We start from the raw sequence: 354,203 nt of genomic DNA, 5'->3' as shown, positions 1-354,203 counted from the left end.
CGCTCCGGCAAGATCATGCGCCGCATCCTGCGCAAGATCGCCGAAAACGACTACGGCGCCCTCGGCGACACATCCACCCTCGCCGACCCCTCCGTCGTCGACACCCTCATCGAAAACCGCGCGAACAAGGGGTGAAACGCCCCCCGCTTGTCCCTGCCGCCGCGCCGGGGCAAGCGGGTCGCCCGCCGGCCAGGCCCCCGTTTCCTAGCAAAGCGGTAACCAAACCCCGAAGAAATAGCGGCATTTTTCCCGATCCGGATGCGCAGGCGACCGCATCGTGATACCCTCGTCAGGTGGGGGCGCGAAATGTAATGGAGCATTTCGATGCAGTTCACGGGCACCTTTCTTGGCGTGTCGCCCCTGGCCACCGGGCATCCTCTGGGCCTGCCCGCCGTTCAGCAGAAGACATTGGTCGACACCAAGGTTCAACCGGTCGCGCAGCAGTCGAAGACCGAGAACGACACCGGACGGGAGGGGCTCCCTCCCAAGGAATTCTGGCGCAGCCTCACCGGGTCCCCCGATCCGGCGACCCACACCGCGCCGCCCTCCATCATGCAGCTCAAGATTCTCGCCATTCTCGACGAGCAGGCCGAGCGGCTCGATCCCGCCACCGCGAAGGACGGCGATCCCGCCGCGGGGACCGAAGCACCCGATCCGGCGGAACCACCGGACCCCGACACGGCCGCGACCGCCGCCGCCCCCGGCACGACACCGGGCAAGGCGGACCCCGTGCCCGCCACCGGCCCCAAGGGGGCGGAGGGCTATCGCACGCTCGAACGGGTCTCGCCCCGGACCGGAGCGCAGGAGACCCCCTGACCGCCTCGCGGCCCCGGATCCGCGGCCGGCCCCGCCATTTCCCCCTCGCCGTCGCTTCCCATGCCTTGTTTCATGGCCTATAAGCGCCAAATCATGGGGCCACCGCACAACCGGCCCCTCAAAAGGATACCGGCGAGGACCGTATGAGCAAAGACACCCACGAGGCCGACGTCGCCTTCATCAAGGCGCTGGCAGAACTCCTGCGTGACAACGACCTGACCGAATTGCAGGTCAAACGGGATTATGGCGAAGACGACAGCCTGAATGTGCGCGTCAGCCGCCTGTCGCCCACCGCCCCGGCGATGCCCGCGGCCTATGCGGCGGCCCCGGCAGCCGCCCCGGCACCGGCCGCAGCCGCCGCCCCTGCCGCCGACATTCCAGAAGATCCCGCCGCACATCCCGGCGCCGTGGCCTCGCCCATGGTCGGCACGGTCTACATGCAGCCCGAACCGGGCGCGCCGTCCTTCATCACGGTCGGAGCCCAGGTCAAGGAAGGCGACACGCTGGTCATCGTCGAGGCGATGAAGACCATGAACCACATCCCGGCCCCGCGCGCCGGAACGGTCAAGCGCATCCTGGTCGAAGATGGCGCCCCCGTGGAATATGGCGCCCCGCTCGTCATCCTCGAATGAGGGTCGCATGATGTTTGACAAGATCCTGATCGCCAACCGGGGCGAGATCGCGCTGCGCGTCATCCGCGCCTGCCGCGAAATGGGCATCGCTTCGGTCGCGGTGCATTCGACCGCCGATTCCGACGCGATGCACGTGCGCATGGCCGACGAATCCATCTGCATCGGACCGCCGCCTTCGTCCGAGAGCTACCTGTCGCCGCTGGCCATCCTGTCGGCCTGCGAGATCACCGGCGCCCAGGCGATCCACCCCGGCTACGGCTTCATGTCGGAAAATGCCCGCTTCGTGCAGATGCTGGAAGATCACCAGATCACCTTCATCGGCCCCTCGGCCGAGCATATCCGCATCATGGGCGACAAGATCACCGCCAAGGACACGATGAAGGCGCTCGGCGTGCCCTGCGTGCCCGGGTCGGACGGCGGCGTGCCCGACGTCGAGACCGCCAAGAAGATCGGCCGGGATTTCGGCTATCCGGTCATCATCAAGGCCACCGCCGGCGGTGGCGGGCGCGGCATGAAGGTCGCCAATTCCGAAGCCGAGATGGAGCGCGCCTTCCAGACCGCGCGGGCCGAGGGCAAGGCCGCCTTCGGCAACGACGAGGTCTATATCGAGAAGTACCTCCAGAAGCCCCGCCACATCGAAATCCAGGTCTTCGGCGACGGCAAGGGCAAGGCGGTGCATCTGGGCGAACGCGACTGTTCGTTGCAGCGGCGCCACCAGAAGGTCTTCGAAGAGGCCCCCGGCCCCTCGATCACGCCCGAAGAGCGCGCCCGCATCGGCGCCACCTGTGCCAAGGCCATCGGCGATCTGAAATATTCCGGCGCCGGGACCATCGAATTCCTCTACGAGGATGGCGAGTTCTATTTCATCGAGATGAACACCCGACTTCAGGTCGAACACCCGGTGACCGAAGCCATTTTCGGCGTCGACCTCGTGCGCGAGCAGATCCGCGTGGCCGAGGGCCACAGCCTGTCCTTCGGGCAGGAGGACCTGGTCATCAACGGCCACGCGATCGAGGTGCGGATCAACGCCGAGAAGGTGCCGAACTTTTCGCCCTCGCCGGGCAGGATCACCCAGTATCACGCGCCGGGAGGCCTGGGCGTGCGCATGGACAGCGCGTTGTACCAGGGCTATTCGATCCCGCCCTATTACGACAGCCTCATCGGCAAGCTGATCGTGCACGGCCGGGACCGGACCGAGGCGCTGTCGCGTCTCAACCGCGCGCTCGGCGAGCTGATCGTCGACGGCGTGCACACCACGGTGCCGCTGTTCCACGAGTTGCTCCAGCAGCAGGACATCCTCGACGGCAACTACAACATCCACTGGCTCGAAAAGTGGCTGGCCACGGAGCCCTTCGCCAAGGAATGACGCGGCCGGGGCAGAGTCATCCGACATCGCCGCCCCTTTCCCCTGCGGGGGAGGGGCGATGACCGTCTCGCCCGAAGTGCTGTTGCAGGCCTATCGCTCGGGCATCTTCCCGATGGCCGAGCATCGCGACGACCCGGAGATGTTCTGGGTCGATCCCCGCCGCCGCGGCATCATTCCGATGGACGGCTTGCGGATCTCGCGCAGTCTCGCGCGTCGGTTGCGGCGCGACGACTACCTCGTCACCTTCGACCGGGATTTCGAAGCGGTGATCGACGCCTGCGCCGACCGGCGGGAAACCTGGATCAGCCACGACATCCGCAGCCTGTTCCTGGAGCTGCATCGCCTCGGCGTCGGCCATTCGATCGAGGTCTGGATGGACGGCGCGCTGGCCGGCGGGGTCTACGGGGTGGAAATCGGCGCCGCCTTCTGCGGGGAAAGCATGTTCTCGCGCCGCAGGGACGGCTCCAAGATCGCGCTCTGTTGGCTCATCGACCTGCTGTCACGGGCGGATTTCACCCTGTTCGACACGCAGTTCCTGACCGAACACCTGGCCTCGCTCGGCGGGATCGAGGTCGAGCGCGCGCAGTACCGCAGCCTGCTGGCCGAGGCGCTGGCTCGGTCGTCGAACCTGGCGGGAACCCTTCTGGCCGCGTCCGGTCAGGAGGTCGTGCAGCGCAACGCCCAGACGTCGTAGCGCTGGTGTTCCATCGCGTTGAGCGCCGGAGACGAGGCGATCATCCAGCCGCGGAACACCGGGTCGGGATTGCCTGCCTCGCGCACCGTGACAAAGGCAAAGGCATCGCCCGCCTCGTCGCCTTCGGGATAGCGGCATTCCTGCAGAGCGATCTCGATGCGCCCGAAACTCGCGGTTTCGCCGGACCGCAGTTCGAGGTCCGAGGCGCGCCCGGTCAGCTTGTCGAGACCGCGCATCACGGCGCCCGTGCCGTTGCTCGTCGCGACCGACTGCGCCGGGGCGGCGCCCGCCAGCAGGCACAGGGCCAGGCTCAGGGAACGAAGCATCATTGCGAGGACCCTCCCCCGACGTATTTCAGAAGCAGCGAGATCAGGCTGACCGATCCCTGGGTGTCCAGGATCTCGTCGCCGGCCTCGTAGAAGAAGGACGACCCACCGGGGCTGATTTCCACGAAATTGCCGCCCAGCAGCCCTTCGGAAGAGATGACGATGGCGCTGTCGTCCGGGATCTTCACCTGTTCCTGCAGGCTCAGCCCCATGTCGGCGCGGAAGGTGTCGGGGTTGAGCGATATGCCCGTCACCGTCCCCACCTTGACCCCCGCAAGCCGAACGTCGCTGCCCACGGTGATGCCTTCGAGCGACCGGAAGCTTGCCGTCAGGGGATAGCCGCCGCTGCTGAAGGTGGTGCCGGTCGCCGAGACCGCATAGGCGCCGAAGGCGATCGCCGCCGCCAGGACGGCGCCGCCCACGATCACCTCGGTTGCAGAGCTGGACATGGTTATTCCGGGCTCCAGGCCTCGTAATCCTGCCGCGGCGCGGGTTCCACGCGGCGGATCGACCCCGGAGGCGCATAGGCCAGCGCGGTGCCGGTCAGGTTCTCGACATGCGGCTTTTCCCAGACCTTGTGGACCATCGGCCTGTCGGTCGGCGGCTCGTCATAGGTGAAATGCAGCCAGCCGTGCCAGTCGGGGCTGACCCGGCTCGCTTCGATCTCGCCGTTGTACATCACCCAGCGGCGCTTGCCGTCCTTGGTCTGGAAGAAGGTGTTGCCCTGCTCATCCTCGCCCACGCGGGTGCCGTTGCGGCTGCTCCAGATCCGGGTGTTGAGCGTGGCGCCATCCCACCAGGTCACGGCGCTCAGCAGCGAGTTCAGAATGCCCATGGACGACTCCTCGGTATCTACCTGTTTTGCTTATGGCGAATTGCGCGGGCGAGGTCCAGTGCAGCCTGTCGCCGCATGGCCCCGTGGAGGGAGCCGCCCCGCCCTGCGCGCTCCCGGCCTCAGACCGGGGCAAGCGTCGTCAGCTCGATCTCGATCCTGTATTCGGGCGCGATCAGGTTGCATTCGATCATCGTGGCCGCCGGAGGGTTCGCCCCGAAGGTTTCCGACAGGATCGGCCAGCAGGCTTCGAATTCGGCCGCGTCGGGCAGGTAGTAGACCACACGCACCGCGTCGGCAAAGGTGGCGCCCGCTTCGGCAAGCGCCTTTTCGATGGTGGCCAGCGCCGATTTGCACTGGTCCACCACGGTATCGCCCTGCCCCACGGTGCCCGCCACGTGGACAAAGCCGCCCGCGACCACCGCGCGGCAATAGCCGAGCTTGGCCTCGAAGGCGCCGCCGGATGAAATTCTCTTGATCGTCATGTCGTCTGTCCCGCATGAAAAAGGCGGGGCACTCTGCCCCGCCCCGCATTCCGTTCCGCTTCGGCTCAGCCGGCCGAGGCAGGTTCCTTTTTCTGATCGGCGTAGATCATCAGAGGCTTGGCGTCGGAATTGACCGCCTCCTCGTTCACCACCACCTCGATCACGTCATCCATGCCCGGCAGCTCGAACATGGTGTCGAGCAGGATCCCCTCGAGGATCGACCGCAGGCCGCGTGCGCCGGTCTTGCGCGCGATGGCCCTCTTGGCGATGGCGCTCAGCGCATCGTCGGTGAAGGTGAGCTGGGTATCCTCCATCTCGAACAGGCGCTGGTACTGCTTGACCAGCGCGTTCTTGGGCTGGGTCAGGATGGTGACGAGCGCATCCTCGTCCAGGTCCTCCAGCGTCGCGATGACCGGCAGACGGCCGACGAATTCCGGGATCAGGCCGAACTTCAGCAGATCCTCGGGTTCGAGATCCTTGAACACCTCGCCGGTGCCGCGTTCGTCCGGGTCACGGACATCGGCGCCGAAGCCCATGGCCGACCCCTTGCCGCGCTGCGCGATGATCCGGTCGAGCCCGGCAAAGGCGCCGCCGCAGATGAACAGGATGTTCGTCGTGTCCACCTGCAGGAATTCCTGCTGCGGATGCTTGCGCCCGCCCTGCGGCGGAACTGACGCCACGGTGCCTTCCATCAGCTTGAGCAGCGCCTGCTGCACGCCCTCGCCCGACACGTCGCGGGTGATCGAGGGGTTCTCGGACTTGCGGGTGATCTTGTCGACCTCGTCGATGTAGACGATGCCGCGCTGCGCCCGCTCGACGTTGTATTCGCTGGACTGGAGCAGCTTGAGAATGATGTTCTCCACATCCTCGCCCACGTAGCCGGCTTCGGTCAGCGTGGTCGCGTCCGCCATGGTGAAGGGCACGTCGAGAATGCGCGCCAGCGTCTGCGCCAGCAGCGTCTTGCCGCAGCCGGTGGGGCCGATCAGCAGGATGTTGGATTTCGCCAGCTCGATGTCCGCGCTCTTCTGCGAGTGGTTCAACCGCTTGTAGTGGTTGTGAACCGCGACCGAGAGCACGCGCTTCGCCTTGATCTGGCCGATCACGTAGTCGTCGAGCACATCGCAGATCTCCCGCGGAGAGGGCACGCCGTCGGAGGATTTCAGGCCTGCGCCCTTCGTCTCCTCGCGGATGATGTCCATGCACAGCTCGACACATTCGTCGCAGATGAAAACGGTCGGGCCCGCGATCAGCTTGCGTACCTCGTGCTGGCTCTTTCCGCAGAAGCTGCAATAAAGGGTATTCTTGCTGTCGCCGCCAGAATTGGTCGCCATATCACACCTTTCCGGGCCTGTTCCTCAGATTGGCCGGGCACCTTCGCCCGACCTAGGCCATTCGTATCGTCAAAGCCCGTAAAGCTTAGGACAGGGCCTGACGCTCTACAATGTCAAAATTGCCCCGCCGCACCGCGGCCGCGGGGCAATCGCCTATCATTTGCTCTCGTCGCCGCCGCCGCGTTTCTCGACGATTTCGTCGATCAGGCCCCAGGCCTTCGCATCTTCGGGGGACATGAAGTTGTCGCGCTCCAGCGCCGCCTCGACCTTTTCGAGGGTCTGGCCGGTGTGCTTCACGTAGATTTCATTGAGCCGCTTCTTCAGTTTCAGCGTCTCCTCGGCGTGGATCATGATGTCCGTCGCCTGGCCCTGGTAGCCGCCGGAGGGCTGGTGCACCATGATGCGGCTGTTGGGCAGCGAGAAGCGCATGCCCGGCTCGCCCGCCTGGAGCAGCAGCGAGCCCATCGAGGCCGCCTGGCCGATCACCAGCGTGCTGACCTTGGGCTTGATGTACTGCATCGTGTCGTAGATCGACAGGCCGGAGGTCACGACACCGCCGGGGCTGTTGATGTACATCGAGATTTCCTTGCCCGGATTCTCTGCCTCGAGGTGCAGGAGCTGGGCGACGATCAGGCTCGACATGCCGTCATGCACCGGGCCGGACAGGAAGATGATCCGCTCCTTCAGCAGCCGCGAGAAGATGTCATAGGCCCGTTCCCCCCGGCTGGTCTGTTCGACGACCATGGGAACGAGGTTGTTCATATAGAATTCATAAGGGTCTTTCATGGTCCGCCTGCCTGCTGAAGTGCCTGATGGATGCCTATCGTCCGGGTGTTAAGCGAGTCTTAGTGTCGGGCCGGGGGGGCCGCAAGAGGCGGGGGGCATTTTGCCTGACGCGGGATCGCCGCGAACGGGGTGGTCGCCCCTGCCCGCGCGCCTGCCCTGCCGGGCCGCCGAATACGCGGTCAGGCGCCGCCGAAGGCCTCCGGCGCGGCGCAGGCGTGGCGCGCGCATTCCAGTTCCAGCACCACGTGGGTGATCCCGAAACGGCGGTCCAGTTCGGATTTCACCGCCGCCTTGATTCCGTCGGCCTGTGCCCAGGCGCCTTCGGCGACCACCAGATGCGCCTGCAGGGCCGAGCGCCGCTCGTCGATCTGCCAGAGGTGCGCCTTGTGCAGTCCCGCGACCCCGGCGATGCCGGTCGCCGCCTCCACCACCTCGCGCGGGGCGAGGGCCGGCGGGCTGCCGAGCATCAGGATGCGGATCACGCCACCGATCTCGGAAAAGGCCATCCACAGGATGTAGCCCGCGATCAGCAGCGTCACCGCCGGGTCCACCCAGGTCCAGCCCCAGAGCAGGATCACCGTGCCCGCCAGGATCACCGCGACCGATCCGAGCGCATCGGCCACGTTGTGCAGGAAGGCCGCGCGGATGTTCACGCTGTCCTTCGCCATGGAGTAGGTCAGCAGCGCCGTCACGAGATCCACCGCCAGCGCCAGTCCCGCGATGGCGACCACCATCCAGCCCGCGACCGGCTCGGGGGACAGAAAGCGCAGCACGGCCTCGTAGATCAGGTAGAGGCCGATCACGATGAGGGTCGTGTAGTTGATCAGCGCCGCGACCACCTCTGCCCGGCCGTAGCCGAAGGGCATCTCGGCATCGGCGGGACGGCGCGCGATGCGGCGCGCGACCACCGCGATGACGAGCGAGATCGCATCGGAAAAGTTGTGAAGCGCGTCGGCGATCATCGCGAGGCTGCCCGAGAAGATCCCGCCGAGCACCTGCGCCACCGTCAGCGCCATGTTCACGGCGATGGCACCCGCGATCCGCGCATCGCCCGCATCCGGGTCCACGTGATGATGATGGTGGCCATGATGCGCATGGTCGTGGGCGGTGCGGGGGGGATGATCGTGGGGCATGATCGCGCAAAGGTGGCACGGGCCCGGCAAAGGTCAAGGCGATCCGCGCCGGGACCGGATGTCGCAGGCCCGCCCCGCTCAGGGCGCCGGCGCGCCGCCCTGCCGCTTGAGCCATTTCTCGGCCAGGACCTCCATCCTCGGGCGCCATACGTAGTCGTCGCGCAGGACCGGCGACCAGAACAACCGCCCGCCCGCGCGCCAGGGATCGACGACGATTCCCCGCTGCATCGGGTCGCCCCGGCGGCTGATGACCGAGGTACTGTGTTCGAATCCGGGAAACGACTGGGCGATGGCGCGGTGCACGGTCAGGGTCCGGAAGCTTTCCTGCCTGAGGCGCAGTTCCATGTCCTCGGCCCAGTGCCAGCACAGCCCGCGCGCGCGCTGGCCGTTGTTCACCTTGACGTTATGGACATAGGGCGAGTCGGTGATGTTGTAGCTGCGCGCCAGCGCCAGCGGGTAGAGGAAGGAGACGCGCGCCGCGCGCTCCGCCTCCTCGGGATCGACCCCGGGCCCGAGGGCGCGGAGCGAGGCCGCGAGCGCGGCGATTTCGCCCGATGCGGGCGGTTGCGGCCCCCCCGGAGGCGGCGCGGTGCAGGCGCCCAGAAGGAGGCAGACGAGAAGGAGGAACGGGGTCAGAAAGCGTGTCATGCCCCCGCAGATAGCGGCCAAACCTCAACAGCACCTTCAGAGGCGTGAACAATCCCGCACGCGGCGCGGCATTTTCCGCCTCGCGGCATGATTGCACCGCGGGGCCGAAGAAGGCATGTGGCCGTGCGGCCTGACCGTCAGAGGCCTGCCAGCACCCCCGCCGGTCGGGAAGTGTCGCCCTGTGCGCCGGTCTCCGTCGCGGGCCCCGGAAGGAGCCCGAGGGATGCGGCGAGGGCCAGCAACCCGGCCATGAACAGGATACGCGAACGGAAAGTCATCGGTCTTGCTCCGTAATGTGAAGTGTTGCCCCGAAGGGCCGTAATCGAAATGGAAAAAGCGCCACGGGCCGAAACCTGCCCGCGCGCGGTGGACGGACCACCAGCCCCAGCATTGCCCGGCGCGCGGTCGCAGGCAATTCCGGATTTCCGGACCCCCGCGCGACGGCAAAAGGCCGCCGATAGGCGGCGGCCTTTCGGGATCGCGAGCCGGGCGATGCCTAGTCGAAGGTCCTGAGATATTCGACGACCGCGTCGATGTCCTCGGGCGCCTTCAACCCGGCAAAGGACATCCTGGTCCCCTTCACGTAGGATTTCGGCGCGGCGAGGAAGGCGTGCAGCCGGTCGCTGTCCCAGACGCCGTCCATCGCCTCCATCGGTTTCGAGTAGCGGAACCCCTCGACCGCGCCGATGTCGCGCCCGACGATGCCGTTCAGCGCCGGCCCGGTGCGGTTGCCTGCCCCTTCCCCGACCTGATGGCAGGCCTTGCACTTGCGAAAGACCTTCTCGCCCTCGGCGGCCAGCGCCGCATCCACCGCATCTGCGGCGGCGGGCGCGACGGGGTCCGGAGGGGCGGCCTCGGCCATCGCTGCCCCGCCATGGTCCGGCGTCACGTCCAGCACCGTGGCCTTCATCGTGATCCGCACCGCGTCCTTGCAGGCCTGCATGCACGGCTCGCCCCTCCACGCCGCGTATTCCGTTCGGGGCCGGTCATCGACGATGAAATTGTCGCGGTTCGGCATCTCGACCGTGCCGAAGGTCTCGTTCGACAGTTCGAAATCCTCGTCCACGAGGTCGTTGGAATGGAGAATGTAGGCGACGATGGCATAGACCTCGTCGTCCGAAAGCGTCTGCGCCTGGCCGAAGGGCATGGAGCGGTGAACGTAGTCGTAGAGGGTCGAGAGATAGGGCCAGTAGCTGCCCACCGTCTTCACCGGGTCGGCATCGGCCAGCGTGCCCTCGCCCCCGGCCAGCTTGGGCCAGTTGCCGACCCCCTCGGCAAAGGAGCCGTGGCAGGCGGCGCAATGGGCCTCGAACAGCGGTTCGCCGGTCGCGACGTCGCCCGCGCCGACCGGCAGTCCGGTGCCGTCGGGGCTGATGTCGTGATCCCAGGCGGCGACCTCCTCCGGCAGCGCCGCGCGGCCGAGGCCGAGCGGACCGGCCGCCGCCGCCGCGCCACCCGTCATCAGGACCGCGACAAGGGCAAGTTCAAGAAACTTCGACATTTTCCGCCTCCCCGGTCGGTTTGATCCACCAGGTCTGGATACCGTTGTTGTGATAGACGGAGTTCAGGCCACGCACCTCGCGAAGCTGCGCCTTGGTGGGCTGGACATAGCCCGTCTCGTCCATGGCGCGGGACTGGAGGAACATCTCCTCGCCCGCCCAGACCGTGTCGAGGTAGAAGCGGACCACCGCCTTGTTCCCGGGATCGGCGGCAAGGCGCGCGGTCTCCCAGCTTCTGCCGCCGTCTTTGGAAACGTCGACGCGGGTGATCCTGCCATGGCCCGACCAGGCCATGCCGGTGATGACCAGCGGGCCGTGTCCGTGGGTGACGGGGGCCTGCGGGCTCGGCGAGGTGACGACCGATTTCGCATCCATCACCCAAGTCCATTTGCGCGACATGCCGTCCGCAAGCGTGTCGGTGTATTTCGAGGTCTCCTCGCGGCTTTCCACGGGGCCGTCCATCACCTCGATGCGGCGGATCCACTTGACCCACAGGTTGCCTTCCCAGCCGGGCACGACGAGGCGGGCGGGATAGCCGTGTTCCTTGCGCAGCGCCTCGCCGTTGGCCCGGATCGCGATCAGACAGTCGTCGAGCGCCTTTTCCATCGGGATCGAGCGGCCGTTGGACGAGGCATCGGCGCCTTCCGCATAGACCCACTTGCCGGCGGGATCGCCGTCCCATCCGGCCTCCTTCAGCACCGCGCGCAGGGGGATGCCGGAATATTCCATGTTGTGGATCATGCCATGGGTGAACTGCGCGCCGTTCAGCTGCGCCCCGGCCCATTCCATGCCGGTATTTGCCGCACATTCGAGGAAATAGGTGTGGTTCTCGCGCGGGAAGCGTTCGAGATCGGCATAGGTGAAGACCGTCGGGCGCTCGACCCCGTTGACCATCAGGCGGTAATCCTCCCTGGCCAGTTCTATCGCGCCGGAATGGTGCCGCTCGAAGGCGCAGCCCGCCGGGGTGATCGTGCCGTCGAGCGCATGGATCGGCGTGAAGTTGATCGACGAGATCGTGTCGGCGGTCAGCCATTCGACGTTGCGGCGGATCACGTCGCCCTCGAACCGGATCGGCAGGCCGTAGGGCGTGGCATCCACCCCGTCCCCGAAGCCCGAAGCCCAGGGCTGCACCTGCGTGATGAGCGGATCGGGACCGGCAGCGCGCGCCGTCCCCGCCCCGAAAGCGGCGCCACCGGCGGCCACGCCCGCTTTCAGAAAGGCCCGGCGGCTCGTGCCCCGGCCGGTCGTGTCTGCCATGTCTGCCTCCCTTCGGATCATATTATTCGCCTATGTGCATGAGTTCGGCGAAAAAAATTCGGGCGGGCGCTCAGGCGCCCACCACCTGCACGGTATCGCGTTCGGTCGCGGTGACGGTGCCGAGCTTGCGGACATGGCTTTCCACCACGTCCCAGATCTCCGGCCCCTCGGTGCCCTCGTTGACGCTGGCCCAGCCCGCCACGACATAGGATGCGGCCGGATCGACGGCCTCGCCGGTGGCGAGCAGGGTCATCTCGGAGATCCGCGCGCCCTGCGGCTTGGTGATGTCGATGCGGTAGCCCATGCCGCCGACGCGGACCATGTCGCCGCCCTGCTGGTAGTAGGGATCGGGGTTGAAGATGTTGTCGGCCACGTCCTCGAGGATCACCTTGATGAATTCACCGGTCATTTCAGTGCGATAGGCCTTGCCGTAGCTCATCGAGGTGACGTTGTGGATGTCCTCGCGGGTGATGTCGGCGCCGGGGATCAGCGACGGACCCCAGCGCACGCCGGGCGACAGGGCGATGTCGGCCTCGCGCTCGGTCAGCAGGGCGTCGCAGATCAGGTCGTCCCAGGTGCCGTTGAAATTGCCCCGCCGGTAGAGCAGCGAGTCGGTCTGCCCGATCACCTCCCCGAGCTCGGCCACGAACGGCGCGCGCTGTTCGTCGATGAGCGCGCTCATCTCGGGATCGGGGGCGATCACATCCGAAAAGACCGGGATCAGCTTGTGACGGAACCCCATCATCCGCCCGTCGCGCACGTCGAGATCGACGCGGCTCACGAACTTGCCGTTCGAACCGGAGGCGACGATGATCGTCTCGCCCACCAGCACAGGTTCGGGCAGAGCGTCATGGGTGTGGCCGGACAGGATCACGTCGATGCCGCTGACGATGCCCGCCATCTTCTTGTCGACGTCGAAACCGTTGTGGGACAGGCAGACGACCAGCTCGGCCCCCTGCCCGCGCACCTCGTCCACCATTTCCTGCATGTGCTCGTCGCGGATGCCGAAGCTGTACTCCGGGAACATCCAGCCGGGGTTGGCGATCGGCATGTAGGGAAAGGCCTGGCCGATGACCGCGATTTTCACCCCGCCGCGTTCGTAGAATTCGTAGGGCCGGAACAGCTCCGCCGGTTCGTCCCACTCGGCGTCGAAGATGTTCTGGCCGAGCGCGGCAAAGGGCAGCCCCTCGACGATCTCCTGCACCCGCGCCGATCCGAGGGTGAATTCCCAGTGAAAGGTCATCGCGTCCGGCGCGAGCAGGTTCATCACGTTGACCATGTCCTGCCCCTGCGTGCGCTGGCAGGTCAGGGAGCCGTGCCAGGTGTCGCCGCCGTCGAGCAGCAGCGCATCGGGACGGGCGGCGCGGATCGCCTTGACCACGGTCGCCACCCGGTCCAGCCCCCCGACCCTGCCGTAGGCTGCCGCCAACGCCGAGAAATCGCCCGAACTCAGCGCGTAATGCGAGGGCGAGCCGTCGGCGATGCCGTAGAGCCTGCGGAAGTCGGCCCCGGTGAGATGCGGCACCTCGCCCCGGTTGGGACCGACGCCGATATTGACCGAGGGTTCGCGGAACCAGATCGGTTTCATCTGCGCATGGATGTCGGTCACATGGATCAGCGAGACATTCCCGAAGGTGTCGAACTCCAGAAGCCGATCCTGGGTCAGGGCCTGCTGCGCCGCCAGCCGCGACCAGGTGCCGAAGCCGCCGGCCCCCAGCAGCGCCGAAGCCGCCATCGAGACCTGAAGGAAATCGCGTCGTGAGATCATGGGAGGGATCTTTCCGTCATGCAGGCGTCACACATGCGCATGTGTGAATGGAATGAGGGGACCAAACCCCGCGCGGTCCACCGCGCGGGGCAGGGTTTCAGTTGCGGACCGACGGACCTTCGACCGACAGACCGTTGCCGCGCGAGGCGACATAGAGTTCGAGCGCCACGAATTCCGGCGACCCGGGCGAGAAGGTCTCGGCGCGGGTGTCGCGGATGCAGCCCTTGAAACGGTCGTGAATGCCGTTGAGCTTGGCGTTCTTCAGGCGATAGGCCGGGAAGCCGTTGATCTGGCCCTGCGACAGGTGGTCGGCGCGGATGTAGTTGCCGTAGTTCTGCTCGTGGCAATTCGAGCAGGCCAGTTCCAGCTGTCCGTAGCGGGTATAGTACATCTCCTTGCCCTTTTCCCAGGTCTCGGCGGCCGGTCCGTCGATGGCGACGTTCACCGGCGTCCCGCGCGAGACGTAGGACATGAGCGCGTCCATGTTGATCGCATCGCCGGAGTCGTACTTCCACGCCTCGGCGCCCATGCGGTTGGTGCGGCAGTCGTTGTACTGCATCTGCAGCGTGCGCACCTCGCCGGCCGCCTCGTTCCACTTGGGATAGACGGCGCGCAGGCCGGCCATGCTGTCGGGGTCGTTGTGGCACGAGGCGCAGGATTTGCCCTCGGTCCCGTCCGGCGTGTTCCAGGTGTCGCGCGCGGCATCGACGAAGAGCATGCCCGGGTTGTCGAAATCGTCCATTTCCATCGCCTGGGTGTCGTCGTCGCGGAAATGCCAGCCCGAGATCACCTCGTCCAGATGGCCGTCGAGATGCGGCGCGGCGGCGGCCTTGGTGATCATCTCGATCTCCCCGTCGATGACCAGTTCGTCATCGTCGGCGCCCCCGGCCGAAAGCATCGGCGCGGACAGGGCAAACGCGAAGGCGGCGATTGCCGTCATCGTCTTGATCTGCATTCTGTTTCCCTCCCTGAAGCGGCCCTGCCCCGGTACGGGACGGGACCTGGCCGTTGCTCAGCCGATCTCGATGCTCTTGCTGTCTTCGTAGACCGATCCGTCGTCGTCGTACCAGGTGAACTTGAACTCCCCGGCCTCGTCCACCCGGGCTTCGAATTCGAAGTAGGGGTTGGTCGAGATCGCCGGTTCCAGCGTGATGTCGATCACGTTCCGGCCGTTGAAATCACAGGTGAAGCGATTGATGATCGAGCGCGGGATCGCGTTGCCGCTGCTGTCCTTGCGCTGCCCCGACTCCATCGGGTGCGAGATCAGGGTCTTGATCGTGACCGCCTCGCCGGCGGAGGCGGATTTCGGAACCTTGACGCGGGGTTTGACGCCGTCTGCCATGATGAATGTCTCCTGATGATACCGTTGAGCCGATCAGCCGCCGCAGCCGCCGATGGTGACCTTGACCGTCTTGGACGCGCGGGCGAAGGAACCGTCGGCCAGCTTGGCTAGCGCGACCACCTCCTGCGTTCCGGCAAGACGGATCCGGGTGGAGGCGTATTGCGACGCGGCCAGCGGGCCGAAGGTGAAGGTGGCGACGGGCGGTGTCGGGTTGCCGGTGGCAAGCACCAGGATCGCGCTCGCGCCCTCGGCGCTGACCTCGATCGGCACGGTGTTGCCGTTTTCGGCGATCTCCGGCGCGGTCAGGGTGATGCCCGTATCCGCGATCTCCGCGCCGCCGGTAAACTCAGCGATCAATTCGTCGGTCGTGGCGGCCAGCGCACCGCCCGGCAGGGCGAACACCAGGGCGGCGGCACCGCCGGCGGCCAGGGTCTCGCGACGTGTGAAGTCCATGTCGTTGCTCCTCAGTTTGTCCGGTCGCGTGGCTCAGTCTTTCAGCGTCATGAGGAACGCGACCACGTCCTCGATATCCTGGGCGGCGAGAAGGGGAACGAGCGGCTCCGTCCCGGCCTTGCCGGTAAACCCGTCACCGGGCCGGATGAATCCGCTTGTCTTGTAGAAGGCCGGCATGACCGTGCCCTCGAAGGTGTGCTTGGCGTTGCTGACGATGCCGCGCAGTTCGGCTTCGCTGCGCACCCCGCCCACACCGTCGAGCATCGGCCCGACCTCGCCCTGGAAGGGCACGTCCGCGAGGGCGCTCACCTGGTGGCAGGACACGCAGTTCCCCTGCCCCTTGTCGCCGACGATGTCGGCGCCGCGCGCCGCATCGCCGGGCTGGCCGGTGAGCGATTGCTCGACCTCGCCGTATTCGGCATAGACCACGTCGTCCGGCGCGACCACCTCGGCAAAGGCCAGGCCCCCGGCACAGACGGCGACCAGCGTCATCCCAATAAGTTTCATGTTCCCTCCCTGGACTCAAGCCGACCCTGTTCCGGGCCTCTTCGTCTTCTGGCTCGAGGCATACGGTAGTCCACCGCCGCCCCGATACGCAACAACAAATTCACTAATGTGAATTATTGCTGCGCCTGCATCCGCATCAGTCCGTTCGGCCGTTGTCCCGCTCCTGGATGCGACGGGCATGGTAACGCTGGAAATCTTCCCCGTTGTCAAGCAGGTAGCGCTTTTCCGCGACCCATGTGAACATGTCGGTCGTGGTGCCGGCGGCAAAGGCGCCGGGCATCACGGCCACCGCGGCCTCGACGGCGGACTGACCCTCCGGAGCGTCTTCGGGCAGGAACACCACGGTCGGGGTGAACAGCACCCGCCATTTCCGCGCGGCCTCCTTTTCGGAGAGCGATTCCCCGTCGAGGTCGGTGATCTCCGTGTCGCCGTGCAGGTTGATCTGCACCACGTGGAAATTCTCGCCGATGAAGGCGCTGAGCCCGGGCTCGGAATAGACCTTCTCGTGCATCTCGTGGCAGTAGACGCAGCCGCGCTGCTCGACGAACAGCGCCAGCCGCTTGCCCTCGGCCGCGGCGTCGGCCAGATCCTCGCGCAGGTCCTTGAAGGTGTCCTGCATCCAGGGCTCCTTGTAGAGCCCGTCGTCGCCCATCTCCGCGGCCCATACGGGCAGCGCCAGAAGGGTTGCGGCCAGCGCCGATGCAATGCGTTTCATCCCAGTCCTCCCTTGAAGTCAGCCCAGCGACGTGATGCCGGGGAATGTCTCGATCATCCAGGTCGAAATCAGATTCACGGAATCCGTCGCGATCAGTATCGCAAAAACGATGAGCATCACGCCCATCACTTTCTCGGCATGGCCCAGGTACTTGCGGTTCCGCTGCAGCCAGCCCAGGAACGGCCGGGCAAAGAACGCCGCCAGCACGAAGGGCGCGGTCATGCCGAGCCCGAAGCAGGCCAGCAGCAGCGCGCCCTCGACGATGTCGCCCATGCCGCTGGCGATCATCAGGATCGACGCCAGGACCGGCCCGACGCAGGCGGTCCAGCCGAAACCGAAGGCCAGCCCCATGACATAGGCCCCCAGCACCGTGGTCGGGTCGGACTTCGCGTCGAGCCGCGCCTCGCGGTAGAGAAACCCGATGCGGATCACCCCGAGGAAGTGCAGCCCGAAGACGAAGATCACCGCCGCCGCGACCAGCGACAACGGCCGCTTCCAGTCGGCAAAGGCCTGTCCGATCGCCGTGGCCCCCATGCCCAGCAGCATGAAGATCGTCGTGACCCCCAGCGCGAACATCAGCGCCGAGATCACCAGCCGCTTCTGCGCACCGGGGGCGATGGCCCCGTCGCCGCGCAGTTCGGCCATGGATATCCCGGCCATGTAGGACAGGTAGAACGGCACCATCGGCAGGATGCAGGGGGTGAAGAACGCGCCGAAACCGGCGAGCAGCGCCCCGAGGTAGGTGATGTCGAACAAGCCTGCCTCCCCCGCCTTGAACAATTCACATATTCATATTATGTTGTCTGGAAGACGATCGTCAATCGGGGTCCGATGACCTTTTCAAGGCTTCTCTCCGGCATCTTCGGTGCCGTCATGATGCTCGCCTCGCCGCTTGCGGCCGAGGTGCGTCTCGTCATGGTCGAACAGGACGGCTGCGCCTGGTGCGCCCGCTGGGACGCAGAGATCGCCCCCGCCTATCCGAACACGCCCGAAGGCCGTTTTGCGCCTCTTTTGCGGGCAGATCTGCACGAAGATCCCCCCGAAGGTGTCCGGTTCAGCCGGAAAGTGGTCTTCACGCCGACCTTTGTCCTGATAGACAACGGCAAGGAGCTTGCCCGGATGGAGGGGTATCCGGGGGCGGATTTCTTCTGGCCCCTGCTGACACGGATGCTCGGGGAAAACACCGGTTTCGGAACCGACCCGGCGGCCGCGGCGCCGTCGGCACGCGTGGAGGGTGGATGAGACACATGGCGCTTCCCGTCATCCAGAAGGACATGTCCGACGAAGACCTCGACCGCATCGCCGAAAAGGCCGCGGCCGCGTCGGCCTTTCTCAAGGCCATCAGCCACGAAGGCCGCCTGATGATCCTGTGCCATCTGGTTTCGGGCGAGAAGTCCGTGACCGAACTCGAAGACCTGCTGGCCGCGCGCCAGGCGGCCGTCTCGCAACAGCTCTCACGGTTGCGCCTCGAAGGGCTGGTGGTGCCGCGCCGCGACGGCAAGGCGATCTACTACCGTCTCGCCGACGACCGGCCCAAGAAGATGCTGGAATGCGTCTACGAGTTGTTCTGCAAGGACGGGGACTGAGCTCTCCTCAGCCCGGGCGACGGGGCATCGCCGCGCGCGCCGCGCGTCCCGCCCCCGCCACGGCATGACCGGCGCACCCGGCCAAGGCCGCCGGCCCCCGCCCCGAACATATTCGAATTCCGTTGAGTATCCCCCGGCCCTGTCCCATACTCGGCCTCCCGAGATGGCCGCGGAAGAGGAGCCCCGTCATGCCGGACCTTCTGAGCGAACACGGCCTCGTCGCGCTGATCGGCCTCGGCAGCGGGCTGCTGTTGGGCCTTGCCGCGCGGCTCGGTCGGTTCTGCACCCTCGGCGCCATCGAGGATCTGCTCTACGGCGGGTCCGATCTGCGGATGCGCATGTGGGGCGTGGCCATCGGGACCGCGGTGCTTGGCAGTTTCTTCCTCATGGCGGCGGGACTGCTCGACGGCACCCAGACCCACTACCTCTCGATCCGCTGGATGCCGCTCGCCTCGATCCTGGGAGGGCTCGCCTTCGGCTACGGCATGGCGCTGGCCGGCACCTGCGGCTACGGCGCGATCGCGCGGCTGGGCGGGGGCGACCTGCGCAGTTTCGTCATCGTGCTGGTGATGGGCGTGTCAACCTACGTGGTGCTGTCGGGCCCCCTCGCCCCGCTGCGCGCGGCGCTGTTTCCGCAATCCGCCGTCACGGCGGCCAGCCCCCCGGGGATCGCGCATCAGCTCGGCGTGCTCACCGGGCTGCCGGTCAACGGCATCGGGATGATCCTCGGCGGACTGATCCTCGCGGCCTCGCTGGCCTCACGCCCGCTGCGGAGCAGGCCGAGACAGATCGCCTGGGCGGTGGCGGTCGGGCTCGCGGTGATCCTGGCCTGGGCGGGAACCTTCCACGTCGCGCAGACCGGGTTCGAAGGTCTGCCCGTCGTCTCCCACAGCTTCGCCGCCCCGCTGGGAGAGTCGATCCTGTGGTGGATGACCGGCTCGGCACGCCCGATCACCTTTGCCGTCGGTTCGGTCGCAGGGGTCTGGGCCGGCGCCTTCCTCGGCTCGCTCATCAAGGGGCATTTCCGCTGGGAGGCCTGCGAGGACCCGCGCGAGCTGCGCCGCCAGATCTTCGGCGCGGCGCTCATGGGAGCCGGAGCGGTCGTCGCCTCGGGCTGCACCATCGGCCAGGGGCTTTCGGCCTTTTCGGTGCTGGCGCTCTCGGCCCCGGTGACCATGGCCGCGATCCTCGCCGGAGCCGCCATCGGGCTGCGCCAGCTCATCGTCGGGTTCCAGCCCGCCGAATGACTCCTCCGGACGGCCCGCCCCCTTGCAGGCGCTTGTTCTTGTCCGAAAGACGCATGTTCCGCCCGCCCCGTCCCGCGTCGGACCCGGGCAGGGGCGCGGCTGGTCAGCTCATCTCGGCCAGGCGCGCGACGTAGCGCGCCAGGGTGTCGATCTCGAGATTGACCGCATCCCCCACCCGCGCGGCACCCCAGGTGGTGACCTCCTTGGTGTGGGGAATGACGTTGATGCCGAAATCGCAATCCGCGACCTCGTTCACCGTCAGCGACGTGCCGTTCAGCGTCACCGACCCCTTGGGCGCGATGAACCGCGCCAGCGGCCGCGGCGCGCGAAAGGTCAGCCGCGTGCTGTCGCCCTCGTCCACCATCGCGACCAGTTCGGCCACGCCGTCCACATGGCCCGACACGATGTGACCGCCCAGCTCGTCCCCGACCCGCAGCGCCCGTTCGAGGTTGATCCGCCGCCCCTCGGACCAGCCGCCCAGGTTGGTCTTGGACACGGTCTCGGCGCTGATCTGCACGTCGAACCAGTCCGGACCGAGGTCGACCACCGTCAGGCAGACCCCGTCGCAGGCGATCGAGGCGCCGATGTCGATGCCCGAGGTGTCATAGGCCGTGCCGATGCGCGCGGTCAGATCCCCCGCCTGGCGCAGGGTGCGGATTTCTCCCATGTCGGTGACGATGCCGGTGAACATGTGTGACTCTCTTGACCATTTGGCCGTATGAAGGACGTGGTATCGCAGCGGACTGCGCGGCGCACTATTCACGACCGGGACGGCATGAGCAAGACCACCACGGCACGACGCGTCTATCTCTTCCTGCAGGGGCCGCACGGGCCGTTCTTCCACCTGCTCGCCGGTCAGCTTCGCCGCACCGGGGCCGAGGTCCGGCGCGTCGGTTTCAACGCCGGGGACCGCGCCTTCTGGTTCCACCGGGAAAGCTACATCCCCTTCGCCGGAGAGGCGGCGGACTGGCCCGCGACCGTCCGGGCACTGATCGCCGACCACGGCGTGACCGACCTCGTGCTCTACGGCGACATCCGGTTCGTCCATGCCGCCGCCATCACCGAAGCCCGCGCCGCCGGCCTGGCCGTCCACGTGTTCGAGGAAGGCTACATGCGCCCCTACTGGGTGAGCTACGAGCGTGGCGGCGCCAACGGGCATTCCCGGCTGATGCAGATGTCGGTGACGGACATGCGCGCGCAGCTCGGCGTCACCGACCAGGAGGCGCCCCTGCCCCCGGCCCATTGGGGCGACATGCGCCAGCACATCTTCTACGGCGCGCTCTACCACTGGTTCGTGATGTTCCGGAACGGCGACTATCCCGGCTTCCGCCCGCATCGCGACCGGACCGTCGCGGGCGAATTCCGCCTCTATGCCAAGCGGCTGCTGTCGATGCCGCTCATCCGCGTGGCGCGCCACCTCGTCACCCGGCGCATCCGGCGCGGCGGCTTTCCCTATCACCTCGCGCTGCTCCAGCTCGAACATGACGCCTCGTTCCGGATGCATTCGCCCTTTGCCGCGATGACCGAATTTCTCGACCTCGTGATCGCGGGCTTTGCCGAGGGCGCGCCGGGGCATCATCACCTCGTCTTCAAGGCGCATCCGCTGGAGGATGGCCGCGCCCGGCTGCGCCGGTCCATCGCCGCGACCGCCCGGCGGCACGGCGTGGCGGACCGCGTGCATTACGTGCCGGGCGGCAAGCTTGCCGCGCTTCTCGACGATGCCCGCAGCGCGATCACGGTGAATTCCACCGCCGCGCAGCAGGCGCTCTGGAGGGGGCTGCCGCTCAAGGTCTTCGGCGAGGCGGTCTATGCAAAGCCGGAATTCGTCTCCGACCAGCCGCTTGCCGGTTTTTTCGCAGATCCGGTACGCCCGGACATGGGGGCCTATCGCGATTACCGGCGCTACCTGCTGGAAACCAGCCAGGTTCCGGGCGGCTATTATTCCGCGCGCGGCCGCCGCCAACTGCTGCGGCACGTGGTCGACATGATGCTCGCCCCCGAAGATCCCTACGACGCCCTGCGACGCGGAACCGCGGCACCTCGGCAACAGTTGCGGCTGGTCCGCTGACGCGGCGGGAACGGCAGGGTGGCTTCAGCGCCTTGATTCCGGTAGGTTACGCGGAAAAGCCGAGGCAGAAAAATAACAGGTCGAGGAGACCGAGCAGTGAAACACTCCCCCAACCGATGGGTGAAGTCCGTCGCCCTTCTGGCTGCGGTGTCGATTCTGGCATCCTGCGGCCTGCCCCGCGTCGGCCCGAACAAGCGCGAGATCTACGCAGGCTCCGTCATGCGCGAGGGCGACGCCTTCATCGTTGCGGTCAACGACCGCGTGACCCGCGCGACCGCCGTCGTTCCGGCGCTCGGCTTCTCGGACAGTTTCGTCAATGCGGGCCAGGTCGGCTCCGACACGATCAATCCCGGCGACACGCTGGGCCTGACCGTCTGGGAGAACGTCGACGACGGGCTTCTGGCAGGCTCGACTTCGAACGCGACCACGCTGGAAGAGGTGCAGGTCGACGGGTCGGGCTACATCTTCGTCCCCTATGCCGGTCGCATCAAGGCCGCGGGCAATTCCCCCGAAGCGATCCGCCGCATCATCACGACCAAGCTTCAGGACCAGACCCCCGACCCGCAGGTGCAGGTGCGCCGCGTCGCCGGTGACGGCTCGACCGTCAGCCTCGTCGGCGCGGTCGGCGGCCAAGGCGTCTATGCGATCGAGCGTCCGACGCGCACGCTCTCGGCCATGCTCGCCCGCGCCGGCGGCGTGACCATCGAACCCGAGATCGCCCAGGTCACCGTCCTGCGCGGCGGTCAGCAGGGCAAGATCTGGTTCCAGGATCTCTACAAGAACCCGCGCTTCGACATCGCACTGCGCGGCGGCGACCGCATCCTGGTGGAACAGGACACCCGCGCCTTCACCGCGCTCGGCGCGACCGGGACCCAGGCACGCGTGCCCTTCGAAAGCCAGTCGCTCTCCGCCGTCGAGGCGATCGCGCAGGTCGGCGGCCTGGTGGCCTCGGCCGCCGATCCCACCGGCGTCTTCGTGTTCCGCAACGAACCGGCGGAAATCGCCAACCAGGTGCTCGGCCGGTCCGACCTCGTCGGGGCGCAGCGCCTTGTCTACGTGCTCGACCTGACCCAGCCCAACGGCATGTTCATGGCGCGCGATTTCGTGGTGCGCGATCAGGATACCCTCTACGTGACCGAAGCGCCCTACGCGCAATGGAGCAAGACCATCTCCGCCCTGACCGGCTCGCTCGGTGCCGTGAGCACCGTCGCGACGGTCGCCGACGCGGTCCGCCCGTCCGGCAGCGGAGGCTGAAACTGACCCTGAAGAACCATAACGAGGGACAGGGTGGCGCCGGGGATCAGACTCCCCGGCGTCTTTATGTCTACAGCGCCGGTATCCTGCGCCAGCGGCGGCTGGGCCGCATCCTGGCCGGGGGCGGCTACCGGCTCGCGCTCGGCCTGCCGGGACCGGGGGACGAGGTGGCGGTCTGGGGGCAGTCGCCCTACGCCGCGCGCGGCGAGCGGGTGGCCGCACGGCGCGGCGTTCCGGTGGTGCGGATCGAGGACGCCTGGCTGCGCTCGCTCCACCCCGGGCGCGACGGGGAACCGCCGCTGGGTCTGCTGGTCGACCACACCGGCGTGCATTTCGACGGCCGCGCGCCCTCCGACCTCGAAACGCTGCTGGCGACGCATCCGCTCGACGATCACGCCCTTCTGGGGCGGGCGCGCGCCGGGATCGCGCGGCTGCAGGCCTCGGGCCTGTCCAAGTTCTCGGCCTTCGATCCCGACGCCCCCCTGCCCGAACCGGGTTACGTGCTGGTGATCGACCAGACCCGCGACGATGCCGCGGTGCGGGCCTCGGGCGCGGACCGCAACCGGTTTCTCGAAATGCTATACTGGGCGCAGGAGGAAAACCCCGGGCGGCGCATCCTGATCCGCAGCCATCCCGAAACCCGCACGGGCCACCGCGACGGGCATTTCACCGCCGCCGATGCCGGCGGGCGCATCGCGTTCTGCGACGGCGATGCCGCGCCCCGGTCGCTGCTCGACGGGGCGGTGGCGGTCTATACGGTCTCCTCGCAGATGGGGTTCGAGGCGATCCTCGCCGGGCACCGGCCGCGGGTGTTCGGGATGCCCTTCTACGCCGGCTGGGGGCTCAGCTCGGACGAGGCGCCGATCCCGCGCCGCGGCCGGTCGCTGACCCGCGTGCAGCTTTTCGCCGCCGCGATGCTGCTCTACCCGCTCTGGTACGATCCCTGCCGCGAACGGCCCTGCAGCTTCGAGGATGCCGTCGGCGCGCTCGAAGCCCGGGTGCGGGCCTGGCGCGAGGATCGCGCCGGCTGGGTGGCGGAAGGGATGCGGCTGTGGAAGCGGCGGCATGTGCAGCAGTTCTTCGGCGGGCAGAAACCCGTGATCTTTGCCGACGGCCACGCCGCGCGGACCCGAGCCGAGGCATCCGGCAGGCGCCGCATGGTCTGGGCGGGCAAGGCGCGGGACGAGGCGGCGGTCCGGGTCGAGGACGGTTTCCTGCGCTCGCGCGGCCTCGGCGCGGCGCTGGTGCCGCCGCTGTCGCTGGTGCTGGACGATCTCGGGATCTACTACGACCCGACCCGCCCCTCGCGGCTGGAACGGCTCATCGCGGCAAGCCCCGGACTGCGCCCGGACGAGCTTGACCGCGCGCGCCTCCTGATCGAGCGGCTGACCGCGTCGGGCGTGACCAAGTACACGCCCGGCGGCCCCCTGCCCGACCTGCCCGGGGGGCGGCGGATCCTCGTGCCCGGCCAGGTGGAGGACGATGCTTCGGTCCTGCTGGGCAGTCCGCAGATCGGGCGCAATGCCGAGCTTCTGGCGCGGGTGCGCGCGGAGGCCCCCGACGCCGTGCTGATCTGGAAGCCCCACCCGGACGTCGCCGCCGGGCTGCGGCCGGGGGCTGTCGAGGCGCCGGAACGCTGGGCCGACGTGGTGCTCGACCGGGTCGACACAGGGGCGCTGCTGCGTCAGGTCGACGAGGTCTGGACCATGACCTCGCTCACCGGGTTCGAGGCGCTGCTGCGCGGGGCCGCCGTCACCGTGCTGGGCGCGCCCTTCTATGCCGGCTGGGGCCTGACGCGCGACCTCGGGCCGGTGCCCGCCCGGCGTCTCGGCGGCGCGCGCCCGACGCTCGAAGGCCTGGTGCATGCCGCGCTGATCGCCTGTCCGCGCTACCGCGACCCGGTGAGCGGACTGCCCTGCCCGGTCGAGGTGGTGCTGGACAGGCTGGAAAGCGGCACGATCCCCGCGCCCGGTCCGGCGCGGCGCGGCCTCTCGAAGCTTCAGGGGCTTCTGGCCGGCCACGCGCATCTCTGGCGTCGGTAGCGCGCCTGCAACGGGCGGGATGTGCGTATTTGGAACAAGAAGAAACGCAGGGTCCTGCGCCGCTCAGGCGCGGCGCCAGCGATGCAGGATGTCGCCGCCGAGGTCGGCATGCTCCACGAGCCGGAAGCGGGGGGCATCGGCCAGGCTGTCGACCCCCAGCGCCCCGATCCCCGGCCGCCCCTCGGCCCCGAGCGCGATCCCTGCGGTGAAGCCGACCAGTTCGTCGACCAGATCCGCGCCGAGCAGCGAGGCCGCAAGCTGGCCGCCGCCTTCGCAGAAGACCCGCGTGAGCCCCGCCTCGCCCAGGGCCGCGAGCAGCGCTGCCGGGTCGAGCCGACCGCCGCGCACCGGGCAGGCCAGCAGCCGCGCGCCGCAGGCGGCCCAGGCCTTGCGCAGGGTGGCGGGCGCCTCGGCACCGTGAACCATCCAGACCGGCACCTCGCGCGCGGTGCTGGCGAGGGTGCTCATCAGCGGCACGTCGATCAGCCGCGAGGCGACGATGCGCACCGGCTGGGGCACCTCGCCCCAACCGCGCACGGTCAGCGAGGGGTTGTCGGCGCGCGCCGTGCCCGCACCCACCATCACCGCGTCATGGCTGGCGCGCAGGCCGTGGACCGCGGCGCGGGCCGCCTCCCCGGTGATCCAGCGGCTTTCCCCGGTCGCGGTGGCTATGCGGCCGTCGAAGCTCGACGCCAGTTTCAGGGTGACGAAGGGCCGGCCCTGGTCCACCCGCAGGAAGAACCCCGCGTGATCGCGCGCCGCCTCTTCCGCGAGGATGCCGGTGGTGACCTCGATCCCGGCCTTGAGCAGGGCGCGGAAGCCCCGCCCCGACACCCGCGGGTCGTTGTCCGCCAGCGGCGCGACCACCCGCGCCACCCCCGCGCGGATCAGCGCTCCGGTGCAGGGCGGTGTCCGGCCCTGGTGCGAACAGGGTTCCAGCGTCACGTAGGCGGTTGCGCCGCGCGCGGCCTCGCCCGCCTCGGCCAGCGCTTCGGTTTCGGCATGGGGGCGCCCGCCGGGCTGTGTCCAGCCGCGCCCGACCACCCGCCCGTCGCGGACGATGACGCAGCCGACCGCCGGATTGGGCCAGCAGAGTCCCATCCCCCTGCGCCCGAGGCGCAGGGCGTGGGCCATGTGGCGCTCGTCCATGCTCACTTGTCCGCCGAGCCGCCCGGCCGCAGCTCGCTCACGAACTTGTCGAAATCGTCCGCGGCCTGGAAGTTCTTGTAGACGCTGGCAAAACGCACGTAGGCGACGGTGTCGATCCGGGCCAGGGTCTCCATCACGATCTCGCCGATCTGCTTGGACTGGATGTCCGTCTCGCCCATGCTTTCCAGCCGCCGCACGATGCCCGAGATCATCTGGTCGACCCGTTCCGGATCGAGCGGACGCTTCTGGATCGCCATGCGGATCGAGCGTTCGAGCTTGTCGCGGTCGAAATCCTCGCGTCGGCCCGAGGTCTTGATGACCACGAGGTCGCGCAGCTGCACCCGTTCATAGGTGGTGAACCGGCCGCCGCAGGCCGGGCAGAAGCGCCGGCGCCGGATCGACACGTGATCCTCTGCCGGACGCGAATCCTTTACCTGCGTATCGATATTTCCGCAAAACGGGCAGCGCATCTGCCGTCCCCCTCAATCTGTTCCGATCTGCCTCTGATCGTGGGGTTGGCCCCCACTTATCCACAGCCACTATAGGCGCCTGGCCAGACGTTGGGTAGAGGGGAATTGCCGCCGCAACATCCTGTTGAAATCCATAGGGGGAAAACGCCGGATTTTTCCCCCGTCACACCGCCGAGAACAGCGCCGCAACCTCGCGCGAATGCGGGCGGCGGCGGTGCTCGACCACGTAGATCCCCTGCCAGGTTCCCAGCACCATGCGCCCGCCGATCACCGGGATCGACAGGCTGACCGGCATCACCGCCGCCTTGATATGGGCGGGCATGTCGTCCGGCCCCTCGTATGTGTGGGTCAGGTAGGACATGGCGGGGGTATCCGAGGGCGGCACCAGCCGGTCGAAATACGCGACGAGATCGCGCCGCACGTCGGGATCGGCGTTTTCCTGCACCAGCAGCGAGGCCGAGGTGTGGCGGATGAACAGCGTCACCAGCCCGTCCCCCGCGCCGCGCAGCCAGGCCGCGACCTCTGCGGTGATCTCGTGAAGGCCGGGGCCCGATGTCGTGATTTTGAATGTCTCGTGCATCTTTTTTACTTTCCGGGAATCGCCGCGTCACGGACCCTCGGGCATGGCCCGGCACGGGACCGGGCCGCCAACAGGAGAGACGCCATGAATGACCAGACGCCTCGACCCCGCATGACCGCGGCGGATTTCGATCAGGATCTGCTCGATCTCTACGACTTCTACGCGCATGGAAAGATCACCAAACGCGAATTTCTCGACCGGGCGGGGAAATTCGCCGTGGGAGGGCTGACCGCTGCGGCCCTTCTGTCCATGTTGTCGCCGGATTACGCCCTGGCGGAACAGGTCAGCTTCAACGACCCGGACATCGTCGCCGAATACATCACCTACCCCTCGCCCAACGGCCACGGCGAGGTGCGCGGATATTACGTCAAGCCCGTCGGCCCGGAAGGCAAGATGCCCGCCGTCGTGGTGGTTCACGAGAACCGCGGTCTCAACCCCTATATCGAGGACGTGGCGCGGCGGCTTGCCAAGGCCGGGTTCATCGCGTTGGCCCCGGACGGGCTGTCCTCGGTCGGGGGCTATCCGGGCAACGATGCGGAAGGCCGGGAATTGCAGCAGACCGTCGATTCCGAGAAGCTGATGAACGATTTCTTCGCCGCCTTCGAATTTCTCGCGGCGCATGACGACACCACCGGCAAGGTCGGCTGTGTCGGCTTCTGCTATGGCGGGGGGGTATGCAACGCGCTGGCCGTCGCCTATCCGGAGCTTTCGGCCTCGGTCCCGTTCTACGGTCGTCAGGCGGCCGCGGCGGACGTTCCGAAGATCGAGGCGCCGCTACTGCTGCAATACGCCGGGCTGGACGAGCGCATCAACGAGGGCTGGCCCGCCTACGAGGCCGCACTCAAGGAGCACGGCAAGACCTATACGGCGCATATCTACGAGGGGGTGAACCACGGGTTTCACAACGATTCCACCCCGCGTTACGACGAGGCCGCGGCGACCCTGGCTTGGGACCGGACGCTCGCCTTCTTCAAGGAGCATCTGGCCTGACGTCAGGGCTCAGATATCGGCAACGCAGACGACGCCCGGAAGGTCGTCGTTTGCACCGAACAGCATCGGCGTGCCCTCGTCGGTGACGACGGGCATCTGGCCGACCTGGCGAAGCGTGTCGCGGCAATCGGCCAGTTCGGAGGGGGCAACGCGGATCTCGATCACCTCGGGCTCGTCGCCCAGCAGTTCGGTCGCGGCAAAGGCAGCGGCGGCGGTGCAGACGGCGGCGGCGGATACGATGGCGAGGCGGATCATTCTGGTCTCCCTTGCGGTTCAGGGAGAGAACGCGCGCAACCCTCTGAAGTTCCGAAAAATTTCCGCAGGTCCGGCTAGACGGGCCGCAAGCCCGGCGTTTCGGCGGCTCAATTGCAGCCGTGCGCCCAGCTTTGCGTGTCGAGGCACCAGACCTGTCCCGCGGCCTCCTTTGCCAGATAGACCGGGTAGAAATCCCCCTCCGAGACCGAGCCCGCATCGCAGCCGATCGTCGCCAGCGCGGCCCCGTCCTTTGCGACCGTGACGCCGCCGTCGGTGACCGGAGAGGCGTCCATGCGGTCGGTGGCGTGATGCACCGTGTAGGAATAGCGGTCGTTGTCGAAGGTCACTTCCTCCCAGAACACGCGGCCGACGCCGGGCCAGGGGGTCATCCCGACCGCTGCCGCCGGTTGCACCAGCAGCATCTCGGCCACGCCGGTCGCCGGGCCGAAGCGATAGATCACCACCTCCCCCTGCCGGCAGATGTCGACGGCCTTCTTGCCGCCGTTGGTCGTGCAATGGAACAGCGCCTCTCCGGGGCCGAAACAGGCGGCCCGTGCCGTGGCGGGAAGCGCGAGAAGGGCAAGAAGCACGAGGCGTATCATGGGCGATCCGATCTGAAGCTGCCCCCCATCATCCCCCGCCCGGCCCCCTGCGGCAAGACCGGATGCCGCTCAGATCCGCGGCGGCAAGGTCCTGCAGTCGGGCGTGACATGGTGGACATGGGCGCTCAGCGCATGGCGCGACGGCAGTCCGAGCGCATAGTCGGCGGCCTGCAGCGCGATGTGCCAGGACTCCGCGGTCGCGGGACCCTTCATGTCGGCATCCCCGACCACGTTCACGAACAGAAGATGCGCCTCGATCCCCTGTTCGTGCAGCCACCACGGATGCGCCAGCCGGTTCGCGTACTGGTAGTAGCACGCCATCCGGTCCGACCGCTCCTCCGCCCCTAGCGCCGCCTTTGTCGCCCCCGGGGCCTGCGCGATGCGCGCGCGGGACGCGGGCGCCGTTGCGGCACGGGGGCTCGAGAGGAACTCGCGCATGTGGGCCTTGGCCTTCACCAGCACGGGGCCTTGCTCCTCCACCGCGAAGCGGTCCCAGATCGCGCCGCGCCCGGGCCAGAACGCCGCCAGGGCGGGTTCCAGGTGGCCGAGGTCGAGCGCCCGCAGGACGGCGCCGTCGCGCTATCCGGCGAACCCTGTCTGCCGTTACGGGAACAGCCAGCGCAGAACGGAAAGCCCCGCCTGCCGGAGGGCCGACGGGGCGTCTTCGACATAGCGCTGCAACCACATCGGGCTGCCGCGAAAGGCCAGCCCGGATGCGGGGTCCGTCCTCACTGATCGAGGAAGGACCGAAGTTTGCGCGACCGGCTCGGATGCTTGAGCTTGCGCAGGGCCTTTGCTTCGATCTGGCGGATGCGTTCGCGGGTCACGCTGAATTGCTGGCCGACTTCCTCGAGCGTGTGATCGGTGTTCATGCCGATGCCGAAGCGCATCCGCAGCACCCGTTCCTCGCGCGGGGTGAGCGAGGACAGCACCCGCGTCGTGGTTTCCTTCAGGTTCTCCTGAATGGCGGAATCCAGCGGCAGGATCGCGTTCTTGTCCTCGATGAAATCGCCGAGTTGGCTGTCTTCCTCGTCGCCGATGGGCGTTTCGAGGCTGATCGGCTCCTTGGCGATCTTCATCACCTTGCGGACCTTCTCGAGCGGCATCTGCAGCTTTTCGGCCAGCTCTTCCGGCGTCGGCTCGCGGCCGATCTCGTGCAGCATCTGGCGCCCCGTGCGGACCAGCTTGTTGATCGTCTCGATCATGTGGACCGGGATGCGGATGGTCCGCGCCTGATCCGCAATCGACCGCGTGATCGCCTGCCGGATCCACCACGTCGCGTAGGTCGAGAACTTGTAGCCGCGACGATACTCGAACTTGTCGACGGCCTTCATCAGGCCGATGTTGCCTTCCTGAATAAGATCAAGGAATTGCAGCCCGCGATTCGTGTACTTCTTGGCGATGGAGATCACGAGACGGAGGTTCGCCTCGACCATTTCCTTTTTCGCCTGACGGGCTTCCTTCTCGCCCTTCTGGACCTGGTTCACGATGCGGCGGAATTCGGAAATATCCAGACCGACATACTGGCCGACCTGCGCCATGTCCGAGCGCAGTTCCTCGACCTTGTCGCTGAAGCGCTCGATGAACATCTGCCAGCCGCGACCGGCCTTGTCGTTCATCCGCTCCATCCAGCTCGGGTCGAGCTCGTTGCCGCGGTATTCGTCGATGAATTCGCGACGGTTGATGCGCGCCTGGTCCGCCAGCTTCACCATGGCGCTGTCGATCGACATGATGCGCTTGTTGATGCCGTAGAGCTGGTCGATCAGCGCCTCGATCCGGTTGTTGTGCAGGTGCAGGCCGTTCACCATCTCGACGATCTCGGAGCGCAGCTTCTGGTAGCGCCCCTCGTCCGCATCCGAAAAGGTGCCGTCCTCGTTCAGCGTGGCGCTGATCCGGGCATCCTGCATCTCGGCCAGTTCTTCGTAATCGCGGGCGATGGTGTCGAGCGTTTCGAGAACGCGCGGCTTCAGCGCGGTCTCCATCGCGGCCAGCGACATGTTGGCCTGATCGTCGTCGTCCTCGTCGTCTTCCTTGACGATGGGATTGCCGTCGGCATCGAGTTCGGGCTCGTTGCCCCCGCCCGTGCGGGCGCCGTCGCCGGTGGCGGCAGCGTCGACCACCGGCTCCTCGAGGTCGCCATCCTCGCCCATCTGGTTGCCGAAGGTCGTCTCGAGGTCGATCACGTCGCGCAGCAGGATGTCTTCGCTCAGAAGTTCGTCGCGCCAGATGGTGATCGCCTGAAAGGTCAGCGGGCTTTCGCACAGGCCCGCGATCATCGTGTTGCGCCCGGCCTCGATCCGCTTGGCGATGGCGATCTCGCCCTCGCGGCTCAGCAGTTCGACGGAGCCCATCTCGCGCAGGTACATGCGCACCGGGTCATCGGTACGGTCGAGCTTTTCCGAAGCCCCGGAGGACAGCGTGACATCGCGCCCCTTGGACGCGTCGACAAGGTCGGTCGAGCCCTTCTTGTCGTCCTCTTCGCCCTCTTCGTCGTCCTCGGTGACCTGGATGCCCATTTCCGAGAGCATCGACATCACGTCCTCGATCTGGTCCGAGCTGACCTGGTCGGGGGGCAGAACCTCGTTGAGCTGGTCGTAGGTGATATAGCCACGCTCGCGCGCGTCGGCGATCATCTTCTTGACCGCCGCCTGGCTCATGTCGAGGCTATGTCCGTCGTCCTGGCTTTCAGGTTTGGCGTCGTCGTTGTCTTTGGCTGCCATGAAGTGCTCCGTTAAGGGAGAAGACCCGTCCGGGGCCTGTCGTCACGCGGTCTAGGTGATTCGGATCGACGAATCATGAAGTGATTCGAATGATTCGGCCACCCGTCCCCCTCTAGTTTCTTTGCATTGCCGTTCCAAGGAGCTAGTCCGCCCCCTTGGAAAAGCGAATCTGTTGCCGGATCGCCTCGGCACGTTCGATTTCCTCGCGATCCATCGCCACGCCGTTCGGCGCCACCTGCACTTCGGCGCGGTTTTCGACATTGCCGCGCTGCACCTTGTCGAAGGCCGCATTGGCCAGTTTCAGCCGCTCCGTCAGCACCTCGTCGGCCAGCGTGTGGATGTCCGACTCCGCCTCGCTCAGGTCCAGCCTGCGCCCCTCGGCAGCCTCGATGCGGTTCAGGTGGTCGTTCACGGTCAGCCGTGCGAATTCCGCATCCTCGCGCCTCAGGCAGGGGACCAAGCCCAAATGGCGCGCCGAGAGCAGGGTTTCAAGGCGCTGCCGGCCGATTTCCTCGCCGACGCAGTCGCCGACCGTCTCCGGGGCGCGTTCGGCATGGCGCAGCAGCGCGGCCCGCAACGCGCCGAGGTCCTCGTCCGCACAGCGCAGCGCCTCGATCCGGTGCTCGAATTCGAGGATCAGGCGCGGGTAGCGCAGCAGGACCGCCATCAGTTCGACCTCGCGAAGGCGCACCTGCACCGCCTCGTCGCCGGTGGCCAGAAGCGACCGCTTGGCGCTGCTGGTGGGCGGCTCGGGCGCATTCCACGCCTTGCGCCCGCCGCGCGCGCCGCCTGCCCCGCCACCGCCCCCCCGCTTCGGGCGGAACAGCTGCCAGCGCAGGTCCTTGATCTCGTCGCCGTAGTGCCGCCGCAGGCCGGGGTCGCGGATCAGCCGCAGCTTCTCGCGCAGCTCCGCATCCAGCGCCGCCTTGCGCTCTGGGCTGTCAAAGACCCGCCCCTCGGTCTGCTTGCGCCAGAGCAGCGACACCATCGGCAGCGCGCCGTCGAGCACCTTCTGCACCGCGCCGGCGCCCTCGGCGCGCAGCAGGTCGTCCGGGTCCTTGCCCTCGGGCATCAGGGCAAAGCGCAGGGACTTGCCTGCCTCCAGCAGGGGCAGCGCCAGGTCGACCACGCGATAAGCCGCCCGCAACCCGGCCTTGTCGCCATCGAGCGCCACCACCGGCTCCGGGGAAATCCGCCAGAGCAGCGCCAGCTGGTGCTCGGTCACCGCGGTGCCCAGCGGCGCGACCGCCGCGTCGAAACCGGCCTCGCAGAGCGCGATCACGTCCATGTAGCCCTCGGCCACGATCAGCGGCTTGCCCTTGCCCGCCGCCTCCCGCGCCGGGCCGTGGTTGTATAGGCTGCGCCCCTTGTCGAAAAGCTCGGTCTCGGGCGAATTCAGGTACTTGGCATTGTCGGCGGGATCCATCGCGCGCCCGCCGAAGGCGATGGCGCGCCCGCGCCCGTCGCGGATCGGAAACATGATCCGGTTGCGGAACACGTCATAGGGCTCCCGCCCCTTGTCCGAGGCCTTGGCCAGCCCGCAACCGAGGATCAGCTCCTCCGCCACCCCCTGCCCGCGCAGATGCGACCAGAGGTTCTGCCACCCGCCGGGCGCAAAGCCCAGTTCGAAGCGGTCCTGCACCGGCTCCTTCAGGCCGCGCCGTTCGAGATAGCCGCGCGCCTCCGCCGCCGCGCCGGTGCGCAGTTGCAGGCGGAACCAGCGCAGCGCCTGCTCCATCACCGCGGCCAGCCGGTCGCGGCGGTCCGTCCGGACCTGGGCCTGCGGATCTCGGGCGGGCATCGTCATCCCGGCTTCGCGCGCGAGGATCTCCACCGCCTCCATGAACTCGACGTTCTCCGTCTCCTTCACGAAGGAAATCGCATCCCCCTTCGCCTGGCAGCCGAAGCAGTAGTAGAACCCCTTGCGGTCATCGACATGAAACGAGGCGCTCTTTTCCTGGTGGAACGGACAGGGCGCCCACATGTCGCCCTTGCCCTGGTTCGACTTGCGGCTGTCCCACAGCACCTTGCGCCCCACGACCTGAACCAGGCTCGTGCGGGTGCGCAATTCGTCGAGAAATCCGGGAGGCAGACTCATGCGCCGAATATCCTCCCCCGACGCCCCCGAGTCCAGAGACCACCCATCACTCTTCTTCTTGTTTCAAATACGCCCCTGCCGGCCCGCGCCACGGCCTCCTCCGCCCGGCAGGGGCGTCACCCCGCCACGGCCGCCGAGGCGCAGGGCCCCGCCCGAAGCCGAGACACCCGGCGCGCGCAACGCGCGCTCCGCCCGATCAGCGCCCGGTCACTGTGCGAGGCACTGGGCCTTCCAGACCGTGCCGACCTCGTCGGTCAGCTGGTCCTCGGGCAGCGCGTAGATCCATTCGGCCAGCATGTCCCCGGCGGTGCGATCCAGCGCCTTGCGCATCGCCCGGCGGGTCTTGCCCATCGACGCGCCGTCCTTTCGCGCCTGGATGCCTGCCATGACGACGGCCACGGACTTGTCGCAGGCCGCGACCTTGTCCGCATCGGGGGCCGCCTGCGCGCCCCCGGCCACCAGAATCCCGATCCCGATCATCGCTGCAAACCGCATCTTGCCGACCCTCCTGCTCGTGTCCCCGACACTTATCGCGCGCGCGCAGGGTTGTCACGACGTGCCGCCGCGTCCGGCCCCGCCTCGGCAAGCTCCCGCAGGGGCCTCGCCGCGCAATGCGCAGGCTTCGGGTCGCGCGCGCACCGCCAGGCATGGCATTGCGGTCCCGACAACCGCAGGAGACACGGATGACCTTCCGCATCGGCGGGCTCGACCCGGCCCCGTTCCGCCCGCTATACGGGCTCGACGACGCCGCACTCGCCGCGCGCGGCGCGCAGCGCATGACCGTCGACGGCCGGCCCGGCTATCCGGACCGCATCACCCTGCGCGAGGCAGCGCCCGGCACGACGGTGCTGCTGCTCAACCACGAATCCCTCCCCGCCGGCTCGCCCTTCCATGCCCGCCACGCCATCTTCGTGCCGGAAGGGGCCGACACCGCCTGCACGGTCGAGGACGAGATCCCCGAGGTCATGCGCCACCGGAAGCTTTCCCTGCGCGGCTTCGACGGCGGCGGAATGATGCGCGACGCCGCTCTCTGCGACGGCAGCACGCTGCGCGGCCTGATCGCACGCCTGTTCCGCGATCCGGACATCGTCGAGATCCATGCCCACAACGCGGCGCGCGGCTGCTATTGCGCGCGCATCACCCGCGCCTGACGGGCGCGGGCGAGGCTCATTCGACCATGCGCACCACGCGTTCCCACAGCACCAGGTCCATGCCGCTTTCGGGACAGCCGTTCATCGCGATGTTCGAGGTGGTGTTCACGTCCTCGCCCGAGATCATCGACACCCCCTCGACGCCCTGCGCCTGCGCGGCAAAGTCGATGCTCTTGAGCGCGACCACCTGTGAGCCGTAGATCTGCAGGTTGGCCGCCACGTTGAAACCGCCCTGCGTCAGCAGCGCCGCCCCGCCGCCCGGCGCGCAGTGGTCGTTCCGCCCGAGCGTCAGCCCGTTGGGGGCATCGAAGCTGCGATCACCGGTGCTGGCGGTCGCGATGACCACGTCCTCGAGCACGACGCCGTTGCGGAACGAGATGTCGCAATCGGTGACCAGCACGAATTCCGAATAGAGCCCAGGCGCAAAGGTCATGCCCTGGTTGCCGGTGCAGCTGTAGCTGTGCACCCGGCCCGCCTCGAAATTCTCCGGATCGACCCGCCGGTCCGTCAGCAACACGGCCGCCGACCCGTGGACATACCCGGGCGCGACCTGCGGGTCGTTGGTTTCGAGCTTGGTGATCGTCTCCGGCACCGCGTCGAGCACCTTGAACAGGTAGAAGGCATTGCGCAGCGCCTCGGCGAGGCCGTCATTGCTCTCCCATCCGGCGGGCGGCACGACGATGTCGCCCTGATCCGGCATCGACACCACTGCTCCCGTGGCAAAGTAGTTGTGGTTGTTCAGCTCGACATGGTCGTTGCCGTGCATGCAGAATTCCGGCCCGAACTCGTTGTTGGACTGCACGTCGACGACGTTGCGCGCCACGAAACCGTTCTTGAAACAACCCGGCTCCCAGACCTGGAAGATCGCGGTGGTGTCGATCTCGAACCCGCGGTAGCCGATCACCTGAAGCAGCATGTTGGTGACGATGTTGTCGCGCGACGTGTCGCGGCGGGCGATGACGCGCACCGCGTCGTTCGACTGCGGGTCCGGCGCAAAGCTGCCCGCGTCGTGATCCCAGGTGCCGAATTCGATATCGGTGACGACGATGGCCTCGCCGTGCAGCGCCTCGGGCAGGTTGCCGGGCACCAGCGTCATCGCCGCACCGCGCGCGTCGTCCGCCGGCCGGGTCAGCCGCATCAGCATCGCGGCATGGGCGACGTTGTCGGTGGCCGCCTGAAGCTTCGTCTGCTCCGAGGTCCGGTGCAGGAAGTCGATCGCCAGCCCCCCGAGCATCAGCGAGATCACGAAGAAATAGAGCGCGAGCAGGGTGACGGAGCCGTCCTCCTCCCGCAGATAGCCCCCGGCCAGCCGAGCACGCATGATCAGAACTCCGCCAGCTGTTCGGTTTCCACCACCACCGAACGGTTGCGGAAGACCGGGATCGTGTTGATCGGCATGAGATCCGAGGTCGGCACGATAAGCCGGGTGCGCACGACGCCGTTCATGAAGGAGGTGCTGACCGTGGCGGTCGGCGCGAAGGCCGCGATCGCGGTCAGGATGAACTCCTCCGCCGCCTCCGAGGTCGAGATCCGCCCGACAGAATAGGCCCGGTTTGCGTCCTGGACGATGCGCATCATCTCGGACTGGCGATTGAAGACCATGCTCACGTCGATCATCATCGTCAGCAGCATCAGGAACATCGGCAGCCAGATGACGGATTCAACGGTAACCGAGCCGTCTTCGCGCTTGAAAAAACCGGTGAGGTTTCGCAGGAATTTATTCATTGTTCTTCTCCCTTGGCGTCGCAGGGCCCCTGTCTGCTTGGGTACGATGCCGAGATTGCCGTTAACGCCCGCCTTACCGATGGTGAAAATGTGGCGCGAAACCGGCATTCCGGTTCAATTGTTCTTAAGCAACCGCACCTAGGATGAGGCGACTCGGAAATTTGTCGGCAAATCATCTCCGGTATTTCCGGAAATGAGATCCGCTATTTCCGGAAATCCGGCGACAGATTGACTGGAATATGGAGAGAGATGTTCCGGCACCCTCCCGGACCGTCCCTAAGGCCGCCGGAACTGCGCTTTCTTCCGTTCCATCCACCCGAGTCGGGGACAACCCAGACTCGTTCCTGCACCAACGATCCTTGACCTGAATCAAGCTTCTCGGTTCTTGACCGCGCCCGGCGCGGCGCCGCGCCATCCGGGAAGCGGGCCGCGCGCCGGGCAGTCCGCTCAATCGGCCCGTTTCGCCAAAACATCCGGCGTCATGATTCCGGAAACCGCCTCACTCCCGGAAATCATTCGCGCAAAAGGAAGGAATTAAATCGCCCCTGACAATTCCCTTATCCGGCACTCAGTCCATTAAAATTCTATCGACCACCGCCCGCCCGTTGCCCGCCGAAACGCAAAAGGGCCGCCGGCAAATGCGGCGGCCCTTTCCGGATTCGCGGGTGGTCTTCCGCCCCGTCAGGAGGCGGCGACGGTGATCTGGCGCTGCTCGCCCAGCTTCTCGACCCGGATGACCATCTCGTCGCCCGGCTTCAGGAAACGCTGGGGCGACATGCCCATGCCCACGCCCGAGGGCGTTCCGGTAGCGATGATGTCGCCCGGCACCAGCTTCATGAACTGGCTCATGTAGCTGACGATCTCGCGCACCGAAAAGATCATGTCGGACGTGTCGCTGTCCTGGACCGTCTCGCCGTTCAGATCGAGCGAGACCTTGAGCGCCTGAGGATCGCCCACTTCGTCCGCCGTCACCAGCCAGGGACCGCAGGGGCCGAAGGTCGGGGCCGACTTGCCCTTGACCCACTGGCCGCCGCGCTCGGTCTGGAAGCCGCGCTCGGAGACATCGTTGATCGTGCAATAGCCCGCGACATAATCCAGCGCGTCCTCTTCGGAGACGTAGAGCGCCTCCTTGCCGATGATCACGCCCAGCTCGACCTCCCAATCGCCCTTGGTCGAGGCACGCGGGATGACCACGTCGTCGAAGGGACCGGAAAGCGCCGAGGTCGCCTTGTTGAAGATGATCGGCTCCTTGGGCGGCTCCGCGCCGGTTTCGGCGGCGTGCTTGGCGTAGTTGAGGCCGATGCAGAAGAAGTTCGGCACGGAGGCCAGGCAGCAGCCGATGCGCTCGTCCGCGGACAGTTCCGGCAGCGCGGACAGATCCAGCGCGCGGATCGCGTCGATCGCCTCGAGCGATACCCCTGCCCCGGCGAAATCAGGCACCTTGCCCGAGAGATCGCGGATCTTGCCCTCGGCGTCGATGACCGCGGGTTTTTCGGCGCCCTTCGGGCCAACTCTCAACAGTTTCATGAGTCTCCTTTCCTCTTCTCACCGGCTGCACCCGGCTCTTCGCCCTGGTGTCCGGCATTCTCGGCCTCGATCGCGGCGGCGATGTCTTCGGCCAGGTTCGACAGGTGCTGATCCAGCGCCGCGTCGACGGCGCGTGGATCGCGGGCACGCAGCGCCTCCATGATGGCGCCGTGATGGGTCACCACCCGCTCCCGGTTCCGCCGCATCGTCGCCGACAGATACCGCGCGCGCCACAGCCGGGCGAGGTAGTCGCCATGGGTAACGGCCAGCGCCTCGTTATGGGCGGCCAGCGCGATCTTGCGGTGGAATTCCATGTCCAGCTCGAACAGATCGAGCGAATCGACCCGGTCGTAGGCCTCGGCGATGCGCTCGTGGATGTCGGAGAGCGCGTCGAGATCGGCGGTCGTCGCGGCCTTGCAGGCGATCTGTCCGGACAGCTTTTCGAGCGTCAGCAGGACCACGACCTGATCGTAGACCTCCTTGACCGTGGGGCGGGCGACGATGGGACTGCGCGAGGGGCGCAGCAGGACCAGCCCCTCCTTGGCGAGGATGCGAATCGCCTCGCGCATGGGCGTGCGGCTGACCCCCATCTCGGAGGCGTTGTCGCGCTCCTTGATGGCGGTGTCCGGGGGCAGTTTCCCGCGAAGAATGTCGCGGCGCAATTGCGCTGCGATCTGTTCCGGCAATGTCGTGTCAGTCATCACAAAGGCTCCGTGTCCGGTCGGCGACCGGATCGTACTTGGTCCCCGCTGAGGGGAAGGAGACCTTTGGTCGGAATTTGGTATACCAGAAAAACGCCCATGTGAAGCCCCGACTGTGCGAATCGATTCGCCCCGATTCGCTTTCCGGCGGCGAATCGACGGCAAAGCGGCGCCGGAATCCATCCCCGAAGCTGCCGTCCGGGCCATCCCCCGCCCCGCGCAGGGTGCGGCGGGCGACTTCTATAATAGGGGCCCGTCGCGGCGCGGGGGGCCGGGTTGCCCGGCCTGCCTGACAAATTCCGCCCTTCCCGCCCCCGGCCGGGGAAGAAAACAGGATTTGGTATACCAAAAACTGTTGAAAACGCACGGCGGTCTGCGCTAGCGTTCCTCTCGATGGTATACCATCTGGCGCATTGAGGGAGCGCCACAGGACAAGGGGCATGACCCCACACAGGGAGGAACCATATGAAACTGACATCCGTACTCAAGGCGTCCGCGCTGGCCGCTGTCGTGGCTGCACCGGCCTTTGCCGATCCGATCACGCTGCGCATCCAGACGCACTACGCCACCGAGCACCCCACCGGAAAGATGATCGCGACCTGGGCTGACGACGTTCAGACCATGTCCGAAGGCGACATCACCATCGAGATGTTCTACTCGTCGTCGGTCGTCGCCACGACCGAGACCTTCGACGCCGCGATCAACGGCATCCTCGACTGCGACGCCACCGGCGGCGCCTACCAGACCGGCAAGAACGCCGCGTTCCAGTTCGTCGGCGACCTCATGGGCGGCTATGACACGCCCTGGCAGTACTACTCGTGGCTGTACTACGGCGACGGCCTTGCCGCTGCCCAGAAGCTCTACAATGCCAATGACATGCAGCTGATCGGCTGGTCGCTCTACGGCCAGGAATCGCTGTCCTCGTCCAAGCCGCTCGCCGGGTTCGCCGACCTCAAGGGCTGGAAGTTCCGTTCGCCCCCGGGCATGGAAACCGAGATCTTCGAAGAGCTCGGCGCATCGCCCATCGTGATGGACTTCACCGAGATCTTCACCGCGCTCGAAACCGGCATCATCGACGGCGCCGACGCTTCGGGCCTGGCCAACAACGTCGGTCTCGGTCTCTACGACATCGTGAAGCACGCCACCTACCCCGGCTTCCACTCGATGCCGGCCGACCACCTGGCCTGCAACAAGGCGGTCTGGGACGGCATGACCGAAGCCCAGCGTCGCATGATCGAAACCGCATGGCAGAAGCTGTCCTTCCACATCGCGCTCGCGAACGAGAAGAACAACGCCGAAGCCGCGGCCAAGCTGCAGACCGAGGGCGTGACCCTCTACGACTGGTCGGCAGAAGATCGCGCCGCCTTCCGCAAGGGCGCACAGGTTGCCTGGGAACGCTGGGGCGACAAGACCCCCGAGGCCCGCGACATCCTGGAAAGCCACAAGGCGTACCTCACGCAGCTCGGCCTGCTGAGCGAGTGATCGTCGGCCCCGCTTGACGCGGACCGGAACATGAATCGGCGGGTCCCTCCCGAGGGGGCTCGCCTTTTTTGAACCCCGTAACAACGACTTGGCAGGGGGAGGCCGAGCATGGAAACCCAAAAATCCGTCTGGCTGGGATCACTGCGCCAACCCGTCAAACTCGCGATGATCGGATTCGTCGCGCTGACGCTGGTGCTGTTTGTCTATCTCGCGGCGATGAAGATCATCGCCCCCGAAACCGCCATCGGCGTCCACGAAATGATCCGCCCCGCGGGTCGTCCGATGGTTCAGCTGATGCTCTTCGCGATGGGGGGTGCGCTGTTGTTCGCCTCCCTGTTCCTGTCGGACACCATCGGCGCGATCGAGCCCGAGCCGCACGGGTTCTTCGACATCCTGTCGCTGGTGACCTCGCGGCTGGCGATGATCGCCATCGCCTTCATCGTGATCGTGATGTTCTACGAGGTGGTCGCCCGCTACGTCTTCGAGGCCCCGACCCTCTGGGCGAACGAGCTGTCGCTCTGGATCGCGGCCTTCGTCTTCCTGTTCGCGGGTCAGTACGCGATGCAGCAGCGCAGCCACATCCGCATCTACGTCATCTATGACGTGATGCCCCGCTGGATGCAGAAGACCGCAGACGTCATCTCGGTGCTGCTCATCGTGGGCTTCACCTTCGCCCTGGTCTGGGGCGGCTATACCGACGCCAAGACCCGCTTCCTGCGGATGGAGACCTTCGGCACCGCCTGGGATCCGCCCATTCCCGGCATCATGAAGGCCGCGATCCTGTTCATCATCGTCCTCGTGACGGTGCAGGCCGTGTCCAACCTGATCGCCGACTGGAACAAGGAACCGGAAAGCCACACGGACGAGATCGACGAACACGAGATCGAGAACATCCGCCGCACTCTCGAGGAGCCCAAATAATGGTCGATATCGGCACCCTCAGTCTGATCCTGCTGCTGGGCATGTTCGCCCTGCTCGCAATCGGCATGCCGCTCGGCTTCGCTTCGGCGTTCCTCGCGGTGGTCACGCTCGTCCTCAAATTCGACGTGGACGTCCTTTTCGGAACCTTCGGACGGGGACCGCTGTCGGTCCTCGGCCAGGCCGTCTATCGCCAGATGACGAACTACGTCCTGATCTCGGTCCCGTTGTTCATCTTCATGGCAGCATTGCTCGAACGCTCGGGCATCGCGCGGGACATGTACGCCTCGCTCAACCGTTGGTTGTCGCGGGTGCGCGGCGGCATCGCCTTCGTGACCTCGATCATGGCCGTCATCATGGCCGCCATGTCGGGCATCATCGGTGGCGAGGTCGTGCTTCTGGGCCTGATCGCCCTGCCCCAGATGCTGCGGCTGAAGTACAACCAGAACCTCGCCATCGGCACGATCTGCGCAAGCGGCAGCCTCGGCACGATGATCCCGCCGTCCATCGTCCTGATCTTCTACGGCCTCGTCACCGAGACCTCGATCAAGGCGCTGTTCACGGCGTCCTTCCTGCCCGGCTTCATGCTGGCGACCTTCTTCATCCTCTACATCTGGTTCCGCACCCAGATGAACCCCGAGGAGGCCCCCCTGCCCCCCGAGGATCCCAACGATCCGAAGGGCGCGGAAAAGGGCCTGATGTTCCTCGGCTTCCTCTGCCGCATGGGGCTGTGGATCACCGGCGTCCTGGTGGCGCGGGCGCTGTTCTTCACCCTCACCGGCGCCAACGTGGTGACCGAAGGGGTCGATCCGATCCCGCTCGGCATGGTGTCGGACCTGCCCTGGCTGGTGGGTGAGTTCATCGTCTTCGGACTGCTGCTGTTCTTCGTCGTCGGCAAGGAACGCTCGGCAGCCGGTTGGGAGATGGGCAAGGGCCTCGTCGCGCCGACCGTGGTGATCGGCGTGGTGCTCGGCTCGATCTACGGCGGCATCACCGGGATCACCGAAGCGGCGGGCATGGGGGTCGTGGCGGTCTTCGTCATCAGCCTCCTGCGCGGCGAGATGACCTTCGACATCGTCTGGGACAGCCTCATCCGCACGCTGAAGTCGACGGGCACCATCATCTGGGTGACCATCGGTGCGGCGGCTCTCGCGGCGGCCTACACCCTCGCGGGCGGGCCGACCTATGTGGCCAACATGATCGTGGGCGCCGACATGCCGACCATGGGGATCATCCTGGTCATGATGTTCGTCTTCCTCATCATGGGGATGTTCATGGACTGGGTCGGCATCGTGCTGCTCATCATGCCGGTGTTCCTGCCGATCGTGGTGAAGCTGCCCGCCGAGGAGATCGGCTGGTTCGGCTCCGTCGAGGCACGCTACATCCCGATCTGGTTCGGCGTGGTGTTCTGCATGAACATGCAGGTCAGCTTCCTGTCGCCCCCCTTCGGGCCCGCGGCCTTCTACCTGAAGTCCGTCGCCCCGGCGCATATCTCGCTGACCGACATCTTCCGCGGCTTCCTGCCCTTCATCGCGCTCCAGCTCCTGGCACTCTCGGTGCTGCTGGCCTGGCCGCCGATCGTCACGCTCTTCCTCTGACCCGAGGCTCCGCCGGGGCGGTTCCGACCGCCCCGGCACAATCCTTTCCTCTGCCGACGAAAGGGCCACGGCCATGACTGCCCCGACGACCATCGACACCATCCGGACGGATCACTACCTCGTCCCCCTGCCCGTGCCTCTCGAAGATTCCATGCACGGCAAGATGACCCATTTCGAGGTCGTCACGGCGACCGTCACCGACAGCGACGGCGCTTCCGGCACCGGCTACACCTATACCTGCGGCATCAACGGCGGCGCGGTCGCCGACACGCTGCGCCGCGAAATGGCCCCCCACATCCTCGGCCGCGATCCCGGCCTGATCGAGGCGATCTGGAAGGACCTCTGGTGGCATTGCCACTACGGCGGCCGCGGCGGCCCGACGGTCCTCGCCCTCTCCGCCCTCGACATGGCGCTCTGGGATCTCAAGGCGATCCGCGCCGGGATGCCGCTCTGGCGCCTGCTCGGCGGCTACGACCCGCGCGTGCCCTGCTACATGGGCGGCGTCGATCTCCACCTCGCGCCGCAGGCCCTGGTCGAGCAGACCCACCGCAACTTCGAGGCGGGCCACCGCCACATCAAGATCAAGTGCGGCCGCGACCGCCTGCGCGAGGATGTCGCCCGCATGGACGCCATGCGCGAGGCCTTCGGCCCCGACATGCCGCTGATGACCGACGCCAACATGAAATACACCGTCGACGAGGCGATCCGCGCCGCCCGCGCCTTCCGCGACTTCGACCTCACCTGGTTCGAGGAACCGATCCCCCCGGATCATCCCGCCGGCCACGCCCGCATCCTGACCGAGGGCGGCATCCCCATCGCAACCGGCGAGAACCTCCGCTCGCCCTGGGAATTCAAGACCCTGATCGACAGCGGCGGCGTCAGCTTCCCGGAACCGGACGTGACCAACTGCGGCGGCGTCACCGCCTTCATGAAGATCGCCCGCCTGGCCGAAGCCCACCACCTGCCGGTCACCAGCCACGGCGCCCATGACATCACCGTGCACCTGCTCGCCGCCTGCCCCAACCGCTCCTACATGGAAACCCACAGCTTCGGCCTCGACCGCTACGTGGAAATCCCGCTCACCGTGACCGAAGGCCACGTGACCGCCCCGGAAACCCCGGGCCACGGCATCGTCTTCGACCGCGACAGGCTCGAACCGCTGAGGGTCTGACCGCCCCGCCCGACCACGACCCGCCGCCAGCGCGTTCTTCTGGCCACAAATATCCCGGGGAGTCGCCGCGCAGGCGGCGACGGGGCAGAGCCCCTCCCCCTCACCCGTCCGAGGACAGACATGAAGACCATCCGCCTTTCCGACGCCGACAACGTCGTCACCGCCGTCACCCCGCTCGAGATCGGCGACGACGGCGCAATCCAGCTCATTCCCCGCGGCCACAAGATGGCCACCCGCGACATCCGCTCGGGCGAGCCGGTGCTGAAATACGCCCAGCTCATCGGCTATGCCGCCGAGGACATCGCGAAGGGGGCCCATGTCCACACCCACAACCTCGCCTTCCGCAACGTCGACATGGCCTACGAATTCGGCACCAACCTGCGCCCCGTCGCCCCGGCGGCGAAACCGGACACCTTCATGGGCTACCGCCGCGCCACCGGCCGCGTCGGCACCCGGAACTACATCGCCCTGCTGACCTCGGTGAACTGCTCGGCCACGGCGGCGCGCAAGATCGCCGAACATTTCACCCCCGACCGGCTTGCCGCCTATCCCAACGTCGACGGCGTCGTCGCCTTCGTGCACGGCACCGGCTGCGCCATGGGCGGAGACGGCACCGGCTTCGAATTCCTCCAGCGCGTGCTCTGGGGCTACGCGCGCAACCCCAACGTCGGCGGCGTGATGATGGCCGGGCTCGGCTGCGAGGGCATGCAGATCGACTGGCTGCTCGAAGCCTACGGCCTCCAGCCCGGACCGCTGTTCCAGACCATGAACATCCAGGACGTGGGCGGGCTGCGCAAGACCGTGGAAAAGGGCATCGCCCAGGTCGAGGCGATGCTGCCCGAGGTCGACAAGGCCCGGCGCGAGGAATGCCCCGCCTCCGAACTCATGGTCGCCCTGCAATGCGGCGGCTCGGACGCCTGGTCCGGCATCACCGCCAACCCCGCCGTGGGCTACGCCTGCGACCTGCTGGTCGCCCAGGGCGGCACCGGCGTGCTGGCCGAAACCCCCGAGGTCTACGGCGCCGAACACCTGCTCACCGCCCGCTCGGCCAGCCGCGAAACCGGCGAGAAGCTGATCGGCCTCATCAAGTGGTGGGAAGACTACACCGCCCGCGCCGGCGGCTCGATGGACAACAACCCCTCGCCCGGCAACAAGAAGGGCGGGCTGACCACGATCCTCGAAAAGTCGCTCGGCGCGGCGGCCAAGGGCGGCACCACCCCGCTGATGGGCGTCTACAAATACGCCGAGCCGGTGACCGCCCGCGGCTTCTGCTTCATGGACAGCCCCGGCTACGACCCGGCCTCGGTCACCGGGCAGATCGCCTCCGGCTGCAACCTCGTCTGCTTCACCACCGGGCGCGGCTCGGCCTTCGGCGCCAAACCCTCGCCCTCGATGAAGGTCGCCTCGAACTCGGTGCTCTACGAGAAACAGACCGAGGACATGGACGTCAACGCCGGCCGCATCCTGACCGAGGGCGCCTCGGTCGAGGAGGTCGGCCGCGAGATCTACGAGATGTGGCTGCGCATGGCCTCGGGCGAGCAGAGCAAGTCCGAAGCGCAGGGGCTCGGCGACTACGAATTCGTGCCCTGGCAGGTGGGAGCGGTGATGTGATGAGCACCCCCTCCCCCCGCGCCCGCAAATCTTTTCCAAAAGATTTGCAAATTCCTTCCAAGGAATTTGCTCCCGCCCGGACCGGAGACCGCGCATGACCCCGCTCCCGCTCTGTGTCGTCGGTGGCGGCTCCATCGGCATGCGCCACATCGAGGTCACGCAGGCTTCCGATGCCACCCGGCTCACCGCCGTGGTCGAACCCTTCGCGCCGCGGCGCGAAGAACTGCGCGCCCTCGGCCTGCCCGTGGTCGCCGGTCTCGACGAGGTTCCCGCCGAGACCCGCGGCGCGATCATCGCCACCCCGACGCCCGACCACCTGCCGAGCGGCCTCGCCTGCCTCGCGCGCGGCTGGGCGGTGATCGTGGAAAAGCCGCTCACCGGCACGCTGGACGATGCCCGCACCCTGATCGCCGCGGCCGACGCGGCGGGCCTGCCGCTCTTCACCGGCCATCACCGGCGCTGCCACCCCTTCTCCATCGCCGCCCGCGACGCGCTGCAGGACATCGGCCGACTCGTCGGCATCCAGGGCTGCTGGTCGCTGCGCAAGCACGACAGCTATTACGATGTCGACTGGCGCCGCCAGCCGGGCGCCGGGCCGATGCTGACCAACCTCACCCACGAACTCGACCTGTTGCGCTTCTTCGTCGGCGAGATCACCGAGGCCACGGCCCTGCTCTCCTCGGCCACGCGCGGCTTCGTCATCGAGGACACCGCCGCCCTCGCCTTCCGTTTCGAGAACGGCGCCCTCGGCTCCTATCTCATCTCCGATGCCGGGGCCTCGCCCTGGTCCTTCGAGGCGGCGAGCGCCGAGAACCCGATCATCGCCGCTTCGCACCAGGATTACATCCGTATCCTCGGCACCGAGGGCGCGCTGGAATTCCCCTCGCTCACGCTCTGGGGCCGCTCCGCCCCCGGCGAGATCGAGTGGTCCAAGCCCATGAAGCGCCACGACCCCCGCAGTTTCGACAAGATCGACGCGCTGCAGGCCCAGGTCGAACGCTTTGCCGCGGTCGTCGCGGGCGGCGAGGACGACGTGCTCTGCACCGGGCCCGACGGCATGGCGGCGCTGGAGATGACGCTGGCCGCGGCGCTTTCGGGCCGCAGGGGTCACCCTGTCCGCGCCGGAGAGGTGCCGGGCGATTTCAACGGAACCTGACGGAAGGACCAACATGACCAAACCGACAATCGGCTTCATCGGCCTCGGACTCATGGGCCGCGCCATGGTCGGCTGCCTGCAGGACGCGGGCTACGCGCTGACCGTGCTCGGCAACCGCGACCGCACCGGCGTCGAAGAGGCGCTGTCGCGCGGCGGCAGCGAGGCCGCCTCGGCCCGGGCCCTGACCGGGGCCACGGACATCGTCATGCTCTGCATGGGCACCTCGGACCAGGTGGAAAGCCGCGTCTACGGCGAGGATGGCGTGCTGGCGGGCGCAAAGCCCGGCCAGATCGTCATCGACTTCGGCACCTCCCTGCCGGGCTCCACCCTCAAGATCGGTGCCGACCTCGCGGAACGGGGCGCGATCTATCTCGACGCGCCGCTCGGCCGCACCCCCTCCCATGGCCGCGAGGGCAAGCTCAACATCATGTGCGCGGGCGACGAAGCCGCCTATGCCAAGGTGAAGCCGGAACTCGACACCCTGGGCGAGAACGTCTTCCACCTCGGCGCGCTCGGCTCCGGCCACACGATCAAGCTCATCAACAACTTCTACGCCATGACCACCGCGCTCGCCATGTCCGAGGCCTTTGCCATGGCCGATCTCGCCGGCATCGACCGCGCGAAGCTGCACGCGGTGATGGCGGCGGGGCCGAACCACTCCGGCATGATGGATTTCATCAAGGCCTGGGCCACCGAAGGCCGGATCGACCTTGCCTTCGCCGTGGCCAATGGCAAGAAGGACGTGGGCTATTACCGCCGCATGGCCGAAGACCTCGGCGCGACCTCGCGCATGTCCGGCTGCGCCGACAGCGCGCTGGCCGAGGCGATCGGGCATGACTTCGGCGACCATATGGTGCCGGAGATGGTGGATTACTTCTCGAAACATCTGAAGGACTGAGACATGAGACTGCAAGGCAAGCGCGCCTTCATCACCGCGGCGGGACAAGGCATCGGCCGCGCCATCGCCGAGGCCTATATCCGCGAAGGCGCCACCGTCACCGCGACCGACCTCAGGGCCGACCTCCTCGAGGGGCTGCCCTGCGAGACCTTCGCCCTCGACGTGATGGACAAGGCCGCGCTGCAGGAGGCGATCCGGAAAGCCGCGCCCGACATCCTGGTGAACTGCGCCGGGTTCGTGCACGCCGGGGAGATCGCCGAGGCCACGGACGCGGATTTCGACATGGCCTTCAATCTCAACGTGCGCGCGCAGTTCCACTCCATGCAGGCGGCGCTGCCCGGCATGGTGGAGCGCGGCGGCGGCGCCATCGTCAACGTCGCCTCGGTGGCGGGCTCGATCCTCGCGGCGCCGGGCCGGTTCATCTACGGCGCGTCCAAGGCGGCGGTGATCGGCGCCACCAAGTCGGTGGCCAAGGACTACGTCCAGCGCGGCGTGCGGGTGAACTGCATCTGCCCCGGCACCGTGGAAAGCCCCTCGCTGAAGCAGCGCCTGGAAGCGACCGGAGACTACGCCGCCGCCCATGCCGCCTTCGTCGCCCGCCAGCCCATGGGGCGCATCGGCCAGCCGGAGGAAATCGCGGCCCTCGCGGTCTATCTCGGCTCGGACGAGTCGAGCTTCACCACGGGTGTCGCCCATGTCATCGACGGCGGCTGGGCGAACGGCTGATGTCCATCGCCCCCCGCGAGGAGAACACCGCGCGCGGCGTGCTGCTGATGGCGCTCGCCGTGCTGGGCTTCACCTGCATCGACACCTCGGCCAAGTGGCTGCTCGGGGCGGGCATTCCCGCCCTGCAGGTGGTCTGGTGCCGCTACGCCGGCCACCTCGTCGTGGCGCTGCTGGTGCTCGCCCCGGTCGAAGGTCGCGGCGTGTTCCGCACGGCCAATCCCGGCAAGCAGTTCCTGCGCTCGGCCTTCCTCATGGGCTCGACGATGCTGAACTTCCTGGCGCTGGCCTATCTTCCGATCACGGTCACGACGACGATCATGTTCGCCGGGCCCATCGCGGTAACGCTGCTCGCCATCCCGATCCTGGGTGAAAAGGTCGGCATCCACCGGATCATGGCGATCTGCGTGGGCTTTGTCGGCGTGCTGGTGGTCATGCAGCCATGGGGCGCGGAATTCCACCCCGCGATGCTGCTCTCGCTCGCGGCCCTGGTCTGTGCCTCGGGCTACTTCATCATGACGCGGCTGCTGGCGGGCCGGGAAAGCAATGCGACCTCGCAGATCTGGGGGGCGGCCCTGCCGACACTGGTGCTCGCGCCGGTGGTGCTGCCGGGCTGGCAGGGACCGGACAACCTCGGGGTGACCTTCATGCTCTGCCTGATCGGCGTCTTCGGCTCGAGCTCGCACATCGTCGCCACCACCGCCCACAGGCTGGCGGATGCCTCGATCCTCGCACCCGTGGTCTATATCCAGATCCTGACCGCCGCCCTCGCCGGGATCGTCGTCTTCTCGACCTGGCCGACGGTCTGGACCCTCGCGGGCGGAGCGATCATCATCCTTGCCGGACTCTACATCTGGCACCGGGAACGCCACCTCGGGCGGCCGACGACGACGCCCAATCCCAAGGTCCCGTCTTCGGACAAGTGACCGACATCCGGGGCTCCGCCCCGTCCGCTTCGCGGACTCCCCGGGATATTTTCAGCCAGAAGATGCCATGAGCGCCGGCGCTGCGGCTTCTTCTGGCCTGAAATATCCCCGCCGGAGGCCCGGCCCGCCGAGCGCCCCCGAAGGGGGTCCGAGGCGGGCCGACCCGGTCCGGGATCGTCAGCCGCGACCGATGTAGGGCATGGCCGAGGCCATCACCGTCACGAACTGAACGTTCACGTCCAGCGGCAGCGAGGCCATGTGCATGACGGTCGAGGCGACGTGCGCGGCATCCATCACCGGCTCCACCGCGACCGATCCGTCGGCCTGGGGCACGCCCTTGGTCATCTTGACCGCCATGTCGGTCAGCGCGTTGCCGATATCGACCTGGCCGCAGGCGATGTCGAACGCCCGCCCGTCCAGCGACAGCGACCGGGTCAGGCCGGTGACCGCGTGCTTGGTCATGGTGTAGCAGGACGAGCCCCAGCGCGGCACATGGGCCGACACCGAGCCGTTGTTGATGATCCTGCCGCCCTGCGGGTCCTGCCTGCGCATCTGTCCGAAGGCGGCGCGGGCCGCGAGGAACACACCGGTGATGTTGACCTGGTTGATGTAGAGCCAGTCCTCGACCGGGGTTTCGTCGATCATGCCGCCCTTGACGTTGACGCCGGCGTTGTTGAACAGCACGTCGATGCGGCCCCACTCGGACGCGGCCCGCGCGAACCCGGCCTCGACCGCCGCGGCGTCGGTCACGTCGAAGGGCAGCACCAGCGCGTTCGCCGCATCGCCCGCGGTTTCCTTCAGCGCCTCTTCGCGGCGCCCGACGAGGCCGACGTTCCAGCCCGCCTCGAGAAAGGCCTTTGCCGTGACCCGGCCGATGCCGGAGCCCGCGCCGGTGATGATGATGTTCTGAGTCATGGGTCTCTCCTCCCGTTGGTGCGGCCCATGCGAAAGGCCCGGGGGAATGCCCCGGGCCTTCGGGCCGGTCGGTGTCAATGGTTGTCGCGTGGCAGGTTGCGGGCGACCTTCTGATAGGCGGTCGCCAGTTCCAGGCAGCCCCCCTGCGCAAGCTGGCCGACATGGGTGCGGTAGATTTCCTCCCACGGCGTCTGGCTGACGATCTCGGGTGCGGTCCAGGCGGCCTTGCGGGCCTGCCATTCCTCGTCCGACACCAGCGCGTTCATCGTCGAGGCGTTGAGATCGAGCCGCACCCTGTCGCCGGTCCTGAGATAGGCGAGCCCGCCGCCCACCACGGATTCCGGCGAGGCGTTCAGGATCGACGGCGATTCCGAGGTGCCGGACTGGCGCCCGTCCCCGACCGTCGGCAGGTGGTTGATGCCCTGCTTGATCAGCGCATCGGGCGGCTGCATGTTCACCACCTCGGCCGAACCGGGATAGCCGACGCAGCCGACGTTGCGGATGAACAGGATGCAATGTTCGTCGATCTCGAGCGCCGGGTCGTTGATCCGGTCGTGGTAATCCTCGGGCCCCTCGAAGACGATGGCGCGCGCCTCGTGGACGCCTTCCTCGCCCGGCTTGGACAGGAAGCGCTTCTGGAAGTCCGGCGAGATCACCGAGGTCTTCATCAGCGCGGAGTCGAAGAGGTTCCCCGACAGCACCTTGAACCCGGCGTTCTGCCGCATCGGCGCGTCATAGGTCTTGATCACGTCGGTGTCCTGGCTTTCGACCCCGGCAAGGTTCGCGCCCATGGTCTGCCCGGTCGCGGTCATCGCGCCCGCGTGGATGCGCCCCGCCTTCATCAGCTCGCCCATCACGCCGGGCACCCCGCCCGCGCGGAAGAAGGATTCCCCGAGATATTCGCCCGCCGGCTGCATGTTGAGCAGCAGCGGCACGTCGAAGCCCACGGTCTCCCAGTCCTTCACGTCCAGATCGACCCCGGCGTGGCGGGCGATGGCCTGGAGGTGGGGCGGCGCGTTGGTCGAACCGCCGATCGCCGCGTTCACCACGATGGCGTTCTCGAAGGCCTCGCGGGTGAGGATGTCGGAGGGCTTCAGATCGTCAAGCACCATCTGCACGATGTGCTTGCCGGTCTGGTAGGCCATGGCCATGCGCTCGCGGAACGGGGCGGGAATCGCCGAGTTGCCGGTCAGCGACATGCCCAGGGCCTCGGCCATGGCGTTCATCGTGCTGGCGGTGCCCATCGTGTTGCAATGGCCCAGCGACGGCGCCGAGGAACAGACCCGGGACATGAATTCCTCGTAGTCGATCTTGCCTTCCGACAACAGGCGGCGCGATTCCCAGACGATGGTGCCCGAGCCCGCGCGCTTGCCCTTCCACCAACCGTCGAGCATCGGCCCGCCGTTCAGCGCGATGGCCGGAATGTCGACCGTGGCGGCGCCCATCAGCATGGCGGGCGTGGTCTTGTCGCATCCGGTGGTCAGCACCACGCCGTCGATCGGGTAGCCGTGCAGCACCTCGACCAGCGACAGGTAGGCCAGGTTGCGGTCCAGCGCGGCGGTCGGCCGCTTGCCGGTCTCCTGGATCGGGTGCACCGGGAATTCCATCGGAATCCCGCCCGCTTCGCGGATGCCTGCCTTGATCCGGTCCATCAGGAAGACGTGGATCTTGTTGCAGGGCGCGATGTCGGAGCCGGTGTTGGCGATGCCGATGATCGGCTTCTCGCCCTGCAGCTCGTCGCGGGTGTATTCCTGGTTCTGATAGCGCTCCACGTAGAGCGCCGTCATTCCGGGGTTGTTGGGGTTGTCGAACCACTCCTGAGAGCGGAACCGCTTGTTGGCGCGCGTGTCGGACACGTTGCTATTCCTTCTTGAACATCCTCCCGGCGGCGTGACGTCGCGCGTCGCGCCCCTCCTTGCCGCATCATCCAAATTTGGTATACCAAATGCAAGAGCAATCGCACGAAGGAGGAGCGGCGATGGCGCTGCGGATGGGGATTCCCCTGATTTCATTGGCTCTCTGGGCCTTTCCGGTCATGGCGGAGGAGGTCGTGATCGACCGCGAATCTGTCGGCACTTGCCTGCAGGAGGAGTCCTCGGCGGCCGATCCGGGCCGGTGCGTGACCGCGGCGCACGAGAGCTGCTTTCTCTATCCGCCGGACGAGGCGGCGGCCTCGGCCACGCTCTGCTTCCGCGAGGCGGCGCCGCAATGGGGGGCGCTGATCGCGGAGCGGATGCAGGCGCTGCAGGCCGCCCTGCCCGCCGACGGCTATGCCGCCGTGCAGATCAACGCGCGCTACGACCTGCTGGCCAACATGCTGCAATGCGAACGGATGACCGCGCTGAGCGAGGCCGGCGGCATGGAGGCGGATCTGCGCACCCTCCAGCAGGCCCGCTGCGAGGCGACGGCCTCGGGCCTCGTCTACGTGCGGCTGGCCCGGATCGACGCCGAGCCCGACGCCGGACCCGAGGAATGACGCGCAGCGCCTTTGCCGCGGGCGCAAGGGATTGCGCCCCGTTCATCGCGGTGGTCGTGCCGTTCTCGATGCTGTTCGGGGTGGTGGCGCGGGATGCCGGGCTGGACATCCTGCAGGTGGTGGCGATGTCGTCGCTGGTGATCGCCGGGGCCTCGCAATTCACCGCGCTGGCGCTGTTGCAGGACCAGGCGCCGGTCTTCGTGGCGCTGCTGGCGGCGCTGGCGGTAAACCTGCGCATGGCGCTCTACTCCGCCGCGCTGGTGCCCCATCTCGGGCATGCGCCGCTCTGGCAGCGGGCGCTGATGGCCTACCTGATGGTCGACCAGGCCTATGCGGTGGCGGTACGCACCTACGAAGAGCAGCCCCGCATGAGCCGCGCCGACAAGGTGGCCTACTACTTCGGCGTCATGGCGATGATCTGCCCGTTCTGGTACGGCTGCACCTTCCTCGGGGCGCTCATCGGGCAGGCGATCCCGCCCGCCCTGTCGCTGGATTTCGCCGCCCCCGTCTGCTTCATCGCGATCACCGCGCCGCTGCTGCGCTCGCTGCCGCACGTGGTGGCGGCGGGCGTGTCGGTGCTTTGCGCCATCCTCTTCGCGGGCTTCCCCTCCGGACTGGGTCTGATCGCCGCGGCAGTGGTCGCGATGCTGGTGGGGGCGCAGCTCGAACTGGCGCTGAAACGGCGGACGGAGCGGGTGGCATGATCGACGATGCCACCTTCTGGACCCTGACCGCGGGCCTCGGCATCGGCACCTTCCTGATCCGGTTTTCCTTTCTCGGCTTCCTCGGGCGCCGCAGGATGCCCGACTGGCTGGTCCTGCATCTGAAATATGTCGGCGTCGGAGTGCTGCCGGCCATGGTGACGCCGCTGGTGCTCTGGCCCGCCGCCACCGGGGGCGACACCGATCCGGCCCGCATCCTCGCCGCCCTCGTCACCTTCGTGGTGGCCTTCAAACTGTCCGTCACCGGCGCGCTGGTCGCCGGGATGGGCACGCTCTACCTCGCGCAGTTTCTCATGTCCTAGGAGTATCGTGATGATCGAAGAACCCCCTCTCCTGACGGTCACAAAAGACCGCCGCCGCCCGACCGAGGCGCAGATCGCGGCCTTTCGCGGCGTGCCCACCGGCTTTGTCTGCGACGCGATGGACGGGTCCGGCGCGCTGGACGCGGCGATCTCGCCCATCGGCGACGGGCGCGACATCGACTGCGTGGTCGCGGGACCTGCCCTGACCGCCGACAACCGCCCGTCGGATCTGCTCGCGACGCTGGCGGCGCTGCACTACATCACGCCGGGCGACGTGCTGGTCGGCGGCGCAAGCGGCCACCAGGGCTGCGCGGCGGCGGGTGACCGCGTGATGGGCATGCTCAAGAACCGCGGCGGCGCGGGCTTCGTCACCGACGGGCCGCTGCGCGACTACGCGGGCATCGTCAAGGTCGGCCTGCCCGCATGGTGCACCGGGCTCACGCCGAATTCGCCCTTTGCCAAGGGCCCCGGCTCGGTCGGGGGCGAGGTCACGCTCGGCGGCCGGCTGGTGCGCACCGGCGACATGATCGTCGCGGATCGCGACGGCGTGGTCGTCGTGCCGTTCGAGCGGATCGACGCGGTGATCGCGCGCCTCGCCCATGTGAGCGAGCTGGAACATGCGCTGGATGCGGATGTGGAAAAGGGCTTCTGCGACCCGCTCGAAATCACCGAGATGATCGCCGACAAGCGCCTGGTCGAGATCTGATCGCCCCCGCAGGGCGACGAACCCTCCCCCGCGTCGGGGGAGGGCCGGGAAGGGGGCGCAGGGTACCGAGGGGCAGGCGCACCCTGCCCCCGTCAGGCAAAGGCGCTCTTGGCCCCGCCCGATGACTGGGTCTTGAAGATCGAGGACGCGTCCGGCGCCGGCGGCAGCGGCATCCGCACCGGCACGTTCTCCAGGCGCGGCGTCAGGCAGGGCTCGCCGATGATGGTGCGGTCCTGCAGATCCGCCCAGAACTTCGCCTGCCCCAGCGCGTGGAAATAGCTGTTCGCCCCGAGGATCGGCCAGGCATCGCCCTTGGCCATCTCGTAGAACAGGATCAGCCGCGCCCGGTCGCTGCGGTTCGGCGCCGAGCCGTGCAGGATGCGCGCGTGGTGCACCGACATGCTCCCCGCCTTGCCGGTCAGCGTCACCGCCCGGTCGAGGTGGAAATCGGGGTCGTCCGGGTCCACCGCGCCGCAGAACACGCCGTTCTGGTGGTGGCTCAGGATCGGACCCTTGTGCGAGCCGGGAATGACCATCAGCGGGCCTTTGTCCTCCTCCACGTCCTCGAGCATGATGCCGAAGGCGAGCAGATCGTCGTTGGTATGCGGATAGAAGGCCCAGTCCTGGTGCCATTCCACCGCCGCCCCGCCGCCCGGCGCCTTGGTGTTGAGCTTGGCGGTCAGCAACGTCGCCTGGTTGCCGATCAGGTCGCGGATCACCTCGGTCACGCCGGAGTTGCGCAGGATGTCCCAAAAATACGGATCGACCTTGTGCGGCAGCTTGATCCGGGTGAGCTTCGGCGTCTCCGCGGAATGTCCCTTGTCGAGATCGTAGACCTCGTTGCTCTCGGTGATCGCACGGGACCGGTCGATGAGATCGTAGGTGATCTCCTGCATCCGCATCAGCTCTTCCGGCTTCAGCACGTCCTCCACCATGAGATACCCGTTGTCATCGTAGAACGTCTTCTGATCGTCGCTCAGCACACCCGTCTCCTCCGTGTTTGCGCCCGGCCGGGAAAACCTGATTCCCGGCCCGTATGGTATCGATACCATATTGAGCCTGCCGAGATCCAGTGATATCGATATCATCATGGGCAAAGCCGCCTGCGGAAGGATGGATCGACATGGCCGACGGGCGTAGATGGGTGACGATGGGCGACGTTGCGCGCCACGCCGGCGTGGGCACCATGACCGTCAGCCGCGCCCTGCGCAGCCCGTCCAAGGTCAGCGCCGCGACGCTTGAAAAGGTCCGCGCGGCGGTGGCCGACCTCGGCTACGTGCTCGACGAAACCGCGGGGGCCCTGTCCTCGCAACGCTCGCGCATCGTCGGCGCGCTGATCGAAACGCTCGAAGCCTCGGTCTTCGCATCGACCGTGCAGGGCCTGACCGAAGGCCTCGCCGAAGGCGGCCTGCAACTGCTGCTGAGCGCGACGCAATACGACCCGGAGACCGAGGCCGCGCTGATCCCCACCCACCTCGGCCGCCGCCCGGAGGCGCTGGTGCTGACCAGCGCGCTGCACACCGCCCGGGCCCGCGGCCTGCTGGAGCGCGCCGGCATCCCGGTGCTGGAACTCTGGGAACTGCCAGACAGGCCGGTGCACGCGGCGGTCGGCTTTTCCAACCGCGCGGCGGGGGCCGCCATCACCCGGCACCTGATCGACACCGGCCGCACCCGCGTCGGCTTCATCGGCACCACGCGCGACAGCGACCAGCGCGGGCAGTTGCGCCTCAAGGGCTACGAGGATCAGGCCGCCGCGCTGGACGGTCTGCGCGTCGTGCGCGTGCCGCCCCGCGCCGAGGCCACGGGCTTCGACTACGGCGCAGAAGGCCTGCGCGACCTGCTCCGCCGCTGGCCCGACACCCGCGCCGTGGTCTGCGTCAGCGACGCCCTCGCCGCCGGTGCCCTCTGCGAGGCGCGCCGCATGGGCCACGCCGTGCCCGAACGCCTCGCCATCACCGGTTTCGGAGACTTCGACCTCGCCGGAGAATCCGGCCTGGCGCTGACCACGATCCGCATCGACGGCGATGCCATCGGGCGCCGCGCCGCCCGGCTGATCCTCGACGGCAGCGCGCCGGGAACGCGGATCGACATGGGCTTCACCCTGATCCGCCGCGCGACCACCTGACCGCCTGTCCCCGCCCCTGCCCGTCCCGGACGGAAAAAGGGCAAAGGTCCGCCCCTTGCCCTTCTTCTTGTTCCAAATACGCAGCCTTCAACGGCCGCGAGGCCGGGATGTCAGCGCTTCGCCGCCTCCTCGGCCATGTCGATGCCGGAAAGCCGCGCCATGTGATCCCCGAGCATCGGTACATAGTCGTCGCCATGCCCGATCGCCTCCACATGCGCGAAATACTGGCGCGTGGCGGCGGCGATCAGCGACAGCGCCCCGGCATCCGCCGCCATGGCATTGGCATAGCGCACATCCTTCGAGGCATTGGCGATCGAGAACTTGTGCGCGTCCCGATCCCGGTCGACGGTGTACTTCATGAAGGTGTCGAAGAACCCGTTGCCGAGACGGGACGACCCGATCACCCGCCGCACGGTCTCGGGCGGCAGGCCGACCTTGGCGGCCAGGACCGTCGCCTCGCCGTACAGCGCCGCATAGCTCATCGAGATCAGGTTCATGATCAGCTTCATCTTGTGCCCCGACCCGGCGGGACCGACGCGGTTGATGTTGCCCGCCCAGCATTCCAGGATCGGACGCACCCGCTCGAAGGCCGCATCCGAACCGCCCACCATGGCGTCCAGCTGGCCCTCCTCGGCTTCCTTCGGCGTCCGCCCGAGCGGCGCATCGACGATCTCGCCGCCCTTCTCCACCAGCGCCGCGACCAGCTTCATGGTCGAGACCGGATCGGCCGTCGAGCAATCCACCACGATCAGGCCGGGCCGCGCCCCGGCGAGAATGCCGTCCTCGCCGTGATAGACCGCCTCGATCTGGGGCGAGTTCGACAGGCAGAGATGGATGACATCGCAGCGCTCGGCCATTTCGCGCGGGGTCGCCACCTCCTCGGCACCCTGCGCCAGCAGGTCCTCGACGGGCGCACGGTTGCGGTTGCCCTTCACCACCAGCGGATAGCCGCCCTTCAGGATGTTCTTCGCCATGCCGTGGCCCATCAGGCCCACGCCGATGAACCCGACAACAGGTTTGTCACTCATCTCTTTCCTCCCTTGAGATCTCTTGCCCGACGGGACGGTGGGCGGGGCGCCTTGCGAAGCAACAGCGCCGCGCACCGTCCTCAGAGGCTTGCGGTGATGCCGCCATCCACGAACAGCGTATGCCCGTTCACGAAGCTCGACGCGGCCGACGACAGGAAGACGCAGGCCCCCACCAGTTCCTCGACCCTGCCCCAGCGCCCGGCGGGCGTGCGCTTTTCGAGCCAGGCGGAAAACTCCGGGTCCGCCACCAGCGCCGCGTTCAGCGGCGTGTCGAAATAGCCCGGCGCGATGGCGTTGCAGTTCAGCCCGTGCTTGGCCCAGTCCGTCGCCATGCCCTTGGTCAGGTTGGTGATCGCCCCCTTGGTCGCCGTGTAGGGCGCGATTCCCGGACGTGCCAGCGCCGACTGCACCGAGGCGATGTTGACGATCCGTCCCGCACCGCGCCCGATCATGTGGCGCGCGCAGGCCTGGCCGACGTGGAAAGCGGAATAGACATTGGTCTGCATCAGCCGGTCGAAGGCCTCGGCGGGGAAATCCTCCAGCGGCGCGCGATGCTGCATCCCGGCGTTGTTCACCAGGATGTCGATCGCACCGTGCTCGGCCTCGTAGCCGTCCACCGCCGCGCGCACGCCGGCGTGGTCGGTCACGTCGAAGGCCAGCGTGTCCACGGTCAGCCCCTCGGCCCGCAGCGCCGCCGCCGCCTCGTCCAGGCGCGCCGCGTTGCGGGCGTTCAGCACCACCGACGCCCCCGCCTGCCCCAGCCCGCGCGCCAGCGCGAAACCGATTCCCATCGACGAGCCGGTGACGAGCGCCCTGCGCCCGCCAAGATCGAAAAGTTCCATGCGTCCTCCTATGACAGCCCCCGCATCGCGTCGCGGATGCTTGACATTCCGGGGCTGGACCGTTTCCCTGAAAATGGTATACCAAAACGGCGGCGATGCAAGCGGGGCCGGAACCCGCACGACGCGACCTGGGAGGGATCCGTGAAAAACACGCGCAACGGGCGGTCTTCGGCCCGCCGGAAGGGTCTGGCATGCTGACCTTCGCGGCGGCCGTGATCCTGCTCATCATCACCCCGGGCCCGGGCGTGCTGTCCATCGCGGGCGTCGGCGCGGCCTATGGCTGGCGCGGCGGCCTGCGCTACGGCGCGGGGCTGTTCCTCGGCACCAACTGCGTGCTGGTGGCGGTCGTCACCGGGCTTGCCGCGATCATCCTGTCGGTGCCCGCGGTGCGCACCGTGCTGATGGTCGCCTCGGTCGCCTACCTCGTCTACCTCGCCGCGCGCATCGCCTTTGCCGGCAGCCGCATCGCCTTCATCGAGGCCAGGACCGCCCCCGGCGTCCGCTCCGGCCTGCTGCTCCAGGCGATCAACCCCAAGGCCTATGCGGTCAACACCGCCCTGCTCACCGGGTTTTCCTATGCCGCCGGATCTCCCGCCTTCGAGCTGACGACCAAGATCCTCATCATGAACGCGATCTGGCTGCCGATCCATCTCGGCTGGCTCTGGGCCGGGGTCACGCTGAACCGGCTGAACCTCAGCTACCGCACGCAGCGGCTGATCAACTACGGCATGGCCACGGCAATGCTCGCCGTCGTCGCCATGGCGCTGGTATCGACCTTCGGGGGGGCGCAATGAGGATCACCGCGCTGGAAACCGTCCGCATCCGCGAACGCGCCAACCTGCTCTGGCTGCTCGTGCATACCGACGAGGGCATCACCGGGCTGGGCGAGACCTTCTTCGGCGTGCAGGCGGTCGAGGCCCATGTCCACGAAACCCTCGCCCCGCTGATGCTGGGGCAGGACCCGCGGCGCATCGAACACCTCGCGCGGCGCGCCGAAGGCTATCTCGGCTGGCGCTCCACCGGCGCCGAGATGCGCGCCGGTTCGGCCTTCGACATCGCGCTTCATGACCTCTGGGGCAAGGCCACCGGGCAGCCCGTGGCGCAGCTTCTGGGCGGCTTCACCCGCGACAGCATCCGCACCTACAACACCTGCGCCGGCCTCGACTACATGAAGGAGGACGCAGGCCAGCAGACCGGCAATTACGGGCTGGGCGCGGGCGGACCCTTCGACGATCTGAACGGCTTCCTGCACCGCGCCGACGAACTGGCGGAATCGCTGCTCTCCGAAGGCATCACGGCGATGAAGATCTGGCCCTTCGATGCCGCCGCCGAGGCGAACGCGGGCCAGCACATCAGCGCGGCGGAGCTCAAGACCGCGCTGGAACCCTTTGAAAGGATACGCAAGGCGGTCGGGGACCGGATCGACATCATGGTCGAATTCCACTCCATGTGGCAGCTCACCCCGGCCAAGCGGATCGCGCAGGCGCTCGCCCCCTACAAGACCTACTGGCACGAGGACCCGATCCGCATGGACAGCCTCGACCTGCTGCGCGACTACGCCGCCGTGTCGCCCGCGCCGGTCTGTGCCTCCGAGACGCTGGGCGGGATCGGCGCCTTCCGCGACCTGATGGAGACCCGCGCGGCCGGCATCGTCATGCTGGACCTGTCGTGGTGCGGCGGGCTGACCGCCGCCCGCAAGGCCGCCGCGATGGCCGAGGCGCACAAGCTGCCGATCGCGCCGCACGACTGCACCGGTCCGGTGGTGCTTGCCGCCTCCACCCACCTCAGCCTCGCCATGCCGAACGCGCTGATCCAGGAAAGCGTGCGCGCCTACCTGCGCAGCTGGTACGGCGAGGTCGTGACCGCGCTGCCGACCGTCACCAACGGCTGCATCACCGTGCCGCCCGGCCCCGGTCTGGGCCTGGATCTGCACCCCGACCTCGACAAGAAATTCCAGACATACCGTAAAGTTACGAAGGAAAGCTGAGATGAAGTATACCGGCTGCTGGCCCGTTGTTCCGACCCCGTTCCACGATGACGGCTCCGTCGATCTCGAAGGCATGAAGCGCGTGCTCGACTGCACGATCGACATGGGCGTGGACGGCATCTGCATCCTCGCCAACTTCTCGGAACAGTTCCTGATCTCGGACGAGGAACGCGCCACCCTGACCAGACTCTGCCTCGAACACGTGGCGGGCCGGGTGCCGGTGATCGTCACCATCTCGCACTACGCCACGCCCATCGTGGTGGAGCGCGCCAGATACGCCAGGTCGCTGGGCGCCGACATCGTGATGATGATGCCGCCCTACCACGGCGCCCTGCTCAAGGGCACGGCCGAACAGACCTTCGAGCAGTTCCGCCAGGTGGGCGAGGTCGGCATTCCGATCATGCTGCAGGACGCGCCGCTGTCGGGCGTCGACCTTCCGGTGCCGCTGCTGGTCAGGATGGCCAACGAGATCGAGATGTTGAAGCTGTTCAAGATCGAATGCCCGCAGGCCGCGGCCAAGCTGCGCAGCCTGATCGCCGAGGGCGGCGCCTCCATCGAGGCGCCCTTCGACGGCGAGGAGGCGATCACCCTTCTGGCCGATCTCGACGCGGGGGCCACGGGCTGCATGACCTCGGCCATGATCCCCGACCAGATCCGGCCCATCGTGGTCGATTTCCTTGCCGGCGAGCGCAAGAAGGCCATCGACGGCTATGCCCGCGTCCTGCCCGCGATCAACCACGAGAACCGCCAGTGCGGCTTCCGCTCGGCCAAGCACGCGATGATGGTCGGCGGCGTGATCAAGTCGGCCTTCTGCCGCCACCCCATCGCGCCGCTGCATCCCGACACCGCGTCGATGCTCATCGAACTCATCACACCGCTCGATCCGGTGGTTCTCAACTGGGGCAAATGATGGATGCTTTGAAGGAGCTGGCGGAGGTCTTCGGCCCCCGCTTCACCACCTCGGACAGTGCGCTGCGGCAGAATTCCCGCAACGAATCCCACTTTCCCGAGGCCGCGCCCGATGCGGTGATCTGGCCCGAGACGACCGAGGACGTGGTGCGCGTGGTCAAGGCCTGCGCCGCCGGGGGCATTCCGGTGACGGCGATCGGCGTCGGTTCGTCGCTCGAAGGTCAGCACCTGCCGGTCAAGGGCGGGGTCAGCCTCGATTTCTCTCGGATGAACAAGGTGTTGCAGGTCAATGCCGAGGATCTGAACGCGGTCGTGCAACCCGGAGTCACCCGCACGCAGCTCAATGACGAACTGCGCGCGACCGGGCTGATGTTCCCGGTCGATCCGGGCGCCGACGCCTCGCTCGGGGGGATGGCGGCGACGCGCGCCTCGGGCACCACGGCGGTGCGCTACGGCACCATGCGCGAAAACGTTCTGGCGCTGGAAGCGGTGATGGCCGACGGCACGGTGATCCGCACCGGCAGCAAGGCGCGGAAATCCTCGTCCGGCTATGACCTGACCCACCTGCTCGTCGGCTCCGAAGGCACGCTGGGCATCATCACCGAACTCACCGTCAAGCTGCAGGGCGTGCCCGAGGCGATGGCCGCGGCCACCTGCCGTTTCGAGACGGTCGAGGATGCGGTGAACTGCGTGATCCTCGTCATCCAGACCGGCCTGCCGATGGCGCGGATCGAACTGGTGGACGAGATGATGGTGCGCGGCTTCAACCTTCACGCCGATGCCGGGCTTCCTGAAAAGCCGCATCTTTTCCTGGACTTCCACGGCACTCCTGAAGGAGTGAATGAACAGGTCGGCATGTTCCGCGAGATCGCCGCCGATTTCGGCGCCGAAGCCTGGGCCGAAGCCAAGACCACCGAGGCGCGCAATGCCCTCTGGAAGATGCGCCACAACGGCCATTACGCCACCGCCGCCATCGCGCCGGGCAAGCGCACGCTGGCGACCGATGTCTGCGTGCCGATCTCGCGGCTGGCCGAAGCGGTGACCACCGCACAGACCCTGTCGCGCGAGATGGGCATTACCTGCACCATCGTCGGCCACGTCGGGGACGGCAATTTCCATTGCGGCGTCCGTTTCGACCCCGAGGATGCCGAAGACCTCGCCCGCACCCATGCCTTCGCCGGCCGGCTGAACGAGCTTGCACTCGCGCTCGGCGGCACGGTATCGGGCGAGCACGGCATCGGCCTCGGCAAGCAGAAATACATGGCTGCCGAACATGGCCCCGCCCTGGGATACATGCGGGCGATCAAGGCCGCGCTGGACCCGCAGGGCATTCTCAATCCGGGCAAGCTTCTGCCCCCCGGCAACTGACGGAGACGCGACATGCTCCCCCATTCCAATCCCACCCCCGAGGCGCTGCTGGTCGGCCGCGTCTGGCGACCCGGCATCGGCCCCGCCCTCGTCGCGCTGCGCGGCGAGACGCTGGTCGACATCACCTGCCCCGCCTTCCCGACGATGCGCGATCTGCTGGAACAGGACGATCCCGCGGCGGCCCTGCGCGGCGCATCCGGCGAGGAGATCGGCACGCTGGCCGACCTGCTGCCCGGTTCCGGCGAAGGCGCCGGCGAGGAGGTGCTGCACCTGCTCGCACCCTGCGACCTCCAGGCGGTCAAGGCCAGCGGCGTGACTTTCGCGCAGTCCATGGTCGAGCGCGTGATCGAGGAACAGGCCGCCGGCGATCCCGACAAGGCCGAGGCGATCCGCGCCAAGGTGCAATCGGTGATCGGCGACAGTCTCTCGGGCATCGAACCCGGTTCGCCCAAGGCGATGGAGGTCAAGCGCGTCCTGCAGGCCGAGGGCATGTGGTCCCAGTATCTCGAGGTCGGCATCGGCCCCGACGCCGAGGTCTTCACCAAGTCCCAGCCCATGGCCGCCGTCGGCTGGGGTGCGACCGTGGGCCTGCACCCGATCTCGCGCTGGAACAACCCCGAGCCCGAGATCGTGCTGGCGGTCAATTCGCGCGGCGAGATCCTCGGCGCGACGCTCGGCAACGACGTGAACCTGCGCGATGTCGAGGGGCGGTCGGCGCTGCTTCTGGGCAAGGCCAAGGACAACAACGCCTCCTGCGCCATCGGGCCGTTCCTGCGCCTGTTCGACGCGAGCTATTCGCTCGACGACGTGCGCCGGGCCGAACTGACCATGACCGTGACGGGCACCGACGGCTTCACGCTGAACGGTGCCTCCTCCATGTCGAAGATCAGCCGCGACCCGGCGTCCATCGTCGGCCAGACCATCGGCCGGCACCACCAGTACCCGGACGGCTTCCTGCTGTTCCTCGGCACGCTCTTCGCCCCGACCGAGGACCGCGACGCGCCCGGCCAGGGCTTTACCCATCACATGGGCGACGTGGTGACGATCTCGGAACCGGCGCTCGGCGCGCTGTCCAACACCGTGCGGCTGTCGACCGAAGCGCCGGAATGGACCTTCGGCACCTCGGCCCTGATGCGCAACCTTGCCGGGAGGGGGCTTCTGTGAGCAGCTTCATCGCGCTCGGGGAGATCATGGTGGAGCTCGCCCAGACCGGCGAGGCCAGCTATCGCCGCGGCTTCGCGGGCGACACCTTCAACACCGCCTGGTACGCGCGCCGTCTGCTGCCCGAGGACTGGTCGGTGAGCTACGGCACCTGCGTCGGCGAAGATGCGGTCAGCGACGAGATGCTGGCCTTCATCGCCGCCCAGCGGGTCGACATCACCACGATCCGGCGGCTGCAGGACCGGACAGTCGGCCTCTACATGATCTCGCTGAAGGACGGAGAGCGCAGCTTTTCCTACTGGCGCGGTCAGTCGGCGGCCAAGACGCTGGCCGACGATCTCGGCTGGCTCGACGGCATCCTGAAGGGCCGCGAGATGATCCATTTCTCGGCGATCACCCTGGCCATCCTGCCGCCCGAGAAGCGGGAGTATTTCTGCGGCGCGCTGACCCGCGCCCGCCAGAAGGGCGCGATCGTGGCCTTCGACACCAACCTGCGCCCGCGCCTCTGGGAAGGTCCCGAAGCGATGCGCAAGGGTCTGATGCTGGGCGCGCGCACGGCGGACATCGTGCTGCCCTCCTTCGACGAGGAAGAGGCGCTGTTCGGCGACACCTCCCCGCAGCAGACCCTCGCCCGCTACCGCGAGGCGGGGGCCGAACTGGTGGCGGTGAAACAGGGCGGCGGCGACCTGGTGCTGTGGCAACGCGACTCCGGCGACGCGGTGATCCCGCCGGTCCGGGTCGATACCGTGGTCGACACCACGGCGGCGGGCGACAGCTTTGCCGCCGGGCTGCTGGCGGGGCTCGCAACGGGAAAACCGGCGGGGGACGCGGCGCAGGACGCCATGGCCCTTGCCGCAAAGGTCATCCAGTCGACCGGGGCGCTGGTCCCGGCGATTTTCGAAAACGGAGGAGAGCAATGAATATTCTCATCATCGGCGGCGGCGGTGTCGTCGGCCAGAAACTCGGCGCCAAGCTGCTGGAACGCGGCACGCTGGACGGCAAGGCGATCTCGAAGCTGGTGCTGGCCGACATCGTCGACCCGGCGCCCATGGACGGGGCCGAAACCACCACCTGCGACATCGCCGACCCGGCCTCGGTCGCGGCCTGCATCACGCCCGAAACCGACGTGATCTTCCTGCTCGCCGCCATCGTCTCGGCCCATGCCGAGCAGGATTTCGACCTCGGCTACAAGATCAACCTCATGGGCACCTGGAACGTGCTGGAACGCGCGCGCGCGCTCGGCACGGTGCCGAAGGTGGTCTTCACCTCCTCCATCGCGGTCTACGGTGGCGAGGCGAAGGATCCGCTGGGCGATTGGTCGCAGATGAACTCGCAGGGCTCCTACGGCGTGCAGAAGGCGATGGGCGAACTGCTGGTCAACGACTTCTCCCGCAAGGGCTTCGTCGACGGCCGCGGCTTCCGCCTGCCCACCATCTCGGTGCGCCCGGGCAAACCCAACCGCGCCGCCTCCAGCTTCATGTCCTCGATCCTGCGCGAGCCGCTGAACGGTCAGGAAGCGATCTGCCCCGTGGGCAAGGACTATCTGCACTACTACCTCTCGCCGCGCAAGTGCGTCGAGAACCTGATCAAGGGTGCGGAAATCGCCAAGGCCGACCTCGGGCACAACGTCTGCATGCAGATGCCCGGCAAGATGTGGTCGATCGGCCAGCTCGTCGACGCGATGGAAAAGGTCGCCGGCCCCGAGCCGCTGAAGCTCATCCGCTGGGAAAGCCAGCCGGAGATCGAGGCCATCGTCAAGGGCTGGCGCTACGACATCCACGCCGACAAGGCGCTGGCCCTCGGCCTCACCGCCGACGACAGCTTCGAGGACAACGTGCGCTACTACCTCGAAGACGACAAGCCGCAGGCCTGATCGCCAGCGAAGGGCCGGGACACCCCCGGCCCTTCTTCTTGTTGCAAATACGCAAAAGACGCGGCCACGAGCAAAAAGGCGCGGGTGGAGAGTACCCCTCTCCACCCGCGCAAATCTTTTCCAAAAGATTTGCAAATTCCTCGCAAGGAATTTGCGGCGCTCAGTTCACCGGTGTCACGAGGTCCCTGCCCTCGAGAAATGCCAGGATGTTGGAGCGCTGCAGCTTGCCCATCTCGGTCCGTGTCTCTCGCGTCGCCGAGGCCTGGTGCGGCTGAAGCACCGCGTTTTCGAGCTTGGCAAAGCGCGGATCCGGGTTCGGCTCGTTCAGGAACACGTCCAGCCCGGCGCCTTCGATGCCGCCGCTCTCGAGCAGATCCAGCATCGCGCCCTCGTCGATCGTCGTCCCGCGCGAGATGTTGATCAGCACGCCCTTCGGCCCCAGCGCCTCCAGAACCTCGCGGGTCACGTATCCCGCGGTTTCCGGCCCGCCCACCAGCGCGACAACGAGATAGTCCACCGATTTCGCCAGCGACACCGGATCGGCATGGAAGGTCCAGCCCGGCGTCTCCTTCTCGGAGCGCGAATGGTAGTGCATCTCCATCTTGAACGCCGCCAGCCGGTCGGCGATCTCGCGTCCGATCCGGCCCATCCCGAGTATCCCGGCCCGCTGTCCGCTCATCTTGCGCTGCAGCGGATGCGCGCCCTCCCGGCCCCAGGCACCCGAGCGCAGCCGCGCCTCGGCGCCGCGCATGTCGCGGCAGTAATCCAGCAGCATCGCCACGGCCAGGTCCGCCACGTCGTCGTTCAGCACATCCGGCGTGTTGGTCACCTTGATGCCCCGCGCGTCGGCCGCCGACACGTCGATGGCATCGTAGCCCACGCCGAAATTCGCGATCAGCCCGAGGTTCGGAAAGGCGTCCATCTCGGTCCCGCCGAACGGTGTGTGGCCGTAATAGGCCACCGCCGTCACCCCGGCGCGCTCGGCCTCGGGCAGGGCCAGCGCCTCGGGCATCGACCCCGCCTGCGCCCAGCCCAGTTCCGCCACCGCGTCGCGGCTCATCTGTTCGATTCCGTTGATCGTCAGAACCTTGCTCATGTCCCCATCCTTCTTCGGTTAGACAAATATCCCGGGGGTGAATTGGCCGCAGGCCAAGAGGGGGCAGCGCCCCCTGCCCCCGCCTCAGGCCAGCGCGGCCCGCATCGGACCGAGCCATCCCAGCCCCCCGGCGGTCGAACCGCCGCGCGGCTTGTATTCCGCCCCCACCGGCGCCGACCATCCGGCCTCGGCGAATCCGCCGAGAAGGCGCTCGAAACAGATCTCCCCGCCGTCCGGTTCACCCCGATCCGGCACGGCGGCGATCTGCACGTGGCCGATCACCTCCCGATGCGCAAGAAAGCGCAGGGACAGGTCGCCCTGCATGATCTGCGTATGATAGCAGTCGAACATGATCCTGAGATTGTCCCGCCCGAGCGCCTCGACGATCTCGGCCGCGTGTTCGACCCGGCTCAGGTGATAGCCCCAGGCGTCGCGCAGGTTGATCGGCTCGATCAGCACCGCCATGCCCTTCATCGCCGCAAGGTCGCAGGCATGGGCCAGGGTGGCGCGATAGGCCGCTTCGGCCGCCGCGCCGCCATCGGTGCGCCCGGCCATCACGTGCACGTTCGCCGCGCCGATCGCCGCGCCGTACTCGACCGCCTGCTCCACCGCCGCGCGGGCCTCGTCCTCGCGCCCCGCCAGTGCCGCCAGCCCGAAATCCCCGGCCGCAGTGTTGCCCGGCACGGTGTTCAGACCCAGCATGGCGAGGCCGGTCTCCTCCAGCGCCGCCTTCACCTCGGCCGCGGGCACGTCATAGGGAAAATGGCATTCCACCGCGTCGAACCCGTCGCGCTTGGCCGCGCGGATACGGTCCGGAATGGGCAGCTCGGTGTACAGGAACCCGATATTGGCCGAAAACAGCATCAATCCCACTCCACATCGAATTTGGTCACGACCTGGCGCACCTGATCGGGCGTCAGCATCTTCGGATGAGCGCCGCGCAGCAGCAGCGCCAGCTTCGCGGTCTCTTCCAGTTCTTCCATCGCGTAGACCGCGGCTTCGAGATCCTTCGCCGCCACCACGGGACCGTGGTTCGCCAGCACCACCGCCGAGCGCCGTCCAGCCAGCCCGCGCACCGCGTCGCCCATCGCCGGATCGCCCGGCACGAAGAACGGCAGAAGCTGCACCTTGCCCAGCCGCATCACCGAATAGGCGGTCAACGGCGGCAGGAGGTTATCGGCCTCGGCCTCGGGCATCATCGACCAGGCGACGGCATGGGAGGAATGCAGATGCACCACCGCCCCCGCCTTGCTGCGCGTCTCGTAAAAGGCCGCGTGCAGGTTCATTTCCTTGGTCGGCTTGTCGCCGGCGATATGATTGCCGCGCGGGTCGAACCGCGACAGCCGCGCCGGATCGAGCTTGCCGAAACTCGCCCCGGTCGGCGTCACCAGCAGGCCCCCGTCCTCGGTCCGGGCCGAGATGTTGCCCGAGGCACCCCCGGTCAGGCCGCGCGCGAACATCGAGGCGGCCTGCCAGCAGATCGCCTCGCGCAGATCGCTTTCGCTCATGCGTCGCGCTCCATCACGCGCGCCGCCTTGGCAAAGAAGTCCGGCGCGCCGAAATTGCCGGATTTCAGCGCCAGCACCAGCTCGCCCGAGGCCCGCATCACCGGCACGCCGGGGTCGATCTCCGGCCCGATCTCCAGCGCCTCGGGGGCCAGCGCCTCGACCACCGCGCCCGAGGTTTCGCCCCCGGCGGTGATCAGGCGCGTCACCCCGCCCGCGACCAGCGCCCGCGCGGTTTCGGCAAAGAAGCCCTCCAGCGCGGCGGCAACCCTTTCGCGGCCGTGCTGCGCCTGCGCGGCCTTCACCACCTCCGGCTCGGCCGAGGAATAGACCAGCGGCAAGCCGTCCTGCGCCAGCGCCCAGTCCGCCGCCTCGCGGGGCGACAGCCCGCCCAGCACCTCCTCGGCGGTGACCTCGCGTTTCGGCCCGTCGTGCCGCGCCACCTGCGCCCGCGTCGCGTTCGAGCACGAGCCCGAGACCGCGGCGACCCTGCCACCCTGCCCGGTCCAGTGCCCCGCCGCGCCCGACAGCGCGAAATTGCCCGGCAACCCCATGGCGATGCCCGACCCGCCGGTCAGCAGCGGCATGCCCTTCAGCGCCTTGCCCCAGGTCATCAGATCCTCGTCGCGGATCGCATCGGCGATGACGAGGCGCCGGCCCTCCGCCGCTTCCGCCGCCAGCGCGGCGCGGATCGCCTCCGGCCCCTGCCAGACGGTCGCCGCCTTCACCAGCCCCACCGGGCCCGAGGCCTGCGCCGCCAGCACCCGGCGCAGGTCCGGGTCGGTCATCGGCGTGAGCGGATGGTTCTCCATCCCGGAGTCCGACAGCAGGCGGTCGGCCACGAAGAGGTGGCCCATGTAGAGGGTGCGCCCCGCCGCGGGAAAGGCCGGGCAGAAGATCACCGATTCCGCGCCCAGCGCCTCGGCCAGCGCCTCGGCGACCGGGCCGATGTTGCCCTCGGCGGTGCTATCGAAGGTCGAGCAATACTTGAACAGGAATTGCGTGCAGCCCTGCGCCTTCAGCCAGTCCAGCGCGGCGAGCGACTGCGCCACGGCCTCGGCCGCCGGGATCGAGCGCGACTTCAGCGCCACCACCCCCGCCTCGACCCCCGGTTCCGCCGGGCCCGAGGGCACACCCACGTATTGCACCGTGCGCATGCCCTGCTTGACCAGCGTGTTGCCCAGATCCGACGACCCGGTGAAATCGTCTCCGATGCAGCCCAGCAGCATCAGGCGTCTCCCGGCAGTTTCAGCCCGGCGGCGCGGGCATAGACGCGCACCACGGCGGCATCGTCCACGAGGCCGTCCCCGGCTTCGGCCGCGGCGCGGAACTGCCCCAGCGCGGCGCCGGTCATCGGCACCGGCATCCCGGCGCTTTCGGCGATTTCCGACACGATCCCCAGATCCTTCGGCCAGATGTTCACCGCCGAGCGGGTCTCGTAATCGTTCTCCACGATATGCGGGCCGCGGTTCTCGAACATCCAGCTCGTTCCCGCCGAGACCGAGACCACGTCGAGGATGCGCTGCGCCTCCAGGCCCTGGCTGATGCCGAGGGCAAAGGCCTCGCCCATCGCCGCCAGGTGAACACCCGCGAGCAGCTGGTTCACCGCCTTCATCGCGCTGCCCGCCCCGGCCTCGTCGCCGAGCGCATGCACGGTCGAGGACATGGCGTCCAGCGCCGGCCGCGCCGCCGCAAAGGCCTCGGCCGGTCCGCTCGCCATGATCGACAGCTCGCCGCTGGCCGCGCGCCCTGTCCCGCCCGAGACCGGCGCGTCGAGATAGAGCAGGCCGCGCGCCGCCGCCTCGGCCGCCAGCGCGCGCGCAGCGGCGGGAGGGATCGTCGCGCAGGCGATGATGACCGCCCCGGGCTTCAGGTGGTCGGCCGCACCGCCCGCCCCGAACAGAACCTCGCGGGTCTGGGCGGCGTTCAGAACCACGCAGACCAGGATATCGCTCGCCCCGGCCGCCTCGGCGATGGTGCCCGACTTGCCGCCACCGGCGACAAAGGCCTCCATCCGCGCCTCGGAGATATCCAGCCCCCAGACCTCATGGCCCGCCCGCAGCACGGAATTGGCCATGCCAATGCCCATCGAGCCAAGCCCGATCACGGTCACAATCGCCACGGCACCCCCTCCCAATTTTGGTATACCAAAATCAGGATGGAGCTTCCGTCAGCGGGTGTCAATGCGGCGCGCTCATGGAATCGGCAACTTTTCGACCCGCACCAGCCCGTCGTCCGACCCGGCGCCCGGTCTTCTTCTGGCCTGAAATATCCCCGCCGGAGGCATCCTGCCCCCGCAACGCAAAACGGCGCCCGGTCAGGGGCGCCGCGCGGCAATCCGCTCCGGAACCGGGGCTCAGGTGTTGAACAGGAAATGCAGGACGTCGCCGTCCCTGACCGTGTAGGTCTTGCCCTCGGCGCGCATCTTGCCCGCTTCCTTGGCCCCTTGCTCGCCCTTGTTGGCGACGAAATCATCATAGGCGATGGTCTCGGCGCGGATGAAGCCGCGCTCGAAATCGCCGTGGATGACCCCGGCCGCCTGCGGTGCCAGCGTGCCCTTGCGGATCGTCCAGGCCCGCGCCTCCTTGGGTCCGACGGTGAAATAGGTCTCAAGGTGCAAGAGCTCGTAGCCGGCGCGGATCAGCCGGTCGAGCCCGGCCTCGTCGAGCCCGAGTTCGGTGAGGAACATCTCGGCCTCCTCCGGTTCGAGCTGGCTGATCTCCTCCTCGATCCGGGCGGAGATCACCACGTGGGAATTGCCCTGCGCCGCCGCCATCTCGGCCACCTGCGCGGAGAGCGCATTGCCCGTCGCCGCCTCGCTCTCGTCCACGTTGCAGACGTAGAGCACGGGCTTCGCGGTCAGCAGCTGCAGCATCCGCCAGGCCTTGGCATCCTCGGCATCGACCTCGACCGTACGGGCGGGCCTGCCCGCTTCCAGCGCCGCCATGGCAAGCTTCATCAGGCGCTCCTGCTGGACCGCCTCCTTGTCGCCGCCCCGCACCTTGCGGGTGATGTTCTGAAGCCGCTTCTCCAGCGATTCCATGTCGGCGATGATCAGCTCGGTCTCGATGGTCTCGGCATCCGAGACCGGGTCGACGCGGCCGTCGACATGGGTGACGTCGTCATCCTCGAAGCAGCGCAGCACATGGGCGATGGCATCGGTTTCGCGGATATTGGCGAGGAACTGGTTGCCGAGCCCCTCCCCCTTGGAGGCGCCCTTCACCAGCCCGGCGATGTCCACGAAGGTCATCCGCGTCGGGATGACGCTTTTCGACTGCGCGATCGCGGCCAGCGTGTCCAGCCGCGCATCCGGCACTGCCACCTCGCCCACGTTGGGTTCGATGGTGCAGAACGGGAAGTTCGCCGCCTGCGCGGCGGCGGTTCTGGTCAGCGCGTTGAACAGGGTCGACTTGCCCACGTTGGGCAGACCCACGATCCCCATGCGAAATCCCATGCTCGGCTCCTCTGGCAACGGTTTCGCGCCTTCTAGGCAGGGCGCGGCAAGAGCGCAAGACGCTTGACCTGCCCGCGAGTCCGGTTAAGTTGATATCAACCCAAAACGGAGGACTTCCGATGCAGATCATCCCCTATGTCAACTTCAGGGGCAGCTGCCGCGAGGCGATGACCGCCTACGCGGCGATCCTGGGCACGCAGCCGCCCGAGATCTTCCCGTTCAGCGCCCTGCCCGAGGCGGACAAGGCGATGCTGCCCCCCGGCGTGCCGGAGGATGCGGTGATGAACGCGGCGCTCAGGATCGGCGATGCGGTGGCGCTCTACGGCTCGGACGACGTGCGCCCCGATGCGCCGGTGGGCGCGGGCTTTGCCGTCAACGTCACGGTGCCCGCCCCCGAGGAGGCGCGCCGCATCTACGACGCGCTGGCGCAAGGCGGCACGATCACGATGCCGCTGTCCGAGACCTTCTGGTCCCCGGCCTTCGGCATGCTCGAGGACCGCTTCGGCGTGGCCTGGATGGTGATGGCCGAACCCGTGGAAGGCTGAGGGATCAGGCGGCGCGCCCGGCGTGCGCCGCCTGCGCCGCCTCCAGCGCGGGAACGGTGCGGAACCAGAACCGCCGCAGCAGCAACAGCGCCGCGACGCCCAGCCCGATCACCAGCCCGCCCCAGACGCCCGGCGCGCCGAGCCCGGCGGGAAAGCCGAGGACCCAGGCCGCCGGCAGCCCGAGGCACCAGTAGGCGATGCCCGCGATGACCATCGGCACCCGGGTGTCCTGCACGCCGCGCAGCAGGCCCAGCGTCACCACCTGCAGCGCGTCGACAAGCTGGAACAGCGCCGACACCAGCAGCAGCGCCGCGCCGGTCACCAGGATCGCCGCCCGGTCGGGGTCGTCCTGCGACAGGAACAGGCCGATCAGCGGCTCCGGCAGGGTCAGGAACAGCACCACCGTGCCGATCGCCGCGGCCAGCGACAGCCACAGCACGATGCCCGCCCCGCGCCTCAGCCCGCCGATGTCGCCGTGCCCCAGCGCCTGCCCGGCGCGCACCGTGGCGACATTGGCAAAGCCGAGATGCACCATGAAGATCATCGCCGAGATCTGCAGCGCGATGCCGTGCGCCGCCAGCGGCACGGTTCCGATCCAGCCGATCATGATCGCGGTGGCGGAAAACAGCCCGACCTCGGCCAGCGTGGTCAGCCCGATCGGCCAGCCGAGTTGGAAGACCTGGCGGAGCATCTCGGTATCGGGCCGCCAGAACCGCTGCCAGAGCGGGTATTGCGGCAGTTTCACCCGCGCATAGAGCGCCACCCCCGCCAGCGCGATCCCGTGCGCGCAGAGCGAGGCGATGGCCGCCCCGCGCAGCCCCAGTTCCGGCGCGCCCCAGTGGCCGAAGATCAGCGCGTAGTTGGCGAGGCCGTTGCCGACGGCCGAGGCCACGGTGATCCAGAACACCACGCGCGCATGTTCCAGCGCGGCCAGCGTGCTCTTGAACACCATCACGCCCAGCGCCGGGAGCAGCCCCCACCCGGCGATGCGCAGGTAGGTCTGCGCCCCCTCCGCCATCTCCGGCGCCTGCCCCAGCGCCGCCAGCACCGGCCCGGAAAACCACATCAGCGGCATGGTCAGGGCGAAGAAGCCGATGGACAGCCACAGCCCCATGCGCGTCGCGCGGCGGATCTGCACCTCGTCCCGGCGGGCGGCGTATTGCGCCACCATCGGCATCACCGCCCAGGCAAAGCCCGAACCGAACAGGAAGACGACCGAGAACAGCGTCGCCGCGAGCGTCAGCGCGGCCAGCTCGGGCACGCCGTAGCGGCCCATCATGACGGTGTCGGTCAGGCTGATGGCAAACTGCGCCACGTGTCCGCCGACAAGCGGCAGGCCGAGGATCAGGATCGCCCTGACATGGGCGCGGCGGGACTGGAACTGTGACATGACGCGGCATTAGGCCCGCGCGGCTGCCTCGGCAACCGATTCCGCACAAAATTGCATCACCGGCGGGATTGCCGTCGCGGCCGGAGCGGCGCAGAGTCGCCTTCAGCAAGCGTGTTTTCGCCAGCCATCTCCGACGACGATCCCCGCCCGGCGGAACTTCCGCCCCTCTCGCGGCATTAAGGACTCGGGTCCCTTGCCGATTTCGGGGCCGGTTTTTGCAGACACGAATTCAGCACAGTTTGGAGTGACGATGCCGACCCCGGTTGACCTTATCGACTTTGCCCCGACCGTCCGGGCCTTTCTCGACGAGCTTTCGCAGAACAACAACCGCGACTGGTTCCGGCGACAGAAGGGGCGCTACGACGCCGAGGTCAAGCGCCCCGCAGAGCGGCTGCTGGACACCATCGCCCCGCGGCTGGAGGCCGAGACCGGCAAGCCGGTGCGCACCAAGCTCTTCCGCCCGCACCGGGACGTGCGCTTTTCCGAGGACAAGACCCCCTACCACGTCCATCTGCATGCCGCCTGGACCGTTCCCGACGGGCGCGCGTGGTATTTCGGGCTCTCGCCCGAATACGCCACGCTCGGCGCCGGGATCATGTCCTTCGACGAGGAGCAGCTCGAGAACTGGCGCGAGGCGGTGGCGAGCGGCGCGGGAAACGATCTGACCGCCATGCTCGACGATCTCGACGCCCGCATCGGGGAGCCGGAGCTCGACGAGGTGCCCGACCCCTGGGAGGCCGATCACCCCAATGCCGACCTGCTGCGCCGCAAGAGCCTGGTGGTCTGGCTCGACGGGCTGTTCGATGCGCTCACCCCCGACCCGGCGCAGGGGCTCGACCCGGCGCTCGACCGGCTGAACGGCGTCCAGGACTGGCTGGCGCGGAACCTCTGAGCGCCGTCTTCAGCGCGCCGCAGGCCCCGGCATCGTGCCGAGGATGTGGTCCGAGCGGTGGATGACATGCGCCGCCCCGCCGACGATCAGCGGATCGAACGGGGTGGCGATCGCCGGGTCCTTGCCGGGGTAGTCCAGCGTCGACAGGAAATGCCGCATGCATTCCAGCCGCGCGCGCTTCTTGTCGTCGGATTTCACCACGGTCCAGGGCGCATCGGCGGTATCGGTGTAAAAGAACATCGCCTCCTTCGCCTCGGTGTAGTCGTCCCACTTGTCGAGGCTCGCCCGGTCGATCGGCGACAGCTTCCACTGTTTCAGCGGATCGCTGGCGCGGTTTGCGAACCGGCGGCGCTGCTCGTCGCGCGTGACCGAGAACCAGTACTTGTAGAGGTGGATGCCCGAGCGCACCAGCATCCGCTCGAGCTCGGGCGTCTGGCGCATGAATTCGAGATACTCGTGTGGCTCGCAGAAGTTCATCACCCGCTCGACACCGGCCCGGTTGTACCAGGACCGGTCGTAGAGCACGATTTCCCCGGCGGTCGGCAGGTGTTCGACATAGCGCTGGAAATACCACTGGCCGCGCTCCACCTCGGACGGCTTGTTCAGCGCGACGACCCGCGCGGCGCGGGGGTTGAGATGCTCGGTGAAGCGCTTGATCGTGCCGCCCTTGCCGGCCGCGTCGCGCCCCTCGAACAGCAGAACGAAGCGCTGCCCGGTCTCCTGCACCCAGAGCTGCACCTTCAGCAATTCGGCCTGAAGCCGCGCCTTCCGGCGTTCGTAGCTGCGGCGCGACAGGCGCGTCTCATAGGGATAGGCGCCGGATTCGAAGGCCAGCCGGATCTCCTCCGCTGTCGGCGCGGGACGGCGCGCGCGCCTGGCCGGGGCCGCGGGGACGGCGGCGGCCGCACCGTCGCCCGGCGCCGCGGTCGGATCGACGGGACCGGCAGGAATCCGGTCGGCGGATGTCAGGGCGTCGGGCATGCGGAACCTCTCGGAATGACTGTGGCGCGATCCTGCCACGCCAGCGTGACCGCCGCCTTGATCGGAGTCAAATGCCGAGCCGCCGCGCTCCGCCCGCCGCCGCGCCGCGCGCCCGCCGTTGCCCGTTTCGTGATCCCGGCCCCGCGCCCCGGACGCCGTCTACTGCCAGCCGTGATGGGGCGCGAAGCCGACAAGCTCCTTCGCCCTGGCGTTGGAATAGAAGCTCTCGCGCGGCCCCATCTCGCGCCGCACCGGCACTCCGGCATAGAACCGCTCCCGCACCTCGGCATTGTCGAGCGCGACCGACAGGTCGTCATTGGCCACGTTGAACACCTGGTAGCCGAGCCCGTCCGTGCGCAGGCAGCATTCGACCATCTGCCCGAGGTCGCGCACGTCGATATAGGCGAAGATGTTGCGCCGCCGCACCTCCGGCGTCGCCCGCCAGACCGGCGCCATCGCGGCATAATCCTCCGGCTCGGTCACGTTGTTGATGCGCAGCGCGTAGATGTCGCTGCCCGAACGCGCCTGGAAACTGCGCCCCGTCGCCTCGTTGCAGACCTTGGACATGGCATAGGCATCCTCCGGGACGGTGGGATGCTCCTCGTCCACCGGCAGATACTGCGGCTTGCGCTCGCCGTCGGCGAAGCAGATGCCGTAGGTGGTCTCGGAACTGGCGAAGATCACCTTGGGAATGCCCAGCTTCACCGCCGCCTCGAGCACATTGTAGGTCGACAGTGTGTTGACCCGGAAGGTCTCGCAATCCGGCTTGATCAGGATCCGCGCCAGTGCCGCGAAATGCACCACCGCATCGAAGCGCGGCACGCCGCCGCCCGGCTCCAGCTCGTCGAAGCCGGCGAGCGAGGTCATCGCCCCCCAGACCTGCCCCGGATCGGTGAGGTCGGTGATCAGATCCTGCACCCCCGCCGCCACCAGCGGCACGAGGTCGGCGTTCAGCACCCGGTGCCCCTGCGCCACCAGATAGGGCACCACGTGCCGCCCCGCCTTGCCCGAACCGCCGGTGAATAGAATACGCATGTCGTCCTCCTGTCTGCCTGCCCCCTAGATGGCGCCCCCGCCCGCCACGTCCAGACGCGCCATTGATTTTCCCGCGCGCTTCCGGCAGACCACGCCGGACGACAGGGAAAGGGACGCCATGACTCGCATCGACGCCAAGTTCGCCGCTCTGAAGGCGGAGGGGAAAAAGGCCTTTGTCGCCTATGTCATGGCGGGCGATCCCGATTTCGACACCTCGCTCTCGCTGGTCCGGGGCATGCCCGGCGCGGGGGTCGACATCATCGAACTCGGCCTGCCCTTCACCGATCCCATGGCGGACGGCGAAACCATCCAGCTCGCCGGTCAGCGCGCCCTCGAAGGCGGCATGACCCTCGACCGCACCCTGCAGCTCGTCCGCAGCTTCCGCGAGGGCGACGACACCACCCCGATCGTCATGATGGGCTATTACAACCCGATCTATTCCCGTGGCGTCGACACCTTCCTGCAGCAGGCGAAGGAGGCCGGCATCGACGGGCTGATCATCGTCGACCTGCCGCCCGAGGAAGACGACGAACTCTGTATCCCGGCGCAGAAGGCCGGGCTCGACTTCATCCGCCTCGCCACCCCCACCACCGACGACAAGCGCCTGCCCAAGGTGCTGCAGAACACCTCCGGCTTCGTCTATTACGTCTCGATCACCGGCATCACCGGCGCGGCCAATGCCAGCGCGGCCGATGTCGCCCCCGAAGTCGCGCGGATCAAGGCGGGGACCGACCTCCCGGTGATCGTCGGTTTCGGCATCAAGACCCCGGAGGCCGCCCGAGACATCGCCGCCGTGGCCGACGGCTCGGTGGTCGGCTCGGCCATCGTCGCCGAACTCGCCAAGGGCAAACCCGTCCCCGAGGTGCTCGCCTTCATCGCCAGCCTCGCGGACGGCGCCCACCGCGCCTGACCCGCGGCACCGGGCGGGCGCGGGCAAGATGACCCGCCCCCGCTCAGCCGCACGCTTTCTTCTGGCGGGAAATATCCCGGGGAGTCCGCAGCGCGGACGGGGCGGAGCCCCTATTCCGCCGCGGCGGCGGCGGCCCCCTCAAGGCCCGCCCCCTCGTCGCAGCCGAGCATGATGTTGAGGTTCTGCACCGCCGCGCCCGACGCCCCCTTGCCGAGGTTGTCGAGCACCGCGACCAGCGTCACCGACCCGGTCGCCGCATTGCCGTGCACCGACAACTCCAGCCGGTTCGTGCCGTTCAGACGCTCCGGCAGCACGCGCGGCTCGTGGGTCGCGGCGGGCACGACGGCCACGAACCGCTCGCCCGCATAGGCCGCCGACAGCGCCGCCTCGGCCGAGGCCATGCCCTCGGTACCGAGCCCCGGAAGCTGGATCGCCACCGCCATGCCCTGGGCGTAGTCCCCGACCGAGGGCACGAAGAGCGGCACCGCGCTCAGCAGCCCGTGCTTGAGGATCTCCGGCAGATGCTTGTGCGCCTGCGACGCGCCGTAGAGGAACGACCCGGACGAGGCGCCGGTCTCGAATTCCGCGATCATCGCCTTGCCGCCGCCGGTATAGCCCGACACGCCCGAAATCGCCGGCGCCGCATCCGGTGCCACCAGGCCCGCCGCCACCAGCGGACGGATCAGCGCGATCGCGCAGGTCGACCAGCAGCCGGGGTTGGAGACGTGGCGCGCCGAAGCGATCGCCGCACGCTGGCCCGGCGCCATCTCGGCAAAGCCGAAGGTCCAGTCCTCGGCCACCCGATGCGCCGTCGAGGCATCGATGATGCGCGTGCCGTGCGGTTCGGCCAGCACCACGGTTTCCCGCGCCGCATCGTCGGGCAGGCAGAGAATCGCCACATCGGCCTCGGCCAGCGCCTCGGAGCGCGCCCCGGCATCCTTTCGACGGGCGGGATCGACCTGCACCAGGTGGATGTCCGCGCGCGCCTCGAGACGCTCGCGGATCTGCAATCCCGTGGTTCCGGCTTCGCCGTCGATGAACACCTTGTAGGCCATGGCCCCGCTCCTCGTGAAAGTCCGCTTCCGGCTTAGCAGACCCCGGCGCCGGTGAAAACCGCCTCGCCACATGCCCCGCGCGCATTTCGCGCGTCACGCCGGCCACGGGCGGGGAGGCGGCGGCCGAAGGCCGGCGGCGACGGATCTGCGCGGGCGCCAGCCCGCTCCGCCGGATCGGCCCGTGCGCGGGGGCGGTGTCAGCCCAGCGTCACGTCGAGGAACATCATCAGGATCAGCCCGAAGATCAGCCCCACCGTCGCCCGCTCCTGGTGGCCGTTGCGATGGGTCTCGGGCACGATCTCGTGGCTGATGATGTAGAGCATCGCCCCCGCGGCAAAGGTCAGCCCGAAGGGCAGCAGCGCCGCCGAGACCGACACCGCCACCACGCCCAGCAGGGCGCCCACCGGCTCCACCACCCCGGTCAGCGCGGTATAGACCAGCGCCTTGCGCCGCGAATAGCCGAGCCCGACCAGCGCCACCGCCACCGCCAGCCCCTCGGGAATGTCCTGGAGCGAAATCCCCGTCATCACCGACAGCCCGTTCGACCGATCGACCCCGAAGGCCACGCCGATCGACAGCCCCTCGGGGAAGTTGTGGATCGCGATGGCCAGCACGAAGAGCCAGATCCGCGCCACCTTGGCCGCATCCGCGCCGCCCTCGGGGCCGGTCCTGAAATGCTCGTGCGGGATCGACCGGTTGAGCATCGCCACGAACCCCGCGCCGAGCGCGATGCCGGCGGCGGCGATCCCGGCGGCGATCCAGACCGACCGGTACTGCGCCTCGGCCACCTCGATCCCCGGCAGGATCAGCGAGAAATAGGCCGCCGAAAGCATCACCCCCGCCGCAAACCCCAGCATCGTGTCCGACGTCGCCTGCGACATCTTGCGGCCCACCAGCGCGGGCACCGCCCCCGCCGTGGTGGCGATGGCGGCCACGAGTCCGCCCGCCACGCCCCAGAGAATGTCGTTCATGTCGTCTCCTCGGTCCTGCGCGGCCACTATTTGCACCCGCAGCACGAAACACAAGCGTCGGAGATTGCAGCACCCCGGCAAAGGCGGTAAGGAAACCTGACCAGTTCGGCCTGTTCAGGAGTCCGCCATGCCCGTCATCACCGAAATCGAGGACCTGCGCCGCATCTACAAATGGCGCGTCCCCAAGATGTTCTATGACTATTGCGAAAGCGGGTCCTGGACCGAACAGACCTTCCGCGAGAACACCTCGGATTTCCGCAAGATCTATCTGCGCCAGCGCGTCGCCATCGACATGACCGGGCGCAGCACGAAATCGCGGATGATCGGACAGGATGTCTCGATGCCCGTCGCCCTGGCGCCGGTCGGCTCGACGGGCATGCAGAATGCCGACGGCGAGATCAAGGCCGCCCGCGCCGCCGGGAAGTTCGGCGTCCCCTACTGCCTTTCGACCATGTCGATCTGCTCGATCGAGGATGTGGCCGAGAACACCGACAAGCCGTTCTGGCTTCAGGTCTACACGCTCAAGGACGACGAGTTCATGCAGCGCCTGTTCGACCGCGCCCGCGCGGCGAAATGCTCGGCGGCGGTGATCACCGTCGATCTGCAATTGCTCGGGCAGCGCCACAAGGATCTCAAGAACGGCCTCTCCGCCCCGCCCAAGCTGACGCCGCGCACGCTGGCGGACATGTCCTGGCGCGCGGCCTGGGGGCTGGAGATGCTGCAGACCAAGCGGCGGACCTTCGGCAATATCGTCGGCCATGCCAAGGGCGTCGGCGACACGTCGAGCCTGATGGACTGGACGCATCACAATTTCGACCAGGCGCTGAACTGGGACCGCATCCGGCAGTTCCGCAAGATGTGGGACGGGCCGCTCATCATCAAGGGCATCATCGACCCGCGCGACGCGCTCGAAGCCTGCAATGTCGGCGCCGATGCCATCGTCGTGTCGAACCACGGCGGGCGGCAGCTCGACGGCGCGCTGAGCTCGATCCGGGCGCTGGGGCCGATCCTGGACGCGGTCGGCGACAGGATCGAGGTGCACCTGGATTCCGGCATCCGCACCGGGCAGGACATCCTCAAGGCCGTGGCGATGGGGGCCAAGGGCTGCTGGATCGGCCGGGCCTATGTCTACGGGCTGGGCGCGATGGGCGAGAAGGGCGTGACCAGGGCGCTGGAGGTGCTCCACAAGGAGATGGACATGTCCATGGCGCTTTGCGGGCGCACCGACATCACCAAGGTCGACCGCGATATCCTGATGATCCCGAAGGGTTTCTCGGGCGACTGGGAGGACTAGGGGGCGCTGCCCCCGTCGCCGCCTGCGCGGCGACTCCCCCGGGATATTTTTCGAACCGAAGAAGACGGGACGGCACGCAGGGCGGGCGCGATCAGGAGGTCGCGCCCGCTTTCATCCAGGGCACCAGGACCGCCGGGATGAGGAGGAGCAGCGCCGCGATGGCGACGAAGGCGCCGCCGAGGCCCACCGCTTCGGAGAGGAACCCCATCAGCGGCGGACCGGCGAAGAAGCCGGCATAGCCGATGAGCGACAGCCGCGAGATGGCGCGGGCGCGGCGGTTCGGCGGCACCTGGCGACCCGCCCGGGCAAAGGCCATCGGCACGACGACCGAGACCCCAGCGCCGAGGGTGGCGAAGCCGACATAGGCCAGGGCCGGGGTCGGCGAGGCGGCCGCGATCAGCGCGCCGATCGCGGAGACGATCGCGCCGCCGCGGATCAGCGTCGCCTCGGACAGCCGCCGCGCGAGGCTCTGGCCCCAGAGACGCCCTGCCCCCATCGTGAGCCCCAGCAGCGCCGGGCCGAGCGCCCCCGCCGCCGCCCCGGCGCCGAGGTTGCGCTCGAGGTGGAGCGCGGACCAGCCCTCGGTCGCCTGTTCGGCCATGAAACCGATGAGCACGATCAGCCCTGCGGGCAGGACCAACGCCAGGATGCGGCCCCCGGCGGCGGCATGGCCCGGTGCTGCGCCTTCGGCCTGCGGGAGGGGCGCGCGCACCGCCAGCGGGATCAGCGCCAGCCCCACAGCCGAGAGCGTGGCGAAGACCGCGAAGGGCCCTGCCCCGGCCTCGCGGGCGAGTCCGGTGCCGATGGCGGAGGCGGCGTAGGTCAGCGAGTAGAGCGCGTGGTTGAGGCTCATCAACGGGCGGCGCCCGGCGGCTTCGAGATCCGCGACCCGCGCGTTCATCACCACGTCGAGCAGCCCGCAGGCCGCCGCCGCCAGCGCCATGGTCAGCGCGAAGGCGGTGCCGGTCGTGCTCAGCCCCGGCAGCAGGAAGGCCAGCGCCATCGCCGCGACGAGCACCGGCAGCGCCCGCCCGCCGAGCCGGGCATCCACCGCCGGGGCGAGCCACATGGCCAGCACCGCGCCGCAGGTCGACACCAGCATGGCGAGGCCGAAGCCCGCGTCCGACAGCCCGGCCTGCGGTTTCAGCGCGGGCACGAGCGCCGCGAAGCCGCCCCAGAACAGGCCGAGCGCGGCGAAGGCGGCGGCCGGTCCCCGGCTTGCCGCAAGATCGGACAGAAACCTCATGCCGACGCTCTGGCACGCCCCGCCGGCGGCGTCCAGAAGGCGGAGACCGGGCCGCGGGCAATAAAGGCATTGATGAATCGGCGGGACTGGTCTAAGGGGGCGCTTCTTACGCGGGGTGACAGCCTTGGAGGCATCCCGCCCTCATATATGGAGAAATATCATGGCTGGAGAGATCCCAGATCTCGAAGTCCTGGAACGGCCGGGGACGGGCAAGGGCGCCGCTCGGCAGGCGCGCCGCGACGGCATGGTTCCGGGAGTTGTATTCGGTGGCGATGCGGACCCGCTCGCGATCCAGATTCCGTTCAACACCCTGCTGAAGCGCCTGAAGGCAGGCCGCTTCAAGTCGACCCTCTTCAACCTGAAGATGGAAGGCCAGGACGATGTGCGCGTGATCTGCCGCGACGTGCAGCGCGACGTGGTGAAGGATCTGCCGACCCACTTCGACCTGATGCGCCTGCGCCGCACCACCCGGATCAACCTGTTCATCCACGTGGACTTCATCAACGGCGAGACCTGCCCCGGCCTGAAGAAGGGCGGCGTGCTGACCATCGTGCGTCAGGAAGTCGAACTGAACGTGCTGGCGGGCGACATTCCGGACCACATCACCGTGGACCTGGCCGGCAAGCAGATCGGCGACGTCATCCACATTTCCGACGTCACCCTGCCGGAAGGCGCGAAGCCGTCGATCGACCGCGATTTCGTGATCGCCAACATCTCCGCACCGCGCGGCCTGCGCGCCGGTGACGACGATGCGGCCGAAGCCGAAGAGGGCGGCGAGGAATAAGTCCTCCCCCCGAGAGCAGTCCCGGACCGGCCCCGCCAGCGATGGTGGGGCCGGTTTGCGTTTGCGACCCTGCCGTGGCGGGGTTCGGGGCGCGCGGCATCGCCCTGCGGGTTGCCATCCCCCGGACCCGCGCCCTATCTATCGCCCGAGGGACGCGGCTTCGGAGAACGTGGTGCAGATATTCGTGGGGCTCGGCAATCCGGGCGGGAAATATGCCGGGAACCGGCACAACATCGGGTTCATGGCGCTTGACCGGATCGCCGGGGATCACGGCTTCGGTCCCTGGAAGGCGCGGTTCCAGGGCGAGATCAGCGAGGGCCGGCTCGGCGGCGACAAGGTGCTGCTGTTGAAACCCGCGACCTTCATGAACCTCTCGGGCCAGTCGGTCGGCGAGGCCATGCGCTTTTTCAAACTGGAGCCTGGCGACGTGACGGTGTTCCACGACGAGCTGGACCTCGCGCCCGGCAAGTGCCGGGTCAAGACGGGGGGCGGCCATGCGGGGCACAACGGGCTGCGCTCGATCCACCAGCATATCGGCGAGGCCTACCGCCGCGTGCGGCTCGGCATCGGGCATCCGGGCCGCAAGGAGGCGGTGGCGGGCTACGTGCTGCACGATTTCGCGAAGGCCGAGGAAGGCTGGCTGGACGACCTGATGCGCGGCATCTCGGACGGGGCGGCCGCGCTGGCCGATGGCGATGCGGGCGGCTTTCAGAACAAGGTCGCTCTGCGCATGACCCCTGCCCGCGCGCCCCGCGCCCGCCCCGAGGCCGCAGCCCCCGAAGCGCCCGGCCCGGCGGAACCGGCGCCCGAGGCGGACCGCCGCTCGCCGCTGCAGCGGCTGGCCGACAAGTTCCGCTGATCCCGCCGCCTTGCCGCGCGCGGTCCCGGCCCCTAAGGTGGCAGGACCACCGCGCGGGCCGGCGCCGTCGCGCCGCCCGCCCCCGGACCAGAGGCCCGCATGGAAAAAGACCCTTCCGTCAACGTATTGGGTGGCGCGCTCGACCCCTGTTCGACCGCGCCGCTGACCGGATTCTTCCGGGACGGCCATTGCAACACCTGCGTGCAGGACCAGGGCAGCCACACCGTCTGCGCGGTGATGACGGCGGAATTCCTGGCCTTCTCGAAATACGTGGGCAACGACCTGTCGACCCCGCGCCCCGAGATGCACTTTGCCGGGCTCGCGCCGGGGGATCGCTGGTGCCTCTGCGCGCTGCGCTTCATGCAGGCCCATGACGAGGGCTGCGCCCCGGACGTGCGCCTTGAATCGACCCATATCCGCGCGCTCGACGTGGTGCCGCTCGCGGTCCTGCGGGATCACGCGGTCTAGGGCCCCGGCCCGCCCGCGAGGCGGTTGACCACCTGATCGTCCATCAGCTCGTCGATGAACAGGCTCAGAAGCTGCGACCGCCCGGTGACCCCCGCCTTGCGGTAGATGGCGTTGGTCTGCGCCTTGACCGTGCCTTCCGAGGTCGACCGCAGCGCCGCGATCTCGGCCAGCGACAGCCCCTTGATCGCCATGAGCGCGACGTCGCGCTCGGCCGGGGTCAGGGCCCAGTCGGTCAGGCGTTCGTCCAGCACCTCCATGAAGGCGCCGGAGGCGAGGCGCAGCCGCTCCTCGGCCCGCTGCTGCGCGGTCAGCGAACGGTAGAGAAGCGTCGCCGTCACCGCGACTCCGAGGACGAGACCCAGCGCGGCGCCGATCTCGATCATCTCGTAGGCGGCCCAGGGGATCGGCGCGCGGCGCAGGCCCAGGACGCTCGACAGGATGTCGAACAGGAAGAAGGACGCGCAGCAGAGCTGCACGAGCAGAAGCAGGAAGAACGCGATGCGATCCTTCACGCGCCGCCCGCCCCGGTCGCGCGCACCGGCGCGCTCAGCACGGCCGCTTCTCCGGGCGCGCGGCACCGGCCCGCCGCCGCGTCATCCGCGCACCTGCTTGTCCGGCCGGCGATCGTCCGTGATGTCCGGCGGTCCGCTGGTGCCCTGGCCGTGACCCTCCGGCGGTGGCGGACGCGGCCCGCCTCCGGGTCGCGGCGGGCGGCGGCGTTCCTCGGCGGTGCCGGTGCGCGTCGGCAGCGCCCCGGACCGGGCGCTGGTGTAGTCGCGAAGGATTTCTCCGGTCGAGGGGCTGTACACGATTTCCCGTTGCTCTCCGGGGCTTTGCGCAAGGATCCTGATGCGCCCCAGCCAGGTCCGCCCGACCTGGAGGATCTCGAACCCGTCGGCGGCAATCCCGGCCAGAAGGTCGTCGAGCCCGGTGCGGGCGGCGGCAGGCGCACCGCTTCCCGCCAGCAACCCCGCGAGGCCGAGCAGGAGCAGGCGCCGCCGCATGGCCGCTCAGGCCCCCGGCGCGAAGGCACCGCCGACCACGGTCCGGGAAGACGCGGTATCGGCGGGAAAACGGGGGCGGCTGGTCTTGTACATGACTTTGGTTCTGGTCGTCGGAGTGTCGAGGATGACGGTCGTCATCGAAACGGTCGTGGTCGGCGTCATCGCCAGGACATGCCTCGTCCGGGAGATCCTGACGCGCAGTATGGCAGGCGCCCGCCGAAAGGCCAGCCCCGCCGGATCGGCAGGTTGCGAAAGATCGTTACCCGCCGGCGGCAGATCGGAATGCCCCGGCCCGTGAGTGGGGTGGTGGCTGCGCGAGCGGGTGTGCGCAGTTCCGGACGGACAGGGGGCGGCCTTGCCGCCGTCCTGTCCCGGTGCATCCTGATGTGGCATCCGGCCCCTCCTGCCGCCCGGCGGGTAACGCGCCGGAACCTGTCCGACTGCCCCCGGAGCTAACAGGCCACCATGCCCCGGCCAATCGGACCGGGGTTTATGCGCCCCCGCAAAGCATTGAAAAACGGCCATAAACCTGAGTTTATGGCCGTTTCTTGCTGACGATGCCGATATCGGCCCCGGATATCGGGGCCGCGCCTCAACCCATGTCGAAGCCGAGATGCCTGGCGACGGTGTAGATGTCCTTGTCGCCGCGGCCGCACATGTTCATCACGATCAGGTGGTCCGAGGGCAGCGTCGGCGCGATCTTCATCACGTGGCCGAGCGCGTGGCAGGGTTCCAGCGCGGGGATGATGCCTTCGGTCCGGCACGAGACCTGGAAGGCTTCCAGCGCCTCCTTGTCGGTGATCGACACGTATTCCGCGCGGCCCGTGTCATGCAGCCAGGAATGCTCCGGCCCGATGCCGGGATAGTCGAGACCCGCCGAGATCGAGAAGCCTTCGAGGATCTGCCCGTCGTCGTCCTGCAGCAGGTAGGTGCGGTTGCCGTGCAGCACCCCCGGCCGCCCGCCGGTGAGCGAAGCGCAATGCTCCATCTTCTCGTTGACGCCCTTGCCGCCGGCCTCGACACCGATGATCCTGACCGACGCCTCGTCGAGGAAGGGGTAGAACAGCCCCATGGCATTCGACCCGCCGCCGATGGCCGCGACCAGCGTGTCGGGCAGACGGCCCTCGGCCTCCATCATCTGCTCGCGGGTTTCCTTGCCGATGATGGCCTGGAAATCGCGCACCATCGCCGGATAGGGGTGCGGGCCGGCCACGGTGCCGATGCAGTAGAAGGTGTCGCGCACATTGGTGACCCAGTCGCGCAGCGCGTCGTTCATCGCATCCTTGAGCGTGCCGCGACCCGAGGTCACCGGCACCACCTCGGCGCCCAGCAGGCGCATGCGGAAGACGTTGGGTTGCTGACGCTCCACATCATGCGCGCCCATGTAGACCACGCATTTCAGGCCGAACTTGGCGCAGACGGTGGCGGTGGCCACACCGTGCTGCCCTGCCCCGGTTTCCGCGATGATCCGGGTCTTGCCCATGCGGCGGGCGAGGATGATCTGGCCGAGCACGTTGTTGATCTTGTGCGCGCCGGTGTGGTTCAGCTCGTCCCGCTTGAAATAGATCTTGGCGCCGCCGAGCTCTTCGGACAGCCGTTCGGCGTGATAGAGCGGCGAGGGCCGGCCGACGTAGTGCTTCCAGAGGAAATCCATCTCGGACCAGAAGCTCTCGTCGGTCTTGGCGCGCTCGTATTCCTCTTCGAGCGCCAGGATGAGGGGCATCAGCGTTTCGGACACGAAGCGTCCGCCGTAGATGCCGAACCGGCCCTTGTCATCGGGGCCGTTCATGAAGGAATTGAACAGATCGTCCGCCATTTGCGCCTCCGGTTTCGGTTTCCGACTTCATAGGAGCGCGGCGCGCAAAAGGCCATGCGAAAAGTGGCGCGGAGGTCAGGCGGCGTTGCCGTGCTGGATGATCCGCCAGAGCTCTGCCGCCTCCCGCCGGGCGGGCAGTTTTTCCCACTGGAAGGCGTGGCGGTCGAAGGACACGACGTATTGGTCGATGGCCGCGCGCCAGGCCGCGATCGGTTCGGAGCGGAAGAACCCTTCGAGGTCGGCGACCGTATCCCAGAGAGACATGGCGAACAGGTCGCGCCCGTCGCGGAAGGTGTCGGATTTCAGGAACCCCGGGCTGGGCCGGGCCGCGCGTTGGGCGACATAGGTCGGAACGATCAGATCCGCGACGTTGTACCACTTGCGTGGCCGCATTCCGCATACCGCGACGTAATACATCGCCTTCTCCATCCACACGGTCCCCACCCGCGCGCGGCAAGGTTACCGCCGGGTAAAGGCCGGATCAACGGCTTCGTCGCAGGCGGGCCCGCATCGGGCTTGAGCGTCGTGCCGCTGCAACACGTCCCCCCTGCCGGCGCGGATCAGACCGGGCGGGCCTCGGGGACGGAGCGTTCCAGCGCCGGGTAGCGCAGCCCGAGGGTGATCCCCCGCGCGAGGAAGGAGATGTGGAAGGCCAGCCAGAGCCCGTGATTGCCGAAGGGCCCGACGAGGATCAGCAGCGCGATCACGTAGACCACCGCCGAAACCGCCATCATGTTGCGCATGTCGGCAGAGCGGGTCGCGCCGATGAACACGCCGTCCATCATGAAGGGCAGCACCTGCACCACCGGCAGCAGCACCGCCCAGGGCAGGAAGTCGAGCGCGGCGGCGCGCACGCCGGCATCCTTGCTCATGATCTCGATGATGAGGGGGCCGACCAGCCAGTAGACCGCCGCCATCAGGCAGGCGATCACCGCCGCCCAGAGCGCGGCCACCCGCAGCGACTGGCGCAGCAGCCCGCGCCGCCGCGCGCCCCAGGCCTGCCCCACCAGCGTTTCCGCGGCAAAGGCAAAGCCGTCGAGCGCATAGGCGGCGATCATCATGAACTGCAGAAGGACCTGGTTGGCGGCCAGGGTGACGTCTCCGAAATGCGCGCCGATCAGCATGAAGGACACGAACATGCCCTCGAGCAGCAGCGAGCGGATCAGGATGTCGGTGTTGAGCAGCGCCATGCGGCGCAGGCGCATGCGGTCCAGCACCCGCGCCCAGTTGCGCCAGTCGGGCGAGCCGAAGACGTCGCGGCACAGCCACAGCCCCATGCCGAGCCCGGCCCATTCCGCGACGAAGGTGGCCGCCGCCACCCCGCCCACGCCCCAGCCGAGGCCGAGCACGAAGAGCAGGTCCAGCACCACGTTGATGCCGTTCATCCAGAGTTGCAGCACGAAGACCCCGCGCGTGCGCTCCTGCGCGATGAGCCAGCCGGTGACGCCGTAGATGGCGATGGCGGCCGGGGCGGACCAGATGCGGATCTGCATGTAGTGCCGGGCCAGCGTTTCGACCTCGGGCGAGGCCGGCGAGGCCGACAGCGCCAGCCCCAGCACCAGCGGTTGCAGCAGGATCAGCGCCAGCCCCCCGGCGAGGCCGATCATCAGGGCGCGGGTCAGCAGGGCGGCGACCTCGGAGCGGTCGCCCTCGCCCAGCGCCTGCGCGGCCAGGCCCACGGTGCCCATGCGCAGGAAGCCGAAGATCCAGTAGATCGCCGACAGCACCACGGCGCCGATGCCGACCGCCGCGATGGGTTCGGCCTGCGGGATCTGGCCGACCACGCCGGTGTCGACGGCGCCGAGAATCGGGATCGTCACGTTCGACAGCAGGATCGGCACGGCGATCGCGAGAACTCGACGGCTGGTGACGGATTTCGCTGCGCTGGTCATGGTCCGCTTCGGTTGGCTGGGAGTTTCGGGACCGGAGGCCGTCAGCCTTCGCTCTTCGGCATCAGGAAATGCGCCTGCGCCTGCGCGATGGGACGGTCGCGGTTGTCCTGCCAGGCCTCGGCCCGGACCGAGGCATAGCGCCGCCCGGAGCGGGTGACATGGGCGCGCGCATAGGCATCGCGCGGCAGGCCGGAGCGCAGGTAGTCCACGGTGAAGTCGATGGTCTTGGGCAGGCGCGGCAATTCTCCGCGGTCGAGCGCATCGGGCGGGATGGCGCCGGATTCGATGGAATCCCACAGCCCCTGCCAGCTCAGCGTGATGATCGCCGTCACTTCGAGAAAGGCCGCCGTCACGCCGCCGTGCAGCGCCGGAAGCAGCGGATTGCCGATCAGCTTCTCGTCGAAGTTCAGCACGCCGGTCAGCTCGTCCCCGCGCCGGTCGAACTGGATGTTCAGGAAACCGATGTAGGGCACGCGCTGCGCCAGCGCCCGCAGCGCGGCATCGCGGCGCTGCTTGACCACCTGGACGGGTTCCGGCTTGGCACGGGTCATGGCGCTGGCTCCACGGTGAAGGTTCCGGTGGCCGAGGCGACCGGGCGGGTCGGGTCGTCGTCATGGGCAAAGGCCCGCACGAAGGCCACCGACCGGGTGATGTGATAACATTCGGCTCGGCCGACGATGGCCTGCCCCGGCGTCGCCGCGCGCAGGTAGTCGATGCGCAGGCAGATCGTCGCCGTCGCGCCGGGGTTCGAGGGATGCGCCATGGTGGCCGCGCCGCCGCAGGTGTCCATCAGGGTCGACACCGCCCCGCCGTGGATCACGCCGGTTTCCGGGTCTCCGACGATGCGCTCGTGATAGGGCATGCGGATCGAGGCGGTGCCGTCGCCGATCTCCACGATCTCCATGTTCAGCGCCCGGGCATGCGGAATCAGTTCGATGAACTGCCGCGCGATCTCGGTCTTGTCGTCGCTCATGGTACTCACTTTCCAGGCTCCCGGCCTTTATGCGCAGGCAGGGCCCCCGCCGCAAGCGCCGCGATCCCGGGGGCCTCTCCGCCGTATTGCCCTTGCCGGTTCTCGGGTCTACCTTTCCGGCGGCAAGGGAGAAGTAGATGAACGAACCCCGTCTCGGCTTCAAGGAGATGTGCGAGAGGTTCGGCGTGACGCCGCGCACACTCCGGTACTACGAATACATCGAGTTGCTCTCGCCCGTGCGCGAGGGGCGCTCCCGATTCTACGGGCCGCGGGAAATCGCGCGGATGACGCTGATCCTGCGGGGGCGCAAGTTCGGCTTCCAGCTCGAGGACATCCGCCAGTGGCTGCAGATCCGCGAGCAGGACGGCGACCGCGCCCAGATGCGCGCCTGGGTCGGCCTGGCCGACCGGCAGCTTGCCGAGCTCGACGACCAGCGGCGCCAGCTCGACGAGGCGATCGCGGAGCTCAAAGCGCTTCGGGACGACATCGCGAATTCGCTCGAAACCTGAGACGAATCGTCGGCACACGGGAATTTGAACCGCTTTGGGAACTACGCAGTACTACGTAGGCGGGGTCGTTCGTGCACAAACGGCGATGTAATAAAGTTGTCATGTTTTCCGAGCCCGACGAAAGGAAGTTACGTCATCTTCCAAGTGACGTAGCGTCTGAGTTACGTCACCCGAATTTCCCATTGTAAGAATGCTCGGGAACCCGCACCTCCCCCGGCATGTTCCGCCAGGTAAGGTTCGGAGAGACAAATGAGCGAAGACAAATACATGACGATTCGCGAGATGTGCGACTTCTTCGAAGTCACCCCTCGCACCCTGCGCTTCTACGAACAGAAAGAGCTCCTGTTCCCGAAGCGCGAAGGCCAGAAGCGGCTCTTTGCCCGGCGTGACCGCGCCCGGCTCAAGCTGATCCTGCGCGGCAAGCGCTTCGGGTTCAGCCTGGAGGAGATCCGGCAGCTTCTGGACATGTACGACATGGGCGATCAGCAGCACACGCAGATCGCCAAGACCTACGAGATCGCCAAGCATCGCCTGGCGGACATGGAGCGCCAGCGCGAGGAGCTGGACGCGGCCATCGGAGAACTCAAGGACCAGCTCGCCTGGGGCGAGAAGATCCTGATGCAGAAGCAGCGCAAGGCCGGCTGACCCGCTGGCCGGACGGCCAGAGGGAGGAGACCCATGCCAAGCTATACCGCGCCCGTGAGGGACATGCAGTTCGTGCTTCACGATCTGCTGGACGTGAGTCAGGCGGGAATTCCCGGCTACGAAGACCTGGACCGCGACACCACCGCCGCGATCCTCGAAGAGGCGGCAAAGCTGGCCGAGAACGTGCTGGCGCCGCTGAACCCCGTGGGCGACGAGCAGGGATGCACGCTGGAAAACGGCGTGGTCCGCACCCCGGACGGCTTCAAGGAGGCCTTCGACCAGGTGCGCGAGGGCGGCTGGACCGCTCTCGACTGCGACCCCGAGTACGGCGGCCAGGGCCTGCCCTACCTCGTGTCCACCGCCGTTGGCGAGATGTTCACCTCGGCCAACATGGCCTTCAACATGTACCAGGGCCTGACCCACGGCGCCTACAACGCCATCCATGCGCACGGTTCGCCCGAGCAGAAGGCGATGTACCTGCCGAAGATGGTGAGCTGCGAATGGGGCGGCACCATGAACCTGACCGAACCGCATTGCGGGACGGATCTCGGGCTCATCAAGACCAGGGCCGTGCCGCAGGACGACGGCACCTACCGCATCACCGGCCAGAAGATCTGGATCTCGGCCGGCGAGCACGACATGGTCGACAACATCATTCACCTCGTGCTGGCGAAGATCCCCGGCGGGCCCGAGGGCGTGAAGGGCATCTCGCTGTTCATCGTGCCGAAGTTCCTGGTGAACGAGGACGGCTCGCTCGGCGATCGCAACGCGCTGTCCTGCGGCGGGCTGGAAAGAAAGATGGGCATTCACGGCAATGCCACCTGCGTGATGAACTACGACGGCGCGACCGGCTTCCTGATCGGCGAGGCGCACAAGGGCATGCGCGCCATGTTCACCATGATGAACGAGGCCCGCGTCGGCGTCGGCCTCCAGGGCTATGCCCAGGGCGCGGTCGCCTACCAGAACGCGCTGGCCTTTGCCAAGGACCGGGTGCAGGGCCGCGACGTGACCGGCGCCGCGAACCCGGACGATCCCGCCGATCCGATCATCGTGCACCCCGACGTGCGCCGCAACCTGATGGATCAGAAGGCGTTCGTCGAAGGCGCCCGCGCCTTCGCCTTCTGGGGCGCGTCGCTGATCGACCGTGCGCACCGCTCGCAGGATGCGGCGGCCGAGGGGCTGATCTCGCTCCTGACGCCGGTCATCAAGGGCTTCCTGACCGACAAGGGTTTCGAGACGACCGTGCTGGCGCAGCAGACGCTCGGCGGCTCGGGCTTTACCCGCGAATGGGGGCTGGAGCAGTTCGTCCGCGATGCCCGGATCACGATGATCTACGAAGGCACCAACGGCGTGCAGGCGCTGGACCTCGTGGGGCGCAAGCTCGGCGCGGACGGCGGCAAGCACGTCATGGCCTTCTTCGAGATGGTCAAGGAGTTCATCGCCGCGAACAAGGGCACGGATGCCGAGTTCGACGCGCAGTTCCTCGACCCGCTCAGGGCGGCGTCCAAGGATCTTCAGGCTGCGGGCATGTTCTTCATGCAGAACGGCATGAAGAACCCGAACGAGGCGCTGGCCGGATCCTATGACTTCATGCACCTGTTCGGGCATGTCTGCCTCGGGCTGATGTGGGCGCGAATGGCGCTGGCCGCACGGGCGGCGCTGGCGGCGGGCGGCGGCGACACCGCCTTCCACGAGACCAAGATCGCCACCGGGCGCTACTACATGGCGCGCCAGCTTCCGGCGACCCGCACCCACCTCGCCCGCATCGAAAGCGGCGCGGGCCCGGTGATGGCGCTTGACGCGGAGGCGTTCTGAGGCGGACCTTGCGCACGAGCCGCACCAAACGGAGATGACCATGCCGAAACGCTTCCGCCTCACCCGCCGCTTCCCCGTCGCCATGACCGAGGACGGCTACCGCGGGCTGAAGCGCTTCGCGCAGGAGGCCGGCCTCGACGAGGGCGAGGCGCTGTCCTTCCTGTTCGAGCATTTCGACAGCGTGACGGACCAGGAGATGCTGGGCCACCGGCTCCGGCTGTTCAACGCCGAACTCGATGCGCGCAAGCGATGAGGCAACGCATCACCCGGCCGGGAGAGGCCGGACCGGAAGGAGGGGCCGGATTGTGCGTATTTGAAACAAGAAGAAGCGCAGGAAGAACGGACCGCATATCGGACCCCGGGTGGCTGCGCGGGCTGCAATCGGTCCGTTCCCCGCTGATCGACACCGCCGCCGGACCGGACCGCCGTGCGGAACACCGGCAGGGCGGCGGCGCTTCTCCTTGTGCGGTCATCGGCTCGCCAGCCTGTACCGCGCGCCGATCCGACCACATCGGGGTTAACCCGACGTTACAAACCGGGACGAAAACCGGGCGTCTTCCGGCACCGACCGCGCATGGCGGCCCGACCGGACGCTCAATGAAAGGACCACTCGCATGACGGCGAAACTCACCTGCTTCGGAGAAAGCGGCAACGCGTACAAGGCTGCGCTGACGCTGGAACTGGCCGGCTACGACTGGGAACCGGTCTGGCTGGACTTCTTCAACGGCGCGGCGCGCACGGACGATTTCCGCGCCAGGAACGAAATGGCCGAGGCGCCGGTCTTCGAGGAGGGCGACCTCACCCTCACCCAGTCCTGCGTGATCCAGCTTCACGTCGCGAAGAAGACCGGCAAGTTCCTCGCGGCGGACGAGAACCAGATGCTGCGCTGGATGTTCTGGGACGGCCAGAAGGGCAGCGGCCAGCAGGGCGCGCTGCGCTTCCTGATGAACTTCCTGCCCGAGGACAAGCGCCCCGAGCAGGCCATCGGCTTCGTGTCGGGCCGCGTTCAGGCGGCGCTGGCGGTGCTGGAGCGCCACCTCGCGGGGCGCGACTGGATGGTGGGCGATGCCGCCAGCCTCGCCGATTTCGCCTGCTGCGGCTATCTCTACTACCCCGAGCCCTTCGGCTTCGACCGGGCCGCGATGCCGGCCATCGACGCCTGGCTGACGCGGATCTCGGAGCTTCCCGGCTGGAAGCACCCCTACGATTTGATGCCCGGCTCCCCCGCGGACCGGGCATAGGAGGAGGACCCATGACAGACGCCTATATCTACGACGCCGTGCGCACTCCGCGCGGCAAGGGCCGCAGCGACGGCGCCTTGCACGAGGTGACGAGCCTGCGGCTCTCGGCACTGACGCTCGACGCGCTGAAGGAGCGCAACGGGCTCGACGGCCACGCGGTCGAGGACGTGATCTGGGGCAATGTCACGCAGGTCGGCGAACAGGGCGGCTGCCTTGCGCGCTCGGCCGTGCTGGCCTCGGAGCTTGACGAGCGCATCCCCGGTCTCAGCATCAACCGGTTCTGCGCCAGCGGCATGGAGGCGGTGAACCTCGCCGCCAACCAGATCCGCGGCGGCGCCGGCGAGGCCTATATCGCCGGCGGGGTCGAGATGATGGGCCGCGTGCCCATGGGCAGCGACGGGGCGGCCATCGCCGTGGACCCGAGCCTTGCCATGAAGACCTATTTCGTGCCTCAGGGCATCAGCGCCGACATCATCGCGACCGAGTACGGCTTTTCCCGGGACGATGCCGACGCGCTTGCCATGGCGTCTCAGGAACGCGCCGCAACCGCCTGGAAAGAGGGGCGTTTCGACAAGTCCGTCCTGACGGTGCGCGACCGGAACGGGGTGCCGATCCTCGACCGGGACGAATACATGCGCCCCGGCACCGACATGCAGAGCCTCGGCGCGCTGAAGCCCGCCTTCAAGGACATGGGCGAGGTCATGCCCGGCTTCGACGCCGTCGCGCTGATGAAATATCCCCACCTGGAGCGGATCGAGCACATCCACCACGCCGGCAATTCCTCGGGGATCGTGGACGGCGCGGCGGGGGTGCTGATCGGCTCGAAGGCTTTCGGCGAAAAGCACGGGCTCAAGCCCCGCGCCCGCATCCGCGCCACCGCCAAGATCGGCACCGATCCCACCATCATGCTGACCGGCCCGGTGCCGGTGACGGAAAAGATCCTCGCCGACAGCGGCATGGCGATTTCCGACATCGACCTGTTCGAGGTCAACGAGGCCTTCGCCAGCGTCGTGCTGCGCTTCATGCAGGCCTTCGACGTCGACCACGGCCGGGTCAACGTCAACGGCGGGTCGATCGCCATGGGCCATCCGCTGGGTGCGACCGGGGCGATCATCATCGGCACCCTGCTGGACGAGCTCGAACGCTCGGACCGGGAGGTCGGGCTGGCCACGCTGTGCATCGCCTCCGGCATGGGGGCCGCCACCATCATCGAGCGCGTCTGATGATCGTGCGCAAGGCAGAGGCGCGCCGCGACCACGGCACGCCCGAAGCGCAGGCCGCGCTCGGACACTACGAGGCGCTGCTCTATTCCGACACCGGCGGGCTCGGCCAGTTCGGCGCCTTCGTCGAGGTGCTGGCGCCGGGGTCGCGCAGTTCGGACCGGCACTGGCACGAGCAGGAGGACGAATTCCTCTACATGCTCGAAGGCGAGGCCACGGTGATCGAGAACGACGGCGCGCATCTGCTGTCGCCGGGCGACGCCTGCTGCTGGCCGGCCGGAGTCGCCGACGGGCACCACGTGGTGAACCGCTCCGGCGCATCCTGTTCCTACCTGATCGTCGGAACGCGCAGGCAGACCGACACGGTGCACTATTCCGAGATCGACAAGATCCTGCACCGTGAAAACGGCACGCGCCGGCTGACCCGCCGGGACGGCACGCCGCTGGATGCGGCAGGGGGCGCGCGATGAAGGTCGATCCGCAAACCGTCGCCGTCCGCCGCCGCGAGGGGGCCGCGCTCGACCGTCTGGGCCCGGTCGCCACGCACCTGCTGTCGCAGGCGGGTGGGATCGGCCAGTTCGGCGCCTATCTCGAAGTGCTCGAGCCCGGCGCGGTGTCGGCGGAGCGGCACTGGCACGAGGTGGAGGACGAATTCCTCTACATGCTCGAAGGCGAGGCGGTGCTGATCGAGTCGGGCGGAGAGACCCCGCTGCGCCCCGGCGATGCCTGCTGCTGGCCGGGCGGCGTGGCCGACGGCCACCAGGTCGCGAACCGCGGCACCCTGCCCTGCCGCTATCTCATCATGGGCACGCGGCCCGCGGCGGACCGCTGCCATTACCCGGACCTGGGCCACACCCAGATCGACGACGAAGACGGCTGGCGCGTGGTCGAGGATGCGACGGGAAGGATTCTCCGCGGCGGCCCGCCGGGCCGCTACGACAGGCAGGTGCCTGAGAGCAAGGACACGGGAGAGAGAGAATGACCGATTTCACCATGACGACCGATGCCGAGGGCGTCGCGCTGATCACCTGGGACACGCCCGGGAAATCCATGAACGTCATGAGCCTCGACGGCTTCGCGCAGCTCGACGGCTTCATCGACGCGGCGCTGGCCGACGACGCGGTCCGCGGCATCGTCATCACCTCGGGCAAGCCGGGCAGCTTTGCCGGCGGCATGGATCTCAACATCATCGCCAAGATGCGCGAAGAGGGCGGCGACGATCCGGCCGGCGCGATCTTTGCCGGGATCATGCGGATCCACGCCATCCTGCGCAAGATCGAGCGCGCCGGCATGGATGCCAAGACCAACAAGGGGGGCAAGCCCGTCGCCTGCGCCCTGCCGGGAACCGCGCTCGGCATCGGCTTCGAGATCCCGCTCGCCTGCCACCGGATCTTTGCCGCCGACAATCCGAAGGCCAGCATCGGCCTGCCGGAGATCATGGTCGGGATCTTTCCCGGCGCGGGCGGCACGACGCGCCTGTCGCGCAAGCTCGGCGCCATGGCCGCCTCGCCCTTCCTGCTGGAGGGCAAGCTCAGCGACCCGAAACGGGCGAAAATGGCCGGGCTGATCGACGAGGTCTGCGACGACCCCGTGGCCGCCGCCAAGGCCTGGGTGCTGCAGGCCGGGGATGCCGACATCCTCAAGCCCTGGGATGCCAAGGGCTACAAGATGCCCGGCGGCGCCCCCTACCACCCGGCGGGCTTCATGACCTTCGTCGGCGCCTCGGCCATGGTGAACGGCAAGACCAAGGGCGTCTATCCGGCGGCCAAGGCGATGCTGAGCGCGGTCTACGAGGGCGCGTTGGTGCCCTTCGACACGGCGCTGAAGATCGAGGCGCGCTGGTTCACCTCGATCCTGCTGAACCCCTCCTCCTCCGCGATGATCCGCTCGCTCTTCCTCAACAAGGAGGCGCTGGAGAAGGGCGCGAACCGGCCGGACGTGCCGCCGATGCCGGTGAAAAAGGTCGGCATCCTCGGCGCGGGCATGATGGGCGCGGGCATCGCGCTGGTCTCGGCCCGGGCGGGGATCGAGGTGGTGCTGGTCGACCAGTCGCAGGAGTCCGCCGACAAGGGCAAGGCCTACAGCGCCGCATTCATGGACAAGGGCATCGCCCGCAAGAAGGCCACGCCCGAGAAGAAGGAGGCGCTGCTGGCCCTCATCACCGCAACCGACGACTATGCCGCGCTCGAGGGCTGCGACCTGGTGGTGGAGGCGGTGTTCGAGGACCCGAAGGTCAAGTTCGCCGCCACCCGCAAGGCCGAGGAGCACATCGCCCCCGACACCATCTTCGCCACCAACACCTCCACCCTGCCGATCACCGACCTGGCGGATGCGGTGGCCTTCCCGGAGGAATTCATCGGCATCCACTTCTTCTCGCCGGTGGAAAAGATGATGCTGGTCGAGATCATCAAGGGCAAACAGACCGGAGAGCGGGCCGTCGCCAAGGCGCTGGATTTCGTGCGCCAGATCCGCAAGACGCCGATCGTGGTGAACGACGCCCGCTTCTTCTACGCCAACCGCTGCATCATCCCCTACATCAACGAAGGCATCCGCATGGTGGCCGAAGGCGTCGCTCCGGCGCTGATCGAAAACGCCGCCAAGCTGGTGGGCATGCCGCTGGGTCCGCTGCAACTGGTGGACGAAACCTCGATCGACCTCGGCGTGAAGATCGCCAGGGCCACCCGCGCCGCCATGGGCGACGCCTATCCCGACGGCGCGGTGGACGAGGTGCTGTTCCGGATGGCCGACGACGGCCGCCTCGGGCGCAAGGCGAATGCCGGCTTCTATGCCTATGACGACAAGGGCAAGCGCACCGGCCTCTGGGAGGGTCTCGCGGTGCAATACCCGGTGGCCGACACCCAGCCCGAACTGATCGAGGTCCAGCACCGCCTGCTCTTCGCACAGGTGCTCGAAGCGGTGCGCGCGCTCGAGGACGGCGTGCTCGAAGACATCCGCGAAGGCGATGTCGGCGCCATCCTCGGCTGGGGCTTCGCGCCCTGGTCGGGCGGTCCGTTCAGCTGGCTCGACATGCTCGGCGCACCCTACGCGGCCGAACGCTGCGATGCGCTTGCCGAACGCCACGGCGACCGCTTCGCCTGCCCGGCCCTGTTGCGCGACATGGCGGACTCCGGCGAAGGCTTCTACGACCGCTTCGCCCCTTCCGCCGCCGCCTGACCCGCAGATCGGGGCGTCCGGAACACCGAACGCCCCGCGCCTTCTTCTGGCCGGAAATATCCCGGGGGAGCCGCCGAAGGCGGCGGGGGCAGCGCCCCCGATCTTCCGGCACGGACTCTGCGCGGCCCCTCCCCCGCCCCGATCCTGCGCGGGCGCTTCCCGTCCGGCGCCCGGCCGCCACCGCCCCCGCGACCGGTCCGCGGACGCCCGGCAAGGCTGTCTCATTTTCAGGACAGCTTGACGCGAGCCCCGAAAGAGGGTGACTGTCGCCCATCGGAGGGCCGCGCCATGAAGACATCCATTGCTACCGTTTCCATCTCGGGCAACCTCCGGGACAAGCTCGACGCCATCGTGGCGGCGGGATTCGACGGAATCGAGATCTTCGAACAGGATTTCATCGCCGACACCGGCTCGCCCCGCGACGTCGGCAACGCGATCCGCGACATGGGTCTCGACATCACCCTCTTCCAGCCCTTCCGCGATTTCGAGGGCCTGCCGGGCGCGCTGCGCCGCCGTGCCTTCGACCGGGCCGAGCGCAAGTTCGACCTGATGAACGAGATGGGCTGCGATCTCGTGTTGTTCTGCTCCTCGACCCATCCCGAGGCGCTCGGGGGAATCGACCGCGCCGCCGACGATTTCGCCGAACTGGGCGCGCGCGCCGCCAAGCGCGGCATCCGCGTCGGCTACGAGGCGCTGTGCTGGGGCAAGCACGTCAACGACCACCGCGATGCCTGGGAGATCGTGCGCCGCGCCGATCACCCCAATATCGGCCTGATTCTGGACAGCTTTCACACGCTGGGCCGGGGCGTCGATCCCGAAACCATCCGGCGGATCCCCGGCGACCGGATCTTTTTCGTCCAGCTTGCCGATGCCCCGGCGATTCCCATGGACCTGCTCTACTGGTCGCGCCACTTCCGCAACATGCCCGGAGAAGGCGACCTGCCGGTGACCGACTTCATGCGCGCGGTGATGGCGACGGGCTATTCCGGGCCGATCAGCCTCGAGATCTTCAACGACCAGTTCCGGGGCGGCGCGCCCAAGACCATCGCCAAGGACGGGCACCGGTCGCTGATCGCGCTCATGGACGACGTGCGCCGCGCCGAACCCGAGATCGCCGTGGACCTTCCGCCGATGCCCCCGCGCGTGCCGATCGCGCGCACCGAATTCGTCGAATTCGCCACCCGCGGCCAGAGTGCCGACGACCTGCGCGCCCTGCTGACCGCCATGGGCTTTGCCGAAACCGGACGGCACGTGTCCAAGAAGGTCGCGCTCTGGCAGCAGGGCGCGATCCGGGTGGTGCTGAACGAGGAGAGCGGCGATTTCGCCGGAACCGCCTTCAACGTGCACGGCACCTCGGTCTGCGACATCGGCATCGCCGTCGCCTCGGCCGCCGACACGGTCAGCCGCGCCACCGCGCTCGGCGCGCGCGCCTTCAGCCAGCCGCTCGGGCCGGGCCAGCGCGACATTCCCGCGATCCGCGGCCTCGGCGGCTCGGTGCTGCACTTCCTCGACGCCGGGCATGACGAGGTCTGGGAGACCGAGTTCTCGGCCACCTCGGGCGGGCCCGAGGGTGCCGGGCTGACCTCGGTCGATCACATCGCCCAGACCATGACCTACGACGAGATGCTGAGCTGGTCGCTGTTCTACACCACGCTGTTCGACATGGGAAAATCCGCCATGGTCGACGTCGTGGACCCGGACGGGCTGGTGCGCAGCCAGGCGCTCGAAACGCCGGACGGCGCCTTCCGCATCACGCTCAACGGGGCCGAGACCCATCGTACCATGGCGGGCAACTTCCTTGCCGAAAGCTTCGGCGCGCCGGTGCAGCACGTGGCCTTCACCTGCCACGACATCTTTGCCACGGCCGCGGCCATGGCCGCAAAGGGCTTTGCGCCGCTGCCGATCTCGCCCAACTACTACGACGACCTCGCCTCGCGCTTTCCGATCGACCCGCAGGAGCTTGCCCGGATGAAGACGGCGAACATCCTCTATGACGAGGATGCCAGGGGCGCCTTCTACCAGTTCTATTCGCAACCCTTCGCGGGGGGCATGTTCTTCGAGATCGTGCAGCGCCGCGAGGGCTATGCCGGATACGGCGCCCCGAACGCCCCGTTCCGCATCGCGGCGCAGAAACGCCTGCTGGGCCCGGCAGGAATGCCGCGCCGCTGACCGGCGGCTGCACAGAAAACAGTCACCCCGGGCGCGGATCGTCGGCACCGGCGGGAAAACCCGCCGCGCCGGGCGCATTCCCCTTGCCCGGAGCGGGCGATATGGGCCAAGGCTGAGGGCAGGACGGCAACGGCGCCTCCCTTCCCCGAACGACCGGGACCCAAGCACAGCTGCTTCGAGATGCCATGCCCCTTTCCGCATGACGTGTCGGCAGCCTTTTCGCGTTCGTCCAGGAGCCTTGCCCATGAAATCCGTCTCCCTTCCCGCCGCCTTCCCGCTGCTCGCCCGCGTCGTGGGCGGACTGCGCGCCACCGTGACCGCCCTGCCCCGCCCGCGCCGCGCACCCGCCCGCTGCGGCGACGGCGCGGGACATATCGCGCTGGTCGGCGCCGGGCCCGGCGCGCGCGACCTGCTGACCCTGCGCGCGGTCGCGCGGATCGGCGCCGCGGACGTGATCTTCTACGACCGTCTGGTCGATCCGGCGATCCTCGACCTGGCGCGGCCCGGCGCGCGCTGCGTCTACGTCGGCAAGGAGGTCGGCAACTGCGCCTGGCCGCAGGACCAGATCGACCGGATGATCGTCGACGAGGCCGGGCGCGGCCATCGCGTGGTGCGGCTGAAATCCGGCGATCCGTCGATCTTCGGACGTGCCTGCGAAGAGATCGCCGCCGCGCGGGCGGCCGGGATCGCCGTCGAACTGGTGCCCGGCATCACCGCCGCTTCGGCCGCCGCCGCATCGCTCTGCCGGCCGCTGACCGAGCGCGGCGAAACCGACACCTTCGTGATCTCCACCGGCACCTGCAAGCCGGGCGATGCCGCCCCCGACCGCGCGGCGCTGGCGCGGCCCGGCACCTCGGTCGCCTTCTACATGGCGGTCGAGCGGGCCGCCCGGGTGCAGGCCGACCTGCTGGCGGCCGGTGCGCCCGCGGCCTGCCCGGTCGATATCGTCGCCTCGGCCAGCACGCCCTCGGAACGCTTTGCCGCGACCACCCTCGGCGCGCTGACCGAGACCATCGCGCGCGAGGGGCTCAAGAGCCCGGCGATCCTGTTCGTGCGCTACCCGAAGTCGCTGGCCGCCGCCCGCGACCGCGCCGCCTGACCGGGCGCGGGCTTCGCCGTTGATTCCGGGCGGGAAACCCGCCGCCGCCCGGTGCGAAGCCGCCTTGAAGCCCGAAGGCGAAACCTGTCATGGTAAACGTCACGATCCTGTTGCAAAGCGTGGCGCATATGCCCTCCATGACCATAGCTGATTTCCTCAAGGCCCCGCTGCCTTCCCCCCGGGACCTGCCCGATGTCGATCTGACCGGGCCGGGCCGTTTCTTCAATCGCGAACTCAGCTGGCTGGGTTTCAACTGGCGCGTGCTGGAGGAGGCCGAGAACCCCCGGGCGCCGTTGCTGGAGCGGCTGCGCTTCCTGTCGATCTCGGCCGGCAACCTCGACGAATTCTATACCGTCCGCGTCGCGGGTCTGCGCGAGCTGGCCCATGCGGGCAACACAACCCCCGCCGCCGACGGGCTCAGCCCCGCCGAGCAGCTCGTGCTGATCGACGACGACGCCCGCCGCCTGATGGCGCATCAGCAGAAGGTGCTGCACACGCTCCTGCGCGAACTGGCCGGGGAGGACATCACCGTGGTGTCGCGCGACGCGCTGACCGACGGGGATCGCGAATTCCTGGAGGAGACCTTTCTCACGCAGGTGTTTCCGGTGCTGTCGCCGCTCGCCATCGACCCGGCGCACCCCTTCCCGTTCATTGCCAACATGGGTTACTGCCTCGCGCTCGAACTCGAGCGCAAGAAGGACCGCCGCACCCGGCAGGCCCTGCTGCCGATCCCGCACCAGATCGACCGCTTCATCGCCCTGCCCGCGCCCGAAGGCGGGCACCGCTTCATCCTGCTCGAAGACGTGCTGCTGCTGCATATCGACAGCCTCTTTCCCGGCTACCGGGTCAAGGATCACTTCGGCTTCCGGGTGTTGCGGGACAGCGATCTCGAAGTCGAGGAAGAGGCCGAGGATCTGGTCCGCGAATTCGAGGTCGCGCTGAAGCGCCGCCGACGCGGCGAGGTGGTGCGCCTGACCATCACCGCCGGCGCGCCGAAGGCGCTGCGCGGCATCGTGATGCGCGAACTGCACGTGCAGGCGGACGAGGTCATAGAACTCGACGGCATGATCGGCATGGCCGACCTGGGAGAGCTGGTGATCGACGCCCGGCCCGACCTGCTCTGGCCCAGCTTCACGCCCCGGGTCCCCGAGCGGGTCCAGGACCACGAAGGCAACATGTTCGCCGCCATCGCGCAGAAGGACATGCTGCTGCACCACCCCTACGAGACCTTCGACATGGTGGTGCGCTTTCTCAAGCAGGCCGCCGTCGATCCGGACGTGGTGGCGATCAAACAGACGCTCTACCGCACCTCGCGCAACTCCCCCATCGTGGAGGCGCTCTGCGAGGCGGCGGAGGACGGCAAGTCCGTCACCGCGCTGGTGGAACTCAAGGCGCGTTTCGACGAGGCCGCCAACATCCGCCAGTCCCGCCGGCTGGAACGCTCGGGCGCGCATGTGGTCTACGGTTTCGTCGACTGGAAGACCCATGCCAAGATCTCGACCGTGGTGCGCCGCGAGGGTGACAAGCTGGTGACCTACACCCACTGGGGCACCGGCAACTACCACCCGATCACCGCCAAGATCTACACCGACCTCAGCTTCTTCACCTGCAACGCCTCGCTCGGGCGGGATGCCTCGAAGATCTTCAACTACCTCTCCGGCTACGCCATGCCCGAGGGGATGGAGAACGTGGTGATCTCGCCCCACACGCTGAAGCCGACCATGCTGGAGCTGATCGCGGCCGAGGCCGAACATGCCCGCAAGGGACGTCCGGCGCAGATCTGGCTCAAGATGAATTCGCTGATCGAACCCGACATGATCGACGCGCTCTATGCCGCCAGCCAGGCCGGAGTGCGGATCGACTGCGTGATCCGCGGCATCTGCGGCCTGCGCCCCGGCATCAAGGGCCTGTCCGAGACGATCCGCGTGAAGTCGATCATCGGGCGCTTTCTCGAACATTCCCGCATCGCCTGCTTCGGCAACGGTCACGGCCTGCCGCATGACAAGTCGCGCGTGTTCATGTCCTCGGCCGACTGGATGGGGCGCAACCTCAACCGGCGGGTCGAGACCGGGGTGGAGATCCACAACCGCACCGTCAAGGCGCAGATCGTCAGCCAGATCATGGCCGCGAACCTCGCCGACACCGCGCAGAGCTGGGTGATGGAGCCCTCGGGCAAATTCCTCCGCCAGCCGGTGCCCGAAGGCACCTTCGCCTTCAACTGCCACCGGTTCTTCATGGAAAATCCGTCGCTGTCGGGCCGCGGATCGGCCGGCGCGGCGGATGTGCCCAAGCTGACGCACGGCGACTGAGCCGCCCCCCTCATGCCGCCCGCCCCGGTCGGGCGGCATGAAAATGGCGTCAAATGACCCTTTTCCCGACACATTTCCTTAAGGCCCCGGCAAGGTGTCGGGCCCAGAGTGGCAGATGCACTTGGGGGCAAGTGGCGCAGGCCGTGGATGACGAAAGGCCTGCAACCGTCGGAACGGACGGACCGGTGTCCCTTGGGACATGCCTCGCGCGAAAGGCGCGCACTCCCCGCGCAAAGGTCACATCATGTCCAGTATCCTTACCAACGAAGGGGCCAACATAGCCCTGCAAACGCTCCGCTCGATCAACGCCGGAATCGAAACCGCGAAGGTCGAGATCGCCACCGGGAAACGGGTCTCGGGCGCAAACGACAATGCCGCCGTCTGGGCAATCTCCAAGACGATGGAGGCCGATGTCCAGGGTTACAAGCGCGTCTCCGACAGCCTCGCCCTCGGGTCTTCCACGATCAACGTGGCGCGCGAGGCGGCCGAGACGATCACCGACCTGCTCACCGACATCAAGGGCAAGATCGTCGCCGCCCAGGGCGAGAACGTCGACCGTGCCAAGATCCAGTCCAGCATCGGCGCCCTGCGCGACCAGATCGGCGCCGTGGTCGAGATGGCGCAGTTCAACGGCATGAACCTGCTCAAGAACACCGACACGACCGCGGGCTCCGGGTCAGAGGCGGTCCTCGGCTTCCTGCAGCGCGATTCCTCCGGCGTGACCGGCGTCGACATCCTGGTCGGCAAGAACGACCTCTCGACCGCCACGAGCGCGGTCGCCGCCACCGGCGGCACCTTCACCGCGGGCGCGGCCGCCGCGACGCTGAACGCCACGCAGAGCGCCACCATCGACACCAGCGGCATCACGGTCTCGGCGGGCATGGCCTTCTCGCTGTCGCTCTACGGCACCGACGCCGACGATTCCTCCTTTGTCCAGGCCGACATGCGCACCAGCGCCGGGGCCTCGGAAACCCAGACCGAAATGGCCGCCTCCGAACTCGCCTACGTGGCCCGCGACGGCGATACCATGGCCGACGTCGCCGCCGCCCTGTCGCGCAAGTGGGACAGCTATGCCACGCGCAACGACATCGACGGCTCGCTCCTGTCGATCAGCGCGGCGGGCAGCAACATCGCCGTCTCCTCGGAGGTCACAACCGGCGCGGACGTCATCGCGGTCAACCTCAACACCCTCAGCGCCAGCGCGGGCAGCACCATCGGCGGCGGGCTCGAGATGCTCGCCGATCTCGATGTGTCGACGCAGAGCGGCGCCAACGATGCGCTGACCCGGATCGAAGGCCTGCTGGATGTCTCGATCAAGGCTTCTGCCGAATTCGGATCGGACCAGAACCGTCTGGAAACACAGTCGAACTTCAACGACAAGCTGTCCGATTCGATGAAGGCCGGGATCGGCCAACTGGTCGATGCCGACATGGAGGAAGTCTCGGCCCGGCTGCAGGCGCTCCAGGTGCAGCAACAGCTTGCCATCCAGGCACTTTCCATCGCCAACAGCTCTCCGCAGTCGCTTCTGGCGTTGTTCCGCTGACGCCGGCCCGGCCCGAAACCCGCGGCCCTGCCGCTGCGTTCCGGAACAGAATGGCTTTCACCCTGCCCGCCTTGCGTGGTACAGGGGGGCCGGACCAATGCCGGGGATGCACATGGACGGACAGACCGATTCCGCCCGGGGCGACTGGGGCCCGTTCGGGCGCCCGCTCTTCGAAGATCCGCAGGCGCGACGGCTGTCGCGCGTCGGCGTGGTCGATATCGGATCGAACTCGGTCCGGCTCGTGGTCTTCGACGGCGCGGCGCGCAGTCCGGCCTATTTCTACAACGAAAAGATCATGTGTGCGCTCGGCGCCGGGATGCCGGAAACCGGCCGCCTGAACCCCGAGGGCAAGGCGCGCGCGCTCTCCGCCCTGGCGCGGTTCCAGACGCTGGCGCGGGGGATGGAACTGCCGCCGCTCACCGCCGTCGCCACCGCCGCCATGCGCGAGGCCGAGGACGGCCCGGCCTTCCGCGCCGAGATCGAGGAAAAGACCGGCCTGCGGATCTGGGTCATCGACGGCGAGGAAGAGGCCCGGCTTTCCGCCCAGGGCGTGCTCCTTGGCTGGCCCGGTGCCGACGGTCTGGTCTGCGACATCGGCGGCTCCTCTATGGAGCTCGCGCAGGTCAAGGGCGGCCAGATCGGGCGCCGCGTGACCTCGGCCCTCGGTCCGCTGCGGTTCAAGGATCTCGACGGCGGTGCCAAGGCGCGGGAGAAATACATCCGCAAGGCGGTGAAGGCGCTGTCGGACAAGCTGGAAACCACCGGCGACCGGCTGTTCCTGGTCGGCGGGTCCTGGCGGGCCCTGGCGCGCATCGACATGGAGCGGCAGGGCTATCCGCTGCACGTTCTGCACGAATACCGGATGAGCGTGGATTCGGTCCTCGAAACCGTGAAATTCATCGAGAAATCCGACCCCGAGGAGCTGCGCGCGAAATGCTCGCTGTCATCCGCGCGGATGAGCCTCGTGCCCTATGCCAGCGAAGTGCTGCGCGAGGTGCTGTCGGCCTTCAAACCGTCCGAGATCGCGATTTCCTCCTACGGGATCCGCGAGGGGCTGCTCTACGAACAGATGCCCCAGCAGCTGCGCGACCGCGATCCGCTGATCGAGGCCTGCCGCTTTGCCGAGGCCAAGGATGCCCGCCTGCCCGGCTTCGGCAAGAAACTCTACCGCTTCGTGCTGCCGCTGTTCGAGGATGCGGGCGAGGCGCGGCTGCGCATCGTCAAGGCCGCCTGCCTGCTGCATGACGTGAGCTGGCGCGCCCACCCGGACTACCGCGCCGAAACCTGTTTCGACAATGCCACCCGCGCCAACCTCGGCGGGCTGGATCATTCCGAGCGCGTCTTTCTCGGGCTGGCGCTGCTGCACCGCTACAAGAACAAGCGCGAAGGCACCCGGTTCGAGGATTTCTACGGTCTGCTCGACCCCGCGGAACAGCAGAAGGCCGAGGTGCTGGGCAAGGCCATGCGCTTCGGCTCCATGCTGTGGATGTCGGACGCTTCGCAGGACGGCGCCAGCCTCGCCTGGGACGGCGAGGCGCGCAAGCTGACGCTGAGCCTGACCGACGCCGCCTCGCCGCTGTTCGGAGAGGTCGCGGATGCCAGGTTGAAATCGCTGGCCGCCGCGCTCGACGCGGCAGAGGTTCAGGTCGTCCTCGAAAACTGAGCCGCGCTAGAGCTCGATGTCGCCCGTGCCCGGGTAGGGGCGCGGCAGGGCCTCCTGCGGCGGCTTGCGGCGGATGATGATATCGCCGTTGTCCAGCATCTCGGGCGCCTCGTAGACCGACCAGTCCTCGACCTGTCCCATCAGGTCGCGCAGCGCGGGGCCCATTTCCTCGGCAAAGCTGCGCAGGGCTGGCTGCATCTCGCGGGCCATGCCCTCGAGTTCCTTCAGCGCGGGGTCGAGTTCGTCCATCAGCCCGCGAAAGAACAGCTCCGCGCCCCGCTCCATCAGGGACATGCCGCGATCCTGCTCCGCGTCCTGCGCAAGCGCGGGCGGAGCGAGCAGGCAGGCGGCGACGGCAAGGGGTGCGAGATGTCTCATCCCTCGAATATAGGGCGCGATGCCCCGCGCGTTAAGAGGTCAGAGGTCGATGTCCAGCGTCACCGGGAAGTGATCCGACGCATCCAGAAGCGCCGTCCGCAGGTCGTCGTCGCCCCAGCAGAGCGGATCGTCGAACGGGTGCCAGATGTGCCAGACCGGCGAGCGGTCGCGCAGATCCCGCGACACCATCATGTAATCCAGCATCGCCTGCATGTAGCGTTTCCTGTGGCCGAGGTAGAAGCGCGCGGTGGTGGGCTGGTGCCCGAATTTCGCCTGCAGCGCGGCGACGGCATTGGGATCGAACAGCGCGGTCTCCGCCTCGCCCAGCAGGATCTCGACCGAGCTGCGCCCGAAGAGGTGTTCGTATTCGTCCAGCCCCGGCCCGTCGTTGAGATCGCCCATCAGGATCAGGCTGTCGCCCTGCGCCAGCTGCGCGTCGATGCGGCGGCGCAGCCAGATCGCCTGGGCCAGTTGCTTGCGGCGGTTGGCGATGGACAGGCGCATCACCTGGTCGTGGCCCACCGCGCCGTGCGGCGCCTTGGATTTCAGATGCGCTCCGATCAGGCGCAGCACGTTGCCGCGGGCGGTGGTCGCCTCGACCTCCAGCGGCGGCTTGGAAAAGACCACCTTGTCCTCGGTCGCGTCGATGTCGAGGTCGATGCGGAACACCCCGTCGAAGCGCGGCGCCCCGGAGGCCCCGCCCGCCGGCGCCACCGCGCCCCCCGGCACATGGCGGCAGCTCAGCACTGCGGGGTCGTAGAGCAGCGCGATTTCCTGCTGGGTGTCGTTCAGGAAGCCGGTCAGCACCTCGCGCGTGCGCAGATCGAAGGCCTTGGCAAAGGCCTTGAGCGCGCGCTCGGTGCTGCGGCGGGAATTGGTGTCGGGCGCCTCGATCACCATGACCGCATCGGCATTCAGGGCGGTAAAGACGATTCCCAGCGCCTCGGTCTGGCGGGCGCGGGTGATGTCGTGGCGCGCCGACCAGCCGTCATCGGCGATCAGCGCGCCGGTGTCGTCGAACAGCGCGTCGAACCATTCGACATTGTAGGTCGCGATGCGCATGGCGCCTCCTCAGGCGCTCTCCCGCGCGGAAATTTCCTTCCAGGCCCGGTTGATGTCGATCAGCCGCTTCTCGGACATCTTCACCGCCTCCTCGGGCAGGCCGCGCGCCAGCATCACGTCGGGATGGCTTTCGCGCACCAGCTTGCGCCAGTGGCTGCGGATCTTCTCGATCGGCATGTCCGGCGTCACCCCGAGCACCGACCAGGGGTCCGGCGCGGCATCGGCGACGAAGCGGGCGCGCAGGGCACGGAAATCGGACTCCGGCAGGCCGAAGATCGTCGCCACCCGTTCGAGAAAGGCATCCTCGCCGGGGTGATAGTCGCCGTCCGCGATGGCGATGTGGAACAGCCCCTCCATCAGGTCGCAGAGCGGGCCCTTGTTGGCCTCGAACATGCGGCGGATGCGGCGGGCGTATTCCTCGAACCCGGCGACGTCCTGCCGGGCCAGATTGAACACCCGCGCCGCCGCCGACTCGTCCTCCGGCGCGATGTAGAACACCTCGCGGAAGGCGGCGACCTCGTTGCGCGTCACCTGCCCGTCGGCCTTGGCCATCTTGGCGGCCAGTGCGATCACCGCGATGGTGAAGGCGACCGACCGCTCCGGCGGCTGGCGCAGCTTCTCGAACACCGCCGCCAGCCCTTCGCCGTTGGCGAGGGCCGAAAGCGCTTCGGATATGCGGGTCCAGATCGACATGGGTCCGAGTTTACGCGGATGTGGGGCGACTGTCAGTGCGACATTCAGAGAAATTTCTGCATGAGCACAAGATCCAGCCAGCGGTCGAATTTCCGGCCGACCTCGGGCACGCGGGATACCTCGGCAAAGCCCACGGCCGCGTGAAAGGCGACGCCCGCGTCGTTTTCCGCAGACACCCCGGCAATCATCGAATGCATGCCCTGCCCGCGCGCCGTCTCGCAGAGCGCCGCCATCAGCGCCCGCCCCGCCCCCTTGCCCCGCGCCTCCGGGGCGAGGATGATCGTATGCTCGACCGTGCGCGCATAGCCCGGCCCGGAGCGGAAGGCGAAGAAGGTCGCGAAACCCAGCACGCTGCCGCCCTCCTCGGCCACCACGAAGGCATCGCCCCGCGCGGCGATATCGGCCCGCACCCCGGCTTCGATCTTCAGTTCGGTCGAGAAGGTCACGGTGGTCTGCTCGATCACCGGGTTCCAGAACGCCACGATCTGCGCCGCATCCCCCGCGACGGCCCGGCGCACGATCATTGCAGAAGCCTCGGCCCCGTCGGCGTGAGCAACTCCGCCCGCAGTGCCGGGCGCGGCTCCGTCACGAAGCGGACCTTCGGCGCATCGAGATGGGGGCCCAGCAGATCCTCCAGCGCCCCGGCTTCGGGATGGGCGACGGTCAGCCGTTCCAGCGTGGTGCCGGATTCCGGCAGCGAGATCCCCGGCGGCACCGGGCTCTGCCATTCGATCAGCGCCGGGAACAGCCCGTCGAAGGGCAGCATCCCGTCCCCCGGCACCGCCATCACCCAGCGCAGCGTGCCCCGGCTGAGCGCCACCGGCGCGCCCGCCATCGGCAGCGCCCTCAGCGCCGCCTCCATGTCGGGCACCCGGCAGATCCACTTGTCGAGCCGCGCCGCGCCCGCGAAGCGATCCAGCCCGAACCAGCGCGCCCCCTCCGGCGCCGCGGCCGAAGGGTCCACGGCGATCGCCTCGACATAGACGCCGTCGCCCAGCCCGAGAAGCTGGTTGTGGGTCCCGTAGCGCGGGTGGGACCCGCCGGGCAGCATCGGACAGCGCAGAGCCGCCTCGGCGTGGGCGACGGCCTCTTCGAGAGATTCGCCCAACACCGCGACATGATCCAGAAACAGCATCGCATATCGCCTGAAATTCGACTTTCACGCCACGATAGAGCGCGGAAATCCTTGTGCAAACCGGAAATCGCCCCGTCATGCGTTGAAATCGCGGCGAAGGTCTCCATGTGAAGACGACTGTATTTTATCTTTCCGGAGAGACACATGCTGCTGCGCGCCCTCGACAAGTTCTTCAGTCACGAAGCCTCGGGGGGCGTATTGCTGATGATGGCCGCCGTCGCGGCCATGCTGGTCGCGAACTCCTCGATCTCCGAGGGCTACCACGGCCTGCTGAACGGCTACTTTTCCGTCACCTATGCCGGTGAAGGGCTGGAGAAACCGCTGATCCTCTGGATCAACGACGGTCTCATGGCGATCTTCTTCTTCCTGATCGGCCTGGAGCTGAAGCGGGAACTGCTCGAGGGCAAGCTCAAGAACCCGTCCGACGTGCTTCTGCCGGGCATGGCTGCCGTCGGCGGCATGCTGGTGCCCGCGCTGATCTATGCCTCGCTGAACTGGGGCGATCCCGAAACGCTCAAGGGTTGGGCGATTCCGGCAGCGACCGACATCGCCTTCGCGCTCGGTGTGCTAGCGCTGGTGGGGTCCAAGGCCCCCTCCTCGCTCAAGGTCTTCCTGCTGACGCTGGCGATTCTCGACGACATGGGCGCGATCGTCATCATCGCGCTGTTCTACACGGCGGATCTGAAGCTCGACTACCTGTTCCTGTCGCTGATCCCGCTGGCGCTGATGCTCTACCTTCAGCACAAGAAGCTGCACCGCGTCGCGCCGACCCTGCTGCTGGGCACGATCCTCTGGGTGCTGGTGCTGAAATCCGGGGTCCATGCGACGCTGGCCGGCGTGATCACCGCCTTCTGCATCCCGATCAAGGACAAGTGGGGCAAGTCGCCGCTGCATTCCGTGGAACATGCGCTGTCGCCCTACGTGCTCTACGTGATCGTGCCGATCTTTGCCTTTGCCAACGCCGGCGTGGTGCTGACCGGGCTGGGCATGGAACAGCTTCTGGACACGGTGACGCTGGGCGTCGCGCTCGGCCTCGTCTTCGGCAAGCAGATCGGCGTCTTCGGCGTCACCTGGATCATGGTCAAGACCGGCATGGCGCGGATGCCGCACGGCGCAAGCTGGCTGCAGATCTACGGCATCGCCTGCCTCGCCGGGATCGGCTTTACCATGTCGCTGTTCATCGGCGGGCTCAGCTTCGGCGAGAGCCTCAACATGAACGAGGTCCGGCTGGGCGTGCTCATGGGGTCCGCCGTGTCGGGCATCCTCGGCTACACGGCGCTGATCCTCGCCGCGCCGCGGGCCGAGCAGGAGGCCACGGCCACCGTGGCCGAATGATCCCGCGATGATCCCTTGCCCCCCGCGGCGGGACCGGCCAGTCTGCGGACGGCGGCCGGTCCGCCACGGGGGGAGAGGTTCATGGTCTGCTGTCTCGAAGTCGCCCTGAACGGGCCCTGGTCGCGCAGCCGCCAGCCGGGCATGCCGGTGACGGTGTCCGAACTGGTGTCAGAGGGCATCGCCTGCGCCCGCGAAGGCGCCGCCGTCATCCATCTCCATGTCTACGATCCCGCCACGGGCCGTCAGCACGAGGATTTCGACGCCTATCGCGCGGTCATAGAAGGCATCCGCGAGGTCGAGGACGTCATCGTCTACCCGACCCTGCCGCTTGCCGGATCGCCGGACGCGCCCGAGCCGATGTCGCCGCAGCAGCGCTTTGCCGTGGTCGAGCGCCTGGCCCGGGCGGGATTGCTCGACTGGGCGGTGATCGACCCCGGCAGCGCCATGTTCGCGGGGTTCGACGATATCGCCGGGGATGTGCCGGGCTTTCTCTACCACAACCCCGAGGCCGACATCCGGCACGGGCTGGCGCTGGCCCGGGCGCACGGGTTCCACCCCAGCTATGCGATCTACGAACCGGGGTTCCTGCGGCTCGGCGCGGCGCTGGCCGCGCGCTATCCCGGCCTGCCGCAACCGGTCTACCGCTTCATGTTCTCGGACGGGTTCGCCTTCGGCCAACCGCCGCGCGACTGGGCGCTGCAGAGCTACCTCGCCCTGCTGGAAGAGACCGCCCCCGGCGCCATGTGGATGGTCGCGGGCCTGCGGGTCGACATCCGACCGCTCATCGCGCCCGCCGTCGCGGCGGGTGGCCATGTGCGGGTCGGGCTCGAGGATGCGCCCTTCGGCACCCCCCTGAGCAACGTCGAGTGGACCCGCGCGGCGGTAGACCGCATCCTCGCGGCGGGCGGCAGACTTGCCACGGCTGCCGACATGCGGGCAACGCCGAACGCTACCTGACCGCCCAGAGGTTCGGGCGCGGCTTGCCGTCCTTGTACATGCGGTACTTGCCCTTTCCGGCGTCTTCGACCTGCCAGCAGGCCTCTCCGTCGCCCCAGTTCTCGCACCACATGCCGTTCTGGACGAACCAGGTCGCCTTGTAGTCCTTGCCGTCGAACTTGCCGGCAATGGCGCCCTTCTTCTTGCCCTTGCCATAGGCCTGCGCCCAGGGCACGCCCTTGTCGGTCTTGCTGTTGACCGTGTGGCCCGGGAATGTGGCGAGCAATTGCTGCTCGGTAAGGAAGGTCGCCGCCGTGGCGGGAAGCGCGGTCAGCAGAAGTGTCGCCGCAAAAGCGGACAGGGTGTTGTGGAAAATTCGCATGTCGCACCTCGAAAAGCGCATGAAGTGGCCGGGCGGAAAAGGACTCGCCCGATGCCGAGTGTCCTGCCGCCGTGACCTTGCGTCAATGGGCATGACAGGGGCCGGATGCCGCCACCCGGCCCGCGGTGTCATGCGAACCTGACCGACGATCAGGCGGCGTCCTTGCGCGCCTCGCGGATCAGCTTGAGGATGTCCTGCGCCGCTTCGGGGATGTTCGTCCCCGGCCCGAAGATCGCCTTCACCCCCGCATCGTAGAGGTACTTGTAATCCTGCTGCGGGATCACCCCGCCGCAGATCACGATGATATCCCCCGCGCCCTGGTCGCGCAGCGCCTTCACCAGTTGGGGCGCCAGCGTCTTGTGCCCCGCCGCCTGGGACGAGATCCCGACGATGTGCACGTCGTTGTCGATGGCATCCTGCGCCGCCTCTTCCGGGGTCTGGAACAGCGGGCCCACGTCGACGTCGAAGCCGATGTCGGCAAAGGCCGTGGCGATCACCTTGGCGCCGCGGTCGTGCCCGTCCTGCCCCATCTTGACCACCAGCATGCGCGGGCGGCGGCCTTCGTCCTCGGCGAAATCCTCGACCGATTTCTGGATGGCCGCAAAGCCCTCGTCCCCCTCGTAGGCCGCGCCGTAGACCCCGGCGAGCGTCTTGACCTCGGCCCGGTGACGTCCGAACACCTTTTCCATCGCCATGCTGATCTCTCCGACAGAGGCCCGGGCGCGCGCGGCTTCGACCGCCGCCTCGAGCAGATTGCCCCCCTCCTTCGCGCGCCGCTCCAGTTCGGCCAGGCTCGCGTCGCAGGCGGCCTGATCGCGGGTCGCGCGGATCTTTTCCAGCCGCGCGACCTGACCGTCGCGCACCTTGGCGTTGTCGATGTCGAGAATGTCGAGATCGTCTTCCTTGGCGAGCCGGTACTTGTTCACGCCCACGATCACGTCGGTGCCGCGGTCGATCTCGGCCTGGCGGCGGGCCGCCGTTTCCTCGATCCGCAGCTTGGGCATGCCGGAGGCCACAGCCTTGGTCATGCCGCCCATCTCGTCGACTTCCTCGATCAGCTTCCACGCCGCCTCGGCGAGGTCGGCGGTCAGTTTCTCGACGTAATAGGAGCCCGCCATGGGATCGACGACCTTGGTCACGCCGGTTTCGTGCTGCAGGATCAGCTGGGTGTTGCGCGCGATCCGCGCCGAGAACTCGGTCGGCAGGGCGATCGCCTCGTCGAGCGCGTTGGTGTGCAGCGACTGGGTGCCGCCCAGAACCGCGCTCATCGCCTCGTAGGCGGTGCGGATGACGTTGTTGTAGGGGTCCTGCTCGGACAGGGAGACGCCCGAGGTCTGGCAATGGGTGCGCAGCATCTTGGAGCGGGAATTCTGCGCGCCGAGTTCGGTCATGATGCGCGACCAGAGCATCCGCGCCGCCCGCAGCTTGGCGATCTCCATGAAGAAGTTCTTGCCGATGGCAAAGAAGAACGACAGCCGCCCCGCGAACTTGTCGATGTCCATGCCCGCGCCCATGGCGGTCTTCACGTATTCCTTGCCGTCCGCCAGCGTATAGGCCAGCTCCTGCACCAGGTTCGCGCCCGCCTCCTGCATGTGGTAGCCGGAGATCGAGATCGAGTTGAATTTCGGCATCTCGTTGCTGGTGTATTCGATGATGTCCGAGATGATGCGAATCGAGGGTTCGGGCGGATAGATATAGGTGTTCCGCACCATGAATTCCTTGAGGATGTCGTTCTGGATCGTCCCCGAAAGCACGGCGCGATCATGGCCCTGCTCTTCGCCGGTGACGATGAAGCTTGCCAGCACCGGGATCACCGCGCCGTTCATCGTCATGGAGACGGAGACCTGATCGAGCGGAATGCCGTCGAGGAGGATCTTCATGTCCTCGACGGAATCGATGGCGACCCCGGCCTTGCCCACGTCGCCGACCACGCGCGGATGATCGCTGTCATAGCCCCGGTGCGTGGCGAGGTCGAAGGCCACCGACACCCCCTGCTGCCCCGCGTCCAGCGCCTTGCGGTAGAAGGCGTTGGATTCCTCGGCGGTGGAAAAGCCCGCATACTGGCGGATGGTCCAGGGGCGCCCGGCATACATCGTCGCCTTCACCCCGCGCGTGAAGGGCTCGAAGCCCGGAAGCTCGCCCATGTGGGGCAGGTCCGCCGTATCCTCGGCGGTATAGAGCGGCTTGACCGCGATCCCTTCCAGCGTGTCCCAGGTCAGCGCGTCGAGCGGTTTGCCCCGCAGTTCCTTTTCAGCGAGTTTGCGCCAGTCTTCCGTCTTGGCCGTCATCGTCCTGTCCTTTTTGTCGGGAAGCCGGCGGCCAGGTGAGCCTGTCCGCTGCGGGTTCCGGGTCCTCTGTCAGGGTTGCCATTCCGTCCGCCCCGGCCTTCAGCCAGAACAGATCGTCGGCATAGGTTTCCCGCAGCGCCGCTTCCTGTTCGGGCGTGAAGGGGCGCCAGCGCCCTTCTCCCTCCGGCAGCTTGTGCGGATCCTGGTTGCGTTCCTCCAGGGCGGAGCGGAGTTCGGGCAGCGCCGCCCCCCGGTTGGCCCAGATCCCGCCCGAAGGCAGGGCGGGCGTGAACAGCGCGCCGGTCATGCATTGCAGCAGCCGGTCGGGCCGCGTGGCGAAGCGTTCGAACGGCGTCACCACGAGCCGCGTGTCGGGCAGCGCGCAGGCAATGTCGCTGATCACGTCGCGCCAACCGCGCGCGCATCCCGCGATCTGCGCCAGCGCCGCCGCATCGGGCATCGGCGCGCCCCGCAGCAGCAGGTGCGACATGGCCGAGGACCACCAGTTCTCCGGCGAACGGATCTGCAGCAGCGCCAGGTCGATGCGGCCGAAGCCCTCGCGCACCCGCGCGATCCGCTTGCCCGCGTCGGGATAGAGCTTGCGCGCCCTGAGGCAGGCCCGCGGCGAGCCGAGCATGTTCTCGTCCGAGACGACAAGCTGCGCCATCCCGCGCCGGTCCGAGGCCGCCGCGGCCAGACGCACCCGTCCCGGCGCGCGCTTGGCCTCGCCCGGGCGCGGGGGCGGATCCATCAGCCCGTGGAACAGCCCGTTTCGGGTCCGCCACGGCCCCCAGAAGCCGATGCCCTGCCCGGCGAGCTGCGCATCGGCGCCCCGCAGGTAGGTCTGAAAGCTGGTCGAGCCCGTACGATGGGCCCCGAGATGCAGGATGACGTCCATCGCGCGCGGTCTCCGGTTCAGGGAATCTTCGCGACATCATGGCGTCCCCCGGGTGAGGATCGCGTTAAGGACGATATTTTCAGGGCGGACAGGCGCTTGGCCCTGTGCATCCGGGGGCGCAGCACATATATCTGGTGCAATGACCCGCCGCCTCACCCTTGTCCTGTCCGTGTTGCTGGCCGTTTCGGCCGGTCTCGGCGCGGCAGAAGGCGCCGAGCAGCCCGGCACGGTGGACACCGTGCGCGACGCGGGCGAGGCCACGCTGGAGGATTTCCGCTGGATCGCGCGCCCGCTCGTGGTCTTTGCCGACAATCCCGCCGATCCCCGGTACGTGCAGCAGATGCAGTTGATCCTGGAACGGCTCGACGCGCTGGAAGAGCGCGAGGTGGTGGTGCTGACCGACACCGATCCCTCGGCCCGCTCGCCGCTGCGGCGCGAGTTGCGCCCGCGCGGGTTCATGTTCGCGCTGATCGCCAAGGACGGCACCATCATCCAGCGCAAACCCTCGCCCTGGGACGTGCGGGAAATCTCGCGCGCCATCGACAAGCAGCCGCTGCGCCAGCAGGAAGTGCGCGACCGGCGCGACTCCCTGCGCTGAGCTAGAGCGCCGAGCGCAGCACCCAGACGCGCTTTTCGGACCATTCCACCAGCATCAGGACCCTGGCGACGGGATCGTAGACCGTCACCACCCCGGGATCGATCAGCGCGTGGTAAAGCGGCAGTTCCAGCCCGGGTTCGAGACAGTCCATCGCCCCCGCGATCCCCGCCGACAAAAGCCCGAGCCCGCGCCCGAGATCCTGCGAGATCACCGCGCGCGAGACGTCGTTCGGGCTGAGCCCAGCCTCGATCGCGACCACCCGTCCCCGGCGCATGAGCAGCAGCGCCTCGCGGATGCCGCCCGCCCGCAGCACCGCCGGTTTCGGATGGCGGGAATAGAGGCTGAACAGCGCCGCGCTGCAGCCGATGCGGCCGCGGAAATACAGCGTGTCGCGCAGCATCAGCGTGTCCGAAAGCTCCGCCCGCAGCGCCGGTTCGCGGTCGATCACGCAGGCCGACAGCAGCATCGCCGCGATCAGCGCGACGGCGCGAAGCCACTGTGCGATGCCCGTCTGCGCCATGCTTCCCCGCCCGTTGCCCCGCGCACAGCATGGCAGGGACAGGTTTCCGCTCCGTTTCGCAAATCGGGCGATCCTGTGTCATCGCGCAGGGCCCCGCCGGGCGGAGCCGGCGGCGGAGTCCCTGCGCGGGAACCGGGATGGAGAGCGGCGGCATCATGACATGGCGGCCTTATTCGAACTCCATGATGACATCGTCCACGGCCAGAGACTCGCCCGGGGCCGCGTTGATCTTCTTCACCACGCCCTTGCGCTCGGCGCGCAGTATGTTCTCCATCTTCATCGCCTCGACGGTGCAGAGCGCCTGGCCCTCCTGCACCTCGTCGCCCTCGGCCACGTTCATCTTCACGATGAGGCCGGGCATCGGGCAGAGCAGCAGGCGCGAGGTGTCGGGCGGCAGCTTTTCGGGCATGAGCCGCGCCAGTTCGGCCTGCCGAGGGGTGCGCACGTGGACCTTCAGATCCGCCCCGCGCGAGCGGATGCGGAACCCGCCCGAGATCTTGCCGACCTTCAGAACCAGCGGCTTGCCGTTCACCGTCATGTGCGCCAGCGACTGCCCCGGCGTCCAGTCGCCGTTCACCCGCACCTCGGTGCCGTCGGAAAAGGTCACCGTCGCGCCCTGCTTGTCGGCGGCGATGCGCATGTCGTGGCTCGCGCCCTGCAGCGCAACGTTCCACTCCACCCCGACCTTGCGTTCGTGATTGTCCAGCGTTCCGGAGATCCGCGCACGACGGATCTCGGCCACGCGGTTCATCGCGGCGCAGGCGGCGGCGATGTCGCGCAGCGTCTCATCGGACAGGGTCACGCCCTGGAAGCCCTCGGGATATTCCTCGGCGATGAAGGCCGTGGTGATGTTGCCCGACACGAAGCGCTCGTGATCCATCACCGCGGCGAGGAACGGCAGGTTGTGCCCGATGCCCTCGACCTCGAAACTGTCGAGCGCGTTGCGCATGACCTCGATCGCCTCGCCCCGGGTCGGGGCCCAGGTGCAGAGCTTGGCGATCATCGGGTCGTAGTACATCGAGATCTCGCCGCCCTCGAAGACGCCGGTATCGTTGCGCACGATGCCGCCGTGCAACGCGCCCTCGGCAGGCGGACGGTAGCGGGTCAGACGCCCGATCGAGGGCAGGAAACCGCGATAGGGATCTTCCGCGTAGAGCCGATTCTCGATGGCCCAGCCGTTGATCTTCACGTCGTCCTGGGTGATCGACAGCGGCTCGCCGTTCGCCACGCGGATCATCTGTTCCACGAGGTCGATGCCGGTGATCAGCTCGGTGACGGGGTGCTCCACCTGCAGGCGGGTGTTCATTTCGAGGAAGTAGAAATTCTTGTCGCCGTCGACGATGAATTCCACCGTCCCGGCGCTGGTGTAATCCACCGCCTTGGCCAGCGCGACGGCCTGCTCGCCCATCGCCCTGCGGGTCTCGGGGTCGAGGAACGGGCTCGGGGCCTCTTCGACGACCTTCTGATTGCGGCGCTGGATCGAGCATTCCCGCTCGTTCAGCCACACGCCGTTGCCGTGGGCGTCACACAGCACCTGGATCTCGATGTGGCGCGGCTGGGTGACGAATTTCTCGATGAAGATGCGGTCGTCGCCGAAGGAATTCGCCGCCTCGTTCTTGGAAGACTGGAAGCCCTCGCGCGCCTCCTCGTCGTTCCAGGCGATGCGCATGCCCTTGCCGCCGCCCCCGGCCGAGGCCTTGATCATCACCGGGTAGCCGACCTGGTTCGAGATCTTCACCGCCTCGTCGGCATCCTCGATCAGCCCCATGTAGCCCGGCACCGTGTTGACCCCGGCCTCCTGCGCGAGCTTCTTCGAGGTGATCTTGTCGCCCATCGCCTCGATCGCGCCCTTGGGCGGTCCGATGAAGGCCACGCCGGCAGCGTCCAGCGCATCGGCGAACTTCGGGTTCTCGGACAGGAAGCCGTAGCCCGGATGCACCGCCTGCGCGCCGGTCTGCCGGATCGCATCCATGATCTTGTCGATGACGATGTAGGACTGGTTGGCCGGCGGCGGGCCGATGTGCACCGCCTCGTCGGCCATCTCCACGTGCAGCGCGTGCCGGTCGGCATCGGAATAGACGGCAACCGTCTTGATGCCCATCTTGCGGGCCGTCTTGATGACCCGGCAGGCGATCTCGCCCCGGTTCGCGATCAGGATCTTGTCGAACATGTCTGTCCCTTCCGGTTATGGTCTTGGCCCGCGTTGGCTGCCGCGCCGGCATCGGCAAAGAAAAAGCCACCGGAGCCGAATGCTCCGATGGCCGAACGTGAACTGGATACGGTAACGGGTCGCGCGGGCGCGCCGGTCAGGCGTGCCTCAGCACCTCGAAGGATAGCGCTGGCAATAGGCGATGTTGCCCGCTGCACCGACGACCGCACCGGTCGCCATGTCCGCGTCGAGCGCCTTGGCCGTGACGGCGCCAGCGCCGGCCCCGATGAGGCCCTGCTCGGCCAGCGTGTCGCCGCAGGCCGAAAGCCCGAGCAGCGCAAGGCCGATGGTGAAAGTCCGGATCGTCCGCATGAGTGTTGTTCCCTTCCGGTGTCAGAGGATCGTGAAATGAATATCCTCTTAACCCATGAAGAGCCGTCCCGGTTCCAGCCGGAAATCGCGCGGACGGACCGGTCGGCAATCCCCTGCCGATGCGCGATCTGCCGGCCCTGCCCACGGTCGGCAAGACGCGATGCGCGCCCGCGCCGAGACCGGTTGTCCGGACCGGCGACGCGGCGGTGCAGGACCGCGCAAGGGGCTGCGGGCATTGCGTTTTCCCCATCCCGCGGGGCGGAGTCGAGAGCCCCCTCCGCGACGCGGCTGTGCCCCATCGCGGGAGCGGGCGCGTCAGCGCGTTTCCGCCATGGCCCGGAACGAAACGCCGGTCTCACGCCCAGTCCTCCCCGTCGTCGAAGGCGTCGGGAAAGGCGGCGCGCGCGGCCTGCTCGTCGATGACCAGCAGGGCCTCGTAACTCAGCGGATCGAAGGGCTCGTCAAGGGTCAGAACCTCGCGCCCGAGCAGCCAGGACAGCCGCCCGGCATCGAGATTGCCGCGCTCGAAGGGTTGGTCTCCGAAATGCGCCCAGAGCGCGCCCATGAAGGCAAGATCGGCCTTCTTGTCCACCGACTTGCGGTCGCGGTAGCGATCCCGGCGGATGAGCGGGCTGGCGCCCTTGGGATTGGCGCGACGGATGGTGAACTGGAAGTCGGTGCCGGGAAGCCGGCTTGGAAACCCGCGGTGCTTCAGCATGACGGACCCTCCACCGAAGGAGCCACGCCGGAGCGATGCGCGCAAATCTTTTTGAAAAGATTTGCAAATTCCTTTGAAGGAATTTGCCCCCGCCCCGACCCGGACGGGTCTGCGGGGCGGCAAAGCAGGGCGGGCCCGGAGGCCCGCCCCGAAGTCGAATTACTTGTACTTGCCCGTGTAGACCGGCTCCGTGCTGATCGGCTCGGGGTCGACCACCACGAATTCTTCTTCCTGCTGCCCGCCACAAGCGGTGAGGCTGAAGTAAAGGCCCAGCATGGCAAGAACCTTGATGCTCTTGGACATCTCTTTCTCCTGTCAGGTTCAACGAAACGGACAGAACCGCTCGGTCCTGCCTGATCCCGTTGTGAGGTATCGATTGCTTGGGTGCAATCGGTCCCGACCATAGCCGAATTGATTTCGGAAAGATATTGCGCCCGATGCATGTGCTGCCTCTGTGACTCCAAAGCCTCATTCTTCCGCACACCGGAGCGGCGGCCCGCAAGATATTGTGCAAGCATCAGAACGCCTCCCAGATGCAGGCCCCGTCGCGCAGCGAGTAGGACTCGAAATATTGTGGAATTTCCGGGTTCGGCTCGCCGAATTCCACAACATCGGCCATCAGCGAGATGACGATGCGGCCCGGCACAGGGCCGGTCTGCGCAAGGCGCGGCACGGCGTAGCCGTCGCACAGGAAATCCATGTCCGGCGCGACCTCCTCGTAGGGGCGCGGCGCATCTCCGCCGATCTCCGGAGCGACGAACCGGAAGCGGTAGATCAGCCCCTCGCCCGGCGCATCGCGGATCACGTCGTGGAAGGCCACCCGCATCCCGGACGGCACCGCCACCGGCTCGTCCCCGGCCATGGCCGCGGTCGGGCCGCACAGCAGGGCAAGTGCCGCGATCCTCGCGATCATGCCGCCCACCGCGTCCAGCGCGCCCGGTTGGCGCCGTCCTCGAGCACCGCGGCGATGCGCGCCGGAACGCCCGGCGCCACCGGATGCGCCGCCCGTCCGCCGGCGCGCAGGATCACTTCCCCGCCCTGCGGCGCGACGCTGACGCAGGGGCTGAACCCGCGCAGGTCGCGCAGCGCCCGCCACAGGTCCTGGCGCACCTGCTGCGCCAGCCGCAAGGGGCGCCGCACCGCCGGAAGGCGCGTCTGCGCGCTCACGTCGAAGCGCACCGGCACGGCGCGCGCCAGCACCAGCGTGTCGCCCTGCCACAGGATATGCCAGCCGTGCCGACGCATCAAAGCCCCCTTCGTTCCGCGTCACAGCGGGATATTGTCGTGCTTCTTCCACGGGTTGCTGAGCTTCTTGTTGCGCAGCATCGCAAAGGCCCGGCTCACCCTGCGGCGGGTCGAGCGCGGCTGGATCACCTCGTCGATGAAGCCGCGTTCCGCCGCCACGAAGGGATTCGCGAAGCGGTCCTCGTAATCCCGCGTATGGCGCGCGATCTTCTCGGCGTCCTTGAGGTCGGCGCGGTGGATGATCTCGGTCGCGCCCTTGGCCCCCATCACGGCGATTTCCGCCGTCGGCCAGGCATAGTTCACATCGCCCCGCAGGTGCTTGGAGGACATCACGTCATAGGCCCCGCCATAGGCCTTGCGGGTGATCACCGTGACCTTGGGCACCGTCGCCTCGCCATAGGCGAAGAGCAGCTTCGCGCCGTGCTTGATGACGCCGCCGTATTCCTGGCTGGTGCCCGGCAGGAAGCCCGGCACGTCGACGAAGGTGAGCAGCGGGATCTCGAAGGCATCGCAGAAGCGCACGAATCTGGCGGCCTTCTTCGACGAATCGATGTCGAGACAGCCGGCCAGCACCATGGGCTGATTCGCCACCACCCCGACCGTGCGGCCTTCGAGCCGGATGAAGCCGGTGATGATGTTCTTGGCGTGGTCTTCCTGGATCTCGTAGAAGTCGCCCTCGTCCGAGACCTTCAGGATGAGTTCCTTCATGTCGTAGGGCTGGTTGGCGTTCTCCGGGATGATGGTGTCGAGCGAGGTCTCGACCCGGTCCACATCGTCGAAGAACGGCCGCACCGGCAGGCTCTGGCGGTTGTTGAGCGGCAGGAAGTCCACCAGGCGGCGCACCTCGGCCAGCGCCTCCACGTCGTTCTCGAAGGCGCCGTCGGCGACCGAGCTCTTGCGCGTATGGGTCGAGGCGCCGCCCAGTTCCTCGGCGGTGACCACCTCGTTGGTGACGGTCTTCACCACGTCGGGGCCGGTCACGAACATGTAGGAGGTGTCCTTCACCATGAAGATGAAGTCGGTCATGGCGGGCGAATAGACCGCGCCGCCCGCGCAGGGCCCCATGATGACGGAGATCTGCGGGATCACCCCCGAAGCCATGACGTTGCGCTGGAAGATCTCGGCATAGCCGGCGAGCGAATCGACGCCCTCCTGGATCCGCGCGCCGCCGGAATCGTTCAGCCCGATCACCGGCGCGCCGTTCTGCATCGCCATGTCCATGATCTTGCAGATCTTCATGGCGTGGGTGGCGGAAACCGACCCGCCGAGAACGGTGAAGTCCTGCGAGAAGAGGTAGACCAGGCGGCCGTTGATCGTGCCCCAGCCGGTGACCACGCCGTCGCCCTGCGGGCGGTTCTTCTCCATCCCGAAATCGGTGCAGCGATGGGACACGAACATGTCGTATTCCTCGAAGCTGCCCTCGTCGAGAAGCAGCTCGATCCGCTCCCGCGCGGTGAGCTTGCCGCGGGCGTGCTGCGCGTCGATCCGCGCCTGGCCGCCACCGATGCGGGCGCCTGCGCGGCGGTCTTCCAACTCGTGGAGAATGTCTTTCATGGCCGTCCCTCTCGTTTCGCGTGACCATACAGAGGCGCAACGCCTGCTCAAGTCAATTTCGGCAAATTTGCAAAGTCGGAAAAGTGTCGGAAGAGCGAACTGCAATACTGCAAATCCTCCGGCTCCGGCCCGATCCGGATTTACTTTCGCATGCGCCGCCCCTACCCCTTCGGCATGGATCACGCCCCGACTGTCCGATTTCTGGACCGCTCCACACCGCCACATATTGTCACACTCATCCTGCTCGCGGGACTGTCCGCGCTCGCGATGAACGTGTTTCTGCCGTCGCTGCCCAAGATGACCGAGCATTTCGGCACGGAATACAGGCTGATGCAGCTTTCCGTGGCGATTTACCTCGGCGTCAATGCCGCGCTGCAGATCGCCATCGGGCCGGTGTCGGACAAGCTCGGGCGGCGGCCGGTGATTCTGTGGGGCGTCGGGCTGTTCCTCATCGCCACGCTCGGCTGCATCTTCGCGCCCAACGTGGCGATGTTTCTGGTCTTCCGCATGTGCCAGGCGGTGATCGTCGCCGCCATGGTGCTGAGCCGGGCGGTGGTGCGCGACATGGTTCCGGCCGACCAGGCGGCGTCGATGATCGGCTATGTCACCATGGGGGTCGCCGTGGTGCCGATGATCGGCCCGGTGATCGGCGGCGTGCTGGGCGAGATGTTCGGCTGGCAGGCGTCGTTCTGGATGCTCTTCGTGCTCGGCGTGGCGATCTTCTGGCTGAGTTGGCGCGACCTCGGCGAAACCTCGCGCGCGAGCGGCCTGTCGCTGGCACAGCAGTTCCGCGAATATCCCGAGCTTCTGCGCAGCCCGCGGTTCTGGGGCTACGCGCTGGCCTGCGCGTTCTCCTCCGGCGCCTTCTTCGCCTATCTCGGCGGCGCGCCCTTCGTGGGCTCCGAGGTCTTCGGCCTCTCGCCCTCCGCGCTCGGGCTGTTCTTCGGCGTGCCCGCCATCGGCTATTTCCTCGGCAACGGCATCTCGGGCAAGTTCTCGGCCAGGTTCGGCATCAACCGGATGATCCTCTGGGGCTGCCTCATCAACACCTTCGGGCTGCTGGCCGCGCTCGCGGTCTTTGCCGTCGGCTTCGACTCCGAATGGACCTTCTTCGGCTTCATGGCCTTCGTCGGCCTCGGCAACGGGCTCACCATCCCCAATGCGACCTCGGGCACGCTGTCGGTGCGTCCGCATCTCGCGGGGACGGCCTCCGGCCTCGGCGGCGCGATCATGATCGGGGGCGGCGCGGGCCTGTCGGCGCTCGCGGGGGCGCTGCTGCAGCCGGGAACCGGCGCCTGGCCGCTGCTCTGGCTCATGGCCGCGACCGGCGTGGCCTCCATCGCCGCGATCCTCGTGGTGATCCGGCGCGAACGTCAGCTCGGCGCGCTTCCCCTGTCCTGACCGTCTTCGTCCTGTCCGGAATGCGCAGAACGCGCACGGACCGCGGGCGCGGAGACTGGACGCAGGGCAGGAAGTTTGCAAACGTCCCCCTCGGAAAACGCAAATCCGTAAAGTCGCGGGCGGACGGGGGAGATTCACGGTGGCGATACGCAAACTCTACGCGGGCGCGAAACTGCGCGACCTGAGGGCGCGCCTCGGCCTGACCCAGAAGGATTTCGCCGCCAAGCTCGGGATTTCCCTGCCCTATCTCAACCAGATGGAAAACAACAACCGCCCGGTGTCGACCACGGTGGTGCTCGCCCTCGCGCAGGAATTCGGCTTCGACGTGACCGAGCTCGGACAGGGCGACGCCGAACGTCTCGTCACCGACATGCGCGAGGCGCTGGCCGATCCGATCTTTGCCGAGACCCCGCCGCTGGCCGACCTGCGGCTGACCGCCTCCAACGCCCCCGCCCTCGCCCGCGCCTTTCTCGAAGTGCACCGCGCCTACCGGCAGACCCACGAGCGCCTCGCGCGGCTGGACGAGGCGCTGGGACGCGAGGGCGCGCAGCTTCAGGCCTCTCCCTGGGAGGAGGTGCGGGATTTCTTCCACTACTGCGACAACTACATCGACGCGATGGACCGCGCGGCCGAGCATTACGCCAAGCTGCTGGCCGGCGAAGGCGACATCCGCGCCGCCGCCATCGCGCGGCTGCGCCTCAAGGGGGTGAAGGTGGAGGTGTCGCAGGACCCGGCGCTGCGCAGCTTCGATTCCGCGCGCCAGGTGCTCACGCTGTCCTCGCTCGCGCCGCCCGAAACGCAGACCTTCCAGCTTCTGGTGCAGGTCGCGCTGCTGCGCCAGAACGAGCTGCTCGAGGCGACGCTGGACCTTGCCCGGTTCCAGACCGACGCCGCGCGGGCGATCTGCAAGCTCGGCCTCGCCAACTATTTCGCCGGCGCGGCGATGATGCCCTATACCGCCTTCCTCGCCGCCGCGCAGGAAACCCGGCACGATCTGGAACTGCTGGCGGCGCGTTTCGGGGCCTCGATCGAACAGGTCGCGCACCGGCTCTCGACGCTGCAGCGCCCCGGCGCGAAGGGTATCCCGTTCTTCTTTGCCCGCGTCGATCAGGCGGGCACGATCACCAAGCGGCACTCGGCCACGCGGCTGCAATTCGCGCGCTACGGCGGGGCCTGCCCGCTCTGGAACGTGCACCGCGCCTTCGAGACGCCGGGCCATTTCCTGCGCCAGCTTGCCGAAACGCCGGACGGCGTGCGCTATGTCCTGCTGGCGCGCGACGTGACCAAGCGCGGCGGCCATTTCAACGCGCCGGTCCGGCGCTATGCCATGGCGCTCGGCTGCGAGGTGAAGCACGCCCGCGCGCTGGTCTATGCGGACGGGATGGACCTGGACCGCGACGGCGCCTTCGAGCCCATCGGCATCTCCTGCCGGATCTGCGAGCGCACCGACTGCCACCAGCGCTCGGTGCCGCCGCTGGAAAAGACCCTGTCCATAACCCCTCACCGGCGCGACATCCTGCCCTACGCGCTCGACTGACACCGGCGCCCGGATTTTCGTCGGAATAGTCCCCCCGATGGATCGCGGGGGCAGTCGCTTGCGGCAGGCGGCGGGGCAGAGTAAAGCGGGCTGGATTCAGTACGGACAGGGAGACCGCCCATGTCGATCGACACGGATACCGCCGCCAAGGTGGCCAAACTCGCCCGCATCAAGGTCGAGCCAGAACAGCTCCCGGCGCTGGCGCAGGAGTTTTCCAACATCCTCGACTTCATCGAACAGCTCAACGAGGTCGATGTGGACGGGGTCGAGCCGATGGTGTCGGTCACCCCGATGCGGCTCAAGCGGCGCGAGGACGGTGTGACCGACGGCGGCATTCAGGATCGCATCCTGGCCAATGCCCCCGACGCCCGCGAAGGCTTCTTCGCCGTTCCCAAAGTGGTGGAGTGACGCCCGTGACCGACCTGACCAAGATGAAAGTGGCCGAGGCCCGCGACGCCCTGCGCAAGGGCGAGGTGACCTCGGTTGCCCTGACCGAGGCCTGCCTCACCGCGATCGAGGGCGCCGGCGCGCTCAATGCCTTCGTCCACCACACCCCCGAGATCGCGCTCGACCAGGCGCGGGCCGCCGATGCGCGCATCGCCGCCGGCGATGCCCCGGCGATGTGCGGGATTCCCATGGGGATCAAGGATCTGTTCTGCACCAGGGGCGTCGCGAGCCAGGCGGCGAGCCGCATCCTCGAAGGTTTCCGCCCGGAATACGAATCCACCGTCACCGGCCAGTTGTTCGACGCGGGCGCGGTGATGCTGGGCAAGCTCAACATGGACGAGTTCGCGATGGGCTCCTCCAACGAAACCTCGGTCTACGGCAACGCCGTGAACCCCTGGCGCCGCGGCAACGACGACACCGCGCTCACGCCCGGCGGCTCCTCCGGCGGCTCGGCCTCGGCGGTGGCGGCGGATCTCTGCCTCGCGGCGACCGGCACCGATACCGGCGGCTCGATCCGCCAGCCCGCCGCCTTCACCGGCATCACCGGGATCAAGCCGACCTACGGGCGCTGCTCGCGCTGGGGGATCGTCGCCTTCGCCTCGTCGCTCGACCAGGCCGGGCCGATGACCAAGGACGTGCGCGACGCGGCCATCGTGCTCGGGTCGATGTGCGGTCACGACCCCAAGGACAGCACCTCGGCCGACCTCGCCGTGCCCGATTTCGAGGCGATGCTGACCGGCGACATCCGCGGCAAGACCATCGGCATTCCGCGCGAATACCGCATGGACGGCATGCCCGACGAGATCGAGGCGCTCTGGCAGAGCGGCCAGGAGATGCTGCGCGACGCGGGCGCGACGATCGTCGACATCTCGCTGCCGCACACGAAATACGCCCTGCCCGCCTATTACGTCATCGCCCCGGCCGAGGCGTCGTCCAACCTCGCGCGCTACGACGGCGTGCGCTTCGGCCACCGCGCGAAGCTCGCGCAGGGCGACGGCATCACCGAGATGTACGAAAAGACCCGCGCCGAAGGGTTCGGCCACGAGGTCCAGCGCCGCATCATGGTGGGAACCTATGTGCTCTCCGCCGGGTTCTACGACGCGTACTACAACCGGGCCCGCAGGGTGCGGACGCTGATCAAGCGGGATTTCGAAGACGCCTTCGCGGCCGGGGTCGATGCGATCCTGACCCCCGCGACTCCCTCGGCGGCCTTCGGACTGGGCGAGATGAAGGATGCCGATCCGGTGCAGATGTACCTCAACGACGTGTTCACCGTGACGGTGAACCTGGCCGGTCTTCCGGGCATTTCGGTGCCCGCGGGCATCGACCGTCAGGGGCTGCCGCTGGGTCTTCAACTGATCGGTCGTCCCTGGGAAGAAGGTGATCTGCTGAATACCGCTTACGCGCTGGAGCGCGCGGCGGGGTTTGTGGAAAAGCCTGCGAAATGGTGGTAGGGACGCGCGGACATCATGGGTGACGGGCAGAAAATGACACGGTTTCTACTTTGCGGCGCGGCTTTGCTGGCGCTCGCCAATTGCGCGGCGGGCCCGGTGCCCGACAGCGGCTCCGGCGTGGGCTTCGGCGATTACGACAGCTACAACGAGCGTCAGGCCGCCTATGCCCGCGGCGAGACGCCGGGCATCCAGTCGCCGACCGCCGTGGAAAGCACGACCCTCGACGCCAGGGATCAGGCCGCGGCCCGCGACGCGGTCGAGCGCAATTCCGGCGTCGCACCGGTCGTCGCCTCGCCGTCGAACGCCGCCCCCGCCGTCGTGACCAACGATGCGGGCCTGTCGGACGAAAACAGCTTCCAGGCCGTTTCCGCCGAGCGCGACATTCAGGCCGATGCGGCGCTGATCGCGCAGAACCGTTCGCAATACCAGGTGGTGGCGCCGACGGAACTGCCGAACCGGCCCGGCACCAATACGCCCAATATCGTGGAATACGCGATCCGCACCACCAACCCGGTCGGCCAGCCGCTCTACAAGCGCTCCGCCGGCGGTGCCGCGCGCGCGGCGCGGGCCTGCAACGCCTACGATTCCCCGGACCTCGCACAGGAAGACTTCCTGTCGATGGGCGGCCCCGAGAAGGACCGCAAGGGTCTCGACCCCGATGGCGACGGCTTTGCCTGCGCCTGGAACCCGGCGCCCTTCCGCGCGGTGCGCGGCTGACCCCGGCCTGGTTTCCGAGCGACAATTTCGGGCCGCGGCGTCTCGGCGCGCGGCCCGACATGATCCTGCTGCACTACACCGCGATGGCCAGTGCCGCCGAAGCGCGGGACTGGCTCTGCAACCCGGCCTCGGGCGTCTCGGCGCATTACGTTCTCGCCCGTGACGGCACCTGCTGGCAGCTCGTCTCCGAGGGGATGCGCGCCTGGCACGCCGGTCCGGGCGCCTGGGGCGCGACGACGGATGTCAATTCCCGCTCGATCGGAATCGAGATCGTCAACACCGGCTCCGAACCCTTTCCCGAACCGCAGATGGCGGCGCTCGAATCCCTGATGACCGGGATCGCCGCGCGCTGGTCGATCCCGCCGGAGCGGGTGGTCGGGCATTCCGACACGGCGCTCGGGCGCAAGATCGACCCCGGCCCGCGCTTCGACTGGGCGCGGCTGGCGCGGCGCGGTCTGTCGATCCGGCCCCGCCCCGCCGCGCCGGGCGATTTCGCCGCCGATGCGGAACGCTTCGGATACCGCGCCGCGCCGGGCCAGGACGAGATCCGCCTCGCCGCCTTCCGCGCCCGGTTCCGCCCCGGCGCCGAGGGCCCCGAGGACGAGACCGACCGCGCGCTCATGGCCGATCTCGCGGCGCGCTGGCCGGCGGACGGCGGGCGCACTTTACCTGCCGCGACCGCGTGCTAGGATCCGCCCGGACACCATTCCGGAGGACAGACCCTTGAAGATCATATGGCTCGGCCACGGCTCCTTCCGCATCGAGATCGAAGACCAGGTGCTGCTGATCGACCCCTGGCTGCACGCCAACCCGATGCTGGAAGACGCGCAACACGAAGCCGCCATCGCGGGGGCGACGCATATCCTCGTCACCCACGGCCATTTCGACCATACCGCCGATGTGGTCGAAGTCTCGGGCCGCACCGGGGCTCCGGTCTCGGCGATGGTCGAACTCGCCGCCTGGCTGGCGGAAAAGGGCGCGACCAAGGGCCACGGCTGGAACAAGGGCGGGACCATCACGCTCGGGGCGGTGACGGTGACGATGGTGCCGGCCTCGCATTCCTCGTCGGTGACCGTCGACGGGCGGCCGGTCTACCTCGGGATGGAAACCGGGTTCATCATCAAGGGCGAAGGCCGGACGATCTACTTCTCCGGCGATACCTCGATCATGGCCGACATGGACTGGATCGGGAAATACCACCAGCCGGACATCGGCATCCTCTGCGCCGGCGGGTACTACACCATGGACATGGAGCAGGCGGCCTGGGCCGCGCGCACCTATTTCGACTTTGCCACGGTGATCCCCTGCCACTACCGCACCTTCCCGGCGCTGGCACAATCCGCCGAACCGCTGATCGCGGGCCTGCCCGGCGTGCGGGTGATCGAACCGCAGGTGCTGGAGCCCATCGAGCCCTGACCGGGAGCGACGATCCGTCTCGGATCCGGGCATCCCGCCAAGGGGCGCCCGGGCGCTTCCGATCCCGCCGCCCGCCCCCTATACTGCGCCGAAAAGGCAGGATCCGAGCATATGGCAGCAAAGACCCGGGGCGCGCGCCCGATCAACGTGATGATCGTCGGTCAGGCCGGGCGGCTGCAATACGAAGCCGTCCTCTTCGCCGCATCCCTGCGCGCCACGACCCCGGCCGGTCACGCCCGGCTTTTCGTGGCCGAACCCCGGCCCGGACCGCTCTGGCCAGGCAATCCCGCCATGTCCGGCGAAGTCCGGGATCTCCTCCAGGATCTCGGCGCCACGCTCCTGCCCTTCACCAACCGCCACTTCGGCCAGTCCTATCCCTACGGCAACAAGATCGAGGCCCTGCTCGCCCTGCCGCCCGACGAGCCGTTCGTCTTCTTCGACACGGATACGCTGATCCTCGACGACCTGTCGCGGGTGCCGTTCGATTTCGACCGCCCCACCGCCTCCCTGCGCCGCGAGGACACCTGGCCGCGGATCGAGCTCTACGGCCCCGGCTACTCGCAGATCTGGAAGTCGCTCTACGACCGCTTCGGGCTCGATTTCGACAGCTCGCTCGACCGAAGCTGGCCCGACGAATACTGGCAGCGCTATCTCTATTTCAACGCCGGGGTCTTCTTCTACCGATGCCCGCGAATCTTCGGACAGCGCTTCCTCGACACCGCCCTTGCGATCCGCGACGATGCCCCCGCCGAACTGATCTGCCAGAGCCTCGACCCCTGGCTCGACCAGGTCGCCCTGCCGCTGGTCATCCATGCGCTCGGTGGCGGGCGTGGGACCCTGCCCGCCGGGTATCTCGACGGCCGCACGAGCTGCCACTACCGCAACCTGCCGCTGCTCTATGCCCGCGAGCCGGACGACGTGGTGCGACACCTCGAAGAAATCGCCGCACCGAACCGGATCAAGAAGATCCTGAAACAGCACGACCCTTTCAAGCGGATGATCTACCAGGAACGCGGCCACAAGGCCCGCGCCCTGTTCGACCGCGACGACCTGCCCCGCAGGGAACAGGCGATCCGCAACACCCTGAAACGCGAAGGTTTCTGGTTGCGCTGACCCACCCGGCCCGGCGGCCGGGACGCCCGTGTCACGGGCATGCCATGCCTCCGGCGGGGATATTTGCAGCCAGAAGAAGCACACTTGTCCGCGCACGGGCCTCTTCTGGCCGGAAATATCCCGGGGGAGTCCGCAAGGCGGACGGGGGCAGCGCCCCCTCTTCCTGCGCGGCCTCAGCCCGCCTTCCGGCTGTCCAGCTTGAGGCGGGTCACGAAGGCCACGGAGATATGCTCCCGAACCGCCCGGTCGGCCGCGTCCTCGTCGCGCCTGCCGATGGCCTCGACGATGGCGCGATGCTCTGCCAGCGCGACCTCGCCGCGTCCCTGTGCCGCCAGCGAGGTGGTCGCCATCAGCGCCATCGAGCGGTGCACGAGGTCGAGTTGCTGAACGAGGTAGCGGTTGTGCGAGGCAAGGTGGATCATCTTGTGAAACCGCCTGTTGGCCCGCGCAAGGGCTGAAGGATCGTCGAGCAGGGCGCGGTCGTCCTCGACCATGTCGCGCAGAACGGAGATTTCCTCCTCGGCGGCATGGCGCGCGGCCAGGCGGGCCGCGAGGCCTTCGAGTTCGGTCCGCACGACGTAGAGTTCCGCCATCTGGTTGTGGTCGAGCGAGGCCACGATGAGCGACCGCCCGTCCCGCGCCAGAAGCGACTGGGTTTCGAGCCGTTGCAGCGCTTCGCGGATCGGCGTGCGCGAGACACCGAATCGCTCGGCCAGCTCGCTTTCCACGAGGCGGTCGCCGGGGCGGTAGACGCCCTGATCTATGGCCTCCAGGATCAGGGCATAGGCATCCTTCTGCTGGCTGCGGATCTGGGACATTCGGGCTCCTCCGGGTGAACCGTGTCACGATAGCGCCCAGTGGGCGGCGCAATCAATGCACCCATTGCCGGATCTCGCTGCCGGGCGTAGGCTCGAGCCATGACAAGACGGCATTTTTCCCATGTGCGGACCTGGGTCTTCGACCTGGACAACACGCTCTACTCTCCCACCGTGCGCCTGTTCGACCAGATCGAGCGGAAGATGACGGATTTCGTCATGCGCGTGGTGGGCGTGGCCGAGCCCGAGGCGGACGCCCTGCGCAGGGACTACTGGCTGCGCCACGGCACGACGCTCGCCGGGCTGATGGCGCACCATGGCGTCGACCCCGAGGGCTATCTCGAGGAGGTGCACGACATCTCCTTCGACGCGCTGGAGCCGGACCCGCATCTCGCGGGGCTGATCGCGCAATTGCCGGGGCGGCGCATCGTCTACACCAACGGCAGTGCCCCCTATGCGGCACAGGTGCTGAAGGCGCGCGGCCTGAGCGAGGCCTTCGACGCGGTCTACGGCGTCGAACACGCGGGCTACCTGCCGAAGCCCGAGCGGCGGGCCTTCGATGCGGTCTTCGCGCGTGACGGGGTGGACCCCGGCCAGGCGGCGATGTTCGAGGACGATCCCCGCAACCTCACCGCGCCCCACGACATGGGGATGCGCACGGTCCATGTCGCGCCGGAACGCGGCGCCGGGGCGCATATCCACCATCACACCGACGATCTGGTCGCCTTCCTGGCCCGCCTGACCTGAGCGGCGGCGCGGGCCGGTCGCGGGAACGCGACAATTCGCAACTGTATCGGGGCGGCGGCGCGGTGTATCCCCGACCGGCAAGCCAATGGAGATCGCCATGTCCGCAGCAACAGCCCCCTCGACCGCGCCTCGCGGCACCCCCGCCGGGGTCGAAGCACGGATCTTCGCCGCCCTCGCGGTGTTCCTCGCCGTCGTTGCGCTGGCCGTCACGTTCTGGGGGCTGCCGGCCCTCGCGATGGTGGCGCTGGCGCTGGTGCCGCTCTGCTTCGCCACGATCCTGCTGATCACCGTCGGCCGCTAGGCGCCGGCCCGGCCGGCCCCCACGGGGCGCAGCGCAACAGGAGCCCGTTCCATGGACCACGACATCCTCGTCTCCGGCGGCGGCATCGCCGGTCTGACCGCCGCGGCAGCCTTCGGCAGCGCCGGGTTCCGGGTGCTATGCGTCGATCCCGCCCCGCCGGTGACCGAGCGCGAGGCGCCGGGAGCGGATCTGCGCACCACCGCCTTCCTTCAGCCGGCGCAGGCCTTTCTGGAGGAGATCGGCCTCTGGTCCCGGCTGGCGGATCATGCCACGCCGCTGCAGACCATGCGCATCGTCGATGCGGGGGGCGAGACGGCAACCCCGCGGGTCGTCAGGGATTTCGACGCAAGCGACATCTCCGACAGGCCCTTCGGCTGGAACCTGCCGAACTGGGTGTTGCGCCGGGAACTGACCGGGCATCTCGCGGCGCTGGAGACCGTGGATTTCCGCCCCGGCACCGCCACGACCTCTCTCTTCACCCGCAGCGCCACGGCGCGCGTCGGCCTGTCCGACGGCAGCCGGGCCGAGGTGCGTCTGGTGATCGCGGCGGACGGGCGTGCCTCGCCCATGCGGCAGGCGGCGGGCATCGGCGTGAAAACCACGCGCTTCGGGCAGAAGGCGCTGGCCTTTGCCGTGACCCATCCGATCCCGCACCAGAATGTCTCGACCGAAATCCACCGGACCGGCGGGCCGTTCACGCTGGTGCCGCTGCCGGACCGCGAGGGGCGGCCGTCCTCGGCGGTGGTCTGGATGGAGGAAGGCCCGAAGGCCGAAGCGCTGATGGCGCTGGATGCCGGGGCCTTCGAGGCGGCGATGTCGGAACGGTCCTGCCACCTGTTCGGCCCGCTCACCCTGGCGTCGCGCCGCACGATCTGGCCGATCATCGCGCAGCAGGCCGAGCGTCTGTGCGGCGAGCGCCTCGCCCTCGTGGCCGAGGCGGCGCATGTGGTGCCGCCGATCGGCGCGCAGGGGCTCAACATGTCCTTGGCCGACATGCGCCTGCTGCTGGAGCTCGCCAGCGCCCGCCCCGAGGGGCTGGGCGACTCGGAGATGCTCGACAGCTACCATCGCGGCAGGATCACCGACCTGCGGGCGCGGGTGGCCGGGATCACCCTGCTGAACCGCACCTCGATGCTCTCGACCCCGGCGCTGCGCGACGCGCGGGCCAAGGCGCTCGACGCGCTCTACGGCATGGCGCCGCTGCGCCGCACCCTGATGCAGCTGGGGCTGGGCGCGCGAAGCTGATCGCGGGCGCGATCCTGCGGGGAAACCTCGTCCCTAGAGAACGTCGCCGAGCGCCCGTTCCAGCCGTGCGACCGTGCCGTCCACATCCTTGAGCTTGTCGAGCCCGAACAGTCCCAGCCGGAAGGTCGAGAAGCCCGCCGGTTCGTCGCATTGCAGCGGCACGCCGGCCGCGATCTGGGCCCCACGCGCCAGAAAGGCGCGGCCCGACTGCACTTCGGGATCGGTGGTGTAGCTGACCACGACACCGGGCGCGCCGACGCCTTCGGCGGCCACGGATTTCACCCCGCGCGCCGCCAGCAGGGCGCGCACCTTGCGGCCGAGCTCCCACTGCGCTTCGCGCGCCGCCTCGAAGCCGAAGGCGCGGGTTTCCTCCATCGCCCGGAAGAAACCGCGCAGACCGTCCGTCGGCATGGTGGCGTGATAGGCATGGCCGCCCGCCTCGTAGGCCGCCATGATCTGCCGCCACTTCGCGAGGTCCAGCGCGAAGCTGTCGCTGCGGGTCTCGTCCATCCGCGCCACCGCGCGCCCGGACATCATCACCAGCCCGGCGCAGGGCGTGGCCGACCAGCCCTTCTGAGGGGCCGAGATCAGCACGTCGACGCCGGTCGCCTTCATGTCGACCCAGATGCAGCCCGAGGCGATGCAGTCGAGCACCATCAGCGCGCCCACGTCATGCGCCGCATCGGACAGCGCGCGGATGTAGTCGTCGGACAGGATGATCCCGGACGAGGTTTCCACGTGCGGCGCGAAGACGATCTTCGGCTGATGCTCGCGGATCGCCGCGACCACCTCCTCGATCGGGGCGGGGGCAAAGGGCGCATCCAGCGCGTTCCCGGCCTGGCGGGCCTTCATCACCGTCACCTCCCCGCCGAAGCCCCCGGCCTCGAAGATCTGCGACCAGCGGAAGGAGAACCAGCCGTTGCGGACCACCACAGCGCGCGCGCCCTGGCCGAACTGCCGCGCCACCGCCTCCATTCCGAAGCTGCCGCCACCGGGCACCAGCGCCACCGCGTCGGCGCCGTAGACCTCGCGCAGGCCCTCCGAGATGCCGCGCATCACCTCCTGAAAGGCGGCGGACATGTGGTTCAGCGACCGGTCGGTGAAGACCACCGAAAATTCCTCGAGCCCCCGGGGGTCGATATCGTCACGCAGTGCCATGGGAGCCCTCCTGTTCCTGGCCTCCATGGCTAGCGCCTCGGGAGACGAATGGCAAAGCCTCCGATGGTCGCGGTCTGTCGCCCGCGTGACACAACCGGAAGGTTTCCTGCCCCTGCCCGAGACCCGGCCTTTCCGATCCGGCGGATTTGACGCAAATTGAGGCGAAAAAGAGGCAGCACCAGCGGGTAAGAACCCGCGCATCAGGCGGACCGGGCAGTCATGCCGAACACGGAGCTACTGCTCTTCGGGAACAACCTTCTCGAGGGCGCCAACGTGAACACCCGCTCCAACGGCGGGGAGGACGGGGCGGGCATCGCGCGCATCCGCGGGGGAGATCTGCCCTTCGAAGCCGACGACATCGTGGTGATCCTGGTGGAGAACGCCAACGAGAACCTCGAAGTGACGGGCGACAGCCGGATCGTCGGCATCCGAGTCTACGACAATGCGGCGGATTACTACAACGACGTGGTGAAGTTCACCTACGCGCCGATGAACCCGAACCAGTTCGCCAACATCCAGTCCGATGTCAGCGGGCTGGGCGACATGTACCTGCGCTTCAACGCCAACGTGCTGCGCTCGACCGATCCCGACGCGCCGCGGCTCAACCAGCTTGTCGCCGTGGCCGGGCACGATCTGACCGATGTCGCCGAGAACGGCGAGACGCTGGTGCTCGACCGGCACATGGACAACGATTTCAACGGCAACTCCACCATCGACGGCGGCACGACCGAGGTCGGCAACGGCTGGTTCGCGAGCGACAACAACCTGTTCGTCCTGGGCGGGATCACGCCGCCGATCTGCTACGCGCGCGGCACCCTGATCGAGACCCCGGAGGGACCGCGCTTCATCGAGACCCTGCGCGAGGGCGATCTCGTCACCACGCTGGATTCCGGCCCCTGCCCGATCCGCTGGACCGGCGCGCACCGGATGGCGGGAACCGGCCCCGGGGCACCGGTCTTCATCCGTGCCGGGACGCTCGGAAACCTGCGCGATCTCTTCGTGTCGCAGAACCACCGGATGCTGCTGTCCGGCGCGCAGGCCGAGCTGCTGTTCGGCCAGTCCGAGGTGCTGGTCGCCGCAAAGCACCTGGTGAACGGCACGACCATCCGCATCGCGCCGCGCGGGGAGATCGAATATCACCACTTCCTGCTCGACCGGCACGAGATCGTCTTTGCCGAGGCCTGCCCGTCGGAATCGCTGTTTCCCGGCAACGAGACGCTGAAGTCCGTCGACGACGACGCCCGCGACGAGATCGTCGCGCTGTTTCCCGAACTCGACGGTCTGGACTGTCCGCACGGCCTGTCGCGCTACACCCTGCGCCGTCACGAGGCCGAGGCGCTGCGCCTTTCGGCCTGAGCCCGGTCAGCCCAGCGGGCCGGGGCGGCGCTCCTCGCTCAGCATCACGTTGGCCTCGACCTGCCCCACGCCGGGAAGGGTCATGATGCGCCGCCGCAGCACCCTTTCGAAATCCGACAGGTCGCGCGCGACCACCCGGAGCCGGTAGTCGAACAGCCCGAGCACGTGCTCGACGATCTGCACCTCGGGGATCGCGCTCACCGCGCGTTCGAAATCCTCGAGGCTGACCCGCCCCCGCGCCGCCAGCTTGATGCCGAGGAACACCGTCACCCCGAAGCCGAGCCGCGCGAGGTCGAGGTCCAGCCGCGCCCCCCGGAACAGCCCCGCCTCGCGCAGGCGCTGGATGCGCCGCCAGCAGGCGGGCTGGGACAGGCCGAGCTCGCGCCCGAGTGCCCCGGCGCTGGCCTGGCTGTCGGCCTCCAGCCGCCGCACCAGCGCGCGGTCGATCTCGTCCAGCGCGATCACAGCGGCACCGTTTCGTCGGATTTCACCATCGCCACGTGCATCAGCGCCGCGATGTCCGAGATATGCGGCAGCTCCAGCAGCTTTTCGCGGTAGAGCACCTGGTAATGCGCGAGATCGCGCGCCACCACCGCCAGCCGCACGTCGAGCGAGCCGAGGAAGGTCTGGATCTCGATCACCTCGGGCACCTGCCGCGCCGCGCCGATGAAATCGTCGAAGGCGCGCGGCGCGGTCTTGTCCAGCGTCACCCGCAGCGACACCTCCACCTCGTAGCCGAGCGAAGGCCAGTGGATGACCCCGCGCACCCCGCGCAGCACGCCCGACGCCCGCATCGCCGCCAGCCGCCGCGCCAGGGTCGAGGGCGTTACCCCCGCCCGCCCGGCCAGCACCGAGGAGGCCGCCTCCGGGTCGGCCTGGAACTGCCGGAGGATGCGCCGGTCCGTATCGTCGAGCATGAATTCCGCACCTTTTCCGGTTCTGACGAATGATCCTTCTTCTTGTTCTCAAATACGCATGAAAAACGCAACCAGCATCACCCCGGCGACAGTAAAGTGCGCCGCATAACAAGAACCAAGGAAGGACGAGAAAGATGCGCGTTTATTATGATCGTGATTGCGACATCAACCTCATCAAGGACAAGAAAGTGGCCATCCTCGGCTACGGCTCGCAGGGCCACGCCCACGCGCTGAACCTGCGCGATTCGGGTGCCAAGAACGTTGTCGTCGCCCTGCGCGAAGGCTCCCCCTCGGCCAAGAAGGCCGAAGGCGAAGGCCTCAAGGTCATGGGCATTGCCGAAGCGGCGGCCTGGTGCGACCTGATCATGTTCACCATGCCCGATGAACTGCAGGCGGAAACCTACAAGAAATACGTGCGCGACAACCTCAAGCCCGGCTCGGCCATCGCCTTTGCCCACGGCCTGAACGTGCACTTCGGCCTGATCGAGGCCTCCAAGGACATCGACGTCATCATGATGGCGCCCAAGGGTCCGGGCCACACCGTGCGCGGCGAATACGTCAAGGGCGGCGGCGTGCCCTGCCTCGTCGCCGTCGAGAACGACGCCTCCGGCAAGGCGCTGGAAATCGGCCTGTCCTATTGCTCCGCCATCGGCGGCGGCCGCTCCGGCATCATCGAGACCAACTTCCGCGAAGAGTGCGAAACCGACCTCTTCGGCGAGCAGGCGGTTCTCTGCGGCGGCCTCGTGGAACTGATCCGCATGGGCTTCGAGACCCTGGTCGAGGCGGGCTACGCCCCCGAGATGGCCTATTTCGAGTGCCTGCACGAGGTGAAGCTGATCGTGGACCTGATCTACGAAGGCGGCATCGCCAACATGAACTACTCGATCTCGAACACCGCCGAATACGGCGAATACGTCTCCGGCCCGCGCATCCTTCCCTACGAAGAGACCAAGGCGCGCATGAAGGCGGTTCTGACCGACATCCAGACCGGCAAGTTCGTGCGTGATTTCATGCTTGAAAACGCCGTGGGCCAGCCCTCGTTCAAGGCAACCCGCCGCATCAACGACGAGCACCAGATCGAAGCCACCGGCGAAAAGCTGCGCGGCATGATGCCCTGGATCTCGGCCGGCAAGATGGTCGACAAGTCGAAGAACTGACGACGGGGCGGAGCGATCCTCCGCCTTGCAGGACAGACGACGCGGGCCGGAAAACGGCCCGCGTCACCCTTCCGGGCCCGCGGGCCCGTTGCAGATTTGCGGAAACCATGCCGGCGCCCGGACCTCTCCGAACCCGCAGCGGCATGGCGCCCGGGATGTGCGCCCGTTCACCAATCCGCCTGCCTGCACGGAGAACGGCATATTTTTCACATCCATGCTGAACAAATGCTTGTCGGCGATGCATTTTGCCGCTCAATATGAGCCTCACTCATTCATTTGAAAAACATGAATACGGGGAGAGATGTTCATGACTTTGCGCAATGCCCTGTTGGCCGCGGGCCTGTCCGCACTTTCGTTGCCCGCATCGGCCGCAACATTCTATGACAACGGCGCGCCGAACATCGCGAACGGCTACAATTTCGGCAATCCGAGCGTTGCCGACGACTTCACGCTGAGCACGGCTCAGTATCTCGAAGAAGTCACTTTCTGGGCCTATTCGAACGACGCCGCGGGCAATCTGGGTCAGATCGGCTGGGGCGTCTATCTGGATGCTGCCAGCTTGCCCGGAGCCGAAGTCGCGACGGGTCTTGCCACATCGTCGAGCGTGACCGCCACCGGAGACTTCGTTTCCGGCTACTCCATCTACGAAGTCACCTTCTCGATCGGATCGCTTCTTCTGGATGCAGGCCAGCAGTACTGGCTCGCTCTGGATTCCGGGTCCTTGTTCACGAACACGACCCCCGGCTTCGCCGGATGGGTTTTCAACTCCGATGTCGACGGCGATACGGCAGTTTACGGCCAAGCAGGAAGCTGGAGTCGGGGGGCAGCCTATCCCTACGACAGTGCCTTCACGCTGAGCGGATCGCCCGCCTCGCCCGTTCCGCTTCCGGCCTCGGGGGTGTTGCTGCTGAGCCTGCTCGGCGGTGTCGTCGCCTGGCGGCGCAAATCCGGGCGCAGCTGACAGGACCGCGTATCCGGGCGCTTTCCGGCCCGAGGCGCCGCGCTGTCCCGCGTGCGGCGCCACCCCGGTTCAGAACAGCAATCCCCAGAGGATCGGCAGCAGCAGCGCCGTTGCCAGCGCGTTGAGCCCCATGGCAAGGCCGGCGAAGGCGCCGGCGGTTTCGTTGACCTGAAGCGCGCGGGCAGTGCCGATGCCGTGGCTGGCCGTCCCGATGGCCAGGCCGCGCGCGCGCCAGTCGCGCACCCCGACCAGGGTCAGAACGCGGGGTCCGATCATCGCGCCGAGGATGCCGGTGACGATCACCAGCACCGCGGTCAGCGACGGCACCCCGCCCAGCGTTTCGGCGATCGCCATGGCGACCGGCGCGGTGACCGATTTCGGCGCGATGGAGGCGAGGATTCCGGCGCTGCCCCCGGCAAGCCAGGCCACCCCGACCGCCGACAGGATCGCGGTGAGCGATCCGCAGAGCAGGCTCACGACCACGGCGAGGGCCGAGGATCTGACCCGGTCCCATTGCCGGTAGAGCGGGACCGCCAGCGACACCGTCGCCGGGCCGAGCAGGAAGTGGACGAATTGCGCGCCTTCGAAATAGGTGCCGTACCCCGTCCCCGTGACGAGCAGCACCGCGACCACGATCAACACCGCCCCGAGGACCGGGTTGAGCAGCGGATTGCGCCCGCCCCGTTCGAACAGCCACGAGGCGGCCTGGAAGGCGACCAGCGTCAGCGTCAGGTGGAACAGCGGAGAGGCACTGAGATAGACCCAGGTCTGGCGGAGGGTCTGCAGGTTATCCATCCGCCCGCCCCCGTCCCAGCCGCGCCATGACCAGCCCGGTCACCGCGATGGTCGCCACGGTGCTGACCACCAGCGCGAGGCCGAGCGGCAGCAGCGCCTCGCCCAGCAGGCGGAAATGCAGCATCACCCCCGCCCCGGCCGGAACGAAGAGCAGCGACATCGCCCCGAGCAGGGAGCCGGAGGTCCGCGCGAGCCCCTCGGGAACCCTGCCCCGGACCATGAGGAAGGCGAACAGCAGCACCATGCCCACCACCGGGCCGGGGACCGGCAGGGCCAGCGCGCCGACCACCATTTCCCCCGACAGTTGACAGACGAAGATGAGCGTGAGGTATCCGGGCATGTCCAACTCCTGTGCGATGCCGCGATCTTGGCCGGGCACGGCGCGCGATCAAGCCCCCTCGCGCCGGATTCGGTGCGTTCCGGCCCCGCCACTGTGCACAGGCGCGGATTGAGATGTTACACTATAACGCCCATCTTCGGCCCATGACCCACCATGACATCACCCTCCGCGAGGGCCTGCCGACAGAAATGCAGACCCTCCTTCGGGATCTCCCACGCGATGGCTGGGACGATCACCCGAACTTCGCCCGCGCCACCCGGCAATGGATGGGCGCGCATCAGGGCTTCCGCGAACTCGGCGCCGCGCTGCTCGGGGATGCCGAGGATTTCCTCGACGGCCGGATGCCGGCCGAACGCTACGCGCCCCGGCTGGCGCGGGGCGGACACGCGCTGATCCGCAACCTCCACGGTCATCACACCTGGGAGGACCGCAGTTTCTTTCCCGAGCTGGAGGCGGCCGATCCCCGCTTTGCGCGCGGGCTGGAGATGCTGGAGGGCGATCATGTGACGCTCGACGCGCTGCTGGACGACATCGCGCGGACCGGCAACCGGGCGGTGCAGCTTGCCACGCTGGCGCCGGATCAGATGGCCGAAGAGGTGAAGCCGCTGCGCGACATGACCGAGCGGCTGACCGGGTTTCTCACCCGGCACCTGACCGACGAGGAGGATCTGGTGGTGCCCATCGTGCTGCACCACAAGCTGCGCGGCTGACTTGGCCGCGCGCCGGGGGCCACGTGCCCCCGGTTCGTCGCGGGCAGGCTCAGTCCCAGCAGGAGACCTTGACCGTCATGCCGGTGGCGGTGGCGGTCAGATCCTCGGGCGCGAGCGCGCTTTCGCCGGGGGTCTGGCTGCCCTGAACGCCCGCTCCGCGCAGGAAGGCGAGGATGCGTTCGGAATCCGCGGCAAAGGCGACCTCGTCCGGGAGGGTGCGCCCGCCCGGCTGCTCGCGCGGCAGCAGCATCCCGAGCACCGCGCCGCCCGCGTCGAGCACCGGACCGCCCGCATCGCCGGGGGCCGAGGCCAGGGCCAGGCGCTTGAACTGCTCCTCGCCCGCCAGCCCTTTCAGATCCTCGATGGAACCGTAGGTCAGCGTCGGGGACGGCAGCACGCCGCCGAAGGGATAGCCCGCCACGGCCACTTCGGACTTGAGGCGGGGGGTGTCCGAGAGAAAGGCCGCGATGCCGCGGGGGGCCAGCGGCGACTGCGGCCTGAGCACCGCCACGCCGAGCGCCGCGTCCTGCGCCACGAGGCTTGCCTCGTAGACGCCTTCGAGCGTGATGCGCCCGCACCCCTCCAGCGCCGCCGCCGAGGTCAGCACCATGCCCGAGCGATCCACGAAGAACCCCGCGACGCTTTCGCGCGGCTTGCGGATCTGCAGGCCGGAGACGAGGTCGACCGCCTGCCCGGAGTCGGAGACCTGCGCCGGGTCGAGCACGCCGTCGGTGGTCCGGAAGCTGGCCTTCATCAGGTTGAGAATGCGGGTGCGGCGCTCTTCGTCGCCGGCGGGCCAGACCAGCGTAAAGCCCTTGATGCGGCCGTTGCTGAGGCGTGCCTCGGTGTGGCTGACGATGCGCGCATTCGCCCCGGTCAGCACGAAGCTGTCGCGATCCCGCGAGCGTTCGCCCTTGAGCGGGACGATTTCGAGCGTCTGCATGATCTCGTAGAGGCCCCAGAGCGTCTCGCGCTGGCCGGGCTGGCTGATGAGCAGCGCCCGCGCGCCGCTGTCGCCCTTGGGCCCGAAGATGGCAAAGGGCGCCTCGTAGCGGTCGAAGGTCACGGCGCCGAGCGGCAGTTCGATGTCGATCCCGGCGCGCATGTCGGACACGAGCGTCATGTCCATGCCTTCGAGAATGGCGTTGTAGCGGCCCAGAAGATCCGCGCGCTGGCGGGTGGTGAGAACGCCCGTCACCTCGTACCCGGCCGAGCGCTGCCATTCCGCCATGGCGTTGCGGGTGCCGCGCCCGAAGGCGCCGTCGATGGCGGAATTGTAGAACCCGGCCCATTCCAGCGCGATCTGGAGCTGCTTGCGCTCTTCGGCGTTGAGCAGGCCCTCGCTCTCGCGGGCTTCGCGGGGGGATTCGTCGATCACCGCGGGGGCGGCCGGTTCTTCGGCGGGGGCGGCGATCACCGGCGCGTCCGGGGTCGGCGCCGGGGCGGCCGGGGCGGCGGTCTCGGGGGCCGACTGCTGTGCGCCCACCGGCCAGAACTGGCGGCCGTATTCGCTCGCGGCGGCAAGGTAGGCGTCGCGCGGCACCAGCCCCTGACGGCGCAGGTCGCGCAGCGTTTCGGCCGCTTCGAGCGGGCTGTAGGGACCGAGCGCGATGCCGTACCAGCCGCCGCGCAGGGCAAAGCCGTTCACATCCCCGACCGTTCCGGTGTAGTCGCGCAGGCGCCGCTCTGCCGAGGTCAGGCTGGGTTGCGCCTCGATCTGGATGTAGACCACGTCGTCCGCGGATTGCGCCGCGACGCCCTGCGTCAGCAGGAGCGCCGTCGCGCCCGCCAGTACCATGCTTCGAAACATACTCGTCTTCGCCCCCGAGGCCTCGTGAATTCCGGGCTTGGCGCCCGCGTGTCCGGGCATGTTTACCAGACACCGCGCCACGGTCACGCCAAAATTGCCCCGCCCCGCAATTGACCGCACCGGCTGTGGCGCTTAAGCAGGCGCCGATGTCAGGATGGGGGCGCAGGGTGCCTCCGAGCAGCCGGAGGCGGTAGCGCGCAAGATGACCGAAGCCACCACGAAACCCCGCAGTTTCCAGGAAATCATCCTCCGGCTCCAGGCCTACTGGGCCGCGCGGGGCTGCGCCGTGCTGCAGCCCTACGACATGGAGGTCGGTGCCGGCACCTTCCACCCCGCCACGACGCTGCGCGCGCTCGGCTCGCGCGCCTGGGCGGCGGCCTACGTGCAGCCCTCGCGCCGTCCGACCGACGGGCGCTACGGCGAGAACCCGAACCGCCTGCAGCACTACTACCAGTTCCAGGTGCTCATCAAACCCTCGCCGCCCGACCTTCAGGAGCTCTACCTCGGCTCGCTGCGCGCCATCGGGATCGACATGGCCCTGCATGACGTGCGCTTTGTCGAGGACGACTGGGAAAGCCCGACCCTGGGCGCCTGGGGTCTCGGCTGGGAGGTCTGGTGCGACGGCATGGAAGTGTCGCAGTTCACCTATTTCCAGCAGGTCGGCGGCCACGACTGCGCCCCGGTCTCGGGCGAGCTGACCTACGGGCTCGAACGCCTGGCAATGTACGTGCTCGGCATCGACCACGTGATGGACATGCCGTTCAACGATCCGCAATCCCCCAGCCCCCTCACCTACGGCGACATCTTCCGCCAGACCGAGGAGGAATATTCCCGCTGGAATTTCGACGTCGCCGACACCGGGATGCTGCTGACGCATTTCGAGGATGCCGAGGCCGAATGCGCCCGGATCCTCGACACGCCCGAAGAGGACCCCAAGACCGGCAAGCGCATCGTCATGGCCCACCCGGCCTACGACCAGTGCATCAAGGCCAGCCACCTGTTCAACCTGCTCGACGCGCGGGGCGTGATCTCGGTCACCGAACGGCAGGCCTATATCGGGCGGGTGCGCGCGCTGGCCAAGCGCTGCGCCGATGCCTTCGTGATGACCGAAGCCGGTGGCCGGACCGCGGACAGCGCGGCATGACCGGAAAGATCATCGGCATCGGCATCATTGCCGCCGCGCTGATCTTCGGCGCGGTGGTCTGGTATGCCCAGACCTATTATTACTACGACGAGGTCGCGCTGCTCGATGCCGATGTGGTGCTGACCCCGCTCGACGGCGGCGCGCCGGTCGGGATCAGCTACGCCGACTTCCGCGGCATCGACGCCGACAGCTCTCCGATCCGCTACCGCGCCTGTTTCACCACCTCGGAAGCGCTCGCGGATCTCGACACGCGGTTCGAGCAATACGCCGACGCGGAGCCCCGCAACGCCCCGTTCTGGTTCGATTGTTTCGATGCCGACGCCATCGGCGAACAGATCGAGAGCGGCATGGCCCATGTCTATGCCGGCCAGCGCAACATCGAATTCGGCATCGACCGCGTCGTCGCCGTGACCGAGGACGGGCGCGGCTACGTCTGGGAAGAAATCAACGACTGCGGCGACAAGAGCTATGACGGCACGCCGCTGGGTGAGGATTGCCCCGTCCGCGACTGACCGCCGCCGCCTTCGTCACGTTTTCGGGAACCGAACCGGTCCCCGGGGCGCTTTACCTCCAACCTGGAGGTACCCCGATGTCCGACAAAGCCCCTGCCTGGGTCGTTCCCGTGATGCGCGCGGGATATGCCGCCCGCGGCGCCGTCTACCTGGTGGTCGGGGGCCTCGCGCTAACCGCCGCGATCTACGGGGGCGCGGCGCAGGGCACGACCGATGCGCTGGCCGACCTGCGCGGCCGGGCTTGGGGCGTGCCGCTGCTCTGGGCCATCGCCGCCGGTCTCGTCGCCTACATGGTCTGGCGCTTCGTCGACGCCTGGCTCGACCTCGAATGCCACGGCACCGACGCCAAGGGGCTTGTCGCGCGCGCCGGTCAGATCGTCACGGGAATCATCCACGGCGCCATCGGCGGCTCCGTCGCGCTGACCGCGATGCGGGGGAGCGGCGGCGGCGACGGCACGCAGAGCGTGACGCAGAAGCTCATGCAGATGCCCTGGGGCCCCTGGCTTGTCATGGCGGTCGGCCTGATCACCGTCGGCGCCGGAATCTACTACGCCCACAAGGGCATTTCGGAATCCTACAAGGACCACATCCGCGTCACCCCCCTCGCCCGCAGGCTCGACCCGGTGATGAAGGCCGGGCTGGTCGCCGAAGGCATCGTCATCGTCATCATCGGCCTGCTCGTCGCCTATGCCGGGCTGACCAACGATCCGGGCGAGGCCGGCGGCGTCGGTGCCGCGCTCGGCGAGATCCGCGCCGTGGCCTTCGGGCGCGTGCTGATGGGGGCGGTTGCCGCCGGGCTCGTGGCCTTCGGCATCGAGAACCTGGTCGAGGCGGTCTACCGCGTCGTTCCGCGCCGCTCGGGTCCGGACGTGATGACCCTGGCACGCCGTGCCCGGCTCAAGGCCGAGGGCAAGCTGCAACAGGCCGCGGCCTGACCGGGTAACGCCTTTACCCCGCGCCTCCTTGGGGCTATCCACCCACCCTGAGACACCGCCCGCGCGCTCCCGCGCGGGCCGACGCTTTTGGTGAGACGATGCCCGACCTTCTGATCGAACTCTTTTCCGAGGAAATCCCCGCCCGCATGCAGTCGCGTGCCGCCGAGGATCTGAAGAAGCTGATGACCGACGGCCTGGTCGAGGCCGGTCTCACCTATTCCGGCGCCGCCGCCCTTTCCACGCCGCGTCGCCTGACGCTGACCGTCGAGGGCCTGCTGGCCGCCTCGCCCGCCACCCGCGAGGAACGCCGCGGGCCGCGGTCCGACGCGCCGGAAAAGGCCATCGAGGGCTTCCTGCGCGGTGCGGGCGTCACCCGCGAGCAATGCGAGGTCCGCGAGGAGAAGAAGGGCGCCGTGCTTTACGCGGTGATCGAGCGGCCGGGCCGCCCGGCGGCGGAGATCGTGGCCGAGGTGCTCGAGCGCACGATCCGCAACTTCCCCTGGCCGAAGTCCATGCGCTGGGGCGCCGGATCGCTGCGCTGGGTGCGCCCGCTGCACCGCATCCTCTGCCTGATGACGACCGAGGCGGGGGCCGAGGTCGTCCCCCTCGACATCGACGGCATCGGCGCCGGCGACGTGACCGAGGGTCACCGCTTTCTCGGGAACGGGGCATTTTCCGTAACCTCCTTCGAGGATTACGAGGCAAAGCTGAAGCGCGCCAAGGTGGTTCTGAATCCCGTCGAACGGGCCGAGACCATCTGGCACGACGCCACCAACCGCGCCTTTGCCGCAGGGCTCGACGTGGTCGAGGATCGCGGGCTTCTGGACGAGGTCGCGGGGCTGGTGGAATGGCCGGTCGTGCTGATGGGCGACATCGGCGAGGCCTTTCTCGGGCTGCCGCCCGAGGTTCTGCAAACCTCGATGAAAGAGCATCAGAAGTTCTTTTCGGTCAAGAATACGACCTCCGGACGTATCGAAAAGTTCATTACGGTTGCAAATGTGGAAACCGCCGATGATGGCGCGACCATCCTGGCGGGCAATCAGAAGGTGCTTTCGGCCCGTCTGTCCGACGCGAAGTTCTTCTGGGAGAACGATCTGCGCGTCGCCCGGCAGGAGGGTCTGGAGGCCTGGACCGCCAAACTGTCCAACGTGACCTTCCACAACAAGCTCGGCAGCCAGAAGGACCGCATCGACCGCATCGCCGCGCTGGCCCGCGAGATCGCGCCGACGGTCGGGGCCGATGCCGCGCGGGCCGAACAGGCAGCGCGGGTCGCCAAGGCCGATCTCTCCTCCGAGATGGTCTATGAATTCCCGGAACTTCAGGGACTTATGGGCCGTTATTACGCCGATGCCGCGGGCCTGCCGAGCGAGGTCGCGGCGGCCTGTCAGGAACACTATTCGCCGCTCGGCCCCTCCGACGACGTGCCCTCCGCCCCGGTCTCCGTCGCCGTGTCGCTGGCCGACAAGCTCGACACGCTGACCGGCTTCTGGGCCATCGACGAGAAGCCGACCGGTTCGAAGGACCCCTATGCGCTGCGCCGCGCGGCATTGGGGGTGATCCGGCTGGTGCTGGCGAACGGATTGCGACTGCATCTCGACCGCCTGTTCGACGCGCAACTGCTGCGCCATCTCCTTGGCGAGACCGAGGACACCGGCACCCTCTTCGACATGCTCGCAGGTCACGGCTTCCATGCCGAGCTGGAGGCCGAAGTTGCGCGCCTCGGACCGACCGGCGCGGACTGGATGACGAAGGCCCGTGCCAGCGGTGCGAGCGCGTTGAGCGACGACCTCGTCGCGTTCCTCCACGACCGCCTCAAGGTTCACCTGCGCGACGAGGGCATCCGTCATGACGTGATCGACGCCGTGCTCGCCATGCCCAACCGCGACGACCTGCTGCTGGTGGTGAACCGTGCCAAGGCTCTGAGCGATTTCCTCGGGACCGAGGACGGCACCAACCTCGTTCAGGGCTTCAAGCGCGCCAACAACATCCTCACCCAGGCCGAGGAGAAGGACGGCGTCGAATACAGTTTCGGGGCCGACGTCAAATTCGCCGAGAACCCCGCGGAAAAGGCGCTCTTCAGCGCGCTGGATCGGGCCGAGTCCGCGATCAGCCCCGCCATGCAGGCCGAGGATTTCGCCGCCGCGATGGAGGCCATGGCCGCGCTGCGTGCGCCGATCGACGCCTTCTTCGAGGCGGTGCAGGTCAACACCGACAACCAGATCCTGCGCCGCAACCGCCTGAACCTGCTGTCGCGAATCCGCACGATCTGTCTTCAGGTGGCCGATCTCACCCGGTTGGACGGCTGACGTTCGCCGGATGCCCGATTGACCGGCGGCGCGGCCGCCGCCGGCGGATTTTCGCGTTTCCGAGAGGTGCCATAGTGCCATTAACCCGACCTTTGCACCAAAAGGGGATGTTGCCAGGTACCATACAACCGCTATGCTGCGCTGCGGAAGAACAGGTGGCATCATGCCCGATACCCACAGACACGACCTTTTGGGGGACGATCCGGACGTGACATTGATCACCCCCTCGGCACCGATCGCAACGCCCACCCACGGGGGTCGGGCGAAGTGTCTGCAACGGCTGGTGCGGCTGGACCTGCCGGTGCCGCGCACCGTCGCGCTGAGTTTCGCCACCGTGCACCGCATCGCCACCGGCGACATGCCCGATATCGGCGCCATCCTGTCCTGCTTCAATCCCGGCGCCCTGCTCTGCGTGCGCCCCTCCTCCGAGGATCCGGACTGGGGCGGGCCGGGCTCGTTCCTCAACATCGGCATGAACGATGCCTCCTATGTGGAGTGGTCCGACACGCTGGGCCGCGACGCCGCCGCCGCGCTCTACCTGCGCTTCGTGCAGGGGTATGCGGTGCATGTGGCGCGGCTCGATCCGGACGTGTTCGAGGATATCGAAAGCACCGGGCAGGAAGGGCTGTCGCAGGCCCTGCGCGCCTACGAGGAAGAGGCGGAGGAGCCCTTTCCCCAGGACCCGGCGGATCAGCTTGCCGAGGTGCTGCGCTCCATGGCCCGCGCCTGGGAGGGGACGACCGCCCGCCTGCTGCGCCAGGCCAAGGGCGCGCCGCTGGATGCCGGGCTCGGCCTCGTCGTGCAGGAGATGGCGCTGGGGCTCGGTCAGGGCGAATGCGGCTCGGGCGTGCTGCAGCTGGTCAATTCCGACACCGGCCTGCCCCAGATCACCGGCCGCTACCTGAGCCAGAGCCAGGGGCGCGAGGCGCTGGAACGCGGTCAGGCCTCCCTGTTCCTGGAGTGCGATCCGCGCGGGCCCTCGCTCGAGGAACTGGCACCGCAGGCCTTCGAGGCGCTCAAGACCTACGCCGGATTCATGCGCCGCAAGCTGCGCGCGGAAATGCAGATCGAGTTCACCATCGAGAACGGCCGCGTGCACATCCTCGACGGCGTGCGCGTGAAGCGCAGCCCGCGCGCGGCGCTGCGCATCGCCGTGCGGCTGGCCGAGGACGGCATCATTTCCCGTCAGGAGGCGGTGATGCGGGTCGAACCGCGCGGCCTGTCCGAACTGCTGCACCGGCAGATTTCGCCCGAGGCGCAGCGCGACGTGCTCGGCCGCGGGGTTGCGGCCTCGCCCGGGGCGGCGACGGGCCGGATCGTCTTTTCCTCCTCGGAGGCGCAGGCCAGCGCGGCGCGGGGCGAACCCTGCATCCTCGTGCGTCGCGAAACCTCGCCCGAGGACGTGCGCGGCATGCATGCGGCGGCGGCCGTTCTGACGGAGCGCGGCGGCGTCACCAGCCATGCGGCGGTGATCGGACGCGGGCTCGGCCTGCCCTGCGTGGTGGGCGCGGTGCGCATGGGCTTCCGCGTCCAGGACAAGCTGCTGGTGGCCGAGGACGGGCGCAAGTTCCGCGAGGGCGATGTCCTGACCGTCGACGGCACCTCGGGACAGGTTCTGGCCGGGGCTCCGGCGATGGTGGAGGCAGCGCTGGACGACGCCTTTCACATCTTCATGGCCTGGGCCGATGCGGAGCGCGACATCGGCGTGCGCGCCAATGCCGACACCCCGGCCGACGCCGCGACCGCTCGGAATTTCGCGGCGCAGGGCATCGGGCTGTGCCGGACGGAGCACATGTTCTTCGATTCCGAACGCATCACGCCAATGCGCGAGATGATCTTTGCCGATGCACCGGAGGACCGGAAGGCCGCGCTAGCCCGCCTCCTGCCCATGCAACGCGCGGATTTTACGGAGCTTTTCCGGATCATGGAGGGGATGCCCGTCTGCATCCGCCTGTTCGATCCGCCGCTGCACGAATTCCTGCCCAACGACCGTGCCGGCCTGCGCGACCTCGCCGAAGCGCTCGACCGCCCGGTCTCGGAGGTGACGCGCCGGGTCGAGAGCATGGGCGAATACAACCCGATGCTGGGGATGCGCGGCGTTCGTCTCGGCATCGCGGTGCCGGAGATCTATGACATGCAGGCCCGCGCGATCTTCGAGGCGACCCTGGAGGCCAGCCGCGATGGCGCGCCCGTGGTGCCCGAGATCATGCTGCCGCTCGTTTCGGCGTGCAAGGAAGTGGAACTGGTGCGCACCCGCATCGACGCCGTGGCAGCGGCCGTGCGCAACGAACGCGGCGCGGAATTCGACTATTCGCTCGGCGTCATGGTGGAGACGCCCCGCGCCTGCCTGCGGGCCGACGAAATCGCGCAGCACGCCCATTTCCTGTCCTTCGGAACCAACGACCTCACCCAGATGACCTACGGTCTGTCGCGCGACGATGCGGGGCGGTTCATGTCCCATTACGTGCAGCAGGGCGTCTTTGCCGAGGACCCGTTCCACCGGCTCGACGCCGAGGGAGTCGGCGAACTCATCGCCATCGGCGCCGAGCGCGCACGGCGCGGAAACGGGGGAATCATGCTCTCGATCTGCGGCGAACACGGCGGCGACCCCGATTCGATTGCCTTCTGCCGGGCCATGGGTCTGGACTATGTGAGCTGCTCTCCCTTCCGCGTTCCGGTTGCGCGACTCGCTGCCGCACAGCTGGCGATCAAGGACAAGATCGGGTAGGAAGACGTCCGCAAAGGCCGATATCTGCCAATTCTCGAAAGAGTCTGAGCCGCTATCCGCCTGCATATTTCCCCTGTGCTGGACGATGTGGCGCATTTTCCGTATGACGCCCGAGTTTTTGGCAGATCTTGTCTGCTGCCGTCCGCCATATGAGAGTTGAATGATCCGAGCTGCCATTGTTGCCCTGGCCGCGCTTAGCGCAGGCCTGCCCGCCCATGCCGAAATCAAACAGGACACCATCGGTCGTCTGGTCAAGCAGGAACAGCGCGCGCTGCGCAGCGCCGGTTCCTCGCACCTGAACAGCCTGATCGTCCCCGTCGCCGCGGGCACCGCGCGCGGGGTGACCTATGACAAGGGGTGGCTGTCGAGCCAGCCCAAGGCAACCGGCGGCGCACAGTGGCAATGCCTGGCAGAAGCGCTCTATTTCGAAGCCCGGGGCGAAACGCTCAAGGGGCAGTTCGCCGTCGCCGAAGTCATCATGAACCGCGTCGATTCCCCCCGCTTTCCGAACTCGGTCTGCGGTGTGATCAACCAGGGAACGGGCAAGAAGTTCCAATGCCAGTTCACCTACACCTGCGACGGCGTGCCCGAAGCGGTGCACGAACCCGCGGCCTGGGAACGGGTGGCCAAGGTCGCGAAGGCCGTGCTGTCGGGCGCGCCGCGCGAGCTGACCAGCGGCGCCACCTTCTACCACACCAACGCCGTCCGCCCCTCGTGGTCGCGGAAATTCACCCGCACGGCCTCGATCGGCGATCACTATTTCTACCGCGCAGGCTACCGCGTCAGCTCGAACTGATCCGCAAGGCCGGTTTCGGCGGCAGAATTGCCGCCCCCGGCCCTCGCCTGACCGCCCGCGCTGCGCTAGGAGAGCAGGAACCGGAGTCCCCGCCGCGCCCAAAAGTCTTTCAAGACTTTTGCAAATCTTTTCAAAAAAGATTTGGCCCGTGACGGGACCGGAGCTGACACATCGGGAGGGCCGCCCGTGGCCGACGAAATCCGCCTAGCCTTCGCGCATCCGTCCGAACGGGCCATCGCCACGCAAGGCGACGCGCCCCGCGACCGGATCTCGCTGCGCGATCACGTGCGCGACGTGGAAATCGGCGCCTTCCAGGCCGAGCGCGGCCACACCCAGCGCATACGCTTCGACGTCGTGGTCGAGGTCATGCCCTTCACGGCGCCGCTCGACGACGATGTCGACCGCATCCTGTCCTATGACCGCGTGAGCGAGGCGATTTCCACCGAACTGGCGGCCGAACGCGTCAATCTCCTGGAAACGCTGGCCGAACGGATCGCCGAGCGCATCCTGCTGGAACCGCAGGCCATGCGCGCCTTCGTACGGATCGAGAAGCTGGATCGCGGGCCCGGTGCGCTCGGGGTCGAGATCGTCCGCAGCCGCCGGGATTTCGGCGCGCATCTGAGCGAGGTCGCCCGGCCCCGCCCGCATCCCCGCGTCGTCTACCTGTCCAACGCCGCGATCGCCGCGCCGGACCTGGTGGCGCGCGTCGACGCGCTCGCCTCGCAGGACCGCCCGCTGATCCTGTGTGTCGGTCTGCCGGACATCGCCCGCCCGAATGCCGCCCATCCTCTGGCGCAGCGCCGCATAGATCTGCTCGCGATGGAGCAGAACGGCTGGATCCTGGCCGCGCGCGATCCGCGCGCTAAGGTGGTCGCCACCCGGACCGAGCTCGACTGGGCGATGCGGAACAGCCAGATCTGCATCTGGGCCCCGTCCAAGATCGTGCTCGACGCGACGCAGGGGCCCCGCTCCCACCCGCAGGATTCCGTGGCCCTGGCCGCATGGTTCGCCGGGTTGATGGAAGCCTGCGAGCTGGTCGTGGTGGGCGAAAACCTGCCCGCCGCCTCACCCGTTCCCGCCCGCGCTGTAACACTTGGAAACAGCTGAGACCGCACCGCTTGCCAAGCCGAAGCCGCAACGGCTACAGACGGGCATGCGTGACTATTATCGGCCGCTGGTGCGGCGTGACGATCCCCGGCCAGAAACGGCGCTGCCCCTTGCGGGCGGACGGGGGTGGTTCGCCCATTGCGCCCGCCACCGCCGCGACGGGTCGGTGACGCGCGTGCCTGCGCGCGACGTGCCGCAGGACATCCTCGCCCGGCTCACCGCGCCCCGCCTGCCGCTTGCCGGGCTTGCGCTGGACCGGACGCGGATCATGGGCATCCTCAACGTGACGCCCGACAGCTTTTCCGATGGCGGCCTCGACGACGGCCCGGCGGCAGCGGTCGCGCGTGCGGCACGCCTTGTCGCCAACGGTGCCGAGATCCTGGATGTCGGCGGCGAGAGCACCCGCCCGGGAGCCCTCGCGGTGAGCGAAGCGGACGAGATCGCGCGCACCGCGCCGGTCATCGCGGATCTCGGCGGTGTGCCGATCTCCATCGACACCCGCAAGCGCCGGGTCGCCGAGGCGGCCGTCGCGGCGGGTGCGGCCATCGTTAACGACGTGGCGGCGCTGACCTTCGACCCCGGCCTCGCGGACTTCGTGGCAGAGGCCGGGCTGCCGGTCTGCGTCATGCACTCCCGGGGGGATCCGGCGACGATGCAGGACGATCCCCGCTACGAAGATGTCCTGCTGGACGTCTACGATTTCCTCGAAGAGCGGGTGGAGATGCTGGAGTCCAAGGGGCTGCCGCGGGACAGGATCATCGTCGATCCGGGCATCGGCTTCGGCAAGACGCAGGCGCACAACCTGGCGCTTCTGAACGGGCTGGCGCTGTTCCACGGTCTCGGATGCGCGATCCTGCTCGGCGCCTCCCGCAAAGGCTTCATCGGGCGCATCGGCGCGGAGCCGGAGCCTGCGAAACGCGCATCCGGGTCTGTCGCCGTGGCCCTGGCCGGGCTGGCGCAGGGCATTCAGATCATACGGGTTCACGACGTGGCCGAGACGCGGCAGGCTTTCGCGCTATGGCACGCAATCGAAGACGGAGCAGGCAGATGACACGGAAACTTTTCGGCACCGACGGCGTGCGCGGCACCGCCAATACCTTTCCCATGACCGCCGAGATGGCGCTCATGATCGGCGCCGCGGCGGGGCGGTACTTCCGCCGCGATCAGGGCGGGGTGCACCGGGTGGTGATCGGCAAGGACACGCGCCTGTCCGGCTACATGTTCGAAAACGCACTGACGGCCGGCCTGACCTCGACGGGCATGAACGTGCTGCTGCTCGGGCCGGTGCCCACGCCCGCCGTGGGCCTGCTGACACCCTCGATGCGGGCGGATCTCGGCATCATGATTTCCGCCTCGCACAACCCGGCCAGCGACAACGGCATCAAGTTCTTCGGCCCCGACGGGTTCAAGCTTTCGGACGAGGCGGAGGCCGAGATCGAGGCGCTGGTCGAGGAAGGCGTCTCGCCCGCCCGCGCCGGCAATATCGGCCGCGCCAAGCGCATCGACGACGGCCGCTTCCGCTACCAGGAGCGGGTCAAGTCGACCTTCCCGCAGGGCATGCGGCTCGACGGGATGAAGGTGGTCGTGGACTGCGCCAACGGTGCCGCCTATCGCACCGCGCCGGAGGTGCTCTGGGAACTCGGGGCCGAAGTGATTCCGGTCGGAACCTCTCCGGACGGGCTCAACATCAACCTCGACTGCGGCTCGACCAAGCCGCGCACGGCGGCCGAGGCGGTGGTCGCCCATGGCGCCGACGTGGGCATCTGCCTCGACGGCGATGCGGACCGGGTGATCCTCATCGACGAAACCGGCACCGTGGCCGACGGCGACCAGATCATGGCGCTGATGGCCGCGCGCTGGGCCGAGGAAGACCGCCTGAGGGGCGGCACGCTTGTGGCCACGGTGATGTCGAACCTCGGGCTCGAACGCTTCCTGAACGGGCGCGGACTGCGCCTGGAACGGGCCAAGGTGGGCGACCGCTACGTCGTCGAAGCGATGCGGGCCGGCGGATGGAACCTCGGCGGAGAGCAATCCGGCCACATCGTCATGACCGATTACGCGACGACGGGCGACGGTCTCATGGCCGGCCTGCAGTTCCTCGGGGAAATGGTGCGCTCCGGCGCCCCGGCGTCGGTGCTCGCGCGCAGTTTCGAACCGGTGCCGCAGATGCTCAAGAACGTCCGCTTCGCGGCCGGGCAGAAACCGCTCGAAACCAGCGGCGTGCAGGGTGCCATCGCCGAAGCCGAAGCCGCCCTGTCCGGGCGCGGCCGCCTGCTGATCCGCAAGTCCGGGACCGAACCGCTGATCCGGGTCATGGCGGAATGCGAGGACGAGGCGCTGCTGACCCGCATCGTGGACGGCATCGTGGCCGAGGTGCGGGCGGCGGTCTGAGCCGCCCCTCGGCGGCGTTCCGCATCCGCCCCGCGCCGCGCGTACGGCAAGGGACCGATGCCTCCGGCGGGGATATTTCGGGCCAGAAGAAGCCCGGGGGACCCAAGGGATTTCTTCTGGCGTCAAATATCCCGGGGTAAGCGCGCCCCGGCGCGCGAAGGGGCGGAGCCCCTCGTGGCGCGGAGCGTCGGTTCGCGCCGTCCGCGGGACACCCGCTCGAAGGTCGGTTCCCGCCTTGCAGCCGCAGAGGACCTGCCGCCGCGCGCGAACGGCATGGCGAGGACCGACAGCAGCAGCGAGACCACGAACCAGCCCCCGACAAAGCCGGTTCCCGCAAAGGCCGCGCCTTCGGGGGTGACCGGCATGGCGGGCCTGTAGGATTGCCAGGTCCGTTGCACGAGGTCGGGATCGGTCAGGTGCGTGGCGAGGCGGACGCGTTCCAGCGCCCCTGCCCCGGTCAGCGCCGCGAGGTCCGCGGCGAGCCGGTCGTGACGGCGGATGGTATCGCCCATCGTGTCGGCGCGGGCGGCGCCGAAATCTCCGCCCGTGGCGAGCTGGCGCAGGGCCTCTGCCCGGTCGAGACCGAGGCCCGCGGCATCGCGGTCGAACTCGGCCAGGCTGCGGGCGAGTTCGTCCACCGTCCCGCCGAGACGCTGCACGTATTGCTGCGAGAATTCCGGGAACTGCGACAGCCCCGCCGCGCCGGTGAGGCCCGCGGCCAGGGCCAGGGTTTTTGCGAACATGACTGCCTCCTGAAGCCCTCTTGTCGGGGCTGCGGGCGGCAGTCTAACGCGAATCGGCGGCGCTGTCAGGCCGCCGCCACCGCCTTGCCGTAGATTTGCGCGATGCGTGCCACGGCCGCCTCAGGGGGGAGTTCCTCGCTCTCGCCGGTGCGGCGGGAGGTGAGTTCCACCACGCCGTTCTTGAGACCGCGCGGGCCCACGGTGATCCGCCACGGCAGGCCGATGAGGTCCATCGATGCGAACTTTGCCCCGGCCCGCTCTTCGGTATCGTCGTAGAGCGGTTCGAGCCCCAGGGCGGTGAGCGCGCCGTAAAGCGCCTCGCAGGCGGCGTCCGCCTCGGAATCGCCGACCTTGAGGTTGACGATGCCGCAATGGAAGGGGGTCACGCCTTCGGGCCAGATGATGCCCTTGTCGTCGTGGCTCGCCTCGATGATCGCGCCGAGCAGGCGCGACACGCCGATGCCGTGCGATCCCATGTGCACCGGCACGCGGTTGCCCTCCGCATCGGCGACCATCGCGCCCATCGGCTCGGAATACTTGGTGCCGAAGTAGAAGATCTGGCCGACCTCGATGCCCCGCGCCGAGCGGCGGCGCGCCTCGGGGATCTGGTCGAACAGCGCCGCGTCGTGAGTTTCGTCGGTGCGGGCGTAGCGCGAGGTGAATTCCTCGAGCACCGCCTGGCACTCGGCCACCGAATCGTAGTCGATGGCACGGTCGCCGAATTTCAGGTCGGTGATCTCGCTGTCATAGAAGACCTCGGATTCGCCCGTTTCGGCCAGCACGAGGAATTCATGGGTATAATCGCCGCCGATCGGCCCGCCGTCGGCGCGCATCGGGATCGCCTGGAGGCCCATCCGCTCGTAGCTGCGCAGATAGCTGACGAGGTGACGGTTGTAGGCGTGCAGCGCGTCTTCCTTGGTGAGGTCGAAGTTGTAGCCATCCTTCATGAGGAATTCACGGCCGCGCATGACACCGAAGCGCGGACGGACCTCGTCGCGGAATTTCCACTGGATGTGGTAGAGCGTCAGCGGCAGGTCCTTGTAGGAACCCACGTGGCTGCGGAAGATGTCGGTGATCAGCTCTTCGTTGGTCGGCCCGTAGAGCATGTCGCGCCCGTGGCGATCCTTGATGCGCAGCATCTCCTCGCCGTAGTCGTCGTAGCGTCCGGATTCGCGCCAGAGTTCGGCCGATTGCAGCGTGGGCATCAGCAGCGGAATATGGCCCGCGCGCTGCTGTTCCTCGTGCACGATGTTTTCGATGTTGCGCAGCACCTTGTAGCCGAGCGGGAGCCAGGAATAGATCCCGGCCTGCGCCTGCTTGATCATGCCCGCGCGCAGCATGTAGCGGTGCGAGACGATCTGGGCCTCGGAGGGCGTCTCCTTGAGGACAGGCAGAAAATAGCGGCTGAGACGCATGGGCTCGGACCTCCCGGGCTAGAAATTCGTCCGGGACGGGTTAGGCGAAGGCTGCTCCCGGCGCAAGGGCCATGCCGTATCGCGTACCGGATCGGCCGGTATCCCGGGGTGCCCGGCCGGGGCGCCCCGGGTTCAGTGCGGTGCCTTGTCCGGCGGCGGGGTCTTTTCCGGACGCGCGGGCCCGGGGCGGGTGCGGATCTTGATCATGCCCGGAACGGGTTTGCCGTCGGGTGTCTTCGGCGCGTGGGGCAATTGCGCCAGCGCGGCTTTCAGGGCTTCGTCCTTGTCCATTCGGACGCTCCTTTGCTGGGGAAACATATGGATCGGGGCATCATGACACATCCCCGCCGATCCGCAAAACCGGCGCCGCCTCAGAGGCAGGAGAGGATGTTGCGGAACTGCGTCGAGCGCGGGTCGGTCCAGGGGCACCCGGCGACGAAAAGCGCATACCCCCGGGCCGAGCGGCGGGGTGCCGGGCGGCGGAAGCTGCGGAGAAGGTCGGAGACTGTGCGGGCCATGATCTCGGCTCCCGAATGTGCGTTGGTAAAATCGTCTTCGGGATCAGCCTAGCAAGCGTGCGACGCCGTCCGAAGGCAGGGATTCCCGACCTTCGCCGCGAAGACGGGTATTCCCTACCCGGTGCGGCGGAACCGGCTGCGGTCCGTACCGCATGCGATCAGGGCCCGCGATCCCTGCCCCAGCCCGGCCCCGGCCCGGCCCGGACGGCCCGCAGCCCACTTGAATCGGACCCGGCAAAACGCGATGTAGAGGCAGAGGCCCGCGAAAGGACCGTCATGGCGCTGCCGGTGCAGACTCAATTCAAATACTGGGGCATCGCTGCGGTGGTGTTCGTCGTGGTGCTGTGGTTCCTCGGCAATGTCCTGCTGCCCTTCATCCTGGGCGGGGCGATCGCCTATTTCCTCGACCCGGTTGCGGACCGGCTCGAGCGCATGGGCCTGTCGCGCTCCGCCGCCACGGGGGCGATCACGGTGGCGGCCGTCCTGATCTTCGTCATCCTCGCGCTCGCCGTGGTGCCGGCGCTGGTGCGCCAGTCGGGCCAGCTGATCGAGACCGCACCGACCCTGTTCCGCAACCTGCAGACCTTTCTGGTCGAACACTTTCCCTCGCTCATGGACGAGAACAACCCGGTGCGCGAAACGCTCGTCTCGCTGGGCGACACCATCAAGCAGCGCGGCGGAGAGCTTCTGAACACCGCGCTCAGTTCTGCGCTTTCGGTCATCAACATCCTGATGTTGTTCGTGATCGTGCCGGTTGTGGCGGTGTACATGCTGCTCGACTGGGACAACATGGTCGCCCGCGTCGACGAGCTTCTGCCGCGCGATCATGCGCCGGTGATCCGCCGTCTTGCCGGGGATGTGGACCAGACCCTGGCCGGGTTCATCCGGGGCATGGGGTCGGTCTGCCTGATCCTCGGCACCTATTACGCGGTGGCGCTGGCGCTGGTCGGGCTGAATTTCGGCCTGGTGGTCGGGGTCGTTGCCGGACTCCTGACCTTCATCCCCTATGTCGGGGCCATCGTCGGCGGCGCGCTGGCGATCGGGTTGGCGCTGTTCCAGTTCTGGGGCGACTGGATCTGGATTGCCGCCGTGGCGGGGATCTTCTTTTTCGGGCAGTTCCTCGAGGGCAACTTCCTCACCCCCAAGCTGGTGGGGGAAAGCGTCGGGCTGCACCCGGTCTGGCTGATCCTGGCCCTGTCGGTCTTCGGATCGCTCTTCGGATTCGTGGGGATGCTGGTGGCGGTGCCGCTCGCGGCCTCCATCGGCGTTTTCGCCCGTTTCCTGATCGAACGCTACAAGCACAGCCGTCTTTACGGGGGCCTGTCGTCTGACGGTGGCGGAGTCGGGGAGCCCTGATGATGGCCGATCAGCTGCCCCTCCCCCTGCCCGCCCGCGCGGCGCTGGGGCGTGAGGACTATTTCATCGGCAAGGCCAATGCGCTGGCGGTGGCGCTGCTGGACAACTGGCCGCGCTGGCCCTCGGGAAAGATGATCCTCGTCGGACCGGCCGGGGCGGGCAAGACGCACCTGGCCCATGTCTGGGCGCAGGATTGCGGCGCGAGGATCGTCGCGGCGGCCGATCTTGCCGTGGCCGACATTCCGGCGCTGGCCGATGCGCCGGTCTGTGTCGAGGATGTGCCGCGCATCGCCGCGCAGGCCGGGGCCGAGGAGGCACTGTTCCACCTGCACAATCTCGCGCTTGCGCAGGGCCAGCCGCTGCTGATGACCGCCGCCATGCCGCCGCGCCTCTGGGGGCTGGCGCTGCCCGACCTGCGCAGCCGGATGGAGGGAACCCAGACCGCCACCCTGCCCCAGCCGGACGACGATCTGCTTGCCGCCGTGCTGGTCAAGCTCTTTGCCGACCGGCAGGCCGTGCCCGCGCCGGATGTCATTCCCTACCTCGTGCGCCATATGCCGCGCAGCTTTGCCACCGCGCGGCAGGTGGTGTCGGCGCTGGATGCCGAGGGGCTGGCCCGCAAGCGCCCGCTCAGCCGCGCCCTCGCGCGCGAGATCCTGACCGGCCTGCAGGGCGAGGACTGAGCCCGCTCAGCTCACCCGGCCCTGATACCATTCCAGAATGCAGCGGATGCCGATGCCCTCGTTGGCATAGTAGTGCGGCCCGTGGTCGATCCGGGTCCCGGCAAGGCTGCGCCCGGTGGCGGCGCGGTGCACGGCGACCAGGTGGCCTTCGGTCCCGAACACCGGACAGCCTGAGCTGCCGGGCCGGGTATTGGCCTTGTAATGCAGGCGCCGGACGCCGCGATTGCCGAGGTGGAGTTCGTGATCGACCAGTTCGTTCCCGGCAAGGCTCAGCGACAGAGGACCGCCGTCCGGATGGCCGATCGGATGCACCCGGCCCAGCGGCCCCGCCGCGGGCGACGGGCGCAGGAACCGCTCGGCCGGGGTCCGCAGGGTCGCGAAGGGGGCGTCTCCGGGCAGGGCTTCGAGCAGCGCGATGGTGATGTCGTACTCCTGCGGCGGCGATTCCATCAGCACCCGCCCGACCCGGAACCCCGCCTGCGGCGCGTGATCCCAACTGAGGAAATGCACCCGCGCGTTGCCGGGGTCCATCTGGCTCTGCAACACGGGATCGCTGGCGATGACATGATTGTTGGTGATGAAGACCGGCTGCCGCCCCGGCGTCCCGAAGGGCGCGCCATCCAGAAGAAAGCCGCTGCCCCGCGCCTTGCCGAAGGCATCCGACACCCGCGCCACCACGTCGCGGTTGCGGATCACGGCGCGCATTTCCTCGACCGTGACGATCTGGCCGGTCGCCACCATCGCCTGAAGCTCTTCCTCGGGATCGACGCCGGGCGCGTCGAGCGCGGCCAGAAGCCGTTCGGCATCGCCGTCGCTGCACCCCGGCAGCACGGTCCGCGCCATGGCCTGCCGCAGCGTGTCGATGATCTCGCGGGTTTCGGGAACGTCGCCCTTGTCGGCGAGCCAGATCTCGGACAATTGCCGCAGATCGCCGTAGATCATGAACGCCGCCGATTGCCCCTTGAGCGCGGCCAGCCGCCGGAAATATTCCTCGTAGCGGGACTGTCCGGAAATCCAGTCGCCCTGCGCCATGTAGCCCTGCGCCAGCCCGGCGACGGTAAAGGGATCGGGCGTCAGGCCCGCGAGATCCACAACCAGTCGCGCCCCCACATCCGCCGCCCGGATGTCGAGCGCGATGCCCTCGCGTTCGGCGCGCCAGGCGAGCGCGGCAAGGTTCGCGCCGTGCCAGGCCGGGTCCAGGTCGTAGACCTTGCGATAACACGCCACCGACTGCCGCAGCGCCCGCTCGGCCCCCGCCCGGTCCGCGGCGGCGGCGCAGGCGACGAATTCCTGCTTGAAGGCGCGGCCGAGCAGGCCCGTCACCTCGCTGATCCGGGCGGGGGTGCCGCCGTCTTCCAGCCGGTGACCGAGGCGGCGCAGCCCGTGGATGGCAAGACGGCAATCCCCGGTGTCGATCCGCGCCTGGGCCTGGAGCGTACGAATCTCGACGTCGTCCAGCCCGTCGAAGATCTCGGCCAGTTCCAGCATCTGGGCAAAGCCGCGCGCCGCCTTGCAGACCTCCATGAGGGCGACGACCTCGTGCGCGCCGGCCACCGCGCCGCCCTCGCGGGCCTCGGCGATGCGGTCCAGCAGCGTGTCGATGGAGGACGGCCCGAAGGATCGCACCGCCGCCCGTGCCGCCTGCAATTCGTCGTCCAGCGTCGCGCCGAAGCCGGGGCCGTCGCGGTCGTCGTATCTCATGGGCATCCTGTCCTCACCCGGTGGCTCCGGGCGCCAGCAGCAGGCTCTCCGGTCCGTCCAGTTCCCGGGCAACCTGGGTGAACGGCGCCTCGTTGTCGAGGGTCGCGCCCAGCGGGTCGCACCCGGTCAGCGCGCCGAAGGACAGGCCGGTCTCCGCCTCGATCCGGGCGATCTGCACCTGGTAGGTGCGGTAGGACCCGTAGACGAAGGGGCTTTCCACAAGTTCGCGGATGAAGGGGCCGTGCGACAGCACGTAGCCGGTGGCCGACAGCGTGCCGGTCGCGGCATCGACGATGACGGCGACCTTCCAGAACTCCTCGGGGATCGCCACGTCCGGCGCCCCCGTCTGCCTGAGCCGCTTGTCGGTGTCGCGAAAGATCGGGCCGGTGAAGACGCTGACCCGGAAGGCAAGGGTTTCGGCGGCCTCCATGATGTAATCCTCGAGGCCGACCCAGTCCTTCTGGTTCAGATCCTCGTGCTGGGGCGCGCAGTTGGTGTAGTGGAAAGTGTCGAGTTCGCCCTGCTGCGCCGCCTCGCCCCAACCGGGATCGCGCCTGCGCACCATGTGCCCCCGGTCGAGCGGGTTGTCGGCGTAGAGCGCGTTGCCCACCTGATGCGCCGCGTCCAGACGTCCGTCGAGCCGCCAGGCTCCCTGCCGCGTCAGCCGCCTGGACAGCCCGCCGTCGATATTGACCGCCGTCAGCAGCGGCAACCGGCGCGAGGCCGACTGCACCACCGAGAAATGCGTGTATCGCAGGATGTTGTCCGCCGTTCCTGCCACCGGCGCGGCATCCCCCGCCCAGGCCCCGAGGCGCGGCAGCGGCACCGCCAGATCGCCGTCCCCGAGGAAATCCGCCGCATACCCCTCGCGCCCCGCGAACACGTCGGCGGCCGAGATCGGCGCCTCCTCGGGCATCCGGGGCACCACCACCGGCCGAGAGACCTGGCGGCACGCCGCCTCGAGCACGTCGGATGTCACGGCATAGTTGTTCTCCATGAAGCGCCCGGCAAAGTGCAGGCCGACGATCTCGCCCGACTTGAGGCTGATGAGCGGAGAGCCGGAGTTCCCCCCGAGCGAGGTGTAGTCCGAGGTCAGCGTGATGAGGCTTTCATCGCGTTCGGTGATATAGCCCGGCGCAAAGCGTTTCACCTGGTAGATGCCGCCGAAATACTGCTCCATCAGGTCGCGTTCGTTGCGGTCCCCGTCTTCGGCCGGGTAGCCGACGACGGCGACCGGGTGGCCTTCGCTCATCACCTGCTTCGACAGGATCAGCGCGGGCACATCGTCGAGCTTGCGCACCTTGAGCAGGGCGAAATCCGGTTCGTTGTCCTGCGCGACATAGACGATGTCGGCCACCTCGGCACGGTTGCGGCGGTCGGATTCGTGGAAGTGGCAATAGTCCATCCGCGCTTCCATCAACTGCCCGAACCGCCCGCGCCGGAAGCGGTAGCCGTTCCACAATTGCTCGGCGAACAGCCGGGCGACGTGGCGGTTCGTCACCACGAGATCGTCGCCGACGAGAAAGCCGGTGCCGCCGTAGGGCAGCGACCAGTGGTTGATGAGATCCACCCGCCCGATGGACCGGGTGACCGTTTCGAGCCGCGCCTTCTGGTCGGTGATGCGTTCGACCAGATCCGGCTCCCCCGCCATGCGGTTGTCGAGGTCGATGCCGGTGTCGCGGACGAAATAGGCCGGGCGCAGTTCGGCGAGGATGATCGCCTCGGCCACCATCGTGGTGTCGAAGGCCTCGCCCCCCGCCCCCATGCTTTCCAGCGACTCTCCGTCGAGAATGGCGCGCCGAGCCTCCTCGGCTCCGGGGCGCCCTTCGCTGCGCCGCGCATCCAGGGTCTTTTCCGCGACCGCGTGAAAGGCCTTGCTGGTGCGCCGCACCTGTTCGATCTGCCGTTGATACATGCCGCCCTCCTCTCGGGTACCGGACCGCTAGCGTGAAATTGCCACCACGACGCGCTCTTCGAGCGGCCGGTCGCCCTCGAACCGCAGCTCGTAGAAGCCGGGGGAAAGCCTGGTCTTCAGCGTCATGGCCAGCGCATTGATGCCGGGGCCGCGATAAAGCACCTCTTCCGCGGCGGCGGCTTCGGCCTCCACCGCGTCGGCCTCGGTGATGCGGTCGAAGACCAGCCGTCCCTCGAGCGCCGTCATCAGCGTCTCGGAGGTCAGCACCAGTTCGATCGGCTCGTCCTCGCCGAACACCGGCTTCTGCAGCGAGATGCGCACCGGCTCCGGTTCCGTCCCTTCGAGCCCGGCAAAGACCGGTGCTTCGAGCGGCGCCCCCGCGTCGGCGCCGAACAGGCGGAAGAACACCCGCTTGAACGGGGTGCCGCGAAAGACGTTGGCGTGTTCGTTGATGACCACCTGCTTCTGCTCGGTCCGGGGCAGCGAGCTCCACATCGGAACGGTGCCGTCCCCGGCATCCGGGGTCTGCACCACGAAGGCGGTCTGGCCGTCCATGTTGACCCGGGTCACCGTCTTGTGCCCCGCCCCGCTGAAATAGAAATACCGGATGTGCGTGGGCGCGGCCCCTGCGTTCAGCGCGTCGTGCACGGCCCGCGCCCGCGCCACCAGCGCCGGTTTCATCCCCAGCCGGGCCGCGACCTGAGGGTCGTAGAAATCCAGCGGTTTCAGCTTCGATCCGTTGGTGGTGTCCCAGCAGGCATCCTCGCCCGGCGCCGGCAGAAGCTGATAGCCCGAGGGATAGGCCGGGTTGGCCGAGAGTTTCTTGAAATCCTCGCGGCTTATCCCCAGCGCCTTGTCCAGCCCCATCACCCGCGCCAGCGCCAGCGGCGCGCCGTTGTGCGGCGTGGCCAGGGCGAAAAAGCCCGAGATCCGGTGAAAGAACGGCCGCCCCGCATAGGTGCCGGTTTCCAGCATCAGCCGGGTGATGAGCCCCCCCATCGAATGCGCCACCAGCACGATCTCGTCCGCATCGACGGTGTCGAGCATGTCGGCCAGGTCGTCGGCCAGATCGAACAGGTCGCGCCGCCAGTCATAGGGGTGCTCGACCAGCCGCTTGGCCCCCTGCGCGGCGAAACCCATCTCGCGGAACAGCGCCAGGATCGGGCTGTAGAAGTCCACGCAGCTCACGTTGCGGATGACCTCGGTCGCGCGCAGATCGGGCGACTGGAGCTTGTCGATCCGGTTGTAGCCGAAGATCGTCTCGGTCACCTTCGGCGGCCAGACGACCTCGCCGCTCGGGAGTTTCAGTTCGGTGCCCATGATTCCGGGCACGAAGACGGCGGCAAGTGACATGACGAATATCCCGATGTGAAAAGGCGAAACGATACAACCAATCCGAGAGTGCCACAGCCCCCCGAGTCGGTCCAGTGCCCTTCAGGTCAGGTATTCCCGCCCGCGACGCCGGTCTCAGCCGCCGTGTTCGCTGGCGCGCTTCATATCCTCGTGGAACTGCTTGCGCAGCCGTTTGCGCGCCTCCGCGGCGCGATGCCGGCGACGCTCGACCTCGTCCAGCAGCTTGAGCGCGGGCACCGGCGCCGGGCGCCCCTCCTCATCGACGGCGACCATGGTGAAATAGCAGGAATTCGTGTGCCGCCGGGTGCCCTGGCGGATATCCTCGGCCTCGACCCGGATGCCGATCTCCATCGAGGTCCGCCCCGCGTGGTTGACGCTGGCCCGGAAGCTCACCAGTTCGCCGACATTGATCGGCTCCTTGAACATCACCTGGTCGACGGAGAGCGTGACCGCGTAGCTGCCCGAGAACCGCGAGGCACAGGAAAACGCCACCCGGTCGAGCAGGTTGAGCAGCGCACCCCCATGCACCTTTCCGCTGAAATTCGCCATGTCGGGCGTCATCAACACGGTCATCTCGAGCTTGCGGGGGTCCATCATGGCAACTCCTTGTGGGTCTGCGGCCCCGAACAGCCTCGGCACCGCGGCAGCCGTCTCCGGTGCGAACGCCGGAAAGGTGCCGCAAAACGCAACGCGATACCAGCAGCTCTCCCACCCCCGCGCCCGCCCCCCCCCCGACGCCACAGCAAAGGGCAGATATTTTCCGAACAGCCCGATTTCGCCTTGTGGTCCGCACACGGGCTTGGCTATACGCGACGGTGGAGACGTGGCCGAGTGGTCGAAGGCACACCCCTGCTAAGGGTCGCACGCATTTGGAATATCCTCTTGATATTACTATATAAACGCCGCATCGCTGCAATCTCCTGCACAGATTTTGCACGGGTTCGCAGATCATGCCATGGTTATTGCGGGTGCGCCGGTATCCGCACCCTTCCAATCTCCGGAACGACCTCAAGAAGATTATTGTAAGCCACTCGACAACTATATGAGTGTACGCTGCGCGGCGCCGGTTTATCTGCCCGCCGAGGGCGGCTGGGCGGGAAGCCGACCTTCCCTGCGCATCCAATGAATGACCAGGACGCGCAGGTGGCGGACGCTGCTCATCGTGCATCCGATTCCAGGCTGTCAGGCACTTCGACCCACAGCCGACCTTCGTGCCAGACGCAGCGGATGACCGGTCCTAGTCCATTGCGATCGTTCACACAGTGTGCAGAATGACGCGAACGTAGAGGGTAGAAGAGTCTCATGAAAAAGTCCGACTTTGATATTCACTTCGACAACGCTTTCGCAACGTTGAACCAGACCAGATTTCAAGACTGGTTTGCTCGTATGGCTTCTAGGGTCTACGGGACCGACTTTGAATTGATCAAAGCCGGGGGACGAAGCGGCGACAAGAAAAGCGATGGCAGGATAATATCAACCCAAACGGTTTTCCAGTGCTACGCACCAGAATCCCCTAAGACATTTGCCGAACAAGCAAAGGCCAAAATCGCCGATAGCTTTCCAGAAGTTCTAAGTTACTGGCCAAAGCTAAGCGAATGGGTCTTGGTTCACAACAATGTTGAAGGACTGCCGACGTCAGCCAGCGACAAACTGGAGGAACTTAGGAAGGAATACCCTGCGCTAAAAATTTCAACTGCCTGCCGCAGCTTCTTGAAAGACGAACTGCACGACAAATTGTCCATGCAGAAGATGATTGACGTATATCCATCAGCAAGCCTTAACTTCAATGAAGTTCAGATGGCTCATATACGACCACTCCTCAAGAAAATTGTGGAAGCCCGGAGTGTTGAACCTGATCCAACGAATTTTGGCGACATACCAGACGAGTCAAAGCTTGACTTCAATAGGCTCAGCCCAGATTCGAAGTATGACATTCGTCGCGCGCGACCCCACATTGATGTAGTGGATAGATATATTGCGGGGATGCCGAACCCTCAGAACGCCTCGATTATCCAAGCCGAAATGCGGGCTAAATACATCGAACTTAAGGAGTTTGGATACGACCCCGATGAAATATTGGGCAAGCTGCTTTTTTTCTGTGGCGGCGGTGAGACTGCCACAGTATCAGCCGCTGCATATGTGATTGTGGCGTACTACTTGGACGCCTGTGATATTTTCGAAAATGTGCCGCAGGTTGCTCCATGTTGATGCCCACCAAACACATCAAAACCGAAAATGCTCTCATAGGTGTTGGAGCAGAGATTCTTGCGCTACTGGATCGAGACAAGACCGTTTCACGCCTGTTTAGCGACATTCAAGAAGATCGGCGAGCGAACGAACTGTCAACGATTCACTTCGACTGGTTTCTGTTGGCTATGGATTTCTTGTTTTCTATTGGGGCGATCAGATTCGAGTCTGGCTTGATAAAGAAGATGAATCAATGATTGTAGAAATCACCAGCACACTCGCCACTTTCAAGCCACTCCGCTTCAAGAGCGGGCTTAACATACTTGTAGCTGAGCGCCATGAATCATCTGGTGCGAAGGAAACCCGAAACGGAACTGGCAAGACAAGCTTTATAGAGCTAGTCCATTACCTTGTGGCTGAAAAGAGAAATGCGGACGATGACTTCCACAAACCTGAAATAATTGGCGCTGAATTCTGCGGCAAGTTTTCTGATGGCAGCTCCGAATTTGTGATTTGCAAGAAGAGCAATCCAAAATCCGACTATCTCACAAAGGATGGAGCCGCTATTACGCCAAAGAACCTTCGCAAGGAGTTGGCGTTGAGGTGGTTTTCACTCTCAGAGGAAGACACCGCTCAAACCTACGGACCCAAGTTCGGGGCGCTGTTTGCCTATTTTGTGCGCAAAGAGCGCAACGGTGGCTTTGCTAGCCCAAAAATGAACAGTTCATCGCAACAGGACTGGGATAGCCAGGTCAGTCTTTCATACCTCTTAGGATTTGACTGGAGGCTGCCCCAGAAACTGCAGATTAAGAAAGATCAGAAGAAAGACGCCGATACATTGGCGAAAATGATCAAGAATGGCTACCTGACTGATGGCGCATTAGACGTTAATAAAATGCAGGCGCGATTGGACTTGCTTGATACTGAAATTGAATCGAAGCGCCAAGAAGTTACATCCGCATCGGTGGTGGACGGTTATCGCCAGCACGAAGTCACAGCGAATGAACTCACGGGCCGCATTCGTGACTTGAACGAGGCCAATCTTGAAGACTTGGACCTTGTGGAGAGTATTGATCTGGCGCTTAGAGAGGTTGAAGACGCCTCTGCATCCGATCTAAGGAGCGTCTATGAGCAAGTGGGGATTTTTTTCTCCGATCAAGTTAAGACGCGGTTTGAACAAGTTGAAGCGTTTCATGCGCAGGTAGCAAAGAACCGTGAATTGCACCTTCGCCGCGAAAAGAAGAATGCGCAGGAGCGGTTGGCTTCTCGCAAGACCGAAATCAATAGATTGCAGGACAGCCTAAAGGACAAGCTTGCATTGCTTCGTTCAGGGATGGCAATTGAGCGACTGACGCTTTTGCAGTCCGACTTGAACCGCCTAGAAGCTGAACAAGCTGACCTTCGAAAACAAATCCCACGGTTTAGGGACGTGGAAGAAGATCGCAAGCGGTTGGGTCGGGAAATCACCGACCTTGTAGATTTGATCGGCCAGGACATCATTGAAAGAGAGGCGGCCAGAAAGTTCGCAGTTCAGGCTTTTGGCGAAACATCAAAGTTCCTCTATGACGAACCGGGCCAGCTTATCTTAGGTAAGTCACGAGGAGTTGCGGGCCTTTCGATCGAGACTGACATTGTTGGAAAGAAGAGTGGAGGCAAGAATCACATGCAGGTATTCTGCTTTGATTGGTTGCTTGTCGAGACCGCGAAGAAGAGTGACCGATTTCCGGGGTTCTTGATCCATGACAGCCATATTTTCGATGGTGTCGACGGTCGACAAATTGGTCTTGCACTCAAGTTGGCTCAGTCGAAGTCCGAACAGCTTGGCGTTCAGTATATCGTCGCCATGAACTCGGATGACTTGCAGAAGATCAAGCACGAAGAAGAGATTAGCGGGGAAGCGATTTTTGACCCTACTGATTTCATCATGCCGACTCGACTGTCGGACGATGCAGGCGGCGGGCTCTTCGGTATTAGATTTTAGATGGTGCGCTAAGACAAATTTAGTTTAGGGATTGTGTGGTCCGTCGAGGGTCTTCTTTCTTCTACTTGACCGCGGCTTTCCAAGCATCAGTCAGGTTACAGGTGTATGGGCTGGCTTCCTGCACTGTAGGAACCATTCTGAATGCGTTGCGTCAGGCGGCCATTTTTCGCCCACCCTGTCGGTCGCCTTCGAGCGCATCGCGGTCACTCGTGCGATGCTCAGCGAACTTCCGCTTCCCGCCCTATCCTCCCGATGGTCGCGTGAACGTCGAACATTTCGACGCCGCCCGGATCCGTCCTGCCGGGCGGCATTGGGCAGCGCAAATTTTGGCGCCGAACTGCGCCAGATGGTGGTGACCCTGCATGTCGTCCAGAAGTCGCGGCACTAAACCATTGACTGCAGAGCCACCCGGCACCCCGGCTACGCCAAACCTCAGCAGCGCCGGAAAAAAATCTAGGAACCATTCGGCGGGCCAAAGGCGTCGGCGGCATGGCACTGAACATGTATCGCGACATTGAGCCCATGCGCGCCCGCTTCACGCTGACAATGCCGACCTGTAATCTAGCGAGTCTACCGAAACGGCTTGCAGCCTGACGAGGGAAGTCGCAGCCAGGACTGCGTGCCCATGCTCCAGCCCCACACAGAACCCACATAGAGGGGAACGGTTCCACACGTCAGGCTCTTTCAGCCCCCTGTTAGGCGCAAGTATTCGGAACGCCCTCACTGACTATTTTTTGCCAATCGCCCCCAAGAATTTCTCTTGCTGACAAAGCATTGTGCGCCTCTGAGGATCTTTCAGGAATCAACCTCACGACCATTCCCTGATCAAAATTCTGATACATTCCGTTGAAAATGTCGCCTTGCAGACCTGAGCCAGTCGTATCTTGCTCAATGATGAACTTGTCATACCCTTTCCGAATGACTTCGATAGCTGCAGCCTTAAACGCGAGAGTACGCGCTCCGGTTGGGCCGCAAGCAGGTGCCGCATGAGTCTGAACTTTGAAACGATCTTTCGACATCGGTTGAACGCTAGTTTCCGCACAGGCTGCCAGGAGCCCCGCCAATAGGAGAAAACAAACGGAATTTTTCATATTACCCTCGTTCACGTTGATTTTTACAATGATTGCTGTGTCTTGCGCGAAATTGCAACATTGGCGAAAGAACAAATTCGCAATCAACTTCGAAATAGGTCGGGAAGGCGCCGAAAAAATGATGCGTCGGCATGCGTTAGACGGTCGGCGGAGCAACGCAGACTGTCCAGCGGGGCGTCGATAGGGTGCTCGCGCCTCATCCTCACGCTGGCGGCGGTAAATCTTGCCCGGCTTCCGCGGCTGCTGGTCATCTGAAGACGGCAACGACCGCGCTATCTATGCCGCGCAGCAAGGAGATACACGAGTTGGAACGGCTCGCCGCCGAGATCCGTCAAGCGTCAGGACTGCCGCGTCGGATCACTTGATGACCTGGAGGACCGGCGCGGGGGCGGCGGCGGTTCCGTCTTGGCTTGGCGGGCGGATCCTTTCGCCGAGCGTGCGAAAATCCCAACCATGCGCAAGCAGTCGGCGGCCGAGGTCAGCCGGCGCAATCTTCCGATACCGTTGTGCCATGTCCGATTTTTGCCAGCCTCCGAGGTCGAGCAACCCGCCGAAATCCTTGGTTTGCGCGTAATACCAGGTTGCCCAAGTGTGGCGCAGCGTATGCGGCGTGACGTCGTGCCGGTCGAGCCCGGCGGCGATCACGGCCTCGGCGAAGGCGGCGGCGAGCTGGCCGCCGGATCCCGTATTGAGCTTGTACGCCTTCCCCTTGGGGGTCCGGCAGATCGCGCCGGTTTCCGGCAGGGGGCGCGCGAGTGCGAGGTCTCGCGCGCGCTCAGGCATGCGTATCATGCGCGCATGGCCGTTTTTCGTATCTGGTAGATGCGCCTCGCCGGTCGCCGGGTAGAACCGGGCCACGGTGACGGAAAGCGCCTCGCCTGCCCGACAGCCGGCGCCGAGCATGAAAGCTATCGCGGGCAGGATGTGGGGTTGCAGCTCGGCCGCCGCGGTGAGCAGCGCCTCGGCTTCCTCCGGGGTCAGCCAACGCGTTCGGATCCGGTCTCCCTTGCGGCGGCGAAATTTCCGGTAGTGGGTCAGGCCGGACTCGGCCGCAAGGTTTACCACGGCCGAAACCGGGACAATGAGCTGGCGATTTATCGTGGCGGGTGCGGCCGTCGGATAGATCGCTTCCGCCGCATCGTTCAGGGCCGGATTGTCAATCTCGGCGAGCAGCTTGTCGGGTCCGAAGTGTTGCAGGATCTTCGCGAGGTAGCGCGACTCGCCTCCGGCGCGCATGTAGTCGAGCGCGGCCTCGGCAAAGGTTAGCGTCGCGGCCTTGCCATATGCGCTGCGGTCGAGGATTTCGCTTTCGCGCCGGATGCGGATTGCCTCGGCGCGGGCCGCGTCGCTTGTTCCAGTGCTTTCATAAATAGAGACTCCCGCGACGGAGCCGCGCAAGTACCAGTTCCCGGCCTTTGTGCGGCGTGTTTTCTTGAGCGGCATGTCGCGGCCTCCCCTTCACTCAGAAACGCCGCGACCAGATCGGCGGGACGATAGAGAATGCGAACCCGGCCGCGCGCGCGAATCCATGTCAGGGCGTTTTCCGCGCGCATCTGGTCGAGCAGGCGGCGCGAGGTCTGCACGCCTCGGGACGCCAGGAACGCAACCGCCTCGGGGGTGGATAGCAACGGCTCGCCGGTCATCGCAGGAACAGGCCGGCAAGAGCTGCGGCAACCGCGACGGGGGCCAGGGCGAGCGCGGTTGCAAGGCACATATCGGCCATGAGCTGCGCGGCACGGTGGGCCGGGCTGGTCGGGATCTTTTGTTCTCGCATGCGAGCCTCCGATTTGTTCTCGGGGGCATGAATTGCACATTAAAATGTGCAAGGTCAACACAACAGCGCGGTTGCACAGCATACGTGTTTTGCGCGATAGGGTAGCGGCCCGAGAATCCGGGCGATAATTTTCTCGCAAGAATTGGGGGCAGAATGCCGGGGGTGAAACAGGATGAAGTCAGCATTTATACGGTCCATGAGGTAACGAAGGACTGGCGCGAAGCGGATCTCTTGCGCTTGGCTGAGAAGGTCGAGGCTTTATCGAAGACCGAAGCAACGCGGCAGTCGGCAGGGCGCGACGCGCGTTAGTCAGCCTCCCCTCGCGCCAGGTCGATAGCCTTTTCGAGCAGGTGCGGGGGGAGTTGCTCCAGGGCTGCATGTAGCCGCAAGCGACCTTCCGAGATCGCGTCGGGGCGATGCATAAGGCCGATGGGTATTTGCAACACCTCGCACACCAGCAGCATGTTTGCGTAGCTCAGTGAGGTTTTTCCCTTCACGAATTGCGACACCGTGTTTCGGCTCATGCCCGCTTTACGGGCTACTTCTGCAAAATTCGTCTCTCTCATTGCGACGGCAATCCGCAAGTTGCGGCGGGCTATGTCGAGACGCGGGTCCGGTAGATCCATCATAATATCAAGCATTCTCGCAATCCGTTTCAGTCGATAATCTCCATACCTTAGCACAGTAAACAGGGAAAAGGTCTAAAAAGTGACAACCTCGCGGCATGCGGGGCGGTGCATATTTTTATTTACATTGCACATTATAATGTGCAATGCGCTTAATAAGGGGCCGGACGATTGAGGTTCCGAAGTTTCTAAACTCAGCAAGCGGTGGGCATGATGAAAATTCAGTCAAAATGCGGCGAGGTATCCTCCGACCGTGTGGGGGTGATTCCGCCTCCCGAATCGTTCCGGGTCTGGCTCGCCGGATCACTGGTGCGGCTCGGCCTCAAGGCTGGCGGATACGGTCCCGAATTGGGCCTCGGAAAAAACACTCTGGGGCACTTCCTTGCCGGTCCCGACCGCGATCTGCGGCTCGGTACGGCGGCGATGATTTCCAATGATCTCATGGCGCGCGCGCAGGAGGCGGGAACCGCGCTCGACCCGATACCCTCGGCCGTTTCCGGGGGCGACGATGCCTGATCGGTTGCGGCGTGGCGTGGATCAGATGCAGCCGGGAATGTCCGAAAGCGATCTTGATTCGAGTGTGAGGCGGGACGTTCGCGCGTTGGCCGACAGGGCCGGTGTCCCGGTTGAGGCGCTTTTCCCGGAAATCATCGCCGCATACATCCGCTTGTTGCGGGACGCGCCGGGCGCCTTGCCTCGCAATCCCCTCGCGCCGGTGGTCGGCGGGGCGCATCGGCGGGCCGGGCGATGAGCGGCGGCTTCTATGATGGCCTTGTGCCGCCGAAGCCCCTCACGCGGCGGCCGTCCGATCAGATGCCGGGTTCTCGAAACTGCCCGTTTCACCTGCGCAGGTTGTGCGGATCCTGCGAGCAGTTCGCCGGGCGCTTGCGCCAGGCGCGGCCGGGGTTTTGCGTGGCCTATCAGGTCGAGGTATTGCCGAGCGCCTCGGCGGTGGATTGTGCGCGGTGGTCGCGCAAGGTGGCGCCATGAGGTCGGCAGCTCTTAGGGCCGAGGTCATGGCGCGCCCCGAGGCCGAGCGGGTCGGATACGCGCTTGATCTGCTCGCCTATTATCTCGACCCGCACGACGGCTTTTTTGAGCGGCTGGCCGATCTCGGCTTGCGCTTGCCGGCGGCCGAGGCGCGGATCCTGCACGCGCTCGACCGTCGGCGCGGCGAGTTCGTATCGCTGCGGGCCTTGAACGCGGCGGCGAACATTGATCGGCCGCACTCCGATTGGCCGGATGATCGCGTGATATATGCGCGGGTGGCTTGCCTGCGGGAACGGCTCGCACGGGCGAGGATCCCGGTCGAGATCACGGCATGGTCAAAGGTCGGATACCGTCTGACCGCCTCGGCAGATTTCGTCATTACCGGGGATCCCGATGCGTGATGATGGCCGGCGGGCCGAGGCGCAAATGATCCCGATTGAAGCCATTGCCGAAAGGCTCAATCTCAAGCTGACAAGCATTTCGCCAACGGAACGCGCCGGACCCTGCCCGGACTGCGGCGGAAATGATCGGTTCGCGATCAACACGCAAAAGCAGGTATTCAACTGCCGCAAATGCGGCGAGGGCGGCGACGGTCTCGCATTGGTCCGGCTCGCGCTCACATGCACCTTTCCCGAGGCGCTCGATTATCTTGTCGGCGCCTCCGATGTTGTCCCCGACCCTGCCGAGATCGCGCGCCGCGAAAAACAGCGCGCGGCCGACAAGAAAGAGCGTGAAGATTTCGCGGCGCGCGAGCGCGCGCGGGCGATCAGTCAGGCGGGCAAGATCTGGGACTCGGCCGAGGGTTGCGACCTTGCGCCGGTGCGGGCCTATCTCTCCGGTCGGGGGATCACGTTTGACCCGTGGCCGCCGACGATACGCTGCCTGCCGTCGCATGGATACTTCCGAAAGATCGCGGGCGAGGCGCGCGAGTGGCACAGGGGGCCGGCGATGATCTCGGCCGTATGGGGGCCTGATCGGTCCATGCGTGCGGTGCATCAAACTTGGATCGACCCGGCGCGGCCGGGACACAAGGCGGGGATCCTCGGGCCTGACGGAAAGGCGCAGCCTGCGAAGCTCACGCGCGGGTCGGTCAAGGGCGGCGCGATCCGCCTCTCGCCGTTGCCGCCCGAGGGCGGAACGCTTGTCGTCGGCGAGGGGATCGAGACGACGGCCTCGGTCATGATGGCAGGGGCATATCCCGGCGCGGCTTTCTGGTCGGGCGTGAGCCTCGGCAATATGGCCGGTGTCATGCTCAAGCGCGACGGCGTGCGTCACTCTGGCGAGCCGGATCTCGAAGACGCCGAGGCATTCCTTCCTCCGCCTTGGCTCGGGCGCCTGATCTTCCTTCAGGACGGCGACAGCGCGCCGAAAGAGACGCGGGCAAAACTGCTTTCCGGGTTGCGTCGCGCCATGAGCCGCAATCGGCGCCTCCTGGCCGAGATCGCGCCGGCGCCGGAGGGCAAGGATTTCAACGATCTTTTGAAAGGGGCCGACGATGCGACCGACGAATGAGGGCCGGCATGATCTGGAATTTTCCGACCTGGGCCGGGGTGATGATCTCGACCGATTGCTCGGGCTGATCGGGGCGGCCTGCCTCGGGCTCGCAATCTGGGGCGGTATCGCCCTCGCCGTCCGGCACGTCGCCGGGATCTGACGAACGGGAACCGGGCGCAAGATCCGGGCAAGGCAAGGAAATGCAAATGGATGGGCGACAGGAGATCCGCGACGCTTGCGCGCGGGCCGAGATCATTCCGCCGATGGATCCGCCGGCGGATTCCGGCGGCGGCGATGATCGCGAGATACCGCCAGGCGAGACGTACCAGGAACCGCCCGAGGCCGAGGGGGCGCAATTCCCTTTGAACGACTACGGGAACGGCCAGCGGCTTTTGACCTATTTCGGCCGGGATATTCTCTTTGTCCCGCGTCTCGGGTGGTTTCGGTGGCAGGGCGAGCGGTGGCTCGCGGATGAAGATGAATTGAAGGTGCGTGCCGATGCACAAAAGATCGCGGGCCGGATCCTCTCTGAAATCGAGTTCCTCGCGCTCGAAGATTGGGAGCGCGACGCGATCGAGCTTGGCCGGGAATTGACCGGCGAGCTGCGCGATCTCGAAAAGATGCCGCGCGACCAGGTGAGCGACGAAGATCGCAAGCGGCTGCGCGAGCTGCGGGAGATTGTCGGCCGCGCCGATGACATCAAAGAGCGTTTCGGCAAACGCAAGTCGGCGCATCGCTCGCATGCGCGCAACTCCGGCAACTCCGGGAAAATATCCAACATGATGGTAGAGGCACGCACGGCCGTCGCCTGCGGGATCAATGACCTCAATTCGGATCCGCTCGCGCTCAACGTCGCAAACGGCACGATCCGCTTTCAACTGGATCTGGACCCGCATTCCGAAGCTTGGGGCCGGCGCGATCCCGATTGGCGGTTGCAGCTCGACCCGCACGACCGCGCCGACATGATCTCGAAGCTTGTCCCGGTGGCCTATCACAAGGGCGCGAAATGCCGTCTCTGGCGCGAGTTTCTGGATCGCGTGCAGCCGGATCCGGCGATGCAGCGTTTCTTGCAAAGGTGGGCGGGCTATTGCCTGACCGGCAAGACGACTGAGCAAAAGCTCGTTTTTCATTTCGGCGGCGGCCGCAACGGAAAATCCACCTTTACCGATACGATTGCGAAGATCCTTTCTGACTACGGCACAACGGTTCCGATTGAGACGCTTACCGGGTCCGAGCAGCGCAAGGGGTCGGATGCAACGCCGGATCTCGTTCGTCTGCCGGGCGCGCGCTTTGTGCGGGCCTCCGAGCCCGAGCGCGGCACGCGGATGAAAGAGGCGATGATAAAGGCGCTTACCGGCGGCGAGGCAATCATGATCCGCCGCATGATGCAGGAATTTGTCGAGGTCGAGCCCGAGTTCAAACTCAATATCTCGGGCAATCACAAGCCGGAGATCCGGGGCGGCGACGATGGTATTTGGCGGCGCGTGTTGCTGGTGCCTTGGCAAGAGCAGATCGCGGAATGCGACGTTGACGCGGGCCTGCCCGAAAAGCTCTGGGCCGAGCGCGAGGGCATACTTGCATGGATGGTCGAGGGGTGTCTCGACTGGTTGCGGACGGGGTTGCAAATTCCGGCCTCTATCCGGGAAGCGACGGAAGAATATCGCGAGGCGAGCGATCCGATCCGGCTTTTCCTCAAGACCGAATGCGAGATCACCGGCGCAAGCGACGACTGGTTGCGGGCGCGGGATCTGACCGACGCTTTCCTCGGCTGGATGATCGAAACGGAGCAAGGCGCTTGGGGAACGCGCACGGTCGCGAACCATTTCAAGGAACGTGCAAACGGCGGTTTCAAGGGGCCGGACGGGCAACAGTTCACGCCGGCGAAACGATCCGACACCGGCTATATCGGGATACGCCTCAAAGAAGACGCTTGGGACCGCATCGCGAAATATGGCGAGCAGATCCGCGCCGCCGCGGCGCGCAAGGGGTGATGCGTACGGCCGCGCCGGTCGGCGCTCCCGTCGGGTATACGTTCTGTTCGGGGATCGGCGCGCCCGAGATCGCGGCGCCGTGGGTCGATTGGCGGCTCGCCTCCGAGATCGACCCTTTCCCGCGCGCCGTCCTGCAAGAGCGGTTCGCCTACAAGGTGCCGGAGCTGCATAATCAGGGCGAGCCGCTACTCTGGGGCGACATGACGGAAGTCGGCCCGGAGCTGCTCGCCCGGCGCGGCGTCCCTCTCCCTGATCTGATATTCGCCGGGACGCCGTGTCAGGCGTTTTCGCTCGCCGGCGCGCGGCAAGGCGCGGCCGATCCGCGCGGAAACCTTACCCTTAAATTTGTGGGGATCTGTCATGACATTGTCGCTGCTCGACCTGATGGAAAACTCGCCGTCGTCTGGGAAAACGTGCCCGGCGTCCTCTCCGATGAAAACAACGCTTTCGGATGTTTCTTGGCGGGACTTGTCGGGGCAGATGATCCCCTACTCGCGCCAGGCGGCGGAAGCTGGCCGGGTGTCGGTATGGTGTCCGGGCCACGGGCACGGGCGGCATGGCGGGTTTTCAACGCTCAATATTTCGGAGTCGCCCAACGACGCCGCCGAGTGTTTCTTGTCGTCGATTTTGGAGGGGCCTGCGATCCTGCCGCGGTATTATTTGAGCGCGAGGGCCTGCGCGGGGATCCTGCGCAGGGCGGAAAATCGGGGCAAGACGTTGCCGGAACCCTTAGCGCGCGCATTGGCGGCGGTGGCGGCCTCGGGACGGATTTCGAGCTAGACGGCGGGCTTGTCGCCGTAGCGACAGGACAGGCCGGCGCCGAGATCGCCGTCGGCCGTGCGCCGACGCTGACATGCAACCATGAGGCGCCTTTCATTGCCTACGGAGGCGCGCGGCCGCTTCCGTTCAATGAGGGGCAGATCACAAGCCCGACAAACCGCGCGGCGCCGAAAGCGGGCGATCCCTGTCACACGCTTTCGGCGCAGGACCGGCCGCCCGCGATAGCCTATCGGGTGACGGGGAACGACGGTGCTTTCGAGCAGGGCCAGACGGTCGGCGCATTGACGACGGGAACCGACAAGAGCGCGCATGTCGTGGTGAGCGCGACCGGCGCGAGATCTCACGCGCTCACGGCCGAAGGGTTCGACGCAAGCGAAGACGGGACCGGCCGAGGCGTGCCGACGGTTGCGGTCGGGGCCGAAGCATCATGGGAGGTGCGCCGATTGACGCCGGTCGAGTGTCATCGGCTGCAAGGGTTTCCCGACGATCATTGCCGGATCCCTTGGCGCGGCAAGGCGGCCGAGGATTGCCCGGATGGGCCGCAATACAAGGCTTTGGGAAATTCGATGGCGACGGCGAACGTCGCTTGGATCCTGCGGCGTCTGGCCGCCTCGGCGGGCTGGGTGGCAGCATGAGCGGGCGGCCGTGCGATCTCTGCGGGGCGCAGAATGCGCCTTTCGGGTTTGCCCGTCCCGGCGGGCGGCGCGCGCAGATACCGGGCCAGCGGTCGCTATGGGCGTGCGCGGCATGTCGCGACAAGGCCGAAGCGCGTTGGCGCCAGGCGACCGGATCCCGGTTGACCAGGGCGGCGGATCCCGTTCGCAAGGATACTCATAAACAGGGGCGGTTATTCTGATGCTACACAGATCATTCTTGACACATGGGGTCGGGCGCCCCCATGTTGCACGTTGCCGGTTGCGAAATGGTGGCCGGTCGGGATTGGCATCCTGTCCAACGTAGGGCGCTCGACAAGCCGCGCCATTGGTGCGGCTTTCTCTATGGTCGGGCGGCCGGAAGCCCCTTGGGGCGCCGCTTCCTACGGGCGGTAATGCCAATTCCGAGTCCGTCCGGCCGCCAGAGATTGGCATCTCTGCGGTCGGCTCATTCTGACCGTAGGAGGCCGCCATGAGCGCCGCCCAAATTTCCCAAATCGAAGACCTTCAAGCACAGCTTGAGCGCGCGCACGCGCTTGCGCTGGAAATTCAGCGCGTCGCGCTGGATACAAATACCGCCGATGCCGAAGAGGGTTTGAACCTGATCGACGCGCTCTCGGATGCTATGGGGCACAGGCTCGCCGGCATGATCGCGGACGCCGATGGGGTCGGCCGGTGGGTCGGTCGCGTCATGTTGCGTTGTGATGCGCTTTCGGACGAGCTGGCGTCAGACGCCGCGCAGTATGAGGGGACATGATCTAAAAACCTTACCAATGACCGCAATGACTTACTTTGCACATTAAAATGTGCAAAGTGTCTGTATCGGAACAAGGAAAGGATTCGATATGTCCGACATGACCTTCAACTTTCAGGATCACGACATGCGCGTCGTGTTCGATGAGGACGGCAACCCGTGGTGGGTCGGCAAGGATGTTTGCCGCGCGCTGGAAATCAACAATAATCGCGAGGCGATGGCGCGACTTTCGGATGACGAAAAGGGTGTCATTTCGATCGACACCCTTGGCGGGCCGCAGAAGATGACGATAGTCAATGAATTCGGTCTCTATCGTCTCGTATTCAGCAGCCGAAAGGACACGGCCGAGGCGTTCAAGCGGTGGCTGGCGCATGAGGTTCTGCCCGAGCTGCGGCGCACGGGACGCTACGACATGGGCGGCAGGCCGGAGGGCATCGGCTGCCGGGCCGAAGCAGATCCGCCGCTTTCGGCCGACTATTGGCTCGGGCTGGTGCGCGAGGCGCGGCGCACATACGGCCGTGCGGCGGCCGCGCGGATCTGGGCGCAAAGCCCGCTGCCGCAATGCGCGCCCGACCCTGCCCGGTTCGAGGGGGTGGATCTGCTCGTTTCGGAGTTCCTCGCATGCTGTTGTGTCGTGACCGGCGACAAGAGCGATTTCCTGAAATCGCGAAGCATTCTCAATGCCTTGGATGAGTATTGCCGTGATCTCGGGCGCGCGTGCCCCGGCGACCGGACGGCCGCCGGGGCGCTAAGGCGCGTTGCCGGTGTCTATCGGGATGCCGATACCGGCGCGAGGATGTGGCCGGTCAAGCGGTCGGATACGGGGTTCTCGGGCGTGAGGCTGCGCGCGGATTGACGCGCGGCGCATTTGTCTTGTCCGGCCTGACGGCCGTTGCATCGGGCGGCGTGGTTCCTGGGGGAGCTGCGCCGCCCTTTCCCTTTTCGACAGGTAGGGCCGGCCGATAGGCCGGCGCGTTCAGAAAACCGCGTGTCGGCCGACAGGCCGACACCGCATTCTCTACCCTCTCCGAAGGCGCGGCGGCCGGGTCCGGCGATCCCGTTCGCCGCGCCTCGCGCCTCCCTCCCCTCCCCTATCCCCTCTCTGAAATCCTCCGCTGATCCCTCTGATCCCGCCAAATGGGACCAGCGAAAGGTAACGGCTGCGGTGGAAAACTGCGGGAAATCAGGTGCTTGCCTGTCTCGACGGTGGCGCAGGGATCAGGGGGATCAAAAGTCGGGTGCATTTCCATACGTGCCAAGGGGGAAAGGGGGTGAGGGTTCCGGGTTCATGTGTGACGCAACAATATTGATCCCTCTGATCCCTATTTCCAGATTAATCCCGTAATAACAGTGCTTTACGAAATATGCGCTGATCCCTCACTGATCCCGTTCCTTTTCTCACTGATCCCTTTGATCCCGTTGATTTTCTAAATGTTGATTGAGGAAAAGGGATTATCCCTAAATGTAGAAAAGAGGTTCCAAAAATGAGCGACGCGGCGGTGATGTGTGGAAGGGTCAAAGCGCGGGATCTGGTCGGCCGGCTCAATCGGCTGGTGATGGCGACGGCGGCCGAGCGGCGGCAGGGTATCGGCTCGGGCAACGGGGCGCGGGGCCTGCCGGGCCTCGGCGCGGGGCGTGTCGAGCTGCACTCGCTTACGAAATGGACGCCGGACGGCGACGCGCCGGTGACTGCGCTCGGATACAAGACGGCGGTTCGGGCGCTGCCGCCTGCCTTGTCGGCGCTCGACGCAAAGGATCCGCGTCGGCTGGCGGCGGCCTATATCGCCGATGCATTCGAGCGGGTCGATTCGATCAAGGGTATGGATCTGGGCGGGGGTGACATTAAGGGCGGCTTGTCCGACGGCGGTGCAACCTCGCGCGTCAAGCATGCCGAGCGGCTTAGGGTGATCGAGCGCAAGGCGAACGGATGGGCGCTCGACCGGCGCACATGGCGGGCCCGGCGCGGTGCCGAGCGCGTGGTTCTGCCGGTTGTTCGGAGGCGCGGCGATGCTGATACCCGCAAGGAAATAACGGCTATGGGGCTGCTGCGGGCTGTTTGCGTCGAGGGTATGGATATGCGCCAGATCCTCGCCGCCTATGGTTGGTCAACTCATGGCAAGCACCGAAAGGAGCTGCTCGCCGCGCTGCTGGAATTGCTCGACCAGATCGCCGGGCCGATGCACGCCGGGCCGCGCGGCGCTTGACGGGTTGGTGTCAGCCGAGATACCGAATCAATCAACGGTGAATACCTGCGCCCGGTGAGAGGCGCGTCGCACGGCCGCCCCTGATCGGGGTGGCCGTTTCCATTTGGGGGCCGCCGATGCCACGTTTGACCACGCCGGCGCGGCGCCTGTCTGCGGCGCCTGCAAAGCTCGGGGCTACCGCGGGCGACAAGCGTGCGCAGGATCGCGCGCGGGATGCCGAAAAGCCTTGGCGCGCGTGGTATCACCTCAAGCGATGGAAGGTCTTGCGTCGCGAGATCCTCAAGCGCGACGGATACACATGCCAGGCGACGGGGGTCGCGCTGGTGGGTCGGATCGGCGAGCCGAACAGTCCGATTGTCGATCACATTCTTGAACACAAGGGCGATCCCGCTCTCTTTTGGGATCGCGAGAACCTGCGCGCGGTCTGCAAGAGCTGGCACGACAGCGAAAAGCAGCGCCAGGAGCGCGCGCGCGCCTGACCCGCGCAGGGGTGGGGGTGGGTCGAAAGTCGGAAAGTCCCGAACAGGGACACCAGCGTCCCCTCACTCGGAGATTTTTTTTCCCATGTCTGATGCAAAATCCGCCGGCGGCGGGGATCTCGACCTATTCGGCAATCCGGTATTGCCGCTGCGGGATCGGCGCGGGCGACCGTCATTTGCAAAAACGCCGGAAAATCAAGACTTTGTGGCTGTTCGCGCGGCGGATGGCTGGGCACATTCCGCGATTGCCGAGGAATTGGGGTGCGATGAAAAGACCCTGCGCAAACATTTTTCCCGCGAGCTGAAATGCGGCGCGTTGGTGATGCGCGGCCTTGCTCTCGACGTGCTGCTCAAGCGGTTGCGTGCGGGGCACGTTCCGAGCGTGCGGGCGTTGCAAGCGATGCTCGCCGAGGGCGTTGCGGCGCCGGCGCCGGGCCGCGGGAAGTCTGCGGCCGAGGGTGCCGAGGATGGCGAGGCCGACGACGAAACGCCGACGCCGCGCCTCGGAAAGAAGGAACAACGGCTCGCCGACGCCGACCAGCCGGCGCCGGGCTATGATGAGCTTTACAAGCGCCTGCAAGACGCGTCGGCGAAGGGCCGCGCGCAATGAGTGATTTGTCCTGGGCCGCCTGCCCTGATTGGTGGGAAAAGCTCAAGGCCGGCGCGACGCCGATCCCGGCGCTCTCGCTTGATGAGGTTCGCGCCGAGGTCGCGGTCGAGCTGTTCAACAAGCTTGTTGTCCCTGACATTCCGGGGCAGCCGAAAATGGGCGACGTTGCAGGGGAATGGGCGCGCGATCTTGTTCGCGCGGCGTTCGGATCGCAGGATCCCGAAACGCACTTGCCTCTGGTCGGTGAGCTGTTCGTTTTGGTTCCTAAGAAGAACACGAAAACGACCCTCGCCGCCTGCCTCGGCCTGATCGCGCTGCAAATGAACACGACGCCGAATATTCGCGGCGTCGTGGTCGGGCCGACGCAAGCGGTCGCCGAAACCTGTTTCGGCCAGATGGTCGGCATGATCGAGGCCGACGATTGGCTTTCTCGCCGGTTCAAGATCGACCACAACAAGAAAGAGATCACGGATCTTTTCAAGGATCCCGAGACGGGCCGACCGCTAAAGGCAAGGCTCAAGGTTATGAGTTTCGACCCGGCCGTGACAACGGGCGGGATCCCGGCTTTCGCGATACTTGATGAAATTCACGTCATGGCCGAGCGTCATTTCGCGGGCCGCGTTCTCGGCCAGGTGCGCGGCGGCATGATTACAAATCCGCATTCGCTGCTCGTGATGATTACGACGCAATCGGAGATCCCGCCGCAAGGGATCTTCAAGGATGAGCTCGAATATGCGCGCAAGGTGCGCGACGGTAAGATTTGCGAGGACGTGCGTATGCTGCCGATCCTCTACGAATTTCCCGAGCTGGTGCAGGCCGACAAAAAACAGATCTGGAAAGATCCGAAGATTTGGCCGGCGGTGCTGCCGAACCTGGGCGCCTCTATCACGATTGGGCGGCTCATTCCCGAGTTTCGCAAGGCGCTCGAAACCTCCGACCAGGAGCTTGCCCGATGGGCGTCGCAGCACCTGAATATTCAGATCGGTTTGGGTCATCATTTCGGCGGATGGATCGGGGCGAGCCTCTGGGGCGCGGCCGCCGATCCCGCGCTTGATCTCGACACGCTGCTCGCGACGTCCGAGGTTTGTGTCGTCGGGATCGACGGCGGGGGCATGGACGATCTTCTAGGGGTGACGATCCTCGGCCGCCAGACGGACACGAAGCGGTGGCAATCGTGGTCGGCCGCCTGGGCTCACAAGACCGTTCTCAAGAGCCGGCCGAAAATTGCGGTCATGTTGGAAGATCTCGCGAAAGAGGATGCACTCACGATCTGCGGGCATGCGACGCAGGATATTGAGGAATTGGTCGCGCTTGTGCTGCGGGTTTTCGAGGCCGGTCTATTGCCGGAAAAGGCCGGGATAGGGCTCGACCCGGAAGGCGTCGCGGCGATTATCGACGCTTTGCAGATCGCCGGGATTCCCGAGGAAACGCTCGCGTCGATTTCGCAGGGGTACAAGCTGAATGGTGCGATCAAGGGCACGGAGCGAAAGCTTTTCGACGGCACGCTCGCGCATGCCGATCAACCGCTCATGTCGTGGTGCGTGGGTAACGCGAAAAGCGAGCCAAAGGGGAATGCGGTGATTGTGACCAAAGCGGCGAGCGGCTCGGGGAAGATCGACCCGCTCATGAGCCTTTTCGATGCGGTGTATCTGATGAGCCTCAATCCCGAGGCGGCGCGCCGGGTGGATCTTTCCGCCTTCCTGTCCGAGCCCGTGGGGGTCTTCTGATGCTGGGTCGGGTTCTCATGGGGGCTTTTGCCGGGGCGCGTGCGGGCGTGCGGATGGCACTCGCCGACGGTTTCTCGGGATGGGAAAACCTCTCGGCCGGCGCGGATCCCCTTGCCGGGATCGGTCGGGCGTCAAAGGCCGGAAAAGACGTCTCGCAAAGCTCGGCTCTTACCTTGTCGTCGGCCTGGGCATGCACGCGGGCAAATTCGCAAATTGTCGGTTCTTTGCCGGTCGATCTCTACACGCGCGACCGCGACGGAAAGCGGGTAAAGGCCGAGACGCCGCTCGCCGAGATCCTGACCGATCAGCCTTGCCGCGGCCTGACCGCGTTCGAGTATTGGGAGGGCGCGGCCGCGCAGCTCTCGCTCAACGGCAACGCCTACTCGGAAAAGCTCTACCTCGGCCGACGGTTGGTCGGCCTGCGGCCGTTGTTCGGGGTGACGCCGAAGCGGCGCGACGACGGGCTTTTTGATTATCGCTTTCTCGACCGCGGCCGCATGCAGACTTTGCCGCCGGAAAAGGTCTTTCACGTTCGGGGGTTCGGCGCGGGTGACGGTCTCGGCCTCTCCGCGATCAGGTTCGGGGTGCAGTCGCTCGGCTCGGCATTGGCGGCGGATGAGACGGCCGGGCGTGTCTTTTCCAATGCGATGATGGCCGCCGGCATTCTCAAATCAGATCAGACGCTCACGCCGGAGCAACGCACGCAACTGCAAAGCCTGCTCGCGTCCTACGTTTCGAGCGACAAGGCCGGAAAGATCCTGACGCTTGAGGCCGGTCTTTCTTATGAGCAATTGCAGATGAATCCCGAAGACGCGCAATTGCTCGAAACTCGCCGGTTTCAGGTCGAGGATGTTTGCCGATGGTTCGGTGTCCCTCCCATTGTGATCGGACACGCGGCGCAGGGTCAGACGATGTGGGGCTCGGGGGTCGAGGCGATCATGCTCGCGTGGCTTGTCCTGGGCGTAAATCCGATGCTGCGGCGCCTTGAAACCCGCGCCGTCGGCGATCTGGTCAGGCCGACCGATGGCCGGTCTTTCTGGTTGGAATGGAACCGCGAGGCAATGCTTCAAATGGATAGCAAAGCCAAGGGTGATTTCCTCTCGAAGATGACGGCCTCGGGGATCATGTCGAGCGACGAAAGCCGGGACAAGCTCAACCTCACTCGGCGCGGCGGCGCGGCCGATGAGCTGCGCGCACAGATCGCAACCGCGCCGTTGGACCTTCTGGGAAAGGAAAAGGACGCATGAGCAAGCGCAACCTTCCGAAAGTCAATGTTTCGGCGCGGCCGGGCGTGCATTCCGACATTTCGCCGCGTGCATTGCAACGCTGGGCGCCGGACGTGCGGGCCGCCGAGGGCGACGCCGGGGCGTCGATCTCGGTTCTCGACCCTATCGGGGCGGATATGTGGGGCGATGGCGTGACCGCGCGCCGGATCTCGGCCGCCTTGCGCTCGATCGGCGACCGTCCGGTGACGGTGAATGTCAACTCGCCCGGCGGCGACTTTTTCGAGGGGCTCGCGATCTACAATATTCTGCGCGAGCATTCGCAGCCGGTGACGGTGAATGTCCTCGGGATTGCGGCCTCGGCGGCCTCGGTCATCGCCATGTCCGGCGATGAGGTCAGGATCGCGCGCGCTGGTTTCTTGATGATCCATAACACTTGGGTTCTGGCAGCCGGCGACCGCAACGCCTTTCGTGAGGTCGCCGATTGGCTGGAACCTTTCGACCGCGCGGCGGCCGACATTTACGCGGCTCGCTCGGGGATCTCCGCGGCGGAAGTCGCCGGCATGCTCGACCGCGAAACGTGGATCGGCGGGCAAGCGGCGGTCGATCAGGGTTTCGCCGACGGTCTGTTGCCGGCGGATCTGGTCGGGACGGCCGATGCCGACAGCGCCTCGGCCTCGATCCGCGCCGAAAAGAAATTCGATTTGCTCGCGCGCCGCGCGGGCCTCTCAAATTCGGCCTCGCGCGAGATCCTCGCCGAGCTGAAATCCGCGCGGACTGGTGCCGCGCCTGATGGCGCGCCGGGTGCCGCCGACGTGGCGCAAGGGCTGCAAAAGCTCTTGGCCGATCTCAAATCCTTCTGAAAGGGAAAATCATGAAAAACCTGATGATTTCGGCGGCCTCTCTGGCCGCTCTCTCGGGGCATGCCTCGGCGATGCCCTCGGCGGTGATCTCGGCGCCGCGCATGGACGCGGCCGGTTCGGTCGAAAAGCTGCTCGCCGATGTCAAATCCGAGCTTTCGCGCGTGACCGACGATGTTCGCAGGACGGCCGAGAACGCGCTCGCCGAAGCCCAAAAAACCGGCACGCTGACCGAAGAAACGAAAAACACGGCCGACAAGGCGCTCGTGCAATTCAACAGCCTTTCCGGCGCGCTCAACAAGCTGGAAGGCAAGCTCGAAGCACTCGAAAGCCGCTCGACCGACGTCGAGCAGGCGCTCGCCGAAGGGCGCCGCGGTGGCGGTGCGGCGGAAATGACCGTCGGCCAGGAGATCGCCGCAAGCGACAAGCTCAAGGCGTACATTGCGGGCGGCCTGTCCGGCAATCTCGTTCTGCAACCGCAGTCGGCAATCACCACGGCGGCGGGCTCGGCCGGCGGGGTGATCTGGCCGACCGAAGATCGCGACCCGGCGAACATGACGCGCCAGAAACTCGCGATCCGCTCCCTTCTCACACAGGCGACCAGTGAAAGCGATGTGGTTCACTATTCGCGCCAGACCACGCGCACCAATGCGGCGGCGCCGACGGCCGAGGGCGGCGCGATGCCGGAATCGTCCTATGGCTGGACGAAAGAGACGTCGAACGTCAAGAAAATCGCGCACGTCACGCATGCGAGCGATGAGGCGCTCGCCGACTCCGGTCAACTCGCGTCGCTGATCGACAGCGAAATGCGGTATGGTCTGGATCTCGAAGAAGAACAACAGATCCTCGCCGGCGACGGTCTCGGGGAAAATCTCGCGGGGCTGATCGGCGAGGCGACCTCTTTCTCGGCCGCTGCCGGCCTGCCGAATGCGACCCGCATCGACCGCCTGCGCCTCGGCCTCTTGCAACTGGCGCTCGCAAACTACGCGGCGAACGGGATCACGCTCTCGCCGATTGATTGGGCCGCGATCGAGCTGCTCAAAGATACGCAGGGGCGCTATATTTTCGGGGATCCGAACACGCTCAAAACTCCGATGCTCTGGGGGACCGACGTCGTTCCGACCCTCTCGCATTCGGCGGGGGAATGGATGGTCGGAAACTTCGCGATGGCCGCGACGATCTACGACCGCCAGGCGGCCGAGATCCTGATTTCGTCCGAGCATGGTACGAATTTCGTCGAGGGTCTGAAAACCCTGCGGGGCACGAAGCGCCTCGCGATGGCCTGCAAGCGGCCGGCCGCGCTCGTCACGGGCGATTTTACATTCGCCTGATCTCGACGGGATCCTGACCGGGCGCGCGCGGGTTTCGCGCGCGCCGTATTCATCCTGACAACCGGAGGGGCTTGCATGCTCTTGAAAATGAAGCGGACGCAGAAAACCATGCTCGGTCTGTTGCGGCTCGACGTGGCCTATCGGTTCGATATGTCGGATCGGCGGCACAAGACCGTGGCCGATCACCTGCTCAAGCGGGGGCGCGCCGAGGAAACCACGGCCGCGGCCGTGAAAAGGGCCGCGGTCGATCATGAGGCACGCGAGCTGGCCGCTTTGGCGGATCTGGCGGAAGGCCGCGCCCTGCCCTCGGCTATTTCCGAAATCCTCGCGATCAAGGTCGCCGAGGAAAGGGAACGGAGCGCCAAGGCGGCGACCGACAAGGCGGCGGCCGACAAGGCGGCGGCGGAAAAGGCGGCGGCCGACAAGGCGGCGGCTGACAAGGCGGCGGCGGAAAAGGCGGCGGCTGACAAGGCGGCGGCTGACAAGGTGGCGGCGGAAAAGGCGGCAGCCGACAAGGCGGCGGCTGACAAGGCGGCGGCGAAATGAGTCAATTGGAGGTCGCCGAGCTGGTGCGGTATTGTTCCGCGCCGGAGGACGGATCCGACGATGCCTTGCTCGGCGATCTCCAGGGGGCCGCCGAAGGTTTCGTGCAAAGCTACACGCGGCGAGATCTCGACGCGGAATTGCCCGGCGCTTGGCCGGTGGACTGTCTCCACGCGGTCAAGATGCTGGTTGCGCACTGGTATCAGATTCGCGAGGCAATGGCCGAGGGCGCGGGCGGCGAGGTTCCGTTCGGCGTGCGTGATCTGTTGTCCTCGCACCGGGATCTGAGCTGATGGCGGGGCCTGGGGCCGGTCAGTTCCGTTACAAGGTCCAGTTTCGCCGCGCGACCAGGACCGACGACGGGATTTCTGAGGTCGAGACCTGGGCCGATTTCGGCATTCCGGTGCGGGCACGCAGGCGCGATGCAAGCGATACGGAGCGTTGGCGGGCGGCCGAGGTCGGCGCGACGATCTCGGCGCGTTTCGTGGTGCGGTGGTCGGATCTCGCGGCCGGGATCACGGCTCGGGATCGCCTCGTTTGTGATGGGCGGGAATACGATCTCATGGCGCCGCGCGAAGTTTTCGACCGTCGCCGTCGTTACATCGAATTTTCGGCAACGGCGAGGGCGGATCAATGACGGTCGAAATCAAACTTGAGGGCTTTTCCGAGCTAGAAGCCGAGCTTGAAAAACTGAGCAAGGCCGCCGGCAAGGCGGCTCTCCGGCGGGTGCTGAAACGGCGCGCGCAGCCCTTGGCCGATGCGATGCGGTCGAAGGCGCCGCGCGGCGAAACGGAAGATCTCGCGCGGTCGGTTGCGGTCTCGACAAAGCTTTCAAAGCGCCAGGCGCGCATGCATCGAAAGATGTTCAAGGATGACCGGGCGTCGGTCGAGATGTTCCTCGGCGCGGGGCCTGATCCGGCCGCTTGGACGCAGGAGTTCGGGACTATTCACCACGCGGCGCAGCCTTTCGCCCGGCCTGTCTGGAACGCGGGAAAAGACGCATTCCTTGACGGTCTGAAAGAAGACCTCTGGGCGGAGATTCAAAAGACCGTAGCGCGGGCCGAGGCACGGGCCGCCAGGATCGCGAGGCTCTGACAGCATGGAAGAAGAATTGCGCGCGATGCTGCGGGCCGAAACCGCAGTCGCGGCGCTTGTGGGCGCGCGGGTGTATTGGGGCGAGCGGCCGCAGGGCGACCCGCTGCCGGCCGTCGTGCTGACTGTGGTCGATGACCGCGAGGGCTCGACGCTCTCGGGCGGTGACGGCTTGTTTCTCGGCATGGTGCAGGCCGATTGCTACGCGCTCGACCTGGGCGCGGCAAAGCGTCTGGGTTGAGCTACCCCCCGAAATTCGGACACTGACATAAGCTACGATTTGCAGTCTGCTGATCTTCGACGAGAAGGAGATCAGAGATGTCGAAACGGAAGCAGCACGCGCCTGAGTTCAAGGCGAAGGTCGCGCTGGAAGCCCTGAAAGGCGAGGAGACGGCTGCCGAACTGGCAAGCCGGTTCGGGGTGCATCCGACGATGATCCATCAATGGAAGCGAGCCCTGCTCGAAGGCGCCTCCGGTGTGTTCGAACGCGGGGGCCGCAAGAAGCCGGAGATTGACGAGGAGCAGGTGAAGGAGCTCCACGCCAAGATCGGGGAGCTGGCGGTGGCCAACTCTTTTTTGGAACGAAAGCTGAAGCCCTGGGGCGGGAAGTGAGGCGCGGCATGATCGAGCCTGACCACCTGGATCTGTCGATCGGCCAGCAGTGCAAGTTGCTGTCGATCGCGCGTTCGTCTTTCTACTACACGCCCAAGGGCGAGACCGAACAGAACCTCGGCCTGATGCGGCGGATCGACGAGCAGTTCTTGGAGACGCCGTTCTTCGGTGTCCGGCAAATGACCTGGCACCTGCGCAACGACGGCCACCTAGTGAACGAGAAGCGCATCCGGCGGCTGATGCGCCTGATGGGGCTAGTGCCGATTTACCAGAAGCCCAACACGAGCAGGCCGACGAAGGGCCACAAGACCTATCCCTACCTGCTCAGAGGTCTACGGGTGGAACGCCCGAACCAGGTCTGGTGCTCGGATATCACCTACCTGCCCATGCGGCGCGGGTTCCTATACCTCGTGGCGATCATGGACTGGCATACCCGCAAGGTCCTGTCCTGGCGGATCTCGAACACGCTGGAGGCCGACTTCTGTGTCGAGGCGCTGAACGAGGCCATCCACAAGTTCGGCCCGCCAGAGATAATGAATACGGATCAGGGATCCCAGTTCACGTCCTTTGCCTGGACGGATCGGCTCCGCCGGTCCAGCGTGCGCATATCGATGGATGGGAAGGGCCGTTTCCTCGACAATATCTTCATCGAGAGGCTGTGGCGCACCCTGAAATACGAGTGCGTTTACCTGCATGCCTGGGAGACCGGATCGGAGACGAAAGCGGCGATCCGGAAATGGATGACCTTCTACAACCACCAGCGCCCGCATTCAGCCTTGGGCGGCCAGCCCCCGGCGCTGGTCTACTGGCAGAGAAATGATATCAACCAACCCGATCAGCAGGTGCAACGAGTAGCTTAATTTACGCCAGATCCTGTCCAAGAGATGGGGAGTAGCTCAGGGTCGAGCGGTGCGCGCGCGTTTGCACGGCTACAGGGGCGGCGGGTTTCTCGGGATTTTCGACGCGGGCAAGCGCGAAAATCGCGAGGGGGGCGCGAATGAGGCCGAACGGCCTTGGCGCGTGAGTCAGGACTTTGAAACGCAATGGAGTGAACCAGCATGACAAATGCAAAAACGGGCTACGGCTCGAAATTCGGAATCGAGGGCGAGACGCCGGGCGAATATGTCGACCAGGCGGAAATCGTGCGCATCAAGCTGCCCGGCTATACCCGCGATGAAGAAGAAGCCACGCACTTGCAATCGCCGGACCGCTACAAGGAGTTCATTGCGGCGATGAAAGAGGCGCAGCCGGTCGAAATCGAGTTCAACTGGATCGCGTCGGAAAGCGACGCGATGTTGGCCGCATTCGAGGCCGAAACCGGCAAATATCAGATCACGGCGCCGAACGGGGTCCGGTTGCAGTTCTCGGGATACTTCCTGACCTATTCGCCGCCGGAGCTGACAAACGGCAAGATGAGCGCGACGGCGACGATCCGCCCGAGCGGCAAGCCGACCCTTCTGGCGGCGGCGTAACGGATGGCGATGAAGTTTCGCGGCGAGACAGTCGCCGAGGTCGACGGGCAAAGCTACCGCTTGCGCGTCGATATGAACGTACTGGCAGCATTCGAGGACGCGACGGGCCAGGAGGCGCTTGCATGGGCCGAACGCGCGGAACAGGGACGCGCGCGCGTGGGTGAAATCATCACATTCGCGCATTGTGCCATGCTGCGCGATCATCCCGACGTCCCGCGCGAGATCGCGGGCGATCTGGTCTCGGACAATCCCGAGCTGCTCTTGCAACTGTTCGCGGCCGCATCCCCGGATCTTTCCGACAAGGCGGGCGCGCCGGGAAAGGACTAGCCGGCGCCGCGCCTCTCAAAGTCGAGGATCTGTTGCTCGGCTACGTGGCCGCCGGGTTCGATCCCGGCGGGTTCTGGTCTCTGAGCCTGCGCGAGTACCAGGTACACATGCGCGCCGCGCGGGTGCGTGCCGAGGCCGAGCAAGAGGCGCGGGCGTGGTCGGCTTGGCACGCCGAGGCGCTGCGGCGCCAGAAAGATCTACCGGCCTTCCGCGATTTCGTGAAGGGCAAGGCCGATCCTCCGCAATCGCCGGATGAGCAACAGGCGTTCTTTGACTTGCTGACAGGCGCTTGGGGCGCGGTGCCGGCCACAACCTGACAGGAGGAATCAATGGGGCAATCGGTCATCGGCGCGTTGCGCGTGAACCTCGGACTCGACTCGGCGAAATTCGAGTCGGGTGCAAAGCGCGTCAACGCACCCTTGCGCGCGATGCGGCAACAATTCCTCGCCGTGGCCGGGGTCGCTGCGGCGATGGGTGCCGCTCTTGCGGCGGCGGCTCTCAAGGGGGCGAGTGAAATCGACCGTGCGGCGAAATCTGCGCGGCGGCTTGATGCTTCCGTCGGCGCCTTCCGGGCGCTGGAATTGGCGGCCGGTGAGGCGGGTGTTTCCCTAGCCGGCCTCGCCAATGACATTCAGACCATGAACCGCGAGCTTGCCACGATTGGGACGTCGGGAAATGCTGACCGGGCGCTTGAAAGGCTCAACCTTTCGGCCGCCGATCTCGCCGGACTCGATGCTGATGAAAAGGTCGCGACAATTGCCGACGCTATCAAGGCGATGGGGCTTGACGCGGGGCAGGCAACGGCGGTCCTGCGCGATCTCGGGGTAAGAAACCGCGAAATGGCGCTCTTGATGATCCAGGGCGGCGATGCGATCAGGGCCGCGCGCGCCGACGTCGAAAGCTACGGGCTCGCGCTCGACTCGGTAGAGGCCGGGAAGATCGAGGCGGCGAACGACAAGATTGCGCGGCTCGGTCTGATTTCTCAATATGCCGGGCAACAGCTCGCGCTGGCGCTTGTTCCGGCATTCGGCGCGGTCGCGCAGGCAATGACTGACAGCTTGCGCGCGGGCGGGCTGTTGCGCGCCATGATCGACGGGCTTGTTTCAAATCTTGACCGGCTCGGGACTTATCTCGCCGTGGCAGTCACCGGATTTGGCGTGCGCTATGTCGGCGCGCTGGTGGCGGCGCGGCTCGCGACCTTTACTTTCTCGGGCGCGCTGACCTTCCTTCGCGGGGCTCTGATCCGAACCGGGATCGGTGCGCTTGTGGTCGGCGCGGGTGAATTGGTCTATCAGTTCTCGCGATTGGTCACGGCCGCCGGCGGTTTCGGGGGTGCCTTTGCTCTGGTCGGCGATGTGGCGGCCGAGGTCTTGTCGCGCCTCGGGATCGCGTTGCAGGCGTCCCGCGCGGCGATTTCAGGCGTATGGCTCGGGATCAAGGCCGACGGGCTCGACGCGATGGCCGGAATCGTCTCGGGCGGGGTCGAGTTCGCAAATCGTTACATCGGCGTTTATCGCGGCGCGTTCGGCGCTATCAAGGCTCTTTGGTCGGCCCTGCCCGCGGTGATCGGGTCGGTTGCGTTTGCGGCCGCAAACGCGCTCGTCGGCGCGGTCGAGGCGATGATAAACGCGGTTGTCGGCCGGATGAATAATTTCGTCGGCAAGCTCAATAACGCGCTTTCGCTCTTGCCCGAATGGGCGACCGGCGGCGCGCCTCTGAAAATCGGGGTTATCGGCGAGGTCAGTCTCGGCGGCGTTGAAAATCCCTTTGCCGGAGCTGCCGAGGCGGCCGGGGCCGAAGCTGCCGGCGCCTTCTGGTCGGGCTTCAACACAAACACTATCGCCGCGGCCGATACCTCCGGTCTGACGGCGGCGGCCGACGCTGCGCGTTCGGCCGGGGAAAATGCTGCGCTTGCCGGATCCGCACTGACCGCGCTCGCAACGGCGCCGTTGCAGTCGGTCGGCGCGCTGCGGGACAGTATGTCCGAAGCGGCCGAGGCGACAAATGAGGCGGCCGGAGCTGCCGAGGATCTCGCCGAAAATCTGGCCGGGGCCGGGGATGGCACGGGCGGCGGCGGCGGTGGCGGCGGTGGGGTCAAGAAAGCCGCCAAGGAAACGAAAGAAGCGGTTAAGGAGATGAGCGACGCCGCGAAATCTGCGGCTGACTCGATCAGATCCTCTTTTACCGATGCTTTCAAATCGGTGGTAACGCGTGCGCAAACATTCGGTGAAGCGGTCGCCGGCGTGCTGCAAAAGCTCGCCGACATGGCGTTGACGTCGGTCGGTGATTTTCTGTTCTCGGGTCTCTCGGGCGTGCTTGGTGGCGCGCTCGGGTCCATTCCGGGGCATGCCAACGGAACGGATTTTGCGGCCGGCGGCCTCGCTTGGGTCGGCGAGCAGGGGCGCGAGCTGGTCAACCTGCCGCGGGGCTCGCAAGTGATCCCGAACCACAAGCTTGACCAGCTCGGCGGGCAGATGGCCGTGCAGGTTGTGCCGAGCCCTTATTTCGACGTCCAGGTGAGCCGGATTTCGCGCCAGGCAAGCGCGCCGATGATCGCCGGTGTCGCCGAGGCCGGCCGCCGGTCGCACGGTGCCATGAGCGAGCAGTTTTTCAAGCGGGGCACGACGCTATGACGCGGCCGGTTGTAACTGTACCGTTCGACTTGATGCGGCTTTCCGAGGTGGCATGGGGCATTGACTGGCGCTCGCGTACGGCCGAGCGGACAAGCGGTCAGACGCAAACCGTTTTCCAGGCGCTGCCGCGGTGGGTCGGAGATTGCGGGTTCAATCTTTCCGGCCGCGCGGCGCAGCGATGGCGGTCGATCCATTGGGCCGCGCGGGGCCGTGCCGGTATCTACCGCCTGCCGATGGTGGACCCGCTCGGGGTGGATCTCGACGCGCTATTCAATGCCGGTGCGCTGAATAGGGTGCGGACGTTCTCGACCGGCGCGACATTCTCGACCGGCGCGGGGTTCTCGCCATTGCCGCTTGTGCCGGCATTCGAGGCGGCCGCCGCTGGCGCCGAGCTGGTGCGCGTTTCGGTCGCCGATCCGAGGCTTGTTCCCGTCGTCGGTCAGATCATATCCGCGAACGATTGGCCGATGGGGGTCACGTCGGTATCGGATGACGGCGGCGGGGTTTATTCTCTGGGCGTGGAAATGCCATTGCGCGCCGCGATCAGCGCGGGGGCGCCGGTGTCTCTGGTCGCGGTCGGCCTGTTCGAGATCGACGCCGACGACGCGTCGGCGACGGCATACGACCTGGGGCGGATGATGCGCCCGAAAATAGCCTTTCGCGAAGTTCTCAACCGATGAGCTTTTTCGGTGATGCTTTTGACCCGCGCGCCGATGCGCTCGGGTTGCTCGACCTTGTGCAGCTCGATACGCCGGACGGCGCGGCGCGGTTCATGCTCGGCGTTGAAGGCCGGTTCACGGATCTGAACGGAAATGTGTGGTTCGGGTCTCAGCTACTCGCCGTCTCCGGTCTGGAATCCGCAATCAACGGCGTCGCGCCGGCGGGCCAAGCGACCTTTTCGTTTATTCAGGATCCCGCCGCGCCGGCGGTGATCGAGGAAATCCTCGCTCTGGGGCCGGACTATCTTTCCGGCCGCGCAATCACGTTTCTGGTGCAGCCGATTGCGTCGCATCGCGATTTCTACGCGCCTTCTGTGGCGCCGCGCCAATGGTTGCGGCGCAAGATGCGTACCCTTTCGATCAAGGCCGACGGGCCGCTCACGCGCGAGATCTCGGTCGGGTTCGAGGCTTGGACGGAAGGCCGCCGCACCGCGTCCCGGATCGCGCTCAATACGGAAGGGCACGCCGCGTTGCTCGGCGGCGTCGCAAACCCGTCGCTTGAGTTCATTCCGACAAGCGATTTTCAGGAGGAAAAGCTTTGGAGCTGAAAACGCTTGTGCCGGCGCCGGTGGTGGTGTCGCCGCTCTACCAGGAGCTTAACCGCTGGACGGTTCTCCCCTTCCTCTGGGGGGAAACCGATTGTTGTCTGGTGCTGGCCGATTGGGTGGCGCGCGTGACCGGCCGAGATCCGGCCGCGCGCATTCGCGGCATGTATGAGACGGCGGCCGAATGCGAGCGCGTGACCGGGTTCCTTTCCGATCCCGTTTCCGCATTCGGTTCATGTGCTGCGGCGGCGGGCCTCGGGCGGGCGGGCGAGCTGCGCGCCGGTGATGTGGGTATCTACTCCCGGCCGGGGTCGCGATGGGCTTTCGGGGGGCTTTGGACGGGGAGTCTTTGGGCGAGCAAGGGGCGTGACGGTGTAACGTTCACAAAGCCGAAGCGGGTCGAGATCCTTGCGGCCTGGGGGGTCGGATATGCGGGCTAAGATGTGCCTTGCCGCGCTGCTTTGCTCTACGGCACTTGTCCGGCCGGATCCGGCGGCGGCAATGCCGCAGGCGGCCGGATTTCTGGTCGGTGCGCTCGGTTTCGGGGCGTCGGCCGTGGCCGGGACCGCGTTCGCGGCCGGCGTGACGGCCGGCGCCGCCTTTGCCGCGACGACGTTCGGGGCGTTGCTTGTGCGAACGGTTGTCGGGGTTGGCCTATCCCTCTTGGCGCAATCATTGCAGCCGCAACCGGAGATCCCGAAGCCCTCGGCGCGCATGGTCAATTTCGCGCAGCCGGTGGTTTATGCAGAGTATGCGCTCGGCCGCGTGCGGAAAGGCGGGCCGATTGGGTTCACCGGCGCGGCCGGAAAGTATCGCCATTACGTGCCGATCCTCGCCGCTCATGAGATCGCCGGAATCGTCACGCACTATCTTGATGAGCGCGAGGCGGAAACGGATGAAGCGGGGTCGATCACTACCGCGCCGATGACGAACAAGGGCGCGATTGTGCCTTTCCTCGGCGGGGCCGGTCAGGTCGCGAGCGCGGATCTTATCGCGGCCTTTCCCGGCAAGATCACGGCCGCGCATGATTTCGCCGGTCTATCGGGGGCCTATGTGAAAGCGCGCAAGGTGAAGCCCGACGACTTCTCGAAGGTCTACCCGACCGGGCGACAGTGGGTCTACGCGCCGGCTTTCGATGGTCATTCCCGGATCTTTGACCCGCGCACGGGCACGCGAGGTCACACGCGAAACGCAGCCCTCATTCTGGCTTGGTGGCTGACCGAAGTTTGCGGGCAGGTCGTGAATTGGGATCTGGTCGCGATCGAGGCCGATCACGCGGATTCAGTCATCCTTGACCGCGACGGAAACCCGATTCCGAAATGGTTGCTGGATGGCACGATTTCCGACGATCAGGATTTTGAGACGCAACGGGCGCAGCTCTGCGCGGCATGCGACGCCTTTCTCTACGAAACGCCGGACGGTGAGGCCGGTTTCTACCTCGGCCGCTATATCGCGCCCGAGGTGACGCTCGACGCCGGCGATTTCGATGCGGTCGAGATCACCGGCGGGCAATCGGGCGCTGATGCGCCGACAGAAATCGTGCCGGAGTATATCGAGCCGGAAAACTTCTGGCGCGAGTTCTCGGGCGGTGTCTGGACCGTCTCGGCCGAGGGGCGGCGCGTTCGCGATACGCCGCAACTTTTCATGGTGTCCCGCCACAACCAGGGGCAACGCATCGCAAAGCGACTCGGGCGGGTGAAGCGCGCGAAATGGCAGCTAAAGGGCACGATAGGCGCCGTCGGTTATGATCTGCTCGGCAAGCGATTTTTCAGGGTGCAGCATGCCGAGCTGGGGCTCGACCAGGTCTTTGAGGTCGGGCAGCTCGTTCGCGAGGGCGCGGCCTCTTTTTCGATCACGGCGAACAGCGTCGATCCCGAGGATTTCGACTTTGACGCGGCGGCCGAGGAACCGGATCGGCCCGAGATCCGCGCGGGCGAGATCTCCGACGCCGCCGGGGCGGTGGATCTGATTTCGGGGGTCTTGGCGGTTTCCTCCGGCGATGGCGTATTGCGGGTGATCTGGCCGGCGCAGGATGAGGTTTACAGCCAACAAATCCGCCTGACGCGTCTCGCCAATGGTCAGGAAACGATCTTGGCGGCGAGCGGCAGCGCGGCGGGCTTGCCCTCTTTCGAGATCGGCGGGCTTGTCGCGGGAGACGTCTACAGCGTCCAGATGCGCAACTTTATCGGTGTTCCCGGGGGCGAGACTTCCGTCGGTGCGTGGTCGCCAGATCCTGCGGCCGAGGTCACTATCGCCGGAACGGTTCCGCGCGGCGCGCCGGCAATTTCCGAAGCCACGGCCGAGCCGGGGCGCGTTCGGTTTCGGGGCGTGGCGGGTGCCGCGACGGCGGGTTTCAGGGTCTATCGGTCGGAGACTGACAATTTCTCGGCCGCGGTGGCATTGCCGGATTTTCTGCCGGGGTCTGCTCTGGCCGCTTTCGATGTGTCTGCGGGCGATCCCGAGGCGGTCAACATTCTTTCCGATGGCGATATGTCGTCGGGCGCGGCGTGGACTATCGGGGCCAATTGGTCGATTTCCGGCGGCGTCGCGACAAAAGCGGCGGGGCTCAATACGCAGCTTTCGCAGTCGCCGGCGCTGATCGCGGGGACCGACTACCGGGTGACGTACACGGCGCCGGACGTGTCTGCCGGATACGTTCGCGCGCGGCTGGTCGGGGCCGAGACTGTCCAGGGCGCGGCCGTGACGGATCCGGGAACGTATGCCGAGATTCTGACCGCGCCGAGCGCGCCCGGCGAATTTCAGTTTCACGCGGTCTCGACCTTTGCCGGGTCGATTGACGATGCGTTTTGCGTGCCGGACTCGCCGTCGGCGGTGCCGGTGGGCGGCGCCTATTTCTGGCTTGTGCCGGTGTCTCAATTCGGGGTCGAGGGCACGCCGGGCGCGTCTCACTTCCTCCAGGTTCCATAGAAGGAAAAAGCAATGGCGGACCAACCTAGCGCAATATGGCTTGGCACTCCGGTTTCGGAAGATCATGAACCGGATCCGGTCAAAATCGTGGAATGGGCCGAGTATGTCGAGCGGCTCGCCGAGCGCGCGGCGATCTCTGGCGGTCTTCCGCATGAGGCCGTGGCGGTCGCGACCACGGCCGCGATTGTCTTGTCCGGCGAGCAGGTGATCGACGGCGAGGCACAGTCGGCCGGCGCTCGGGTTCTGGTCAAGGATCAGGCCGACCCGGCCGAGAATGGATTTTGGAACGTGGCCGCGGGCGCTTGGGTGCGCGCGGCCGACATGGACTCGGCCGAGGACGTTCAGGGCGCGGCCGCCTATGTTCAGGGCGGCGCGGTCAATGCCGGCCGCACCTATGGCACGACGTCCGAGGTCTCGACGCTCGGCGCGGATCCGGTGGTTTTCAGGATTGTTTACGACAATTCCGGTTTTGAGGCCGAGCTTTCGGCGAAGCTTGCCGCGGCCGCCAACCTGGGTGATCTCGACAGCCCGTCGGCGGCGCGCGCGAATATCGGCCTCGGGGCGGTGGACAATACGCCGGATCTCGACAAGCCGCTTTCGGATCCCGCGCGGCTCGCGCGTGACGCGAGCCTGTCTCCGCTGCGCGAGGGCGCGGGAAACGGGCGCTCGGCCGTGCGCGGTTTTCTGGACTATTGGCGCGACAAGGCCGGAAATCTGGTCGCCGGCGTCGAGCGTCTGACCGGCCGCCTTGCGGTGGCCGACCTGGGCTTTTTGCCGGATCCGCGTCGCACCGGGCCGCGCTATTTCGGTGCGGCCTATGACGCCTCGGGAAAGGTCTTGAGCTACTACACGCGCCGCGGCCTGCTCGCGATCACTGGCGGGCTCTTTTCGGACGTGCGCGCCGGTGCCAGATCGGCCTTGCGGTTCCCGTGGTCGGTTTCCGACCGCGCCGGGCGTGTCGTCATAGGTATCCGGCCGGACGGCACGACGACGCTCTATCCCTCTCCCGAAACGCGCGGCAATTTCTACATGGCGCCCCGCGAGGTCGGCGGGGACTTGCGCGCCTTCAATGTGCGGCGGTTCGGAAAGCGCGCGCGTATCGCGACGGTCCAGGACGGTGACGGCAAGGTTTTCGACGTGATTCAGCGTGACGGGAAATCCGTCGCGGTTGCCGACGACGCGGCGCCGCTCTTGCTGCAATTGTTCTACGGGCAATCCAACGCCGGTTTCTCGGGCGGGGGCGATGATAGCGTGCCGATGGTGACGGACGCCATTTTCCCGCATCATGCGCTTGCGTTCGAGGGTCTGCGCGAGGGCTACCGCGACACGCCGTCCGATCCTGCGGATTATGTCGATTTCGAGCCGCTTTATGACAAGCCGAGCAAGCAACAGCTCGCCGCCACAATGTCGGCATTCGGATATGAGCATGCGCGCCGATTCCATGACGGCCGCGCGTCGCCGGGGGTTCTGTCTTTCTTTTCGTGGTGGGGCGGAAAGACGGTCGAGACATTCGAGCGGGGCGGGATCCCTTGGGATAACCTGATGATCGGAATCGATGCCGCCGAGCGTGTCGCCGGGATCTACGGCCGCGACATTGACTGCCGTGTTATCAATTGGGTGCAGGGCGAGGCCGGTTCCGATAGCGGCGTCGAAGCCTATGGGCCGGCGCTTGTTGCCCTCTCCGATGATCTGCGGACGGAGGTTGCCGAGCGGCTCGCGCTCTTGGTCGAGCCGGAAATGGTTGTCTGGCAGATCAACGACAATGACGATGAGCCGAGCGACGAAGGGATTTGGCGCGAGCAATGGCTCGCCTGCAACTCGACTCCGGGGCTCACGATGGGGGGGCCGCTCTATCCCTACCCGCTCACTGACAAGATTCACACAAGCGCCCTCGGCCGTCTGATGCAGGGCGAGCTGGTCGGCGAGGTCAATCGCCGCGTGATCGAGGACGGTTCTTTCACGCCGCTGCAAATGGCCTCGGCCGTGCTGGTCGGGGATACGATCACGGTCTCTTTCGATGTGCCGGCGGGGGCACTGATGTTTGATGATGATTGGATCTTGCCTGTTCCCGACTACGGATTCGTTTTTGCCGATGATGCGGCCTCGGCAGGTATCGCATCGGTCACGATCACGGGGGCCGATGAGATAACGATCACTCTCGACGCGGTTCCGTCGGGCGCAAATCCGAAAATTCAATACGCCGCGTATACCGCTGATGCGGTTGTGGACCGATGGGGCAACGGTCGCGGGTTGCTCTACAGCCCGACCGAAATTCCGTCGCTGTTTCACGGCCTCGGGTACGCCGTCCCTGAAACCGTGCGCCACTATTGCGTGCGCTGCGAAATCAACCTCTGAGGAGTAAGAGAATGTCGATCACCTTCAACAAGACGATAAGCAATCCGCGGCTGCCGGTCGGCGCGGATCTGGCCGACGTGATCTCGGCAGATCCGGCCTTGCGGTTCTGGGGCACGGCCGACGCGGATTTCGCGACGATTTCGGCCGGGGAATTTCTGTCCTTCCAGGACCGCGCCGGCGGCGCCGGGGCGTTCGCGGCGAACGCGAGCTTTTCTCGCGCGGCCGTGGTCGGCGACGCTCTCGCCGGTCAGTCGGTCGCGCGGTTCGCGGGCTATCCCGGAACAGATTTCGACGTCTACACGTCGACGGGTGTCACGATTGCGCAGGATGCCGCCGTGACGCTTGCCGCGATCTTCCGGCCGAAGACGCTCGACCAAAGTCAGGCGATTCTCGGCCGCTTCCTCGGGGCGGATGACAGGTGCGTTTTGCAGTTCAGCACGGGCAACGTGCCGCGGTTCTTGTGTCAGGGGGCATTCGTGGACGGAGTGGCCGTCGCGCTTGATGAGTGGTGCCTTGTGGTGGCGTCCTTTGACGGCGCGGTTTCGAGGATCTGGCAGGATGGCGCCGAGCGCGCGTCGATCACGCCGCCCGATGGCACGACGCACACGGGCGCGTTCCTTCTGGGGTCACTCGACGGAACGACCAACCAGCGCGCGGACGTGGAAATCGCGGATTTCTGGGTTTTCGGTCGCGATCTGATCGGCGGGGATTCCGAGACGCTCGACGCAATCGCCGAGTATGCCGCCACGGTCTACGGTCTCGACGTCGGGTAATCGGGAATGCGCCTGCTCGACGTCTTTCTGCAATACGGCCGGGCGCTTGAGTGGATGACAAGTGCGATTATTTTCGTGTTTGCATGCACTCTTGCCTTGCCCGGCGACACGTTGGCGGCCTCGCGATCCTTTTCGAGTTTCCGCGACGTGGGCCTGACCGAAGAAAATTTGATCTTGGCCTTCACCCTGATTGCGGTGATGCGGTTCGCGGGGCTCTGGATAAACGGAAGCTGGCGGCGCTCGCCGGTGCTGCGCATGACTGGCGCCGCGCTTGGCGCGGGGATCTTCTGGGCGCTCGCGGCCTTGTTCGCCGCGCCCTATCTATCGGGCGTCCAGGGCGCGCTTACTTCGGGGGTCGGTACATATGCCGTCCTCGGTGCGGCCGACGCCTGGGCCGCCTACAGGGCCGCCGCGGACGTGCCGAGGTATCGCCGTGATCGAGTTTTTTAACGGTCTTGAGCCGGACGCCTGGGCGGGAATCGCCGGGTTGTTCGGCGGGATCGGCGCGGCGGTCGCGCTGATCTTCAAGGGTCTGCGGCGGGATCCTCCCGAGGTCGGCGCGGCCTCTCCCGAGGTCGCGCGCATCGAATACGTGGTCGAGGAATTGCGCGCGGTCGGCCGCCGACTGACGAAGATCGAAGCCTCGGCCGAGCGGATCGAACGCCATGCGGTCGAGATCCGGGGCGATACTCGGGTGCTGCTGGATCGCGATTGATCCCGGCCGGTCGGCCGGGGCTGCAACAAACGCCGCGCGGATCCTCGCGCGGCGTTTCCATTTGGAGGGCTTCACATGCTCACGATTGACCGGCTCGCGCGCATGACAGGCGCGCGGGAAAGCGAAAACATGCGATCAGTGCTTGCCGGCCTTGCGGCGAGGGGCCACGGCGCGGGCCTCGGGCGCCCTTGGCGGCTGGCGCATTACGTGGCGCAGCTCGGCCACGAAAGCGGCGGATTCCGCTACGACCGCGAAATCTGGGGGCCGACGCCGGCGCAGGAGCGATACGACACGCGGACGGATCTGGGCAACACGGCCGCGCGTGACGGGGACGGGTTCAAGTATCGGGGCCGCACGGGAATACAGATCACCGGCGCTTACAATGTGGGCGCGTTCTCGGATTGGTGCCGCGCCGAGATCGACCCGGCCGCGCCGGATTTCCGGGCCGCGCCGGATCTGATGAATACCGACCCTTGGGAGGGTCTCGGCCCGATATGGTATTGGGAAACGCGGGGTCTCAATCGCTACGCCGACGCGGGCGATATTGAAAATCTTACCCGCGCGATCAACGGCGGCTTGAACGGCTATTCCGACCGGATCGCCAGATACACGCGCGCGGCTCTTGTGCTGCTCGGTTTCGGTCCCGATGACGTTCGGGCGTTTCAGGAAATGGCCGGTGTCGAGGTCGACGGCCTCTCGGGGCCGATCACGCGCGGCGCGTTGCACCAGTTCTTGTGCCGCCTCGCCCCGGTCGATTTCGGCGGATCCGCGGGGGCGGCTGCGGATCCGATTTCGGCCGAGGCGGTGGCCGATGATCTGCGCGCCGAGCTGGCCGAGGTCAAGCTCGGGATTGATGCGACGCTCGCGCATCTGGCCGACCTTTCCGAGAAAATCGAGGGCGTTCTCGCCGCGGATGATGCGGGCGGGCCTGCGCCGTTTTCCGAACACTGAAACCAAACACGAAAGGAAAATCCATGTTCAAACTCGTAGCGACCAAACTCGCACTCATTCTCCGCGTGGTGGTTTTCTACCCGGCGGCCGGTGCCCTCGCGGTTCTGCCCTTTGTCGATTTCAACCAGGCGACCGGCGGCGTTTGTGTCGATCTCGACGCCGCGTCGGTGGCCGCCTCGGCGGCGATCTGGGCGGCCGTTTCCGGCAGCACCTTTGCATGGTCGCGTCTGGCGAAACGCCTCGGCGGCGCACTTTGACGGGATCCCGGTCGCGCGGTGCGGCCGGGTCTGCGCGCCGGGCGCTTTCCCGGCATACTCCGGCCGGATCGGTCGGCGAGACTTGAGGAATGTGTCTGTTACGGCCGCGCCTCTCATGGCGCGGCCTCCCTCTAGAGAAAAATTCTCACTTTGGCCCAGAGAAAGTAATTCCGGCTCTTGGCGCCGAACTCTTATAGCTTCTCTTTTCGATCTGCGCCGCAATTCCCGAAAGATCGCCGTCAAGCCGGAGCAACTCAGAAAATTCGGAAAGAAACAATTCAGGATGGCGCTGCGCCTCGTCCATATTAATAATAATAGATGGCATACTTGAAGATTCCGTGAGGCTTTGAATTGCCCTGAGAGCCTTCTGGGATTGCATCATCACCCGCCCAATCCCTCCCCTAACATTTGGATTTCTTGCCGTTATCGAACGAGCAGTCGCCACGGGGTTTCGTACACAGAGAACACATATTGGATTTCGGAACACTTTTCCAAAATCATCGGCAAAATCACTTGCCCTCGGCAACTTAAATCCCCAACGGTCATAATCAGCATTGCGCTTTCGAACTAACTTAAGTAGCGGCTTCCTTTCGGACAGAGATTTAGTGAAGGTCTGCTTATCGGGAAAAATTTCCTGAAAATCCAAATCTTCGTAATTTTTTGATTGCAGTCGATTGCCTATGAAATATTCCAACTCATATAGAGCGAAAGACACAACCGAAGTCATGCCACGGGAAGAGCCGCAGACGATTAACGTTTCATTACCTAAAATAGAGTCCAGCTTGGAGGCATTGACTAAGAGAAACGTCTCTTTGAATTCGTAATCATCGTTTGGAGATTCGGCTGTCCGTGACTTCTTGAAAGGGTTCAGCATTCTCGCGGACGCTCCTGATGGGGGGGGGATTAATCCCTAATAGGTCAAAGAAAACTTGGTAACAAGAGTTTACATCAAAGGTGGAGCCTTCCGTGAGCGTCGAAAATTTTACTAGGTCTTTGATCCAACGCTTTGATGATGTGATCCTTTCGAAGGAATGGAAGGATGCCCTGTGGGACAAGTTCGTCTCGAAAGCGCCACGACCACTACTCGACAGAGGTTGTTTTGCAGCCGAATCGCGGCGAGCTGGCATTGCTCGACCTTCGCGACGTGGGGTCATCCTCGGGCGTGTCAGGTGGCGGCTCTGGCGCGGACTACGGGGCGCCCGGCGCGGGCGCGCCGCCGACGCGAGATATTGACGATGGAATCCCGTTCTGAGCCTCGCCCGCGTCTTTTGGTGATCGGCCACGGGCGGCACGGCAAAGATACGGCCGCCGGGATCCTCGCCGAGCGCCTCGGGCTTTCGGCCGCGTCAAGTTCGGAGTTTGTCGCCGAGCGGGCAATCTGGCCGCTCGTGCGGGATCGCGGGATCTGGCCGGACTGGCGCGCCGCCTATTCCGACCGGCACGCGCACCGCGAGATGTGGTTTCACGCGATCCGCGCTTACAACCTCGGGCCGGGGCCGGGACTCGCCGAGCAGCTACTTAGGGAACACGCGATTTATGTCGGGATGCGCGCGCGGGCCGAGCTGATCGCCACGCGCGATCTGTTTGACGCGGTCTTGTGGGTTGACGCGTCGGCGCGCCTGCTTGGCGAGGATCCGGGCAGCATGGAGCTTTCCGCGGCGGATGCTGATTTGGTGATAGACAACAACGGCGGCCTTTCCGATCTGACGCGCGAGGTCGCGGCGGTCGCTGTTCTCGTCGGGGCGCGGTGGGCCGGCTAGAAAAAAGCCCGGCGCGAGGCGCCGGGCAGGTTCATACAGGAGGGGCGGCTTGCCAGCCGTGCCGAAATAATGACCCATTTTAAAGGGACATGCAAAGCAAAACGTGCAGCTCGGAGGGAACAAACCGGAACGCGCCTGCACGGATTTTGCACGGATTGCACGGCGAAACCCGGTAAAAATCGGGGAAATCCGGTGAAAACCAGCAAAAACAAGGCGTTGCGGATCCCGCTACATTCTTGAAAAAATCGCTTGTGTATCCAATGCTTTACAGGCTATTCCGGCTCTCGGAGACGTGGCCGAGTGGTCGAAGGCACACCCCTGCTAAGGGTGCAGACGGGGAACCGTCTCGAGGGTTCGAATCCCTTCGTCTCCGCCACTTTTCGACAATCGAAAATCCCTCAACCAACTGAAAACAAACGGTTATCGCGCTGGGGCGCGCGAGCGATCCGCCGTTTTCGCCTTGTTTTGTGACACATTACGTTGCACAATCTGACCCACGGGGCTTTCGCACGGGATTCAGCCGATGACGATCTACAGACGGGGCAACACCTACCACCTGCGCAAGCGCGTGCCGCTTCGCTACGGGTCCGTAGAGGACCGCAAGATTGTGGGAATCAGCCTCCACACCGACTCCGCATCCGTCGCCCGGACCAAGTCGGAAGGCTTGTGGCAGAACCTCATTGAAGGCTGGGAAGCCAAGCTGGCGGGCGACACGTCGGACGCGGAACGCCGCTTTGAGGCGGCGCGCGAGCTGGCGGCCGTGCGGGGCTTCCGCTACCTGCCAGCCACCAAGGCGTCGGCCCTGCCCACCGAAGAGTGGCTTGCGCGCGTGGAAGCCGTGCCAGAGCGCAACGGCAGGCCGGACATGAAGGAATCGGCCGCGCTCTTGGGCGGAGTGGAAGAGCCGCCTATCACGGTCACCCGGGCGCTGGAATTGTATTGGGGGCTGGCGGCCGACAGGTCGCGCGGCAAGAGCGAAGATCAGCTTCGCCGCTGGAAGAATCCGCGCAAGAAAGCCGTGGCCAATTTCATTGCCCAAGTGGGCGACAAGCCTCTGGCCGAGATAACCGGCGACGACATGCTGGCCTTTCGGGACTGGTGGATTGAGAAGCTGGAAGAGGACGGGCTTACGGCCAATTCCGCGAACAAGGACTTGATCCACCTTGGCGACGTGCTGAAGACCGTCAACCGCATGAAGCGGCTCGGGCTGGTGCTGCCCCTCACGGACTTGTCGCTGAAGGAAGGCGAAGCGCAGACCCGGCCGCCTTTCTCCACTGACTGGATACGCGACAAGCTCTTGGCCCCGGGCGCGCTGGAAGGGCTAAACACGGAAGCCCGGTGCATTGTGCTCGGCATGGTCAACACTGGATACCGGCCGAGCGAAGGCGCGGCCCTCACGGCCGCCACGATCCGGCTGGACCATAAGGTGCCGCATATCTCGATTGAGCCCGACGGCCGCCAGCTCAAGAGCCAATACGCCCGGCGTGTCATACCGCTGGCGGGGGTGAGTCTAGAGGCGTTCAAGGAATGCTCGCAGGGCTTCCCGCGCTACAAGGACAAGCCGGGCCTCTCGGCCACGGTGAACAAGTATCTGCGGGCAAACGGGCTCATGGAGTCTCCCAAGCATGTGCTCTACAGCCTGCGCCATAGCTTTGAAGACCGGATGCTTGCGGCGGGGGTTGATGACCGGATCAGGCGAGACGTGTTCGGCCATCGCCTGACCCGGGAACGCTATGGCAAGGGGGCCAGTCTAGCGCATTTGCTGAAGGTCGTTCAGCAGGTGGCACTCTGACCGGCGACGGCCCGGGCGCGGGCCAGAATGTCGTCGGACATGAGGGCTTCGGCGTCGGTCACTTCGGCTTCGGCCCGGCGGAAATGCAGGGCATAGGCCGGATTCTTGGGCTCGGCCATGACCATGCGCGCGATCTTGGCGCGGGCCGCCTTCAGGCGTTCGAGGTGTTGAAGGTCCATCGGGATACCCGGGATGGACGCTCACGGGCTGCGTCGGGTTGCCGGGCTGGTCAGGCCCGCTTGATGGTCAGCCGTCCAGCCGCACGACGACGGATGCGGACGGATTGGCGGCGGCCGTGACGGCCACGCCGATGCGGTCATTCGCGCCGGTATCGTCGTCGGTCGTGACCACGCCATTCGCGGCGTCGAAGTAGAGCACGTCGCCCACGGCCACGGCGTCGGTGGACACCTTGGGCAGCGTGAAGCACCCGACGGTCACAAGATCGAGGTCCGCGCCGCTGGCGGCGTCGCCAGCCGCCACGCCGATCAGCGCGCCGATTTGCACGATGCTGCCCGAGGTGATCGCCCCGGGCGCGGTCAGGGTGAGGGTATCACCCGGTTGGACGTAGTTGGTCGCCATGGTCAGAGTCCTTTCGAGGTTCTGAAGAGGATGGTGGAAGGCGGCCGCCGGGTGGCGGCCGAGATTTCAGCGTCAAGCGCGGCAAGGGCGCGGGCCATTTCGGTATCGGAGCGGTATTCCACCTCTTCGCCGTTCTGGTCCCGCACGCGCCGCACGCCGCTCGCCCGCGCCGTCATGAGCGCGTCACGGGCGGCCGTGAGCTGGGCGAGCGTCAGGGCCATGCTCAGGCCCCGGCGTTGCGGTATGCGCCCCGATGATCCACGGCACCGCAGCCGAAGTCGAGCACCACGCGAAACTCCCGGCCGAGCGTTTCCCAGCCGTCGCGGCTGGCGAGCTGCGGACCGGGCGCGCTGGACAGGTAGGCGTATTCCAGCACCGGGGCCGTGGCCGGGTCACCGAAGACCCACCATTGCGGGCCGGTGATACGCGGCTCCACCAGAAGCGACAGCTTCGTGGCGTAGACATTCACGTCGTCGGTCGTGGCCGGGTAGATGCTTGCCAGCAGCTTTTCGGCGGCGCTTTCGGACTCCGGCCCCACCAGCAGATACTTGGGCCGGACGTTGACCGGCGTCTTGCCGTCAAGGCCCTTCTGCGTCCGCATGGCGAGCCGGGCGGCGTCCAGCGCGGCTTTGACGGCCACGCCGTCCAGAGGCTCGCCCGAGCTGGCGAGGTTGCCATGATCCGCGTGGAAGAGGTTCTTGCCGTCCGACAGCTTCACGCCGCCGCCGCTGTTCGTGGTCAGAAGGCCAATGAGCTGTGTCGCCTCGGCCTCGGCCGCCGCCCGCCCCATCATCTCGCCCCAGCGGCCGAAGGCCCCCAGATTGTCGCTGATGGTCGCCTTGCGGGTCAGGCTGAACATGCCGCCGAAGGTTTCCAGCGAATAGCCTTCCTTGGTCTCGCCCGTGGTCATGGCTTTGATTTCACCGTGCTCCGAAACCTTCTGAAGCCCGGAAAATTCACCGAGATTCAGGATGGAGATAGCGCGGAAGTCCGACGCCGTGCGCTGGCGGGCCAGCGTCTTCATGACAGACTCGGCGCGACGGTAGGCGTTCATCAGCACGCGATTGCCCGCGCCGATCAGCAGCTCGGGGAAGTCGCTGGTGCCATGCATGGCCCGGGTCAACAATTCTTCACGGCCCATCATGCCCACACGCTCGCCCGCCCGGGTCAGGGCGTCGCGTGCGAGGTCTTCCAGCCCAAGGCCCATGTAGGCCCGGGCTTCGTCGCTGGGGGCGTCGCCAGCCATACGGCAGGCCAGAGCTTCGGTCTGGCGGGTGGCGATGACGGCCGGGTCTTCGTTCTGCGGCGCAGCCGTGCGGATGGTGGGCGCGGTGCGGGTGGCGCGGGCGGCCACGGCCTCTTCCCGGCCGGACTCGCGCACTTCGTCGTCGGTCAGCTCTTCGCCCGCCTCTTCCATGCGGGTTGCCCATTCCTCGGGCAGATTGTGGGCCGCCCGGACACGCTGGATCAGCGCGGCGCGTTCGGTCGTTTGAGTATCTTTCGGCACGTCGGCCTCCTCTTGATGCCGCACGGCCGCGTTCGGGTCGGCGGGGTTGCTGGTCAGGGTGACTTCGGAAAGCGTGATGCGCTTGGCGGTCTTGGTCCTCATTGCGTCGGCCTTCCGTCGTTTCGGTAGGTCCATCCGGCGACGCGGTATCCAATCGAGATGCCTCGCAGCGTCCCGTCAGCGATCCGCTGCCCGACAGGGGCAACATCTTCGGCCGAAGAAAGCTGTATTTCGGCAACAATCTCGTTGCCCTCGCGCCGGATGGATAAGGTGCGCCCGAGGACCGCCCGCACGGTGCGGGTGTTGTGCGAGTCGAGCACGGGCAGGTTTTGCGCTGCCAGATCGAAGGCGTCCGGCGGCAGGATTTCCAGATACGGCCCTTGCGCATCTTGGCGCAGCACGGGGGTCGCCGTGGCGATCACGGCCGAGAACGTCCGGGTGTCCGGGTTGTAGGAGTTCACCCGCACTTCGGCCGAGCGGGTCAGAAGATCGTCAGGCATTGCCGGACTCCTTGGATTTGGGGTTGAAACCGTCGGCCGCGATTTCCGAGTCCAGGTCTTCCAGTGCCCAGCCCCGGGCGGCCACGGCCTTGCGGCGGCTGGTCAGCCCGGCTTCGATCTCGGCCACGGTCGCTTGCGTGTCCTTCAGCGGGTCCACTTGCTGCCATGCCGGGGGCAGCCATTCGGCCCGGTAGGCGCGCGGGTCGGACTCGTAGTCGGGCGCGTCCAGCGCGCCGGACAGCACGCCCCACGCGACCACGCGCCGCCAGATCGGGTTGAGGAGCTGGGGCACTAGAACGCCATACTGGACTTGCTCGCACCGCTGGCGGAAGGGCAGCAGCCCGGCGCGAAGACTGGAATAATTCGCGTCGCTCAGGTCGCCGTCCAGAAGGTGCGAGGGCAGCCCGAGCCCGGCGGCGAGCTGGCGCAGGTTGAGGCGCAGGAAGGCCCCCAGCTCTTGCGCCTGCGCCGGGCTGTTGAATTTCACGTCCAGCCCGGACGGCAGCCGCTTCAGCGTGCCGGGTTCAAGGCCGGACTCCATGATGCCGCCCGCTTCGGTGCCGTCGTAAGGCTCGCCCGCCGTGCAGTTCATGTCAGTCAGGAAGCCCGCGTGCATGGCGGCCACCTTTGCCCCCATCAAGAGGGCGTCGCAGAGCTGGTCGAAGTCGGACGCGGACAGGATGACGGGGGCCAGCCACGACACGCCCCGGACTTGCCCCGGGCCGAGCGGCTTGAACACATGCAGGATTTCCGCCGCCGGGATGCGGACGAGTGACGCGGCCGTGGCGAAGGTATCGGTGGGCTTGGCGGGCAAGACCCAATAGGCGGCGCGGGTGCCGTCGGCGGCAAACTCCACACCCGAGACGATGTAGCGGCCTTCGGGCAGCTCACGGGTCAGGGACTCGTCCACCAGCTCGGGCGGCAAGAGGCGCAGGCGCGGCCCCTCGGGCGTGTCGAGGAGCTGCACAAAGGCTTCGCCATCCACCACAAGACAACGTGCAATCTCAGCCTGAAGGCCCCACACGTCCGTCCGGCCGTCGGCGTCGGCCTCTTCGCCCCATTGCGTCCAGAGCCTCGCCAGCCCGGCGCGCGTGTCGGCGTCGCGGTGCTGGGGAGTCGGGTTGATGCCCGTGCCTGCCAGCGCGCCCACCCAATTCGCGACGCCCTGCGATAGCCAAGGGTTATTCGCTGCCTGATACCGGGCGCGGTTGCGCAAGGTCGGCCCGGCGGCCGTCGTTTCAGTCCCGTGCCGGTGATAGGTACCCATCCCCCAGCCACGCCGCCCACCCGACGCACCGTCGAAACGGCGTATTTGCACGGCGGGGGCCGGACGGGTGAAGAGACGCGCGAAAGGGAAGGCCATTGCTAGCCCACCAGCGGCTTCAGGATCGTGTGCAGCGGCAGCACGATCCACCCGAGCCCCGGTGCAAGAGGCGGCTCCCGCACTTCATGGGTATCGGTGATCCAGCCGGAAACGCTGCGGTCCTCCTGCCTCGGTTCGGGCCAATCGGAAATGAGCTACTCCCCATCTCTTGGACAGGATCTGGCGTAAATTAAGCTACTCGTTGCACCTGCTGATCGGGTTGGTTGATATCATTTCTCTGCCAGTAGACCAGCGCCGGGGGCTGGCCGCCCAAGGCTGAATGCGGGCGCTGGTGGTTGTAGAAGGTCATCCATTTCCGGATCGCCGCTTTCGTCTCCGATCCGGTCTCCCAGGCATGCAGGTAAACGCACTCGTATTTCAGGGTGCGCCACAGCCTCTCGATGAAGATATTGTCGAGGAAACGGCCCTTCCCATCCATCGATATGCGCACGCTGGACCGGCGGAGCCGATCCGTCCAGGCAAAGGACGTGAACTGGGATCCCTGATCCGTATTCATTATCTCTGGCGGGCCGAACTTGTGGATGGCCTCGTTCAGCGCCTCGACACAGAAGTCGGCCTCCAGCGTGTTCGAGATCCGCCAGGACAGGACCTTGCGGGTATGCCAGTCCATGATCGCCACGAGGTATAGGAACCCGCGCCGCATGGGCAGGTAGGTGATATCCGAGCACCAGACCTGGTTCGGGCGTTCCACCCGTAGACCTCTGAGCAGGTAGGGATAGGTCTTGTGGCCCTTCGTCGGCCTGCTCGTGTTGGGCTTCTGGTAAATCGGCACTAGCCCCATCAGGCGCATCAGCCGCCGGATGCGCTTCTCGTTCACTAGGTGGCCGTCGTTGCGCAGGTGCCAGGTCATTTGCCGGACACCGAAGAACGGCGTCTCCAAGAACTGCTCGTCGATCCGCCGCATCAGGCCGAGGTTCTGTTCGGTCTCGCCCTTGGGCGTGTAGTAGAAAGACGAACGCGCGATCGACAGCAACTTGCACTGCTGGCCGATCGACAGATCCAGGTGGTCAGGCTCGATCATGCCGCGCCTCACTTCCCGCCCCAGGGCTTCAGCTTTCGTTCCAAAAAAGAGTTGGCCACCGCCAGCTCCCCGATCTTGGCGTGGAGCTCCTTCACCTGCTCCTCGTCAATCTCCGGCTTCTTGCGGCCCCCGCGTTCGAACACACCGGAGGCGCCTTCGAGCAGGGCTCGCTTCCATTGATGGATCATCGTCGGATGCACCCCGAACCGGCTTGCCAGTTCGGCAGCCGTCTCCTCGCCTTTCAGGGCTTCCAGCGCGACCTTCGCCTTGAACTCAGGCGCGTGCTGCTTCCGTTTCGACATCTCTGATCTCCTTCTCGTCGAAGATCAGCAGACTGCAAATCGTAGCTTATGTCAGTGTCCGAATTTCGGGGGGTAGCTCAGATGGGCTATTCCCAAGCGCAGGCCGACGAAATTATCCACAGATTATCCGACATCATGAACACCTTCATCGACGCCGCTTGGGGAGTCCATCCCGTACAGCTCAGCGCGCAGACAAGAGGCAAGAAAGACCTTCTCCCGAAGGCCGGATGTGGTAAGCTGAGAACAAAGCAACAACAATGTAACACAGATGGCACCGCAGCTTCGCTGTCGGAAGGATGATGGATTCGATGAAGGATAAGAAAGGAAACAACAAAGCCGTAATTTACTGCCGCGTCTCAGACACCAAGCAGACAACGCGCGGTACAGGCTTACACTCTCAGGAAACACGCTGCCGGGAGTATGCGTCCTTTCGTGGCCATGAGGTCGTTCAGGTTTTTACCGATGATGCATCCGGCGGCCTCATCAACCGCCCTGGCATGCAAGCCATGCTCAGCTTCTTGCGGAAGAACCGCCGCCAACCGCACGTCGTGATAATCGATGACATCAGCCGCCTTGCACGCGGCGTTCAGGCTCACCTCGAATTGAGGGCTGCACTCAGCAAGGCAGGCGGCATCCTTGAATCCCCATCGCTGGAATTCGGTGAGGATAGCGACAGTCTGCTTATCGAAAACCTTCTGGCCAGCGTATCCCAACACCAACGCCAGAAGAACGGGGAGCAGACGCTCAACCGCATGCGCGCCCGCGCAATGAACGGTTATTGGGTGTTCCAAGCGCCTGTCGGATACAAGTACGAGCGTATCAGCGGCCAAGGCAAGGTTTTGCACCCTAGCGAGCCTTTGGCTTCGATCTTGAGAGAAGCGCTGGAAGGCTATGCCTGTGAGCGTTTCTCAACGCAGGCGGAAGTAAAGCGCTTCCTTGAAGCCCAACCGGTCTTCCCCAAGACGCCGCGCGGTGAAGTCACGAACCAACGGGTCAACGATTTCCTGACTCAGCCCCTTTATGCGGGCTATCTCGAACTCCCGAAGTGGAACGTCTCGTTCCGCCCCGCCAAGCATGAAGGGCTGATCAGGCTCGAAACCTTTCAGACGATCCAGAACTGATTGAACAGCATCGCACGCGTTCCGGCGCGCAAGGACATCAGCGAAGATTTCCCCCTTCGCGGGTTCGTCCTGTGCGGCTGCTGCGGCACCCCGCTGACTGCCAACTGGTCGAAAGGTAAGGCTGTGCACTACCCCTACTACCTGTGCCGTCAGAAGGATTGCGCAGCCAAAGGCAAGTCGATCCGACGCGAGGTGGTCGAGAAAGAGTTCGAGGCACTTCTAAAGGCACTACGCCCGACCGAAGAGCTCTTCGAGCTTGCTTCCGCACTGTTCAAGGACTTGTGGGAACAACGCGCGAAAACGATGAAAGACCAAGGCAAGACAATGAAGGCCGAGCTTTCACAGATCGAACGTAAGATCGCTCAGCTCATGGATCGGCTTGTCGAAGCCGACAGCGAATCCGTCATTCGTGCCTACGAGAAGCGTATTGGCGACCTCGAAACGGATCGCATGGTCATACGTGAGAAAATCGAAAAATGCGGCAAACCGCTGGCCACCTACGAGGACACGTTCGAACACTCAACGGGATTTCTCTCAAACCCTTGGAAAATATGGGAAAATGGGTCAATTGAGCACCGTCAAACGGTCCTGAAATTGGCATTTGCGGACCAACTGGCATACGACCGTGAAACCGGTTTTCGAACACCAGAAATATCCTTACCGTTCAAGACGTTAGGGGATATTTGCAGTGGAGATTTAGGAATGGCGCACCCGAGAGGATTCGAACCTCTGGCCTCTGCCTTCGGAGGGCAGCGCTCTATCCAGCTGAGCTACGGGTGCGTGCTGCGGGGGTGATACGGCAAAGGCGCAGCGCCCGCAATCGGAAATCTGCGCGCGAAGGCGTCACGCCGCGACGTCTTCGGGCGGGGCGTGATCGCCCGCCCGGAACCGTCGCGGTCAGGCGAAGAGTTCGTGCGCGAGCTCCAGCGCGTCGACCAGAACGTCGACCTCCTCTTCGGTGTTGTAGAGCCCGAAGGAGGCACGGCAGGTCGCGGTGAGGCCGAGGTGATCCATCAGCGGGCCCGCGCAATGGTGCCCTGCCCGCACGGCGACCCCCTTCTTGTCGAGGATGGTCGAGATGTCATGGGCATGGGCCGCGCCATCCAGGGTGAAGGAGAAGATCGCCGCCTTGCCGGGCGCGTGACCCTGCACCTGCAACCAGTTCAGCCCCGAGAGGCGCGCCTTGGCATAGGTGGCGATGCGTGCCTCGTGGGCCGCGACATTCTCCATCCCCAGAGCCATGAGATAGTCCAGCGCCACGCCGAGACCGATCTGCTGGACGATGCCGGGTGTGCCCGCCTCGAACCGCATGGGCGGGTCGGCATAGGTGATCTCGTCCTTGTGGACCTCGCGGATCATGTCGCCCCCGCCGAGGAAGGGGCGCATCTCCGCGAGGCGTTCGCGGCGGATCCAGATCGCGCCGGAGCCGCTCGGGCCGTAGAGCTTGTGTCCGGTGATGGCATAGAAATCGCAGCCGATCTCCTCGACGTTCACCGGCATGTGCACGGCCCCCTGCGAGCCGTCGACCAGCACCGGAACGCCCCGCTCGCGGGCGGCGTGGCAGATGGTCTTCACGTCGACCACGGTGCCGAGCACGTTCGACAGCTGGGTGATGGCGATCAGGCGGGTCTTGGGACCGATGGCGTCGATCACCTTCTGCGGGTCGAGCGCGCCGGTCTCGTCCACGTCGACCCATTTCAGCACCACCCCCTGCCGTTCGCGCAGGAAGTGCCAGGGCACGATGTTGGCGTGGTGCTCCATCACCGAAAGAACGATCTCGTCCCCCGGCTGCAGGCGCGGCATCGCCCAGGAATAGGCGACGAGGTTGATGCCCATCGTGGTGCCGGTGTTGAAGACGATCTCTTCCTCGTCCTTCGCCCCGAGGAAACGCGCCACGGTGCCGCGCACGCCTTCGTACTTCTCGGTCGCGAGGTTCGAGAGGTAGTGCAGGCCCCTGTGGACGTTGGCATATTCCTCGGCATAGCCACGCGTCACCGCGTCGATGACGACCTGCGGCTTCTGCGCCGAGGCGCCGTTGTCGAGATAGACCAGCGGCTTGCCGTTCACCTCGCGGGAGAGAATCGGAAAATCGCGGCGGATCTTGTGAACGTCATACATCGTAGGTCATCCCGGTCGGCGTGAGCCCCATGAGGGAAAAGAGCAGCGAGAGCAGCAGCACCATGCCGACCGCTCCGAGGATCAGCACCATCAGTGCCTTGAAGAGATTGTCGAGCCCATGCGCGACATCGAGGAAATTGAGCACGATCCAGATCCCCGCCAGCATCGCGGCCAGGACCATAATCATCGCCAGAGAGCCGGAGATCATCGCCATCAGCGCGACGCCCACCTGAACCAGCGCGCGCAACGCCTGCAGCCAGATGAACAGCACGGCGACATCCTGCATGCGCCCGCTTCCGCCGAGCGCCCGCCCGGCCGAGGTCATGACGAAGATCGAGATTCCCAGCATTCCGGCCAGCAGCGCGGCAAGGATCGCCGGCCCCACCGGGACGGGAAGGGCATCCATCGCCATGCCGTAGCCCTGCATGACCCCGACGACCAGCGCGTTGACCACGACCACCAGTGCGAAGGCGGTCATGATCGCCTCGCGGGACAGGTCGGCCGCCAGCAAGAGGCGGGCCACCTCGCGCGGGGCGATCAGGGTCTGCAGCGCGAGGCGCAGGAACCCGGCGGGCGTCACACCGGCTCTCCGCGCTCGGCGACACGCAGGCCGCTGAGCCAGAACCAGAGAAAGACCACGAACCAGATCAGCCCGACCAGCATCAGCTGCGGACCGGCCCCGAGGAACCCGGCGGCCAGCCCGTTCAGCAGCACCAGCGGGCTGGAGGCGAGCATGCCCCAGAACAGCGCGAGCCTTGCGCCGTAGCCCGTCCCCCTGCCCCCGAAGACCTTGGCGACAAGGTGGCTGAGGAAGGCGATCACGTAGAGCCCGAGCGGCGCCAGCACCAGCCAGGCCAGCAGCGCGCCGCCCATCAGCGGGTTGAGGTCGACACCTTCGAGCCAGGCACGGCGCGAGAGCGCCGGAAGCTGCGCGACGAAGAACAGCCCGCAGGCCGCCATCACGAACATCAGCGCGCGGTCCTCGCGCGGGCCCTGCGCGAGAAGCCGGGACACCACGGCGCCCGGCCCCCGGTAGGTGGCCACGATCTCGCGCGTCAGAAGCATCAGCCGCGGCGCCGGGCCAGCCAGCCCTCGACGCGCGAGACGATCTCCTCCTGGAGACGCTCGTCCTCGATCTCCTGCACCGCTTCGGCGATGAAGGCGATGGTGAGCAGATCTTCGGCCACGCCGCGCGGCAGGCCGCGGGCGCGCAGGTAGAACAGCCCCTCGTCGTCGATCGCGCCGGAGGTGGACCCGTGCGAACAGGCGACGTCGTCGGCGTAGATTTCAAGCTCCGGCTTGGCGAGGAACTGGCTGTCCCCGTCGAGCAGCAGCGACTGGGAAATCTGGTAGCCGTCGGTCTTCTGCGCGCCGGGCTTCACCAGGATCTTGCCCTGGAACACGCCCGTCGCACCGTTGCGCAGCACCTTCTTGAACACCTGGCGGCTTTCGCAATTCACCGCGTCATGGGTCACGAAGACCGTGTCGTCGTGGTGGAAGTTGCCGTCGCCCATGCAGGCCCCGGCGACATGCGCGACGGCATCGTCCCCGGTGAGCTCCAGCACCACCTCGTTGCGGGTCAGCACGCCGTTCACGGTGAGCGTGAAGCTCTTGAAGGTGCTTTCGGTTCCGAGACGCGCAAAGATATGCGTCGCGGCGCGGCGGTCGTGATCGCGGCCCTGCGCGCGGATGTGGTGGAAGGTGCCGCCATCGGCAATGTCGACCTCCATCACCTTGTTGATGCGGGCGGCGGCCGGGCCGTTCTCGAGCAGGGTCAGCTCGGCCCCCTCGGCGACCTTCACGACATGATGCAGGATCGCGTCGGAAGTCTCTGAAACATGGCGATAAACCAGGCTCACGGGCTTTTCGGCCGCGCCCGTCACGTTGATCAGCAGACCCTCGGTCGCGAAGGCGGTGTTGAGCGCCGCCAGCGGTCGCTGGACCGGCGTCTGCCCGGCGGTTTCGAGCTTGCCGTAGAGATCCTTGGCCCAGTGGATATCGGCCATCGTCGACAGATGCTCGATGGTCACACCGGCAAGTTCCGGCGAATCCGAGGCTTCGGCGTCGAAGACCCCGTCGACAAAAACCAGTTCCAGCCGGTCGATGCCGTCGAAGATCGGCGTTTCATCGGCGTGCATGGCCACCGCCACGGGGGCGTCCGGCTGGTTCAGCGTGTCCGGGCGGGTGTATTTCCAGTATTCGTCCCGCGCCCCGGGCAGGCCGGTGGCGTTGACCCGGGCAAGCGCATCCCTGCGCGCCGGTTCGGACCAGCCGCCGGCCGGCAGGTCCAGCGCGGCGATCCGCGCCGCCGTCGCGTCCAGTTTCGGTTGCGGAAGGGACATCAGGCCTGCTCCTCCTCGATCAGGTGAGCATAGCCGTCGTTCTCGACCTCGAGCGCCAGCTCAGGGCCCCCGGTCTTGATGATCCGGCCGTTGGACATGATGTGCACCACGTCCGGCTTGATGTGATCCAGAAGCCGCTGGTAGTGCGTGATCACGAGGAACCCGCGCCCTTCCGAGCGCAGCGCGTTCACACCGTCCGCCACCAGCCGCATCGCATCCACGTCAAGCCCGGAGTCGGTCTCGTCCAGGATGCACATCTTCGGCTCGAGCATCGCCATCTGCAGGATTTCGTTGCGCTTCTTCTCACCGCCGGAGAAACCGACATTGACCGGGCGCTTCAGCATCTCGGCGTCGATCTTGAGGCTCTTGGCCTTCTCGCGGATCACCTTGAGGAACTCGGTCGAGGACATCTCCTCTTCGCCGCGCGCCTTGCGCTGCGCGTTCACCGCGGTGCGCAGGAAGGTCATGTTGCCGACGCCGGGGATCTCGATCGGATACTGGAACGCCAGGAACAGCCCGGCCGCGGCGCGCTCCTCGGGCTCCATGTCGAGCAGGTCGGCCCCGTCCAGCGTCGCCGTGCCGCCGGTCACCTCGTAGCCGTCCTTGCCGGAGAGCACGTAGGACAGCGTGGATTTGCCCGACCCGTTCGGCCCCATGATCGCATGCACCTTGCCGGCCTCGACGGTCAGGTCCACGCCCTTGAGGATCTGCTTGTCCTCTTCTTCAAGTTTGACTTGCAGGTTCTTGATCTCAAGCATCTTTTTCATCTCCGTTCAGCGACGCGGGGCCGCTCGTATCTCTGTCTCTGTCCGGCGCGGTGTCGCGATGTCACCACGCCGTGAAATATTTGATGACCATCATCACCGCCATGGCGAGCAGCCCCGCCGCCAGCGCGGTCAGCACAACGGACCCACCGAGCAGACCGCTTGTCCTGCTCTTGTCCCGCCGCATGGAAAGGCCGATCACCGTGCCCAGGAAGACACCGATCCCGGCCCCCGCCGATTGCATTGCCAGTTGCAGGATCATCCCGTTCTCTCTCCAAGCGGCCTCAGCCGACCGAGCCTTCGAGCGAAATCGCCACCAGCGCCTGCGCTTCCATGGCGAATTCCATCGGCAGCGCCTGCAGCACTTCCTTGCAGAACCCGTTCACCACAAGCGCCACGGCCTCTTCCTCGTCCATGCCGCGCTGGCGGCAGTAGAAGAGCTGGTCGTCGTCCACCTTCGAGGTGGTCGCCTCGTGCTCGACCCTCGAGGAGTTGTTCTTCACCTCGATATAGGGAACCGTATGCGCGCCGCACTTGTCGCCGATCAGCAGAGAGTCGCACTGGGTGTAGTTGCGCGAGTTCTTGGCTTTCGGGTGCATCGAAACGAGGCCGCGATAGGTGTTCTGCGCCACCCCCGCCGAGATCCCCTTGGACACGATCCGCGACCGGGTATCACGCCCGAGGTGGATCATCTTGGTGCCGGTGTCGGCCTGCTGGTGGTTGTTGGCGATGGCGATGGAGTAGAACTCGCCCTGGCTCTCGTTGCCGCGCAGGATGCAGGAAGGGTATTTCCAGGTGACGGCAGAGCCGGTCTCGACCTGAGTCCACATCACCTTGGCGCGATCACCCCGGCAATCGGCGCGCTTGGTGACGAAGTTGTAGATACCGCCCTTGCCGTTCTCGTCGCCCGGATACCAGTTCTGGACGGTGGAGTACTTCACCTCGGCGTCTTCCTCGATGATGATCTCGACCACGGCGGCGTGCAGCTGCGCGGTATCGCGCTTGGGCGCGGTGCAGCCCTCGAGGTAGCTCACGTAAGACCCCTTGTCGGCGATGATCAGCGTGCGTTCGAACTGGCCGGTGTTCTCCGCGTTGATGCGGAAATAGGTCGACAGCTCCATCGGGCAGCGCACCCCCGGCGGCACGTAGACAAAGGAGCCGTCCGAGAAAACGGCACTGTTCAGCGTGGCATAGAAATTGTCCGACGCGGGCACCACGGTGCCCAGGTATTTCTTCACCAGTTCGGGATGCTCGCGGATCGCCTCGGAGATCGAGCAGAAGATCACCCCGGCCTTCTTCAGCTCGGCCTGGAAGGTGGTGCCGACCGAAACCGAATCGAACACCGCGTCGACGGCCACCTTTCGGCCCTCGGCGGGCGCATCCTCGGCGCCTTCGACACCGGCCAGGATCATCTGTTCCTTCAGCGGAATGCCGAGCTTCTCATAGGTCGCCAGCAGCTTCGGATCGACATCGTCCAGCGATTTCGGCTTCTCCGCCATGCTCTTGGGCCGGGCGTAGTAATACTGTTCCTGGAAGTCGATCTCGGGATAGTCGACCATCGCCCAGGTCGGCTCCGTCATCCGCGTCCAGCGCTCGAAGGCCTTGAGCCGCCACTCGGTCATCCACTCCGGCTCGCCGTTCTTGCCCGAGATCAGGCGGACGATGTCCGGGTTCACGCCCTTGGGCGCGTATTCCATCTCGATGTCGGTGTTCCAGCCGTACTTGTAGGTGGAGACGGCCTCGACCGCATCCACGGTCTCCTTCTCGACACCCTCTTTCACGGTGACATTGTCGAACGCTGCCATGTCATCTCTCCTGTCGGCGCGGCCTTCGCGCCCTGGTTCCGGCGCGGCCCGCGCGCTCCTGTTTCCGGCACGCCCGGCGTGCCCGCATTCCTGCTCACGCGCTGCGCGAGACCCGTTTCCCGTAGTGGCGCGCCCAGCTGTCGGCAAAGCGCATCACATCCTCTTCCGTCGTTGCGGGGCCGAGGCTCACGCGGATCGCGCTGCCGGCCACCTCGTCATCGAACCCCATCGCCCGCAGCACGCGCGAGGCGCGCACCTTGCCGCTGGAACAGGCCGAGCCCGCGGAGACCGCGAATCCCGAAAGGTCCATCTGCATCACCTGCGTCTCCCCCTTCCAGCCCGGAAGCGCGAAGCAGGAGGTGTTGGGCAGGCGTGGCGCGCCTTTCCCGACAAAAATAGTCTCTTTTGCGGCGGCCGCAACTGCATTCTCTAGAATGTTTCTAAGTTTTTCCACCCCTGACCAGACATCCTCCGCCAGATCTTTCACGGCCGCCTCCGCAGCGGCCCCGAAGCCCGCGATTCCGATCACGTTTTCGGTGCCCGCACGCCGCCCCATCTCCTGCCCGCCGCCGCGCAGCAGGCCCGGCAGCTCGATGCCGCGCTTCAGGACCAGCGCACCGATTCCCTTGGGCCCGCCCAGCTTGTGCGCCGACACGATCGCCATCTCCGCACCGCACCAGTTGAAGGCAAAGGGCAGCTTGCCGAACACCTGCGTGGCGTCGGTCATCGCCAGGCCCTCGGGCAGATCCTGCAGAACCCCGGTCTCGGAATTGGCCGCCTGCAACACCGAGCGTCCGGGCTCCGGCACGATCACCCGGCCCTCGGCATCGACCGCCAGTTCCGGCGCGATCCATGCCGCCACCGCGTCATGCTCGACCTCGGCCCCGACCAGCCCGCGCCCGGACAGCGCAAGGGCCGCCGCCTCGGTGGCGCCGGAAACAAAGATCACCTCCGCCCCGTCCGCCCCGAGGGCCGTCGCCACCTGCGCGCGCGCGCGCTCGATCAGCCCCTTGGCCGCCCGACCCTCCGCATGGACCGACGACGGATTGCCGACCACGTCCATCGCCGACAGCATCGCCGCCCGCGCCTCGGCCCGCAGGGGCGCCGTCGCGTTCCAGTCGAGATAGGCGCGTCTCACCAAGGCAACGCCCCCGCCTTCTTCTGGCCCGAAATATCCCGGGGAGGGCCGCCGAAGGCGGACCGGGGCAGAGCCCCCGCCTGTCCTGCCACCGCCACGCGCTCAGATCCCCTCATGCTCGTCCACGACCGGAAACAGCGAGGGCACGGCCGGACAGGGCGCCAGCCCGTTCTCGATCACGTCCGACAGCTTGGCCTGGTGCAGGTAGACGTAGACATGCGCCGACAGCGACTGCCACAGGCGGTTGGTCAGCGACTGCGCCCGGCTGCCCGAGGCCGCACCGGAGGCCCCCGCCCCCTTGTGCATCGCGTCCACGTTCTCGTCGACGGCGGCCAGCACGTCGACCACGCTGATCGCATCCGCCGGACGCGCCAGGCGGTAGCCGCCCCCCGGCCCGCGGACCGAGGCCACCAGCCCCGCCCGGCGCAGCTTCACGAAGAGCTGTTCGAGGTAGGGCAGCGAAATGTCCTGACGTTTCGAGATGTCGCCAAGCGTCACCAGCCCGTCGTCGGGTTGCAGCGCCATGTCGGCCAGCGCGACCATCGCGTAGCGCCCTTTTGTACTCAGCTTCACACCAAACCTCCCCCGAAGGTAACGCCGCACCCGATTGACCTTGGCGATACGATTGCCTATCTGCTGTCAAGCCCTCCCGGATCACATTCCGGGTCTAGAACGGTTCTAAAGAGGCCAAGGGAATTCGTCAAGAATTCCGGCCCGCGACAGGAGCAGACAAGCCCACATGCCCGAGGTCATTTTTCCCGGACCCGAAGGCCGCCTCGAAGGCCGCTATCATCCGCAAAAAGACAATGACGCACCGATCGCGATCATCCTGCACCCGCACCCCCAGTTCGGCGGCACGATGAACAACAAGGTCGTCTACAACCTTCATTACGCCTTCTACAACATGGGCTTCACCGTCCTGCGGTTCAACTTCCGCGGTGTCGGCCGCAGCCAGGGCGAATACGACCAGGGCATCGGAGAGCTGTCCGACGCCGCCTCGGCGCTCGACTACCTGCAGTCGATGAACAACAATTCCAAGCATTGCTGGGTCGCCGGCTTCAGCTTCGGCGCCTGGATCGGGATGCAGCTTCTGATGCGCCGCCCCGAGATCACCGGCTTCGTCTCGGTCAGCCCGCCGGCCAACATGTACGATTTCTCCTTCCTCGCGCCCTGCCCCTCCTCCGGGCTGATCATCAACGGCACGTCCGACCGCGTGGCTCCGCCCGCCGATACGACCTCGCTGGTGAACAAGCTCAAGGAACAGAAGGGCATCACCATCACCCACGAGCAGATCGAAGGCTCGGGGCATTTCTTCGAGGAACCGCACATGGACACGATGATCGGCACGGTCACCGGCTACGTGAAGCGGCGCCTGACCGAAACCACCCGCTGAGGAGAGCAGATGTCCAGCGTCCAGATCATGGCAGACAAGCTTGCCGAAGACACCTTCACGGTGATGGCCAAGACGGGGGACGACCGGTTCTTCATGGAGGTCGCCAAGGTCATCGGCGCCTCCTCGACCACTTTGGAAGAGGCCTATCTCACCGCCGTCCGGGTGCGCATGGCGGAACGGCGCGCGCGCAAGTTCCTGGACGAACGGCTTGCGGGCCGCGCGGGCGAAGACACCTCCGGCCTCTGAGATGAGCGAAACGCCCCGCCTCGACGCCCAGATGGCCTTCCTGATGGAGGCTGACCGGCTGAAGGGGATCGACCGCGCCTCCCGGGTCCTCGGCGGCGCGCGGGCCGAGAATTCCGCCGAACACAGCTGGCACCTGGCCCTCTTCGCACTGATCCTGGGCGAGCACGCGGCCGAGGGCGTCTCGACCGACCGGGTGATCCGGATGCTGCTGCTGCACGACCTGGTCGAGATCGACGCCGGCGACAATCCCATCTTCGGCGAGGTCGACCACGCCAAGGCCGCGGCCGAGGAAGCGGCGGCGGCCGAGCGCATCTTCGGCCTCCTCCCCGAGGATCAGGCGCGCGAGATGCGGGCGCTCTGGGACGAATTCGAAGCCGCCGAAACCCCCGATGCGCGCTTTGCCAAGGCCCTGGACCGGTTCCAGCCGCCGAATCTGAACCTTGCGTCCGAGGGGGCGACCTGGGTCAGGTACGGCGTGACGCTCGACAGTTTCGACGCGCAGATGGCCCCGCGCATCGGCGGCGGCGCGCCCGGCCTCTGGTCCTGGCTCCGCCCCAAGGTCGCCGCCTTCTTCGCATCCCGCCGCTGATCTCCGATCGGTCCCGGGACGGTATCGGCACGGGTATCGCACCGGAAGTTTCCGCCCCGCGCGGTCCCATGTTCCTCCATGGTGCCGATGCCCGGAAGGTCGCGGGCAGCGACAGCTCCGACGCCCGAGGCGAGGTGGCCGCGCGGCAGGCGCCGCAAGTCCGTCAATAAAAACGAGGCCTTTCCGTCGGAAAGGCCTCGCGTCGTTCCCGATCGGGAATGGCTCAGTAGTGGATTGCCCGCCCGTAGGCGTCGAGCACCGATTCGTGCATCATTTCCGACAGCGTCGGGTGCGGGAACACGGTGTTCATCAGATCCTCTTCGGTGGTTTCGAGCTGGCGGCCCACCACGTAGCCCTGGATCAGTTCCGTCACCTCGGCCCCGACCATGTGCGCGCCCAGCAGTTCGCCGGTCTTGGCGTCGAACACCGTCTTCACCATGCCCTCGGGCTCGCCCAGGGCGATGGCCTTGCCGTTGCCGATGAAGGGGAAACGGCCGACCTTGACCTGGTGGCCCTTCTCCTTGGCCTTCGCCTCGGTCAGACCGACCGACGCAACCTGCGGATGGCAGTAGGTGCACCCGGCGATGGAGGCGGGATCGACCGCGTGGGGATGTCCGCCCGCGATCAGTTCGGCCACCATGACCCCCTCGTGCGACGCCTTGTGCGCGAGCCACGGCGCCCCCGCCACGTCACCGATGGCATACAGCCCCTCGACCCCGGTGCGGCAGTACTTGTCCGTCACCACATGGGTGCGCTCGACCTTGGCGCCCAGCGCCTCCAGCCCCAGCCCCTCGACGTTGCCGACGATGCCGACGGCGGAAATCACCGTGTCGAACTCCTCGGTCGTGGTCTTGCCGTTCTGTTCGATATGGGCCGTGACCTTGCCCTGCCCGCGATCCAGCTTCTTGACCGAGGTCTTTTCGCGGATCTTCATGCCCTGCTTCTCGAACTGCTTCTTGGCGAATTTCGAGATCTCCTCGTCCTCCACCGGCAGGATGCGGTCCATCACCTCGACCACGGTCGTATCCGCGCCGAGCGTGTTGTAGAAGCTGGCGAACTCGATGCCGATGGCGCCGGAGCCGATGACCAGAAGTTTCTTCGGCATCCGCTTGGGCACCAGCGCGGCCTTGTAGGTCCAGACCATATCACCGTCGGCTTCGAGGCCGGGAAGCTCGCGCGCCCGCGCGCCGGTCGCCAGCACGATGGCCTTGGCGGTCAGTTCCTCGGTGCCCTTGTCGGTCTTGACCGACACCTTGCCCTTGGCCGGCAGGGTCGCCTCGCCCATGAAGGTGGTGACCTTGTTCTTCTTGAGCAGGTGCGCCACGCCGCCGTTCAGTTGCTTGGCCACGCCGCGCGACCGCTTCACCACCGCGTCGATGTCGAAGCCGATGTTGTCCGCCTTCAGGCCGTATTCCTTGGCACGGTGCATGTAGTGAAAGATCTCCGACGAGCGCAGCAGCGCCTTGGTCGGAATGCAGCCCCAGTTGAGGCAGATGCCCCCCATGTGCTCGCGCTCGACGCAGGCCACCTTGAGGCCGAGCTGCGCGCCCCGGATGGCGGCGACATAGCCGCCCGGTCCCGCACCGATCACAATCATGTCGAAGCTTTGCGACGCCATGGTCTTCTCCCTCGTGTTCAATATAGTTTGCCATTAAACCATTTCCGGAAGCCGTTCAATATTAAGCGTCCGGACTGGTCGCCTCCTTTGCGAATTCAACCTAGCACAGACCGACAAAAAGGCCCGCACTGGTTTTCCAGGCGGGCCTTCGGTCATTCGGGGGGAATGCGGAGAGGGCCGGTCAGGCCGTTGCCTCCGTCAGTTTGCGCACGGTCGCACCGTAGCCTCCGGCCTCGACAAAGGCGCGTTCGGCCGATGTCGTGGCACGATCCAGAGCCGCGTTCCGGGTCGGGAACCGACCGAAATCGCGGATCACCTCGCGGTGTGCGCGGGCGTGCAACAGGTTGCTCGCCCCGCTGCGGGACAGCCGCTCCTTCATCAGGCGGATGCAGCGGTCCTGGTCGGTCAGGTTTTCCGAATGCATCAGCGGCAGGTAGAAGAACTGCCGGGCGGGCTCGTCGATCTTTTGATCCCAGCCGCGCCAGATCGCCTGCTTGGCCGCGGCGAGCGCGATCTCGTCGGAGGCGAAGGCCTTGCCCGATCCCCGGAACATATTCCGCGGGAACTGGTCCATCAGGACGATATAGGCCAGCGCGCCGCTCGGGTAGGTCAGCCAGAGGCCGAACCGGCCCTCCATTGCCGCCTGCCAGGTCTCTTCGAACCGCGCGCGGATCTCGGCGTCCAGCGAGTCGTCCGCCAGATACCACTTGTCCGGCCCGCACTCGTCGAGCCAGAAGGTCAATATGTCTTCGGGTGCCTGCATCATGTCAATCTTTCCTCCGCACCGTTCCCCCGAACGTCATGGAAACGTTACATCTCCCCCGTGCCAGGGTTGAAGTAACAAATTCTGACAGTTTCCGACATCGCATCGCATGGCCGACCTTGGTCTCAGCCCGCGTCGCGCCCGCCGTCCGTGCCCGTCTCCTGCGCCGCATCGCTCGCCGCCTCCGCAACGTCAATCGCATATTCCTGCGCCAGTTCCATCGCCACCGGCGAGGCGGTCGGCATCATCACCGTATAGACGCCCGTGTCCGCGACCTTGGGCGCCGGGCGCCGCGTCATCCGCCACACGGCGTAGCCGGTCAGGCCCAGCAGCAGGATGGCGATGAACAGGAAATACCCGCCCGGCCCGAAGACCGACATCATCCAGCCGGTGAGCATCGGCCCGCCGATCGCCGCGACGCCGTTGACGAACAGCAGCCCGGCCGAGGCCGAGGCCATGTCCTCCGGCCCGAGAAAGTCGTTGGTATAGGCGATGATCAGCGAATAAAGCGGATTGTTCGCCCCGCCGATCACGAAGGCCGCGCAGAGCAGGACGGTGAAGTTGTCCGGAAACACCATCGCCACCAGCGCCCCGGCGCCGCCCACCGCCGCGATGGCGGCCGTGAGCTGACGCCGGTCCATGCGGTCGGACAGCCAGCCCAGCGGGTACTGCGTCACCAGCGCGCCGACATAGAAGCTGGCCACGAAGAGCGAGATCTGCCCGAGCGTCAGCCCGGATTCCGTCGCAAACACCGCCGACATGCCGAACTGCGCCGAAAACACAGCGCCGAGCAGGAACATGCCGACCACGCCCAGCGGCGAGGTGTCGTAGAGCCTGCGCAGGCTCATCGGCTTGGTCGTCGCAAAGGCGGGCGTCGGAGACACCGACAGCAGGATCGGCGCGAAGGCGATGGAAACCAGCACCGACGGAATGACGAACAACAGGAACCCCGAGGTGTCCGGGATCAGAAGGATCGCCTGTGCCGCGATGATGCCCAGTGTCTGCACGATCATGTAGAGCGACAGCGCCTGCCCCCGGCTTTCGTTGGAGGAGGCATTGTTGAGCCAGCTTTCCGCCGTGACGTAGACGCCGCAGAAACAGAAGCCGATCACCATGCGCTCGATCGTCCAGGTGATCGGGTGCGGAAATGCCGGGTAGAGGATCAGCACCGCCGAGATGAAGGAGCCGAGCGCCGCGAAGACGCGCACATGGCCGACCCGGCGGATCATGCCCGGAGTCATCCGCGACGCCAGCAGGAACCCGGCGAAATAGGCCGACATCACCACCGACATCTGGAAGGCCGAAAAGCCCGCCGCGCCGCCGCGCACCGACAGGAGCGAGCCCTGGAGGCCGTTGCCGAGCATGAGCAGCATGACCCCGAGCAACAGTGCCCAGGAGTGTCGCAGAACGTCGAGCATGGCACACGCCTCCGTTGTGGTGTTCCGAGTGCCCTGCCTGCCGAGCCGCCGAAACGCAAGTCCGGTTGCGACCATTTATGGCCGTCCTGCCCCAATTCGGGCAAACTGCCCCGACGTTCCGGCAATCGGCCGCCGATCCCTCCCCGATGTCGGAGCGCCGAAAATTCCGCCGGGATTACCGCCCCTTTGCCCGTGAATTGACCACGTCCCGGACGGCGCCGGTTGCAGGTTCAACCGGAAGGTTAACGACCTCTCGGCGCGACAACCGGCGAATCACCTTTTTTCATGGAAGATCGAAAAGTCGATTGCACCCCAATGAATAAATCCCCCCGAGGTACGCCCTTCAAAAATATATTCGCGAAATATCATTCATGATTTGTTAAGAATTTCGGCCCCGATCCCCGATTGTGGCGAATTCCCGGCAAATTTGACGGATCTGCGCCGCATTTCAAGATCACTCTGATTGCAAGGCACAACCTGAGCGAGTGCCCGCGAATACAACCCAGAGGATTGGAATTGGTAATGAACAATCGCTTTTTCCGTGCCCCCTCGCCGCGCAGATTCTGGCGCGACGAAACCGGCTCGTTCACGGTCGAGGTCGTGGTTTGGTCGCCGCTGCTGCTTGTTTCCCTGCTGCTCATCCTCGATTTCGCCAATCTCATGGTGGTCAACGCAAGCATGTGGAATGCCGCGCGCGACACGGCGCGGGCGGTGTCGATCCATCATGTCACCCCGGACGACAGCCGGGATTACCTGCGCGACAACCTCTTCTTCCGGCACGAGGGCTACGTGATCGACGTCGATGTCGATGCCGCCACGGTCCAGGCGCGGGTGCAGCTCGATGCCGCGCATGCGGCGCTGACGCCGGCGATCGGGCGCTACCTCGTCGGCACGATGGTCGCCAAGGTGACCATGCTCCGGGAGCCGCAATGATGCCCCGCCCGCGATTCCCGTTCACCGCGTTCCGGAAGGACGAATCCGGAAGCGGCACCCTGACGAGCCTGTTCCTGCTGGTCACCTGCCTGCTGCTGGGGGGCGGCGCGGTGGATATGGCCAATGCCTGGCGCGTGGCCGAGGTCCTGCAATCCAATGCCGAGGCGGCGGCGCTGAGCGCGGCGGTGCGCGCCTCGGAACCGCAGCTCGGTCAGACCCCTGCCGGGGTCGCCCGCCACATCGCGCTGTCGGGCCTGCGCGAAGCCGGAATCGAAAGCGCCTGGCACGACAGGAGCTTCGAGATGGGTCGCATCGACCAGGCCTCCGGCGATTTCATCCCGCTCGGCCTGTCCTCCGGGGTGCCGGATGCGGTGCGCGTCACGCTGAACCGCGATGCGGCGCACGGCACGGCGGAACCGCTGCTGTTCACCCGGCTCTTCGGCTACGCCCCCTGGGACATCAAGGGCCGCGCCGTTGCGCAGATCCGTACCCGCCCGCAGATCGAATGCCCCGACCCGCTGCTGTCGCTGCAGACCCGTGTCGACGTGTCGTCCAAGAACGTCTTTCTCGGCATCTGCCTCATGGCCAATGCCGGTGTCACCTACGGCGATGCCCCGGTCTGGAAGACCTCGGCCTCGGATTTCGTCGTGAACAAGATCCTGAAGCAGGGGCTCGGCATTCCGGGCGTGAACCTCTTCGGCATCACCCGCCCGCTGCGCGCCGAAGACCTGCGCACGCTGGCCGCATCCGCCACCCGCAACCTGCGGCTGTCCGATCTCGACAATCTCTCGGTGCTGAGCAACGGAAGTTTCTACATCGACTGCGACGAGAACGAGGTCGCGCGCCTCGGCGAGGGATTCATCGTCGAGAATGCCGCGATCTTTTCGGAATGCCCGATCCGCTTCGATGCCGAGGTCCGGCTGCGGGCGGCGCTTGTCGTGTCGAACCTGACCTCGCTTCTGACCGATCTCGGCAGCGTGCGCGTCACGCCCGATGCCATCCTCACCGGCTCGCCCGAATGCGCGCCCGGCAACGGCGTGCGGGTGCTGGTCTTTGTCGATCTCGACGCGATGGCGAACATCCCCGCCCTGGTGTCGACGGCCTCGCCGCTCGGCCAGTACCTCGATCAGACGGTCGAGCAGACCGGCGGCGCGCTCGGCGGGGTGCTCGGAGCCGTGGGCGGAATCGTCAATCCCATCGTCGCCGACATCTCCGAGATCACGAGCAACCTGCAACTTCTGCCCATTTGCCTCAACGCGCGCACGATGCTGAATTCCGACACCGTCGTGTTGCGCTAGGGGCCGGTTCCCCCGCGCTGTTGCGACGCGGGGGAGCCATCATTTCCGGTCCGGGATCAGCAGCGATGCATCCCCGTAGGAAAAGAACCGGTAGCCCTGCGCGATGGCGTGGGCATAGATCTCCATCACCCGCTCGCGTCCCATCAGGGCCGAGACCAGCATCATCAGCGTCGACTTCGGAAGGTGGAAATTGGTCATCAGCGCGTCGGTGACGCGAAAGTCGAACCCCGGATAGATGAAGATGTCGGTGACCCCGCGCCACGGCACGATGGCGCCGGTGTCGCGCACCGCCGTCTCGATCAGGCGCAGCGCCGTGGTGCCGACCGGGATGATCCGTCCGCCCGCCGCCTTCGTCGCCGCGATCTCCGACGCGGCCTGCTCGGAGACCTCGCCCCATTCGCCGTGCATGCGATGCGTCTCGACGTCCTCGACCTTGACCGGCAGGAAGGTGCCCGCCCCGACGTGCAGCGTCACGTGGCTGAACCCCACGCCGAGCGCGGAGAGGCCGTCGAGCAGTTCCGCGTCGAAATGCAACGAGGCGGTGGGCGCCGCAACCGCGCCTGGCCGCGCGGCCCAGACGGTCTGGTAATCGGTCTTGTCGCGCTCGTCGGCAGCGCGTTTCGCGGCGATGTAGGGCGGCAGCGGCATCGCCCCGGCCTCGGCCAGGGCGGTGTCGAAATCCTCGCCGGAAAGGTTGAACCGGAACAGCCCCTGCCCTTCCTCGCGCGCGTCGAGCGTGGCCGACAGGCGGTCGGAGAACACCACCGTCTCGCCGTCGCGCAGCTTCTTGAGCGGTTTGACCAGCGCCGCCCAGAGCCCGCCGGGACGCGGCTCCAGCAGGGTGATCTCGATCTGCGCTTCGGTTTCGCCCTGCGCGGAGTGCCGCCGACGCACCCCGGACAGCCGCGCCGGGATGACCCGGGTGTCGTTCAGCACCAGCCGGTCGCCGGGGCGCAGCCACGCTCCCAGATCGCGCACCACGGCATCGGTGATGGCACCACCCGCCGCCACCAGCAGGCGCGCCGAGGACCGGGGCGAGGCCGGGCGCGTGGCGATCAGCGCCTCGGGCAGGTCGAAATCGAAATCGGAGAGTTTCATGGAGCGGCTCTCTAGCGAGGAAATCCGCCGGGCGGAAGGGGCGGCGCGGTCTCAGTTCCTGTCCGGCAGAGTCGGCGGCGGACGGCGGAAGATGTCTCGGAACATGCCCGGCGTCAGCGCCGACAGCGGGTTGACCGACACGCTCGGCCCGGCCACCGGACCGCGCAGGTTGAAGTTGAACCCGATCAGCCCCTCGCCCTTGCGCGCAAAGAGCCGCCCGATGGCATTCAGGATGTAGATGGGCGACACCACGCCCTGCATGTCCATCGTCCCCGCGCTGACATTGTAATACCCGTCCATCGAAATCCCCATCGAGGGACCGACCGCCGAGGACCGGGTGAGGATCACCTGCTGCGGGGTCATGCGGAAGATCGCCTCCACCTCGGTAAAGTAGATCCCCGGCCCGTTCAGCTGATCGAGCAGGCCGACCACGCTCACCGCGTCGAGCAGCGCGGCAATGGCCGGGGCGTTGCGCAGGCGCACCTCGTCGATCTTCAACGAGCCGTCGTATTCGCCCGGCCGCCCCCGGACCGGAACCAGGCTGAGATCGAGTGCGCCGTCCTTGACCGTCCTGAGCAGCCCCGCGCCCTTCAGCACGTTGCCGGCATCGTGTCCCTTGACGCGGATCGCGCTGCCGCCGTTCTGCGGCACGATCTGCCCGGTGATGTCGGTGCCGCCCCCGATCCGCCCGGTGAAATTGCCCGACAGCCCGCCCTTGCCGTCGAACTGGCCCCGGAAGTCGGTCAGGAAGATGCCGTCGGTCACCTGCAGGCGATCCACCGCCACGGTGATCGGACCGCCGTTGCCGGACCCGCCTCCCCCGCCTCCGCCGCCGAACGGGGCCGAGCGCATGTCGATGCTCCCGCCCGTCAGGGTGACCCCCGGCGCGGCGTTGCGCCCGCGTCCGGTCAGTACCGCCGAACTGTTCAGCCAGCCACCCGCCCGCAGCACCGGAAGATCGAGGCGCCGGAAACTGCCGTCCGCCGCCAGCGTCACCTTGCCCTGCGCGTCGAGCCCGCCCGCAGACAGGGACAGCCGCTCCACCTCGACCGGCTTGCCGAGGCGCCCCGCCACCTCGAGCTTGCCCTTGCCGCCCTCGCTCAGCCGCCAGCCGAGCTGCGGCAGCGACATGCCCAGCCCGGCAAGGTCCGAGCTCAGCGCAAAGCGCGGCGGCTGGCCCTTGGGAAGCTCGATCGTCACCCGTCCGGCGCCGCGCCCGGAAAAGGTGCCCTTGGGCAGTCCGATGCCCAGCGACCGCGCCACCTCGTCCGACAGCGTGACGGTGCCGTCGACCCGGCTGCCGGAGGCGCCGTCGATCGGCTGCGTCCAGGTGCCCTCGAACGGCACGCCCGACAGGTCCGCAGCCCCGGAAACGGTGAGCACGCCATCCGAGAGTTCGACCGCGAAACTGTCCCCGGACAGCACCCGCCCCGGCACGATCTGGTCGCTCCGCGCATCCCGCAGCACACCCGTGGCCTGGATCAGCATGTCCTCCCGCTTGATCCCCGGTTGCAGGGGCAGGACCAGCGTTCCCTCGGCGCTGAGCTCGCCGCTTCCCAGCGTCACCGGCTTGCCCGCCTTCTGCATGATCTCCAGCTTGGGACTGTCGAGGTAGGAAAGGGCGGCGGTCAGGGGGCCGCGTGCGTTCAGGGTCAGTTCCCCCATGGCCGGGCGCGCCTTGGTGTCGGGAATCACGAACCGGCTTCCGGAGGCATCGAGCCGCCCGCCCTCCGGCGGGGTGGCGCCGCCGCTTTCCAGCGTCACCGCAAGACGGTTGCGGAAGAAGGTGAGCTGCCCCTCGCCCCCGGTCAGGCGCGGCAGGGTGCGGGCATAGGTCAGTTCCACATCCGCCAGACGCATGTCCACATAGGGTTCGGGCGGCTGATCCGGCCCGAGACGCAGGGCAAAGGTCACATCCTCGACCCGCCCCGCATGAACGTTCTCCGCCACCCATTTACGGGTCTTGGCCACCGCGCGTTGCGGCCAGTAGGCCAGCACCGTGTCGCGATCCGCGCCTTCGAGGGAGCCGTCGAGGCTCAGCCGCCAGCCTTCGCGCTCGGCCTCGAGCGCACCGGACAGGCGCAGCGGCAATTGCGGGTCGGTGCTGCGGAACCGCCCCAGCTCGAAACGGAACGGCGACAGCTGCAACTGCCAGTCGATCTCGGCCCCCGCCAGTTCGAGCCGCGAATCGAGGAACCCGGCCGGGTCCGCCTCGAACCGGGTGATGCGGAACTGGCCGAAGATCGCGCGGGGCCAGCCGGTGTCGAGCCCGTCGAGCACCGCCTTGCCGTCCGCGATCAGGGTGCCGAGGCTCGACTGCACCGAGATCTCGTCGAAGGTCAGGTCGGCGGTGGCGGGATCGAAGGACAGGTAGGTGCGCGCCATGTCGAAGGGGATGGCGCGGGTGCGGGCGTTGGGTTGCAGCACCCCCGCCCCGATCTGCAGCGTGGCGTTCAGCCCGCCCAGCGCCCCGTCGGGGGTGATGCTGCCCCGCACCGCGCCGGAAATCGGGGCTCTGAGCGAGTCGAGCCAGGCCAGCGCCGGACTCTGGCTGGCGATATCCCCGGCCTCGAGCCCGTCGAGGCTCAGACCGAAATCGACGCGGGTCGACCCGATGGGACTTTCCGCGTTGAGCGCGATGGTCGCCGCCACGTCGCCGCGCCCGATGAGCGCGACATCCCCCGCAAGCCGCAGTGCGCCGTTCTCGCGCGTCAGGCGCAACCGCCCGCCGTCGGCGGTCCAGCCGCGATGGGCGCGCGCATCCTCGAAACGGATGGTCAGCGCCTCCGCATCCACCGCGCTCAGCGCCTGCAGCCGGGGATCGCCGAGCGCCGCATCGAGCCGGTCGATGATCTCGGGAACGCCGGGCATCCGCGTGTCGCCGGAAAACACGTCGCCGAGGGCAAGCCCGAGCCGCCCCGCCTCGTCCCGGCGCACGGTCACCACGGCGCCCGACATGCGCGCCGTGCGCAATTCGTATTCGCCGCGCAGAAGCTTGGTCGGCGCCAGCCCGACCGACAGATCGGACAGGGTCGCCACATGCGCCCCGGCGTCCGAACGCACGTCGACATCGCTGAGCACGATCCGCGCCAGCAGGTCGCGTTCCACCCGCAGGCGCATGTCGCCGAACCGGATCTCGATCCCCGGCAGCGCCTGGTCGAGCCGCGACTCGATTCGCGCGCGCAACCAGTCCGGCGCCGAGAGCGTCCGCCCCAACGCCGCCCAGCCGGTCGCGGTCAGGCAGAGCACGATCACCAGCGGCACCGCCAGGGCGACGATCAGACGGCGACGGCGTCTGCGCGGCGTGCGCGGCGAGGCGCGTTCTTCCGATCTGTCGGTGCCGTCTGTCACGTCGCGAGGGGTCCTGCACTTCTAATTCACCGTCCGGCGTTCTACACCGTTCCTCATCAGGAGAGAAACACGCATTGGAGAGCCCGCCGTGACCGACACCGCACCAGACTTCACCCTCCCCGTCACGGGCGGCGGAGAGGTCAGCCTCTCCGCACTGAAAGGAACGCCCGTCGTGCTGTTCTTCTATCCGCGCGACGACACCTCGGGCTGCACGCTCGAGAACCAGGACTTCACCCGCCTGCTGCCGGAGTTCGAGGCGCTCGGCGTCAGGGTCTTCGGCATTTCCAAGGACAGCCTCGACAGCCACGACAAGTTCATGGCCAAGAAGGCGCTGACGGTGCCGCTGCTCTCGGACGAGGGATCGCAGGTGAGCGAGGCCTACGACGTCTTCAAGGAAAAGAAGATGTACGGAAAGACCTTCATGGGAATCGAACGCGCCACCTTCCTGATCGCGCGCGACGGGACCATCGCGCGCGCCTGGCGCAAGGTGAAGGTGCCCGGCCACGCCGAGGAAGTCCTCGAGGTCGCAAGGTCGCTCTGACCCCGCGCCCAAATTCGTTGCAACGAATTTGCAAATTTCTTGAGCAAGAAATTTGCGCCCGTGGAGAGGAATGCGCCCATGATGACGTTGGCGGAGATGGCCGTGGATGTGCTCACCACATCCGACGGTCGCGAGAAGACGGCCCGGAGCCGCGAGCATGCGAGGCGCTGGTTCGCCGCGCGCGAGGCCGGCACGCCCATTGCCATCGGCGAGGCTGCCCCGCCCCTGCGCCCGGCCCGTCCGCCCCGGCCCGAGCTGCTGGACCCGCGCGAGGTGCCCAAGCGCAAGCCGGGCTCGCCCGCCGGGCGGATCGCCCTGCTCCACGCGGTCGCGCACATCGAGCTGAATGCCGTCGACCTGCACTGGGACATCATCGCGCGGTTCTCCCACGTTCCCTTTCCGATCGGGTTTCACGACGACTGGGTCCGTGCCGCCGACGAGGAATCCAAGCATTTCAACCTGATGTGCGACTGTCTCGAGGAGCTGGATTCCCACTACGGCGCTCTGCCGGCCCATGCCGGCATGTGGCGCGCGGCCGAGGATACCGCCGAGGATCTGCTCGGGCGGCTCGCCGTGGTGCCGATGGTGCTGGAGGCGCGCGGCCTCGACGTCACGCCGGGCATGATCGCCATCTTCCGCAAGGCCGGTATGGAGAGCGCCGTCGCCGCGCTCGAGACCATCTACGCCGAGGAGGTGGGCCATGTCGCCTACGGCTCGAAATGGTTCAACTTTCTCTGCGGGCGCCGCGATCTCGACCCCAAGGAGGTCTTCCACGATCTCGTCCGCACCTATTTCCACGGCGCGCTGAAACCGCCGTTCAACGAGGAAAAACGCGCCGAAGCCGGGCTGCCGCCGGATTTCTACTGGCCCCTCACCGACGAAAAGTCTGCGAAATAATCACCCGAACGGGCGTGCGAACCCCTTGGCATCGGCGGTTTTTTGCCCGGAATCCCCTCGATTCCGGTGCTCCTTCGGGGCAGGCGCCCAAAATTGTTGCGATCCCGTGAATGTCTGTTTAAGGCCGTGTGGGGTGCCGCGTTGGGGAACGGTGCACCTCGAACTGGGACGGGACAGGGGACACACCGGTGAGAACGCGACTCGCGATAAAGACACATGCGCTCATGGAACGCTTCTTTCCTGAACGCCGACTCTTCCTCCGGTCCGACACCGACACCCGCTTCATCCGCCTGCGTCCAGAAACGCAGGCGATTGCCTATTTCGGGGGCGCCCTGCTCGTCGCCTGGACGATCATCGCCACCGCCATCCTGCTGATGGACAGCATCAGCGCCGGGAATTTCCGCGAACAGGCCCGCCGCGACCAGATCACCTACCAGCGCCGCCTGAACGAGATCTCGGCCGAGCGCGACGCCCGCGCCGCCGAGGCCCTCGCCGCGCAGAACCGCTTCAACACCGCGCTCACGCAGGTGTCCGAAATGCAGTCGCAGCTTCTGGACAGCGAAACCCGCCGCCGCGAACTGGAAACCGGCATCGACGTGATCCAGACCACCCTGCGCGACACCATGAAGGAGCGCGAGGACGTGAACCAGCGTCTCGCCTCGCTCGAGGACCGGATCGAGGGCGGTGAATCCGTGCTCGCCGGGGACGGCGCGTCGGACGGCACGATGGACCTGCTGGCGGATGCCCTGGCCCGCACCGCCGAGGAGCGCGACCAGGTGGTCGCCGATGCGCAGGACGCGCTCGTCCGCGCCGACGAGATGGCGACCGAACTGCGTCTGATGGAAGAAAAGAACGACATGATCTTCCGCCAGCTCGAAGAGGCGATGACCGTGTCGGTCAAGCCGCTCGACAAGATGTTCAAGGCGGCGGGCATGAATCCCGACAGCATCATCAGCCAGGTCCGCAAGGGCTATTCCGGCCAGGGCGGACCGCTGACGCCGCTCACCTTCTCGACCCGCGGCGCGCAGTCGAGCCCCGACATGGACCGCGCAAACCGCATCCTCGGGCAGATGGACAAGCTCAACCTCTACCGGATCGCCGCGCAGAAGGCGCCCTTCGCGGTGCCGCTCAAGGATCCGTTCCGCTTTACCTCCGGGTTCGGCTACCGCTGGGGCCGCCTGCACGCGGGCACCGATTTCGCCGCCCCGCACGGCACCGCGATCTATGCGACCGCCGATGGCGTGGTCACCCATGCCGACTGGCAGTCCGGCTACGGGCGGCTGGTCAAGATCCAGCACGAATTCGGCATCGAGACCCGCTATGCCCACATGTCGAAAATCCGCGTGAAGGCCGGCCAAAGGGTATCGCGCGGCCAGCGCATCGGTGATATGGGGAATACAGGACGGTCTACCGGCACCCATCTTCACTACGAAGTCCGCGTCGGGGGGGAACCTGTCAATCCAATGATCTACATCAAGGCTGCGAACGATGTTTTCTAAGAGCAAAATCAATGAGCCTGGCCCGAAGGCCGAGGATAACACGCCGAAACCGGCTGCCCCCGAGATGCCGCCTCGTCAGCCTGCCGGGGAATTCAAGCCCTCCGCGCCCAAGCCGAAGCCGCCCGCATCCGTGCTGTCGAGCGATCTGCACATCACCGGCAATCTCAAGACCACCGGCGATATCCAGGTCGAAGGTACGGTCGAGGGCGACATCCGCGCGCACCTGCTGACCGTCGGCGAGAGCGCCACCATCAAGGGTGAGGTCATTGCCGACGACGTCGTCGTGAACGGTCGCATCGTGGGCCGCGTGCGCGGTCTCAAGGTGCGCCTGACCGCCACCGCGCGGGTCGAGGGCGACATCATCCACAAGACCATCGCGATCGAGTCCGGGGCCCATTTCGAAGGCTCCGTGCAGCGTCAGGACGATCCTCTGTCGGCCAAGGGCAAGGCGCAGTCCGCCCCCATGGGCGCCCCCGCGCCGGTCGATTCCGCACAGGGCTGAGCCCGACCGACGGATCCGCTTTCGAAACGCCGGGCCCCGTGCCCGGCGTTTTCGTGTCCGCCGCCGCGCAACAGTTGCCGGGCCTCGCGCATGGACAGCAGGCGCCGCGCGGGCCGGGCATCCGGCCCCATGTAGCGCGCAAGGCGGCGCGTCATGCCGGGGGACAGCGTGCGCGCCATCCAGTCGCCGGGCCAGAAGCTTTCGCAGGGCACCGCCTCGGCCAGCAGGATGGAATGCCCCCGTGTCACGAGGTGGAAATACTCCACCCGGGCACGCCCCGGAACGAGGCCGACCCGGCGCAGCTCCGTCAGCGCACGGGCGGGCAGCAGCACCTCCTCGCCCCCGTTGCGCCAGAGCACCCGGTGATGCGGCGACAGGATCAGGTCGTCGCGGGGCAGACCGGGCCCCAGCGCATGCGCCCGCAGCCTGACCGGCGCGTGGTTGCGGTGCCCCGTCGGTCGGACGGCCCTGCGCATGACGAAGGCCAGCGCCACGGTGCCGCCGCCGTGGCAGCGCAGCAGGTCGCCGCGGCGCAGATCCTCGACCCGGCGCCAACCGGAGGGCGTGGCGATCCGGGTGCCACCGGCAAAGCAGGCCGGCGCGGTCGAGGTCGAATACTGGTGCACGCCCTGCGTGGCGTCGTGCCGCCCGACCACGGTGAGCGGCTCCCCGAAGGGGGGGGCATCGCCCTGGATCACGAAGCCGTTGACGTTCCAGGCGTCGTTCCCGAGAGAGACGAATTGCAGCGTGTAGATCGTGCCCTGCGAATCCTGCACGTCGATCTCGTACTCGGACTCGATGATGGTGCGGTCGCCGTAGGCGATCCCGTTCAGCACATGCGCGCCGTTCAGCACCTGCCCGGTCCCCGCGTCGTCATCGAAGGTGGTGTCGCCGGCATCGAGGATCGACACGGGGTGCGAAGTCGCCCCCTCCCGGATCGTCACCGTGCTGACGCCGAGGTCGAACTGGTAACCGCCATTGTCCGAGAACCCCTGCGGATCGTCGGTCGAGATCAGGGCAAGGTCGAAGAAATTCAGCGCGTAGGTCGGCATCGGTCCCGGTTCGTTCCACGGGCGTCTCGGGCCCCCGTGGAACGGTACGGCTCCGGTATCAAGAACAGGTTAACCGTCCTCGCCGGCTCGGACCGCGATACCCTCCGCGCGCGACCGGGCCGCGCACGGAGAGGTCACGCGCGGAATCAGAGCAGGAAATCCCCCACCACGAGGTCGATCCTGCCGGTCAGCTCGATTTCGAAATCGGCGGCGCCGTCGCCGTTCACATCGGCCTCGACGATGGTGTTGCCCCCCTCGAACCGGTAGGCCAGTTCGCCCGCGGCACCGGACAGGCCCGCATCGCCCACGAAGGTGAAGGCCTGCTTGAAGCCCTGCGTGATGTCGGCATCGAAGCGCGAAATCTCGATCCGGTCCTCGCCGCTGACGAAATCGGTGATCACGTCGCGATTGCCCGCGCCGACCCCGGATTCCTGAAGCTGGAAGTAGATGTAGCGGTCGCGCCGCCCGGCATCGTCGCCGCCGGTCATGACGTCCGCGCCAAGGTTGCCGTAAAGCGCATCCGCCCCGCTGCCGCCGATCAGCGTGTCGTCCCCTGCCCGTCCGTAAAGACGATCCGAAACGCCGCCGCCTTCCAGGATGTTGTCGCCGCCATCGCCGCGCAGGTTGTCCGCCTGGTCGCTGCCGATGAGGTTCTCGACATTGGCATAGGTGTCGCCCTCGGGTGCGCCCGAGGTGAAGAACCGCGCGCTGGGAAGGCCGCTCGCATCCATGCCGAGGTCCGCAAGGACGCGCCCCGCGGCATCGGCATAGCTCACCGTGTCATTGCCTTCGAGCCCGTCGAAGGCCTGCGCCCCGGCGGTGTCGAGCAGCAGGTCGTCGCCGGTGGTGCCTGTGCCGTCCGGGCTGTCGATCAGGGCCAGCACCTCGGCCAGCGTGAGAACGCCGTCGCTGAAGGCAAAGCTCTCGATCCCGGCAAAGCTGTCGGTGCCCTGGGTCGAGACGATCTCGATCACGTCGCCGCCGGAACTGACGGTGATCGCGCCCGAGGCCACGGCGAGTTCCGCCCGGTCGGTGCCCGCGCCGCCGAGATACCAGTCGTCCCCGGCGCCGCCGGCCAGCGTGTCGTTGCCGTCGCCGCCGATCAGGGTCTGGTTGCCGGCCCCGGCGGTCAGCCTGTCGTTGCCGCCGAGCCCGAGCACCGTACCCGCGCTGCCAGCGCCGAGCACATCGCCCGCCGTCGCCGAGCCGACGATCACCCGGCTTCCGGCCAGCGCCTGAACGTCGCCCACGTCCGGCCGGTCGAACGCATAGGCCGCGAGGGTCGCGAGGTAGAGAGACCGGGAATGTTCGGCCCCGAACACGTCCGTCTGCAGATCCGCCACGGTGCCGTCGATCGTCACCTGGTCGAAATCCACCGCCCCCGCGATCGCGTGGTTGCCCATCAGCAGATCCGACACGAGGTAGCCGGGCAGCAGGTCGGGATGCGCGATGATGTCCTGCGTGTTTGCCGCGTTCATGTGATTGTCGGGCCGGGCGATGGTGCCGTCGCCCTGCACCACGGGCCAATCCGCCATCGGAATGCCCAGCGCCGTGCCGAGTTCGGCAATCACCCCGTCCGCCAGCCCCGCCGAGGCCGCCGAGACCGCCGAGACCGAGATCTGCGTTTCCCATGTCGGCATCAGGAACAGGCTGAACAGGTCGACCATCGACCCGCCGAGCGACCCCCCCGAGACCACGATCCGATCGAACCCCTGATCGAGCGCATAGGCCAGCGCCGCGTCGAAGAACGGCATCAGCATCATGAAATAGGCGGCCTGCCCGTCCGGCGAAAAGGTCTGCCCGCCCATGATCGCGTCGACCATGTTGTCGGTGCCGCGCAGCGCGAGGTAGAGCGTGTCCGCGTCTCCGTCTCCCGATCCGTCCGAGACGAAGGCCACCGCCTCGGCAGGCTTGGAATCGGCGAAGGGCAGAAAGGACGAAACCGGCGTCCCCGTGGCCGGAATGCCGAGAAACGCCGAGGCGAAGGCGTCGCGCAGCCCCTGGTCCGTGGCGAAACGGTCCGACACATGGACCGAGCCGCCCTGGAAAACGTTGCCCGCGTCGAAGCTGTCCGTGCTGCCCGCGGGCAGGAAATCGGTCAGGTCGACCGAAGAAAGGCCCTGCGCGGTCGCCTCGCTCCGGGTGGCGAGAAATCCCGCATCCGGGTTGCCGAAATAGGATGCCTCCGCCGCGAATGTCGCTACGGCGACATCTTCGAGCACCAGTCCTGATGGAAGTGCCATGATAAGTCTCCTCCCTTGAATGCCGTCCTTGGAAAAACGATCCGATAACGGAAGACAGTGAAGCGCGAATGCCGCGAGTCGGCAATATGCGACCCCGGTCAGGGGAGACGCGATACCTGAGGCGGAACGGGGGCGCGCCCGCCCCCGCGGGCCCGCCGACCGGGTGTCAGATCAGGAAATCGGACTCCGTCAGATCGACGAGGCCGGTCAGCTCGATCTCGAAATCGGCGACCCCGTCGCCGTCGCGGTCGGCCTGCACCAGCGTCACCCCGCCGCCCTGACCGAAGCGCAATTCCCCCGCCGTTCCGCTGAAGGCGGCATCACCGATGAAATCGAACGCCTGCTTGAAGCCCTGCGTCGTGTCCGCGTCGATCCGCGAGATCTCGATCCGGTCCTCGCCCGCGACGAAATCGGTGATGATGTCGCGATTGCCCGCGCCCACGCCCGATTCCTCGGCCTGGAAGTAGATGAAACGGTCGCGCCGCCCGGCATCTTCGCCACCGATCATCGTATCGGCGCCGAGGTTGCCGTAAAGCGCGTCCGCCCCGGCGCCCCCGATGAGCAGATCGTCCCCGCCCCGCCCGTAGAGACGGTCGGACCGGCCCCCGCCCTCCAGCACGTTGGCGCCCGCATCGCCGCGCAGGTTGTCGGCAAAGCCGCCGCCGACCAGGCTCTCGATAGAGGCGTAGGTGTCGCCTTCGGCGGCGCCGCGATCGAAGAAGCGGGCAAAGGGCTGATCCGAGATGTCCGAGCGCAGATCCGCCAGCACGCGACCGTCGGCAAACCGGTAGTCGACCGTGTCATCGCCGCCCAGACCGTCATAGGCCTGCGCGCCGGGGGCGTCGTAGTAAAGATCCCGGCCCTCGGTGCCGCCGGGACCGGCGCCGCCCCCCGGACCGTCGTCAAAGGCCTGCCGGTCGAGGTTCAGCGTGACGTGGTAATAACCGTCGACGCCCCGGCCGTTGTCCAGATCGTCGCCCTGAAAGGACAGACGCACCTCGCCGTCGGGCAGGCGATGCAGCGCGACCATCTGGTAGCGTTCGAGGCCCGCGATCTCGGTGTCGAGCGCCTCGGAATACCCCAGCGTTCCGTCGCCGTCCGCCATCAGGAACTCGATCCGCGTGTAGGGGTCGGAGTAGATCGCCGCCGCGTAATCCGGTGACTGATCGGCGAATTCCGCGGCCAGCACGGGCAACCCGTCCACCCCGGCAACGAGGTCGAGCCGCTGCAGGTCCCACAGCCACATCTCGCGGTAGGTCACCGCATCGGGCGCGCTGGTCGGCATCCCCGAGGCGGTGTAGCTCTGGATGAACAGACCTTCGACGAAATCGAAATCGGCGAAATACCGGCCCGCCACGGCAAATCCGCCATCGGGAAGCGCCGTGAGCTGGAGGTCGGAAAAGCTCAGAGCGTTGGGATCGTTCGGCGCCTGCGGAAGTTCCACGGCGATGGACTCGCCCTGCTTCACGCCGTTCGCGTCGAACAGGGTGATTTCCGCACCATGCAACGACCCGTCGACCATGGCTCCGCGCCAGACCATCGCAAAACCGCCGCCGTTCAGGGCCACCATCTCCGAGCCGAATTCGGCCCCGTCATTGACCGCCGCCGTGACCACGTCGCCGATGCGCTCCCCGTTCTCGGACAGGACCTGGTATCGGATGAGGAAGTTGCCGCTGATCCCGTCCAGTTCGGACCAGCTTGCGACGATGTTGCCATCCGAAAGTTCGGTGACATGCAGGGCGGTGTAGAGGTATCCGTCATATTCGAGCCGCACCGGAGCGCCGACCCTATTGCCGGAGGAATCGATCCGCAGCAAATGCACGCCCATGTAGGCATCGAGTTCGTCGGTGAATTCCGCTCGTTCCGTCACGACGAGCATGATGATCGCACCACCATCGGCAAGCGGCGAGATCACCCCTTCCCGGAAGTCGACGAACCGGTTGTCGTCGGCCCGGACCGACTGGCCGAGCGGTCGACCGCTTTCCGAGAAACGCCATGTCCGGATGACGGCCAGGTTCGCGTAGTCACCGACCTGTGCGTCTAGGCTGTCGGGATCGAGAAAGGCGATGATGGCGCCATCGCCGCGCAGCGCGACGGGCGCCGTGATATCGTAGTTGAACTGCGGATTGACGGAAGGACCGGAGATCCGCGCCACGCCCGGCTGCAATGCACTCATATCGAAGTCACCCTGAGAACCTGTTTCGGAAGGCCAAATAACCAAACCCGAACGGAATGCTCAAGTGCTTCAGGCTTCGAGTTCCGCGTCCCAATACAGATAGTCGATCCAGCTGTCGTGCAGGTGGTTGGGCGGGAATTTCCGGCCGGTGTTCATCAGTTCCGAGGCCCCGGGCTGGCGGGGGGTCTTGCGCAGCGACATGCTCGCCTGGCGGAGCGATTTCGACCCCTTGCGCAGGTTGCACGGCGCGCAGGCGGCCACGACGTTTTCCCAGCTCGTGATGCCCCCCGAGGCGCGCGGCACGACGTGATCGAAGGTCAGGTCGCCCTTTGAGCCGCAATACTGGCAGCGGAATTCGTCCCTCAGAAAAAGATTGAAGCGCGTGAATGCCACGCGCTTCCTGGGTCTCACATAATCCTTCAGCACCACCACGCTGGGTATCTTCAGCGTCATCGAAGGGCTTCGGACCACCTCTTCGTATTCGGCGATGATGTCCACCCTGTCGAGGAAGGCCGCCTTGACCGCCTCCTGCCAGGGCCAGAGCGACAGCGGATAGTAGGAAAGCGGCCGGTAATCCGCGTTCAGCACGAGCGCCGGATGGCTCCGCAGCGCCGATGGTTCTCTTACGAAATGTGTCCTGAAATCGCCGTCCATGGAGTGACTCGTTCCCTGCCCTGTCTGCCCGCTGACCAAGCACCAGGGCGGGACACCCCGCCCCAGCCTTCAACCACTATATATCGCGGAAGGCTTCTGGCAAGCCTCGCTATATGCGGTGATCGGCCTGTGGATAGACCGTGCTCATGACATGGGCATGACAGATGTTCGGGGCCTTGTCATTCCCACTTACGCAGCGGAAATTCGGGCGTAATCTGGCCCCGGGGAGACTCGGAGGAGAAATCATGTCTGCCAGTTCGGAATTGCCCCGCGGGCTCGACGCCCTGCGGGGAGCGGGTATCGGGTTGCCGTCCGTCGCGGCCAAGCCGCCGGGCGACGGTCCGGCACCGTCCATCCTGCTCGTGCGCGACGGCGACGAGCGTCCCGACAGCCTGCTCGGCAGCGAGGATTCCGACACCCTGCGCGGTTTCGGCGGGCGCGACACGCTGATCGGTCTGGGCGGCGATGACGATCTTCAGGGTGGCGACGGGCCGGACTACCTCTACGGCCAGGAGGGCGACGACTCCCTCTCGGGCGGAGACGGCGACGACTACCTCTCCGGCGGCGACGGCGCGGATGCCTTCGACGGCGGCGCGGGCTTCGACATGGCGAGCTACGAGTTCGTCGCGCAGCGCATCTTTGCCGACCTGCAGGGCACGACCGACCGGGGCGGCCCGGCGGCGGGCGACACCTTCGTGTCGGTCGAGGGCATCTTCGGAGGCTTCGCCTCGGACGACCTGCGCGGCGACGGCGGCGGCAACGCGCTCGACGGCGGGCCGGGCTGGGACCGGCTCTATGGCCGCGCCGGGAACGACACGCTCGACGGCGGCGGCGGCGGAGACGCGCTCTACGGCAATCTCGGAGCGGACGTGATGTATGGCGGCGACGACCTGATGCGCGACCGCTTCATCTATTTCTCGGCGGCGGAATCCCCGGCCGGCGCGGGCAACCGCGACCGGATCGTCGATTTCCACCCGGGCGAGGACCGGATCGAGCTGTCGCGCATCGACGCCGACACCACGCAGGGCTTCAAGCAGGCCTTCACCTTCATCGGCAACGCGGGCTTTTCCGGCACGGCGGGCGAACTCGGCTACCGTCTCGAAGGCGGCAATACCGTGGTGATGGCCGACCGCGACGGCGACGGCACCGCCGATTTCGAGATCGAGCTGACCGGCGAACTGTCCCTTTCCGCCGGGGATTTCCTGATCTGACGGAGCGCGGGTGCCGCATTGCGGCATCCGCTTGCCCCTGCCTGCCGGCCCCGATACCATCGGAGCGACAGCTCCGGAACGGCAGACCCATGACATCCGACGTCCTTTTCATCGGCTACAGCCACATCGAATGCCTGCGCCGCGCCGCCCGCGAGACCCCCCGCGCCAAGGTCACGGTGGTCAACGCCAACACCGTCCGCAGCAAGGAAAAGGGCGAGACGCGGCCGCTCTACCAGCAGGTTCTCGACTCCCTCGAAAACCCGGCGCCGGATGTGCTGTGCCTCTGCCTCGGCGGCAACCAGCAGCATGCGGTCGGCATGGTCGAACATCCTCAGCCCTACTCGGTGGGCGATGCCGCGACCGGCGTCCTGCCCGAGGGAGACGAGGACCGCTGGTTCATCCCCCACGCGGTGATGCTGGACGAATTCCGCAACCGGCTGCATCCGCACACGCAGCTCTCGCGGCGCCTCTACAAGGACATTCCCGGAGCGCGGCACTTCTACCTGAACGCGCCGCCGCCGATGGTGAACTGGCCGCATATCCGGCAGCATCCGGGGATCTTCCGCTCCAAGCTGCACCTCGGCCCGCCGCCCGATGCGATCAAGACCAAGCTCTACGCCCTGCAAAGCCGCGTCTTCCGCGAACTGGCCGAGGAATTCCGCGCGCAGTTCGTCGACATCCCGGACGCGGTGAAGACTCCCGAAGGCTTTCTGGGCGACGACTATTACAATGACGACCCGACTCACGGCAACGATGCCTACGGCGCCATCGTGCTCGACCGGGTCCTGGACGAGGCCGGCATCGCATGAAACATCCCTATTCCGGATTGCCCGACTACCAGTTCTGGAACAAGGAGCCGGGGATCACCCATCCCGCCGCGCTCGACCCCGTCGTGCGCGCGCCGTTCCGGATCTCGCCCACCGACAAGATCGTGACGGCGGGCAGCTGCTTTGCCCAGCACGTCGCGCGCTACATGTCGCGGTCGGGCTACAACCACTACATCACCGAAAAATGCCACCCCATCGTCGGCCCCGAGGTGGCGGAGGCGCATCATTACGGGCTCTGGTCGGCGCGCTACGGCAATATCTACACCGCCCGCCAGCTCAAGCAGCTCCTGCTGCGCGCCTGGGGCATGTTCGAACCCGCCACCGTGTCGTGGCCAGCGCCCGCGGGCTGCGATGACGGGGCCGTGGTCGATCCCTTCCGCCCGCAGATCCAGCCCGGCGGCTTCGCCTCCGAGGCGGAGCTGCTGCGCGACAGGCGGCACCACTTCGCCTGCCTGCGCAAGGCGATCCTCGAGATGGACGTCTTCGTCTTCAACCTCGGGCTCACCGAAGGCTGGGAGGACCCGCGCGACGGCGCGGTCTTTCCGCTGGCACCGGGGGTCGCGGGGGGTGTCTACGATCCCGACACCGTCAACTTCGTCAATTTCGACGAGACGCAGACCTTTGCCGATCTGCACTTTGCGCTGAAGTTCATCCGCAACAAGAACCCCTCGGCGCGGTTCGTTCTGGCGATCTCGCCGGTGCCGCTGGCCGCAACCTACGAGGACCGGCACGCCCTTGTCTCGACCGGCTGGTCGAAGGCGGTGCTGAGGATCGCTGCGGAAAAGGCCGTGAAGGTCTTTGACGACTGCGCCTATTTCCCCTCCTACGAGCTGACCACCAGCCCGCATGTGCGCGGCGCCTATTACGACGCGGATTGCCGCGAGGTGCTGCAGCCGGGGGTGGACCACGTCATGCGCCTGTTCATGACCCATTACGGCGATCCCGAGACCGCGCCCAAGGTGCCCGAAGCGCCGCTCGCGACCGGCGACGCGCATACGCAGGAGATGGAAAAGGCCATGGCCGTTCTCTGCGACGTGGCCGCCATCGACAACAGCTGACCGGATCGGTGCGGGCGCGCGCCGATCAGGCGCGCGCAGCGACACCGCGCGGGGTCAGAACCCGCACTTGTCCCGGATGAAGGCCAGCGCGACGCCGAGCCCGTCGGGAGCGATGCCGTGCCCCGTCTCCTTCATGATGTGGGCATAGACCTCCTTCCATCCGGCGCTCTGCAGCGCATCGGCGGCGGCGGGCAGCGATTGCGGCGGCACCACCTCGTCCTGGTCGCCATGCACCAGAAGCACCGGCGGGCGGCTCACCACCTCGTCGGCAAGGATCTCGGGCTGCAGCAGCCGGCCGGAAAAGGCGACGATCCCGGCAATCTCGTCCTCGCGCCGGGGCACCACGTGCAGCGCCATCATCGAGCCCTGCGAAAAGCCCAGCACCGCGACCTGTTCGGGCAGCAGATCCTCGTCGACCATGAGCGCGTCGAGGAAGGCGTTCAGATCCTCCACCGCGCGCGCCATGCCGTCCATGCTTTCCTCTTCCGACGACCCGTCGATCCAGGGGATCGGAAACCACTGGAAGCCGAAGGGCGCACCGGCGCAGGCCTCGGGCGCGTCGGGCGCGACGAACAGCGTGTCCGGCAGGTGTTCGCCCAGCGGATCGGCCAGCCCCAGCAGGTCGGCGCCATTGGCCCCGTAGCCGTGCAGGAACACCACGCAGGAGCGGGTTTCCCCGGAAACGGCCTCCCGGCGGCCGGCTTTCAGAACGCGCGTCATGCGATGCCCTCTCGTTGTTTCGCAACGTGGTAGTAGGCCCAGAGCGCCCGCGCCGCAACCGATCTCCAGGGGCGCCAGGCCTCGGCCATGCCGCGCAGGGCGCGCTCCTTCGGGCGCTCGTCGAGGTCGAACAGCATCCGCGCGGCCTCCTGCAGCGCCAGGTCGCCCGGCGCAAAGACATCCGCCCGCCCGAGCGAGAACATCGCATAGATCTCGGCCGTCCAGATGCCGATGCCCTTGACCGCGGTCAGCGTGGCGACGACCTCATCGGTCGGCGCACGGCGCAGGGCGTCGAAGTCGATCGCGGCGCCGGCGAGCGCCCGTGCATAGGCCGCCTTCTGCCGCGACAGCCCCAGTGCGCGCAGATCCGCGTCGTCGGTGGACAGGATCGCGGCGGGCGTGATCATCTCCGCCGCCTCCAGCCGCGCCTGGATCGCGCGGGCCGAGGCGACACTGACCTGCTGGCTGACGATGGCCGACAGGAGCTGCGCGAAACCGTCGGCCCGCAGGCGCAGGGGCAACGGTCCGGTCAGTTCGAGCGCGCGGGCAAAGCGCGGCTCTGCGGTGCAGAGCCAGTCCGCGCCCTCGGCGACGCAGGCGTCGGTCCTGATGATCCTTCCGACCACGGGATGCCTCCTCGATCCTTCCTGTTCCGTCTTTTTCCGGTCCGTGCCTGTCCGGACCGGTCCCGGCGGGCGGAACCGCGCCGCGCGCGGGCGTCGGCGGCACCCTCGCATATCCGGTCCCCCTTGCTCCAGCCGCTTCTTGCGCCTAGGCATTTGCCCATGACGCACCCGAACGACCGCCTCGCGCGACGCAATGTAACGGTACTTGTCGCGGCCCAGGCCTTTCTCGGCGCGCAGATGCCCATGATCTTCACCATCGGCGGGCTCGCAGGCCAGTCGCTGGCGCCCAACGCCTGTTTCGCGACGCTGCCGATCTCGCTCATCGTGCTGGGCTCGATGCTGTCGGCGACGCCGGTCTCGGCGATCATGCAGCGCTACGGGCGCAGGGCGGGGTTCCTGCTGGGCACGGCGGGCGGCACGCTCGGCGGCGCGGTCGGCGCGCTCGGGCTCTACCTTTCCTCCTTCCCGGTCTTCCTGCTGGGAAGCCTGCTCACCGGGCTCTACATGTCCTCGCAGGGTTTCTTCCGCTTTGCCGCCGCCGACACCGCCTCCGAAGCGTTCCGCCCCAAGGCGATCTCCTATGTCCTCGCGGGCGGGCTGCTCTCGGCGGTGATCGGACCGCAGCTGGTGAAATGGACGGCGGACGCCTATGTCATCCCGTTCCTCGGCACCTACGCCGCGGTGATCGCGGTGAACCTGGTCGGCTCGCTGCTGTTTCTGTTCCTGCACATTCCCAAACCGCCCGCCCCCTCCGAGGATGCCCCGAAGGGCCGCAGCCGCCGCGAGCTTCTTGCCTCGCCCCGGATCGCCGTGGCGGTGATCTGCGCCACCGTCAGCTACGCGATGATGAACCTGGTGATGACCTCGACCCCGCTCGCGGTCGTCGGCTGCGGCTTCCGAACCGCGGATGCCGCCAACGTCGTCACCGCGCATGTGCTGGCGATGTACGTGCCCTCCTTCTTCACCGGCCACCTGATCGCCCGCTTCGGCGTGGAACGGATCATGGCCACCGGCCTCGCCATTCTCGCCTGCGCCGGCGGCGTGGCCTTGTCCGGGGTGGAGCTGGAACGCTTCTTCGTCGCGCTCGTCCTGCTGGGCATCGGCTGGAACTTCGGCTTCATCGGCGCGACGACAATGCTGGCCGGAGCCCATGCCCCGGAAGAACGCGGGCGGATGCAGGGGCTGAACGATCTCGTCGTCTTCGGCGGCGTGACGCTTGCCTCATTGTCCTCCGGCGGGCTGATGAACTGCTCCGGCGGGACGCCGCAGGACGGATGGACCTCGGTCAACATGGCAATGGCCCCGGCGCTGGTCCTTGCCGGCGGCGCGCTGATCTGGCTGCTGATGAATCCGAATCGACAGCCCGCGGAGTGAGGCGCCAAATTCCTTTCAAGGAATTTGCAAATCTTTTTCCAAAAGATTTGGGCGCTCAGACCCGGCCGGTGACCGCGGATTTCAGAAGCCGGGCGCGGCGGCCGAATTCCGACAGGCCGAGCGTCCCGGCCCCGACCCGCGCGGGATCCGAGGCGGCCTGCGCCAGCAACGCCCCCGCCTGCCAGCCCGGCAGCAGCGCGGCGCGGGCCGGTTTCGCGACCATGCCCATCGACCCGCGCGCCCGTTTCAGCCGGGCAAGCCCGCCGCGCGCCAGAGCCGCGACGGCCTCGGGCCGGCCGTCGATCAGCGGCAGCCGCCCCTGCGCCTCGAGCACGGGCACCGCGCGCAGGAAACCGGCCAGCCCGCTCGCGTAGCCGAGATCCGACGCCACCTGTTCCGGCATCCCGCCGAGCGCGCGTCCGGCGGCCAGGATCAGGTGGCCGGAGGTCTCTTCGAGGTAACGGGTGAAATGGGCCTCATCCTCGAACGGATCGCGGTAGATGTCCCATCTCCGCGCCGCGACCAGCCGGTCGAGCAGGCCCGCCCCCCCGGCATCCAGCACCAGCGCCAGCGGCGTCACCACCTCGTGCCGGCGCACCAGCCCGCCGGTCGCGATCTCGTCCAGGGCATCGCGCCACCACTGCAGGCGCATCTCGGCGATCATGCTTTCCTGCGTCAACCAGGGCGCCCGCGCAACCTCGAGGTTGAAGGCATAGAGCGGAAACAGCACCGCCCGCGCCTCGACAGGCGCGGCCATCGCCGCATCGAAGCGGTCGGGGTCGCCGCGTTCCACGAGTCGGGCGCAAGCGGTCAGATCGTCATCGAACTCCATGCTGCAGCCCCTAATGCGGTTCGCCGGAAAGGAAAAGGGTCAGCTCGGGCGGGCGAGCACGAGCGCGTAGGCGATTTGCTCCGGTGCCGCGCGCCAGAGCGCGATTTCCCGCGCCGCACCGTCGAGCACCGCCATCATTTCCGCATCCGCCCCCGGGCGCAGGGTCGCGATCCGCGCTTCGAGCGCACCGTAGTAACCCGCCCAGGGAGCACCGGAGACGATCCGCACATCGAGGCTGCGATACCCCGCCGACGCGACCCGCGCGACGATCCCGCCGATGTCGGTGATGCGGGGGTAGTCCTGCCAGAAGGCGCGCACGGCCTCGGGCTCCGCGCCCCCGAGCAGCACCGGCTCGGAAAAAGCCACCGCCCCGCCGGGCACCAGCGCGTCGCGCCAGCGCCGCAGCCCCTCCGTCACCCCGAGGAAATAGAGCGCGCCGGCCGACCAGATCAGATCGTAGGGGCCGGTCAGCGCCTCCATGTCGCCTTGCCGGACGCGCACATGCGGCAGGTGCGATATCCGTGCTCCGGCCTCGGCCACCAGGTGCGGCAGGGCCTCGACCCCTTCGATCCGGGCTTCGGGCAGCGCCGTGCCCAGCGTCAGGCAATCGGCGCCCGACCCGCAGCCCGCGTCGCAGACCGACACCGGGCCCGCCACGCCCAGCCGGTCGAGCGCCCAGAGCACATCCGCCGCCTCGCCCGGCCCCTCCCGGTCGAGACCGGAATACAGCGTCAGGAAGGCAGCAGGCAGGGTCACCGCCGCTCTCCGCAATCGCGGATCAGCTTCCAGCGCACCGCGTCGAGCAGCGCCTCGAAGGAGGCGTCGACGATGTTCGCGCTCACGCCGACGGTCTGCCAGCGTCGCCCCTGCCCGTCCTGGCTGTCGATGATCACGCGAGTCACGGCCTCGGTCCCGCCCTGGGTGATGCGCACCTTGAAGTCCACCAGCCGCATGTCGTCGATCATCGCCTGGTAGGGTCCGAGATCCTTGGCCAGCGCCTTGGACAGCGCGTTCACCGGGCCCCGGTCGGCGCCGTCATTGTCGAGGCTCTCGGACACCGAGAGCTTCTTCTCGCCGTCGACCTTCACCACCACCACCGCTTCGGAAAGCGAGACCATCCGGTCGTACTTGTTCTTGCGCCGCTCGATGGTGACGCGGTAGCGCTTGACCTCGAAGAACTCCGGCAGCCGCCCCAGTTCCTCGCGCGCCAGCAGCTCGAAGCTCGCCTGGGCGGTGTCGTAGGTATAGCCCTCGGCCTCGCGCGCCTTGATGCGGTCGAGGATGCGGGCCAGCGCCGGATCGTCCTTTGCCACCTCCAGCCCCGCCTCGGCCAGACGGCGGCGCAGGTTGGACTGGCCCGCCTGGTTCGACATCGGGATGACCCGGCGGTTGCCCACGGCGGCGGGGTCGATGTGTTCGTAGGTCGTCGGGTCCTTGAGGATCGCGCTCGCGTGCAGCCCGGCCTTGTGGGCAAAGGCCGAGGAGCCGACATAGGGTGCCTGCCGCATCGGCACGCGGTTCAGCACCTCGTCGAGCATCCGGCTGACCTGCGTCAGACCCTCCAGCGCCTCGCGCGGGACACCGGTGTCGAAGCGGCCGGCATAGGGTTCCTTCAGCAGCAGCGTCGGGATCAGCGACGTGAGGTTCGCATTGCCGCAGCGCTCGCCCAGGCCGTTGAGCGTTCCCTGCACCTGCCGCGCCCCGGCGAGGATCGCGGCGAGCGATCCGGCGACGGCGTTCTCGGTGTCGTTGTGCGTGTGGATCCCGAGGTTGTCGCCCGGAATCCCGCCCTCGATGACCTCGGCCACGATGGTGCCGATGTCGTCCGGCAGGGTGCCGCCGTTGGTGTCGCAGAGCACGATCCACCGCGCCCCGGCGTCGAACGCCGCGCGCAGGCAGGACAGCGCATAGCCCCGGTCGGCCTTCCAGCCGTCAAAGAAATGTTCCGCGTCGAACAGCGCCTCGCGACGCTGTGCGACGATATGGGCGACGGAGGCGCGGATGTTCTCGAGGTTCTCCTCGAGCGTGATGCCGAGCGCGGTCTCGACGTGAAAGACGTGGGTCTTGCCGACCAGGCAGACCGCAGGCGTGCCCGCGTTGAGCACGGCCGAGAGCACCTCGTCGTTGGCCGCCGACCGGCCCGCCCGCTTGGTCATGCCGAAGGCGGTCAGGGTGGCGCGGGTGGCGGGGACCTCGTCGAAGAAGGCGCTGTCGGTGGGATTGGCCCCCGGCCAGCCGCCTTCGATGTAATCCACGCCGAGTCCGTCGAGGGCGGCGGCGATCCGCAGCTTCTCGGCGGTCGAGAACTGCACGCCCTGCGTCTGCTGTCCGTCGCGCAGGGTGGTGTCGTAGAGGTAAAGCCGCTCGGTCATCGCCCTGCTCCCTTTGTCACGGAGGGTTCCGCGGTTCCCCCGCACGGAATCAAGCCGAAGGCGCCGTGCCAGCGCCGACCCGTCCCGGCGGGCTGGCGCTTTGGCGACGTTGGTACGACCCTCTGAGGTCTTCCGGATGCATCACGATCAAGCGCACCCGACCCGGCGTTGGAGCGCCATCCCACGGTCCGGCGCTCGCACGGCTCAGCGTCGCGCCAAGCCCGAGGTTCTGCAAAGGTGCGGTTCATTCCAGCGCCTCCAGCTTGGCAACGTCAAAACCGGGACCCGGCAGCAATTCCACTCCCGTCTTCGACATCCGCACCTCGACACCGGCCTCGACCAAAGCAGTCTTCAGCCGGTCGACTTCGGAGAAATCCTTTGTCTCCATGGCCGTCCGTCGCGCGTCCGCCAGGACATTGCCCAGCTCTTCCAGACGCAGCTGCGCGGACGGGTTGCCGTTCGCGCAGCCAAGGACCCACGCCCCCATCGTGGCATTGTCTTCGAGCAGACCCAGCAACCGGGCGGATGCGGCGAAATCATCGACCTCCGAGGGCGGAACCTCCGAAGGCTGGCGCTTGGCGATGCCGCCTGCGAGCTTGTGAAGTTCGGAAATGGCGTTCGAGGTGTTGAGGTCGTCGGCCAGTGCCGCAACCACCGCAACGTCCGGCTTGCCATCTGCCGAGGCCGCGTTCGCGAGGCTCCGCCAGTGGCGCAACGTCGCTTCCGCTTCCGCGCGCTTCTTGTCCGTCCAGTCCATCGGCTTGCGGTAGTGGGTCGACAGCATCACGAAGCGGATCACCTCGCCCGGCACGCCCTGTTCGAGCAGGTCGCGGACGGTGAAGAAATTGCCCAGCGACTTGGACATCTTCTTGCCCTCGACCTGCAGCATCTCGTTGTGCATCCAGACGCGCGCCATCTCGTCGGTATGGTTGGCGCAGCAGCTCTGCGCGATCTCGTTCTCGTGGTGCGGGAACATCAGGTCGTTGCCGCCTCCGTGGATGTCGAAGGTGTCGCCGAGCAGCGCCTTCGCCATGGCCGAGCATTCGATGTGCCAGCCGGGCCGGCCCCGACCCCAGGGCGAATCCCAGCCCGGCAGATCGGAGTCCGAGGGTTTCCACAGCACGAAATCCATCGGATCGCGCTTGTAGGGGGCGACCTCGACCCGCGCACCGGCGATCATGTCGTCCACCGACCGCCCGGAAAGCGCGCCGTAGCGTTCCTTCCACGATCCGACCGAGAACAGCACATGGCCGTCGACCTCGTAGGCGTGACCCTGAGTGACGAGACCCGCGATCATCTCCTTCATTTCGTCGATGTAGCGCGTCGCGCGGGGCATCTCGTCGGGCTCGGCCACGCCGATCGCGGCCATGTCGGCCAGATACCAGCCGATCGTCTCCTCGGTCCGTTCGGCGATCAGCTCCTCGAGCGAGCGCGGATCGCCCGCCTCCTTGCGGGCGAGGGCCGTGGCGTTGATCTTGTCGTCCACGTCGGTGAAGTTGCGGACGTAGGTGACATGATCCGCGCCGTAGGCATGGCGCAGCAGCCGCGCCAGCACGTCGAAGACGATGGCGGGGCGCGCGTTGCCGAGATGAGCGCGGTCATAGACCGTCGGGCCGCAGACATACATCCGCACGTTTGCCGGGTCGATGGGCGCGAACGGCTCCTTCTTCCGGGTGCGGGTGTTGGTCAATGAGATGTCCATGGCGCGCTCCTTCGTGACGCGGGGTCGCGGCGGGAGTAGCAACTTCGTATCTCGATTGGAATAGAAGACCGGCCCGCCAGAAATTCAGCAGGTAATGCAGCAGATCCGGATGGTGATGCTGGTGGTCATGCGAAGGCGCTTATCACGCGCCGCCGCGCGCGTCCAGCATCGCCACCAGCTTGCGCAGGCTGCGCAGGTTGCGCGCGGTGATCGGGCAGCCGACGATGCGCTCGAGCCGCTCCGCCACCTTCGAGCGGCCGAACCCGCCCGGCGTATGCAGCCAGACGAGGCCCCTGCCCGCTTCGAGCCCGTCGCCATCGGCCGCGACGCGCTCGAAGAGATCCCGGTCCGGCGCGGGCACGGCGAAGGCAAAGGCGGCATGAACGAGGCGATCGTCCTGCGGATCGAAGGGGCAGTCCTCGACCGCGTGGCGCAGCACCTCCGGCGCGAGGACGAGAACCGGCACGTCGAGGCCCGTCCCGGCCTTCAGCGCGTCGTGCAGCGCGGCGGAGAGGCTGTCGGGCGTCCCGTCGGCGCGAAACAGCACGTTGCCCGAAGCGACATGGGTTGCGACCTCCTGCCACCCGAGCCCGGCACAGAACGTGCGAAGCTCGGCCATCGGCAGACGGTTGGCACCCCCGACGTTGATCCCTCGCAACAGCGCGACGCGGTCCGGCATGGCATCCTCCGTTTTCGGCAGAGTGCGGTCCGCGCCGCGCGGAGGTCAAGCGTAGCTGACCACTTCGTATTCCACGCCGTCGGGACCGTCGAAGTAGAACCTGCGCCCCGGTTCGTAATCCGCGTGTTCATGCGGCACGAACCCCGCGTCGATCACCCGGCGTTCGGCCGCGTCGAGATCCGCGACCACCACGCCGATGTGGTTCAGCCCGCCTTCGACCGAATGCCGCGCCACGGTGCCCAGCGTTTTCCCGCCCGGCCGGTAGAGCGCGAGATAGGCGGAGTCGGTTCCCACGTGCACCGCGTAGCCATCGCCCATGGCGGCCCCCTCCCAGCGGATGTGCCAGTCGAAGAGATCGGCAAGCAGGGTTGCGGTCGCCTTGGGGTCGGTGACGGCGATGTTCACGTGTTCGAGTCTGGTCGTCATGTCAGGGTCCTTTGCCCGCAGTGGTCACTCGGGGCAGTCTCGGACCTCAACCGCGCTTCAGGTCAAACGGAAACTCTTCCCGTGACAAAGGCACTTGCGGGAATTCCCTAAATGCCGAAACGAACTTGCCAGCTTGCCGGGGCTGCGTCACCCTGACCGCATGGAGCGCGATTCCGTCAACCTGATCTGCAAGACCCTGCCCGGTGCCGAAGTGTCGGACCCCTGGGGCGGCGGGCATGATGCCTGGAAGATCGGCGGCAAGATGTTCGCCTGCATCGGCGCCATGGGCGACGGCGTGTCGGTCAAGACCGCCTCGGTCGAGGAGGCGGAGTTCCTGATCGACATGGGGCGCGGCGTGAAGGCGCCCTATTTCCACCGCTCCTGGATCAAGCTCGGCTGGGACGTTCCCGAGGACGAGATGCGCGACCGCCTCGTCACCTCCTACCGAATCGTGCGCGGCGGGCTGACCAAAAGGCTCCAGGCGACGCTCGGCCCGATGCCGCCCGACACGGAACAGCCCTCCCGCACGTGAAAACGCCGGCGCGCATGACACCGGCGTTCCCATTGGTCCGTCGCACCGCGAACGGCTACTGGTTCGCGCGCTCCGCCTCGAGCTTGCGATAGGCCGCGACGTTGCGGTTGTGCTCGTCCAGCGTCGCCGCGAAGTTGTGGCCGTCGCGCGGGTCCAGCGTCTTCGCGACGAAGTAGATGTAATCGGTCTGCGCCGGGTTGAGCGCCGCCTCGATGCTGTCGCGCCCCGGGTTGGCGATGGGGGTCGGCGGCAGGCCCGATATCACGTAGGTGTTGTACGGCGTTTCCGTACGCAGTTCGGACTGGCGCAGGCCGCGGCCCAGAACGCCCTCGCCCTTGGTGATGCCGTAGATCACCGTGGGGTCGGTCTGCAGCCTCATGCCGCGCTCGAGCCGGTTGGTGAAGACGCTCGCCACCTGCGCGCGTTCCTCGTCGCCGCCGGTTTCCTTCTCGACGATGGAGGCGAGGATCAGCGCCTCTTCCGGCGTGGAGACGGCGATGCCCTCGGCGCGGTTGGCCCAGGCATTGGCAAGGATGATCTCCTGCGCGTCCTGCATCCGCTCGATCACGCTGGCGCGGGTGTCGCCCTTGGTGATCTCGTAGCTGTCGGGCGCGAGCGAACCCTCGGCGGGAAGATCGCCGACCGTCCCGTCCAGGATGTCGACCTGCTTGAGTTCGTCGACGACGTGCCAGCTCGTCACGCCTTCGGCCAGGGCGATGCGGAACCGGGTGCCGGCCTCGGCGGTGTAATCCGCATAGGCGCTCGGCACCGGGTCTTCGCCGGGGGTGAACTTGATGACTTCCTTGTAGCGCCCCTCGGCGGGATCGAGTTCGCGCACCTCGACGGTCGCATTGGTGACACCGATGCGGTAGACCACCTCGGTCCCGCAGGTCGAAGCGCCGCCACGGGTCACGATATCGACGATCTGCGACATCGAGGCCCGCTCGGGCACGAGGTAGGAACCGGCCTTGAGCGCCTGCGACTTGTCGGAATAATCCGCCCCCAGCCGCAGCAGCGTGCCGGAGGAAATCGCGCCCTGGCTCACCAGATCCTCGGACACGCGCGAAAAGTTGCTGCCGCGCTTGACCTGAAGGCAGATCGGCTGATCCAGCGGACCCTGGGCGTCATATTCGTTCTGGGCCCAGATCAGCGCGCCGCCGAACAGGAACACGACGACCACGAGAAAGGTCATCGCGTTCGAGGCGATGTGTCGCCACATGTCAGGACACCTTCCCGAAGATCACGCTGGCATTGGTGCCGCCGAACCCGAAGGAGTTCGACAGCGCATGGGTGATGACCCGCTCGCGCTTGGCGTTGGGGGCGAGGTCGATGGGAGTCTCGACGGCGGGATTGTCGAGGTTGATCGTCGGCGGGGCGACCTGGTCGCGGATCGCGAGGATCGAGAAGATCGCCTCGATCGCGCCCGCCGCACCGAGCAGGTGGCCGGTGGCGGACTTGGTCGAGGACATGGTGACCCTGGAGGCGTGATCGCCGAGGATCCGCTCCACCGCGGCAAGTTCGATCACGTCCGCCATGGTCGAGGTGCCATGCGCATTGATGTAGTCGATGTCGCTGGCCTGAAGCCCGGCGGATTTCAGCGCCGCGCGCATGGAACGTTCGGCGCCGTCGCCGTCCTCGGCCGGGGCGGTGATGTGATAGGCGTCGCCCGACATGCCGTAGCCCAGCACCTCGGCATAGATCTTGGCGCCGCGCGCCTTGGCGTGTTCGTATTCCTCGAGCACGACCATGCCCGCGCCCTCGCCCATCACGAAGCCGTCGCGGTCGGCATCATAGGGGCGCGAGGCCTTGGTCGGGTCGTCGGCGCGCTTGGTGCTGAGCGCCTTGCAGGCGTTGAAGCCCGCGATGCCGATGCGGCAGATCGCGGCCTCGGCACCGCCGGCAACCATCACGTCGGCATCGCCGTAGCGGATGAGACGCATGGCGTCGCCGATGGCATGGGCGCCGGTGGAACAGGCGGTGACGACCGAATGGTTCGGCCCGCGGAACCCGTAGCGGATGCTGACCTGACCCGAGATCAGGTTGATCAGCGCCCCCGGCACGAAGAAGGGAGAGACCCGGCGCGGGCCCTTCTCTTCCATCATCACGGCGGTGTTGGCGATGGAATTCAGCCCGCCGATGCCGGAGCCGATCAGGACGCCGGTGCGCTCCAGATCCTCGCGGTCGGTGGGCATCCAGCCGGAATCCTCGACCGCCTGCTGCGCGGCGGCCATGCCGAACAGGATGAAGGTGTCGACCTTGCGCTGGTCTTTCGGCTCCATGTAGGTGTCGGCATTGAAGGTGCCGTCGGTGCCGTCGCCGCGCTTGACCTCGCAGGCATAGGTGGTGGTCAGGCCCTCGGTGTCGAACTGCACGATCGGAGCCGCCCCCGACTGCGCGTCGAGGAGGCGTTCCCAGCTCTTTTCCACTCCATCCGCCAGCGGTGTGACGAGCCCAAGTCCGGTTACAACAACGCGTCGCATCGCTCTGCCCTTCCTCTTACGTTTCTTGTGTCAGGTTGTGCTATTATCCCGCCCCGGCCCCATGGGGCAAGCCATCATGGGCAGGTCAGCCCCATTGGCGGCCCAGATCCGCCCGCGCCCGGTCGATCCAGTGGTCGCGCAGCCAGTCGCAGGGTTTGGCGTGGCGGATGAAGGAACCGTTGTAGCCTTCGAGCGCCTCGGGCATCTTGGGGTGGCCGTGGAAGCAGACGACGCGGGCATCCCCGGGCAGTCGCGGCGGCGCGATCCAGTTGCGCGGAAAGGGATTGCAGTCGTATTTGAACGACACCACCCAGGGCTCCGGGATATAGGTGAACACGCCGCGGTCCATCGCCTTGTGGCTGGTGTAGCGCTGTTCGGAGCCGCGCGCGGTCTCGACCTCGGCAAAGGCGTTCGCGGCGAGATCGTCGTAGAGAAAGCCGTGCTGCGCCGGGTCGTAGCGGAAGACGGAGCCGTGGCCGGTGGGCCGCCCCTTGCGCTTTTCGGTCCAGTCGTGGCGCATGGCGATGGTGCCGGGCGCGAGGTCGTGGATCGCATCGAGGCTGCCGGTGATCACCACGTCCAGGTCGAATCCCAGGATCGGGCCGTCGAGATCCGGAATCAGCCCCGGCCGGAACAGCGAGACCTTGCGCATCGCGCCCTGCCGGTTGGCGACGGCCAGCGCGGCGGCCATGGGTTCGGCAAAGGGTTCGACCGGCAGGGGCAGCACCTCGATATCGGGGTGCAGCCCTTCGGCATGTTCGGTCATGCACAGGAACCGGACCGGGCGCGACAGATGACGCCGCACCCCGGAGTAGAGCCGGTTGACGTACTCCGGCCCGAAGACCGTGCCCCACTTGATGCAGGCGATGTTGGCGGTGCTGGTCACAAGGCAGTCTCCGTGCGCTCTGCCCGCGCTTTAGCCCAATGCGGTCCCGGTGGCCATCCCGTCGGACGGCGCACGATCCTCCGACGAAGGATCGCCTCCCCCGCCGGGGCGATGCGCTCAGGCGGCGGGCATGCGGCGTTCGACGATTTCCGCCCACCAGGAGCAGCCCGCCGGGATCGCCTCGTCGTTGAAGTTGTATTCCGGGTGGTGCACCGCGGCCGTATCGCCGTTGCCGACAAGGATGTAGGCGCCGGGGCGTTCCTCGAGCATGAAGGCGAAATCCTCGCCGCCCATGACCTGGGGCGCCTCCTCGCAGGAGCCGGCGACGGCCGCCGCCACCTCTGCCGCGAAGTCGGTCTGCTCGGCGTGGTTCACCATCACCGGGTAGTTGCGGGTGTAGGTCAGATCCGCCTCGCAACCCATCGCGCCCGCGATGCCGGTGGCGATCGCGGTGATCCGGGTTTCGGCGAGATCGCGGTTTTCCGGCGACAGGGTGCGCACCGTGCCGCGCATCGTGACGCGGGCGGGGATGACGTTGAACGCCTTGGAGGAGGTCTCGAAGCTGGTCACCGACACGACGATCTGGCTGATCGGATCGGCGTTGCGCGAAGCGATGGTCTGAAGCCCCAGCACGATCTGCGCCGAGGCGACCGTGGGATCCACCGTCTCGTGCGGCTTGGCGGCGTGGCCGCCGCGCCCCTCGATCACCAGTTCCCAGACATCGGTCGCGGCGAAGAAGGCGCCGGGCCGGATGGCGAAGCTGCCGACCTTCTGGCCGGGCCAGTTGTGCATGCCGTAGACTTCCTGGATGCCGAAGCGTTCCATCATCCCTTCCTTGCACATCTCGCGACCGCCGCCGCCGCCCTCTTCGGCGGGCTGGAAGATCACCGCCACGGTGCCGTCGAAATTGCGCGTCTCCGAGAGGTATTTCGCCGCCCCCAGAAGCATCGCCGTGTGGCCGTCATGGCCGCAGGCATGCATGGCGTTCGGCGTTTTGGACGCGTAGTCGAGCCCGGTCTGCTCCATGATCGGGAGGGCGTCCATGTCGGCGCGCAACCCGATCACCCTGCCGGAGGTGTCCGCCTTGCCCCGGATGATGCCGACGACCCCGGTGCGCCCGATGCCCTCGACCACCTCGTCGCAGCCGAAGGCGCGCAGCTTGTCCGCGACCAGCGCCGAGGTCCGGTGCGTGTCGAACAGGATCTCGGGGTTCTCGTGGATGTCGCGGCGCCAGGCGGTGATTTCGGGCTGGAGTTCGGCAAAGCGGTTCTTGACGGGCATGGAGGAGACTTCCGGAGTTTGATCATATTTCGCGCCGGAGCGTGACAGGTTGTGCCCGGGGCCGCAAGGCGGGCGGCGGCGCCCGGCCTCCGCAGCGCCGGTTTCCGCCGCCTGCAAAAGGTTCCCGGCCTCCCCGGCCGATCACGAAAACCGGCGGATTATTGCCGCCTCCGTGAAGACAGTCTTGATCTGAACGCCGGATTAACCAATCTGGCGGCAACTCCGGGACACATCGGAGTTGGGCAGAACGAGACACCGAGGGACAGTATGAGCGTTAGAAACGCCGCTCGACCGATGCGCGGACTGGCAGGTCTTTGCGCGTTGCTTCTTCTTACCGCCGCCTGCGCAAGGGCGCCCGAGATGCCGCAAAGGCTTTCGGACATCCAGGGCATCGACCCCGACCGCAAGGCGCTCGCGCTGCGCGAGGTCAAGTCGCTTCAGGCCAAGGGCCAGCGCGTCTGGTGCGTGCCCTTCGCGCGCAACGCCAGCGGCATCGACATCCGCGGCAATGCCAACACATGGTGGTCCCAGGCCAAGGGTCTCTACGATCGCGGCTCGGCCCCGGTCATCGGTGCCGTGATGGCGTTTTCCGCCAGCCGCAGCAACCCGATGGGTCACGTGGCCGTGGTGTCGGACGTGATCTCGGAGCGCGAAGTGCGGGTCGACCATGCCAACTGGCAGCGCAACAAGGTCTCGCTCGGGATGAAGGTCGTCGACGTGTCGGACCGCAACGACTGGACCGCGGTGCGGCTGGAAAGCCAGCCGAACGCGCTCGGCGGCGTCTACCCTGTGAGCGGCTTCATCTACCCGGCACACCACGCACAATAAGCGCGCTGTCCCGCCGCCCGTGCGGGACACCTGGCGCAGGATCCCGTCCCCCCGGGCGGGATGCCCGGCCGGGCAACGGGCACCCTCTCCCCTCTTACAGATTCGGCCCGGGCACCAGTTTCGAGCCGTCCGAGAATCGCGTGATGCGGAACCGGTCGAGATCGTGGCCCGGCGCCCTGCCCTGCGCGAGGTCCGCCGCGATCCGCCCGAAGGCCGGTCCGATGCCGAATCCGTGCCCGCACATGCCCGTGACCACGGTCAGGCCGGGAAGCTCGGGCACCGGCCCCACCACGGGCACCACATCCGGCATCACGTCGATCATTCCCGCCCAGGAGGCGCGCAGCGGCACGTCGCCCATGCCGGGGAAATGCGCGGCAAAGCGCGCGCGGGTTTCCGCGACCTTCGCGGCATTTGGCGCGGGCGACAGGATGCGCATGCGCTCGAACGGGCTTTGCGCGTCGTCCGCCCAGTGGCGCGGCGTGCCCCAGGCATCGGGATACCCGGCCGGCGACAGCGCCCGCAGCCGGACGTCGAATTCCCCCGACACCGCCAGCGGCAGGTAGCGGCGCAGGTGACGCACCGCGTCCGGTCCCACGAAAAGCTCGGAATAGGCGGCAGGCGCCAGCGTATAGCCGCCATCGGCGCGCGGGCGGAAGGCAAAGCGGTCGTCCACCCCGGCCGAGCTGACCGATTGCGGCAGGGGCGCCGTTGCCATCGCGGTCGAGCGGACCGATAGCTGCGGGATGCTCACCCCGTGGCGGCGCAGCAGCAGCGACGACCATGCGCCCCCGGCCAGCACCACGGCCCCGGCGCGCAGGGGGCCGGATTCGGTGACGACACCGGTCACCTGCCCCGCCTCCACCCTCAGGCCGCGCACGGCGCAGCCCTCGCGGATCAGCGCGCCCTCGGCGACCGCGAGGCGGGCGAGTTCCGGCACCGCGACCCAGGGCTCGCCCTTCATGTCGGTCGGCGTGTGCAGCGCCCCGACCCAGGGCGACGCGGTCGCTCCGAGCAGGGTCCGGGTCTCGTCCGCGTCCAGCAGCGTCGAGGACACCCCGAGCGGCCGCGCCCCGTCGAGCCAGCCGGAAAAGCCCGCCATGTCCCCGGCGTCGCGGGCGAGATAGCTGACCCCGACCTGCCGCACGCCGAGGCGGCCATGACAGGTGGCATCCAGATCCTTCCAGAGTTCCTGCGCTTCGAGCGCGATGGGGATTTCCGCAAGATCCCGGCCCTGCACCCGGATCCAGCCCCAGTTGCGCGAGCTTTGTTCGGCAGCCACGCGGCCCTTTTCCAGCACGATCACCCGCAGCCCGGCCCGCGCGGCGAAGAGCGCCGTGCAGATCCCGATCACCCCGCCGCCGATCACCGCGAGGTCGACCGCCTCGGGCAGCTCGGCGGCATGTTCGGGGGGCAGATCGTCATGAAAGGGAAAGACGAAGCCGTCGGGCGGGGTCATTTCAGGCGGTCCAGCAGTTTTTCCATGAAGGCCTGACCGGCCTCCAGTTGAGAGATTTCGATGTATTCGTCAGGCTGGTGCGCGATGCCGATGTCGCCCGGTCCGCAGACCACGGCATGATAGCCGCCGGCCTGGAAATGGCTGGCCTCGGTGCCGTAGCTGACCTGCATGGTGCCGTTGTCGCCGGTGATCGCGCGCACGAGTTCCTCGGCGGCGTTGTGTTCGGTCGGACGCAGCGGCGGCAGTTCGAACATCGGCTTCACCTCGATCCAGGCTTCCGGCCGGACGGCCTGCATGGCGGCCTGAAGTTCGGACACCTTGTCCATCAGCCGCTGCGTCCACATCTGCGGGTCCTCGCCCGGGATGACGCGAAAGCCCATGCCGAATTCGAAATCCCGCGCCGTGATGTTGTGGGCCGTCCCGCCCCGCGCCTGCCCGACGTGGACATTGGTATAAGGCGGGTCGAACAGCGCGGCGATCGCGTCCGGCGTGCCCTCGGCGCTGGCGGCGTTCTGCCGGTTGGCCCAGTCGATCAGCTTTGCGCCCCACATGATCGCCGACACGCCCCGGTGCAGGATCGAGCTGTGCACCTCGACGCCGTGGACGTGGATCCAGAAATTGACGCCGCCCTTGTGGCCGGTGACCGCCTTCATCATCGTCGGCTCGCCCACGATGACCGAGCGCGCCCTGGGCACCGCCCCCGCCATCGCCGCCACGAGGTCGGCGCCGCCCATGCAGCCCAGTTCCTCGTCATAGGACAGGGCAAGCTGGACGGGGGTCGACACGCCGCGGTGCTTCGCCTCGACCACGGCCCAGATCGCCAGGGCGTCGAAGCCCTTCATGTCGGTGGAGCCGCGCCCGTAGAGGCGGCCGTCGCGTTCGGTCAGGGTGAAGGGGTCCGAACTCCAGGCCTGCCCGTCGACGGGCACCACGTCGGTGTGACCGGACAGGATGACGCCGCCCTCTTCCTCGGGACCAACATGGGCAAAGAGCGCGGCCTTGATCTCGGGCTCGGACGGCTTGGGGTGGCGCTGCGCGGCGATGCCGTGGCCGGCGAGATAGCCCTCGACCCAGTCGATGAGCGGCAGGTTTGTGTCGCGGCTGACGGTCGGGAAGGCGACCAGGGTCGCGAGGATGTCGCGGGGGGAGAGGCGCGGAGTCATGACGGTTCCTTCTGTCTGCGCCCAGACGTAGCGCCCTTGCGGGCCGGGGAACAGGGGGTCAGGGCAGGAGCAGATCGGCGATGACCGGATGATGGTCGGTCGGCCAGTCCCCTGCCCGTTTTCGTTGCAGCACGAACGGTCCGGCCGCCAGCGCCACATCCGGCGAGAGGCCGATGTGGTCGATGGCCCCGAACAGGTGCAGCCCGCGGTTCATGTGCCAGGTCGCGCCGGGCACCCGCGGGAACCGCAGCCCGGCCTCTTCGAGAAGGTCCATGGTCGCCCAGCCGTGCAGCGCGTTCAGATCCCCCGCGAGGATGACCGGCATGCCCCCGGCCACCAGCGGCGCGATGCGGTCCCGGATCAGCGCCGCCGACAGCCGCCGGTTCGACGCGCTGCGGTATTCCAGGTGGACGTTCACGACGCGGAACCGCTGCCCGCGCCGGGTCTCGAATTCGGCCCAGGAGGCAAAGGCGGGCCAGGAGCCGTCGAAGGTGCGGGAATAGATTTGGTCCGGCGTTTCGGAAAAGAAGAACCACCCCTGATCGGCGAGGGTCAGGCGGTCCGGGCGGTAGAACACCGGCTGGGTCGAGGGAAAGTTCCGCCAGTCCCCCGTCGCCGCCGCGCGGTAGCCGGGATTTTGCGCCAGAAGGAAGCTGCGGGCGAGGTTGACGGAATCGTCGTCGCCGCCGGCAAAGCTCTCCATCTCCTGGAAGGCGACGATGTCGGCGTCCATCTCCTTGACCAGCGCGTCGAGCGGGCCCCTGCGCGCCTCCCACCCGGCGACCGACCAGGGACCGTCGGGCGCGCGCATGTCGATGTAGTGGACGTTGAGCGTCGCGACCCGCAGCGCATCCGGCGCGGTCGCGGCGGGCGGGGCGTCGCCGGTCGACAGGCGCCACTGCTGGGCACAGGCCGCGAGCAGCAGCGCCGCAACCGCCCCGAGCCCCCAGCGCACCACCCGCCTGCCCATCCGTCCCGTCCTTGCGCCCGTCAGGGGCGCCCCGGCGTCAATAGCCGCTGTCGGAGGTCAGGACGAAGTGCCCCGGTCCGACCTCCTCGTAGACATTCGCCGGCGGTTCGTACCCCTCCGGGTGGATCGGCGACGGGATCGGCTTGAAGTTCAGATCCTTCTCGGACTTGCGCCGGTGCGGGTCGGCGATCGGCACCGCCGACATCAGCGCCCGGGTATAGGCGTGGCGCGGATCCTCGAACACCGCCTGGCGCGGGCCGATTTCGACGATGCGCCCGAGGTACATCACGCCGACATCGTGCGACACGCGCTCGACCACCGCCATGTCGTGGCTGATGAACAGGTAGGACAGGCCCATCTCGGCCTGCAGTTCCATCATCAGGTTCAGCACCTGCGCCTGCACCGAAACGTCGAGCGCCGACACCGCCTCGTCCGCGACGATGAGCTTGGGCGAGAGCGCCAGCGCGCGGGCGATGGCGATGCGCTGGCGCTGGCCGCCGGACAGTTCGTGCGGAAATCGCCGCATGAAGCTGCGCGGCAGTTCCACGCGGTCGAACAGCATCGCCACGCGGTCGCGCATCTCCGAGCCGGAGTGCGTGCCGAAATTGCGCATCGGCTCTGCCACCTGGTCGGCGAGGTTCATCTGCGGATTGAGCGAGGCAAAGGGATCCTGGAAGATCATCTGCATGTCGCGCCTCGCCTCGCGCAGCGCCGCCGTCCCCAGCCCCATCACGTCGACCCCGTCGAGGTCGATCCGTCCCCGGTCCGGCTCCACCAGCCGCAGGATCGACCGCCCCGCCGTGGACTTGCCGCAGCCCGATTCCCCCACGAGGCTCAGCGTGCGGCCCTTGTTGAGGACAAAGCTCACATCCTCGACCGCGTGGACATTCGCGACGGTGCGGCGGAAGAAGCCGCCCTTGACCGGAAAGCGCGTGGTCAGGTTCTCGACCTTGAGCAGCGGCTGATCGGTGCCGGGGATCGGCTTCACCGCTTCCGTCTCGCGGCCGAGCAGGCGCATGGGCTCCGGCAGGCTGCGGCCGGTCATCTCGCCCAGTTTCGGCACGGCGGCCAGCAGCGCCTTGGTATAGGGGTGCTGCGGGCGCTCGAAGATCTCCTCGACCGTGCCTTCCTCGACCTTGTTGCCGCGGAACATGACGACCACGCGGTCCGCCATCTGCGCAACCACCGCCATGTCATGGGTGATGAACATGACCGCCGTCCCGGTCTCGCGCTTGAGACGGTCCATCAGGGCGAGGATCTCGGCCTGAATCGTCACGTCGAGCGCCGTGGTCGGTTCGTCCGCGATCAGCAGGCGGGGTTTGCAGGCCAGCGCCATCGCGATCACCACGCGCTGCCGCATCCCGCCGGACAATTCGTGCGGATACTGCTTGAGGCGGCGCTCCGGTTCGGGGATGCGCACCTGCTGCATGAGTTCCAGCGCGCGCGCCTCGGCCTGCGCCCTGGACATGCCGCGATGCACGCGCAGCCCCTCGGTCAGCTGACGGCCGACGGTGAACACGGGATTCAGCGCCGTCATCGGCTCCTGGAAGATCATGCCGATCTCGTTGCCGCGAATCGTGCGCATCAGGTCCTGGTCGATACGGGCGAGGTCGACCTCCCCGCCCTCCTTGCGGTCGAACAGCAGCCGCCCGTTCGCGATCTCGCCGCCGCCGAATTCGATCAGACGCATCAGCGTGAGCGAGGAAACAGACTTTCCGGATCCCGATTCGCCAACGATGCAGACGGTCTCGCCGGAGCGGACGTCGAAGCTCACGTCCTCCACGCCGGCGACCGGCCCGTCCTTGGTCTGGAACTCGACCCGGAGGTTTTCGATCCGGGCGATCGGCCCGGCCTGAGGGTTGTCCAGCATTTGCGCGCTCCCGATGTGTCAGACGCCAACGCTAGCGGCAGATTTCCCGGGCTGTCAAATCCTGCTCCGGGGTTACCCCAAGGCAAAGCTTGCATTTTCCATGCGTTCTGTTTCGATGACGGGCAGAGTGGGAACATCGTGACCGGATCAGGCAGCCGCGAGGGCTGTCTCTCGTGTTTCGCGTTCCCGCCCGAAAAACCATGACTGGCCGGACCCAACCGGCGTCCAACAAGGAGAGTCCGATGACATTCAAGACCTATCTGCTCGGGGCGGTCGCCTCGCTCGCGCTGGCCCCGGCGGCCTTTGCGGAGCGCGGCGCCGACGGGCACGTCAACATCATCTACTGGCAGGCTCCGTCGATCATGACGCCGTATCTTTCGGGCGGCACCAAGGATATCGAGGCCGCGTCGCTGGTTCTCGAACCGCTGGGCCGCTACGACGAGACCGGCGCGCTGGTTCCCTACCTCGCCACCGAGATCCCGACCGTCGAAAACGGCGGCGTTTCCGAGGATCTGACCTCGATCACCTGGAAACTGAAGGAGGGCCTCGTCTGGTCCGACGGCACCCCGGTGACCTCGGCGGACGTGAAGTTCACCGGCGAATACTGCATGCATCCCGAGGGCGGCTGCGCCCAGCTGGCGAAGTTCACCGGCGTCAAGAGCGTCGAGACCCCGGACGACCTGACCGTCGTCGTGACCTTCGCCGAACCGATGCCGAACCCCTACGGTCCGTTCATGGGCGGACAATCGCCGATCCTGCAGAAGGCGCAGTTCGAGAAGTGCCTCGGCGCCAATGCCTCGTCCTGCACCGACGCCAACTTCAAGCCGATCGGCACCGGCCCCTTCGTGGTCGACGAATTCAAGCCGAACGACGTGATCTCGCTCTCGGCCAACCCCAACTTCCGTGACCCGGCCAAGCCCGCCTTTGCCACCGTGACCCTCAAGGGTGGCGGCGATGCGGAATCCGCGGCGCGCGCCGTGCTCCAGACCGGCGAATTCGACTACGCCTGGAACCTTCAGCTTGCACCCGACGTGCTGGCGAGCATGACCGAAGGCGGCACCGGCGTGCCCGTTTCGGCCTTCGGCACGCTGGTCGAGCGGATCGAGATGAACATGACCGACCCCTCGCCGGACCTGCCCGAGGGCGAGCGTTCGACCGTGGCGCATCCGCACCCGATCCTGTCGGACTTCAACGTGCGCAAGGCGCTCTCCATGGCCATCGACCGCCCGCTGCTGGTCGAGGTCGGCTACGGCCAGGCCGGTCGCGCGACCTGCAACCTCGTGCCCGCCCCGGCGCTCTACGCCTCGGACAACGAGGAATGTCTCACCCAGGATCTCGAAGGCGCCAAGGCGCTGCTCGAGGAATCCGGCTGGACCGACAGCGACGGTGACGGCGTGCGCGAAAAGGACGGCATGAAGCTGTCGCTGCTCTACCAGACCTCGACCAACGCCGTGCGCCAGGACTTCCAGGCGCTCATCAAGGATTGGTGGAACCAGATCGGCGTCGAAACCGAACTGCGCAACGTCGATTCCTCGGTGTTCTTCGGTGGTGATCCCGGTTCGCCCGACACCTTCCAGAAGTTCTATGCGGACGTCGAGATGTACGCCAACAACTTCGACGGCACCGACCCGCAGTCCTACCTCTCGATGTATCGCTGCGGCAACGAGCCGAAGCCGTCGTCGCAGTGGCAGGGCGAGAACATCAACCGCTTCTGCAACGAGGAATACGACGCGCTGCTCGACGAGCTGGCCAAGACCGGCGAGCTGTCCAAGCGCGGCGAGATCGCCAAGAAGCTCAACGACCTGATCACCAAGGACACGATGACCATCGTGCCGCTGGTCGACCGTGGCCGGGTTTCCGCGCATTCCAACTCGCTTGGCGGCGTGATCCTGAACACCTGGGACAGCGAGCTGTGGAACGCGGCCGACTGGTATCGCGTCAAGTGATCTGACACCTTCGGAACGCCCCTGTCTGCCGACAGGGGCGTTTCCCTTTTACGGACCTTGCGGAAGAAAGACCGACGTTTGACCGATGCCCCCCGGGAGCCCCGCGCAGGCCCAGAGCGAGCCTGTCCCGACCGCCCCCGGACGCGCACCCGCCGGAACAGTGTCGACACCTTCCGCGCCTGCCGTGCCGCCGCACCGCCCTGCCGCGATCCGGGCCCGCGCGACCGACCGTCCCCGTCGCCCCGGACCGACCCTGCCGAAAATGTCATCGCGGCATTGCGATCTGCCGCATTTTCCGGCACCACGACCCTGTCCGCCCTTGCGCCCGGCCAGCCCGGCGCGTCCGATGGGGCAAGCGTTCCCAGTTGTGCCCCCGTCCCCGAGTCACGATCCACCGATGTGAGGCCCCGATGCTGACATTTGCCGTCCGTCGCCTGGTCCTGTCGATTCCGACGCTGCTGTTCATCAGCTTCGTGATCTTCATGCTGCTGCAACTCGCCCCGGGCGATCCCATGGCGCAGGTGCCCCTGACCGTCCCGCCCGAAGTGAAGGAAAAGATGCGGCAGGCGCTCGGTCTCGGAGAGCCGCCGCTCGTTCAATACTGGAAATGGCTGGTGCAGATGTTCTGGACCGAGCCCAAGATCCTCATCGACTGGCTGACCCGCGATTCCTTCCTGCTGGGATGGCTGCCCGATACGCATCTCTACCAGGGCGAGCTGCGGGTGATCTCTTGGCAGACCCGCTCTCCGGTCATGGACATCGTGCTTCAGCGCATTCCCCAGACCCTCTGGGTGGTGGGCCTGAGCTATGTCGTCGGCGTGCTGATCGCGCTGCCCATCGGCATCTATTCCGCCTACCGGCAGTATTCGGTCTTCGACCAGGCCGGGACGTTCGTGACGATGATCGGGTTCTCGATCCCGCCCTTCTTCACCGGGCCGCTGCTGATCGTGATCTTCTCGGTCTATCTCGGCTGGTTCCCGTCGATCTACGACACCACCCATGTCGTGCGCGACTGGGCCAGCATGAAATACCAGATCCAGCAGATGATCATGCCGGTCATGGTGCTGGCGCTCCAGACCACGGCACAGCTGTCGCGCTACATGCGCGCCTCGATGCTCGACAACCTCAACCAGGATTACGTCCGCACCGCCCGTGCCAAGGGCCTCTCCGAAGCGGTGGTGGTCATGGTCCACGTGCTGCGCAATTCGATGATCCCGGTGGTGACGGTGATCGCCCTCGGCGTGCCGGCGATCTTCGGCGGCGCGATCATCACAGAAAACGTGTTCAAGGTGAACGGCATCGGCCAGCTTCTGATCACCGCGCTCTTTGCCAACGACCTGCCGATGGTGATGACGCTGACCTTCATCTTTGCCGTGCTGATCGTGACCTTCAACCTGATCGCCGACATCCTCTACGGCCTTCTCGACCCGAGGATCCGCTATGACTGAGCCCGTCGCCGCCTCTCCCGTTCCGATCGAAGCCCTGCGCGACAAGGGACCGGACAAGCCGCCGCGGTCCAAATGGCGCGATGTCTGGGACCAGTTCCGCAAGCACAAGGGCGCGATGATCGGCGCGGGCTTTCTCATCTTCATCACGCTCGGGGTGCTGTTCGGCCCCTGGCTCTGGACGCTGGACCCGCAGAAGCTCGACATCCGGGCCAAGGACATGCGGCCGATCTACACCGCGCTCTGGGATTCGACGGCCAAGACCGGGTGGAACCATCCGCTCGGCTCGGACCAGCTCGGACGGGACAACCTGTCCCAGATCATCGCGGGCGGGCGCGCCTCGATGGCGGTGGGCTGGGCGGCGATGCTGCTGTCGCTGGTGATCGGCACCGGGGTCGGCGTCGTCGCCGGCTATTTCCGCCGCCTCGACGGGCCGCTGATGCGGATGACCGACCTGTTCCTGTCGCTACCGATCCTGCCGCTGCTGCTGGTCGCGGTGACGCTGTTCCGCCAGCCGCTGCGCGCCAATTTCGGCCCCGAGGGCGGCATGTTCATCCTCATCGTCACGGTGGTCGGCATCACCTCGTGGATGCCCACGGCGCGGATCGTGCGGGGCGATATCCTCGCCCTGAAGGAGCGCGAATTCGTGCTGGCCGCGCGCTCCATCGGCACCCGGCCCTTTGCGATCATCCGGCGCCACCTGCTGCCCAACGTCCTGTCGCCGATCATGGTGTCGGCGACGCTGGGACTCGCCACGGCGATCATCACGGAATCGGCGCTGTCCTTTCTCGGCGTCGGCTTTCCGTCGGATTTCCCGACCTGGGGCAAGATGCTGGCCGATGCCGTGGCGCGGATGGAGGATTTCCCCGAGCGGGTCATCCTGCCGGGAATCGCCATTTCGCTGACCGTTCTCGGGGTGAATTACCTCGGTGACGGGCTGCGCGACGCGCTCGATCCCCGCATCCGGGGGCGCTGAGAGGGCCGCGGCGCAAAAAAGAAGGCTGCTCTTGCCGGCGTCCGCCGTGGCGGAATGGCGCGCGTCGGCGGCAGGGCGCCGCGCAAACATTTGTCCGCGCCACATCTTCGGACCGGGAAATCCGTCTTCCCCCCGCGCGAGGACGGTGTTCCCCGCCCCTTGCCAGCGGGGCGATTTCCCGGCAAGGCAGGCACCGTCCCGCCAGACCGCACGAGGATTCCCATGTTCGAGACCCTTGGCTTCGAAAACTTCACCGCCCCGCAGATCGCCGTCTTCTTCGGTCTCGCGCTCGGGGCGCTGTTCGGACTTCTCGCGGAACGCACCCGCTTCTGCTTTCGCCGCAGCCTCGTGGGCGAGGATGCCCCGCAGGCGCGCGGCGTCTGGGCGACCGGATTCGCCTTTGCCATCGTCGGCACGCAGATCGCCGTGGCACTGGGTTGGATCGGCTTCGCGGATCACCGCTACCTTGCCTCCGACCTGCCGGTCGCCGCGATCCTCGTCGGCGGGCTGCTGTTCGGTGCGGGCATGGTGCTGACGCGGGGATGCATCTCGCGGCTGACGGTGCTGACCGCCTCCGGCAACCTGCGCGCGCTTTCGGTCCTGCTGGTCTTCGCCATCGCCGCCCATGCCACGCTCAAGGGCGTTCTGGCCCCGCTGCGCACGACGCTCGGCGCGGTGACGCTGGATCTCGGAGAGACCACCGGCTTTGCCGCCCTGCCCGGCGGCGCGCTGCCCTGGACCGCGCTCATCGCGGCGGCGGCGCTGTTCGTCGCGCTACGCTCCGGCGCGCGCCTGACGCAGCTTGCCCAGGCGGGCGCGCTGGGTCTGCTGGTCGCGGTCGGCTGGGTCGGCACGGGTTGGGTGCTTTACGACGATTTCGACCCTATCGCGATGGAGAGCCTCTCCTTCACCTCGCCCATGGCCGAGAGCCTGTTCTGGACCGTCGCCTCGACCGCGATTCCGGCCGGGTTCGGCACCGGTCTCATCGGCGGCACCCTGATCGGCGCGCTGGTTTCGTCGCTCCTCGCGGGCCGCTTTGCCTGGCAGAGCTTTTCCGCCCCCCGTGAAACCGGGCGCTACCTGTCGGGGGCGGTGCTGATGGGGGTCGGCGGCGTGCTGGCCGGGGGCTGCACCGTGGGTGCGGGCCTCTCCGGCACCGCGACCCTCGGCTTCGCGGCCTTCCTCGCGCTCGGCGCGATTGCCTGCGGCGGGCTGGCGATGAACGCGGCGCTGAAGCCGCGCGGTGCCTTCCAACCCGCCGAATGAGGCAGCGCCCCGGGGTTCGCCCGGGGCCGAACGCCCCTCAGCCCTTCTTCTTGCCCAGGTGCTTGGTCAGCGCACCGGCATTGCGTTCGCGGCGGCCCTTGTAGGGGTTCCGGTCGCTCTGCCCCCGCATGTAGAGACGGATCGGCGTGCCCGGCATGTCGAAGGCTTCGCGCAGCCCGTTCACGAGGTAGCGCGTGTAGCTCTCCGGCATCTTGTCGGGATGCGAGCACATCACCACGAAGCCCGGCGGCCGGGTCTTGGCCTGGGTCATGTAGCGCAGCTTGATCCGCTTGCCCTGCGGCGCGGGCGGCGGGTGGGACGAGATCATGCCCTCGAGCCAGCGGTTGAGCTGGCCGGTCGAGACGCGGCGGTTCCAGACCTCCCACGCCTTGATGATCGCGGCCTGAAGCCGGTCGAGCCCGCGCCCCGTCTTGGCCGACACCGTCACCAGCGGCGCACCGCGCAGCTGCGGCAGGAGCCGGTCGAAGGCTTCCTTGAGATCGCGCAGCTTCTCCTGCTTGTGCTCTTCCACGTCCCACTTGTTCACCGCGACGACCACCGCGCGGCCCTCGCGTTCGGCCAGATCGGCGATGCGCAGGTCCTGCTGTTCGAAGGGGATGGCGGCATCCAGCAGCACCACGACCACCTCGGCGAATTTCACCGCGCGCAGGCCGTCGGAGACCGAAAGCTTCTCCAGCTTCTCCTGCACCTTGGCGCGCTTGCGCATCCCGGCGGTGTCGAAGATCCGCACCGGCACCCCGTCCCAGTCCATCCGGACCGAGATCGCATCCCGGGTGATCCCGGCCTCGGGACCGACCAGCAGGCGATCCTCGCCCAGCAGCTTGTTGATCAGGGTCGACTTGCCCGCGTTGGGGCGGCCGACCACGGCGATCTGCAGCGGCTTGGCATTGGTCGGCATCCGCAGCGGCGTCTCTCCGCCCTCGTCGTCCTCGTCCGAAAGATCGACCTCGGTTTCCGGGGCCTCCTCGGCGGCGCGCTCGGCATAGCCGTCGGCCAGCGGCTGCAGCATGGCGTAAAGCTCCGGCATCCCCTCGCCGTGCTCGGCGGACAGGCGCACCGGCTCTCCGAGGCCGAGGGCATAGGCCTCGATCACCCCGGCATCGGCGGCAGAGCCCTCGCCCTTGTTGGCGGCGAGGATGACATGCTTGGCCCGCTTGCGCAGGATCTCGGCAAAGACCTCGTCCGCGGGGGTCACGCCGACGCGGGCGTCGATCATGAACAGGCAGATGTCGGCCATGTCCACCGCGCGCTCGGTCAGCTTGCGCATCCGGCCCTGGAGGCTTTCGTCGGTCGCCTCTTCGAGACCGGCGGTGTCGATCACGGTGAAACGCAGGTCGCCCAGCTTGCCCTCGCCCTCGCGCAGGTCGCGGGTCACGCCCGGCTGGTCGTCGACCAGCGCGAGACGGCGCCCCACGAGGCGGTTGAAGAGCGTGGATTTGCCCACGTTCGGGCGCCCCACGATGGCGAGCGAAAAGGTCATGTCAGGCGTCCTTGATCCCAAGCGGCCCCGTTAGCCCATTTCGCGCGGCCGGGAAAGGGCCGTTCTGTACGGCCCGCCCCGGCGCATGTCCGTGGCCGGGGCCGGTCGACGGAAGAAACGCGGGCCGCGCTCAGCGGTAGCCGAGCAGCTGACCCTTCTTGTTCACCACGTAGAGCGTGCCGCCGGCCACGATGGGCCGCGTCGTCGCTCCGTCGGGAATCGCGACGGCCGAGACCAGCGCCCCGTCCTCGGGGTTGAAGCTGCGCAGCAGGCCGTCGGACGAGGCGACCACCAGCCGCCCCCCCGCGAGCACCGGCCCGAAATGCGCATAGGCCGCATCCCGACGCTTCTGCGGGCGACGCCTCGGCTCGTAGCCCGGCATCGCGACGGTCCAGACCTTTTCGCCGGTTTCGGCGTCGAGCCGGACGAGTTCGTTCTGGTCCGAGACGAAGTAGACGGAATTGCCCGCCGGCCAGACCGGCCCGAGCGCGCCCGTCCGCGCGGTCCAGAGACGCTCTCCGTTCTGCAGCCCGAGCGCCACGACCCGGCCGGAATGGTTGCCGACATAGACGCGGTTGCCGTCGATCACCGGGTAGCCGGTGATGTCCTCGACGGTCGCGATCGCGACGCCGTTGCGCGCGCCGAGCACGTCGGCGCTCCAGGTGCGCAGGCCGCCCTGCAGGAAGGCCGCCTGCACGTTGCCGGAGCCGAAGGCAAAGATCGCCAGCTTGCTGCCGACCGCGGGCGGGGCCGCACCGGCGACGTTGTTGACGTCTTCCAGCCCGTCGATCTGCCAGCGGATGCGGCCGTTGTCGGCCTCGATCGCCCAGGCACGGGAATCGCCGGAGGTGACATAGACCAGGTCGCCCACCGCCGTCGGAGCGCCGGTCGCGGTCCCGCCGAGCTGCTGGCTCCAGATCTCGCCGCCGGTGGCGGGATCGAGCGCGGTCAGCCGGCCGAAGCCCGACGCGACATAGAGCCGCCCGCCCGCCACGGCGAGCCCGCCGCCCTGGGCCTGGGTGGCTTCGTCGCGCAGCGGCACCATGGTCTTCTGCCAGAGCAGGCCGCCCGAGGTGCCGTAGGCGCTGAGCCGGTGTTCGGAATCCATCGCGAAGATGCGCCCGCCCGCGGCGACAGGATCGACGTTGAGCCGCTTGCGGCGGGTGTCGCCTTCGCCCAGCGGCACCGACATCACGAGCTGGAGGTTGCGCCCCAGCGCCGGATGGATGGTGCGATAGGCGGGCGAGACCGCGCTCTGCGCCCAGTCGGCATTGTTCGAGATGCCGGGAAGCGCGGCGGCCGCCGCGCGGTTCGCCGGTTCGACGGGATCGGCCAGGGCCGGATCCTCCAGCACCTCGCGGGCGCCGAAGCGTTCGCCGGGCAGGATGACCTCGGGGTCCGTGCAGCCTCCCAGCACCGTGAGCCCCAAAAGCCCCGCCGTGATCGTGGTGATGCGCAACGTACTGCCCCCGTCTTACTGCTCTCGTTCGCCTGCCGGTCCGTTTATCCGGCCTCGGGCTCTCCGCCCAGCGCTACAATCAACTGAGACGCCCGCTGGCGCAAGCCCGGCGTGGTTCCCGCATCCTCGACGATGAAGCGCAGACGCTCCAGCGCCGCAGCCTTGTCCCCCGACGCGATGTCGAGAAAGGCAAGCTGCTCGACCGCCAGCAGATGCAGGGGCTTGCCGGGCTGCGCGAGAAAGTCGAGCCGCTGGCGGCGCTCCTCGGGCGACAGGCCGCTGTCCGAGCGGCTGACCGCCTTGAACGAGGCGATCTCGCGGTAGATCTCGGGCACGTCCTCGGAGCCGGACACGGCATCCAGCGCCTCGACCGCCTTGGCGCCGTCGCCCTCGCGGGCGAATTCGGACGCCTTGAGCATGTCCAGAACGGCGCGCGCGCCGGGTTCCGACGCCTCGACCGCATCCAGCGCGGCGATGCGCGCGGCGCTGTCTTCGGTGTCGAGCGCCGCAAGCACCGCATTGCCGAAGTCCTGCGCGGCGGCGCGGTCGCGTGCCAGGGCATATTCGCGCCAGGCCGCGGCGCCGACCAGAAGGATCACCGCCAGCACCGCGATCCAGCCGTATTTCCGCATCAGGGCGAAAAGCCGGTCGCGGCGGACTTCTTCGGTGACTTCGTCGATGAAACTGTCGGTATTGCTCACGGCTGCCTCTTGCGTCGGATTTGCCCCCTCTTACAGACCTCTGCCGGGCCTGCCAAGGCGTCACCCGCCGGCAGGACGGGCGGGGGACCGCGCGTTTGCAGCAATTCGCGCAGATCATGTTGATCGCGCGCGTCATCGCGACTAAACTGAACGAGGTAGTTTAGAAAACGGACGCCAATTTCCGGCGCCTTCGGGCCGGGGGCTGCCGGGTCACTCAACGGACGGGGCCTGCGCGGCCCCGGACGAACGGAAAGTCGGTTCATGCGCATCATTTCGATCCTCACGGCCCTCCTTGTCGCGGCCGTCCTCTATGCGGTGGTGCTCGAACGCGACCGCCTGCTCGACTGGGCCCGCGCCATCGCGCCCGCCGCATCCGGAGAGGCCCCCGCCCCCGAGGTCGCCGCAGCACCGGAAGCCGGGGCGCCCGTGGCAGACAGCGGCGAAGACGAGGGCGAAACCTCCGTTGCGGTCATGGCGATGCGCTCCGTCGCGCGGATGATCGACGACGCCGTGGTGCTGCGCGGAGAGACCCAGGCCTCCCGCGAGGTGGACGTGATGGCGGAAACCGCGGGCCGGGTGAGCTCGGCCCCGCTGCCGAAGGGGACCCGCGTGACCGAGGGCCAGGTGCTCTGCAAACTCGAACCCGGCACCTCGGGCGCGTCGCTGGACGAAGCCGTCGCCCGGCTTGCCGAGGCCCGCGCCCAGCGCCCGCAGGTCGAGGCGCGCATCCCCGAAGCCGAAGCCATGGTGCTTCAGGCGGAGGCGCAACTCGAGGAGGCGCGAATCAACCTCACCGCCGCCGAGCAGTTGTCCCGGGGCGGCTATGCCTCGCGCACCAAGCTTGCCTCGTCGCAGGCGCAGCAGCGTGCCGCCGAAGCGGGCGTCATCAGCGCCGAGGCCGGTCTGAAATCCGCCCGCTCCGGTGTCGACAGCCTCGAAGCCTCGATCGAGAGCGCGCGCGCCGCGGTCGCGCGGGCGCAGACGGTGGTGGACAACCTGACGATCACCGCGCCCTTCGCGGGGCTGCTGGAAAGCGACACGGCAGAGCTCGGCTCTCTCATGGCGGTCGGCGGCCATTGCGCGACGGTGATCCAGCTCGATCCGCTGAAGATCGTCGGTTTCGTCCCCGAGGTCGATGTCGCGCGCGTAAAGACCGGGGCGCGGGCGGGTGCGCGGCTGACCGGAGACGTGACGGTGACCGGAACCGTCACCTTCGTATCGCGCCAGTCCGACCCGACCACCCGCACCTTCCGGGTCGAGATCACCCTGCCCAACCCCGACCGCGCCATCCGCGCCGGCCAGACCGCCGATATCGGCATCGAGGCCGAAGGCGCGATGGCGCATCTGCTGCCGCAATCGGCGCTGACACTGGACGACGAGGGCCGCATCGGCATCCGCTCGGCCACCCCGGAGGGGCGCGCGGCCTTCCTGCCGGTGCGCATCCTGCGCGACACCCGCGAGGGCATCTGGGTCGGCGGTCTGCCGGACGAGGTCGACGTCATCACCGTCGGTCAGGAATACGTGACCGACGGCGTCGCCGTCTCTCCGAGCTTCGAGGAGGTCATCCAGTGACCGGAATCGTCGACTGGGCCGCAACGCGCGCCCGCATGGTGATGGCCTTCATCGTCCTGTCGCTGACGGCGGGCGCCTTTGCCTATGCCACCCTCCCCAAGGAGGGCGAGCCGGATATCGAAATCCCGGCGCTCTTCGTCTCGGTCCCCTTCCCCGGCATTTCCGCCGAGGATTCCGAGACCCTGCTCGTCAAGCCGATGGAAACGGAGCTGTCCGATCTCGACGGGCTCAAGACGCTGTCCGGCGTCGCCTCCGAAGGCTATGCCGGCGTCGCGATGGAGTTCGAGTTCGGCTGGAACAAGACCGAGGTCATGTCGGACGTGCGCGACGCGATGAACAAGGCCCAGGCCAAGTTCCCGGACGGCGCCGACCAGTACACGATCAGCGAGATCAACTTCTCGGAATTCCCGATCCTCATCGTGTCGCTGACCGGCCCGGTGCCGGAACGCACCATGGCCAAGGTCGCAAAGGATCTTCAGGACAGGGTGGAAAGCCTTGATTCCGTTCTGGAAGCCGGGATCGCGGGCAACCGCGACGAGATGCTCGAAGTGCTGATCGACCCGCTTCGGCTGGAAAGCTACAACGTCACCGCGGGCGAACTCATCAACGTGGTGCAGAACAACAACCTGCTGGTGGCGGCGGGCGAAGTGCGCACCGATCGCGGTGCCTTCTCGGTCAAGATCCCGTCCAGCTTCGACGAACCGCGCGACGTCTATTCCCTGCCGGTCAAGGTCAACGGCGACCGGGTGGTGACGCTGGGCGACCTCGCCACCATCTCGCTCACCTTCGAGGACCGCGAGGGCACGGCGCGATTCAACGGGCAGAGCACGGTCGCTCTGCAGATCGTCAAGCGCAAGGGCTTCAACCTGATCGACACCGCCACGGCGGTGCGCGAGGTGGTGGCCGAGGCCGAGGCCGACTGGCCCGCAGGGCTGCGCGCCGCCGTCACCGTGTCGGAAAGCAACGATCAGTCGCGGATCGTGGATTCCATGGTCAAGCAGCTCGAAGGATCGGTGCTGACCGCCATCGCGCTGGTGATGATCGTGGTGCTGGCATCGCTCGGGACCCGCGCGGCGCTGCTGGTGGGATTCGCCATCCCGACCTCGTTCCTGCTCTGCTTCGTGCTGCTGGCGATCATGGGCATCACCATCTCGAACATCGTGATGTTCGGCCTGATCCTCGCGGTGGGGATGCTGGTGGACGGCGCCATCGTCGTGGTCGAATACGCCGACAAGCGGATCAAGGACGGCGTCGGCCCGATGCACGCCTATGTCGAGGCCGCCAAGCGCATGTTCTGGCCGGTGGTCTCCTCCACCGCGACGACGCTCTGCGCCTTCCTGCCGATGCTGTTCTGGCCCGGCGTCGCGGGGCAGTTCATGGGGATGCTGCCGGTCACGCTGATCTTCGTTCTGTCCGCCTCGCTGGTGGTGGCGCTGGTCTACCTGCCGGTGATGGGCGGGGTGTCGGGACGGTTCTCGCGCATCCTCAACCGCCTGTCCGACCGGCTGCGGGCGCGCACCCCCTGGCTGGTGCGCGCGGCGCTGGTGCCGGTGGCGCTGCTCGGCATGTTCACCGGGGCGATGATGGTGCTGAACCCCTCGTTCCTGTTCGCGATGCCCGCGGATCTCGGCTGGCAGCGCTGGCTGCCGGGGGTGGCGGTCTTCCTCGTCTTCGCGGTCATGGCCTCCATCACCCTCGATGCCGCGCGCATCGAACACCGCCGCAAGCGCATCCGCTCGGGCTACCGCAGGACGCCGTTCGGGCGGGTGATCTCGTTCATCGCGGGCAACCCGGTGATGCCGCTCGTCACCATCGGCGCGGTGATCTTCTTCGTGGTCTCGGTCTTCGCCTACTACGGCGAGAACAACGCCGGCACCGAATTCTTCACCGAAAGCGAACCGGAACAGGCGCTGGTCTATGTCCTGGCGCGCGGGAACCTGTCGCTTGGGGAAAAGGACGCGCTGGTGCGGCGGGCCGAGGCCATCGTGCTGAAGCATCCGGGGGTCGAGACCGCCTTTGCCTTCGCCGGTGACGGCGGGCTCAATTCCAACACCGGCGGCGCACAGCCGCCCAAGGACACCATCGGCCAGATCCAGCTCGAGATCGTGCCGTGGGAGAACCGCCGCGACCGGCCCGAACTGGACGGCGACCTGGTGCTCGCGGAACTGACCGAAAGCCTGGCCACCATCCCCGGCATACGGACCGAAATCCTGAACCTCGCCATGGGGCCCGCATCGGCCAAGCCGGTGCACCTGCGGCTCAAGGGCGACGACTGGGAGAGCCTGATGGCCGCCACCGCCGAGGCGCGCGCGCGGTTCGATGCCACCCCCGGCCTGCGGCTGATCGAGGACACCCGCCCCCTGCCCGGCATCGACTGGCAGATCGACGTCGACGTCGAAAAGGCCGGGCGTTACGGCGCCGATGTCGCCACGGTGGGCGCGATGGTTCAACTGGTCACGCGCGGGCTGGTCATCGGCACCATGCGGGTCGATTCCTCGGACGAGGAGATCGACATTCCCGTGCGCTTTCCCGAGGAGGACCGCGTGCTGTCGACGCTCGACAGTCTCAAGGTCCGCACCCCGGAGGGGCTGGTGCCGCTGTCGAACTTCATCACCCGCAAGCCGGTCCGCAAGCTGGCCGAGATCAACCGCGTCGACCAGAAGCGGCATTTCGACATCAAGGCCGCCGTCGCGGACGGGCTGGTGCGGTTCACCCGCGACGGCACGACCGTCGGCTACGGCGAGGAGGCGGCGACCGGCACCCCGGTGAAGGGCAAGACCTATGCCTTCACCCGCGCCTTAGCCCCCGAAACGCCGGAGACGCTGGCAAGCCTCGCCGCCGACGGCGCGCTGGCCGTCGTCCCGGTCAACCCGAACGAGCGGATCGCCGAGATCACCGGATGGCTCGAAACCGCGGCGCTGCCTGGGGGCGTGAGCTGGGAATGGACCGGCGATCAGGAGGACGAGGCGGAAAGCCAGGCCTTCCTCGGTCAGGCCTTCCTTGCCGCGCTGGGGCTCATGTTCATCATCCTGCTGGCCCAGTTCAACAGCCTCTACAATTCGGTGCTGGTGCTGCTGGCGGTGGTGCTGTCGACGGCGGGCGTTCTGCTGGGAATGCTGGTGCTCGACCAGACCTTCTCGATCATCATGTCGGGAACGGGCGTGGTGGCGCTGGCCGGGATCGTGGTGAACAACAACATCGTGCTGATCGACACCTTCCAGGAATATTCCCGCTACATGCCCCGGATCGAGGCGATCGTCCGCACCGCGGAGGACCGCATCCGCCCGGTGCTGCTGACCACGGTCACCACGGTGGCGGGGCTGTTCCCGATGATGATCGGCCTCAGCCTGGACTTCTTCGGGGGCGGCTACGCGATCGATTCACCGACCGCGCTCTGGTGGAAGCCGCTGGCCTCGGCGGTGGTCTTCGGACTTTCGGTGGCAACGGTGCTGACGCTGGTCTTCACCCCGGCGATGCTGGCCCTGCGTGTCTGGCTGGGAACCTACGCCATGTGGATCGCGCGGCTGCTGGCCAAGCTGTCGCTGGGCCGGTCGTCCCGCGCCGCGCAGGACTGGGCGCTGAACCGCGCCGCACGCCGGGTCAGGGCACCGGAGATCGTCTGGGACGACGCGCCGGAAAAACCCACCGTCCCGTCGCATCTGCGCGCGGCGGAGTAGCTCCCGCCCGGGCAAGGGCACGTGCGCAAGGCGAAAGGCCGGGTCCCTGCGGGAACCCGGCCTTTCCTTTTCATGCGTGTCGCGGCACGGCGGACCGGACTGCCGCGCCCTACTCGGACGGGGCGGTCGTGGTGCCGCCTGCGGTCGGGGCGGCGGTGTCGCTGCTTTCGACCTGGTCGGCGGTGGTGGGCGCGATGCTTTCCCCGGCATCCGTGTCCGGGTTGAGCGGCCAGAAGGCCAGCCAGCCGAAGAACAGGATGGCCACGAGGATCAGACCGCCCCACATCCCCCACAGCGGCGTGCGGTGGCGGCGCTTCTGTTTGTCGATATCGGTATCGGGTGCAGACATCCGGGGTCTCCTCGAAAATTTGTGGCGGGCGCGGTTGTGGCGCCCATCATGTGAACCTAACACTTGGGCACGCCCGCGGGTTCCGCCGGGCGACGGATCAGGAGAGCGACGCAATGAAGGAAGCCACCCCCCAAACCATCTACCTGAAGGACTACACCCCCTTCGGCTGGCAGGTGGACAGCGTACACCTCACCTTCAAGCTCGCGCCCGAGGCAACCCGCGTAACCTCGCGCATCCGCTTCACGCCCGACCCGGCGGCCCCCGCGCAGGACTTCTTCCTGCATGGAGAGGAGCTGACCCTGATCCGCGCCGCCGTCGACGGGGTCGCGGTCACCCCCGAGGTCACCCCCGAGGGCCTGCGGTGCGCCGTCCCGGACGGTCCCTTCCTCTGGGAAGCCGAGGTCGAGATCGCGCCGGCCAGCAACACCGCGCTGGAAGGGCTCTACATGTCCAACGGCATGTACTGCACCCAGTGCGAGGCAGAGGGCTTTCGCAAGATCACCTATTATCCCGATCGCCCCGACGTGATGTCGGTTTTCACCGTGCGGATCGAAGGCGCGGAGCCGGTGAAACTCTCCAACGGCAATCCCGGCGCGTCCGGCGATGGCTTTGCCGAATGGCACGATCCCTGGCCGAAGCCGGCCTATCTTTTCGCGCTGGTGGCCGGCGACCTCGTGAACCATCCCGACAGCTTCACCACCAGGTCGGGCAGGCAGGTCGAGCTCAACATCTGGGTGCGACCGGGCGACGAGGGCAAATGTGCCTGGGGCATGGAATCGCTCAAGAAGTCGATGACGTGGGACGAGGAGGTCTATGGCCGGGAATACGACCTCGACATCTTCAACATCGTCGCGGTCGACGATTTCAACATGGGCGCGATGGAGAACAAGGGGCTGAACGTGTTCAACTCCTCGGCCGTGCTCGCCTCGCCCGAAACCAGCACGGATGCGAATTTCGAGCGGATCGAGGCGATCATCGCGCACGAGTATTTCCACAACTGGACCGGCAACCGCATCACCTGCCGCGACTGGTTCCAACTGTGCCTCAAGGAGGGTCTGACCGTCTTCCGCGACAGCCAGTTCACCAGCGACATGCGCTCGGCCGAGGTCAAGCGCATCAGCGACGTGATCGACCTGCGCGCCCGCCAGTTCCCCGAGGACCAGGGCCCGCTGTCGCACCCGGTGCGGCCGGAAAGTTTCCAGGAGATCAACAACTTCTACACCGCCACGGTTTACGAGAAGGGTGCCGAGGTCATCGGGATGCTGAAGCGGCTCGTCGGCGACGAGGCCTATGCAAAGGCGCTCGACCTCTATTTCGCGCGGCACGACGGCCAGGCCTGCACCATCGAGGATTGGCTGAAGGTGTTCGAGGATACCACCGGGCGCGATCTGAGCCAGTTCAAGCGCTGGTACAGCCAGTCCGGCACGCCGCATCTGAAGGTCGCGGAAAGCTACGCCGACGGCACCTATACGCTGACCTTTACCCAGCACACGCCGCCGACTCCGGGCCAGTCCGACAAGGCGCCGCAGGTGCTGCCCATCGCGGTCGGCCTGCTGAACCCGAACGGCGACGAGGTGGTGCCGACGACCGTGCTCGAAATGACCGAGGCCGAGCAGAGCTTCACCTTCGAGGGGCTCGCGGCGAAACCCGTCCCGTCGATCCTGCGCGGATTTTCCGCCCCGGTGGTGCTCGACCGCAGCAGCAGCCCGGAGGAGCGCGCCTTTCTGCTGGCGCATGACACCGACGCCTTCAACCGCTGGGAGGCGAACCGCGATCTGGCACGCGAGGGGCTGGTCGCGATGATCACCGAAGGCGCCGCGCCGGACGAGGCCTGGCTCGACGGGCTGCAGAAGGTCATCGCGGACGAGGCGCTGGACCCGGCCTTCCGCGCGCTGATGATGGGCGGGCCGTCGCAGTCCGAGCTGGCGCAGGTGCTGCACGGTCGCGGCATCACCCCGGACCCGGAGGCGATCTGGACCGCCTCCGAAACCCTGCGCGATGCCAAGGCCCGGCGCTGGGCGGGGCTGTTGCCGCGCCTCGCCGACGAGGCCGCCGTGACCGCCCCCTTCAGCCCCGATGCCGAACAGGCGGGCAAGCGCGCGCTCGGCGGCGCGGTGCTGTCGCTGCAGACCCGGATCGACGGCGGCGCCGCGGCCGAAGCGCAGTTCAAGGCCGCCGACAACATGACGCTGCAACTGACCGCCCTCTCCTGCCTCGTCAGCGCCGGTCGGGACGAGGCCGCGCTCGGGGTCTTCGAACGGCAATGGTCCGGCGACCGGCTGGTGATGGACAAGTGGTTCGCGCTCCAGATCGCCGCCACCACCCCCGACAAGGCGGTGGAGCGGGCCGAGGCGCTGACCCGCCATCCGGCCTTCGACATGAAGAACCCCAACCGGTTCCGCGCCACGCTGGGCGGGCTTGCCATGCATCACGCGGGCTTTCACCGCAGGGACGGCGCGGGCTACCGGCTGCTGGCGGACTGGCTCATCCGGCTGGACGCGGTCAACCCGCAGACCACGGCCCGCATGTGCACGGTGTTCCAGACCTGGAAACGCTACGACCCGGACCGCCAGGCGCTGATCCGGGCCGAACTCGAACGCATCGCCGCACGCCCGGGCCTGTCGCGGGACGTGACCGAGATGGTCACGCGGATGCTGTCATGAGCCGCCTGCTGCTGGTCACCGGCGCCAGTGCCGGAATCGGGGCCGCCGTGGCGCGGCTGGCACCGTCGCAGGGCTGGGAGCGCGTGGTGGTGCATTACGGCCGCGATCGCGAGGGCGCCGAGGCGGTGGCCGGGGACATCCGCGCCGAGGGTGCGGAGGCGCTGGTGATGCAGGCCGACGTTGCTGACATGTCCGCCATCGCCGGGCTGTTCGCGCGGATCTCGGAGCTGCCCTCGGGCCCGCTCGATCTGGTCAACAATGCCGGCATCGTCTCGCCCGGCGGTCCCATCGCCGAGCGGACGCCCGAGGTCGTGCGCCGCGTGTTCGAGGTCAACGTCTTCGGCGCCTTCGAGGTCGCCCGGCAGGCCGTGGCCTACATGCGCGCGCACGAGGGCGGCGGCATCGTCAACATTTCCTCGGCGGCGGCGCGGCTGGGCTCGGCGGGCATGTACATCGACTATGCCGCCTCCAAGGGGGCCATCGACACCATGACGCTGGGGCTGGCGGACGAACTTGCCGCCGAGGGCATCCGGGTGAACGCCGTCCGCCCCGGCCTGATCGAAACCGCCATCCACGCCAAGGGCAACGATCCCGACCGGCTGGCCCGGATCGGACATACCCCGCCGCTGGGCCGCCCCGGCGCGGCAAGCGAGGTCGCGGAGGGTGTTCTCTGGCTGCTGTCGGACAAGGCGAGCTACGTGACGCGGACCATCCTGGATGTGACGGGCGGGCGCTGAGCCGGGCCGCAACGAAACGGCGGCGCACCCTCGCCGGGGTCCGCCGCCGTATTTGTGCGTGATGACGGGCGCGCGGCGCTCAGTCGATCGCGTAGTTGCGCAGGTCGCGCTCCAGCGTGCCGGAGGTCGCGATGATCTCGCTGCCGTAAAGCGCAGTGACCCGCGCCGAAGGCACCGCCGGAACGGCCGAGGCGATCTCGGACGAGGGGCGCGCGGCCGGACGATGGGTCGGCCCCGCCGCGAGAAGCTGCGGCGCGTCCATGGTGCCGGGCCGCGCCACCGGGCGCAGCGAACGGGACATGCCGGTGCAGTAATCCTGCGCGCGCGTCCAGGCGATCATGTCCTCGCGCTTCTGGCGGGAATGGAACGGGCCCCAGTCGGCGGCCACGCCGCGCATGTTGCGGCTGACCACGCCGTCGCGCGCGACGGTCCGGGCCATGATGCGCAGGCCGCAGGACAGGTTGAGACGCGGGTCCTTGAGATCCGAGGCCGAGTCGGCCTGGCAACCGTAGCTGCGGGCGGTCGAGGGCAGGATCTGGAGCAATCCGTACCACAGGCCCCCGCCCCCCACGGCGGTCGGCCGGTAGGTGCTTTCGTGCTTGGCCAGCGCCGAGACGAGACCGAGCCAGAACGCCTCCCGGTTCTCGCGGCTGGCGCTCGGATAGGCCGGGCACCAGGTGGCGATATCGGCGGGCACCGTGTCGGGCAGGCGGCTGGCATGGCCGCGCAGCGACGAGAGCACCGTCATGGACCACGCGTTGCGGCCCCCCTTGGTGCCCCAGCGCGCCTTGGGAATGGTCACCCGGCGCGCCACGGGACGCTGAGACATGGAAATGGCCTGCACCGTCGGAGCGGGCAGGAGCGGGGCGGTCGGACCGGCCATCAACGGCGCGGGCAGCAACGCCAAAAGGACACAGAGGATACGCGGCAGCATGGCAGCCGAGGTTGCACAAAGTGTCTCATCGGGCAACCCTGCGGAATGACGCGCGGTTGCGCGATGGGGATAACTTTGGCCGAAATCGGAGGATTTCCGCCTGTTTCGGCGCCAAAACGCTGATCGAGGAGGCATTTCGGGCCGAAAACGCCGCCATTCGTCCCATCGGCCCGCCGCGCCCCGCGAAATCCCCGGGCCTGCCAAAGATGTGCCTCAATCGCTCCGTAGCCTCTGCCCATGAAGCGTACAGGCAGGTTCCCCTCCGTGAAATCCCTCACCGCCCGGGTCGCCGGGCTGCGGCTCCTGCCGCGCGTGGCGCCCGAAGCGGACCCCGCCCGGAGCGCCGACCGCCGTCCCGCACCGGACTGTCCTCCGGGGTCTGCTCCCCCGCGCATCGACATTCCGATGCGGGACGCCTCGCCCGCCTCGGGCGAGCGGGCCCGCCACATGGCGCGCGGTCGCTACCTTGCCCGGCAGGAGGCCTGGAGCACCCTCGCGGACGAGATCGCGGCGGCGGACCTGGGCCGCACCGCGACCACCGGCGGCACGCCGGTCGCGCGGCTTCTGGCCGAAGGCGCCCATGCGGACACGCTCGAAAACGCGCTGGCGGCGGTCGACCGCAACGACCCCACCTCGGCCCGGCGGATCGTCCACGCGCTGCAGGACGGTATCGACGGCATCGGGGACAGACCGCATCTGGTGCTGATCCCCGGCCTGGCGCATCTGGCCGTCGCCCGCGCCTGGGAGGGTCGCCCCGGCGCGCCGGAACCCACTCCGCTGCGGCGCGACGCCCGCGCCCAGCACCTGGAATCGGCGCAGCGGCTGATCGACCGGCACGACCCGCTGGAACAGGATTCGCCCGCGCTCGCCGCGCTGCGCTGCGCCGTGCTCGACCTGCAGCCGCGCCCGGCCTCGCGGGTGTCGGACGATTACGAAGACCTGATCGACCTCGATCCCGCCTGTTTCGAACACATGCGCGCCTTCGGACGCGACCTGATGCCGACCCGGTTCGGCAATTGGGAGAAGCTGGACCTCGAAGCGCGCCGCACCGCCGGGCGGTCCTCGGACATCTGGGGCACCGGTGCCTATGCCTGGGTGTGGTTCGACGTGCTCGCCACCGATCCCGATGCTTTCGACCACGTCGACGCGGAGCTGTTTGCCGAAGCCCTGCACGACATCCTCGAGCGCCGCCCCGACCAGTATACGGCCAATCTGCTCGCGGCCTATTGCGGTCTGACATTGTCGGGGGCGGCGCAGGCCCGGTCGGCACGGGCGCGCATCGCGGGATGCTTCGACTGGATCGTGCAGGATCATCTGCGCGAAGTGCACCCCGATCTCTGGGCGCTGGCCCGCCCGGTGCCGGGGGTCGAGGATCTGGGGATTTCGCTGCGCCGCGGCCAGGTCCGGGCGCTGTCCACGCTCGGCGAGCATTTCGCCCGCCATCTTGCCCGCGGCCGCCAGGTGATCTTTCACGAAGGCGGGGTGGAGCTGCGCCCCTCGGGCTGCGCGTCCTGCCCGCTCGCTCCCTGTTCGGCGCTGGCCTTTCCCAAGCTGGTGCTGGCCGAGGATCATCCTGCCGGCCCGACCGGCGCCTGACACCGCCCTGCCCCTGCGGCGCGGCTCAGATCAGATCAGATCAGGAAATTGTCGTCCGAGAGCGTGCGCAGGCCGCTCAGCTCGAGTTCGAAATCCGCCACGGCATCGCCGTCGAGGTCGGCCTGCACCAGCGTGATCCCCCCGACCTGCTGGTAGCGCAACTCTCCCGCCGTGCCGGAAAAGGCCGCGCTGCCCACAAAGTCGAAACCCTGCTTGCCCCCGGTCGTCACGTCGGCATCGAGGCGGCGGATCTCGATCCGGTCGTAGCCGGGCTGGAAATCGGTGATGACATCGCGGTTGCCCGCGCCGGGCGCGCTTTCGGCGGCCGAGAAATAGATGTAGCGGTCGCGTTCCGCCGGCGCCCCGCCGGTCATCACGTCGGCCCCGAGGTTGCCGTAGATGGCATCCTGCCCGCCGCCGCCGATGATGCGGTCGTCCCCCGCCCGCCCGTAGAGACGATCCCAGCCGCTGCCGCCCTCGATCCGGTTGTCGGTGCCGTCGCCGCGCAGGTTGTCCGAAAACCGCCCGCCCGAGAGGTTCTCGATCCCGATGAAGACGTCGCCTTCGGCCGCGCCAGCGGAAAAGAAGCGGACGAATTCCTGCGAGGACACGTCCTGCTGAAGATCGGCGATGACCCGGCCCGAGGCATCGGCGAAGGCGGCGGTGTCGATCCCGTCGCCGCCCGACAGACGGTCCGCCCCGGCGCCGCCGCTCAGCAGATCGTCCGCCTCGCCACCGTCGAGCGTGTCGTTGCCCGGACCGCCCTCGAGCGTGTCCGCCCCGCCGATCGCCACGTGGGACGCGCCGTAATGGGGCGCGGTGTCGGTCTGCCAGTCGCCGCGCAGGATGTCGTCGCCCGCACCCCCCTGCAGCAGGTCGCCGTCCTCGCCGCCGACCAGGTAATCCGCGCCGAGCCCGCCGCTCAGGTGATCCGTTCCGATGTGACCGAACAGCGTGTCGTTCCCCGCCTCGCCGCGCAGCGTGTCGTCGCCGAGGAACCCCCCGACCAGATCGTCGCCCGCCCCGGCGGAAAGATCGTCATGCAGGCTGGTGGCCGCGATCTCCGATGAGGCCTCGCCCCAGCGCTGGGTCACGACCATCGCCCCCGTGTCGACGTCGAGGCTCTGCCACCCCGGGGCGAAGGGGTGCGGCGTGCCGTCGCCGTAGAGCTCGGCCATCGCCTGCCCGTCGAAGGTGCCGAGGCTGCGCACCGAATAGTCCAGATAGCTGACCATGATCGTGTAGCGCTCGGTCTGATAGGAGGGCTCCAGCGTCACCTCCCCCTCGTTCGGGTGCTTGAGGCCCAGCGCGTGGCCGATCTCGTGCAGGATCAGCACCAGCGGCAAGTTGGCCATGATTCCGGTGTCGATGAAGATGTCGCCCCCGATGCGGGCGGACTCGCCGTACCAGTTCCCGACGGTGCGGTTCGGGTAGAAGGCATAGCCCGACTGGTTGGGCCCGAAGACCGCTTCGAGGGAAAAGTCGTAATTGCCGAAGATGATGTCGCCGTTGCCGCTGGTGTCCTCGACGAAGACCAGACCGCTGACGCCCTCCCACATGTCTAGCGCGGTGCGCGTCGTCGCCCGTTGCGCGGCGGTGAACGGCACCTCGCTGAACAGGAAGCGGTCCGACACGAGGTCGTTGTCCAGCATGTACCCCATGGGGCCGTCGACGAAGGAATAGGTCAGCACGGTCGGCACGCCGGGCGCCGAGGTCCAGCTTGCCCCGGACGGCAGGGCGGTGAAATCGGAAACGCTCGGCATGGGACCTCCGTCGAACTGGCCTGACGGGATCGAAGGTAGCCGCGCAGGGGCACGGCCGCAATCTCCGGCCCGGCGGCCTCTTGCCCGCGGGGGAGCGGTGCCCTAGAACCGCTGCGATCTGACAAGGAGCCATGGCATGCTGGATTTGACCTACAAGGCGCCCGAACCCAAGGTGATCGCCGGGGCAAAGCACGACTGGGAACTGGTGATCGGGATGGAGGTCCATGCCCAGGTCGCCTCGAAGGCCAAGCTGTTTTCCGGCGCCTCGACCCGCTTCGGCGCGGAGCCGAATTCCAACGTCGCCTTCGTGGACGCGGCCATGCCCGGCATGCTGCCCGTCATCAACGAATATTGCGTGGAACAGGCCGTGCGCACCGGGCTGGGCCTGAAGGCGCAGATCAATCTGAAATCGGCCTTCGACCGCAAGAACTACTTCTACCCGGACCTGCCGCAGGGCTACCAGATCTCGCAGCTCTATCACCCCATCGTCGGCGAGGGCGAAGTGCTGGTCGACATGGAGCCGGGGATCGCGCGCCTCGTGCGGATCGAACGCATCCACATCGAACAGGACGCGGGCAAGTCGATCCACGACATGGACCCGAACATGTCCTTCGTCGACCTCAACCGCACCGGCGTCGCGCTGATGGAGATCGTCTCGCGCCCCGACATCCGCGGGCCGGAAGAGGCCGCCGCCTACATCGCCAAGCTGCGCCAGATCCTGCGCTATCTCGGCACCTGCGACGGCAACATGCAGAACGGCAACCTGCGGGCGGACGTGAACGTCTCGGTCTGCCGCCCCGGCCAGTACGAAAAGTACCAGGCGACGCAGGATTTCTCGCATCTCGGCACCCGCTGCGAGATCAAGAACATGAACTCCATGCGGTTCATCCAGCAGGCCATCGACTACGAGGCCCGGCGCCAGATCGGCATTCTGGAGAACGGCGGCTCCATCGACCAGGAAACGCGGCTCTATGATCCCGACAAGGGCGAGACGCGCTCGATGCGCTCCAAGGAAGAGGCGCACGACTACCGCTATTTCCCCGACCCCGACCTGCTCCCGCTCGAGATCGAACAGGGCTGGGTGGACGATATCGCCGCCTCGCTGCCGGAACTGCCGGACGCCAAGAAGGCGCGGTTCGTCAAGGACTTCGGCCTGTCGGAATATGACGCGGGCGTGCTGACCGCCGAAGTGGTGAGCGCCGCCTATTTCGAAGAGGTCGCGGGGGCTGCGGGCGACGGCAAGCTGGCCGCGAACTGGGTCATCAACGAACTCTTCGGGCGGCTCAAGAAGGAAGATCACGACATCACCCAAAGCCCGGTGAGCCCGGCGCAGCTGGCCGGGATCATCCGCCTCATCAAGTCCGACGCCATCTCGGGCAAGATCGCCAAGGACCTGTTCGAGATCGTCTACACCGAGGGCGGCGATCCCGAGGCCATCGTCGAGGAACGGGGGATGAAGCAGGTGACCGACACCGGCGCCATCGAAACCGCCGTGGACGAGATCATCGCCGCCAACCCCGAGCAGGTTGAAAAGGCCAAGCAGAACCCGAAACTTGCGGGCTGGTTCGTCGGCCAGGTCATGAAGGCGACAGGCGGCAAGGCCAACCCGAAGGCGGTGAACGAACTGGTGGCGAAAAAGCTCGCCGAGTGAGGCGGCAGGCTTTCCATGACTTTCCGAAGGGCGCTCCGGCCGCGGGGCGCCCTTTTTCGTGGCGCACTGCCCCCTGGCGGGCCGCCTCGGCGCAAGATTCCGTTCTGCACCCTGCCGAAAGTTAACGAAACGTAAGGAATCCCCCACTCGCGCGCAATAAAGCGGAAGGGGTAAAGTCCTGATACCGGGTCCGTGAGTAGCTCGGAACCCCACCCAGGATTGTTCGGGAACGGGGGAAAAGATGTACCGACACGCATAGTGCGACGACATTTTCATCCGGCCGGGGAGCGCATCCCGAGGGACGCTCCCCGGTCCTTTCCCCGGGGTGACGAGGTGAACGGCGCCTGATAGGATGCGGAAAAGCCGCAGGAAACATCCGATGCAGACGTATGAATACAAGGTCGTCCCCGCCCCCGCGAAGGGGGAGAAGGCAAAGGGAATCAAGAGCGCCGAAGGCCGCTTTGCCTTTGCCATCGAGCGCGTGATGAACGACATGGCCGCGGAGGGCTGGGAATACCAGCGCGCCGAGACGCTCCCGAGCGAAGAGCGCAGCGGCCTGACGTCGAGCCAGTCGGTCTGGCGCAATCTCCTGGTGTTCCGGCGCCCCGTCGCGCCCGCCGCCGAGACGGTGGCACCGACTGTCGCCGCGCCCGCAGTCGCGGCGCCGGCGGTCTCCGCCCCGGTCGTCGCGGCGCCTGCCCCGGCTCCGGCCGTCGCGGCTCCTCCGCCCCCTGACGAGGATGACATCCCCGACGAGGATCCCGTGCCCACGAATCCCGCCACCGCCACCACGGTGGACGAGGAATTTCCGGCGCTGCGCCCCGCTCCCCGCCGCCCCGTCACCGACAACGGCGTCGAGTTGACCGAGGATCACGATGCGCCGAGCCCGATCCTGACCCTGCGGGCGCAGAAGCTGCGCGGCGACACCACCGACTAGCGCTCAGACCCCGAGGTCGAGCGACAGCGCGTGAATTTCCCCGACCAGCGTCGGGCCGAGCGCCCGGTGCACCGCGCGATGTTGCTGGATGCGGCTCATCCCCTCGAAACGGGCCGAGCGCAGCCTTACATGGAAATGGCTTTCCCCGCCCTCCTGGTAGCCGGCGTGGCCGACATGGCGCTGACTGTCGTCCCGCACCTCGATCTCCGTGGGCGCAAAGGCCTCGTCCAGTTTTGTCCTGATTTCCGCCGAGCGTGACATTTTTCGTCCCCTGCCTCTTTTCGTTCACTGTGGATTGTCTAAACTCCCTCGTCCGAGTCGAAAAGGTGAGACCATGAGCAGAAACGACCCCTTCGGTTTCGACATGTCGATCAAGTCGGCGAAGAAGAAGAATCCGCGCGGTCGGCGTGGCATGTCCGGCGAGCAGGAAACCTCGACGCGGATCTGCGACCATGACGGCTGCAACGAGCCGGGCAAGTTCCGCGCCCCCAAGGCGCCGGACGTGCTGGATGAATTCCTGTGGTTCTGCAAGGACCACGTCCGGGAATACAATCTTCAATGGAACTTCTTCCACGGCAAGACCGAAGCCGAAATGAACGCCCAGATGACCGACGACAAGGTCTGGGAACGCAAGACCAAGGATTACCGCGACCCCGAGGAACGCGCCTGGGCGCGCCTGGGGATCGAGGATCCGCATCAGGTGCTGGGCCAGAACGCCACCCGCAACCCGGGCCGCAGCGGTGGCGGCGGGCGCAAGCTGCCGCCGACCGAAAAGCGCGCGCTCGAAATCCTCGAACTGAAGGATGCCGAAACCAAGGCCGAGGTGCGCAAGGCCTACAAGTCGCTGATCAAGGTCCTGCATCCGGACATGAACGGCGGCGACCGCTCTCAGGAAGAGCAGTTGCAGCAGGTGGTCTGGGCCTGGGACCAGATCAAGGACAGCCGGTACTTCAAATAGGCCGCCGGCCCCGGATCACGGGGCCCGCCAAGGTCTCCGGTCGCGCCCATCCACGGCGCGACCGGCAACCCCGGCCACCCGGTTCGCAACCGGATCAACAATTGGACATCGTCGCGCTGTCGCCTTCGGCACCCGGCGCATCGCCATGGGCGGCCCGGTGAAGACGTCCATGCCGAGCGCGGCCAGTGACCTTTTCCGGATCAGATCCGCGGTTGCAGGCCCCCGCCTCAGGCAGCGAAGGCGGGTGCGCTACGCTCGTGCCGACGCGGGCGGTGCCTCAACTGCGCCAGCTTTCCACGTCACGCGCCACCTTGTCGAGAAGGCACAGCAGGTCGGACCGTTCCTGCCGTGACAGCACGCCCAGCATCCTTTGTTCGCCCTGCGCGAACCGCATCATGATCTCGTCATGCACCCTGCGCCCTTCGGGCGTGATCCGGAGAACCTGTCGCCGGGTGTCGTCCCGGTCGCGGCTGCGGACGAGGTAACCCTTCCTTTCCAGCGATGCGACGCCCCGGCTGACGGTGTTCGAGGGTTGTTCCGTCACCTCGCAAATGTCGCGCGCATGAACGTCGTCGCGAAAGGCGAGACACATCAGAACGGTCAGTTCCGGCCGGATGATGCCGAAATCCCTTTCCATCTGGCGCAGGATCGGTTCCCGCCAGAAATTGGTCAGGAAGGCCAGCCGGTAGCCGATGCCGAAAGGGGGCGCGTCGAGGATGTCGATCAGCTTCATGACTCGATCATAACCAAAGAAAAAGATTGCTCCAGATGGAAATATATCGTTCCATATGGAGCTAAATGGGAGGAGAGAGATGGGCAAGTCGCTGGAGCGCTTGTCCCTGACCGTGCTTGGCGCGTGTCTGGTGGGCATGATGTTCGTGATCGTGGTGCAGGTGGCCTGCAGTGCGTTCGACCTCAATCCATTGGTGGCATTCGACCGCGCGCGGGCCCTGGTCGGTGGCGCGATCACGCTGAATTCCCTGCTGGATCTGCAATGGCACCTGCTGGTGATCACCGGGCTGTTGCCCGCGGGTCTGGTCTGGATGATGGACGGCCACGTCCGTGTCGACTTTTTGTATCAGACCTTCCGGCCACGCAGGCAGGCGCGCATCAACCTCGCCGGAAACCTGATCTTTGCCGCGCCCTTCCTGGCGCTGGCGCTTCCCGCCGCGTGGAATTTCACCAGCCGCGCCTGGCGCTCCGACGAAGGGTCGAGCAACGGCGGCCTCGCCGACCTTTGGCTGATCAAGGCGATCCTGCCGCTCGGACTGGCGCTGTTGGCGGTGGCCGTGCTGGTGGAATGTTGGCGCCTGCTGCGGGCGGTGCGCTGATGGAGCCATTGCTGCCCCTCGCCATGGCCGCCCTGACGCTGGCCGGAATCATGGCCGGCTATCGCGTCGGCATGGTCCTCGCCGGCTCGGCGGCGCTGTTCATCCTGGTGTCGGACCTCCCCACGGCATTCTTCAACCTGCTGGTCAGCCGCATCTACGCCAACGTGCTGTCGAACTGGCTGCTGGTGGCGATCCCCATGTTCATCTTCATGGGACTGATCCTGGAAATGTCGGGCGTGGCGGAACGATCCCTGCGCGCGGCGCAGCGTGCCCTTGGCGGCAGTGCCGCGGGGATGGGGATTTCCGTGCTGGTGATCGGCGTGTTGCTCGCGGCCTCCTCGGGGATCGTGGGCGCGTCGGTCGTTCTGCTGGCGCTGCTGGCGCTGCCCCGGTTGCAGGAGACCGGGTTCGACAAACCGACCTCGGCGGGGCTGATCGCCGCCTCGGGCACGCTGGCGATCCTGATTCCGCCGTCGATCATGCTGATCGTGCTGGGCGACCAGTTGCAGACCCCGGTGCCGGACATGTTCGCCGGGGCCATCGGGCCGGGGCTGCTTCTGGTGGCGGTCTACGGCGCGTTCGTCATCTGGAAGGCGCGCGGCCTGCCCGCCCTGCCCCGCACCGACCGCCCCGCGCCCCTGCGGCTGCTGTTCGACCTCGGACCGCTGCTGGTTCTGGTGGTCACCGTGCTCGGCTCCATCGTCGCGGGGATTGCCACCCCGACCGAGGCCAGCGGCCTCGGCGCGTTCGGCGCGCTGCTCATCACCCTGCTCTACGGCAGGTTCAGCATCGCCATGCTGATGAACGCGGCCCGCCGGACCGTCGTCACCACGGCGCTGGTGCTGTTCGTGATGATCGGGGCGACATGCTTTTCAGCGGTGTTCAAGGGCATCGGCGGAGATGACATGGTGTCGGCGGCGATCATGGCCTTCGGCACCGACCCCTATACCGTTCTGGCTGTGGTCATGGTGGCGATCTTCATTCTCGGCTTCGTGCTCGACTGGCTCGAGATCACGCTGATCCTGCTGCCGATCTTCGCCCCCGTGGTTGCGGGGCTCGATTTCGGCAACGGGCTGACCGGGCAGGACACGAAGATCTGGTTCGGCATTCTCGTGGCGATCAACCTGCAGACCTCGTTCCTGACGCCGCCCTTCGGCTTTTCGCTGTTCTACCTGCGCGGGGCGGCGGGCGATGCGCTGAGCACGCGACAGATCTATCGCGGTGTGCTGCCCTTCATCGGCCTGCAGGTGCTGGTGCTGGTGCTGCTGATCCTGTTTCCCCGGTTTATCACGGGCTGATCACCGGGTTCACATCATGAAAGGGAGGAACCTCATGAAAACCACCATCCTGACGGCCGCGCTTGCGGCCCTGACGGCCACCGCCGCGGCGGCGGACAGCTACACCTTGCAAAGCGCCTTTCCCGGCCTGCCGGTTCTCGACCCGACCGCGAAGCGCTTTGTCCGGACCGTCGAGACCCTGACCGGGGGCGAGGTCGCCTTCGACTACCTTCTGGCGGGGGAACTGTCGCCTCCGGGCGAGATCTTCGACAACGTCAGCGCCGGGGCGATCGACGCGGGGTGGTCCTTTGCCGGCTATGCGGCGGGCAAGGAACCGGCGGCGGCGCTGTTCGGCTCGGTGCCGTTCGGCGGCGACCCGCTGTCCTACATCGGCTGGCTGAACCATGGCGGCGGGCTGGAACTGTGGCGCGAACTCTACGCGCCCTACAACCTCGTGCCCATGGCCTGCGGCGTGATCCTGTCCGAGGCAGGCGGCTGGTACACGAAGGATATCAACACCCCCGAGGACATCCAGGGTCTGAACATCCGCATCGGCGGGTTGGGCGGCACGATCCTCGGAAAGCTGGGGGCCAACGCCATGAGCCTGCCTGCGGGCGAGATTTCCACCTCGCTCGAAACCGGGCGACTGGATGCGACCGAGCTCAGCTTTCCGCTGGTGGACAAGCTGATGGGCTTCGATGCGGTGGCCAAGAACTACTACTTCCCCGGCTGGCACCAGCCCGCGGGCTTCATCGAGTTCTACATGAACAAGGACAAGTGGGACGCGCTGACCGACGCGCAGCGCACCGCCATCGAGGTATCCTGCGCCGATGCGGATCTCTATGCGCTCGGCGTCGCGGCCGGAGCCCAGAGCGAAGTGCTGGACGGATTCCGCGCCAACGGTGTCAACGTCCAGCGTCTTCCCGACAGCGTCCTGGACGCGCTGCGCAAGGCGGCGGACGAGGTCTATGCCGAGGAATCCGCCAAGGACGAGATGTTCAAGCGGGTGATCGACAGCTATCGCGCCTACGCTGCGAGCTACAACGAATATCAGGCCCTGTCTGATCTGAACTGACCCCATGGCCCCCGCGGTGCGTCTGCGCCGCGGGGCAGTTTCGGAGGGTCCAGTGCCCCACAGCTCTTCCTACCGTTTGCGTGATTTCGGGTCCTACACCGCGGGCGGACGCATCGCCGAGGTGACCACCGGCACGCCCCGCCGGGTGAATTTCACCCGCACCGCGTCCTTCGAGGTCGATCCGCGCGGCCATTTCGCCATCGAACATGCCTATGTGCAGTATTTCCTCCCCGAGGCCCGCAACGCGGAGCCGCCGGTGGTCCTGCTGCACGGCGGCGGCATGTCCGGCAGTTGCTGGGACAAGACGCCGGACGGGCGGCCCGGCTGGCTGCAGATGCTGCTCGCGCTGGGATACGAGGTGCACGTGGTCGACAACGTGGAACGGGGACGTGCCGGGTTTGCCCCCGGTCACTGGCAGGGCGAGCCGTTGCTGCGCAGCATGGAGGAGGCCTGGACCCTGTTCCGCATCGGTCCCCGCGAGGGCTTTGCATCCCGCACACCGTTCGAAGGTCAGCAATTCCCGGCCGGGCAGTTCGATACCTTCGCCCGCTGGTTCGTGCCGCGCTGGCTGACCACCTCGGGCGTACAGGCCGATGCCCTGCTGGCCGTGTTGGAGCGCACGGGCCCCGCCATCGTGATCTGCCACAGCCAGGGCGGTGAAATCGCCTTTGATGCACACCGCCGCGACCCGGCCCGCTTTGCCGCGATCATCGCACTGGAACCCTCGGGCTATCCCGACGATGCCGCCGAATTGAGCGCAACGCCGACCCGCATCATTGCCGGCGACTACCTGGATGCGGACCCGGCCTGGATCGGGCGCCGCGCCGCCTGGAGCGCGCTGGCGTCGGGCGAAAACGTCACGTTCATCGAGGCGCCGGACATCGGCACCGGCAACAGCCACATGCTGATGTGCGACCGGAATGCGAGAGAAATCCTCGACCTTGCCCTGACGTTCTGATCCCTCCGGCCGACCGCAGGACGCCGATCCTGCTTGCCCCGTGACTCCGTCGCGCAGCATCAGACGGGCAATCGGCGGGACGTGCCGGTCCCGCAGCGCGGCCCCTTCCGGAGGGTTCGGGCATTCCGGTGCACAAACGCATGGACACACCCCTTAAGGTTGTGTTACCTTGATTGTGTTCGCGGAATTCTCACGCGGGCAGTGCTCACTTTCCCTGAACAGGCACTCACGGACCGAACCGGCCTGCGCATCTGTCCCCTGGGTGCGCAGGCCATTCGTCTTGCGGACACGAAAACACCCTCCGGCGGGCCGGAAGGTGCGATCTGCGGTTCGGGCCGGGTTCAGGCCGCGGCGAACTTCAGCGACACGCCGTTCATGCAGTAGCGCAGGCCGGTCGGCTTCGGCCCGTCGTCGAAGACGTGACCCAGGTGCGATCCGCACCGGCGGCAATGCACTTCGGTACGGGTGCCGAACAGCGAACGGTCGGGCTTGGTCTCGATCGCGTTGTCGAGCGGCGCATAGAAGGATGGCCAGCCGGTGCCGCTTTCGAACTTGGTCGTGGAGGAATAGAGCGGCAGGTCGCAGCCCTTGCACAGGAAGGTGCCTGCGCGCTTTTCGTCGTTCAGCGGCGAGGTGAAGGCGCGTTCGGTGCCCTCTTCGCGCATCACGGAATATTCCAGATCGCTCAGCATCGCGCGCCATTCGGCATCGGTGCGGCTCACTTCGAAGGTCTTTGCGGCCATGCCCTTCCCGGCCAGAGGGGCGAGGCCGAGCGCGGCAGCTGTGGTGGTCAGAAATCCTCGGCGCGTCATGGTGGTGTCCTCCTCGGGTCGTATGAAAGGATGTGCCCCCGGCCGGTCACACACAAGCCGGGGGCGTCGCACGTTTGCGAGAGAGCCCTGTAACGTTGGGGAAAGCAGGGCTCCGGCAGGGACGCACGATGGTCTGCGCCCGGCTGGACAGGGGATGAACGTGCCGGGCGCAAGGGGATCTTACATCGCGGGCAGGAGAACCCGGTCGATGACGTGGATCACGCCGTTGGACTGCTTCACGTCGGCGATGGTGACATGCGCGGTACGGCCCTGCTCGTCGGTGAGGGAAATCCGGTCGCCGTCCATCTTGGCCTGGAGCGAGCAGCCGCCCACGGTCGGAACCGGGTGCATGCCGCCGTCATCCGCGATCATCTTGCCGATGGCGTCGGACATGGCCGAGGTGGCGACCACGTGGCAGGTCAGGATCTTGGCGAGCTGCGCCTTGTTCTCGTCCATCATCAGCTGGTTGAGGCTGTCGGAGGAGATCTTGCCGAAGGCTTCGTTGGTCGGTGCAAAGACGGTGAACGGACCTTCGGAGTTCAGCGTGTCGACCAGACCGGCCTGCTTGACGGCCGCGACGAGGGTGGTGTGATCGGCCGAGTTCACGGCGTTCTCGACGATGGTCTTGTTCGCGTACATCGGCGCACCGCCGACCATCGGGTTCTCGGCGGCAAAGGCCGGCGCGGTGAGGGTGGCAAGGGCTGCGGCGATCAGGGTGGTCTTGAGAGTGGTCATCTTCGTTCCTCCGGTTTGCAAAATGCCCGGCCTTTCCGGCGGGGTCACAAGCACACACGGAAGTCGTGCAAAGGAAGTTTCAGGAAAATCGTCACGCCCGTTCACGGAGGCGTGAGGTGCAGGGCGGGGTCAGAGCACCTCCGCAACCTTCGCGATGACCGCGGCCGACGGGACCAGCAGCGCCTGCGCCGCCAGGGTTCCGGCAAACCGGCTGGCCACCATCCAGAAGATCAGGCGCCGCAGGTGGCCTTCGCTCGACCGGCCGGAGGCGGCGTCGTCGGTCATGGCCGAAACATGCGGGTCGATGAAGACGAACATGACGATGGTCGCGACTCCGTTCACCAGAGAGGAGAGCGAGGCCGCCGTGACCCTGAGTTCCGGCGTGATGACCCCCGCATAGACCGAGGCGAGCACGCCCACGGTCCAGAGCGCGGTCGCCGCGAAGTTCAGCCCGATGACGAGAAGCGGCAGGTCGGTGACGGCAAGCGCGCCGCGAAGCGTGGCATAGCGCGGCAGGGTCGCCGCGCGCAGCATGGCGCTGACGCCCGCGGGCGAAAGGGTGCGGCGCAGGAGCTTCAGCATGGAGCGTCTGCGGTGGAAATGCGCGACCGACACCGTGGCCATGCGCTGGAAGCTGGGCAGCAGCACCCCGCCCGCCAGCGTCGCCGCCGAGGCCGCCACGAGGACGAGCATCAGGTCGTGGCGCAGCGCCTCGGTCACCGAACCGGCGATGGCGAGTTCGACCCGCTTGGCCAGAAGCGGCCCCTGAAAGGCGTTCGACAGGCGCGAGATCAGCACGAGGCTGTTGAACAGAGAAAAGGCGATGGCCAGGTGGCCGGTGCGCACGCCGGCGATGCGAAAGGCATAGGCCAGCGTACCGATGAGATGAATGACGAATGTCAGCGCGAGGATGACTGCCAGCTGCGAATCCAAGATGCCGCCCTGCCCGAGGTGAAGCCCCCGGCGCGACAGTCCGCCGGGGGCGATCCGCCCCCGGCGCGTCCTGCCCGCCGGTCGAGCAGCGCCTAGCAGATGTCGGATGCCGGTGCCATCTCCACGAATGTGGGCGCGCGGCCCCTCGCCTAGCGGATCTCCAGAGCTCCGCTCGCCACCACGGCGCCGGTCGGCGCGCCGGTGGGCGAGCCGCCGAGCGGTTCGTCCGATAGCGCCACGGTCGCCCCTGGAAGCTGCTGCGCGATCTCGCGCGGCAGCGGGATCTGGGTGAGGGTCACGCTCGGATCGACGACGCCGATGGAGACCGGTGCGGACTCCGGTCCGGCGATCATCCAGATTTCCAGCGACCGGTCCGTCGGCAGGTCGCCCGCGTCGTGGCGCACCATGAAGGTTCCGCTTTCGGGGGCGTAGTGGGCCAGCATGACCAGCCCCTGTTCGGGCACCCGGAGATCGGCCCAGAGATCGGGTTCCGGCGGTCCGAAGGTCAGCAGGCCGGAAATCATCACCCCCCAGGCAATCGCGGCCGCCGCGACGGCACCGGCGAGGTAGGGCATGATCTGTCTCCAGAACGGCGCCCGGCGCTTGCCGAAGAGCTGCGCCTCGACCCGGCGCAGGACCTGCGGCGGCGGAGCGACGGCGGGAATGGGATCGGTGAGGGAGGCAAAGTATTCCTCCCATGCCTCGACATCCTGCCGCAGATCGCGGTCACGGGCGAGACGGCTTTCGAAGTCGCGTCTTTCATCCTCCGGCAAAAGGCCGAGGACATATTCCGCCGCTGCGGCTTCCCAGCCGCCCGGTAGATCAGTTTCCTCCGGCCCGCTCATCGGCTCAGACACTCCCTCAGTTGCATCAGGCTGCGGCGCAGCCAGGTTCTCACGGTGTTGAGCTTGGTCCCGGTGGCGGTCGCAAGCTCGGTGTAGGTCGCGCCTTCGAGATAGGCGCGTCGGACCATCTCGGCCCGTTCGGGTGGCAGTTCCGCCATGCAGGCGGCCAGCGCCTGCGCTTCGGAACGCGCCTCGGCCTGCTGGGCAGGTCCGGGCGCGGGGTCGGCCAGAAGGTCGACCGCGTCGATCGGTTCGACCTTGCGGTTGCCCGCGTTGCGACGGCGCAGCCGGTCGATCGAGGCATTCCGCGCGAGGGTGATGAGCCATGTCATAGGGGAAAACCCGTTGACGCGGTACTGCCCGGCGCGGTGCCAGACCTTCATGAAAACGTCCTGCAATGCCTCCTCTGCAAGCGCCCTGTCATTCAAGACACGCAGGCAGACGCCGAAGAGTTTCGCGGCCGTCCGTTCATAAAGCAGACGGAAGGCGGCACGGTCGCCCATCGCGATGCGGGAGATCAGATCTTCGATTTCGGCTTGGGGTGTGGTCAAGGTGCGGCCGGAGTTGAGAAAAAGGGCGTGTCGCGGGCAAGGTAGCCCGCCCGGTGCGGCACGGCAAACCCTATCGGTGCAGGGCTGCGCGGCACTCTTGCCCTTCTGCCGGATATGGTGCACCACGGGCCGCGAATATTCTTTGCGGACAGGGACAGCGCCATGGCGGACGGCATCATCGACATCAATGCAAAACCGACCGAGGAAATTCAGGTCCGTGAAGTCTTCGGCATCGATACCGACATGGTGGTTCACGGCTTTCCCGAGCGGACCGAGCGCGTGCCCGACACGGACTCGACCTACAAGTTCGATCCCGACACGACAATGGCCATCCTCGCCGGGTTCCGCAACAACCGCCGCGTGATGATCCAGGGCTACCACGGCACCGGCAAGTCGACCCATATCGAACAGGTCGCGGCGCGGCTGAACTGGCCGGCGGTGCGGGTCAACCTCGACAGCCACATCAGCCGGATCGACCTGATCGGCAAGGACGCGATCAAGCTGGTGGACGGCAAGCAGACCACCCAGTTCCAGGAAGGCATCCTGCCCTGGGCGCTGCGCAATCCCACCGCCATCGTCTTCGACGAATACGACGCGGGCCGCGCCGACGTGATGTTCGTGATCCAGCGGGTGCTGGAAACCGACGGCAAGCTGACCCTGCTCGACCAGAACCAGGTCATCACCCCGCACAAGTATTTCCGCATCTTCGCCACGGCCAACACCGTCGGCCTCGGCGACACGACCGGGCTCTACCACGGCACCCAGCAGATCAACCAGGGCCAGATGGACCGCTGGTCGCTGGTGGCGACGCTGAACTACCTCTCCATCGATGCGGAGGTCGCCATCGTCCTGTCCAAGGCGCCGCATTACAACAACGAGAAGGGCCGCAAGACCATCCGCCAGATGGTCACCGTCGCCGACTTCACCCGCCGCGCCTTCATGAACGGCGAGCTGTCGACCGTGATGTCGCCCCGGACCGTCATCGCCTGGGCCACCAATGCCGAGATCTTCCGCAATGTCGGCTATGCCTTCCGTCTCTCGTTCCTGAACAAGTGCGACGAGCTCGAGCGTCAGACCGTGGCCGAGTTCTACCAGCGCTGCTTTGACGAGGAACTGCCGGAGAGCGCGGCGAGCCTCAGCATCGCCTGATCCGCCACGATTCGTCTTCCGGACGCCCCGCTGCGGCGGAAAACCCTCTGCCCCGCCCCCTGGAGCGGGGCGCGACGGGGTGTCCCGACGCCTTTTTTCGGCGAAAGACACCACTGCCGACACTTGACGCTTGATAGGGTCACCCGGCTCCATTATTCTGGTTCCTGTCTTTTGGGCGGACTGCACGATTACAGTGCAGGGCCCGATGGGATGGGGTGAGAGCAAGATTTTCCGGCGCGTGCAGGCGCGCCTGTCTGATTGCTGGGGGACCCAATGAATTTCGGACATGTCCTGCCGCTTGGCGCGGCGATGGTTCTGGCGGCTTCCGCCTCGTTCGGCGCAAGCTTGAATTACGAGAATTTCAACTATTCCGGAACGGTCACGCGCTATGACACGCTCGGGGACGCGCAGGCCGAAACCAACGGTACGGCGCACGCGATCACGACCGCGACCAACGGGGCCAATGCGACCCTGACCGATGCGCGCGATGCGTCGATCTACTACGACTCCGCCACCGGCGAGGTCTACTTTTCAACGCTGTGGTACTTCAACCCGCAGGACTCGGGCCAGCCGGGAACGCTGGGATACGGCAACCCGAACAACGGCAACAACGGCTTCGTGCAGCTCTACGATGCCGACGGGTCGAGCGTCACCAGCCTCACATCGGCCTTCAACGCGGACAGTTCGATCTACAGCCTGTCGGTCACGGGCGAAAACCTTGACCCCTACTCGCGACTCTGGAATGCTCCTGCTGCCGGCGGCCCGGCATCCGACACCGGCGGCGACTTCCTGAGCTACAGCCTCGACTTTCTGGCCGACTTCGGAGCACCTTCGGCAACGTCGGGGCTGCAGACCACCGATCCGACCTCGGTCAGCGGCAGTTTCTCGGCACTGTTCCACAACACGACGGACAATTTCTACTATGTGGCCGATTTCATCTTTGCCCAGGGCTCGCAGGCCGCGGCGTCGAACTACTTCTATCCCGGCGTCGGCACGACCTTTGCCAGCTCCACGCAGCCCTACTTTGCAGCCGCGGTGCCGGTTCCCGCGACCCTGCCCCTGCTGCTGGGCGCGCTCGGCGGTTTCGTCGCCCTGCGCCGGCGCAGGCACAGCCGCGGCTGACATGCGTCCCGAGGGCCGGGCATGAGGCCGGCCTTCGTGAAAGCCACCGCCATGCTCGTCATGGCGGTGCTCATTCCCGCGATGGCCACCGCCGACACCGGCAGCGAGGCGGCCGATTGCGCCGCGCTCTGGCAGGGCGCGGCGGATGTGCAGCGCAAGAACCCGGGGCTCGGCGTCGCGCCGGGCACCTCCGAGGCCCTCGTCACATCGTTCAGCGGCATGGCGCGGTCACATGGGGTCAGCGACGCCGCGCTCGGCGCGATCCTGCGCGAGAAGGTGTCGGGATACCGGCTGATGTACCGCGCGGTGATCGGGGGCGACAAGCAGAGCACGGACCTGCTCGACCGGCGGGCACAAAGCTGCGACAGGCTGCTCAAGACCGGCGGCTGACGTTGCAATTTTAGCTATCGGGCGGACGGTGAATTAACCACGCCGCAGCATTCGGGGAGGACACTCCCCGGCATGACCCTGCGCCCCTGCCTCTTCGCGGCAGCCCTTGCCGCCTTCCTCGCTGCCCCTTCGGGCAGCCGCGCGGTTGCTCCGGGGGCAAGCCTCGACGCGACGGAGGAACTGGCGATCTGCGCCGGGCGGCTGGCGGCCCTGACCGACCACCTCTGGCAGATGAACGACCCGCTGGCCCCGGCGGCGGAACTCCGGCGCGACTGGATGGTTGCCCTCTACGAAGCAAGCCTTCCCACCGCCGGAGACCCGGGAATGTCCCGCAGCGCCCTGCTCCTGGGTCGGATCCGCGCCAAGCGCGATCTCGACCGCCTGCTCGAAACCGGAGAATTCAACCCGGACCGCCGCCGCGCGCGCATGGCCCGCAGCCTCGCCGACCGCCAGATGGATTCCTGCATCGCGCTGATGACGCGATGAGGGGCGCATCCGACATGCGGCGGGCGGGCCACAAAGGCGAAAAGTTTTCAGAACGCCTCATTTTTGATCGTTTTGCGTGCAGAATGGCAGCCATGGGCGCCATGAGATCATACATTGGCGGCGCTCTCGCGGCGCTGATCCTGGCCGTTCCGGCCGGAGCGGACAGCCTGCGGCCCCGGGTTTCCCCGGCCGCGGCCAGCGCCTTCGGCGATCGCGCGGTCGAGCAGGTCCGCCTCTTCGCCACCTGCGCCGGCCGGCTTTCCGCCAGCATCGAACATGTCTGGCTGATCGGCCAGGGGGACGGGAGCCGCGATGCCGCGCACCGGCGCAGCTTCGACGCGCTGATCGAGGCGGTGCTGCCCGATGCCGAAGCGGCGGGCCTTTCGGGCAAACAGGTCTGGCACCTGCGCATCGTCGCCAAGGCCGCGCAGGCGCGGCTGCTGCAGACCGCCGCCTTTCACACCGACCAACGCAGGGCACGTGCCGCGGGGAGGCTGGCCATCCGCCAGATGTCCACCTGCGAAGCGCTGCTGCTGGGCTAGACCGGCCGCCCGACCGCCCCGCGTTGCCATCCGAGGCGAGTTTCAGCCGCCCGTTTCTCCTTGATATGACTGTGTGAATCCTTAACCTCCCCGCATTGCAATCGGGAGGGACTTATGAATTTTCGCATTTTATTCGCCGCCGCGCTGTTTCCACTGGCCGGGCACGCGGCCACGATCGACGCCACGTTGGTTGCAACGGGTCGGGGTCATGTGCAGGTCGATGACGTCACGGGCCGCGTCCACGGGCAAAGCGGATATTTCGGCAGCGGTTTCGGATACTACGCCGATGTCGCGGATTTCGTCAGCGGCACGGGGCGCGTCGCGACGGAGCTGTCGCCGGACGGGGCTTATGGGTCCTATTACGGCGTATCGAACGGCATCGTACTCGCCCGCCCGGACCAGAGTTCGACGGTCATCGCCAGCTACGACGCGACGACGGGCGCACAGATCGCCTCTTCCGACCTCACGCAGTACTGCGGAGCCAACTTCAGCTGCGGCTTCGACTGGGGCGGGTTCTCGTCCATGAACATTCTGCAGGACCAGACCGGCATGTACCTTCTGGGCCGCTCGAGCGCGGCCACCGACGAATGGCTGCTCTCGTCGATCGACACCGCGCTGAACGTCACCGAAATCACCCGCTTCGCACGGTCCGGCGGCAACGACGGGTACGGCATCATGATCGGCGGGACGTTGTTTCTGGGCGAATCCTTCGGTAGCGGCCTGATCACCACCGCCTATGACGTGCTGACGGATACGCTCTACGATCCCGATCTGATCCTGTCCGCCGGAAGCTACCTGTCGTCGAGCTTCTACGATCAGACCTCCGACACCCTCTATGTCGCCAGCGGGACGTCCGGCGAGCAGACATGGGCCGTCACCGGCGCCGCCGACGCCTTCGGCGTCACCTCACCGGTGCCGCTTCCCGCGGCGGGCTGGCTTCTGATCGCCGCCATCACCGGGACGGCTGCGCTGCGCCGCCGCCGCACCGCGGCCTGACCCCCACCGCCCCGACGCCCGTCGAATGATCCCGCATCCGCGCGGACCTCTTGCCGAGGCCCGCGCGGAGTGCTTTATCGGAGGCATGAGCAAGTCCAGCGACAACCCCGCCGATCCGTTCAAGAAGGCCCTGGCCGAAGCCACCAAGGTCATGGCCGACGATGCCGATCTCACGGTGAACTATTCCGTCGACCCCTCGGGCGTCTCCGGCGACATCATGCGCCTGCCGCAGGTCTCGCGCCGCATGACCCGGGACGAGGTGCTGCTGGCCCGCGGAACGGCCGATGCGCTGGCGCTCTACCGGCGATACCACGACGCGGGCACCCACAGCCGCTATGCCCCGCCCGGCGAGATCGCGCGCGAGCTCTACGAAGCCATGGAAACCGCCCGTTGCGAGGCGATGGGCGCCCGCGACATGCCCGGCACCGCCGGCAACATCGACGCAAAGATCGGTCACGAGGCGGCACGGCGCGGCTACGGTCAGATCACCCAGGCCTCCGAGGCGCCGCTGCCCGTCGCCGCGGGCTACATGATCCGCCAGCTGGCGACCGGCCGCGCTCTGCCCAAGGACGCGGCGCACGTGCTCGACCTCTGGCGCGGCTTCATCGAGGACCAGGCCGGCGGAACGCTGGAAGGACTCGAAGCGAGCCTGACCGACCAGGCCGCCTTTGCCCGCTTCGCGCGCCAGGTCATCACCGATCTCGGCTACGGCGACCAGCTCGGCGACGATCCCGACGCCATGGACGACGAGGACGACCAGGACGCGGAATCCGACAGCTCGGACGAGGAGGAGCAGCCCGATTCCACCGGGCAGGACGACCAGGAACAGGACGACAGCGAAGCCTCCCCCGAGCAGAGCCAGGACGAAACCCGCGACGCCGCCGAGGCGCAGGTCTCGGCCGACGAGATGGCCGACCAGGAACTCGGCGAAGAGGTCGAGATGCCCGAGGGCGAGGCACCGCTCGAACCGCCCCCCGCCGCCCCCGCCTCCGAGGCCGATCCCGACTACCGCGTCTACGATACCGCCCACGACGAGGAGATCCCCGCCGAGGAACTGGCCGAACCGCAGGAGCTGGAGCGCCTGCGTGCCTATCTCGACCAGCAGCTCGAACCGCTCAAGGGGGCGGTGTCGAGGCTCGCCAACAAGCTGCAGCGCCGCCTGCAGGCGCAGCAGAACCGCAGCTGGGAATTCGACCTCGAGGAGGGCATCCTCGATGCCGGGCGCCTGGCGCGGGTGGTGGCGAACCCGACCACGCCGCTCAGCTTCAAGATCGAGAAGGACACGGAGTTCCGCGACACGGTCGTGACCTTGCTGCTGGACAACTCGGGCTCCATGCGCGGCCGGCCCATTTCCATCGCCGCGATCTGCGCCGACGTGCTGGCCCGCACGCTCGAGCGCTGCTCGGTCAAGGTCGAGATCCTCGGCTTCACGACCCGCGCCTGGAAGGGCGGGCTGGCGCGGGAGAAGTGGCTGAACGAGGGCCGCGAACAGCAGCCGGGGCGGCTGAACGACTTGCGCCACATCATCTACAAGCGCGCGGATTCCCCCTGGCGGCGGACCCGCGACAACCTCGGGCTCATGATGAAGGAAGGGCTGCTGAAGGAGAACATCGACGGCGAGGCGCTGGAATGGGCCCACCGCCGCATGGCGGGCCGCCCGGAGGCGCGCAAGATCCTGATGGTGATTTCGGACGGCGCCCCGGTCGACGATTCCACCCTCTCGGTGAACCCGGCGAATTACCTCGAAAAGCACCTGCGCGACGTCATCGCCATGGTCGAGCGCCGCAAGCAGGTCGAACTGCTGGCCATCGGCATCGGCCACGACGTGACGCGCTACTACGACCGCGCCGTCACCATCACCGATGTCGAACAACTGGCCGGTGCCATGACCGAACAGCTCGCCGCGCTCTTCGACAGCGACCCGAGGGCGCGAGCCCGGTTCATGGGCGTGAAACGCGCGGGCTGACGCCCGTGGCGAAAGGAAGGGGCTCTGCCCCTCTTGGCCTGCGGCCAATTCTCCCCGGGATATTTGCAAACCGGAGAAGCAGCATGCGCCCCGCCCTGTCTTCTTCGGTTTCCAAATATCCCGGGGGTCCGGGGGCAGCGCCCCCGCTGTCGGACCCGATCGCAGATGCGCAACGGCTGAAAGGACTGCGCCATGTTCCAGAGCTTTCACGAGACCGCCCGCCCGGACCAGGGCCCCGCGCGCCTGGCCGCGCTGCGCGAGGAGATGGCGGGCGAGGATCTCGACGCCTTCCTGGTGCCGCGCTCGGACGCGCACCAGGGTGAATATGTCGCTCCGCGGGACGAACGCCTTGCCTGGCTGACCGGATTTACCGGCTCGGCAGGCTATTGCGTCGCGACGCGCGACCGGGCCGGGGTCTTTGTTGACGGACGCTACCGGGTGCAGGTCAAGGCGCAGGTCGCTCCGGATTTCACGCCGGTCGACTGGCCCGAGGTCAGCCTGGCCTCCTGGATCGCCGAAGCGCTGCCCGAGGGCGGGCGGATCGGCTACGATCCCTGGCTGTTCTCCGTCGCCCAGATCCGCCGGCTTGAGGCCGGACTGGTCGAGGCGGGGCTGGTCGAGGCAGTGCTCGTGCCCTGCGACAACCTCGTCGACCGGATCTGGCGGGACCAGCCCGATTCCCCGGCGGGCAAGGTCTTTGTCCAGCCTCCGGACCTGGCGGGAGAGCCCCACGAGTCCAAGATCGCGCGGCTCGCCGCCACGCTCGGGACGGCCGAATGCTGCGTGCTGACCCTGCCCGACAGCATCGCCTGGCTGCTGAACATCCGCGGTTCCGACATTCCGCGCAACCCGGTGCCTCACGGCTTTGCCCTGCTCCACCGGGACGGTACGGTCGCGCTGTTCATGGCGGATGCGAAACTCTCGGAGGTGCGCGACCATCTCGGGGAGCGTGTGCGCATCCATCCGCCGGAGAGCCTGCTTGCCGCGCTCGCCACAACGGGCGGGCCGGTTCGGATCGACCCCGAAACCTGTCCCGTCGCGCTGCGCGGCGCCATCACCGTCGAGGTGATCGAGGACCAGGACCCCTGCATCCTGCCCAAGGCCTGCAAGAACGCCGCCGAACTCGCAGGCACCCGCGCCGCGCACCTGCGCGATGCCGCCGCGATGGTGCGGTTCCTGGCCTGGCTCGACTCCCGCCCGCCCGGATCGCTCACCGAGATCGACGTGGTGAAAGCGCTCGAGGCCGAACGCCGGGCGACCAACGCGCTGCGCGACATCTCGTTCGAGACCATCTCGGGCTCCGGGCCCAACGGCGCCATCGTGCATTACCGCGTCACCGAATCCACCGACCGGCGGGTCGTGGCGGGTGATCTGCTCCTGGTCGACAGCGGCGGGCAATACGTGGACGGCACGACCGACATCACCCGCACCGTCGCCATCGGCGACCCCGACACCATCGGCGCGGAGCAGCGCAGGGCCTTTACCCTGGTCCTGAAGGGCATGATCGCCCTGTCGCGCCTGCGCTTCCCCGACGGCATGGCGGGCCGCGACATCGACGTGCTCGCGCGGGTCAACCTCTGGCAGGCGGGGCTCGACTACGGGCACGGCACCGGGCACGGCGTCGGCAGCTACCTGTCCGTGCACGAGGGCCCGGCGCGGATCTCCCGCACCGGCACGGTCCCCTTCCGGCCCGGCATGATCCTGTCGAACGAGCCGGGCTTTTACCGGGAGGGCGCTTATGGTATCCGGATCGAGAACCTGATCGCCGTGGAACCGGCGCCGGCTCTTCCAGACCAGACCGTTGCGCGGATGCTCCGGTTCGAGACGCTCACCTGGGTGCCGATCGACCGGCGCCTGGTGGATCGCCCGGTTCTCGGAACCGAGGACAGGCTCTGGCTGAACGGCTACCACGCACAGGTGCTGGAACGGGTCGGTCCCCTCGTCGAAGGGCGGGTCAGGGACTGGCTCGAAGACGCTTGCGCCCCGGTCTGACTCAGCCAGCAAGACGGATTTTCCGAGCCATCGGGCAGGGGCATTCTGACACAGGACTGTCGTATTGTGACTGATATATGATCCGGGGACACTCGGGGAGAGAGAGATTGACCATGCTGAAACACATCACCATCCGCCCGGCCACGGGAACCTGGGTCATCCGCGCCGGTGGCGCCGTTCTGGGCGAAAGCACCAGGGCGCTGGAACTGTCCGAGGGAGATCTGCCGAGCGTCATCTATTTCCCGCGCGAGGATGTGGCGATGGCCTTCCTCGAACCGTCGAGCTACCGGACCACCTGCCAGTACAAGGGCGAGGCCAGCTATTTCGACATCATGTCCAAGAGCATGACCTACAAATCCGCCGTCTGGACCTACGAGGCGCCGCATCCGGAGGTGGCGGAGATCGCCGGTTACCTGGCTTTCTACGTTCAGGACGGGGTGACCGTCGAACAGGTCTGAGACCGGCCGGCCGGGCGTGCGGCGCCCGGATCGCGGGGGCTCCCTTCGGGGGGCCTTTTGCGTTTCCGGCCCGCGCGATCCCGGCTGCCATGCCTCACCAGGCGGTCATGCCGCCGTCGACCACCATCACCGAGCCGGTCGCGAAGGAGGACCGCCCGGACGCCAGCCACAGGATCGCTTCGGCGATTTCGCGGGGAGCGGCGGTGCGGTGCATGGGGCAGCGGGCTTCGAGCCCGGCCACGAAGCCCTTCGGATCTTCGTGACGGGCGAGGATCTCGTCGAAATAGGGTGACCAGGTGGTGCCGGGCGCCACGGCGTTGACCCGGATGTTCTCGGAGGCATGATCGACCGCCATGGCCCGCGTCAGGGCCGCCACGGCACCCTTGGAGGCGACATAGGCCGCGCGCTCCGCGATCGCGACCAGCGCGGCGTTCGAGGCGGTGTTGACGATCACGCCGCCGCCCTGCCCCGCCATCACCGGGATCGCCGCGCGGCTGAACAGGAAGACCCCCTTCACGTTCACCGACATCAGCGCGTCCCAGTCCGCTTCGGAGGTCTGCGTCACGCTGCCCCGGATCCCGAACCCCGCGTTGTTGACGAGAATGTCCAACCGGCCGAAGCGCGACACGGCCAGCGCTACAGCAGCCCCGGCATCCGCATCCGACGAGACATCGGCCCCGATGGCCACGATCCGCCCGCCCTCCGGGTCGATGGCGCGCGCCGCGGCTTCGGCGCCCTCGGCATTGCGATCCACCAGGACGATTCGCGCGCCCTGCTCGTGAAACAGCGTCACCGTCGCTTCGCCGATTCCCGACGCGCCGCCCGTGACGATCGCGACCTTGCCATCCAGATCCATATTTGCCACCCATCAGTGCATACACTTCTGCCGACATTATGCCCAAAGAGCGCGCAGGCAAGTCGAACGGTGTGTCTGCCGCCAGAAACCGCTTGAAAGTGTCCACACTTTAGGCGTTGATGGTCCCGAACCAAGGAGCCCCGCCGTGAAGAACGCCCCCTCCCCCGACGATCACCTCGAAATGTTCCGCCGCATGTGCCTGGTTCGGGAGCTCGAGGAAGAGCTGGGCCGCCAGCACAAGCTGGGCAAGACGCGCGGGCCGATTCACCGCTGCGACGGGCAGGAGGCGGTCGGCGTCGGCGTCACGGCGGCGTTGCGGACCACGGACAAGATCACCACCACGCACCGCGGCCATGCGGTCTATCTCGGCAAGGGGATGATGCCCGCGCCGGTGGTGGCCGAGATCTTCGGCCGTGCGACGGGGGCCTGCGGCGGGCGGGCGGGGCACATGCTGGTGGCCGATGCCTCGGTCGGAATGATCGGCGGCAATGCCATCGTCGGCGGCTCGATCCCGGCGGCGGCGGGCATGGCGCTGTCGATCCAGGTGCGGGGCCGCGACGAGGTGGCGGTCTGCGTCTTCGGCGACGGCGCCGCGCAGACCGGCATCTGCCACGAGGCGATGAACATGGCGGGCCTCTGGAAGCTGCCGGTGATCTTCGTTCTGGAACACAACCGCTTCGGTCTGACAGTACCGACCGAGGTGCAATCCGCGGTGTCGGACTTCACCCTGCGCGCGGCGGGCTACGGCATGCCCGGCGTCGCCGTCGACGGCAACGATGCCGTCGCCGTGTGGCGCGCCACGGCCGAGGCCGCCGAGCGCGCGCGCCGGGGCGAGGGGCCGACGCTGATCGTGGCCGAGACCTACCGGGTCGAGGGGTTCTCGACTTCGGACATGGGCGGCTACCAGTCCCCGGAGGAGATCGCCGCCTGGAAGGCGCGCGACCCGATCCGCATCGCCTTCGACGCACTGGCGCCGGCGTTCGGCGCGGAGCGGCTCGAGGCGCTGCGGGCCGATGCCGTGGCCGAGATGCAGGCCGCCTTTGCCGAGGCCTTTGCCGCCCCCTTCCCGGAGTTCGAGGTCGACACGGCCTGCGCCCCCTACAGCACCGGAGCGAACTGACATGGCGATGATGCGATATGCCGAGGCGCTGAATGCCGCCCTGCGCGAGGAAATGACCGCCGACCCCGACGTCTTTCTGTTCGGGGAAGACATCGGCCGCTACGGCGGGGTCTTCAAGGTGACCAGGGGCTTGCTGGAGGAGTTCGGCGAAACCCGCGTCCGCGACACGCCGATCAGCGAACAGGCGATGACGGCGATGGCGGTGACGGCGGCGATGACCGGCACGCGCCCGGTGCTCGAGATCATGTATGCCGATTTCATCCCGCTGACGCTGGATGCGCTGATAAACCAGGCGTCGATCTACAACTACGTCTGGGATGGCCAGGTCCGGATGCCGATGGTCCTGCGCACCCAGGGCGGCGGCGGCGCCGGGGCCGGAGCGCAGCATTCCAAGGCGCTGGATTCCATGCTGGCGCATATCCCGGGGATCAAGGTCGTCGCCCCCGCGACCCCGGCCGATGCCAAGGGCATGCTCAAGGCCGCGATCCGCGACCCGCAGCCGGTGATCTTTCTGGAACACAAGCTGCTCTACAACATGCGCGGCGAGGTGCCCGACGATGTCGAGGTGCCGCTCGGCCGCGCCGTCACCCGGCGCGAGGGCACGGACGTGTCGATCTTCGCCACCTCGAAGATGGTGCACGAGGCGCTCGGCGCGGCGGATCTGCTGGACAGGGACGGCGTGTCGGCCGAGGTGGTCGACCTGCGCTCGCTGCGTCCGCTGGACCTCGGGGCGATCGTCGCCTCGGTGCGCAAGACGCACCACGCCGTCGTCGTCAACGAGGGATGGCAATTCTGCGGCTATACCGCCGAACTGGCCGCGACGATCATGGATCACGCCTTTGACGAGCTCGACGCGCCGGTAAGGCGCGTGGCCCTGCCCGACATGCCGATCCCCTATTCCGAACCGCTGGAACTGGCCATGCTGCCCTCGGCCCGGAGCATCCGCGCGGCGGTGCTGGAGACGGTGAAATAATGGCCCTGCATCCGATCACCATCGACACGGCGGGCGGCGAATACATGGATTCCGTGCTGGTCGTCGACTGGGCCAAGGCCCCCGGCGATCCGGTGGCAAAGGGCGATCTGCTGCTGACCGTGGAAACCGCCAAGGCCGCGACCGAGATCGAGGCCGACCGCGATGGCTGGCTGGCCGGGATCGCCTTCGCCGAAGGCACCGAGGCGCCGGTCGGGGCGGTCCTGGGGCATCTCACCGATGTCGAGGGCGACACCGCTTCGGACTCGCCCGAACCGGACCTGCGGTCCGAACCGGCCCCGCCCGTCTCGGCAGCGCGGGCCAACGATCTGCCCCTCGCGAGGGGACGGATCGTTGCCAGCCCGCTCGCCCGCCGCCTTGCCGCGCAGAAGGCGGTCGACCTCGGCGGCGTGACCGGCACCGGCCCCGGCGGACGGATCAAGGCGCGGGACGTGGACCGCGCCCTGCGCCGCATGCCCGCCCCCGCCGTCGTGCCCGGCGGGACGGCCGGGGCGACGCTGGTCCTGCTGCACGGCTTCGGTGCCGACAAGACCGCATGGCGGCAGGTGCGCGCGCTGATGCCGCGCGGCATCCGCACCGTCGCACCGGACCTGCCGGGGCACGGCGGCCAGGCCGCGACCCCCGGTCTGAGCCTCGAGGACATCGCCGCCGACCTTTCGGCCCGGATCGAGGCCCTGGGGATCGAGGAGATGCACCTTGCCGGGCATTCGCTGGGCGGCGCGGCGGCGCTGGCGCTGGCGGCATCGGGGCGGCAGGTGGTGCGCTCGCTGACGCTGATCGCGCCTGCCGGGCTCGGCCCCGAGATGAACCGGGGCTTCGTTGCCGGGCTGACCGAGGCCGAGACGCCGGAGGCACTGGACTTCTGGCTCGGGCAGATGGTGGCCGACGCCGCCCTGCTCCCCGAGGGCTTTGCCGAGGCGGTGCTGGCGCAGATGGCGCGGCAGGGCACCCGCGTGCCGCTGCAGCGCATGGCGCGCAACCTCTTCCCCGGGGGGCGCCCCGCCTTCGATCTGACCGCGACCCTCTCCGCGACCGACGTGCCGCTGCGCCTGATCTGGGGCCGCGAGGACAATGTCCTGCCCCCGGCCCTCGCCGATCGCGCCCCCGATCACGCCGCCCTGCACCTGCTGCGCGGGGTCGGACATGTGCCGCCGCTCGAGGCGCCCGCCCTCGTTGCCCGAATACTGGGCGAAACCATCCTCGGCGCGGGGTGAAGCCGCAGGGCCCGCCCCCTCCGCAATGAAAACTGTCGACACATGAAAGCCGACGCCCCACGGTCCACGGGACCGGCAGGCCGAACGCCGAGACATCCACAAGGAAGGACCAAGCCATGATCTTCGATCACCGCGTCTACACCGCCCGCCCGAACATGCTGCCGAAGTTCCTCAAGCTCTACGAGGAAGTCGGCCTGCCGATGCAGCTGCACTACCTCAACGAGCCCTTCGGCTTCTTCCAGACCCATATCGGCGACCTCTCCCGCGCGATCCACATCTGGCCTTACGAAAGCCTCACCGAACGCGAGGAAAAGCGCGGACGGATGGAAGCCGACCCGGAATGGCAGACCTATCGCCAGAAGGTGATCGAGACCGACTACCTGCTCGACATGCGAAACCAGATCGTGACGGCCGTGTCCTTCTTCGACCCGAAGACGCGCAGCGTCATCCGCTGAGGACCGGCCCGCACATGACCCTCGTTTTCGAAGCGGACGGCCTCAGCTGCCCGATCGTCGGCACCGATGCGGCGCCGCGCACCATGGCGGCGCTTGCCGCCGTCCTGCCCATGCCGCTGCAACTTCACACGCCCAAGATCGCGGGAAGCCACATCTTCTGGCACGCCCCCTTCGTGGAGGATGTCGAGGGCGGTGTCGACGTGCTCTCGGCGCGCCCCGGTGCGTTCATCTACTGGCCGGTGCGGCAGTTCCTCGAAATCACCTTCGCCCCGCTTCAGGCCGAAACCGCGGCGGTCACCGTGCTCGGCCATATCGACGCGCCGGTGGAGCTGATCGCGGATCTGGGCCGGCGCCTGCGGACCGGCGCCGGGCGGCGGCGCTTCACCGGCACGCTGCGCATGGCGAACGGGGCAGCGGCACCCGCCGCGCCCGCGCCGGAGGTGCCCGCCGCGCTGCTGCACGCGCGCCGGGCGCTCTGGTCGGCCTGCCCGGCGGACATCACCGACCTCGTCACCTCGCGGGCGATCATGCATCCGGTCGGTCCGGTGATGCAGGCCGAATCCGAAGCCCGCGTGCTGCATGAAAGCCTTTGGTGGGTGCGCAGCGCGCTCGGCACCGAGGCCGAGGCGGGCCTGCGCGTGGCGGGGTGCCTCGCGCTCGACAAGGCGGCGGTGCGCCTGCGCGACTTCTGCCACATGGGCGACACCGCCGGCATCCTGTTCCGGTGCCGCGAGGCGATGGCCGACCCGCGGCAGCCGCTCGGGGCGATCATCGACGAAAGCATCCTCGTGGCCGGGCGGATCGGCGCCTGGATCGACCTGCTGATCCCGTGGAACGACCTGAACGAAGCCTACCGCCGCGCGCTCAGCCCGGAAAGGGAGCCCACATGAAGACCATCGGCATCGTCGGTTTCGGCACCATCGGGCAGCGCTGGACGGCGGCCTTTGCCCATCACGGGCACGATGTGCGCGTCTACGATCCCGACCCGGAAGCCGGCGCCCGCTTCGACGGCATCCGCGACGGGCTGTTCGCGGACCTCGCCGACCTGCACGGCATCCCGGCAGAGCGCGGCGCCATCACCCTGTCCGCCGACATGGCCGAGGCGCTGGGGGGCGTCGACTTCGTGCAGGAGAACGGTCCGGAGGACCTGCCGACCAAACGGGCGCTGCTGGCCGAGATCGAGACCCACGTGGGACCCGAGGTCATCATCGCCTCGTCGTCCTCGGCGCTGCTGGTCACGCAGATGCAGGCAGGCTGCCGCCATCCCGAGCGCATCGTGCTGGCCCATCCGTTCAACCCCGCGCATATCATGCCGCTGGTCGAGATCGTCGGCGGCGACCGCACCGCCCCGGACGTGCCCGCCCGCGCCCGCGCGCTCTACGATGCCATCGGCAAGAAGCCGGTGATGCTGAACCGCGAGATCACCGGCCACCTCGCCCTGCGGCTGATGGGGGCGATGTGGCGCGAGGCGATCGCGCTGGTGCGCGACGGCGTGGCCAGCGTCGAGGACGTGGACCGCGCCTTCATCTACGGCCCCGGGCCCAAGTGGGGCGTTCAGGGGTCGTTCATCTCGAATGGGCTGAACGCCGAGGGCATGGACGAATTCCTGCGCAAGTACGGCAAGACCTACGAGGATATCTGGGCCGATCTTGGCGATGCCACGCTGGACGCGGCGACGCGTGCAAAGGTCGCCGAAGCCGCCGAGCCGCTGCTGACGGACCGCGACGCATTGCGCGCGAACCGGGATGCGGCCATCGTCGCCATGCTGAAACTGATCGCCGACAAGGGACCGCTGTGATGACCCTGCCCTACGCAACCGCGCTCGTGACCGGCGCTTCGCGCGGGATCGGCGCCGCCATCGCGCGCCGGCTGGTGGCCGGGGGGCTGACCGTTCACGGCGTCGCCCGCTCGCGCGGGGCGCTCGACGCGCTGGCGGCCGAGCTGGGCGCGGCCTTTGTGCCCTGTCCCGCCGATGTGACCGACACCGCCGCCATCCTCGCGACGCTCGCCGGAGCCGAGATCGACGTGCTGGTGAACAATGCCGGCGGGCTCGCGACGGTGAAGCCGCTGATCGACCAGACGCTTGCGGAAACCTCGGAGGTGATCGCGCTGAACCTCACCGCGCCGCTGCATCTCATCCAGGCGCTGGTGCCGGGCATGGTCGCGCGCCAGCGCGGGCACGTGTTCAACCTGACCTCCACCGCCGCAAGGTCGGTCTTTGCCGGAACCACCACCTATGCCGCCGCCAAGGCCGGGCTGGACCAGGCCTGCAAGGTCCTGCGCCATGACCTCGCGGGGAGCGGCGTGCGGATCACCGACCTTGCGCCGGGGCGGGTGCAGACGGATTTCTACCTGGAAAGCTTCAAGGGCGACCGCGCCGCGCTGGAGGCGCGCATGTACAGCGCCGACCGCCCCCTCACCCCTTCGGACATCGCCGAAACGATCTGGGCCGCGCTGAGCCTTCCGCCCCATGCCACCCTGTCCGAGATCGTCATCTCGCCGACCGATCAGGCCCCCGGCGGCCATGTCTACAGGCGGCCCTCCCGGTCATGATCCCGACAGCTTGCGGCGCACCACGTCGCAGGCGCCGTCCCAGGCCTGCGGCACCCCGGCTGCCTCCAGGTGTTTCAGCCCCGCCTCGGTGATGCCGCCCGGGGTCACGAGATCGGCCAGCAGGCGGTCCATCGGCACATCCTTTTCCGCGATCATCCGCCCGGCCGCGACGAAGGTCCGCGCCACAAGTTGCCGCGCGGTCTCCGGGTCGAGCCCCTGCGCTTCGGACCAGTCGGTCGCGCCCCGGATCAGCGCCTGCGCCCATCCGTAGATCGCGGCACTGACCGTCGCGGTTTCGAACTGCGCCTCGCCCTGCAGGGGCACCGGCGCCCCGAGGCGGGCCAGCAGGTCGAGCGCGCGCGGCTCCGGCGGATAGACCAGCGTCGGGCTGGCGCCCAGCTCGGCTGCGGTGATCGGCATGATGCGCACCACCGTCGCCGGCCCGACGTCGAGCGCCGCGATCGGCACCCCGGCGCAGGCGTTGAGCACGATCTGCCCCGCCCGCCACGGCAGGCCCGCCACCGCCCCGGCCGCATCGCCGGGACGCACCGACAGGATGACCATGTCGCAGCGCGTCACCAGGTCGGCATTGTCCCGCGCCAGCACATGACCGTCGCGCGCCGCCTGCTGCGGCCCCTTTCCGCGGGGCGACAGCACGATATCGCCCGCCGCCATCCCCGAGCGCAGCAGCCCCCCGAGCAGCGCGCCCGCAAGATGCCCGACTCCGATCACTCCGAGTTGCATATCCGCCCTTTCCGTCATGCCGCGACATTGATGTCTTTCCCGCGGGAAGAAAAGTGCGTTATTTCAATGTATACAGATTGACCGGAAGCCCATCAGAAAGGCCGCCCATGACGCCAGACGCCAGCCCCGACAAGAAAGCCGCCCCGAAGCGTAGCGCAGACAGTGCCGAACGTGCGTATAACACGATCCGCAAGTTGCTGGTGGAATTCAAGCTGCGTCCGAACGAACGCATCAACGAGGTGCAGTTGTCGCGCACGCTGGAACTGTCGCGCACCCCGATCCGCGAGGCGCTGAACCGCCTTGCCAGCGAAGGCTTCGTCGAACTTGCCCCCAATCGCGGCTTTCACGTGCGCCCGCTCGGGACCGACGGCCTGCTCGACCTCTACGAGATCCGCTCGATCATCGAATGCGCCGCCTTCCGGCTGATGATGCAGCGCGCCGAGGATGCGGACCTGAAGCGGTTCCAGGATTTCTGGTTGTCGGTGCGCGAGAATTACCAGAGCCGCGATCCCGACGAGATCCTCGAACTCGACGAGAGCTTCCACATGATGATCGCGGAACTGTCCGGCAACCTCGAGATCCCCGTGCAGCTAAGCGCGATCAACGCCCGCATCCGTTTCATCCGCCGCATCCAGATCGAACACGTCAGCCACGACCGCAACCAGATGAACGCCCACGATCTGATCGTCGCCGCCGCGGTGAAACGCGATCTCGAAGGCGGGGTCGAGGCGCTGAAAACGCATATCGAGATCACCGTCTCCGCGACTCAGCGCGCGCTCAAGGATGCGCTGTTCAAGGTCTACGAGGCCGAAACCAGCCCGCTGCAACGGCGCAAAAAGCGGACGGTGAGAAAAGATGAGCCGGAGACACAAAAATGACGACAAATCTGTAGACACTTTATTGACCGAAGCCGATTCCTCTGCTCCCATGCGATCACCGCAGCCGTCCGGCCGCGGGTCGCAACAGAAACGCCGTCCGGTCGAACCGGGCCCAGACCCCGAAGTCCGGCGGCGACACACAGGGAGTTAGGAATGAAACTCAGCGCAGCTCTGCTGGTCTCGGCCTCGGTACTTGCCCTTCCGGCCACTGCCGAAGAGATCACCCTCGGCATGTCCGCCCCGCTGTCCGGCGCCCAGGCCTATTTCGGCACCACCTGGCACAACGGCCTGAAACTCTACATCGACAAGCTGAACGCCGACGGCGGCGTGAACGGCGTGACGGTCGCCTACAGCCAGCAGGACGACAAGGCGGACCCGCGCGAAGGCACGCTGGTCGCGCAGATGCTCTGCGACGACGAGGACGTGAAGATCGGCCTCGTCAATTTCAACTCTGGCGTCGCCCAGTCGACCCTGCCGATCTACGAAGACTGCACCCTGCCCAACATGACCTTCGGCTCCAACCCGTCGCTGACGCAGCAGGGCTACGAATTCATGGTGCGCCCGGTCGCCAACGACTATGCCGGCGCGCTGCTGCCCGCGAAATACGCGCTCGACACGCTGGGCGCCAAGACCGCGGTGGTGGTCAACGACAAGCAGGTCTTCGGCCAGGGCATTTCCGAGATGTTCGCCAAGAACTTTGCCGAAGGCGGCGGCGAGGTGCTGGACACGCTGGCCGTGGCCCCGACCGACGTCGACTTCAGCGCCGTGCTCGGCCAGATCAAGCAGATGAACCCCGATGTCATCTACCTCGGGGCGGTGATGCCGCAACTGTCGCTCTTTGCCCGGCAAATGCACGACCAAGGTGTCGACGCGACCCTGATGGTGCCCGATGGCGGCTACACCCCCGAGTTCGTCGAACAGGCCGGGGCCGCGAACGTCGAGGGCGCGACCGTCGCGGTGCAGGCCCCGCCGATGGATGCGACCCCCGGCATCATCGCCTTTGCCAAGCTCTACGAGGAAACCTTCGGCGAGGCCCCCGGCCCCTACTCGATCTACGGCTATGTCCAGGGCCAGATCCTCGAAGAGGTGCTGAAGACCACGGCGGGCCTCTCGCGCGAGGAACTGAACGACGCGCTGCACGCCTCCAGCACCGATACCGTGATGGGCACGCTGGAATTCGACGAAAACGGCGATCTCAAGGTCGCGCCGTCCTTCCTCTACAAGGTCGAAGACGGCGCCTTCGTGCTGGTCGGCAACATGTGATCCCTTGACGGGGCTCCTCCCCGGGCCCCGTTTCCGACTGGATGCGGCAGGGTCTCTTCCCTCCCTCGCCGCATCCCTTTTCCTTTCCGCCCGATCCCCGCCATTGCCGGGGTCCGGGCCAGATACGGGACGCAATCCACACGATGCTGGGACATATCGTTCAACAGGTCTTCAACGCGCTGACCATCGGGTCGATCTACGCCCTGATCGCGCTGGGCTACACCATGGTCTACGGCGTGCTGCGGATGATCAACTTCGCCCATGGCGAGATGTTCATGCTCGGCGCCTATGCCGCCTTTCTCTGCCTGACCATCCTGATCGGAGACATCGGCGGCGCGGGGGCCATGGCGATGACCGCCGCCTTCTTCGCCGCCGTGCTGATCGTGGGCTTCGTCGGAATCGGGATCGAGCGCATGGCCTACAAACCGCTGCGCGCCTCGACGCGGCTTGCGCCGATGCTGTCCTCGCTCGGCGTGTCGCTGGCGCTGGTGGCGGGCATCCAGATCCTCGCCGGCCCGCAGCCGCAGGCCTTTCCGTCGTTCTTTCCGAACGAGCGGTTCGAGATCCTCGGCGGTTCCGTCACCACGATCCAGATCGGCATCCTCGTCGCCGCCTTCGTGCTGATGGGCGGGCTGCAACTGCTTGTCACCCGCTCGCGCATCGGCATCGTGGTGCGCGCGGTGTCCGAAAGCCGCCCCACCGCGCAGCTTCTGGGGATCAACGTCAACCGCTCGATTTCGCTGGTGTTCTTCGTCGGCCCGCTGCTGGGCGCGGCGGGCGGCATCCTCTATGCCAGCTACTACGGCGTGATGACCCCGACCATGGGCGCCATCGTCGGGCTCAAGGCCTTCACCGCCGCGATCCTCGGCGGCATCGGGTCGATCCCCGGCGCCATGCTCGGCTCCTTCATCCTTGCGGGCGTCGAGGTCGGCGGCACCGCGCTGCTGCCGGTGCTGACCGGCGGCATGCTGGGCACCGAATACCGCGACGTGCTGGCCTTTCTCATCCTCATCCTCGTGCTGCTCTTCCGCCCTGCCGGCCTTCTGGGCGAGGCCGTGACGGAAGAGAGCATGGTCTACAAACGGGAGTTCTGAGCCCATGGAGACCACCCTCACCCCTCCGAAGACCGCCGGAACCGGCAGCCGCGGCGCGCGCCGGCTCGGGGCCTTCGTCATCCTTGCGGCCATCACGGCGCTGGTGACGATCACCCCCTTCCTGCCCAACTACTACGTGCGCGTCGCCAATTCCCTGCTGATCTACGTGCTGCTCGGGATCGGGTTGAACATCGTGATCGGCTATGCCGGGCTGCTCGATCTCGGCTTCGTCGCCTTCTACGCGGTGGGGGCCTATACCTACGGGCTGCTCGCCTCGCCGCAACTTGGGCTGCACCTGCCGATCCTCGCGATCCTGCCGATCGCCGCCGTGCTCGGCGCCATCGTGGGGATCCTGCTCGGCCTGCCGGTGCTGCGGCTGCGCGGCGACTACCTCGCCATCGTGACGCTGGGCTTCGGCGAGATCATCCGCATCCTGATGAACAACCTCGACGATCTGACCGGGGGGCCGCGCGGCATCTTCGGCATCGACAAGGCCGAGATCTTCGGCATCGCCGTCGCGCGACCGATCGAGATCTTCTGGCTGCTGGTCGTCACCGTGGTGATCGTCGGCATCCTCGTCTGGCGGATGGAGAAATCCATCCTGGGCAAGGCCTGGGCCGCCATCCGCGAGGATCAGGACGCCGCCAAGGGCGTCGGCATCAACACCACCAACGCCAAGCTTGCCGCCTTTGCCACCTCGGCCACCATCGGCTCCGTCGCGGGGGTGATCTTTGCCGCCTCGCAACGCTTCGTGAGCCCCGACAGCTTCTCGCTGCAGGAAAGCGTGCTGATCGTGCTGATGATCGTCATCGGCGGGGTCGGCAACATCCTCGGCATCTTCGTGGGCGCCGCCATCCTGATCCTGCTCCCCGAGGTGCTGCGCGGCTTTGCCGAATGGCGCATCCTGTTCCTCGGACTGCTGATGGTCACGCTCATCATCATCCGCCCGGCGGGCCTCGTGCCGCGCGCCTTCGGGCCGGAAAAACTGCTGAAGGCATTGTTCGGAAAATGAGCCTGATCTTCGACAACCTGACCAAGCGCTACGGCTCCAACACCGCCATCGACGCCGTCTCCACGCGTTTCGAGCGCGGCGTGATCCACGGCATCATTGGCCCCAACGGCGCGGGGAAATCCACCCTCATCAACATGACGGCGGGCAGCTACCCGGTGACCGAGGGCGCGATCACGCTCGACGACACGCGGCTCGACCTGCTGGCCAAGTACCAGGTCGCCAATGCCGGCATCGGGCGGACCTACCAGAACATCCGCCTGTTCGATCAGATGACCGTGCTCGAAAACCTCGAGGTCTGCTTTTACGACCGCGAGAAATCCGGCGTGGTGGCCGAGGTGCTCTGGCCCCCCGCCGCGCGCCGCCGCTATGCCGCCCGCCGCGAGAAATGCCTGGACATCCTGCGCTTCTTCGGGCTCGACCACATGGCGGACCTGGAGGCGGGATCGCTGCCCTACGGTCGCCAGCGGATGCTGGAGATCGCCCGCGCGCTGGCGCAGTCGCCCAAGGTGCTGCTGCTGGACGAACCGGCGGCGGGGCTGAACCACCACGAGACCGCCGAACTGACCGAACGGCTGGCGGCGCTGCGCTCGCCCGAGCGGATCATGATCGTGGTCGAACACGACATGGACCTTGTGATGTCGCTCTGCGACCGCATCACCGTCCTGCATCACGGCAAGCTGCTGTTCGAAGGCACCCCGGCCGAAGTGCAGGCCAGCCGCGACGTCCAATTTGCCTATCTGGGAACACAAAATGACATCGAAGACATCCGCGCCGCTGCTGCGGCTCGCCGGGCTTTCCTCGGGATACGGACGCGTCGGCGTTCTCACTGACATCTCGCTCGAGGTCGACCCGCAGGAAATCGTCGTGGTGCTGGGCCCGAACGGGGCGGGCAAGACGACGCTGCTGAACTCGATCTCGGGCGTGGCCCGGGCGACGGCGGGGACGATCACCTTCGACGGCAGGGACATCACCGGCGCCCGCCCCGAGGCCGTGGTGCGCATGGGGCTGGCGCATTGCCCCGAGGGGCGGCAGATCTTCCAGCGGCTGACGGTCGAGGAAAACCTGGTCGCCGCCCATATCGGGCGCGGCGGCAAGAGCTTCGAGGCGCTGCGCGAGGACGCCTTCGAGATGTTCCCGATCCTGAAGGAACGGCGCAATTCCATGGCAAGCCGCATGTCGGGCGGGCAGCAGCAGATGCTCGCCGTCGCCCGCGCGCTGATGGCGGAACCCCGGCTGCTGATGCTGGACGAGCCGTCGCTTGGCCTCGCCCCGCTGATCGCGCACCAGATCTTCCGCATCATCCTCGACCTGTCCAAGGACGGCATGTCGATCCTGCTGGTGGAACAGAACGTGCAGCTTGCGCTGGAATGCGGCGACTATGCCTACCTGCTGAACACCGGCCGCGTCCGCCTGCACGGCGACGCGCGCGAGATGGCCGAGCATTCCGCGCTCGGCGACGCTTACCTCGGAGGGGCGACACCCGATGTCATCCATAGCTGAAGTCGACTGGAAGACCCCGCATCTCTGGCGCAAGACCGTCGCGGCGCGCACCGCCGCCCCTGCCCTCGCGGGCGGGGTCGAGACCGACCTGCTGGTGGTCGGCGGCGGGCTCACCGGCCTCGGCGCGGCGCTCGGCGGGGTCGAGGCGGGGCTGCGCGTCGTGCTGCTGGAGGACAACGAGATCGGCTCCGCCGCCTCGGGGCGCAACAACGGGCAGGTGATCCCCGGCCATTCCAAGGCCTCGGCCTCGGAGATCGTCGCGGCCTGGGGGCCGGTCACCGGCGAGCGCTACAACGAGATGATCATGGGCTCGGCCTCCTACCTCTTCGACACGGTGCGTCGCTTCGGGATCGACGCGCACGCGGTGCAGAACGGCTGGATGCAGCCCTGCCACAGCGCGGCGGCGATGGACCGCAGCCGCAAGCTCTACGACGACTGGCGGGCCATCGGCCACGACGTCGAATGGCTGGACGGGACCGAAGCCTCGCGCATCACCGGCAGCCGCTATCTCGGCGCGTGGAAGGCGCGCAACGGCGGGCACATCAATCCCTTCGGGCTGGTGACGGGGCTCGCCTCGGCGCTGGAAGGGCTGGGCGTGACGATCTGCGAGAACACCCGCGCCGAAAGCATCACCCGCGACGGCGCGGGCTGGCGCGTGACTACGGCGGGCGGCACGGTGCGGGCGCGCAAGGTGGTGCTGGCGACCAACGCGCTGACCCGCGACATCTGGCCGAAGCTCGGCCGCGCGATGGTGCCCTTCCGGGTCTACGATGCCGCGACCCGGCCCATCCCGGAGCCGCTGCGCGCGCAGATCTTCGTGGGCAACGTGGGCGTGTCCGACACCCGCCACGACATCCGCGCCTTTCACTACGACGTCGATTTCCGCATCGTCACCGGGGGCACCCACACCTTCTGGCACCGGGCCGAGGCGCGCGGGCTGAAGCGCATCCAGGCGATGCTGCACGACGCCTTCCCGCAGCTCGGGGACCTCGCGCAGGTGAGCAATTACTGGGAGGGGACGTTTGCCGTGGTCCCAGACCGCAAGCCGCGCCTGTTCCGGCTGGGCGACGGGCTGATGTTCGGCGGCATCTATTCCGGGCGCGGGGTGGCGGCCTCGCTGTCGCTGGGGCGCCGGATGGGGATGAACGCGGCCGAGGTTCTGGGCGACGACGACATGCCGCTTCCGGTCACGCCGATCCGCACCGTGCCGTCGCATTGGGTCGCGACGCAGGTGGCGAACCACATCCACCCCTGGCACCGCCTGCAGGACCGGCTGGGCTGACGCCCGGCCGCCCCGCGGGGGTGACGGGTGCCGCCCCTGCCGGGGGTCAGCGGTTCTGCTTCAGCATCGTCTCGGCGGCGATAAAGCCCCAGGTCATGTTCGGCCCGATGGTCGTCCCCGCCCCGAGCGCGCGGGTGCCGATGGGGTTCGCCATCGCCAGCCCCGCCGCATAGAGACCGCCGATGATCGAGCCGTCCTCGCGCAGGACCTGGCCCTTGTCATTGGTGCGCGCGCCGCCCTTGGTGCCGATGGTGGTCAGGTTCATCGTGATGCCGATGAAGGGCGCGTGGTCGATACGGTCCGTGCCCCGCGCCCGCGCCGCGTCGATCCCGCTTGTCGGGGCGGCGCCGTCGGCATGGGCCTTGTAGGTTTCCCAGCCCGACTCCCCGCGCCCGAAATCGGCGTCGCGCCCGGCGTCGCACATGGCGTTGTAGGTCGAGACCTGCGCCTTGAGCGCCTCGACAGGCAGGCCCAGCTTCCGCGCCAGTTCATCCAGCGTCTCGGCCTTTTGCACCCAGCCCTTTTCGTAGGACTGATACCAGCGGAACGGCAGCGACTTCAGCAGGAAGCGGTGATCGCCGATCAGAAAGCAGGGCAGGTGCAGATGCTCGCCCGTCGCCGGATCGCGCCGGTCCATGATCTCGCCGATGTTGAAATCGCTCTCGCTCATGAAGCGCCTGCCGTGGCGGTTCACGATGATCGAATGCGGCTCGACCTGCCAGGTCATCGGCATGCCGTGCAGGCGGCCTTCGTATTTCGTCGGCAGGCAGGGGTAGATGTTGGCCTGGTCCATCCGGTCGAGCCTCGCCCCCGCCGCCTCCGCCATGCGCTGCCCGTCGCCGGTGTTGGTGCGCGGCGACCCGATCCGGTCCATTTTGGCGGGGAAATGCTTGCGGCGCATCTCGTCGTTCCATTCGAAGCCGCCGGTGGCGATCACCACCCCGCGCCGCGCCAGTAGGCGGCCGGTGTCGGTCTCGACTCCGATCACGGCGCCGGTGTCGTCCTGAACCAGCCCGCGCGCCGGGGTCTCGCGGCGGAATGCGACACCCGCATCGGTGCAGCCCCGGATGAGCGCAGTCATCAGCGCCGTGCCCTGCCCGCCCGCGTTGGTCAGCTTGCGCCACAGCAGGCGCGGCCAAAGCTTCAGCCCCGCCCGGATCGGGTGGTGGTAGACGTCGTTGTCGGTGATTTCCTGGTAGGTGAAGCTGTGCGGCAGGGTCGACCGCCGCAGCCATTTCGCGTTGTCACCCAGCAGGTTGCGCGACAGCGGCATGGGTGACACCATGCGCCCGCGCAGCTTGCCGCCGGGCACTTCGGTCATCGGGTCCGGCTCTTCGATCACGCGCAGTTGCATGGGGGTGTGATCTTCGAGGAACTTCAGCATCTCGGGGCCGTAGTCCACGAAGGCCTCCCACAGCCCGGCCTCGGTTTCCGCCCATCCGGGAGGCGAGGCGCGGCGGATGTAGTCGATCGCCTCCTCGCGGCTGTCCGCGATCCCCTCGCGCGCGGCGACGTGGTTGGCCGGGATCCAGATGCCCGACCCCGACATCGCAGAGGTGCCGCCGAGCTTTTCCGATTTTTCGATGACCACCACCTCGAGCCCGCCCACGGCAGAGCGCAGGGCCGAGGCGCAGGCGGCCGAGCCCGAGCCGATCACCACAACATCGAAGCTTTCTTCAGCAGCCATCATAGAGAATCCTTTCTGTCGCATGCCGGATCCTTGACCGGGACGACAATATGTGTCCACCTAAATGTATGCACTTATAGCAAAGACCCGCCCGCACGGGTCCGACCGGGACAATGGAGATCAGAAAATGGACACCAGACAGGCACGGGCAGAGATCGGCATCCACGTTTCGGGCCCGGCAGAGCGCGAAAGCTACTGGCAGCCGGTGCCCGCCAACGGATACATCGACGTCGCCCTCGCCCCCCATATCGTCGGCATGCAACTGCCCTTTGCCATGGGCACGCAGAACGTCGCGCCCGGTGGATACGTGCGCGAGCATACCCATGAGGAGAACGAGGAGGCCATCTTCGTCATCGAAGGCCACGGCCGCGCGGTGATCGACGGCCGGGATTACCCGATGGAGCCGGGCACCACGGTTTTCCTGCCGATGGGCGTGCGGCACATGTTCGTCAACGAAGGCGCGACCGATCTGCGCTGGGTCTGGCTGATCAACCCCAACGGGCTCGAGGATTTCTTCCGCCTGATCGGGCGGCCGCGCGCACCGGGCGACAAGGTGCCGGTGAACTTCCCCCGGCCCGAAAACGTGCTGGAGATCGAGCGCGCCACGGTTTTCGGCGCGCAGCCCGAGGACCAGCGCAAGCCCGACGCAAGCTGATGCCCCGGCACATCGCCGAAGACGGCTGCCGCATCCATTACGACGCCCGCGGCACGGCGGGGCCGCGTGTCCTGCTGCTGCCGGGGCTCGGCGGCGATGCGCGTTTCTGGACCGGGGTGGCAGCGGGGCTGGCCGAAGATCACCGCGTCATCGCCACCGACCACCGGGGCGCGGGACGCAGCGACCGGCCGGAGGGCGCCTATACGCTCGACCGGATCGCGCGGGACGTGCGCGGCCTGATCGCGGCGCAGGACGGGCCCGTGCATCTTGTCGGCCATTCCACCGGCGGCGCGGTGGCGCAGATGCTGGCCATCGACCCGCCCGCGAACCTGGCAAGCGTGACGATCTCCTGTTCCTGGGCGCGGTCGGATGCACGGTTTCGGGCGATCTTCAATGCCCGCGCGGCGCTGCTCGATGCCGGGTCGAGCGAAGCCTATCAGGCGCTGACCGATGTCTTCGGCCACACCGCCGGCTACCTCGAAACCCACGAGGACGCGCTGCGCGAAGGGCGCCGGACGGCGGCGGAGAAACTCGCCCCGCTCGCGGTCACGGCGGCGCGGGTTCGGATGCTGCTCGACCACGATTGCCTCGACGATCTGCCCCGCGTCGCCCTGCCCGCGCTTGTGCTGGCGGCGGCGGACGATATCCTGCTCCCGCCGGAGATGTCGCGCCGGATCGCCGGGGCCATCCCCGGTGCCCGCCTGCAGATCCTGCCCGGCGCGCATTTCCACCCGGCCGCCGATCCGGGGCCGATGATCGCCGCCCTGCGGACCTTTCTGACCGAGGTGACATGACCCCCGAGCTGCCCCTCTCCGATCCCGCCCTGCCCCCCGGGGCCGACCTGCTTGCCGAAGGCCGTGCCGATGCGCGCGACTGGCGGCTGGGCTCCTGCCTGTTCCTGCAGACCGAGGGCGTCGCCTCGGAAGCCGCGTACAAGCGGCGCGAGGCGGCGAAGGGCCGGATCATGCAGCACGCCCATATCGGCTTTCGCTCCGTCGCGCGCACGACGGAGGCGATGGCGCAGTTGGTGGAGCGCGCGGCGCGCCACGGCGCCCGCATCGACCGCTTCGGCGTCACGCTCGACTGGACCATGGGCTACCCGCCCGAACGCCGCGCAAGGGCGACGCGCGGCACCGGCATCGTGCTCGACGGACCGGAGGATTTCGCGCGGATCACCAATGCCTCGCCCGCCGCGACGCATTTCGGGGATTTCATGCTGGGCCTGCCGGGGGCGCTGCACAACACCCGCGCGGCGATTGCCGCCGGGGCCACGGCCATCGGCAACCTCGGGCAGTATTTCACGTTCCGCCTGCCCTATTGGGACGACGATGTCGCCACCACCTGCGCCACGGTGCGCGCGCTGGGGCTGATCGCCGCGCAGGAGGCCGAGATCCTCGTGCATTCCAACCTCGACGACGGGTTTGCGGGGCTGTTCCTCGACATGAGTTCCGCGCTCGGCATGGTGATTGTCGAGAAATACATCGTCGAGGATCTGATCGGGGCGCACGCCTCGTTCTGCTTCGGGCATCACTATTCCAACCCGCTGACCCGGGCCGCCTTTCACGCCGCGCTGGCGCGGATCACCGACACGCCGGGCAGCATGATCTACGGCAACACCGTCGCCTACCAGGGCGAGGCCTCCGCCAATTACGCGAGCCTTTCCAACTATCTGCTGGCCGATCTGATCGCCCTGTCGCGCACCCATACCGGCCATGCCGTCACCCCGATCCCGGTGACCGAGAACCGGCGCATTCCCGATGTCGACGAGATTCTGGACGCACAGCTGTTCGCCGCGCGGCTGGCCGGCCATGCGGCGGGCCACGCCGCGCTGGTGGATGTCGAACGGATCGACGGGGTCGCGGACAGGCTGGTCGACGGCGGCCGCCGCTTTGCCGAGCGCGCGCTGGCGGGGCTGGCCGAGCGCGGCATCGACACGACCGACCCGGCGGCGCTGATGCTCGCCATCCGGCGCATGGGCGCCAGGCGGATGGAGGTGCTCTGGGGCGCGGGCCCGCGCGACGGTCTGTCCCGCCGCCCGCTGGTCGCCGCCGACTGGGCCGAGGAACTGGACCGCAAGGCCGAGGATTGGGCCGCCCCCCGCGCCGATGCCGCTCGGGGACTGCGGGTGGTGATCGGCACCACGGATGTGCATGAACACGGCGCATACCTCGTGCGCGCGGCGCTGGAACGGATCGGCGCCGAGGTGACGGAGGCCGGCATCGCCATCGACCCCGAAACTCTCGTCGCCTGCGCCGTCGTCGCCGAGGCGCAGGCCATCGCCATCAGCAGCTACAACGGCGTCGGCCTCGGCTACGTGCGCGCGGTGCAGGCCGACCTCGCGGCGCGGGGTCTCGATCTGCCGGTGATGATCGGCGGCGTCCTGAACGAGATCCCCGCAGAGTCCAACTCCGGCCTGCCGGTGGATGTGGCCGACCAGATCCGCGCCGCCGGGGCGCTGCCCTGCCGCTCGCTCGACGACATGCTGCCGGTGCTGCGCGCCATTGCGACCCCGGCGGAGACGGCGCCATGAGCGCGCGTATCGCCACCATCGGCTTCGGCGCGATGGCGCGGTCGCTGGCTGCGGCCCTTGCCCGCCACGACGGCGGGCCTCGGGTGACGGACTGCCTGCTGCGCCCGGACAGCGCCACGGATCTGCCCGAGGGCGTGACCGCCTGCACCGACATCGCCGCGCTGATCGCCAAAGCCCCCGATCTCGTCGTGGAATGCGCCGGACACGCCGCTCTTGCCGAAACGGTTCCGGCGCTGCTTCGGGCGGGGCTGGATGTGGTGGTGGTCTCGCTCGGGGCGCTCTGCGACGATGCCCTGCGCGCGGAGGTCATGCGCGCGGCGGCCGAAGGCGCGGCCCGGCTGATCCCCGTGGCCGGGGCGGTCGGCGGGCTCGACCTGCTGCGCGCGGCGCGGCTGGCGGGGCTCGACGCGGTGACCTATCGCGGCATCAAGCCGGCCGGAGCCTGGGCCGGATCGCCCGCCGCCGACGCCGTGGACCTCGGCGGGCTGGCGCAGGCAACGGTGGTCTTTTCCGGCACCGCCCGCGAAGCCGCCCTGCGCTTTCCCAAAAATGCCAACGTGGCGGCAGCGGTGGCCTTTGCCGGGCTTGGGCTGGATGCCACGCGGGTCGAATTGATCGCCGATCCCGCCGGCACCGCCAACCGGCACGAGATCGCGGCCACCGGCGCCTTCGGCGAGATGGCGTTTTCGGTCACCAACCGCCCCCTTCCCGGCAATCCGAAGACCTCGCACCTTGCCGCCCTCAGTGCCGAAGAGGCGGTCCTGGCCGTCTTTGCCGCCGGCCCGTTCGGGGCCGACGCCGCGCCCCGGCGCTAGAGATCCAGCACCTCGAGTTCCAGAACCGTGCCTTCGCCCAGGAACACGGTGTTCTGCGCGATGCGGCGACCGCGCGCCGTGCCCTCGGCTTCGCCGGTGTTGGGGTTGATGTCGTATTTCGGGAAATTCGACGACGAGATGTCGAGCCGCAGCCGGTGCCCCCGCGCAAAGCGGTTGGCGGTGGCAAAGGGGGTGATCGAGATGTCGAAGGCACCCTCGTTCGCCGCCACCAGCGCCGGGGTCTCGTATCCCTTGCGATAGCGCACGCGGAAGATGCCGTCGGTGACGTTCATCGCGTAGCCGCGCGGGTAATCCGGGGACGGCGGGTAGACGTCGACCAGCTTGGCGGTGAAATCGGTGTCCGGCGCATCGGTCGACACCCGCAGGCGCACCGTGACCGGCCCGGCCACCACCAGGTCCCGTTCCAGCGGCGCCGTCTGAAACGACAGCACGTCGCGCCGGGCGATCAACGGCAGTCCGGGGCGGGTGCAGCCGAAGAACCGCTCATCCTCGGTCTGATCGAAGGCGCCGCCCTCGAAGATCGGCTCCCCGGAGGTGAGCGAGCCGCCGATGGTCGGCACCGGATCGGCGGGATCGTAGCTGTAGCCGAGCGCGGATTCCTCGTCCGCCGCATCGCCGAGGCTCATGTCGGCGCGGGGATAGAGGCGCAGGGCGCGCGCCTCGGGGACCGGCCAGTCCGAGGTCTCGATCCAGGCACCGCCGTGGTCCAGATGCCCCTCGGCGGTCTTCGCGCCGGACCCGCCGCCCATGACGAACAGATGCACCCGCTCGTCGCGGGGGGCGGCAGCTTCGCCCTTGAGCCACTTGGCGAAGAACTTGAGCCGGAAGGCCAGCCAGTCGTCGTCGACCTGCCCGTCGAGCGGCGCATCGGGGCCGAAGTCCACGTCGCCGAACACCCGGCGCGAGCGGTTGCCGTGGGTCCAGGGCCCCATGATGAGGGTCAGCGGCCGCGCGGCCCTGCCCTTCAGCCCGGTGTAGTTTTCCAGCGTGGTCTGCACATAGGCGTCGTACCAGCTCGACATGAAGATGATCGGCACCTCGGGGAAGGTGTCGTAATGGCCCGCGGCCCAGATGCCGGTCTTCTTCCAGAAGGAATCGAAGGTGCCGTGCTGCCACTGGTCGAGCAGGTAGCCTTCGTAATCGGGGTCCCAGCGGACCGGAGAGCGCCCCTTGGTCCAGGGGGTGCGGGTCATCCAGTCGGCGAGGTTCTCGGCCTCGATCGCGCGCAGGATGGCGGGGTTCGCCACCACCGAGGGCGCCTCCATCGCACGGTTGTAGGCCCAGGTGGCCTGCTTCATCTCGAGCGCGCCGCCCTGCCGGATGCCGCAGGTGAAGGCGTTGGAAAAGCCGCCCGAATCCACCGCCATGCAGGCCAGCCCCGGCGGGTTGAGACAGGCCAGCGCCATCTGCACATGGGCATCGTAGGACAGGCCCATCGTGCCGACCTTGCCGTTGCCGAAGGACTGCGCGTCGATCCAGACCATGCTGTCGTAGCCGTCCTCGGCCTCGTTCAGATACTTGGTGAAGCTGCCTTCGGAGGCGTAGCGGCCCCGGCAATCCTGCCAGATCACCACATAGCCCTGCGCCACCAGCAGGAGCGCGAGGTCGGGGCGGCTGTAGGGGGTCGGGCGCGCCACGGAGAGTTCGGTCCGCGGCGTGCCGGATTTGTCATAGGGCGTGCGTTCGAAGATCACCGGGCGCGGCGTGTCGTCCGGCCCGCCATCCGCGCCCGCCGGGCGGTAGATGTCGGTGGCCAGACGGACGCCGTCCCGCATCGTGACCCGGACGTCACGATGCACGACCACCCCCGGCCCGGCCGGTTCCGCGGGAGTCAACTGGTCCGAAGCCACGGCGGGGGCAGAGGTGGTCAGGCTGGTCATTACTCGGCGCTCACTTTCTGCGGCAGGGTCTGTTCGGACAGGCCGGCGTCGATGATCAGCCCGTCCTTCAGGCCCCAGTGCACCTTCTGCCAGTAGAGCGGCACGATGGGCTGTTCGTCGAACACCATCGCCGTCACGTCGCGCAGCTTTTTCAGCCGGGCCTCGGTGTCGAACTCCTGCAGCGCGTCGGCCAGCGCCGCGTCGAACTCGGGCGAGGAAAAGCGCACGCGGTTGAACGCGCCCTTGCCCGCGTCCTTGTCATAGGTGTGCAGGAGCGATTGCAGGTTGGGGGCCGAGGTCGGGGTCGAGGCCCCGAGCGAAAAGACGAAGGCGCCGTAGTCGCCCGCGCTCGCCGCCTTGGAGTAGACGGAATAGGGCAGCGCCTCGACCCCGTTCACCTTGAGCCCGCCGCGGGTCAGCATCTGACCCAGCGCCTGTGCGAGATCGCCGTCGCCGGGAAAGCGGTCGTTGGAGCTGTAGACGGTGATGCCGAAGCCCTCGGGATAGCCCGCCTCGGCCAGCAGGGCCTTGGCCTTCTCGATGTCGGGGGTGTCGGCGGGCACCTCGGGGTTGTAGCCGCCCAGCGCCTCGGGAACGAGCTGACCCGCCGGAACGCCGGAACCGCCGAGGATGCGGTCCACGATCAATTCGCGGTCGATCATGAGCGAGATCGCCTTGCGCACGCGCACGTCCTTGAACGGGTTCGCGGCCAGCGGGGCGCCGTTCAGATCGGTAACGCCAGGCGCCTCGTCGAAGCGCATCGACAGGCCGAGATAGATCACCCGGCCCGAGGGGGTCGAGAACACGTGCATTCCGTCGGTCGCATCCAGCCGCGCCACGTCCTGCGGCGGCACCGCGTCGATCACGTCGACCGCGCCGGAGAGCAGCGCCGCGACCCGCGCCGCGTCGTTCGAGATGTAGCGGATCTCGACATCCTTGAAGGTCGGTTTCGGCCCCCAGTAGCCGTCATAGGCGGTCATGGTCAGGGTTTCGCCCGGCTTCCATTCGCCGAAGACGTAGGGCCCGGTGCCGACCGCGGCGCCGGTTGCGAAATCCTCGCTGGTCCTGCCCTCGGTCGCGGCCTTCGAGAGGATGAAGACGCGGCCGATGTCCTCCATCAGCGCCGGGTTCGGGGCGTTGGTGGTGATCTTCACGGTCAGGTCGTCGACCTTTTCCATCGCCGCGACCGAGGACACCATGTCGGTATAGGGCGCGGGGGAATTCGGCACCTCGTCGGCGCGTTCGAGCGAATAGATCACGTCATCGGCGGTAAGGGCCGAGCCGTCGTGAAAGGTCACGTCCGGGCGCAGGTGGATGAGCCAGGTGTTCTCGTCCTCGGTCTCCCAGCTTTCGGCAAGCCCGGGCGACACCTGGAGGTTCTCGTCGAAGCTTACCAGACGGTCGAAGAACATGGTCGAGGTCATCTGGTTGTTTCCGGTCCGCGAGAACTGCGGGTCGATCGAGCTTTGCTCGGAGGCGCGACCGATGGTCAGGTCCTGCGCCATTGCGGGCGACAGCAGCGTGGTCGACAGAAGCGCCGCAAGGGCGGTCTTTTTGGCGAAGGTCATCAGGATACTCCTTGTTGGGTCGGTTCTTGTTGTGTGGTCGGGTCTTGGTCCTGCAGCAGCCGGCCGGTGCCGTCACCGAGGTGACAGGCGACGGTGTGCCCCTCGGCGGCCGTCACCAGCGCGGGGCGCTGCCGGCGGCAGATGTCCATTGCGAAAGGACAGCGCGGGTGGAAATGGCAGCCCTCGGGCGGGTTCACAGGCGAGGGTATCTCGCCCTTGACGGTGCTGAAGCGATGGCCGCGCCGGTCGATGCGCGGGATCTCGTCCAGCAGGGCCTGCGTGTAGGGGTGGCGCGGGGTGTCGAAGATCGCCGCCGTGGGGGCGCTCTCGACCACCCGGCCGAGATACATGATGACCACGCGGTCCGAGATGTAGCGCACCACCGACAGGTCGTGGCTGATGAACAGCAGGGTGAGCGACAATTCCTTGCGCAGCCGCACCAGCAGGTTGATGACCTGCGCCTGGATCGACACGTCGAGCGCGGCGATGCTTTCGTCGCAGATCAGGAAATCCGGGTTCACCGCAAGCGCGCGGGCGATGCCGATGCGCTGGCGCTGCCCGCCCGAGAACTGGTGCGGGTAACGGTTCACCATGGCGGGATCGAGCCCGACGAGGCCCATCAGGCGCTCGACCTCGGCGCGCATCCCGCCGCGCGGCAGAAGGCCGTGCAGGCGGGGGGCCTCGCCGATGATGTCGACCACCTTCTTGCGCGGATTGAGCGAGGACATGGGGTCCTGAAAGATGATCTGCGTGGCAAGGCGGTTGGCCTTGGCCGCGCGGCCCTTCAGCGTGGCGATGTCCTGCCCGTCGCGCAGCACCGCGCCGCTGGTGGCGGGCAGCATGCCGGCGACGACGCGGCCGAGGGTGGACTTGCCGCAGCCGGATTCCCCCACGAGGCCGACCACCTCGCCCTTGGCGATGCTCAGCGACACGTCGTCGAGCGCATGCACGACGGGCGGCGTTTCGGCTAGACCGGCGCGGATGGCAAGGCGCTCGGCGATGTCGGTGCTGCGGCGGAATTCCTTGGTGACGTGGTCGACCCGGATCATCGGCGTGGTCATGCGGGCACCTCCTGTCCCAGCGGATGGAAACAGCGCCAGGCATGTGCGGCGCCGGTTTCCGGCGGCTCGGCGCGGCAGGCGGCGGTGGCATGGGCGCAGCGCGGACGGAACGGGCAGCCCTCGGGACGGCCGAGCGGCGGCGGCGCGCTGCCGGGGATCTGGCGCAGCGGCTGGCCGCGGTCGTTCTCCATCGGCAGGCTGTCGATCAGGCCACGGGTGTAGGGATGGCGCGGCGTGTCCAGCACCTGATCCACCGTGCCGCGTTCGACGATGCGGCCCGCGTACATCACCGCGACCTTTTGGGCGAGTTGCCCGACCACGCCGAGGTCGTGCGAAATCCAGATCAGTCCCAGCCCCATGTCGCGGGTCAGGGCCTGGACCTCGGACAGGATCTGGCTCTGGATGGTCACGTCGAGCGCCGTCGTCGGTTCGTCCGCGATGATCAGGTCCGGCCGGTGCAGCAGGGCGATGGCGATGGCCACGCGCTGACGCATCCCGCCGGAGAATTCGTGCGGATAGGCGTCGATGCGTTCCTCGGGGCGGGGAATCCCCACCATGCCGAGCGCGTCGCGAGCCATGGCGCGGGCGTCGGATTTCGACACCCCGGCATGGGCCTGCACCGTCTCGATCATCTGGGTGCCGATGCGCAGCACCGGGTTCAGCGTCATCATCGGATCCTGAAAGATCATCGCGATGCGGTTGCCGCGCAGATCGCGCAGACGGCGGGGCGATGCGGCGCGCAGGTCCTCGCCGTTGAACAGGATCGACCCGTCCACAACCTTGCCCGGCGGATCGACCAGCCCCAGCAGCGAAAAGCCGGTGATCGACTTGCCCGACCCGCTTTCGCCCACGAGACCGAGGATCTCTCCCCTGTCGAGCGTCAGGTCGACCCCGTCCACGGCCTTGACCGTGCCCTTCGGCGTCTCGAACCAGGTTTTCAGGCCCCGGACCTCCAGCAGATGCGCGCTCATTGGGCCAACCTCGGGTTCAGGATCACGCGCAGGCGGTCGCCCACGATATTGACGGAAAACACCAGCACCAGCAGCAGCAGGCCGGGATAGACGGACATCCAGTAGAGCCCCGCCAGCATCACCTGGTAGCCGTTGGAGATCAGCAGCCCCAGCGAGGGTTCGGTGATCGGAAGGCCGATCCCGAGAAAGGACAGCGTCGCTTCGGCGGCGATGGCGCTGGCCACCTGGATCGTCGCGATGACGATGAGCGGCGGCAGGCAGTTGGGCAGGATGTGCCCGCCCATGATGCGCCAGGCGGGGATGCCCAGGCAGCGCGCCGCCTCGGCGTATTCCTTGCCGGATTCCACCAGCGCCGTGGCCCGCACCGCGCGGGCGAAATAGGCCCATTGCACGAAGACCAGCGCGAGGATGACCTTGTCGACCCCCTGCCCGAAGACCACGAGGATCATCAGCGCGACCAGGATCGTCGGAAAGCCCAGCATCAGGTCGACGAAGCGCATGATGAGCGTGTCGATCAGCCCGCCGCGATAGGCCGCGAGCAGCCCCAGCGCCGTGCCGACCAGCATCGCCAGCACCCCGGCGATGACCCCCACCGCAAGCGAGGTGCGCAGCCCGTATAGCATGGCCGAGAACATGTCCCGCCCCTGCCCGTCGGTGCCGAGGATGTAGGTCAGGCCGGTGTAGCCTTCGGACATCGGCGGCAGCTTGGCGTCGAAGAAGTCGATCTCGCCCAGGTCATAGGGGTTCTGCGGCGCGATCACCGGGGCGAGGACCGCCGCGAGGATCAGGGTGAGGCAGACCAGCGCGGCCAGCGTGGCCTTGGGAGAGGCGAGCAGCCCCCGCGCGATGCGCGCTCCCATGCTTTCGCCTTTGAGCAGAGCGGTCATCGGGCACGGCTCCGGATGCGGGGGTCCAGCGCCGAATAGAGCACGTCGACCACGAGGTTGATCAGGATGAACATGGTGACGATCACCAGGATGTAGGCGACGACCACGGGCCGGTCGAGCATGTTGATGCTGTCGATGATCAGCTTGCCGACGCCCGGCCAGGCAAAGATCGTCTCGGTCACCACGGCAAAGGCGATGAGCGAGCCGAACTCGATCCCGAGGACGGTCACGATCGGGATGAGGATGGTCTTGAGCACGTGCACGAAAAGGATGCGGCCTTCGGACAGCCCCCGCGCACGGGCGTATTTCACGAAGTCGAGCGGCATGGTCTCCTGCACCCCGGTGCGGGTCAGGCGGATCACCAGCGCGATCTGCGCCAGCGCGAGGTTCGTCGCGGGCAGCAGCAGGTGGATGAACCCGTCGAGCGTGGCATAGCTGGTGCGGATGCCGAGGACGGTGCCCGTATCCCCCCGCCCGGTCGAGGGCAGCCAGCCCAGCCAGACCGAAAAGATCATGATGAGCATCATCCCCTGCCAGAAGTTCGGCAGCGAGAACCCGAGGATGGAACCCGTCATGATGCTCTCGTCCGTCACCGAGCCGGGCTTGACCCCCGCCCAGAGCCCGAGCGGAATGCCGAGGATCAGCGACAGCAGAAGCGAGGTTGTGACCAGCTCCAGCGTGGCCGGAAGCCGTTCGAAGATCACGTCCAGCGCCGGACGGTTGTAGACGAAGCTGCGGCCGAAATCGCCCTGCAGCGCCGAGGTGACGAAGCCCCAGTACTGCACCGGCAGCGGCGCATCCAGGTTGAGCGAGGCCGCCACCTGCGCGCGTTCCGCCATGGAGGCATCCGCGGGCAGCAGGATCTCGAGCGGGTCGCCGATGGCATAGACGCCGAGGAAGACGATCAGCGAGGTGATCGCCAGCACCAGCATCGCCTGCAGGGCGCGTCTGAGGATGAAAACGGTCATGGCCTGCCCTTTTCGGGCCTTGGCGCCTTTTTGTGCGGCATGTCTGTGTCCCTGTTTCGAGGCAGCTTGCGGGACGATTCGAATCTATGCAAGATTATGAAATTCACGCCAGACCTTATGCTTGATGCGCATACATTCGGGAGCCTCGACACCATGCAGCTCAACCAGCTCGAAACCTTTCGCGCCGTGGTCGAGAACGGCTCGACCCAGGCCGCGGCGGCCCTTCTGGGGATCACGCAATCCGCCGTGTCGCGCCGGATTTCCCAATTGGAGCAAGAGCTTGGAATTGACCTTTTCCTTCGCGACAAGGGCCGGCTGGTGGCCACCCGGGAATGCCGGCTGTTGCAGGGGCAGATCTTCGGCATGGTGGACCGGGGCGCGCAGCTCGGGGCGCTGGCGCGCGACCTCCGGCTCGGCAATTCGGCGGCGATCACCCTGCGGGTCGCGGTGCCGGGCAGTCTGACCCTTTCGATCCTGCCGGGGATTCTGCGCGATTTCCTGGCAGAGAACGACAAGGTGCAGGTCGAATTGCACACCGGCCCCTATGACACCATCGAACGGATGCTGATGGACGAGCGGGCCGAAGTCGGATTCCTGCGCGTTCCGGTGCAGCGCGCCGGCCTGAAGGTGATGCCCGTCATCGAGGCGCATACCGTCTGCGTCATGCCCGACAACCACCCGCTGACCGCGCGGGACCATATCTCGATGGTCGATCTGCGGGGCGAACCGCTGATCCTTCTGGGCCGGATGCGCGCCCCCCGCCGCGAGCTGGACGAGGCGTTCTGGAATGCCGGCCTCGCGCCGCAGGTGCGCGTCGAGGCGCATTCGGTGATGTCGGCCTGTTCGCTGGTCGCCGCGGGACTCGGCGTCACGCTGGTGAACGAGCTCATGGCGCATGACTACGACCACCTGCCGATCACCTACCGCCCGATCAGCCCCGCCCTGTCGCACCGCTTTGCCTTTGCGGTCAGCGCGGAGGCGCCGCTGTCACAGGCCGCGCGCGGCTTTGTCGAGATGGCGACCGGGCGGCTGCAATCCCTGCTGACGCCCTAGCGACGGGTCAGGAATGCTCTTCCTCGGCCGTCGCGGCGAGGGCGCGGTTGTAGGCGCGCAGGGCATCGACGTGGAACAGCGCCCCCTTCAGCAGCGGCGTCTGGTCCTCCCCCTCGAGCGTGACCACCGGCAGGAAGGCGACGCCGGATTTCTCGAACCGCGGCAGGGCGGTTTCCAGCGTCGCCTGCGCGGTCAGGTAGAGCCCCTGGTCGATCATCCGCAGGCAGGCTTCCTCGTCCGCCGCGCCCTCGGCATCCGGGCGGCGCATCACCCCCTGCACGCGGAACATCGCCAGAAGGTAGGCCTGCGGACCGGCGGCGAGATGCACGTTGCGCCGTTCCAGTTGCGACAGGAAGAAGCTGCGGTCCACCATGCGCGAGGCGATGGCCGTGGACATCGAAACCGACACCATCACGGCGAGGCCGGTCTGCCAGTCTCCGGTCAGTTCGAACACGATCAGCGTGGTAGAGATCGGCGCCCCCAGCACCGCCGCCGCCACGGCGCCCATGCCCGCAAGCGCGTAGAGCGTGAAGGCCGAGCTCTGCTCGGGGAAGAGGCCGGTGGCGATGTGGCCGAACACCACCCCGGTGAGCGCGCCGACCATCAGCGCGGGCGAAAACACCCCGCCCCCCATGCGCCCGGCCATGGTGATCGACACCGCCGCGACCTTGACCACCGCAAAGATCAGCGCCTGCGACAGCCCCAGCGCGCCGGTCAGCGCGCGCGAGGTCGTCTCGTAGCCCACGCCGATGATGTGGGGAAAGCGGATCGCGATGGCCCCGAGCAGAAGCCCCGCCACCGCCGGGCGGGCCCAGTGCGGCAGCGACAGGCGCCGCTGGATCGTGGTGCCGAGATCGTCCGACCAGAAGATCGCGCGCATCGTCAGAACCGCCACCAGCCCGCAGACCAGCCCCATGAGAAAGAAGGCCGGAAGCTCCAGGTAGAACTCCACCGTGGTCGTGCCGGGCAGCACGAATTCGGTCACGTCCCCGAAGGTCAGCCGGTTGATCACGGTGCCCGCCGCCGAGGCGACCACGATGGGCGCGAAGGCATGCAGGGCAAAGTGGCGCAGCACCACCTCGAGCGCAAAGAGCGCGCCGGCGATCGGCGCGTTGAAGCTGGCCGAAACCGCTGCCGCCACCGCGCAGCCCATGAGATCGCGCGCGGTGATGCCGTCGAGCCTGAGCCGGTTCGACACCCAGGAGGCGAGCATCGCGGCGATATGCACCACCGGCCCTTCGCGGCCCGTGGAGCCCCCGGTCGACAGGGTGATCCAGGAGCAGAGCGCCGAGGCGAACCCCGCCTTGCGCTCGACCCGGCCGTCGCGCAGCGCCGCGCCCTCGATGACGTCCGCCACCGACCGCACCCGCCCGTCAGGGGTGAATTTCTGAAGGATGATTCCGACGACCGCCCCCCCGAGGACCGGGATCATCAGCACCCAGATCCACGGCAGGGTCCGCGCGAAACTGGCCAGGGTGTTGACGTCCTCGGCCCCGTAGACCGCCGCCTGCAACCGGAAGATCGCAAAGCGGAAGGCGATGGCCGCAAGGCCGGAGGCCGCGCCGATCACCAGCGCGATGAACCAGAAACTCAACTGACCCGGCGCGCCGTCGTACAGGAACTGCCATCCCCGTGCACAATGCGCGCGCGTCTCGTGCCATTGTTTCCGAAAATGCCTCTGCATTCCCCTACCCTTTCGCCGGAAGGCGCGCGGCGCTAGGATGATCCGCGGTCAAACCGGAGGTCGCCATGCCCATTCCCCAGGCCCTTGAGGCCCTCTCCCAGTTCCTAGGCGAACGCTTGACCAGGTCCAAGTCCGAACTGGACCAGCACGGCCGCTCGGAATCCTATTTTCCGCTCACCCCGCCCGATGCCGTGGCCTATCCCGAAACGACCGAAGAGGTCCGCCGCATCGTCGGGATCTGCGCGCAGGAGGCCTGTCCGATGATCGGCTGGGGCGCGGGAACCTCGCTCGAAGGGCACGGGTTGGCGGTGCACGGCGGGGTGGTGGTGGATTTCACCCGCATGAACAAGGTGCTCGAGATCCGCCCCGCCGACATGGACGTGAGCGTTCAGCCCGGCGTCACCCGCGAGTCCCTGAACGAGGAACTGCGCGCCACCGGACTGTTCTTTCCGGTCGATCCCGGCGCCAATGCCTCGATCGGCGGCATGGCCTCGACCCGCGCCTCTGGCACCACCAGCGTGCGCTACGGGACGATGCGGGACAACGTGATCGGGCTGCAGGCGGTGCTCGCCGACGGGCGGGTGATCCGCACCGGCACGCGGGCGCGCAAATCCTCGGCGGGCTACGATCTGACCGGGCTCTTCGTCGGCGCCGAAGGCACGCTGGGCCTCGTCACCGAACTGACCCTGCGCCTGCACGGCGTGCCCGAGGCGACCTCGGCCGGGATCTGCGCCTTTCCCGACATCCACAGGGCCGTCACGGCGGTGATGGAGGTGATCCAGATGGGCATTCCCATGGCGCGGATCGAATTCGTCGATGCCGCCACGGCGCTCGCCTTCAACGCCTATGCCGGGGTCTCGATGGCCGAGGCGCCGCACCTGCTGGTGGAATTTCACGGCTCGCCCGAAAGCGTCGCGCAGGATGCCGAACGCTTCGGCGATATCGTGGCGGATCACGGGGCGACCCCCTTCCAGTGGTCCGCCCGCGAGGAAGAACGGCGCGCGCTCTGGGCGCTCCGCCACAACGGCTATTACGCCATCCTCGCGTCCCGCAAGGGCGCGCGGGCAGTGGTCACCGACATGTGCGTGCCGATCTCGCGCCTGGCCCGCGCCGTCGAGGAGACCCGCGCGGATATCGAGGCCTCGCTGGTGCCCGGTCCGATCCTCGGCCACGTGGGAGACGGCAACTTCCACGCCATCCTGCTGGTCGATCCCGACCAGCCCGCGGAACTGGAAGCGGCCAAGCGCCTGTCGCACCGCATGGCGGAACGGGCGCTGGCCCTGGGGGGCACCTGTACCGGCGAACACGGCGTCGGCCTGGGGAAACTGCCCTTCATGCGGGCCGAGCACGGCGAGGGCTGGGACGTGATGGGCGAGATCAAGCGCGCCCTCGATCCGCGAAACCTCATGAACCCCGGTAAACTCGTGCCGCCCCCGGGCTGACGCCGGGGCTTCGCGCAAATCTTTTTCAAAAGATTTGCAAATTCCTTGGAAGGAATTTGCGTCGCGCCAGCGGTCAGGGGGTGCCCGGATCGGGCGCGAAGGTCTTGACGACGAAGTGCTCGGCACGCCGGGCGCGGGTTTCGATATCCGCTGAGGTCGGCGCGGCCATCGCGCCGGTGGCGCGGCGGATCTGCAGATCCCCGATCAGCAGGTCCACGTAGACCGCCGCCGCCTCTTCGGGGGAGCGCACCACGCCGGAGGCGGCAAGCCGCGTGAAGAGGGACTGGATGCGCGGCAGGATCGCGCCCCGCCCCGCCTCGGCCAGAACCGCGCCGAGGCTGTCGGTCGCATCGGCCGCCGCGGCCCGGTTCAGCGCCACGGCGCGGTCGCTCAGGAGCATGGTCAGAAGGCGCGGTCCCAGATCGCGCAGAATGTCGAGCGGGTCGTCCGCATCCGCCGCGCCCCGGTCGAGCGCGGTCGCGATCTGCGCCGCGTTGCGCGCGATCAGGGCGCGGAAGAGGCCGGTCTTGTCTCCGTACCATCGATAGAGCGTCTCGTTCGAGGCGCGGGCGCGACGGGCCACCGCAAGCATCGACAGACCGCCATACCCCTTTTCCGCCAGTAATGCATAGGCCGCTTCGGCGATCTGCGCGTCACGTCGGGCGCGGGCATCCTCTTTCATGGCGGTGGTCCTTCGGGTTGACCAAAAGCGTAACTCTGTGTACGTATCGGGTCAATGCGTACACCAAGTTACGGACATTCAGACATGATGATGACGGATATCACCGCGCCCCGCACCCCGCCGGGATCGGCACCGCACAGGCTGGCCGCAGTTGTTGCGACGCTGTTCTCGGGGGCGATCTTCGGCTTCTTCTACGCCTGGATCTGCTCCACCATGTGGGGGCTGGATGCGGCGGACCCGCGCGTTGCCATTGCCGCGATGCAGGCGATGAACAACTCGGTGCGCAATGCGGTCTTTGCCCCGGCCTTCTTCGGAACGCCGGCCATGCTCGTCCTTGCCGCCCTGCTCTGCCTGCGCGCGCAGCAGCGGCGCGCGGCGGGGGCCTTCGGCGCGGCAGCGCTGGTCTACGGAATCGGCGGGCTCGGTCTGACCATGGCGGTCAATGTCCCGATGAACGAGGCGCTTGCCGGGGTCGCGGTGCCCGCGTCGGAGGCCGAGGCGCAGGCGATCTGGCAGGCCTGGTCCCCGGACTGGCAGGCCTGGAACATCCTGCGCACCCTCGCCTCCGGCTTGACGCTGGCGCTGTCGACGCTCGGGTTGCTCGCCCTGCGCTAGCCCTCCAGCAGCGCGCGGGCGGCGGCGCGGGCCTCGTCGGTGACGATGTCCCCGGCCAGCATGCGCGCGATCTCTCCCTCGCGGGAGGCGGGGTCGAGCGGCACCACGGTCGAGGTGGTCATCTCGCCCTCCACCCGCTTCTCGACGCGCCAGTGATGCGCCCCGAGTGCGGCGACCTGAGGCGAATGCGTGACCACCAGCACCTGCCCGCCCGACGCCAGCGACCGGAGGCGCCGGCCGACGGCAGCGGCGGTGGCGCCGCCCACGCCCCGGTCGATCTCGTCGAAGATCATCGTCACGCCGAGGTTGCGCTCTTCGGCGAGGCTGACCTTCAGCGCCAGCAGGAAGCGCGACAGCTCCCCGCCCGAGGCGATCTTGTTGAGCGCGCCAGCGGGGGCGCCGGGATTGGTCGCGACGGTGAACGCCACGGCGTCGCGCCCCTCCGGCCCCGGATCGGCGGTGGTGATCTCGGTGCGGAACACCGCGCGCTCCATCTTGAGCGGCGCGAGTTCGGCGGCCACGGCGGTGTCGAGCCGACCCGCCGCGGCGCGACGGGCCTCGGTCAGCGCCGCGGCGGCGGCATCATAGGCGGCATCCGCCTCGGCCACGGCGGCGGTCAGCGCCGAAAGTTCGTCCGCGCCGCGATCCAGCGCCTGCAACCGACCCGACAGGGTGGCGGCGAACTCCGCCAATTCGTCCGGCGCGACCTGGTGCTTGCGGGCGAGACCGCGGATGGCAAAGAGCCGCTCTTCCGCAGCTTCCAGCTCGTGGGGGTTGAACTCCAGCGCATCGAGGCAATCGGCCACCTCGCGCGATGCCTCGTCCAGCTCGGCCATGGCGCGGGCCAGCGCGGCCATCGCCGCATCGAGCCGGCCCTCGGCCTTGTCCGCCGCCCCCTCGAGCCAGCGCAGCGCCCCGGCCATCGCGCCTTCGGCACCATCGTAACCCAGCGCCTCGGAGGCGCGGGCGATGTCGTCGCGGATACGTTCGGCGGCCTGCATGCCGCGGCGACGCTTGTCGAGTTCGGCCTCCTCCCCCGGCTCGGGGGAAAGCTTGTCGAGTTCGGCCACCGCATGACGCAGGAAATCCTCCTCGGCGCGCACGGCGTCGAGCGCGGCCTGCGCCTCGGCCAGGCGCTTGCGGGCCGCGCGGCGGGCGGCCCAGGCGGCGCGGGCCGTGTCGATGGCGGGGTCGATCCCGGCGAAGGTGTCGAGAATGGCGCGATGCCCTGACGGGTTCAGCAGCCCCCGGTCGTCGTGCTGGCCGTGAAGTTCCACCAGCGTTTCCGAGAGGCGGCGCAGCACCTCGCCCGAAGCGCGGCGGTCGTTGATCCAACCGGTCTTGCGCCCGTCGGCGGTGTTGACGCGGCGCAGGATCAGCTCGTCCGACACCGGCAGCCCCGCCTCGTCCAGCACCTCGCGCGCGGCATGGCCGGGGGCGAGGTCGAACACGGCGGTGACTTCGCCCTGCTCCGCCCCGCTGCGCACCAGCTCGGCGCGACCGCGCCAGCCGAGCACGAAGCCCAGCGAATCCAGCAGGATCGACTTGCCCGCCCCGGTTTCGCCGGTCAGCACGTTGAGACCGGGCTGGAAGCTCAGATCCAGCCGGTCGATGATGAGCATGTCGCGTATTTCAAGCGCCCGAAGCATATCGCGTCCGGCGGGATCTCGGCCCGCCTGTCCTTACAGCCACTCGCCCTTGACCATCTGACGATAGACATTGGCCAGCCAGTTGTCGCCGCTCGCCTTCATCTGCAGGCCGCGGCCCGCAAGCAGCTTGTAGCTGTCCTGGTACCAGGTCGTGCTCTGGTAGTTGTAGCCGAGGATCGCCCCCGCCGTCTGCGCCTCGTCCGTCAGGCCGAGGGACAGGTACGCCTCCACCAGGCGGTGCAGCGCTTCGGGGGTGTGGGTCGTGGTCTGGAAATCCTCGACGACCGAGCGGAAGCGGTTGATCGCCGCACCGTAATGGGCGCGCTTCAGATAGTAGCGCCCGATCTCCATCTCCTTGGCGGCGAGGTGATCGAAGGCGAGGTCGAATTTCAGGATCGACGAGCGGGCATATTCGCTGTCGGGATAGCGTTCGATCACCGTACGCAGGGATTGCAGCGCCTGGAAGGTCAGCCCCTGGTCGCGGCCGACCTCTTCGATCTGGTCATAGTAGGAGAGCGCCAGCAGGTACTGCGCATAGGCGGCGTCGTCCTCGGTCGGGTAGAAGTCGATGTAGCGCTGCGCGGCGGAACGCGAATTCTCGTAATCCTTGTCCTGATGATAGGCATAGGCCTGCATGATCAGGGCACGCTTGGACCAGTCGGAATAGGGATAGAGCCGCTCGACCTCGGAGAAGTAATAGGCCGCCTGTTCGGGGTCCTCGCGATCCAGTTCGAATTCCGCCCGCTCGAAGATCTGCTCCGCCGTGAACGTCTCGATCGGGGCGCCGTTGGGGGCAAAGCCCTGCCGTTGATTCGAGCAGCCCATCAGCACCAGCGCCGAAAGCGCCGCTGCGATCACAACCGTCCGCGATCTGCCGCCTGCCATGCCCGACAATCCTCACATTCCTTGCACAGGGCCGTTCCCCGGCCCTTGGCACGGTCCTAGCACAGAAAATTCCGGTGCAAAATGCCTTGACGGCGATTTGCGGCCGGCGTTTCCGTCAGGCGACAGCCGGGATTTCGTCACGCTCGACACCGCTGCCGGGAAGGCTTTCGGTCATCGCATCGTCACACAGGGTCAGGCGATACGCCTCCGGGGTCGCGAAGAGTTCATGCAGCAGCATGTTGGTGATCGCGTGTCCGGCCTTGTGGCCTTCGTAATGACCGATGATCGGCTGACCGGCGGTGTAGAGATCGCCGAGCGCGTCGAGCATCTTGTGGCGCACCGCCTCGTCGGCGTGACGCAGCCCGCCCGGCGACAGGACCTTGTCGCCGTCGACCACCACGGCATTCTCGTAGGTGCCGCCGAGCGCGAGACCGTTGGCCTGCATGGATTCCACGTCGGACTGACGGCAGAAGGTGCGGCTGTCGCAGAGTTCGCGGACGAAGGCGCCATTGGCGAGGTTCAGGCTCTTGCGCTGGGTGCCGATGGCGGCATCCGCGAAGTCGATGTGGAAATCCATGGTGAGCCCCTGCCCCGGCTTCGGGGGGGACAGGCGGGCCCAGCCCGACGCGGTGTGAACCGAAACGGGGGACAGGATCTCGATCGCGCGGACCGGGGCGCGCAGGGTGCGCACGCCGCGCGCGAGGATCGAGCGCACGAAGGGCGCGGAGGAGCCGTCGAGGATCGGAACCTCGGGGCCGTCGATCTCGATCAGCGCATTGTGAACGCCGCAGCCCGCGAGGGCCGCCATCACATGCTCGATGGTCGAGACCTGCACGCCGGCGCGGTTGACGATGCGGGTGCAGAGCGGCGTGATCTCGACCGCGTCGAAGCGCGCGGGCACGAGGGTATCGCCGAAGAGGATGTCGGTGCGCTTGAACCAGATGCCGTGCTCCGCCATCGCAGGACGGATACGCATCCGGACCGGCTTGCCCGAATGCAGGCCGACCCCCTGGAAGCTTACTGCGCTGCGAACTGTGGTTTGCACGTCTCTCACCATTCCTTAACCGAACCTTCATGAAGATGAACGGTTCCTGTTGTCATTGGAGATACGCGCGAGGGGGGGCTTGCTCAAATCAAACATTGCAACCGTCTGAAACATGCGTGTCACAACGGTAGGCGAAACCCCGCCAGTTCCGGAAATCGGCCAGACAAACCCCTGAAAACAAAAGAAAACGCCCCCTGCGAAAGGGGGCGTTCAAAGCGCTTTTATTACCGTAGGGTCAGTTCGCCTGACGCCGCAGGAAGGCCGGAATCTCGATCCGGTCCTGGTCGGCATCGGCCTGGGGATCGGCCACCGGCGCGGGTTTGTGCGCCTGGACGGGCGGCTGCTGGCGGCGCGGCGCGGCCTGCTGCGGGGCTGCCTGCTCGGCGTGGCCGGTCATCCGGTTGATCAGCGAATTGATCCCGAAGCGCGGCTTGTCGGCTTCGGCACCGCGATGCGCCCCGGCGGGTTGCTGCGGCTGTGCCTGGGGGGCCTGACCGCGGGTGCGGGCGGCGGCTGCCTGAAGGCGGGCCAGAGCCTCGGGCGACGGCGTTCCCGGAGCGGGGGCGCGCGGCGCGACGAAGGTGTCGGGCTCGGCTTCGAGGGCGTTGCTCTGCGGCTGGAATTGCGGAACCCGCGGGCGATAGGCCGGGGGCGGCAGACCGTCGTCATCCTGTGCGACGGGCTCTTCCTCTTCGAAGATGTGCTCCATCTGCTCTTCCGCAGCGGCGCGCTCGGCGTCCATGGTCTCGAACAGCGACGGCTCTTCGTCCTCGTACTGAGGCTCGGGGGCGCGGGCCGCCACCTGGGCGGGGGCCGGTGCGGCAGCCGCCACGGCCGGACGCGGCGCGGGGGCCGGAGCGGGTGCGGGCGCAGCTTCGATTTCCGACGCCTGCGGCAGCGGACGGGCCAGCGACCGGCGCGGCAGCGGCACGTCGGCATGCGAGGTCGAGGCGTCGATGCCGGTCGCGACGACGGAGACGCGCATCATGCCCTGCATCGCGTCGTCCAGCGTGGAGCCGACGATGATGTTGGCATCCGCGTCCACTTCCTCGCGGATGCGGTTGGCGGCTTCGTCCAGTTCGAACAGGGTCAGGTCGTGGCCGCCGGTGATGTTGATGAGAACACCCTTCGCGCCCTTGAGCGAGATTTCGTCCAGCAGCGGGTTCGCTATGGCCTTTTCGGCCGCCTGGATCGCGCGATCCTCGCCCTCGGCCTCGCCGGTGCCCATCATCGCCTTGCCCATCTCGTCCATCACCGCGCGGACGTCGGCGAAGTCGAGGTTGATGAGGCCCGGACGGACCATCAGGTCGGTCACGCCCTTCACGCCCTGGTAGAGCACGTCGTCGGCCAGCGAGAAGGCCTCGGTGAAGGTGGTCTTTTCGTTGGCGAGGCGGAACAGGTTCTGGTTCGGAATGATGATGAGCGTGTCGACGACCTTCTGGAGGGCTTCGACGCCGTCCTCGGCCTGCTTCATGCGCTTGGCGCCTTCGAACTGGAAGGGCTTGGTGACGACGCCGACGGTCAGCACGCCGAGTTCACGCGCGGCCTGCGCGATGATCGGCGCGGCGCCGGTGCCGGTGCCGCCGCCCATGCCCGCGGTGATGAAGCACATGTGCGCGCCCGCAAGGTGGTCGACGATCTGCTCGATGCTCTCTTCCGCGGCGGCTGCACCCACGGTCGCACGGGCGCCGGCACCCAGACCCTCGGTCACCTTCACGCCAAGCTGGACCTTGCTGGTCGACATGCTTTGCTGAAGGGCCTGAGCGTCGGTGTTGGCCACGACGAAGTCGACGCCTTCGAGCTGCTTCTCGATCATGTTGTTGACCGCATTGCCGCCTGCGCCGCCCACACCGAAGACCGTGATCCGGGGCTTCAGATCTTCTTCTCCGGGCATCGAGAGATTGAGTGCCATGTGCTTTTCCGCCTGTCTTTTATGACTTGTTACACGCCTGTCCTGCGCCATTGCCCTCAATTATTACTGACGACTCGGCTTGAGGTCACGCGAAAAACGCAAAATCGCCACAAAATCTAGGCATAAAATGAGGGTTGCGCGCGGGATTTCGCCGAAGGCCGCTACATTTTGCGGAGAGCCGAAAACACGACGCAACAGGCCAAGAAACCGCTCCCCGAGGGGGCGGTTGAAACGGTCCGGTCATGAGGTGGGAGTCTGCCCGACGTCCCTCGGTCCGCGTCTTGTGCACGGATCTGGGGATAATTTAGCAGAGCCCCCCGCCCCCTGTCATCCGCAATCTCGTGGCCGCAGCAAAAATCCGCGCCCGGGGTCGGGCGCGGAGGCGGGTCGTTCGGCCGGTCCGGTCTACCAGTTCGCGCGGAACCAGTGCAGCGCGCGCTTGAGCGAACGCACCGGGTACTTGTCTACCGGGATCTCGAAATCCCACCACTCGTCCTGCGGATGGGCGGCGAAGAGGCACATGCCCACGGCACTGGCAAAGCCGGGGCCGGTGGCGGCCTGCGGCAGGCCGTGCACGCGCAGCGGACGGCCGAGGCGGACCTGGGAGCCGAGGATGCGGCTCGCCAGCCCGTCGAGGCCGGGGATCTGGCTTGCCGCGCCGGTCAGCACGATCTGCTGGGTCGGCATGTGGTCGAATCCGGCAGCATCGAGACAGCCGCGCACCTCCTCGAGGATCTCCTCGACGCGGGGGCGCATGATGCCGATCAGCTCCGCCCGCGACACCGAGCGGCGATCGTGGTGCCAGTCGCCGGTGTCGCCGGAAATCTCGATCATCTCGCGGTCGTCCATGCCGGTCGCGACGACACCGCCGTAGAAGGTCTTGATCCGCTCGGCCATCGCCATCGGGATCTGCAGCCCCATCGAGATGTCGCCGGTGACGTGATCGCCGCCCAGCGGCACCGCATCGGCGTAGATCATGTGCTTTTTCATGAAGATCGACACGCCGGTCGCGCCGCCACCCATGTCGATGCAGGCCGCGCCGAGCTCCTGCTCGTCCTCGACCAGCGCCGCGACGCCCGAGGCATAGGCCGAGCTGGCAAGCCCGGCGAGTTCCAGGTCGCAGCGCTTTACGCAATGGGCGAGGTTCTGGATCGCCTGAGCGTTGACCGTGACCATGTGCATGTCGGTGGCCAGCGACTGGCCGATCTGGCCGCGCGGGTCCGACAGGCCGGACCGGTGGTCGAGCGCGAAGTTCACCGGCTGGGCGTGCAGCACCTCGCGGCCCGCGCCGAAATCCGGCACGTCGCAGGAGGACAGCACCCGCGCCACGTCCTGTTCGGAAACCACGGTCGATTCCACCTCGACCTGCCCGGCCAGCCCGTAGCTGCGCGGCTCGGCCCCCGAGAAACAGGCGATGACGTGATCGACGCGGATCCCGGCCATCTTCTGCGCCGCCTGGACGGCCGTGCGGATGGCGCGCTCGGTCTCGTTCATCGCGGCGATCTCGCCGAAGCGCACCCCGCGCGACCGCGTCGTCGCCGCTCCGATCACCCGGAACCCGGTCTGACCGGCCAGCGGGCCGACGCCGTCGTCGCCGGTGCGCTCGGTCCCGTCGAAGCGCAGAACGAGACAGGCGATCTTGGAACTGCCCACGTCCAGCACCGCCACCACCCCGCGCTGCATCGCCGCCTTGCGCATGTTGCGCATCGCCCGCTGGGATTCATAGAGCTCGATCATTATTGCTTTTCTCCGGTCTCTATTGCCTTGATACGCCAGTATTCCTGGACTGCCTCACCGCGCAGGCGCAGCGTCGGACGCTGCGCCAGTCGCAAATCCACCACCGCCAGGTCACGCCCGAGCATGTCGACCGCCTGGTCCATCGCCAGCACCCGTTCGAGCGCCTGCACCGCGCCGGTTTCCGGCAGCAGGATACGCTGGTCGCGATCCAGCACCACGTCCCAGCGCCGCCCGCCGATCCGTTCGAGACCGCGAAGCCGGTCGGCCAGCGGCTCGGCGGCGGCGAACAGGGCCACCGCCTCGGGCACATGCTCGTTCGCGCCGGGGCCCGCAACGACGGGAAGGCGCGCGTATTCCGCCCGCGTCAGGGCCGGACCGACGCGATGCCCGGTCATGTCGAGAAGCTGCAGCCCCCCTGCCCCGCGCCACAGCGTCACCGGCACCCGTTCGGTCACCTCGACCTGGAGCACGCCGCCCTGGCGGATGCGCAGCTTGGCGCTTTCCACCGCGTCGAGCTTGCCCACCGTCTCGCGCATGGCGTCGAGATCGAGGTCGAAGGACGAGATCGGGAAATCCACCGGCAGGACGACGCGGATGTCTTCGGCCACCCCTTCCGAGGCACCGTCGATGGCCATGAGGTTGACCATGAATTCGGGCCGGGTCTGGATCTCATCGCGCAGCTCGGCATAGGTGTCGAAGACCATCGCCCGGTTGCTTTCCACCGAAAAGAACCACGTCACCGCGCCGAAGCCCACGGCCAGCGGCAGACCGACCCGCAGCGCGATGCGGAAGAGCGGCGTCAGCATCAGCCGCTCCATCCGGTATTTCAGCCGCGACGGCGCGGGATCGGGGCGGATGATCTGGTTCACCTGTTGCACGAGGCGTCCTCCACCATCCACTGACACAGTTCGCCGAAGGTCATGCCGCAGACCTGCGCCTGTTCGGGCGCGAGCGAGGTCGGCGTCATCCCCGGCTGGGTATTGGTTTCGAGCAGGATCAACCCGTCGAGTCCGCGCGCCTCGTCCCAGCGGAAATCGGTCCGGCTCACGCCCCGGCAGCCCAGCACCTCGTGGGCGCGCCGGGCGTAGTCGAGACAGGCCTCGAAGATCTCGGAGGGAATGTCGGCAGGGACTACGTGGCGCGATCCGCCTTCCTTGTACTTGGCATCGTAATCATACCAGCGATCGGTCAGGATGTCGGTCACCGTCAGCGCCCGGTCGCCCATCACCGTGGTGGTCAGCTCGCGCCCGGGGGCGAAGGCCTCGACCATCACCACATCGGGCATCTCGTCGGACAGCGCCGGCGGGCCGTTGGCCTCCTCGTGAACGAGGTAGACCCCCACCGAGGACCCTTCGTTGTAGGGTTTGACCACGTAGGGCGGCGCCATGACGTGACCGGCCATGACATCGGCCTTGCGTGCGAGAAGGCTCGCCACCACCGGCAGACCGGCATCGCGGTAGACCTGCTTGGTGCGTTCCTTGTCCATCGCGAGGGCCGAGGCCAGCACCCCGGAATGGGTGTAGGGCAGCCGCAACCATTCAAGGAGGCCCTGCACGCAGCCATCCTCGCCCCAGCGCCCGTGCAACGCGTTGAACACGACGTCCGGCGCGACCTCGCCCAGACGCGCTGAAAGGTCGGGGCCCGCATCGACCTCGACCACTTCGTAACCCTGTCCCCTCAAAGCGGCGGCACATTCCCGCCCGGAACTGAGAGACACTTCGCGTTCAGCCGAAGGTCCGCCCAATAATACCGCCACTTTCGGGAGTGCCCTGCTCGACATCCCAAAAACCGCCTCGAATTCGGGGCTTGCGCCCCTTGTTATGATGCCGGGGTTTGCCCCCGTTCGATGGACCGCGACCTGCCTGTGGCCGCTGGGCGTCTAGCCCTGATCCTTGGCGG

General features: G+C 67.2%; 354 protein-coding genes, 2 tRNA genes and 2 pseudogenes (1 of these 358 only partly in view). 189 read left to right on the top strand and 169 right to left on the bottom strand.

All coding sequences use genetic code 11. The annotated features are described in order from the left end of the window. Nucleotides 1-324 precede the first annotated feature (324 nt). From ACN0RJ_RS09195 to aat, 4 genes are all read left to right on the top strand, one after another. Nucleotides 325-816 carry a hypothetical protein gene (locus tag ACN0RJ_RS09195; RefSeq protein WP_417724069.1) on the top strand — a complete coding sequence of 164 codons (492 nt, stop codon included), beginning with the start codon at nucleotides 325-327 and terminating at the stop codon, nucleotides 814-816. Nucleotides 817-959: 143 nt separating this feature from the next. Then, on the top strand, nucleotides 960-1,448 hold the full coding sequence (gene accB / locus ACN0RJ_RS09190; protein WP_417720849.1) for an acetyl-CoA carboxylase biotin carboxyl carrier protein: 489 nt from the start codon (nucleotides 960-962) through the stop codon (nucleotides 1,446-1,448). A 10-nt stretch (nucleotides 1,449-1,458) separates the two neighbouring features. Beyond that, the gene (gene accC / locus ACN0RJ_RS09185; protein ID WP_417721017.1) at nucleotides 1,459-2,814 is read left to right on the top strand and encodes an acetyl-CoA carboxylase biotin carboxylase subunit; all 1,356 of its coding nucleotides are present in this window, start codon (nucleotides 1,459-1,461) and stop codon (nucleotides 2,812-2,814) included. A gap of 58 nt (nucleotides 2,815-2,872) precedes the next feature. Further along, nucleotides 2,873-3,508: a leucyl/phenylalanyl-tRNA--protein transferase gene (aat, locus tag ACN0RJ_RS09180; RefSeq protein ID WP_417720850.1), complete on the top strand. Its 636-nt coding sequence runs from the start codon at nucleotides 2,873-2,875 to the stop codon at nucleotides 3,506-3,508. Here the strand turns inward: aat and ACN0RJ_RS09175 are convergent. From ACN0RJ_RS09175 to ACN0RJ_RS09090, 18 genes are all read right to left on the bottom strand, one after another. After that, nucleotides 3,472-3,834: a DUF2155 domain-containing protein gene (locus ACN0RJ_RS09175; protein ID WP_417724074.1), complete on the bottom strand. Its 363-nt coding sequence runs from the start codon at nucleotides 3,832-3,834 to the stop codon at nucleotides 3,472-3,474. The genes aat and ACN0RJ_RS09175 overlap by 37 nt on opposite strands. Further along, the gene (gene mlaD / locus ACN0RJ_RS09170; RefSeq protein ID WP_417720851.1) at nucleotides 3,834-4,283 is read right to left on the bottom strand and encodes an outer membrane lipid asymmetry maintenance protein MlaD; all 450 of its coding nucleotides are present in this window, start codon (nucleotides 4,281-4,283) and stop codon (nucleotides 3,834-3,836) included. The genes ACN0RJ_RS09175 and mlaD overlap by 1 nt, the downstream gene beginning before the upstream one ends. 2 nt (nucleotides 4,284-4,285) lie before the next feature. Further along, nucleotides 4,286-4,669 (bottom strand): NADH:ubiquinone oxidoreductase subunit NDUFA12, encoded by a 384-nt coding sequence (locus ACN0RJ_RS09165; RefSeq protein WP_417720852.1) that lies wholly within the window; start codon nucleotides 4,667-4,669, stop codon nucleotides 4,286-4,288. A gap of 119 nt (nucleotides 4,670-4,788) precedes the next feature. Next, nucleotides 4,789-5,151, bottom strand: coding sequence for a RidA family protein (locus ACN0RJ_RS09160; protein WP_417720853.1), 363 nt, complete (start codon nucleotides 5,149-5,151; stop codon nucleotides 4,789-4,791). 65 nt (nucleotides 5,152-5,216) lie between these two features. Beyond that, complete coding sequence (gene clpX / locus ACN0RJ_RS09155) at nucleotides 5,217-6,482, bottom strand: ATP-dependent Clp protease ATP-binding subunit ClpX (protein ID WP_417720854.1); 1,266 nt, start codon at nucleotides 6,480-6,482, stop codon at nucleotides 5,217-5,219. Nucleotides 6,483-6,638: 156 nt separating this feature from the next. Next, nucleotides 6,639-7,268, bottom strand: a complete 630-nt coding sequence (locus tag ACN0RJ_RS09150) for an ATP-dependent Clp protease proteolytic subunit (protein WP_417720855.1) — start codon at nucleotides 7,266-7,268, stop codon at nucleotides 6,639-6,641. Nucleotides 7,269-7,447: 179 nt separating this feature from the next. Further along, nucleotides 7,448-8,401, bottom strand: a complete 954-nt coding sequence (locus ACN0RJ_RS09145; protein ID WP_417720856.1) for a cation diffusion facilitator family transporter — start codon at nucleotides 8,399-8,401, stop codon at nucleotides 7,448-7,450. 78 nt (nucleotides 8,402-8,479) lie between these two features. After that, nucleotides 8,480-9,049, bottom strand: a complete 570-nt coding sequence (locus tag ACN0RJ_RS09140) for a hypothetical protein (RefSeq protein ID WP_417724068.1) — start codon at nucleotides 9,047-9,049, stop codon at nucleotides 8,480-8,482. Nucleotides 9,050-9,186: 137 nt separating this feature from the next. After that, the gene (locus tag ACN0RJ_RS09135) at nucleotides 9,187-9,327 is read right to left on the bottom strand and encodes a hypothetical protein (protein WP_417724067.1); all 141 of its coding nucleotides are present in this window, start codon (nucleotides 9,325-9,327) and stop codon (nucleotides 9,187-9,189) included. Nucleotides 9,328-9,545: 218 nt separating this feature from the next. Further along, on the bottom strand, nucleotides 9,546-10,550 hold the full coding sequence (locus ACN0RJ_RS09130; protein WP_417724066.1) for a c-type cytochrome: 1,005 nt from the start codon (nucleotides 10,548-10,550) through the stop codon (nucleotides 9,546-9,548). After that, entirely contained in the window at nucleotides 10,534-11,805 is a 1,272-nt protein-coding gene (soxC, locus tag ACN0RJ_RS09125) for a sulfite dehydrogenase (RefSeq protein ID WP_417724065.1), read from the bottom strand. Before soxC ends, ACN0RJ_RS09130 begins: the two co-directional genes overlap by 17 nt. Nucleotides 11,806-11,875: 70 nt before the next feature. Next, nucleotides 11,876-13,573 (bottom strand): thiosulfohydrolase SoxB, encoded by a 1,698-nt coding sequence (gene soxB, locus ACN0RJ_RS09120; RefSeq protein ID WP_417724064.1) that lies wholly within the window; start codon nucleotides 13,571-13,573, stop codon nucleotides 11,876-11,878. Between the two features lie 97 nt (nucleotides 13,574-13,670). Beyond that, nucleotides 13,671-14,528 (bottom strand): sulfur oxidation c-type cytochrome SoxA, encoded by an 858-nt coding sequence (gene soxA, locus ACN0RJ_RS09115; RefSeq protein WP_417724063.1) that lies wholly within the window; start codon nucleotides 14,526-14,528, stop codon nucleotides 13,671-13,673. 57 nt (nucleotides 14,529-14,585) lie between these two features. Beyond that, the gene (gene soxZ / locus ACN0RJ_RS09110; RefSeq protein ID WP_417720862.1) at nucleotides 14,586-14,915 is read right to left on the bottom strand and encodes a thiosulfate oxidation carrier complex protein SoxZ; all 330 of its coding nucleotides are present in this window, start codon (nucleotides 14,913-14,915) and stop codon (nucleotides 14,586-14,588) included. 33 nt (nucleotides 14,916-14,948) lie between these two features. After that, nucleotides 14,949-15,368, bottom strand: a complete 420-nt coding sequence (soxY, locus tag ACN0RJ_RS09105; protein ID WP_417724062.1) for a thiosulfate oxidation carrier protein SoxY — start codon at nucleotides 15,366-15,368, stop codon at nucleotides 14,949-14,951. Nucleotides 15,369-15,401: 33 nt separating this feature from the next. Then, nucleotides 15,402-15,875, bottom strand: a complete 474-nt coding sequence (gene soxX / locus ACN0RJ_RS09100) for a sulfur oxidation c-type cytochrome SoxX (protein WP_417724061.1) — start codon at nucleotides 15,873-15,875, stop codon at nucleotides 15,402-15,404. Between the two features lie 136 nt (nucleotides 15,876-16,011). After that, nucleotides 16,012-16,590: a thioredoxin family protein gene (locus tag ACN0RJ_RS09095; RefSeq protein ID WP_417724060.1), complete on the bottom strand. Its 579-nt coding sequence runs from the start codon at nucleotides 16,588-16,590 to the stop codon at nucleotides 16,012-16,014. 18 nt (nucleotides 16,591-16,608) lie between these two features. Continuing rightward, nucleotides 16,609-17,346, bottom strand: a complete 738-nt coding sequence (locus ACN0RJ_RS09090; protein ID WP_417720866.1) for a cytochrome c biogenesis CcdA family protein — start codon at nucleotides 17,344-17,346, stop codon at nucleotides 16,609-16,611. Nucleotides 17,347-17,421: 75 nt separating this feature from the next. Between ACN0RJ_RS09090 and ACN0RJ_RS09085 the strand changes: the two genes are divergently transcribed. The 3 genes from ACN0RJ_RS09085 to ACN0RJ_RS09075 all read left to right on the top strand — a co-directional run bounded on the left by ACN0RJ_RS09085 (nucleotide 17,422) and on the right by ACN0RJ_RS09075 (nucleotide 19,423). Continuing rightward, nucleotides 17,422-17,832 (top strand): thioredoxin family protein, encoded by a 411-nt coding sequence (locus tag ACN0RJ_RS09085; RefSeq protein WP_417720867.1) that lies wholly within the window; start codon nucleotides 17,422-17,424, stop codon nucleotides 17,830-17,832. Between the two features lie 5 nt (nucleotides 17,833-17,837). Further along, nucleotides 17,838-18,176: an ArsR/SmtB family transcription factor gene (locus ACN0RJ_RS09080; RefSeq protein ID WP_417720868.1), complete on the top strand. Its 339-nt coding sequence runs from the start codon at nucleotides 17,838-17,840 to the stop codon at nucleotides 18,174-18,176. A 188-nt stretch (nucleotides 18,177-18,364) separates the two neighbouring features. Continuing rightward, nucleotides 18,365-19,423, top strand: coding sequence for a YeeE/YedE family protein (locus ACN0RJ_RS09075; protein ID WP_417724059.1), 1,059 nt, complete (start codon nucleotides 18,365-18,367; stop codon nucleotides 19,421-19,423). A gap of 103 nt (nucleotides 19,424-19,526) precedes the next feature. Here the strand turns inward: ACN0RJ_RS09075 and ACN0RJ_RS09070 are convergent, their stop codons facing one another. Then, nucleotides 19,527-20,114: a riboflavin synthase gene (locus ACN0RJ_RS09070; RefSeq protein ID WP_417724058.1), complete on the bottom strand. Its 588-nt coding sequence runs from the start codon at nucleotides 20,112-20,114 to the stop codon at nucleotides 19,527-19,529. A gap of 84 nt (nucleotides 20,115-20,198) precedes the next feature. Here ACN0RJ_RS09070 and ACN0RJ_RS09065 point away from each other — a divergent pair, with 84 nt between their 5' ends. From ACN0RJ_RS09065 to ACN0RJ_RS09055, 3 genes are all read left to right on the top strand, one after another. Continuing rightward, complete coding sequence (locus ACN0RJ_RS09065) at nucleotides 20,199-21,491, top strand: capsule biosynthesis protein (RefSeq protein ID WP_417724057.1); 1,293 nt, start codon at nucleotides 20,199-20,201, stop codon at nucleotides 21,489-21,491. 96 nt (nucleotides 21,492-21,587) lie between these two features. Next, nucleotides 21,588-22,745 (top strand): polysaccharide biosynthesis/export family protein, encoded by a 1,158-nt coding sequence (locus tag ACN0RJ_RS09060; RefSeq protein ID WP_417720872.1) that lies wholly within the window; start codon nucleotides 21,588-21,590, stop codon nucleotides 22,743-22,745. Continuing rightward, a complete protein-coding gene (locus ACN0RJ_RS09055) occupies nucleotides 22,646-24,787 on the top strand; it encodes a capsular polysaccharide biosynthesis protein (RefSeq protein ID WP_417724056.1) in 2,142 nt (713 codons plus the stop codon). Before ACN0RJ_RS09060 ends, ACN0RJ_RS09055 begins: the two co-directional genes overlap by 100 nt. 63 nt (nucleotides 24,788-24,850) lie before the next feature. On the opposite strand, the gene ribD is transcribed toward ACN0RJ_RS09055, so the two are convergent. The 3 genes from ribD to ACN0RJ_RS09040 form a co-directional block, all read right to left on the bottom strand. After that, complete coding sequence (gene ribD / locus ACN0RJ_RS09050) at nucleotides 24,851-25,936, bottom strand: bifunctional diaminohydroxyphosphoribosylaminopyrimidine deaminase/5-amino-6-(5-phosphoribosylamino)uracil reductase RibD (RefSeq protein ID WP_417724055.1); 1,086 nt, start codon at nucleotides 25,934-25,936, stop codon at nucleotides 24,851-24,853. Between the two features lie 2 nt (nucleotides 25,937-25,938). Then, nucleotides 25,939-26,406: a transcriptional regulator NrdR gene (nrdR, locus tag ACN0RJ_RS09045; protein WP_417720875.1), complete on the bottom strand. Its 468-nt coding sequence runs from the start codon at nucleotides 26,404-26,406 to the stop codon at nucleotides 25,939-25,941. Nucleotides 26,407-26,569: 163 nt separating this feature from the next. Continuing rightward, complete coding sequence (locus ACN0RJ_RS09040; RefSeq protein ID WP_417724054.1) at nucleotides 26,570-26,986, bottom strand: secondary thiamine-phosphate synthase enzyme YjbQ; 417 nt, start codon at nucleotides 26,984-26,986, stop codon at nucleotides 26,570-26,572. A gap of 84 nt (nucleotides 26,987-27,070) precedes the next feature. Between ACN0RJ_RS09040 and yghX the strand changes: the two genes are divergently transcribed. Next, nucleotides 27,071-27,976 carry a YghX family hydrolase gene (yghX, locus tag ACN0RJ_RS09035; protein WP_417720877.1) on the top strand — a complete coding sequence of 302 codons (906 nt, stop codon included), beginning with the start codon at nucleotides 27,071-27,073 and terminating at the stop codon, nucleotides 27,974-27,976. A gap of 9 nt (nucleotides 27,977-27,985) precedes the next feature. Here the strand turns inward: yghX and ACN0RJ_RS09030 are convergent, their stop codons facing one another. From ACN0RJ_RS09030 to ACN0RJ_RS09000, 7 genes are all read right to left on the bottom strand, one after another. Beyond that, nucleotides 27,986-28,231 (bottom strand): hypothetical protein, encoded by a 246-nt coding sequence (locus tag ACN0RJ_RS09030; protein ID WP_417720878.1) that lies wholly within the window; start codon nucleotides 28,229-28,231, stop codon nucleotides 27,986-27,988. A 107-nt stretch (nucleotides 28,232-28,338) separates the two neighbouring features. Then, entirely contained in the window at nucleotides 28,339-28,833 is a 495-nt protein-coding gene (locus ACN0RJ_RS09025; RefSeq protein ID WP_417724053.1) for a hypothetical protein, read from the bottom strand. A 69-nt stretch (nucleotides 28,834-28,902) separates the two neighbouring features. Then, on the bottom strand, nucleotides 28,903-29,295 hold the full coding sequence (locus ACN0RJ_RS09020) for a hypothetical protein (protein WP_417724052.1): 393 nt from the start codon (nucleotides 29,293-29,295) through the stop codon (nucleotides 28,903-28,905). Between the two features lie 141 nt (nucleotides 29,296-29,436). Beyond that, nucleotides 29,437-29,565 carry a hypothetical protein gene (locus ACN0RJ_RS09015; RefSeq protein WP_417724051.1) on the bottom strand — a complete coding sequence of 43 codons (129 nt, stop codon included), beginning with the start codon at nucleotides 29,563-29,565 and terminating at the stop codon, nucleotides 29,437-29,439. Further along, nucleotides 29,562-31,553: an RNA polymerase sigma factor RpoD gene (gene rpoD / locus ACN0RJ_RS09010; RefSeq protein ID WP_417724050.1), complete on the bottom strand. Its 1,992-nt coding sequence runs from the start codon at nucleotides 31,551-31,553 to the stop codon at nucleotides 29,562-29,564. The genes ACN0RJ_RS09015 and rpoD overlap by 4 nt, the downstream gene beginning before the upstream one ends. A 142-nt stretch (nucleotides 31,554-31,695) precedes the next feature. Then, nucleotides 31,696-33,651, bottom strand: coding sequence for a DNA primase (gene dnaG / locus ACN0RJ_RS09005; RefSeq protein ID WP_417720882.1), 1,956 nt, complete (start codon nucleotides 33,649-33,651; stop codon nucleotides 31,696-31,698). Nucleotides 33,652-33,858: 207 nt separating this feature from the next. Next, nucleotides 33,859-34,146, bottom strand: a complete 288-nt coding sequence (locus ACN0RJ_RS09000; RefSeq protein ID WP_417720883.1) for a hypothetical protein — start codon at nucleotides 34,144-34,146, stop codon at nucleotides 33,859-33,861. A 188-nt stretch (nucleotides 34,147-34,334) separates the two neighbouring features. On the opposite strand from ACN0RJ_RS09000, the gene ACN0RJ_RS08995 reads away from it, so the two are divergent. Next, nucleotides 34,335-34,802 carry a DUF1203 domain-containing protein gene (locus ACN0RJ_RS08995; protein ID WP_417724049.1) on the top strand — a complete coding sequence of 156 codons (468 nt, stop codon included), beginning with the start codon at nucleotides 34,335-34,337 and terminating at the stop codon, nucleotides 34,800-34,802. A gap of 16 nt (nucleotides 34,803-34,818) precedes the next feature. On the opposite strand, the gene ACN0RJ_RS08990 is transcribed toward ACN0RJ_RS08995, so the two are convergent. The 4 genes from ACN0RJ_RS08990 to ACN0RJ_RS08975 form a co-directional block, all read right to left on the bottom strand. Further along, the gene (locus ACN0RJ_RS08990; RefSeq protein ID WP_417724048.1) at nucleotides 34,819-36,123 is read right to left on the bottom strand and encodes a pilus assembly protein TadG-related protein; all 1,305 of its coding nucleotides are present in this window, start codon (nucleotides 36,121-36,123) and stop codon (nucleotides 34,819-34,821) included. Nucleotides 36,124-36,125: 2 nt separating this feature from the next. Then, the gene (locus ACN0RJ_RS08985; protein WP_417720886.1) at nucleotides 36,126-36,527 is read right to left on the bottom strand and encodes a TadE/TadG family type IV pilus assembly protein; all 402 of its coding nucleotides are present in this window, start codon (nucleotides 36,525-36,527) and stop codon (nucleotides 36,126-36,128) included. A 681-nt stretch (nucleotides 36,528-37,208) separates the two neighbouring features. Beyond that, entirely contained in the window at nucleotides 37,209-38,054 is an 846-nt protein-coding gene (locus ACN0RJ_RS08980; RefSeq protein WP_417724047.1) for a fumarylacetoacetate hydrolase family protein, read from the bottom strand. Beyond that, on the bottom strand, nucleotides 38,051-38,755 hold the full coding sequence (locus ACN0RJ_RS08975; RefSeq protein WP_417724046.1) for a GntR family transcriptional regulator: 705 nt from the start codon (nucleotides 38,753-38,755) through the stop codon (nucleotides 38,051-38,053). The genes ACN0RJ_RS08980 and ACN0RJ_RS08975 overlap by 4 nt, the downstream gene beginning before the upstream one ends. 465 nt (nucleotides 38,756-39,220) lie before the next feature. Between ACN0RJ_RS08975 and ACN0RJ_RS08970 the strand changes: the two genes are divergently transcribed. From ACN0RJ_RS08970 to ACN0RJ_RS08930, 9 genes are all read left to right on the top strand, one after another. Beyond that, a complete protein-coding gene (locus ACN0RJ_RS08970; protein WP_417720889.1) occupies nucleotides 39,221-40,237 on the top strand; it encodes a TRAP transporter substrate-binding protein in 1,017 nt (338 codons plus the stop codon). 108 nt (nucleotides 40,238-40,345) lie between these two features. Next, complete coding sequence (locus ACN0RJ_RS08965) at nucleotides 40,346-41,158, top strand: TRAP transporter small permease subunit (protein ID WP_417720890.1); 813 nt, start codon at nucleotides 40,346-40,348, stop codon at nucleotides 41,156-41,158. After that, nucleotides 41,158-42,753 (top strand): TRAP transporter large permease, encoded by a 1,596-nt coding sequence (locus ACN0RJ_RS08960; protein WP_417724045.1) that lies wholly within the window; start codon nucleotides 41,158-41,160, stop codon nucleotides 42,751-42,753. The genes ACN0RJ_RS08965 and ACN0RJ_RS08960 overlap by 1 nt, the downstream gene beginning before the upstream one ends. A 73-nt stretch (nucleotides 42,754-42,826) precedes the next feature. Next, a complete protein-coding gene (locus ACN0RJ_RS08955; RefSeq protein ID WP_417724044.1) occupies nucleotides 42,827-43,924 on the top strand; it encodes a mandelate racemase/muconate lactonizing enzyme family protein in 1,098 nt (365 codons plus the stop codon). Between the two features lie 120 nt (nucleotides 43,925-44,044). Continuing rightward, on the top strand, nucleotides 44,045-45,535 hold the full coding sequence (locus ACN0RJ_RS08950) for a UxaA family hydrolase (RefSeq protein ID WP_417720893.1): 1,491 nt from the start codon (nucleotides 44,045-44,047) through the stop codon (nucleotides 45,533-45,535). A gap of 94 nt (nucleotides 45,536-45,629) precedes the next feature. Next, the gene (locus ACN0RJ_RS08945) at nucleotides 45,630-46,691 is read left to right on the top strand and encodes a Gfo/Idh/MocA family protein (protein ID WP_417724043.1); all 1,062 of its coding nucleotides are present in this window, start codon (nucleotides 45,630-45,632) and stop codon (nucleotides 46,689-46,691) included. 13 nt (nucleotides 46,692-46,704) lie between these two features. Then, nucleotides 46,705-47,589: an NAD(P)-dependent oxidoreductase gene (locus ACN0RJ_RS08940; RefSeq protein ID WP_417724042.1), complete on the top strand. Its 885-nt coding sequence runs from the start codon at nucleotides 46,705-46,707 to the stop codon at nucleotides 47,587-47,589. Nucleotides 47,590-47,592: 3 nt separating this feature from the next. After that, nucleotides 47,593-48,315, top strand: a complete 723-nt coding sequence (locus ACN0RJ_RS08935) for an SDR family oxidoreductase (protein WP_417720896.1) — start codon at nucleotides 47,593-47,595, stop codon at nucleotides 48,313-48,315. Next, complete coding sequence (locus ACN0RJ_RS08930; RefSeq protein WP_417724041.1) at nucleotides 48,315-49,238, top strand: DMT family transporter; 924 nt, start codon at nucleotides 48,315-48,317, stop codon at nucleotides 49,236-49,238. The genes ACN0RJ_RS08935 and ACN0RJ_RS08930 overlap by 1 nt, the downstream gene beginning before the upstream one ends. A 177-nt stretch (nucleotides 49,239-49,415) precedes the next feature. On the opposite strand, the gene ACN0RJ_RS08925 is transcribed toward ACN0RJ_RS08930, so the two are convergent. Together ACN0RJ_RS08925 and ACN0RJ_RS08920 are read right to left on the bottom strand one after the other, a co-directional pair. Further along, complete coding sequence (locus ACN0RJ_RS08925) at nucleotides 49,416-50,153, bottom strand: SDR family oxidoreductase (RefSeq protein ID WP_417720898.1); 738 nt, start codon at nucleotides 50,151-50,153, stop codon at nucleotides 49,416-49,418. A gap of 74 nt (nucleotides 50,154-50,227) precedes the next feature. After that, a complete protein-coding gene (locus tag ACN0RJ_RS08920; RefSeq protein ID WP_417720899.1) occupies nucleotides 50,228-52,009 on the bottom strand; it encodes an IlvD/Edd family dehydratase in 1,782 nt (593 codons plus the stop codon). Between the two features lie 122 nt (nucleotides 52,010-52,131). Here ACN0RJ_RS08920 and ACN0RJ_RS08915 point away from each other — a divergent pair, with 122 nt between their 5' ends. From ACN0RJ_RS08915 to ACN0RJ_RS08900, 4 genes are read left to right on the top strand one after another with little or no spacing between them, the layout of a single operon-like run. Continuing rightward, complete coding sequence (locus tag ACN0RJ_RS08915) at nucleotides 52,132-52,629, top strand: hypothetical protein (RefSeq protein ID WP_417724040.1); 498 nt, start codon at nucleotides 52,132-52,134, stop codon at nucleotides 52,627-52,629. Next, nucleotides 52,626-53,333 carry an AzlC family ABC transporter permease gene (locus tag ACN0RJ_RS08910; RefSeq protein WP_417720901.1) on the top strand — a complete coding sequence of 236 codons (708 nt, stop codon included), beginning with the start codon at nucleotides 52,626-52,628 and terminating at the stop codon, nucleotides 53,331-53,333. Before ACN0RJ_RS08915 ends, ACN0RJ_RS08910 begins: the two co-directional genes overlap by 4 nt. Further along, the gene (locus ACN0RJ_RS08905) at nucleotides 53,330-53,653 is read left to right on the top strand and encodes an AzlD domain-containing protein (protein ID WP_417720902.1); all 324 of its coding nucleotides are present in this window, start codon (nucleotides 53,330-53,332) and stop codon (nucleotides 53,651-53,653) included. The genes ACN0RJ_RS08910 and ACN0RJ_RS08905 overlap by 4 nt, the downstream gene beginning before the upstream one ends. Before the next feature lie 10 nt (nucleotides 53,654-53,663). Further along, entirely contained in the window at nucleotides 53,664-54,359 is a 696-nt protein-coding gene (locus tag ACN0RJ_RS08900; RefSeq protein WP_417720903.1) for an RraA family protein, read from the top strand. Between the two features lie 92 nt (nucleotides 54,360-54,451). On the opposite strand, the gene ACN0RJ_RS08895 is transcribed toward ACN0RJ_RS08900, so the two are convergent. Beyond that, a complete protein-coding gene (locus ACN0RJ_RS08895; RefSeq protein WP_417720904.1) occupies nucleotides 54,452-55,342 on the bottom strand; it encodes a phytanoyl-CoA dioxygenase family protein in 891 nt (296 codons plus the stop codon). A 140-nt stretch (nucleotides 55,343-55,482) separates the two neighbouring features. Between ACN0RJ_RS08895 and ACN0RJ_RS08890 the strand changes: the two genes are divergently transcribed. Continuing rightward, complete coding sequence (locus tag ACN0RJ_RS08890; protein WP_417720905.1) at nucleotides 55,483-56,484, top strand: LacI family DNA-binding transcriptional regulator; 1,002 nt, start codon at nucleotides 55,483-55,485, stop codon at nucleotides 56,482-56,484. 110 nt (nucleotides 56,485-56,594) lie between these two features. Here ACN0RJ_RS08890 and ACN0RJ_RS08885 read toward each other — a convergent pair whose 3' ends face one another. Together ACN0RJ_RS08885 and ACN0RJ_RS08880 are read right to left on the bottom strand one after the other, a co-directional pair. After that, nucleotides 56,595-57,512 carry an NAD(P)-dependent oxidoreductase gene (locus tag ACN0RJ_RS08885; protein WP_417720906.1) on the bottom strand — a complete coding sequence of 306 codons (918 nt, stop codon included), beginning with the start codon at nucleotides 57,510-57,512 and terminating at the stop codon, nucleotides 56,595-56,597. Nucleotides 57,513-57,592: 80 nt separating this feature from the next. After that, the gene (locus tag ACN0RJ_RS08880; RefSeq protein ID WP_417720907.1) at nucleotides 57,593-58,354 is read right to left on the bottom strand and encodes an SDR family oxidoreductase; all 762 of its coding nucleotides are present in this window, start codon (nucleotides 58,352-58,354) and stop codon (nucleotides 57,593-57,595) included. A 191-nt stretch (nucleotides 58,355-58,545) separates the two neighbouring features. On the opposite strand from ACN0RJ_RS08880, the gene ACN0RJ_RS08875 reads away from it, so the two are divergent. Genes ACN0RJ_RS08875 through denD form a run of 7 tightly spaced genes read left to right on the top strand, consistent with a single transcriptional unit; the run spans nucleotide 58,546 to nucleotide 65,652 of the window. Beyond that, the gene (locus ACN0RJ_RS08875; protein ID WP_417724039.1) at nucleotides 58,546-59,148 is read left to right on the top strand and encodes a LysE family translocator; all 603 of its coding nucleotides are present in this window, start codon (nucleotides 58,546-58,548) and stop codon (nucleotides 59,146-59,148) included. Next, entirely contained in the window at nucleotides 59,145-60,341 is a 1,197-nt protein-coding gene (locus ACN0RJ_RS08870; RefSeq protein WP_417724038.1) for a mandelate racemase/muconate lactonizing enzyme family protein, read from the top strand. Before ACN0RJ_RS08875 ends, ACN0RJ_RS08870 begins: the two co-directional genes overlap by 4 nt. Nucleotide 60,342: 1 nt before the next feature. Next, complete coding sequence (locus tag ACN0RJ_RS08865) at nucleotides 60,343-61,251, top strand: dihydrodipicolinate synthase family protein (protein WP_417724037.1); 909 nt, start codon at nucleotides 60,343-60,345, stop codon at nucleotides 61,249-61,251. Further along, nucleotides 61,251-62,618 (top strand): FAD-binding oxidoreductase, encoded by a 1,368-nt coding sequence (locus ACN0RJ_RS08860; protein ID WP_417724036.1) that lies wholly within the window; start codon nucleotides 61,251-61,253, stop codon nucleotides 62,616-62,618. The genes ACN0RJ_RS08865 and ACN0RJ_RS08860 overlap by 1 nt, the downstream gene beginning before the upstream one ends. Nucleotides 62,619-62,630: 12 nt before the next feature. Further along, a complete protein-coding gene (locus tag ACN0RJ_RS08855) occupies nucleotides 62,631-63,782 on the top strand; it encodes a fumarylacetoacetate hydrolase family protein (protein WP_417724035.1) in 1,152 nt (383 codons plus the stop codon). Beyond that, a complete protein-coding gene (locus tag ACN0RJ_RS08850; protein WP_417724034.1) occupies nucleotides 63,779-64,699 on the top strand; it encodes a sugar kinase in 921 nt (306 codons plus the stop codon). Before ACN0RJ_RS08855 ends, ACN0RJ_RS08850 begins: the two co-directional genes overlap by 4 nt. Continuing rightward, nucleotides 64,696-65,652 carry a D-erythronate dehydrogenase gene (gene denD, locus ACN0RJ_RS08845; RefSeq protein ID WP_417724033.1) on the top strand — a complete coding sequence of 319 codons (957 nt, stop codon included), beginning with the start codon at nucleotides 64,696-64,698 and terminating at the stop codon, nucleotides 65,650-65,652. The genes ACN0RJ_RS08850 and denD overlap by 4 nt, the downstream gene beginning before the upstream one ends. Before the next feature lie 160 nt (nucleotides 65,653-65,812). Here the strand turns inward: denD and ACN0RJ_RS08840 are convergent, their stop codons facing one another. From ACN0RJ_RS08840 to ychF, 6 genes are all read right to left on the bottom strand, one after another. After that, complete coding sequence (locus tag ACN0RJ_RS08840; RefSeq protein ID WP_417724032.1) at nucleotides 65,813-66,748, bottom strand: 2-hydroxyacid dehydrogenase; 936 nt, start codon at nucleotides 66,746-66,748, stop codon at nucleotides 65,813-65,815. 84 nt (nucleotides 66,749-66,832) lie between these two features. Next, nucleotides 66,833-67,612: a hydroxypyruvate isomerase family protein gene (locus ACN0RJ_RS08835; protein ID WP_417724031.1), complete on the bottom strand. Its 780-nt coding sequence runs from the start codon at nucleotides 67,610-67,612 to the stop codon at nucleotides 66,833-66,835. After that, on the bottom strand, nucleotides 67,612-68,256 hold the full coding sequence (locus ACN0RJ_RS08830) for an aldolase (protein WP_417720917.1): 645 nt from the start codon (nucleotides 68,254-68,256) through the stop codon (nucleotides 67,612-67,614). The genes ACN0RJ_RS08835 and ACN0RJ_RS08830 overlap by 1 nt, the downstream gene beginning before the upstream one ends. Next, entirely contained in the window at nucleotides 68,253-69,482 is a 1,230-nt protein-coding gene (gene otnK, locus ACN0RJ_RS08825; RefSeq protein ID WP_417724030.1) for a 3-oxo-tetronate kinase, read from the bottom strand. The genes ACN0RJ_RS08830 and otnK overlap by 4 nt, the downstream gene beginning before the upstream one ends. Further along, entirely contained in the window at nucleotides 69,482-70,375 is an 894-nt protein-coding gene (gene ltnD / locus ACN0RJ_RS08820) for an L-threonate dehydrogenase (RefSeq protein WP_417724029.1), read from the bottom strand. The genes otnK and ltnD overlap by 1 nt, the downstream gene beginning before the upstream one ends. A gap of 234 nt (nucleotides 70,376-70,609) precedes the next feature. Next, nucleotides 70,610-71,707: a redox-regulated ATPase YchF gene (ychF, locus tag ACN0RJ_RS08815; RefSeq protein WP_417724028.1), complete on the bottom strand. Its 1,098-nt coding sequence runs from the start codon at nucleotides 71,705-71,707 to the stop codon at nucleotides 70,610-70,612. A gap of 119 nt (nucleotides 71,708-71,826) precedes the next feature. On the opposite strand from ychF, the gene ACN0RJ_RS08810 reads away from it, so the two are divergent. Beyond that, nucleotides 71,827-72,252, top strand: coding sequence for a VOC family protein (locus ACN0RJ_RS08810; RefSeq protein ID WP_417724027.1), 426 nt, complete (start codon nucleotides 71,827-71,829; stop codon nucleotides 72,250-72,252). 4 nt (nucleotides 72,253-72,256) lie between these two features. Here the strand turns inward: ACN0RJ_RS08810 and ACN0RJ_RS08805 are convergent, their stop codons facing one another. After that, nucleotides 72,257-73,642, bottom strand: coding sequence for an MATE family efflux transporter (locus ACN0RJ_RS08805; RefSeq protein WP_417724026.1), 1,386 nt, complete (start codon nucleotides 73,640-73,642; stop codon nucleotides 72,257-72,259). Between the two features lie 250 nt (nucleotides 73,643-73,892). Here ACN0RJ_RS08805 and ACN0RJ_RS08800 point away from each other — a divergent pair, with 250 nt between their 5' ends. Then, the gene (locus ACN0RJ_RS08800; protein WP_417720923.1) at nucleotides 73,893-74,534 is read left to right on the top strand and encodes a TIGR02453 family protein; all 642 of its coding nucleotides are present in this window, start codon (nucleotides 73,893-73,895) and stop codon (nucleotides 74,532-74,534) included. Nucleotides 74,535-74,543: 9 nt separating this feature from the next. Here ACN0RJ_RS08800 and ppk2 read toward each other — a convergent pair whose 3' ends face one another. Continuing rightward, complete coding sequence (gene ppk2 / locus ACN0RJ_RS08795) at nucleotides 74,544-75,515, bottom strand: polyphosphate kinase 2 (protein WP_417724025.1); 972 nt, start codon at nucleotides 75,513-75,515, stop codon at nucleotides 74,544-74,546. A gap of 159 nt (nucleotides 75,516-75,674) precedes the next feature. Next, nucleotides 75,675-76,550, bottom strand: a complete 876-nt coding sequence (locus tag ACN0RJ_RS08790) for an NAD-dependent epimerase/dehydratase family protein (RefSeq protein ID WP_417724024.1) — start codon at nucleotides 76,548-76,550, stop codon at nucleotides 75,675-75,677. Nucleotides 76,551-76,668: 118 nt separating this feature from the next. On the opposite strand from ACN0RJ_RS08790, the gene trpA reads away from it, so the two are divergent. Beyond that, the gene (trpA, locus tag ACN0RJ_RS08785) at nucleotides 76,669-77,460 is read left to right on the top strand and encodes a tryptophan synthase subunit alpha (RefSeq protein WP_417720926.1); all 792 of its coding nucleotides are present in this window, start codon (nucleotides 76,669-76,671) and stop codon (nucleotides 77,458-77,460) included. Nucleotides 77,461-77,570: 110 nt separating this feature from the next. On the opposite strand, the gene argC is transcribed toward trpA, so the two are convergent. Both argC and ACN0RJ_RS08775 read right to left on the bottom strand, forming a co-directional pair. Next, a complete protein-coding gene (gene argC / locus ACN0RJ_RS08780; protein WP_417720927.1) occupies nucleotides 77,571-78,515 on the bottom strand; it encodes an N-acetyl-gamma-glutamyl-phosphate reductase in 945 nt (314 codons plus the stop codon). A gap of 197 nt (nucleotides 78,516-78,712) precedes the next feature. Next, on the bottom strand, nucleotides 78,713-79,486 hold the full coding sequence (locus ACN0RJ_RS08775) for a ZIP family metal transporter (protein ID WP_417724023.1): 774 nt from the start codon (nucleotides 79,484-79,486) through the stop codon (nucleotides 78,713-78,715). A 127-nt stretch (nucleotides 79,487-79,613) separates the two neighbouring features. Here ACN0RJ_RS08775 and ACN0RJ_RS08770 point away from each other — a divergent pair, with 127 nt between their 5' ends. Beyond that, on the top strand, nucleotides 79,614-80,780 hold the full coding sequence (locus ACN0RJ_RS08770) for an alpha-hydroxy acid oxidase (RefSeq protein WP_417720929.1): 1,167 nt from the start codon (nucleotides 79,614-79,616) through the stop codon (nucleotides 80,778-80,780). A 91-nt stretch (nucleotides 80,781-80,871) separates the two neighbouring features. On the opposite strand, the gene ACN0RJ_RS08765 is transcribed toward ACN0RJ_RS08770, so the two are convergent. After that, nucleotides 80,872-82,026, bottom strand: coding sequence for an MFS transporter (locus ACN0RJ_RS08765; protein WP_417724022.1), 1,155 nt, complete (start codon nucleotides 82,024-82,026; stop codon nucleotides 80,872-80,874). A 160-nt stretch (nucleotides 82,027-82,186) separates the two neighbouring features. Between ACN0RJ_RS08765 and ACN0RJ_RS08760 the strand changes: the two genes are divergently transcribed. The 3 genes from ACN0RJ_RS08760 (at nucleotide 82,187) to ACN0RJ_RS08750 (ending at nucleotide 84,137) form a co-directional block, all read left to right on the top strand. Then, on the top strand, nucleotides 82,187-82,810 hold the full coding sequence (locus tag ACN0RJ_RS08760; RefSeq protein ID WP_417720931.1) for a 50S ribosomal protein L25/general stress protein Ctc: 624 nt from the start codon (nucleotides 82,187-82,189) through the stop codon (nucleotides 82,808-82,810). A gap of 172 nt (nucleotides 82,811-82,982) precedes the next feature. Beyond that, a complete protein-coding gene (gene pth / locus ACN0RJ_RS08755; protein WP_417724021.1) occupies nucleotides 82,983-83,669 on the top strand; it encodes an aminoacyl-tRNA hydrolase in 687 nt (228 codons plus the stop codon). Between the two features lie 99 nt (nucleotides 83,670-83,768). Continuing rightward, entirely contained in the window at nucleotides 83,769-84,137 is a 369-nt protein-coding gene (locus tag ACN0RJ_RS08750; protein WP_417720933.1) for a DUF2237 family protein, read from the top strand. On the opposite strand, the gene ACN0RJ_RS08745 is transcribed toward ACN0RJ_RS08750, so the two are convergent. The 8 genes from ACN0RJ_RS08745 to ACN0RJ_RS08710 form a co-directional block, all read right to left on the bottom strand. After that, a complete protein-coding gene (locus ACN0RJ_RS08745) occupies nucleotides 84,134-84,649 on the bottom strand; it encodes a helix-turn-helix transcriptional regulator (RefSeq protein WP_417724020.1) in 516 nt (171 codons plus the stop codon). The two genes, ACN0RJ_RS08750 and ACN0RJ_RS08745, sit on opposite strands and share 4 nt — an antisense overlap. Nucleotides 84,650-84,730: 81 nt before the next feature. After that, nucleotides 84,731-85,141 (bottom strand): hypothetical protein, encoded by a 411-nt coding sequence (locus ACN0RJ_RS08740; protein ID WP_417724019.1) that lies wholly within the window; start codon nucleotides 85,139-85,141, stop codon nucleotides 84,731-84,733. A 6-nt stretch (nucleotides 85,142-85,147) separates the two neighbouring features. Next, nucleotides 85,148-85,279 (bottom strand): hypothetical protein, encoded by a 132-nt coding sequence (locus ACN0RJ_RS08735; RefSeq protein ID WP_417720936.1) that lies wholly within the window; start codon nucleotides 85,277-85,279, stop codon nucleotides 85,148-85,150. Nucleotides 85,280-85,733: 454 nt separating this feature from the next. Then, a complete protein-coding gene (gene trpB / locus ACN0RJ_RS08730) occupies nucleotides 85,734-86,957 on the bottom strand; it encodes a tryptophan synthase subunit beta (protein ID WP_417720937.1) in 1,224 nt (407 codons plus the stop codon). Nucleotides 86,958-87,032: 75 nt separating this feature from the next. Then, entirely contained in the window at nucleotides 87,033-87,350 is a 318-nt protein-coding gene (locus ACN0RJ_RS08725) for a hypothetical protein (RefSeq protein ID WP_417724018.1), read from the bottom strand. 167 nt (nucleotides 87,351-87,517) lie between these two features. Then, nucleotides 87,518-88,849, bottom strand: coding sequence for an MATE family efflux transporter (locus ACN0RJ_RS08720; protein WP_417724017.1), 1,332 nt, complete (start codon nucleotides 88,847-88,849; stop codon nucleotides 87,518-87,520). Between the two features lie 41 nt (nucleotides 88,850-88,890). Further along, nucleotides 88,891-89,400 (bottom strand): PaaI family thioesterase, encoded by a 510-nt coding sequence (locus tag ACN0RJ_RS08715; RefSeq protein WP_417720940.1) that lies wholly within the window; start codon nucleotides 89,398-89,400, stop codon nucleotides 88,891-88,893. Then, nucleotides 89,397-89,822: a PaaI family thioesterase gene (locus ACN0RJ_RS08710; protein WP_417720941.1), complete on the bottom strand. Its 426-nt coding sequence runs from the start codon at nucleotides 89,820-89,822 to the stop codon at nucleotides 89,397-89,399. The genes ACN0RJ_RS08715 and ACN0RJ_RS08710 overlap by 4 nt, the downstream gene beginning before the upstream one ends. A gap of 137 nt (nucleotides 89,823-89,959) precedes the next feature. Here ACN0RJ_RS08710 and ACN0RJ_RS08705 point away from each other — a divergent pair, with 137 nt between their 5' ends. The 14 genes from ACN0RJ_RS08705 to ACN0RJ_RS08640 all read left to right on the top strand — a co-directional run bounded on the left by ACN0RJ_RS08705 (nucleotide 89,960) and on the right by ACN0RJ_RS08640 (nucleotide 107,209). After that, nucleotides 89,960-90,331 (top strand): MerR family transcriptional regulator, encoded by a 372-nt coding sequence (locus ACN0RJ_RS08705; RefSeq protein WP_417720942.1) that lies wholly within the window; start codon nucleotides 89,960-89,962, stop codon nucleotides 90,329-90,331. 249 nt (nucleotides 90,332-90,580) lie between these two features. Further along, entirely contained in the window at nucleotides 90,581-90,976 is a 396-nt protein-coding gene (locus ACN0RJ_RS08700) for a MerR family transcriptional regulator (protein WP_417720943.1), read from the top strand. A 33-nt stretch (nucleotides 90,977-91,009) separates the two neighbouring features. Continuing rightward, nucleotides 91,010-92,791 (top strand): acyl-CoA dehydrogenase C-terminal domain-containing protein, encoded by a 1,782-nt coding sequence (locus ACN0RJ_RS08695; protein ID WP_417724016.1) that lies wholly within the window; start codon nucleotides 91,010-91,012, stop codon nucleotides 92,789-92,791. Between the two features lie 40 nt (nucleotides 92,792-92,831). Then, entirely contained in the window at nucleotides 92,832-93,044 is a 213-nt protein-coding gene (locus tag ACN0RJ_RS08690) for a hypothetical protein (protein ID WP_417720945.1), read from the top strand. Between the two features lie 361 nt (nucleotides 93,045-93,405). Further along, complete coding sequence (locus ACN0RJ_RS08685; protein ID WP_417724015.1) at nucleotides 93,406-94,032, top strand: glutathione S-transferase family protein; 627 nt, start codon at nucleotides 93,406-93,408, stop codon at nucleotides 94,030-94,032. A gap of 11 nt (nucleotides 94,033-94,043) precedes the next feature. Beyond that, complete coding sequence (locus ACN0RJ_RS08680; RefSeq protein ID WP_417720947.1) at nucleotides 94,044-95,255, top strand: acetyl-CoA C-acetyltransferase; 1,212 nt, start codon at nucleotides 94,044-94,046, stop codon at nucleotides 95,253-95,255. Continuing rightward, a complete protein-coding gene (locus ACN0RJ_RS08675; RefSeq protein ID WP_417724014.1) occupies nucleotides 95,255-95,722 on the top strand; it encodes a cupin domain-containing protein in 468 nt (155 codons plus the stop codon). Before ACN0RJ_RS08680 ends, ACN0RJ_RS08675 begins: the two co-directional genes overlap by 1 nt. Next, nucleotides 95,719-96,234, top strand: a complete 516-nt coding sequence (locus ACN0RJ_RS08670) for a cupin domain-containing protein (protein WP_417720949.1) — start codon at nucleotides 95,719-95,721, stop codon at nucleotides 96,232-96,234. Before ACN0RJ_RS08675 ends, ACN0RJ_RS08670 begins: the two co-directional genes overlap by 4 nt. Further along, a complete protein-coding gene (locus ACN0RJ_RS08665) occupies nucleotides 96,231-98,426 on the top strand; it encodes a 3-hydroxyacyl-CoA dehydrogenase NAD-binding domain-containing protein (RefSeq protein WP_417724013.1) in 2,196 nt (731 codons plus the stop codon). Before ACN0RJ_RS08670 ends, ACN0RJ_RS08665 begins: the two co-directional genes overlap by 4 nt. 288 nt (nucleotides 98,427-98,714) lie before the next feature. Next, nucleotides 98,715-100,595 carry a bifunctional sugar phosphate isomerase/epimerase/4-hydroxyphenylpyruvate dioxygenase family protein gene (locus ACN0RJ_RS08660; RefSeq protein WP_417720951.1) on the top strand — a complete coding sequence of 627 codons (1,881 nt, stop codon included), beginning with the start codon at nucleotides 98,715-98,717 and terminating at the stop codon, nucleotides 100,593-100,595. 244 nt (nucleotides 100,596-100,839) lie between these two features. After that, the gene (cobA, locus tag ACN0RJ_RS08655; RefSeq protein ID WP_417724012.1) at nucleotides 100,840-101,694 is read left to right on the top strand and encodes a uroporphyrinogen-III C-methyltransferase; all 855 of its coding nucleotides are present in this window, start codon (nucleotides 100,840-100,842) and stop codon (nucleotides 101,692-101,694) included. 137 nt (nucleotides 101,695-101,831) lie between these two features. Further along, nucleotides 101,832-104,003 carry an RNA degradosome polyphosphate kinase gene (locus tag ACN0RJ_RS08650; protein ID WP_417721019.1) on the top strand — a complete coding sequence of 724 codons (2,172 nt, stop codon included), beginning with the start codon at nucleotides 101,832-101,834 and terminating at the stop codon, nucleotides 104,001-104,003. Between the two features lie 244 nt (nucleotides 104,004-104,247). Continuing rightward, a complete protein-coding gene (locus ACN0RJ_RS08645) occupies nucleotides 104,248-105,546 on the top strand; it encodes a flagellin (protein WP_417724011.1) in 1,299 nt (432 codons plus the stop codon). A gap of 112 nt (nucleotides 105,547-105,658) precedes the next feature. Then, entirely contained in the window at nucleotides 105,659-107,209 is a 1,551-nt protein-coding gene (locus ACN0RJ_RS08640) for a Ppx/GppA family phosphatase (RefSeq protein WP_417720954.1), read from the top strand. Between the two features lie 6 nt (nucleotides 107,210-107,215). On the opposite strand, the gene ACN0RJ_RS08635 is transcribed toward ACN0RJ_RS08640, so the two are convergent. From ACN0RJ_RS08635 to ACN0RJ_RS08615, 5 genes are read right to left on the bottom strand one after another with little or no spacing between them, the layout of a single operon-like run. Further along, nucleotides 107,216-107,587 carry a hypothetical protein gene (locus tag ACN0RJ_RS08635; protein WP_417724010.1) on the bottom strand — a complete coding sequence of 124 codons (372 nt, stop codon included), beginning with the start codon at nucleotides 107,585-107,587 and terminating at the stop codon, nucleotides 107,216-107,218. A 39-nt stretch (nucleotides 107,588-107,626) separates the two neighbouring features. Next, nucleotides 107,627-108,649: an endonuclease/exonuclease/phosphatase family protein gene (locus ACN0RJ_RS08630; protein WP_417720956.1), complete on the bottom strand. Its 1,023-nt coding sequence runs from the start codon at nucleotides 108,647-108,649 to the stop codon at nucleotides 107,627-107,629. Between the two features lie 9 nt (nucleotides 108,650-108,658). Next, on the bottom strand, nucleotides 108,659-109,342 hold the full coding sequence (locus ACN0RJ_RS08625; RefSeq protein ID WP_417720957.1) for a TerB family tellurite resistance protein: 684 nt from the start codon (nucleotides 109,340-109,342) through the stop codon (nucleotides 108,659-108,661). Nucleotides 109,343-109,386: 44 nt separating this feature from the next. Next, nucleotides 109,387-109,866 (bottom strand): GNAT family N-acetyltransferase, encoded by a 480-nt coding sequence (locus ACN0RJ_RS08620; RefSeq protein ID WP_417724009.1) that lies wholly within the window; start codon nucleotides 109,864-109,866, stop codon nucleotides 109,387-109,389. Further along, nucleotides 109,863-110,477 carry a VOC family protein gene (locus ACN0RJ_RS08615; protein WP_417724008.1) on the bottom strand — a complete coding sequence of 205 codons (615 nt, stop codon included), beginning with the start codon at nucleotides 110,475-110,477 and terminating at the stop codon, nucleotides 109,863-109,865. The genes ACN0RJ_RS08620 and ACN0RJ_RS08615 overlap by 4 nt, the downstream gene beginning before the upstream one ends. A gap of 144 nt (nucleotides 110,478-110,621) precedes the next feature. Here ACN0RJ_RS08615 and nhaA point away from each other — a divergent pair, with 144 nt between their 5' ends. Then, nucleotides 110,622-111,812, top strand: coding sequence for a Na+/H+ antiporter NhaA (gene nhaA / locus ACN0RJ_RS08610; protein ID WP_417720960.1), 1,191 nt, complete (start codon nucleotides 110,622-110,624; stop codon nucleotides 111,810-111,812). Between the two features lie 81 nt (nucleotides 111,813-111,893). Further along, nucleotides 111,894-112,769, top strand: a complete 876-nt coding sequence (locus ACN0RJ_RS08605) for a 3-keto-5-aminohexanoate cleavage protein (protein WP_417720961.1) — start codon at nucleotides 111,894-111,896, stop codon at nucleotides 112,767-112,769. Here ACN0RJ_RS08605 and ACN0RJ_RS08600 read toward each other — a convergent pair. The 3 genes from ACN0RJ_RS08600 to ACN0RJ_RS08590 form a co-directional block, all read right to left on the bottom strand. Continuing rightward, nucleotides 112,762-113,151 (bottom strand): hypothetical protein, encoded by a 390-nt coding sequence (locus ACN0RJ_RS08600; protein WP_417724007.1) that lies wholly within the window; start codon nucleotides 113,149-113,151, stop codon nucleotides 112,762-112,764. The genes ACN0RJ_RS08605 and ACN0RJ_RS08600 overlap by 8 nt on opposite strands. A 128-nt stretch (nucleotides 113,152-113,279) precedes the next feature. Continuing rightward, entirely contained in the window at nucleotides 113,280-115,418 is a 2,139-nt protein-coding gene (scpA, locus tag ACN0RJ_RS08595) for a methylmalonyl-CoA mutase (protein WP_417720963.1), read from the bottom strand. Next, nucleotides 115,381-116,316 carry a hypothetical protein gene (locus tag ACN0RJ_RS08590; protein ID WP_417724006.1) on the bottom strand — a complete coding sequence of 312 codons (936 nt, stop codon included), beginning with the start codon at nucleotides 116,314-116,316 and terminating at the stop codon, nucleotides 115,381-115,383. Before ACN0RJ_RS08590 ends, scpA begins: the two co-directional genes overlap by 38 nt. 139 nt (nucleotides 116,317-116,455) lie before the next feature. On the opposite strand from ACN0RJ_RS08590, the gene ACN0RJ_RS08585 reads away from it, so the two are divergent. Continuing rightward, complete coding sequence (locus tag ACN0RJ_RS08585; RefSeq protein ID WP_417720965.1) at nucleotides 116,456-116,914, top strand: DUF4174 domain-containing protein; 459 nt, start codon at nucleotides 116,456-116,458, stop codon at nucleotides 116,912-116,914. Nucleotide 116,915: 1 nt separating this feature from the next. Here the strand turns inward: ACN0RJ_RS08585 and ACN0RJ_RS08580 are convergent, their stop codons facing one another. The 8 genes from ACN0RJ_RS08580 to ACN0RJ_RS08545 form a co-directional block, all read right to left on the bottom strand. Then, a complete protein-coding gene (locus tag ACN0RJ_RS08580; RefSeq protein ID WP_417724005.1) occupies nucleotides 116,916-117,434 on the bottom strand; it encodes a hypothetical protein in 519 nt (172 codons plus the stop codon). 169 nt (nucleotides 117,435-117,603) lie between these two features. Beyond that, nucleotides 117,604-119,604 carry an acetyl-CoA carboxylase biotin carboxylase subunit gene (locus ACN0RJ_RS08575; protein ID WP_417724004.1) on the bottom strand — a complete coding sequence of 667 codons (2,001 nt, stop codon included), beginning with the start codon at nucleotides 119,602-119,604 and terminating at the stop codon, nucleotides 117,604-117,606. A gap of 147 nt (nucleotides 119,605-119,751) precedes the next feature. Beyond that, a complete protein-coding gene (locus ACN0RJ_RS08570; protein ID WP_417720968.1) occupies nucleotides 119,752-119,955 on the bottom strand; it encodes a hypothetical protein in 204 nt (67 codons plus the stop codon). Between the two features lie 355 nt (nucleotides 119,956-120,310). Beyond that, nucleotides 120,311-120,673: a hypothetical protein gene (locus ACN0RJ_RS08565; RefSeq protein ID WP_417720969.1), complete on the bottom strand. Its 363-nt coding sequence runs from the start codon at nucleotides 120,671-120,673 to the stop codon at nucleotides 120,311-120,313. 159 nt (nucleotides 120,674-120,832) lie between these two features. Continuing rightward, nucleotides 120,833-120,976 (bottom strand): hypothetical protein, encoded by a 144-nt coding sequence (locus ACN0RJ_RS08560; protein WP_417720970.1) that lies wholly within the window; start codon nucleotides 120,974-120,976, stop codon nucleotides 120,833-120,835. A 214-nt stretch (nucleotides 120,977-121,190) separates the two neighbouring features. Next, nucleotides 121,191-121,586: a DUF6497 family protein gene (locus ACN0RJ_RS08555; RefSeq protein ID WP_417720971.1), complete on the bottom strand. Its 396-nt coding sequence runs from the start codon at nucleotides 121,584-121,586 to the stop codon at nucleotides 121,191-121,193. Next, on the bottom strand, nucleotides 121,583-121,918 hold the full coding sequence (locus tag ACN0RJ_RS08550; protein WP_417724003.1) for a hypothetical protein: 336 nt from the start codon (nucleotides 121,916-121,918) through the stop codon (nucleotides 121,583-121,585). Before ACN0RJ_RS08550 ends, ACN0RJ_RS08555 begins: the two co-directional genes overlap by 4 nt. Before the next feature lie 21 nt (nucleotides 121,919-121,939). Further along, nucleotides 121,940-123,472: an acyl-CoA carboxylase subunit beta gene (locus tag ACN0RJ_RS08545; protein ID WP_417720973.1), complete on the bottom strand. Its 1,533-nt coding sequence runs from the start codon at nucleotides 123,470-123,472 to the stop codon at nucleotides 121,940-121,942. 174 nt (nucleotides 123,473-123,646) lie between these two features. On the opposite strand from ACN0RJ_RS08545, the gene ACN0RJ_RS08540 reads away from it, so the two are divergent. From ACN0RJ_RS08540 to ACN0RJ_RS08505, 8 genes are all read left to right on the top strand, one after another. Beyond that, nucleotides 123,647-124,873, top strand: coding sequence for a multidrug effflux MFS transporter (locus ACN0RJ_RS08540; protein WP_417724073.1), 1,227 nt, complete (start codon nucleotides 123,647-123,649; stop codon nucleotides 124,871-124,873). 139 nt (nucleotides 124,874-125,012) lie between these two features. Next, nucleotides 125,013-126,410: a helix-turn-helix domain-containing protein gene (locus ACN0RJ_RS08535; RefSeq protein ID WP_417720974.1), complete on the top strand. Its 1,398-nt coding sequence runs from the start codon at nucleotides 125,013-125,015 to the stop codon at nucleotides 126,408-126,410. 120 nt (nucleotides 126,411-126,530) lie between these two features. Further along, complete coding sequence (gene gatC, locus ACN0RJ_RS08530; RefSeq protein ID WP_417720975.1) at nucleotides 126,531-126,818, top strand: Asp-tRNA(Asn)/Glu-tRNA(Gln) amidotransferase subunit GatC; 288 nt, start codon at nucleotides 126,531-126,533, stop codon at nucleotides 126,816-126,818. 5 nt (nucleotides 126,819-126,823) lie between these two features. Next, nucleotides 126,824-128,311, top strand: coding sequence for an Asp-tRNA(Asn)/Glu-tRNA(Gln) amidotransferase subunit GatA (gene gatA, locus ACN0RJ_RS08525; RefSeq protein ID WP_417724002.1), 1,488 nt, complete (start codon nucleotides 126,824-126,826; stop codon nucleotides 128,309-128,311). 33 nt (nucleotides 128,312-128,344) lie between these two features. Beyond that, on the top strand, nucleotides 128,345-129,028 hold the full coding sequence (locus ACN0RJ_RS08520; RefSeq protein ID WP_417720977.1) for a hypothetical protein: 684 nt from the start codon (nucleotides 128,345-128,347) through the stop codon (nucleotides 129,026-129,028). Nucleotides 129,029-129,087: 59 nt separating this feature from the next. Next, nucleotides 129,088-129,717 carry an N-acetylmuramoyl-L-alanine amidase gene (locus ACN0RJ_RS08515; RefSeq protein ID WP_417724001.1) on the top strand — a complete coding sequence of 210 codons (630 nt, stop codon included), beginning with the start codon at nucleotides 129,088-129,090 and terminating at the stop codon, nucleotides 129,715-129,717. Between the two features lie 34 nt (nucleotides 129,718-129,751). Then, nucleotides 129,752-130,444 carry a metal-dependent hydrolase gene (locus tag ACN0RJ_RS08510; protein ID WP_417724000.1) on the top strand — a complete coding sequence of 231 codons (693 nt, stop codon included), beginning with the start codon at nucleotides 129,752-129,754 and terminating at the stop codon, nucleotides 130,442-130,444. A 111-nt stretch (nucleotides 130,445-130,555) separates the two neighbouring features. Further along, complete coding sequence (locus ACN0RJ_RS08505) at nucleotides 130,556-131,557, top strand: hypothetical protein (RefSeq protein ID WP_417723999.1); 1,002 nt, start codon at nucleotides 130,556-130,558, stop codon at nucleotides 131,555-131,557. 173 nt (nucleotides 131,558-131,730) lie between these two features. Here ACN0RJ_RS08505 and ACN0RJ_RS08500 read toward each other — a convergent pair whose 3' ends face one another. After that, nucleotides 131,731-132,375, bottom strand: a complete 645-nt coding sequence (locus ACN0RJ_RS08500; protein WP_417720981.1) for a GntR family transcriptional regulator — start codon at nucleotides 132,373-132,375, stop codon at nucleotides 131,731-131,733. A 99-nt stretch (nucleotides 132,376-132,474) separates the two neighbouring features. On the opposite strand from ACN0RJ_RS08500, the gene ACN0RJ_RS08495 reads away from it, so the two are divergent. From ACN0RJ_RS08495 to ACN0RJ_RS08485, 3 genes are all read left to right on the top strand, one after another. Next, on the top strand, nucleotides 132,475-133,119 hold the full coding sequence (locus tag ACN0RJ_RS08495; protein ID WP_417720982.1) for a pyrimidine 5'-nucleotidase: 645 nt from the start codon (nucleotides 132,475-132,477) through the stop codon (nucleotides 133,117-133,119). Between the two features lie 97 nt (nucleotides 133,120-133,216). Then, on the top strand, nucleotides 133,217-133,420 hold the full coding sequence (locus ACN0RJ_RS08490) for a hypothetical protein (protein WP_417723998.1): 204 nt from the start codon (nucleotides 133,217-133,219) through the stop codon (nucleotides 133,418-133,420). A 51-nt stretch (nucleotides 133,421-133,471) separates the two neighbouring features. Then, the gene (locus ACN0RJ_RS08485) at nucleotides 133,472-134,665 is read left to right on the top strand and encodes a UbiH/UbiF family hydroxylase (RefSeq protein ID WP_417723997.1); all 1,194 of its coding nucleotides are present in this window, start codon (nucleotides 133,472-133,474) and stop codon (nucleotides 134,663-134,665) included. 33 nt (nucleotides 134,666-134,698) lie between these two features. On the opposite strand, the gene ACN0RJ_RS08480 is transcribed toward ACN0RJ_RS08485, so the two are convergent. Beyond that, nucleotides 134,699-135,823: an aminotransferase class V-fold PLP-dependent enzyme gene (locus ACN0RJ_RS08480; protein WP_417723996.1), complete on the bottom strand. Its 1,125-nt coding sequence runs from the start codon at nucleotides 135,821-135,823 to the stop codon at nucleotides 134,699-134,701. A gap of 219 nt (nucleotides 135,824-136,042) precedes the next feature. Between ACN0RJ_RS08480 and ACN0RJ_RS08475 the strand changes: the two genes are divergently transcribed. Beyond that, on the top strand, nucleotides 136,043-137,179 hold the full coding sequence (locus tag ACN0RJ_RS08475) for a Hint domain-containing protein (protein ID WP_417720986.1): 1,137 nt from the start codon (nucleotides 136,043-136,045) through the stop codon (nucleotides 137,177-137,179). Nucleotides 137,180-137,185: 6 nt separating this feature from the next. Here ACN0RJ_RS08475 and ACN0RJ_RS08470 read toward each other — a convergent pair whose 3' ends face one another. Both ACN0RJ_RS08470 and ACN0RJ_RS08465 read right to left on the bottom strand, forming a co-directional pair. Next, nucleotides 137,186-137,644: an Lrp/AsnC family transcriptional regulator gene (locus ACN0RJ_RS08470; RefSeq protein ID WP_417720987.1), complete on the bottom strand. Its 459-nt coding sequence runs from the start codon at nucleotides 137,642-137,644 to the stop codon at nucleotides 137,186-137,188. Continuing rightward, nucleotides 137,641-138,096, bottom strand: a complete 456-nt coding sequence (locus ACN0RJ_RS08465; protein ID WP_417723995.1) for an Lrp/AsnC family transcriptional regulator — start codon at nucleotides 138,094-138,096, stop codon at nucleotides 137,641-137,643. Before ACN0RJ_RS08465 ends, ACN0RJ_RS08470 begins: the two co-directional genes overlap by 4 nt. Nucleotides 138,097-138,230: 134 nt before the next feature. Here ACN0RJ_RS08465 and ilvC point away from each other — a divergent pair, with 134 nt between their 5' ends. Beyond that, nucleotides 138,231-139,253: a ketol-acid reductoisomerase gene (gene ilvC / locus ACN0RJ_RS08460; RefSeq protein WP_417720989.1), complete on the top strand. Its 1,023-nt coding sequence runs from the start codon at nucleotides 138,231-138,233 to the stop codon at nucleotides 139,251-139,253. 307 nt (nucleotides 139,254-139,560) lie between these two features. Then, nucleotides 139,561-140,214 (top strand): hypothetical protein, encoded by a 654-nt coding sequence (locus tag ACN0RJ_RS08455; RefSeq protein ID WP_417723994.1) that lies wholly within the window; start codon nucleotides 139,561-139,563, stop codon nucleotides 140,212-140,214. A gap of 69 nt (nucleotides 140,215-140,283) precedes the next feature. On the opposite strand, the gene ACN0RJ_RS08450 is transcribed toward ACN0RJ_RS08455, so the two are convergent. Continuing rightward, nucleotides 140,284-141,009 carry an LrgB family protein gene (locus ACN0RJ_RS08450; protein ID WP_417720991.1) on the bottom strand — a complete coding sequence of 242 codons (726 nt, stop codon included), beginning with the start codon at nucleotides 141,007-141,009 and terminating at the stop codon, nucleotides 140,284-140,286. Then, on the bottom strand, nucleotides 141,002-141,349 hold the full coding sequence (locus tag ACN0RJ_RS08445; RefSeq protein ID WP_417720992.1) for a CidA/LrgA family protein: 348 nt from the start codon (nucleotides 141,347-141,349) through the stop codon (nucleotides 141,002-141,004). The genes ACN0RJ_RS08450 and ACN0RJ_RS08445 overlap by 8 nt, the downstream gene beginning before the upstream one ends. 143 nt (nucleotides 141,350-141,492) lie before the next feature. Here ACN0RJ_RS08445 and ACN0RJ_RS08440 point away from each other — a divergent pair, with 143 nt between their 5' ends. Further along, the gene (locus ACN0RJ_RS08440; protein ID WP_417723993.1) at nucleotides 141,493-142,059 is read left to right on the top strand and encodes a hemerythrin domain-containing protein; all 567 of its coding nucleotides are present in this window, start codon (nucleotides 141,493-141,495) and stop codon (nucleotides 142,057-142,059) included. Nucleotides 142,060-142,108: 49 nt separating this feature from the next. Here the strand turns inward: ACN0RJ_RS08440 and ACN0RJ_RS08435 are convergent, their stop codons facing one another. Continuing rightward, the gene (locus tag ACN0RJ_RS08435) at nucleotides 142,109-143,869 is read right to left on the bottom strand and encodes a serine protease (RefSeq protein WP_417720994.1); all 1,761 of its coding nucleotides are present in this window, start codon (nucleotides 143,867-143,869) and stop codon (nucleotides 142,109-142,111) included. A gap of 202 nt (nucleotides 143,870-144,071) precedes the next feature. Between ACN0RJ_RS08435 and ACN0RJ_RS08430 the strand changes: the two genes are divergently transcribed. The 9 genes from ACN0RJ_RS08430 to glmM all read left to right on the top strand — a co-directional run bounded on the left by ACN0RJ_RS08430 (nucleotide 144,072) and on the right by glmM (nucleotide 155,788). After that, nucleotides 144,072-145,013 carry a glycine--tRNA ligase subunit alpha gene (locus ACN0RJ_RS08430; protein ID WP_417720995.1) on the top strand — a complete coding sequence of 314 codons (942 nt, stop codon included), beginning with the start codon at nucleotides 144,072-144,074 and terminating at the stop codon, nucleotides 145,011-145,013. After that, nucleotides 145,010-145,525: a DUF6446 family protein gene (locus tag ACN0RJ_RS08425; RefSeq protein ID WP_417723992.1), complete on the top strand. Its 516-nt coding sequence runs from the start codon at nucleotides 145,010-145,012 to the stop codon at nucleotides 145,523-145,525. The genes ACN0RJ_RS08430 and ACN0RJ_RS08425 overlap by 4 nt, the downstream gene beginning before the upstream one ends. Before the next feature lie 77 nt (nucleotides 145,526-145,602). Further along, nucleotides 145,603-146,460 (top strand): DUF1206 domain-containing protein, encoded by an 858-nt coding sequence (locus ACN0RJ_RS08420; protein ID WP_417723991.1) that lies wholly within the window; start codon nucleotides 145,603-145,605, stop codon nucleotides 146,458-146,460. 98 nt (nucleotides 146,461-146,558) lie between these two features. Continuing rightward, nucleotides 146,559-148,766: a glycine--tRNA ligase subunit beta gene (gene glyS, locus ACN0RJ_RS08415; RefSeq protein ID WP_417723990.1), complete on the top strand. Its 2,208-nt coding sequence runs from the start codon at nucleotides 146,559-146,561 to the stop codon at nucleotides 148,764-148,766. A gap of 163 nt (nucleotides 148,767-148,929) precedes the next feature. Beyond that, complete coding sequence (locus tag ACN0RJ_RS08410; protein WP_417720999.1) at nucleotides 148,930-151,494, top strand: putative PEP-binding protein; 2,565 nt, start codon at nucleotides 148,930-148,932, stop codon at nucleotides 151,492-151,494. A gap of 160 nt (nucleotides 151,495-151,654) precedes the next feature. Beyond that, nucleotides 151,655-152,290 carry a cell wall hydrolase gene (locus ACN0RJ_RS08405; RefSeq protein ID WP_417721000.1) on the top strand — a complete coding sequence of 212 codons (636 nt, stop codon included), beginning with the start codon at nucleotides 151,655-151,657 and terminating at the stop codon, nucleotides 152,288-152,290. 186 nt (nucleotides 152,291-152,476) lie between these two features. Further along, nucleotides 152,477-153,397: a dihydroneopterin aldolase gene (locus tag ACN0RJ_RS08400; protein WP_417723989.1), complete on the top strand. Its 921-nt coding sequence runs from the start codon at nucleotides 152,477-152,479 to the stop codon at nucleotides 153,395-153,397. 46 nt (nucleotides 153,398-153,443) lie between these two features. Then, nucleotides 153,444-154,448 (top strand): dihydropteroate synthase, encoded by a 1,005-nt coding sequence (gene folP / locus ACN0RJ_RS08395; RefSeq protein WP_417723988.1) that lies wholly within the window; start codon nucleotides 153,444-153,446, stop codon nucleotides 154,446-154,448. Next, nucleotides 154,445-155,788 carry a phosphoglucosamine mutase gene (glmM, locus tag ACN0RJ_RS08390; protein ID WP_417723987.1) on the top strand — a complete coding sequence of 448 codons (1,344 nt, stop codon included), beginning with the start codon at nucleotides 154,445-154,447 and terminating at the stop codon, nucleotides 155,786-155,788. The genes folP and glmM overlap by 4 nt, the downstream gene beginning before the upstream one ends. Before the next feature lie 122 nt (nucleotides 155,789-155,910). On the opposite strand, the gene ACN0RJ_RS08385 is transcribed toward glmM, so the two are convergent. The 4 genes from ACN0RJ_RS08385 to ACN0RJ_RS08370 all read right to left on the bottom strand — a co-directional run bounded on the left by ACN0RJ_RS08385 (nucleotide 155,911) and on the right by ACN0RJ_RS08370 (nucleotide 158,464). Then, nucleotides 155,911-156,531: a DUF2937 family protein gene (locus tag ACN0RJ_RS08385; RefSeq protein ID WP_417723986.1), complete on the bottom strand. Its 621-nt coding sequence runs from the start codon at nucleotides 156,529-156,531 to the stop codon at nucleotides 155,911-155,913. A 65-nt stretch (nucleotides 156,532-156,596) separates the two neighbouring features. Next, nucleotides 156,597-157,946, bottom strand: coding sequence for a proline--tRNA ligase (gene proS, locus ACN0RJ_RS08380; protein WP_417721005.1), 1,350 nt, complete (start codon nucleotides 157,944-157,946; stop codon nucleotides 156,597-156,599). Between the two features lie 132 nt (nucleotides 157,947-158,078). After that, nucleotides 158,079-158,237, bottom strand: a complete 159-nt coding sequence (locus tag ACN0RJ_RS08375) for a hypothetical protein (protein WP_417721006.1) — start codon at nucleotides 158,235-158,237, stop codon at nucleotides 158,079-158,081. An 80-nt stretch (nucleotides 158,238-158,317) separates the two neighbouring features. After that, nucleotides 158,318-158,464, bottom strand: a complete 147-nt coding sequence (locus ACN0RJ_RS08370) for a hypothetical protein (protein ID WP_417721007.1) — start codon at nucleotides 158,462-158,464, stop codon at nucleotides 158,318-158,320. Between the two features lie 276 nt (nucleotides 158,465-158,740). Between ACN0RJ_RS08370 and ACN0RJ_RS08365 the strand changes: the two genes are divergently transcribed. Further along, a complete protein-coding gene (locus tag ACN0RJ_RS08365) occupies nucleotides 158,741-159,820 on the top strand; it encodes an AI-2E family transporter (protein ID WP_417721008.1) in 1,080 nt (359 codons plus the stop codon). Beyond that, complete coding sequence (locus ACN0RJ_RS08360; RefSeq protein WP_417723985.1) at nucleotides 159,820-160,503, top strand: chromosomal replication initiator DnaA; 684 nt, start codon at nucleotides 159,820-159,822, stop codon at nucleotides 160,501-160,503. Before ACN0RJ_RS08365 ends, ACN0RJ_RS08360 begins: the two co-directional genes overlap by 1 nt. Before the next feature lie 6 nt (nucleotides 160,504-160,509). Here the strand turns inward: ACN0RJ_RS08360 and ACN0RJ_RS08355 are convergent, their stop codons facing one another. The 4 genes from ACN0RJ_RS08355 to ACN0RJ_RS08340 form a co-directional block, all read right to left on the bottom strand. After that, nucleotides 160,510-162,204 (bottom strand): serine protease, encoded by a 1,695-nt coding sequence (locus ACN0RJ_RS08355; protein ID WP_417723984.1) that lies wholly within the window; start codon nucleotides 162,202-162,204, stop codon nucleotides 160,510-160,512. 13 nt (nucleotides 162,205-162,217) lie between these two features. Next, nucleotides 162,218-164,119, bottom strand: coding sequence for a DNA/RNA non-specific endonuclease (locus ACN0RJ_RS08350; protein ID WP_417723983.1), 1,902 nt, complete (start codon nucleotides 164,117-164,119; stop codon nucleotides 162,218-162,220). Between the two features lie 27 nt (nucleotides 164,120-164,146). Then, entirely contained in the window at nucleotides 164,147-165,472 is a 1,326-nt protein-coding gene (locus ACN0RJ_RS08345) for an esterase/lipase family protein (protein ID WP_417721012.1), read from the bottom strand. Between the two features lie 114 nt (nucleotides 165,473-165,586). Further along, entirely contained in the window at nucleotides 165,587-166,066 is a 480-nt protein-coding gene (locus ACN0RJ_RS08340; protein WP_417721021.1) for an acyl-CoA thioesterase, read from the bottom strand. A gap of 708 nt (nucleotides 166,067-166,774) precedes the next feature. Here ACN0RJ_RS08340 and ACN0RJ_RS08335 point away from each other — a divergent pair. The 4 genes and pseudogenes from ACN0RJ_RS08335 to ACN0RJ_RS08320 form a co-directional block, all read left to right on the top strand. Continuing rightward, a complete protein-coding gene (locus tag ACN0RJ_RS08335; RefSeq protein WP_417723982.1) occupies nucleotides 166,775-167,680 on the top strand; it encodes an ABC-three component system protein in 906 nt (301 codons plus the stop codon). Beyond that, nucleotides 167,680-167,916, top strand: coding sequence for an ABC-three component system middle component 6 (locus ACN0RJ_RS08330; RefSeq protein WP_417723981.1), 237 nt, complete (start codon nucleotides 167,680-167,682; stop codon nucleotides 167,914-167,916). The genes ACN0RJ_RS08335 and ACN0RJ_RS08330 overlap by 1 nt, the downstream gene beginning before the upstream one ends. Then, nucleotides 167,913-169,640: a DUF2326 domain-containing protein gene (locus ACN0RJ_RS08325; protein WP_417723980.1), complete on the top strand. Its 1,728-nt coding sequence runs from the start codon at nucleotides 167,913-167,915 to the stop codon at nucleotides 169,638-169,640. Before ACN0RJ_RS08330 ends, ACN0RJ_RS08325 begins: the two co-directional genes overlap by 4 nt. Before the next feature lie 316 nt (nucleotides 169,641-169,956). Then, nucleotides 169,957-170,234, top strand: a pseudogene (locus tag ACN0RJ_RS08320) (IS5/IS1182 family transposase); the annotation flags it as partial. 101 nt (nucleotides 170,235-170,335) lie between these two features. On the opposite strand, the gene ACN0RJ_RS08315 reads toward ACN0RJ_RS08320, so the two are convergent. The 4 genes from ACN0RJ_RS08315 to ACN0RJ_RS08300 all read right to left on the bottom strand — a co-directional run bounded on the left by ACN0RJ_RS08315 (nucleotide 170,336) and on the right by ACN0RJ_RS08300 (nucleotide 173,134). After that, nucleotides 170,336-170,731, bottom strand: coding sequence for a hypothetical protein (locus ACN0RJ_RS08315; protein ID WP_417723979.1), 396 nt, complete (start codon nucleotides 170,729-170,731; stop codon nucleotides 170,336-170,338). 357 nt (nucleotides 170,732-171,088) lie between these two features. Next, nucleotides 171,089-172,174, bottom strand: coding sequence for a tyrosine-type recombinase/integrase (locus ACN0RJ_RS08310; RefSeq protein WP_417723978.1), 1,086 nt, complete (start codon nucleotides 172,172-172,174; stop codon nucleotides 171,089-171,091). Between the two features lie 196 nt (nucleotides 172,175-172,370). Beyond that, complete coding sequence (locus ACN0RJ_RS08305) at nucleotides 172,371-172,505, bottom strand: hypothetical protein (RefSeq protein ID WP_417723977.1); 135 nt, start codon at nucleotides 172,503-172,505, stop codon at nucleotides 172,371-172,373. A 305-nt stretch (nucleotides 172,506-172,810) separates the two neighbouring features. Next, nucleotides 172,811-173,134: a helix-turn-helix domain-containing protein gene (locus ACN0RJ_RS08300; RefSeq protein ID WP_417723976.1), complete on the bottom strand. Its 324-nt coding sequence runs from the start codon at nucleotides 173,132-173,134 to the stop codon at nucleotides 172,811-172,813. Between the two features lie 201 nt (nucleotides 173,135-173,335). Here ACN0RJ_RS08300 and ACN0RJ_RS08295 point away from each other — a divergent pair, with 201 nt between their 5' ends. The 35 genes from ACN0RJ_RS08295 (at nucleotide 173,336) to ACN0RJ_RS08125 (ending at nucleotide 204,149) form a co-directional block, all read left to right on the top strand. Next, entirely contained in the window at nucleotides 173,336-173,647 is a 312-nt protein-coding gene (locus ACN0RJ_RS08295) for a hypothetical protein (protein ID WP_417723975.1), read from the top strand. Between the two features lie 500 nt (nucleotides 173,648-174,147). Then, the gene (locus tag ACN0RJ_RS08290) at nucleotides 174,148-174,522 is read left to right on the top strand and encodes a helix-turn-helix domain-containing protein (RefSeq protein WP_417723974.1); all 375 of its coding nucleotides are present in this window, start codon (nucleotides 174,148-174,150) and stop codon (nucleotides 174,520-174,522) included. Beyond that, nucleotides 174,515-175,633, top strand: a complete 1,119-nt coding sequence (locus ACN0RJ_RS08285; RefSeq protein ID WP_417723973.1) for a hypothetical protein — start codon at nucleotides 174,515-174,517, stop codon at nucleotides 175,631-175,633. The genes ACN0RJ_RS08290 and ACN0RJ_RS08285 overlap by 8 nt, the downstream gene beginning before the upstream one ends. Further along, the gene (locus ACN0RJ_RS08280) at nucleotides 175,617-175,775 is read left to right on the top strand and encodes a hypothetical protein (protein WP_417723972.1); all 159 of its coding nucleotides are present in this window, start codon (nucleotides 175,617-175,619) and stop codon (nucleotides 175,773-175,775) included. The genes ACN0RJ_RS08285 and ACN0RJ_RS08280 overlap by 17 nt, the downstream gene beginning before the upstream one ends. Before the next feature lie 46 nt (nucleotides 175,776-175,821). Next, on the top strand, nucleotides 175,822-177,606 hold the full coding sequence (locus ACN0RJ_RS08275; protein ID WP_417723971.1) for a phage/plasmid primase, P4 family: 1,785 nt from the start codon (nucleotides 175,822-175,824) through the stop codon (nucleotides 177,604-177,606). Beyond that, nucleotides 177,606-179,021, top strand: a complete 1,416-nt coding sequence (locus tag ACN0RJ_RS08270) for a DNA cytosine methyltransferase (protein WP_417724072.1) — start codon at nucleotides 177,606-177,608, stop codon at nucleotides 179,019-179,021. The genes ACN0RJ_RS08275 and ACN0RJ_RS08270 overlap by 1 nt, the downstream gene beginning before the upstream one ends. Before the next feature lie 490 nt (nucleotides 179,022-179,511). Then, nucleotides 179,512-179,796, top strand: coding sequence for a hypothetical protein (locus ACN0RJ_RS08265; RefSeq protein WP_417723970.1), 285 nt, complete (start codon nucleotides 179,512-179,514; stop codon nucleotides 179,794-179,796). A gap of 88 nt (nucleotides 179,797-179,884) precedes the next feature. After that, entirely contained in the window at nucleotides 179,885-180,649 is a 765-nt protein-coding gene (locus tag ACN0RJ_RS08260) for a Bro-N domain-containing protein (protein ID WP_417723969.1), read from the top strand. Nucleotides 180,650-181,277: 628 nt separating this feature from the next. Continuing rightward, entirely contained in the window at nucleotides 181,278-181,997 is a 720-nt protein-coding gene (locus ACN0RJ_RS08255) for a hypothetical protein (protein ID WP_417723968.1), read from the top strand. 116 nt (nucleotides 181,998-182,113) lie between these two features. Continuing rightward, nucleotides 182,114-182,476 carry an HNH endonuclease gene (locus tag ACN0RJ_RS08250; RefSeq protein ID WP_417723967.1) on the top strand — a complete coding sequence of 121 codons (363 nt, stop codon included), beginning with the start codon at nucleotides 182,114-182,116 and terminating at the stop codon, nucleotides 182,474-182,476. Between the two features lie 85 nt (nucleotides 182,477-182,561). After that, on the top strand, nucleotides 182,562-183,086 hold the full coding sequence (locus tag ACN0RJ_RS08245) for a hypothetical protein (protein ID WP_417723966.1): 525 nt from the start codon (nucleotides 182,562-182,564) through the stop codon (nucleotides 183,084-183,086). Beyond that, nucleotides 183,083-184,813 (top strand): terminase large subunit, encoded by a 1,731-nt coding sequence (locus ACN0RJ_RS08240; protein ID WP_417723965.1) that lies wholly within the window; start codon nucleotides 183,083-183,085, stop codon nucleotides 184,811-184,813. Before ACN0RJ_RS08245 ends, ACN0RJ_RS08240 begins: the two co-directional genes overlap by 4 nt. Before the next feature lie 53 nt (nucleotides 184,814-184,866). Further along, on the top strand, nucleotides 184,867-186,060 hold the full coding sequence (locus ACN0RJ_RS08235; RefSeq protein ID WP_417723964.1) for a phage portal protein: 1,194 nt from the start codon (nucleotides 184,867-184,869) through the stop codon (nucleotides 186,058-186,060). Further along, nucleotides 186,057-186,899 (top strand): head maturation protease, ClpP-related, encoded by an 843-nt coding sequence (locus tag ACN0RJ_RS08230; RefSeq protein WP_417723963.1) that lies wholly within the window; start codon nucleotides 186,057-186,059, stop codon nucleotides 186,897-186,899. The genes ACN0RJ_RS08235 and ACN0RJ_RS08230 overlap by 4 nt, the downstream gene beginning before the upstream one ends. 11 nt (nucleotides 186,900-186,910) lie before the next feature. After that, on the top strand, nucleotides 186,911-188,227 hold the full coding sequence (locus tag ACN0RJ_RS08225) for a phage major capsid protein (protein ID WP_417723962.1): 1,317 nt from the start codon (nucleotides 186,911-186,913) through the stop codon (nucleotides 188,225-188,227). A 75-nt stretch (nucleotides 188,228-188,302) separates the two neighbouring features. Continuing rightward, nucleotides 188,303-188,773 (top strand): hypothetical protein, encoded by a 471-nt coding sequence (locus ACN0RJ_RS08220; protein ID WP_417723961.1) that lies wholly within the window; start codon nucleotides 188,303-188,305, stop codon nucleotides 188,771-188,773. Beyond that, nucleotides 188,770-189,063 carry a head-tail connector protein gene (locus ACN0RJ_RS08215; RefSeq protein WP_417723960.1) on the top strand — a complete coding sequence of 98 codons (294 nt, stop codon included), beginning with the start codon at nucleotides 188,770-188,772 and terminating at the stop codon, nucleotides 189,061-189,063. The genes ACN0RJ_RS08220 and ACN0RJ_RS08215 overlap by 4 nt, the downstream gene beginning before the upstream one ends. Continuing rightward, on the top strand, nucleotides 189,063-189,407 hold the full coding sequence (locus tag ACN0RJ_RS08210) for a head-tail adaptor protein (protein WP_417723959.1): 345 nt from the start codon (nucleotides 189,063-189,065) through the stop codon (nucleotides 189,405-189,407). The genes ACN0RJ_RS08215 and ACN0RJ_RS08210 overlap by 1 nt, the downstream gene beginning before the upstream one ends. After that, entirely contained in the window at nucleotides 189,404-189,865 is a 462-nt protein-coding gene (locus ACN0RJ_RS08205; RefSeq protein WP_417723958.1) for an HK97-gp10 family putative phage morphogenesis protein, read from the top strand. Before ACN0RJ_RS08210 ends, ACN0RJ_RS08205 begins: the two co-directional genes overlap by 4 nt. Nucleotides 189,866-189,869: 4 nt before the next feature. Beyond that, nucleotides 189,870-190,103 (top strand): tail completion protein gp17, encoded by a 234-nt coding sequence (gene gp17, locus ACN0RJ_RS08200; RefSeq protein ID WP_417723957.1) that lies wholly within the window; start codon nucleotides 189,870-189,872, stop codon nucleotides 190,101-190,103. Between the two features lie 77 nt (nucleotides 190,104-190,180). Continuing rightward, a protein-coding gene (locus tag ACN0RJ_RS08195; protein WP_417723142.1) for an IS3 family transposase occupies nucleotides 190,181-191,334 on the top strand; the annotation gives its coding sequence in 2 pieces (ribosomal slippage) (nucleotides 190,181-190,433 and nucleotides 190,433-191,334; 1,155 coding nt in all). A gap of 198 nt (nucleotides 191,335-191,532) precedes the next feature. Next, nucleotides 191,533-191,946: a phage tail tube protein gene (locus ACN0RJ_RS08190; RefSeq protein WP_417723956.1), complete on the top strand. Its 414-nt coding sequence runs from the start codon at nucleotides 191,533-191,535 to the stop codon at nucleotides 191,944-191,946. 3 nt (nucleotides 191,947-191,949) lie between these two features. Further along, entirely contained in the window at nucleotides 191,950-192,273 is a 324-nt protein-coding gene (locus tag ACN0RJ_RS08185) for a GTA-gp10 family protein (protein ID WP_417723955.1), read from the top strand. A gap of 32 nt (nucleotides 192,274-192,305) precedes the next feature. Then, nucleotides 192,306-192,590 (top strand): hypothetical protein, encoded by a 285-nt coding sequence (locus ACN0RJ_RS08180; protein ID WP_417723954.1) that lies wholly within the window; start codon nucleotides 192,306-192,308, stop codon nucleotides 192,588-192,590. A gap of 12 nt (nucleotides 192,591-192,602) precedes the next feature. Further along, nucleotides 192,603-194,906, top strand: coding sequence for a hypothetical protein (locus ACN0RJ_RS08175; RefSeq protein ID WP_417723953.1), 2,304 nt, complete (start codon nucleotides 192,603-192,605; stop codon nucleotides 194,904-194,906). A 32-nt stretch (nucleotides 194,907-194,938) separates the two neighbouring features. Further along, nucleotides 194,939-195,586 carry a hypothetical protein gene (locus ACN0RJ_RS08170; protein WP_417723952.1) on the top strand — a complete coding sequence of 216 codons (648 nt, stop codon included), beginning with the start codon at nucleotides 194,939-194,941 and terminating at the stop codon, nucleotides 195,584-195,586. Next, entirely contained in the window at nucleotides 195,583-196,173 is a 591-nt protein-coding gene (locus ACN0RJ_RS08165) for a hypothetical protein (protein ID WP_417723951.1), read from the top strand. The genes ACN0RJ_RS08170 and ACN0RJ_RS08165 overlap by 4 nt, the downstream gene beginning before the upstream one ends. Continuing rightward, the gene (locus ACN0RJ_RS08160; protein ID WP_417723950.1) at nucleotides 196,164-196,610 is read left to right on the top strand and encodes a DUF6950 family protein; all 447 of its coding nucleotides are present in this window, start codon (nucleotides 196,164-196,166) and stop codon (nucleotides 196,608-196,610) included. Before ACN0RJ_RS08165 ends, ACN0RJ_RS08160 begins: the two co-directional genes overlap by 10 nt. A gap of 1 nt (nucleotide 196,611) precedes the next feature. After that, nucleotides 196,612-199,098: a hypothetical protein gene (locus ACN0RJ_RS08155; RefSeq protein WP_417723949.1), complete on the top strand. Its 2,487-nt coding sequence runs from the start codon at nucleotides 196,612-196,614 to the stop codon at nucleotides 199,096-199,098. A 12-nt stretch (nucleotides 199,099-199,110) separates the two neighbouring features. After that, nucleotides 199,111-201,453 (top strand): hypothetical protein, encoded by a 2,343-nt coding sequence (locus ACN0RJ_RS08150; protein ID WP_417723948.1) that lies wholly within the window; start codon nucleotides 199,111-199,113, stop codon nucleotides 201,451-201,453. Further along, nucleotides 201,426-202,226 carry a LamG-like jellyroll fold domain-containing protein gene (locus ACN0RJ_RS08145; RefSeq protein ID WP_417723947.1) on the top strand — a complete coding sequence of 267 codons (801 nt, stop codon included), beginning with the start codon at nucleotides 201,426-201,428 and terminating at the stop codon, nucleotides 202,224-202,226. Before ACN0RJ_RS08150 ends, ACN0RJ_RS08145 begins: the two co-directional genes overlap by 28 nt. Nucleotides 202,227-202,232: 6 nt before the next feature. Further along, on the top strand, nucleotides 202,233-202,676 hold the full coding sequence (locus tag ACN0RJ_RS08140) for a hypothetical protein (RefSeq protein ID WP_417723946.1): 444 nt from the start codon (nucleotides 202,233-202,235) through the stop codon (nucleotides 202,674-202,676). Next, nucleotides 202,660-202,941: a hypothetical protein gene (locus tag ACN0RJ_RS08135; RefSeq protein ID WP_417723945.1), complete on the top strand. Its 282-nt coding sequence runs from the start codon at nucleotides 202,660-202,662 to the stop codon at nucleotides 202,939-202,941. The genes ACN0RJ_RS08140 and ACN0RJ_RS08135 overlap by 17 nt, the downstream gene beginning before the upstream one ends. Nucleotides 202,942-203,070: 129 nt before the next feature. Next, nucleotides 203,071-203,892, top strand: a complete 822-nt coding sequence (locus ACN0RJ_RS08130) for a glycoside hydrolase family 19 protein (RefSeq protein ID WP_417723944.1) — start codon at nucleotides 203,071-203,073, stop codon at nucleotides 203,890-203,892. A gap of 23 nt (nucleotides 203,893-203,915) precedes the next feature. Then, nucleotides 203,916-204,149, top strand: coding sequence for a hypothetical protein (locus ACN0RJ_RS08125; protein WP_417723943.1), 234 nt, complete (start codon nucleotides 203,916-203,918; stop codon nucleotides 204,147-204,149). Between the two features lie 145 nt (nucleotides 204,150-204,294). Here the strand turns inward: ACN0RJ_RS08125 and ACN0RJ_RS08120 are convergent, their stop codons facing one another. Beyond that, nucleotides 204,295-205,023 carry a hypothetical protein gene (locus ACN0RJ_RS08120; RefSeq protein ID WP_417723942.1) on the bottom strand — a complete coding sequence of 243 codons (729 nt, stop codon included), beginning with the start codon at nucleotides 205,021-205,023 and terminating at the stop codon, nucleotides 204,295-204,297. 361 nt (nucleotides 205,024-205,384) lie between these two features. Between ACN0RJ_RS08120 and ACN0RJ_RS08115 the strand changes: the two genes are divergently transcribed. From ACN0RJ_RS08115 to ACN0RJ_RS08105, 3 genes are all read left to right on the top strand, one after another. After that, the gene (locus ACN0RJ_RS08115) at nucleotides 205,385-205,909 is read left to right on the top strand and encodes a hypothetical protein (protein WP_417723941.1); all 525 of its coding nucleotides are present in this window, start codon (nucleotides 205,385-205,387) and stop codon (nucleotides 205,907-205,909) included. Nucleotides 205,910-206,195: 286 nt separating this feature from the next. Beyond that, nucleotides 206,196-206,285, top strand: a tRNA-Ser gene (locus tag ACN0RJ_RS08110). A 147-nt stretch (nucleotides 206,286-206,432) separates the two neighbouring features. Further along, complete coding sequence (locus tag ACN0RJ_RS08105; RefSeq protein ID WP_417723940.1) at nucleotides 206,433-207,701, top strand: tyrosine-type recombinase/integrase; 1,269 nt, start codon at nucleotides 206,433-206,435, stop codon at nucleotides 207,699-207,701. On the opposite strand, the gene ACN0RJ_RS08100 is transcribed toward ACN0RJ_RS08105, so the two are convergent. The 7 genes from ACN0RJ_RS08100 to ACN0RJ_RS08070 form a co-directional block, all read right to left on the bottom strand. Continuing rightward, the gene (locus tag ACN0RJ_RS08100) at nucleotides 207,683-207,880 is read right to left on the bottom strand and encodes a hypothetical protein (protein WP_417723939.1); all 198 of its coding nucleotides are present in this window, start codon (nucleotides 207,878-207,880) and stop codon (nucleotides 207,683-207,685) included. The genes ACN0RJ_RS08105 and ACN0RJ_RS08100 overlap by 19 nt on opposite strands. A 67-nt stretch (nucleotides 207,881-207,947) precedes the next feature. After that, nucleotides 207,948-208,280, bottom strand: a complete 333-nt coding sequence (locus ACN0RJ_RS08095; protein WP_218449094.1) for a DUF2190 family protein — start codon at nucleotides 208,278-208,280, stop codon at nucleotides 207,948-207,950. Nucleotides 208,281-208,282: 2 nt separating this feature from the next. Continuing rightward, on the bottom strand, nucleotides 208,283-208,501 hold the full coding sequence (locus tag ACN0RJ_RS08090; protein WP_417723938.1) for a phage head-tail joining protein: 219 nt from the start codon (nucleotides 208,499-208,501) through the stop codon (nucleotides 208,283-208,285). Nucleotides 208,502-208,503: 2 nt separating this feature from the next. Continuing rightward, on the bottom strand, nucleotides 208,504-209,889 hold the full coding sequence (locus tag ACN0RJ_RS08085; RefSeq protein ID WP_417723937.1) for a Mu-like prophage major head subunit gpT family protein: 1,386 nt from the start codon (nucleotides 209,887-209,889) through the stop codon (nucleotides 208,504-208,506). After that, nucleotides 209,886-210,287: an HK97 family phage prohead protease gene (locus ACN0RJ_RS08080; RefSeq protein ID WP_417723936.1), complete on the bottom strand. Its 402-nt coding sequence runs from the start codon at nucleotides 210,285-210,287 to the stop codon at nucleotides 209,886-209,888. The genes ACN0RJ_RS08085 and ACN0RJ_RS08080 overlap by 4 nt, the downstream gene beginning before the upstream one ends. Then, entirely contained in the window at nucleotides 210,280-211,554 is a 1,275-nt protein-coding gene (locus tag ACN0RJ_RS08075) for a phage portal protein (RefSeq protein WP_417723935.1), read from the bottom strand. Before ACN0RJ_RS08075 ends, ACN0RJ_RS08080 begins: the two co-directional genes overlap by 8 nt. 286 nt (nucleotides 211,555-211,840) lie before the next feature. Next, a protein-coding gene (locus ACN0RJ_RS08070; protein WP_417723142.1) for an IS3 family transposase occupies nucleotides 211,841-212,994 on the bottom strand; the annotation gives its coding sequence in 2 pieces (ribosomal slippage) (nucleotides 211,841-212,742 and nucleotides 212,742-212,994; 1,155 coding nt in all). Between the two features lie 81 nt (nucleotides 212,995-213,075). Between ACN0RJ_RS08070 and ACN0RJ_RS08065 the strand changes: the two genes are divergently transcribed. The 3 genes and pseudogenes from ACN0RJ_RS08065 to ACN0RJ_RS08055 all read left to right on the top strand — a co-directional run. After that, a complete protein-coding gene (locus ACN0RJ_RS08065; RefSeq protein WP_417723934.1) occupies nucleotides 213,076-213,294 on the top strand; it encodes a hypothetical protein in 219 nt (72 codons plus the stop codon). 8 nt (nucleotides 213,295-213,302) lie between these two features. Beyond that, the gene (locus tag ACN0RJ_RS08060; RefSeq protein WP_417723933.1) at nucleotides 213,303-214,115 is read left to right on the top strand and encodes a recombinase family protein; all 813 of its coding nucleotides are present in this window, start codon (nucleotides 213,303-213,305) and stop codon (nucleotides 214,113-214,115) included. After that, a pseudogene (locus ACN0RJ_RS08055) lies at nucleotides 214,116-214,325 on the top strand (zinc ribbon domain-containing protein); the annotation flags it as partial. 129 nt (nucleotides 214,326-214,454) lie between these two features. Here the strand turns inward: ACN0RJ_RS08055 and ACN0RJ_RS08050 are convergent. The 11 genes from ACN0RJ_RS08050 to ACN0RJ_RS08000 all read right to left on the bottom strand — a co-directional run bounded on the left by ACN0RJ_RS08050 (nucleotide 214,455) and on the right by ACN0RJ_RS08000 (nucleotide 222,855). Beyond that, the gene (locus tag ACN0RJ_RS08050) at nucleotides 214,455-214,634 is read right to left on the bottom strand and encodes a hypothetical protein (protein ID WP_417723932.1); all 180 of its coding nucleotides are present in this window, start codon (nucleotides 214,632-214,634) and stop codon (nucleotides 214,455-214,457) included. 184 nt (nucleotides 214,635-214,818) lie between these two features. Beyond that, nucleotides 214,819-214,895: transfer RNA gene (locus tag ACN0RJ_RS08045), tRNA-Arg, on the bottom strand. 117 nt (nucleotides 214,896-215,012) lie between these two features. Then, nucleotides 215,013-216,233 (bottom strand): cysteine desulfurase, encoded by a 1,221-nt coding sequence (locus ACN0RJ_RS08040; RefSeq protein WP_417722977.1) that lies wholly within the window; start codon nucleotides 216,231-216,233, stop codon nucleotides 215,013-215,015. Beyond that, on the bottom strand, nucleotides 216,226-216,813 hold the full coding sequence (locus ACN0RJ_RS08035; protein WP_417723931.1) for a YIP1 family protein: 588 nt from the start codon (nucleotides 216,811-216,813) through the stop codon (nucleotides 216,226-216,228). Before ACN0RJ_RS08035 ends, ACN0RJ_RS08040 begins: the two co-directional genes overlap by 8 nt. Beyond that, entirely contained in the window at nucleotides 216,810-217,298 is a 489-nt protein-coding gene (locus tag ACN0RJ_RS08030; RefSeq protein ID WP_417722979.1) for a YIP1 family protein, read from the bottom strand. Before ACN0RJ_RS08030 ends, ACN0RJ_RS08035 begins: the two co-directional genes overlap by 4 nt. Beyond that, nucleotides 217,298-218,575: a SufB/SufD family protein gene (locus tag ACN0RJ_RS08025; RefSeq protein WP_417723930.1), complete on the bottom strand. Its 1,278-nt coding sequence runs from the start codon at nucleotides 218,573-218,575 to the stop codon at nucleotides 217,298-217,300. The genes ACN0RJ_RS08030 and ACN0RJ_RS08025 overlap by 1 nt, the downstream gene beginning before the upstream one ends. Next, a complete protein-coding gene (gene sufC, locus ACN0RJ_RS08020; protein ID WP_417722988.1) occupies nucleotides 218,575-219,333 on the bottom strand; it encodes a Fe-S cluster assembly ATPase SufC in 759 nt (252 codons plus the stop codon). The genes ACN0RJ_RS08025 and sufC overlap by 1 nt, the downstream gene beginning before the upstream one ends. A gap of 70 nt (nucleotides 219,334-219,403) precedes the next feature. Beyond that, nucleotides 219,404-219,601 (bottom strand): hypothetical protein, encoded by a 198-nt coding sequence (locus ACN0RJ_RS08015; RefSeq protein WP_417722981.1) that lies wholly within the window; start codon nucleotides 219,599-219,601, stop codon nucleotides 219,404-219,406. A 22-nt stretch (nucleotides 219,602-219,623) separates the two neighbouring features. Next, nucleotides 219,624-221,144, bottom strand: coding sequence for a Fe-S cluster assembly protein SufB (gene sufB, locus ACN0RJ_RS08010; RefSeq protein ID WP_417722982.1), 1,521 nt, complete (start codon nucleotides 221,142-221,144; stop codon nucleotides 219,624-219,626). A gap of 94 nt (nucleotides 221,145-221,238) precedes the next feature. Further along, on the bottom strand, nucleotides 221,239-222,285 hold the full coding sequence (locus ACN0RJ_RS08005; protein ID WP_417723929.1) for a cysteine desulfurase family protein: 1,047 nt from the start codon (nucleotides 222,283-222,285) through the stop codon (nucleotides 221,239-221,241). Nucleotides 222,286-222,384: 99 nt separating this feature from the next. Continuing rightward, nucleotides 222,385-222,855, bottom strand: coding sequence for an Rrf2 family transcriptional regulator (locus ACN0RJ_RS08000; RefSeq protein WP_417722984.1), 471 nt, complete (start codon nucleotides 222,853-222,855; stop codon nucleotides 222,385-222,387). Nucleotides 222,856-223,021: 166 nt separating this feature from the next. Between ACN0RJ_RS08000 and ACN0RJ_RS07995 the strand changes: the two genes are divergently transcribed. The 3 genes from ACN0RJ_RS07995 to ACN0RJ_RS07985 are packed head-to-tail and all read left to right on the top strand — an operon-like array spanning nucleotide 223,022 to nucleotide 224,510. Continuing rightward, nucleotides 223,022-223,675, top strand: a complete 654-nt coding sequence (locus ACN0RJ_RS07995) for an alpha/beta hydrolase (RefSeq protein WP_417722985.1) — start codon at nucleotides 223,022-223,024, stop codon at nucleotides 223,673-223,675. 9 nt (nucleotides 223,676-223,684) lie between these two features. Then, entirely contained in the window at nucleotides 223,685-223,921 is a 237-nt protein-coding gene (locus tag ACN0RJ_RS07990; RefSeq protein ID WP_417722986.1) for a hypothetical protein, read from the top strand. Nucleotide 223,922: 1 nt separating this feature from the next. After that, nucleotides 223,923-224,510 carry an HD domain-containing protein gene (locus tag ACN0RJ_RS07985; protein WP_417722987.1) on the top strand — a complete coding sequence of 196 codons (588 nt, stop codon included), beginning with the start codon at nucleotides 223,923-223,925 and terminating at the stop codon, nucleotides 224,508-224,510. A 223-nt stretch (nucleotides 224,511-224,733) separates the two neighbouring features. Here the strand turns inward: ACN0RJ_RS07985 and lpdA are convergent, their stop codons facing one another. From lpdA to ACN0RJ_RS07970, 3 genes are all read right to left on the bottom strand, one after another. Beyond that, a complete protein-coding gene (gene lpdA / locus ACN0RJ_RS07980) occupies nucleotides 224,734-226,128 on the bottom strand; it encodes a dihydrolipoyl dehydrogenase (RefSeq protein WP_417720047.1) in 1,395 nt (464 codons plus the stop codon). Between the two features lie 181 nt (nucleotides 226,129-226,309). Next, nucleotides 226,310-226,891 (bottom strand): DUF924 family protein, encoded by a 582-nt coding sequence (locus tag ACN0RJ_RS07975; RefSeq protein ID WP_417720046.1) that lies wholly within the window; start codon nucleotides 226,889-226,891, stop codon nucleotides 226,310-226,312. Between the two features lie 125 nt (nucleotides 226,892-227,016). After that, on the bottom strand, nucleotides 227,017-228,309 hold the full coding sequence (locus ACN0RJ_RS07970) for an MFS transporter (RefSeq protein WP_417720040.1): 1,293 nt from the start codon (nucleotides 228,307-228,309) through the stop codon (nucleotides 227,017-227,019). Between the two features lie 522 nt (nucleotides 228,310-228,831). Here ACN0RJ_RS07970 and ACN0RJ_RS07965 point away from each other — a divergent pair. Continuing rightward, nucleotides 228,832-229,242 (top strand): TadE/TadG family type IV pilus assembly protein, encoded by a 411-nt coding sequence (locus ACN0RJ_RS07965; RefSeq protein WP_417720039.1) that lies wholly within the window; start codon nucleotides 228,832-228,834, stop codon nucleotides 229,240-229,242. Next, nucleotides 229,242-230,540: a pilus assembly protein TadG-related protein gene (locus ACN0RJ_RS07960; RefSeq protein WP_417723928.1), complete on the top strand. Its 1,299-nt coding sequence runs from the start codon at nucleotides 229,242-229,244 to the stop codon at nucleotides 230,538-230,540. Before ACN0RJ_RS07965 ends, ACN0RJ_RS07960 begins: the two co-directional genes overlap by 1 nt. 39 nt (nucleotides 230,541-230,579) lie before the next feature. On the opposite strand, the gene queA is transcribed toward ACN0RJ_RS07960, so the two are convergent. Continuing rightward, nucleotides 230,580-231,638: a tRNA preQ1(34) S-adenosylmethionine ribosyltransferase-isomerase QueA gene (gene queA / locus ACN0RJ_RS07955; protein WP_417723927.1), complete on the bottom strand. Its 1,059-nt coding sequence runs from the start codon at nucleotides 231,636-231,638 to the stop codon at nucleotides 230,580-230,582. 51 nt (nucleotides 231,639-231,689) lie between these two features. After that, the gene (locus tag ACN0RJ_RS07950; RefSeq protein ID WP_417723926.1) at nucleotides 231,690-234,989 is read right to left on the bottom strand and encodes a DUF3971 domain-containing protein; all 3,300 of its coding nucleotides are present in this window, start codon (nucleotides 234,987-234,989) and stop codon (nucleotides 231,690-231,692) included. Between the two features lie 88 nt (nucleotides 234,990-235,077). Here ACN0RJ_RS07950 and ACN0RJ_RS07945 point away from each other — a divergent pair, with 88 nt between their 5' ends. The 4 genes from ACN0RJ_RS07945 to ACN0RJ_RS07930 all read left to right on the top strand — a co-directional run bounded on the left by ACN0RJ_RS07945 (nucleotide 235,078) and on the right by ACN0RJ_RS07930 (nucleotide 238,428). Continuing rightward, a complete protein-coding gene (locus ACN0RJ_RS07945) occupies nucleotides 235,078-235,530 on the top strand; it encodes a peroxiredoxin (protein ID WP_417723925.1) in 453 nt (150 codons plus the stop codon). A gap of 78 nt (nucleotides 235,531-235,608) precedes the next feature. Further along, nucleotides 235,609-236,427, top strand: coding sequence for a ferritin-like domain-containing protein (locus ACN0RJ_RS07940; RefSeq protein ID WP_417720034.1), 819 nt, complete (start codon nucleotides 235,609-235,611; stop codon nucleotides 236,425-236,427). Between the two features lie 188 nt (nucleotides 236,428-236,615). Continuing rightward, nucleotides 236,616-237,926 carry a DUF5930 domain-containing protein gene (locus ACN0RJ_RS07935; RefSeq protein WP_417720033.1) on the top strand — a complete coding sequence of 437 codons (1,311 nt, stop codon included), beginning with the start codon at nucleotides 236,616-236,618 and terminating at the stop codon, nucleotides 237,924-237,926. After that, nucleotides 237,916-238,428, top strand: a complete 513-nt coding sequence (locus tag ACN0RJ_RS07930; RefSeq protein ID WP_417720032.1) for a bactofilin family protein — start codon at nucleotides 237,916-237,918, stop codon at nucleotides 238,426-238,428. The genes ACN0RJ_RS07935 and ACN0RJ_RS07930 overlap by 11 nt, the downstream gene beginning before the upstream one ends. Here the strand turns inward: ACN0RJ_RS07930 and ACN0RJ_RS07925 are convergent. The 4 genes from ACN0RJ_RS07925 to ACN0RJ_RS07910 form a co-directional block, all read right to left on the bottom strand. Then, nucleotides 238,344-239,480, bottom strand: coding sequence for a Hint domain-containing protein (locus ACN0RJ_RS07925; protein WP_417723924.1), 1,137 nt, complete (start codon nucleotides 239,478-239,480; stop codon nucleotides 238,344-238,346). The genes ACN0RJ_RS07930 and ACN0RJ_RS07925 overlap by 85 nt on opposite strands. A 146-nt stretch (nucleotides 239,481-239,626) precedes the next feature. After that, on the bottom strand, nucleotides 239,627-241,723 hold the full coding sequence (locus ACN0RJ_RS07920) for a calcium-binding protein (RefSeq protein WP_417723923.1): 2,097 nt from the start codon (nucleotides 241,721-241,723) through the stop codon (nucleotides 239,627-239,629). A 166-nt stretch (nucleotides 241,724-241,889) separates the two neighbouring features. Continuing rightward, the gene (locus ACN0RJ_RS07915) at nucleotides 241,890-243,899 is read right to left on the bottom strand and encodes a M10 family metallopeptidase C-terminal domain-containing protein (protein ID WP_417723922.1); all 2,010 of its coding nucleotides are present in this window, start codon (nucleotides 243,897-243,899) and stop codon (nucleotides 241,890-241,892) included. 69 nt (nucleotides 243,900-243,968) lie between these two features. Next, nucleotides 243,969-244,553, bottom strand: a complete 585-nt coding sequence (locus ACN0RJ_RS07910) for an HNH endonuclease (RefSeq protein ID WP_417720028.1) — start codon at nucleotides 244,551-244,553, stop codon at nucleotides 243,969-243,971. Between the two features lie 245 nt (nucleotides 244,554-244,798). Here ACN0RJ_RS07910 and ACN0RJ_RS07905 point away from each other — a divergent pair, with 245 nt between their 5' ends. The 3 genes from ACN0RJ_RS07905 (at nucleotide 244,799) to ACN0RJ_RS07895 (ending at nucleotide 247,649) form a co-directional block, all read left to right on the top strand. Next, entirely contained in the window at nucleotides 244,799-245,764 is a 966-nt protein-coding gene (locus tag ACN0RJ_RS07905; RefSeq protein WP_417723921.1) for a M10 family metallopeptidase C-terminal domain-containing protein, read from the top strand. Nucleotides 245,765-245,853: 89 nt separating this feature from the next. Then, the gene (locus tag ACN0RJ_RS07900) at nucleotides 245,854-246,573 is read left to right on the top strand and encodes a hypothetical protein (protein WP_417723920.1); all 720 of its coding nucleotides are present in this window, start codon (nucleotides 245,854-245,856) and stop codon (nucleotides 246,571-246,573) included. Beyond that, nucleotides 246,570-247,649 (top strand): GSCFA domain-containing protein, encoded by a 1,080-nt coding sequence (locus ACN0RJ_RS07895; protein ID WP_417723919.1) that lies wholly within the window; start codon nucleotides 246,570-246,572, stop codon nucleotides 247,647-247,649. The genes ACN0RJ_RS07900 and ACN0RJ_RS07895 overlap by 4 nt, the downstream gene beginning before the upstream one ends. Before the next feature lie 54 nt (nucleotides 247,650-247,703). Here ACN0RJ_RS07895 and ACN0RJ_RS07890 read toward each other — a convergent pair whose 3' ends face one another. Both ACN0RJ_RS07890 and ACN0RJ_RS07885 read right to left on the bottom strand, forming a co-directional pair. After that, nucleotides 247,704-248,369, bottom strand: a complete 666-nt coding sequence (locus tag ACN0RJ_RS07890; RefSeq protein ID WP_417720024.1) for an alpha/beta hydrolase — start codon at nucleotides 248,367-248,369, stop codon at nucleotides 247,704-247,706. Continuing rightward, entirely contained in the window at nucleotides 248,366-248,995 is a 630-nt protein-coding gene (locus tag ACN0RJ_RS07885) for a DNA-3-methyladenine glycosylase family protein (RefSeq protein ID WP_417723918.1), read from the bottom strand. The genes ACN0RJ_RS07890 and ACN0RJ_RS07885 overlap by 4 nt, the downstream gene beginning before the upstream one ends. A gap of 159 nt (nucleotides 248,996-249,154) precedes the next feature. Here ACN0RJ_RS07885 and ACN0RJ_RS07880 point away from each other — a divergent pair, with 159 nt between their 5' ends. Then, nucleotides 249,155-250,369, top strand: coding sequence for an MFS transporter (locus tag ACN0RJ_RS07880; protein WP_417723917.1), 1,215 nt, complete (start codon nucleotides 249,155-249,157; stop codon nucleotides 250,367-250,369). A 55-nt stretch (nucleotides 250,370-250,424) separates the two neighbouring features. On the opposite strand, the gene ACN0RJ_RS07875 is transcribed toward ACN0RJ_RS07880, so the two are convergent. The 6 genes from ACN0RJ_RS07875 to ACN0RJ_RS07850 all read right to left on the bottom strand — a co-directional run bounded on the left by ACN0RJ_RS07875 (nucleotide 250,425) and on the right by ACN0RJ_RS07850 (nucleotide 256,380). Then, nucleotides 250,425-251,201 carry a squalene/phytoene synthase family protein gene (locus ACN0RJ_RS07875; RefSeq protein ID WP_417723916.1) on the bottom strand — a complete coding sequence of 259 codons (777 nt, stop codon included), beginning with the start codon at nucleotides 251,199-251,201 and terminating at the stop codon, nucleotides 250,425-250,427. Between the two features lie 39 nt (nucleotides 251,202-251,240). Next, entirely contained in the window at nucleotides 251,241-251,957 is a 717-nt protein-coding gene (locus ACN0RJ_RS07870; RefSeq protein ID WP_417723915.1) for a class I SAM-dependent methyltransferase, read from the bottom strand. Continuing rightward, nucleotides 251,954-253,573: a citramalate synthase gene (gene cimA / locus ACN0RJ_RS07865; RefSeq protein ID WP_417723914.1), complete on the bottom strand. Its 1,620-nt coding sequence runs from the start codon at nucleotides 253,571-253,573 to the stop codon at nucleotides 251,954-251,956. The genes ACN0RJ_RS07870 and cimA overlap by 4 nt, the downstream gene beginning before the upstream one ends. A 244-nt stretch (nucleotides 253,574-253,817) precedes the next feature. Beyond that, nucleotides 253,818-255,275 carry a cysteine--tRNA ligase gene (cysS, locus tag ACN0RJ_RS07860; RefSeq protein ID WP_417723913.1) on the bottom strand — a complete coding sequence of 486 codons (1,458 nt, stop codon included), beginning with the start codon at nucleotides 255,273-255,275 and terminating at the stop codon, nucleotides 253,818-253,820. 142 nt (nucleotides 255,276-255,417) lie between these two features. After that, nucleotides 255,418-255,954, bottom strand: coding sequence for a DUF1697 domain-containing protein (locus ACN0RJ_RS07855; RefSeq protein ID WP_417723912.1), 537 nt, complete (start codon nucleotides 255,952-255,954; stop codon nucleotides 255,418-255,420). 45 nt (nucleotides 255,955-255,999) lie between these two features. Next, nucleotides 256,000-256,380 carry a VOC family protein gene (locus ACN0RJ_RS07850; RefSeq protein ID WP_417723911.1) on the bottom strand — a complete coding sequence of 127 codons (381 nt, stop codon included), beginning with the start codon at nucleotides 256,378-256,380 and terminating at the stop codon, nucleotides 256,000-256,002. A 160-nt stretch (nucleotides 256,381-256,540) separates the two neighbouring features. Here ACN0RJ_RS07850 and ACN0RJ_RS07845 point away from each other — a divergent pair, with 160 nt between their 5' ends. Beyond that, complete coding sequence (locus ACN0RJ_RS07845) at nucleotides 256,541-256,912, top strand: MmcQ/YjbR family DNA-binding protein (protein ID WP_417723910.1); 372 nt, start codon at nucleotides 256,541-256,543, stop codon at nucleotides 256,910-256,912. 55 nt (nucleotides 256,913-256,967) lie between these two features. On the opposite strand, the gene mltG is transcribed toward ACN0RJ_RS07845, so the two are convergent. The 4 genes from mltG to ACN0RJ_RS07825 all read right to left on the bottom strand — a co-directional run bounded on the left by mltG (nucleotide 256,968) and on the right by ACN0RJ_RS07825 (nucleotide 261,559). Next, nucleotides 256,968-258,131, bottom strand: coding sequence for an endolytic transglycosylase MltG (mltG, locus tag ACN0RJ_RS07840; RefSeq protein ID WP_417720014.1), 1,164 nt, complete (start codon nucleotides 258,129-258,131; stop codon nucleotides 256,968-256,970). Nucleotide 258,132: 1 nt separating this feature from the next. Next, entirely contained in the window at nucleotides 258,133-259,392 is a 1,260-nt protein-coding gene (gene fabF, locus ACN0RJ_RS07835; RefSeq protein WP_417720013.1) for a beta-ketoacyl-ACP synthase II, read from the bottom strand. An 85-nt stretch (nucleotides 259,393-259,477) separates the two neighbouring features. After that, a complete protein-coding gene (locus ACN0RJ_RS07830; protein ID WP_417720012.1) occupies nucleotides 259,478-260,278 on the bottom strand; it encodes a glycosyl transferase in 801 nt (266 codons plus the stop codon). A 117-nt stretch (nucleotides 260,279-260,395) separates the two neighbouring features. After that, complete coding sequence (locus ACN0RJ_RS07825) at nucleotides 260,396-261,559, bottom strand: M20 aminoacylase family protein (RefSeq protein ID WP_417720011.1); 1,164 nt, start codon at nucleotides 261,557-261,559, stop codon at nucleotides 260,396-260,398. A gap of 267 nt (nucleotides 261,560-261,826) precedes the next feature. Between ACN0RJ_RS07825 and ACN0RJ_RS07820 the strand changes: the two genes are divergently transcribed. After that, nucleotides 261,827-262,387: a CHAP domain-containing protein gene (locus tag ACN0RJ_RS07820; protein WP_417720010.1), complete on the top strand. Its 561-nt coding sequence runs from the start codon at nucleotides 261,827-261,829 to the stop codon at nucleotides 262,385-262,387. Nucleotides 262,388-262,481: 94 nt separating this feature from the next. On the opposite strand, the gene ACN0RJ_RS07815 is transcribed toward ACN0RJ_RS07820, so the two are convergent. Genes ACN0RJ_RS07815 through ACN0RJ_RS07800 form a run of 4 tightly spaced genes read right to left on the bottom strand, consistent with a single transcriptional unit; the run spans nucleotide 262,482 to nucleotide 267,846 of the window. Continuing rightward, nucleotides 262,482-263,843: an NAD(P)/FAD-dependent oxidoreductase gene (locus ACN0RJ_RS07815; protein WP_417723909.1), complete on the bottom strand. Its 1,362-nt coding sequence runs from the start codon at nucleotides 263,841-263,843 to the stop codon at nucleotides 262,482-262,484. Beyond that, the gene (gene argE, locus ACN0RJ_RS07810; RefSeq protein ID WP_417720008.1) at nucleotides 263,840-265,006 is read right to left on the bottom strand and encodes an acetylornithine deacetylase; all 1,167 of its coding nucleotides are present in this window, start codon (nucleotides 265,004-265,006) and stop codon (nucleotides 263,840-263,842) included. Before argE ends, ACN0RJ_RS07815 begins: the two co-directional genes overlap by 4 nt. Nucleotides 265,007-265,064: 58 nt before the next feature. Continuing rightward, nucleotides 265,065-265,976 (bottom strand): endonuclease/exonuclease/phosphatase family protein, encoded by a 912-nt coding sequence (locus ACN0RJ_RS07805; protein WP_417723908.1) that lies wholly within the window; start codon nucleotides 265,974-265,976, stop codon nucleotides 265,065-265,067. Between the two features lie 37 nt (nucleotides 265,977-266,013). Further along, entirely contained in the window at nucleotides 266,014-267,846 is a 1,833-nt protein-coding gene (locus tag ACN0RJ_RS07800) for a dipeptide ABC transporter ATP-binding protein (protein WP_417723907.1), read from the bottom strand. A 242-nt stretch (nucleotides 267,847-268,088) separates the two neighbouring features. On the opposite strand from ACN0RJ_RS07800, the gene ACN0RJ_RS07795 reads away from it, so the two are divergent. The 4 genes from ACN0RJ_RS07795 to ACN0RJ_RS07780 all read left to right on the top strand — a co-directional run bounded on the left by ACN0RJ_RS07795 (nucleotide 268,089) and on the right by ACN0RJ_RS07780 (nucleotide 273,479). After that, nucleotides 268,089-269,792, top strand: coding sequence for a peptide ABC transporter substrate-binding protein (locus ACN0RJ_RS07795; protein ID WP_417720005.1), 1,704 nt, complete (start codon nucleotides 268,089-268,091; stop codon nucleotides 269,790-269,792). Nucleotides 269,793-270,202: 410 nt separating this feature from the next. After that, the gene (locus ACN0RJ_RS07790; protein ID WP_417720004.1) at nucleotides 270,203-271,240 is read left to right on the top strand and encodes an ABC transporter permease; all 1,038 of its coding nucleotides are present in this window, start codon (nucleotides 270,203-270,205) and stop codon (nucleotides 271,238-271,240) included. Continuing rightward, a complete protein-coding gene (locus tag ACN0RJ_RS07785; RefSeq protein WP_417720003.1) occupies nucleotides 271,233-272,213 on the top strand; it encodes an ABC transporter permease in 981 nt (326 codons plus the stop codon). Before ACN0RJ_RS07790 ends, ACN0RJ_RS07785 begins: the two co-directional genes overlap by 8 nt. Nucleotides 272,214-272,435: 222 nt before the next feature. Next, nucleotides 272,436-273,479, top strand: a complete 1,044-nt coding sequence (locus tag ACN0RJ_RS07780; RefSeq protein ID WP_417723906.1) for a YeeE/YedE family protein — start codon at nucleotides 272,436-272,438, stop codon at nucleotides 273,477-273,479. Nucleotides 273,480-273,516: 37 nt separating this feature from the next. Here ACN0RJ_RS07780 and der read toward each other — a convergent pair whose 3' ends face one another. The 3 genes from der to ACN0RJ_RS07765 all read right to left on the bottom strand — a co-directional run bounded on the left by der (nucleotide 273,517) and on the right by ACN0RJ_RS07765 (nucleotide 277,140). Then, nucleotides 273,517-274,980: a ribosome biogenesis GTPase Der gene (der, locus tag ACN0RJ_RS07775; RefSeq protein WP_417723905.1), complete on the bottom strand. Its 1,464-nt coding sequence runs from the start codon at nucleotides 274,978-274,980 to the stop codon at nucleotides 273,517-273,519. 130 nt (nucleotides 274,981-275,110) lie between these two features. Then, on the bottom strand, nucleotides 275,111-276,439 hold the full coding sequence (locus tag ACN0RJ_RS07770; protein ID WP_417723904.1) for a PQQ-binding-like beta-propeller repeat protein: 1,329 nt from the start codon (nucleotides 276,437-276,439) through the stop codon (nucleotides 275,111-275,113). Between the two features lie 44 nt (nucleotides 276,440-276,483). After that, nucleotides 276,484-277,140 carry a hypothetical protein gene (locus ACN0RJ_RS07765; protein ID WP_417719999.1) on the bottom strand — a complete coding sequence of 219 codons (657 nt, stop codon included), beginning with the start codon at nucleotides 277,138-277,140 and terminating at the stop codon, nucleotides 276,484-276,486. A 261-nt stretch (nucleotides 277,141-277,401) separates the two neighbouring features. Between ACN0RJ_RS07765 and ACN0RJ_RS07760 the strand changes: the two genes are divergently transcribed. Together ACN0RJ_RS07760 and ACN0RJ_RS07755 are read left to right on the top strand one after the other, a co-directional pair. Beyond that, a complete protein-coding gene (locus ACN0RJ_RS07760; protein ID WP_417723903.1) occupies nucleotides 277,402-278,712 on the top strand; it encodes an efflux RND transporter periplasmic adaptor subunit in 1,311 nt (436 codons plus the stop codon). Then, the gene (locus ACN0RJ_RS07755) at nucleotides 278,709-282,389 is read left to right on the top strand and encodes an efflux RND transporter permease subunit (RefSeq protein WP_417723902.1); all 3,681 of its coding nucleotides are present in this window, start codon (nucleotides 278,709-278,711) and stop codon (nucleotides 282,387-282,389) included. Before ACN0RJ_RS07760 ends, ACN0RJ_RS07755 begins: the two co-directional genes overlap by 4 nt. Before the next feature lie 109 nt (nucleotides 282,390-282,498). Here the strand turns inward: ACN0RJ_RS07755 and ACN0RJ_RS07750 are convergent, their stop codons facing one another. Beyond that, the gene (locus ACN0RJ_RS07750; RefSeq protein ID WP_417723901.1) at nucleotides 282,499-282,738 is read right to left on the bottom strand and encodes a hypothetical protein; all 240 of its coding nucleotides are present in this window, start codon (nucleotides 282,736-282,738) and stop codon (nucleotides 282,499-282,501) included. A gap of 113 nt (nucleotides 282,739-282,851) precedes the next feature. Here ACN0RJ_RS07750 and pepN point away from each other — a divergent pair, with 113 nt between their 5' ends. Both pepN and ACN0RJ_RS07740 read left to right on the top strand, forming a co-directional pair. Continuing rightward, the gene (gene pepN / locus ACN0RJ_RS07745) at nucleotides 282,852-285,401 is read left to right on the top strand and encodes an aminopeptidase N (RefSeq protein ID WP_417723900.1); all 2,550 of its coding nucleotides are present in this window, start codon (nucleotides 282,852-282,854) and stop codon (nucleotides 285,399-285,401) included. Then, complete coding sequence (locus tag ACN0RJ_RS07740; protein WP_417723899.1) at nucleotides 285,398-286,138, top strand: SDR family oxidoreductase; 741 nt, start codon at nucleotides 285,398-285,400, stop codon at nucleotides 286,136-286,138. Before pepN ends, ACN0RJ_RS07740 begins: the two co-directional genes overlap by 4 nt. Before the next feature lie 79 nt (nucleotides 286,139-286,217). On the opposite strand, the gene ACN0RJ_RS07735 is transcribed toward ACN0RJ_RS07740, so the two are convergent. Continuing rightward, entirely contained in the window at nucleotides 286,218-287,072 is an 855-nt protein-coding gene (locus ACN0RJ_RS07735; RefSeq protein WP_417723898.1) for a transglycosylase SLT domain-containing protein, read from the bottom strand. Between the two features lie 264 nt (nucleotides 287,073-287,336). Here ACN0RJ_RS07735 and ACN0RJ_RS07730 point away from each other — a divergent pair, with 264 nt between their 5' ends. Further along, entirely contained in the window at nucleotides 287,337-288,668 is a 1,332-nt protein-coding gene (locus ACN0RJ_RS07730) for a hypothetical protein (protein WP_417723897.1), read from the top strand. Between the two features lie 35 nt (nucleotides 288,669-288,703). Here ACN0RJ_RS07730 and ACN0RJ_RS07725 read toward each other — a convergent pair whose 3' ends face one another. Beyond that, on the bottom strand, nucleotides 288,704-290,431 hold the full coding sequence (locus ACN0RJ_RS07725; protein ID WP_417723896.1) for a M10 family metallopeptidase C-terminal domain-containing protein: 1,728 nt from the start codon (nucleotides 290,429-290,431) through the stop codon (nucleotides 288,704-288,706). Between the two features lie 136 nt (nucleotides 290,432-290,567). Between ACN0RJ_RS07725 and gatB the strand changes: the two genes are divergently transcribed. After that, the gene (gatB, locus tag ACN0RJ_RS07720; RefSeq protein ID WP_417723895.1) at nucleotides 290,568-292,082 is read left to right on the top strand and encodes an Asp-tRNA(Asn)/Glu-tRNA(Gln) amidotransferase subunit GatB; all 1,515 of its coding nucleotides are present in this window, start codon (nucleotides 290,568-290,570) and stop codon (nucleotides 292,080-292,082) included. A gap of 379 nt (nucleotides 292,083-292,461) precedes the next feature. Continuing rightward, nucleotides 292,462-293,019, top strand: coding sequence for a DUF4177 domain-containing protein (locus ACN0RJ_RS07715; protein ID WP_417723894.1), 558 nt, complete (start codon nucleotides 292,462-292,464; stop codon nucleotides 293,017-293,019). A gap of 3 nt (nucleotides 293,020-293,022) precedes the next feature. Here ACN0RJ_RS07715 and ACN0RJ_RS07710 read toward each other — a convergent pair whose 3' ends face one another. Next, complete coding sequence (locus ACN0RJ_RS07710) at nucleotides 293,023-293,280, bottom strand: BolA family protein (protein ID WP_417723893.1); 258 nt, start codon at nucleotides 293,278-293,280, stop codon at nucleotides 293,023-293,025. Nucleotides 293,281-293,353: 73 nt separating this feature from the next. Here ACN0RJ_RS07710 and ACN0RJ_RS07705 point away from each other — a divergent pair, with 73 nt between their 5' ends. Then, a complete protein-coding gene (locus ACN0RJ_RS07705; protein ID WP_417719987.1) occupies nucleotides 293,354-293,977 on the top strand; it encodes a J domain-containing protein in 624 nt (207 codons plus the stop codon). A 277-nt stretch (nucleotides 293,978-294,254) separates the two neighbouring features. Here the strand turns inward: ACN0RJ_RS07705 and ACN0RJ_RS07700 are convergent, their stop codons facing one another. Beyond that, complete coding sequence (locus ACN0RJ_RS07700) at nucleotides 294,255-294,710, bottom strand: MarR family winged helix-turn-helix transcriptional regulator (RefSeq protein ID WP_417719986.1); 456 nt, start codon at nucleotides 294,708-294,710, stop codon at nucleotides 294,255-294,257. A gap of 79 nt (nucleotides 294,711-294,789) precedes the next feature. On the opposite strand from ACN0RJ_RS07700, the gene ACN0RJ_RS07695 reads away from it, so the two are divergent. The 4 genes from ACN0RJ_RS07695 to ACN0RJ_RS07680 are packed head-to-tail and all read left to right on the top strand — an operon-like array spanning nucleotide 294,790 to nucleotide 298,618. Then, on the top strand, nucleotides 294,790-295,308 hold the full coding sequence (locus tag ACN0RJ_RS07695; protein ID WP_417723892.1) for a TRAP transporter small permease subunit: 519 nt from the start codon (nucleotides 294,790-294,792) through the stop codon (nucleotides 295,306-295,308). Continuing rightward, nucleotides 295,278-296,606, top strand: coding sequence for a TRAP transporter large permease (locus ACN0RJ_RS07690; protein ID WP_417723891.1), 1,329 nt, complete (start codon nucleotides 295,278-295,280; stop codon nucleotides 296,604-296,606). The genes ACN0RJ_RS07695 and ACN0RJ_RS07690 overlap by 31 nt, the downstream gene beginning before the upstream one ends. A gap of 34 nt (nucleotides 296,607-296,640) precedes the next feature. Then, a complete protein-coding gene (locus tag ACN0RJ_RS07685) occupies nucleotides 296,641-297,660 on the top strand; it encodes a TRAP transporter substrate-binding protein (RefSeq protein WP_417723890.1) in 1,020 nt (339 codons plus the stop codon). Nucleotides 297,661-297,712: 52 nt separating this feature from the next. Further along, entirely contained in the window at nucleotides 297,713-298,618 is a 906-nt protein-coding gene (locus ACN0RJ_RS07680; RefSeq protein WP_417723889.1) for an alpha/beta fold hydrolase, read from the top strand. Nucleotides 298,619-298,959: 341 nt separating this feature from the next. On the opposite strand, the gene msrB is transcribed toward ACN0RJ_RS07680, so the two are convergent. The 5 genes from msrB to ACN0RJ_RS07655 form a co-directional block, all read right to left on the bottom strand. Then, nucleotides 298,960-299,430: a peptide-methionine (R)-S-oxide reductase MsrB gene (gene msrB / locus ACN0RJ_RS07675; RefSeq protein WP_417719981.1), complete on the bottom strand. Its 471-nt coding sequence runs from the start codon at nucleotides 299,428-299,430 to the stop codon at nucleotides 298,960-298,962. A 180-nt stretch (nucleotides 299,431-299,610) separates the two neighbouring features. Beyond that, on the bottom strand, nucleotides 299,611-300,165 hold the full coding sequence (locus ACN0RJ_RS07670; protein ID WP_417723888.1) for a fasciclin domain-containing protein: 555 nt from the start codon (nucleotides 300,163-300,165) through the stop codon (nucleotides 299,611-299,613). A gap of 129 nt (nucleotides 300,166-300,294) precedes the next feature. Next, the gene (locus ACN0RJ_RS07665) at nucleotides 300,295-301,098 is read right to left on the bottom strand and encodes a lipid II flippase Amj family protein (protein WP_417723887.1); all 804 of its coding nucleotides are present in this window, start codon (nucleotides 301,096-301,098) and stop codon (nucleotides 300,295-300,297) included. Nucleotides 301,099-301,247: 149 nt separating this feature from the next. Then, entirely contained in the window at nucleotides 301,248-301,943 is a 696-nt protein-coding gene (locus ACN0RJ_RS07660) for an anti-sigma factor domain-containing protein (RefSeq protein ID WP_417719978.1), read from the bottom strand. Continuing rightward, nucleotides 301,940-302,494: a sigma-70 family RNA polymerase sigma factor gene (locus ACN0RJ_RS07655; RefSeq protein ID WP_417719977.1), complete on the bottom strand. Its 555-nt coding sequence runs from the start codon at nucleotides 302,492-302,494 to the stop codon at nucleotides 301,940-301,942. Before ACN0RJ_RS07655 ends, ACN0RJ_RS07660 begins: the two co-directional genes overlap by 4 nt. A 162-nt stretch (nucleotides 302,495-302,656) precedes the next feature. On the opposite strand from ACN0RJ_RS07655, the gene cobS reads away from it, so the two are divergent. From cobS to ACN0RJ_RS07610, 9 genes are all read left to right on the top strand, one after another. Further along, nucleotides 302,657-303,643, top strand: coding sequence for a cobaltochelatase subunit CobS (cobS, locus tag ACN0RJ_RS07650; RefSeq protein ID WP_417719976.1), 987 nt, complete (start codon nucleotides 302,657-302,659; stop codon nucleotides 303,641-303,643). Nucleotides 303,644-303,916: 273 nt separating this feature from the next. Next, on the top strand, nucleotides 303,917-304,765 hold the full coding sequence (locus ACN0RJ_RS07645; protein WP_417719975.1) for a VPLPA-CTERM sorting domain-containing protein: 849 nt from the start codon (nucleotides 303,917-303,919) through the stop codon (nucleotides 304,763-304,765). A 36-nt stretch (nucleotides 304,766-304,801) separates the two neighbouring features. Continuing rightward, on the top strand, nucleotides 304,802-305,155 hold the full coding sequence (locus ACN0RJ_RS07640; protein ID WP_417723886.1) for a hypothetical protein: 354 nt from the start codon (nucleotides 304,802-304,804) through the stop codon (nucleotides 305,153-305,155). A 72-nt stretch (nucleotides 305,156-305,227) separates the two neighbouring features. Further along, nucleotides 305,228-305,641: a hypothetical protein gene (locus ACN0RJ_RS07635; RefSeq protein WP_417723885.1), complete on the top strand. Its 414-nt coding sequence runs from the start codon at nucleotides 305,228-305,230 to the stop codon at nucleotides 305,639-305,641. 101 nt (nucleotides 305,642-305,742) lie between these two features. Continuing rightward, on the top strand, nucleotides 305,743-306,183 hold the full coding sequence (locus ACN0RJ_RS07630) for a hypothetical protein (RefSeq protein WP_417719972.1): 441 nt from the start codon (nucleotides 305,743-305,745) through the stop codon (nucleotides 306,181-306,183). A gap of 114 nt (nucleotides 306,184-306,297) precedes the next feature. Continuing rightward, entirely contained in the window at nucleotides 306,298-307,179 is an 882-nt protein-coding gene (locus tag ACN0RJ_RS07625; protein ID WP_417723884.1) for a VPLPA-CTERM sorting domain-containing protein, read from the top strand. Between the two features lie 85 nt (nucleotides 307,180-307,264). Beyond that, nucleotides 307,265-309,145 (top strand): cobaltochelatase subunit CobT, encoded by a 1,881-nt coding sequence (cobT, locus tag ACN0RJ_RS07620; protein ID WP_417719970.1) that lies wholly within the window; start codon nucleotides 307,265-307,267, stop codon nucleotides 309,143-309,145. Between the two features lie 192 nt (nucleotides 309,146-309,337). Further along, the gene (locus tag ACN0RJ_RS07615) at nucleotides 309,338-311,137 is read left to right on the top strand and encodes an aminopeptidase P family protein (protein WP_417723883.1); all 1,800 of its coding nucleotides are present in this window, start codon (nucleotides 309,338-309,340) and stop codon (nucleotides 311,135-311,137) included. Between the two features lie 113 nt (nucleotides 311,138-311,250). Continuing rightward, nucleotides 311,251-311,595: a DUF427 domain-containing protein gene (locus tag ACN0RJ_RS07610; protein WP_417724071.1), complete on the top strand. Its 345-nt coding sequence runs from the start codon at nucleotides 311,251-311,253 to the stop codon at nucleotides 311,593-311,595. A gap of 94 nt (nucleotides 311,596-311,689) precedes the next feature. On the opposite strand, the gene ACN0RJ_RS07605 is transcribed toward ACN0RJ_RS07610, so the two are convergent. After that, the gene (locus ACN0RJ_RS07605) at nucleotides 311,690-312,451 is read right to left on the bottom strand and encodes an SDR family oxidoreductase (RefSeq protein ID WP_417723882.1); all 762 of its coding nucleotides are present in this window, start codon (nucleotides 312,449-312,451) and stop codon (nucleotides 311,690-311,692) included. A gap of 145 nt (nucleotides 312,452-312,596) precedes the next feature. Between ACN0RJ_RS07605 and ACN0RJ_RS07600 the strand changes: the two genes are divergently transcribed. From ACN0RJ_RS07600 to ACN0RJ_RS07570, 7 genes are all read left to right on the top strand, one after another. Next, nucleotides 312,597-313,571 (top strand): thiamine pyrophosphate-dependent dehydrogenase E1 component subunit alpha, encoded by a 975-nt coding sequence (locus tag ACN0RJ_RS07600; protein ID WP_417719967.1) that lies wholly within the window; start codon nucleotides 312,597-312,599, stop codon nucleotides 313,569-313,571. Nucleotide 313,572: 1 nt separating this feature from the next. Beyond that, nucleotides 313,573-314,544: an alpha-ketoacid dehydrogenase subunit beta gene (locus tag ACN0RJ_RS07595; RefSeq protein WP_417723881.1), complete on the top strand. Its 972-nt coding sequence runs from the start codon at nucleotides 313,573-313,575 to the stop codon at nucleotides 314,542-314,544. Beyond that, nucleotides 314,544-315,776 (top strand): alpha/beta fold hydrolase, encoded by a 1,233-nt coding sequence (locus ACN0RJ_RS07590; RefSeq protein ID WP_417723880.1) that lies wholly within the window; start codon nucleotides 314,544-314,546, stop codon nucleotides 315,774-315,776. The genes ACN0RJ_RS07595 and ACN0RJ_RS07590 overlap by 1 nt, the downstream gene beginning before the upstream one ends. A gap of 116 nt (nucleotides 315,777-315,892) precedes the next feature. Then, entirely contained in the window at nucleotides 315,893-316,231 is a 339-nt protein-coding gene (locus ACN0RJ_RS07585; RefSeq protein ID WP_417719964.1) for an NIPSNAP family protein, read from the top strand. 14 nt (nucleotides 316,232-316,245) lie between these two features. Then, the gene (locus ACN0RJ_RS07580) at nucleotides 316,246-317,121 is read left to right on the top strand and encodes a hypothetical protein (RefSeq protein WP_417723879.1); all 876 of its coding nucleotides are present in this window, start codon (nucleotides 316,246-316,248) and stop codon (nucleotides 317,119-317,121) included. Next, entirely contained in the window at nucleotides 317,118-318,029 is a 912-nt protein-coding gene (locus ACN0RJ_RS07575) for a 3-hydroxyacyl-CoA dehydrogenase NAD-binding domain-containing protein (protein ID WP_417723878.1), read from the top strand. Before ACN0RJ_RS07580 ends, ACN0RJ_RS07575 begins: the two co-directional genes overlap by 4 nt. Next, entirely contained in the window at nucleotides 318,029-318,784 is a 756-nt protein-coding gene (locus tag ACN0RJ_RS07570) for an SDR family oxidoreductase (protein ID WP_417723877.1), read from the top strand. The genes ACN0RJ_RS07575 and ACN0RJ_RS07570 overlap by 1 nt, the downstream gene beginning before the upstream one ends. Here the strand turns inward: ACN0RJ_RS07570 and ACN0RJ_RS07565 are convergent. Further along, nucleotides 318,779-319,528, bottom strand: a complete 750-nt coding sequence (locus tag ACN0RJ_RS07565) for a pyrroline-5-carboxylate reductase family protein (RefSeq protein WP_417723876.1) — start codon at nucleotides 319,526-319,528, stop codon at nucleotides 318,779-318,781. The genes ACN0RJ_RS07570 and ACN0RJ_RS07565 overlap by 6 nt on opposite strands. Nucleotides 319,529-319,635: 107 nt before the next feature. Here ACN0RJ_RS07565 and ACN0RJ_RS07560 point away from each other — a divergent pair, with 107 nt between their 5' ends. The 7 genes from ACN0RJ_RS07560 (at nucleotide 319,636) to ACN0RJ_RS07530 (ending at nucleotide 326,557) form a co-directional block, all read left to right on the top strand. After that, a complete protein-coding gene (locus tag ACN0RJ_RS07560) occupies nucleotides 319,636-320,406 on the top strand; it encodes a GntR family transcriptional regulator (protein WP_417719959.1) in 771 nt (256 codons plus the stop codon). 153 nt (nucleotides 320,407-320,559) lie between these two features. Further along, entirely contained in the window at nucleotides 320,560-321,669 is a 1,110-nt protein-coding gene (locus ACN0RJ_RS07555; protein ID WP_417723875.1) for a branched-chain amino acid ABC transporter substrate-binding protein, read from the top strand. Between the two features lie 143 nt (nucleotides 321,670-321,812). Continuing rightward, a complete protein-coding gene (locus ACN0RJ_RS07550; protein WP_417723874.1) occupies nucleotides 321,813-322,763 on the top strand; it encodes a branched-chain amino acid ABC transporter permease in 951 nt (316 codons plus the stop codon). A gap of 4 nt (nucleotides 322,764-322,767) precedes the next feature. Next, nucleotides 322,768-323,775: a branched-chain amino acid ABC transporter permease gene (locus ACN0RJ_RS07545; protein WP_417719956.1), complete on the top strand. Its 1,008-nt coding sequence runs from the start codon at nucleotides 322,768-322,770 to the stop codon at nucleotides 323,773-323,775. Continuing rightward, nucleotides 323,772-324,605 (top strand): ABC transporter ATP-binding protein, encoded by an 834-nt coding sequence (locus ACN0RJ_RS07540; RefSeq protein WP_417723873.1) that lies wholly within the window; start codon nucleotides 323,772-323,774, stop codon nucleotides 324,603-324,605. Before ACN0RJ_RS07545 ends, ACN0RJ_RS07540 begins: the two co-directional genes overlap by 4 nt. Then, nucleotides 324,526-325,275 (top strand): ABC transporter ATP-binding protein, encoded by a 750-nt coding sequence (locus tag ACN0RJ_RS07535; RefSeq protein ID WP_417723872.1) that lies wholly within the window; start codon nucleotides 324,526-324,528, stop codon nucleotides 325,273-325,275. Before ACN0RJ_RS07540 ends, ACN0RJ_RS07535 begins: the two co-directional genes overlap by 80 nt. Next, nucleotides 325,259-326,557, top strand: coding sequence for an NAD(P)/FAD-dependent oxidoreductase (locus ACN0RJ_RS07530; protein WP_417723871.1), 1,299 nt, complete (start codon nucleotides 325,259-325,261; stop codon nucleotides 326,555-326,557). Before ACN0RJ_RS07535 ends, ACN0RJ_RS07530 begins: the two co-directional genes overlap by 17 nt. A gap of 46 nt (nucleotides 326,558-326,603) precedes the next feature. Here the strand turns inward: ACN0RJ_RS07530 and ACN0RJ_RS07525 are convergent, their stop codons facing one another. After that, nucleotides 326,604-328,244, bottom strand: a complete 1,641-nt coding sequence (locus ACN0RJ_RS07525) for an FAD-binding protein (RefSeq protein ID WP_417723870.1) — start codon at nucleotides 328,242-328,244, stop codon at nucleotides 326,604-326,606. Between the two features lie 127 nt (nucleotides 328,245-328,371). Here ACN0RJ_RS07525 and ACN0RJ_RS07520 point away from each other — a divergent pair, with 127 nt between their 5' ends. The 4 genes from ACN0RJ_RS07520 to ACN0RJ_RS07505 are packed head-to-tail and all read left to right on the top strand — an operon-like array spanning nucleotide 328,372 to nucleotide 332,244. Continuing rightward, nucleotides 328,372-328,899, top strand: a complete 528-nt coding sequence (locus ACN0RJ_RS07520; RefSeq protein ID WP_417723869.1) for a cupin domain-containing protein — start codon at nucleotides 328,372-328,374, stop codon at nucleotides 328,897-328,899. Continuing rightward, nucleotides 328,899-329,693, top strand: a complete 795-nt coding sequence (locus ACN0RJ_RS07515) for an alpha/beta fold hydrolase (RefSeq protein WP_417723868.1) — start codon at nucleotides 328,899-328,901, stop codon at nucleotides 329,691-329,693. Before ACN0RJ_RS07520 ends, ACN0RJ_RS07515 begins: the two co-directional genes overlap by 1 nt. Further along, nucleotides 329,690-331,429 (top strand): hypothetical protein, encoded by a 1,740-nt coding sequence (locus tag ACN0RJ_RS07510; protein ID WP_417723867.1) that lies wholly within the window; start codon nucleotides 329,690-329,692, stop codon nucleotides 331,427-331,429. The genes ACN0RJ_RS07515 and ACN0RJ_RS07510 overlap by 4 nt, the downstream gene beginning before the upstream one ends. Next, nucleotides 331,426-332,244: an aspartate dehydrogenase gene (locus ACN0RJ_RS07505; protein WP_417723866.1), complete on the top strand. Its 819-nt coding sequence runs from the start codon at nucleotides 331,426-331,428 to the stop codon at nucleotides 332,242-332,244. Before ACN0RJ_RS07510 ends, ACN0RJ_RS07505 begins: the two co-directional genes overlap by 4 nt. Here ACN0RJ_RS07505 and ACN0RJ_RS07500 read toward each other — a convergent pair. Genes ACN0RJ_RS07500 through ACN0RJ_RS07475 form a run of 6 tightly spaced genes read right to left on the bottom strand, consistent with a single transcriptional unit; the run spans nucleotide 332,241 to nucleotide 339,600 of the window. Further along, nucleotides 332,241-334,145 carry a CocE/NonD family hydrolase gene (locus ACN0RJ_RS07500; protein WP_417723865.1) on the bottom strand — a complete coding sequence of 635 codons (1,905 nt, stop codon included), beginning with the start codon at nucleotides 334,143-334,145 and terminating at the stop codon, nucleotides 332,241-332,243. The genes ACN0RJ_RS07505 and ACN0RJ_RS07500 overlap by 4 nt on opposite strands. After that, nucleotides 334,145-335,713, bottom strand: a complete 1,569-nt coding sequence (locus tag ACN0RJ_RS07495) for an ABC transporter substrate-binding protein (protein ID WP_417723864.1) — start codon at nucleotides 335,711-335,713, stop codon at nucleotides 334,145-334,147. The genes ACN0RJ_RS07500 and ACN0RJ_RS07495 overlap by 1 nt, the downstream gene beginning before the upstream one ends. Continuing rightward, nucleotides 335,713-336,774, bottom strand: a complete 1,062-nt coding sequence (locus ACN0RJ_RS07490) for an ABC transporter ATP-binding protein (protein WP_417723863.1) — start codon at nucleotides 336,772-336,774, stop codon at nucleotides 335,713-335,715. The genes ACN0RJ_RS07495 and ACN0RJ_RS07490 overlap by 1 nt, the downstream gene beginning before the upstream one ends. Then, on the bottom strand, nucleotides 336,771-337,745 hold the full coding sequence (locus ACN0RJ_RS07485) for an ABC transporter ATP-binding protein (RefSeq protein ID WP_417723862.1): 975 nt from the start codon (nucleotides 337,743-337,745) through the stop codon (nucleotides 336,771-336,773). The genes ACN0RJ_RS07490 and ACN0RJ_RS07485 overlap by 4 nt, the downstream gene beginning before the upstream one ends. After that, nucleotides 337,742-338,632, bottom strand: a complete 891-nt coding sequence (locus tag ACN0RJ_RS07480; RefSeq protein ID WP_417719943.1) for an ABC transporter permease — start codon at nucleotides 338,630-338,632, stop codon at nucleotides 337,742-337,744. The genes ACN0RJ_RS07485 and ACN0RJ_RS07480 overlap by 4 nt, the downstream gene beginning before the upstream one ends. Then, on the bottom strand, nucleotides 338,629-339,600 hold the full coding sequence (locus tag ACN0RJ_RS07475; protein ID WP_417719942.1) for an ABC transporter permease: 972 nt from the start codon (nucleotides 339,598-339,600) through the stop codon (nucleotides 338,629-338,631). The genes ACN0RJ_RS07480 and ACN0RJ_RS07475 overlap by 4 nt, the downstream gene beginning before the upstream one ends. 117 nt (nucleotides 339,601-339,717) lie before the next feature. On the opposite strand from ACN0RJ_RS07475, the gene ACN0RJ_RS07470 reads away from it, so the two are divergent. Further along, nucleotides 339,718-340,653 carry a LysR family transcriptional regulator gene (locus ACN0RJ_RS07470; protein WP_417719941.1) on the top strand — a complete coding sequence of 312 codons (936 nt, stop codon included), beginning with the start codon at nucleotides 339,718-339,720 and terminating at the stop codon, nucleotides 340,651-340,653. 7 nt (nucleotides 340,654-340,660) lie between these two features. On the opposite strand, the gene ACN0RJ_RS07465 is transcribed toward ACN0RJ_RS07470, so the two are convergent. Next, entirely contained in the window at nucleotides 340,661-342,337 is a 1,677-nt protein-coding gene (locus tag ACN0RJ_RS07465) for a chloride channel protein (RefSeq protein ID WP_417719940.1), read from the bottom strand. 65 nt (nucleotides 342,338-342,402) lie between these two features. Here ACN0RJ_RS07465 and ACN0RJ_RS07460 point away from each other — a divergent pair, with 65 nt between their 5' ends. Further along, nucleotides 342,403-343,779 carry an FAD-binding oxidoreductase gene (locus tag ACN0RJ_RS07460; protein WP_417723861.1) on the top strand — a complete coding sequence of 459 codons (1,377 nt, stop codon included), beginning with the start codon at nucleotides 342,403-342,405 and terminating at the stop codon, nucleotides 343,777-343,779. A 73-nt stretch (nucleotides 343,780-343,852) separates the two neighbouring features. Here the strand turns inward: ACN0RJ_RS07460 and ACN0RJ_RS07455 are convergent, their stop codons facing one another. After that, a complete protein-coding gene (locus ACN0RJ_RS07455; protein ID WP_417723860.1) occupies nucleotides 343,853-344,461 on the bottom strand; it encodes a TetR/AcrR family transcriptional regulator in 609 nt (202 codons plus the stop codon). An 84-nt stretch (nucleotides 344,462-344,545) separates the two neighbouring features. On the opposite strand from ACN0RJ_RS07455, the gene ACN0RJ_RS07450 reads away from it, so the two are divergent. After that, entirely contained in the window at nucleotides 344,546-345,076 is a 531-nt protein-coding gene (locus ACN0RJ_RS07450) for a DUF1772 domain-containing protein (RefSeq protein ID WP_417723859.1), read from the top strand. Here the strand turns inward: ACN0RJ_RS07450 and recN are convergent. The 8 genes from recN to murB all read right to left on the bottom strand — a co-directional run. After that, nucleotides 345,073-346,725 (bottom strand): DNA repair protein RecN, encoded by a 1,653-nt coding sequence (gene recN / locus ACN0RJ_RS07445; RefSeq protein ID WP_417723858.1) that lies wholly within the window; start codon nucleotides 346,723-346,725, stop codon nucleotides 345,073-345,075. The genes ACN0RJ_RS07450 and recN overlap by 4 nt on opposite strands. A gap of 33 nt (nucleotides 346,726-346,758) precedes the next feature. Next, nucleotides 346,759-347,610 carry an outer membrane protein assembly factor BamD gene (locus tag ACN0RJ_RS07440; RefSeq protein WP_417719935.1) on the bottom strand — a complete coding sequence of 284 codons (852 nt, stop codon included), beginning with the start codon at nucleotides 347,608-347,610 and terminating at the stop codon, nucleotides 346,759-346,761. A gap of 115 nt (nucleotides 347,611-347,725) precedes the next feature. Next, complete coding sequence (gene lpxC / locus ACN0RJ_RS07435; RefSeq protein ID WP_417719934.1) at nucleotides 347,726-348,655, bottom strand: UDP-3-O-acyl-N-acetylglucosamine deacetylase; 930 nt, start codon at nucleotides 348,653-348,655, stop codon at nucleotides 347,726-347,728. Nucleotides 348,656-348,890: 235 nt separating this feature from the next. Further along, the gene (gene ftsZ, locus ACN0RJ_RS07430; RefSeq protein ID WP_417719933.1) at nucleotides 348,891-350,567 is read right to left on the bottom strand and encodes a cell division protein FtsZ; all 1,677 of its coding nucleotides are present in this window, start codon (nucleotides 350,565-350,567) and stop codon (nucleotides 348,891-348,893) included. 405 nt (nucleotides 350,568-350,972) lie between these two features. After that, nucleotides 350,973-352,304 (bottom strand): cell division protein FtsA, encoded by a 1,332-nt coding sequence (gene ftsA / locus ACN0RJ_RS07425; RefSeq protein ID WP_417719932.1) that lies wholly within the window; start codon nucleotides 352,302-352,304, stop codon nucleotides 350,973-350,975. Continuing rightward, entirely contained in the window at nucleotides 352,304-353,122 is an 819-nt protein-coding gene (locus ACN0RJ_RS07420) for a cell division protein FtsQ/DivIB (RefSeq protein ID WP_417720044.1), read from the bottom strand. Before ACN0RJ_RS07420 ends, ftsA begins: the two co-directional genes overlap by 1 nt. Before the next feature lie 47 nt (nucleotides 353,123-353,169). Further along, entirely contained in the window at nucleotides 353,170-354,084 is a 915-nt protein-coding gene (locus ACN0RJ_RS07415; RefSeq protein WP_417723857.1) for a D-alanine--D-alanine ligase, read from the bottom strand. A gap of 99 nt (nucleotides 354,085-354,183) precedes the next feature. Further along, nucleotides 354,184-354,203, bottom strand: partial view of a UDP-N-acetylmuramate dehydrogenase gene (murB, locus tag ACN0RJ_RS07410; RefSeq protein ID WP_417723856.1) — the final stretch only. It continues 928 nt past the right edge of the window; 20 of the gene's 948 nt are visible here — the last part of the coding sequence; its start codon lies beyond the right edge, outside the window — the gene reads right to left on this strand; the stop codon is at nucleotides 354,184-354,186.

This window comes from Salipiger sp. (assembly GCF_048261495.1).
Taxonomy (GTDB): Bacteria; Pseudomonadota; Alphaproteobacteria; order Rhodobacterales; family Rhodobacteraceae; genus Salipiger.
The sequence above is the reverse complement of the archived record's forward strand: the minus strand, read 5'-3'. Positions and strand labels throughout refer to the sequence as shown.

Excerpts from the sequence above, each read along its gene's own strand:
- ACN0RJ_RS09195 (WP_417724069.1), top strand. The coding sequence starts at position 325 with ATGCAGTTCACGGGCACCTTTCTTGGCGTGTCGCCCCTGGCCACCGGG.
- accB (WP_417720849.1), top strand. The coding sequence starts at position 960 with ATGAGCAAAGACACCCACGAGGCCGACGTCGCCTTCATCAAGGCGCTG.
- accC (WP_417721017.1), top strand. The coding sequence starts at position 1,459 with ATGTTTGACAAGATCCTGATCGCCAACCGGGGCGAGATCGCGCTGCGC.
- aat (WP_417720850.1), top strand. The coding sequence starts at position 2,873 with ATGACCGTCTCGCCCGAAGTGCTGTTGCAGGCCTATCGCTCGGGCATC.
- ACN0RJ_RS09175 (WP_417724074.1), bottom strand. The coding sequence starts at position 3,834 with ATGCTTCGTTCCCTGAGCCTGGCCCTGTGCCTGCTGGCGGGCGCCGCC.
- mlaD (WP_417720851.1), bottom strand. The coding sequence starts at position 4,283 with ATGTCCAGCTCTGCAACCGAGGTGATCGTGGGCGGCGCCGTCCTGGCG.
- ACN0RJ_RS09165 (WP_417720852.1), bottom strand. The coding sequence starts at position 4,669 with ATGGGCATTCTGAACTCGCTGCTGAGCGCCGTGACCTGGTGGGATGGC.
- ACN0RJ_RS09160 (WP_417720853.1), bottom strand. The coding sequence starts at position 5,151 with ATGACGATCAAGAGAATTTCATCCGGCGGCGCCTTCGAGGCCAAGCTC.
- clpX (WP_417720854.1), bottom strand. The coding sequence starts at position 6,482 with ATGGCGACCAATTCTGGCGGCGACAGCAAGAATACCCTTTATTGCAGC.
- ACN0RJ_RS09150 (WP_417720855.1), bottom strand. The coding sequence starts at position 7,268 with ATGAAAGACCCTTATGAATTCTATATGAACAACCTCGTTCCCATGGTC.
- ACN0RJ_RS09145 (WP_417720856.1), bottom strand. The coding sequence starts at position 8,401 with ATGCCCCACGATCATCCCCCCCGCACCGCCCACGACCATGCGCATCAT.
- ACN0RJ_RS09140 (WP_417724068.1), bottom strand. The coding sequence starts at position 9,049 with ATGACACGCTTTCTGACCCCGTTCCTCCTTCTCGTCTGCCTCCTTCTG.
- ACN0RJ_RS09135 (WP_417724067.1), bottom strand. The coding sequence starts at position 9,327 with ATGACTTTCCGTTCGCGTATCCTGTTCATGGCCGGGTTGCTGGCCCTC.
- ACN0RJ_RS09130 (WP_417724066.1), bottom strand. The coding sequence starts at position 10,550 with ATGTCGAAGTTTCTTGAACTTGCCCTTGTCGCGGTCCTGATGACGGGT.
- soxC (WP_417724065.1), bottom strand. The coding sequence starts at position 11,805 with ATGGCAGACACGACCGGCCGGGGCACGAGCCGCCGGGCCTTTCTGAAA.
- soxB (WP_417724064.1), bottom strand. The coding sequence starts at position 13,573 with ATGATCTCACGACGCGATTTCCTTCAGGTCTCGATGGCGGCTTCGGCG.
- soxA (WP_417724063.1), bottom strand. The coding sequence starts at position 14,528 with ATGCAGATCAAGACGATGACGGCAATCGCCGCCTTCGCGTTTGCCCTG.
- soxZ (WP_417720862.1), bottom strand. The coding sequence starts at position 14,915 with ATGGCAGACGGCGTCAAACCCCGCGTCAAGGTTCCGAAATCCGCCTCC.
- soxY (WP_417724062.1), bottom strand. The coding sequence starts at position 15,368 with ATGGACTTCACACGTCGCGAGACCCTGGCCGCCGGCGGTGCCGCCGCC.
- soxX (WP_417724061.1), bottom strand. The coding sequence starts at position 15,875 with ATGAAACTTATTGGGATGACGCTGGTCGCCGTCTGTGCCGGGGGCCTG.
- ACN0RJ_RS09095 (WP_417724060.1), bottom strand. The coding sequence starts at position 16,590 with ATGAAACGCATTGCATCGGCGCTGGCCGCAACCCTTCTGGCGCTGCCC.
- ACN0RJ_RS09085 (WP_417720867.1), top strand. The coding sequence starts at position 17,422 with ATGACCTTTTCAAGGCTTCTCTCCGGCATCTTCGGTGCCGTCATGATG.
- ACN0RJ_RS09080 (WP_417720868.1), top strand. The coding sequence starts at position 17,838 with ATGGCGCTTCCCGTCATCCAGAAGGACATGTCCGACGAAGACCTCGAC.
- ACN0RJ_RS09075 (WP_417724059.1), top strand. The coding sequence starts at position 18,365 with ATGCCGGACCTTCTGAGCGAACACGGCCTCGTCGCGCTGATCGGCCTC.
- ACN0RJ_RS09070 (WP_417724058.1), bottom strand. The coding sequence starts at position 20,114 with ATGTTCACCGGCATCGTCACCGACATGGGAGAAATCCGCACCCTGCGC.
- ACN0RJ_RS09065 (WP_417724057.1), top strand. The coding sequence starts at position 20,199 with ATGAGCAAGACCACCACGGCACGACGCGTCTATCTCTTCCTGCAGGGG.
- ACN0RJ_RS09055 (WP_417724056.1), top strand. The coding sequence starts at position 22,646 with ATGGAGCAAGACCATCTCCGCCCTGACCGGCTCGCTCGGTGCCGTGAG.
- ribD (WP_417724055.1), bottom strand. The coding sequence starts at position 25,936 with ATGGACGAGCGCCACATGGCCCACGCCCTGCGCCTCGGGCGCAGGGGG.
- nrdR (WP_417720875.1), bottom strand. The coding sequence starts at position 26,406 with ATGCGCTGCCCGTTTTGCGGAAATATCGATACGCAGGTAAAGGATTCG.
- ACN0RJ_RS09040 (WP_417724054.1), bottom strand. The coding sequence starts at position 26,986 with ATGCACGAGACATTCAAAATCACGACATCGGGCCCCGGCCTTCACGAG.
- yghX (WP_417720877.1), top strand. The coding sequence starts at position 27,071 with ATGAATGACCAGACGCCTCGACCCCGCATGACCGCGGCGGATTTCGAT.
- ACN0RJ_RS09030 (WP_417720878.1), bottom strand. The coding sequence starts at position 28,231 with ATGATCCGCCTCGCCATCGTATCCGCCGCCGCCGTCTGCACCGCCGCC.
- ACN0RJ_RS09025 (WP_417724053.1), bottom strand. The coding sequence starts at position 28,833 with ATGATACGCCTCGTGCTTCTTGCCCTTCTCGCGCTTCCCGCCACGGCA.
- rpoD (WP_417724050.1), bottom strand. The coding sequence starts at position 31,553 with ATGGCAGCCAAAGACAACGACGACGCCAAACCTGAAAGCCAGGACGAC.
- dnaG (WP_417720882.1), bottom strand. The coding sequence starts at position 33,651 with ATGAGTCTGCCTCCCGGATTTCTCGACGAATTGCGCACCCGCACGAGC.
- ACN0RJ_RS09000 (WP_417720883.1), bottom strand. The coding sequence starts at position 34,146 with ATGCGGTTTGCAGCGATGATCGGGATCGGGATTCTGGTGGCCGGGGGC.
- ACN0RJ_RS08995 (WP_417724049.1), top strand. The coding sequence starts at position 34,335 with ATGACCTTCCGCATCGGCGGGCTCGACCCGGCCCCGTTCCGCCCGCTA.
- ACN0RJ_RS08990 (WP_417724048.1), bottom strand. The coding sequence starts at position 36,123 with ATGCGTGCTCGGCTGGCCGGGGGCTATCTGCGGGAGGAGGACGGCTCC.
- ACN0RJ_RS08985 (WP_417720886.1), bottom strand. The coding sequence starts at position 36,527 with ATGAATAAATTCCTGCGAAACCTCACCGGTTTTTTCAAGCGCGAAGAC.
- ACN0RJ_RS08980 (WP_417724047.1), bottom strand. The coding sequence starts at position 38,054 with ATGAAACTGTTGAGAGTTGGCCCGAAGGGCGCCGAAAAACCCGCGGTC.
- ACN0RJ_RS08975 (WP_417724046.1), bottom strand. The coding sequence starts at position 38,755 with ATGACTGACACGACATTGCCGGAACAGATCGCAGCGCAATTGCGCCGC.
- ACN0RJ_RS08970 (WP_417720889.1), top strand. The coding sequence starts at position 39,221 with ATGAAACTGACATCCGTACTCAAGGCGTCCGCGCTGGCCGCTGTCGTG.
- ACN0RJ_RS08965 (WP_417720890.1), top strand. The coding sequence starts at position 40,346 with ATGGAAACCCAAAAATCCGTCTGGCTGGGATCACTGCGCCAACCCGTC.
- ACN0RJ_RS08960 (WP_417724045.1), top strand. The coding sequence starts at position 41,158 with ATGGTCGATATCGGCACCCTCAGTCTGATCCTGCTGCTGGGCATGTTC.
- ACN0RJ_RS08955 (WP_417724044.1), top strand. The coding sequence starts at position 42,827 with ATGACTGCCCCGACGACCATCGACACCATCCGGACGGATCACTACCTC.
- ACN0RJ_RS08950 (WP_417720893.1), top strand. The coding sequence starts at position 44,045 with ATGAAGACCATCCGCCTTTCCGACGCCGACAACGTCGTCACCGCCGTC.
- ACN0RJ_RS08945 (WP_417724043.1), top strand. The coding sequence starts at position 45,630 with ATGACCCCGCTCCCGCTCTGTGTCGTCGGTGGCGGCTCCATCGGCATG.
- ACN0RJ_RS08940 (WP_417724042.1), top strand. The coding sequence starts at position 46,705 with ATGACCAAACCGACAATCGGCTTCATCGGCCTCGGACTCATGGGCCGC.
- ACN0RJ_RS08935 (WP_417720896.1), top strand. The coding sequence starts at position 47,593 with ATGAGACTGCAAGGCAAGCGCGCCTTCATCACCGCGGCGGGACAAGGC.
- ACN0RJ_RS08930 (WP_417724041.1), top strand. The coding sequence starts at position 48,315 with ATGTCCATCGCCCCCCGCGAGGAGAACACCGCGCGCGGCGTGCTGCTG.
- ACN0RJ_RS08925 (WP_417720898.1), bottom strand. The coding sequence starts at position 50,153 with ATGACTCAGAACATCATCATCACCGGCGCGGGCTCCGGCATCGGCCGG.
- ACN0RJ_RS08915 (WP_417724040.1), top strand. The coding sequence starts at position 52,132 with ATGGCGCTGCGGATGGGGATTCCCCTGATTTCATTGGCTCTCTGGGCC.
- ACN0RJ_RS08910 (WP_417720901.1), top strand. The coding sequence starts at position 52,626 with ATGACGCGCAGCGCCTTTGCCGCGGGCGCAAGGGATTGCGCCCCGTTC.
- ACN0RJ_RS08905 (WP_417720902.1), top strand. The coding sequence starts at position 53,330 with ATGATCGACGATGCCACCTTCTGGACCCTGACCGCGGGCCTCGGCATC.
- ACN0RJ_RS08900 (WP_417720903.1), top strand. The coding sequence starts at position 53,664 with ATGATCGAAGAACCCCCTCTCCTGACGGTCACAAAAGACCGCCGCCGC.
- ACN0RJ_RS08890 (WP_417720905.1), top strand. The coding sequence starts at position 55,483 with ATGGCCGACGGGCGTAGATGGGTGACGATGGGCGACGTTGCGCGCCAC.
- ACN0RJ_RS08885 (WP_417720906.1), bottom strand. The coding sequence starts at position 57,512 with ATGAGTGACAAACCTGTTGTCGGGTTCATCGGCGTGGGCCTGATGGGC.
- ACN0RJ_RS08880 (WP_417720907.1), bottom strand. The coding sequence starts at position 58,354 with ATGGAACTTTTCGATCTTGGCGGGCGCAGGGCGCTCGTCACCGGCTCG.
- ACN0RJ_RS08875 (WP_417724039.1), top strand. The coding sequence starts at position 58,546 with ATGCTGACCTTCGCGGCGGCCGTGATCCTGCTCATCATCACCCCGGGC.
- ACN0RJ_RS08870 (WP_417724038.1), top strand. The coding sequence starts at position 59,145 with ATGAGGATCACCGCGCTGGAAACCGTCCGCATCCGCGAACGCGCCAAC.
- ACN0RJ_RS08865 (WP_417724037.1), top strand. The coding sequence starts at position 60,343 with ATGAAGTATACCGGCTGCTGGCCCGTTGTTCCGACCCCGTTCCACGAT.
- ACN0RJ_RS08860 (WP_417724036.1), top strand. The coding sequence starts at position 61,251 with ATGGATGCTTTGAAGGAGCTGGCGGAGGTCTTCGGCCCCCGCTTCACC.
- ACN0RJ_RS08855 (WP_417724035.1), top strand. The coding sequence starts at position 62,631 with ATGCTCCCCCATTCCAATCCCACCCCCGAGGCGCTGCTGGTCGGCCGC.
- denD (WP_417724033.1), top strand. The coding sequence starts at position 64,696 with ATGAATATTCTCATCATCGGCGGCGGCGGTGTCGTCGGCCAGAAACTC.
- ACN0RJ_RS08840 (WP_417724032.1), bottom strand. The coding sequence starts at position 66,748 with ATGAGCAAGGTTCTGACGATCAACGGAATCGAACAGATGAGCCGCGAC.
- ACN0RJ_RS08835 (WP_417724031.1), bottom strand. The coding sequence starts at position 67,612 with ATGCTGTTTTCGGCCAATATCGGGTTCCTGTACACCGAGCTGCCCATT.
- ACN0RJ_RS08830 (WP_417720917.1), bottom strand. The coding sequence starts at position 68,256 with ATGAGCGAAAGCGATCTGCGCGAGGCGATCTGCTGGCAGGCCGCCTCG.
- otnK (WP_417724030.1), bottom strand. The coding sequence starts at position 69,482 with ATGCTGCTGGGCTGCATCGGAGACGATTTCACCGGGTCGTCGGATCTG.
- ychF (WP_417724028.1), bottom strand. The coding sequence starts at position 71,707 with ATGGGATTTCGCATGGGGATCGTGGGTCTGCCCAACGTGGGCAAGTCG.
- ACN0RJ_RS08810 (WP_417724027.1), top strand. The coding sequence starts at position 71,827 with ATGCAGATCATCCCCTATGTCAACTTCAGGGGCAGCTGCCGCGAGGCG.
- ACN0RJ_RS08805 (WP_417724026.1), bottom strand. The coding sequence starts at position 73,642 with ATGTCACAGTTCCAGTCCCGCCGCGCCCATGTCAGGGCGATCCTGATC.
- ACN0RJ_RS08800 (WP_417720923.1), top strand. The coding sequence starts at position 73,893 with ATGCCGACCCCGGTTGACCTTATCGACTTTGCCCCGACCGTCCGGGCC.
- ppk2 (WP_417724025.1), bottom strand. The coding sequence starts at position 75,515 with ATGCCCGACGCCCTGACATCCGCCGACCGGATTCCTGCCGGTCCCGTC.
- ACN0RJ_RS08790 (WP_417724024.1), bottom strand. The coding sequence starts at position 76,550 with ATGCGTATTCTATTCACCGGCGGTTCGGGCAAGGCGGGGCGGCACGTG.
- trpA (WP_417720926.1), top strand. The coding sequence starts at position 76,669 with ATGACTCGCATCGACGCCAAGTTCGCCGCTCTGAAGGCGGAGGGGAAA.
- argC (WP_417720927.1), bottom strand. The coding sequence starts at position 78,515 with ATGGCCTACAAGGTGTTCATCGACGGCGAAGCCGGAACCACGGGATTG.
- ACN0RJ_RS08775 (WP_417724023.1), bottom strand. The coding sequence starts at position 79,486 with ATGAACGACATTCTCTGGGGCGTGGCGGGCGGACTCGTGGCCGCCATC.
- ACN0RJ_RS08770 (WP_417720929.1), top strand. The coding sequence starts at position 79,614 with ATGCCCGTCATCACCGAAATCGAGGACCTGCGCCGCATCTACAAATGG.
- ACN0RJ_RS08765 (WP_417724022.1), bottom strand. The coding sequence starts at position 82,026 with ATGAGGTTTCTGTCCGATCTTGCGGCAAGCCGGGGACCGGCCGCCGCC.
- ACN0RJ_RS08760 (WP_417720931.1), top strand. The coding sequence starts at position 82,187 with ATGGCTGGAGAGATCCCAGATCTCGAAGTCCTGGAACGGCCGGGGACG.
- ACN0RJ_RS08750 (WP_417720933.1), top strand. The coding sequence starts at position 83,769 with ATGGAAAAAGACCCTTCCGTCAACGTATTGGGTGGCGCGCTCGACCCC.
- ACN0RJ_RS08740 (WP_417724019.1), bottom strand. The coding sequence starts at position 85,141 with ATGCGGCGGCGCCTGCTCCTGCTCGGCCTCGCGGGGTTGCTGGCGGGA.
- ACN0RJ_RS08735 (WP_417720936.1), bottom strand. The coding sequence starts at position 85,279 with ATGACGACCGTCATCCTCGACACTCCGACGACCAGAACCAAAGTCATG.
- trpB (WP_417720937.1), bottom strand. The coding sequence starts at position 86,957 with ATGGCGGACGATCTGTTCAATTCCTTCATGAACGGCCCCGATGACAAG.
- ACN0RJ_RS08725 (WP_417724018.1), bottom strand. The coding sequence starts at position 87,350 with ATGCGGCCACGCAAGTGGTACAACGTCGCGGATCTGATCGTTCCGACC.
- ACN0RJ_RS08720 (WP_417724017.1), bottom strand. The coding sequence starts at position 88,849 with ATGACCAGCGCAGCGAAATCCGTCACCAGCCGTCGAGTTCTCGCGATC.
- ACN0RJ_RS08715 (WP_417720940.1), bottom strand. The coding sequence starts at position 89,400 with ATGACCCGTGCCAAGCCGGAACCCGTCCAGGTGGTCAAGCAGCGCCGC.
- ACN0RJ_RS08710 (WP_417720941.1), bottom strand. The coding sequence starts at position 89,822 with ATGAGCGACGACAAGACCGAGATCGCGCGGCAGTTCATCGAACTGATT.
- ACN0RJ_RS08705 (WP_417720942.1), top strand. The coding sequence starts at position 89,960 with ATGAACGAACCCCGTCTCGGCTTCAAGGAGATGTGCGAGAGGTTCGGC.
- ACN0RJ_RS08700 (WP_417720943.1), top strand. The coding sequence starts at position 90,581 with ATGAGCGAAGACAAATACATGACGATTCGCGAGATGTGCGACTTCTTC.
- ACN0RJ_RS08695 (WP_417724016.1), top strand. The coding sequence starts at position 91,010 with ATGCCAAGCTATACCGCGCCCGTGAGGGACATGCAGTTCGTGCTTCAC.
- ACN0RJ_RS08690 (WP_417720945.1), top strand. The coding sequence starts at position 92,832 with ATGCCGAAACGCTTCCGCCTCACCCGCCGCTTCCCCGTCGCCATGACC.
- ACN0RJ_RS08685 (WP_417724015.1), top strand. The coding sequence starts at position 93,406 with ATGACGGCGAAACTCACCTGCTTCGGAGAAAGCGGCAACGCGTACAAG.
- ACN0RJ_RS08680 (WP_417720947.1), top strand. The coding sequence starts at position 94,044 with ATGACAGACGCCTATATCTACGACGCCGTGCGCACTCCGCGCGGCAAG.
- ACN0RJ_RS08675 (WP_417724014.1), top strand. The coding sequence starts at position 95,255 with ATGATCGTGCGCAAGGCAGAGGCGCGCCGCGACCACGGCACGCCCGAA.
- ACN0RJ_RS08670 (WP_417720949.1), top strand. The coding sequence starts at position 95,719 with ATGAAGGTCGATCCGCAAACCGTCGCCGTCCGCCGCCGCGAGGGGGCC.
- ACN0RJ_RS08665 (WP_417724013.1), top strand. The coding sequence starts at position 96,231 with ATGACCGATTTCACCATGACGACCGATGCCGAGGGCGTCGCGCTGATC.
- ACN0RJ_RS08660 (WP_417720951.1), top strand. The coding sequence starts at position 98,715 with ATGAAGACATCCATTGCTACCGTTTCCATCTCGGGCAACCTCCGGGAC.
- cobA (WP_417724012.1), top strand. The coding sequence starts at position 100,840 with ATGAAATCCGTCTCCCTTCCCGCCGCCTTCCCGCTGCTCGCCCGCGTC.
- ACN0RJ_RS08650 (WP_417721019.1), top strand. The coding sequence starts at position 101,832 with ATGACCATAGCTGATTTCCTCAAGGCCCCGCTGCCTTCCCCCCGGGAC.
- ACN0RJ_RS08645 (WP_417724011.1), top strand. The coding sequence starts at position 104,248 with ATGTCCAGTATCCTTACCAACGAAGGGGCCAACATAGCCCTGCAAACG.
- ACN0RJ_RS08640 (WP_417720954.1), top strand. The coding sequence starts at position 105,659 with ATGGACGGACAGACCGATTCCGCCCGGGGCGACTGGGGCCCGTTCGGG.
- ACN0RJ_RS08635 (WP_417724010.1), bottom strand. The coding sequence starts at position 107,587 with ATGAGACATCTCGCACCCCTTGCCGTCGCCGCCTGCCTGCTCGCTCCG.
- ACN0RJ_RS08630 (WP_417720956.1), bottom strand. The coding sequence starts at position 108,649 with ATGCGCATCGCGACCTACAATGTCGAATGGTTCGACGCGCTGTTCGAC.
- ACN0RJ_RS08625 (WP_417720957.1), bottom strand. The coding sequence starts at position 109,342 with ATGTCGATCTGGACCCGCATATCCGAAGCGCTTTCGGCCCTCGCCAAC.
- ACN0RJ_RS08620 (WP_417724009.1), bottom strand. The coding sequence starts at position 109,866 with ATGATCGTGCGCCGGGCCGTCGCGGGGGATGCGGCGCAGATCGTGGCG.
- ACN0RJ_RS08615 (WP_417724008.1), bottom strand. The coding sequence starts at position 110,477 with ATGCTGTTTCTGGATCATGTCGCGGTGTTGGGCGAATCTCTCGAAGAG.
- nhaA (WP_417720960.1), top strand. The coding sequence starts at position 110,622 with ATGCTGCTGCGCGCCCTCGACAAGTTCTTCAGTCACGAAGCCTCGGGG.
- ACN0RJ_RS08605 (WP_417720961.1), top strand. The coding sequence starts at position 111,894 with ATGGTCTGCTGTCTCGAAGTCGCCCTGAACGGGCCCTGGTCGCGCAGC.
- ACN0RJ_RS08600 (WP_417724007.1), bottom strand. The coding sequence starts at position 113,151 with ATGCGCTTTTCGAGGTGCGACATGCGAATTTTCCACAACACCCTGTCC.
- scpA (WP_417720963.1), bottom strand. The coding sequence starts at position 115,418 with ATGACGGCCAAGACGGAAGACTGGCGCAAACTCGCTGAAAAGGAACTG.
- ACN0RJ_RS08590 (WP_417724006.1), bottom strand. The coding sequence starts at position 116,316 with ATGGACGTCATCCTGCATCTCGGGGCCCATCGTACGGGCTCGACCAGC.
- ACN0RJ_RS08585 (WP_417720965.1), top strand. The coding sequence starts at position 116,456 with ATGACCCGCCGCCTCACCCTTGTCCTGTCCGTGTTGCTGGCCGTTTCG.
- ACN0RJ_RS08580 (WP_417724005.1), bottom strand. The coding sequence starts at position 117,434 with ATGGCGCAGACGGGCATCGCACAGTGGCTTCGCGCCGTCGCGCTGATC.
- ACN0RJ_RS08575 (WP_417724004.1), bottom strand. The coding sequence starts at position 119,604 with ATGTTCGACAAGATCCTGATCGCGAACCGGGGCGAGATCGCCTGCCGG.
- ACN0RJ_RS08570 (WP_417720968.1), bottom strand. The coding sequence starts at position 119,955 with ATGCGGACGATCCGGACTTTCACCATCGGCCTTGCGCTGCTCGGGCTT.
- ACN0RJ_RS08565 (WP_417720969.1), bottom strand. The coding sequence starts at position 120,673 with ATGCTGAAGCACCGCGGGTTTCCAAGCCGGCTTCCCGGCACCGACTTC.
- ACN0RJ_RS08560 (WP_417720970.1), bottom strand. The coding sequence starts at position 120,976 with ATGTCCAAGAGCATCAAGGTTCTTGCCATGCTGGGCCTTTACTTCAGC.
- ACN0RJ_RS08555 (WP_417720971.1), bottom strand. The coding sequence starts at position 121,586 with ATGATCGCGAGGATCGCGGCACTTGCCCTGCTGTGCGGCCCGACCGCG.
- ACN0RJ_RS08550 (WP_417724003.1), bottom strand. The coding sequence starts at position 121,918 with ATGCGTCGGCACGGCTGGCATATCCTGTGGCAGGGCGACACGCTGGTG.
- ACN0RJ_RS08545 (WP_417720973.1), bottom strand. The coding sequence starts at position 123,472 with ATGAAAGACATTCTCCACGAGTTGGAAGACCGCCGCGCAGGCGCCCGC.
- ACN0RJ_RS08540 (WP_417724073.1), top strand. The coding sequence starts at position 123,647 with ATGGATCACGCCCCGACTGTCCGATTTCTGGACCGCTCCACACCGCCA.
- gatC (WP_417720975.1), top strand. The coding sequence starts at position 126,531 with ATGTCGATCGACACGGATACCGCCGCCAAGGTGGCCAAACTCGCCCGC.
- ACN0RJ_RS08520 (WP_417720977.1), top strand. The coding sequence starts at position 128,345 with ATGACACGGTTTCTACTTTGCGGCGCGGCTTTGCTGGCGCTCGCCAAT.
- ACN0RJ_RS08515 (WP_417724001.1), top strand. The coding sequence starts at position 129,088 with ATGATCCTGCTGCACTACACCGCGATGGCCAGTGCCGCCGAAGCGCGG.
- ACN0RJ_RS08505 (WP_417723999.1), top strand. The coding sequence starts at position 130,556 with ATGGCAGCAAAGACCCGGGGCGCGCGCCCGATCAACGTGATGATCGTC.
- ACN0RJ_RS08500 (WP_417720981.1), bottom strand. The coding sequence starts at position 132,375 with ATGTCCCAGATCCGCAGCCAGCAGAAGGATGCCTATGCCCTGATCCTG.
- ACN0RJ_RS08495 (WP_417720982.1), top strand. The coding sequence starts at position 132,475 with ATGACAAGACGGCATTTTTCCCATGTGCGGACCTGGGTCTTCGACCTG.
- ACN0RJ_RS08490 (WP_417723998.1), top strand. The coding sequence starts at position 133,217 with ATGTCCGCAGCAACAGCCCCCTCGACCGCGCCTCGCGGCACCCCCGCC.
- ACN0RJ_RS08485 (WP_417723997.1), top strand. The coding sequence starts at position 133,472 with ATGGACCACGACATCCTCGTCTCCGGCGGCGGCATCGCCGGTCTGACC.
- ACN0RJ_RS08480 (WP_417723996.1), bottom strand. The coding sequence starts at position 135,823 with ATGGCACTGCGTGACGATATCGACCCCCGGGGGCTCGAGGAATTTTCG.
- ACN0RJ_RS08475 (WP_417720986.1), top strand. The coding sequence starts at position 136,043 with ATGCCGAACACGGAGCTACTGCTCTTCGGGAACAACCTTCTCGAGGGC.
- ACN0RJ_RS08465 (WP_417723995.1), bottom strand. The coding sequence starts at position 138,096 with ATGCTCGACGATACGGACCGGCGCATCCTCCGGCAGTTCCAGGCCGAC.
- ilvC (WP_417720989.1), top strand. The coding sequence starts at position 138,231 with ATGCGCGTTTATTATGATCGTGATTGCGACATCAACCTCATCAAGGAC.
- ACN0RJ_RS08455 (WP_417723994.1), top strand. The coding sequence starts at position 139,561 with ATGACTTTGCGCAATGCCCTGTTGGCCGCGGGCCTGTCCGCACTTTCG.
- ACN0RJ_RS08450 (WP_417720991.1), bottom strand. The coding sequence starts at position 141,009 with ATGGATAACCTGCAGACCCTCCGCCAGACCTGGGTCTATCTCAGTGCC.
- ACN0RJ_RS08445 (WP_417720992.1), bottom strand. The coding sequence starts at position 141,349 with ATGCCCGGATACCTCACGCTCATCTTCGTCTGTCAACTGTCGGGGGAA.
- ACN0RJ_RS08440 (WP_417723993.1), top strand. The coding sequence starts at position 141,493 with ATGACCCACCATGACATCACCCTCCGCGAGGGCCTGCCGACAGAAATG.
- ACN0RJ_RS08435 (WP_417720994.1), bottom strand. The coding sequence starts at position 143,869 with ATGTTTCGAAGCATGGTACTGGCGGGCGCGACGGCGCTCCTGCTGACG.
- ACN0RJ_RS08430 (WP_417720995.1), top strand. The coding sequence starts at position 144,072 with ATGACCGAAGCCACCACGAAACCCCGCAGTTTCCAGGAAATCATCCTC.
- ACN0RJ_RS08425 (WP_417723992.1), top strand. The coding sequence starts at position 145,010 with ATGACCGGAAAGATCATCGGCATCGGCATCATTGCCGCCGCGCTGATC.
- ACN0RJ_RS08420 (WP_417723991.1), top strand. The coding sequence starts at position 145,603 with ATGTCCGACAAAGCCCCTGCCTGGGTCGTTCCCGTGATGCGCGCGGGA.
- glyS (WP_417723990.1), top strand. The coding sequence starts at position 146,559 with ATGCCCGACCTTCTGATCGAACTCTTTTCCGAGGAAATCCCCGCCCGC.
- ACN0RJ_RS08410 (WP_417720999.1), top strand. The coding sequence starts at position 148,930 with ATGCCCGATACCCACAGACACGACCTTTTGGGGGACGATCCGGACGTG.
- ACN0RJ_RS08405 (WP_417721000.1), top strand. The coding sequence starts at position 151,655 with ATGATCCGAGCTGCCATTGTTGCCCTGGCCGCGCTTAGCGCAGGCCTG.
- folP (WP_417723988.1), top strand. The coding sequence starts at position 153,444 with ATGCGTGACTATTATCGGCCGCTGGTGCGGCGTGACGATCCCCGGCCA.
- glmM (WP_417723987.1), top strand. The coding sequence starts at position 154,445 with ATGACACGGAAACTTTTCGGCACCGACGGCGTGCGCGGCACCGCCAAT.
- ACN0RJ_RS08385 (WP_417723986.1), bottom strand. The coding sequence starts at position 156,531 with ATGTTCGCAAAAACCCTGGCCCTGGCCGCGGGCCTCACCGGCGCGGCG.
- proS (WP_417721005.1), bottom strand. The coding sequence starts at position 157,946 with ATGCGTCTCAGCCGCTATTTTCTGCCTGTCCTCAAGGAGACGCCCTCC.
- ACN0RJ_RS08375 (WP_417721006.1), bottom strand. The coding sequence starts at position 158,237 with ATGGACAAGGACGAAGCCCTGAAAGCCGCGCTGGCGCAATTGCCCCAC.
- ACN0RJ_RS08370 (WP_417721007.1), bottom strand. The coding sequence starts at position 158,464 with ATGGCCCGCACAGTCTCCGACCTTCTCCGCAGCTTCCGCCGCCCGGCA.
- ACN0RJ_RS08365 (WP_417721008.1), top strand. The coding sequence starts at position 158,741 with ATGGCGCTGCCGGTGCAGACTCAATTCAAATACTGGGGCATCGCTGCG.
- ACN0RJ_RS08360 (WP_417723985.1), top strand. The coding sequence starts at position 159,820 with ATGATGGCCGATCAGCTGCCCCTCCCCCTGCCCGCCCGCGCGGCGCTG.
- ACN0RJ_RS08355 (WP_417723984.1), bottom strand. The coding sequence starts at position 162,204 with ATGAGATACGACGACCGCGACGGCCCCGGCTTCGGCGCGACGCTGGAC.
- ACN0RJ_RS08350 (WP_417723983.1), bottom strand. The coding sequence starts at position 164,119 with ATGTATCAACGGCAGATCGAACAGGTGCGGCGCACCAGCAAGGCCTTT.
- ACN0RJ_RS08345 (WP_417721012.1), bottom strand. The coding sequence starts at position 165,472 with ATGTCACTTGCCGCCGTCTTCGTGCCCGGAATCATGGGCACCGAACTG.
- ACN0RJ_RS08340 (WP_417721021.1), bottom strand. The coding sequence starts at position 166,066 with ATGGACCCCCGCAAGCTCGAGATGACCGTGTTGATGACGCCCGACATG.
- ACN0RJ_RS08335 (WP_417723982.1), top strand. The coding sequence starts at position 166,775 with ATGAAAAAGTCCGACTTTGATATTCACTTCGACAACGCTTTCGCAACG.
- ACN0RJ_RS08330 (WP_417723981.1), top strand. The coding sequence starts at position 167,680 with ATGCCCACCAAACACATCAAAACCGAAAATGCTCTCATAGGTGTTGGA.
- ACN0RJ_RS08325 (WP_417723980.1), top strand. The coding sequence starts at position 167,913 with ATGATTGTAGAAATCACCAGCACACTCGCCACTTTCAAGCCACTCCGC.
- ACN0RJ_RS08315 (WP_417723979.1), bottom strand. The coding sequence starts at position 170,731 with ATGAAAAATTCCGTTTGTTTTCTCCTATTGGCGGGGCTCCTGGCAGCC.
- ACN0RJ_RS08310 (WP_417723978.1), bottom strand. The coding sequence starts at position 172,174 with ATGCCGCTCAAGAAAACACGCCGCACAAAGGCCGGGAACTGGTACTTG.
- ACN0RJ_RS08305 (WP_417723977.1), bottom strand. The coding sequence starts at position 172,505 with ATGCGAGAACAAAAGATCCCGACCAGCCCGGCCCACCGTGCCGCGCAG.
- ACN0RJ_RS08300 (WP_417723976.1), bottom strand. The coding sequence starts at position 173,134 with ATGATGGATCTACCGGACCCGCGTCTCGACATAGCCCGCCGCAACTTG.
- ACN0RJ_RS08290 (WP_417723974.1), top strand. The coding sequence starts at position 174,148 with ATGGCGCGCCCCGAGGCCGAGCGGGTCGGATACGCGCTTGATCTGCTC.
- ACN0RJ_RS08285 (WP_417723973.1), top strand. The coding sequence starts at position 174,515 with ATGCGTGATGATGGCCGGCGGGCCGAGGCGCAAATGATCCCGATTGAA.
- ACN0RJ_RS08280 (WP_417723972.1), top strand. The coding sequence starts at position 175,617 with ATGCGACCGACGAATGAGGGCCGGCATGATCTGGAATTTTCCGACCTG.
- ACN0RJ_RS08275 (WP_417723971.1), top strand. The coding sequence starts at position 175,822 with ATGGATGGGCGACAGGAGATCCGCGACGCTTGCGCGCGGGCCGAGATC.
- ACN0RJ_RS08270 (WP_417724072.1), top strand. The coding sequence starts at position 177,606 with ATGCGTACGGCCGCGCCGGTCGGCGCTCCCGTCGGGTATACGTTCTGT.
- ACN0RJ_RS08265 (WP_417723970.1), top strand. The coding sequence starts at position 179,512 with ATGAGCGCCGCCCAAATTTCCCAAATCGAAGACCTTCAAGCACAGCTT.
- ACN0RJ_RS08260 (WP_417723969.1), top strand. The coding sequence starts at position 179,885 with ATGTCCGACATGACCTTCAACTTTCAGGATCACGACATGCGCGTCGTG.
- ACN0RJ_RS08255 (WP_417723968.1), top strand. The coding sequence starts at position 181,278 with ATGAGCGACGCGGCGGTGATGTGTGGAAGGGTCAAAGCGCGGGATCTG.
- ACN0RJ_RS08250 (WP_417723967.1), top strand. The coding sequence starts at position 182,114 with ATGCCACGTTTGACCACGCCGGCGCGGCGCCTGTCTGCGGCGCCTGCA.
- ACN0RJ_RS08245 (WP_417723966.1), top strand. The coding sequence starts at position 182,562 with ATGTCTGATGCAAAATCCGCCGGCGGCGGGGATCTCGACCTATTCGGC.
- ACN0RJ_RS08240 (WP_417723965.1), top strand. The coding sequence starts at position 183,083 with ATGAGTGATTTGTCCTGGGCCGCCTGCCCTGATTGGTGGGAAAAGCTC.
- ACN0RJ_RS08235 (WP_417723964.1), top strand. The coding sequence starts at position 184,867 with ATGGCACTCGCCGACGGTTTCTCGGGATGGGAAAACCTCTCGGCCGGC.
- ACN0RJ_RS08230 (WP_417723963.1), top strand. The coding sequence starts at position 186,057 with ATGAGCAAGCGCAACCTTCCGAAAGTCAATGTTTCGGCGCGGCCGGGC.
- ACN0RJ_RS08225 (WP_417723962.1), top strand. The coding sequence starts at position 186,911 with ATGAAAAACCTGATGATTTCGGCGGCCTCTCTGGCCGCTCTCTCGGGG.
- ACN0RJ_RS08220 (WP_417723961.1), top strand. The coding sequence starts at position 188,303 with ATGCTCTTGAAAATGAAGCGGACGCAGAAAACCATGCTCGGTCTGTTG.
- ACN0RJ_RS08215 (WP_417723960.1), top strand. The coding sequence starts at position 188,770 with ATGAGTCAATTGGAGGTCGCCGAGCTGGTGCGGTATTGTTCCGCGCCG.
- ACN0RJ_RS08210 (WP_417723959.1), top strand. The coding sequence starts at position 189,063 with ATGGCGGGGCCTGGGGCCGGTCAGTTCCGTTACAAGGTCCAGTTTCGC.
- ACN0RJ_RS08205 (WP_417723958.1), top strand. The coding sequence starts at position 189,404 with ATGACGGTCGAAATCAAACTTGAGGGCTTTTCCGAGCTAGAAGCCGAG.
- gp17 (WP_417723957.1), top strand. The coding sequence starts at position 189,870 with ATGGAAGAAGAATTGCGCGCGATGCTGCGGGCCGAAACCGCAGTCGCG.
- ACN0RJ_RS08190 (WP_417723956.1), top strand. The coding sequence starts at position 191,533 with ATGACAAATGCAAAAACGGGCTACGGCTCGAAATTCGGAATCGAGGGC.
- ACN0RJ_RS08185 (WP_417723955.1), top strand. The coding sequence starts at position 191,950 with ATGGCGATGAAGTTTCGCGGCGAGACAGTCGCCGAGGTCGACGGGCAA.
- ACN0RJ_RS08175 (WP_417723953.1), top strand. The coding sequence starts at position 192,603 with ATGGGGCAATCGGTCATCGGCGCGTTGCGCGTGAACCTCGGACTCGAC.
- ACN0RJ_RS08170 (WP_417723952.1), top strand. The coding sequence starts at position 194,939 with ATGCGGCTTTCCGAGGTGGCATGGGGCATTGACTGGCGCTCGCGTACG.
- ACN0RJ_RS08165 (WP_417723951.1), top strand. The coding sequence starts at position 195,583 with ATGAGCTTTTTCGGTGATGCTTTTGACCCGCGCGCCGATGCGCTCGGG.
- ACN0RJ_RS08155 (WP_417723949.1), top strand. The coding sequence starts at position 196,612 with ATGTGCCTTGCCGCGCTGCTTTGCTCTACGGCACTTGTCCGGCCGGAT.
- ACN0RJ_RS08150 (WP_417723948.1), top strand. The coding sequence starts at position 199,111 with ATGGCGGACCAACCTAGCGCAATATGGCTTGGCACTCCGGTTTCGGAA.
- ACN0RJ_RS08140 (WP_417723946.1), top strand. The coding sequence starts at position 202,233 with ATGCGCCTGCTCGACGTCTTTCTGCAATACGGCCGGGCGCTTGAGTGG.
- ACN0RJ_RS08130 (WP_417723944.1), top strand. The coding sequence starts at position 203,071 with ATGCGATCAGTGCTTGCCGGCCTTGCGGCGAGGGGCCACGGCGCGGGC.
- ACN0RJ_RS08125 (WP_417723943.1), top strand. The coding sequence starts at position 203,916 with ATGTTCAAACTCGTAGCGACCAAACTCGCACTCATTCTCCGCGTGGTG.
- ACN0RJ_RS08120 (WP_417723942.1), bottom strand. The coding sequence starts at position 205,023 with ATGCTGAACCCTTTCAAGAAGTCACGGACAGCCGAATCTCCAAACGAT.
- ACN0RJ_RS08115 (WP_417723941.1), top strand. The coding sequence starts at position 205,385 with ATGGAATCCCGTTCTGAGCCTCGCCCGCGTCTTTTGGTGATCGGCCAC.
- ACN0RJ_RS08105 (WP_417723940.1), top strand. The coding sequence starts at position 206,433 with ATGACGATCTACAGACGGGGCAACACCTACCACCTGCGCAAGCGCGTG.
- ACN0RJ_RS08100 (WP_417723939.1), bottom strand. The coding sequence starts at position 207,880 with ATGGACCTTCAACACCTCGAACGCCTGAAGGCGGCCCGCGCCAAGATC.
- ACN0RJ_RS08095 (WP_218449094.1), bottom strand. The coding sequence starts at position 208,280 with ATGGCGACCAACTACGTCCAACCGGGTGATACCCTCACCCTGACCGCG.
- ACN0RJ_RS08090 (WP_417723938.1), bottom strand. The coding sequence starts at position 208,501 with ATGGCCCTGACGCTCGCCCAGCTCACGGCCGCCCGTGACGCGCTCATG.
- ACN0RJ_RS08085 (WP_417723937.1), bottom strand. The coding sequence starts at position 209,889 with ATGAGGACCAAGACCGCCAAGCGCATCACGCTTTCCGAAGTCACCCTG.
- ACN0RJ_RS08080 (WP_417723936.1), bottom strand. The coding sequence starts at position 210,287 with ATGCCTGACGATCTTCTGACCCGCTCGGCCGAAGTGCGGGTGAACTCC.
- ACN0RJ_RS08075 (WP_417723935.1), bottom strand. The coding sequence starts at position 211,554 with ATGGGTACCTATCACCGGCACGGGACTGAAACGACGGCCGCCGGGCCG.
- ACN0RJ_RS08065 (WP_417723934.1), top strand. The coding sequence starts at position 213,076 with ATGGGCTATTCCCAAGCGCAGGCCGACGAAATTATCCACAGATTATCC.
- ACN0RJ_RS08060 (WP_417723933.1), top strand. The coding sequence starts at position 213,303 with ATGAAGGATAAGAAAGGAAACAACAAAGCCGTAATTTACTGCCGCGTC.
- ACN0RJ_RS08040 (WP_417722977.1), bottom strand. The coding sequence starts at position 216,233 with ATGTATGACGTTCACAAGATCCGCCGCGATTTTCCGATTCTCTCCCGC.
- ACN0RJ_RS08030 (WP_417722979.1), bottom strand. The coding sequence starts at position 217,298 with ATGCTTCTGACGCGCGAGATCGTGGCCACCTACCGGGGGCCGGGCGCC.
- ACN0RJ_RS08025 (WP_417723930.1), bottom strand. The coding sequence starts at position 218,575 with ATGTCCCTTCCGCAACCGAAACTGGACGCGACGGCGGCGCGGATCGCC.
- sufC (WP_417722988.1), bottom strand. The coding sequence starts at position 219,333 with ATGCTTGAGATCAAGAACCTGCAAGTCAAACTTGAAGAAGAGGACAAG.
- ACN0RJ_RS08015 (WP_417722981.1), bottom strand. The coding sequence starts at position 219,601 with ATGATCCTGCAACTGGCAATGCAATCGGCGGGGGCCGGGATCGGTGTC.
- sufB (WP_417722982.1), bottom strand. The coding sequence starts at position 221,144 with ATGGCAGCGTTCGACAATGTCACCGTGAAAGAGGGTGTCGAGAAGGAG.
- ACN0RJ_RS07995 (WP_417722985.1), top strand. The coding sequence starts at position 223,022 with ATGCCCGAGGTCATTTTTCCCGGACCCGAAGGCCGCCTCGAAGGCCGC.
- ACN0RJ_RS07990 (WP_417722986.1), top strand. The coding sequence starts at position 223,685 with ATGTCCAGCGTCCAGATCATGGCAGACAAGCTTGCCGAAGACACCTTC.
- ACN0RJ_RS07985 (WP_417722987.1), top strand. The coding sequence starts at position 223,923 with ATGAGCGAAACGCCCCGCCTCGACGCCCAGATGGCCTTCCTGATGGAG.
- lpdA (WP_417720047.1), bottom strand. The coding sequence starts at position 226,128 with ATGGCGTCGCAAAGCTTCGACATGATTGTGATCGGTGCGGGACCGGGC.
- ACN0RJ_RS07975 (WP_417720046.1), bottom strand. The coding sequence starts at position 226,891 with ATGCAGGCACCCGAAGACATATTGACCTTCTGGCTCGACGAGTGCGGG.
- ACN0RJ_RS07970 (WP_417720040.1), bottom strand. The coding sequence starts at position 228,309 with ATGCTCGACGTTCTGCGACACTCCTGGGCACTGTTGCTCGGGGTCATG.
- ACN0RJ_RS07965 (WP_417720039.1), top strand. The coding sequence starts at position 228,832 with ATGAACAATCGCTTTTTCCGTGCCCCCTCGCCGCGCAGATTCTGGCGC.
- ACN0RJ_RS07960 (WP_417723928.1), top strand. The coding sequence starts at position 229,242 with ATGCCCCGCCCGCGATTCCCGTTCACCGCGTTCCGGAAGGACGAATCC.
- queA (WP_417723927.1), bottom strand. The coding sequence starts at position 231,638 with ATGAAACTCTCCGATTTCGATTTCGACCTGCCCGAGGCGCTGATCGCC.
- ACN0RJ_RS07940 (WP_417720034.1), top strand. The coding sequence starts at position 235,609 with ATGATGACGTTGGCGGAGATGGCCGTGGATGTGCTCACCACATCCGAC.
- ACN0RJ_RS07930 (WP_417720032.1), top strand. The coding sequence starts at position 237,916 with ATGTTTTCTAAGAGCAAAATCAATGAGCCTGGCCCGAAGGCCGAGGAT.
- ACN0RJ_RS07925 (WP_417723924.1), bottom strand. The coding sequence starts at position 239,480 with ATGCCGACCTACGCGCTGAATTTCTTCGACCTTGCCCTGATCTCGACC.
- ACN0RJ_RS07920 (WP_417723923.1), bottom strand. The coding sequence starts at position 241,723 with ATGGCACTTCCATCAGGACTGGTGCTCGAAGATGTCGCCGTAGCGACA.
- ACN0RJ_RS07915 (WP_417723922.1), bottom strand. The coding sequence starts at position 243,899 with ATGAGTGCATTGCAGCCGGGCGTGGCGCGGATCTCCGGTCCTTCCGTC.
- ACN0RJ_RS07910 (WP_417720028.1), bottom strand. The coding sequence starts at position 244,553 with ATGGACGGCGATTTCAGGACACATTTCGTAAGAGAACCATCGGCGCTG.
- ACN0RJ_RS07905 (WP_417723921.1), top strand. The coding sequence starts at position 244,799 with ATGTCTGCCAGTTCGGAATTGCCCCGCGGGCTCGACGCCCTGCGGGGA.
- ACN0RJ_RS07900 (WP_417723920.1), top strand. The coding sequence starts at position 245,854 with ATGACATCCGACGTCCTTTTCATCGGCTACAGCCACATCGAATGCCTG.
- ACN0RJ_RS07895 (WP_417723919.1), top strand. The coding sequence starts at position 246,570 with ATGAAACATCCCTATTCCGGATTGCCCGACTACCAGTTCTGGAACAAG.
- ACN0RJ_RS07890 (WP_417720024.1), bottom strand. The coding sequence starts at position 248,369 with ATGACGCGCGTTCTGAAAGCCGGCCGCCGGGAGGCCGTTTCCGGGGAA.
- ACN0RJ_RS07880 (WP_417723917.1), top strand. The coding sequence starts at position 249,155 with ATGACGCACCCGAACGACCGCCTCGCGCGACGCAATGTAACGGTACTT.
- ACN0RJ_RS07875 (WP_417723916.1), bottom strand. The coding sequence starts at position 251,201 with ATGGAGTTCGATGACGATCTGACCGCTTGCGCCCGACTCGTGGAACGC.
- cimA (WP_417723914.1), bottom strand. The coding sequence starts at position 253,573 with ATGACCGAGCGGCTTTACCTCTACGACACCACCCTGCGCGACGGACAG.
- cysS (WP_417723913.1), bottom strand. The coding sequence starts at position 255,275 with ATGGACATCTCATTGACCAACACCCGCACCCGGAAGAAGGAGCCGTTC.
- ACN0RJ_RS07855 (WP_417723912.1), bottom strand. The coding sequence starts at position 255,954 with ATGCCGGACCGCGTCGCGCTGTTGCGAGGGATCAACGTCGGGGGTGCC.
- ACN0RJ_RS07850 (WP_417723911.1), bottom strand. The coding sequence starts at position 256,380 with ATGACGACCAGACTCGAACACGTGAACATCGCCGTCACCGACCCCAAG.
- ACN0RJ_RS07845 (WP_417723910.1), top strand. The coding sequence starts at position 256,541 with ATGGAGCGCGATTCCGTCAACCTGATCTGCAAGACCCTGCCCGGTGCC.
- mltG (WP_417720014.1), bottom strand. The coding sequence starts at position 258,131 with ATGTGGCGACACATCGCCTCGAACGCGATGACCTTTCTCGTGGTCGTC.
- fabF (WP_417720013.1), bottom strand. The coding sequence starts at position 259,392 with ATGCGACGCGTTGTTGTAACCGGACTTGGGCTCGTCACACCGCTGGCG.
- ACN0RJ_RS07825 (WP_417720011.1), bottom strand. The coding sequence starts at position 261,559 with ATGCCCGTCAAGAACCGCTTTGCCGAACTCCAGCCCGAAATCACCGCC.
- ACN0RJ_RS07820 (WP_417720010.1), top strand. The coding sequence starts at position 261,827 with ATGAGCGTTAGAAACGCCGCTCGACCGATGCGCGGACTGGCAGGTCTT.
- ACN0RJ_RS07815 (WP_417723909.1), bottom strand. The coding sequence starts at position 263,843 with ATGACCCCGCCCGACGGCTTCGTCTTTCCCTTTCATGACGATCTGCCC.
- argE (WP_417720008.1), bottom strand. The coding sequence starts at position 265,006 with ATGACTCCGCGCCTCTCCCCCCGCGACATCCTCGCGACCCTGGTCGCC.
- ACN0RJ_RS07805 (WP_417723908.1), bottom strand. The coding sequence starts at position 265,976 with ATGGGCAGGCGGGTGGTGCGCTGGGGGCTCGGGGCGGTTGCGGCGCTG.
- ACN0RJ_RS07800 (WP_417723907.1), bottom strand. The coding sequence starts at position 267,846 with ATGCTGGACAACCCTCAGGCCGGGCCGATCGCCCGGATCGAAAACCTC.
- ACN0RJ_RS07795 (WP_417720005.1), top strand. The coding sequence starts at position 268,089 with ATGACATTCAAGACCTATCTGCTCGGGGCGGTCGCCTCGCTCGCGCTG.
- ACN0RJ_RS07790 (WP_417720004.1), top strand. The coding sequence starts at position 270,203 with ATGCTGACATTTGCCGTCCGTCGCCTGGTCCTGTCGATTCCGACGCTG.
- ACN0RJ_RS07785 (WP_417720003.1), top strand. The coding sequence starts at position 271,233 with ATGACTGAGCCCGTCGCCGCCTCTCCCGTTCCGATCGAAGCCCTGCGC.
- ACN0RJ_RS07780 (WP_417723906.1), top strand. The coding sequence starts at position 272,436 with ATGTTCGAGACCCTTGGCTTCGAAAACTTCACCGCCCCGCAGATCGCC.
- der (WP_417723905.1), bottom strand. The coding sequence starts at position 274,980 with ATGACCTTTTCGCTCGCCATCGTGGGGCGCCCGAACGTGGGCAAATCC.
- ACN0RJ_RS07760 (WP_417723903.1), top strand. The coding sequence starts at position 277,402 with ATGCGCATCATTTCGATCCTCACGGCCCTCCTTGTCGCGGCCGTCCTC.
- ACN0RJ_RS07750 (WP_417723901.1), bottom strand. The coding sequence starts at position 282,738 with ATGTCTGCACCCGATACCGATATCGACAAACAGAAGCGCCGCCACCGC.
- pepN (WP_417723900.1), top strand. The coding sequence starts at position 282,852 with ATGAAGGAAGCCACCCCCCAAACCATCTACCTGAAGGACTACACCCCC.
- ACN0RJ_RS07740 (WP_417723899.1), top strand. The coding sequence starts at position 285,398 with ATGAGCCGCCTGCTGCTGGTCACCGGCGCCAGTGCCGGAATCGGGGCC.
- ACN0RJ_RS07735 (WP_417723898.1), bottom strand. The coding sequence starts at position 287,072 with ATGCTGCCGCGTATCCTCTGTGTCCTTTTGGCGTTGCTGCCCGCGCCG.
- ACN0RJ_RS07725 (WP_417723896.1), bottom strand. The coding sequence starts at position 290,431 with ATGCCGAGCGTTTCCGATTTCACCGCCCTGCCGTCCGGGGCAAGCTGG.
- gatB (WP_417723895.1), top strand. The coding sequence starts at position 290,568 with ATGCTGGATTTGACCTACAAGGCGCCCGAACCCAAGGTGATCGCCGGG.
- ACN0RJ_RS07715 (WP_417723894.1), top strand. The coding sequence starts at position 292,462 with ATGCAGACGTATGAATACAAGGTCGTCCCCGCCCCCGCGAAGGGGGAG.
- ACN0RJ_RS07710 (WP_417723893.1), bottom strand. The coding sequence starts at position 293,280 with ATGTCACGCTCGGCGGAAATCAGGACAAAACTGGACGAGGCCTTTGCG.
- ACN0RJ_RS07705 (WP_417719987.1), top strand. The coding sequence starts at position 293,354 with ATGAGCAGAAACGACCCCTTCGGTTTCGACATGTCGATCAAGTCGGCG.
- ACN0RJ_RS07700 (WP_417719986.1), bottom strand. The coding sequence starts at position 294,710 with ATGAAGCTGATCGACATCCTCGACGCGCCCCCTTTCGGCATCGGCTAC.
- ACN0RJ_RS07695 (WP_417723892.1), top strand. The coding sequence starts at position 294,790 with ATGGGCAAGTCGCTGGAGCGCTTGTCCCTGACCGTGCTTGGCGCGTGT.
- ACN0RJ_RS07690 (WP_417723891.1), top strand. The coding sequence starts at position 295,278 with ATGTTGGCGCCTGCTGCGGGCGGTGCGCTGATGGAGCCATTGCTGCCC.
- ACN0RJ_RS07685 (WP_417723890.1), top strand. The coding sequence starts at position 296,641 with ATGAAAACCACCATCCTGACGGCCGCGCTTGCGGCCCTGACGGCCACC.
- msrB (WP_417719981.1), bottom strand. The coding sequence starts at position 299,430 with ATGACGCGCCGAGGATTTCTGACCACCACAGCTGCCGCGCTCGGCCTC.
- ACN0RJ_RS07670 (WP_417723888.1), bottom strand. The coding sequence starts at position 300,165 with ATGACCACTCTCAAGACCACCCTGATCGCCGCAGCCCTTGCCACCCTC.
- ACN0RJ_RS07660 (WP_417719978.1), bottom strand. The coding sequence starts at position 301,943 with ATGAGCGGGCCGGAGGAAACTGATCTACCGGGCGGCTGGGAAGCCGCA.
- cobS (WP_417719976.1), top strand. The coding sequence starts at position 302,657 with ATGGCGGACGGCATCATCGACATCAATGCAAAACCGACCGAGGAAATT.
- ACN0RJ_RS07645 (WP_417719975.1), top strand. The coding sequence starts at position 303,917 with ATGAATTTCGGACATGTCCTGCCGCTTGGCGCGGCGATGGTTCTGGCG.
- ACN0RJ_RS07635 (WP_417723885.1), top strand. The coding sequence starts at position 305,228 with ATGACCCTGCGCCCCTGCCTCTTCGCGGCAGCCCTTGCCGCCTTCCTC.
- ACN0RJ_RS07630 (WP_417719972.1), top strand. The coding sequence starts at position 305,743 with ATGAGATCATACATTGGCGGCGCTCTCGCGGCGCTGATCCTGGCCGTT.
- ACN0RJ_RS07625 (WP_417723884.1), top strand. The coding sequence starts at position 306,298 with ATGAATTTTCGCATTTTATTCGCCGCCGCGCTGTTTCCACTGGCCGGG.
- cobT (WP_417719970.1), top strand. The coding sequence starts at position 307,265 with ATGAGCAAGTCCAGCGACAACCCCGCCGATCCGTTCAAGAAGGCCCTG.
- ACN0RJ_RS07615 (WP_417723883.1), top strand. The coding sequence starts at position 309,338 with ATGTTCCAGAGCTTTCACGAGACCGCCCGCCCGGACCAGGGCCCCGCG.
- ACN0RJ_RS07610 (WP_417724071.1), top strand. The coding sequence starts at position 311,251 with ATGCTGAAACACATCACCATCCGCCCGGCCACGGGAACCTGGGTCATC.
- ACN0RJ_RS07605 (WP_417723882.1), bottom strand. The coding sequence starts at position 312,451 with ATGGATCTGGATGGCAAGGTCGCGATCGTCACGGGCGGCGCGTCGGGA.
- ACN0RJ_RS07595 (WP_417723881.1), top strand. The coding sequence starts at position 313,573 with ATGGCGATGATGCGATATGCCGAGGCGCTGAATGCCGCCCTGCGCGAG.
- ACN0RJ_RS07590 (WP_417723880.1), top strand. The coding sequence starts at position 314,544 with ATGGCCCTGCATCCGATCACCATCGACACGGCGGGCGGCGAATACATG.
- ACN0RJ_RS07585 (WP_417719964.1), top strand. The coding sequence starts at position 315,893 with ATGATCTTCGATCACCGCGTCTACACCGCCCGCCCGAACATGCTGCCG.
- ACN0RJ_RS07580 (WP_417723879.1), top strand. The coding sequence starts at position 316,246 with ATGACCCTCGTTTTCGAAGCGGACGGCCTCAGCTGCCCGATCGTCGGC.
- ACN0RJ_RS07575 (WP_417723878.1), top strand. The coding sequence starts at position 317,118 with ATGAAGACCATCGGCATCGTCGGTTTCGGCACCATCGGGCAGCGCTGG.
- ACN0RJ_RS07570 (WP_417723877.1), top strand. The coding sequence starts at position 318,029 with ATGACCCTGCCCTACGCAACCGCGCTCGTGACCGGCGCTTCGCGCGGG.
- ACN0RJ_RS07565 (WP_417723876.1), bottom strand. The coding sequence starts at position 319,528 with ATGCAACTCGGAGTGATCGGAGTCGGGCATCTTGCGGGCGCGCTGCTC.
- ACN0RJ_RS07560 (WP_417719959.1), top strand. The coding sequence starts at position 319,636 with ATGACGCCAGACGCCAGCCCCGACAAGAAAGCCGCCCCGAAGCGTAGC.
- ACN0RJ_RS07555 (WP_417723875.1), top strand. The coding sequence starts at position 320,560 with ATGAAACTCAGCGCAGCTCTGCTGGTCTCGGCCTCGGTACTTGCCCTT.
- ACN0RJ_RS07550 (WP_417723874.1), top strand. The coding sequence starts at position 321,813 with ATGCTGGGACATATCGTTCAACAGGTCTTCAACGCGCTGACCATCGGG.
- ACN0RJ_RS07545 (WP_417719956.1), top strand. The coding sequence starts at position 322,768 with ATGGAGACCACCCTCACCCCTCCGAAGACCGCCGGAACCGGCAGCCGC.
- ACN0RJ_RS07540 (WP_417723873.1), top strand. The coding sequence starts at position 323,772 with ATGAGCCTGATCTTCGACAACCTGACCAAGCGCTACGGCTCCAACACC.
- ACN0RJ_RS07535 (WP_417723872.1), top strand. The coding sequence starts at position 324,526 with ATGACATCGAAGACATCCGCGCCGCTGCTGCGGCTCGCCGGGCTTTCC.
- ACN0RJ_RS07530 (WP_417723871.1), top strand. The coding sequence starts at position 325,259 with ATGTCATCCATAGCTGAAGTCGACTGGAAGACCCCGCATCTCTGGCGC.
- ACN0RJ_RS07525 (WP_417723870.1), bottom strand. The coding sequence starts at position 328,244 with ATGGCTGCTGAAGAAAGCTTCGATGTTGTGGTGATCGGCTCGGGCTCG.
- ACN0RJ_RS07520 (WP_417723869.1), top strand. The coding sequence starts at position 328,372 with ATGGACACCAGACAGGCACGGGCAGAGATCGGCATCCACGTTTCGGGC.
- ACN0RJ_RS07515 (WP_417723868.1), top strand. The coding sequence starts at position 328,899 with ATGCCCCGGCACATCGCCGAAGACGGCTGCCGCATCCATTACGACGCC.
- ACN0RJ_RS07510 (WP_417723867.1), top strand. The coding sequence starts at position 329,690 with ATGACCCCCGAGCTGCCCCTCTCCGATCCCGCCCTGCCCCCCGGGGCC.
- ACN0RJ_RS07505 (WP_417723866.1), top strand. The coding sequence starts at position 331,426 with ATGAGCGCGCGTATCGCCACCATCGGCTTCGGCGCGATGGCGCGGTCG.
- ACN0RJ_RS07500 (WP_417723865.1), bottom strand. The coding sequence starts at position 334,145 with ATGACCAGCCTGACCACCTCTGCCCCCGCCGTGGCTTCGGACCAGTTG.
- ACN0RJ_RS07495 (WP_417723864.1), bottom strand. The coding sequence starts at position 335,713 with ATGACCTTCGCCAAAAAGACCGCCCTTGCGGCGCTTCTGTCGACCACG.
- ACN0RJ_RS07490 (WP_417723863.1), bottom strand. The coding sequence starts at position 336,774 with ATGACCACGCCGATGATCCGGGTCGACCACGTCACCAAGGAATTCCGC.
- ACN0RJ_RS07485 (WP_417723862.1), bottom strand. The coding sequence starts at position 337,745 with ATGAGCGCGCATCTGCTGGAGGTCCGGGGCCTGAAAACCTGGTTCGAG.
- ACN0RJ_RS07480 (WP_417719943.1), bottom strand. The coding sequence starts at position 338,632 with ATGACCGCTCTGCTCAAAGGCGAAAGCATGGGAGCGCGCATCGCGCGG.
- ACN0RJ_RS07475 (WP_417719942.1), bottom strand. The coding sequence starts at position 339,600 with ATGACCGTTTTCATCCTCAGACGCGCCCTGCAGGCGATGCTGGTGCTG.
- ACN0RJ_RS07470 (WP_417719941.1), top strand. The coding sequence starts at position 339,718 with ATGCTTGATGCGCATACATTCGGGAGCCTCGACACCATGCAGCTCAAC.
- ACN0RJ_RS07465 (WP_417719940.1), bottom strand. The coding sequence starts at position 342,337 with ATGCAGAGGCATTTTCGGAAACAATGGCACGAGACGCGCGCGCATTGT.
- ACN0RJ_RS07460 (WP_417723861.1), top strand. The coding sequence starts at position 342,403 with ATGCCCATTCCCCAGGCCCTTGAGGCCCTCTCCCAGTTCCTAGGCGAA.
- ACN0RJ_RS07455 (WP_417723860.1), bottom strand. The coding sequence starts at position 344,461 with ATGAAAGAGGATGCCCGCGCCCGACGTGACGCGCAGATCGCCGAAGCG.
- ACN0RJ_RS07450 (WP_417723859.1), top strand. The coding sequence starts at position 344,546 with ATGATGATGACGGATATCACCGCGCCCCGCACCCCGCCGGGATCGGCA.
- recN (WP_417723858.1), bottom strand. The coding sequence starts at position 346,725 with ATGCTTCGGGCGCTTGAAATACGCGACATGCTCATCATCGACCGGCTG.
- ACN0RJ_RS07440 (WP_417719935.1), bottom strand. The coding sequence starts at position 347,610 with ATGGCAGGCGGCAGATCGCGGACGGTTGTGATCGCAGCGGCGCTTTCG.
- ftsZ (WP_417719933.1), bottom strand. The coding sequence starts at position 350,567 with ATGGCACTCAATCTCTCGATGCCCGGAGAAGAAGATCTGAAGCCCCGG.
- ftsA (WP_417719932.1), bottom strand. The coding sequence starts at position 352,304 with ATGATCGAGCTCTATGAATCCCAGCGGGCGATGCGCAACATGCGCAAG.
- ACN0RJ_RS07420 (WP_417720044.1), bottom strand. The coding sequence starts at position 353,122 with ATGGAGCGGCTGATGCTGACGCCGCTCTTCCGCATCGCGCTGCGGGTC.
- ACN0RJ_RS07415 (WP_417723857.1), bottom strand. The coding sequence starts at position 354,084 with ATGTCGAGCAGGGCACTCCCGAAAGTGGCGGTATTATTGGGCGGACCT.